We start from the raw sequence: 450,916 nt of genomic DNA, 5'->3' as shown, positions 1-450,916 counted from the left end.
CGTGACCGGAAGGCCGAAAATTTCAGCGCTCCGGATCGGGCGGGGGCGGCGGCGCGTCGGGATCCAGTTCCTCGGGGATCGCGTAGCGCTCGTTGAGCCAGCGCCCGAGATCGACGTCGGCGCAGCGCTGGCAGCAGAACGGCCGGAATTCCGGCGTGGACGGTTGCCGGCAGATCGGACACGGCGGCGTCCGGCGTTCGCGGATCATGCGAGTGCGCCCCACCCGGCCCGGATCGGATACCCCTCCCCGTCGAGAAGGCTCAGAGTCTCGTAGAGCGGCAGGCCGACGACGCCGCTGTACGAGCCGACCAGTTTCACCACGAAGGCCCCGGCCAGCCCCTGGATCGCGTAGCCACCGGCTTTGCCGCGCCACTCGCCCGAGGCCACGTAGCCCTGGATGTCGCGGCCCGAGAGCCGCTTGAACCGGACGCGGCTCTCGACGATCCGCTCGCGGCGCCCGCGGGGCGAGAGCACGCAGACCGCCGTGTAGACCCGGTGCTGCCGCCCCGAGAGCAGGCGCAGGCAGTCCGCGGCCTCGTCGGGGATCTCGGCCTTCGGCAGCACGCGCCGCCCCACCGCGACCACCGTGTCGGCCGACAGGAGCCAGGTGGGGGTCGCGGTGTCCTCCAGGTGCAGCGCCGCCTCGGCGGTGGCGAGCTTCGTCCGCGCGAGGCGGCGCGCCAGCTCGCGCGGCGGTTCGGCCTTGCGCGGCGTCTCGTCGATCTCGGCCGGCAGGAGAGCCGCCGGCTCGATGCCGATCTGCTGGAGCAGCGCCAAGCGGCGGGGCGACGCGGAGGCGAGCACGAGCCGCGCTGTCGGACCCTGCGTCGCGCCGATCGCTTCAGGTTTGGCGTCCATGGTGTCCCGTTCGCACACTCGACCGGAGCCGCGCGACCGGAGCCGTGCGCGCCCTGCGCGGCGGCACCTCGTCGGCCGGGACAGGCTCGATGCGCCTGCCTGATAAGCGAAGGGTCCCGCCTTGTGAACTCGGGCGGGACGGGCCGCCGGCGCGAATCCGCGGCGTCTCGAGCGCGCGGTCCCGCACCGACCGCGGCGCCCGACACCAGCATTCGGCAGCTTCGCGGACGGTCCAGAGCGGCCAGCTCGCAGCGGGACCGAAATCACAGGCCGGGTGCGGGCTATGCGAAAGACCTGCTCAAGTCCTCGACGGTCATCGTAACCCGCCGTTAACCACGATCGACCGAGGATGGCGCCCTTCGAATAGGATCGTCATCGATGCTGAACGCTGATCCGCTCGTGCAGCGCCCGAAGCTCGTCAACGCCGCCCTGCTCGCCCGCGCCCTCGACGGGCTACGGCCGCAGGTCGCCTCGCCGGTCGAGATCTGGCAGCGGCTCACCGAACAGTACGTCGTCGATCTCGACGCCGTCGCGGCACTCCTTCCGGCGGACGAACCGGAGACGCACTGGCTCGCCGCCCGCGACTGAGCGTGGCCCGCACCGCGCCCGTGCCGAGCGGCGCGCCGGCCCGGGCCAGGCTGGCACGTGACGTGCTTTGAGAGTTCAAGAGACCGGAGGAAGCGCACAGGCAACGACAACGCGGTGGCTCGCACGCCGGAGCACCCCGCGGACCTTTCGATCACTCGAAGCCGAGGTCCGTCATGTCGGAATTGCTCTCCGTTGCCCTCGTCTGTGCCGGCACGCTGCTGGCTCAGGACTGCTCCCGCGACACTGCCCTCGACGTCATTATCGCGCCGGCGCACACGCCGATGGAATGCCTCATGCACGCTCAGACGATGGCCGCCCAGGCCGGGTTGCCGGGGGGCAGCGACCGGTACCTCAAGGTCGCCTGCGAGCATCGCCGGAGCGAGGCCGAACCGCGTCCCGTGATCCGCCGCGCCTCGTGAGGCCGGGTGCGCGCCGGGCGATTCGGCGCAGACCAGCGTGGCCGGCGGATCGTCTGGTGCATCAAAGTCACGTCACGAGAATTCTTGTTCGCATCCACCTATCGGACAGTTGCCGCCCCCGGGAACGGGACCCATCCTGCACGGCCACGCTGATGCAACCCTCACTTCGGCATCCGCCAACGTTGCCGCCCCGATGGCCCGCGTGCCGGGCAGGGCTCAAGCGAGTGCCTGCCCGATGCTGTACGACGCGTTCGACCTGCAGACCGACATGGCCGCTCAGACCCGGGCGTGGGGCCGGCTGCTGAACGACATCTGGTCGCCGTGGATCGGGTGGGGCGAGCCGGCGACATGGATGTCCGCCGGCGCCCGGATGATGATGCGCGCCGGCCTGACCTTCGCGCGGCCGCCCTACGGCATCGAGTCGGTGAATGTCGGCAACCGGAGCGTCCCGGTCTCCGAGGAGGCGGTCGAGGTCACGCCCTTCGCGACGCTGCTCCACTTCAAGAAGGACATCCACACCGAGCAGCCCAAGGTGCTGATGGTGGCGCCGATGTCGGGCCACTTCGCCACGCTGCTCCGCGCCACCGTGCGCACCATGCTGCCCGACCACGACGTCTACATCACCGACTGGCACAACGCCCGGGACGTGCCGCTCTCCGACGGGACGTTCGGCTTCGACGACTACGTCAGCCACCTCATCCAGTTCCTGCGGACGATGGGCGAAGGCGCCCACATGGTGGCGGTCTGCCAGCCCGCCGTGCAGGCCCTCGTGGCCGCGGCCGCGATGGCGCAGGCGAAGGATCCCGCCGCCCCGCGCAGCATGACCCTGATGGCCGGTCCGGTCGATTGCCGGATCAATCCGACCGGCGTGAACGAGCTCGCGACCTCGAAGCCGATCGAGTGGTTCGAGAAGAACCTGATCGCGACGGTGCCGGCGCGTCACAAGGGCGCCGGCCGCAAGGTCTACCCGGGCTTCGTGCAGGTCTCGGCCTTCATGGCGATGAACGCCAAGCGCCACATCCAGGGCCACGCCGACCTGTTCTGGCACATGGCCAACGGCGAGCACGACAAGGCCGAGGCGATCGAGACCTTCTACGACGAGTACTTCGCCGTGCTCGACCTCGCGGCCGATTTCTACTTGGAGACGGTCAAGACCGTGTTCCAGGACCACGCCCTGGCCCGGAACGCGGTGTCGTATCGGGGCGAACCGATCGACCTGCGCGCGATCCGCCGCACGGCGCTGATGACGGTCGAGGGCGAGCGGGACGACATCTGCGCCGTCGGCCAGACCATGGCGGCCCACGACCTGTGCTCGGACCTCGCTCCGTACATGCGGACCCATCATCTCCAGGCCGGCGTCGGCCATTACGGCGTCTTCGCCGGCCGGCGCTGGGAGTCGCAGATCTACCCGCAGGTGCGGAACTTCATCCAGGCGCACAACTGACCGCGCCCCGGTCGGCTCGGCGTCGCGCCGATTTGACCCGCCGACCTGCGCGGCCCACCATGCTAGGCACGTGTGACGGGGCCCGCCGGGCGCGGCTCCGTGGGCCACTCCTTCGGCGTGAGGCGGAACGGTCGGCGTGATCGGCAGGAACGGCACCGAGAGCAAGACCAGCGCCGACGCGGCGTCGACGCGGCTCGACCGGCTGGTCGCGCAGGCGCGGGCGGCCTCCCTGTGGGAGCAGGCGTGGCCGGTGCTCTGGCGCGGCATCGGCGTCGGTCTGCTCTTCCTTGTCGTCTCCTGGGCAGGCGTGTGGCTCGACCTCACGCCGCTCTGGCGCCAGATCGGCCTCGGTGCCCTCGCCATCCTGCTGGTCGCCGCGCTCCTGCCGCTGATCCACATCGCCCGGCCGGACCGGCGCGTGGCCCTGGCGCGGCTCGACCGGGACGCGGCGTCCCGCGATCCGAGGCTGCGGCACGGGCCGGCGTCGGCGGCCCAGGACNAGGACAGCCTCGCCGTGGGCGCCGCCGATCCGGGGAGCCGGCTGCTGTGGGACCTCCACCAGCGCCGCGCCGCGCAGGCGATCTCGGCCCTGCGGGTCGGCCTGCCGCGGCCGGGCATGACTCGCCACGACCCCTTCGCGCTGCGCGCCGGCCTGATGGTCGCGGCGGTGGCCAGCCTGTTCGTGGCCGGACCGGAGTGGCGCCAGCGGATCGGCGCCGCCTTCGACTGGCAGGAGCCGGCGGCACCCGGCCCGAATTTCCGCGTGGACGGCTGGATCGACCCGCCGCTCTACACGCGGCTTCCGCCGCTGCTGATCGCGATGGACGGGAGCGACCAGCACCTGCGCGCGCCGGTGAACGCCCAGCTGATCGTGCGGATCGCCGGCCAGGGCAAGGCCGCGTCCGAGACGACCCTCACGCCCAATGCCGGCCTGGTGCCGGTCCCGGGCCAGGAGGCGCGCCCCGACCTGCGCGAGGAGCGCTACCGCATCGTCGGCGGCGCCGCGCTGACGATCGTGACCCCCGCGGGCAAGCAGCGCCTGACCGTCGACGCGATCCCCGACCGGCCGCCGGAAGTGACCGCCGTGGGCGGTCCCGAGGTGAACGGCCGCGGCACCTTCAACCTGACCTACCGGGCGAAGGACGATTACGGGATCAGCGCGGCCGAGGCGGTGATCGAACCGCTGAAATCCGCCCGGACGCTGGTCCCGGTGCCGCAGATCAACCTCGCGCTCCCCGGCGACGCGAGCGGCGATACCGACACCAAGACCCTCGTGGACCTCACGGACAGCCCCTGGTCCGGCGCGAAGGTCCGCTACCACATCGTCGTCAAGGACGAGGCGGGCCAGGAAGGGCGCACGCCCGACACCGAGATCGTCCTGCCGGCGCGGCCGTTCCGGGAGCCGCTGGCGCGGGCGCTCGCCGAGCAGCGCCGCCGGCTCGTCACGGCGCCCGATACGGATCGCCGCTGGGTCCAGGGGGCCCTGGACGCGCTGCTGGTCGCGCCCGACACGTTCACGCCGCAGCCCGCGATCTTCCTCGGCCTGCGGACCGCGACCGAACGCCTGCGCCGCGCGCGGACGGATTCGGACCTCGTCGCGGTGGCCGACCTCCTGTGGGAGATGGCTCTCAAGATCGAGGACGGCGACCTCTCGGACGCCGAGAAGCAGCTCCGCCAGGCGCAGGACCGGCTGAAGGAGGCGATCGAGCGCAACGCGCCCGACGACGAGATCAAGCGCCTGACGCAGGACCTGAAGCAGGCGCTGGACAAGTTCCTGTCCGAGATGGCGCAGAAGCAGGGCCGCGAGCCCCGCGAGCAGAGCGAGCGCGGCCAGACCAACGGGCAGACCAAGACCGTCACCCCGGAGGATCTCGACAAGATGATCCAGGACATGGCGGAGGCTATGAAGCGCGGCGACACCGCCGAGGCGCAGCGTCTGATGCAGCAGTTGCGCAACATCCTGGAGAATCTCCAGACCGCCGAGCGCGGCGGCCGCTCCGACCAGGCGTCCCGCGAGATGCAGAAGCAGATGCGCGACCTCGACGCCATGTCGCGCGAGCAGCAGGGCCTGCGCGACGAGACCTTCAAGGACGGCGAGGAGCAGCGCGGCGGCCAGCGCCCGCAGAACCGCGGTCAGCCGCAGCAGGGGCAGCGCGGGCAGCAGGGTCAGGGTCAGCAGGGCCAGCGCCAGCAGGGTCAGAAGGGTCAGCAGGGGCAGGGCCAGCAGGGTCAGCAAGGCCAGGGGCAGCAGGGCGAGGGCCAGCAGGGCGGCGTCGGCGAGCGCCAGCAGGCGCTCCGGCAGCGGCTGGAGGACCTTCAGAAGCGCATGAAGGAGAACGGCATGCGCGGCGAGCAGGGTCTCTCCGACGCCGAGGACGCCATGCGCGAGGCCGAGAACAACCTGAAGGACGGCGATTCGGACGGGGCCGTCGACGCGCAGGGCCGCGCCCTCGACGGCCTCAAGCGCGGCGCCGACGGCATGGCCCAGCAGATGCAGGAGATGGCCGAGGGCCAGGGCGAGGGTCAGCAGGAGGGGGGCCAGCTGCCTGGCCAGCAGGGGCAGGCCGGGGCGCGCGACGACGATCCCCTCGGGCGCCCGACTCGCGGCCGCGACATGAGCGACGGGCGCGTCCGCGTTCCCACGGCCGACGAATCCGCGGTCCAGCGCGCCCGGCGCATCATGGAGGAGCTGCGGCGCAAGCTCGGAGACCCGAGCCGCCCCCGCGAGGAACTCGACTATTTCGAGCGCCTGCTCCGCCGCAACTGAGCGCCCGACACCTCTAACGACGCGCGAAGCCGCATCGCGGCGCGCGCCCCAGCCGGATCCCCGACCGCATGTCGTCCAACACCCTCGTCCTGATCGCCTGCCTCGCCGTCGCCGCGGTCCTGGTGCTGGGCCTCGCCAACATGATGCGCGGCGGCAGCGTCAACCTCTCGCAGAAGCTGATGCGCCTGCGGGTGCTCCTGCAGTTCGTGGCGATCGTGATCATCATGGGCGTGGTCTGGTGGCGCTCGGCCTGAGGACGCCCAGGGGTGTGACCGCGCCGCCGCACCCGAACACCTTTCGATTGGGTGAAGGATGAATTGCCCGCCGCGCCCGGCGGGGCTCTGCTACGCTCGGTAGAAGCAAATCGCTGCGCCTAACCGGCCGAGCCCGCATGACTGCCCCTTCCCGCCTCTGTCTGTTCGGCCTTCTGACCGGGGGGGCGATCCTGCCGGCCGCGGCCGCGGATCTCGCGCCGCCGCCGCCCGCGGCCTACGCGGCCCCGGTCCAGCCGCTCAGCATCGTGTCGGAGATCCGGATCGGCGGCTCGGTCCAGGATCCCGGAAGCGCCGAGGGCAAGCTCCCCGGCTTCAGCAAGGCGAACGTCAACGGCGAGATCCTGTTCGCCAAACCGCGGATCAGCGACGATCCGTTCTGGCAGGCCTTCGTGCCGCGCCCGACCGTCGGCGGCAGCTACAACACCGGCGGCCGGACCAGCTACGCCTATCTCGGTGCCACCTGGACCCTCGAGGTCTTCCCCGAGACCTTCAACCGCCGCGTCTTCCTCGACGGTTTCTTCGGCGGCGTGGCCCATAACGGCTGGACCGGCCCGAAGGCCGAAACGCCCTACGGCTTCAACACCCTCGGCTGCTCGCCGATGTTCCGCGAGGCGGCCGCCCTGGGCTTCCGCCTGACGGAGCACTGGAGCATCATGGCCACGATCGAGCACATGTCGAATGCTGGGCTCTGCGCCAACAACCGCGGTCTGACCAATTTCGGCGGCAAGGTCGGCTACACGTTCTGAGGCACACCACCCCGTGGTCAAGCTCAACCGCATCTACACGAGGACCGGCGACAAGGGGACGACCGCGCTGGCGGACGGGCAGCGGCGCTCGAAGGCGGACCTGCGGGTCGAGACCTACGGCACCGTCGACGAGACCAACGCCTGCATCGGCATGGCGCGCCTGCACACGCAGGGGCCGCTCGATCAGATGCTCGGGGCCATCCAGAACGACCTGTTCGACCTCGGCGCCGACCTCGCGACGCCGCCGACCCCGGAACCCCTCCCCTACGAGCCGCTGCGCATCGTGGCGAGCCAGGTCGACCGGTTGGAGCGCGACATCGACGCATTGAACGCCGCGATCCCGGCGCTGAAATCCTTCGTCCTGCCCGGCGGCTCGCCGGCTGCCGCGGCCCTGCACCTCGCCCGGACCGTCTGCCGGCGCGCCGAGCGGCTCGCGGTGAGTCTCGCGGCGCGGGAGGACGAGACGGTCTCGCCGGAGGCGCTGCGCTACCTCAACCGCCTGTCGGACTTCCTGTTCGTTGCGAGCCGGGCGGCGAACGCCGACGGGGCCGACGACGTGCTCTGGGTGCCCGGCGCCAATCGCTGAGCCGGCATCGCGGTTTTCGCGGGGCCGCCACGGCGCCGCGTTGACAAGGCGGAAATGTGGCCGTTACGGTCCGGCGCCTTGCGTGCCCCCCGCCACGCTGCGCCTCTGGCGCCCGTGGGAGTGGCCTGCACGACGACAAGAATCCTCCGGGGAAGGATCGTGACCGCCATGAAGGTGCTGGTGCCCGTCAAGCGGGTGGTGGACTACAACGTCAAGATTCGCGTGAAGGCCGACGGCTCCGGCGTCGAGCTCGCCAACGTCAAGATGTCCATGAACCCCTTCGACGAGATCGCCGTCGAGGAAGCGATCCGCCTGAAGGAGAAGGGCAAGGTCACCGAGATCGTGGCCGTGTCGATCGGCCCGCAGCAGGCGCAGGAGACGCTGCGCACGGCGCTCGCCATGGGCGCCGACCGCGCGATCCTGGTGAAGACCGACGTCAACTGCGAGCCGCTGGCCGTCGCGAAGCTCCTGAAGGCCGTCGTCGAGAAGGAGAGCCCGGAGCTCGTCATCCTCGGCAAGCAGGCGATCGACGACGACTCGAACCAGACCGGCCAAATGCTCGCCGCCCTGCTCGGCTGGCCTCAGGGCACCTTCGCGTACAAGATCGAGCCCGGCGAGGGCAGCCTCGACGTCACCCGCGAGGTCGACGGCGGCCTGCAGACGGTGAGCCTCAAGCTGCCGGCCATCGTGACGACGGACCTGCGCCTCAACGAGCCGCGCTACGCGTCGCTGCCCAACATCATGAAGGCCAAGAAGAAGCCCCTGGAGGAGCTGGCACCCGACGCGCTGGGTGTCGACGTGACCCCGCGGCTCACGGTGCTGAAGACTGCCGAACCGCCGGGCCGATCGGCCGGCGTGAAGGTCGCCTCCGCGGCCGAGCTCGTCCAGAAGCTCAAGGTCGAAGCCGGCGTCATCTGAACCGAGGCGGGGCTCCCGGACGACGGTCGAGCCCCGCGCCACCACCCTCGAGGGCACCCCAGACCATGACGACACTCCTCTTCGTCGAGCACGGCAACGGCCAGATCAAGGACGGTACCCTGAAGGCGCTCGCCGCCGCCAAGGAGATCGGCGCGCCGATCCACGCCCTCGTGCTGGGCACGGGATCGAAGGCCGTGGCCGAGGCCGCGGGCAGGCTCGACGGCGTCGAGAAGGTCCTGAACGCCGAGGACGGCGTCTACGACCACGACCTCGCCGAGCCGGTCTCGGCGCTCATCGCCGCCGTCGCCGAGCCCTACGACACGATCATCGCCTCGGCCTCGACCACGGGCAAGAATGTGCTGCCGCGCGTGGCCGCCCTTCTCGACGTCGCGCAGGTCTCCGACATCATCAAGGTCGTCTCGCCCGACACGTTCGAGCGGCCGATCTACGCCGGTAACGCCATCCAGACCGTTCAGGCGCCCGCCGGCAAGAAGGTGATCACGGTGCGCACGGCGGCCTTCAAGGCGGCCGAAGAGGGCGGTGGCGCTGCGCCGGTGGAGGCCGTGTCCGCGGCCGCACCCGCGGCGGGCGGCTCGAGCTTCAAGGGTGAGGAGATCGCCAAGTCCGACCGGCCCGAGCTGGCCTCGGCGCGGATCATCGTGTCCGGCGGCCGCTCGCTCGGCTCCTCGGACAAGTTCCACGAACTGATCGAGCCGCTGGCCGACTCGCTCGGCGCCGCCGTCGGCGCGTCCCGCGCCGCCGTGGATGCGGGCTACGCGCCGAACGACTGGCAGGTGGGGCAGACCGGCAAGGTCGTGGCGCCGGACCTCTACGTCGCGGTGGGGATCTCGGGCGCGATCCAGCACCTCGCCGGCATGAAGGACTCGAAGGTCATCGTCGCCATCAACAAGGATGAGGACGCGCCGATCTTCCAGGTGGCCGATTACGGACTGGTCGGCGACCTGTTCCAGGTCGTGCCCGAGCTGCAATCCGAGATCGGTAAGGCCAAGGGCCAGTAACGGCACCGGATCTGGCAACCCGCGAGCATTGTCGCAGAACGCGGCTTCACGGGTTCCTTCCGGATCGAGGATTGGTCTAGAAGGCAGCAGCGGCGAGACTTCGCGCGGTGCCGTCGCGTCCGCGCCGTCCAGAGAGCTGGGCGGCAGCGCTACGGCATCCGCCTTGGGGGCACAGGTCGGCACATGCATATGGAGATCAAGCGGGTCGGCATCGTCGGCGCGGGCCAGATGGGCAGCGGCATCGCGCAGGTCTGCGCCACCGCCGGCTTCGAGGTCCTGCTGAACGACCGCGATCCCGCCCGGCTCGAGAACGGGTTGTCCGTCATCGAGGGCAGTCTCGCCCGCCTCGTCTCGAAGGGCACGCTCACCGAGGGCGACAGCGGCGAGGCCCGCTCGCGGATCGTCCCCGCCCGCGATTTCGCCGCCCTCGGCCCGTGCGACCTGGTCATCGAGGCGGCGACCGAGAACGAGGCGACGAAGCGCGAGATCTTCACCACGCTGTGCGGTTCGCTGCGGCCGGAGACCCTGGTGGCGACCAACACGTCGTCGATCTCGATCACCCGGCTGGCGGCGGCGACCGACCGGCCGGAGAAGTTCATCGGCATCCACTTCATGAACCCGGTGCCGGTGATGCAGCTCGTCGAGCTGATCCGCGGCATCGCCACCGAGGACACGACCTACGAGTCGGCCAAGGCGTTCATCGCGAAGCTCGGCAAGACGTCGACGATGTCGGAGGATTTCCCGGCCTTCATCGTCAACCGGATCCTCCTGCCGATGATCAACGAGGCGATCTACACGCTCTACGAGGGTGTCGGATCGGTCGAGTCGATCGACACCGCCATGAAGCTCGGAGCGAACCACCCGATGGGGCCGCTGCAGCTCGCGGACTTCATCGGCCTCGATACCTGCCTGTCGGTCATGCAGGTGCTCTACGAGGGCCTCGCGGATTCCAAGTACCGGCCCTGCCCGCTGCTGGTGAAATACGTCGAGGCCGGCTGGCTCGGCCGCAAGGCGAAGCGCGGCTTCTACGATTACCGCGGTCCCACGCCGATCCCGACCCGCTGAGACCGCGGGGCCCGGGACGGCCGGACGCCGTCCCGCGCGTCCCGGGCTCGATCGCTCCTACTTCGGCGCGCCGTTCGCGCCCGGCTGGGCCGGCTGCGGGTAGGACGGGTTGCCGCCCGGAACGGCGGCGCTGTTCGACGGCGACGAGCCGCCGGACTGGCCGTTGACCGAGCCCGTCACCTCCTTGCGCGAGGCGTCCTGGCTCTGGCTGGCGTAGTCCTTCGGCGCGTTGGCGCCGTTCCAGGTGAGCAGGCCCACGGTGGCGATCGCCAGCAGGACGAGGCTCGCCACCAGCACCCAGAGCACGGGCTTGCCGCGCTCGCCCTGACGGCTCTCGTTCGGGTTCAGTCTCTCAACCATGTGCAAAACCTTCCTCGGCGGGACGCCACACGCCGGAACGGGCGCTGTGCGACACGATCTCGTTACCGGCGGCCAACGCGGGGCCGCCGAGGCAGGTTCCTGGGCGGGGCCGGGGCTAGTGCCCGGTCGTCAGCAGGATCTTGCCGAGATGGGCGCTCGATTCCATCAGCTCGTGCGCCTCCCGCGCCCGCTCCAGCGGGAACGTGGCGTGGGTGACGGACCGGATCCGCCCGGCGTCGAGCTCGGGCCAGATGTCCCGGCGCAGGCCGTCGGCGATCGCGGCCTTGTCGGCCTTGCCGCGCGGGCGCAGGGTCGATCCGGTGAAGGTCAGGCGATTGCGCATGATCGGCGTGATGTTCAGCCCGTCGACCTTGTAGCCGCCCATCAGGGCGATCATCACGAGCCGCCCGTCGGGCGCCAGCGACTTCAGGTTCCGGGCGAGGTAGCTCGCGCCGATCATGTCGAGGATGACGTCGACGCCGCGCCCGTCGGTGAGGCGCTTCACCTCCTCGGCGAAGTCGGCCTGCTTGTAGTCGATCGCGGCGTCCGCCCCGAGCTCCTCGCAGAACCGGCACTTCTCGGCGGAGCCCGCCGTCGCGAAGACCCGGGCGCCGACATGCTTGGCGATCTGGATCGCCGTGGCGCCGATGCCGCTCGACCCGCCATGGACGAGGAAGCTCTCGCCGCGCGCGAGGCGGCCGCGCTGGACCACGTTGGAGTAGACCGTGAAGAAGGTCTCCGGCAGGCCGCCGGCGTCGACCAGCGAGACGGCCTTCGGGCGCGGCAGGCAGTGGGCCGCCTCGGCCACGGCGTACTCGGCGTAGCCTCCGCTGATCACCAGGGCGCAGACCTCGTCACCGACCGACAGGTTGTCGACCCCGCTGCCGAGCGCGACCACGCGGCCGGCGACTTCGAGGCCCGGGATGTCGGTGGCGCCGGGCGGCGGCGGGTAGACCCCGGACCGCTGCGCCACGTCGGGCCGGTTCACGCCGGCGGCCACCACCGCGATCAGGACCTGGCCGGGCCCCGGGCTCGGCACGGGGGCAGTCTCCAGGCTGATCACCTCCGGTCCACCGGAGCCCGCGTAGCGGATCTGGCGCATGGTTCCGGGCAGGTCGGTGGTGGCCATCAGCGATTGTCCTCCGCGCGCAGGTCGTCTCGGCCGCGCTCACGGGGGCGCGGTCCGGCTCTACTTGCGGCAACGGGCGCGCTTGGCAAGCTGCGTGCGCCCGCTGCCGGTCCGTAGGTCCGCCTAGCGGGCCGCCGCCTTCACGGCGGCCGGAAGCACGATCGCGCCCTGCGCGAGGCTCTTCGGCCAGACGGCGACCTGCTTGCCGTCCTGCCACTGCGCCATCAGGCCGGTGACGAAGCCGGGGCCGTACTTGATCGAGTGGGTGAACGGGTCGTCCTTGCCGTAGAACTGCGTGCGACCGACGGTGCCGACCCAGTCGGTCTTCTCCAGCGCGTCGACGAGCTTGTCGGCCTCCGTGGAGCCGGCCCGCTTCACCGCGTCGGCGGTGTAGTAGACCTGATCGTAGGCCATGTATCCGGCGTAGGACGGGTCGCTGCCGAAGCGCTTCTTGAACGCGGCGCTGAAGGCGAGCGACTTGTCGGTGATCGCCGCGCCCGGCACCGCGATGCTCTGGAAAATCACGCCCTGCGTGGCGCCGTTGGTGTTCGACCAGAAGGTCGAGGAGGTCGCCTGCGAGTTCATGCCGGTCATGGCGAGCGGCACCTGCTGGTTCTGCCACTGCACCGTCGGCTGCACACCGACATGCGAGATGCCGGTGACGATCAGGTCGGGCTTGGCCGCCTCGATCTTGTTGTAGATCGGCGTGAAGTCGCCCGTGTCCGGCGAGAAGCGGATGTGGTCGACGACCTTCACGCCGATCTCGGGCAGGCACTTCTCGTAGCCGACGTCGAGCGGCCGGGTCCAGGCCGCGTCCTCGCTCATGATCGCGGCGGTCTTCACCTTCATCAGGTCAATCAGCATGTCCTTGGTGGAATCGCAGATCGACTGGGCGAGGGCCGCCGAGGTCAGGTAGCCGTGGAAGGTGTACTTGTTGCGCGCGTAGTCCTTGTGCACGGCGAGGCTGATCTCGTTCGAGGCCGCGCCGGGCGTGATCATCGGCGTCTTCAGCCGGGCCGCCCAGGGCATCAGCGCCAGCACCACCTCCGAGATGTAGCTGGCGATGACGAGGTTGACCTTGTCCTCGCTGACCGCCCGCTGGAAGGCGCGGACCGCGTCGGAGGCGGAGGACTTGTCGTCGTAGGTGACGACCTGGATCTGCCGTCCGTCGATCCCGCCCTTGGCGTTGATCTCGTCGGCGGCGAGCTGCACCGCCTGCGGGATCGAGGCTCCGACCACGGACTGCGCCTCGGCGATCACCCCGATCCGGATCGGATCGGCGGCCCGCGCCTGGGTCGATCCCAACAATCCGGCCACTGCGAGCAGGGCCAGGGCCCGGCTCGAAACGCTGCGTTCCATCGGCATGGGCTTCCTCCTGCGGCCCGTGCGGCTTTTGCCGCCGCATCGGGACCAGAGACGGAGTGTGCATCACGCGGCGGTCTGAATACAGTGTGCAGATACGGAAAACCGTGACAGACGGCCGCTCAGCTGTCCGAACGTCTGAAGATCACGCTCAGATTGTTGGCCGGCATGGTCACGCGCCGGACCATGGTCAGCCCGTGCCGGCCCGCTTCCGCGGCGACGGCGTCGCGGTCCCGCACACCCCAGGCCGGATTCCGGGCGCGCAGGGAGGCATCGAAGGCTGCGTTGCTCTCCGCGAAGGGCCGGTCGGCCTCGCGGAACGGGCCGTACAGGAACAGGACACCTCCCGCGCCCAGGACGCGGCCGGCGCCGGCCATCAGCCCCTCCGTGGCTTCCCAGGGCGCGATGTGGATCATGTTGATGCACACGATCGCGTCGATCCGCGCGTCGACCCGCGCGACGGGCCAGGCGGCGGACGCGGCGTCGAGCGCGAGCGGCGGCCGAAGGTTGGCGAGGCCCGCGCGGAGNAATATGTGGCTTTAACGGGAAAACCGTAAGGTAAAAATTCACGCTTATCTGCACATCCCCAAGACAGCGGGGACATCTCTGAATAGATTTCTATCCAATAGGCTCGGATCGCAATTTCACGAACTCGATCCTCATCAGTTTATTTTTATGAATAAATTAATATCAAATTTTTCGGCCATAACCGGCCATATACCCGCCTGCTACCTCGATATCGAGGATGCGATCTCCAGGACGGTGCCGCGGGCGGGCAGGACCTCGCGGAGGACGGCCAGGATCGCGTCGCGGTTCCGCGCGACGGCCGGCGCCGTCAAGGCGTCGTTCACGTCGACTTCCCAGCCGAGCATGGATCCCCTCCATCGGTCTGCGCACTCGGTCGGCGGGATGACGGCCGGCCGCGTCACGCACCCATATTGCGTGGGCGGACCCGTTGCCATACCGCATTCCAGCGGTGTTCCGCCCCTTCGACGCGCTGTCCGAGTCAGGCCCCACGTCTCCGCGTTGCGAGGCGGGCCGACCGGCCCGGCACTGGGGGCGAGCGCCGCCGCACTTCCGGACCTACCTTCCCCCGTCCAGGATTTCGCCCAACGTGCCCGATCCGCAAGCCGCACCGACACTGCCCAAGGTCGCGACGGGCATCACCGGTTTCGACGATCTGACCCATGGCGGCCTGCCGGCCGGGCGGCCGACGCTGATCTGCGGCGCCGCGGGCTGCGGCAAGACGCTGTTCGCCACGACCTTCCTGGTCAACGGCGCGACGCGCTACGGCGAGCCCGGCGTGTTCATGAGTTTCGAGGAGCGGGCCGAGGACCTGGCGGCGAACGTCGCGTCGCTCGGTTACGACCTCGACGGCCTCGTCGCGGGGGGCCGGCTCGCCATCGACCACGTGCGCGTGGAGCGGAGCGAGATCGAGGAGACCGGCGAGTACGACCTCGAAGGCCTGTTCATCCGCCTCGGCTTCGCGGTGGACTCGATCGGGGCCAAGCGCGTCGTCCTCGACACGATCGAGACCCTGTTCGCGGGCTTCACCGATCCGACCCTGCTCCGCGCCGAGCTGCGCCGCCTGTTCGGCTGGATCAAGGATCGCGGCCTGACCGCGATCATCACGGGTGAGCGCGGCGACGGCCCGCTCACCCGCCAGGGCCTGGAGGAGTACGTCTCCGACTGCGTCGTGCTGCTCGACAACCGCGTCGAGGACCAGATCACCACGCGGCGGCTGCGCGTCGTGAAGTATCGCGGCTCCGCCCACGGCACCAACGAGTACCCGTTCCTGATCGATCACGCCGGGATCAGCGTGCTGCCGGTGACCTCGGCGGATCTCGACTACGCGGTGCCCGACGGCGTCGTCTCGACGGGGATCGCGGGGCTCGACGCGATGCTGGCGCCGCGAGGCTTCCATCGCGGATCCGGGATCCTGATCTCGGGCGAGGCCGGGACCGGGAAGAGCATGCTGGCCGCCTCGATCCTCGACGCGGCCTGCCGGCGCGGCGAGCGCTGCATGGCCTTCGTGTTCGAGGAGAGCGGCGCGCAGATCGTCCGCAACGCGCGCTCGATCGGGCTCGACCTCGCCGCGCACGTGGCGAGCGGCCGCCTCCGCTTCGAGGCCGCGCGGCCGAGCCTGTTCGGGCTGGAGACGCATCTCGCGCGGATGCACCGCGACCTCGACCAGTTCCGGCCGGACGTGGTGGTGATCGACCCGATCTCGGCCCTGCGCGGCCCGTCGGGCGAGCTGCAGGCGACGCTCCTGCGCATGATCGACCTGATCAAGGTCCGGGGCATCACGGCGATCTTCACCACCCTCCGCGGCGACGGCTTCCTGATGGAGGACGACGATCTCGGCGTGTCCTCGCTGATGGATGCCTGGATCAAGCTCCAGAACATGGAGGCGAACGGCGAGCGGACGCGGACCCTGTACGTGATCAAGGCGCGGGGGATGAGCCACTCCAACCAGATCCGCGAATTTCTGATGTCGTCGGACGGGATCCAGTTGGTTGATGCCTATATTGGTCCATCAGGTGTCCTCACCGGCACCGCGCGCCTGGTCCAGGAAGCGCAGGAGCGGGCCGCGGCGCAGCAGCACCGGGATGCGACCGAGCGCCGGCTCCGCGACATGGCGCGGCGGCGCTCCGCCCTGGAGCGCCAGATCGAGGAGCTCAGGGCCGGTCTCGAGGCGGCCGTGGACGAGGAGGAGAGCCTCCGCGCCGAGGACGCGGCGCGCGGCGCCACGCGCGAGGCGGAGCAGCAGGCGTTGATCGCACGACGGAGTGCCGCGGAATGAGCGATGCGACATCGGACGACCCAGCACCCGAGACGGACCCGGACCGCGATTCCGGCCACTATCACCTGCGCCTCTACGTCGCCGGACAGACGGCCAAGTCCCTCGCCGCCCTGACCAACCTGAAGCGGTTCTGCGAGGAGCATCTGGCCGGCCACTACGACATCGAGGTCATCGACCTCATGAAGAACCCCCAGCTCGCCGCCGGCGATCAGATCCTCGCGATCCCGACCCTCGTGCGTCGGCTGCCGTCGCCGCTGAAGCGGATCATCGGCGATCTCTCGAACACCGAGAAGGTACTGGTCGGCCTGGATATCCGTCCCAAGGCCGATCGGCCTTGAACGCGGCCCCGCCCCCACCGATGGACGCGGAGCGCGTCCGATTGCGGCTGTTCGTGGCCGGAACCGCGCCGCGCTCGCTGCGCGCGGTCGAAGCTCTGCGCCGCATCTGCGAGGCCCACATCCCGAACCGCTACGACTTGGAGATCGTCGACATCTATCAGCAGCCAGACCTTGCCGAGCGCGACGGTATCCTCGCCGCTCCCACTCTCCTGAGAGTGGCGCCGGGGCCGGAACGGCGCCTCTCGGGCGATCTCCTCGACGAGGGCCGCGTGCTGCGCGGTCTCGCGATCGCGTCCGCCGCGGAGCCGCTCTGATGGGTGTGGACGCCCTGCTGCCCGGCGACGAGCCCGGGCTCGACGCCTATCGCGCCCATATCCGCGAACTGGAGGCCCGGCTGGAGGAGAGCGAGGAGACCCTCGCGGCCATTCGCCGGGGCGATTTCGACGCCGTCGTCGTGGAGGGCCCCAACCACGAGCGCCTCGTCTACACGCTCGAGAACGCGGACCTGCCGTACCGGGCGCTGATCGAGCAGATGCAGGAGGGCGCGTTCACGTTGGCACTCGACGGAACGCTGCTCTACTGCAACCGGCGGCTGGCCGAGATGCTCGGAGAGCCCCAGGAGCGCCTGACCGGCCGCACCCTCCAGGCTTTCGTGCACCGGGATGTCGACCTCGACCGTCTGATCCGCCGGGCGATGGACAGCCCGGTGCGCGAGGAGATCGAGCTGCACGCGGCGGCGGGCGCCGAGAGCGCCACCTTCCTGTCGCTGAGCCGCTTCGCCTGCCAGGGCGATCAGCCGCTCCTCTGCGGGGTCTTGACGGACCTGACCGAGCAGAGACGCAACATGCTGGCCCTCGCGGAGGCGCATGCCCGTCTCCAGTCCGAGAGCGCCGAGCGCGAGCGCGTGGAGGAGGCGCTGCGTCAGTCGCAGAAGCTCGAGGCGGTGGGGCAGCTGACCGGCGGCGTCGCCCACGACTTCAACAACCTCCTGACGGTGATCAAATCCTCGACGGACCTGCTGAAGCGCCCGGCGCTTCCGGAGGAGCGGCGCCGCCGCTACGTCGAGGCTATCTCCGACACGGTCGATCGGGCCGCGAAGCTCACCGGCCAGCTCCTGGCCTTCGCGCGCCGCCAGGCCCTGAAGCCCGAGGTGTTCGAGGTCGGCGCGTCGCTGCGGGCCGTGGCCGAGATGCTCGATTCGGTGACCGGGGCGCGCATCAGCGTCGTGGCCGCGCTTCCTGAAACGCCCTGCTACATCCGCGCCGATCTCAGCCAGTTCGAGACCGCGCTGATCAACATGGCGGTCAACGCCCGCGACGCGATGGGCGGTGAGGGCACCCTGACTCTGACGCTCTCGGGCGACCGGCCCATGCCGGCGATCCGCGGGCACGCGGGGTCGCGCAGCACCTTCGCGGCGGTGTCGCTGTCCGATACCGGAATCGGCATACCGGCCGACGTGCTGCCGCGCATCTTCGAGCCGTTCTTCACCACCAAGGAGATCGGCAAGGGCACCGGACTCGGGCTGTCGCAGGTCTTCGGCTTCGCGAAGCAGTCGGGGGGCGACGTCGATGTCTCCAGCAGCCCGGGTCACGGCACGACCTTCACCCTCTACCTGCCGCAGGCAGAGGACGCGCCGGACGTGTCCGCCGCGCCGCCGAGCGAGGAGAACGGGCTCGACGGTGCCAGCCTGTGCGTGCTCGTGGTCGAGGATAATATCGAGGTCGGCCGCTTCGCCACGCAGATCCTGGAGGATCTCGGCCACAAGACGGTCTGGGCGACCAACGCCGAGGAGGCGCTCGTCGAGATCGAGAAGATCCCGTTCCGCTTCGACGCCGTCTTCTCGGACGTGGTGATGCCCGGGATGGGCGGCATCGCCCTCGCCCGCGAGCTGCAGCGGCGCCTGCCCGATCTGCCGGTCGTCCTCACCTCCGGATACAGCCACGTGCTGGCCCAGGAGGGCATCCACGGCTTCGATCTGATCCAGAAACCCTACTCGGTGGACCAGCTCTCGCACACGCTCCGCAAGGTCGTCGGCAAGGGCCGTGCCGGTGCCCGACGCGGCCGGCGCTGAGCTCGACGCCTAGCGGGTGCCGTACATCCGGTCCCCGGCATCGCCGAGGCCCGGGACGATGTAGCCGTGGTCGTTCAGGTGGCTGTCGATCGCCGCTGTCCAGACGGGGACGTCGGGATGGGCCGCCTGGAACTTGGCGAGGCCCTCCGGCGCCGCCAGCAGGCAGACGAACCGCAGGTCTGACGCGCCGCGGGCCTTGAGGCGGTCGAGGGCCGCGATGGCCGAGTTGGCGGTCGCCAGCATCGGATCCAGCACCAGGACCGTCCGGTCGGCCAGATCGGAGGGCGCCTTGAAATAATATTCGACGGCTTCGAGCGTCTCGGGGTCCCGGTAGAGCCCGACATGCGCGACGCGGGCCGACGGGACCAGCGACAGCATGCCGTCGAGAAAGCCGACTCCGGCGCGGAGGATCGGCGCCAGGACGAGCTTCTTGCCCTGGATCTGCTGCCCCTGCATCGGCTGCAGCGGCGTCTCGATCGTCACCGGCTCCAGCGGCAGATCCCGGGTCACCTCGTAGGCGAGGAGCATCCCGATCTCGTTGAGGATCTGCCGGAATCCCTTTGTCGAGCGGTTCTTGTCCCGCAAATAGGTGAGCTTGTGCTGCACCAGCGGGTGATCGACCACGGTGACCCGGCCCGTCGACATGCCCAACCCCTCCCTCTCGGTTGAGGACCAATGCCGGAGGGGAGCCCGGGGCGCAACTCGTTCCGATCGTCCGTGCGGGAGGCCGGCCCGGCAGGACCGCGAGAAGCCCGGCGCGCGCGCCGGGGCCGCTCCCGCGACCCGCCGGGTCGACGACGACGCGCGCGGTCCGAGCCGTTCACGCGGGGCTCGTTGCAGGCATCAATTGTCCGATTCTTGAGAACGGTTTGTTCGGGGAAGAAAAAATTTGATATGCAAAATATCTGACGCTGTAGCGATCCCATGTGCTTCGTCGAAAGGTCGATGACGGCTCCATTCGCGATCGGATCTATGTTCCGGAAAATATATCCGAGAGACAACGAAAATCGTGCTTCCGATCACTCGACTTGCGCGCCTGACGGAAGTCTCTAAATGCGGTCGCCGGCATCGACCCATGCGATGCGACAGTCCCATCTCCGGATCTGGCCGATCACATACATGCGCCTGTCCCTTCCACTGAAAGCGATCCTGGCAATCCTCTTCGCGGGACTTGCGCTGATCTCGGCCGCGCAAGGCGGCCTGTCGCTCCGTCAATTGGCCGCGATCGGCGAGGTGGCGACGGCGCTGGCCAAGGACTGGGTACCCTCCCTCGAGAAGGTCGGCGCGATCGAGGTGGCGGCCTCCGAAGTGCGCATCAAGCAGTATCGCCTCATCCTGCTGTCGGATACGCCGGAGCATCGGGCGACCAACGAGGCCGCCCTCGCGAGGACGCACGCGCAGCTGCGCGACGCGCGGCGTGCCTACGAGCCGCTGATCACCACCGTCGACGAGCGGACGCAGTACGACGCCTTCGACGCGGCCTAAACCCGGTTCGAGCAGGCGGATCGGGACGTACGGCGCCTGATGGAAGCGGGCCAGCAGACGCAGGCGACCATGCTGCTGATCAAACCGGACGTCGTCGCGCTCTACGACGCTGCGCGGGCGGCGCTCGCCCGCCTGGTGGCCCACGACGAGAAGGCGGCGGCGGAGGACGCCGCCGGGCGATGACCCGGATCGACACAGCGTCGGTCGCGGCCGTGACGGGGATCGGCCTCGCGCTGGTGTCGGCGCTGGCCGCGGCATTCTTCGGCCTGTTCTACGTCTCGCGGCCCATCTCCGCGATGACCGGCGCGATGACGCGCCTGGCGCGGGGCGAAGCGGGGACCGAGATCCCGTTCCGGCATCGTCGCGACGAGATCGGTGCCATGGCGGCGGCCGTGCAGGTGTTCAAGGACAACCTGATCCGCACCCGCCAGCTGGAGGGCGAGGCGGACGCGGCCCGGCAGGATGCGGAGCGGCAGCGCAGCCTCGGCATGCGCCAGATCGCCGACCGGTTCGCGGACGCCGTCGGCGGGATCGTCGCGCAGGTCTCGACCGCGGCCGCCGGCCTGCAGGCCACCGCTCGCGGCATGACCGAGACCGCCGCGCGGACCGCCGGCCAGTCGACCACCGTCGCGGCCGCGGCCGAGGAGGCGGCCAGCAACGTCGGCACCGTGGCGGCGGCGGCCGAGGAGCTCGGCACGTCCGTCCAGGAGATCGGCCGGCAGGTCGACGGCTCGGCCAGCCTCGCGCGGGCGGCCGTCGCCGAGGCCGACCAGACCGGCGCGCTGGTGCAGGACCTGAGCGAGGCAGTGGCGCGGATCAGCGACGTGGTCGGGCTGATCTCGACCATCGCGGGCCAGACCAACCTGCTGGCGCTCAACGCCACGATCGAGGCCGCGCGGGCAGGCGCGGCCGGCCGCGGCTTCGCGGTCGTGGCCACCGAGGTGAAGGCGCTGGCCGAGCAGACCGCCCGGGCCACGGAGGAGATCGCCGGCCAGATCGGGCGGGTGCAGGCCTCGACCGGGCAGGCCGTCGCGGCGATCGGGACGATCACGGCCCGGATCCGCGACATCGACGGCGTGGCGACGTCGATCGCGGCGGCGGTGGAGCAGCAGGGCGCGGCGACCCACGAGATCGTCCGCAACGTCGGGCAGGCGGCTGCCGGCACCGGCGAGGTCACCAGCAACATCGTCAGCGTCGCCAGCGCCGCCGAGCAGACCGGGGAGGCCGCCGCGCGCGTCCTGGCCGAAGCGTCGCGGCTCTCGGAGCAATCCGAGCACCTGAACGCGGAGGTGGCGCGATTCCTCGACCGGGTCCGCGCAGCCTGACGTCGAGCCGGGGCGCGTCCGGGCGCTGCGCCCGGACGCTGTCGTATCGCGGGCTCAGACCGCGCGACCGCCGCCCTCGGTCCGGCGCTTGGCCATGAAGGCGTCGAACTGCTCGCGATCGCGGGCGCGCTTCAGCTCCTCGACGAACTCCGAGAAGGCGCGGCTCTCTTCCTCCAGGGCGCGCCGCTGCGCCTCCAGACGGTCGAGCTCGGCCCGGCGGTACTCGTCGAACGCCGCGTTCCCGCTGCCGCCGCGGCGGTTCGCAGCCTCGAAGGCGCGGGCGAAGCGGGACGCGGGACGCCCGCCCTCGAACTCGGAGACCGTCCGGCGCGCGGCGTCGCGCATCTCGGCGAAGGCCGGGTAACCGGCGAGCTTCCAGGCGACGAGCGCGAGGCCGACCGGCCACCAGTAGATGAAGCCGACCACGATCGCGCCGATCTCCAGGGACCGACGCGGGAACGGGCCGGACCGGCAGAGCCTGCCGGTCGCCCAGGGAGAGGAGGATTGAGAGGTCACGGCTGTGCTCCGCTGTTCATGTGAACGCGGTTAACATGCGGGTCCGGCGGGTGCCTTTCAAGGCCGTTCGCGGCCGCCCTCGCGCGCGCCGGCGCGACCCGCCCCGTGCACCAGCGCGAGGACGCCGGCCCGCAGCAGCTCGTACTTGTCGGGAAAACCGGGGCCGCGCGGCAGGTGGCCGGCGGCCGAGAGGGTCGCGAGACCGTGGGCCAGCGCCCAGACTTCCAGGGCGATGAAGCGCGGCGCCACGCCCCCGAACCCGTCCGCGAAGGTCGCCTGCAGGGCCTCCACCAGGAGGTCGAAGGGGCTCGGCCGGGCCTCCGCGCCTGCGGCTGTGTCGGAATCGGCTCCGGCGGCGGGTGCGCCGCGGGTCTCGAAGATGGCCGCGTAGTAGGCCGGCTCCTCCTCGGCGAAGGCGAGATAGGTCTCGCCCATCCGGGTGAACCGCTCCAGCGGCGTCCCGCGCGACGTCAGGGCCCGCGCCAGACGGGCGGCGAGTTCCGCGAAGCCCCGGCCGGCGAGTTCCTCGAGGAGCGCCTCGCGGCCCCGGAAATGGCGGTACAGCGCGGCCGGCGTCACGCCGACCAGGCGCGCGGCATCGACCAGGGTGAAGCCGCCGATCCCGCGCTCGGCGATGAACCGGCGCGCGGCCTCCAAGAGGGCTTCCTTCAGATTGCCGTGATGGTAGCTGCGCCGGTCATCCGGCCCGTCCCGCCAGGGTCGCAAGATCTCACATCCTTCGCGCGCCGATGACACCACACCGGACCTCTGAGCCGCTGTCGAGTCCGAAGACCAACGACGTCGGGTTTCGGAGGTCGGCGTCTACAAGACCGGTGAACACGACGGTTGTTTCAGGCGCATGGGGCGACGCTTGACCGCTCCCAGCTCGCGCAACATTATTACATCATCGGTAACGGGGCTTCCATCGCAGGACGACGAGCATCGCGCATGGCCTTCGTGAGCCTCAAGGCGTGGCGAGCCCGCTCGGCGGAGCGCGCGGCGATCGCGGCGCGCCTGAAGCAGGAGTTGCGGACGGCCCTCGGCCTCGCGGATGCCGACGCGCTGGCGGTCAACGAGATCGCCTGCGCCGATCCGGGCTGCCCCGACATGGAGACGATCGTGCTGGTGATGCGGGCGGGCGCGCCCACGCGTGCCCTGCGGATCCGGCGCCCGATCGACGCGGTAAATTCCGACGACGTCGCCGCGCTCGTCGCGGAAGACCGGTCGTCCGAGCCGCCGACGGACGACGTCTCGACAATGTGATCCGGCGCGCGGGCTTTCGGCCTTCGGGGCGCTCAGGTCACAGCGACGGGCCCCGCCGCGCCACGTAGCATCCCGCCAACAGCAGCGCCCTCCGCTCGGACGGGGTGGCGGGAGGATCGCACGCCATGAAGACTCGCCGTCACGTCCTCGCGCTGGTCGGTCTCACCCTCGCCGGCTCGGGCCTGCTCGGTAGGCCGCGTCCGGCTCGGGCGGGCGAGACCCGGCCGTTCTCGGACGCCGCCTTCGAGGCCGCCCAGAGGGACGGGAAGCCGGTGCTGATCGCGGTCAGCGCCCCCTGGTGCCCGATCTGCCGAACGCAGAAGCCGATCCTCGGGAAGCTCGCGGCCGAACCGCGTTTCAAGGATCTCCAGATCTTCGACATCGATTTCGACAGCCAGAAGGACCTGCTGCGCCGCCTGAACGTGCGGATGCAGAGCACGCTGATCGCCTACAAGGGCGCGACCGAGGTCGGCCGCTCGGTCGGCGAGACCCAGCCGGAATGGATCGAGGGGCTCGTCGAGAAGACCCTCTGACGCGGCGCGCGTCGCCCGGTCCACCTGTCCGGTCCCGTTCAGGGAAGCCCCGGCATAAGCCCGCACGAGGCCCGCGCGACGGGTCCGGCGGAGAATGTCACCGGTGCCGAGCCCCCCTTTGTCAGACGTCCCCGGTCCCGACGCGATCGTGGCCGTGCCCGTGCGCAACGAGGAGGAGCGTATCGCCGCCTGCCTGCGGGCGATCGACGCCCAGGAGGGGGCCGGATCGGGGCGCGTCGGGCTCGTGCTGTTCCTGAACAACTGCACGGACGACACGGAGACGCTCGTGTCCGCGCTGGTTCCGACGCTGTCGATCCCGGTCCGGGTGTTCGTCGAGAACTTCTCCGGCGCCCATGCCGGATGGGCCCGTCGCCGGGCCATGGACGCCGCCGCCGCGTGGCTGGGTGATGCGGGGAATGCGGGGATCATCCTGTCGACCGACGCCGACAGCCGGGTCCCGCCCGACTGGGTGGCGCGCAATCGCGCGGCGATCGCGGCCGGGGCCGACGCGGTCGCCGGCCGGGTCGAGCTCGACGCGGCCGAGGCGGCGCTGCTGCCGCCCTCGCTCCCCGCCCGCGGCCGGCTGGAGGACACGTACGACGCCCTGATCACCGAGGCCGAGGCGCGGATCGATCCCGATCCGAACGACCCCTGGCCCTGTCACCGGACCGCGATCGGCGCGACCCTCGCGGTGACACGCCGCGCCTATCTGGCGGTCGGCGGCATGCCCGAGATCCCGCTCGGGGAGGACGGCGCCTTCATCGCGCGGCTGCTGGAGCACGGGCTGCGGGTCCGGCACGCCACCGACGTGTGCGTGACCATCTCGGCGCGCCTCGCCGGGCGCGCTCCGGGCGGCGTCGCCGACACGATCCGCTCCCGCTGCGAGGAGCCCGACGCGCTCTGCGACGCCCGGATGGAGATTTTCTCGCGCGCGGTGCGGCGCTACCTCTGGCGCCGGCGCTTCCGACAGATGCACGGCCGCGGGGCGCTCGCGCGGAGCGACGGCTGGGCCCGGGCGATCGGCATCGCTCCCGTCGAGGCGCGGCGCATCGCGTCCCTGCCCCTCGGCCAGGCCATCGCGGAGGCGGAGCGCGCCAGCCCGCGCCTGGCCTATCGCCCGATCGGTCCGCGCCAGCTGCCCGCTCAGATCCGGATCGCGCGGGTCGGCGTAGCCGCGATCCGCCTCGGTCTCGGGCTCGCCGCCGGGGCGCGGCGGGTCGTGGGCGGGCGCGGCGGGTCGTGGGCGCGGCCGGACCCGCGCGGACGGCCGCCGACCCGCGCGGCAGCCGCGTCTGAGCGTCAGGATCGGCGTTCCAGCACGTCCCGCGGCGCCACGCCGAACCGGCGGCGGAAGGCGCGGCTGAACGTCGCCGCGTCGGTGAAGCCGCAGCTCGTCATGACTGGCCCGATGCGGGTGCCACCGCGGAGCCGCCGGTAGGCCCGGTCGAGCCGGGCGTCGCGGATCTTCGCCGCCACGCCCTCGTCGCCCGTGAAGGACGCGTAGAGGCGGCTCCTGGAGATCCGCAGGGCGGCCGGCAGAGATTCCGGCCCGAAGGCGGGATCGTGGAGCCGGCGCTCGATGTGGGCCAGGGCCAGGGACCGCACGGCGTCGCCGGACAGGTCTTCGGCGGTCTTCTCAGCTTGCCCGTCCGCGAGAGCGCGGAGCAGGTGCAGCACGCCCTCCAGAGCGATGCCCGCCTCCGCCTCCGACAGGCTGCCGATCGTCTCGGAGAACGAGCGGAGATAGGTCGCGAACAGGCTGCTGAGCGGCGTCGCGCCGAGCCTGCGACCGGCGAAGGCGTTCACGTTGCCGACTTGGCGCAGGAACGCGGCGCGCGGCACCTGGAGGCGGATCTCCTCGTAGGGATCGCGGCTGCCGATCGCGAAGGGCTGATCCATCGCGTGGACGGTGATGTCCCCCGCATCCAGAACGGCACCCGCGTTGCCCTGCTCGACGTAGCCGCTGCCTCGGAGGAGGAGCACGATCGCGATGTCGTCGTGCCCGTCCCGGCGCACGTGCTGCGCCGTGCGCTCGACCGCGATCGGGTTGCTCAGCGTGTGCAGGACCGCGCCGTGGCCGGTGATCGCGAGGCGGCGGGCGGCCGCGAACGGGACGTCGGGCGCCAGCAACGTCGCGTCGACGCGCGCGAGAACCGTGCTGCGCCAATAGTCGAAGGCGCGCTTCTGCTCGACCGAGTCGGTCGTCTCGACGAGGATGGGGACGGTTTGGTGAACGCTCAAAGCACGACGGCCTCGGGCGCCCGCGACGGCCGACGCTCACGCCCGCAACGGGACCCCCTGCGAGAAGGTTGCAGATCCGATCGTCATGCACAACCTGAGCTCAGTGCCGACGCGGACCTGCCTCAACGGTCCGCCGCTGCCACCCGCGGGCCGGGGCCGGTCGCGGACGCGTCGGCAAAACGCAGCACGACCGCACGCCCGGCGGCCGGCGGCGACGGCAGGCTCGCGCGGAACCGCGCGGTCTCGGTCGCGGCGAGCACCGTCCGCGGCGGGGGGACCGAGAACGTCTTGATCGTCCGGCCGCCGGCATCGCGGATCTCGACGCTCAGCGGCGCCACGGGCGCGTCCGAGCGGGCGACGCCGACGAGGTCGGCCTCGATGACGAGCTCCGCAGGGCTGTCGTCCTCGGGCGGGTTGTTGAAGGCGACGACGTCGCGGATCTCGATGCCGCGCACGTTCACCGGCAGGCCGATGCGGGCGAACAGGGAGGCGGTCTGCGGGACGGCGCGGACCACGCTCGTGCGGGCGAGGCAGACCAGCGGGATCGCCGCCAGGAGCGTCAGGCCGAACGCCAGCGACGGTGTCAGGCCCGGGATGGCGCGGCGCGCCGCCCCGGCGGGTTTCCTGGCGGGTTTCCTGGCGGGCTTCCTGGGCTTGGCAGGCCGCCCGTCTCCGGGAGTCGGGACGTCGGTCGCGCTCCGCACCGAGGCGGTCGCCTCCTCCCAGGCCGCGTCCGCGACGGGATCGGTCTCGGTCTGCGCGGCCAGCTCCGCCTCGTGACCGGCGAGGACGTCGGCCGGCGAGATGAACCACGTCTCGCGGCAGGCGGCACAGCGGACCGAGCGGCCCTCCATGCCGACCTTGCTGGCGTCGATGCGATATTCGCTCGCGCAGCTCGGGCAGGCGATCAGCATCCGCGCCATACTCGCATCGATCGGCCGCGACCGGGCCGGACAGTGAAGTGCTTGAAGAAGTGTCGCCGGACAGGGTTAAGGGGCCGTGAAACTCCCGAGGCCTTGAAAACGCCCGGCGCTCCGGCGATTCCCGAGGGAGGGACAGACGAGATACGGCACGGCTTTGAACCTACAGGCGAGCATGAAGAGCCTGCTGCCCGGCGCGGAGCGGCCGGTGGTGCAGTTCGAGAACGTCGGCATGCGCTACGGCCTCGGGCCGGAGGTGCTGTCCGACGTGAGCTTCCGCATCGCGCCGCGCTCGTTCCAGTTCCTGACCGGTCCGTCCGGCGCCGGGAAGACCACGCTGCTGCGCCTCATCCTGCTGTCGGTGCGCCCGACCCGCGGGCTCGTCTCGATCTTCGGCGAGGAGGTGAGCGACATCTCCGCGAAGGCGCTGACCGGGCTCCGGCGCCGGATGGGCGTGGTGTTCCAGGATTTCCGGCTCCTCGACCACCTGACCACCTACGAGAACGTCGCCCTGCCCCTGCGCGTCCAGGGCCGTGCCGAGGCGAGCTACCGGGCCGAGGTGGTCGAGCTGCTGCGCTGGGTCGGGCTGGGCGAGCGCATGCACGCCCTGCCGCCGCTGCTGTCGGGCGGTGAGAAGCAGCGCGCCGCCATCGCCCGGGCGCTGATCGCGCGGCCCGACCTGCTGCTCGCGGACGAGCCCACCGGCAACGTCGACCCGGGCCTCGGGCGGCGTCTGCTGCGCCTGTTCCTGGAACTGAACAAGCTCGGGACGTCGGTCATCATCGCGACCCACGATTTCGGCATCATGGACTCCGTCGATGCCCGCCGGATGGTCCTGGGCGAAGGCCGGCTGCGGATCGAGGAATGAGCACTCAGGCGATGCCGCGGACGAAGCCCGGTGGATCGGCCGTGCCGCCCGACCCGTCGATGCCGGCCAACCTGCGCCGCAACGCGCCGCTCGTGCCCACCGACACGGCGGCCGGCCGCTCCCTGGCGGCGGTCATCGCGATCCTGACCTTCCTCGCGGGCCTCTGCGCGGGCGCGGCCGAGATGGTCGCGACGAACGCTGCCCAGTGGCAGGGCGACGTGGCGCGCGAGGTGACGATCCAGGTCCGGCCCGGACCCGGCCGCGACGTCGACGCCGACGTCGCCCGCGCCGACGCCATCGCCAAGGCCGAGCCGGGGATCGCCGAGACGCGCGCGTTCAGCAAGGCCGAGGCCGAGCGCCTGCTCGAGCCGTGGCTCGGGACCGGGCTCGACCTCTCCGACCTCCCGGTGCCGCGCCTCATCGCCCTCAAGCTCTCGAGCGGCCAGGCGGCCGACCTGAAGCGTCTGCGATCGCGTCTCGTCGAGGCGCTGCCGGGCGTGGCCAGCCTCGACGACCACGCCCTCTGGCTGCAGCGGCTCTCGACGGCCGCCAACGCCTTCGTGGGGATCGGGATCGGGCTCGTGCTGCTCGTGCTGATCGCCACCGGTCTCGCGGTGACCTTCGCGACCCGCGGTGCCATGGCGAGCAACCGCGAGGTCGTGGAGGTGCTGCATTTCGTCGGCGCCGACGACGACTACATCGCCCGGGCCTTCCAGCGGCGGTTCTTCGGCCTCGGCCTGCGCGGCGGCGCGATCGGGGCGGGTCTCGCCCTCGTCGCCTTCGTGATCGCCGGCCTGCTGGCCCGGGCCGCGCGCTCCGGGCCGGCCGGTCAGGAGGTCGAGGCACTGTTCGGCGCGTTCCATATCGGCCCGCGCGGCTACGCCAGCGTCATCCTGATCGGCGTCATCGCGTCCCTCGTCACGGGCGTCGTCTCGCGCGTGACCGTGCGGCGCTTCCTGGCTTGACGCTCCGCTGCGTCACGGAGACGTGGAAATAGGGGGTCGTCCCGGCGCGTTTACCATCTGGAAACTTTATCGTTGCGGTGTGGAAACAGTCGATCGCGCCGGCCTCGGAGCCGCCGCAATCGGCGCCGATTCTCCGGAGGATGACCACGCGTATGCTGCGCGCATCGGATCCGCCCTCGACCGACGCTGTCGGCTGGGCCTGGCACGAGTGGGCTGTCCCGCGCCGCGCCGTCGTGCGCCCGCGCGGCCGGCGGCGGATCGCCCTCTGGACCTGCAGCCTCGGTGCCGGCCTCGGGACGCTGGCCCTCTTCGCCGGATTCCTGATCTTCGTCAGCGCTGTCGCTCGCCACGAGCGGATGCCGACCGACCGGGCCGACGGGATCGTCGCGCTGACCGGCGGCGCCCAGCGGATCGGCGACGCGATCGACCTGCTCGCCGGCGGCTACGGCCGGCGCCTGCTCATCACCGGGGTCAACGAGCGGACCAGCCGCGACGAGATCGCCCGGTTGAACCCGACCCAGCGGAACCTGATCGCCTGCTGCGTGGATCTCGACTACCGGGCGCGCAACACGATCGGCAACGCCATCGAGACGCGCCGCTGGATGCGCGCGCACCGCTTCAGCACCGTCGCGGTGGTGACCTCGAACTACCACATGCCGCGGACGCTGGTCGAACTCGACCACGCCCTGCAGGACAGCGACCGCGTTCTGCCGCATCCGGTCGTGACCGAGGCCTTCGATGCTGACCGCTGGTGGCAGAACCCGCCGGCCGCGCGCCTCCTGGCGTCCGAGTACGTGAAGTTCCTGGTGAGCTGGGTCCGCACGCGCTTCGAGGCCGATCCCGAGCGCTCCCGCGCCGCGATCCTGATCGGGCGCGGCAAGCCGGTGAAGATGGTGGCCGAGCCGCTCATGCTGCGCGGCGTCGATTGAGGGCGCGGCGCGCCGCCCCCCCGACCGACGGCCCGACCTACTGGCCCTTGCAGCGCGCCTTGATCGCCGCCGAGAACTCGCGGTCCGACCCCTGGACCTGGGCGAGGCGCTCGCTGCGTTCCGAGCCCGACAGGCAGCGGCCGTAGACGCTCGCCACGCGCCGCATCGTCTCCACGTGACGCCGCCAGACGCGGCAGTTCTTGGCATCGTCGCCGTCGGCCTGCTCCAGCTGGTCGAGGGCCTGGCGCTGCATCGACTGCGCCACCAGGACGTCGCGGGCGCAGGTGGTCTCGCCCTGGGCGACGGCGGCGCCGGAGATCCCGGCCGCGAGGGTCAGGGCGGCGGCGATACGGAAGGTCGGGATCATCAGGCGGCCTGCGGCGCCGTCGAGCGCGTCAGGAGGGCGTAGAGCGCGCCGGCGTCGCGGGCGGCGCGGATATGCGCGAGCATGCCCGGCTCGCGCAGGATGCGGGCGACCTGCGCCAGGGCCTTCAGGTGATCGGCGCCGGCGCCCTCGGGGGCGAGCAGCAGGAAGGCGATGTCCACCGGCTGGCCGTCCAGGGCCTCGAAATCCACCGGCCGGTCGAACCGCGCGAACAGCCCGAACAGGCGGTCCAGGCCGGGCAGCTTGCCGTGCGGGATCGCCACGCCGTCGCCGATGCCGGTCGATCCGAGCCGCTCGCGCTGGAGGAGCGTGTCGAAGACGGCGCGCTCGCCGAGGGCGGGCAGGCGCCGCGCCGCCTGCGCGGCGAGGTCCTGCAGCACCTGCTTCTTGGCGCGGGCGCGCAGGCCCGGCACGACCGACTCGGGGTCGAGGAATTCCAGAACTGGCATCGAACGACCGTTGCCCCGTCGCCCGTTCGCGAGGAAGCGGGCCTCGTCGCAGGGGCGTCGACGACCTTTCCGGCCGCGCCCCCGCTAGGTTCAATCAGCGGGAAAACCGGCCGGTTCCGGCTCCGTTACTCCCGACCCGCAGCGTCACTCGGTGGCGCTCGGCGGGTCCACCCAGCCGATCGCTCCGTCGCTCCGCCGGTATACGACGTTGACGCGACCGGTGCCAGCGTGGACGAACACAACCACTGGGGATCCGGTCATGTCGAGAGCCGTCACCGCCTCGCCGATGGTGCGGCGCTGGAGGGTCTTGGTGCTCTCGGCGACGATCGGCGGGTGGGCGTCGCCCTCGGCGGCGACGTCCTCCTCCTCTTCCTCCGGGGCGGCGAACACCGCGTAGGCGGCCTCGACCGCCGCGGCGTCGCCCGGGCCTGTCGCGTGCTGCTTGAGCTTGTGCTTGTAGCGGCGCAGCCGGGTCTCCAGGCGTTCGGCGGTCTGCTCGAAGCTCGACCGCGCGTCGTGGGCGAAACCGTTCGCCTCGATCGTCAGGCCGGAGACGAGGTGCAGCACGCAATCCGTCCGGAAGGCGGTGCCGTCGCGCCGGAGCGTGACGTGGCCGTTGCAGGAATCGTGCATGTGCGAGTCGAGATACTTGGCCTGAATCGCCGACATCCGTTCCTCGACGCGGCCGCGCAGACTCTCGCCGAGATCCACGCCGTGGCCAGTCACTCGCAACGATCCCATGCTGCCTCCCCCGTTCCGATGCAGTCGGCCGAATTAGAGAGCCGGCTCGGGTTAAGTCAACGGAGCCCCTTGCGGTTCAAGCGGTTGCTTAACCCTGGGTTCAGCCGGCCTGTCCGTATACAGGGGGCATCCCGCCCCGTGCCCCGTGACGCGAGACGACCGCCTGAATGACGATCGCACCCGGATTCCCCGCCACCGCGACACGACGCGCCGTCCTGGGCGGCGCGCTCGGTGTGGCCGCCGGACTGGTCCCGGCGGCCGCGCGGGCGGCCGACCCGGAGAAGGCCCCGGCCCTGCCGGGCAGCGGGGAGGCGTTCGAGACGAACACGCTGACCGACCTCGCCCGCGCCCGGGCCGCCGCCCCCTACACCGCGCCGAAGACCGGTGACGTGCCGGCCGTCCTCAAGAACCTCTCCCGCGAGGCCTACGAGGCCATCCGCTCCGCCGACGGCCGCGCGACCTGGGCCGACCGGAACGTCGGTTACGTCCTGGAGCCGCTCCTGCGCGGCTCGATCTTCGAGACGCCGGTGTCGCTGTACGTCGTGCAGAACGGCCTCGTGCAACCGGTCGGCTACGAGAGGGCCGCCTTCGCGGCCCCGGGCCTGGAGCTGCCCGACCTGACCGCCGATACGGCGTTCTCGGGCTTCCGCCTCCGCGCCCGGTTCGACGGCGCCGACGGGCTGTCGGACTTCGCCCTGTTCCAGGGCGCCTCGTTCTTCCGCCTCGTCGCCGAGGGCCAGGATTTCGGCATCAACGCCCGGGCGCTCGCCCTGCGGCCGGCCGATTCCCGCGGCGAGGAGTTCCCGCTGTTCCGGGCGCTGTTCGTCGAGACGCCGCAGGCGGGGCAGCCGGTGATCGTCCACGCCCTGGCGGAGTCGGAATCGGCGACCGCGGCGTTCAAGATCACCTTGACGCCGGGACGCGACGTCTCCACGGCGCAGATCGACGGAACGGTCTTCGCCCGGGCCGAGCTCGACCATATCGGCCTCGGCGGCATGCAGGGCAGCTTCCTGTTCGGCGCCCTCGACCGGAAACGGGTCGACGACCTGCGCGCCGCGGCCTTCTCGGTCGAGGGCCTGGCGATCCACAACGGCTACGGCGAGCCGATCTGGCGCCCCGTGCACAACCCGGAGGCGCTGCAGGTCTCGGCCTTCGTGGATCGCGGGCCCAAGGGCTTCGGCCTCATGCAGCGCGCGCGCGCCTACGACGACTTCCAGGACGACCACCGGCACTGGGAACAGCGCCCGTCCCTGTGGCTGGAACCCCTCGACGACTGGAACGAGGGCGCGGTGACGCTGCTGGAGATCCCGAGCGATTCCGAGCTGAACGAGAACGTCTTCGCCTACTGGCGTCCCAAGGCGAAGCTGGCGAAGGGCGCCGAGATGCGCTTCCAGTGCCGGCAGCACTGGTCGAAGGGCTGGCCGGACCCGCTGCCGCCCGAGATCGCCCGCGTGCGCGACAGCCGCTGCGGCCACGGCAGCGCGGGCAATCGCCGGCTCTTCGCGGTCGATTTCGAGGGCGACGCGCTGTTCCAGCCCGGCGACATCGACGTCGACCTCGGCGCCTCGGCCGGGACGATCACGCGCCAGGAACGGTTTCGGTACCCCGATCGTAGGACCCTGCGGATCCTGTTCGAGCTCGATCCGGGGAGCGAGCGCGCGAGCGAGCTGCGCCTCGCGCTCCGGCGCGGCCAGGCCCGGGCCAGCGAGACCTGGCTGTTCCGCTGGACGCCCTGACTTCCAACCCGACAGCCGAGGACCGGCCAACCCCGTGCGACTGGACGAGACCATGACCTTGCCGCCAGCGACGGACTCCGTGTCCGGCCGCGACACCGCGACCGACGGCGGCCGCTACCTCCCGCCCGAAGCGCCTCTGTCCATGCCCGTCCAGGATCTGGCCCGATGGGATCCGGGCCTCGGGCATCGGCCGGAGCGCCGGGTCCGGACGCCCTGGCCCGAGCGGGTCCTGGTGTTCGGCGGCGCCCTGGCCCTGACGGCCTTCGGCGGCTGGCAGATGGTCGAGACCGTGTCGGTCTCCGGCAGCCCGACCGCGCTCCAGCTCGTGCTCGTCGTGCTGTTCTGCCTGACCTTCTCGTGGATCGCCCTGGCCTTCACCAGCGCGGTGCTCGGCTTCGGGACGCTGCTGCGCCGGCCCCGGCCGAGGCCGGTCCCGACGGCGCTGCGCACGCGGACCGCGATCCTGATGCCGGTCTACAACGAGGCCACGGCCCGCACCTTCGCGGGCGTCGAGGCGATGCGCGAGGCGGTCGAGGCGACCGGCCTCGGCGCTCATTTCGACTGGTTCGTCCTCTCGGATTCGACCCAGCCGGACGCCTGGATCGCCGAGGAGCGGGCCTATCTCGACCTGCGCGACCGGCTCGGCCCCGAGGCCCGGCTCTACTACCGGCACCGCCCGAAGAATCATCACCGCAAGGCCGGCAACATCGGCGACTTCGTCACCCGATGGGGCGGCCGCTACGACCACATGCTCGTGCTGGACGCCGACAGCCTGATGAGCGGATCCGCGGTCGTGGCGCTCGCGGCCGCCATGGAGGCGGATCCGGACGCCGGCATCATCCAGACGCTCCCCCTCATCATCAACCGCAACACCCTGTTCGCCCGGCTCCAGCAATTCGCCGCCCGGATCTACGGCCCGGTCATCGCCGCGGGCCTGGCCGCGTGGTCCGGGCGCGACGGCAATTACTGGGGCCACAACGCGATCATCCGGACTCGCGCCTTCGCGGATTCCTGCGGCCTCCCGGACCTGCGAGGGAAGCCGCCCTTCGGCGGGCACATCCTGTCCCACGACTTCGTCGAGGCGGCCCTGATCCGCCGCGCGGGCTGGGCGGTGTACATGCTTCACCGCCTGCCGGGTTCCTACGAGGAGAGCCCGCCCTCGCTGATCGACGTGGCCGTGCGCGACCGGCGCTGGGCGCAGGGCAATCTCCAGCACGCGCGGGTGATCGGCGCAGCCGGGCTGCATCCCGCCACCCGGCAGCACTTCGCCACCGGGATCGCCGGCTATCTCGCGTCGCCGCTGTGGCTGCTGCAGCTGGTGGTCGGTATCCTGCTGGTGCTCCAGACGGCCACGGAGCGGCCGGACTATTTCGGCGGCGCCGGCTTCTCGCCGGTCTTCCCGCGCTTCGACCCGGTCCGCGCGCTCCAGCTGTTCGGCCTCACCATGGCGGTCCTGCTGGCGCCGAAGTTTCTCGGCCTGATCCTGGCGCTGCTGGACGGCCCGGTGCGGCGCGCCTGCGGGGGGGCCGGGCGGCTCGTCCTGTCGAGCCTCGTCGAGATCCTGCTGTCCGCCCTCGTGGCGCCGGTGGCGATGGTGATCCAGTCGGGCTCCGTGATGGGAATCCTGCTCGGACGGGACACGGGCTGGAACCCGCAGCGGCGCGACGACGGCTCGATCCCGCTGCGCGACATCGTCGCCCGCCATCGCTGGCACACGCTGCTGGGCCTGGTGGCGGGTGTCGCCGCTTTCGCGATCGCGACCTCGCTGTTCCTCTGGATGAGCCCGACGATCCTCGGCCTGGTGCTGGCGATCCCGATCTCCTGGGCCAGCGGCCAGCTCGGGCTCGGCCTAGCGCTGAAGCGCCGCCTGCTCCTCGCCACGCCGGAAGAGGCCGCGCCGCCGGAGATCGCGGTCCGGGCCGCCTCCCTCGCGGTCCGCAACGCGCAGCTCGGGTTCGACGACGCCGATTCCCTCGCGGCCCTTCACGGCGATCCCGAACTCGCGCGCGCCCACACCCGCATGCTTCCCGTGGGACAGCGGCGGCCCCGGGGCGCGATCGATCCCGCTCAGACGCTCGCCACCGCCAAGATCTGCGAGGCCGAGACGGTCGCGGAGGCCCAGGCTTGGCTCTCGCCGAAGGAGCGGATGGCGCTCCTGCACGATCGGGCCCTGGTGGACAGGCTCGTCCGCCTCGACGAGAGCGGACGCTGATCCCGGTACGGCAGCCCGCGGCGCGTCCGCAGCCGGCGCGAGCGCCTGGAACGCTCGGTGCCGCTCGCAGAGAAGTGTCGGTCCGCGACGATCGTAAGGGCCATCGTGTCGGCCGACAGGACCGAACCGTGAGAAGTGATTAACCATTCGGATCCTAGACTCGAACATCGTCACTCGGATCCGGTCATGACCCTGCTGTTCGTGTTCCTGCTCCTGCCGCTCGCGGTGGCCATCGTCCTGGCCCGCGGCGAACCGATACGCACCATCAGCTGCCTCGGCGCGATGGGGGTGGGCTGCGTCATCGCCGCGACGAGCGTCGTCAGCCTCGTGCGCCACCGGATCCGGACGACCTGACTTCCGCGCGTCCGGCGGCGGCGTCAGAGAAAGCCGACCTGGCGCGGGCCACCGCCCAAGCTCCGCCCGGCGCGGGCGACGAGCTGCGAGAAGGCCAGGGCCGCAGCCGTGGCCTGGGCTCGGGACGGGAAGCAGCGTCGCGATTCGATGACGGGCTCGTCTGTCTCGTTGACGAGAACCCAGGACCAGAGCGACCGGCTGCGCTCTCGGATCTCGAACTGCACAGGCGCCTCCCTTTCCGGGACATGCGAGAGGAAGAATTCCACGAGCGGGTGACATCCCGATGACGTCGCGTTTCGGTCGTCGAGGCGTGCTGTTCGCTCGCCGCGCCGCGCGAAGACTTTCGTCCTCGCGGACGGATCGCCGGAAGGTCGGTTGTTCAGTATCGTGCCAGCTATCCTTCGCGATCTGATCCACAGACGGTTGTGCGAGATCCGTGCCAGGCGAAGCCGGCGGCCAGCCCGCGATCCCCGGTGACTGCGACCTCCGCGCGAGACTGGCACGCGAGACTGGCACGCGAGACTGGGATGCGCACTCGGTTGCCTGACGCCCCATCGCCACGGCGACGCCCGGACTTGACTGGATTGTCTGGATCTCGATGCTCTAGGCCGTTGCGGGCGGGAGCGAGGGCATTCTTGCGGCAGCACCTGTAGGCGCTGCGAGGCGGATCGACGCGATGGTGAACGAGAACAGGGTTCCGAACGAGCGGTCGCGCCGCATCCTCGGCGATCTGGCCGAGACTCTCGGTTGTTCGGTCGACGTTTTTTTCGAGTCCGGCCAGCACGATGACCTCTCGATGACCGAGGAATTGCTGAACCTGTGGTTCGCGATCGAGGATCCGGTCGCCCGGCACCGCATCCTGGACTGCGCCCGGGCCGCGAAGGCGGAGGCGGAGGCGCGACCGGGCGCCTGACCATCGCCTTGTTTCCGACGGCTTGGCGCTCCACGTCGGCGACCTGTCCGTCGCCGCGACCCCAGTCGGAGAAGCCATGAAAGCCGTGAACGCTCTGATCGCCGAGGAACTCGGTGTCGGGGAGGCGCAGGTTGCCGCCGCGGTCGCGCTCCTCGACGGCGGCGCGACCGTGCCGTTCATCGCGCGCTATCGGAAGGAGACTACGGGCGGCCTCGACGACACGCAGCTGCGCAGGCTGGAGGAGCGACTGTCCTACCTGCGCGACCTCAGCGAGCGGCGCGCCGCGATCGTCGCGAGCGTCACGGCGCAGGGAAAGATGTCCCCGTCCCTGGCGGCGGCCCTCGACGCCGCCGACACGAAGGCGCGGCTGGAAGACCTGTACCTGCCCTTCCGGCCCAAGCGGCGCTCGAAGGCGCAAACCGCCCGCGAAGCCGGCCTCGAACCGCTGGCTCAGGCCCTGCTGACCCGACCCGACCGCGCGCCCGAGTCGGTCGCAGCCGCTCACGTGTCGGGCGCGCGCGGCGTGCCGGACGTCGAGGCGGCGCTGGAGGGTGCCCGGGCCATCCTGATCGAGCGCTTCGCCGAGGACGCCGACCTCGTCGGGCGCCTGAGGGCGGATTACTGGCGGACCGGCCAGCTCGTCACGCAGGTTCGCAAGGGCAAGGCGAACGAGGGGGCAAAGTTCGCGGACTACTTCGACTGGACCGAGCGGCTGGAGCGCATGCCCTCGCACCGGATCCTGGCGATCTTCCGTGGCGAGCGGGAAGAGGTGCTCGACGTCGCCTTCGCCGCGGAAGGCGAGGAGTCGGCGCCCGGCCTCCCCGGGCCCTTCGAGACGGCGATCTGCCGCCGCTTCGAGATCGCCGCGCGCGGGCGGGCCGGCGATGCGTGGCTCCTCGACACGGTCCGCGCGGCCTGGCGGACGAAGATCCGGACCGGGATCAAGCAGGATCTGCGCGGCCGACTCTTCGAGCGCGCCGAGGACGAGGCCGTGACGGTCTTCGCCGGCAACCTCAAGGATCTGCTGCTCGCCGCCCCGGCGGGCGGGCGGGCGACGATGGGCCTGGACCCGGGCTATCGGAACGGCGTGAAGGTCGCGGTGGTGGATCGAACCGGGCGGGTCGTCGCGGTGGAGACGACCTACCCGCACGAGCCGCAGCGGCGCTGGCGCGAGGCCGTCGCGACGCTCGGCCGGCTGTGCCGCCTGCACGGCGTCGAGCTTCTCGCCATCGGCAACGGCACCGCGTCCCGCGAGACCGAGCGTCTCGCCGCGGAGATCATCGCGGCCAACCCGGACCTGCCTCTCGCGAAGGTCATGGTCTCCGAGGCCGGCGCCTCGGTCTACTCGGCCTCCGAGATCGCCGCCAAGGAATTGCCCGACCTCGACGTGTCCCATCGCGGCGCCGCGTCGATCGCGCGCCGCCTCCAGGATCCCCTGGCGGAATTGGTCAAGATCGATCCCAAGTCGATCGGCGTCGGTCAGTACCAGCATGACGTGAGCGAGGCGAAGCTGTCGCGGTCGCTCTCGGCGGTGGTGGAGGACGCGGTCAACGCCGTCGGAGTGGACGTCAACACGGCCTCCCCGGCCCTGCTGGCGCAGGTCTCCGGCCTCGGCGGCGCGATGGCGGCGCGGATCGTGGCCCATCGCGACGCACAGGGTCCGTTCCGGACGCGCGCGGCGCTCAAGAAGGTTCCGGGTCTGGGCCCGAAGACCTTCGAGCTGGCCGCGGGCTTCCTCCGTATCCAGGGCGGCGACGACCCGCTCGACGGGTCGGGCGTCCACCCGGAAGCCTACCCGGTGGTCCGCCGCATCCTCCAGGCGACGAAGAGCGACATCCACGTCCTGCTCGGCAACGGCGCGCTCCTCGGCCGCCTCGCGCCGGAGCCGTTCGTCGACGCGCGCTTCGGCCTGCCGACCGTGCGCGACATCATCGCGGAGCTCGAGAAGCCGGGGCGCGACCCGCGGCCGGAATTCAAGACCGCGCACTTCCAGGAGGGCGTCGAGACGATTGGGGATCTCAAGCCCGGCATGCAGCTGGAGGGCGTGGTCACCAACGTCGCCGCCTTCGGGGCCTTCGTGGACATCGGCGTCCATCAGGACGGACTCGTCCACATCTCGGCGATGGCCCGGCGGCGGATCGCGTCGCCCACCGAGGTGGTGCGGCTCGGTGAGGTCGTCCGGGTGCTGGTCCTCAACGTCGACGTCCCGCGCAAGCGCATCGCCCTGTCGATGCGCCTCGACGATCCCGTCGAGCCCGCGCAGCCGGTCCGGCGGACGAACGAGCCGCGGCAGGACGCGCCGCGGAGCCGTCCGACTCCGAGCCCGGAACCCGCGGCGGGCGGGGCCCTGGCCGAGGCGCTCCGGCGTGCGGGCGCCGCGCCCCGGCGCGGTTGAGCATCGCGTCGCCGCGCCCGCCAACATGGTTAGCGCTTCGTAAACCTCCGTGGGGTTTGAATGCGGGTGTCGTGCCGCGGAGCGCGATTCCAAACACCTGATCGCGCTTCCGGGATCGCCGGGGCGGTCCCACGGCTCGGAGGCTCTGATGCAAGCGCACGTTGCGGGGATCGACAACCCGAACCCGATGATCGGCCCGGCGCGCCTCATCCGGGCGGCCTTCGAGGGCGCCGACATGGCCGCCCTGGCCGCAGAGATCCTCGCGGAGGGCGGCGACAGCGCTCTCGACGCGGGGACGGCGCTCGATATGGCGACGATCCTGCTGCTGAAGCACCGCTTCACGGAAGGCCTCGCACTCCAGAACGAGGTCCTGGACGGGCAGCGCCTCTTCTCGCTGCGCTCGAACCCGGATCCGGCGCGAATCCGCGTCCTCGTCCTGGTCACGGCCGGCGATCTGATGGCCAACACGCCGATCGACTTCCTGCTGAACGACGGTGATTTCGGCCTCACCTACCTCTACCTCCGGCCCGGAGAGCCGCTGCCGCGCGATCTGCCGGCGCACGACGTGATCGTCACGGGCATCGCCTATTCGCGGACCGCCGAGCCGCTCCTGGAAGCCCTCGCGGCGGCGGCGGACCACTGGACGCGGCCGATCGTCAATCACCCGCGCCACGTCCTCAAGACCTCCCGCCACGGGATCGCGGACGCGCTCCGCGGCGCGGGGGGGATCCTGGCGCCCGACGTGGTCCGCGTGAGCCGGTCCGTCCTGATCGCGGCGGTGTCCCGCCAGACGGAGGGCCCGACCTACCCGCTCCTCGTCCGGCCCCTGGACACGCATGCCGGCAACGATCTGCAGAAGATCGATCGGGCGGAAGATCTGCAGCTCTACCTCGCGCACACGGCCGCCGAGGCGTTCTACGTCACGCAGTACTGTGACTACCGCGGTCCCGACGGCCTGTTCCGGAAGCTCCGCGTCGTCCTGATCGACGGCGTGCCGTTCCTGTGCCACATGGCCATCCGCGACCACTGGATGATCCACTACCTCAATGCCGGCATGCTGGAGGATCCGGTGAAGCGGCAGGTGGAGGCCACCGCGATGGCCACGTTCGACACCGACTTCGCCGAGCGCCACCGCGCCGCCTTCGCCGAGATCCACCGCAGGATCGGCCTCGATTACCTGATCATCGACTGCGCCGAGAGCGCGGACGGCCGGCTGCTGATCTTCGAGGCCGATACCGGGATGGTCGTCCACGACATGGATCCGGTGGACCTGTTTCCCTACAAGGCGCCGCAGATGCGCCGGGTCTTCGCGGCGTTCCAGGAGGCCCTGCGCGGGCGGGCTCAGGGGCCTTCCGCCTGAGGCGCCCGCCCCCACACCATCCGCCTGCGGGCGCCGGGTGCTGCACCCGGCCCCTCACCAGGGAATGCGGCCGAAGCGGTCGACCAGCCGCTGGTACTCGGCGTTGCTCTCGGCCTTGGAGGTGCCGCCCTGGCCGACATCCGAGGTCCCGGAGCCCGGATGCACGAGGCGGCACACCAGCGGCAGGACGTAGCCGTGCCGAACGAGCTGCACGTTGGGGCCGCCGTTGCGCAGGACGTTGGCGAGCCACGGGCGGACCTGGACGGCGTCCTGCAGCGTGACGGGCGCGGTCGCCTCGACGAGGTGGGCGCGGCGCAGGCCGGTCTCGGCGAGGCGGCCGAGCCACTCGTTGTCGTAGTGCCACTTCGAGGCCGGGCTGATCGCGCCGACCTGCGCGAAGGTGGTGCGCCGCATCAGCCAGCCCGACGGCGTGGCGAAGTCGTTGATCCGCACAACCTCGCCGGCCTCGTCGGTCTCGAGCTGGGTCGAGGAGACGAAATCGTAGCTCTCGAGCGCCCGGAGCGCGAAGCCCAGATAGGGCGGCAGCCAGTGATCGTCGTCCTCCAGGAAGCCGACGAGGTCCCAGCTGTCGTCGACGGCGCGGATCGCCGCATTCAGTGCGGGGATCTGGCCGCGGTGCTCGCCGCGCGCGAAGGTGACCTGCGGGTGCGCGGCGAGCCGCGCCGGGACCTCGATTCCGGGATCGATCCCGACGAAGAAGTGGATCGTCGCCGGCCGGTCCAGTTCCTGAGCGTTTGCGCTCTCGATCGCGTGTTCCAGGAAGTACTGGCCGTCCTTGCCGGCCAGGGTCGAGGGCTTGAGCCTCGATGGCGTGATGATCGCGATCCTCATTCCCACGCCTCACCGTGTCGGGCGTCGCGCGCCGGGGCGCGGGACGCAGTCAGAGCTTGAAGGACTGCTCGCCGATATGGCCGAGCTCCTTGCTGAGATACGGGTCGCACCAGATGCGGAAGCCGGCGGCGCGGACGCGGTCGCTGAAGTCGAAGTCCTCACCGATGTTCACGCCGGCCTCCTCGTCGACGCGGAAGCGGAAATAGGGCTTCTTCAGCTTGTCGAAGACCGTCGACTTGATCAGCAGGAAGCCGGTCGGGATCCGCGCCATCTCCAGCAGGCCCTTCGGCGCGTCGGCCGGCTGCTCCGGCAGGATGTCGCCGAGGAAGTGGAACGGGGCAGTCCGCCGAGAATAGGTCGCGCCGATGATGTCGACCTGCCGCACGAGGAGCTTGAGGAGGGCCTCCTTCGGGAAGGTCATGTCGCTGTCGATGAACAGGACGTACTCCGCCCCGTACTTCTGGGCGAATTCGAGGCCCAGGTTGCGGGCATCGGCGACGATCGACGATTTCCCGACGACGATCGACATCGGCATCTCGCCGAGCGAGTGCATCATCGATCCGAGGCTGACGGCGAAGTCCGCGTGGACCATGGTCCCGCAGGGGATCGCGATGGCCACGTGGGGAAATTTCGTCGCCGCGGAAGGCGCGGCGTCGCCGACATCACCAGACGCTTGAGCGATCACAGCTGAGCTCCCTGCAAGGTGCGCCCCGTCCTCTCCGTGCCGGCCGCATCGGCTCCCCGCGGACAGGCGTGACAGAATTGGTCTGCGCCGCAAGGTATGGCCGCGGATGGTTAATGGACCTTGAACGCCCCCGTCGATCTATAAATACTTATCGCATTTGGCAGACGGTTCATTAATGCTCTTTGCGAGCGCGGGCGGAGTCCGCGATCGATTTAACCTCTACGAAAGACCTGGGGGACGATTACTGGCGCACCCGAGAAACGGGTGCATCAAATCAGAAAGATCTGACCCATGTCCTCCATCACCCTGTCGGCCGCCACGCGTCAGAACCTGCTCTCGCTGCAGGACACCGCCCAGCTGATGGCGACCACTCAGAACCGGCTCGCGACCGGCAAGACGGTCAATTCCGCCCTCGACAACCCGACCAACTTCTTCACCTCCCAGGCCCTCGACGCCCGCTCCTCGAGCCTGAACACCCTCCTCGACGGCGTGTCCAACGGCATCCAGTCGATCCAGGCCGCCAACCAGGGCATCACCTCGATCCAGAAGCTCGTGGATCAGGCCAAGTCGATCGCCAGCCAGGCGCTCTCGACCCAGCTCTCCACCACCGGCACCGCCGCCAACGCCTACAGCGCCAGCACCGCCTCCCAGACGGTCCTGCTGACCATCAACGGCACCTCGGTCTCCGCCACGGTCGCCGGCTCCTCGAGCATCAGCGCCACCGTCGCGGCCCTGAACTCGGCGGTCAGCTCGGCCTCGACCTCGTCCAGCGGCTCCTTCGGCGCCGGCGCGATCTTCTCGGTCGACAGCACCGGCACCAAGATCGTCCTGAACGCCCAGGCCGACGTCGAATTCCAGAACTCCGGCAGCCAGACGGCGCTGGGCTTCACCGCCTCGGGCACCACCGCCTCGACCTACGGCACCGCCGCCAGCACCGTCGTGTCCAGCGACCTGTCGATCTCGGGNCGATCGCCAGCCAGGCGCTCTCGACCCAGCTCTCACCACCGGCACCGCCGCCAACGCCTACAGCGCCAGCACCGCCTCCCAGACGGTCCTGCTGACCATCAACGGCACCTCGGTCTCCGCCACGGTCGCCGCCTCCTCAAGCATCAGCGCCACCGTCGCGGCCCTGAACTCGGCGGTCAGCTCGGCCTCGACCTCGTCCAGCGGCTCCTTCGGCGCCGGCGCGATCTTCTCGGTCGACAGCACCGGCACCAAGATCGTCCTGAACGCCCAGGCCGACGTCGAATTCCAGAACTCCGGCAGCCAGACGGCGCTGGGCTTCACCGCCTCGGGCACCACCGCCTCGACCTACGGCACCGCCGCCAGCACCGTCGTGTCCAGCGACCTGTCGATCTCGGGCGTGACCCAGCGCGCCTCGCTGGCGARCCAGTACAACAACCTGCTCAACCAGATCACCCAGCTCGCCAGCGACGCCAGCTACAACGGCGTCAACCTCATTGCCGGCAAGGGCAATGACATGAACATCAAGTTCAACGACACCGGCAGCTCGAACCTCAACGTCGCCTCGGTCGACGCGACCGCCAGCGGCCTGGGCCTGTCGTCGATCACCAGCTCGAACAACTCGTCGAGCCAGAACGGCCTCGGCAACTTCCTGCTGAACGCGGACGTCAACAAGACCCTGGCGACCCTGACCAGCGCCGGCAACTCGCTCAACTCCGCGGCGAGCACGCTGGGCTCGAACCTGTCGGTGGTTCAGAACCGCCAGGANGACGCCAGCTACAACGGCGTCAACCTCATTGCCGGCAAGGGCAATGACATGAACATCAAGTTCAACGACACCGGCAGCTCGAACCTCAACGTCGCCTCGGTCGACGCGACCGCCAGCGGCCTGGGCCTGTCGTCGATCACCAGCTCGAACAACTCGTCGAGCCAGAACGGCCTCGGCAACTTCCTGCTGAACGCGGACGTCAACAAGACCCTGGCGACCCTGACCAGCGCCGGCAACTCGCTCAACTCCGCGGCGAGCACGCTGGGCTCGAACCTGTCGGTGGTTCAGAACCGCCAGGATTTCTCCAAGCAGCTGATCAACGTGCTGCAGACCGGCTCGGCCAACCTGACGAATGCCGACCTGAACCAGGAGGCGGCGAACTCGCAGGCGCTGTCGACCCGCCAGTCGATGGGCATCTCGGCCCTGTCGCTGGCCAACTCCGCCCAGCAGGGCGTCCTCCAGCTCCTGCGCTGAGCCACGCCCACGCGGAAACGAAGGGCCGGCCGGGGAAACCCGGCCGGCCTTTCTCTTTGGGCGCGACCGGCTCGGCCGGCGCCCGGGGCCAAGGTCGCGCGGACAATCGCGGAGCTTCGGCGTAGCGCCGCGCAGGATCGACGCGGCAAACCGGTTTTGACCCTCAACGCCGGCTAGCTCGCCGCCGTGAAGCCGGTCGCGGCTATCCAGAGCCGGTTGCGGCCGCGGGGTTGCCAAGCTTAACCATATCGGCCAGCCTGTCGGTAGTTACTGCGTACCGACCCGAGCTGAGCCGGAGTGCCGATGCGAGTGAACCACGAGCGCCGTCTTCTCAACAAGGCAGCAGAGGCACGGGATTACCAGATCTCGATCCGCCAGAAGGCGGACGCCTCCTGGCCAGGCGACCACAGCCGGCTGACAGCGCTCGAGAGCATCGGTCATCTCCAGCGGATCGAGCCGCACGATGGTCCGGACGGGCCGGTTGCGGTCTGGCAGATCACCGCGGCGGGCCTGTCCCAGCTTCAGGCTCTCACGTCGGGAGTCGAGTGATGGCGTCCGTCAAGATCCGCGCGACCGACGACGGGACCTTCGTGGTCTACCGCAACGGCGCCGCCGTCGCCTCGGGATTGACCCGCGAGCAGGCGGAGCGCTGCGCGACAGTCCTGGGTTGGATCGCACAGGGGCGATGACGGCATAGGGAGTGGCTCGGCTCCCGGAGCAGCCGCGCCGAGAAGCGACGGTGCGAACCCTACTCGGCGGCCTTCGCGTGAACCACCTCGCCGCGGGCCTCGCGCCGCGCGCTGTCCAAGACGCGCTCCCGGGCCTGTGGCTCCCGGATCGCGTGCCAGAGACGGAACAGTTCGCGCGTCATGCCCGCATCGGACGTGTCGCCGTCCAGGCCATAGAAGGCCTCGACCGGACAGCCAACGACGGCCGCGATCTCGCGCAGGCGCGCGCCAACTCCAACATCGATGGCCATCGGAGACAGAATTCCCACACGCCACTCGCGAAAGGGCTATCATCGCCCAACCGTGAGCAGCAAGGGATCGTCGTATACCAGACCTGATCGGAACGTATCAGTACGGGCCGTTCGCGGCACATGGCCGGCAGAGCGAACGGCTACCCTCCGTGGGCCGAAGATCACGAAGGCGCGATCAGTGTTCGCATCGTCTGCCGTGACCGGCATGACCGCAGACTTGGCCTTTCGGACCCAAGGTGCGCCGAGCCGGAGCGGATTGCCGGTCGCGACAGCCCGGTGCTGCCGGACCGTCAATCGCGACGCGATCGCGTTGGCGCCCGCGGCATCGATTGGGATCCGGTCCGGCGCGCCCCACCGGTCGGCACGACCCGATAGACCGCCGGCGGGGCGGCAGATCAGCGTCCGAGCTTTTCTCGGTGGCGCGGAACCTCTGAGCGTGAAGCAAACCCGTGGAGGGCGATCGAATCATTATCGTATCAAAGCTTGCTGTTAACGAAACGTAAACCTTTGTGACGCGATTCTCGGACAGTGGATGGGTACAGGGCCCGGCCACGCAGATCGGGCGAGGCTCCGATGATCGTCTTGATAGCCGCAGCCATCGTCAGCGGCCTCGCGACAGCCGCGATACTGGCGCCGGTGAGCGCCCTCGCGGCGCTGATCATCGCTCCCCTGGCGGCCAGCGCGTCGGCCATCCTGGCCTGCATCTTCATCGCTTGGCGCAACACCCGCGACGATGTCGGGTCGCCCGACCTCGACGCGCAGGCCGACGCGATGGTGGCCGTCCTGTGCGAAGTCGCCCAGCAGGGCAAGATCGTCCCGATCGCCGCCCCGGTCCGGGTCCGCGGTCACCGGTCGGCCTGATCCCGGTGCGCCGGGGCCGCCGGGGGCGACGCGCCGGCGCGGCCCCGTTGCCAGCGGCGCCGGTCGCGGCCCATTCTGACCGCGATGAGGCCGCCCGTTCCCCTCTCCGCGATCCGGATCTTCGAGGCTGCCGCGCGGCGGCGCTCGTTCAAGGCCGCTGCGGGTGAACTCAATCTCTCCCCGAGCGCGGTCAGCCACGCCCTGCGCAAGATGGAAGAGACGCTGGGCGTCGTGCTGTTCGAGCGCGCAGGCCAGGGCATCGCGCCGACTCCGGCCGGAGAGGCGCTCTGCGACCATGTCGGGCGCGCCTTCGCGGAGTTGAACCGCGGCTTCGATCTCGTGGCGAATCGCGGGCCGCAGCTGCTCAGGCTGCACTGCGCGCCGAGCTTCGCCGCGCAGTGGCTCGCGCCGCGCCTGGCCAAATTCCTGAACGCCCATCCGGGTTTCGAGGTGCGCCTCGCCGCCGGCATGGACTACGCGCGGTTCATCACCGACGAGTTCGACGCCGACATCGTCTACGGACCGCCCCGCGGCGAAGGCCTGGTGCGGATGCCGCTGGGTCCGGAGACGGTCACGCCACTCTGCGATCCCGCGCGGGCCGCCCGGATCCGCGAGCCCTCCGACCTGCTGGCGCAGACCCTGATCCAGAGCGACAACAAGCAGGTGCGCTGGACGCACTGGTTCGAGCGGAATCAGATCGCCGCTCAGCCGAGCGCGGGCATCCGCTTCGACCGGAGCTTCCTGGCCCTGGCGGCCGCCGCGGACGGACTCGGCGTCGCCCTGGAATCGACCCGCCTCGCCGAGCGCGAGGTCGCGGCCGGGCGCCTCGTCGCGCCGCTGGCGGGGCGCTCGCAGGACATCAGCTACGTCGGCCACCACTTCGTCTGCCCAGCCGACGCGCGCCGGCGCGCACCGCTGCGGGTCTTCGCGCGGTGGCTGTCCGAGGAACTCGGGATCGCGCTGAGCCCCGACCTCGCCTGATACGCTCAAGAGGTGACCGGAATTCACCTGCGGGTGCAAATTCCGCGTTTGTCGCGGGCGCGTCGCGCCGGCACTCTCCCCGCAACAACACAGGCGGGCGAGCAGGACGCCGCCAGTCGCCCGATCCGTGGGCCCGGTTCCCGGACGCGCGGCGGAAGGCCCGGCCCCTCCCGTCGCGCCGACAGGTCCGATCCCGCAATGTTGCGGGTCGCTGGGAGGATTCTCCATGCTGTTGAACGACCGGGTGTGCGTGATCACCGGGGCGGCCTCCGCCCGCGGCATCGGCAAGGCCACCGCGCGCCTCTTCGCGGCCCACGGCGCCCGCGTCGCCGTCCTCGACCTCGACGCCGGCCAGGCCGAGGCCGCCGCCCGCGACATCGGGCCGGGCCATCTCGGCCTCGCCTGCGACGTCACCGACCGGGCGGCCTGCTCGGCGGCGGCGGCCGAGGTCGTCGACCGCTTCGGCCGCATCGACGTGCTGGTCAACAATGCCGGCATCACCCAGCCCCTCAAGATCATGGAGATCGGGCCGGAGAACTACGACGCGGTGACCGACGTGAACCTGCGCGGCACCCTGTACATGAGCCAGGCGGTGATCCCGACGATGCGCGGCCGGGGCACCGGCGCGATCGTGTGCATGTCGTCGGTCTCGGCCCAGCGCGGCGGCGGCATCTTCGGCGGCCCGCATTACAGCGCCGCCAAGGGCGGCGTCCTCGGCCTCGCCAAGGCCATGGCCCGCGAGCTCGGCCCGGACGGCGTCCGGGTGAATTCCGTGACCCCCGGGCTGATCCAGACCGACATCACCGGCGGCAAGCTTACACCCGAGCTGAAGGCCGAGATCGCCAGGGGCATCCCGCTCGGTCGCCTCGGCGTCGCGGACGACGTCGCCAACGCCTGCCTGTTCCTCGCCTCCGACCTGTCCACGTACATCACCGGCGCGGTGATCGACGTGAACGGCGGCATGCTGATCCACTGAGGAGACCGCCGTGGCGATCGATGTCCCGACAGAGCGGCCGCGCGCCGGCTCCAACGTGCCGCTCGGCGAGCGCGCCTACCGCATCCGCCGCCACGCCCTCCGCATGGGCGAGGTCCAGGGCCAGGGCTACATCGCCCAGGCGCTCGGCATCGCGGACGTGCTGGCGGTGAGCTACTTTCATGCTCTCACCTACCGGCCCGAGGATCCGGAATGGGAGGGCCGCGACCGGTTCCTCCTGTCGATCGGCCACTACGCCATCGCCCTCTACGCCGCCCTGATCGAGGCGGAGATCCTTCCCGAGGACGAGTTGACGAGCTACGGCGGCGACGACAGCCGCCTGCCGATGTCCGGCATGGCGGCCTACACGCCCGGGATGGAGATCACGGGCGGCTCGCTGGGCCACGGCCTCGGGATCGCGGTCGGCATGGCGCTGGGGCTGAAGCGGAAGGGCTCCCGGAGCTTCGTCTACAACCTGTTCTCCGACGGCGAGCTGGACGAGGGCTCGACCTGGGAGGCCGCCATGTCGGCCGGGTCGTTCAAGCTCGACAACCTGATCGGCCTCGTCGACGTCAACGGCATGCAGGCGGACGGCGCCTCGCACGGGGTGCTCAACTTCGAGCCGCTGGCACCGAAATTCGAAGCCTTCAACTGGTTCGTGCAGCGCGTCGACGGCAACGACATCGACGCGCTGGTCCGGGCCTTCGACGCCGCGCGCGCCCATCCCGGCCCGCAGCCCCGGATCATCATCTGCGACACCCGCATGGCGAAGGGCGTGCCGTTCCTGGAGGAGCGCGAGCGCAACCACTTCCTGCGGGTCGAGCCGGACGAGTGGCAGCGGGCCCTGGCGATCCTGGACGAGGGGAGAGTGCGGTGAGACGCTCCAAGTACGAGAAGCCCGCCCCCCGGACCGGCGGCGGCGCCAAGACCTCGGCGATGATCGCCTCGCTCGCCGCCCCCGGGCAGCGCACCAGGGCCGCGCCCTTCGGCCACGCCCTGGTCACGCTCGCCGAGGCCCGGCCCGACATCGTCGGCCTCTCGGCGGACCTGTCGAAGTACACGGACCTCCACATCTTCGCGCAGGCCCATCCCGAGCGCTTCTACCAGATGGGGATGGCCGAGCAGCTGCTGATGAGCGCCGCCGCGGGCTTGGCTCGTGAGGGGTTCACGCCCTTCGCGACCACCTACGCGGTCTTCGCGGCGCGGCGCGCCTACGACTTCATCTGCCTCGCGATCGCGGAGGAGAATCTCGACGTCAAGATCGCCTGCGCCCTACCCGGCCTGACCACCGGCTACGGCCCGAGCCACCAGGCGACGGAGGATCTCGCGATTTTCCGCGGGATGCCGAACCTCACGATCATCGACCCCTGCGACGCCCACGAGACCGAGCAGGTCGTCCCCGCGATGGCGGCCCACAAGGGCCCGGTCTACCTGCGGCTCCTGCGCGGGAACGTTCCGCTGGTGCTCGACGAGTACGGATACAGGTTCGAGCTCGGCAGAGCCAAAGCGATCCGCGACGGCCGCGACGTCCTGGTGATCTCCTCGGGCCTGATGACGATGCGGGCCCTGGAGGTCGCCGACACCCTGCGCGACGACCGGGTCGACGTCGCGGTGCTGCACGTGCCGACGATCAAGCCCCTCGACGCGGCGACGATCCTGCACGAGGCCGGGCGCGGCGGGCGGCTCGTGGTCGTGGCCGAGAACCACAGCGTGATCGGCGGGCTCGGCGAGGCGGTGGCCGGGCTGCTGATGCGCAACGGGGTGATGCCCGGACGCGGCTTCCGCCAGATCGGCCTGCCGGACGAGTTCCTCGACGCCGGCGCTCTGCCGACCCTCCACGACCGGTACGGCATCTCAACCGCCGCGATGGCGCGGAGCATCCGATCATGGCTGTGAGCCGCGTTGCCCTCGTCGGCCTCGGCGCCATGGGCCTGCCGATGGCGACCAATCTGATCGCGGCGGGCTTGATGGTCCGCGGCTACGACCTGCGGCCCGAGAGCCGGGCCGCCTTCGCGGCGGCCGGCGGGGCCCCGGCCGACACGCCGGCCGCCGCCGCCNCAGGCCGTGGAGCGGCTGGCCGAACGCGTTGCCGCCGCCGGCCGGCGCTTCGCGGACGCGCCGGTGTCTGGCGGTGTCGTCGGCGCGCAGGCCGGCTCGCTCACGATCATGGCGGCGGCGCCCGCTGAGACGCTCGCCGCGCTGCGTCCGATCCTGGATGCCCTGGGCGACCGGATCTTCCACGTCGGCGAGCGGCCCGGACAGGGCGCCACCGTGAAGGCCGTCAACCAGCTCCTGTGCGGCGTGCATATCGCGGCCGCCGCCGAGGCGCTGGCGCTCGCCGGGCGGGTCGGCGTCGACCTCGACGTGGTCCTGGAGATCCTCTCGGGTTCCTCGGCCGCCAGCTGGATGCTGCGCGACCGTGGCCCGCGGATGCTGGAGGACGCGCCGCGGGTCACGAGCGCCGTCGACATCTTCGTCAAGGATCTCGGCATCGTGCTGGAGGCCGGCCGCGGCGCCGGGGCGGCGCTGCCGCTCGCCGCCCTCGCCCACCAGCTCTTCGTCTCGACCTCCGGCCGCGGCGACGGCACCGCCGACGACAGCCAGGTCATCCGCGCCTACCGCCTTCTCAACGGCGAGGGCGCCTGACGCGACGCGCAGCGCGCGCGACGACGGCGCCGGGTCCGTACCCGCCGCCCCGGACAGCCATGCGGGTCGCGGATCCACCGCCGGTCAACGGCGGGGGTCGCTCGGCCTGAACCATCCAGGGAGAGAAACCATGCGCGACACGCGTCTCAGCCGCCGCAGCCTGCTCGTGGGCGCGGCCGCCCTGCCGACCTTCGGTATCCTCACCCGACGCGGGCAGGCCGCCGAGTTCACCTACAAGCTCGCCACCGGCCAGGACCCGAGCCACCCGGTCAATGTCCGGGCGCAGGAGGCACTCGATCGGATCCGGGAGGCCACGAGCGGCTGCCTGGAGATCAAGCTGTTTCCCGCCAACCAGCTCGGCTCCGACACCGACCTGCTCGCCCAGGTCCGGAACGGCAGCGTCGAGTTCTTCAACCTCGCGACCTCGATCCTCGCCACCTTCGTGCCGGCCGCCAGCCTGCCGAACACCGGCTTCGCCTTCCAGGATTACGACGCGGTCTGGTCGGCCATGGACGGCGGCCTGGGCAGCTATGTCCGGTCGGAGATCGCCAGGACGCCGATCCTGACGGTCTCGAAGGTCTGGGACAACGGCTTCCGGCAGATCACCTCGTCGACCCGCGAGATCCGGACGCCGGAGGACCTGAAAGGCTTCAAGATCCGCGTCCCGCCCGCGCCGATGCTCACCTCCCTGTTCAAGGCGTTCGATGCCGGCGCGGCGCCGATCAATTTCAACGAGCTCTACTCCTCGCTCCAGACCAGGGTGGTCGAAGGCCAGGAGAACCCGCTCGCGATCACGGCCACGACGCGGCTCTACGAGGTGCAGAAGTCCTGCAGCATGACCGGCCATGTCTGGGACGGCTACTGGATCCTCGGCAACAAGCGGGCCTGGCAGCGGCTGCCCGAGGATCTGCGCGCGGTGGTCTCGCGGGAACTCGACCGCTCGGCCGACGCCCAGCGGGCCGACGTCGCCAAGCTCAGCGTGTCGCTCCGGGAGAGCCTGACCGCGAAGGGCATCGCCTTCGTCGAGGTCGACCGTGCGCAGTTCCGCGCGGCGCTGGGACGGACGAGCTTCTACAAGGACTGGAAAACCAAGTACGGCGACGTGGCGTGGTCGCATCTTGAGGACGTGTCGGGCAAACTGACCTGAAGCGCCTTCAGCCGGATCGGGTAACGGTATCGGAGAACGAGGGCGCCCGGGACGCACCACAAGAAACACGCGAAGACGCACGTGGAGCCTTTCCCGTCGCCAGCGGCATCGGGACAGGCTCCGTCGGGAGGGCGCCATGCAGGTTGATATAGCGGCCGTCGAGACGACGGCGGGGATCGAGTTGGCGGGGCCGCCGCTGCGCGCCCGGAACTGGCTGCGCCGGCTGGATATCGGGCTCGGCTTCCTCGTGGAAATCCCCGCGGCCCTGCTCGTCCTGGCCGAGATCGCCGTGCTGCTCGGCGGGGTCGTCAGCCGCTACGTGTTCCGCGAACCCCTCGTCTGGTCGGACGAGCTCGCCTCGATCCTGTTCCTGTGGCTCGCCATGCTGGGCGCCGTGGTCGCCTTCCGGCGCGCCGAGCATATGCGCATGACCGCGTTCGTGGCCATGAGCGGCCCGCGCCTGCGCGCCTTCCTGGAGACGGTCGCCCTGGTGGCCGGCCTGATCTTCGTGGCCCTCCTGCTGGAGCCGGCCTTCGAGTTCGCCAGCGAGGAGACCTTCGTGCAGACTCCGGCGCTGGAGCTGAACAACGCGTGGCGCGCCGCCGCCCTGCCGATCGGCCTCGGCCTCATGCTGATCGTGGCCCTGATCCGCCTCCTGGAAACGGCCGACTGGAAGCTGACCGCGGGCGCGCTGGTCCTGGGCGGCGGCGTCGCCGCCGCGCTCCTGGTGCTCCAGCCGTGGCTCGCCAACCTCGGCAATCTCAACCTGCTGCTGTTCTTCGTCGTCGGCGTCGGCGCGCTGGTCTTCTCCGGCGTGCCGATCGCCTTCGCGTTCGGCCTGTCGACCTTCGCCTACATCACGCTGACAACCGACGCGCCCTCCATGGTCGTGGTCGGTCGCATGGACGAAGGGATGAGCCACCTCATCCTGCTCGCCGTACCGCTCTTCGTGTTCCTCGGTCTCCTGATCGAGATGACCGGCATGGCCCGCGCCATGGTGGGCTTCCTGGCCTCGCTGCTGGGCCACGTCCGCGGCGGCCTGCACTACGTGCTGGTCGGGGCGATGTACCTCGTCTCGGGCATCTCGGGGTCGAAGGCGGCCGACATGGCCGCCGTCGCGCCCGTGCTGTTTCCCGAGATGAAGGCCCGGGGCGCCAAGGAGGGCGATCTCGTGGCCCTGCTCGCCACGACGGGCGCGCAGACCGAGACCATCCCGCCCTCGATCGTGCTGATCACCATCGGCTCGGTCACCGGCGTGTCGATCACCGCCCTGTTCACCGGCGGCCTACTGCCGGGCGTCGTCCTCGCCGCGACGCTGTGCGGGCTGGTCTGGTGGCGCTACCGCCGCGAGGACCTGAGCCACGTCGCCCGCCCGTCCGGCCGCGTCATCGGCCGCGCCTTCCTGGTGGCGATCCCGGCGCTCGCCCTCCCCTTCGTGATCCGCTTCGCGGTGGTCGAAGGCATCGCCACCGCCACCGAGGTCTCGACCATCGGCATCGTCTACGCGGCGCTGGCGGGGCTGCTCATCTACCGCCAGTTCGACTGGCGGCGGCTCTACCCGATGCTGGTGACCACCGCGACCCTGTCCGGCGCGATCCTGCTCATCATCGGCGCGGCGACCGGAATGGCCTGGGCGCTGACGCAGTCGGGCTTCTCGCAGACGCTCGCCGAGGTGATGAAGAGCCTCCCGGGCGGCGCGCTCGGCTTCCTGTTCGTCTCGGCCGTCGCCTTCATCATCCTGGGTTCGGTGCTGGAGGGTATCCCGGCGATCGTGCTGTTCGGGCCGCTCCTGTTCCCGATCGCTCGGGCAGTGGGCGTGCACGAGGTCCACTACGCCATGGTGGTGATCCTCGCGATGGGCATCGGCCTGTTCGCCCCGCCCTTCGGCGTCGGCTACTACGCGGCCTGCGCGATCAGCCGGATCCATCCCGATGCCGGGATGCGCCCGATCGTCGGATACATCGTGGCCCTGCTGATCGGCCTCCTCGCCATCATCCTCGTCCCCTGGTTCTCGATCGGCTTCCTCTGACGGCACCCGCTCGGAGCTGGGACCGCTGGATCGGCGAGGATGGCGGATTCGTGGGGATGACCGGCTTACCCGGGTCTGACACGCCGGAGGGCCTGTTCCGCCACTGCGGCATCACCGCCACGGCGGTGGCGCAGGCCGTGTGCGCGCCTGCGCCGAGGCGTGCCGGGTGCCTCAGATCATGCCGGCGCCGCCAGTCCGGACGATCCGGTCACGCTGCTCGGCGTAGCGCCCGGCCGCGGCGCGGCGCATCGCGGTGCCGAAGCGCCCAGCGATCTGCGCGAGGAGCGGCGCGCCGTTCTCAGTGCGGAGCCCGACGAGGTTCGCGAGGGTTGTCATCGTGCCCGATCTCGGTCCGACACGGGCGGAACGCCCGACGTGTTGCACCGCAATATGGAGCGGTCCCCGGGAGTCCGTCAGGGGCTCCGCGCACGGGCTGTCATGCACTGAAAACATGCTGCCGGCAGGGGACGTTAACGACCAGCGGTCGCGAGGTCTCGACGTCCCACGACGAACGGGTGCGATGCGGTCGTCGCGGGACAGACGGCCCCGAGCGGAGCCAGACCGGGCTTACGAGTTCTTCGGCCGTGCCGAAGCGTCGAGCGGCAGATCGCCGCGCGCCTCAAGACCCTCGCGGATCGCGCGCTTCGTCACCTTGCCGTAGCCGGATTTCGGCAGCGCTTCCCAGAAGAACACGCGCCGGGGCAGCTTGTAGCGGGCGACGTCGGCCGACAGCCACGCGATCAGCGCTCCCTCCTCCACCGCCATCCCGGGACGCGCGACGCAGACCGCGACGCCGACCTCGCCCCAGGCCGGATCCGGGACGCCGAGGATCGCGGCCTCGGTGATCGCCGGATGGGTCAGGAGCTTCTCCTCGATCTCGCGCGGGTACACGTTCGATCCGCCGGAGATGTACATGTCCGAGGCACGGCCGGTGATGAACAGGAAACCTTCGGCGTCGAGATGGCCGAGATCGCCGGTCCGGAACCAGCCGTCGCGGAACGCCGCCGCGTTGGCCTCCGGGTTGTCGTAGTAGCCCGCGAAGACGGCTGGGCCGCAGACGCAGATCTCGCCCGTGGCACCGGGCAGGCGCGCGCGGCCCTCCGGGTCCTGGATCTGGACCTGCATGCCGGTACGCTCGAATCCGCAGGTGCCGACCTTGACGTCCGGCCCGTCCTCGGCCGCGTGCAGGCGGGGCGGCAGCACCGTGATGTTGCCGGTCACCTCGCCGAGACCGAAATACTGCACTAGCACCGGGCCCAGCACCCGCAGCGCGTGCTGCTGGTCGGCCCTATACATCGGCGCGCCCGCGTAGATGACGTGACGCAGGCTGGAATGATCGTGCGTCGCGACGGCGGGATGCTCGGTCAGCAGCTTCACGATCGTCGGAACGGTGAAGAGGTTCGTGACGCGCCACGCCTCGACGAGGGCCCAGACCTCCGCGGGATCCAGCCGCTCGCCGGCGGTCAGCACCGTCTTGGTGCAGGCCGCGACCTGCGCGAGCTGGTGAATACCGGCCCCGTGCGAGAGCGGCGCCACGACCAGGGACGCGTCGGCCTCCGTCGTGCCCGGCATCAGGTCGCAGAGATGGTTGGTGATGACGAAGGCCATCTGGCCGTGAGTCAGGACCGCCGCCTTCGGTCGGCCCGTCGTCCCCGAGGTGAAGAAGAACCAGCACGGATCATCGTGCTCGACATCCGCCACGGCCGCGGCCGCGCCCCGATGCTCGGCGACGAGCGCGTCGTAATCGGCGCCGAAATCCGCGCCGCCGATCGCGACGACGCGGTCCAGGTCGGGACACGCGTCGCGCACGGCGGCGGCGTGGTCCGGAAATCCCACGCCGCAGATCAGCGTGGAGGCGCCGCTGGCGCGCGCGAGATAGGCGATCTCCGCGGGCGTCTGCCGGAAATTGGCGGGCACCCAGACGGCCCCGAGGCGGAAGCAGACGAACATCGACTCGAACAGCTGATTGCTGTTGCGTGCCTGGACCAGGACGCGGTCGCCCTTGGCCACGCCGCGGGCCTTGAGCGCCGCCGCCATGGCGTCGACCCGGGCGTCGAGCTCGGCCCAGGTCCAGCGTCGGTCACCCCAGGCGAGCGCGACCGCGTCGGGGAACCGCCGCGCGGCCCGGTGCAGGAAGTGGGCGAGATTCATCACCCGCCGGGAGCACGGCGCGACCCCGCCGCGCGGCGCCCCCGCGGCGCTCATCAGGTGAGCTTCCCGCAGGCCTTCTCGAGCAGCGACCAGCCCTCGTCGCCGTACCGGCCCTTCCACTCGGCGTAGAAACCGGCTTTGCGCAGCTTGTCGCGGAAGGGCTCCGGGTCGGGCTTGTTGAACACCATGCCGTTCTTCGACAGGTCCGCCTGCAGGTTGGCGTTGAGCTGGGCGACGTCGGCCCGCTCCTTCATCCCGGCGGCGTTGATGTGGCGCGCCACCGTCTCGCGCAGGTCCGCCGGCAGGCGCTCCCAGGCGCGGCGGTTCGCCAGGAACCAGTAGCCGTCCCACATGTGGTTGGTGAGCGAGCAGTACTTCTGCACCTCGTAGAACTTCGTCGTGGAGATCACCGCCAGCGGATTCTCCTGGCCCTCGACGATCTTGGTCTGCAGGGCCGAGTAGGTCTCGTTCAGGTTGATCGACGCCGGGGCCGCGTCGAAGGCCTTGAACATCGAGGTCCAGAGCGGCGAGACCGGGACGCGGATCCGGAAACCCTTGAAGTCGTCGGGCGTGGCGATCGGCCGGGTCGACGAGGTGGTCTGGCGGTAGCCGTTGTCCCAGATCTTCTCCATGGCGACGAGGCCGGCCTTGGCGATCTGCTGGCGGACCCAGGCGCCGAGCTCGCCGTCCATGGCCGGCCAGACCGCGTCGTAGCTCGGGAAGGCGTAGCCGATGCCGTTGATCGACGCGTTCGGCACCAGCGTCGAGAGGATCAGCGGCGACATCGTGAAGAACTCGACGCTGCCCGAGCGCAGCTGGCTCAGCGTGTCGGTATCGGAGCCGAGTTGGCTCGTCGGGAAGATCTTGAGGTCGAACCGGCCGCCGGTCTCCGTGCGGAGCGCCTCCGCCATCTCGCGGGCGCGGATGTTCATCGGGTGCGTGTCGGGAAGGTTGTTGGCGTACTTGTAGGTGAACTCCGCCTTCTGCGCCCGCGCGACATGCGGTGCCGCCAGGGTGCCGGCGACGAGGGCCGTCGAGCCCGTCGCCAGGAAACGCCGGCGGGACAGGGGCGTGCGGTACAGGGACATGGCGGCCTTTCCGGTACGGGCGCGGGGCCCGGCGTTTCCTCGGGTCCGCGTTGGTGCGGACTCCTGATTGCGGCCTCGATAGCCGCTGACCGGTGCCAGTCAACGGGCTTTCGCGACCTCGCCCCCGGGAATGATTGCATCCGGCCGCCGCTGATACGGGGCGGCCGCGTCAGCCGCGGGCGCGCGAGACCGTGGACATGCGGCGACGGCGGGGGTGGCGCGGTCCGCGTCAGTCCCGGAGGGGCAGATGCACCGTCCAGGGCTCTGCGAAGGTGTGCTCCTCGAGGTTCACGCCGGGGCCGCCGCGATCGACCACGACGAAATCCTGCGGCCGACCGTAGGGCGTCAGCACCCCGTGCCACGTGTTGCGCGCGTAGCAGATTCCCTGTCCCGACGCCGTCACGAAGGCCTCGGGCGGGCCGGGACGGCCCTCGGCGTCCGGGCAGACCACCACCAGGAACGGCGCCGCGCTCAGCGGCAGGAACGCCTGCGCGCCCAGCGGGTGCCGCTCGACCAGGCCGAGCCGCAGCGGCATCGGGTAGGGCTGCGCCTCGACCAGCCCGATCACCACCCTAGACCCCTCGCCCACGACCTCGATCGCGGCGAGGTCGTGGAAGCGCCGCGCCATGCCGCCGTTCATCGAACGCGGCGCCACCGCGGCCGCGTCGATCACCGTGCCGAACGGCGCGAACGCCTCGGCCGTGAGCGGCCGGGCGACGATGTCGCGCACCTCGGCGCTCACAGGCCGAGCCCGCGCGGCGCCAGGGCCGGGTGGCGATTGACGTCCTTGTAGAGCAGGTATCGGAACGGGCCCGGGCCGCCCGCGTAGCAGGCCTGCGGGCAGAAGGCGCGCAGCCACATGAAATCGCCCGCCTCGACCTCGACCCAGTCACGGTTGAGCCGGTAGACGGCCTTGCCCTCCAGCACGAACAATCCGTGCTCCATGACGTGGGTCTCCTCGAACGGGATCGAGGCGCCCGGGCGCAGGCTGACGATGTTGACGTGCATGTCGTGGCGCAGGTCGTCGGAGGCGACGAAGCGGGTCGTCGCCCAGGCGCCGTCGGTGCCGACCATGCCGGCCGGCTCGACCGCCGATTCGTGGGTGACGAAGGACGTCGGCGCGTCCAGGCCGGCGGCGGGCTGGTAGGCCTTGCGGATCCAGTGGAAGCGCGCGGGCGCGTCGCCATCGTTGCGCAGGGCCCAGGACGCTCCGGGGGCGAGGTAGGCGTAGCTGCCCGCCCTTAGGGCGTGGCGCGCGCCCTCCAGGGTGAGGCTGGCCGCGCCGGCGACCACGAAGAGAACGCCCTGGGCCTGCGGCTCCGGCTCGGGGACTTGGCTGCCGCCGCCCGGGGCGACCTCCATGAGGTACTGAGCGAAGGTCTCGGCGAAGCCCGAGAGCGGCCGGGCCAGGATCCAGGCCTGGGTCCTGTCCCAGCCCGGCAGGAGGCTGGTGACGATGTCGCTCATCACGCCGTGGGGGATCACCGCGTAGGCCTCGGTGAACACCGCGCGGCCGGTCATCAGCCGCGTCTGGCCGGGCAGGCCGCCACAGGGTGGGTTGTAGGCTCCAGCGCTCATGGTCGGTCTCCGGAATGCGACTTCAAGCTGTAAACATCTGTCGGGGATCCCGTCACGCGGTGCGCGGCTCGGCGACGGGCGCCTCGAGGATCTCCGCCGTGTCGGTGGTGTCCTCGCCGTTCAGGACGCGGTTGGCCTGCGCCCGGTCGATGTCGCCCTCCCAGGCGGCGATGACGACGGTCGCGACGCAGTTGCCGATCAGGTTTCCGAGCGCGCGGGCGATGCCGACGAACCAGTCGACAGACAGGACGAGGACCAGCCCGATCACCGGGATCTCGGGCACCGCCGAGAGCGTCGCGGCGAGGACGACGATCGCCGAGCCGGGCACGCCGTGGGCGCCCTTGGAGGTCAGGAGCGCGATGCCGAGGATCAGCATCAGGTGGCCGAAGGACAGTTCGGTGTTGGTCGCCTGGGCGATGAACACGGTGGCGAGGGTCAGGTAGAGCGAGAAGGCGTCGAGATTGAAGGAGTAGCCGGTCGGGATCACGAGGCCGACGGTGGATTCCTTGATCCCGAGCCGCTCCATCTTGCGCATGACCTGCGGCAGGACGCAGTCCGAGGAGGCGGTGCCGGCCACGACGGTCAGTTCCTCGCGGAGATAGGCGAGCAGCTTGAAGATGCTGAAACCCGCGAGCCGCATGATCCCGCCGAGAACCACGACAACGAAGAGCGCGACGCCCGCGTAGAACAGCATCACCAGCATGCTGAGCTGCTTGAGGGATCCGACCCCGTACTTGCCCACCGTGAAGGCGACCGCACCCAGCACGCCGAGCGGCGCCAGCCGCACGATGAAGCCGATGATCCGGAACAGGACCTCGGTGATGCGCTCCAGGCTCTCGGCCAGCGGCTTGCCGCGCTCGCCGAGGAGCGAGAGCCCGGACCCGAACAAGATCGCGAGGAGCAGGACCTGAAGGATGTCGCCCTTTGCGAAGGCGTCGACGAAGGTCGTCGGCACCAGCTTCATCAGGAAGTCGACGGTGCTCGTCACCTGCCCGACACGGTCGGTGTAGCTGGAGAGCGACTTGGCATCCAGCGTCGCCAGGTCGACGTTCATGCCGTGACCGGGCGCGAAGACGTAGGCGAGGGCGAGGCCCAGCGCGAGCGCGATGGTCGTCACCACCTCGAAGTAGATGAGTGATTTGAGGCCGACCCGGCCGACCTTCCGGAGATCGCCGGCGCCGACGATGCCGTGCACGACGACGCCGAAGACCAGCGGCGCGACGACCATCTTGATGAGCTTGATGAAGACGTCGCCCAGCGGTTTCAGGGTGACGGCGAGATCGGGCCAGAGCCGCCCGAGGAGGATGCCGATCACGAGGGCGGCGACAACCTGCCCGAAGAGCGACCCGAACAAGCGCTTCATCGCAACCTCCCAGGAGGGGCATGCCCGGTTCCGCCGCGAGCGGCCCGCCTCTCACGGGCGGGTCCGATCGCACCAGATCGCCGAACGCGGCGGCATCGTGCGGTGCGATGCAGGGCCGGCCTTCCGAACGGCAAGATCGTGCCGGGCAATCTAGACGTCAAATATCTATTTCATTTAGATTGAAATGTCCGAAGTCTGAATCGCGTCATGGAACTGCGCCATCTCCGCTATTTCGTGGCCGTCGCGAAGCACCTGAGTTTCACCGCCGCCGCGGAGAGCCTCGGTGTCGCGCAGCCGCCGCTCAGCCAGCAGATCCGCGATCTGGAGGACGAGATCGGGACGGCGCTGTTCGAGCGGACGACCCGGCGCGTGGCGCTCACGCGGGCGGGCCACGACTTTCACATTCAGGCGATCACTCTCTTGGAGCGGGCCGCCGACGCCGTCGAGCGGGCGCGTGCGATCGGCGCGGGCACAGCCGGCATCATCAATGTCGGCCTGACGGGCTCGATGCTCGCCGGGCCGCTCGGTCACGCGATACGGACTTTCGCGGAGATCCACCCGGCGGTGGATCTCCGGATCCACGAGATGTCGCCGGATCGACAGATCGCGATGCTGAAGGCAGGCCAGACAGACGTGAGTTTCCTGCGCGCCCCGCCTCAGGACGCCGCGCTCGTCCGGGTCCGCGCGTGGAGCGAGACCGTCCGGGCCGTCTTGCCGAAGGGGCACCGTCTCGCGCGCGGTCGGCTCCGGCTCGCCGATATGCGCGACGAGCGGTTCGTGTTCTTGAGGATGTCCGACTCGTTGTTCGCGAAGTACCTCTGGGATTGCTGCGTCGAGGCCGGCTTCGCACCGACCATCACCCATCAAGCTGTCGAGGCGGCTTCGCTGACGAGCCTCGTCGCGTCCGGTCTGGGCATCGCCATCATCCCGGAATACGTCGCCCGGCTGGCGCACGCCGACGTAGTCTACAGACCCCTCGACGGACCCCGCATTCGCGCCGACGTCTTCGCGCTGTGGACGCCCGCGAAGGCTGCCGTGGTCGGCACCTTCGTCGATCTCGTCCGCGACAGTCAGAAGACCGCCGACTAGTTGGACCGTGCGGGCCTGCGCATCAACACGGGTGCCGAGAGGACGCGCGCGCTGCGCGGAGCGCCAGCCGCGGGCGCCCGGTCCGATGCTTTTCCGTTAATGGATATCTTATATCCGCTTTCTTTCGAACCAGCCATATTCCCGAAACGAATCTGATACGCTATTGCAGCTCTAGGTCTGGAGCGCTTGCAGCCACAATGCCTTCCCAGTTCATCCGCTCCGCGGCCTGGGCGCCCACGATTGCTTTGTCGTGGCTCTGGGGGCTCGGGTTTTTCTACGCGATCCATGTGACGCTCACCTACGGCTGGCTCGGGTTTCTTGCCTTTTCCCTGCCGAATGCCGCGGGTCTCGGCCTGTTTGGCTGGGTGCTCGGCGGGCCCCGCCGGAACCTCGACGCGATCGTGGCGGCGGTGCAGGGTCCCTACGCCCTCCTGTTCCTGGGCGCCCAGTTCTTCGCCGTCGCGATCACGGTCTTCGGCTTCGCGGCCTACGCGTGGCTCCCGCTCTTCGGCCACGCCGCCGCCGTCGGCGTGATCGCTCTGGTCCTGGTCGCCTGCTCGATCGGTCACGCGGTCCCGCTGCGCGGGATCCGGGTGATCCACGGCGGGGCGCTGGCGTTATGGCTCGCGGCGAGCGCGCTACTGCTCGGTGGCCTGTCTGTGCGGCAGGATGGCTGGGAGGTCCCGCTCCAGGCGTTCGACGAGCGCTTCTACGGCCTGGTGGTCCCCTCGCTGGTCGGCTTCCTGCTCGGTCCGTGGATGGACATCCAGCACTGGCAGCGCGCCGTCGAGATCCGGCGCACGGGCGGGTCGGTGCGCGCGGCCTACGTCACCGGCGCGCTCCTGTTCCTCGGCCTCCTGACGATCAACGCACTGCTCGCCGCGCGGGCGGGATTCGGCGCGCCGGTCGTCTCGTCGGACGGCCTGCCGGGCGCCTACGCGGCTTTGGCGCAGGCGGTCGGTCGCGACTCCGCTCCCGGCGTCACGGCGGCCTTCGTCATCTGGACGGCGATCGCCGCTGCGACCACGATCGACAGCTTCTACAGCGCCACGCGCTGGCTCGGGAACTCGGTCACGGCGCGCAGCAACTCGCCGCTTCTCGCCTTCGTTCCGGCCGGACTGGTGGCGTCGCCGGTCTGGATTCTCGCAGCCGCGCTCGCCACCGCGGCGGCGGCGGTCTGGGCGAACCTCTCGCTGCTCTACCTGATGATGCCCTTCGCGACGCTCCTCGTCGGGGCGGCGGCCTGCCTCGTCTGCGAGACGCTCGGCGCGACGCGCCGGTACGACCCGGTCCTCACGTCCATGATCGGCGCGACGGCGTGCCTGATCTTCGTCACGGGCTGGCTGGCACCGAGTTGGGCGCTTCTCGCGATCGCGCCGCTCATCGGCCTGATCGGTGCCCTCCCGATGATCGCGGAGATGACGGGCTGGCGCGCTCCTCCACCGGTCGCGGAGCTGATGCCGGCGGCTGAGCGCGTGCCGCGGCCGGCGCCCGTGCCGGTCCCCGTCGCGGCGGACCAGACGGACGCCGTGGCATCACACGGATTCGATGGGCACTGGTTCGTGCTGCGGCTGATCCCGACCTACGACGACACCAACTCGGTGGGAAACGTCTACTTCGCCAATTACGTCCGCTGGGTCGGCAAGGCGCGCGAGCTGTTCTTCAACATCTGCATGCCAAACTTCGACCTCAAAGCCACGGACTTCTACATCCTGACCAAATCCTTCCATCACGATTTCCGCCGGGAGGCGATGGAATTCGAGCCGGTCACCGTGCGCATCTCGATCGCGAGCCATAACCGGAAATTCGTGACCCTTGCGCACGAGATTCACAGCGAGGTCAACGGCCTGCTCGGGCGCGGGGAACAGTCGCTGATGTTCGTGGACACCGTCCACTACCGGCCCCTCGATATCCCGCGGACCATCATCGAGGGCTTCCTGCCATACTGGCCGAAGACCTCGCCGCACGCCGTCGAGGGCGAGGCCGGCCCGACCGGGGTGGCGCCCCTCGGCGTCTGACCGTGCCTCACGCCGCCCGGACCGCCGTCGGGAGGAGCTGGCGGCTGCGGGCGAGCGCCGCGGCCTGCTCGGCCGGAAGCGGCTTGCTGAACAGGTAGCCCTGGAACTCGTGGCAGCCCTGCTCGAGCAGGCAGGCGCGCTGCGCGTCCGTCTCGACGCCCTCCGCGGTGATTGTCATGTCGAGGCCCGTCGCCATGTCGATGATGGCGTTCACGATTGCCGCCGCGCTGCGCTCCTGCGGCAGGTCCCGGACGAAGCTCTGGTCGATCTTGATCTTGTCGAAGGCGATCCGGCGCAGGTAGCTCAAGCTCGAGTAGCCGGTTCCGAAATCGTCCAGGGACAGCCGCACGCCCATCTCGCGGAGCTTGGAGAGCGTGGCGTTGATCGCCGGCGTGGCCTCCAGGAACACCGATTCGGTCACCTCGAGTTCCAGGCGCGCGGCGGCCAGCCCGCTTGAGCGCAGGGCTGAGCGGACGAGCTGGGTCAGGTCCGAGTGCCGGAACTGCCGCGGAGACAGGTTGACGGCGATGCGAACATCCCCGGGCCAGCCGGCCGCGACCCGGCAGGCCTCGCGCAGGATCCATTCGCCCAGCGGTATGATCACCCCGGTCTCCTCGGCGAGGGGGATGAACTCGCCCGGCGAGACGAAGCCGCGCACCGGGTGCTTCCAGCGGATCAGCGCCTCGAATCCGCGCACGCGGCACTCCTTGGCCGCCACGATCGGCTGGAAGTAGAGGACGAACTCGTCCCGATCGAGCGCGCCCCGCAAGTCGGCCGTGAGGGCCCGCCGCGCCTCGATCCGCTCGTCCATCTCGGCTTCGTAGAAGCGGTAGCCGTTCCGGCCCTCGCTCTTCATGCGATAGAGCGCGAGGTCGGCCCGCCGCATGATTTCCTGGCACCCGTCCTGCGGGGCGATCGCGATCCCGATGCTGACGCTGACGGTCAGCCGGATGCCGTCGATGGTGAACGGCGACGCGAGTGCCTCGACGATGCCGTTCGCGAGGGCCTCGATCGCGTGCAGGTCCCGGGCGCTCCGGCCGGTGGCGAGGACCGCGAACTCGTCGCCCGCCAGACGGGCGAGCTGGACATCGGACGCCTCGAAGCTCCTGAGCCGCTCGGCGACCGATTTCAGGAGCCTGTCACCGGCCGCGTGGCCGAAGGTGTCGTTGACGCTCTTGAACTCGTCGAGGTCGAGGGCGAGCACGGCGAACCGGTCCCCCTGCGCGAGCCGTTCCCGCGCCGATTCCTGGAGCTGATGGAACAGGACGCGGTTGGGCAGATCGGTCAGGGAATCGTGGAGGGCGAGGTACGACAGCCGTTCCTCGGAGCGCCGCTTCTCGGTCACGTCGGAGCCGACGCCGCGATAACCCGAGAAGGTGCCGGCGCGGTTGAAGGTCGGCTTGCCGCTGAGGCACCATGTCCGCCGCTCGCCGGCGATGTCGAGTTGCAGGTGCAGGTTCCGGAAGGCGCGCCGCTCGGCGATGCAGCCCCACAGCGCGGTGCTCGAGTGGCTCCTGGGCGGCGCCACTGGCGGCAGCAGCAGCCGCTCCAGCGGCAGGCCCATCAGCTGGCGCTCGGAGGAGCCGGCCACCTCGATCAGGCGCGGCGAGACGTGCTGGAGGCGCAGGTCGGCATCGGTTTCCCACAGCCAGTCGCTGGCGCTCTCCTCGAACTCGTTGAGCAGGAGGTGGGTGAATTCCTGCTGCCGTTCCAGCTCGATCTGGGCAATGACCCGCATCGTCAGGAGTCGGCTGAGATGCAGGATCGTGAAGCAGATGAAGATCGCGTAGAAGAACAGCAGGACCGCGACGTAGATGTAGAACGGCTCCCCGGTCGTCGCGAGCGCGATGAACGAGCCGAGGATGATCAGGCCGGAATAGCCGATGGCGACGCGTGGCAGCACGGCCGCGCTCATGCCGGTCGCGATCAGGCCCGCGATGCTGGAGGCGATCAGCAGCCGCCCGTGCGCGTCGGCCCCGGCGAAGAGCATGACCGGAATCGAGGCCAGGAGGAATCCGTAGGCCTGCGCGGCGAGGACGACGCCCTGGACGAACGAGGACGGCACCTGGAGGGGTTTGGGTCGGGAGCGCCAGCGCCAGCACCGATGGAGGGAGACCACCGCCAGCGGCAGGACGAGCGCCTCGAGTCCGGCGAGATAGACGCGGTTCTCCGGGTTCCAGAACAGGTAGACGATCACCTGTACGACGCTGAGGCTCACGAGGATCGTGAAGGGAACCAGGCGGAGCGCGACGTCCAATTGCTCGACCCGGGCGCGCGCCCGAAGGTTCGCGTCGAGCGGATCCGCTTTGCGATCGGTATCGATCAGGAAAGAAATCAACATCGCGCGTGACGCAAACGCCCTCTGAGAAACCTTTACGATCGGGAACTGCGGCGATCGTTATTTAGATGCATGCACGATCACGGGCTTGCACAAGTACAAGTCGCTTGTCGGTTTACAATGCGTAAATATCGGACCTCGACCTGGCGTGCCGGATCGGCCGGAATGCCCAGGAAAGCGAGCCCGGTCCACAGGTAAGGGCTCCGCGCCGGTCGGTGATGGCGGGAGAGGCTCGGCCTGCCGGCTCGCGTCCGTCGGGCGGCGGCGCTATGAGGCGTGCGTGCCTCGGCCGCGGCCTAACCAGGGCCGTGCGGAGGTCCGACCAGGGTGAATCAGACCATGCCCCAAACGCTGGGACTCAACCGGATCTTGGGCGGCGCGATCGGCGTCATCGCCCTGGTGTCGGTCCTGAGCAGCGGCGCGGTCCTGATCACGGCCGATCAGCTGCGAGACGCGACCGATGCGCGGAGCCGGTCCAACCAGCTGGTTCGTGCCCTCGACGGGTTCCGCGCCGCCATGCTGAATCAGGAGACCGGACTGCGCGGCTACCTGATCACCGGCCGCGACGGCAGCCTGGAGCCCTACCGAACGGGCCGTCAGGCGCTGGACGAGGCGATCGACCGGCTCAGAACTCTGATCGGCCAGGATCCCGATCGGACACGCTTGCTGACCGAGGCCGTGACCGCGGCCCGCAGCTGGCAGACCGAGGTCGGCGAGGTCGCCGTGCGGATCGCGGCCGATCCGTCGAAGCGCGACGAGGCGGTCAACATCGAGGCGGACGGAAAGGGCAAGCGGCTGTTCGATACATTCCGCGAGAAGCTCGCGGCCATCGAGGGGCTCGAAGGCGCTGTGCGGGCCGCGCTGGCCGAGCGCGTCGCCCGGGGCGAGCGCAACGAGAGCCTCGCGCTGTGGGGCGGGACGCTGATCACGCTGCTGATCTGCCTGGGCATCGGGATCGCCATCAACCGCCTCATCGTCCGGCCACTCGTGCGGGTGATGGGCTTCGTGGGGCAGGTCGGCGCGGGCGACCTGTCGGGCACGCTGGATGTTCGCACCGGCGGCGAAGTCGGCCGTCTGAGCACGACTTTGAACACAATGGTGGCGGGTCTTTCGGACCTGGCGCGGACGAACCGCGCGGCGACGGCGGACCTGAACGCGGCCGCGGCCGAGATCCGGGCCTCGGCGCAGGAGCAGGCCGCCTCGGTCGAGCAGCAATTCGCTGCGGTGCAGGAGACGGCCGCCACGGTGGACGAGATCACCCACTCGGGGGCGCAGATCTCCAAGCGCGCCACCGAGGTGATCGCCACCGCCCAGGCGACCGCGCAGACCTCGCGAAGAAATTTCGCCCGGCGCGGGCAGGACCGGCTCGAGGTCTCGGCCCACAAGGGTGACCTGTCCGGTCAGCTGGCGGCGGGCGGGCGCGACGAGATCGGCCGTCTGAGCACGACTTTGAACACYATGGTGGCGGGTCTTTCGGACRTGGCGCGGACGAACCGCGCGGCGACGGCGGACCTGAACGCGGCCGCGGCCGAGATCCGGGCCTCGGCGCAGGAGCAGGCCGCCTCGGTCGAGCAGCAATTCGCRGCGGTGCAGGAGACGGCCGCCACGGTGGACGAGATCACCCACTCGGGGGCGCAGATCTCCAAGCGCGCCACCGAGGTGATCGCCACCGCCCAGGCGACCGCGCAGACCTCGCGCCAGGGTCTGCGCGCGGTGTCCGACACCGCCAAGGCCATGGACGCGATCCGCGAGCAGGCGGAGGCGGTGGCGGGCAACATCGTCAGCCTGTCGGAGAAGACCCAGACGATCGGCGACATCATCGAGACGGTCAACGACATCTCGGAGCGCACGCACCTGCTGGCGCTGAACGCGGCCATCGAGGCGGCCGCGGCCGGGGAGAGCGGGCGCAGCTTCTCGGTGGTGGCCTCGGAGATGAAGCTCCTGGCCGACCAGGCCAAGGCGGCGACCGGTCAGGTGCGGGGGATCCTGGGCGAGATCCAGCGGGGCATCAACACGTCGGTGATGCTGACCGAGGAGGCGGTCAAGCGCGCGGCGGCGGGCAAGACGCGCTCGGACACGACGCAGCGCACGATCGAGGAGATCACCGCGCGGGTGGAGGAGAACGTGCAGACGTTCCAGCAGATCGTGGCCTCGACCAACCAGCAGCAGCTGGGCATCGAGCAGGTGATGGGGGCGTTGCAGAACATCCGCCAGGCCAGCCAGCAGACGGCGGCCGGCACCCGGCAGGTCGAGGCCGCCTCCGCCAACCTCACCGAACTCGCCCAGGCCCTCATGGCCCTGGCCGAACGATACCGGCACTGAATGCTGACCGAGGAGGCGGTCAAGCGCGCGGCGGCGGGCAAGACGCGCTCGGACACGACGCAGCGCACGATCGAGGAGATCACCGCGCGGGTGGAGGAGAACGTGCAGACGTTCCAGCAGATCGTGGCCTCGACCAACCAGCAGCAGCTGGGCATCGAGCAGGTGATGGGGGCGTTGCAGAACATCCGCCAGGCCAGCCAGCAGACGGCGGCCGGCACCCGGCAGGTCGAGGCCGCCTCCGCCAACCTCACCGAACTCGCCCAGGCCCTCATGGCCCTGGCCGAACGATACCGGCACTGATCCGCCGCTTCGACCGCGTCCACGCGCCCGCGGCCCACCGTCAGGGCCCCATTCTCGGTGATCGGTCGGTGCCGATCGGCTGAGCCGGGACGCTGTCAGCCGCGATGAGACGGTCGATGCGGCGCCTTCCGCCGGGAGGCGGTCGCGGCGCGCGCGCGGGCCGCCCGGACGCGCACGATGTCGGCCATCCCGACCGGCCGCGGCGGCGCCTCGCCGGTGAACGGCATCCGGCTGCGGACATCGCCGTAATAGTCCGAGCCGCCCATCCCGAAACCGCCGGCGACGACAGGGCCGTCGAGGAGCGGCTCTCCGGCGGACGCTCCGGCGGTGGCGAGGACGAGGAGAGGAATGGCGAGAAGGAAGCGCATGATCGCATGCGTACACCGAGCTGCGTCAGCTGTACGACGATGGCGGTCACGATGGCGTGGGCGCGGCCGGCCGACAGCGCCGCCCTCAGACGTCCTGGTCCGGGTCGCGATAGCGCGTCGGATGCGTGCGCGCCTTCTCCCAGCCGGTTCGCCCCTGCACCAAACCGACCTCCAGGAAATGGACCAGCGGGTTGACGCCGGCGTCGCGGACATCCGGATTCGCGTCGAGGTAGCCGTCCGTGCTGAAATGCCCGCTCGGGTCGCGTCCCTCGCGCCAGCCGAGATCGAGATAGTGTCGTGCCGGACCGTGGGGATACTGGCACGTGTCGGCATACCAGCTGGTGTAATACTCCTCATCGAAGCCCGGAAGCGGGATCTCGAGGTAACGCTCGACACCGTACCGGTCACGGATATGGCCGGCGATGCGCGCGGCGACGGCCGCGTAATCCCGCAGATGCGTCCCGTCGACGAAGACGCCATCCTCGGCCAACCCGAAACGGGAGCCGCGCAGCGACGCGAACGGGTCGAAGAATGAGGCGCCGCGGCGTTCGCACATCTCGCGGAGAAGATCGGAATAGACCTCGACTGCCTCGGGGACGCGCTCGGAAGTCTTCGAGACCGGCGTCGGCGGCAGCGCCGAGACCAGCGTGTCGAGAGTCCAGGCCTGGAGGCGATCGACGATACGGTCCGCTTGGCTCGAGAAATCGTCGGTTGCCGCTCTCCCGAGCGCTGCCGGTGATCGGATATCGTTGGTCCCGATGATCAGGACCGCGAGGAACGCCGGCAGGGGCGCGGTCAGCAGGTCGAGGGCACGGCGATAGGAACGTGCCGTCGCTCCGGCGAGCCCGACATTCAGGACGGGACGGGACACGACCGGCCGCAGCATGTGAGCCGCGTGCGAGTCGCCGGCCAGGACGACGCAGCCGCTCGGCGCAGCGTCCAGGACGGCCTGGATGTGGCCGATCTTGTGACGTCGGAGGGCGCCGCCGCGAAGCGCCCTCACGGCCCCGGAAAAACTCGTACGAATCGTGATCACCGCCCCCGCGTGCCGCACCGTAGGAGGCTCAGTTTTCACAAGTCCAGTTCTTCCTGAGCACGCTGCCGCTTTTTGACGCCGTCGGTGTTGCCGGGTCACAGAGGCACGCGCGGCCCGGATCACGAATGCTGGCCAGCGGCGGAACCGATTTCGCCGGCGCGCTGTTGTGGAGCCCTCCGCGATGGTGCAATGGAGCCGCCCCTGCCGGCGCCGTCGACCGCCACGAATCCGTCTCGTGCTCTCGTCCCTGTTCAATCACATGGTCCGCGGCTACTTATCGTTCACGCCCTTCAAGTTGAGAGACCTTCATCCGGCGCCGGTTGCGCGGCGGCACGTCTTCTTCATCCACGGGTTCGACGCCCGCAGCGGCATCCGCTTTCCCGCCTTCTTCAAGCGCGAGCTCCACCGTCACACGACCCGGTTCGGGGCGATGCCGCGCGCGGTCTCCGAGATCCGGACCGACCCAGACGGGCTAAGCCGGAGCTGGACGGTCGGCGCGCCGGCCGACGGTGACGGCGCGGCCGTACGCTGCGAGACACTGGTCTGGAGCGATCTGATCCACGCGGATCTCGCACGCCCCGTGGCGCGCAAGCTCGCGCTGCTGGCACGCAGCGTCGCCTCGGGCCTCGCGCAGGGACTGTTCTTCAAGACGTCCCGGTTCGGATGGCCCTACACCCTGCTGAGCGCGTTCCCGTTCTTCGTCGCCTTCGTGGCCCCCGCCCTGCTGGTCGCTCTCGGCGCCGCGATCTTCGCCGCCGTCGGCCCGTCGGCGCCGTCGGAGACGGTCTGGGCGGCACTGCTTCTCGCCGCCGCCGCTGCCACGCTCCTGTACGGCGCCAAGAGGGTGCTGGGTCGCCTGTTCTTCTGGCACATCCTGAGCATCCGGATCTTCTTCTGGCAGCACGCGACCGGTCGGCGACCGGATTACGCGGAGCGGGTCGCCGCCTTCCGGGAGCGTGTTCTGGCCGAACTGGCACACTGGCGCGCCAACCCCGCGGACGCGCCGGACGAGGTCATGATCGTCGGCCATTCCCTCGGGGCCGCCATGGCGGTCGAGGTCGCCGCGCAGGTCCTCGCGCGCCTCGGGACCGACGATCGCGCGCATCCGCGGCTGTCCCTCGTCACGCTGGGTTCGGGTCTTCCCTTCGTCGCGCTCCAGCGCGATGCGCAGGCGCTGCGTGACGACATCGCGACGCTCGTCTTCAGCGACCGCATCGTCTGGTGCGACTATCAGGCCCCGCAAGACTGGCTCAACTGCTACGGATTCAACCCGATCTTCGATCTCGGCTTCGGACGACCGGCGTTCCTGGCCTGCAATCCGCTCATCCGCTCTGCCGGGGTCAAGGACCGTATACCCGAGGAGGACTACAAGCGTCTGCGCCTCAAACCCTTCCACATGCACTTCCAATTTCTGAAAGCCAATTTCAGGCCTGGCGAGTACGATTTCTTCGAGATGATCCTCGGCCGGCAGTCGCTGCTCGACCGCGCCCTGCGTCCGATCTGCCGGCGCCCCGCCCCGCCCGCGCCGGGCGCGTGAGCCTGTCCGGCGGCGGAAAGACGGTACGCGCGACCGCGCGGCTTCCCGGGATCGCGCCGCCGGATATCAGACGGCCACATTGCGGTCGTCAGCCTCGGCCGGAATGCCGCGGGGCGCCGTGCTCGGGCGCGGATCGGAGTGGGAGATGGGCGTGAACGTGTTGACGGGTGTGGTTTCGCCGAGGCTCGCCGCCGTCTCCGCGATGGTGGCAATGCTCGTCGCGCCGGCCGGAGGCGAGGCCGGCTGGAAGGGGCCGGAGGCGCAGCCGCTGTTCGTCAACGAGGCCAACCCGGCCGGCTACAACTACGCGCCGAGCGTCATCACCGAGAACGGGACGACCGACATCTGGTGGTGCGGCCAGGGCAAGACCGACGTCATCTTCCATCGCTCCTACACGCCGGAGAGCGGCTTCTCGCCGGCGCGGATCGTGTTCCAGCCGACGCCTGGCTCGTGGAATCGGCAGTACGTCTGCGATCCCAGCGTGATCCGGGGCCGCTTCGTCAATCCGGCGGACGGGCAGACCTACGCCTACGCGATGTACTATTCGGGCGCCGACAACCTGCCGGGCAACAACAACCAGACGGGCCTCGCCTTCTCGAACGACAGGGTGACGTGGGTCGACTACCCGGACCCGGTCATCAAGCCGATCAATCCCGTAGTCGCGCAGGGCAATTACGGCACCGGCCAGCCCGCGACCTTCTCGGACGGCCGGTCGGGCCTCTTCGTCGTCACGACGGATCTCACCGGCCCGCAGGGCGTGCGGGGTTTCGGGGATCTCTACGTCCGGCACACGGCAGACGGCGTGCATTTCGAGGCGCCGTTGCGCATTCCCAACCTCACCACGGACGGCACGACCATCAACCCGAACTCGGATTTCGCCTACGACCCGAAGGCCGGCGAGGTCTACGTCATCACCGGGCTGCCCGGACGCGCGTGCCAGCAGGTGGCCTGCAAGGATCCCGTGCGCAATCCGGATCGGGAAACCTACCAGATGGGGCTGTTCAAGATGCCGCTGAAGGCCCTCTTGAGCGGGGCACCGGCGGCCTGGACGCCCCTGGGCTACCTGAACTCCGACGTCACCGGCTTCTATCTGAACCACAGTCCCGGTTTCCAGCGCGACGGAGCGGGCTACCTGACGCCGTTCCTGCCGGACATCACGGTTTTCTTCTCGGGCGGCGACCCCTACCCCGGCACGTGGCGGATCGCCGAGGCGCGGCGGCCGAGCAAGGCCGACCGCCTTCCCCTGCAGCGCGCCCTCGGGCCCGGCGGACACTGGGTGACGACCGGCTATATCGGCCCGGGTTACACGATCGAGCGCAGCGTCGGCACCGTGCTGTCGCTCCCGGCGCCGGGCACCGCGATGCTGATGAGCTGCGCGGCTGGCCAGGACCACTTCCTCAGCCGGGACGCGCGGTGCGAGGGACAGACGCCCCTCGGGCAGACCGGATACGTCTACGCGGCGCACAGGCCGGGCAGCCACCCGATCTATCGCTGCATCGCCGGCGGGCGCGACCATTTCGTCTCGACCGCGCCGGACTGCGAGGGGCACACGTCCGAAGGGCTGCTCGGCTACGCGCTCGATTGAGCCAGCCGCGCGCGGCGCGACGGATCGGCCGGTTCGACGGAGCCGCGCGTTCGAAAACCGGCGCGTGCTGTGGTTCAAGGTCTTTTTGGCATCCCGGCCGGCCCGATCCGCACTCGGGCCGGCCGGGACAGGCTTCCGCGCGAGGCGCGTACATTTCCCGGTAAGGCTACCGATTCGCCGGAAATACTCGCGCAGTTAATTCGGACTTAACCCTAACCGGTATTCTTAGGCATCCCCGAGAATCGGGTTGCTCCGGTTGGAAAGATAGCGATCCATGTCCTCCATCACCCTGTCGGCCGCGACGCGCCAGAACCTGCTCTCGCTGCAGGACACCGCCCAGCTGATGGCGACCACCCAGAACCGGCTCGCGACCGGCAAGACGGTCAATTCCGCCCTCGACAACCCGACCAACTTCTTCACCTCCCAGGCCCTCGACGGCCGCTCCTCGAGCCTGAACACCCTCCTCGACGGCATCTCCAACGGCATCCAGTCGATCCAGGCCGCCAACCAGGGCATCACCTCGATCCAGAAGCTCGTGGATCAGGCGAAATCGATCGCCAACCAGGCGCTCTCGACCCAGCTCTCCACCACGGGCACCGCCGCCAACGCCTACAGCGCCAGCACCGCCTCCCAGACGGTCCTGCTGACCATCAACGGTAGCTCGGTCTCCGCCACGATCGCCGGCTCCTCGAGCGTCAACGCGACGGTCGCCGCCCTCAACGCCGCGGTCAGCTCGGCCTCGACCTCGTCCAGCGGCGCCTTCGGCGCCGGCGCGATCTTCTCGGTCGACAGCACCGGCACCAAGATCGTCCTGAACGCCCAGGCCGACGTCGAATTCCAGAACTCCGGCAGCCAGACGACGCTGGGCTTCACCGCCTCGGGCACCACCGCCTCGACCTACGGCACCGCCGCCAGCACCGTCGTGTCCAGCGACCTGTCGATCTCGGGCACGGCCCAGCGCGCCTCGCTGGCGAACCAGTACAACAACCTGCTCAACCAGATCACCCAGCTCGCCAGCGACGCCAGCTACAACGGCGTCAACCTCATTGCCGGCAAGGGCAATGACATGAACATCAAGTTCAACGACACCGGCAGTTCGAACCTCAACGTCGCCTCGGTCGACGCGACCTCGAACGGCCTGGGCCTGTCGTCGATCACCAACTCGAACAGCTCGACCAGCCAGAACGGCCTCGGCAACTTCCTGCTGAACGCGGACGTCAACAAGACCCTGGCGACCCTGACCACGGCGGGCGCGACCCTGAACTCCGCGGCGAGCACGCTGGGCTCGAACCTGTCGGTGGTTCAGAACCGTCAGGACTTCTCCAAGCAGCTGATCAACGTGCTGCAGACCGGCTCGGCCAACCTGACCAACGCCGATCTGAACCAGGAGGCGGCGAACTCGCAGGCGCTGTCGACCCGCCAGTCGATGGGCATCTCGGCCCTGTCGCTGGCCAACTCCGCCCAGCAGGGCGTCCTCCAGCTCCTGCGCTGAGTCTCGGCCCCGAGATCGAGGCGGCGGCCGGGGCGAGGCTCCGGCCGTCCGCGTTCGCGGGGCCCACGATCCGACCCTTCCTGACCCCGCTCTAGGATACCCGCCGCGGCCCTGCGGGTCATCGAGGCTTCCGATTGGCCGGGCGACGACGGGCGCCCCCGCCGGGACCAGAAGTCACAGGTCCGTCCCGCATCCGTGTGCCGGTCACCGTTTGACGCGGCGGCGGCTCCGGATAAGAGCGGGCCATGAGCATCGAAGATCTTCGGGGGGAGGTCGAGCGGCTTCGTCGGCGCGAGCGCGCGCTGGTGGAAGAGAACGCGCGCCTGCGCGCGTCGCAGCCTCCGCTCGCCGCCCCGACCACGACGCTGGCCGGTGTCGGCACAGCCCGCTCCGACCTGCTGTTCACCGCCGCCGACAAGACCCGGATGGCGATGATCGTCACCGATCCGAACCTGCCCGACAACCCGATCGTCTTCGCCAACCGCGCCTTCCTGCAACTCTCCGGCTACGCGGCGGAGGAGCTGATCGGGCGCAACTGCCGCTTCCTCCAGGGGCCGGCGACCGACCCGGCCGACATCGCCCGCATCCGCGCCGCCATCGCCGCGCGGCGCGACGTCGTGGTGGAGCTGCTGAACTACCGGCGCGACGGCAGCACCTTCGTCAACGAGCTCTACATCAGCCCCGTCTTCGGTCCCCACGGCGAGTTGCTGTTCTTCTTCGGCAGCCAGCTCGACCTCACGCGCTTCCGGCAGCGCGAGGCGCCGACCATCGACGAGGCCGCCTCCTCCCGCACTCCGCCGGCGGACGACGCAGTCGGTTTCTGCATCGTCGAGCCGCGCTCCGACGCCGAAGACCGGATCGGCGATTACCGCGTCGTCGAGGTCAACGCCGCCTTCGAGAACCAGTCGGGCCTCACCGCCGCACAGGGGCGATGGCTGAGCGAGGCCGCGCCGGACCGCGCCGGGCACTGGCTCGCTATCATCGACGGCGTGGCGCGATCCGGGCGCCCCGCCCGGTTCAGGGGCGCGCTGTCGCGGACCGGACCCGTCCGCGAGATCCACGCGATCCGGATCGGCACCGGGCCGCAGAACCGCGTCGCGATCCTCGTCGAGGATCCGGCGGCCAGGCAGGCCGACGAGGCGCGGCGGGAGGCCGGCAATCGCGACCGGCGGATCGAGCACGACCTCGTGTGGCGGACGAGCCGCGATCTCCTCGTCGTCTGCGCCCTCGACGGGACCTGCCAGGCGGTCAACCCGGCGTGGACGGAGCTGCTCGGCTGGCCGGCCGGCAGCCTGGTCGGCATCCGGATCGACACCTTGATCCATCCGGATGACGGCGAGACGGCGGCCGGCGCGTTCGAGACGCTGCGGACAGGCCACACGCTGTCCGACCTCGATATCCGGTTCAGGAGCGCCGACGGCGCGTACCGCTGGATCTCCTGGAACGCCATCGCGCGCGGGGACCGGTTCCACGCGACCGGGCGCGACGTCACGGAGCGCCGGACCCTCGAGGAGCAGCTGCGCCAGTCGCAGAAGATGGAGGCGGTCGGTCAGCTGACCGGCGGCGTGGCCCATGACTTCAACAACCTGCTGACCGTCATCAAATCGTCGACCGACCTGCTGAAGCGACCGGGCCTGAGCGAGGACCGACGGGGCCGCTACGTCGACGCCATCTCCGACACCGTCGACCGGGCCGCCAAGCTGACCAGCCAGTTGCTGGCATTCGCGCGCCGGCAGGCGCTCCGGCCGGCGATCTTCGACGTGGTCCAGTCGGTGGCCGCCATCGCCGACATGGTCGGCACGCTGACCGGCGCGCGCATCCACGTCGCGACCGATACGGATACCGGCACGGATGCGGGCGGACGGACGCTGCGCTGCCACGTCGATGCCGATCCGAGTCAGTTCGACACGGCCCTGGTGAACCTCGTGGTGAACGCCCGCGACGCCATGCAGGGCGAGGGGCGCATGCTGATCAAGGTGCGGCGCGCGGACCGCATCCCGGCGCTGCGGGCGCACCCGGCCGTGCCGGGGGATTTCGTGGCCGTCTCGGTCTCCGACACCGGGTCGGGCATCGAGGCGGACCTGCTCGAACGCATCTTCGAGCCCTTCTTCACGACGAAGGGTGTCGGACACGGGACCGGGCTCGGTCTCAGCCAAGTGTTCGGCTTCGCCAAGCAGTCGGGCGGCGACGTCGCGGTCGACAGCGCCGTCGGCGTCGGGACCACCTTCACCCTCTTCCTGCCGCGGGCGCCGGAGGCGGAGGTTCCGAGCGGCGCACCGGACGAGCCGGAGCCGCTGGCCGAGGGCCACGGCACGCCGGTCCTCGTGGTCGAGGACAACGAGGAGGTCGGCGCCTTCGCCCGGCAAGCCCTCGTGGAGCTCGGCTACGACGCTGTCTGGGTGAAGGACGCGCGCGCGGCGCTCGCCACGATCGAGGCGAACAGCCACGCGATCGAGGTCGTCTTCTCCGACGTGGTGATGCCCGGCATGAACGGCGTCGATCTGGCGCGCGAGATCAGGCGCCGCCGCCCCTATCTGCCCGTGGTACTGACCTCCGGCTACAGTCACGTGCTGGCTTCGGAAGGCACGCACGGCTTCGAGCTCCTGCACAAACCCTACTCGGTGGCCGACCTCAGCCGGGCCCTGCGCAAGGCGTTGCGGGAACGGTCGGCGCTGACCTTCGGCTGACGCGACTGCATCCGACCGGGCCGACGCGCGTTACGTCGGCGAACGCCCGCAGGATCGGACAGGACACCACGCCATGTCATCGGACACGCCGCGTCCCGGCGACGACCCGCTGCCCCCCATCGACGATCCGCTGCCGGAGCCCGCACCGCCCGACGGCGACCCGCCGGCCGAGCCGCCCNCGGGCGGCCGGCAGCGCCTGTGCCGGAGCCGTAACTGCCCGCGGCCGCTTCCGCACCGACCGCGACCGGCAATCCTGGATGGAGCTCGAATTCCAGCGCGACGGCGCTGTGCTGGCGCCGACGGGGCGCCGCCGCATCGCCACCGAGGGGCTGGGCTGCGATCCCGTCCCCCGCCCCTTCCTCGACCACCTCGCCGCCACGGCGCGCACGGATGCCGGCCGCCTCTCGGTGGCGGCCGCCGCCACGCCGTTCGTGGCCGGCCAGCGCGTGGAGTTGCGCATCGAGTCCCGCGTCGCGCAGAACCTGTACTGCTGGGTGGTCGCGGCCGATGAGACCGCCTTCGTCGCCCTGCCGGTGCGCGACAACGCCGCCTCGCAACGCGCCCTCGGAGCGGGCGACTCGCGACGCTATCCGCGGGGCTACGGCCTCGACGAGATCGTGGCGGGAGAGCCTTTCGAGAATCTGTTCGCCTGCTTCGGCGTGCCGGGCGGCCTGCCGCCGGATCTCGCCGCGCGGTGGCTGGCGGCGGCGCCGGGCGCGGACCGCGAGGCGCACCTCCTGCAGCCCCCGGACGTCCTTGACCTCCTCGACCGGATCCGGGCGACCCCCGGGGTCACCGAGGCCACCGCGCGCATCGTGGTCCGCTGAGGCGGAGCGCGATCGAACGGAACGGCGTCTGGGTCGCCCAGGTCAGCCGGGTGGCGCCCGGATGGCCGCCGGAGGTCGACGGATGGCCGGTCGCGAGGTAACCATAAGGCGAATCGAACGATCACAATGGGTTGCGTCGCGGCCCGCGACTGGGAGGCGCATGACGGGCGGATACGATGAGCGCTGCGCGGCCGATCTCGCCAATGTCGGCGACGGCCGCGATCTCTCCCGCGCCGACCGTGCCTGGCTCGCCCGCGTGGTCACGGGCGCCGTGCGCCCGAACCGCGACAAGCCCCTGTGGGACCTGGCCCACGCCCTCGCGGCCCTGTCCGAGGCGGCCGGTGCCCGCGACGGGCGCGATCTGATCACCCTCGCGCTCGATCCGGGCCTCGCGCATCCGGCCGCCCTCGCGGCGCGCTTCGACGGTGGCCCGGCCGTCGACAACCGCGGCCCCGTGCTCGGCGCCGTCTGGTCCACCGGGTGGGCCGGGCTGGCCCGGCTCCTCGCGCTGGCCGAATTCGTGCTCACCGCCGAGGATCTCGCGCAGTTCGCCACCGTCGCGCGCTGGCTCGACGACCTCGTCGCCGCGCCCGATCCGGAGAGCGCGGCCATCCTGGCCAAGCGCCTGGCCCGCCACCTCGCCGCCTACCGGAACGCCCACCTTCCGCTGGCACCGCTGGAGCGGCGGTTCCGGGCGCTGCTGATCTGCCTGGGCGGCCGCCGGCCCGTCGCGGACGAGGACATCCTCGATTTCTGGCGCGCCGAGATGGCGACGGGCGAGCGGCCGGGCTTCCGCACGGTCGCGGAGCATTTCGTGACCTTCGAGGCGGCCGGCCACCTTCTCGACGGACTCGAGGCCCTCGCGGCGCCGGCCGCGCTCGATGCCCACGAGGGCTGGGACGAGAGGCTCGACGCGGCCCTGGGCGATCTCGCGGCGGCCGAGCCCGCCGCGGCGCTGGCCTCTCTCGTGGCTGACTGGCCGGAGGCCCCCAAGATCCTCACCGGCGCCGAGCGCGAGGATCTGGCCGACTTCCTGCGCCTCGAGCCCTACCACCGCACCCGCCCGCTGACGACGCTCCGGGCCGTGAGCTTCGGCCGGGTGCAGTCGGGCATCGCCAACCGTCTCCGGCGCGGCGGCGGCGGCGCCGACATCGCCGAGCGCGCGACCTGTCTGGAGGCCGAGAGCTACACCGAACTCCGGACGCGCGCGGGATCGCTCGCGGCCCATCTCGGCCGGATGCTGCGCATCGCGGCGGCCCTCCGGATCGCCGATCGCGACGCGCTGCCCGAAACGGTGCGGGCAGCGCTGGAGGCCGCCGAGGCCGACCTGCGCCGGGTGCGCCGCGCCGGATTCGACGATCGGACCGGCCTCTCGGCCGGGTTCGCGGCCGCCGAACCGGCGCTGCTGCGCCTCGCCGAGGCGGCGGCCGACCTGGAGCGGTCGCTCGATGGCCTCGCCCGGCACCGGCCGCTGGACGCGCTGTTCCCGGCGGATCGGGACGTCTTCGCGGTCGCGTTCGCGGCGGCCTATGCCGGGGAGGCCGCGGCGTGAGCGACGCGGCGCGCCTCCTCGCCGAGATCCACGCGGCCCGCGCCCTCGTGCGCGACGCGAAGGCGACTGCCAGGCCTGACCACGCCGGGCTCTGGGCCCACGCGACCCGGGCGCCCGACGGATCGGTCGACCTCGCGACCGTGCGGGCGATCCGCNGTCACGACCGGGCCGCCCGGCCCCATCGAAGCGCGGTGAGACTGGGCGCGCGACGCCGCAGTTCCGCGGGCCGCACCGCCCCTCGATGCGGCGGGTCGCGGATCAGGAGGTCGGCGGCTCTTGGTGGCGTCCATCTGGTTCGCGGACGCGCCGCGATCGATCACCGCCGCGAGCCCCGCGGTCGGGACGAGGCGCCGGGGCAGCGATGAGGGCGTGGCGCAGCATGAGCGGACGAGTGGGCAAGCGAGCGGCCGATCATGGCTCGTCCGACGCCGCGAGGTCCCGGAAGCCGAAATAGCCGCGGTCGGCGTCGTAGAGGACGTCGTAGCCGTTCAGGACGCGCAGGCCGGTATTGACGAAGGGCTGCGGGCGCGTCGTGTTGAGGATGATGCGCTCGGGCGCGAGCGGCGCGGCGCGGTCGCCGACCGTGATCGCGTAGCCGGCCGCGTCGCCGAACCGGAAGCTCAGGCGTGTTCCGGGGCGGAGGGCGGCGTGATCGCCCGCGCCGGCCCGGAGGCTGTCGGCGACCTGCGCGGGCGGCAGCGTGAGGAACATGCCGGTGACGCCGGTGTCGAGGAGCGCCCGGCCGCAGGCGGCGGGCGCACGGCCGTCGACGGTGATGCAGGCGGGAACGCCGAGCCAGTCTCCCGGCACGCGCGGATGCGGATCGAGCTTCACGAAGCGGTACCGGCCGCGGGTGTTGGCGCGCGTCAGGCCGACATGCACGCCCTGCCGGGTCAGCACGTAGCCGCGGTGCACGGCACCGGATCCGGGCGGGTCGGCGTTGAGCAGCGGATTGGTGTCGGGCGTGCTCTGGGTCTGGCTATCGTCCTCGCGGCCGAACCCGATCCCCATCATGGCCACGTGGGCCGGCGCCTCCTGGGGCGTGCAGCGGCGGGCGCGCGCGGTGCAGTCGATCCGGTCCACGGCGAGAACACGGATCGGTTGCGTGATTACGCTCGCGCCGTCGCGGCCGAAGACGGTCACCGGCACGCGCACCCAGCGTCCGACCATGATCCGGCCGGAACTCGAGTAGGTCAGGCGACCGGGCTCGCCGGGCAGGCTCGCGTTGCCCGGGATCCGGCTCGCCGAAACCACGATCCCGGTTGAGCCGGTATCCACGAGCACCGGACGCGCCGCGCCACCGAACGACAGTCCGAGGCGCGGCGATCTCGTGAGGGTATCACCCGGCTGCGGGGCATTGAGGAAGGCCAGGAAGATGCCGCGTCGGTCGTCCGCGTAGCTCGGCCCATCGAGCGCTCGCGCCGACAGGGCCGGGACGAGCATCCCAATTGCCGCGATCCCGACGCGGAGGAGAGCGGAAGCCGTTAGACGGCACAGTCTCCGCGGGCGGACGGATGGGCGGGTCGACCGCGGAGGATCCTGGAACGCGTTGCGCATATCGGCTCCGGGGAGATCTGGCTTCCGCGGCGACACCGCGCGCGAACCGCGTCGGCACAGAGACACGGTCGACAGCGCGCGCAGCGTCGCGCAGGCGCAGAAAATCGAGGCCGGTCAGCCGCCGCCGGATGCCCGCCATCGGCCCGCACCCCGGCCGCGGCGGTGCCCGGCAGCGCCGCCGCGATCATGGTTTTGATGATCATGGCGCCTGACGAGAGCGACGATGCCGACAGGAACCGCCGGTCTTCGAGCAGAGACTCGAACATCGATCCACGATCTATCGATCGCGAATGGATCCCGGGTCAACCGGACGTCAGACAGAGTGCTACCGGTTCAGTCAGCCGGCGCGTATCCCGACGCGGATGGAGCTCCGGATTCCTCCGCGCTGGCCGTTCCGGCACGGGCGGATGTCACCGGCTCCGGACCCGCGCCGAGTGACCGATCCCGGTTCCGGCGCGCCGGTCGCGAGAAAATCTCCGCGGTCGACCGCGCGAGCCGCACGAAACCGCGTCTCGTCGGCCCATGCCCCCGTCGAGGCGGACGATGCGCCGCCCGACCAGGGAGAACAGACGTGACCCAGACGACGATCCTCGTGCTCGCCGCCAGCCTTCTCTGCGCCGCGGCCCCCGCCCTCGCCCAGGAGGAGCCGCCGCAGCGCGGAAACCAGGAATTCCTCGGCGTCGATCTCGACAATGGCGGCGTCTACTACAACGGCCGCAATTCCGGCCGCTACTGCGTCTACCGCACGGTCGAGGTTTACAATCGCTACACCGGCTACTTCGAGGCGCGGCGCGCTCGCCGCTGCGGCCGCGGTCTCTACCTGCCGTGAGGAGCGACAGCATGCTGACCGCGCTCTCGCCGCTCCACTTGGCCGCCCTCAGCCTGATCGTCGCGTATCTCGGCTGGGGCTGAGCTTCATCCCCGCTCGCAGCATCACCTGTGCCCGGCTGTCATCCGCGCGGCGCGATGAGGACTGACGGCGCCGGACGCTCTCGCCACGTGAGATTGTTTCCCGGTCTCCCAGCGGATAACCCTGTCGCGCGTGTCGACCGGGCGCGCCCCGCTTCGAGGACGACGAGACCGGGCCGCGACCCGGACAGGAGGACGCGCTTGTCGAGAGCCAACCCGGGATCCGCGCTGCGGCGGGCCGCCCGCACCGCGCTCATCCTGCTCGGGATGACCTGCCTCGCCCCTGTCGTGCCGGCACGAGCGAACCCCGATCCGGCCTCCTTCGCCGACAATGCCGACGCGGTCGCGGTGGTGATCGGCAACCGCAGCTACAAGCAGACGGTGCCGGTCGACTACGCTCACAACGACGCCGAGGCGATCCGCGCCTACCTGATCGAGCGCCTCGGCTACCGCGACGGCAACGTCTTCCTGCTGAAGGACGCGACGCTCAACGAGTTCAACCAAGTCTTCGGCACCGAGCGGAATCCGCAATCCGGCCGCCTCTGGCGCAGCGTGCGCGAGGGCCGCTCGAACGTCTTCGTCTACTATTCCGGCCACGGGGTCCCGGATCTCGCCACAAGGCAGCCGTTCCTGCTGCCCGAGGACGGCAACCCGAACCAGGGCGAGAGCGGGTACGCGCTGGAGACCCTGTACCGCAACCTCGAGCTCGTGAAGCGCAAGATCGGCGCCGACCACCAGCTCGTCGTGATGGTCGATGCCTGCTTCACCGGCGAGACCGGCCGCAAGGGCGAGAGCCTGCTGGCGGTGTCCGCACCCGGCTTCGCCCCCGCCCGGCCGAAGACGGAGGGCGGCATCGTCCGGCTGGTCGCGACATCGGGCGCGACACCGGCCAACTGGGACGAGGCGAACAAGCTCGGCCTGCTGACCAGCCGGTTCCTGATGGGCGTGTCGGGCCTCGCCGACGCCCGGGACCAGTACGGCGACGGCGACGGGCTCGTGCAGTGGACGGAGCTGAAGCGCTACCTCCGCCGCGAGGTGGAGGACGCCGCCCGCCGCGCGACGGGCCGCGAGCAGGTGCCCGAGATCGACGAGGCCCCGATCGTCCTCAAGGCCTCGCTGCCGGTTGCGGCCGTCTCGAAGGGCGTCGCGGCCATCCGGGACGAGGCGGCCTGGCGGCGGGCCGAAGCGCTCGGCACCCGGGAGGCCTTCGAGGCCTATATCGGCACCTGCGGCGAGACCTGCCTGTACCGGCCGCAGGCCATGGACAGGCTCCTGTCCGGACGTCGCCGGGACGCGGCGGCGATCGACCAGGAGAACTGGGCCAAGTTCGGCACCCAGCGACAGTATCAGGCCTACCTCGATACCTGCGGTGAGGTCTGCGCCTATCGCAGCCTCGCGGAAGGCTATCTCGGCGGCAAGAATCCGGGCGCCGATCCGCGCGTCAAGCGCTGCGACGAACTCGCCGCGGGCGCGGACGATCCCGACCGTCCGAGCGGGGTCGCGGGCGTGAAGCTCGGCCGGATCGAGCCGGCGGCCGCGATCGACGCCTGCCGCGGGGCCGCGGCCGCCTATCCGGACCTCCGCCGCCTCTCATACCAGCTCGGCCGCGCCTACGACCGGGCCGACCGCTACAAGGAGGCCTTCGCGGCCTACGAGCGCGCCGGCAAGGCCGGCAGCATCTCGGCGCTGAACAACCTCGCCGCCCTGTACGAGAACGGCCAGGGCGTGAAGCGCCAGCAGACCGAGGCGTTCCGCCTCTACCGGCAGGCGGGCGAAGGCGGGAACGTGGTGGCGCTCGCCAACGCAGCCCGGATGCTCGAATACGGCAACGGCATCCCGAAGGACGAGGCGCAGGCGGTCGCCCTGTACCGCCGCGCCGTGGCCGGAGGCGACGTCGCGTCGATCAGCAAGCTCGTGCCGCACTACGCGACGGGCGCGTACGGTTTCCCGAAGGACCTCCGCCAGGGCTTCGACCTCTTCCGGCAGGCGGCGGATCGCGGCGACCCGGTGGCCATGGCCACGATGGCGACGCTGATCGACAACGGCTTCGCGCGGTACTTCCCGGGCGTGCGCTCCAGCGACATGGTCATGCGTGCCCTCAAGCGCGGAGAACTCGGCGCCGCCTCGGTCTCGGCCACCGACACCGCCGCCCAGAAGCTGAAGCCCGAGACGATCCGCTCGGTGCAGCGCGCGATCAAGGACGCGGATTACTATTCCGGCGCCCTCGATGGCCGCTTCAACCCCGTCTTCGTCCGGGCCCTCGACCAGTACGCCCGGGCCAACGAGACCGAATGAGGCGCCTTCTCCTCGCCGCGCTGCTGCTCGCCCCGACGGCGCCGCGCGCCGATACCGCCGCGCAGGCGCTGACACCGTTCCTCGACGCCGTGACGGCCTGTGCCGGCCGGCCGGACCTGACGCTCGCGGTGGTCGGCGTCGAGCCCGGCCAGACGGCCCTGTCGCGCGAGCAGTCCGAGGAGGTCCGCCTCGCCGTCGAGACCCGGCTTCAGGCAAGCGGCCGGGTCAGGCTCGCGGCGGCAGCCGACGTGGTGCGGATCAAGGCCCTGCGCGAGGGCACGACGGGCCTCTCGGGCGCCGGGGCCGAGGCGCAGATCCGGTCCGCCTACACCGGAGACGCCGCCGTGTTCCTGGTCGAGCCCCGTCGGGCCGGCGAGACCGCCTCCGTCCGGCTCCAGGCCGTGACGCAGAGCGCCGCCTGCAAGGCGACGAGCGAACCTCTGGTTGTGCCGATCCATGTCGGAGCCGGCGTCGCCGACGTCGACGCCGTCATGGACAGCGCGGTGAAGTCTTTCGCGGAGGCGGCTCCGAACGCCGCGAGCATCGAGGTCTGCCCGTTCGTGGCGGAAGGCGGCCACTCGACCTGCGCCGGCGCCCTCACCGACCGCCTCGTCATCGCCCTCGACGCCGAGGCCCGTTCGGCCAACCGTGTGCTCCGCGGCGCGCGCCTCGACGTGCGCCGCCGGCCGGCCGGCACCGCCTGTGCCGGAGCCGTCACCGCCCGCGGCCGCTTCCGCACCGACCGCGACCGGCAATCCTGGATGGAGCTCGAATTCCAGCGCGACGGCGCTGTGCTGGCGCCGACGGGGCGCCGCCGCATCGCCACCGAGGGGCTGGGCTGCGATCCCGTCCCCCGCCCCTGCTCGCCCAGGCGACCGCGCCGTCGCGGTGGCCGGTCTCGCCGGTGTGCTCGCTCTCGGTGCCGCACGGCCCGGTCGCCTGGGCGAGCCGCGCCTCGACACGCCGGCCGATCCTGCCGCCGCTCCGGCCGAGACCGAAGCCCGGGCCGTGCCGCCGATCCACGTCTCGGAGCTGCGCGCCCCGGCGGGCTCGTCCTGCCGGCGCGTGGCCTTCGGGGCCGACCCGCCGGAGCGGCGTCCGGTGCCGGCGGGATCGGGCGATCACCTGCCCGCGAGCCGCCTCACGCCGGATCTGTGCGGGATCGCCGTCGGCGCGGATCCGGGCCTGCGCGTGCAGGTCGGGCGCGAACTGCGCGATGCCGCCCTCCCCGCGGTCCGGCTGGCGGACGGCGCGCTCGGCTATTTCCTGCGCGAGGGCGCGCGGCAGAACCTCGTCTACGCGGTCCAGGCCGTTCCTGAGGCCGGGTCCGCGGCGTCGGCCCGCCGTCTGGTGCACGCCTTGACGCGCTGATGGGAGCCCCGCGTGTCCCGGATGCCGTCGATCGCGCCCGCGCGCACGGGTCCGGGCCCCGGGCCGAGAGGAGGGAGAGGATGATCGCGATGCGCCGGAGAGGCCCCCGCCTGCTGGGAGCGGCCTGCGCGCTGATCGTGCTCGCCCGCGGCGACGCGGCGCGGGCGCAGAGCGTCGGCTTCGATCCCGCCGATTACGGCCGGGCGCAGCTGCCCCTGCGTCAGACGACCGGCGACGCGGCGGCCTATGTCGACCAGAACAAGGGCGCCTTCGAGCCGGTGAGCGAACTCGATCCGAAGGACGGCCTCGCCGCCCTCGCCCGGCCGATCGGCCGCGTCGACATCGTGCTCGAGAACGGCCGCACCGGGCAGCGGGTCGGAGCCTCCTGCACGGGGACGCTGCTGCCCGGCGACTACGTGCTGACCAACCACCATTGCCTGCCGCAATCGGGCGACCTCCGCCCCGTCAAGGCGTCGATCCTGATGGATTACCTGACTCTCGACGGGAAAGGCTCCCGCCGCTTCGAGATCGACCCGAAGCCCGTCGAGTTCGACGCCCGCCTCGACTTCGCCCTCGCCCGCGTGGCGGGCAATCCGACCGCGACCTACGGCGCCGCGCGGCTCTCGGGCGAGCCGGTGACGGCCAACCGATCGATGCTGGTCATCCACCATCCCCTCGGACGTCCGAAGGTGATGAGCCGCTTCCGCTGCTTCGCCGTGAAGGAGCAGACGGAGGGCCCGGACCTGCGCCACCGCTGCGACACCCTCGGCGGCTCGTCCGGGTCGCTGATGTTCGACGCCTCCGTCGCCGGCATCGCGCTCCACAAGGAGGGCGGCCTCGATCCGAAGGATCCGACGAGCTTCAACAGCGCGACACGGCTCTCGGCGATCCTCGGCCGGAGCCCGACCCTGGCGCGGATCGCGGCGGCCCAGGGCCGCCCGGTCGCCGCCGCGGATCCGGGCGCCGGGCCGGTCCCGCCAGCGCCCAGCCCGGCACCGCAGCCCAAGCCGGCGACCGACGGCCCCCTCGATCCGGCCGGGATGAACGCCATCCTGCGGGGCCGCTGAGCGCCGTCGCACGAATCGCGCGGCCCGGCGACGAAAACCGCTCTGGGTCGACCATGTCGGGGTAAGAGGGGCCGAAGCGATTCGTGCGACGGCGCTCAGCGGCNAATTCGGCTCTTAACTTGAGTTATTTCATCGGGACGGGATTCCCGATCTACATAGCTTTAAGTCCTTGATCGGGAGTTGCAGCGCTACTTCCCGAAGGCCCTGCGGGAACGCTTCCCGGACGCCGTCAAGGGTCACCGCCTGCGCCGCGAGATCATCGCCACGGCGCTCGCCAACATCATCGTCAATCGGGGCGGCCCATCTCTGGTGACGCGCCTCGTCGACGGCACCGGGGCGGACGCCGCGACCATCGCCAAGGCGTACGCGGTGACCCGCGACGCCTTCGGCCTGATGGAACTGAACCTCGCCATCGACGGCCTCGCCGGTCGGCCCCCTCGATCCGGCCGGGATGAACGCCATCCTGCGGGGCCGCTGAGCGCCGTCGCACGAATCGCGCGGCCCGGCGACGAAAACCGCTCTGGGTCGACCATGTCGGGGTAAGAGGGGCCGAAGCGAGGCCCGGGACACGAAGAGGGGAAGCGATGCGGACCCACGATCTGCCACGTGCCGCGCGGGTGCGCCTCCGCCGCTCCGGCCTGCTGCTCGCCGTCGGGCTCGCCCTGGCGCTGGTCGCGCCCGCCCGGGCGAACCCGCTCACCGAGGTGCCGGGTCCGCGCCCCGCACAGCCGGACGCGGCGGCTCCGCCGAGGGATCCGGCCGCGGAGCGGGCGGAGGCCGAGGAGGCGCGGACCGCGAATCCGAGCGCCACCGCGATCATCCGGTCGCTCGCGCCCTTCGCCGACAGGAATCCGGGACCGCCGGCCCGGCCGCTGGCAGTCACCCCCGACGACGGGGGCCCGGCTGTGCACGTCGTGCCCGCCCGGTCGGTCGATCTCACCGTGTTCTTCGCCTACGACAGCGCCCGCCTGACGCCGGAAGCCCGCATCCAGCTCGGACCGCTCGGCGAGGCCCTGCGCGCCCAACCCCTAACGGGCCACGCCTTCCTGATCGCCGGCCACACCGACGCCGCCGGCGGCCGCGCCTATAACCGCCGCCTCTCGCTGGCCCGGGCGCGCGCCGTGAGGGCGCACCTCGTCGAGGCCTACGGCATCGCTCCGGAGCGCCTGCGCGTCCACGGCTGGGGACCCGCGCGGCCGAAGGATCCCGACGCACCCCTGTCACGGGTGAACCGCAGGGTGGAGGTCAGCCTGATCGCGCCGGCCCGCAGCGGCGTCCTCCGCTTCGTCCTGCCGGTCGCGGAGCGCGTCTGCGGCGATCTGGTCGATCCGCGCCAGCGGGCCGACCTCGACGATTTCGGTGGGGCTCCGACGCCGCGTCCCTGCGCCGAATGAAGCCCCCGCTCGTCACCGACGCCCCGACGCCCAGGAGACCCGCCATGTCCCGGAGGATCCCGATGCCCCTCGTCCGCAACACGGCGTTCCGCGCCGCCTGCCTCACCGTCCTGGCGTTCGGGTCCGCCTACGCGGCACCGGCCCGGGCGCAGAGCAAACCCAACGTCGTCGTGATGGGCGAGGACGCCGACGAGGACGCGGTGCCGCGGGGCAACCGCATCTTCCAGCGTGTGATTCACGAGCTGTCCGAGACGATGAACCTGCGCGGCTACAACGTCTACGACGAGACCGCCGTCGCGATGGGCTTCACCCAGGCCAACCGGGTGCGCCGGCGGGATGCGGAGCTGATCGAGGTCGCCCGGGCAGTCCAGACCCCGCCCCTCGACGTGGTGGCGGTCTTCCAGATCTACGCGTCGGCGTCGAAATCCCCCTACTCGGACATCGTCAGGCCGGAGATCCGCATCCCCGGCCGCCTGCTCAACGTCCGCACCGGACAGTCGCTCGGGTCGTTCGAGGTGGCCGGGCTCCAGCTGCCGCCCCTGCCGCAGGGCTGCGACCGCGAGTGCCTGCTCGAGCGGGTCGGCGCCGAGGCGAAGACCGTGGGCGCCGATCTCGCGGCCGCGCTCACCGCGAAGCTCGACGGCGTCCGATGCCGGCGCCGCGCCACTCGACGCCGCGCCGGCCGGCGGAACCGTGGCAGCGGTGCCCGGGGGCGAGGGCTGCGGGGGTTTGCCCAGCGCCTACGTCGTCCGTCTGAGCGGCTTCTCGGCCCAGGAGGTCCAGGCGGCCGAGGAGTATATGGCGGCCTTCCGCTGCTACGAGCACCACCGACCGGTGCGCGCGAGCGGCGCCAGCACCGAGTACTGGTACGAGACCCGCTCTGACTCCGCCCGGCTCGGCCGGAACCTGCGGCTGATGCTGGAGCACATGAGCGCGCCGGGTCAGGTCCAGGTCTCGGGCAACACCTTCGTCATCAGCCGCGTGGCGACGCGGTAGCCGGACGCCCTCCCTTCCGACCCACCGTCATCAGGAGGTTGACCATGTCGGTTCGCGAGCGCCTGCACGGTGCCCTCTCCCGTCTCGGCCCCGAGCTGTCGGCGCGGCGCGTGATCCTGCTCGGCCTGGTCGTAGCACCGCTGGCGACCGCGGGCGCGAGCCTGGAGGCCCGGGCCGACCCGGTCTTTCCAGGCGCCGGCGCCCTCGGCCTCACGCCGCCGGCCGGGATGAGCGTGAGCCGGCGCTTCGCCGGCTTCGAGCATCCGGCCGGCGCGTCGATCATCCTGGTGGAGATGCCGCCGGAGGCCTGGGACCAGATCAACGGCCGGTTCACCCCCGAGGCGCTGGCCGCCACGGGTTTCCGGGTGAAGGGCGGGGTCGAGACGCTGCCGGTCGCGGGCGGCGAGGGCTTCGTCCTGCGCGGCACCCAGCCGGCCAACGGCCTCACCTACGCGAAATGGGTCGCCGTCGTGCGCGGCGCCCCCGGGACCGGGCTCGTCACCGTGCAGGTGCCCGAGAAGGCGGCCCGGCAGGTGCCCGCCGCGTCCGTCGAGGCGGCTCTCCGCACGATCGCGTTCCGGGCGAAGGCGAGCCTGACCGATCAGGTCGCGGCGCTGCCCTACACGGTCGGCGACATGGCGGGCTACCGGCCGGCCGCTGTCTTCGCGGGCAACAGCCTCCTCCTCACCGACGGACCCAAGGACGTCGATCCGGGGCGCGAGCAGCCGGTGATCGTCGTCGCGCCGTCGCTCGGCCAGGCGCCGGTCCCGGCGGGCGCGGAGGTCGCGGTCGCCCGTCGGCTGTTCGCGGCGCAGAAGGGCTTCGCCGACGTCAACGTCACGGACGAGGTGCGGTCCAGCCGCGGCGAGGCGGTCGTCGTGCGGCTGCGCGGCACCGGGACCGACACCGAGAGCGGACGCGCCCTCGGCGTGATGCAGACGATGGTGTTCGACGGCGCGCGCTACCTGCGGGTGCTGGGATTCGCCGATGCCGGACGCCCCGAAGCCCTGGACCGGGCCGAGCGCGTCGCCGCGTCAGTGTCGATGCGCTGACCGACCTCCGCACCCGCAACGAGAGCTTCCCCGATGCACCCGCCGCTTCTCGCCCCGCTGCTCCTCGTCTCCGCCCTCGTCCTGCTCGCCGGTCCGGCGCGCGCGGAGGAGAACGAGTGCCGGCGGTCCCCCTCGCTCGCGTCCGGCGCGCCGCCAACCTTCGGGCGCATCAGCGCGCCGGGGCGCACGGCCTTCGTCAAGGACGGGCTCGCCCGCGCCGGCTGCCCGGATCCGGGAGCCGCCTGCCGCGAGCGCGCCTACCTCGTGACCGCCGATCCCGTCATCCTCGGCGCGCGGCGCGGCGCCTATGTCTGCGCCCACTATCGGGGCGCGGGCGACGATATGGGCCGGACCGGCTGGCTCCCGGCCGAAGCCGTCGCTGACGAGCCCTCGGGTACGGTCGCGCCGGCGGATTGGCTCGGCACATGGACCCGAGCGGAGGCGCGCATCCGGATCACCCAGGCCGACAAGCCGGGGATGCTGACCTTCGGGGGCGACGCGACCTGGGGCGCCGGCGATCCGGAGCGGGCGCGCCGCGGCGGCGTCCATATCGGCGAGTTCGCCGGCACGGTCGCCCCGCAGGGCGCCGCGGCGAGCTTCGCCGTCGGCGAGGACGGGGCGCTGCCGGTCGAGTTCGGTGACGCTTCCGACTGCAAGGTCTGGCTGCGGCGGGTCGGTCCCTGGCTGGTCGTCGACGACAACCTCGCCTGCGGAGGCGTCAACGTCACCTTCCGCGGCCTCTACCGCCGCCAGCCATGAGCGGCGCGGCGAGACGCGGCCGCCCCGGCCCCGCGCAGGACTCCTCACCGATGGCCATCCGCACGATGGCGCGGCCGAGCCCGTCCCGGCGACGCCTGCGCGTCATCCTCATCCTGTTGCTGATCACGTGGCTGCCGGTCGTACCCTTCGCGCTCGGCCTCGCGCTGACGAACCTGACCGGCTGCACCGTCAACGAGGCGGGGACGCACCCCTGCCCGGTGGCCGGACACGATATCGGCGGCCTGCTCTACACGCTGACGATGACGGGCTGGCTGCTGATCCCGTTCCTGCCCTTCATGGCCCTGACACTGCTGCTCACCGTCCTGCACGGCCTGCTGATGATCCTTCGAGCGTGGTTGCGGCGATGATGCGGTTCACTCTCCGGCGCGCGGCCGCGCTGCTCGGCCTCGGCGTGGCAGCCGTCCCGTTGTCGAGCCTGGCGATCGCGATGACGGCGACCCCGGCACGGGCCCGGGCGACCGAGGTGGAGGGACCGGCCCTGCCCTACGCCTCGACGCCCGACCTGCGGGCCGTCACGGTGGCGCGGGCGGTGCGCGACCAGCGCGCCACGAACCCGATCGCCGCGGACGAGACGGCGCGGGAACTCGCCCGGCACGATTACGACAGCGTCTTCCGCGGCTTCCTCGACGGAACGCCGCTGCGGCCGGACGATGCGGGCGACGTGCTCACCGCCTTCATCGCTCTGCAATGGATGGTCGCCAACGATTCGACGGTCGAGCCGAGCCCGGCGGCCCTGCGGGCGATCCGGACCCGGTTCGTGGCGCCGATGGCGGACCGGCCGCCCCTGTCCCAGCCGGCCACGCGGGCGGCCTTCGCCGAGCAGGTCAAGCTGCGCGCCGTTCTCCACCATGCCGGCTGGCAGGCGGCCAAGCGGCTCGGCGTGCTGCCGCGCTTCCTGGCGGGCCTGTCCAACGAGTTCATCCCGGTCGCCACGCTGCGGAATTTGGCGCTGACCGAGGACGGGCTGGTGCCGAAGGGGCGGGCCGGACGCGCGGCCCCGAAGCCGCCTCCGGTGGCGGAGAGTCCGCCCCTGGCGGACGCGCGGCGACTCCCGCCGCCCCGGACGCGGCCGGTCCCCCGCGCCACGCCGCCAACTGGGATTCGGTCCAGGGCGTTTACTTCCGTTCGACCACCGGGTTCGGCGTCGGCGGTCTCATGACGATCGATTTCGAGCCGCTGATCTTCCTGCGCGACGGAACCTACTACGAGATCGCCGACGCCGCCCTGGAAGACGTGGACCTCGCCGCCGAGCGGGCGGCACGGCCCAAGCGGTTCGGGCGGTGGGCTGGCAAGGGCGCCGGCTTCGTCCTGACGGACGCGCGCGGCCGCGCGAACGACTACGCCCTCGGGGACGGCAGCTTCTTCCGGGCCTTTCCGGCCGGCTCCGGCGAGCGGGTGGCGCGGGCGTACCGGCGCCTGTCGGGCGGCGGCAACACCGCCCTGGGCGGCGACGTGGCGATCGCGGTCGAGAGCCGCTACGACTTCAACGCGGACGGGAGTTACGGCCGCGGCGGCTCGGTCGGCGCGACGAATTCCGGGGCGAGCACCGGCGTCGGCACGGCGATCGCCCGGCGGCGCGCGCCGGAGGGCGGGCGCTACGCCCTCGATCGCCACACGCTGACGCTGACCAGCGCGGACGGGCGCACCCGGCGCCTGTTCTTCGCCTACGGTGCCCGGAAAGATCCCCCGGAGATCGACCGCGACATGATCTTCGTGGGCGACGACGTCTTCAGCCCGGCGGACTGATCGGGGTCGCTGCGGCTCGCCGCGCGGCGGAGGCGCGGGTCTCCGGTTGCGGGCCGTCGGCGGCTTCGGGGGCGAGCAGACCGCCCCCGAACCGCGCCCAGTCCTCCAGCGTGCGTCCGCGGGCGACGTGCGGGCCGGGCTTGGCGGGATTCGGGGTCCGCTGCGCGCCCAGGCGCCCGTAACGCAGGTACCAGGATCGCGCCCGCTGCACCGGCCGTCCCAACGCCTTCCGCATGCCGTTCCCCTCTGGCGCGAGCGTGTGTGTCCACGGCCAAGCTAATCCAGGCGGGGCGCCCGGGCATGTCGGGCCGACCCTGACACGATCGCCGATCTCTCCGACTGCTGATCGACGCCGGGCAACACAGATGAGCGTGCGGGACAGCGGTCGGCGGTCTCCCGCCGTCCGCGCGTCCCGGGGAATGCGCGCTGGCCCGCGATGGCGGCCGGCATCGCCTTCCCGACAGACCGCGCCGCGCGGTCGGATCCGGCATCGGGTCCGGTCCGCACGGACGTCCCTCACCGTCTCTGGAGCTCCGTCCATGAAACGTCTCGCGATCGCCCTCGCGGCGCTGTCGAGCCTCGTCCTGTTCGCGCCGTCGAGCGAGGCCCGGCCCCACGGCCGCGGCTTCCATCATGGGCCCCACCATCTGGGCCACGGCGTCTCGCGGGGGCGGCGCCACGGCCTGCACCGCCATCGGCACCACCGTCTCCACCGGCATTACCGGCGGCACCCCGGCTACCGCGGGTAGCGCCGCGTCCAATCCCGTCCCGCCGGCTGCGGCGGCCGACCCTGGGCGTCTCGCCCCGGTGGCTGGGGCGGCTACCGCGGAATCGGGTTCGCGACCGGCACCGGGCTGGGCCTCGCGGCGGGCGCCCCTTCCGGTCCGGCTACGCGCCCGTCGGCTGAGGCTGCGCCTCCCAGACCGGCCCTGCGAACCGGGAGGCCGGGCCGTCGCGGCCTCCCATGCGGGCTCCCGGGCGGCGTCCAACGGCGCCCCCGGCGCGAGACTCTCGCGGATGACGCGCGGATCTGGCGCCCGTCTGCGCGGCATTCGGACGGATCGGCGCAGATTCCGCACGGTCCGGTGATGCCGGCGCACAATGGTCAACGGTTCATTTGTCTGACGGCGTGTCGGGATAAGCCCGACACGCGTCGGTGTGAGCGGCATCCCGGCTCGAAACAGCTTGCTTGGCCGTTCGAACTCGGCGCTTCTCACCCGGCGGGACATGCTCCCGAGCCGCCGGAGAGATCAGCGCCCATGCTCATGGACATCGTCAAACAGGGCGCCCGCGCGCGCGCCGTCGGTCGGCCCCGCGATGCCTGCCCCTACCCCGGCGAGTCCCGCGAGCGCCGGGCCTGGTACGAGGGCTACGACGGCTCCTCGTGGGCGGTCGCGGCGCGGATGCCGCACCCGGCCCGCATGCTGCCCGGCTCGCCGCTGTGCGACGCCACTGCCGCGTCCGATGCCGCCTCCCCGGCCTGACGGCGCGGCGACTTTCCCGTAGGAGAGCGGGGAGCTCACGGGGTGATGCGGGGATTCGGGGAGCGGGCGACGATGCGCTCGGGACGGCGAGACAGGTGGGTCCGGCCGTCTGAGCGACGGGCGACGGGTCCCGGCCGACGCGCCGCGTGTCCAAGCACGGGCGCATGACCGACCGCGCCCGCGACGCCGCCATCCGGGGCCCGGAGCCACAGCTGAGCCGCGGCAGCCGCCGTACCTTCGTCGCCCTCGCCCTCGCGGCCGCGATCCCCGTCCTGCTGCTCAGCGGCTTGGTCGCGACGCTGATGGCCCAGCAGCAGCGCGACCTCGCCCGGAACGCCGCCGTCGCCAGTGCGACCCGGGTGGCCGAGCGCGTCGCCTCGGACATCGCCGCCCAGATCGCGGTCCTCGAGGCGGAGGCCGCCTCCGCCACCCTCGACCGGCCGGACCTCGCGGCCTTCTACGCCGAGGCCGAGCGGCTCCGGCAGGCACACCCGCTCTGGGAAACGGTGGAGCTCGCCCGACCGGACGGCGCCCAGATCGTCAACCTGCTCCGCTCCCTCGAGGAGGAACTCGGACCGACCTCGGACCGGACGAGCTTCGACGCGGTGGTGCGCACGCGCCAGCCGGTGATCGGCGGCATCGGCCCGGCCGGCTCGATCTCGGGCAAGCGCCTCGTCGCCCTGCGCGTGCCGGTCATCCGGGACGGCACGCTGCGCTACGTCCTGTCGATCCGGCTCGCCACCAACGCGGTGAGCTCGATCCTGCGCGACGCCGGCGCGCCCGAGGGCTGGGTCGGCACCATCGTGGACGCGGAGGGCAACACGATCGCCCGGACCCGGGCCGAGGTGGAGGAACTCGGCCACCCGGCGAACCCGGCACTCCAGGCGGCGATCCGGCACGCCCCGAACGGCTTCTACACCGGACCGACGCTCGAAGGCGCCGATGTCGAGGTGGTCTACCGGACCCTGCAGCATACCGGCGGCTGGTCGGTGCATTTCGGGATGCCGGTCGCCACGCTCAACGCGCCGGTCTCGCGGTCCTACGCCGTCCTGGGCGGCGGCAGCTTCGTCAGCATCGGGCTCGCCCTGGCGCTGGTCGGACTCGTCGGCCGCGACATGGCGCAGCGCCGGGCGGGTGAGCAGGCCCGGTTCTCTCTCGCCCTCCGCTCCAGCGAGGAGCAGGGCGCCGTCGCCGCCGAGGCCGCGGAACTCGGCACGCTGCGCTGGGACACGGTCGCCCACCGGGTCACCGGCTCGCCCCGCGCGGCCGACCTCCTCGGCTGGACGGCCGCCGCCGAGGGGCGCGACAGCGCCGTAAGCGCCGACACCGTCCTCCAGGCGGTCGATCCCGAGGATCGCGGGCGCCTGGGCGAGGCCCTGCGCCGGAGCCTCGCCGAGGGCACGCCGCTCGACGTCGAGTTCCGCGTCACCCAGGGTGACCGGGACCCGCGCTGGGTCCGGGTCGCCGGCCGCGTGCCGCAGCTCCACGAGCATACCCCGGCCGGTTTGCTCTACGGCGTGGTGTCGGACATCGAGCCGCGCAAGCGCGCGGAGGCCGAGCGCTTCGCGCTGCTGCGCCGCCTCGGCGAGGCCCAGGAGAACGAGCAGCGCCGGATCGCCCGGGAACTCCACGACCAGGTCGGCCAGACGGTGACCGGCCTGTCGCTGGGCCTCAAGAGCATGGAGCGGCTCCTGGCCCGCGGCGCCACGGCCGAGGCCGGCCGGCAGGTGGAGTGGCTGCAATCGCTCGCCGGCGAGATCGGCCGCGACATCCACCGGGCCGCGGTCGACCTGCGTCCGACCGCCCTCGACGATCTCGGCCTGCGCGAGGCCCTCGCCACGCTGCTCCGCGACTGGAGCCAGCGGCACGGGATCCGCGCCGACCTGGAGTTCCTGAGCGACGCGACCCGGCTGCCGGCCGCGATCGAGACCGCCGTCTACAGGATCGTGCAGGAAGCGCTCACCAACGTCCTCAAGCATGCCCGCGCCGCGAGCGTCAGCGTCTCGGTGGAGAAGCGCGCGGGCGAGATGCGGGTCGTCCTCGAGGATGACGGGGTCGGCTTCACCGTAGAGGACCCGCGCGAGCGCGCCGGCGGAGAGACGCCGGCGAAGCTGCGGCTCGGCCTGTCGGGCATCCGAGAGCGGTTGTCGCTGCTGAGCGGGACGCTCGCGCTGGAATCGTCCCCGGGCATCGGCACGACGCTGTTCGTCACCGTCCCGATCCCCCATCATCCCGAGACCTGAGGAGAAGCGCATGTCGGATCGCATCCGCGTCGCCCTGGCCGACGACCATCCCATCGTCCTCGCGGGGATCCGGACCCTCCTGAACGCCGACCCGGAGATCGAGCTGGTCGGCGAGGCCACCAGCGGCAGCGACGCGCTGCCGATGATCCACGCCGCCGACCCGGACGTCGCCGTGGTCGACGTCTCGATGCCGGGCCTCAACGGCCTCGAGCTGACCGAGCGGGTCGCCGGGTCGTGCCCGCGGACGCGCGTGCTGGTGCTGACGGTCCACGAGGACGCGGCCTACGTCCAGCCGCTGCTCAGGGCGGGAGCCCGGGGCTACCTCCTGAAGCGCTCGGCCGCGGAGGACCTGCTCCGCGCCGTCCGCGCGGTCGCGGCGGGCGGGATCTACCTCGACCCCTCGGTGGCGAGCCACGCCATGGGGCATCCCGGCGCCCCGACGCAGGCCGCGGAGGCCGAGCCGTCGGCCGAAGCGCTGAGCCCGCGCGAGGCCGACGTGCTCCGGCTGATCGCGCAGGGCTTCAGCAACAAGGAGATCGCCCGGCGCTTCGATCTCAGCGTCAAGTCGATCGAGACCTACAAGGCGCGCGCCGCCGAGAAGCTGGGGCTGCGCACGCGCGCGGAGATCATCCGCTACGCCGCCGCGCACGGATGGCTGGACGCCCTGGCGCTGCGCTAGGCGCGAGCGACCTAACGGCAGGGCGGTCCGGGAGACGCGGCGCGGCCGCGCCGAATTCTCACCGGTCAGGGATCAAATCCTGCCGCGGATCGTCTGTCTGGCGGACCGATCACGGAGAGGGGAGACGGGTGAGCGTCGGATTGATCGCCCTGCTGGACGACGTCGCCTTCATGGTCAGGGCCGCGGCGGCCTCGCTCGACGACGTCGCGGGCCAGGCGGCGTGGGCCGGCACGAAGGCCGCCGGCGTCGTAATCGACGACGCGGCCGTCACGCCGCGCTACGTCGTCGGATTCGCCGCGGAGCGCGAGCTGCCGATCGTCGGCCGGATCGCCCTCGGGTCGCTGCGCAACAAGCTCCTGTTCCTGCTGCCTGGAGCCCTGGCGCTCGGCGCGTTCGCCCCCTGGGCGATCACGCCGCTCCTGATGCTGGGCGGCGCGTACCTGTGCTTCGAGGGCGCCGAGAAGGTCTACGAGGCCGTGTTCGCCCCTCACGGGCACGCCGACGAGGCGGATCGGGAGAGCGGCGAAGGGACCGACCAGGCCCGGGAAGACCGCCGCGTGGCGAGCGCCATCAAGACCGACTTCATCCTCTCGGCCGAGATCATGGCCATCACCCTCGCGGCCCTGCCGGAGGGCAGCTTCTGGATGCGGGCGGCGGTGCTGGCCATCGTCGCAGTCGGCATCACCGCGGGCGTCTACGGCGTGGTCGCGCTGATCGTGAAGGCCGACGATGCCGGTCTGGCCCTCGCGCGCAGCACCGTCGAGCCGCCGCTCGGGAACGTCGTCCGCGGGCTGGGACGCGGCGTGGTCAGGGGCATGCCGGTCCTGCTCAAGATCCTGGCCGTCATCGGGACGGCGGCGATGATCTGGGTCGGCGGCGGTATCCTGATGCACGGGCTCGAGACCTACGGCCTCTCGGCGCCGGCCCACACCGCCCACGCGGTGGCGGAGGCCGCGGCGGCGCGCGTGCCGTTCGCCGCGGGCCTCGTCGCGTGGCTCGTCACCGCGACCGTCTCGGGCCTCATCGGTCTGGTCGTCGGCGGGGCTTTGATCCCGCTGACGACCTTCGTGCTGGCGCCGGCGTGGCGGGCCCTGTCAGGCCTGCGGCAGGGGCGTACCTGACGGGAGGCCGGGGTCGGCAGCTGCCGGGACGGGCGCGGTGGCCCCCACGGCGCCACCGTGGTGCTTGAGCGGCCTGTTGCCGCTCAGCCGGCGCAGCAGCACGTAGAAGACCGGCGTCAGGAACAGGCCGAAGGCGGTCACGCCGATCATGCCGGAGAACACCGCGACGCCCATCGCCCGACGCATCTCCGATCCGGCACCGGTGGCCGTCACCAGCGGCAGCACGCCCATGATGAAGGCCATCGACGTCATCAGGATCGGCCGCAGTCGGAGGCGGCTCGCCTCGATCGCCGCCCGGAGCGGGGTCCGCCCGGCGAATTCCAGCTCGCGGGCGAATTCCACGATCAGGATGGCGTTCTTGGCCGAGAGCCCGACGAGCACGATCAGGCCGATCTGCGTGAAGACGTTGTTGTCGCCCGCGGAAAGCCACACGCCGAACATGGCGGCGAGCAGGCCCATCGGCACGATCAGCAGGATCGCCAGCGGCAGGGCGAGGCTCTCGTACTGCGCGGCGAGCACGAGGAAGACCAGCAGCAGCGCCAGGGGAAAGACCCAGATCCCGGAATTGCCCGCGATGAACTCCTGGTACGTCAGGTCTGTCCACTCGAAGGCGAAGCCGCGCGGCAGCGTCTCGGCCGCGATCCGCGTGGCCGCCGCCTGGGCCTGACCCGACGAGTAGCCCGGCGCCGCACCGGCGTTGATGTCGGCCGACAGGAAGCCGTTGTAGCGCATCGCCCGCTCCGGCCCGGCGCTCTGGCGCACGCGCAGCAGGGCGGAGAGCGGCACCATCTCGCCGGAGCCGGACCTGACCTTCAGCAGGCCGACATCGTCCGACCGGGCCCGGAACGGGGCGTCGGCCTGGACGCGCACCGAGTAGGTGCGGCCGAACTTGTTGAAGTCGTTCACGTAGAGCGAGCCGAGATAGATCTGAAGCGTGTCGAAGACGTCCGTCACCGGGATGTTGAGCTGACGCGCCTTCGTCCGGTCGATGTCGGCGAACAGCTGCGGCACGTTCATCTGGAAGCTCGAGAACAGACCGACAAGTTCCGGCGCCTGGGCGGCCTTGGCCATGAACGCCTTCGTGGCGTCGTTCAGCGCCTCGTAGCCGAGGCCTGCGCGATCCTCGATCTGCAGCTTGAATCCGCCGATCGTTCCGAGCCCGTTCACCGGCGGCGGCGGGAACATCGCGATGAAGGCCTCGGGGATCGCGGCGTACTTCCTGTTCAGCGACTGCGCGATCGCCGCCCCGCTGAGGGACGGGTCCTTGCGCGCGTCGAACGGCTTCAGCGTCGAGAACACGATTCCCGAGTTGGAGCTGTTGGTGAAGCCGTTGATCGAGAGGCCCGGGAAGGCGACGGCGCTCTCGACGCCGGGCTCCTTGAGGGCGATCTCGCTCATGCGGCGGATGACCTCCTCGGTCCGGTCGAGGGTCGCGCCGTCCGGCAACTGCGCGAAGCCCACGAGGTACTGCTTGTCCTGGCCCGGCACGAAGCCGCCCGGGATCTGGCGGAACAGGGCGCCGGTCAGTCCGACGAGCAGGACGTAGACGACCATCATCACGGCCTTGCGCGACACCGCGAGGCCGACGCCGCGGCCGTAGCCGTCCGAGGCCCGCCCGAAGGCGCGGTTGAACCGGCGAAAGAACCAGCCGAGGAGGCGGTCGAGGATGCGGGTGAGGCGATCCTTCGGCGCGTGGTGATCCTTCAGCAGCAGCGCCGAGAGGGCCGGCGAGAGGGTCAGCGAGTTGATCGCCGAGATCACCGTCGAGATCGCGATGGTGAGGGCGAACTGCTTGTAGAACTGGCCCGTCAGGCCGCTGATGAAGGCCAGGGGCACGAAGACCGCGACCAGCACCAGGGCGATGGCGATGATCGGGCCCGAGACCTCGCGCATGGCCTGGTAGCTGGCGTCCCGCGGGGACAGGCCGCTCTCGATGTTGCGCTCGACGTTCTCGACGACCACGATCGCGTCGTCGACGACGATGCCGATCGCCAGCACGAGGCCGAACAGGCTCAGCGCGTTGATCGAAAATCCGAAGACGTGCATCACCGCGAAGGTGCCGACGATGGAGACCGGCACGGCCAGCAGCGGGATGATCGAGGCGCGCCACGTCTGCAGGAACAGGATCACCACGAGCACGACGAGGGCGATGGCCTCCAGCAGCGTGTGGATGACCGCCTCGATGGAGGCGCGCACGAACTGCGTCGGGTCGTAGACGATCTGGTAGTCGACGCCCTCCGGCATGGTCCGCTTGATCTCCGCCATGGTGCGGCGGACCTCGTCGGAGATCTGGATCGCGTTCGAGCCGGGCGACTGCGAGATCGGGATCGCCACCGCCGACTTGTTGTCGAGGAGCGAGCGCAGGGCGTAGTCGGAGGCGCCGAGCTCGATGCGCGCCACGTCGCGCAGGCGCGTGATCGCGCCGTCGGCGCCGGTCTTGACCACGATGTCGCCGAACTGCTCCTCGCTGCTGAGGCGCCCCTCGGCGTTCAGCGAGAGCTGCAGGTCGAGGCCCGGAACGGCCGGCGACGCGCCGATCACGCCGGCCGCGGCCTCGACGTTCTGCGCCTGGATCTCGCGCACGACGTCGCCGGCGGACAGGCCGTGCTCGGCCACCTTCTGCGGGTCGAGCCAGATCCGCATCGCGTAGTCGCCGGAGCCGAAGAGCTGCACCTGGCCGACGCCGTCGAGGCGGGCCAGGCGGTCCTTGATGTTCAGCACCGCGTAGTTGCGCAGGTAGGTCATGTCGTAGCGCCCGTTGGGCGAGACGAGGTGCACCACCATGGTCAGGTCGGGGGAGCTCTTCACCGTGACGATGCCGAGCTGGCGCACCACCGCCGGCAGGCGCGGCTCGGCCTGCGAGACGCGGTTCTGGACGAGCTGCTGCGCCTTGTCGGGGTCGGTGCCCAGCCGGAACGTGACGGTCAGCGTCATGATGCCGTCCGTCGTGGCCTGACTCGACATGTAGAGCATGCCCTCGACGCCGTTGATCTGCTCCTCGATGGGCGTCGCCACGGTCTCGACGATGACCTTGGGGTTGGCGCCCGGGAAGGTCGCGCGGACCACGACGGAGGGCGGCACCACGTCCGGGTACTCGGAGATCGGCATCGCGAAGAGCGAGAGCAGGCCGCCGATAAAGATGAGCATCGAGAGCACGCCCGCGAAGATCGGGCGGTCGATGAAGAACTTGGAGAGGTTCATGCCGCCCTCCGAGGGCGTGGGGCGTGGGGCACGGGGCGTCCGGGCGGCCGCGCGCGGCCGCCGTCACCATCGCGTCGGGGATCTGGATCGCGGGAAGGGGATCGGCGCCCGGGCGCCGGCCGTCAGCGCTGGGCGAGTCTGCGCGCCCTGGACGCGGCATCCTGCGGGCGCGCACCCATCGCCACGGGTTCGGGGCGCAGGAGCGTGCCGGGACGGACGCGCTGCAGCCCGTTGACCACGATGCGCTCGCCGCCCGTCAGGCCGGAGGTGACCACGCGGAGGTCGTCGACGGCCCGGCCGAGGGTGACGGCGCGGAACTCCGCCCGGTTGTCCGCCCCCACGACGAGCACGAACTTCTTGTCCTGATCGGTGCCGACGGCCCGCTCGTCGACCAGGACGAGACGGTCCGGCGCGGCCTGCCCCAGGCGCATCCGGGCGAACTGGCCCGGGATCAGGCGGCCGTCGCTGTTCGAGAAGGTCGCGCGCACGCGGACCGTGCCGCTGCGCGCGTCGACTTTGTTGTCGATGAACTGGAGATGCCCGGTGGCGCGCGCCCCGTCGGCGGTCGCCATCTCGACCGGGATGCGGTCGAGCTTGCCGCGCCGGCCGCCCGGCTCGGCGACCGAGGCCAGCGCCTTCAGGACCACGCCCTCGTCGGCGTCGAAGCTGGCGTAGACGGGATCGACCGAGACGAGCGTTGTCAGCACGGCGGCCCCGGCGCCCGTCGCCACGAGGTTGCCCGGGGTGATCTCGCGGCGGCCGACGCGCCCGCTGACGGCAGCCCGAACCTGCGTGTAGCCGAGGTTCAGGCGCGCTGCCTCCAGGGCCGCCTTCGCCGCGTCGAGGCTCGCCTTGGCCTCCTTGAACGCGTTGGCGCGGACGTCGAGGTCGCGCGCCGTGACGATGTGCTGATCCGACAGCTTCTGCCCGCGCTCGAGGTCGCTCGCCGTCATGCCGACCCGCGCCTCGGCGCCCGCGACCTGGGCTTCGAGCCGCTGGACCTCGGCCGCGTAGGGCGCCGGGTCGATGGTCACCAGCAGGTCCCCGGCCCTGACCAGCTCTCCCTCGGCGAAGTGCGTGGCCAGGATCGCGCCGCCCACCCGCGCCCGAACGTCGATGCGGTCGACCGCTTCCAGGCGGCCGGAGAACGCGTCCCAGAGGATGACGTCGCGCGGCTCGACGGTGGCGACCGAGGCCGGCATCGCGACCTCGGCCGGGGGCGTCGCCGCGACGGCCACGGTTCCCTCGGTCAGCGAGCCGGGTATGAGGGCGAACGAGGCGCCTGCCAGTATCGCCAGGGCGAGGCCGCCGGCGGCGAGGCGCGGGACACGGAGCGGACCGCGAGAGGGATGACGCTGAGGATCCACGAGCGACTCCAACATCTGTATAGGTCGCTACACATGTCGGCATGGACGCGGGGCGTCAAGTGACTTATCTACCACTCGATATAAAAGTTGGAGTCCGCAGGCAATGGTGATGGGGCGCCCCCGGTCCTTCGACACGGACAAGGCCCTCGACGAGGCGATGGAGGTGTTCTGGCGCCACGGCTACGACGGCGCGAGCCTCGCCATGCTGACGAAGGCGATGGGCATCAAGCCGCCGAGCCTCTACGCGGCCTTCGGCAGCAAGGAGGGTCTGCTCAAGGCCGCGCTCGACCGGTACGCGCAGCGGCGCTCGGAGCACATGCGCTTCGTGCTGGCCGGCGAGACCGCGCGCGCCGTCGCCGAGCGGTTCCTGAGCAGCATCGCCGAGAGCCACACCGATCCGGCGAACCCGCCCGGCTGCCTTCTCGTCCAGGGCGGGCTCGCCTGCGGCGCTGGCTCGGAGAACATCCCGTTCGAGCTGGCGTCCCGGCGAGCCCAGAGCGAGATGGAACTCCGCGAGCGCTTCATCCGGGCGCGGCAGGAGGGTGATCTCCCGGCGGATTCCGATCCGGTCGCCCTGGCGCGGTTCCTGTCGACCGTCGCCTCCGGCATGGGCGTGCTGGCCTCATCGGGCGCCGACCGCGAGGCGCTGCGGGAGGTCGCCCGCGTCTCGCTGCGGGCCTTCGCGAAGGAACAGGACGCCTGATGGGCTGACCGGGCGCGATCCCGCGCCTCGGTCCACCCGGGCGCCGTCCGGGCCATCTGCCCCGCGGCGAGGGCGGCTAAACGCACCGTCCGGGACGTCGTCCCGGTCGTTGCCCGCGATCGCGGAGCGCCGTTTCGCCGCCGCGCAACGCGCGGTTCGCCGGCGACCGGAAACGACAAAGGCCGCAGGTCTGCGGCCTCGTAAGTCGATCGTATGGTTGGGAAAACTGGAGCGGGCGAAGGGATTCGAACCCTCGACCCCAACCTTGGCAAGGTTGTGCTCTACCCCTGAGCTACACCCGCTCACTGTGCCGCGCCGCCTGGACTTTCGTGCCGGCGGCCCCCGGCGCGGCTCTCTAAACACCATTCCGCCGGGCGACGCAAGCGCCCTTTTCGCGAACCGTGACGATTTACCAGTTCGCCTCCGGCGGGAGACCGTCGCGGATCTCCCGGAGACGGGCGCGGGTCGCCCGCGTGGTCCCCTCCGGGAGTGCGTCCACCGGGAAGAAGGCGCACTCGGCGACCTCGCGGTCGGGCGCCTTGGGGCGCAGGACCGTGAAGGCCGGCAGGACGAACAGGGCGACGTGGTCGCGGGGGGCCGAGACGACATTCCGATAGAGGCCGTGCAGGCGCGGCTCTCCGTCCGGGACGATCTCCGCCTCCTCGCGGAACTCCCGCACCATCGCGTCGCGCGCGGTCTCGCCCAGTTCGACGCCGCCGCCCGGGAGGTGCCAGCCGCTCACGTAGGTGTGGCGCACCAGGGCGACGCGCCCTGCCCCGTCGAGGGCGACGCCGCGCACGCCGAGGGTCATGCCCCGGGACGCCAGCGCCCCGAGGTGGAACAGGCGCCGCAGCAGCGGCCGGTCGAGGAGCATGCGGCGGCGCGGCTCAGACGACGTCGAGGGTGATGGCGCCCAGACCATCGATCGCCGCGACCATGCGCTGGCCGCGCCGGACCGGACCGACGCCGGAGGGCGTGCCGGTGAAGATCAGGTCGCCCGGCTGCAGGGCGAAGTAGCCCGACAGGTAGGCGATCTGATCGGCGACGGACCAGATCATGTCGCCGAGGTCGCCCTTCTGGCGTGTCTCGCCGTCGACCGACAGGGTGATGGCGCCCTTCGCCGGGTGGCCGATGACGGAGACCGGGTGGAGCGCGCCGATCGGCCCGGACCCGTCGGCGGCCTTGGCGGTGTCCCAGGGCCGCGACATCTTCTTGGCCTCGTCCTGGACATCGCGCCGGGTCATGTCGAGGCCGATGGCGTAGCCGTAGACATGCTCCAGGGCGGTCTCGGCCGGGATGTCGGTGCCGCCGCCGGCGAGGGCCGCGACCATCTCCACCTCGAAATGGTAGTTGGCGGTCTTCGGCGGGTAGGCGTGGGCCGTCGGCTCCGGCCCGACGATCTGCAGGGCGTCGGCGGGCTTCATGAAGAAGAATGGCGGCTCACGGTCCGGGTCCGCGCCCATCTCCCGGGCATGGGCGGCGTAGTTGCGTCCGACGCAGTAGACGCGGCGCACGGGGAAGAAATCGCTGCTGCCGACGATGGGGAGCGCGATGCGGGGCGGGTTCTGGATGACGGAGAGCATCTCTGCCTCTGCGGTGGATCGTCCGGGTGGCCCGGCGCGACGACGCCCGGGCCTTACATCACGGTTGTAAGGTCCGCATCGGCGCGCGCCAGACCGGCACTTGCGTCCGGCCGCCTCCGGCCTACAGAATCTTCGCGATGACGCCGACAGCCGACCTCGACACCCTGCTGACCGCCCTCCGGGACGGGCTCGGCGCGCGGCACGTGCTGACGGATCCGGACGCCCTGGCGCCCTACCTGACGGAGAGCCGCCGGCTGTTCACCGGCTCGGCCCTGGCCGTGTTGCGGCCGGGAAGCACCGAGGAGGTCGCGTTCGCAGTCCGCGCCTGCACGCAGGCCGGCATCGCCGTCGTGCCACTCGGCGGCAATACCGGCCTCACCGGCGCCGGCGTGCCGCGCGGTGGCGTCGTCCTGTCCCTCGAGCGCATGAACCGCCTGCGCGCGGTCGATCCGGTGGACGCCACCATCACGGTGGAGGCCGGTATGATCCTGCAGGACGTGCAGGACGCGGCCGAGGCTGCCGGGATGCTGTTCCCGCTCTCCTACGCGTCGCGCGGCTCCGCGCGGATCGGTGGCGGCATCAGCACCAATGCCGGCGGGATCGCGGTCCTCGCCTACGGCAACGCCCGCGACCTCGTTCTCGGGCTGGAGGTCGTGCTCGCCGACGGGCGCGTCTGGAACGGGCTCAGGGCCCTCCGCAAGGACAATGCCGGCTACGACCTGAAGCAGCTCTTCATCGGCTCGGAGGGCACGCTGGGCATCGTCACGGCGGCGGTGCTGAAGCTGTTCCCGCGGCCGCGCTCGACGAGCGTCGCCTTCGTGGGCCTCGACTCGGCGAAGGCGGCCCTGGACCTGTTCGTCTTCTTGCGGACGCGGATGGACCGCGACCTCACGGCGTTCGAGTACCTGCCGCCCTTCGCCCTCGAGATCGTGCTGCGCCACGTCCCGGGGACGGTGCGGCCGCTGGACGGCGCGCACGGCGCCTACGCGCTGATCGAGGTCGCGTCCGCGCGCGCGGAGGCCGACACGGGGGCCGAACTGGAATCGGCCCTCGGGCAGGCCCTGGAGGACGGGCTGATCGCCGACGCCACCATCGCGACCAGCGGGGCCCAGAACGCCGCGCTCTGGCGCCTGCGCGAGGGCGTTCCCGAGGCGCAGACCCGCGAGGGCGCCTCGATCAAGCACGACGTGTCGGTGCCGCTCTCCCGCCTGCCCGAGTTCCTGGAGCGGGCGGGGGCGGCCTGCCTCGCCGAGATGCCGGGCCTGAGGCCCTGCGGCTTCGGCCATTTCGGCGACGGCAACATCCATTTCAACCTGTCGCAGCCGCCCGGCATGGAGCCGGCGGCGTTCCTCGGCGCGTGGGGCCGGTTCAACCGGATCGTTCACGACCTCGTGCACGCGCTGGGCGGCTCCATCGCGGCCGAGCACGGCGTCGGTCTCATCAAGCGCGAGGAGCTCGCGCGCTACGGCGACCCGGTCGGCCTCGACCTGATGCGGCGCCTCAAAGCGGCCCTCGACCCGGATGATCTGCTCAACCCCGGGAAGGTGATCGTGCGGACCGACCGCGCCGCGCCGGCCGCCTGAGGGATTTTGTGCATCGCGCCATAATTCGGCGCGGAGACGGGTGCAGGACAGCAACGCCGCCCCGACAACCGTCGGAGCGGCCCGTCGCGTTAAGCCGCTGCTAACGCTTCGGACACACGCTCAACACAGACGGCGGAGACGGATCCGTCGGCGCCAGGCATGGCAATTGCTCTGAGGCCTCCCTATCTCGCACGTGCGAGATCGAACGACGACCCGTCACCGACAGGCTGTTCTCACATCCATCTGGAGACCGACGGAATGCCCACCTCTCAGGCCCGCGTGCAGACCACCGAGGCGAGCCGCTACCTGCAGCAGCTCTGCCGGCACTGGAGCCACAAGTTCAAGGTCGAGGCGACCCCCGTTCACGGCACCGTGCCCTTCGGCGAGGACCGCGTCTGCACTTTCGACGCCGAGCCCGACGCCCTGCTGATGCGCATCGACAGCTCCGACCCGGTCAACCTCACCCGGCTGGAGAACGTCGTGGCCGACCATCTCGCCCGCTTCGCCTTCCGCGAGAGCCTCGGCGACATCCGCTGGTCGCGCGCCGCCTGAGGGCCAGCGCAGCGCGAGCGCGGTCGACCCGTCCGGCCTCGACCCGGGCGGGCTCTCCGATCCCGATCCAAGCGCGGCAGTGGCGCACCACTTGCACGCGAACCCGGCATGCGGCCAGATCGGGCGCCGCCAGGACCGGGATCGATTCATGAAGCGACGCACGCTGCTGACCGGCGCCGGAGCCCTGATGGCCGGGGCCCTCGCCCGGCCGGCCCTGGTCCGGGCGGCCTCAGCGACGACCCTGCGGTTCGTCCCCTACGCGGACCTCGCGCTCCTCGACCCGATCATCACCACCAACTACGTCACGCGCACCCACGCGCTGATGGTGTTCGACACGCTCTACAGCCTCGACTCCGCCTATCGCGCACGGCCGCAGATGGTCGCGGGCCACGAGGTCACCCCGGATGGCCTCAAGTGGCGGCTGACCCTGCGTGACGGCCTGCGCTTCCACGACGGGACGCCGGTTCTCGGGCGCGACGTGGTGGCGAGCCTGAAGCGCTGGGGGCAGCGCGACGCATACGGTGGGGCCCTGTTCGCGACGGTGAACGAGCTCTCGGCGCCCTCCGACACGGTGGTGCAGTTCCGCCTGAAGCGGCCCTTCCCGCTCCTGCCGGACGCCCTGGCCAAGCCGACCTCCTACGTCCCCGTGATCATGCCGGAGCGCCTGAGTGCGACGCCCGCGACGCAGGCGGTGCCGGAGATGGTCGGCAGCGGTCCGTTCCGCTTCGCCGCCGACGAGCGTGTTCCGGGCTCGCTCAACGTCTACCGCCGGTTCGAGGCCTACCGACCGCGCCCCGACGGGACGCCGAGCTTCACGGCCGGACCGCGGATCGCGCATTTCGACCGCGTCGAGTGGCGCACCATCCCCGACGGCGCGACCGCGGCCGGCGCCCTGCGCTCGGGCGAGATCGACTGGTGGGAGCAGCCCCTCGTCGACCTCGTGCCGGACCTGACCCGCCAGCCCGCCGTGCGGGTGGATCTGGTGGAGACCGCCGGGCTGATCGGGCAGATCCGCCTCAACCACACCCTGCCGCCCTTCGACAATCCCGCGATCAGCCGGGCGCTGCTCGCGGCCGTCGATCAGACCGAGATGATGGACGCCGTCGCCGGCAGCGACCCGTCGATCCGGCGCGGCCCGTCCGGCATCTTCACGGCCGGCGGTCCGATGGCGTCCTCGGCCGGCATGGAGGCGCTGACCGGCCCGCGCGACCTCGCCGCCGCGAAGCGGGCGCTGGCGGCGGCGGGCTACAAGGGCGAGCGCGTCGTGCTGCTCTCCGGGACCGACGTGCCGCGGATCAACGCGATCTGCGAGGTGATGGCCGATGCGTGCCGCAAGATCGGGATGAACCTCGACGTCGTCGCCACCGACTGGGGGACGGTCAACCAGCGGATCCTGAACGCCAAGCCCCTCGACCAGGGCGGCTGGTCGATGTTCGGCATCTTCTCCGGCGGTCTGGACCATCTCTCGCCGGCCTACCATCTGGCCGTCCGCGGGAACGGCCGGGCCGGCGTGCCGAGCTGGCTGACGGACGCGCCGCTGGAGGAACTGCGCAGCGCGTGGTTCGACGCGCCGGACCTCGACGCCCAGAAGGCCCTGGCGGCGCGGATCCAGGCGCGGGCGCTGGCGGTCGGCGCCTACCTGCCCTGCGGCCAGTATTTCCAGCCGACCGCCTACAGGCGCGATCTCGAAGGCATGCTGACCGGGCTGCCGCTCTTCTGGAACCTGCGCCGGTCGGCCTGACCGGGCGGACTTTCGCTCACCCGACGTTCATCAGGCTGGCGTTGCCGCCGGCCGCCGCGGTGTTGATGGTGGTGGAGACTTCCTCCACCAGGCCGGCCGGATCGTAGAGGTCGCCGGCCGCCAGCGCCTCCGGGCAGCGGGCCTGGATCGGCAGGATCGCGCCGTCGTGCGCCGCGACGACCCTGTTCAGCGCCAGCAGGTCGTCGGCCTCGCCCGCGAACAGGACCCCGGCGATCGCGCCCGCGCGCCCGAGATCCGGCGCCCGGGCAACCCGCGCCGCGCAGGTTGCCGGCAGATCGTCCAGGACCGGATCGCGCCCGTCCGGCCCGATGACGACGGCCGCGTTGCCCGTGCCCAGGATCACTCCGAGCTGGAGCAGGAGCGCGGTCTCGGTGGTCGCGACGGCGGCGACGCGCCCGCGGGGACGCAGCGCGTACAGGTTGCGCTCACCGACGGGACCGGCCAGCGCGCTCGCGGCGCGGCCGGGATAGCGGACGGCTTCGAGCCTGCCCGCGAGGTCGTGCCGGTGCCGCGAGCGCAGCCACGCCACATAGGGGCGCAGAGCCGAATCGTCGGCGGCCAGCCCGTCGCGGGCGGCGGCGGGCGCGCGTCGCAGCAGGCGGCCGAGGGCCAGCGGGCCGCCCGCCTTCGGGCCCGTCCCCGACAGCCCGGAGCCGCCGAAGGGTTGCACGCCGACCACCGCGCCGATGATGTTGCGATTGACGTAGCGGTTGCCGGCCCGCACGCGGTCGAGGACGTGGTCGATGGTCTCGTCGATGCGGCTGTGCAGGCCGAAGGTGAGCCCGTAGCCGGTCGCGTCGACCGCCGCGAGGAGCGCGTCGCGGCCGTCGCGGCGGTAGCGCAGCACGTGCAGCACCGGACCGAACACCTCCTGCGCGACATCGGCGACGGCCCCGATCTCGATCAGGGTCGGCGGCACGAAGGTCCCGGCGCCGGCCTCGGGCGGCAGCGGGACCTGCTCCACGGGGAAGCCCCGCGCGCGCATCCGCGACACGTGCCCGACGATCCGGTCGGCGGCCTCGGCGGTGATGACCGGCCCGACATCGACGGCGAGGCGCCGCGGGTCGCCCACCCGCAGCTCCCGCAGGGCGCCCCTCAGCATGTGCAGCGTCCGGTCGGCGATCTCCTCCTGCAGGCACAGGATCCGGAGCGCCGAGCAGCGCTGCCCGGCGGAATCGAAGGCCGAGGCGATGACATCGGCGACCACCTGCTCGGCGAGCGCGGAGGAATCGACCACGAGGGCGTTCTGGCCGCCGGTCTCGGCCACGAACGGCACCGGCTCGCCGAAGCGGTTCAACCGCTCGGCGAGGGCCCGCTGAATGCCCTTGGCCACCGCCGTCGAGCCGGTGAACATCACGCCCTGCACGCGCGGATCCGCGACCAGGGCTGCGCCGACCCGGCCGTCGCCCGGCAGGAGGTGAAGCGCCTCGGCGGGGATCCCGGCCGCGTGCAGGACGCGCACGGCAGCGGCCGCGATCAGCGGCGTCTCCCCGGCGGGTTTCGCCAGGACGGTGTTGCCCGCCGCCAGCGCGGCCGCGACCTGGCCGACGAAGATCGCCAGCGGGAAATTCCACGGCGCGATGCAGGCGACCGGACCGAGCGGCGCGTCCGCGTCCCCGAGGGTCCGCTCGGCCTCGGCGGCGTCGTAGCGGAGGAAATCGACCGCCTCGCGGATCTCCGCGACGGCGCTCGCGCAGGTCTTGCCCGCCTCCCGCACGATGAGCCCGATCAGCGGCGGCATCAGCGTCTCGAGGGCGTCGGCGGCCCGCCGCAGGCAGGCGGCGCGGTCTGCGGCCGGTGTCGCCGCCCAGCCGGCCGCACCCGCCTCCGCCCGGGCCGCGGCGACCGCGACGATGTCGGCCGTCGCCGCCTGGTAGGACCCGACGATGTCCCGGTGATCGGCGGGATTGCGCACCGGTCGGTCGGCCNTCGAGGGCACCGCCCGCCACGCGGTGCGGCCGCTCGCCGCCAACCCGTCCGACAGCCGGGCGAGCTCCGCCTCGTCGGAGAGGTCGAGCCCGGCCGCGTTGGCGCGGTCCGGGCCGTAGAGGTCTCGGGGGGCCGCGATCCGCGGATGCGGCCTGCCGGGATCCGGCGCGGCCTCGACGGCGGCGACCGGGTCGGTGATCAGGTCCGCGATCGGCACGGCCTCGTCGGCGACCCGGTTGACGAAGGAGGTGTTGGCCCCGTTCTCCAAGAGGCGCCGCACCAGGTAGGCGAGCAGGGTCTCGTGCGTGCCCACCGGCGCGTAGATGCGGCAGGGCCGCTGCAGATCGGCGTCGGCCATCACGGCCTCGTAGAGCGGCTCGCCCATGCCGTGCAGGCACTGGAACTCGTACTGGCCGAGCCGAAAATCCGGGCCGGCCATCGCGACGATGCTCGCCACCGTCTGGGCGTTGTGGGTGGCGAATTGCGGGAAGACCGCGTCGGGCGCCGCGAGCAGCCGCCGCGCGCAGGCGAGGTACGAGACGTCGGTGTGAGCTTTCCGGGTGAAGACCGGGAAGTCGGCCAGACCGTCGACCTGCGCCCGCTTGATCTCGCTGTCCCAGTAGGCGCCCTTCACGAGCCGCACCATCAGCCGCCGCCGGCCCCTTCGGGCGAGGTCGATCAGGACGTCGATGACGAACGGGCAGCGCTTGCCGTAGGCCTGGACCACGAAGCCGAGCCCGTCCCAGCCGGCGAGATCGGGGTCGGCGGCGAGCCGCTCCAGAATGTCGAGCGACAGGTCGAGGCGGTCGGCCTCCTCGGCGTCGATGTTGAGGCCGATACCGTGGCCCTTGGCCAGGCGCGCGAGCTCCCGCACGCTGGGATAGAGTTCGGCCAGGACCCGGTCGCGCTGCGCGCGGACGTAACGCGGATGGAGCGCCGACAGCTTGATCGAGATGCCCGGGCCGAGGAGCACGCCGCGCCCGGCCGAGGCCGCGCCGATCGCCGCGATCGCGTCCGCGTAGGCGCGCCGGTAGCGCTCGGCGTCCTCGGCGGTCACGGCGGCCTCGCCGAGCATGTCGTACGAGTAGGTGAAGCCCTTCGCCTCGAGCCGCGCCGCGTGCCGCAGCGCCTCGGCGATGGTCCGCCCCGCCACGAACTGCTCGCCCATCATCCGCATGGCGAGATCGACGCCTGTCCGGATCAGGGGCTCGCCGCCGCGGGCGATCAGCCGGGTGAGCGCGGCGGAGAGGCCGGCCTCGTCCCGGGTCGCCGCGAGCCTGCCGGTCACGAGCAGGCCCCAGGTCGCCGCGTTGACGAAGGGTGACGGGCTGTGCCCGAGATGGGCGGCCCAGTCTCCGCCGGCAATCTTGTCGCGGATCAGCGCGTCCCGCGTCGCCGCGTCGGGGATGCGCAGCAGCGCCTCGGCGAGGCACATCAGCGCCACGCCCTCCTGGCTGGACAGCGCGTACTCGTGGACCAGCCCCTCGACGCCGCCGCGGGTGCCCTGGCGCCGCAGGGTCTCGACGAGGCGCCGCGCGTCCTCGGCGACGCGTCGAGCCGCCTCGGGCGGCAGGCGCGCTTCTTCGAGGAGCGGGACGACGCAGTCCCGCTCGGGCCGCCGGCAGGCCGCGACCACCGCCCGCCGCAGGGGCGGCAGGTCCGCCAGGCCCGCCGCGAACGCGTCGAAGGGCGCGCTCGCCGCGCCGGCCGCCTCGTCGACAACGCCGGATCCGGACATGGGCCGCCCCTCGGACACGGCCCGGTAGCACCGGACCGTCGCTGCCTCACGCTACACCGTCGGGGGCCGGCGTCGAGGCCGAAGACGCCGTGGCCGATCGCGTCACTTCGAGGCTTGCGCGTGGGCGGATTCCAGCGCGACCGCCAGGAGGGGCTGGGCGCCCTCCCGGCGCAGGGTCGCCACGGGAATCACCACCGGGTCGGCGCAGGCCTGGACGACGTGCGCGAGATCGAACTGCACCGCGAGGCCGCCGGCCTTGGCGTCGAGCCACGCCATCATGGCCGGCGGCTGCCCGTCATAGGTCTCGGCCACGGCCTCGCGGCACTCCTTGTCGGCGTCGTCCGCCTTCGGATCGCCCGTCCTCGGGCGATAGCCCGCGAGGTAGAGGGCGTGCAGCCTCTTCGACGCGAGCGTCACCATCTTGGTCCCGCCCGGGCCCTCCGCCAGGGCGAGCTTGCCGGTCAGGGAGTTGGGCAGCAGGGTCGTCCAATCGACCGGGGCGCCGGTGGTGAGATCGTAGACGATCGACATCGTGCCGCTGTTCGGGTGCGCGCCGCCGCAGAACCCGCTGTCGAAGATGACGAAGCTCAGGAAGCGCGGGCCGCGCATCGGGGCCTGGACGGTGCGCTCCCAGGAGCTGTTCTTCCCGCCCTGATCCTTGCACGCCTGCTCGGCCTTGAGGGCCCGCGCGTCGAGGCGCTTCAGCGCCGCGTTGATCCGACGCTCGGCCTCGTCGGCCGGCGCGGCGATCTGCGGCATGGCGGCGATGCCGGGGCTCGCGTCGGACGGCGCCTTCAGGACCACCGGCCCGTCACCGGCCCGGGCGGGCGCGGCCAGGCCCAGGAGGACAGCGCCAAGGCAGCCGATCCGGCGGCTGGCGCGGCGCGCGCGCGGCGGGAGGTTACGCTCGTACATCGTGCCTCAGCTCCTGTTCGGGCGGGGACGGAGGGTTTCAAATCCCGGCCGCGGGACGATCGGATCGGCGCAGCCCTAGCATCCGGGGCGGCGACGCGGCGCGCGCTTTGACACCGGCGGAAGCGGTGTCAGAACGCCGGGATGACCGCGATCCTGATCTACGGCGCCACCGGCTATACCGGGCAGCTCCTGGCCGCGCACGCCGTCGGGCAGGGGTTGCGCCCGATCCTGGCAGGGCGCGATCCCGAGAAGCTGCGGCCGCTGGCGGCCCGGCTGAACCTCGAGATGCGGGCCGCGCGGCTCGACGATGCCGCGGGCCTGCGGTCCGCCCTCGCGGGCGTGGCGGCGGTGATCCACGCGGCCGGCCCGTTCTCGCGGACGGCGCGGCCGATGGCCGAGGCCTGCCTCGCGGCCGGCGCGCACTACGTCGACATCACCGGCGAAATCGCGGTGCTGGAGGCCCTCGCGGCCAAGGATGCCGAGGCGAAGGCGGCCGGCATCGTCCTCCTGCCGGCGGCGGGCTTCGACGTGGTGCCGAGCGACTGCCTCGCCGCCCACGTGGCCGGCCGCGTTCCCGGCGCGACGCATCTGCGCATCTCCATCGGCGGATTCGGGGGCTTCAGCCGGGGCACGGCCCGCACCATGGTGGAGGGCATCGCCTGGGGCACGCGGGTGCGCCGGAACGGGCGCATCGTCGAATTGCCGAGCCCGCCGCGCGCCACCGCGGATTTCGGAACGGGACCGCGCCGGACCGTCGGGCTCGGCTGGGGCGACGTGTCGAGCGCGTGGTACTCGACCGGCGTCCCGAACATCGACGTCTACTTCGAGGCCTTCCCCGCCATGGCTGCGGCGGCCGGCCTGCCCGCCGGCATCCGGCGGATCATCGCGGGCGGCACCGCCCAGCGCCTGATCAACCGCGGCATCGACCGGCTGCCGGAGGGCCCTTCGGCCGCCGCGCGCGAGAAGGCCCGCAGCACCTTCCTGGCGGAGGCCTGGGACGGCGCCGGCCGCCGCGCGGCGAGCCGGATGGAGACGCCTGAGGGCTACACGCTCACCGTCTGGACCGCCTTGGAGGCGGCCCGCCGCGTCGCCGCCGGCACCGTCGCGCCCGGCTTCCACACGCCGGTCACGGCCTTCGGCGCCGACTTCATCCTGAGCTTCCCGGGCGTGGTGCGAACGGACCTGTGAGACGAGGTCCGCACGGCGGTCGGGATGGCCGTCTTTGCGAGCGCAGCGAAGCAATCCAGGCTGCGCCACGCTCGCCGAAATCTCGCCTCTCCGGGTCGCTTCGTCGCGCGCGCTCCGTCGTCGGAGCGCGCGCCCCGCTCCCTCACACGGTCGCGCCGATCTGCCAGGGCGCGAATTCCGACCCGCCGAAATCGAACTGCTCGCTCTTCGTCCGCTCGCCGCCGGCGACCCGCAGGATCAAGTCGAAGATCCGGTGGCCGGCCTGCTCCACGCTCTCTTCACCGTCGAGAATCGTGCCGCAGTTGACGTCCATGTCCTCCTCGAGCCGCCGGTACATGGTGGAGTTGGTGGCGATCTTGATCGAGGGCGACGGCTTGCAGCCGAATACGGAGCCGCGGCCGGTGGTGAAGCAGACGAGGTTCGCCCCGCCCGCGACCTGCCCGGTCGCCGAGACCGGGTCGTAGCCGGGCGTGTCCATGAAGACGAAGCCCTTGGCGGTGACGGGATCGGCGTAGCGCAGCACGTCCACGAGGTTGGTGCTGCCGGCCTTGGCCATGGCGCCGAGGGACTTCTCCAGGATCGTCGTGAGGCCGCCGGCCTTGTTGCCCGGCGACGGGTTCGCGTCGATCTCCGAGCCCTCCTTGCGGGTGTACTCCTCCCACCAGTGCATCAGGTCGACGAGCTTCTGGCCGACGTCCGGGCTGACGGCGCGGCGGGTGAACAGGTGCTCGGCACCGTAGGTCTCGGTGGTCTCCGACAGGATCACCGTACCGCCGTTCCGCACCACGAGGTCGCTGGCGATCCCGAGCGCCGGGTTGGCCGAGACGCCTGAATAGCCGTCCGAGCCGCCGCACTGCAGGGCGACGATCAGCTCGCTCGCCGGGACCGGCTCGCGGCGCACCACGTTCGCCTCGGCCAGGATGCCGTTGACGAACTCGATCCCGGCCTCGACCGTCTTCCGGGTGCCGCCGAGGCTCTGGATGTTCATGCTGCGGATCCGGTCGCCGAGCCCCTGCTCCTCCAGGAAGGCACCGATCTGGTTCACCTCGCAGCCGAGCCCGATCATGACGATGTGGGAGAAGTTGACGTGCCGCGCGTAGCCCGCGAGCGTCCGCCGCAGGAGCCGGAGCGGCTCGCCCATCGCCATGCCGCAGCCGGTCTTGTGGGTCAGTGCCACGACACCGTCGACGTTGGGATAGGGGGCGAGCGGGTCGAGGCCGAGGATCGGGTGCCGCCGGAACGCGTCGGCGATCAGGTCGGCGACGTGCGCGCTGCAATTCACCGAGGTGAGGATGCCGACGTAGTTGCGCGTCGCCACGCGACCGTCGGGACGGCGGATGCCCTGGAAGGTCGCGGGCGGCGTCACCAGCTGGGTCGGCCTCGCATCGACCCCGAACGCGTAGTCCCGGGCGAACTCGCCCATCCCGAGATTGTGGACGTGGACGTGGCGGCCGGCCGCGATGTCCTCCTTGGCGAAGCCGATGATCTGCCCGTACTTGGTCACCGGCTCGCCGCTCCGGTGGGCGCGGACGGCGATCTTGTGGCCGGCGGGGATGCGCTCCATGGCCGCAACGCCGTCGGCGACCGGCGTTCCCGGCTCGATGGCGCCGCGGGCCACGGCCACGCCGTCGGCCGGGCGCAGGGTGATCACGGGATACGTGGACATCGGTCTCTCCTCGGATTCCGTCGCGCCGGCTACCGTCACCGCGCCGCCTCGGGGCGCAGGGCCGGGGCGCGGGCGTCGCGGACCGGCAGCGGCGCGATCTCGCCGACCACGAACAGGTAGATGAAGGCGCCCAGCAGGCAGAACCCGCCGGCGACGATCAGGGGGATCACGAACGAGCCCTGGGTGACCGTCAGCATGACGCCCGTGAAGGTCGTCGTCACGATCCCGGCGACGTTCGACGCGAAGTTCTGGATGCCGCCGATCGAGGCCACGTGGGCCGGGGTCGGCGCCACGTCGCCGGGCAGCGCCCAGATCGAGGCCGCCGTGAAGGCGAGGCTGCCGTAGGCGACCGCGAAGCACAGCAGCGCCACGTAGATGTTCGGGGCGATGATCGACAGGGTGATCACCGACGACATCAGCATGCCGCCGACGAGGCAGGTCTTGCGGGCCGCGGTGAGGCTCCAGCCGCGGCGGTAGAGCGCGTCCGACGCGAAGCCGCCGAGCCAGCCCGCGGGGATCGACGCCAGGGCCGGCAGGCTGCCGAGCGTTCCGAGCTCCGCCAGGGAGAAGCCCCGCGCCTTGACCAGGTAGGTCGGGAACCACGTGATGAAGAAGTAGATCACGAAGTTGAGGCAGAAGAACCCGGCCATCATCCCCCAGACCGTGCGGTAGCGGAACAGCGACAGCCACGGCACCCGGTTCTGGGCGTCCGCCGCGTCGACGGTCTTCGGCCGCTCCTGCGCGGCCCGCAGTCTGGCGAGCACCTCCGGCGACACCTTCGGATGGTTCTCGGGCTCGCGGTAGAGCCACATCCAGAACACCGCCCAGACGAAGCCCAGCACGCCGGTGACGACGAAGGATTCCCGCCAGCCCAGCGTCGCGATGACCCAGGAGACGAGCGGGATCGCCAGCGCCGAGCCCACCCGGGAGCCGCTGTCGAAGATGCTGCTGGCGAAGCTCCGCTCGCCGCGCGGGAACCACGAGGCCGCGACCTTGGCGAAGGACGGGTAGGCCCCGGCCTCGCCGATGCCGAGCAGCATGCGAAGGCCGAGCAGGGACAGGAAGCCGCGTCCGACCGCGGTCAGCGCCGTGCAGGCCGACCACCAGACCACCGCGACCACGAGGGAGAGCCGCGCGCCGACCCGGTCGGCCACGTAGCCGAAGGGCAGCTGCATGATCGCGTAGGTCCAGAAGAATCCCGACAGGATCAGGCCCATGTCGGTGGCGTCGAGCCCGAGTTCCTTGGACATGGACGGCGCGGCGACCGCCAGGTTGGCGCGGTCGATGTAGTTGATGGCGTTGGCGGCCATGCAGAGGCCGATCATGAGCCAGCGCAGACGCGGCATCGTGGGCTCCTCCCGTCTTCCGGGGATGGCGTCCCCGGTCCGTGCGGCGCCCCCGTTGAAGCCGAGGGTCGCCGCCGAGCGTGGTGTCGTGCCGGCTCGGGTCCGGCTCAGGTGCGGTAGGCGTCGCCGTCGAGGCCGTGCGGCCGGCCGGCGGCGAGCAGGGTCTCCCAGACGGGCTCGGGCAGCGGCACGCCCTCGGCGAGGCGCTCGGCGCGCATCCGCCGCTCCGGTTCGCCGGGCAGCAGGACCTCGGCACCCGGCATCGGCTTGGCGCTCTTGAAGAAGTCGAGATAGGCCCGCGTCTCGGCCGCGAGGGCATCCTCCGTGCCGAGGGCCGACGGCGTGACGTAGATCGACAGCATGCCGTTGCAGATCCGCCGCTGCCCGGGCCCGGCCGTGCCCGAGCCGGTGAGCGCGCCGGCCAGAAGCTCGCACATCAGCGCGAGGCCGGAGCCCTTGTGCTCGCCGAAGGCCCGGATCGCCCCGGCCCCGCGCTGGTTGTCGCGCTCGACGCCGTCCAGCGGGCCGAACAGGGTCGCCGGGTCGGCACTGAGGCGGCCGTCCGGCTCGATGAGCGCGCCCTCGGGCAGCGGCTTGCCGCCCCTCGAGGCGACCAGCACCTTACCCTCGGCGACCAGCGAGGTGGCGAAGTCGAGGATGATCGGGTCGCCGCCCGGGACCGGGAAGCCGGCCGCGAAGGGAGCCGTGGAGAAGCGGCGCTCCACGGAGCCGAAGGGCGCCACCAGGAGGCTGCCCGCCACGTTGACGAAGTGGACCGAGACGAGCCCCGCGGCCGCCGCCCGCTCGGCCCACTCGCCGATCCGGCCGATATGCCCGGCGTGCCGCAGGGCGATGATCGCGACGCCGTTCTCCCGCGCCTTGGCGATGCCGAGATCGACGGCGACGGGGCCGGCCGTCTGCCCGAACCCGTAATGGGCGTCCACGAGGGCGAAGTTCGGCGCGTCGGTCACGATCTCGGGCGTGCGGCCGGCCTCGACCTCGCCGGCGCGCAGCCACTCGACGTAGCGGGTGACACGGACGACGCCGTGACTGTCGTGGCCGGTGAGGTTCGCCGCCACCAGGAAGCGGCCGATGCGCTCGGCCTCCGGCTCGGCGCAGCCCTCGCGCACGAAGATGTCCCGCACGTAGGCGGTCAGCCTGTCGGCCGGAATCCGCATCCCGTCTCTCCCTCGCCGCGCCTCGCCGAGCGCGTGCGGGATGAACCTAGCGCCCTCGCACGTGCAGGGCGAGCACCGGCGGGTGACGGCGGCCGCCACCTGTCGTCCCCGCCGGACCTGTCACGGGTCGGACGGGACGGGCCCGGGCGGGTCGCCGTAGGGGAAGAAGTCGGCGGCCTGCATCTGCGCGTAGGCGAGGTGATCGAGGCGCACCGTGCCGAGGAACGGCTCCGGCGGCTCCACCAGCAGGATCGTGCGGGCGTAGCCGCTGTCGTCGAAGCCGCGCCGGAAATGCACCCGCGACTTGATCGCCACGACGTCGAAATCCGCCGGCTCCAGGCCCAGGCGCCACAGCTCGTCGGGCTCGACGATCTGCGCGAGCTGCGGGCTCAGCACGAGGACGTTGCCGGCCCCGAACGCGACGCAGATCCAGGTGCCACCGCCTCCGCCGCTTCCGGCGACGCCCGGTTCCGGGGCCTCGACCACGCGCAGCACCGTTCCGGTGATCCGCACCGGGTCGCCCGCGGACGGGTCGCCGCCGCCGCCGACCGGCGCGTCGAACGGGTCGCCGGCCGCGAGGGAGCCCGCCGCCACGGTGTCGGGCGACGCCACGGTGGCGACCAGGGTGCGGGTGAGGCCCTGCCGGAGGATCTCGCGCAGCAGCCAGGTCGCCCGGCCCGAGCGGTCGCTGTGGTCGGCGAGGACGACCGGGGCGGCGCCCTCCGCGACCGACGCCCGGGCGAGGCGCACGCCGTCGGCGATCGTGTGGATCCGCGTCGCCTCGAGCTGCGCGCGCCGCTGCCGCCACGCGAAATCCGCGACGTCCCGCGCCACCCGCTCGGCCAGGCCCAGGTCGTCGTCGGTGATCGCCTGCACGGTCATCCCGCCGTCCGGGGCGTCGCCCCACGGGAAGCCGAAGAACACGTTGACGTACACGTCCGGCTCGCGCGCCTCCCAGACGAGGGCCCGCTGCACGAGGTCGGACCAGGGCGCGGCGCCGGTCCACTGCACGACGGTCGGCGACAAGATCGGCACCTTGATGGTCCGGTGCGCCGGCCGGAAGTCGCCGCGCACGGCGCGGACCAGCATCCGGGCGGCCCGCTGCCCCTGCAGGTGGCCGTCGTAGTGGGGGAAGTACTTCACCGCGAAGGCCATGTCGGCGTGGTCGAGGAAGGCGGCGTCCTCGTTGCCGTGCAGGTCGAAGGTCCCGACCAGGATCGCCCCCTCGCCCACCGCGGCGCGCACCTGCCGAGCGATGTCGGCCTCCGGGCGGGGGACGCCGCGCACCGCCATGGCGCCGTGCAGGGCGAGGTAGACGCCGTCGAACGGGCCCTGCGCCCGCAGCTCGGCCACCATCTGCCCGAGGAAATGCGCGTAGGCGTCGGCGGTGATCCAGCCCGAGGCGGTGCCGGTGCGCGGCCAGAGCGGCGAGGTGATCCCCACCAGCTCGACGCCGTCGTACTCCCGCGCAACCTGCACGAAGCCGCCCATGTAGCCCTTGGGATCGGTGGCGAGCAGGGCGGCCCCGGCGGCCGGCGAGCCGGGATAGATGAAGTCGTCCCGGGTCGTGTCGTTCGGAAGGAACGTGACGGTCTCGTGCGTGAACTGGAGGACGGCGAGGCGCATCGGTGGTCGGTCCTCAGGGATCCGTGTGAGGGTCAGGATATCTCGCGCACCAGCTTGGCGACGAGTGAGCGGCCGAAGGCCGCGAAGCTCTCGGCGGTCATCACGAAGGCACCCTCCCCGCCGATGACGACGCTCCGGTAGTACGCCGCGAGACCGCCCGCCGGATTGGTATGCTCCCTCAGGAAGGCCGGCATCCCTTCCGGCTCGGTGAGGATGACGATGCCGTTCACCGTGATGCCGGCCGCCACGGCGGCGTCCCGCGCGTCCGTGATCGAGCGCCCGGCATTGCCGGTGCCGTCTCCCGATATGTCGATCACCCGGCGGTCGGCGCGGAACGGCGCCCGGGCCAGCAGGTCGGCGGCGAATCCGATCGCCGACCCGATGGCGGTGCGCCCGTAGAACGGGCGCGGCGCCGCGCGCAGTCGGTCCGCGAAGGCGGCCGCGTCCTGCACCGAGGCGATCACCATCCAGTCGACCGCCACCTGCTGCTCGCCGGGCCCGGCCCAGTCGAACAGGGCCACGCCGATACGTCCGGCCGGACCGTCGGCGATGGCCCGCAACACGCGCGGATCGCCGAAGGCCTCGGCGTAACCGCGGCGCTCGAGGTCGAATCGGGCCTCGCTGATGCTGAGCGACACGTCCACCGCGAGCACGAGGAGAAGGTCGACATCCGTATCCGCCGCGCGGGCACGGCGACCGGCCAGCGACAGGGCGGCGAGCATCCCGGACAGGAACGGGCGTCGCCGCATGGCCGACCCTCGATCTCGGGCGCCCGCGCGGGACGGCGGGCGGCCACAGCCATGCAACGAGCCTGCCGGCCCGCCGGTTCGCGCCGCCCGGCCGCGCCGCGCGAAGGTTCCGCCCGCGCACCGCGGATCCGCGCCGCTTTCCGCCGCATCACCGGCCGGGCCGTCCGCCCTACCTGCCGCGGATCGGAGCGCCGCCGGCGCCACCTCTCCAGAGACAGTCGACATGCATCGTGTTCGCCGAATCGGCCGTGCCCTCGAGAACGGGATCGTCGGAGCCGTGACCGGTACGGTCGCCTTCCTCAGCCGGACGATCGACGGGCTGATCGGGCTGGTCGGCCGCCTGTCCGAGCGCCTCGACGCCCGGCTGGCGTCGCTCGCCGACGAGTCCCGGGCGCGCCACCGGCGAGAGGGCCGCCGGCAGATCGACCCGATCTCGCTGGAGTAGCGGCGTGCGGCAGCCCCGGCCCTAGAGCCCCGGTCCCTTGGCAGCCCCGAAGATGCGGCCCGGCTTGCCGTCGGCCGCGCCCTGGAGAAGGACGACCCAGCTGTCCGCGTCGGCGACGCGGGCCTGGGTGTCGGGCACCTCGAAGCGGGTCGGCTGTCCGGTCCAGGGACCGAGCCGCTGCATGCCGCGGACGACGTTGACGTAGGTCGCCGTCCGGCCGCCATTCTCCCCGGCCTGGATCGCGATCGCGCGACTGCGGAGCACGGGGACCAGCCAGACATCGCCGCGGACCTCGGACTTCGCCTCCGGGGCCGCCCCGACCTCCACCAGGATCCGATCGCCCCTGGTCTCGCCGCGCACCGCGACCGGCAGCCCGCCATGCTGGCAGGCATCCCGGATCAGGCGTTCCAGGGCGGGCCGGTCCGACCCGACCGCGAACCCGTTGCCGTCGACCACCACCTGGGGCGTGAACACCTGTCGCGCCCCCCGTCCCCGCGCGTAGGCGCGCTGCCGCTCGGTCAGCGGTCGCAGCGCCAGCGTGTCCTTCCAGCCGAGATAGTCCCAGTAGGTCACCGGCAGGGTCAGTGCGATGACGCCGGGCTTGTGGGCGAGGTCGCGCAGGACCGGGTCGGCGGACCGGCAGGCGCCGCAGCCCTGGCTGGTGAAGAGTTCCACCACGGCGCGGACGGGCTCGGCCCGCGCCGGTCCTGCGGCCAGCGTCGCGCAGGCAAGCAGCGCGGCACGGAGCGCGCGGCGATCGCGGGTCGGGGCGCGGTGCCGGGACGTCATCGCACCATCAGACCGTCTGGGAAGCCGAAGGTGAAATCACGTTGGCTTGAGAGGCCTCTACTGTCGGTTGAAGCGGTACGGGTGCCACTCTTGGTTTCGGCAGCATGTCGGGCCGCCAGCGGCGATGCATCCACAACCACTGGCCCGGGTTCTCCCGCACCCAGCCCTCGACCACCGCGGTCATCGCCTGCATGGCGCCGGCGACGTCGATGGTCCCGTCGGCGGCCCGAGGCAGGTCGAGCGGTGGCGTCAGGTCGAGCCGGAAGCGGCCCTCCGGCAGGCGCACGACGCGCACGCCGTGGACCGGGCAGTCGTAGTGGCGGGCGAGCTTGGCCAGGAGCGGGTTGGCGAGGCACGGCCGGCCCAGGAAATTGACCACGACGCCGCGGGTGAAGTGCTGGTCGATGAGCTGGCCCAGGTGGCCACCGGTCTCGACCACGTCGCGCATGGCGAAGACGGCGCCCGGCGTGGAGGCGGCGAGCCCGCCCATCGTCCGGCGGCGGACCTCCTGAACGAGGCGCGCGGCCGCGGGGTTGTTCGGCGGCCGGAACACCGCGGTGGCGTCGAGGCCGAAGCGGGCCGCGCAGATCGCCGGCAATTCCCAGTTCGCCAGATGCGCCGAGAAGATCAGACCCGGCCGGCCGTCGTCGCGCAGGGCGTAGAAATGCTCGATCCCCGAGACCTCGGTGCGCAGGTCGCCGGTGGCGGCGGGATCGTAATCGAACAGTGTATCGAGATGGGCGTATTCGGCCCCCGTCCGCCCGAGATTGTCCCAGGCTTCCAGGGCGATCCGCTTCCGCTCCGCCTCGGGCATGTCGGGGAAGGCCGCCCGGAGGTTCGCCATCGCGGTGCGGTGCGCCGGGAGGAGCGGGCCGAGGGTGCGCAGCAGCGCGGCGCCGAGCGCCGTGGACCGGACCGGCCCGAGGATGCGCGCCAGCAGCGCGAGCGCGCGGATCACCGGGATCATCGCGAAGCCCGCGAGGCGCGGGTACGACCGTTTGAGCAGGAGGGCGAGACGCAGCACAATCGATTCCAGGGGTACGGTACGGGCGGCCCCCCAGCGCACCCGTACGGCGACGTTTACGCCGAGTCTCTCGCGGCGCGAAATGCGGATCGCCGCACCCGGTGCCGGCGTCGCGCCGGGCGGGTGCGCAGCCGCCCGCGCTACAGGCTGACGAGAATCTTGCCGAAGACCCGGCGCGATTCGAGGCGCTCCAGACCCTGCGCGAAATCCGCCAGCGGGTACACTGTATCGACGACCGGTCGAATGCCCGATTCCATCTTCGCGAGGGCCTGACCGATATTCGCGAGCGAGCAGCCGAACGAGCCGGTGATGCGGTACTGCTGCTGGAACAGCTGCATCAGGTTCATGGTCGCCGAGACGCCCGACGTCGATCCGCAGGTCACGAGCCGGCCGCCGCGCTTCAGGCAGAGCAGGGAGCCGTTCCAGGTATCGGCGCCGACATGCTCGAACACCACGTCGACGCCCTTGCGCTTGGTCAGCCGGCGGACCTCGCCCTCGAAGCGCTCGGTGCGGTAGTTGATGACGTGGTCGGCGCCGAGTTCGGCGGCCCTGCGTCCCTTCTCGTCGTCGCCGACCGTCGTGTAGACGGTGCAGCCGATCGCCTTGGCCATGCGGATCGCCGCGGTCCCGATCCCGGAGCCGCCGGCATGGACCAGCACGCTCTCGCCGGGCTCCAGGCGGGCATTGTCGAACAGCATGTGCTGGACCGTGCCGAAGGCGATGCCCGCGCAGGCGGCGTCGGTGTCGCTGACGCCGTCCGGCACCTTCACGGCGAGGCGGGCCGGCACGGTCACCAGTTCCCGGGCGAAGCCGTCGAGATGGAAGCCCATCACGCCGGACACGTCCTCGCAGAGGTTGTCGCGCCCCTCGCGGCAGGCCTTGCACCGGCCGCAGGTCATGGCGCCGTAGGGCACGACCCGGTCGCCCGCGACGAGGCCGGTGACGCCCGCCCCGACCGACTCGACGGTCCCGGCCGCCTCCGCGCCGACGATCAGCGGCATCTTCCGCTTGGCGAAGGCCATGCCGCGGAAGCCCCAGACGTCGATGAAGTTGAGGCCGACCGCGCGGATGCGGATCCGGACCTCGTCGGCGCCGGGCGCGGGCGGCGGCTCGATCTCGGTGAGGCGCAGGTCGCGGTCGCCGAACAGCTGGAGGGCTCGCATCGTGTCTCTCGTCACTCCGGCGCCAGGTAGCGCCGCCGCGCCCAGCCGAGGGCGCGTCCGGCCTTCACCCGGCACCACGTGGTGCGGCTCGGCGTGTCGTTGGTGCAGCCGAAGACCAGGGCGCGGCTGCGGATCTCGCCGACCTGCTCGGCGGACGGGTCCGGCTCGGCGCGGATGCTCAGCGGCTCGCCCGGCGGCAGGCCGGAGATCCGGTAGACCTGCGGTTCCGCCCGGGCATGGCCCGGAGCCAGGAGAGCCGCGCCGCAGAGGGCGGCGGTGAGGGCGAGGCTGGCGCGCATCGGCAGGATCGTCCGGTTCGGCGGCGCCACCGTCAGGTCCGGTGCACGCCCATCATGGCGGTCAGGCCGCCATCGACGGGCAGCACGGTCCCGGTGATGTAGGAGGCCCCCTCGCCCATCAGGAAGGCCGCCAGCGCCGCGACATCCTCGGGCCGCCCGAACCGGCCGGCGGGGATCTGCCGCTCCATCCCGTCCCGGTAGGCGGCGTAGCGCTCCATCATGGCGGTGTCGACGAAGCCCGGGGCGATGACGTTGACTGTCACGCCGCGCTTGGCCGTCTCGATCGCCAGGGTCCGGCAATAGGCGACGAGCGCGCCCTTGGTCGCCGCGTAGGCGGCGTTGCCGGCATTGCCCCGCAGGGCGGCCACGGAACCGATCGCCACGATGCGGCCCGCGCGCGCGCGGGTCATCTCCCGCACCAGCGCCTTGGCGAGGCGCGTCAGCGAGAAGAAGTTCACCTGCATGGCGGCCTCGGCCCGATCCTGATCGAGCATCGCCGCGAGGGCGTCGCAGGACTGGCCGGCATTGTGAACGAGGCCGTAATAGCCCGCGGCCTCGGCGGCCTCGCAGAAGGTGTCCAGCGCGGCCCGGTCGGCGAGGTCGACGGGATGGGCCGCGAAGGGCCGGTCCGGGTAGGTCGCCCGCAATTCGGCCAGCAGCGCCTGCGCGGCCTCGGCCGAGGCGCGGTAGGTGAAGTCGACGCCGAGGCCGGATCCCGCCAGCGCGCGGACGATCGCGGCGCCGATGCCGGAGGCGCCGCCGGTCACGAGGACCCGGCGCGGGGCGGCGGCGGCGCTCACGCGGGCTCCGCGCCGAGGACCAGGCAGGTGTTCTGGCCGCCGAAACCGAACGAGTTCGACAGCACGGTCCGCACCGGCAGGTCGCGGGCGGTCTCCACGATGTCGAGGGCGATGGTCGGGTCCGGCACGCGGTGGTTGATGGTCGGCGGGATGCGGCCGTGACGGATGGTCAGCAGCGAGACCGCCGCCTCGATGGCGCCGGCCGCCGTGAGGGTGTGGCCGATCATCGACTTGTTGGAGGTGACCGGCAGAGCGGCCGCGCGGTCGCCGAACACGGCCGCGAGGCCCAGGGCCTCCATCTTGTCGTTCTCCGGCGTCGAGGTGCCGTGCGCGTTCACCGTGTCGACCGCCTCCGCCGGCACACCGGCATCGTCCAGGCTCGCGCGGATCGCCGCTATGATCGGCGCGCCGTCGGGGCTGGACCGGGTGCGGTGGAAGCCGTCGCCCTTCTCGCCGCAGCCGAGGACGTAGCCGAGGATCGCGGCGCCGCGCGCGACGGCGGCCTCGGCGTCCTCGAGCACCAGGGCGGCCGCGCCCTCGCCCATGACGAACCCGTCCCGGTCCTTCGAGAACGGCTTCGAGGCGGTCGCGGGGTCGTCGTTGCGGGTCGAGAGCGCCGAGAGCAGCGAGAAGCGGATCAGCGATTCCGGGTTCACCGAGCCGTCCGTGCCGATGCAGAGCGCCGCCGCGGTCTCGCCGCGCCGGATCGCCTCGACGCCGAGCTGGATCGCCGTGGCCCCCGACGAGCAGGCGGTCGAGAGCGAGATCGGCGAGCCTTTCGTGCCGAAGCGGTCGGCAATGCGGTCGGCGACCGTGCCGAAGATGAACAGGTCGTGCCAGGGATCGAAGCGGCGTGTCGCCGCCGCCCGCAGGAGGCCGGCATAGTCGACCGGACCGTCGCCGCCCGCGGCCTCGGCCAGGGCCTGCCGCTGCGGCCACTCCATCTCGACCGGCGGGACCGCGATGAACAGCGCGCCGGGGAAGTCGCCTCGGGCGCCGATCCCGGCCTGCGCCACCGCCTCCTCGGCGGCGACGGCGGCGAAGCGCTCGGACAGGAGCGGCGCCACGAGGGGATCGGTGTCGAGGAAGTCCACCGTCCCGGCGATGCGCGTGCGCAGCGTGTCGGTCGGGAACCGTGCGATCGCGTGGATGCCCGACCGGCCCTCGGTCATGGCCGCCCAGGTGTCGGCCTGTCCCTGACCGAGGGAGGAGACGACGCCGATGCCGGTGACCGCGACGAGCGGCCGGCCCCTGGCGTCGCGGTAGGATCGCGCGCTCATGGAGCGGTCCTTACGGGATTTTCCGCCGCCGTACACCTCCGCGCGGGCGGTGCCGAGGGCGCGGCGCCGGGACGACGGACGCCGTCCCGGCGGGAAGCCTCAGGCGCGCGGCGCGTTGGCGAGGCGGAGCACCGTCTGCAGCAGCACGTCGGCGCCGGCGGCGCAGTCGGCCTGCGTGGCCGATTCCGACTCGTTGTGGCTGACCCCGTCCTTGCACGGCACGAAGATCATGGCGGCCGGGACCTTCGCGGCGAGGTTGCAGGCGTCGTGGCCGGCACCCGAGATGATCCGGCGGCGCGGATGGCCGAGGCTCTCGGCGGAGGCGTCGATCGCCGCCACGATGGCGGGGTCGAACGGCACCGGCTCCTTCCGCCAGATGCGGGTCAGCGCGATCTCCAGATGACGCCGCGCCGCGATCTCGGCCGCCGCCTCGCCGAGCGCCGCCTCCATCGCGTCGAGGGTCTCCGAGCGCGGATCGCGCACGTCCACCGTGAAGGCGACCCGGCCCGGCACGACGTTGCGGGAGGGCGCCAGGATCGCGGCCTCGCCGATCGTCGCCACCGCGGAGGGCGCGTGGCTCAGCGCGATCCGCTCGGCGGCCAGGGCGAATTCCGAGAGGGCCAGCAGCGCGTCGCGGCGGCGCGGCATCGGCGTCGTCCCGGCATGGCTCTCGAAGCCGGTGATCACGCCGTCGAACCACATGATGCCCTGGCCGCCCTCGACCACGCCGATGGTCTTGCCCTCGGCCTCCAGGATCGGCCCCTGCTCGATGTGCAGCTCGACGAAGGCGCCGATCTCCCGGGTGCCGACGGCCTCGACCCCGCGGTAGCCGATGGCGTCGAGGGCCTCCGCCACCGTGGTGCCGGCGGCATCGCGCTTGGCCAGGATCTCGTCCGTGGTGAAGTCGCCCGCGTAGGCCGCCGAGGCCATCATGGCGGGGGCGAAGCGCGAGCCCTCCTCGTTGGTCCAGTTGACCACGAGGAGCGGCGCCTCGGTCTCGATGCCGGCATCGTTGAGGCTGCGCATCACCTCCAGCCCCGCCAGGACTCCGAGGATCCCGTCGAACTTGCCCCCGGTCGGCTGGGTGTCGAGGTGCGAACCGAAGGCGATCGGCTTGCGGCCCATGTCGCGGCCCGGCCGCAGGGCGTACTGCGTGCCGAGCGCGTCGACCGACACGGTCAGTCCGGCCGCCTCGCAGGCCGTCCGGAACCAGTCGCGGACCTGGCCGTCCTCCGCCGAGAGCGTCAGGCGGTTGATGCCGCCGGCCGGCGTGCCGCCGAATTCCGCGGTCTCCAGGATCGTCGCCCAGAGGCGCGCACCGTCGGCGCGCAGGTTGTGGGTCTTGCTGAGGCTCATCTCGGCCATGCCGGTTCCTTTCACGGCAGATCGCCGTGCGACGCAAAACTTACAGGCGGGGGCGGCCGGGTCGGCAGCGCTCCCACTTCGCAGATCCGCGGCCAGCAACCGCGGTGCCAACCGCGCCGGTCAAGCCGGCGGGCGCCGCACCGGGTTGGCGCGCAGCAGCGCGATCGCGTCGACCCGCAGGGCGACGGCGATCTCGCCGAGGGCGCTCGCCTCGATGTTGCTGATCCCGTCCTGGTCGGCAACGTCCGCGGCGATCAGGAAGACGTTCTCGCGCTGAGCCCCGGGTCGCTCCGCCACCGCCGCGACGTGGCGCAGGTTCTCGGCCCGGCCGAGGCGGGTGCGGGCCCGGGCGATGCCCTCGTAGAGTTCCGTCTCGAGCATCAGCGCGTCGTAGCCCTTCATCAGGACCGGGTCGGCCTTCAGGCCGTGCAGGGCCGCGTCGAATTCCGGCCCCGCGACCTCACCGTCGGCCACGATGACGTTGGCGGCGGCCGAGACCGCCGCGAGCATCAGCGCCTTGTCGCCGGCATAGGCCGTCACGGTACGGCCGAGATGGCCGAAGAGGTCGCGCAGGAGGCTCATTCCGGAGGGTCGGCCGCGGGGTCGGGGTGGCTGCTGGGACGCGAGGGATAGCAGAGGACGGTACGGAGGGAACCCGTCGCGCTGCGACCGGCCATAAATGCGCGCGGCGCCGGCGGCCAGACATCCTTCGGCAACATGGCTATGCGACTCAAGAAGCCAACCGCGTCCTCGAGCGCGGCCGACGGTACGCGGCCTCGTCGATCCCCCCTCAGCCGATGCCGCGCCCGTCGTCACGCCGCCGGAGCGATGTTCGGGTGCCCCCCAGGCCCGGACCTCGAGCCGGCGGCGGTCTCCGCCGCGAGATGATCGACCACCGCCGACAGCGCCGCGCGCTCCCGCGCGCCCGCGCGACGCGCGGCGGCGAAGACGGCCATCTGCCGGTCCGCGCTCGTCCCCTCGGCGACGATCCGCGTCGCGTGCGCGCAGGCGGCGACGCAGTCCAGGGCTTCGGCATCCTCGGCGATGTCGGCGAGCAGGGTCTCGACCGCCGCGGCGACCGGTACGGTCCGGACCTGAGCCTCGTCGATGAGCGTCGCGCGGACGCCGTCGCACTCGGCCCGCCAGAGATTCTCCATGACGAAGCCGCGTGAGGCGGCGGTCAGGCCGGCATTGTGACGTCTGTCCCGGACGACCCGCCGGACGAGGCATCGGAACAGCGCGGCGATGCAGAGCGCGTCGTCGAGGCGCGTGCAGCTGTCGGCGACCCGCAACTCCAGCGTCGGGTACTTCAGCGACGCGCGCACGTGCCACCAGAGATAGCTGGCATCCGCGATGGCGCCCGAGCGCGTCATCACCGCGACGTAGCGGGCGTAATCGTCGGTATCGGCGAACAGCTCGGGCACGCCCGTGCGCGGCAGCTCGGCGTAGGCGCGCATCCGGTAACCGGCGAAGCCGGTCTGCTGCCCCTGCCAGAACGGCGATCCGGTCGAGAGCGCGAGCAGCACCGGCAGGTACGGCAGCAGCCGGTTGATCAGCCCGATCCGCGCCGCGGGATCCGGTACCTCGACGTGCACGTGGAGGCCGCAGACGAGGTTGCGCCGGCCGAGCATCCGGAGGTCGGCCATGATCCCGTGGTAGCGGGCCTTGTCGGTCGGGCGCTGGTCACGCCACCGGGCGATCGGATGCGTGCCCGCCGCGAAGGTCAGGATGCCGCGCGCGGCGCCGATCTCCGCGAGGCTGCCGCGCAGCTCCGCGAGATGCGCTCGCGCCTCGGCGAGATCGGCGGTCGGCGGCGAGGCCACCTCCACCTGGCACTGGAGCTGCTCGCGCTCGGCGTCGTCGAGGCGGGCCCGCACGGCGGCGTGGAACGCCCGGAGGCCGGCCCGCGGCGTGCCGCGGGTGCGGGAATCGGCCAGGAAGAACTCCTCCTCGATGCCAAACCTGTAGGCGTGGGCCATCCGCGCTCCCTGCCCCGGACGGGCCGATCGGTGTTCGGCGAACGCCGCCGCGCCGGCCGGGTTCCGGCCCTGGCGGCGGCGCAGAAAGCCTCAGCGCCAGAAGGGCTTGACGTCGAGGAGCTCGGACCGCGCATCCGCGGCCGCGTCGAGCAATTTCTGTGCCCCCGGGTCGTCCGGCCCCGGCATCGGCGGCCCCGACAGGCTCTCGGTCATCGTCCGGGCCGTCTCCAGGTCGTTGAGCGCGCCGAGATGATCCTGCAGATCCGAGAGTGCGGCCCCGAACTTCTCCTGCCGGCGGACCGCCTTCTTCTTCCGGTAGAGACCAGCGAAGAACTCCGCGCCGTAGCGGAGTTTCTTGGCGGCGATCCGCGCGCGATGCCGCGTGTGCGGATCGAGGTGCCGCAGGCCGCGCCCGCGTTTCTTGAGGCGCGCGCGCGCGGTGTCGAGCACCTGCGCGGCGAAGTGCCGTCCGTCGACGGCCGCGTCGGGCCCGGCGGCCCAGGAGCCCGCCTCGACCCAGCCGGCGAAATCGATGATGAGCGCGCGCCATTGCGGGCTCTCCAGTGTCGCCGACACGGCCTCGTACGCGGCGGCGCGCTCCGCCTCGGCGCGCGCGCGCAGGGCGTCGAGACCGGGCTCGTCGGGGCGCCGCTCGGCGAGGTCCGGCAGCGTGTCGCTGAGAAACACGTCGAGGTTGCGGGCGTGGCCGAACGGCTCGGTGACGTGCTTGATCGCGTCGTTGAAGGCCGCGGCCCGGGGATCGCTCGCCAGCATGGGCCCGAAGAGGGACAGCGCCGAGCGCAGGCGGCGCAGGGCGACGCGGATCTGGTGGAGCGCCTCGGGGGGGCGGCCGCCTTCCAGGAAGGCGGTCTCGTTGAGGCGCATGTGGCGCAGGCAGGCGCGCGCCACCCGGCGGAAGACCTCGCCGGCGCCGGCGCCCTCGGGCAGCTCCAACGGCTCGGCCTTCACGATGCCCGGCCCCTTCCCGTCGAGGAGGCCGTAGCCGACGGCACTCTTGGCCTTCACGCCGAGGCGCAGCGGCACGGTCTCGGCCAGCTCCCGCGCCAGCGCGAACAGGTCGGCCGGATCGCCGGACTGGAGTTCCAGCTCGAGCTCGCAGAGGGGGGCATCGCCGGAGGCGGTCTCGACCCGGCCCTCGTCGAGGGTGACGAGCACGCGGGACTCGCCCTGCGTCACCGGTATCTCCCGGCGCATCACCACCGTGGCGAACAGCCGCTCGAGCGGCGCGTCGGCCCCGCCCAGGACCGGCTCGGCGGCCGTGTCGGCCCAGGCCGCGGGCTCCGGCGCCTCGCCGGCGATCTCCGACTCCCACTCGGCCCGGTCGAACAGCCCGACGCCGCCACTCCCGGCCTTCACGGTCTGGATGTGGCGGCCGCCCTTGGCGCGGACACGCAGGGTGAGGCCGGCCTCGCGAAGGGCGCGCTCGGGCGTGTCGTAGTAGCTCGTGACCATGAGTTCGGGCTCGGTCGCCGACGCGTCCTTCAACCGGGGGTGGGACACGAGCGCCGTCAGGTCCGGGCCGGCGCAGTCGAGCTTCAGCTCGACCTCGCGGGGTTCCGCCGCGGCGTGGCTATCGGTGTCGCTCATACGCTCCTCTTCGTCACCTGCCTCGGCTAACGAGGCAGGGATGGGCTCCGGTTGCATCGCGTCGCATCGCGCCGCACCGGCATCGGGGCGTGACCGTCGGACGCACCCGGCGCAGCAAAGGCGGCGACGCATCCGTCGTCAAGCGGGGACGCCGCCACTCCCGCGCGACGGAACGATGCTGCGCTGCGTTAAAATCGCGCTTTCCCAAAACGGCACGGCGTGGCAAGACAAATTGTCCACAACTCATCTGCCACGCAGCCCCGGCCCCGACCGCCTGGCGGCTCACGGTGCCACGACGCGCCGGCGCGGCGGATCTTCCCCTGCGAGCGAGCGGTGCGCCCCTTGTGGACGGCGGCACCGTGGAGATGATCCGGTCGGTGGCTGCTTTGAAGACACTCCTCGTCGGCGTGATCGGGCACGTCGATCACGGCAAGACGGCGCTCGTCCGCGCGCTCACCGGCGTCGAGACGGACCGTCTCAAGGAGGAGCGCGCCCGCGGCGTGTCGATCGTGCCGGGCTTCGCGCTGCTGACATCCGCTGAGGGCGAGATCGACCTCGTGGACCTGCCGGGCCACGAGCGGTTCGTTCGCGCCATGATCTCCGGCGCGACCGGCATGCGCGCCGTCCTCCTCGCGGTGGACGCCCACGAGGGAATCAAACCGCAGACGGTGGAGCATCTCGAGATCGCCTCCCTCATCGGCGTGCGCCGCGGCGTGCTCGCCCTGACGAAGGCGGACCTCGCCTCGCCCGAGACCGTGGCGGCCCGCGCCGCCGAGATCGCCGCCGCGGCCGTTCGGGCCGGGATCGAGGCCGGTCCGGTCATCGCCACCTCGACTGTCACGGGCGATGGCCTGCCGGAGCTCGCCGCCGCCCTGTCGGCGCTGCTCGCGGAGACGGAGCCCGGCCGCGATGACGGCTTCCCCTACCTGCCGGTGGACCGGGTCTTCTCCCGGCCGGGCTTCGGCACGGTCGTGACCGGGACGCTGCGGCGCGGGCCGCTCGCAATCGGCGACACCGTCGAGATCGCCCCCGGCGGCCGCACCGCGACGGTGCGCGGCCTGCAGATCCACGGACGCGCGGTGGAGCGCGCCGAGCCGGGGCGCCGCACGGCGGTCGCCCTGCGCGGGATCGACCTCGACGAGATCGCCCGCGGGCAGGCGCTCTCGCTGCCGGGCCTGCTCGCGCCGAGCCCGTGGCTCGACGTGGCGATCACCGCGGCCGCGAACCTGCCAAATTCCCTCGCGGGCGGCACGGCCTGCCGTCTGCTGTTCGGTACCACCGAGGTCGAGGCGCGGCTGCGGCTGCTCGACCGCGACGCCCTGGAGCCGGGCGCAAGCACCCAGGCACAGCTCCACTTGGCCGAGCCGGTGGCAGTGCCGGCGCGGGAGCCTTTCGTGCTGCGGCTCGACTCGCCCTCCGTCACGGTGGCGGGCGGTCGGGTCCTCGATCCGGTGAGCCGGCGCCGCCGACGCCGCGATCCCCGGGTCATGGCCGACCTCGCCGCCCTCACGGCGGGCGGTCCCGCCGAGGCGATCACGGTCCGCCTCGGGCAGCTCGGCGCGGCCGGGGCGCCGCTGATCGACCTCGCCCTGGGTACACTCCTCATAACCTCAACAGCGTTCAGTAATTACGCTCTCTACAAGAACTACAGGGGCCTCGAATCGATCTATGCCGACAGGGTCATCCCGCTCAGCCAGTTCGGCGCCATGCGCGACGCCTTCGATGGCATCCTGAGCGCGGCGCGGGGATTCGAGAGCGAGGCCGCCCGCCGGCTGGAGCAGGTCTTCCGCCGCGCCGGCCTGAACCCACCCGACGAGGCCGAGGCCATCGGCCGGGACGTGCGCCGCCGCGAGGCGCTGACATACCTGGTGGGGGCCGGCACGGTGATCCGCGCGGTCGACCGGGTGCAGCGCCGCGCCGTGCTGTTCCACCGGGAGGCGGTGGCCAGCGCCAAGACTCGGCTGATCGACGCCTTCCCGACGGCGCGGACGGCCGAGACCGGGTTCCTGGCCCGGGAGGCCGGCGCGACCCTCGGCATCTCGCGCAAGTTCTCGATCCCGCTGCTCGAACACCTCGACGCGACCGGTTTCACCCGCCGGGCCGGAGACCGCCGGGTGATCGTCGCCCTCGAACCCGGGCACGGGGGCCCGGAGGCGGGGTGACGCGGCGACCGCGCCCGACCGACGTCCCGCCCGCGGCCCGCGCGCGCGGGTCGGCAGCGCGATCGGGAACGGTGCTAGTCGTCGACGCCGAACCAGTCGCCGCGACCGGGCTCGTAGCACGTGTACCCGATCAGGCAGTTCGGGTTGTCGCGGGTCGGCCTGAAGGCGCGCCGCGCGATCTCGGTAGGCTCGCAGAACGAGCGGTCGCGGACGAACCGATCGTAGGTCATGCCGCCCGTCCCGAGGACGAGGGCACCGCGGGCCTGGATGAGGCGGATCGCCTGCTGGCAGGTCATCGTCGTGCTGGACGGGCGCGTCTGCGCCGCCGCGGGCGACGCGGCCAGCACCAGGGCCGCCGCTATCCGTGTCATCATCGCCTCGCGCCTCCGCCCGCGCCGTCGGTCCTGCGAACAACCCGGCGCGGCGATCGCCCGCCCAGCGTCGCCTCGCCGCACAGCGATGCGGCGGTCCCGGACTAGTCCTCGAAGGCCTCGACGTGGACCGTCCCGGGTTCCTGCCGGCGGGCGCCCTCCTCGATCCGGGCGAGCTGCGCCTGCGCGCGGCCGCACGGGAATCCATAGAGGGCGCGGACGCGCTCGCTCGCGATGCCCAGGGCCAGCCGGCTCAGGGCGACGAACTCGTCGAGGGGGTAATCCTGCCCGACCGCGAGGTGGTCCTTGATCACCAGCGACGGCGAGTAGCACGCCTCGCGGGTCCCGTCCGGCCAGCGGATATGGAAGCGCATCTCAGGCATCGCGAGGGACCCGCAGGGTATTCCAGGCCGCCGCACCCGTGGCCGCCGCCATCAACGGCGCGTCACCGGGCGCGAGTTCCGCGTAGGTCGGCAGGTGGCGCGCCGCGCAGGCGTCCCACACGTGAGCGCGGGCGACCTCCCGGCCGGCGTTGCGCAGCCGCGCCCGCCGGCTCGGGTCCAGGCTCGCCTCCATGGCCGCCGCGATGGCGCCGGTGTCCTCCGGGTTCACCGACAGCGCCTCGCCGGGGGCGATGTACTCGGTGAAAGGCGGGCGGCCCGACACGATCACCGGCGTGCCGCAGGCCATCGCTTCCAGCACACAGAGTCCGTAGCCCTCCGCCAGTGAGGGAGAGACCAGGGTCGCGGCGAGCCTGTAGAGGCCCGGCATGTCGGTCTGCGCCAAAGCTCCGGTGCGGATCACCGGCCGGCCGGGCCCGACCTCGAGCCCCTCGCGCTCGAGGGCGGCGCAGCACCGGGCCTCGTACCCGGCTTGCTCGAGCGGCGCCGAGCCGCCGGCCACGACCAGCTGCGCCTCGGGGCAGCGCCGGCGCAGGGCCGCGAAGGCCTCGATGATCGCCAGCGTGTTCTTGCGCGCCTCGAACCCGCCGACGCTCAGGAAGACCGGTCCGCCGCCGAGGCCGAGACAGCGTCGGAGCGCGTCGTCCTCCGGCCCGGGATCGGGCGTGAAGACCGCCGCGTCGACGCCGGTTCCGACCACGTCGGCCCGGGCGCCGTACTCGGCGGCCAGCGTCGCCGCCCAGGTCCGGCTGACGCAGAGCAGGCGACCGGCATCGAGGATGGCCCGCTCCTCCCACTGCGCGAGCCGCGGGTCCGTGAACGTGTCGATGCGGTGGACCGTGCGCGCGAAGCCCGGGATGAGGCGGCGGCGGGTCAGGGTCGCGAGCGCGTTGCCGCTGATCCGGCACTGGGCGTGGAAGACGTCGAAGTCGCAGGCGGCCGGGGTCGAGAAATGCGCGAGGTAGTCGGCGATCCGGGTGCCGACCAGCGCGGCGGCCGGACCGACGACCGGCTTGGCCGCGACCGAGATCACCGGGCACTGCGCCGTGCGGAAGAAGCCGCCGCCGGTCGGATCGGGCGCGTGGACGACCGCCTCGTGCCCGAGCCTGCCCAGGGCTTCCCCGAGTTCCAGAGCGTGGACCACGCCGCCGCGCGGGTCGGTCGAGTGCGTGAGGATCGCGATGCGCAAGCGGTCGACCATGGGACGGCTCACGGAGCCCCGCGGCCGGTCGGACGACGCCCCCGCGCGCCCGACCGCGCGCTCCGCCGCCCTCTCGGAGACGCGTCGGGGGAGCGTTCGCATGGTTCATGCCGAACTGAACGGGAAGGGCGCGAAATACGGGCTCCGCGACCGCCGACACCTACCGGCCGCGGCGATGTTGCCGGGAATCCCCACGCAAGGGCGCTCGTCCCCACGAACGCCTAATTTTGCGTTACGAATTCAGTTCGTTTTCAAACGCTGCCCGGAACCGCTCTTTCCAGGGCCCTGTGTCAGATTGTATCTACCGCTCACGAGAGCCGGAGCCGTCGGTCCCGTGTCCAAGACGCTGAACACTGTCTTCCCCGCCCGCCGGATGCTGCGCCGCCTGGGCTTACTGGGGGCCCTCTTGGTCCTGCCGACGGCGGTCCTCGCCTACACGGACCTCCTGCCCGAATCGCTGGACATGCTGGGAATCGATCTGGGCGACAGCCCGGACCTGCCGCACGTCGCTCGCCAGATCGCGATCGGCGCGCCGCTCAAGATCGTCGCGTTCGGATCGTCCTCGACGGAGGGTGTGGGCGCGTCGAGCCCGGCCAATGCATACCCGGCCCGCCTGCAGATCGACCTGCGCAAGAAGCTGCACGGGATGGACGTGGCGGTCATCAACCGCGGCATCGGCGGCGAGCATGTCGACGACATGCTGGCGCGGCTCGACCGCGACGTGATCGCGGCCGAGCCCCAGCTCGTCATCTGGCAGACCGGCAGCAACGACCCGCTCCGCGGGGTGCCGCTCGACCATTTCCGCGAGGCCACCGTGTCGGCGATCCGCCGGATCCGGGAGGCCGGCATCGACGTGGTACTGATGGAGCCGCAATGGTGCCCCAAGCTCGAATCCACGCCGGGCGCCTCCCGCTTCCGCGACGCGGTGCGCAGCGTCGGCGAGGAGCTCGACGTGCCGGTGATCCGGCGCGCCGACCTGATGCACGGCTGGGTGCGCGAGGGTAAGCTGACGACCAAGCAGCTCTTCGCCTCCGACGGCCTGCACATGGCCGACCGCGGCTACGCGCTGCTGGCCGAGGCCGCGGCGCAGTCGATCCTCCAGGATGCCGGCCCGGTCCGCAGCCCCGAGGCGGTCGCCGAGTAGGCGACCGGACGCGGCACCGGCTGGACTCGGCCGGCGAAGCTCCCCATCTCGGCGCGATCGAGAGCGGAGCCGAATCTTGAGCCAGGACGCATTCAGGTACGACGACAGGGGCGCCGTCCCCCAGATGCACGCAACCACGATCCTGATGGTCCGCAAAGGCGGCCGCGTCGTGATCGGCGGCGACGGTCAGGTCAGCCTCGGCCAGACCATCGTCAAGGGAAATGCCCGCAAGGTCAGGCGCCTCGCCAAGGGCGCGGTGATCGGCGGCTTCGCCGGCGCCACCGCCGACGCCTTCACGCTGTTCGAGCGCCTCGAAGCCAAGCTGGAGCAGTATCCCGGCCAGCTGACCCGGGCCTGCGTGGAACTGACCAAGGACTGGCGGACGGACCGCTACCTGCGCCGTCTCGAGGCGATGATGCTCGTCGCGGACCGCGAGGTCAGCCTGCTCCTGTCGGGTTCCGGCGACGTGCTGGAGCCCGAGAGCGGCGTCATGGCGATCGGGTCGGGCGGCAACTACGCCCTGTCGGCCGCCCGGGCGCTGGAGGAGAGCGACCTCGACGCCGAGGCGATCGTCCGGCGCGCCATGGCGATCGCCGCGGAGATCTGCGTCTACACCAACGGCAACCTCGTCATCGAGGCGCTGGAGACCTGAGATCCGGCGCGGCCGGGCGGGCGCTCGCCGGCCCCGCCGCCGCAAGCGCGATCATCGGCGCACGATCGAGAACGCGGCGGCCGTAATCGACGTCGCGGCCCCGGCGGTACCCGTATTCCGCGGCTGATGCTCACACGTTCTCATCGGACGCGGGGTCAATTCGGCTGACCGCTGAAGCCTCCAGGTCCGCGCGAATACGGATCGATCCGCGTCTTCGCGTCGTGGAGAGTTGCCGTAAGCCGGCACCGGTGAGCTAAGACCGCCCGATCTACCCGCGCGGCAGTTATTGTCGCCTGCAACAGACCCCGCCAACAGCAGAACGCGGTCGGCTCACGGGAGCTTGGTTGCTGATGACAGATTTTAAACCTTTTTTCAGCCGGTTTCAGCGGGCGGCCGATGCGCCGAGTAAGATAGTCTTCACTCCGTATAATTTATCACAAGCGGCAGGGAACCGAATTCGAATTCCCGAATGGGGCCCTGGGGACTGACAATGCGCTCGATCAATGATGTCCGGATCGTCACGAAGCTGACCGCCGCGTTCGGCAGCTTGGCGGCGGTCACGGTCGGTATCAGCGCCATCGGATACAGTCATCTTTCCTCAATCGAGCGCGTCAATCGCTTGACGGAGCATTCCTACCAAGTGATCTCGGCCCTCGACGGCGTGACCCAGGCGATGGTCAACCAGGAAACCGGGCTGCGCGGCTACCTGATCGCCGGCGATCCGAAATTCCTCGAGCCGCTCCAGAAGGGACAGACGGCCTTCAAGGCATCGTTGGAGAGTGCCCGGTCGCTCACCGCCGATAACGCGGGGCAGCAGGCGCGCCTGGAGGCCGTGCGGAAGTCGGCGGAGACTTGGTCCAACGACATCGCCGCCAGGGAGATCGCCCTCGTCGAGGCGGGAAACCTCGACAAGGCCCGGCAGATCGAGGCGAGCGGCGCCGGAAAGGCGTCCATGGACGCCCTGCGCGCCAAGATCGGCGACGCCGAGAGGGCCGAGCGGGACCTTCTCACGGCGCGGAGCGACGAGCAGGCGCGCTCCTTCGGGTCCGCCTACCTGGCGAGCCTCCTCGGCAGCATCGCCAGCGTCGTGATCGCCGGCCTGCTGGCTGTCCTCGTCTTCGCCATGCTGACCCGACCGCTCGGCCGCCTCGTGGCGGTGCTGCAGCGCATGGCCCGGGGCGAGATCGAGGCCGAGATCGAGGAAGCCGTGCGTGGTGACGAGATCGGCGCGGTCGGGCGCGCCGTGGACGGCATCAAGGCGATGGTCGCCAAGAAGGCGGCCGAGGAGGCTGAGATAAAGCGCGTCGCCGACGCGGCCGCCGCGGCGGAGCGGCGGCGGACCATGATCGAGCTCGCCGACAGCTTCGACCGCGCGGTCGGCGGGATCGTCGGGATGGTGTCGTCCTCCGCCACCGAGTTGCAGGCGACCGCCCGGACCATGTCGGCGACGGCGTCCCAGACCTCGAGCCAGTCGAACACGGTCGCGGCGGCCGCCGAGGAGGCCGCCTCCAACGTCAACACGGTCGCGGCGGCGGCCGAGGAACTCGGCTCGTCGGTTCAGGAGATCGGCCGGCAGGTGGACGGCTCGGCGCATCTGGCGCAGCGGGCCGTCTCCGACGCCGATCAGACCGGCGCCCTCGTCCAGGAGTTGAGCAATTCCGTGTCGCGGATCGGCGACGTGGTCGGGCTGATCTCGAACATCGCCGGCCAGACGAACCTGCTGGCCCTCAACGCCACCATCGAGGCGGCGCGGGCCGGGGCCGCCGGCAAGGGCTTCGCGGTGGTCGCCTCCGAGGTGAAGGCGCTGGCCGAGCAGACCGCCAAGGCGACGCACGAGATTTCCGGCCAGATCGCGCAGATCCAGGCCTCGACCGGGCAGGCGGTCACCTCCATCGCCGGCATCACCGACCGGATCCGCGAGATCAGCGGCGTCGCCACCTCGATCGCGGCGGCCGTCGAGGAGCAGGGCGCGGCCACGCAGGAGATCGTGCGCAACGTCTCGCAGGCCGCTGTCGGCGCCGGCGAGGTGACGAGCAACATCGCCGGCGTCGCCGGCGCCGCCGAGGAGACCGGCGTCGCCGCCGGCCAGGTCCTCGACGCGGCCTCGGAGCTGTCCCGGCAATCGGAGCACCTGACCGCGGAAGTCAGTCGCTTCCTCGATACCGTCCGGGCGGCCTGACCGGGTCCGGCGCGGCACGCGCCGCGCCCCCGCGTCACCCGCTCTCCCGTACGGGGCCACGACAAATAATGCCGGATCGTCTCAGTTTACGACGTCTTGACGAATAACCGGCATTTTGACGCCAACCGAGTCTCGACGGTTGGATGACAATGAATATCGGCGGAAAACTCCTGAGCTTCGTCGGCGCCTGCAGCCTGACGACGCTGGTCGTGGCGGGGGTGAGCGTGGCGACGCTGAAAAGCTTCGAGCGCTCGCTGTCGAGCGTCGAGAGCGCCTCGATCCGGGCGCTCGACGCCGCGAACTTCAACCGCCTCGCCGCCGAAGTCACCATGGATTCGCGCGGCGTCTACGCCTCCGCCGACCGGACGGAGGCCGCCAAGTACACCGCCGGCATCCGCAAGGGCCTCGCCGAGATGGACGCCCTGCGGGCCGACTGGGCGCCGCGGGTGACCGAGGCCGAGCGGCCCCTCTTCGACGCCATGGTGCGCAACGCCGACGCGTTCCGGACCCTCCGCAGCGCCCTCGCGGACGCGGGCGACACGACCGGCCCCAGAGCGGCCGCCGAGCTGGGGTTCAACGACGCCAACCGGGCGAACCGCAAGGTCTTCCAGGCGAGCATCGACGCCCTGGTGAAGCAGGGCCGGGCCGAGATGGCGGCGATCAAGGCCGACACGCAGGCGCTGTTCGAGACGCGAACGCTCGTCCTGCTCGGCCTCGCTCTCATCGGCACGGTGGCCTGCTGCGCCCTCGGCCTGCTCGTCGGCCAGCGGCAGATCGCCCGGCCGCTGCGGGCGGTCTCGGACGCGATCCAGCGCCTGTCGCGCGGCGACCTGACCCTGCCCACCGTCAAGCCGGCAAGGGACGAGATCGGCGCGATCTGGACGAGCATGCAGGTCTTCAGCCACACGATGCGGGAGGCGGAGACCCTGCGGCACGAGCACGAGCGGATGCAGGCCGACACCGCGACGCGCAAGCGCACCGAGATGGCCGGGCTCGCCGAGCGCTTCCAGGGCAGCATCGGGGGATTGGTCGAGCACCTCGCCGGGGCCGCGGCCGGGCTGGAACGCGCCGCCGCGACCATGGCCGGCAACGCCGAGCACGCCGGCACGCAGTCGCAGTCGGTGACCCGCGCCGCCGAGACCACGGCGCACAACGTCGAGGCCGTGGCCGCCGCCACCGAGGAACTCGCCGCCACCGCCAGCGAGATCGGCGTCCAGGTGACCCAGACCTCGACGGCGGCCGAGAGCGCCGTCGAGGCGACGCGGCGGACCCGGGCGAGCGTCCAGGCCCTGGCCCGCAGCGCCGACGGGATCGGGCAGGTCGTCTCCCTCATCTCCACCATCGCCGGCCAGACCAACTTGCTGGCGCTGAACGCCACCATCGAGGCGGCGCGGGCGGGCGACGCCGGGCGCGGCTTCGCGGTCGTCGCCACCGAAGTGAAGGATCTGGCGACGCAGACCGCCAAGGCCACCGAGGAGATCGCCGGGCAGATCGCCGCCATGCGGACCGCGACCCACGACGCCGTCGCGGCGATCGAGGAGATCGGCGGCACGATCGAGCAGGTTCACGGCATCGCCCTCGGCGTGGCGGCCGCGGTCGAGGAGCAGCAGCTCGCCACCCAGGAGATCGCCCGCAGCGTTTCCGAGGCCGCCAGCGGCACCCGCGCCGTCACCGACACGATGGCGCTCGTCCTGGGCGCGGCCCGCGAGACCGGCGCCAGCGCCGCGGAAGTCCTCGACGCCGCCGCCGACATCGCCCGCCGCTCGAACGGGCTCGGCGGCGAGGTCGCGGGCTTCGTCGCGCAGGTCCGCGCCGCCTGAGGCGGTCGGGACCGACGATCCTGTCGGTCCGTGCTGCGGGGCGGCGCCCGGACTGACGGGAACGCGCTGCGGGCCGCATCCCGCGGCGTTGTTGCATTGCAGCGCGCGCGCCCCTAGGGTCGCGCGCATTCGCAAGGACCCGGTGAAAGCCCGGGTGGCTCTTCCGGCCGCCGATCCGCCGGACCACGCATTCGAGACGCGCTCTGACCCGCCAGCGACGCGGGCACGCCGCTCGTGCGGATTCATCGATGTCGACACACGTAACGCGCAACGCCGGATATCTCCGGTCGTGGACCTCCAACCTGCGCGGCGACACCCTGTCGGGGATCGTCGTCGCCCTGGCGCTGATCCCCGAGGCCATCGGCTTCTCGGTCATCGCCGGGGTCGACCCCAAGGTCGGCCTCTACGCCTCGGTCGTCATCGCCTGCACCATCGCCTTCGCGGGCGGTCGGCCGGCCATGATCTCGGCCGCCACCGCCGCGACCGCGGTGGTGATGGTCGACCTCGTGCGCGAGCACGGCGTCCAGTACCTCTTCGCCGCGACGATCCTGATGGGCCTGATCCAGATCCTGGCCGGCTTCCTCCGGCTGGGCCGCCTGATGCGGTTCGTCTCGCAATCGGTGATGACCGGCTTCGTCAACGCGCTGGCGATCCTCATCTTCCTGGCACAGATGCCCGAGCTCACCGGCGTCACGCCGGCGACCTACGGGCTGATCGCCCTCGGTCTGGCGATCATCTACGGATTCCCGCGGATCACCCGCGCGATCCCGTCGCCGCTCGTGGCCATCGCGGTGCTGACGGCGATCACCGTGATCTTCCACCTCGACGTGCGCACGGTCGCCCATCTCGGCGCCCTGCCCTCCGCGCTGCCGAGCTTCGCCCTGCCGGACGTGCCGCTCACCCTCGAGACCCTGCGGATCCTGCTGCCCTACGCGGCGACGCTGGCGGCCGTCGGCCTGCTGGAGAGCCTGCTCACCGCGCAGATCGTCGATGACATGACCGACACCGGCAGCGACAAGAACCGCGAGTGCGTGGGCCAGGGCGTGGCCAACATGGCGTCAGCGGTGTTCGGCGGCATGGGCGGCTGCGCGATGATCGGGCAGTCGGTGATCAACGTCTCGTCGGGCGCCCGCGGCCGCCTGTCGACGCTGGTGGCGGGGGCGTTCCTGCTCGTGCTCCTCGTGGCGCTGCAGGACCTTCTCGCCGTCGTGCCGGTGGCGGCCCTGACGGCCGTCATGATCATGGTCTCGATCAACACCTTCTCGTGGCGCTCCCTGCTGCGGCTGCGCACGAACCCGCTGCCCTCCACGGCGGTCATGCTGGCGACTGTCCTGGTCGTGGTCGCCACGAAGGACCTCGCCGTCGGGGTGCTGGTCGGCGTGCTGCTGTCCGGCGTGTTCTTCGCCGGCAAGGTCGCCCGGCTCAACCGGGTCACGTCCGCCCTCTCGGCCGACGGCCGCACCCGGACCTACACCATCACCGGGCAGGTTTTCTTCGCCTCGGCGGGGACCTTCTCGGAGGGGATCGACGTGCTGGAACCGGTCGAGCGCCTCGTCATCGACGTCCACGCGGCGCATTTCTGGGACATCTCGGCCATCGCGGCCCTCGACCGCGTGGTCCTCAAGGCCCGCGCCCGGGGGCGCGATGTCGCGGTCGTGGGCCTCAACGAGGCCAGCGCGACCCTGGTCGAGCGGTTCGGCCAGCACGACAAGGGCGACGCCGCGGCGGTCACGGCGACGCACTGAGGCGGCGACCGGCCGACGCGTGGCCCCTTGCGCGGGGCCGCGCGCGACCCCATTCCCGGCGCGGGGCCGATTTCGGGCCGGGAACAGGGATGGCAAAGCGGTGACGACGTTCTCTCCCCGCGAGATCGTGTCCGAACTCGATCGGTTCATCGTCGGGCAACACGACGCCAAGCGCGCCGTGGCGATCGCGCTGCGCAACCGCTGGCGGCGCCAGCAGCTGACCGGTCCGCTCCGCGAGGAGGTCGCGCCCAAGAACATCCTGATGATCGGGCCGACCGGCTGCGGCAAGACCGAGATCGCCCGCCGCCTCGCCCGGCTCGCCAACGCGCCGTTCCTGAAGGTCGAGGCGACCAAGTTCACCGAGGTCGGGTACGTCGGCCGCGACGTCGAGCAGATCGTCCGCGACCTCGTCGAGGTGGCGATCGGCCTGACCCGGCAGGTGAAGCGCGAGGGCGTGAAGGCCAAGGCCGAGGCCGCCGCCGAGAACCGGATCCTCGACGCGCTCGTTGGCCCGACGGCGAGCCCGGCCACCCGCGACAGCTTCCGGCGCAAGCTCCGCAACAGCGAGCTCGACGACAAGGAAGTGGAGCTGGAGCTGACCTCCGGCGCCCCCGCGGGCATGCCGATGTTCGAGATCCCCGGCGTTCCAGGCGCCTCCATGGGCGCGATCAATATCGGCGACATGCTCGGCAAGGCGCTCGGCGGCCAGCGCGGCAAGCCGCGCCGGGTCCTGGTGCGGGACGCCTACGCGCCGCTGATGGCCGAGGAATCCGACAAGCTGGTCGACGACGAGGCGCTGGTCCGCGAGGCGATCCGCGAGGTCGAGAACAACGGCATCGTCTTCCTCGACGAGATCGACAAGATCTGCGCCCGCGAGGGTCGCTCGTCCGGCGACGTGTCGCGCGAGGGCGTGCAGCGCGACCTGCTGCCGCTGATCGAGGGCACGACCGTCGCGACCAAGCACGGGCCGGTGAAGACGGACCACGTGCTGTTCATCGCCTCGGGCGCGTTCCACGTGTCGAAGCCGGCCGACCTCCTCCCCGAGTTGCAGGGCCGCCTGCCGATCCGCGTGGAGCTGCAGCCGCTGACGGTGGACGATTTCAAGCAGATCCTCACCGCCACCGAGGCGAGCCTGATCAAGCAGACGGTCGCGCTGATGGAGACCGAGGGCGTCACGCTCACCTTCACCGACGACGCGGTGGACGCCCTCGCGCGGGTCGCCGTCGAGGTGAACTCCTCCGTGGAGAATATCGGCGCACGCCGGCTCCAGACGGTCCTGGAGCGGGTGATCGACGAGATCTCCTTCACGGCCACCGACCGGTCGGGCGAGACGGTGCCGATCGACGCCGCCTACGTGCGCGACCGGGTGCAGGACCTGGCGTCGAACGCGGATCTCAGCCGCTTCATCCTGTAAGCGCCGAAGGCCACGCCACCGTGCGTCAGCGGCGGGACGAGCCGGACCCGGCGAGTACCGTGTCGGGGTGGAGCGGTGTGCCGGGCCGCGGACCGTCGCGGCCGCGGCCTCTGCTATGCCCGCGCCGGGCGTCGGTGGTGAGGGATGTCGTCGCGTGTCACGCTTCAGGTTCGGCCTCGGCGATACGGTGCTCTCCGTGGCCGCTCTGGTGTCGGGCATGGTCTCGCTCCAGTGCGGCGCGACCTTCGCCAAGAGCCTGTTCCCGGCCGTGGGTGCGGCCGGGACCTCGGCCCTGCGGGTCGGCTTCTCGGCCCTGATCCTGATCGCGGTCTGGCGGCCGTGGCGGCGCAGCCTTCCGGCGCGCGAGGCCGGCTGGATCGCCCTCTACGGGACGGCCCTCGGGCTCATGAACCTCCTGTTCTACCTCGCCCTGGCGCGGCTGCCGCTCGGGCCGGCCGTGGCGATCGAGTTCGTCGGGCCGCTGGCGGTCGCGCTGATCGCGTCGCGGCGGCGCGCGGATTTCCTGTGGATCGGCGTGGCGGTCACCGGCCTCGGTCTGCTGCTGCCGATCGCCAGCCAGGACGGTCTGGACCCGATCGGCATCGCGCTCGATCTCGGCGCGGCCCTGTGCTGGGCGCTCTACATCCTGTTCGGGCAGCGCGCCGGGCGCATCGACGGCGGGCAGGCCGTGTCCCTCGGCATGCTCACCGCGGCCCTCGTCGTGGCACCGTTCGGCGTGGCGGAGGCCGGTCCCGCCCTGCTGGCGCCCGGGCTCCTGGCCGCGGGCCTCGCGGTGGCGCTGATGTCGAGCGCCCTGCCCTACTCGCTGGAGATGGTCGCCCTGCGCCGCCTCGATCGGAAGAGCTTCGGCGTGCTGATGAGCCTGGAGCCGGCCGTGGCGGCCTGCGCGGGTCTCGTCCTGCTGGGGGAGCGAATCAGCGCCGTTCAGTGGCTCGCGATCGCGCTGGTGATCGCGGCATCGGTGGGTATCACCGTGAGCGCGCGGCGCTCGGCCCCGCCGACCGCCGTCCTGGAGGCATGATTGCGGAGAATTACTTACCCGCCAGGACCCGCGAGGCGACGTTGATGTATTTGCGGCCCGCTTCCTGGGCGTGGAGCACGGCGTCGCCGAGCTTCTCCTCGTCGCGGACGCTGGCCAGCTTGATCAGCATCGGCAGGTTGATCCCCGCCACGACCTCCACCGAACCGCCATTCATGCAGGAGAGCGCGAGGTTCGACGGGGTGCCGCCGAACATGTCGGTCAGCACCACCACCCCGTCCCCGGTATTCACACGACAGACCGCGGACATGATGTCCCGGCGTCGCAGTTCCATGTCGTCCTCCGGCCCGATCGTGATCGTCTCGATCTGATCCTGTGGGCCGACCACGTGCTCCAGCGCGGCCTTGAACTCGGTCGCCAGGAGTCCGTGGGTGACGAGCACCATGCCAATCATCGACACGTGTTCCAACGTCCTGTGTGTGACGCCATGTTGTGCATCGCACAGCCCCCCACAAGGCGATCGCGACTTTTTTGCCCGGACATTCCCGAGATCATGCCACGGTCGCACCGTGTGCGCCATGGGTGATACCAGTCTTGGGTGAATCGAGCCGCCTGTGCGGCTGCGAAGTCACGGCCGCGCCTTTCGCAGCGCCGCACGAACGAGGAGCGGCGCGAGACCGGCCGCACGGACACCGCGATCCAGCACCAGGCGCGGCACGGCGCATCCCAGGATGTCCGCGTCCGCCGGCGGCTCGGGCAGGCGCGGCGCCGTCTCCACCAGGTCGACGGCGAGGTGCAGCACCGCCTCCGGCCACACCGCGAGGCCGAGATCGGTCGGCGAGAGGATCCCCTGGCCGCGGACCTCGACACGTCCGGCGAGAGCGGTATGGGGACCGGCCGTGATTCGCCCGTCGCGGATCGCGCAGACCACCCGGTCGTCGGCCACGAAGGCCCCGTCCGGCGCGGTGGCGAGCAGGAGCGCGAGGCTGGATTTGCCCGCGCCGGAGGCCCCCCGAATCAGGATCCCGGCCCCGCCCAGCGCGATGCAGGCGCCGTGCAGGGTGACCATCAGGCGTGGAGCTGCCGCGGCGCCGCCGGCAGACGCACCACGAAGCGGGCGCCGCGCACCGTCGGCTCGCCGTCCTCGTCGGGGGCGCCGGGCCGGTTCTCCGCGCGGATCGTGCCGCGGTGAGCCTGGACGATCTGGCGGGAGATGGACAGCCCGAGGCCGGAATTCTGACCGAATCCCTGCTCCGGCCGGTCGGTGTAGAAGCGCTCGAAGATCCGCTCCAGGGCGTGCTCCGGGATGCCCGGGCCCTCGTCCTCGCAGATCATCTCGACCTCGCCGCGCACCCGGCGCAGCACGACCCGGACCTTCGCGTCGGTCGGCGAGAACGAGCGGGCATTGTCGAGGAGGTTGTTGACCACCTGACCGAGCCGGCTGTCGTGGCCGATGATCGTGAACGGCGCGTCCTGGTCGGAGCCCGTGGCCTCGACGTCGAGCTGGATCAGGCAGTCCTTGGGACGCCGGCGCTCGTTGGCGACCGACACGACCGTGGTGAGCAGCCGCCGGAGATCGACCCGCCGGGCCTCGGCGCGCGCCAGCTCCGCGTCCAGGCGCGAGGCGTCGGCGATGTCGCTGATCAGGCGATCGAGGCGCTTCACGTCGTGCTGGATGATCGCCATCAGCCGGCCGCGGGACTCGTCGGTCTTGGCGAGCGGGAGCGTCTCCACCGCGCTCCGGAGCGAGGTCAGCGGGTTCTTCAGCTCGTGGCTGACATCCGCCGCGAAGCTCTCGATGGCGTCGATCCGCCGATAGAGGGCCTGGGTCATGTCGCGCAGGGCGCCCGACAGGTGGCCGATCTCGTCGGTTCGCTCGGTGAAGTCCGGGATCTCCTCGCGCGTCTTAATGCCCATGCGGACCTTCTCGGCGGCCTCTGCGAGGCGGCGAACCGGCCCCGCGATCGCGCCCGCCAGCAGGAACGACAGCACCACCATGACCGCCGAGGCGACGAGGAACACCTGCAGCAGGCCGAACCGCTCCGAGGCGATGACCCGGTCGATGGCGTCGCCCTGGGTCGAGATCAGCAGGGCGCCGCGGACCGAGCCGGCCCGGTGGATCGGGACCGCCACCGAGACGGTGGTCTCGCCGAGCTTGTTCCGGCGCACGAGGCTGCCGCGATTTCCGCCGAGCGCCGCCTGGACCTCGCGCAGCGAGTGGCCGTTCACCGGCCCGGTCTCCTCGGCGGTCTCGGTCCGGCTGCGGAACAGGCCGCCGAGCTTGGACTGGACCGCCTCGAACGCGGCTTCGAGCATGCCGGGCTTGTGGGGCTTCGGCTCTAGCGGGTCCGGCCGGCTCGCGTCGCCGCGCTTGAACAGGGTGCGGGTGTCGAACAGGAGGCCGCCCTCCTGGTCGTAGACCCGGGCGCGGTTGCCCGTCGGGGTCACGAGGCGGGACAGGAGCGGCGCCACCTTCTCGGGGTTGAGCGAGAAGGCGAGCGGCTGCGATTCCTCCTCCGCCGCCTCGCCGGCCTGCTGCTGGAGCAGCTTGTCGGGGTCGATGCGGATCGTGTCGGTGTCCACCGACGCCGAGGCGGCGATCGCCCCCGCGATGATCTCGCCCTGGATGGCGAGGCTCTGGATCCGGGCCTGGATCAGGCCCTGCCGGAACTGATTGAGGTACAGGAACCCGACGAGCAGCGCGATCAGCCCGACGAGATTGAGGACGACGATGCGGCGCGTCAGGCTCGACGAGGCGCGCTGGCCGATCGCCTCCCACACGGCGCGGGGCCAGCCGAGCGGTCGTGACAGGGTCTGGGCCAGGGAGGCGCGGGGCGGGGCATCCTCGGTCTGGGATTGCGTGCGAGCGGTCACGGAGCGGATCCCGGAGATCACGCCTCCTTGAAGCGGTAGCCGACGCCGTAGAGCGTCTCGATCATGTCGAAGCTCTGGTCGGTGACCTTGAACTTCTTCCGCAGCCGCTTGATGTGGCTGTCGATGGTCCGGTCGTCGACGTAGACCTGATCGTCGTAGGCCGCGTCCATGAGCGCGTTGCGGCTCTTCACGACGCCGGGGCGCTGGGCGAGGGCCTGGAGAATCAGGAACTCCGTCACGGTCAGGGTCACGGGCTCGCCCTTCCACGTGCAGGTGTGCCGCTCGGGATCCATCATCAGCGCGCCGCGCTCGAGCGACCGGGCCGCGACCTCGGCCTCGCCGCGGGGCGTGCCGCCGGGGGCCTCCTTGGCGAAGCGGCGGAGCACCGCCTTCACCCGCTCCACCAGCAGGCGCTGCGAGAATGGCTTATGGATGAAGTCGTCCGCGCCCATCTTGAGGCCGAACAGCTCGTCGATCTCCTCGTCCTTCGACGTCAGGAAGATCACGGGAAGGTCCGATTTCTGCCGCAGGCGTCGGAGAAGCTCCATCCCGTCCATGCGCGGCATCTTGATGTCGAAGATCGCGAGATCGGGCGGGGAGTGGCGCAGACCGTCCAGCGCAGAGGCCCCATCCGTGTAGGTCTGGATGCGGTAGCCTTCGGTCTCAAGCGCGATCGACACAGAGGTGAGGATGTTCCGGTCGTCGTCGACGAGGGCGATGGTCGGCATGCGCGGTCCCTGACTGAACGGGCTCAGGCGCGGTCCCGGCTCTTCGCACAGGCCGCGCCACGTCCCGGCCCCGAGGGGGCAGACAAAAACGCGAACCGGGCGGTTTCGGCGCAGCCCGGCACACGCAAAGGGACAGGTGCTTTAGTACGGCCGATCGGAAAAAGCGAGCGGCGGTCATAGCTTGGCCGTAACGGGCGCGCCCGACGGTCGATCTGCGGTCGAACGGAGGCCCATCTGACGCGGCCGCGGCGCCTCGCGCGGCCCGCGCCGCGCCGCTAACGTGGCGGCGGTACCGGGCGGCCGCTCGGAGAGGGGAGGAATCGCGCATGGGCGAGACGATCGACACGGGTCCGGCGGGCGGGCCGGCCCGTCCGCTGCCGGCCGAGGCGGCGCCGTTCGACGCGATCGGCCTGTCGCGCACGCTCCTGCGCTGCGTCCGGTCCGGGGCGCTCGCGACCCTGGAGCCGGACGGGACGCCGTTCGCCTCGCTCGTCACCATCGCCACCGACGCGGACGGCACGCCGCTGATGCTGCTGTCGCGGCTATCGGCCCACACGCGCAACCTGCTGGCGGACCCGCGCTGCTCGCTGCTGTTCTCGCAGGGCGGCAAGGGCGATCCCCTCGCCCATCCCCGGTTGACCGTGGTCGGCCGCGCCGTCCAGACCGCCGAGACGCGGGCGCGGGAGCGGTTCCTCGCCCGGCACCCCAAGGCCAAGCTCTACGCCGATTTCCCCGATTTCGGCTTCTTCGCCCTGGCGCCGGAGGCCGGCCACCTCAACGGCGGCTTCGCCAAGGCCGCGACCCTGACCCGCGACCAGCTCCTCCTCGACCTCTCGGACGCGCAGGCGATCGTGGCGGGCGAGCGCGGCGCCGTCGAGCACATGAACGCCGACCACGCGGACGCGCTGGCGCTCTACGCCGCGGGCGCCGGCGGCGCGGCCGACCTGCCCTGGCGGCTCACCGGCCTCGACCCGGAGGGCATGGACATGATGGCGGCCGACCGCACCCTGCGCGTCCCCTATCCGGAACGCGTCACCGACATGGGTGCGCTGCGCAGAAGCCTCGTTGCCATGGCCGCGCGGGCGCGCGCGACCGGTGCGGACGCGTAAACGCGCAAGGACTTGCCGATCAGGCATGGCGAAAGGTCGCTGACCGCCCCATATCGGCACCATGAGCGATACCCAGACAGATACCTACCCCTTCAGCCTCGACGTGGAGCCGGTCGGCGAGAGCGGCTCCCTGTTCCAGTGGAGCATCCGCAAGCACGGCAAGCTGCACCAGCGTTCGGACCGGAAGCATCCGACCGAGGCCAAGGCGCGCTCCCACGGCGAGGCCGAGATCGAGCGACTGATCCGCGACCGCGGTCGCTGAGCCAGATCGCTCCTCGGCGCCAGACACGATCGTGACCCGGGGGCCGGCCCGTTCCGGCCCCCGTTGTTTTGTGCCGTGGCCGACGGCGCCGCACGCGCTCCTGGCCCGGCCGCGCCGCCCCGAATGACCGAGCGAGCGCTTAGGCCGCGCTTGGCGCCTTCCCGCTGCGCTGCTATCTCGCGCGGGAGCCGATCCATCCGAACACGTCCAGACGTCAGACGGTGCGCGCCGGCGCGCGCCCGAACGGAATGCCGATGACAGCCCCGATCGACACCATCCGCAACTTCTCGATCGTCGCGCATATCGACCACGGCAAATCGACCCTGGCCGACCGGCTGATCCAGGCCACCGGCACGGTCGCGCTCCGCGACATGAGCGAGCAGATGCTCGACTCGATGGACATCGAGAAGGAGCGCGGCATCACCATCAAGGCGCAGACCGTGCGCCTGGAGTACAAGGCGCAGGACGGCAAGGACTACGTCCTCAACCTGATGGACACGCCCGGCCACGTGGACTTCGCCTACGAAGTGTCGCGCTCGCTGGCCGCCTGCGAGGGATCGCTGCTGGTCGTCGACGCCTCGCAAGGCGTCGAGGCGCAGACGCTCGCCAACGTCTACCAGGCGCTCGACGCCAACCACGAGATCGTCCCGGTCCTCAACAAGGTCGACTTGCCCGCCGCCGAGCCGGACCGGGTGAAGGAGCAGATCGAGGAGGTGATCGGCCTCGACGCCTCCGACGCCGTGCCGATCTCGGCCAAGACCGGCCTCAACATCGAAGCCGTGCTGGAAGCGATCGTCACTCGCCTGCCGGCACCGAAAGGCAGCCGCGACGCGCCCCTGAAGGCGCTGCTCGTGGACAGCTGGTACGACGCCTATCTCGGCGTCGTGGTGCTGGTGCGGATCATCGACGGCACCCTCAAGAAGGGCATGACCATCCGGATGATGGGCGCCGACGCCGTCTACGGCGTCGACCGGATCGGCGTGTTCCGGCCCAAGATGGCCGACATCGACGCGTTGGGCCCGGGCGAGGTCGGCTTCTTCACCGGCTCGATCAAGGAGGTGGCCGACACCCGCGTCGGCGACACCATCACCGAGGACAAGCGCCAGACCACCGAGATGCTGCCGGGCTTCAAGGAAGTTCAGGCCGTGGTGTTCTGCGGCCTGTTCCCGGTCGACGCCGCCGAGTTCGAGAATCTCCGCTCGGCCATGGGCAAGCTCCGGCTCAACGACGCTTCGTTCTCCTACGAGATGGAATCTTCGGCCGCCCTCGGCTTCGGCTTCCGCTGCGGCTTCCTCGGGCTCCTGCACCTGGAGATCATCCAGGAGCGGCTGGAGCGCGAGTTCAACCTCGACCTGATCTCCACGGCGCCCTCGGTGGTCTACCGGCTCAAGATGCGCGACGGCGAGATCAAGGAGTTGCACAATCCGGCCGACATGCCGGACGTCATGAAGATCGAGACGGTCGAGGAGCCCTGGATCCGCGCCACGATCCTGACGCCGGACGAGTATCTCGGCGGCGTGCTCAAGCTCTGCCAGGACCGGCGCGGCGTCCAGATCGACCTCAACTACGTCGGCAAGCGCGCCATGGTGGTCTACGACCTGCCGCTGAACGAGGTGGTGTTCGATTTCTACGACCGGCTCAAGTCGATCTCGAAGGGCTACGCCTCCTTCGACTACCACGTGTCGGATTACCGCGAGGGCGACCTCGTGAAGATGTCGATCCTGGTGAACGCCGAGCCGGTGGACGCCCTCTCGATGCTGGTCCACCGCACCCGCGCCGAATCGCGCGGCCGGGCGATGTGCGAGAAGCTGAAGGACCTGATCCCCCGCCACCTGTTCCAGATCCCCGTCCAGGCGGCGATCGGCGGCAAGATCATCGCCCGCGAGACGATCAAGGCCCTGTCGAAGGACGTCACCGCCAAGTGCTACGGCGGCGACATCTCGCGCAAGCGCAAGCTGCTGGACAAGCAGAAGGAAGGCAAGAAGAAGATGCGCCAGTTCGGGCGCGTCGAGATTCCCCAGGAGGCGTTCATCGCCGCCCTGAAGATGGACGATTGATCCGCGGCGTCATCGCCAGCGGCGCGAAGCAAATTAGGGTCGCGCGACATCGGTGAGCGTGGCGCGACTGAATCGCTTCGCTGCCTCGCAATGACGGCGGTGTGGCTTACCCCGGCGGCAGCACGTCGATCTGGATGCCGGAATAGTACGCCGCCAGATTGGCGATGTCGGCGTCCGACAGCTCCTTCGCGACCACGTTCATGATCTCGTTCTGCCGCTTGCCGTCGCGGTATTCGGTGAGCGCCTTCACGAGGTAGGGCTCGACCTGCCCGGCGAGGTTCGGCGCCTCCGGCAGCTTCGAGAGCCCGTCCATGCCGTGGCAGGTCTGGCAGGCGGTCGCGCGCTTCTTGCCCGCGGCGGCATCGCCGGCCTGGGCCGAGAGCGGGACGAGGGTGGCGAGCAGAACGAGAAGCGGACGGATCATCGGGCGAACTCAAAGTGACGCTGGCACAAAGGGTCAGTGTAAAAGGCGCGGGTCCCCTCCCCCGTTCGGGAGAGGGACAGGGTGAGGGATCAGGTCGCTCCGAGTGGAGTGCACCCTATTCGGCGCATCGAACGCGTGCCTGATCCTGAACGTTCTCGTCCCTCACCCCAACCCTCTCCCGCACGGGAGAGGGGGCGCGTCGCGCTCGCCCGCAACGGGGCGCCCCTCTCGAGAAGAGGCGCCCCATCACAAGAAACTACTTCTCGTAGGAGATCCGGTAGATCGCCCCGGCGGAATCGTCCGAGACCAGCAGCGAGCCGTCGAGCATCACCGCCACATCCACCGGACGGCCGAGATACTCGCCGTCGCCGGTGAGCCACCCTTCCGCGAACGGCTTGACCGACTCGACCTTCCCGTCGGCGCCGAGCTTGGCGAACATCACCCGGGCGCCGACCGGCTCGGTCCGGTTCCACGAGCCGTGCTCGGCGATGAAGATCCCGCCCTTGTAGGCGGCCGGGAACTGCTTGCCGTTGTAGAAGGTCATGCCGAGATCGGCCGCGTGCGGCGGCAGCTCGGCCTGCGGGGCGACGGCGTCGGCCGGCGGGGTCTGGTCCTTGTACTCGACCGTCCGGACCGCGCCGCCGCCGAACCACGGGAAGCCGAAATTCTCGCCCGCCTTGGTGGAGCGGTTCAGTTCGCCCGGCGGCTTGTCGTCGCCCATGCCGTCGACCTGATTGTCGGTGAACCACAGCGACTTGTCGGTATTGAAATCCATCCCGACCGAGTTGCGGATGCCGGTCGCGTAGACCTCGCGGTTCTTGCCGTCGGCGTCGATGCGGATGATGCCGCCGATGCCGGTCTTCTTGTAGAGATCCATCTTCTCGGCGGGCGGCACGTTGTAGGGCTGGCCCAGCGCGATGTAGGTCTTGCCGTCCGGCCCGACCCGGCAGACGCGGGCGGTGTGGTTGAAGCTCTCTTCGGAGGCCGGGATCAGAGCGCCCTGCTTGACCAGCACGCCGGCGGCGACGTCCGGGTTCTCGTAGAAGAACTCGGCGGCCGGGAAGGCCAGGACCCGGTTCTGCTCGACCACGGTGAGGACGCCGTCCTTCGAGAAGCAGACGCCGTTCGGGATCTTGAACGCGATGCCCGGCGCGAAGGGCCGGACCTCGTCGGCGACCCGGTCCTTGTCACGGTCGGTGACCGTGTAGATCTTGCTCTTGCGCGTCCCGACGAACAGCACCCCGGCATTGGGGCCGACGGCGATCGCGCGGGCATCCGGCACCACGGCGTACAGGTCGATCTTGAAGCCGTCCGGCAGCTTGATCTTCGACAGGTTCTTGCGGATCGCGTCGGCGCGGCGGCCAGTCTGCGGGATCTCCGCGGCGGCCTGGGTGTCGGTGCTGTGGAAGCCCTCGAGCTTCTCGAGGTCGTCGGTCTTGGCCTTGGTCTCGGCAGGGGCCGCACCCTGCGCCAGGGCGGGCAGCACCGCCGCCGGCATGGCCACGCCCGCGATGAGCGCGGCGAGAAGCAGAGATCGCATCGAAAGAATCCTCCCGGCGGCCCTTGAACCAGGGCATTACCGGAAGGGAACGATAGAGGCGCGGAACGGGCCGGCAAGCGGCGCCGGTGACGCGGCTCGAACCGTGTCGCCTACCGCGGGGTTTCCGATCGTCACCCCAGTCGGATCGCACACTCCGTCATCGCGAGCGCAGCGACCCAGGCCAGCGCGACTTCAGGGCGCCCAGCACCGCCCTCGGATGCTTCGCTCCGCTCGCGAGGACGGGCAGGCCGACCCGACCGACCGGAACCCGCCTCAGGCAACCTTGCGCGGGACGAGGCGCTCGCTGCCCAGGGCGACGTCGGCCCCCGACACGCCGGACTCGGTGTACTCGGCGTCCTCGTTCACCCGCCAGACATCGTGCCGGCGCCGGCCGCAGAGGATGTTCTCCACGGTCAGCATCGCGGTCATCATCGCGTGGTCCTGGTTGTTGTACTTGTGCATGCCGTTGCGGCCCACGAGGTGCAGGCTCGGGAAATCCCGCTCCAGTTCCCGCCGCACGGTGACGACGTGGCCGGCATACTCCTCGTCGTAGACCGGGTAGGCCTTCGGCTGCCGGACCACGCAGGCATCGACGACGTCGGCCGGGTCGATCAGGCCGATCTGCCCGATCTCGCGCTTGGCAAGCTCCACCAGCTCGGAATCCTCTGCGTTCCACAGGCCGTCGCCCTCGAAGCAGAAATACTCCAGACCCAGGCAGGTATGGTCCGCGTCCGGCACCATCTCGGGTGACCACGAGCGGAAGTTCTGCACCCGGCCGACCTTCACCGCCGGGTCGTGGATGTAGATCCAGTTGTCCGGGAAGTTCTTGTCAGACTTCGCGATGAGCGCCACCGTCAGGAAGTCGCGGTACTTCAGCGCCCGGGCGTTGAAGGTGCTGAGCGGCCGCGGGCGGATCGCGTCGACGAGCTCGCGGACCGGTGCGGACGAGATGACGTTGCGGGCCGTGAAGGTCTCGCGGCTGCCGTCCGAGCGGCGGGCCGCCACCGTCCAGATGCCGGTGCCGGCATCGTAGCTCAGGGAATCGACGCCGCGGTCGAGCTTCAGCTGCCCGCCCTGGGCGCGGATCTTGGCGGCCGCCGCCTCCCACATCATGCCGGGGCCGCGGCGGGGATAGCGGAACGACTCGATCAGCGTCTTGATGACGGGACCGCCGGCCCTGGGCGCCTTGCGCAGGCCCAGCGACCGCTTGATGCCGTCGCGGATCGCCGCGCCGAGGTCGAGCCCCTTGATGCGCTGCGCCGCCCAATCGGCCGAGATCGCGTCGCACGACATGCCCCACACTTTCTCGGTGTAGGTCTTGAAGAAGATCGAGAACAGGCGCTCGCCGAACTGGTTGCGGACCCAGGCGTGGAAGGTCTTGGGCTCCGCCACCGGCCGCAGGCGCGCGTAGAGGTAGGAGGCGACGCAGGCCGCGCTGGTGACGACGCCGAGATTGCGCAGAGCCTCGAAGGCCTTGAGCGGGTAGGCGTAGTACCGGCCGCGATAGTAGATCCGCGACAGGCGCGGGCGCTCGATGAAGTCGTCGGGGAGGATCTCGTCCCAGAGGTCGACCACGGCCTGGGACTTCGAGAAGAACCGGTGGCCGCCGATGTCGAACAGGTAGCCGTTGTGCGAGACGGTGCGCGAGATCCCGCCGACCTGCGCCGGATCCCGCTCCAGGACGGTGACGGAGCGTCCCTTCTTCGACAGCAGGTAGGCGGCGGTCAGACCCGCGGGTCCCGCGCCGATCACCAGCGTCTCGGTGTGGTGGCTCATCCCATGCTCCGGCGAATGGTGCGGCGCGCGACGCGCAGGACGCCGACCGGTCGCCAGGATGGCGGGTCGTGGTTAAGGAATCGCTGGCACCGACGGGGCGGACAGGCGACCGGCCGCACGTCCGGTGCCCTTTTGACCGCGCGTTAAGCCGAACCGCGCGAGCATGCCGGCGAGGGCATCGACCGCCCGCCCGGGTGATCCAACCATGCCGGCTCCGGCGCTACCCCTCTCCCGACCGCGCCGGCGGATCGAGGCCCGCACGCTGCTGTGGATCCTTGCCGCCCTCTGCATCGCGACGGTGAACGCCCCCCATGCCGTGTGGGAGACGATCCACCACCTCCGCGTCCCTGACACCGACGACGCGATGCGCCTCGTGGAAGTGCGCGACCTGCTGGCCGGCCAGGGCTGGTACGACAACGTCCAGTACCGATTCCTGCCCCCTGGCGGCGTGCCGAGCCACTGGTCGCGCCTCGTCGACGCGCCGATCGCCGGCCTGATCCTGGCGCTCACGCCCCTGACGGGCCACGCGCTTGCCGTGGGTCTGACGGCGGCCCTCTGGCCCATGCTGCTCTTCGGGCTCTACGGCTGGCTCCTGTATCGCGGCGTCCGGCACAGCTTCGGCAGCCGCGCCGCGCTCCTGGCCCTGATCGCGGCCACGCAGACCTTCGGTGTGACGATCCAGTTCCAGGCGGGGCGGGTGGACCACCACAATCTGCAGATCCTCTCGATCCTCGGTCTCGCCTTCTGCATGATCCGCGGTGGCCTGCGACCCGGCCTGATCGGCGGGATCCTGGCAGCCGTGTCGCTGGCGATCGGGCTCGAGGGCCTGCCCTTCGTGGCGCTGGCGGCCGTCTTTCTCACGGCCGACTGGTGCCTGCGCGGACGGCCCGCGCTGGCGTCGCTCGCGGGCTTCGGCCTGGGTCTCGGCCTCGCCGCTCCCGCGCTGTTCGCCGTCCAGACGGCGCCCGCGCTCTGGGGCGTCACCCGCTGCGACGCGCTCTCGCCCCCCTGGCTCTGGCTCACCCTCGGCGGGCTGGGCCTCGCCGCAGGAGCCNGGGCTGGGCCTCGCCGCAGGAGCCGCCGCCGCGGGCGAGCGCCTCGCGACGATCCCGGCGCGCCTCGCCCTCGCGGGTGTCGTGGGGAGCGTCCTGCTCGCCGGGTTCGCCGCCGCCTTCCCGGCCTGCCTCGGCGGCCCGTTCCCCGACATGCCGCCGCTGGTGCGGATCCACTGGCTGCTCACGGTCAACGAGATGGCGCCGCTGGCGAAGTTCGTGGCCCGCGGCCAGTGGGAGGCGCTGGTCTTCTACCCGGTCGTGATCCTGGCGAGCCTCGCGGCCACCGGCATGGCGTGGCGCGGGCCCGAACGCCGGGTTTGGTCGGTGGTGGCACTCTTCCTGTGGCCCGGCTTGATCCTCGGCATCGCGCAGTTCCGCGGCCTCTACATCGTCTCCGGATTCGTGCCCCTGGTGGCGGGCGTCGTCCTCGACCGCGCGCTCGCGCGGGCAACGCTGCCGGCCGGGGGGCGGCGCTGGCCCGTCGCGCTCCTCGGCGCCGCGCTGGTCAGCAGCCTCTGGATGATCCCGGCGCTCCTGGCGGAGACCCTGGCGCCCGGCCTGCGCACCGCGCCCGACGCGGCCGAGACCACCGCCTGCCTCGACGATGCCGCGGTCCGCCCCCTGGCGCGCCTGCCCGAAGGCACCGTGCTCGCCCCGATCTTCATGGGGCCTTCGATTCTCCTCCGCACCCCGCACAGGATCGTCGCCGCGCCCTATCACCGGGCCATTCCCGGACTCGCGGCGGCGATCGAGGGGCTGGGCGGCACCGAGGCTGACCTCGACCGGGTGCTGACGGCGTTCGGCGTCAGCTACCTCGTCGCCTGCCCGGCCCGGCCGGCCGAGAATCTGCAGGCGGAGACGGCCTTCGCCACGCGGCTCGCCGCGGGCGCGGCCGGGAGCGCCCGCCTCGTGCCGCTGGAGGTGCCCGGCCCGCTCAAGGTCTGGCGCGTCGTGCCCTGACGATCAGAGCAGGCGGCGATCGAGCCGGATGATCCGGCACGGATCGCCGGCGCGCGCGGCCGGTGCGTTCGGGGCGCGGATCAGCAGGGCCTCGGACCGTCCGAGGACGCCGAGCATCGACGAGTCCTGGCGCTGCTCGGCGGTCGCGACCGGCAGCCGGCCGGGCTCGAGGGCCAGGCTCGCCCGCATGTAGTCGGCCCGCCCGTCATTCTCCGGCATGTCGCGGCCCAGCGTGGCCGGCTCGCTCCGGTCGGCGCCCGCCTGCGGGTCGCCCTGGAGCGCGCGGATCGCCGGCACCACGAACAGCAGCCCGCACACGATGGATGAGACCGGGTTGCCGGGCAGTCCGATCACCAGCATGTCGCCGAGGCGGCCGTGCATCAACGGCTTTCCCGGCCGGAGGGCGACCCGCCAGAAGCCGAGTTCCAGGCCCTCCTTGGCGAGCGCGGCCTGAACCAGATCGTGGTCGCCGACGGACGCGCCGCCGAGGGTGACAAGCACGTCGGCCCGCGCCGCGCGGGCGCGACGGAACGCGTCCGCCAGCGCGTCGTGGTCGTCCGCCGCGATCCCGAGATCGACGATGTCGGCGCCGGCCTCCGCGGCGAGGGCGCCGAGCGCGAGGCTGTTCGAGGCGACGATCTGGTCCCAGCCGGGCGTCGCGCCCGGCACCACCAGCTCGTCACCGGTGGCGAGGATCGCGACGCGCGGCCGGCGACGGACCGGGAGGCAGGGATGACCGGCCGCGGCGGCGAGCGCGAGGCGGCGCGCGTCGAGGCTGATGCCGGCCGGGATCAGGGTCTCGCCCGCCGTGAAGTCGAGGCCGGCCCGGCGGATGAACCGCGCCGGCTCCACGGGCTCCAGGACGCGCACCGCGCCCGCCTCGGCGGCGGCGTTCTCCTGGATCAGGATCGCGTCCGCGCCCTCCGGCACCGGCGCGCCGGTGAAGATCCGGACCGCCTCACCCGCGCCGATGCGGCCCGGGAAACCGTGGCCGGCCGCGCTGGTGCCGATCAACCGCAGGGTCGCCCCGACCGCCGCGGCGTCGGCGCCGCGCACGGCGTAGCCGTCCATCGCCGAGGCCGGGAATGGCGGCTGGGTGCGCGAGGCGACGACGTCGGCGGCGTGATCTCCGATCCGGGCGCGCGATCCGCGGCGGATCTGGGGGAACATTTTTCAGAAGTTGTGGAAACTGAGGAAAATTCGCGTCTATTCGGTCGGAGCGCGGTAGGCGCCGGAACGGCCACCGTCCTTGGCGATCAGCCGGATCCCCTCGATCCGCATGCCGCGATCGACCGCCTTCACCATGTCGTAGACCGTCAGGCAGGCCACCGAGACGGCGGTGAGCGCCTCCATCTCGACGCCGGTCGGCCCCTGGACCCGGACCTCGGCGGCGACGCGCAGCCCCGGGAGGGCGTCGTCGGCCTCGCACTCGACCCGCACCTTCGACAGCAGGAGCGGGTGACAGAGCGGGATCAACTCGTGGGTGCGCTTGGCCGCCATGATGCCGGCGAGCCGGGCCGTGCCGATCACGTCGCCCTTCTTGGCGTCGCCCTCGCGGATGAGCGCCAGGGTCTCGGGCCTCATCACGATCTGGCCTTCCGCCCGGGCGGTCCGGTCGGTAGCGGGCTTGTCGGTGACGTCGACCATGTTGGCCGCGCCGCTCGTGTCGAGATGGGTCAGCGTCGAGCCCGGCCGCATGCCTTACGCCTTCTTCCGCGGCTTGCCGCCCTTGGCCCCCGCGTCGCCGAACAGCAGGGCGCGGGCCGCCTCCGCGACGTCCGGCTGCCGCATCAGGCTCTCGCCGACCAGGACCACGCCGAGGCCGTTGTCCCGGAGCCGCACCACGTCGGAGTGGTCGCCGATGCCGCTCTCGGCCACGGCGATCCGATCCGCCGGGATGCCCGGCGCGAGCCGGATCGCGGTCTCGAACGAGACCTCGAAAGTCTTGAGGTTCCGGTTGTTGATGCCGATCAGCGCCGTGCCGAGGGGGATCGCCCGGGCGAGTTCGGCCTCGTCGTGCACCTCGACCAGGACGTCCATCCCGAGGAGATGCGCCGCTCCGACCAGGGCCTCCGCCTCGTCGTCGTCGAGGCAGGCCATGATGACGAGGATGCAGTCTGCGCCCCAGGCCCGGGCCTCGTAGACCTGATAAGGCTCGAACAGGAAATCCTTGCGCAGGACCGGCAACTTGCAGGCCGCGCGGGCAGCCGTCAGGTACTCGGGCCGTCCCTGGAACGAGGGCTCGTCGGTCAGCACCGACAGGCAGGTGGCGCCGCCGTCCTCGTAGGCGGCGGCGAGCGTTGCCGGATCGAAGTCGGCGCGGATCAGGCCCTTCGAGGGCGAGGCCTTCTTCACCTCGGCGATGAGCGCCGGGCGGTCCGCGGCGAGATGGGTCCGGATCGCCGCCGCGAAGCCGCGCACCGGCTCCGCCTGCGCGACCTTCCGCTCCAGCTTGGCGAGCGGAACGCGCAGCTTCGCCTCGGCGATCTCGCGGCGCTTGTAGGCCTCGATGCGGGCGAGGACGTTCGGCCGCTCGGTCGGCGTCCCGGCGCCGGTCTCCGGGATCGCCTCGTGCGTCAGCGAGCTCATCGGCCCTCCTGTCCGTTGGAGTGGTCGTTCGAAGCCCGGACGAGGCGGGCGAGCGTCGCCCGGGCGGCCCCGGAATCGACGGCATCCTGCGCCTGCGCGACGCCGTCCGCCAGGGCCCGCGCGGCCCCCGCGACGACGAGCGCCGCCCCCGCGTTGAGGACCGCGATGTCCCGGTAGGCGTTGCGCGCCCCCGCCAGGACGGCCTCGAGGGACCGCGCGTTCTCGGCCGGGTCGCCGCCGCGCAGCTCCTCGGGCGCGCGCAGCGCCAGCCCGAACGCGCGCGGGTCGATGGTGAAGTGGGACAGCCGCCCCTCGTCGAGGGCGACCACCTGCGTCGGGCCCGTGACGGTGATCTCGTCGAGCCCGTCGGACCCGTGCACGGTCCAGACCCGGCGGCTGCCGAGTTCGGCCAGGACCCGCGTCAGCGGCTCCGCGAGGGCCGCCTGGGCGACGCCGAACAGCTGGTAGCCGACGCCGGCCGGGTTGCTCAGCGGACCGAGCAGGTTGAAGATCGTGCGCACGGGCAGTTCGGACCGGACCGCCGCGACGTGGCGCATCGCCGGATGGTGGGCCTGCGCGAACAGGAAGCAGAGGCCGGCCTCCTCGAGGCAGCGGGCCTGCGCGGCGGGGTCGAGCCCGAGTCGCACGCCCAGGGCGGCGAGCACGTCGGCCGCGCCGGAGCGCGAGGTCGCCGCGCGGTTCCCGTGCTTGGCCACCGGCACGCCGCAGGCGGCCACGATGATCGCCGCCAGGGTGGAGACGTTGACGCTGCCGGAATGGTCGCCGCCGGTGCCGACGACGTCGACGGCGTTCGCGGGCGCCGCGACGCGCGTCATGCGCGCCCGCATCGCCTCGGCCGCGCCGACGATCTCCTCGACGCTCTCGCCGCGCACCTTGAGCGCGGTCAGGAAGGCGCCCGCCTGGACCGGCGTGACCTCGCCCGACAGCAGGTCGTCGAAGGCGGCGCGGGCCTCGGCGCGGTCGAGGGCGAGGCCCCCGGCGACCTTCGCGAGATGGGGTCTGAAGCTGTCCATGGGTTCTTACGGAGGGCCGCCCCGGCACCCGGCGTCAATGCACGTCGGCACGCGTCCTGTCACGCGCCGTGTTCCAGGCGGCGGCGAGATCGAGGAAGTTCTTCACGATCTCCGTGCCGTGCTGCGACCGGATGCTCTCGGGGTGGAACTGGACGCCGTGGAGCGGCCGGTCGGCGTGCTCCAGGCCCATGATCAGGCCGTCGGCCTCCGCGGTGACCCGCAGGGCCGTCGGGCAGGTCGCGCGGTCGACCACGAGGGAGTGGTAGCGGGTCGCCTCGAAGCTGTCGTTCAGGCCGCGGAACAGGCCGCGCGCGCCGTGGCGGATGGTCGACACCTTGCCGTGGAGCGGCAGGGGCGCCCGCACGACGTCGCCGCCGAACGCCTGGCCGATCGCCTGGAGGCCGAGGCAGACGCCGAAGATCGGGATCTCCTCGGACAGGTCGCGGACCACGTCGAGGCAGATCCCCGCCTCCGTCGGGGTGCACGGCCCGGGCGACAGCACGATGGCGTCGGGCGTCCTGGCGCGGATGTCGGCGATGGTCAGCGCGTCGTTGCGCGCGACCTCGACCGCGCCGCAGAGCGGCCCGATCAGGTGCACGAGATTCCACGTGAAGGAATCGTAGTTGTCGATGACGAGGACGTTGGGCATCGCGGCGGCACGCTCGGGCATGCAGGCGATGTGACCGCTCGCACCCGCGCGGTCAACCGTCGGCGTCGGACGGCGGCGCAGCCGCGCGCCCGCCCTACTGACCGCCCTACTGCCCGCGCTTGGCCTGCGCGGCGAAGCGCACCGCCTCCTCGGCGGCCCGGAACAGCGCCTTGGCCTTGTTGACGCATTCCTGCTGCTCGGAGGCAGGATCGGAATCGTAGACGATCCCGGCCCCGGCCTGGACGTGCATGGTCCCGTCCTTCACCACCGCGGTGCGCAGGACGATGCAGGTGTCCATCTCGCCCCGCGCGCCGAAATAGCCGATGCAGCCCGCGTACGGCCCGCGCTTCTCGCGCTCCAGCTCGTCGATGATCTCCATGGCCCGCACCTTCGGGGCGCCCGAGACCGTGCCGGCCGGGAATCCCGCGGCCAGGGCGTCCAGGGGATCGTGGCGCGGGTCGAGGTCGCCCTCGACGTTCGACACGATGTGCATGACCTGGCTGTAGCGCTCGATGAAGAATGAGTCGGTCACGCGGACGCTGCCGATCCGCGAGACCCGGCCGGCATCGTTGCGGCCGAGATCGAGCAGCATCAGGTGCTCGGCCCGCTCCTTCGGGTCGGCGAGCAGCTCCTCGGCGAGGGCGGTATCCTCGGCCGGGGTCGCGCCGCGACGGCGCGTGCCGGCGATCGGGCGGACCGTGACCACGCCGTCACGCACCCGCACCAGGATCTCGGGCGAGGAGCAGACGATCTGGAAGCCCTCGAAATCGAGGTAGCACAGGAACGGCGCCGGGTTGGTCCGCCGGAGCGAGCGGTACAGGCTGAAGGCCGGCAACGTGAACGGCGCCGAGAACCGCTGGGACAACACCACCTGGAAGACGTCGCCCGCGACGATGTACTCCTTGGCGCGCGCCACCATGGCGAAGAAGTCGTCCGGCGGCGTGTTCGAGACCGGCTCGGGCGGGGCGACCGTCGACAGGTCCACCCGCGCCTCGATCGGCAGCGGCCCCTCGAGGGCGGCGGCGACCCGGTCGACGCGCTGCAGCGCGTCCTCGTAGGCGGCCCGGGCCGCGGTGCCCGGGACGGGCCGGATCGGCGAGACGACGGTGATGACGTCGCGGATCGAGTCGAACACCACCATCACCCGGGGGCGCACCAGGATCGCGTCCGGCACGCCGAGGGGATCCGGGTTCGGCTCCGGCAGCCGCTCCATGGCGCGGACCATGTCGTAGCCGAGATAGCCGAACAGGCCGGCGGCCATCGGCGGCAGGTCCTGGCCGTCCGACTCGCCGATGGCGCTCTCCGCGATGAGCGCCCGCAGGCTCGCCAGCGGCGCCCGATGATCCGGCTCGAACCGCGTGAGATCGGCCCCGCGCGCGATCGCGGGCGCGCCCGCCCGGCAGCGCCAGATCAGGTCCGGATCGAGGCCGATCATCGAGTACCGGCCGCGGACGGCGCCGCCCTCGACGGATTCCAGGAGGAAGGCCGGCCCGGCATGCCCGGCGCGCAGCTTGAGGAACGCCGCCACCGGCGTCTCGAGATCGGCGACGAGGCTCACCGCCACGAGGCTCGGCTGCCCGGCCTCGTAGCGCGCCGCGAAGGCCGCGTAATCGGGCGTCTCGGCCATGCCTCAGTACTCGCCGCCGATGGCCCGCCGCAGGGCCGCCGGATCGACCTTCACGCCGGCGTTCTTCTGGACCTCGCTGATGTACTCGGACAGCACGTCGTCGGCGAGCGCCGCCTGGAAGCTCTGCGTGATCTGCTTGTCGCTCGGGCTGTCGGCCACGAAGGCCGGGACCGTCGCCGCAGTGACCTTGAAGACCGCCCGCGAATCCCCGGCCGCCGCCGTTCCGGCCTTGCCCACCGGGGTCGCGAAGATCAGGTTCACCACGTCCGCCGTGAGCATGTCCTTGGCCTGGTTGCGCGCGAGATCCTGCGCCTCCTGAAGATTCACGCCGATCTCCTGCGCGGCGGCCTCGATCGTCTCGCCCTTGTTGATCTTCTCGACGAGCTCGCGGCCTTTGGCCTGCAGGCGCTTGGCGATCTCGGTCGCCGTCCAGCCGGCCTTCACGCCGTCCTTCACCTGGTCGAGGGGCTTGTCGTGGGCGGCGTCGATCCCCGTGACGTCGTACCAGACGTAGCCGCCGGTCTTGGTCCGCAGGGGCTCGTTGTCGCCGCCGATCTCGGCGCGGAACAGGGCCGGGAGGGTGGTCTCCGGGTCCGGGATGTCGGTGATCCGCTGCCCGTCCGGTCCCTTGCCGTTCACGTCCACCGCCTTCACGGTGACGACCTTGAGGCCGCGCTCCGCCGCGATGTCGGCCAGCGGCTTGGCGCCGGCGCGCTGATCCTCGATCGCGTCGCGGGTGGTCTCCATCGCGTCGCGGGCGCGGGCCAAGGCGAGGGCCTTGCGGATCTCGCCGTCCACCGCCTCGAACGGCTTCACCGTCCCGGCTTCGATCTTGGTGACCCGCAGCAGCACCGTGCCGAACCGGCCCTGGACCGGCTGGCTCACGCCGCCCTCCGGCAGCGCGAAGGCGGCGTCGGCGACAGCCTTGTCGAACAGCTCGCTCTTGGTCAGCGTGCCGAGGGTCAGGTCCTTCTCGTCGGTGCCGCGCTCGGCCGCCACCGCGTCGAAAGTCTTCGAGCCGTCCGTGATCGCCTTGCGGGCCGCCTCGGCGGCGGCCGCGTCGGGGAACACGATCTGCTGGATCGTGCGCTTCTCGGGCGTGCCGTAGCGGTCCTTGTTGAGCGCGTAGGCGGCGCGGGCGTCGGCCTCGGTGATCGCGTCGGGCTTCGCCATCGCCTCGGGCTCGACCACGAGGAGGTTGGCCGCCCGGAACTCCGGCGCCCGGAAACCGGACTTGTTGGCCTCGTACCAGGTCTTCAGCTCGTCGTCCGTCGGATCGGGGATCTGGCCGGCCACCGAGGGGGTCAGCATCAGGTAGGCGGCCGCGCGGCGCTCCGTGGTGTAGCGGTGGACAGCCTCCCGCATGGCGAGCGGCACGTGCAGGTCCGACGACACCGCCTCGGCCAGCTGGAGGCGGGCGATCACCGAGCGCTGCTCGCGCACGAACAGGCCCTCGTTGAGGCCGGCGCGCTGCAGGGTCTGGTAGAAGAGCTGCGGCTCGAACTGGCCCTGCTGGTTCTGGAAGCTCTTCTCCTCGTGGATCGCCTTGATCACCGAGGAATCCGGCACGGCGAGGCCGAGGTCGTGCGTCTTCTGATCGAGGGCGGCCTCGGTGATCAGCTGGGACATCACCTGCCGGTCCAGACCGAGCATCCGCGCCTGATCGGGCGTCAGCGGACGCTTCAGCTGCGTCTGATAGCGCTGCAGCTGGTTCTGGTAGGCTTGGCGCACCTGCTCGGCCGTGATCGGCGTGCTGCCGACCGTGGCCACCTTGTTGCTCGCGCCGCCGCGGAAGAACTCCTCGACCCCGAAGATGCCGACGCCGGCGATCAGCAGCGTGAAGATGATCGTCAAGACGATCTTGCCGAGCCAGTGCTGGCTGGCGTTGCGGATGCCCTGAAGCATGGTCTGTGATCGAGTACCTTCGGCAGCCGCCCCGTCGCCGGGCCGGCGCTGTCCCTGAGAGCCGACCGCGATAGACCATTCGCGTCCACAGGCAAAGACTCGGGCGCTCCGGGCCGTTTGCACGCTCAAGCTCGCTCTGATAGGCCCCGGCAACTTCGGAAAAGCCGCGGCGGAGCGAGGGCAGGAATGACGCAGTCTGGGCGCAAGCCGCTTGTCGCTGGCAACTGGAAGATGAACGGGACCCGGGCATCCATCCAGGTCGTCGAAGCGATTCGCGACGGGCTGTCGCCGGACCTCGCGCCCCGCATCGACGTGCTGATCTGCCCGCCGGCGACGCTGATCGGATCCTGCGTGGCGGCGGCGGCCGGATCGCCGATCGCGATCGGCGGCCAGAACCTGCACGCCCGCCCGAGCGGCGCCTTCACGGGCTCCATCTCGGCCGAGATGCTCGCCGACCTCGGCGCCAAGTACGTGATCGTCGGCCATTCCGAGCGCCGGGCCTACCACCACGAGACCGACGACGGGGTCCACGCCAAGGCGCTAGGCGCCCGGCGCGCGGGCCTGTGCGGCATCATCTGCGTCGGCGAGACGATCGAGGAGCGCGAGCAGGGCCGCGCCCTCGACATCGTCCGCGCGCAGCTCGCCATCGGCCTGCCCAAGGGCGCGACGGCGGCCGACACGGTGATCGCCTACGAGCCGGTCTGGGCGATCGGCTCCGGGCGGACGCCGACGCCGCGCGACATCGCCGAGGTCCACGCCTCCCTGCGGGAGATGCTCGACAAGCTCGTGGGCGACGAGGCGCAGAAGATCCGCATCCTCTACGGCGGCTCGGTCAAGCCCGGGAACGCCAAGGAACTCCTGTCGGTCGACAACGTCGACGGCGCGCTGGTGGGCGGCGCGAGCCTCGTGGCGGAGGATTTCCTGGGGATCTGCGCCGCCTACGCCTGAGGGCGGGTATGCCGGGCCGCGGCGCCGGCGCGGCGCCGCTCCGCATGACCGGGCTCGACGGCCGCGCAGCCGTCAGATCTTGAACGCCTGCCGGGCCAGCAGCCGCCAGCGGCCGCCGTCGCGGTGCCAGACCTGCATCACGCCGATATGCACCGGCGACGTCTTGCCGCCCGAGACCACCTCGCCGGCGAAGACGTGGCGCGCGATCGCGTCGTCACCCACGACCGAGACGGAGCGGTCCGAGAGGGTGATGCTCGGGAAGCTCGAGCGCTTACTGGTCAGCGTCTCGATGAAGGCCGTCTTGTCCTGAATCTGCCCGCTGGAATGGCCGTAGCTCAGCCCGTCGAGCACCAGGGCGTCGAGGGCCGGCCCGTCCGCGGCCAGGAGCGCCTTGGTGAGGGCGTCGACCGCCTGTTCGACGGCGACGCCCTGGGCGCCGGAGTCGGACCCGGCCGCGAAGCCTGTGCGTGATCGGATCAGGACGGGCGCGGCGATGGCGACGGCGAGCGCCGCACGGCGTGACACGGACATGGCTTGCCTCCCGGACCCGGCGGCGCGTTCGGTCGGCCGCCCTTCCCCGGCAGAGAGCACGGAGCGCGGCCGAAGGCGAGAGCCGGAGCGGACAGCCGGCGGCGCGCGTCAGGTTGGCGACGGGCAGCCGGTGGTGTATGCCGTCGCCGAATTCCGGCCGGTCCGCCCGACGCGTCGCCCCCGAAGCTCCCGCCGCACGTCCGCGTGCCCGGGAGACTCGTGAACGATCGCGGGCCCCGGCCCTCGTGCGTACGTCTTCCGGTGCCCGCTGCCGGCGCGCGGCGCTGAAGAAGATCCCGGAACACCGATGCAGACCGTCCTGATCGTCGTCCACCTCATCATCGTGCTCGCGCTGATCGGCGTGGTGCTGCTCCAGCGCTCCGAGGGCGGTCTCGGGCTCGGAGGCGGCGGCGGTGGGGGCGTCGGCGGATTCATGACCGGCCGCGGCCAGGCCAACGCCCTGACGCGGGCCACCGCGATCCTGGCGGCGCTGTTCTTCACGACCAGCATGGTCCTCGCCATCCTGTCGCACCGCTCGGCGGCGCCGAAGTCGATCCTCGATACCGGCGCGCCGCAGACCTCCGGCCAGCCGGCCAAGCAGCCGACTGGTGCCGACAACCTCCTCGACACGCTGCGCCAGCAGCAGGACCGGGCCCCCGCGACCGCCCCCGCCCAGCCGGCACCGGCTCCCGCCCAGCCGGCGGTTCCGGACGCGCCGCAGTCGCGCTGACNGCTGACGGCGCGCGCCGCGGGCGGCGCGGCGTCGCCCCTCGTCCCGACGGACCGGCGCTCGGCCGGTCCACGCCATGCGTCGCGCGATCCCCAGCCCATGCACGGGCCGGGGTCTCCGCCGTTTGGCAAATGCCAGCAGCTTCTTTATGGACCGAGGCCCATGACGCGGTACGTTTTCATCACCGGCGGCGTGGTTTCCTCCCTCGGCAAGGGACTGGCCTCGGCAGCGCTCGCGGCGGTCCTTCAGGCCCGCGGCTACCGGGTCCGGATGCGCAAGCTCGACCCCTACCTGAACGTCGATCCGGGCACGATGAGCCCGACGCAGCACGGTGAGGTGTTCGTCACCGACGACGGCGCCGAGACCGACCTCGACCTCGGACACTACGAGCGCTTCACCGGTGTCCCGGCGAGCCGGGCCGACAACATCACCACGGGCCGGATCTACCAGGACATCATCGCCAAGGAGCGCCGCGGCGACTATCTCGGCGCGACGATCCAGGTGATCCCGCACGTCACCAACGCGATCAAGGACTTCGTCCTCGACGGCAACGACAGCTTCGATTTCGTGCTGGTGGAGATCGGCGGCACGGTCGGCGACATCGAGGGCCTGCCGTTCTTCGAGGCGATCCGGCAGCTCGGCCAGGAGCTGCCGCGGGGCACCTGCTGCTACGTCCACCTCACGCTGCTGCCCTACATCCCGTCCGCGGGCGAGCTGAAGACCAAGCCGACGCAGCACTCCGTGAAGGAGCTGCGCTCGATCGGCATCCAGCCCGACATCCTGCTCTGCCGCTGCGACCGGCCGATCCCGATGGACGAGCGGCGCAAGCTCGCGCTGTTCTGCAACGTCCGCCAGACCGCGGTCATCGAGGCGCTCGACGTGGCCTCGATCTACGAGGTGCCGCTCTCGTACCGGACGGCGGGTCTCGACCGGGAGGTGCTCGGCCATTTCGGCCTGGAGCACGGCGAGGAGCCGGATCTCGGCCGCTGGCAGACGATCGCCGAGCGCGTGCGCAATCCCGAGGGCGAGGTCTCGATCGCCATCGTCGGTAAGTACACGGGGCTGAAAGACGCCTACAAGTCGCTGACCGAGGCGCTGACCCACGGCGGCATCAGCCACCGGGTGAAGGTCAATCTCGAGTGGATCGAAGCCGAGGTGTTCGAGCGCGAGGATCCGGCGCCGTTCCTCGAAGGCCTGAACGGGATCCTCGTGCCGGGCGGCTTCGGCCAGCGCGGGGCCGAGGGCAAGATCCGGGCGGCCCGCTACGCCCGCGAGAAGCGCATCCCCTATCTCGGCATCTGCTTCGGCATGCAGATGGCGGTGATCGAGGCCGCCCGTTCGCTGGCCGGGATGCCGGAGGCCAATTCCACGGAGTTCGGCGACACCGCCGAGCCGGTGGTCGGCCTGCTGACCGAGTGGCTGCGCGGCAACGAGCTGGAGCGGCGCGCGGCGGCCGGCGATCTCGGCGGCACGATGCGGCTCGGCGCCTACGAGGCGAAGCTCGATCCCGAGTCCAAGATCGCCCAGATCTACGGGACCGAGCAGATCTCGGAGCGGCACCGCCACCGCTACGAGGTCAACATGGCCTATCGCGAGCGGCTGGAGGCCAAGGGCCTGCGCTTCTCCGGCGTGTCCCCGGACGGCCTCCTGCCCGAGACGGTGGAGCATGTCGGGCACCCGTGGTTCATCGGCGTGCAGTTCCACCCGGAGCTGAAGTCGCGGCCCTTCGAGCCGCACCCGCTGTTCAAGGGCTTCGTCGGCGCCGCGATCGAGCAGAGCCGCCTGGTCTAGGCCGCGGCGGCGCGCCGCTGCTCGCGCGGCGACTTGCGGCCCTATATCCTCGGTGCCGTGACCGAGATCCTCTTCTACCACATGCAGCGGCAGCCCCTGGAGAAGGTGCTGCCGAACCTCGTCGAGCGCTCGCTGGACCGCGGCTGGCAGGCCGCGATCCAGGCGGCGAGCGAGGAGCGCCTGCAGGCGCTCGACGACCACCTCTGGACCTATTCCGACGAGAGCTTCCTGCCGCACGGCACCGACCGCGAGCCCGACGCCGCGAGCCAGCCGGTGGTGCTCACGCTCCGGGACGTGAATCCCAACGCGGCCTCGATCCGCTTCCTCGTGGAGGGCGCCGACCTGCCGCCCGACGCCGGGCAGTACGAGCGGATCTGCATCCTGTTCGACGGGACCGATCAGGACGCGCTCCTGCGCGCCCGCGAGCAGTGGAAGCAGGCCAAGGACGCCGGTCACGCGGTGGCCTACTGGCAGCAGGACGAGTCCGGACGCTGGAACAAGAAGGCTTGATGGTGCCCCCCCACGCACGTCTCGGGCGCGCCGCGCTCGCCCTCGCCCTGGCGCTCGCCGCGCCCCCGGTCGCCCACGCACAGGACGCGCCGCACGGCCATCCGGCGGAGAGCAAGCCGGCGCAGCGCGGGCCGGAGGGACGGCGCCTGCCACCCGACTCGACGACGAAGCAGAGCGTGACGCTGCCGGACGGCCGGACCCTCGACTTCACCGCCACCGCTGGCAGCCTGCCGCTGGTCGACGAGGCGGGGAAGCTGCAGGCCGAGATCGCCTACGTCGCCTACACGATGGCGCCGCAGGCCGGCCGCGAGCGTCCGGTCACCTTCGCGGTCAACGGCGGCCCGGGCGCCGCGTCGGCCTATCTCAACATCGGGGCGATCGGGCCCTGGCGGCTGCCGGTCGGCGGCGACAGCATCAGCCCGTCGCAGCCGGTGACGCTGACGCCCAACGACGGGACTTGGCTCGGCTTCACCGACTTGGTCTTCATCGACCCCGTGGGGACCGGGTACAGCCGGGCCGCGGACGGGAACGGCAAGGCCTACTGGTCGATCGATTCCGATGCCTCGACCCTGGCGGCGACCATCGCCCGCTACCTGCGCGTCAACGACCGCATGGCGAGCCCGAAGTTCTTCGTCGGCGAGAGCTACGGCGGCTTCCGCGGCCCGCTGGTCGCCGAGAAGCTCCAGGAGGAGATCGGCGTCGGCCTGTCCGGCATGGTGCTGCTCTCGCCGGTGCTCGACTTCGCGTGGCTGGAGACGCCGCGGGCCAACCCGTGGGGCTACGTGCTGAAGCTGCCCTCGCTGGCGGCCGGCGCCCTCGAGCGGGCCGGCACGGTGCCGACGCCAACCCTGCTCGGCGACGCGGAGGCCTACGCCTCGGGCCCGTACCTGAGCGACCTGCTGAAGGGTCCGAGCGACACGGCCGCCGTCGCCCGGATGACCGAGAAGGTCGCGCCCCTCGTCGGCCTCGACCCAGCCCTGGTGCGCGCCCAGGCGGCGCGCCTCTCGACCCGGAGCGTCCAGCGCGAGATCGACCGCGCCGACGGCCGCGTGACCAGCGCCTACGACACCGGCATCACCGGCTGGGACCCGAACCCGGATGCCGCCCAGTCGAGCTTCGAGGATCCGCAGCTCACCGCCCTGCAGGCGCCGCTGACGAGCGCGATGCTCGACCTCTACGCGCGCACGCTGAAATGGCCCGTGACCAACATGCGCTACGAGCTCCTGAACAACGCGGTCAATCGCGGCTGGAGCTGGGGCTCGGGCCGGCAAGCCCCGGAGGTCCTGTCCAACCTGAAGGGCGATCTGGCGCTCGACGGGCACCTGCGCGTCCTCGTGGCGCACGGGTTCACCGACCTGGTGACGCCCTACTTCGCCTCGAAGCTCCTGCTGGCGCAGGTCCCGGCCTACGCCGCCGGCCGCCTGAGTCTCGCGGTCTATCCGGGCGGGCACATGTTCTACACGCGTCCGGATTCGCGCGCCGCCTTCCGGACGGACGTGGAACGGATGTACACGGACGCCCTGAAGGTGCGCGACGCCGGCTCGACCCGTCCGGCCGGAGCGCCCGCCGAGCGTCTCCGGACGGCGCCGTAGCGCTTCCGACCTGCCGCGCCGGTCACGCGTCGTCGAAGGCGAGGGCCTCGGCCGGGTACGCCACCATCGTCCGGCGCTGCGCGTCGGTGTTCTGCCACTCGCCGACCTTCATGTAGCGGCCCTCGAGATCGCGGACCTCGACCACCTTCCCGATGGTCGGGATCGACTGGAAGCCCTGCGGCCAGTTCGACGCGAAGTAGAAGACCTGCTCGACGTGGTCCGAGAGGTGGCAGATTCCCGGCCCGAAGGTCCCCAGCCCGAAGACGAGGTAGCGGCCGTTCACCAGCGCCGCGACGTCGGAGATCAGCGACTCGCTCTGGGTCTCGACCGGCAGACCGCGCCGTTCCGCGTACGCCTCAACCTCGGCGATGACCGGGTTCAGCCTGTTCTCGAAGACGAGCTTGACCGAGCGGATCCGGTCCTCGGCCAGGAGCCGGTCGATGACCATCCGGTAGAACGCGAGGGGCGGCTGCGGGTAGTGCGGATCGACCCAGGTGCTGAAGATGTCGCCCGATCGGATGTGGATCAGGAGCTGGTCGTCGGGCTTCGCCGGGAAGGTCGTCGGCAGGCCGTTGAACAGCGGCCGGATCACGCTCTGCACGATCGCGCGCGAATCCGTCGGCCCCCGCAGCGCGGTCACGCGCTCGAACTGCGTCGGGTCGAAATACAGGCCCGACAGGAAGTAGCCGTCCGCCGGCAGCGGCTCGTCCGGCGGGATGAAGGTGATGCCGTCGCAGGTCAGCCGCTCGGTCAGGAAGATCACCTTGCTGCGGTCGACCTTGGGCACCTTTATGTATTTCAGGTTGAGCGCCTTCGCGATCGACACGGCGATGATGTACTGGACGAGGCAGTTGCCGAAGGCGCCGTTCTCGAACAGCGACAGGCCGACCAGGGCGTGGCTGGCGCGTTCGGGCGCCGACTGGAGCGCGTAGGTGACGTAGACGTTGGCGCCGGGCTTCTCGTTCAGGAGCGTCACGTCGAGGCCGAGCATCGCCCGCAGGGTGATCAGGTCGACCGCGGCCTCTTCGGCCCTTACGCCGATGCCGGCGATCCGGGCCGGCTCGGGCGCGGCGACCCGGACCGCCAGCGCCCAGGCCCGCTCGTCCGGGACGATCGCGGCGACGAGGGCGTCCGGGGTCGCGGTCCAGCCGGCGAGGTCCGGCTCGGTCCACGTCACGCCATCCTGCGAGACCGTGACCGCGACGTCGCCGGGTTCCGGGGGAGCCGCCCCCTCCCCCGGCCGCAGGGCGACGGAGTGGATCGGGAACCGGCCGCCGAGGTCGATCTCGAGCCACCTCGTACCCGCGTCCGATACGATCCGCGGGTCACGGCCGGCCGCGAGATCGACGAGGACCGGTCTCGGATCGTCTGTCGGCGCCATCGGGTCTCCGGGAATTCAGCGCCCGCGCCGGGGCCGGGCGGGTATCGGATGCGGCGGTGCCCGCTCCGGGGCGCGGCCGTCAAGTCCGCCCCGGGCGCGGGAATCGGCCGCGATCCGGCGCCGCTCCGTTGTGTCCCGGCGGCCATGCGTCTACAACGGCCGGGCGACGGTGCCCCGGAGACGGGGTGAAAAGGGAATGCGGTGAGGGGTTTGAGGCCCCGATTCCGCGGCTGCCCCCGCAACTGTGAGCGGCGAGCGCCCGCCATGCGCCACCGGAGCGATCCGGGAAGGCGGTGGGCGCGTCGAGCCGCAAGCCAGGAGACCTGCCGTCGCGACAGGATCCCGCAATGCCGCCGGTGGGGCGGCTGGAGACGCTTCTGATGACGACGCAAACCCTCGCCCCCGTCGCCGCCGACACCCGCGCGTCGGAGCGCCCCATCGCCGTCGCGCTCGCGGCCGTGCTGGGCCTCGGCTTGCTGTTCATGGCGGGTTTCTCGCCGGCGATCGCGCTCCACAACGCGGCGCACGATTTCCGGCATACCCAGAACTTCCCCTGCCACTGACGTCCCCGGACCAGGGATGATCATCCGGCTCCTGTCGGCGGCCCTCGCCGCCGGCTTCTTCGCGGCTGCCGTCGTGACGGGTCTCGAACTGACGCTGACCTCGCCGCTGATCGTCGCGGCCGAGCGCTACGAGCAGCAGGAGGCGCCGAACCGGGCTGCCAAGGCGCTCCCGGTCAGGGCACTCCCGATCGTGCTGGCCCATGCCGGGCACGACCACGCCGCGCCCGACGCCGCACCGGAATGGCAGCCCGCGCCCGGCCTGCCGCGGATGGCCTTCACCGGGCTCGCAACCCTCGTGGGCGGCGTCGGTTACGCGCTGCTGCTCGGCGCGGTGATGCTCGCCTGCGGCCGTGAACCCACGCCGCAGGTCGGCCTCGCCTTCGCGGTGGCGGGTTTCGCCAGCGTCGCCCTCGCGCCAGGCCTCGGCCTGCCGCCGGAACTGCCCGGCAGCGCGGCGGCCCCGCTCGCGACGCGCCAGGCGTGGTGGGTGATGACCGCCGCGGCGACCGGGATGGGGCTCTACCTGATCACGATCCGCCGCGCGCTGATCACGATCCTCGGCGGGCTCGTCCTGATCATCGCCCCGCACGTCGTGGGTGCCCCGCAGGCACCCGAGGCCGCGTCGGAGCTTCCGGCCGCGCTCGCCGCCCAGTTCGCCGCGCGGTCGCTCGCGATCAGCTTCGTGTTCTGGATCCTGATCGGGCTGGGGCTCGGCTGGGCGTGGCAGGCCTTCGCCCGCGCAGCGGATCGGGGAGCGGCCCGTGCCTGAGACCGTTCTCTACGTCTGCACCACCTGTCGGCGCCCGGACGACGACCCGGACGGCCCCCGTGCCGGGGCCCGCCTGCTGGAGGCGCTCCGGTCGCGGAGCGGCGGTACGCCGGACCTGCGGGTCGAGGCGGTGGAGTGCCTGTCGGTCTGCAAGCGGCCCTGCACCGTGGCGGTCGCCGCGGCCGACCGCTGGACCTACGTCTACGGCGACATGGATCCGGCCGCCTCGGCCGAGATCATCCTCGGCGGTCTCGCAGCCTACGCGGCGACCCCGGACGGCATCGTGCCCTGGCGCGAGCGTCCGGAGGCGTTCCGCAAGGGCGTGATCGCCCGCATCCCCCCTTTCCCAGAACTCCGCCCGGTCCCCGCCGGCACCCTGGAGCCCGCGGAATGACCCTCGTGAACAAGATCCCCTGCACCATCGTCACCGGCTTCCTCGGGGCCGGCAAGACCACCCTCGTCCGCCACGTGGTCGAGAACGCCAAGGGGCGCCGCCTCGCCATCCTGGTGAACGAGTTCGGCGACATCGGCTTCGACAAGTCCTTCCTGGCCGCCTGCGGCGTCGAGGGCTGCACCGAGGACGCCATCGTCGAGCTGCCGAACGGCTGCATCTGCTGCACGGTCGCGGACGATTTCGTGCCGGCGCTGGAGACCCTGCTCGGCCGCGCCGAGCCGCCGGAGCACATCCTGATCGAGACCTCCGGCCTCGCCCTGCCGAAGCCGCTGGTCCAGGCGTTCCAGTGGCCGGCGATCCGCTCGCGGGTGACCGTCGACGGCGTGGTCGCGGTGGTCGACGGCCCGGCGGTGGCCTCGGGCGCCTTCGCGGAGGATCCGGAGGCCCTGGCGGCCCAGCGGGCCGCCGACCAGTCGGTCGACCACGACAACCCCCTGGAAGAGGTGTTCGAGGACCAGCTCCTCTGCGCCGATCTCGTGGTCGTCAACAAGGCCGACCTGATCGACGCCGCGACCCGGGCGCGGGTCCGCGCCGAGGTGGAGGGGCACCTCCCCCGCGCCGTGAAGGTGGTCGAGACCGAGAACGGCGCCATCGACCCGCGGGTGCTGCTCGGCCTCGGCGCGGCCGCCGAGGACGATCTCGACGCCCGCCCCTCGCATCACGGCGAGGGCGAGGACCACGACCACGACGATTTCGAGACCGTGGCGCTGCCAGTGCGCCCGGCGGTGACCGCGGGAGATCTCGCGGCCCGGGTCGAGGCGGCGGCCGAGGCCGCCGGCGTCCTGCGCATCAAGGGCTTCGCCGAGGTCGAGGGCAAGCCGATGCGCCTCGTGGTGCAGGGTGTCGGCCGGCGCGTGACCCATCATTTCGACCGCCCCTGGCGGGCCGGGGAAGCCCGCGACGGGACGCTGGTGGTGATCGGCCTCAAGGGCTTCGACAAGGACGCCGTCGCGGCGGCCCTCGCGGGATGAGGCCGGTCGCGCACGCCCGCCCGGACTCGCTCTAGGGGCCGCCGCGGTGCACCTCGTGCGCATCGATGCCGTCTCCCTCGACGAGGGCGAGGCGGCCGTGGATCTCGGGCAGGAGCCCGGCGACCTCGTGGTGCTGTCGTTCACCGACAGCGACCTCGCGGCGGTGGGGCAGGCCCACGCCGCGGAGCCCGGCCTGCCGAGCCTGCGGCTCGCGAAGCTCGCCAAGCTGCGGCATCCGCTCTCGGTCGACCTCTACGTCGAGCGCGTCGTGGCCCGCGCCAAGGTCGTGGTGATCCGCTGCCTGGGCGGGCTCGATTACTGGCGCTACGGGATCGAGCGCTGCGCCGAGGCCGCGCGGACGCACGGCGTCGTCCTCGNCGACGAGGGCGAGGCGGCCGTGGATCTCGGGCAGGAGCCCGGCGACCTCGTGGTGCTGTCGTTCACCGACAGCGACCTCGCGGCGGTGGGGCAGGCCCACGCCGCGGAGCCCGGCCTGCCGAGCCTGCGGCTCGCGAAGCTCGCCAAGCTGCGGCATCCGCTCTCGGTCGACCTCTACGTCGAGCGCGTCGTGGCCCGCGCCAAGGTCGTGGTGATCCGCTGCCTGGGCGGGCTCGATTACTGGCGCTACGGGATCGAGCGCTGCGCCGAGGCCGCGCGGACGCACGGCGTCGTCCTCGCGGTGCTGCCGGGCGACGACCGGCCGGACCCGCGCCTCGCGTCCTTCTCCACCGATCCCGACCTCGCCGGTCAGCTCGACGCCTATTTCCGCGCCGGCGGGCCCGACAACCTGCGGCGGATGCTGCGGAGCCTGGCGATTCGCCTGGGTGCCGACGGCCCGATCGAGCCGCCGCAGCCGCTCCCGCGCGGGTTTCCCTGGTGCCCCGGCTGCGGGGTTCTGCCCCTCGAGACGGCCCTCGCGGCGGCCGGAACCGCGGTCCCGCTCGCCGGTGCGGGCGGGACCGCGGTTCCGGTCGCGCTCCTGCTGATCTACCGCTCCGCCGTGCTCGGCGGCGACACCGCCCCGTTCGTCGCCCTCGCCGCCGCGCTCCGGGCCCGCGGGATCGGCGTGCTGCCGATGGCCGTGTCGAGCCTGAAGTGGCTCGCCGGCCGGGGCCTCGGCGACGTGCGTGCCGACGGCGGCCCCCAGCGCCTGACGCTCACGAGCCCCCTGGCCGGCCACGACCCGGACGAGACGATCGACGTTCCGGCCCTCGCCGGTGCGATCGAGACCGCGGGGCTCGCGATCCCGGGGCTGCCGGCCAAGACCCTGGTCGTCGTCGAGGGTCGCCCCGGCCGGGCGGTGCCGGAGGCGGATCTCTGCGTCGCCGCCGAGGCGCCGGGCCGCGTCGCGATCGCGGTCGGGCAGGGTGAGACCCCGCGGACGCTCCTGACCTGCGAGGAGGACGCGGCGCCCGGCCTTGTGGCAGCTCTGCTCGGCGCCTTCGCGCGAACCGGCAGACGCCGGATGCGCGACCTCTCGGACGACGAGCTGACCGCGCTCACCGAGGCGCTTCCGTCGGGAAAGCCCCCCGTCGAACCGGTACAGGTGCACCGGGCCGTCGCTCGGGAACGCGGGCCGGCGCGTCCGGCGGGCGCGCGCGACCTTCGGAGCGTCGCCGTCGACGCGCCCTTCGGACGCTGCACCGCCGACGCCCTCGATCGGATCGCTGCCGCGGCGGCCGCGCTCGGGGCCGACGAGATCCGCCTCTCCCCCACGCGCGGCTTCGTGATGCTGGTGCCGGCCCCGATCTCGGATGCGGCGGCGACGACGGCGCTCGCGGCGGAGTTCATCGTGGGTCCCGACGATCCGCGCCGCGCGATCGCGGCCTGCACGGGGGCGCCGGGCTGCGCCTCGGGATCGACCCCGACGCTCGCGGACGCGGCACGCCTCGCGGACGCGTTCGCTGCCCTCGCGGCGTCGGGCCGCGCCGCGCATGTCTCGGGCTGCGCCAAGGGTTGCGCGCGGCCGGGCCCCGCCGACCTGACCCTCGTCGGCCGGAACGGGCTGTACGGCGTGGTGATCGGGGGCGCGCCCGGCGATGAGCCGGCGATGGATCTCCCTATCGAGGCCGTGCTGGAGCGGCTAGGAAGGGCCGAGATCGACGGGCTCTCCGCCGCCTTCGCGCCGGAAACAGCCTCTTCAGAGTGCGGGAGGACCAGGAGACCGGCATGAGCGCGAGCCAGAACGCCCTGCGCCAGACAGGATCGGAGCCGGCCGCGGCCCACGAGTCCCCGTCCCGCTACGACTACATCCGCGACGGCGACGCGATCTACGCGCGCTCCTTCGCGATGATCCGCGCCGAGTCCGATCTCGGGCGCTGGTCGGGCGCCGCCGAGCGCGTCGTCGTGCGCATGATCCATGCCTGCGGCATGACCGACCTGCCGGCCGACGTGGAGATGGCGCCCGGTTTCGCCGAGGCCGGCGTCGCAGCCTTGAAGGCCGGCGCGCCGATCCTGTGCGACGTCCGCATGGTCGCCGACGGCGTCACCCGGGCCCGCCTGCCGGCCGACAACAGGGTGATCTGCACCCTGGGCGACCCGCGCGTGCCGGATCTCGCCAAGAGTCTCGGCACGACCCGGTCCGCGGCCGCCATGGAGCTGTGGCGGGAGCACCTTCCGGGCAGCGTCGTGGCGGTGGGCAACGCCCCGACCGCGCTGTTCCGGCTCCTGGAACTCCTCGATGCCGGCGTGGCGCCGCCCGCCGCGGTGATCGGCATCCCGGTCGGCTTCGTCGGCGCGGCGGAGTCGAAGGAGGCCCTGGCGCGGGACGGCCGCGTGCCGTTCGTGGTCGTGCACGGGCGGCGCGGCGGCAGCGCCATGACGGCCGCGGCGGTCAACGCGCTCGCCAGCGAGGTCGAGTGATGGACGGTTTCGAGCGCCTCGACGGCCCGACCGAGGAAATCCCCGCGGCCGCGGTGACCGGCACGCTCTACGGCGTTGGCATGGGTCCGGGCGATCCGGAGCTGCTGACCGTCAAGGCGCAGCGCATCCTGACGCGCGCGCCCGTGCTCGTGCATTTCTGCAAGCGCGGCCGGCGCGGCAACGCGCGCACCATCGCGGACGCGATCCTGCGCGACCCGTCCCGCGAGATGGCCCTCGCCTATCCGTACACGACCGAGATCCATCCCGAGCACCCCGACTACGTCGCGGCGCTGGCCGGCTTCTACGACGACGCGGCCGGGCAGCTCGCCGATCACCTCGGCGCCGGGCGGGACGTCGCGATCCTGTCGGAGGGCGATCCCTTCTTCTACGGCTCGTTCATGCACCTGTGGCGGCGCCTGAAGGACCGCTTCCCCGTGGAGGTGATACCGGGCGTCACCGGCATGTCGGGCTGCTGGACCCGGGCCGGCACGCCGATCACCTGGGGCGACGACGTCCTCACCGTCCTGCCGGCGACCCTGTCGCTCGGCGCGCTGACCGAGCGCCTGCGCGGCACGGACGCGGCCGTGGTGATGAAACTCGGGCGGCACCTGCCGAAGGTGCGGGCCGCCCTGTCGGCCGCCGGGCTGCTCGCGCGCGCGGTCTATGTGGAGCGCGGCACGATGGCGGGCGAGCGGGTCGTGATGCTGGCCGACAAGGCCGACGACGAGGCGCCCTATTTCTCGATGGTGCTCCTGCCCGGAGAGGGCCGCCGGCCGTGAGTGGGTGCCTCACCGTCGTCGGCCTCGGGCCGGGCGACGCGGCCCTGCTGACCGAATCCGCCCGCCGGGCACTCGACGCGGCGGAGGACGTCGTCGGCTACCTCCCCTACGTGGCCCGCGTGCCCGAGCGTCCCGGCCTTGTCCGGCACGCGAGCGACAACCGGGTGGAGGTCGACCGGGCGCGCCACGCGCTGCAGCTCGCCGCCTCCGGCCGCCGGGTCGCGGTCGTGTCCGGCGGCGATCCCGGGGTCTTCGCCATGGCGGCGGCGGTGTTCGAGGCGGTCGAGTACGGCGAGCCCGGCTGGCGCGACCTCGCCATCTCGGTCGAGCCGGGCATCACCGCGATGCTCGCCGCCGCGGCCCGGATCGGGGCACCGCTCGGCGGCGATTTCTGCGCGCTCTCGCTCTCCGACAACCTGAAGCCCTGGCCGGTCGTGACCGCGCGGCTGGAGGCGGTGCTGCGTGCCGATTTCGTGGTGGCGCTCTACAACCCGATCTCGTCCGCCCGGCCCTGGCAGCTCGGGGCGGCACTGGAGATCGCGGCCGGGATCCGCGCGCCCGAGACGCCCGTGATGTTCGCCCGCGCCGTCAGCCGGCCGGACGAGGCGATCCGCGTCGCGACCCTCGCCGAGGCGCCCGCGGTGCCGGCCGACATGGCCACGATGGTGATCCTGGGCGCCTCGACGACGCGGCTGATCCCGCGCGCGGGCCGGCCGCCCTTCGTCTACACCGCCCGCATGGTCGAGGGACCGGCGTGATCGCCCGCGTCCAGCCAGCGGCGCGCGCCCGCGGCGTCCGCGACGCTCGGCACGTCGGGCTTGCCCGGCCGCCGCACCATCACGACCGGGATGCCGAGGCCGCGCGCCGCCGCGATCTTGCCGTAGGTCGCCGCGCCGCCGGCGTTCTTACTGACCACGATCTCGATCCGGTTCGCCCGCATCAGGGCCGTCTCGGACGCGGCGTCGAAAGGCCCGCGGGCTTCCAGGGCGGTCAGATGCGGCACCGGCAGGATCCCGCCCAGCGGCTCGACCGTCCGCGCGAGATAGCTGTGCTGCGGCGCCGCCGCGAAGGCCCCGGCCTCCTGCCGGCCGATGGTCAGGAACACGCGCCGGGGCTCCGGGCCGAGGGCTGTGACCGCCTGCTCCATCCGGTCGACCTCGACCCAGGCGTCGCCGGGCTCCCGGCCCCAGGCCGGCCTGCGGATCGCGAGGAGCGGCACGCCCGTCAGGTCCGACGCGCGCGCGGCGTTGGCCGACATCCGCGCGGCGAACGGGTGGGTCGCGTCGATCAGGCGGGTGATCGCCTCGGCTTCCAGGTAGCGGGCGAGCCCCTCGGCGCCGCCGAACCCGCCGATCCGGGTCGGGACAGGCTCGGGCTTCGGCGCCGCCGTCCGGCCCGCCAGCGAGAGGGTCACGGCGCGATCCGCCTGCCCCGCGAGCGACCGGACCAGGGCGCTCGCCTCGCCGGTCCCGCCGAGGATCAGGATCCGCATCGTGCCGGTGGTCGGGGGCGGCGTGTTCATGGGCGCCTTGTCCATGAGCGCTGACTCGCTGTCGAGCGCCCCGTGGCTGTCGATCGTCGGGATCGGCGAGGACGGCCGAACCGGGCTGACGCCGTCCGCCGCCGCCGCGCTCGACGCCGCCCGCGTGGTCTACGGCGGCCGGCGCCACCTCGCCCTCGCGGGGCCCCTCGACGGGGAGGCGCGGCCCTGGCCGAGCCCGATCCACGAGGCCTATCCGGAGATCCTCGCGCGGCGCGGCCGGCCGACCTGCATCCTCGCCACGGGCGACCCGTTCCACTACGGCATCGGCGCCGAGATCGCGCGGCTGGTGCCGGCGGACGAGATCCGTGCCTTCCCGCAGCCCTCGGCCTTCAGCCTCGCCTGCGCCCGGCTCGGCTGGCCGCTCGCCGAGTGCGCGCTGGTGACGCTCCACGGTCGCGCGCTGACCCGGATCGTCCCGCATCTCCAGCCGGGGGCGCGGCTGCTCGTCCTGTCGTGGGACGGCACGACGCCCGGCGCCCTCGCCGCCCTGCTGCGCGACCGGGGCTTCGGCGCGTCGACGCTGACCGTGCTCGAGGCGATGGGCGGGCCGCGCGAGCGCGTCCGCACCCTCCGCGCCGACGCGTTCGACGGCGCCGACTTCGATCCGCTGAACACGGTGGCGCTCGCGGTGGCGGGCGCCGGCCGCGCCCTGCCCCTCGCGCCTGGCCTCGACGACGACCTGTTCGAGAATGACGGGCAGCTGACCAAGGCCGAGATCCGGGCCCTGACCCTGTCGGCGCTGCGCCCGCATCCGGGACAGCATCTCTGGGATGTCGGTGCGGGCGCCGGCTCGATCGCGATCGAGTGGATGCTGCGCCACGCGAGCCTGCGCGCCACGGCGATCGAGGGGAGGCCGGACCGCGCCGAGCGGATCCGCCGCAACGCCGTCGCGCTCGGCGCCCCGGACCTCGCCGTCGTCGCNGGCGGCCCTCGCCGGCGCGGGCCCCCGGAGCCGCCTCGCCCTGCCGCGGATCGCGAGCGGCGGGGCCACTTGCGCCCTGGCCGTCCGATACGACACGACACGGGAATCATGACCGTCCACTTCATCGGCGCCGGCCCCGGCGCGGCCGACCTGATCACGGTGCGCGGGCGCGACCGCATCGCGGCCTGCCCCGTCTGCCTCTACGCCGGGTCGCTCGTCGCCCCCGAGATCCTGGGCTGGTGCCCGCCCGGCGCCCGGATCATCGACACGGCGCCCCTCGACCTCGACGCCATCCTGGCTGAGATCCGGACGGCGCACGCGGCCGGCCAGGACGTCGCGCGCCTGCATTCCGGCGACCTGTCGATCTGGAGCGCCCTGGCCGAGCAGATGCGCCGGCTCGACGCGCTGGCCATTCCCTACACGGTGACGCCGGGTGTCCCCGCCTTCGCGGCGGCGGCCGCGCTGCTGCGCCGGGAGCTGACGGTGCCGGGCGTGGCGCAGAGCGTGGTCCTCACCCGCACCTCCGGGCGGGCGAGCGCCATGCCCGAACGGGAGACGCTGGCGGCCTACGCGGCCACCGGCGCGACCCTGGCGATCCACCTGTCGATCCACGTCGTCGAGGCCGTCGCCGCCGAGCTGATCCCCTTCTACGGCTCGTCCTGCCCGGCGGCGGCGGTGTTCCGCGCCTCCTGGCCGGACGAGCGGGCGCTCGTGGGCGACCTCGCCGCGCTGCCCGGGCTCGTCGCGGAGGCCGGCCTGGAGCGCACCGCCCTGATCCTGGTCGGGCCGGCGCTCGGCGCCGCGGATTTCCGCGAGAGCGCGCTCTACGCGCCCGACTACGACCGGCGCTACCGGCCCGGCGGCACGTTGGGGTCGCGATCGTGAGCGCCCCCGGCCTCCTCGTCGCGGCGCCGCGCTCCAGCTCCGGCAAGACGACCGTCACTCTCGCGCTGATGCGCGCCCTCACGCGGCGCGGCCTGCTCGTGCGCGGCGCGAAGTGCGGCCCCGACTACATCGACCCGGCCTTCCACCAGGCCGCGACCGGCCATCCGAGCTTCAACCTCGACAGCTTCGCCATGGCGCCGCCGCTCCTCGACGCCCTGGCGGGCGCGACGGCGGCGGCGGCCGACCTGGTGATCGCCGAGGGGTCGATGGGCCTGTTCGACGGTGTCCGAGCGGCCGAGAACCGCACCGGGGCGAATGCCGACATCGCCGCGCGCTACGGCTGGCCGGTTGTGCTCGTGGTGGACGTGTCGGGCGCGGCGCAATCGGCCGCAGCCGTGGCGCTCGGCTGCACCCTCTACGATCCCCGCATCCGGATCGCCGGCGTGATCCTCAACAAGGTGGCGAGCGCCCGCCACCGGCGCCTCGTGGAGGCCGGCATGGAGCGCGCCGGTCTGCCGGTGCTGGGCGCGCTGATGCGTGACGCGCAGCTGGTCCTGCCCGAGCGTCACCTCGGACTCGTGCAGGCCGGCGAGACCGCGGACCTCGCCGCCCGTCTCGACCGGCTCGCCGATCTCGCCGAGGCGGGCATCGACCTCGACGCGGTGACGGCCTGCGCGGGCGGCGCCGTGCCGGCCTCCGGCGGCCAGTTGCCCCGGCCGCCGGGACAGCGCGTGGCCGTCGCCCGGGACGCGGCGTTCAGCTTCCTCTACCCGCATCTCGAGACCGGCTGGCGGATGGCCGGCGCCGAGCTCGTGCCGTTCTCGCCGCTGGCCGACGAGGGACCGCCCGAGGATTGCGACGCCTGCTGGCTGCCCGGCGGCTATCCGGAACTGCACGCCGGTCGGCTCGCCGGTGCGACGCGGTTCCTGGACGGCCTGCGCCGCTTCGCGCGGACCCGGCCGGTCCACGGGGAGTGCGGCGGCTACATGGTCCTCGGGCAGACGCTCCAGGATGCCGACGGCGCCACCCATCCCATGGCCGGACTGCTGCCGGTCGCGACCTCGTATCACCGGCGCAAGCTGCATCTCGGCTACCGCGTCGCGCGGCTGTGCGGTTCCGGCCTGCTCGGTGCCGCGGGGACGCGCCTCGTCGGGCACGAATTCCACTACGCCAGCGAGCTCTCGCCGATCGCGCCCGAGGCAACGGCGCTCGCCCGCGTGTCGGATGCCGAAGGTGTCGATCTGGGATTGGCCGGCCACCGGGTCGGACCCGTCACCGGCAGCTTCTTCCACCTGATCGCGACCGATCCGCCGTGACGCCGACCTCGGCGGAGCCGCTCCGGGCGCGCTGGCGGAGAAGCCGGCGTCGTGCGCCTGTCAGGCCGGATCCGTCGTCGGGGCCGGCGCGCGGTTCTGCGCGAGGCGCGCGGCGCTGCGGACCAGCGCGAGCACGTCGCGGCGCATCTGCTCGTCCTCGATCTGCGCGTAGGCGCGCAGCAGCTCGATGGCGCCGTGGGCGCTGAGGAAGCCGAACACGTCCTCCTGAGCGTTCTCCCGCGGCTCGCTCTCCTCGAAGAACGCGGATACCGGCACCTCGAGGAGGCGCGCGATCTCGCGCAGCCGACCGGCACCGACCCGGTTCTGGCCCTTCTCGTATTTCTGGACTTGCTGGAAGGTCACGCCGACCGCGTTGCCGAGCGCGGTCTGGCTCATGCCGCGCGCCTTGCGCAGGGCGGTGATCCGGATGCCGACCAGACGATCGACGTCGGTGGTCTGTTTCGGCATCGTCTGGCCGGAGGAATCCTTTTCCATGGCGTGGGCTGCATCCTCCTGCGGACGCGGTGTCTTCGCCTCGCTGTCGCGCCGCTTCACCGCCCGCCCCTAAGTCGCATGTCCTGCACGCCAGGTTGCCGGTACTCCGTGCCGCGGCCCGGCTATAGACCTGATGCCGGCACAGGTGAACCGCGGCGCAGTAGGACACCAAGTTGTCAAGCTTCGCAAGTCAAAGGTTACAGCTTCTAGTTTAAGCCCACACATCTTTGCAACATTGTTGCTCAAATGTCGATGCCGAGGTCTGGAATGCTCTTAAGGTGCGCCTTGTCGCCGCGCGGGCGTTCCCCTTAGGAGCACAGAGGCTTGTAGGTTCGGTACCGCGCAGGAGACTCGCATGTTCATCGCGATGAATCGCTTCAAGGTCGTTAAGGACGCGACGGCGGATTTCGAGGCCGTCTGGCTCGGGCGCGACAGCCACCTCGGCGAGATGGAGGGCTTCGTGGAGTTCCACCTGCTCCGCGGACCCGAGCACGAGGACCACGTGCTCTACGCCTCGCACACGATCTGGCGATCACGCGCGGATTTCGAGGCCTGGACCCGCTCCGAGCAGTTCCGCAAGGCGCACGGCCGCGTGCCCACGACCAAGCCCCTGTATCTCGGCCACCCGCAATTCGAGGGTTTCGAGACGATCCAGACAGTCGGCGGGACCGCCGAGGCCCGCCAGGACGCGGACGCCGTCTGATCGCGGCAGACCCCGGCCTCCCAGGGGCCGGGGTCGCCCGCGGTCGCCGACGCGGTTGAATGCGTGAGGCAAGAAACCCGCGTGAATTGAAATAGCTCCGGCGAAAGCGGTTCTCTATCGAAGCCGGCGCGCTCCGGCTGCGCCGAACAGTCACTCAGCATTAACTATGTATTGCCACGTCCGGAGGCAGGCCCTAAGTCGCAGCCTTCCTCCGTGACTGCGAACGCGAACCCGCGGGGCCCGCGGCTTGCTCCGTGACCGTCACCAGGCGGCGCTGAAACCTTTCGTGTCTCAGACTGGTACAGAGTCCGACTAAGACGGGACGTTGCGGGTCAGATGTTTCACGATCGGCTTCCGGAGACGTTTCAGGCGCTGCCGACCTCGGCGGAGCGCCGCCGCAATGTGTGGTCGGCCCTGCTGCCGCGCCGCGGACGGGCGCTGGCGCGGATCGCTCTGTCCACGACGCTGGCCGCGACCGATCTCGCGGCGATCGTGGCGGTGACTCTGGGCCTCGAATGCGCCTACCACGTCATCGCCCAGGACAGCACGGTGTGGGCGGGTCTCGTCCGCGGCCTGAGGCTGTCGGCGCTGCTCGCGCTGGTGATCGTCGCCGCGAACGTCCTGCGCCAGGAGTACAGCCTCGAGAACGTCATGGCGCAGAAGCCGGGCGTCCAGCGCGTGACCTCCCTCTGGCTCGTCGCCTGGGCCGCCGTGCTCGTCGTCAGCTTCATGACGAAGACGACCAATGACTACTCGCGGCTCGTCTCGCTCGGGATCTTCGTCGCGGGACTGCCGGTCCTGATCGGGGCGCGGGCCGCGGTGCGGCGGCTCGTACGCGATCGCCTGAGTGCCGGCTCGGCCACTGCCAGCCGGATCCACCTCGTCGGCTACGAGGAGGACATCGCGCGCTTCTACGCCGGCAAGGAAGTCGACCAGCTCGGCTCGCGGATCATCGGGACGAGCTACCTGCGGCGCGTCGATCCCGGCGCCGACGCGGCCACGCGCCACGACCAGCTGCAGGAAGATCTCGACCTCGCCGTCTCGGTCGTGCGCTTCCTGCGCCCGGACGACGTCTTCGTCCTGGTGCCTTGGGCCGACACCGCGGAGGTGGAGCGCTGCATCGACGCGTTCCTGCGGGTACCCTCGGCCCTGCACCTGCGTCCCGGCGCGGTCCTCGACCGGTTCCCCGACCTGCAGGTCGCCCGGGTCGGCGGCGTCTCGGGGATCAACATCGGCCGTCGGCCGCTCAACGTCGGCGAGGTCATGCTGAAGCGCGCCCTCGACCTGACGGTGGCGACCATCGCTCTCGTATCGCTGTCGCCGCTGCTCGCCGCGATCGCGGTGGCGATCAAGTTGGACAGCCCCGGTCCGGTCTTCTTCCGGCAGAAGCGCTACGGCTTCAACCAGCAGCCGTTCGGCGTCTTCAAGTTCCGGTCGATGCGGGCGGATCCGAACGCCGCGTTCCGGCAGGCGACCCGGAACGACAGCCGGATCACCCGGATCGGCGCGATCCTGCGCCGGACGAACCTCGACGAGCTGCCCCAGCTCATCAACGTCCTCCGCGGAGAGATGTCGCTGGTCGGTCCCCGCCCGCACGCGCTGGCGCACGACCGCAGCTTCGAGCGCCGGATCGCCCTCTACGCCCGCCGCCACAACGTGAAGCCCGGGATCACCGGCTGGGCGCAGGTCAACGGCTACCGCGGCGAGACGCAGACCGACCTCGCCATGGAGCGGCGCGTCGCCTGCGACCTGCACTACATCGACAACTGGTCGATCTGGTTCGACATCCAGATCATGATCCAGACTGTGGTCTCGCGCCGCGCGTACCAGAACGCCTTCTGACCGGCGGCCGGCGGGGACCAGACCATCACGGGCGCCGGGTTGCGCGGCCCGGGCGACGCGCCTCAGGTCGCCGGCTTCCGACCCCGGCAGGCGCCGCAATCGCCCTCGACCTCCAGGATGCTGTGGGTCGGGGTGAACCCCGCCCGCTCGAGCGTGCGGCCCAGGCTGCCCTCGACCTCCTCCGACGAGGCCTCGTCCACGCCCCCGCAGGTGCGGCAGATCAGGAAGATGACCCCCTCTCCGGGCGCGTGGCCGTGCGCGCAGGGGATGAAGGCGTTCCGGCTCGCGATCCGGTGGACCAGCCCCTGATCCATGAGGAAGTCGAGGGCGCGGTAGACCGAGACCGGGGCCACGCGCTTGCCCGGCGCGCTGAGCCGCTCGGCGATGTCGTAGGCGCCCTGGGCCTTCCCGGCCTCCGCGACGGCTTCCAGTACCTCCCGGCGCAGGGGTGTGAACTGAAGACCGCGCTCGCGACACAGGGCCTCGGCCCGCGCGAGCATGTCACCGGTGCCGGCGTGGCACGCGTCGTGACCCTCGTGACGGTGCATGATTGCTCCAGACGTGATCCGCAGGTTGTCCCACGGGTTTGTTACAGTGTATCACCGCCGCCCAGCACCGCACCAGTAGCCCCGGGCGGTGCCCGCGCCGGCCCGCGTGCGCGACGAGGACTCCGTGCCGACCATTCCCAGCCCGAGACACGCGGCGCGGCGATCGCTGTTCCAGAGCGGGATCGGCCTGCGCCTGGCGCTCGCCGCTCTGCTCTCGGCGCTGGTCTGGCTGGCCATCGCCTGGGCGCTCGCCCCGTGAGCGGACCGGATCCGATCCGCCTCGTCGGTCTCACCCTCGGTTACGACCGGCATCCGGCGGTCCACCACCTCGACGGGTCCGTGCGGGCCGGCGACCTGCTCGCCCTGGTCGGACCGAACGGGGCCGGCAAGTCGACGCTCCTCAAGGGCATGGCCGGAGAGATCCGCTGCCTGGACGGCCGCATCGAGCGCGCCGGCGCCCTCGCCTATATGCCGCAGGTGGACGAGATCGACCGGAGCTTCCCGCTCACCGTCATGGACCTCGCCGGCATGGGCCTGTGGCGGCGCGCCGGGGCGTGGCGCAGCCTCGCCCGGCGGCGCCCGGCGATCGAGGCGGCGCTGGCCGCGGTCGGGCTCGACGGCTTCGCGGCGCGGCCGATCGGCACCCTGTCGGGCGGGCAGTTCCGCCGCGCCCTGTTCGCCCGGCTGATCCTGCAGGACTGCCCGGTCGTGCTCCTCGACGAGCCGTTCACCGGCATCGACGCGCGGACGGTGGACGATCTCCTGGCGCTCATCCGCACGTGGCACGCCGAGGGGCGGACCGTGGTCGCGGCCCTCCACGACCTCCAGCAGGTCCGCGCGCATTTCCCGACGACGCTGCTGCTCGCCCGGGAGCCCGTGGCCTGGGGTCCGACCGCGCGGGTCCTGACGGCCGAGAACCTCGCGCGCGCCCGCAACCTGTCCGAGGCCTGGGACGAGGGCGCGGCGGTCTGCGCCGGTCCGCGAGAGATCGCGGCGCGGGCGCACGACCACGGCGGCGCGGGCCATCACCACCATGAGGACGCCGCGTGACCGATCCGTTCGGATCCCTGTTCGCGCCGTTCGTGGAGTTCGGCTTCATGCGCCGGGCCCTGGCGGGCTGCCTCGCGCTCTCGGTCTCGGCGCCGCCCATCGGCGTGTTCCTGACGCTGCGCCGCATGAGCCTGATGAGCGACGCGATGAGCCACGCGATCCTGCCCGGGGCGGCGGTCGGCTTCCTGGTCGCCGGCCTGTCGCTGCCAGCGATGACGCTGGGCGGCCTCGTCGCGGGTCTCGCGGTCGCCCTCCTGGCGGGTGCCGTCACCCGGGCGACCGTCGTGCGGGAGGACGCCAACCTCGCGGCGTTCTACCTCATCTCGCTCGCCGCCGGCGTGCTGCTGGTCTCCCTGCGCGGCTCGCAGATCGACCTGATGCACTTCCTGTTCGGCTCGGTCCTGGCGCTCGACGACGCCGCGCTGTGGCTGCTCGGCGGCATCAGCACCCTGACCCTCCTAGCCCTAGCCCTGATCTACCGGCCGCTCGTGATGGAATGCGTCGATCCGCTGTTCCTGCGCAGCGTCAGCCGCAGCGGCGGCCCGGTCCACCTCGCCTTCCTGGCGCTGGTGGTGGTGAATCTCGTCGGCGGGTTCCAGGCCCTCGGCACGCTGCTGGCGGTGGGGCTGATGCTGCTGCCGGCGGTAGCGGCCCGGTTCTGGGCCCGCGACCTCGCCGGGCTGATCCCGGTCTCGATGCTGATCGCCGCCCTGGCGAGCGTGTCGGGGCTCAGCCTGTCGTACCGGTACGACGTGCCGAGCGGGCCGGCCATCGTGCTGGCGGCCGGCGCCCTCTACGTCGCCTCGATGATGGTCGGCCCCCGCGACGGCCTGCTCCGCCGCCTCGTCCGGCCGCGCCACCTCGAGGCCTGATCAGGACTGGTCCTTGAGGGCGGCGAGCCCCTCGCGATAGGTCGGGTAGGCGAGCGCGACGCCGAGTTCGTCGCGGATCAGCCGGTTCCGGACGCGCTTGTTCTCGCCGTAGAAGCTGCGTGCCATCGGCGACAGGTCGGCGGTCTCGAAATCGATCTCGGGCGGCAGCGGCAGCCCGGTGAGGGCCGCCGCGTGCTCGGTCACGGTCTGGGGCGCGGCCGGCTCGTCGTCGGTGACGTTGTAGATCGCCCCCGGCCGCGGCCGGTCGATCGAGGCGAGCAGCGTCGTGGCGATGTCGTCGACGTGGATGCGGTTGAAGACCTGCCCGGCCTTCACGATGCGCTGCGAGCGGCCCTCGCGCAGCTTCACGATCGGGTTGCGCCCGGGCCCGTAGATACCCGAGAGCCGGAACACCTGGACGGCCTTGCCGGTCGCGGCGCCGAGGGCCAGCCACGCCGACTCGGCGTCGAGGCGCACCTTGGACCTGGCGCTGCGCGGGGTCGCAGGCGCGGTCTCGTCGATCCAGGCGCCGCCCTGGTCGCCGTAGACGCCGATAGTCGACAGGTAGCCGATCCACCGGATCCGGCTCGCCGCGACGGTGTCGGCGTAGCGGGCCAGGACCGGGTCGCCAGCCTCGCCGGGGGGCGCCGAGACGAGCAGCACGTCCGTATCGGCGAGGTCCGCGGCGATCCGGGGATCGTCGGCCTGAGGCCCGAAGGCGCGCATGGCGAAGCCCGTCTCCGCCGCGACGCGGTCGGCGGCTGCCGGGTCGGTGACGGTGGCGCGGACGGTCCCGAAACGCGCCCGTGCCCGCTCGGCGAAGCGACGGCCGGTGAAGCCGAGCCCGAAAACGAAGAGATTCATGCCGCGGATGTCTCGTCCGCCCGCGGTTCCGTCAAGCCGCCGGCTGCCCGCCACTCGTCGCGCACATGGGCGTCGCTCTCGGAATCACCGTGCTGCCGCCGGAGCGCGCGCACGGCCCCGGGCTCCAGCAGCCGGCCGCAGGCCCAGACCGCCATCCCGCGCACCAGCGGGGACGGGTCGCGCAGCCGCACGACGGCCGCCTCGGCCAGAGCGGGTTCGCCCGAATTGCCGATCGCGATCATGACGTTGCGGAGGAAGCGGTCGCGCCCGGTACGCTTCACCGGCGTGCCGGCGAAGAAGGCGCGGAACGCCGCGTCGTCGAGGGCCGCCAGATCCGCGAGGGCCGGGGCTGCCAGGTCCGCCCGCGCGGCGAGGCGGCTCTCAGCCGCGGTGCGGGCGAACTTGTTCCACGGACAGACGGCCAGGCAGTCGTCGCAGCCGAAGACCCGGTTGCCGATCGCCGCCCGGAACGCCGCGGGGATCGGCCCGGCATGCTCGATCGTGAGGTACGAGATGCAGCGCCGGGCGTCGAGCCGGTAGGGCGCCGGGAAGGCGTCGGTGGGGCAGACGTCCAGGCAGGCGCGGCAGGAGCCGCAATGGTCCGGCTCCGGCGGGTCGGGCTCGAATTCCGCGCTCGTGTAGATCGCGCCGAGGAGCAGCCAGTTGCCGTGCCCGCGCGAGATCAGCACCGTGTGCTTGCCCTGCCAGCCGAGCCCGGCCGCCTCCGCGAGGGTCTTCTCCATGACGGGGGCGGTGTCGCAGAAGACCTTCACCCGCACGTCGCCCTTGGCCGACAGATATCCACCCAGTTCTTTCAGGCGGCCCTTCAAAACCTCGTGATAATCCCGCCGCTGCGCGTAGGCGGCGACGGCACCGCGGTCGCGGCGCGCCACGAGGTCGAGGGGATCGTGCTCCGGCCGGTAGCTCATCGCCAGGACCAGGATGCTGCGCAGACCGGGCCACAGCGCGATCGGGCTGGCGCGCTGGTCGGCCCGATCCGCCATCCAGGCCATGGTGCCCTGGGCGCCCTCGGCGAGCCAGGCGGACAGGCGGCCCGGCAGGTCGGGCAGCCGGTCGGGCCGGGTCACGCGCAGGCCGCAGAACCCGAGCGTCCGGGCCCGGGTCTCGACGAGGCGGCGCAGGTCGGCGCCGTGGTGGATGCGTCGGGCGTTCAGAAATCCAGATCCGCGTAGTGGGCGGCCGGCGCCATCCCGGCCACACGGTCGGCCAGCAGGGCGCGGAACGAGGGCCGTGACTTGACCCGCGCGTACCAGTTCCGCGCCATCTCGTCCTCGTCCCAGGGCACGTCGCCCAAGTAGTCGACGCAGGAGAGATGGGCGGCCGCCGCGAGGTCGGCATAGGTCAGGTTGTCGCCGGCGATCCAGCGCCGCCGCGCGATCAGGTAGCCGATGTATTTGAGGTGGTAGCGCACGTTGGAGCGCGCCGCGCGGATCGCGTTCATGTCGGGCGGGCCGCCGCCCTCGCTCGCCGACATGAAGCGCTTCGAGATCTTCTCGTTGACGAGGTAGGCGGTCACCTCGGACTCGAACTTGACCAGGAACCAGTCGAGCAGGCGCCGGACCTCGACGCGCTCGACCGTGTCCTCCGGCAGCATCCGCCGCCCGGAGAGACCGAGCCCGCGGGTCTCGTCGAGATACTCGGCGATGACGCCGGCACCGGGCACGACGAGGCCGTTCTGCTCCAGCAGCACGGGTGTGACGCCCGCCGGGTTGATCAGCAGGAAGTCGTCGCGCCGCTCCCAGGGCCGTTCCTCGAACAGCGTCGGCTCCATGCCCATCTCGGCGAGCACGAGACGGATGAACCGGGAATTCGCGCAGAAGGGGAAATGGTAGAGGGTTGCCATCGAGGCCGTGCGGGACGTTCGGTCTGCCAGCGCGGCCGGTCCCGCGCTCGTCGTGGGTCCCGGAGCGCCGGTCTTCAGCGCGCAGGACTTCGGACCGAGCGTTATTGCCCGACCGTTGCCGAGCCCTTAACACGCGCGGCCCGGCCCGGTAACTGCCCGTCAACCCTGATCGGCGAAGCCTCGGGTACAACCATTTCGCGTGGCAGGCGGCGGCCCGACGGGGGCCGCCGCGCCCGCGGCACAAGGCGTCGCGATGGATCCGGCAAGCATCGGCAAGGCAGTGCTGCTCGCCCTCGTGGAGGGGGCGACCGAGTTCATCCCGGTCTCGTCCACCGGCCACCAGCTGCTGGTGGGGCACTTCATCGGCTTCCACTCGCCCAACAACACCTTCGAGGTGCTGATCCAGCTCGGCGCGATCCTGGCGATCCTGCTGGTGTATTTCCGCCGCCTCCTGGGGATCGCCACGGCGCTGCCGTCCGACCCGAAGGCGCGCCGCTTCGTGCTCGGCATCCTGGTGGCGTTCCTGCCGGCGGCGATCATCGGCGGCCTCTTCTCGAAGATGATCAAGGCCTACCTGTTCAACCCGTGGATCGTATGCGCGACCCTGGTGGCCGGCGGCCTCGTGCTGCTCGTCATCGACGACACCGACCTCGAGGTGAAGAAGACCGACGTCTACGACTTCTCACTGCCGATGGACCTGAAGATCGGCATCTTCCAGTGCCTGGCGATGATCCCGGGCGTCTCGCGGTCCGGCGCCACGATCGTGGGCGCGATGCTGATGGGCGCCGACAAGCGCTCGGCCACCGAGTTCTCGTTCTACCTGGCGATGCCGACCATGGCGGGCGCCTTCGCCAAGGACCTGCTCGATAACTACAAGTACCTTTCGAGCAACGACGTCGGGCTGATCGTGATCGGCTTCATCGTGTCGTTCATCTCGGCGCTGTTCGTGGTGCGGGTTCTCCTCGACTACGTCTCCCGCCACGGCTTCTGGCTGTTCGCGTGGTGGCGGATCATCGTCGGCGCCCTCGGCTTCGCCGGCCTGATCATCCTCGGCTGACGGGGGGCGCCCCGCCCGGCCGTTCCGGTCTCGCCGGTATCGCTCCGGCATGACGACCGGGCGTGACGGGCGCCCGTCGCGTCGCCATGGTCGCGTCGCTCAAAATTCGGTGATCCGCGGCTTGAGGTTTCCTGAACCATCGGGCGATTGCCAGCGGCGGAGCGGCGTGCGAGGCAAACGCGTGAAAGCGGTGCAGCAGACGCCGCGCCCTGGGACGCACCGATGGAAGACAGACCGCTCGCCGACCTCTTCGAGCCCGCAGACCGCGCACGCTGGCTCGGCCTCGTCGAGGGCGTCCTGAAGGGGGCCGATTTCGAGAAGCGGCTGGTGTCGCGCACGGCAGACGGCCTCCGGATCGAGCCGCTCTACGGACCGGCCGAGCCGGTAGCGCAGCCGGTGCGCGAGCCCGGACCCTGGCGGATCGCCCAGCGTGTCGACCATCCCGACCTCGCCGTGGCCAACACGCAGGCGCTGACCGACCTGGAAGGCGGCGCCGACGCCCTCGTGCTCGCCTTCGCGGGCGCGCCGGGCGCCCGCGGCTTCGGCCTGACGGCGGCGAGCGTCGAGGCGTTCGACGCCGCGCTGAAGGGTGTGATGCTGCCGCTGATCGGCCTGCGGATCGACGCCGGGGGCCGCGGCCTGGAGGTGGCCCGGCTGGTCAGGGCGCTGGCGGAGCGCCGCGGCGAGGATCTCTCGACGTACGACGTCGATCTGGGGCTTGACCCGGTCGGCATCCTGGCGGCCACCGGCGGCCTCGGGGCCGTTTGGACCGACATCGCCCCCCGCCTCGCCGAGGCCGTGGCCGAGCTTGAGGCCGCGGGTTTCCGCGGTCGGGCCTTCCTGGCCGACGGCCGGCCCTACCACGAGGGCGGCGCCGGCGAGGCGGCTGAACTCGGCGCGGTGCTCGCGACCGCCGTCGCCTACCTGCGCGCCCTGGAAGCGGCCGGTCACGATCTCGCGAGCGCCCGCGACCGCGTCGCCGTGCTGCTGGCGGCCGATGCCGACGAGTTCGTGACCGTGGCGAAATTCCGCGCGATGCGGCGCCTCTGGGCGCGGGTCGAGCAGGCCTGCGGCCTCGATCCGAAGCCGCTGCGGCTCCACGCCGAGACCGCGTGGCGGATGATGACCAAGCGCGACCCGTTCGTGAACATCCTCCGGACCGGCATGGCGGCGGCCTCGGCCGGCATGGGCGGCGCCGACAGCGTCGCGGTCCTGCCCTACACGCAGGCCCTCGGCTTGCCCGACGCCTTCGCCCGGCGCGTGGCGCGCAACAGCCAGATCGTGCTCATCGAGGAATCGCACCTCGCGCGGGTCAGCGACCCCGCCGCCGGTGCCGGCGGCTTCGAGGTCCTGACGGCCGAGCTCGCCGAGGCGGGCTGGGCGGCGTTCCAGGCGATCGAGGCCGAGGGCGGCATCGTCGCCTCGCTCAGCGTCGGCAAGCTCCAGCGGCGGATCGAGGTGACCCGCGAGGCCCGCGCGAAGGCGGTGGCGACCCGCCGCGAGCCGCTCACCGGTGCGAGCGAGTTCCCGAACCTCCCCGAGAAGCCGGTCACGGTGCTCGACGTGCCGCCCGTGGCGGCGGTGCCCGGATCCAATTTCGGCGCGGGCGCGGCGGTCGCCTGCGACGCGCTGCCGTCCCAGCGCCTCGCCGAGCCCTACGAGGCCCTGCGCGACGCCTCGGACGCCTTCCTCGCCAAGACAGGGCGCAGGCCGGTCGTGTTCCTGGCCAATCTCGGCCCGGTGGCGGCCTTCAATGCCCGGGCGACCTTCGCGGCCAACGCCTTCGCGGCCGGCGGTCTCGAGGCGCTGTCGAATGAGGGCTTCCCCGACGCCGAGGCGGCCGCGCGGGCGTTCCGGGAATCCGGCGCCAGCCTCGCCTGCATCTGCTCGACCGACGGGATCTACGCCGAGCGCGCGGTCGCGACCGCCGAGGCGCTCACGAGGGCCGGCGCCGGACCGGTCTACCTCGCCGGGAAACCGACGGAGCTGGCCGAGCCCCTCAAGCAGGCGGGCGTGGCCGCCTTCCTGCATGTCGGCTGCGACCTGCTCGACCTCCTCAACGCGGCGCTCCGTGCGGCCATGCGGGCGCCGCCGCCGCGCTGACGGGGCGCAGGACGCTCCGAAGCCCTCCGCATCCCGGATCCGCATGACGCCCCGCCCCGCCGTCGCCCTGCTCCTCGCCGCCACGCTTCCCGCCACCGCGCTTCCCGCCGCGGCCGCGTCGCGCCCGGCCACCCCGCCCGACCGGTTCGACGGCACCTGGAGCGTCGAGATCATCACCGAGACGGGGACCTGCGACCGCGCCTATCGCTACCCGGTGCGGATCGAGCGCGGACGGGCGCGCTTCATCGGGACCGCCTTCACGGTCGAGGGCGGCGTCGCCAGGAACGGCGCGATCCGCGGCACGATCTCGAACGGCGCTGCCACCGCCGACGTGCGCGGACGCCTGGGCCCGGACGGGTTCGGGACCGGAACCTGGGTCGCGTCCGGGGCCCTCGCCTGCCGGGGACACTGGAACGCGGAGCGGCGCGGCTGAGCCGGGCTGTGGCCGTCGTGAAACGGTCGGGATCTTGCCCTCAATCGGGCAGCCGGACCGGGCCGCCAGCCCCGATCCCGACGCAATCATGAGCGAGAGCTGAACGCGGTTCGGACACCCGACGAGGCCGCCCGTATGAAGACTTCGATCCTCGCCACCTTCGCCGTCCTCGCGCTCGTCTCGGCCGCCGAGGCGCGTCCTCACCGCCACCCGGTCGCCCCGAAGGTGAACGCGGCGGAGGCCGAGAAGGTGCTGGCGCCGCTGCGGCAGGCCGCCACCGCGTGCTTCGCCGACACGGTGCTGTCGAATCCGAAGGCGACCGCCGAGGCGCGCGCCGGGCGATGGTACGAGGCCGTCGGCATCACGGGCTTCCTGTGCCGCCCGGAGGTCGCCGCGATGATCCAGGCCCACGACAGTCTCTACGGTGCGAAGACCGGCGAGCGCTACTTCAAGGGCGCCTACGTCAAGCACCTGGACCAGCAGCTCGCCGAGCGCCTCCAGCCGATGTTCGCCCGCAAGGCCGTCGCCAGCGCCGAGCCGCCGGTCGAGAAGGCCTCGGCCGAGGAGCCCGCCGAGAGCAACTGAGCGGGAACCGACCGGGCTCGCGCGCCTTCCCCGACCCGGAGGCGTCGATGCCCTACGAGCTCCATTACTGGCCGATGATCCAGGGGCGCGGCGAGTTCGTCCGCCTCGCTCTCGAGGAAGCTGGCGCCGACTACGTCGACGTCGCCCGCCGGGACGACGAGGCCGGCGGCATCGGACCGATGCTCGACCGCCTGTCAGACCCGGGCGAGCCGCGGCCTCCCCTGGCCCCGCCCTTCCTGCGCGACGGCGACGTCGTCGTCGGGCAGAGCGCCGCGATCCTGCTCTATCTCGGGCCGCGCCTCGGCCTCGTCGGCGCGTCGGAACGCGACCGGATCTGGACCCACCAGCTCCAGCTCACCGTCGCGGACGCGGTCGACGAGGCCCACGACACGCACCATCCCGTCGGTGTCGGCCTGTACTACGCGGATCAGAAGCCCGAGGCGCTGCGGCGGGCGGCCGAGTTCCGCAGCGAGCGCATCCCCAGATATCTCGGCTACTTCGAGCGCGTGCTGACGGCCAACGGCGGCGGCCGGCTCGTCGGTGCCGACCTCTGCTACGCCGACCTGTCGCTGTTCCAGCTCGTCGACGGCCTGCTCTACGCCTTTCCCAGAGCCACCGTCGCGGCCCTCCGGAGAAGCCCGCAGGTGGCGCGGCTCCATGACAGGGTCGCGCAGCGCCCGCGGCTCTCCGCCTACCTCGCCAGCCCGCGCCGGGTCCCGTTCAACGAGGACGGCATCTTCCGCCGCTATCCCGAACTGGATCCCTGAGACCGCCGCCGGAGCTCACCGCCGCGGGCCGGCGATCAGGATCGCCGCCAGCACCAGTGCGACGAGGCCGAGCACCAGCGACAGCAGGCGCCAGAACAGCAGCGGGTCGCGCTCCAGCAGCGACGCCCGCCGGCCCTCCGTGAAGGCCGGGTTGGGGTGGCGCAGGTCGTGGACGAAGGCCGAGACCGCCGCGTAGCGCCGCTGCGGATCGGGATGGACGGCCCTGCACAGCGCCCCGTCGACCCAGACCGGCAGCAGCGGGCGCACCGTTCGCGCCGAGGCGTAGCGCAACCGCCGCTGCGCCGCACGCGTCCGCGCCCGGGGCACTGCGTCGCCGTAGGGCAAGCGCCCCGTGAGCATCTGGTAGGTCATCACGCCGACCGCGAAGACGTCCGACTGGGCGGTCCCCGGGGCGCCGAGGAAGCACTCCGGCGCCGTGTACTGAACCGTGCCGAGGATCTCCGTCGGGTCGATCCGCGGGTCGCCCTCGACGACCCCGGCGACCTGGGTCGCGCCGAAATCGATGATCTGGACAGTCCCGGTCGCGTCGATCAGGACGTTGTCGGGCCGCATGTCCTGGTGGACCATCTCCCGCCGGTGGAAGGCCTGCACGCCCCGCGCGATCTGCTCGACCAGCCCCCGCACAACCTCCAGTTCGGGCGCCGCGTTGTCGCGCATCCACTGGCTCAGGGTCTGGCCCTCGACGTAGCGCATCACCGTGTAGAGGTGGCTGCGGGGGCCGGCTTGGGCATGGGCCTTGAGCACATGGGGATTGTCGATCCGCCGCGCGATCCACTCCTCCATGACGAAGCGCTTCCGCTGCGCCGGGTCGTCCCGGAGGTCGAGGGACAGCACCTTCAGGGCGACCTGGGCACCGGTCTCCGCCTGCACCGCCAGGTAGACGCGGCTGCGGGGACCGGAATGCAGGATCCGCAGCAGTCGGAATCCGTCGAGTTCCGCGGGCGGGTCGAGGAGCGGCGCCGGGTCCAGCCCCTCGGCCTCGCCGAGCAGGTCGGCCGGCTCACCCTCCGGCACCGCCTCGACCCGCACGATCTGGATCGTCAGGTTGTCCGGGCTGCCGGCCGCCAGGGCCGTCTCCACGATCGCCCGCGCGGCGCCGTCCAGGGTCTCGGCCGCCGCGATCGCCGCGACCATGTCGCGGGGCCGGACATGCTCGTGCACGCCATCGGTCGTCAGCACGAAGGTGTCGCCCGCCGCGATGCCGACGGCGTGGTAGTCGATCTCCAGGCGGGCCTGCGCCCCGAGGGCCCGGCCGAGATAGGATTCCGCAGCGGAGACCACGACGCGGTGGTCCTCGGTGAGCTGCTCCAGGGACTTTCCGGAGACGCGCCAGATCCGGGCATCGCCGACGTGGAAGAGGTGGGCCGCGCGCGCTTTCAGCACGAGGGCGTCGAAGGTCGTGACGTGGCCCCGGTCGAGGTCGTTCGGGTCAATGCCGCGCCGCGTCTCGGCGAACAGCCAGGAATTGGTCGCCGCGATCACGCGCTGCGCCGAGGTCTTCACCGACCACGTGTCGGGCGTGGCGTAGTAGTCGCTGAGGAAGCTCTTGACCGCGGTCTCGCTCGCCGCGGCCCCGGCCGCGCTGCTGCTGATCCCGTCGGCCAGCGCGACCGCGATGCCCTTCAGGCCGAGGGCCGGCTGAACCGGGACCAGCGCGCCGTTGAAATCCTGGTTGGCCGCCTTGCGGCCGGCGCTGCTGTGCTGGCCGATCGAGACCGTCAGGTCGGCCGGGCCGCGCGGGCCGCCACTCACGCGGCCGCCGCCGCGCCGTCGCCGCGGCCCCGGTNCGGTACGAGAGCGCCTCCGCGAGATGGAGCCGTCGAACCTGCGCCTCGCCGTCGAGATCGGCCAGGGTTCGGGCGACGCGCAGCGTCCGGTGAAAGCCGCGGGCGGAGAGGCGCATGCTCTCGGCCGCCTGGCGGATCAGCGCCGTCCCGTCGGCGTCGGGGCTCGCGACGTCCGAGATCAGCGTCGCCGGACAGGTCGCGTTGGTGGTGGAATCCGGCAGGCCGCGCGCGGCGTAGCGCGCGCCCTGGAGCGCGCGGGCCGCCGACACCCGCGCGGCGGCCTCGGCGGAGCCCTCGGCGGGTGCCGGCAGGATCAGGTCGACGGCGGTCACGGCCGGCACCTCGACGCGCAGGTCGATGCGGTCGAGCATCGGGCCGGAGATCCGCCCCTGGTACTGCGCCATGCAGCGCGCGTTCGGCCCGCGCCGGCAGGCGTAGCCCGGCTCGAGACCCTGGCCGCAGCGGCAGGGGTTCATCGCGGCGACCAGCTGGAAGCGCGCCGGGTAGGTGACGCGGTGGTTGGCCCGGGCGATCATCACGACCCCGGATTCCATCGGCTGGCGCAAGGAGTCGAGCACCTGCGGGGCGAACTCGGGCAGCTCGTCCAGGAACAGCACCCCGCCATGGGCGAGGGAGACCTCGCCCGGTCGCGCCCCGAGACCGCCACCGACGAGCGCCGCCATCGAGGCGGAATGGTGCGGCTGCCGGAACGGCCGCCGGTCGGAGAGGGCCCCGTCCTTCAGCGCGCCCGCAACCGACTGGATCATGGAGATGTCGAGGAGCTCGCGCGGCGTCAGCGGCGGGAGGATCGACGGAAGACGGGCCGCGAGCATGGATTTGCCCGAGCCCGGCGGACCGTTCATCAGGAGGTTGTGGCCGCCGGCCGCGGCGATCTCCAGGGCGCGCTTGGCGCCCTCCTGACCCCGGATGTCGGCGAGGTCGGGCAGGGGTCCGGCCGGCACGGCGACGGCGGGCTCCGGCCGCGCCATGACCTGGCTGCCCTTGAAGTGGTTGGCGAGCTGGATCAGCGAGCGCGGCGCGAGCACGTCGAGATCGCCCCCGGCCCAGGCCGCTTCCGGTCCGGTGGCGGCCGGGCAGATGAGCCCGAGCCCCCGGGCACCGGCCGCCATGGCTGCCGGCAGCACGCCGCTGACAGCGGTGATGCTGCCGTCGAGGGCGAGTTCGCCGAGCACGCAGTAGCCGGCGAGCGCGTCGGCCGGGATCGCGCCGATCGCCGCCATGACGCCGAGCGCGATCGGCAGGTCGAAGTGCGAACCCTCCTTGGGAAGATCCGCCGGTGCGAGATTCACCGTGATGCGCTTGGCCGGCAGCGCCAGCCCGGAGGCGATCAGCGCGCCGCGGACCCGCTCGCGCGATTCCGCCACCGCCTTGTCGGGCAGACCCACGACGGTGAACACCACCGAGCCCGGGACGATCTGGACCTGCACGTCCACCGCCCGCGCCTCGATGCCCTCGAAGGCCACGGTGGCGACGCGCGTGACCATCGGTGCCAAATCCTCGCCGCCGCGTTCCGTACGGCCAAGATGTGCGGCAGATCCGGGGGCGGCTCAAGGGCATGGCCGCGATGGAACTCCACTGCCGCCGGCCTGTTCACAGCCGGAAACAATGGCCGGAGCGGAGACAGCCATGCGCTTGACCACGACCCTTCTCGCCCTGACCGTGATCGCCGGCACCAGCCTCTCCGCCCGCGCCGACGAGAAGCTCCCGCCCGACCAGCAGGCGAAGGTCGAAGCCATGCTGAAGCAGGAGGGCTTCACCAAGTGGAAGGAGATCGAGCTCGACGACGGCATGATCGAGGTGGACGACGCGATCGACGCGAGCGGCAAGCAGTTCGACCTCAAGCTCGATCCGAAGACCCTGGCGATCGTCAAGCGCGAGGCCGAGTAGGCGACGCAGAGGGGCAATGCCAAGTCGCAGCGGCAAGTCGCAGCGCGAGATCGCGGCGCTTGCGTTCGGAGCGAGGCCCGGCCATATAGCCGGCGGGGGGTTGGCGAGGGACGTTTCACTCGCCAACCGGGTCAGGTCCGGAAGGAAGCAGCCCTAACGAGACCGAGCGGGTCTTCGTCCAGCCTCCCACCTCATCTCACGGCGCGCGGCAGCCAGACCCAGACACGGCATGGACGCTACGACCGGCACGCCTGACGACGAGCCGGGCCTGCCCGGGTTTCCAGCGCCCCCCGCCGCGGCGACGCCGTACCGGGTGCTCGCGCGCAAGTACCGCCCCACCAATTTCGGCGACCTGATCGGCCAGGACGCGATGGTGCGGACCCTCGCGAACGGGTTCGCGGCCAACCGCATCCCGCAGGCCTGGATGCTCACCGGCGTCCGCGGGGTCGGCAAGACCACCACGGCCCGGATCCTGGCCCGCGGCCTCAACTACGCCCGCGCCGGCCAGCCGGACACCGGCCCGACCGTGTCGATGCCGGAACTCGGCCTCCACTGCGCGGCGATCATGGAATCCCGGCACATGGACGTGCTGGAGATGGACGCCGCCTCGCATACCGGCATCGACGACGTCCGGGCGATCATCGATGGCATCCGCTACGGGCCGGTCTCGGCGCGCTACAAGGTCTACATCGTCGACGAGGTCCACATGCTCTCCGAGAAGGCGTTCAACGCCTTCCTGAAGACGCTGGAGGAGCCGCCGCCGCACGCGAAGTTCGTGTTCGCCACCACGGAGATCCGCAAGGTCCCGGTGACGATCCTGTCGCGCTGCCAGCGGTTCGACCTGCGCCGTGTCGAGGCGCCGACCCTGCACGCCCATCTCGCGAAGGTCTGCGCCGCCGAAGGCGTCACCGTCGAGGACGAGGCACTCGGCGCGATCGTGCGAGCCGCGGAGGGGTCGGTTCGCGACGCGCTCTCGCTGCTCGACCAGGCGATCGCCCACGGCGCCGGGACGATCACCGCGCAGAGCGTGCGCGACATGCTGGGCCTAGCCGATCGCGCCCGCATCCTCGACCTGTTCGAGGCGGTGATGCGCGGGTCGGTCCCGGCCGCCTTCGCGGAATTGCGGGCCCAGTACGATTCCGGCGCGGACCCGTCTGTGGTGCTCTCGGATCTCGCGGCCTTCACGCATCTCGTCACCCGGCTCAAGGTGGTGCCGGAGGCGGCCGCGGACCCGACGCTCAGCGAGACCGAGCGCGTCCGCGGGGCCGCGTTCGCCGAGAAGCTCACGATCCGCGCCCTGTCGCGGGCGTGGCAGATCCTGCTCAAGGCGATTCCGGAGGTTCAGGCGGCGCCCCGGCCGCTGGCGGCGGCCGAGATGGCGATCGTGCGTCTCGCCTACGCGGCCGATCTGCCGACACCCGACGAGGCCCTGCGCCAGCTGCGGGCGGAGGCGGCCGCCGCGCCCGCGGACGAACCGCCGTCCCTGTCGGCCCGGCCGCCGCTGNCCAGGCGTTGCGCATCAGACCGACGCCGAGGACCGGCGGCGCGTCCTGCCGGGTGAGGCGCTTCCACTCCTCCCGGAAGGTACCGAGCCGGCGCAGCTTCACGTCGGGGAGGAGCGCGAGGGTCACGGTGCGCAGGGCCGTGCCGGCGGTCGCCGCCGCCCCGGCCGATCCCGTCTCGGCCTGGCTCGGCCGGGCGCTGACGCTCGCCGGCGTCCTGGCCGTCGCCGGCCTGATCGTGGCCCTGGCGGGCCCCTACCGGACGGGCGCGCGGATCGAGCGCCTCGGCATCGGCGCGCAGGTCTCGCTGCTGATCGACCGCTCGGGCAGCATGAACGAGACCTTCGCGGGCCGGCAGCCCTCCGGCGCCGAGGAATCGAAGGCCGCGGCCTCCCGGCGCCTGCTGGCCGATTTCGTCGGCGCCCGGGCGCACGACCTGTTCGCCGTGACGGCCTTCTCCACCGCGCCGATGCTGGTCATGCCGATGACCGACCGCCACGACGCCGTGCGGGCGGCGATCGCCGCCATCGACCGGCCCGGCCTCGACTATACCAATATCGGCCGCGGTCTCGGCATGGCCCTGTCGCAGTTCGGAATCGATGTCGGCGCCTCGCGGGTGCTCCTGCTGGTCTCCGACGGCGCCGCGGTGATCGACCCGCGCATCCAGGACCAGCTGCGCGCCGCGGTCGCGCGGATCCGGCCGAACCTGTACTGGCTGTTCCTGCGCACCAAAGGATCGCCCGGCATCGCTGACCGGCCGGCCGGCGAGGACACGCCCCAGGCCGCGCCGGAGCGCCACCTCGACCTGTTCTTCAGGAGCCTCGGCGTGCCCTACCGCGCCTTCGAGGCCGAGGGCGCCGCGGCGGTGGCCGCCGCCATCCGGCAGATCGAGGCCCTGGAGCGGGACCCGATCCCCTACGTCGAGGAGCGCCCGCGCCGGGACCTGACCGGGCTCGCCGCCGCGCTCGCCGCCCTGGGCCTCGCGCTGCTCGTCCTGGCCAAGCTCGCGGAGGCGGACCTCGCGGAGGCGGACCTCGCGGGGNGTCGCCGTGAACGCGCCCGCGCCCGTCGCCATGAGCGCGCCCGTCGGTGCGCCGGCGCCGAGACCGGCGCCGGTGGCACCACCGACACCGCGCCTCGGACGGTACGAGGACCTGATCGCGCTGGCCGACGCCAACCGGGACATCCTGCTGCGGACCGCTCTGGAGCGCGACGTCCATCTGGTGCGCTTCGAGGAAGGCCGGATCGAGTTCCGCCTCGCCTCCGGCGGCCGGGCGAGCCTCGCCAACGACATCGCCGCCGCCATCGAGCGCTGGACCGGGCGGCGCTGGGTGGTGGCCCTGTCGAAGGACGAGGGCGCCCCGACCCTCGACGCGGCCGCCCGCGCCGCCACCGAGACCCGCCGGGAGAACGCCGCCGCGGATCCCTTCGTGCGGGAGGTGCTGACGCGCTTCCCCGGGGCCGAGATCGTCGACGTGCGCGAGACCGTCTCCGAGGCCCTGCCCTCCGCCGAGCAGGAGATCCTCGGGGAAGGCGATGCCGCGCGGGTCGGCGAGGTCGAGGACGACGACGCCTGACGCGCGGTGGCGCACGGGCCGCGCGATACCCAGATCAGACGAGGAAACGGAAAGAGAGCCGCATGCGCGACCTGATGGGCATCATGAAGCAGGCTCAGGCCATGCAGGAGAAGATGGCCAACCTGCAGTCCGAGATGGACGCGATCGAGGTGACCGGCGCGTCCGGCGGCGGCTCGGTCCGGGTCACCATGTCCGCCAAGGGTCAGATGAAGGGCGTCAGCATCGACCCGTCCCTGATGGTGGCGGACGAGCGCGAGATCCTGGAGGACCTGATCGTGGCGGCCTGCAACGACGCCCGCGGCAAGGCGGAAGCGACCATGCAGGAGCGCATGGCCGAGCTGACCAAGGGCCTGCCCCTGCCGCCGGGCATGAAGCTGCCGTTCTAGGAATCCGCTCGGACGAGACGTCCGAACCGTCCTCGCGAGCGGTGCGAAGCAACCCAGGGCAGCGCGACGCTCGCAAGCGTGGCGCAACTGGATTGCTTCGCTCCGCTCGCAAAGACGACTGGGGCGGCCCCGCGGGCCGCCCGCTCTCGGTTTACGCCGCGATCGCCTGAGCGGTCGGCCCGGCGGCGCGCACGTCGGCGTCGACATGGTCCTCGAACCGCTTGAAGTTGTCGTCGAACATCTTCACGAGCCGCGCCGCCGTCTCGACGAAGGCACCCTTGTTGGCCCAGGTCTTGACCGGGGTCAGGATGTGCGGCTCGACGCCCGGAACCGAGACCGGCACGGCGAAGCCGAAATACGGGTCGCGGCGGAACTCCGCCTGCGCCAGCGAGCCGTCGAGGGCGGCGCTCAGCAGGCGGCGCGTCACGCGGATCGGCATGCGCCGGCCGGTGCCGACACCGCCGCCGGTCCAGCCCGTGTTGACCAGCCAGCAATCCACGCTGTGCTTGGCGATGAGGTCGCGCAGCAGGTTGCCGTAGGTGCTCGGATGCCGCGGCATGAACGGCGCGCCGAAACAGGTCGAGAAGGTCGCCTCCGGTCCGGTCAGGCCGCGCTCCGTTCCGGCCACCTTGGCGGTGTAGCCCGAGAGGAAGTGGTACATCGCCTCGGCGCCGGTGAGCTTGGCGATCGGCGGCATCACCCCGAAGGCGTCGCAGGTCAGCATCACGATGTTCTTGGGATGCCCGGCCCGCCCGGTGGCGCTCGCGTTGGCGATGAAGTCCAGCGGGTAGGCGCAGCGGGTGTTCTCGGTGAGCGACGCGTCGTCGAAGTCCGGCGCGCGGGTGACCGGATCGATGATCACGTTCTCCATCACCGTGCCGAAGCGCTCGGTGGTGGCGTAGATCTCCGGCTCGGCGTTGCGCGAGAGGCGGATGGTCTTGGCGTAGCAGCCCCCCTCGAAGTTGAAGATCCCGGAATTCGACCAGCCGTGCTCGTCGTCGCCGAGCAGCTGGCGGGAGCTGTCGTTCGACAGTGTCGTCTTGCCGGTGCCCGAGAGGCCGAAGAAGATCGCCGATCCGCCCTCGGCGTCCAGCGCCGCGTTGGCCGAGCAGTGCATCGGCATCACGCCCTGTCCGGGCAGGATGTAGTTCAGGTAGGTGAAGACCGACTTCTTCATCTCGCCCGCGTAGGCGGAGCCGCCGATCAGCACGAGCTTCTTCGAGAAGTCGATGGCGATCACGGTCTTCGACCGGCAGCCGTGCCGGGCGGGGTCCGCCTGGAAGCTCGGCAGATCGATGATCGTCATGTCCGGCACGTAGGACGCGATCTCGGATCGGTCCGGCCGGATCAGCAGGTTGCGGATGAACAGCGAATGCCACGCGAACTCGGTGAACACCCGCGCGTTGACCCGGTAGGCCGGATCGGCGCCGCCGTAGAGGTCCTGGGCGAACAGCTCCTTGCCCTCGGCGTGCTTCAAGAAGTCCTGGCGCAGGGTCTCGAACTGCTCGGGCGTGATGGCGCCGTTGTTGTCCCACCAGACCTCGTTCTCGGTGCCGGCATCGCGGACCACGAACTTGTCCTTGGGCGAGCGACCGGTATGGCTGCCGGTGGTGGCGACGAGGGCGCCGCCGCGGGCGAGCTGCGCCTCCTTGCGGGACAGAGCCTCCTCGTAGAGGCGCGGCGCCTCGAAATTCCAGTGGACGGCCTTGAGGTCGCGGAAGCCTGCCGCCTCGGCGCCGTGGGCCGCGTTGTGATCACCGATATTGGTCAAGATCGTATCTCCCGGGCCCCTGTTCGACCGTCGACGCGACTGAGCCGGACGGCAACGCCGTCCGGGTTTGCCCGGGAGACGTCCGTGCGGTCGTACAGGACCGCCGCACGCAGGATCTCCGTTCCCGGCAGCTTTCCGTCCCACTCACGAGTAGGCGGCGAAGCTTCGCTGTCATAATGGGCCCCGCCAGGAGCCCGCAACATGTACAAACAGGTTAGACCACAGTCGTGGACTCAGGAACCCGGGTCTGTAAGCAGTTGCATCCGCCGCGCAGCATAATGCCACCGGTGAAGCGGCTTCAGAATACCCATATACCACATACGCGGGTGCTCGCCCGCGCACGGACCCTTGCGCGGCGCCCGGCGCCGTCTATGCCCGTCCGGGTCCGCAATCCCTTCCTCGTCCCAGAGGTACGATGCCCCAAGCCGTCGCCGGCCCCGAGATCGAGCGCCTGATCCAGCTCCTCGCCCGCATGCCGGGCCTCGGACCGCGCTCGGCGCGGCGCGCCGCCCTGCAGCTCATCAAGAAGCGCGACACGCTGCTCGGGCCCCTGGCCGACGCGATGCGCGTGGCGGCCGACCGCATCATCGTGTGCACGAGCTGCGGAAACGTCGACACCTCGGACCCGTGCACGATCTGCCGCGACGCCGAGCGCGACCCGACGACGCTCGTGGTGGTGGAAGACGTGTCCGACCTCTGGGCCCTGGAACGCTCCGGAGCCGTCAAGGCGCGCTACCACGTGCTCGGCGGCGTCCTGTCGGCGCTCGACGGCGTGCGCCCGGAGCACCTGAACCTCGCGAGCTTGGTGGAGCGCGTGGCACGGCCCGAGGTCAGCGAGGTCATCCTGGCGCTCAACGCCACCGTCGACGGCCAGACCACCGCCCACTACGTCACCGAGTCGATCCGGCACTGCGACGTGAAGGTCACGCGCCTCGCCCACGGCGTGCCGGTCGGCGGCGAGCTCGACTACCTCGACGAGGGCACGCTCTCGGCGGCGATCCGCAGCCGGACGGCATTCTGAGGGTCGGCGACAGGCAGCGAACCGGTATTTGACCGGTCCTCGGCCGCATCCTATGCGACAGTGAGCCCGGACCCGTCCCGGCGCCTTCCCTGCCGGTTCCCGCCATGACCATCCGCCCGCTTGTCATCCTCCCCGATCCCGTCCTGCGCCTGGGCTCCGAGCCGGTCGGGCCGATCACCGCCGAGATCCGGACCCTCGTCGCCGACATGTTCGAGACGATGTACGACGCACCCGGCGTCGGGCTGGCGGCGATCCAGATCGGCGTCGCCAAGCGCGTCGTGACGATCGACACATCCAAGGAGGAAGGCGTCCGCGACGCGCGGGTCTTCATCAATCCCGAGATCGTCTGGTCGTCGGAGGAGAAGCGCGTCTACGACGAGGGCTGCCTGTCGATCCCGGACTACTATGCCGAGGTCGAGCGGCCGGACCGGGTGCGCGTGAAGTTCCGCGACCTCGACGGCACGGAGCGGGAGATCGAGGCCGACGGCCTGCTCTCGACCTGCATCCAGCACGAGATCGACCATCTCAACGGCGTGCTGTTCATCGACCACCTGTCGAAGTTGAAGCGCGACCGGGTGATCAAGAAGTTCACCAAGGCGGCCAAGCGCGACGCGGCCTGATCCGGCCATGCGCGTCGTCTTCATGGGCACGCCGGACTTCGCGGTGCCGACGCTGGCGCGGCTCGCGCGGGACGGGCACGAGATCGCGGCGGTCTACACCCGCGCTCCCGCGAAGGCCGGCCGCGGCATGAGCCTGCGCCCCTCCCCGGTCCACGCGCTCGCCGACGCGCTCGGCGTGCCGGTCCTGACGCCGTCGACGCTCCGCACACCGGAGGCCGCCGAGACTTTCGCGGCGCACCGGGCCGACGTCGCCGTGGTGGTCGCCTACGGGATGCTGCTGCCGCAGGCGATCCTCGACGCGCCGAAGCACGGTTGCCTCAACCTGCACGGATCCCTGCTGCCGCGCTGGCGCGGCGCGGCGCCGATCCAGCGCGCCGTGATGGCGGGCGACGCCGAGAGCGGCGTCGGCGTCATGCGGATGGAGGCGGGCCTCGACACCGGTCCCGTGGCGCTCGAGGCCCGGCTGTCGATCGCCCCGGGCATGACCGCGGGCGCCCTTCACGACGCGCTCATGCCGCTCGGCGCCGACCTGATGGCGCGCGCCCTCGCGGCGCTCGCGGCGGGCACGCTGACCTTCGCGCCGCAGCCGGAGGACGGCGTCGTCTACGCCCACAAGATCACCAACGACGAGGCCCGGATCGACTGGTCGCGGCCGGCGGCTGAGGTCGCCAATCGGATCAACGGGCTGTCGCCGTTCCCCGGCGCCTTCTTCGAGGTCGATCTCGGCAAGGGGCCGGAGCGCGTGAAGGTGCTCCGCGCCGCTCCGGCAGAGGGTTCGGGCGCGCCGGGGACGCTGCGCGATTCCGACGGTACGGTCGCCTGCGGCAGCGGTGCCGTACGCCTCTTGGAGCTGCGCCGCGCCGGGAAGGGCGGAAGCGCGAGCGGGGCCGAGTTCGTCCGCGGCGCGCGGCTGGCGCCCGGCGCCCGCCTCGGCTGATGCCCCGCTACAAGCTCGTCATCGAGTACGACGGCGGTCCGTTCTGTGGCTGGCAGCGGCAGGCGGACGATCCCACGGTCCAGGGCGCGATCGAGGCGGCGGTCACGCGCTTCTCGGGCGAGGACGCCCGGCTCACCTGCGCGGGCCGGACCGATGCCGGCGTGCACGCGATCCATCAGGTCGCCCATCTCGACCTCGCCAAGGACTGGCGGACCGACACGGTGCGGGACGCCCTGAACGCCCATCTGCGGCCGCAGCCGGTGGCGATCCTGTCCGCCGAGATCGTGCCGGAGAGCTTCGACGCCCGCCACTCGGCGATCCGCCGGCACTACCGCTACCGCATCCTCAACCGGCGCAGCCCCGCCGCGCTGACGCGGGCCCATGTCTGGCAGGTGCCGTGGCTCCTCGACGCGGACCTGATGCACGAAGCCGCCCAGCGCCTCGTCGGCCGCCACGACTTCTCGGCCTTCCGGGCCGCCGAGTGCCAGGCGAACAGCCCGATCCGCACGCTGGAGCAGCTCGACGTGGCCCGCGCGCCGATGGCGCTCCACGACGAGATCGTGGTCGCGACGTCGGCGCGCTCGTTCCTGCACCATCAGGTCCGGGCTATGGTCGGCACGCTGATGCTCGCCGGCAGCCGCCGCCTCTCGGCAGATGACGTCGCCGAGATCCTCGCCTCGGGCGACAAGCGCCGGTGCGGGCCGCTGGCCCCGGCCGCCGGGCTGACCTTCGTGGGCGTCGACTACGATCTGGGGAAGTAGGCGTCGAGCACGCGCCCGTAGATCGCCGTCAGCCGCTCCAGGTCGGCGACCGCCACGCACTCGTCGGTCTGGTGCATGGTCTCGCCGACGAGGCCGAACTCGATCACCGGGCAGGCATCCTTGATGAAGCGGGCATCCGACGTGCCGCCCGTCGTGGAGAGCGTCGGGGTGAGGCCGGTCTCGGCCCGGATCGCCTCCGCGACGAGCGTCACGAAGGCGTCCGGCCGCGTCAGGAAAGCCGGCGCGTTCGAGGGCTGCAGGTCGAGGCTGAAGCGCACCGCATTCCCGGCCGCCTGCTCCAGACGCCGGCGGATCTCGGCGCCGAGGCTCTCGGCCGTCCAGTCGTCGTTGAAGCGGATGTTGAAGGTCGCCCGCGCGGTCGCCGGGATCACGTTGGTGGCCGGATTGCCGACGTCGATCGTGGTGAATTCGAGGTTCGAGGCGTCGAAATGCGCCGTCCCGCGATCCAGCGGCTCGGCGACCAGCGCCGAGGCGAGGCGCAGCAGGCCCGGGATCGGATTCTCGGCCTTGTGCGGGTAGGCGACGTGGCCCTGGCGGCCGAGCACGGTGAGTTTGCCGGTCAGCGACCCGCGCCGGCCGATCTTGATCATCTCGCCGAGCCGGCCCGGATTGGTCGGCTCCCCGAGGACGCAGTGGTCGAACCGCTCCCCCCGGCGCCGCGCCCAGTCGAGGAGTTTCACGGTGCCGTTGACCGCCGGACCCTCCTCGTCGCCGGTGATCAGGAACGCGATGGAGCCGCCGAATTCGGCCCCGCGCCGGTCGAGGAAGGCGAGCGTCGCCGCCAGCATGCAGGCGACGCCACCCTTCATGTCGGCGGCGCCGCGGCCGTACAGCATGCCGTCGGCCACGGTGCCCGCGAAGGGATCGTGCCGCCACGCACCCTCGCCTTCCGGCACCACGTCGGTGTGGCCGGCGAAGACGAGGCACGGACCGCCCTGCCCGACGCGGGCGTAGAGGTTCGGCGTGTCGGGGTAGCCGGGATCCGAGAAGACCGGCCGCTCGACCGCGAAGCCGGCCGGCCGGAGCGTGTCGGCGACCACGTCGAGGGCGCCCCGATCCTCCGGCGTCACGGACGGGCACCGGATCAGGTCCTGCGCGAGGCGCAGGGCCGCGTCGGGGGCGTGGTGGTCAGCCGGCATGGATCCGTCCTCGGCGGCGCGACGGGCCGCGCGGCCCGCTTAACCCGAAGCGGGCAGCCCCGGAACTCCCGTCCCGGGTCCTACTTGGTGACGACCACCTGCACGTCGCCGTGGCGGCGCTGCACCGAGACGGTGACGTCGTCGTCGTAGCGCTGGAACCGGATGTCCAGGCGCGAGCCGCCGAGCTTGACGTTGTAGAGGGTCACCCCGTCGAGGAAGCCCGGCAGGATCGGGTTCTTGAGCCGGACGCGGTTGCGCTCGTGGTCGAGTTCGAGGCCGAGGCAAGCTGCCAGGAACGCGAACGGCGCCGCCGCCGCCCAGGCCTGCGGGCTGCAGGCGACCGGGTACGAGACCGGGCCGCGCTGCTTGCGGCGCATGAAGCCGCAGAACAGCTCCGGCAGCCGCTTCTGGTCCTGGTAGAGCGAGGTGTCGAACATCCCCTGGAAGATGCGCGCGGCCTCGTGCTTGCGGTCGTAGCGCGCCAGACCCATCGCGATCAGCGCGTTGTCGTGGGGCCAGATCGAGCCGTTATGGTAGGACATCGGGTTGTAGCGCGCCTCGCCCTTGGCGATCGTGCGCACACCCCAGCCGTTGAAGCCGTCCTTGCACAGAAGCGTCTCGGCGACCCGCGCCGCCCGCTCCGGCTTGGCGATGCCGGTGAACAGGGCGTGCCCGGCATTGGAGGAGCGCACCGCGCACTGCTTCTTCGCGCCGTCGAGGGCCAGCGCGTAAGTGCCGATCTCCTCGTTCCAGAACGCCGCGTCGAATCGCTCGCGCAGGCTCGCTGCCTCCTGGGTGAGGCGCTCGGCCATGGGATCGTGCCCGAGGAGCGCCGCGAGCTTCGCCATGCCGTTCTTGGCCGCGTAGACGTAGCCCTGCACCTCGCAGAGGGCGATCGGACCCTTGGCCAGGTGGCCGTCGGCGTGGAAGATCGAGTCGTGGCTGTCCTTCCAGCCTTGGTTCTCGAGACCCTTGTCGGTGTCGCGGGCGTACTCGACGAAGCCGTCGCCGTCGCGATCGCCGTAGCGGTCCATCCACTCGAGGGCGAGTTCGAGGGCCGGCCAGATCGCCCGCACGGTCTCGAGATCGCCCGTGACCGCGTAGTACTCCCAGGCCAGCATCACGAAGAGCGGCGTGCCGTCGATGGTGCCGTAATAGTGCCGGAACGGCACCTCGCCGAGCATCGCCATCTCGCCGCGGCGGGTCTCGTGCAGGACCTTGCCGGGCTGCGCGTCGGCGGCCGGGTCGACCGCCTTGGCCTGGGTCGAGGCGAGGTAGCGCAGCACGCCGCGGGCGAATTTCGGGTCGATCCAGAGCGCCATCATCGCCGTGATGATGCCGTCGCGCCCGAATACCGTGGAGTACCAGGGAATGCCGGCGAAGGGGTAGATGCCCTCCGGGGTGCGGCTCGCGAGCATGTAGAGGTCGGCCGTGGCCCGGCACAGGCCCTCGTTGAACTGATCGTTCGACGAGATGATCGTGGTGATGCCCGCCGTCAGCGCCCGCAGGTCGCGCCGCGAATCGCGGTAGGCACGGGCGAAGATCGTGCCCTCGCCGAGGTCTTTCGGCTCGCGCCGCGCGCCGCCGGCATTGGCCGCGAGCGTGAGCCGGGCGGCGGCATCCTCGCCGACCATCGTGTCCGTCGGGGGCTTGGTGAAGGCCCGATGCGCCTCGAAGGTCACGCGGATGAACAGCGAGGTCCGGCCACCAGGGGGGAGCGACACGTCGAACACCACCTTGCCGGGCTCGATCGAATCGGGCTTCGGACCGAAATGCAGCGACGTCGTCCGGACGATCTCGTCCAGGCCGACGTAGCGGAACTGCACCTCGCGGTCGCTCGCCACCAGGACGCCGCGTTTGCCGCGCTCCTTCCGGTCGGTCCCGCGCACCTCGAACAGGTCGCGGAAATCCGCGTCGAAGGTGACGGCGATGCGCAGGCGGCGGTGCTTCGAGTCGAAGGAGCGCAGGCCGATCCGGTCGTAGCAGGCGCCGCGGAACAGGAACTTGGTGCGCTCGATCGCGACCGTCTCGCGCGGGATCGAGGTCTCGTCGTGGGCGTCGATGCGGATGTCCGGCGTCGTCATGTCGACGCTGAGCGCGCCGTTGTCGTCCTGCATCACCGAGGAGAGCATCAGCGGGCGCTGGCCCTCCACCGTCACCTCCAGGCGGGAGAGGTAGCGCGTGTCCTGGAAGTAGAGCCCCTCCGGGCCGGGCTGGACGCCAATATCGCCGTAGGAATCGAGGACGCCGAAGGCCTCGCCGAACTTCAGTGAGCGCAGCGGCCGCTCGACGAGGGAGGTCTGCGCCTCGATGTGGTAGGGCGGAAGGACGTCGTCCGCGTCCTGGAACCCGTGCGCCACGCTTCCGACGCTCGCCGCGGTCCGGGCCTTCGCATCGTGGGCCGCTGCCGTGTTGTCCGCCGCCATGCAGGGCATCTCCGGGTGCAAGTGAGAGGTGCGAATCGAGAGGGCTGCCGCATCCGTTCGATGCAGCAGCCCTTGTTCACCCTACGGATGAGTCGCCTTTAAGACGCTAGGCCGAGCCGGACCCGCCTCGCAAGCCCGGTGCCGGATTTCAGGCCGGCATGGCAGCGACGGGGATCGCCGGACGCGCCGAGCCGTTGACCTCGCCGTACTGCGGCTTGAACCCGGACTTCGGCAGCTTGATCACGTCGGCGCCGCGGGCGAGCAGGTCCTCGTAGGCGGCGACGTACTTCTTCACCATGCACTCGGCGGTGAAGGCGCTCTCGAAGTGACGGCGCACGCCGGCGCGGCTCATGGTCTTGACCTTGGCGACCGCCGCCACGGCGTCGTCCATGTTCTCGCACAGCACGCCGCCGACGCCGTCCTTGATCACCTCCGGGACGGAGCCGTTGCGGAACGCGATCACCGGGGTTCCGGCCGACATCGCCTCGATCATCACGAGGCCGAAGGGCTCCGGCCAGTCGATCGGGAAGGCGAGCGCCAGGGCGTTGCCGAGGAAGTCCTTCTTCTGCTCCTCGTTGATCTCGCCGATGTACTCGATCAGCGGGTGATGGATCATCGGCTCGATGACCTCGTCCCAGTAATCCTGGTCGGCCTTGTCGACCTTCGCGGCGATCTTGAGGGGCGTGCCGGAGCGGATCGCCATCTCGATCGCGCGGTCGGGCCGCTTCTCGGGCGAGATGCGGCCGAGAAAGGCGAGGTAGCCGCCCTTGGCGTCCGGGTAGTACGGGCAGTTCTCGGCCGGCAGGCCGTGATGGATCGTCGCCAGCCAGTTGGAGGTCGGCGGCATGGGCAGGCGCTGGTTGTCGGAGATCGAGACCAGCGGCATGCCCGTGAAGGTGCGGTAGACCGGCATGAAGTCCGGCACGTCGAGGCGACCGTGCATCGTGGTGATGCACTTGTGGTTCAGGTCCTCGAACATCGGGTACTGCAGCAGGTCGATGTGGAAGTGCAGGATGTCGAACTCGTGCGCGCGGCGGTGCACCTGATGCAGCATCGCCAGGTGGCTGGCCGTGTGATCCCGGTACCCGAGCAGGCGAAGGCCCTCGGGCGTGCAGGCCGCGAGCTTGGCAGTCGTCTCGGAGTCGCCGCTCGCGAACAGCGTGACTTCGTGGCCCTGGCGGACCAGTTCCTCTGTAATCCAGCTGACGACGCGCTCGGTGCCGCCGTAGAACTTCGGAGGGACGGCCTCCGACAACGGAGCGATCTGGGCAATGCGCACGGAGTGTCTCCTGGTTGGCCGAATTTGACGGGGGGTCTAACCCTGCCGGCCTGAGCGGGACATGAATGAAACCGACGGCCAAGGTTATGGTTCCTGGCGCTCCCGCTGTCCCGCACCGTTTTGTGCGGCGCGGCAGCCGTCCCCGAATTCCTCCGAATCAGCACGGGCGAGACGGCCGTTGCGGCGCCGTTTCCGGCTCGCCCGCACCGACGTCGCGCGCGGAAGCCCCGTCCTCGGGCTCGATACGCCGAAGCCCGCCGGGGCGTTCCGTCGGATCTCGATCTCGTGCTCAGGCCGGCGGACGTTGCCGCCGCGTCAGCTTTCTGTCATAAGCCGCCCCGCGTCGAACCGCCCGGCCGATAGGGCTGCCGTGGCGGCTCGTGCTGCTCCACCAGAAGCATCAGCGCGCGAACCTCATCCGATCCCCCGGGTCGGGCAGAGATCCTTTCGCGCAACGGAGAGCCAAATGCCCAAGTTGAAGACGAAATCGGGCGCGAAGAAGCGCTTCAAGATCACCGGCACCGGCAAGGTGATGTACGCCCAGGCCGGCAAGCGCCACGGGATGATCAAGCGGACGACCAAGCAGATCCGCAACCTGCGCGGCACCACGACCCTGTTCGAGGGCGATGCCGCCAACGTGAAGAAGTACTTCCTGCCGAACGCGCGGTAAGTCCTTCGACACCCGTTGCCACTGTCTTTCGTCGAATCCAGGAGATAACCGATGGCCCGCGTCAAGCGCGGCGTGACCAGTCACGCGAAGCACAAGAAGGTTCTGAAGGCCGCCAAGGGCTATTACGGCCGGCGCAAGAACACGATCCGCATCGCCAAGCAGGCGGTGGAGAAGGGTCTGCAGTACGCCTACCGCGACCGCAAGAACAAGAAGCGCACGTTCCGCGCCCTCTGGATCCAGCGCCTCAACGCGGCCGTCCGCGAGCACGGCCTGACCTACTCGCGCTTCATCGACGGCCTGGCGAAGTCCGGCATCGTGGTTGACCGCAAGGCGCTGTCCGAGCTCGCGATCCACGAGCCGGCGAGCTTCGCCGCCGTCGTCGAGAAGGCGAAGGCCGCGCTGCCGCAGAACACCGCCAAGGCCGCCTGATCCAGGCCTGAGGCGAGACGGACGGAAGGCGCGGTTCCCCAGGGAGCCGCGCCTTCGTCGTTTACGAGGTCCCGCGCCCCGCGCTTGCGCCCGGGCGCACAACGCGCGAGAGCACGGCCCGACGGCCGACTCCGCCAACCCTGCTCGAAGACAGCGATGACCGATCTCGACACCCTGGAACGCGACCTCCTGGCCCAGGTGGGCGCGGCCGCCGACGAGGCGGCCCTCGACGCGGTCCGCGTCGCCTCGCTCGGCAAGAAGGGCAGCGTCTCGGACCTCCTGAAGACCCTCGGCGCGATGACGCCGGACGAGCGCAAGGAGCGCGGGCCCCTGATCAACGGCCTGCGCGACCGGGTCCAGGGCGCCGTCACCGCGCGCAAGACCGAACTCGCCGAGGCCGCCCTGGAGGCCCGCCTCGCCTCCGAGCGGGTCGACGTGACCCTGCCGGTCCGCGAGGCCCCCGAGGTGCGCGGCCGGATCCACCCGATCTCCCAGGTCATCGACGAGATCACCGCGATCTTCGCCGACATGGGCTTCGCGGTCGCCGAGGGTCCGGACATCGAGACGGACGAGCTGAACTTCACGGCGCTCAACTTCCCGCCCGGCCACCCGGCCCGCGAGATGCACGACACCTTCTTCCTGGCCCCGGACCGCGACGGGCAGCGCAAGGTGCTGCGCACCCACACCTCGCCGGTGCAGGTGCGGACCATGCGGGCGCAGACGCCGCCGATCCGCGTGATCATCCCGGGCCGGACCTACCGGCACGATTCCGACCAGACCCACACGCCGATGTTCCACCAGGTCGAGGGGCTGGTGATCGACACCAGCGCCAACATCGCCAACCTGAAATGGGTGCTGGAGGAGTTCTGCAAGGCATTCTTCGAGGTGGAGGGCGTGAAGATGCGCTTCCGCCCGTCCTTCTTCCCGTTCACCGAGCCCTCCGCGGAGGTCGACATCCAGTGCTCGCGCAAGGGCGGCGAGATCCGCTTCGGCGAGGGCGACGACTGGCTGGAGATCCTGGGCTGCGGGATGGTGCACCCGAACGTGCTGCGCAATTGCGGGCTCGACCCGGACGCCGTGCAGGGCTTCGCCTTCGGCGTCGGCATCGACCGCATCGCCATGCTGAAATACGGCATGCCGGACCTGCGCCCGTTCTTCGAGGCCGACGTCCGCTGGCTCGACCATTACGGCTTCCGCCCGCTCTACGTGCCGAGCCTCGTGGGCGGCCTCACCGGCTGAGCCGCCCCGGCCCCGCCGCGGCCCTCCGGCCCCGGTGAGGGCGCCGCGATCCTGTTCCTCCGACGGTCGAGCCGGTACCGGGCTCTCGAAGGTCCATCATGAAATTCACCCTCTCCTGGCTCAAGGACCACCTCGACACCGAGGCCTCCCTCGACACCGTCGCCGAGACGCTCACGCGGATCGGCCTGGAGGTGGAGGGCGTCGAGGACAAGGCCGCCGCGCTCAAGCCCTACGTGATCGCCCGGATCCTGACGGCCGAGCAGCATCCGAACGCCGACCGGCTCCGGGTCTGCACCGTCGACACCGGCGCGGGCGCCCCCGTGCAGGTGGTCTGCGGCGCTCCGAACGCCCGGGCCGACCTCGTCTCGGTCTTCGCGCCGCCCGGCACCTTCGTCCCCGGCAAGAACATCACCCTGTCGGTGGGCACGATCCGCGGCGTCGAGAGCCACGGCATGCTGTGCTCGGGCGCCGAGCTCGGCCTCGGCGACGACCATGACGGCATCCTGGAACTCCCGACCGACGCGCCGGTCGGCCAGGCCTACGCCCTCTATGCCGGACTCGACGATCCGGTCATCGAGATCAACCTGACGCCGAACCGGCCGGACTGCACCTCGGTCCACGGCATCGCCCGCGACCTCGCGGCCGCCGGCCTCGGCACGCTCAAGGGCGAGGCGCTGCCGAACGTGCGTGGCGAGGGTCCCTGCCCGGTCGAGGTCGCGTTGGACCTCGCGCCGGCCGACCGGCACTTGGCCCCGCTCTTCGCTCTGCGGTTGGTGCGCGGCGTCAGGAACGGCCCGTCGCCGGCCTGGATGCAGGCCCGACTGCGCGCCATCGGCCTGCGCCCGATCAACAGCCTCGTCGACATCACCAACTACGTCACGTTCGACCGCGGGCGGCCATTGCACGTCTTCGACGCCGCCAAGGTCGCCGGCACGCTGACCGTGCGACGGGCGCGGGCGGGCGAGAGCCTGCGCGCCCTCGATGGCCGGACCCACACGCTGGCCGACGACACCGTGGTGATCGCCGACGCGAACGGCGTCGAATCGATCGCCGGCATCATGGGCGGCGAGGCGTCTGGCTGCGACGCGGGCACGACGGACGTGCTGATCGAGTCGGCCCTGTGGGACCCGGCCAACATCGCCCAGTCGGGCCGCCGCCTCGGCCTCATCACCGACGCGCGCTACCGCTTCGAGCGGGGCGTCGATCCGGCCTTCACGCTCCCGGGCCTCGACCTCGCGACGCGGCTCGTGGTCGACCTCTGCGGCGGTACGCCGACCGAGGCGCGGATCGCCGGCGAAGCGCCCGAAACCGCGCGCAGCATCGACTTCCCCTGGACCGAGGTCCGCCGCCTCGCCGGCCTGGACGTGCCGCGCGCCGAGATGCAGCAGATCCTGGAGACGCTGGGCTTCCACGTCACCGGCTCCGGGGACCGGGTGACGGTGCTGCCGCCGTCCTGGCGGCCCGACGTCGAGGGCAAGGCCGACCTCGTGGAGGAAGTCGTCCGCATCGCCGGTCTCGACCGGATCGTGGCCGAGCCGCTGCCGCCGCTCGCCGGGATCGGCCGCCCGCTGCTCACCGTGATGCAGAAGCGGACCCGCATGGCCAAGCGCGCCCTCGCGAGCCGCGGCCTCATGGAGGCGGTCACGTGGTCGTTCGTGCCGCACGACGACGCCGTCCTGTTCGGCGGCGGCGGGGCCGAACTCGTGCTGGCCAACCCGATCGCCTCGGAGCTGTCCGACATGCGGCCGAGCCTCGTGCCGGGCCTCCTGCGCGCGGCGCAGCGCAACGCCGACCGCGGCCATCCGGACTCCGCCCTGTTCGAGGTCGGCCAGTGCTTCGCCTCCGACGTGCCGGAGGGCCAGACCGTCCGCGCGGCTGCGGTCCGCCGCGGCGGCGCGACCCTGGCCGGCGCCGGGCGGCACTGGGACGGCAAAACCGCGACCGTCGACGCGTTCGACGCCAAGGCCGACGCCATCGCGTTGCTCGGCAGCCTCGGCGTGCCGACGGGCGGCCTCCAGATCGCGGCGGGCGGCCCGTCCTGGCTCCATCCCGGCCGCTCGGGCACGCTGCGCTTCGGCCCGAAGACGGAGATCGGCTGGTTCGGGGAGGTGCATCCGCGGACGCTGCAGGCGCTCGACCTGAAGGGAACGCTCGTGGCGTTCGAGATCGTCCTCGACGCCCTGCCCCTGCCCAAGCTCAAGCCGACCAAGGCCAAGCCCGCCCTGGCGCTGTCGGAATTCCAGCCGCTGTCGCGGGACTTCGCCTTCGTGGTCGGCCGCGACGTGCCGGCGGGCGACATCGTCAAGGCCGCCCAGAACGCCGAGCGCAAGCTGGTGACGGGCGTCGACGTGTTCGACCTCTACGAGGGGCCGGGCGTGCCGGACGGCGCGAAGTCGGTGGCGATCGCGGTGCGTCTCCAGCCCGTCGAGCGGACCCTGACCGACGCGGAGATCGAGGCGGTGAGCGCCAGGATCGTCGCCGAGGTCACCCGCAAGACGGGCGCGACCCTCCGGGCCTGAGGAACGCATGGACCGGATCGCCCTGCTCATCGACGACCTCGCGGCGGCCGAGTACCGGCCGAAGGCGGCGTTGCGGGAGGCCCTCAACCACCCGGCCGCCGTCGCGGAGGCGACGCTGCCGCTGCTCGAGGCGGCCGCCGACGGGCGCGAGTTGGCGCCGGAGGAGACGAACCTCCTGTTCTGGGGCCTGCACGTCATGGCCCATGCCCGGGACACACGCGCCCTCGCGCCGCTCCTCAGGCTGCTCCGGCACGACGGGGAGACCCTCGACGCGGTGCTGGGTGACGCCGTCACGGCGACGCTGGCCAAGGTCGTGGCGAGCCTGTTCGACGGCGATCCGCAGCCGCTGTTCCGGCTGATCCTGGACAGCACGGTCGACGATCACGCGCGCATGGCGCTGATGTGCGCCTGCACCTTCGTGACCCTGGAGGGACGGATCGACCGGGCCGCGATGCACGACCTGCTGGTCCGGTTCGACGACGCGCAGGCTGCCGTGGAGGACGGGCCGGCCTGGGTCGGCTGGGAAGAGACGATCGCGCATCTCGGCTTCCGGGACCTCGCGCCCCGCGCGGCCGCGGCCCGCGCCGACGGACGGCTGACCGACGAGATCAGCGACGCCGGGTGGTTCAAGGAGGCCCTGCGCGAGGCGGAGACCAAGCCGGACGACCGGGACCGGCTGGGGCCCTACCAGTACGGCTACCTCGACGATCCGGTCGAGGCCCTCGACTGGGCCGAGGAGGGCGCCGGCGAGCCGCAGCGCAACCCGTTCAAGGATGTCGGCCGCAACGATCCCTGCCCCTGCGGCTCGGGAAAGAAATTCAAGAAATGCTGCCTCGGCAAGGCCGAGGCGGAGGGGCCGTGGATGCCGCCGGGATCCTCAGGCGGCTGAGGCGCCGCTGCCGCTGAGCGGGTTCTCGGGATCCCAGCCGTAGCTCAGGGTCTCGAACCGCATGGCGCGGGCGTCGACCATGAGCAGGCGCCCGACGAGGGGCTCGCCGAAGCCCGCCACGGCCCGGATCACCTCCATGGCCATCAGCGAGCCCATGACGCCGGCGAGCGCGCCGAGGACGCCGGCCTCCGCGCAGGCGGGCACGCTGCCCGGCGGCGGCGGGTTCGGGAAGAGGCAGCGATAGGTCGGGTTCGGCGTCCCGTCTGGCCCCGTCTCGTGGGCCCGGATCGTGGTCAGCGTGCCGTCGAAGCGGCCCAGAGCCGCCGTGACCAGCGGCCGACGCGCGCGGAAGCAGGCGTCGGACACCGCGTAGCGCGTGGCGAAATTGTCGGACCCGTCGGCGACGAGGTCGTAGCCGCCGATCAGGTCGACCGCGTTGCCCGCGTCGATCCGGAACGGGTGCGACACCACCGTCACGTGCGGGTTGAGCCGCGCGACCGCGTCGGCCGCACTCTCCACCTTCGGCCGGCCGAGATCCGGGGTCCCGTGGATCACCTGCCGCTGCAGGTTCGACAGGGAGACCGTGTCGTCGTCGACGAGGCCGATCGTGCCGATCCCCGCGGCGGCGAGGTACTGGATCAGCGGCGCGCCGAGGCCGCCCGCCCCGACGACGAGGATCCGGGCGGCCTTGAGCCGGGCCTGGCCGGGACCGCCGACCTCCGCGAGGACGAGGTGGCGGGCGTAGCGTTCGATCTCATCGGGAGCGAGGGCCATAGGCTGCCCATAATCCGCGGCGCCGCCGATCGGAAGCGCTGAAAAGACAACGCCGCCCCGGTGAGGAGGCGGCGCGGGTCTCGCGTCTCTGGATCCGGGCCGCTCAGCGCGGCGCCAGGATCATGATCATCTGCCGGCCTTCGAGCATCGGCTCGCTCTCGACCTTGGCGATCTCCGCGGTCTCGCTCTTCACGCGCTCCAGCAGGCGCAGACCGATGTCCTGGTGAGCCATCTCACGACCGCGGAAGCGCAGGGTCACCTTGACCTTGTCGCCCTCCTCGAAGAAGCGGTGCACCGACTTCATCTTGGTGTCGTAGTCGTGCTTGTCGATGCCGGGCCGGAGCTTGATCTCCTTCACCTCGACGGTCTTCTGCCGCTTGCGGGCCTCGTTCTGCTTCTTCTGCTCGTTGAAGCGGAAGCGCCCGTAATCGAGCAGCTTGCAGACGGGCGGCACGGAGTTCGGCGCGATCTCCACGAGATCGAGACCGGCCTCCTCGGCCAGATTGAGGGCGTCGAAGAAGGGAACGACGCCGCGGTTCTGCCCGGTGTCGTCGATCAGCTGCACTTCCCGCACTCCGCGAATGTCGCGGTTGGCGCGCGGCCCGTCCTTCTGCGGGGCCGGCATGGCTCTCATCGGTCTACGAATGGCTTAGGTCTCCTGCTGCAACGGCGAAACGGCGGATCTTCAGGAGGATCTCCTGACCGCCAGCCGCTCCGGTCTCATCCGGACATACAACGTTGGTGGAACCGCGGCCAGAGTCAACCGGCTACCGTCGCGGTGCCGGAAATATTCGGCCGCCGCGTCGCGATTCGAGGCCCGTCCCGGTGCCGCCTTCAGGCCGACCGGCCGAGCAGCCCGGCATAGACGGCCAGCGTGTCGCCGACCATCCGCTCCAGGGAGAAGTGCGCCTCGACATGCGCGCGGCTCCGCCGGCCGAGGGCGTCGCGGGCGCTCGCGCCGAGGGAGAGCGCTTCGCTGAGGGCGGCGGCGAGCGCGGCCGGGTCGCCGGGCGGCACCAGCACCGTCTCCGGCACGGCGCCGAGGTCCGAGACCACCACCGGGGCGCCGAGCGCCTGCGCCTCCACGGCCGAGCGCCCGAAGGCCTCGGGCTCCACGGACGGCACCGCCACCACCGAGGCCGCGCGGAAGGCCGCCGGCATGTCGGTGCAGTGCCCGACCCGGCGGACGACGCCGCCGAGCCCGCGCGCCGCGATGAGCGCGTCGAGCTCGCGCTCGTAGGCGGCGCGGCCCTGCGGGTCCCCCGCCAGGACCACGGCGAGATCAGGAACGCCGCGGTCGCGCATCTGCGCGGCGGCCTCGATCAGCACGCGATGGCCCTTCCAGGCAGTGAGGCGGGCGGCCAGCAGGATCACACGCTCGTGCGGCGCCACGTTCCAGCTCCGGCGCAGCGCCTCGACCCGGGCAGCTCCCACGGCCACCGGGTTGAACACGGCGAGGTCGGTGCCCCTGTGAATGACCCGGACACGGTCGCCGGCCTGCTCGGCATGCAGTTGGTGGATCAGGTCCGCGGTGTAGTGCGAGTTGGCGATGACCACGTCGCCGCGAGCCATCACCGAGTTGTAGAGAACCTTCACGCCGGTCCGGCCGGAATAGCTGCCGTGATAGGTGGTCACGAACGGCAATCCCAGGCGGCGCGCCGCCCCGAGGGCGACCCAGGCCGGCGCGCGGGAGCGAGCGTGAATGATCTGCACCTTCTCGCGGCGGCAGAGCGCCATCAGGCGGAGGACGTTCACCGCCATCAGCGCCGGGTTCTTCGACGCGGCCGGGAACCGGAGCCAGTGACCGCCCTTGGCCTGCAACTCGCCGACGAGACGTCCGCCCTCCGTCGCCACGAGGGCACGGGCACCGACGGCGGCGAGCCCGCCCGCCACATCCACCGCGGTGCGCTCGGCGCCGCCGGCGTCGAGCTCGGGGATGATCTGCAGGATGCGGGCGCCGGCCAGCGCCCCGACCTCCGCCGGGAAGCCCGACAGAGCGTGGGTTCCCTCGCCCGTCCGCGGGCCCTCGGCGAGGACGCGCAGGCCCCCGGCCGGTATCTGCCAAATGCTCGCTGCCATTGATCCAGCATCGCCGCCGGGCTTTACGGTCCGGTAAACGAGAGTTGAAGCCGAACCGTTCAGGACCGGACTTCTTCCGTCTCGAGACAGGGATACCGGAGAGAACGATGACGGATACGGCCCCCGAGTTCCTCACCGTCGGCACCGGCGACGCGGCCCGCCGCATCGCCGTGCGGGTGCGCCCGGGCGGCGGGCCGCCGGTGGTCTGGCTCGGCGGCTTTCGCTCCGACATGACCGCGACCAAGGCGACGGCGCTCGATGCCTGGGCCGAACGGACGGGCCGGAGGCTCGTGCGGTTCGACTACGCCGCGCACGGTGCCTCGGGCGGCACCTTCACGGATTGCACCATCTCGTCCTGGCTCGAGGACGCGCAAGCCGTCCTGGCAGCCTACGTAACGGAGGCGCCGGTGCTCGTCGGCTCGTCGATGGGCGGCTGGATCGCCTGCCTCGCGGCCCGCGACCGGGTTGCCCGCGGGCAGGCGACGGCGGGGCTGGTGCTCATCGCGCCCGCGCTGGACTTCACGGAGGAGCTGATCTGGAACCGCCTCACCGAGGCGGCCCGCGCGATGCTGATCCGGGACGGGGTCCTCAGGAAACCCAGCGACTACGCGCCGGAGCCGGACCCGATCACGCGGACCCTCATCGACGACGGCCGCCGGCATTGCATGCTGGGCGGGCCGGTGGATCCGGCCTGCCCGGTGCACATCCTGCAGGGCATGCGGGACACCGACGTCCCCTACAGCCACGCCTTGCGGACGATCGAACGTCTGCCGGCCGAGGGGACCGTGCTGACGCTGATCGCCGACGGCGACCACCGGCTGTCGCGGCCGCAGGACATCGCGCGGCTCGTGGCAGCGGTGGCCGACATCGCCTGACCGATCCCCCGATCAGGGATGTCAGCGTAGATGATCAGTGCAGGCTGACGGGCTGCAGGTCGTGCGCGGCGGCGTTGGCCAGCACCACGTCCCGCGAATCGGCGAGCATGATCGGGGCGCCGCTCGCCGAGAGCAGAGCGAACAGGTCGAGCCCGGGCGTCAGCTCGGGAGCCTGCGGGAAGAAGCGGCGAACCTCGTCGGACCGGATCGGCCGGACGTAGGCGATGTGCCCCTCGCCCAGCGCCGCGAGATCGGCGGGCTGGAAATCAGCCGGATCGAGATCGGCCGGGGTCAGGGGAGACGGGTTCAGATCGGTCATCAAGCCCTCCTGGGGTGGCAGAGCGTCTACCGCCGATCCTGAAGGCACCGGCGGCTCCAGCCTGAGATGGGGATGCGCGCCGGCCAATCAATCGGTGGGCCCTAGCCCCGGGCGCCGATATCGATCTTGCGCACGATCCGGTCCGGCTCCGGCCGGACCAGGTCGATCGACAGCAGCCCGTTGGCGAGGTCGGCGCCGAGGACCTCCATGCCGTCCGCCAGCAGGAAGGTCCGCTGGAACTGCCGCGCCGCAATGCCGCGGTGGAGGAAGTGGCGCTCGCGCTCGTCGACCTGCCGGCCGCGCACCACAAGCTGGCTCTCCTCCAACATCACGTCCAATTGGTCGCGGGTGAAACCGGCCACCGCCAGGGTGATCCGCAGGCGCTCGGGCTCGCTCTCGGTCCGGGGCAGACGCTCGATGTTGTAGGGCGGGTAGCCGTCGTTGGCGGCTTTGGAGACCCGATCGAGCGCCTGCTCGATCTCGTCGAAGCCGAGCAGGAACGGGTGCCCGAAGGGCGAGGATCGAGTCATCGCGGCCATCATCCACAAAGCGAGGCCTCCGACCCAGGGATCTGCCGAAATCCCGGGATGCCTGAGCACCTCGTCGACAGGAGCCCGCCCGGGGCAGCGCTCCGCCGGACGCGACGACGCCGGCAACACGGAGATATGGCCAAGGCCCATTGAGCCATCAAGGGAGGCGATCCGTACGACCGCCGGCGTGCCGCAGACGTTGATCCAGGAGATTTCGGCAAAAATTGACGGGACGCATAGGCAAAGCCAGGAACAGCCACGCTTTCTTCTAACAGTTTGGAACTGCTCTGATTTTCTCCCCGGCCCTTGATCCGGGCCGCGGGCCTGGATACTGCCGCGGCAGGCGATAATCCGGCTTCCGAGATTGGTCGCCGCGATCTTCTCGCGCGACGTGAGGCACCGGAGCCGTGAGCACGCCCATGACCCCGTCGAACCATGCGGCGATGCGGCGGGTCGCCGACGTGTGCGGCGACGAGGCCGACATCCTGGCCCTGTCGGTGGCCCGCTTCGTGGCGGCCGGCTACATGACCAGCGACGTCGCCTGCTGGAACGCGGCCTTCGACGGCGCCGAGCAGCTGCTCGGGCCGACGGAGGGCTGCCGCTTCGTCGCCTGCGTGGTCGCGATCATCCGGGCGCTCCGTGCGGAGCGCGACGGCGACTGGTCGTTCATGCCGGCGAGCTGCTGCCGCGTCACCGGCCACGAATGCGCGCTGGTGACGCTGATCAACCGGGGTCGACAGCGCCTCTGGGCGGATCTCGAGGCGGCCGCGGCCGAGATCACCGGCCGGGATGCGGCACCGCGCCTCGTGGCGGCGGTCCGCGCGGCGGTCGGGCCGCTGGACGCGGCGGCCGAGCGCCTCGCCCCTGCCTCCTGCCCGGCCGGAACGGTGCTGCACTGATCCGGCGCCCCGCAACCCCGGCCCGCGCGGCGCGACCCGCCGGCCGGCGCGAACTCGAAGAGGACTTTGATACGGTGTTTGCCCTGCGCGCTCCCCTGTACCGCCGTCGGATCGGGCGCATCGCCCTCGACACGGCGGCCTGCTTCGCGCTCTCGGCGCTCCTCGTCGTGTCGGCCCTGGCGCAGGACGCGTCCGAGAAGGCGCCGATCAAGCTGCAGCTCAACAAGGTCGAGACCGCGGGCGAGGCCTGCCGGATCACGATGGTGATCGACAACAAGGGGTCCGGCCTCAAGACCTACAAGGTGGATCTCTTCGCCTTCGACCCGGAGGGCGTCGCGCAGAAGCGCGTGGCCGTCGAGCTCGGGCCGCTGCCGCCGAAGAAGACCACCGTGAAAATCTTCGATTTTCCCGGCATCGCCTGCAACAAGGTCGGACGCGTCCTCCTGAACGACGTTCTGACCTGCGACGGCGGCGACGCGGGACGTGAGGCCTGCCTCGAGCGGACCGAGACCGACAGCAAGGCCGGCCTCCCGTTCGACCGCTGATGCGGGTGGTGTGACGGTCGACGAGACCAAACCGCCCGGCGGCGAGGCCCGCCGGGCGGCGCGCGGCTTTCGCCGCACCCCGTGACGATGGCGGCGCAAGGCCGCGTGAGACCAGGACGCCAGGAGCCCGCGATGGACCCGACACAAGCCCCGATCGAGGCGGCCCACGACTTCTCGTTCCTCGGACTGTTCCTGCAGGCCGACCCGATCGTGAAGGGCGTGATGATCCTGCTGGTGATCGCCTCGATCGCCTGCTGGACGGTGGTGTTCGAGAAGGTCATCCGGCTCGCCGCCGCGCGGCGGCAGGCCAAGGCCTTCGCGAACCTGGTCCGCTCTGGCGGCAGCCTCGACGGCGAGCACCGCGGCATCGCCGGCCACGTTGTTAAGGCGGCGATCGACGCGTGGCGCGATCAGGATTCCTCCGAGACAAGAGCCGAGCGCCGCGACCGCATCGAGCGGGCGATGAAGGGCGCTCTGACCATCGAGGTGAAGCGCCTGCGCACCGGTCTGTCGCTGCTCGCGACCTCCGGGTCCACGGCCCCGTTCGTCGGCCTGTTCGGCACCGTCTGGGGCATCATGAACTCGTTCTCGTCCATCGCCCGGAGCCAGGACACCTCCCTCGCCGTGGTGGCGCCGGGCATCGCCGAGGCGCTGTTCGCGACCGCGATCGGTCTCGTCGTCGCGATCCCGGCGGTGATGGCGTACAACAAGCTGTCGAGCGACGTGAGCGGCATCCAGAGCACCTTCTCGTCCTACATCTCGGTTCTGGGCAACCGCCTCGCGCGCGACCGCGCCGGCGCCCACCGCGCGGCCGCCGAGTAGAGCCGACCGGCGCCCGCCCCCAGAGAGCCGAACGTCAAGGTACCGGAGACGCCCCATGGCGATGGGATCCATTCGCGCGAACGACGACGACGACCTCGACGACGTGCCGATGTCCGAGATCAACGTCACCCCGATGGTCGACGTGATGCTCGTGCTGCTGATCATCTTCATGGTCGCCGCGCCGCTGATGACCACCGGCGTGCCGGTCCAGCTGCCGAAGACCGCGGCCCCCAAGGTCGCGCAGTCGAAGAAGCCCGCCGAGGTGACGGTCGACAAGGACGGCAACCCGTCCATCGCCAAGGAGGTGTTCACGATGGAGAGCATCGTGCCGCGCCTGCGCGAGATGGCGGCGACCGACAAGGACCAGGTCATCCTGGTGCGCGGCGACCGCGACGTGCCCTACGGCAAGGTCATGGAGGTCATGGGCCTCGTCGGGCAGGCCGGCTTCACCAAGGTGTCGCTGATCGCGCAGTCGCCCGGCGGCGCCGCTCCTGCCGCGCCCGCCGCCGCGCCCGCCGCACCCGCAGGGACCGCGCGCTGAACCGATGAGCACCTTCACGCCGACGGATATGCCGGCCGGCCTCGGTGAGCGCCGACCGTCCGGACTGCTCGCCGCCTTCCTGGTCGCCCTGGGCCTGCACGCCTGCGTGCTCGCCGCGGTCATGTTCCTGCGGCTCTCGCCGCCCGCACCGCCCGGCGAGCAGCAGATCACCGTCGACCTCGCGCCGCTCATGACCGACGCGACCACCGAGGCCCCGGCGGAGCAGCAGATGAGCCAGGAGGCGCCGCCGGAGACGAAGCCGGTGGACGCGCCGCCGGACGAAGCCGTCCAGCCGCCGCCGCCGACCGAGATGACCGAGGTGAAGCCAGAGGACACCCAGGAAGTCGAGACGCCGCCGGAGGCTCAGCCCGTGGAGGCGCAGAGCCAGGTGATCACCTCCGCGTCCGAGGCCGCCGAGCCGCTGGCACCGCCGCCCACCGAGGTGGCGAAGACCGAGGAGCCGCCCAAGCCGACGCCCGACCCGGCGAAGCTCAAGGCGGAGCGGGAAGCCAAGCTGCGCAAGATCCGTGAGGAGAAGCTCCGCGAGCAGAAGCGCGAGGAGGCACGGCAGGAACGGCTGGAGGAGATCCGCGAGGCGAAGGCCAAGGCCGCGCGCGAGGCGAAGGCCCGCGAGGCCAAGGCGCGGGCGGGCGCCGAGCGCAGTTCGGCCTCGGCCTCGCGCGCGAACGCTGCTGGCCGCGCCGCCGCCGGCAACGATCCGAGCGCCATGCGGCAGTGGCAGGGCGCCATCAGCGCGGCGATCCATAGCCGGATGAACGTGAACGCGGCGGTCGGCACCGGCGGCGGGACCGCGGTGGTGCGCTTCACCGTGATGCGCTCGGGTCAGGTGACGGGTGCGGGCGTGGCCCGCTCCAGCGGGATCGGCCAGATCGACAGCGCCGCCCTCGCGGCGGTGCGCGGCTCCATGCCGGCGGCGCCCGCCGGCGTGACCCAGTCGAGCCTCTCGATCTCCATTCCGCTCAACTTCCGCGTGCGTTGATCGGGGGTCGATCGCGCCCGGATCCTCTCGGCTGGACTCGGGCCGGATCCGGATTGTCCAGTGGACGCGTACGAATAGTGTGCGCCGTCAGTCCCTGCCCGCGATCCGGATTCGCCATCGGCCGCGCGGGCATGCTAAAGCCTTCGTGAACCTGCCCTCCCCGCGCGCCTGACGGCGATGCGGGAGGGCGCCGATCCGGCCTTGCCCTCCGCCCCTCGAACAGGCCGGACCCGCTCTGACCCCGTCCCGCGCAGGCTGCGCCGGGTCGGACCCGTCGAGTCGGGGTGAAAGGGACAGGATGAGCGACGACACTGAGTACGACCTCGACGAGGTGAACGCCACCCGCGACGCGGAGGCGGAAGCCAAGACGCGCGCCGAGAACCGCGCCGAGCGCGCGGAACGGGCGGAGCGCATGGCTCGCGAGGGCGCCCAGGCGATGGCGGAGCATCACGCGGCCATCAAGGCGATGGATGAACGGACCGTGCGACTGCGCTCGCTCCGGCTCGCCAAGGAGGCCGCGGACGCGCAGGCCAAGGCGGCCGAGAAGGAAGCCAAGGCGGCCGCCAAGGGCAGCGCCAAGAAGGCAGCGCCGAAGAAGACGACCGCGAAGGGCTAGAGGTCGATGGCCGAAGACCGCAACCGCCGCCGCTTCACCGACCCCCGCGCGGCAGCCGAGGCGGCGTTCCGGGCCGCCACGAGCCCGAAGCCCGCCGCCCCGCCGCCGCAGGCCATGCCCCGGCCGGCGGCGATCCCGGGCTCCCGAGAGGTGGTGAGCCTGCGCCTCGACAGCGCCGTGCTCGCGCATTTCCAGAAGGACGGGCCTGGCTGGCAGGACCGCATCAATGAGGCTCTGAAGGGGCTCGTCCCAGCGGCCGAGGCCTGAGACCGCCCGCGTCCGAGACACGTCCGGTCCCGGACCCTTGCTCAGACCGACTTCGGCCGCTCGCGCAGGATCCGGTTCACCGCCCGGTCGAGGGCGGACAGGAAGGCCGACCGGTCGGCGCGCGAGAAGGGCTTCGGCCCGCCCGTGACGGTGCCAGCCTCGCGCAATGAGTGCATCAGGTCGCGCGTGGCGAGAGCGAGACCGATCCCGGCCTCGCTGAACGGCTTGCCGGTGAACGCCAGGACCGTGGCGCCGGCCTTCACGCAGCGCGCGGCCAGCGGGACGTCGGCGGTGAGCACGATGCTCCCCGGGCCGGCCCGCGCGGCGATCCAGTCGTCGGCGGCGTCCAGTGCTGAGCCCACGACCACTCGCTCGATCCAGGGCTCGCGCGGCAGGTTCAGAACACTGTTGGCGACGACGTGGACGGTCAGGCCGTAGCGTGCGGCCACCCGGTAGGTCTCGTCCTTGACCGGGCAGGCATCGGCGTCGAGGTAGATCGGCGGGCGCACCGGCGCGTCGCTCATGGCCGGGGCACCAGCTTCGAGGTGAAGCCCGCCAGGATCAGGAGCACGCCCAGGGCGAACTGCCCGTGCTCGATATCGCCGCCCACCGATAGAACGATGGCGCGGCCGAACACCACGAGGCCGATGAGCGGAAGGCCGAAGCGCAGCGCCATCTTCGCGGCGATCAGTGTGTTCGCCCGCGCGGTACCGGTCTCGGCCATCAGCGGGCGACCGCGGCGCGGCGCGGCGCCAGATCCGCCACGGGCGCGATCTCTGCGGCGCCGCGCTCCAGCGTGGCCACCNGACATGCCGGAGGGGCCGTACCTGTCGCTCTGCGTGTCCGACACCGGCACCGGCATGCCGCCGGGCCGGGACCTGCAGCGCTTGAAACACGTTGTCCAGGGGAAGTCCTGGCCGGCCCCGGCTCGAGTCGGGCCGGTTCAACCTCGTCTACGACCGGGGCTCGGCGACCGGATCCGCCGATCCGGGGTGAGGCCGCGCGTCCGCCGACCGGAACGCATAAAGACATCTTTATGTCTTGATTGCTTCGTAGACCGCGCGGTGTTAGGGGTTGCCCCGACCCGCAACGCGAACACGGAGCCATCGACTCATGGCCAAGGATTACATCGTCAAGGATATCGGGCTGGCCGATTACGGCCGGAAGGAGATCTCGATCGCCGAGACGGAAATGCCGGGCCTGATGGCGGTCCGCGAGGAGTACGGCGCCGCGCAGCCCCTCAAGGGCGCGAAGATCGCCGGCTCGCTCCACATGACGATCCAGACCGCCGTGCTGATCGAGACCCTGAAGGCGCTCGGCGCCGACATCCGCTGGGTCTCCTGCAACATCTACTCGACCCAGGACCACGCCGCCGCCGCCATCGCGGCCGCCGGCATCCCGGTCTTCGCCGTGAAGGGCGAGACCCTGGAGGAGTACTGGGATTACACCTCGCGCCTGTTCGACTGGCACGACGGCGGCATGCCGAACATGATCCTCGACGACGGCGGCGACGCGACGATGTTCGTCCATCTCGGCCTGCGCGCCGAGAACGGCGACACCGCCTTCCTCGACAAGCCGGAGAGCGAGGAGGAGGAGGTGTTCTTCGCGCTCCTCAAGCGCAAGCTCGCCGAGAAGCCGAAGGGCTGGTTCGCCGGCCTCGCCGACAGCATCAAGGGCGTGTCCGAGGAGACCACCACGGGCGTCCACCGCCTCTACGTGCTGGCCAAGGAGGGCAAGCTGCTCTTCCCGGCGATCAACGTGAACGACTCGGTCACCAAGTCGAAGTTCGACAACCTGTACGGCTGCAAGGAGTCGCTGGTCGACGGCATCCGCCGCGGCACCGACGTGATGATGGCCGGCAAGGTCGCGATGGTCGCGGGCTTCGGCGACGTGGGCAAGGGTTCGGCCGCGTCCCTGCGCAACGCCGGCTGCCGCGTGCTCGTGTCGGAGATCGACCCGATCTGCGCGCTCCAGGCCGCCATGGAGGGCTACGAGGTCGTGACCATGGAGGATGCCGCGCCGCGCGCCGACATCTTCGTCACCGCCACGGGCAACAAGGACATCATCACCATCGACCACATGCGGGCGATGAAGGACCGGGCGATCGTCTGCAACATCGGCCACTTCGACAACGAGATCCAGGTCGCCGGCCTGAAGAACCTCAAGTGGTCGAACATCAAGCCGCAGGTGGACGAGATCACCTTCGCGGACGGCCACCGCATCATCCTCCTGTCGGAGGGCCGCCTGGTGAACCTCGGCAACGCCACAGGTCACCCGTCCTTCGTGATGTCGGCCTCGTTCACCAACCAGACGCTGGCCCAGATCGAGCTCTGGTCGAACCCGGGCAAATACCAGAAGCAGGTCTACACCCTGCCGAAGACCCTCGACGAGAAGGTGGCGGCCCTGCACCTGGAGAAGATCGGCGTGAAGCTCTCGAAGCTCCGCCCCGATCAGGCCGCCTATATCGGCGTCTCCGAGAGCGGCCCGTTCAAGCCCGAGCACTACCGCTACTGACGACGTGTCGCCGGCGGCGCGGACGGCCTCGTCTCCGGGGCCGGCACCGTGCCGCTGCGATCCGGCGAGGGAATCCGATCGGACGATCCGAAGGCCCGGCGCGCTGCGCCGGGCCTTCGCGTTTGTCAAGCGCCGCCGGACGAATCGAACTGTGTCTTCTGTGTGTCGTTAACGACTGATTATGCCGGGTCGGCCCATAGCCACGCTTCGTTCCCCTTCCGGGGCGATTCCGCCGCACTGTAGAGTGCGGGCGAATCTTAGATCGATGGGGCTGCGGCGCTTCGGGAGAATCGCCGCGGGAACGGTGCCTTCTGCGCCGCGCGGCGACGCGCGCCGGTCGGACAGCCATCGGGTACGGGGGCGGGGCAAACCATGGGTGTCGGTCGTGCGACACACGTTCGGATCGGCGTGGGCGCGCTCGCCCTGACGACGGCGAGCGCGGCCCTGGCCGAGCTGCCGGAGGCCACCGCCGCGCATCCCGCGCGGGAGATCCACAGCGTGGCCGCGCTGGCGATCTTCGGCGGCCTCGTGGCCTTCGCGGTGATCCTGTCGCTCCTGCACCTCTACGAACGCGGGCGGTGGACCCGGCGCGAGCGCGAGCTCGCCGGGACCCTCGACGTCCTGCGCGGCGCCCACGACCGGGCCGAGATGCTGCTCAACGCCGAGCGGCAGATCCTCGTCACCTGGGACCAGCGCAGCGAGCCGGTCGTCGAGGGCGACATCAGCCTCGCCATCCACGGCGAGCGGCCGACCTCCGGCTACGCCCGCCGCGTGCTGGCCTTCGGGACCTGGCTCGTCGCCGCCGACGCGACCGCCGTGGAAGCCGCCGTCGAGACCCTGCGGGCGCGCGGCACCAGCTTCGCGCTGAGCCTGCGGACCCAGACCGGACGCAGCGTCGAGGCGCACGGTCAGGCCGTGGCGGGGCGGGCACTCCTGCGCCTGCGCGAGACCAGCCAGGAGCGCTGCGAGATCGCCGACCTGCGCGCGACCCTGGACGAGACCCGCCGCGGGCTGTCGGCCCTGTCGGGGCTCCTCGACGCGATCCCGCAGCCGGTCTGGCGGCGTAACCGCGACGGCGGGCTGAGCTGGGTCAACGCCGCCTACGTGGCGGCGGTCGAGGCGGAGAGCCGCGAGGCCGCCCTCGACGCCGGCCTGGAGCTGTTCGACCGGCCGGCCCGGGAGACGATCGCCCGCGAGGAGGCGGCCCGGTCCGCCGGCCTGACCCGGAGCGTCCCGCGCCTCTCGGCCATCGTGGCCGGCAACCGGCGGATGCTCGACGTGTTCGAGACCGGGCTGGAGACCGGCCGCGTCGGGATCGCCATCGACGTGTCGGAGCTCGAGAGCGTGCGCGCCGATCTGCAGCGGCAGATGAACGCCAACGTCCGGACCCTGGACCAGCTGCCGACCGCGGTCGCGATGTTCGACGTCTCGCAGCGGCTGATCTTCCACAACGCCGCCTACCGGCAGCTCTGGGACCTCGACCAGGCCTTCCTCGACGGCCGCCCCTCCGACGGCGAGATCCTCGACCACCTGCGGTCGGAGCGCAAGCTCGAGGAGCACGCGGATTTCCGCGGCTGGAAGCAGGGCGTCCTGTCCGCCTACCGGGCCGCTGAGGCGAACCAGACCTGGTGGTACCTGCCCGACGGGCGGACCTTGCGCGTGGTCGCGGATCCGAACCCGCAGGGCGGCCTGACCTACCTTTTCGACGACGTCTCCGACCGCCTGAACGCCGAGTCGCGCTACAACGCCCTGCGCCGCCTGCAGGCCGAGACCCTGGACACGCTGGCCGAGCCGGTGGCCGTGTTCGGCGCGGACGGGCGCCTGTCCCTCGCCAACTGCGCCTTCTTCACCGTGTGGCGGCTCGACCCGGAGATGGTCGAGGAGCGCCCGCACGTCGACGCGGTGATCGCCGCCTGCCGGGCGCTCGCCCCGGCCGAGGAGCCGTGGCTCGACATCCGCGACGCGGTGGTCGGCCTCGAATCGCGCACCGCCCGGACGTGCCGCCTGGAGGTGGTCGACGGCACCGTCCTCGACTGCGCCGCGCAGCCGCTCCCGGAGGGCGCGACGCTCCTGACCCTGATCGACGTCACGGCGAGCGTGAACGTCGAGCGGGCGCTCACCGAGAAGAACGACGCCTTGGAGAAGGCCGCGCAGCTGCGCGACACCTTCGTGCACCACGTCTCCTACGAGCTGCGCTCCCCGCTCACCAACATCATCGGCTTCACCCAGCTCCTCGGCGACGAGACCGTCGGGGCGCTCAACGAGCGGCAGCGCGAGTACGCCGACCACATCATGCGCTCCTCGGCGGCGCTGCTCGTCATCATCAACGACATCCTCGACCTCGCCTCGATCGACGCCGGGTCGCTGGAGCTGCAGCGCGAGGAGGTCGACGTCCAGGCCACCGTCGAGGCCGCGGTGCGCGGCATCGAGGACCGCCTCGCGGAATCGCACATCACCCTCGCCCTCGACATGCCGGAGGATATCGGCAGCGTCCACGCCGACGGGAAGCGGGTGCGCCAGATCCTGTTCAACCTGCTCTCGAACGCCGTCGGCTTCTCGGATGCCGGCCAGCGGGTGGAGGTCCATGCCCGCCGGACCGCGCAGGAGCTCGTCCTGAGCGTACGCGACCACGGCCGGGGCATGCCGCCCGAGATCGCCGATTCGGTGTTCAACCGGTTCGAGAGCCACACCCTCGGCACGCGCCACCGGGGCGTCGGCCTGGGCCTGTCGATCGTGCGCTCCTTCGTCGAGCTGCACGGCGGCCGGGTCCTGCTGGAGACGGCGCCGGGCACCGGCACCCGGGTCACCTGCACGTTCCCGACCGACGTTGGGGGCGCGGCCCGAAGCGAATTGCCCGAACCCAGGCCGCCCGTCCTGCCACCGCCGCCGCCTCCACCGCCCCCGCTGCCCCGCAAGCCCACCCTGACGCTGCAGTCGAGCCGGCCGGAGCCGCCGGCATCCGACCGGAGAACGTCGCCGTAGCGCTTGATTCTTCGGTCGGTCCCGCGCAGCAGGGGGCATGTCCGCGCATGATCGTTCCGGCTGGGCCGTCTTCGGCATCGGTGACTTCCGCCTGTTCGGCTCGGCCCGGTTCCTCACGGGCCTCGCCTACCAGATGCAGGCGGTGGCGATCGGCTGGTACGTCTACGACCTGACCCACTCCGCCCTGGCGCTGGGTCTCGTGGGCCTCGCGGGCTTCCTGCCGGCGGTGCTGTGTGCCCTGGTCACCGGCCACGTCGCGGACGCCTACGACCGGCGCCTCGTCGGCGCGGCCGCCTTCGCGCTGCAGAGCGCCGCGAGCCTCGGCCTCCTCGCCTGCGCCCTCACGGGCGTGCACACCGTCTGGCCGATCTACGCCCTCGTCATCGTCGTCGGTACGGCCCGGGCCTTCGCCAACCCGGCCCTCCAGGCGCTGCTGCCGACCCTGGTGCCCGGACCGCAATTCAGCTCGGCGATCGCGTGGAACGCCTCCCTCTGGCAGAGCGCGTCGGTGATGGGGCCGGCGCTCGGCGGCTTCCTCTACGCCCTCGGACCCGCCGTCGTGTTCGGCGGGGCAGGGGGCAGCTTCGCCCTGGCGAGCCTCCTGACCCTGCTGATCCGCTTCCGGCCGGCGGCGGTGAGCGAGCGGCCGCCGATCACCTGGGCCGCGCTCTCGGCCGGGATCGACTACATCCGCTCCCAGCCGGTGGTGCTCGGGGCGATCAGCCTCGACCTGTTCACGGTGCTGCTCGGCGGCGCCACGGCGCTGCTGCCGATCTACGCGGCGGAGGTGCTGCATGTCGGCCCGCTCGGCCTCGGCGCGCTCCGGAGCATGCCGGCCTTCGGAGCGGTCGCCACGGCGGTGCTGCTGGCGAACTACCCCCTGCGGCGCCACGCGGGGGTGCGCATGCTGCGGGCCGCCGCGGTGTTCGGCGCCGCCACGGTCGCGTTCGGGCTGTCGACGTCGCTGCCGCTGTCGATGGCCTGCCTGTTCGTCACGGGGGCGGCCGACATGATCTCGGTCTACGTGCGCCAGACCTTCGTGCAGGGCGAGACGCCGGACGCGATGCGCGGCCGCGTCTCGGCGGTCAACACGGTGTTCATCGGCGCCTCGAACGAGCTCGGCGAGTTCGAATCGGGGTTGCTCGCCGCCGCGATCGGCGCGGTCCCGGCGGCGGGCATCCGCACGGAGCACGAGGCGACATCGCCCGCGGAGGCCAGCGAGAAGCTCTCGAAGGGCATGACCGTGCTGATCCGCGAGGGCTCGGTCTGCAAGGACCTGCATGCCCTCGCGCCCATCCTGACCGAGCGGNCGCACCGCGGCCGCGGAGCGCGTGGGCGCCGAGGGACCGCGCGCGCACGCCGGCCGGGAGGCGCGGCAGGCGGTTGAGAAGGTCCTGCGAGATCAGGATGCCGACGCCGAGCGGCCGGCACAGGGCCTCGATGCGCGACGTCACGTTCACGGCGTCGCCGAAATACGCGATCTTGTGGCGGTCGACCCCGACCTCGGCCGTGACCACCGAGCCGCCGTGCAGCGCCGCCCGCAGCCGCGGGACCGTGCCGAACCGGGCTTGCCAGGCCGCAGCGTCAGCCTCGATCCGGTCGAGCACCTCGAACACGCAGGTCACGCAGCGCGCGTCCTTCAGGCCGCGGGCCATCGGCCACGTCACCATGGCGAGGTCGCCGACGTAGTCGTCCACCGAGCCGCCGTTGCGCCGCACGGGCTCGGCCAGCGTGGCGAACACCGCGCTCAGGTACTCCTGGGCCCGCAGGTCGCCGTGGGTCTCCGCGAAGGCCGTGGAGCCGACCACGTCGAGGAACAGGAAGACCCGCTCCTCCGCCACCGGCTTGTGGTAGCGGCCGATCATGAAGTTCACGAACACCTCGCCGCCGATCAGGTCGCGCATCCGGATGACGAAGACCAGCAGGCCCGAGACGGCCAGGGCGTAGGCAAGGACCCGTGCGGTCATGCGGGTCGCGGTCGTGAGGTCGTCCGGTGTCAGCGCGAAGGCCCAGACCAGGAGGCCGCCCAGCGCGTTGCCCGCCATGATCATCAGCACGTAGGCGAGTTCCGCGGCCAGCACGTAGAGCCAGGCCGGCAGCCGCCGGATCCGCGCCTGGAGACCGGCCAGGATCAGCCCGCGGTCGAAGGCCAGCACCGTGGCGCCCATGCAGAGGCCGTAGGTGAAGCCGGCGAGGGGCGAGGCGCCGGCGGCGAAGATGATGTTGTAGAGCAAGCCCGCGCCGGCCGCTGCCAGCAGGATCAGACCCCAGAATATCCGGTGGGCCGGCAGCATCGACGCATCTCCAGCATGGCCAGCCGACGGACCGTGCGCGGGTCCGGGTGACGCGTGGCCCTGCGCGGCGGTGCTGCGCGGGCTCGGCAGGCCCGCGCCGCCGGACTCGAGGCATGGGCCTAAAGTTTAGCGCCGCGGAAGGCCGCGTGCCATTGCTCAACGCCCCAACATGGCGCGAGTAAGGCGTGCCGGGTTGTTGCGCGGCCGAGCCGTGATACGTCGGCGGCCGGGGACACGACCGGACCGCCGCCTGCAACCCCCTGCGACAGCGAAGAGGGAGCGCTGCCATGTACGCCAGGAGCTTCGGCGCGACGCGCGTCTCTGTGCCGGTCATCGGCCAGGGCACGTGGCACATCGACAGTTCGGACCGGACGGACGCGATCCGGGCGCTGCGGGCCGGGATCGACGCCGGCATGACCCATGTCGACACCGCGGAGATGTACGGCGACGCGGAGGCGATCGTCGCCGCCGCCGTCGCGGATTGCCGCGAGGAAGTGTTCCTCGTCTCGAAGGTGGTGCCGGGCAACGCGACGCGCCGGGGCGTCGCGCGGGCCTGCGAGGCCTCGCTCCGGCGGCTGCGGACGGACCGGCTGGATTGCTACCTGCTGCACTGGCCGGGCCAGCACCCGCTGGAGGAGACGGTCGCGGGGTTCGAGGACCTGCGCCGGGCGGGCAAGATCCTGTCCTGGGGCGTCAGCAACTTCGACGTCGAGGACCTCGACCGCCTCCTCGCCATCGCGGGGCCGGACCGGATCGCCTGCAATCAGGTCCTCTACCACCTGAATGAGCGGGCCATCGAGCACGCGGTGCTGCCCTGGTGCGAGAAGCACGGTGTCGCGATGGTCGGCTACTCGCCCTTCGGCAGCGGCGACTTCCCCGATCCGGCCAGCGCCGGCGGCCGCGTCCTGGCGGGCATCGCGCAGAACCACGGCACGTCGCCCTACGCGGTCGCCCTCGCCTACCTGACCCGGCTGCCAGGGACGTTCACGATCCCCAAGACCGGGCGCCCGGGCCGGGCCGTCGAGAATGCCGGCGCGGCGGACCTGCACCTGGGCGCGGCCGAGCTCGCCCTGATCGACGCGCATTTCCCGCGCGGGCCGCGCCCCCGGATGCTGCCGATGCTCTGAGCGGCGTGCCGGCTCAAGCCGGCAGCGCCAGAGGCACCGGATCGACCGGCGCGGCGGCGCGGACCCGGTTGCGGCCGGCCTTCTTGGCCGCGTAGAGGGCCGCGTCCGCCGCCGTGAACAGGCCTTCGGGCGGATCGCCGCCGCCCGGATCGGCGCTGGCGATGCCGATGCTGACGGTGGCGCTGCCCCCGACCTCCGGAGCGTGGGGGATGCGGAGGTTCACCACGGCGCGGCGGATGCGCTCCGCCGCCACGCTGGCGGCCGTCGCGTCGAGGCCGGGAAGAAGGGCGACGAATTCCTCGCCGCCGATCCGGAAGCTGAGCCCGGTGGTGTCGAGGGTCCGCTGCAGGCAGCCTGCGACCGCCCTGAGCACCTCGTCGCCGCGCTGGTGGCCGAAGCGATCGTTGAACTGCTTGAAGTGGTCGGCATCGACGATCATCAGCGCCAGGGGCGTCCGGAGCTGGGCGGCCCGCTTCCACTCCACGGCGAAGTGCTCGTCGTAGCTGCGCCGGTTCGGCAGGCCTGTCAGGCCGTCGGTCCGGGCGAGAACCGCGAGCGCGGCGTTGGCCTCGCGGGTAGAGGCCTCCGCGGCCACGTGGCGCCCGACCTCCCGGTGCAGCAGGACCGTCAGGCCGAAGGAGAGGCCGCAGAGGCACAGGATCAGGACGCCGACGATCGCCGCCTTGTAGATCCAGACGCCGCGGATGCTGTCGACATCCGTCGCCACCGTCACGATCAGCGGCAGGTCCTCGAGATCGGCGAAGCTGTAGACACGCTCCACGCCGTCGAGGAACGAGCGACCCTGGAACTCGCCGCGCGGCTTGGACCGGTACATCTGGTAGCCGGGGCTCGTGCTGATGCTGTGACCGAGCGCCTGCGGCCGCGCGGGCGCCCGGATCAGGAGCGTCCCGTCCCGATGGAAGACGTTCAGAGCGATGCCGTCGTCGAAGTGCAGGCGCTCGAACAGGGCCTGGAAATGGGCGAGCTTGATCGACCCGGAAACAATCCCGCCGAACGCGCCGTCGGGCGTCTGGATTCGCCGGGTCATGCGGATGATCGGCTCCCCGGTCAGGAGGGATTCGGTCGGTCCGGACAGGATCAGGCCCGCATCCGGGTCCGCACGGTGGATCTGGAAGTCCGGCAGGGCACTCAGGTTGGGCCGGGTCCGCACGCCGGGATCGCTCGTCAGCCGGACGTCGCCGGCCGCGTCCGTGACGGCGATCGGGCCGAGGCCGGATCCCGCCGCGGCGGTGTCGAACAGGGCCAGGCGCCGCAGATCCGGGCCCAGGGCCGCGATGTCGGCGCGGCTCGCGAGCCGTGCGGAGCTCTGCAGGGAGAGGTCGTAGATCCTCAGGCTGTGACCGACGCCCTCCTCGATCACCGCCAGGAGGTTCCCGGCGTTGCGGCGCGCGTTGTGCCAGGCGATGTCGCGCAGGTCGAGGCAGAGATAGGCGCCGAGCAGTGCCAGGCAGGCCAGCAGGCATGTGCCGCCCGCCGCGATCAGGCGCGAGGCGCGATCGTCGAGATGGGCTCGGATCGCTGTGGCGGTCGCGCGCAGGAGCATCGGCTCGATCGGGCTGTCGCCGACCGCGCCATTGCGGTCGACGGACTCAGTGTCGACCCGATCTTACGGCGGCGAAGATTGAAAAAGGGGTTATTAGCAGCATTAAGAAGCGCCGAATTGCCATCAATACAAATGCAGCCCGGCACGCCTGTCAGTGCAGACGCGCCTCGGACCGGAACGCGACCGTCGTCGGGCTGAGAAAGGACGGCGCGCGCCGCGGGCGGACTCATGCCCGTGACGCGCGCCGTCGCGTGACCCCGTCGCAGGCGGACCGTCAGTCCCCGATGCCGAACAGCTTCTCGATGAAGTTGCGGTCATCCTTCTGGCCGCGCCGCGCCGGTGCGGCCTGGCGCGGCGCGGGCGCATCAGGCTCACCGAGGATCTGACCCAGGAGACCACCCGGGCCGGCCGGGGCGGCGCTCGCGACCGAGGCGGTCGTCTCCGGCTGCCGGCGCCAGCGATTGAGGCCCGGGAGCGGGACCGGTGTCTGTCCCTTCAGCGCCTGGGTCATGTAGGTCTTCCAGATCTCCGCCGGCAGGTTGCCGCCAGTGACCTTCTTGGTGAGTTCGCCGTCGTCGTTGCCGAGCCAGACCCCGGTCACGAGGCTGCCCGAGAAGCCCATGAACCACGCGTCGCGGTAATCCTGGGTGGTGCCGCTCTTGCCGGCGAGATCCCATCCCGGGATGTCGGCCTTCTTGCCGGTGCCGCTCACGAAGGTCTCGTGCATCATGGCGTTCATCATGCCATCGGCATTGGCGTCGATGACCCGACCCAGACCGTTGTCGGAGCGCTTGTAGAGCACCTTCCCGTCCTGGCTCTTCACGGCGGTGACCACGTAGGGGATCACGCCGATGCCGCCGTTGGCGAAGGCTCCGTAGGCGCCGACCATCTCCAGGAGCGTGACCTCGGACGTGCCGAGGGCGATGGAGCCATTGGCCTGAAGCGGCGAGGTGATGCCGAGCCGCTGTGCGGTCTGGACCACGGTCTTCGGCCCGACCTCCTGGCCGAGGCGCACCGCGACGGTGTTGAGCGACTGGGCGAGCGCCGTCCGCAGGGTGACGGGCCCCTCGTAGCGGTGGGAGTAGTTCTCCGGCGCCCAGTTGCCGATCCGGATCGGCGCGTCCTCCCGGACCGTGTCGGGCGTGGCGCCGTGCTCGACGGCGGCGAGGTACACGAAGGGCTTGAACGAGGAGCCGGGCTGGCGCTTGGCGGTCGTGGCCCGGTTGAACTGGCTCTGCGCGTAGTCGCGGCCGCCGATCAGGGCGCGGATGGCGCCGTCGGGCCGCATCGAGACCAGCGCCCCCTGGCTGACGTTGTAGCGCGTGCCCTTGGCGTTGAGCTCGTCGGTGAGCGCCTTCTCGGCGGCGGCCTGGAGGCCGGGATCGACCGTGGTCTGGACCGTGATGTCGGTGTCGAACTTGCCGACGTAGTCGTCGAGCACGTCCATGACGAGGTCGGCGACGTAGTTGGCCGACCCGCCGCCGCGGGCGTTGGCGGGCCTGGCCGGCTGGGCGAGCGCCACCTTGACGTCCTGTGCCGACGCGAAGCCCAGCTCCTGCATGGCGGCGAGCACCTGCGCGGCGCGGGCCTGGGCGGCCGGGAGGTTGCGGTTCGGGGCGAGGCGCGAGGGCGCCTGCACGAGGCCGCCGAGCATCGCGGCCTGCGCGAGGCTCACCTCCTTGGCGGGCTTGCCGAAGTAGCGCTGCGCCGCCGCCTCGACCCCGTAGGCGCCGGCGCCGAAGTAGACGCGGTTCAGGTAGAGTTCGAGGATCTCGTCCTTGGTGTACTTGTGCTCGAGCCAGAGCGCGAGGATCGCCTCCTGGATCTTGCGCGACGCGGAGCGCTCCGGTGTCAGGAACAGATTCTTGGCGAGCTGCTGGGTGAGGGTCGAGCCGCCCTGCGCAACGCCGCGCCGGGTCAGGTTCTGGCCGATGGCGCGCAGGATGCCGACCGGATCGACGCCGAAATGCTGGTAGAAGCGCCGATCCTCGATCGCCACGAAAGCGCGCGGCAGGTAGGGCGGCAGCTCCTTGATCGACACGACCCGACCGCCGGTCTCGCCGCGGTTGGCGAGCAGGGAACCGTCGCTGGCCAGGATGGCGATGTTGGGCGGCCGCTTCGGCACCGCCAGCTGGTCGATCGGCGGCAATTGCGACGCGTGGTAGGCGATGAGGCCGGCGAGGCCGATCACACCCCAGAGGCCGAGGACGACGGTCCCGTAGACGATGCGGCCGAGCCAGGAGCGGCGGCGTCGGCCGCGCCCCGAGGCCTTCGCCCGCCCCGTAGTCCGCGCCGGCGCCTTGCCCGGCTGCCGCGCCCCGCCGCCCGCTCGCTTCGCCACGCCGTCTCCTGCCCCGGGACGGTCCTCGCGGGTCAGGCGCAGGTCGAGTTCGCCGCGGTCCCGCGCGCGCCCCTCGGGCACGTCGAAATTCGGCTCAATCCTGCCCCGACCCTTGGCCATGCATCCCGTCTTCGACTGTTCCGCCACGACGCGCGTCCGTCAGGCACGCCGCGGAACGGTTTCCGCACGCCAAATGCGGCGGTTTCGCGCCCCGTCCGGAAACGACGCGGGGGCCGGCGGCACCGGCCATCCTTGTCGAAACCGTCTGTGACCGCTTCGCGGTACGGTGCGGAAAAAGGCTGGCCAATCCGTTAAGGAACGCGCCGATCCGTCCGGAGAGTGGCCGGACCCCGAGCTTCGGGACGGCGCGCGACTAGCGCGCCGCCCTGCAATTCGCGCGTGCTCGCCAGGATCGCCTCCTGCAGCGCGGTGGCCGCCGCGTGGTGGCGCCCCGGACCGAGCACGACGAACTCGACCGCGCCGAGCGGGGGCAGAGCGGCCGCCTCGGGGAGCGCGGCGAGGCCCGGCGGCATGACCTTGGCCGAGTGCGGCGCGACGCCGAGCCCCGCTTCGACGGCGGCCCGCAACCCCATCAGGCTGCTACTGGTGCAGGCGACCCGCCAGGATCGGCCTACCGCCGCGAGGGCGTCGAGCGCCAGGGTGCGGGTCATCGAGGGCGGCGGGTAGAGCACCAGGGGCAAGGGTTTGTCGGGATCCGGAACGGCGCCGGGGCGGCCTGCCCAGATCAGGTCCTCCGCCCAGGCCAGGGTCCCACGCGGATCGCCGCGACGGCGCTTGCAGAAGATCACGTCGAGCTCGCCCGCGTCGTAGCCCTGGTAGAGAGTTCGGCTCAGCCCGACCGTGATCTGGAGATCGACCGCGTTGTGCCGATCGGCGAAGCCGGCCAGGACCTTCGCCAGGGTCGACAGGGTGTAGTCCTCGGAAACGCCGAGGCGGATGCGTCCGCGCAGGCCGCCCGGCGAGAAGAAGGCGCGCAGCCGGTCCTGCGCCTCCACCACGTCGCGGGCGAAGCCGATCAGGACCTGACCGTCCGGCGTCGGGGCGACCCGGTGCGTGTCGCGCGTCAGGAGCGCGCGCCCGAGAGCCCGCTCCAGACGCGCGATGTGCCCGCTGACCGTCGATTGCCGCAGACCGAGCGTCTGGGCCGCTGCCGTGAAGCTGCTGCTCTCGACGACGGCCAGGAACGAGCGCAGCAGCTCGATGTTCGGATTGCCTATCATGGTTCACGATAACCGATATCGGTAACCCTGGGACGCCGCGCGGCGTTAGGGTCCCGGACAGACCCGTCCCTGAGCCGCGCCGCGAAGCCCCGTCCGATGTCCGCACCCGTGATCATGACCACGCTGTTCGTCGGCGGCCTCGTGGCGATACCGACGCTCGGGAGATGGGCGACGCAGGTCACCGAGGTGCTCGCCTCGCTGCTGGCGACCGCCACCGTCCTGGTCGTGATCCTGTACCTCTGCGATCGCTGGCCGGGCTACTTCGCGAACCCGCAGGTGCCGGTCGGCCTGACGGCGACACCGTTCGGCGACTGAGCCGATGACCCGTCCCGCGCGATCGCAGACCGTGGGGCGCGACCGCACCGCGGGCGCCGCCCTGGCCTTCGTCGCCGGATTCGTCGACGCGGCGGCCTTCATCGCCCTGACCGGTCTCTTCACCGCCCACGTGACCGGCAACTTCGTCCTGATCGGCGCCGAGCTGGTCGCGAGCTCCGGCGGCATGGTGGCCAAGCTCCTGGCGCTGCCCGTCTTCGTCGGGGCGGTGGCGGGCGCGCGGGTTCTGGCCCTGGCGCTGGAACGGCGGGCGCTCGACCCGCTGCCCTGGCTGCTCGCGGTCGAGGTGGCCCTGCTCGCAGGGTTCGGGCTGTGCGGCACCGCGTGGTCGCCCCTCGGCGCGGCGGACAGTGCCGCGTCCATCGCGGTCGGCATGCTGGCGGTCGCGGCCATGGGCCTGCAGAACGCTATCGGCCGCCTGTCCCTCGGCCATCTCGCACCCACGACGGTCATGACGGTGAGCGTCAGCCAAGCCGTCATCGACGCGACCGACATCCTTCTGTGCAGCGGCGAGCAGCGCGATCAGACCCGGAAGCGATTCCTGCGCGTGCTCCCTGCGATCGCGGCCTTCGCCATCGGTGCGCTCGTCGGCGCCTTCGGGATCGCGCACCTCGCCTTCGGCAGCCTCGTCCTGCCGCTCGGCGTCCTGACGGCCCTGATCGTCCAGGCCGGAGCGCCCGGCGGCGCCGGCGCCGCGCCGTGAGGCGCCGGCGCCNACGGCCTCACCGCTCGGCCGGCGGTTTGGTGGACGGCTCGCCGAGCACCCGCCGGGCCTCGGTGAGCAGCACCGCGTGGCGCGCCGCCGGCGGACCGGAATCCGGCGTCTCGCGGCCGAGCCGGGCGATGCGCGCCCGGAACAGGCGCCGGCGCAGGCCGAACCGGCGAAGGCTCATCACCAGCGCCTGAAGCACGAGGCGGACGGCCTCCGTCCGTTCGCGCTCCTCGACGATCGCCGCCGCGAGCGCGGCCTCGCGGCGGAGCGCGGCCTCGAGCTCCTCCCGGACAGCGGCGCGGGACCCCTCGTCCCTGCGCGCCGCGTCGAGCTGGATCCGGCATTCCTGCAGCGCGCTGAGCAGCAGAAGCTCCTGCGCGGACGCATCCCTCATCAAGGCCTCCAGGGGCGCCGTCACCCGTCCGACGACGGGGCGTTCCGCCCGATCACCGTCGCGCCGGTCGCGGACCGGCCCGCGCGCATCCTCGTGCGACGCCATAGCGAGCGCGGCCGCTGGCCGGAAGCCGCCGACCGGATTATTCGGCACCCGCACCGCAAACCACGGGGGAATCGGGGACGTGCAGATTCGGATCGCTCTGGCCTTCGGGGCCATCACGCTGGGAGGGGGCGCGCTCGCACCCGCCCCGGCCCAGGCCTACCAGCTCGACACGGTGAACTTGGTCGGCTGCGCGCAAGAGGGCGGCGTCTGCCGGATGCCCTACCCCACCAACGTCTATTACGGCGTGCCCGGCCGGACGAACGGTCGGCCGTTCCCGCAGGGCGGCGTCGTGCCCTGCAACACCCAGACCTTCGGCGATCCGGCACCGGGCCAGGCGAAGAGTTGCTGGTACGCGCCGCGCGTCAACGTCGGCGGCGGGGGCGGTGGCTACGGTGGTGGAGGCGGGAATTCCGGCGGCAACGGTTACGGCGGCGGGGGCTACGGCGGCGGGGGCGGCTACCGGAACGACGGGTACGACGACCGGCGCGACTCCTACCGCGACCGGCGCGACTACGATCGCCCGCCGGTGCGCCGCCCCTACGACGACGATTATGGTCCGGGACCGCGGCGCTACCGGGGCGATCCGGACGAGTACTGATCTCGGCCGAGCAGGGCAGGCACGGGAACGTATTTGCCCTGTTAACCGCCATCCGGCATCGTCCGGCTCCGCGAGGCCCGTGTCCGCGGAGCCGCTCGATCGGATGGAGGAGCTGATGACGGAGAATCGCCGCGGCGCTTTCCGCAAGAACGCCTTCACCTTCGGCGCGGTGCTGCTCGACGGCGGCGAGGTGAGCTGCTTGGTCTGGGACGCCACCGACGTGGGCGCGCAGATCGAGGTCGAGGACGATCAGGCCGTGCCGGACCGCTTCCCGCTGCGCGTGAGCGCCGGCACCGAACCGCGCCCGGCCACCGTGGCGTGGCGGCGCAGCCGGCGGATCGGCATCGCCTTCGAGGGCTGAGCCCCTTCAGGTCGCCTGCAGGGCCGGGCGTGGCCGGGAGCCCGACCCGACGAGCCGGAACCAGCGCGGCCGCACGAACAGGCAGTCGAGCACCGTTCCGCGGACCAGTCGCTCCAGCGCCAGGGGCAGCATCACCGCCACTGCTATGACCGTCAGGCTCGCGAGGCCGATATCGGCGATCGCGCCGGTGCGCACGAGGACCTCGCGGGTCGCCGCCATCGGCAGCGAGAAGGCGAGGTAGATCACGATCGAGCGCTGGCCGCAGGTCCGGACCGCCTCGGCGACCGGGCCGCCGGCGCGGCCGATCAGGGAAGCCGCCACGACGATCGCGAGGGCACCGGCGGCGCCGAGGGCGAGGCTCACCAGTGGCAGGCTGGCCAGCGTCGGGTGCTCCGGCAGGCCCGATGGAGTGAGCGCGAGCCAGCCCTCCAGGATCGCCCAGGCGGCGAGGCCGAGCAGGGCGAGCGGGACGCGGCGGCGCGCCGCGTCCGCGAGCGCGAAGATCCGCCCGGCGAACAGGTAGCCCGCGACGAAGTACACGTAGCGGGCGCAGAACTCCTCGATCAGCGTCGAGTCGCTGCGGATGTCGGCGATCTGCAGCAGGGCGGCGCCGGCGAGGAGCACGCCGCCGGGCACCCGGCGCAGGGCCTTCGTGACGACCGAGAACACCGCCAGCAGGTAGATAAACCAGAGGCTGGAATAGGGCTCAATCAGCGCGTGGGCGAGGTGCGCCGCGAAGGCCGCGGGACCGGCATCGCCGACGATCTTGCCGTACTTCGCGGCCGACTGGATCACCAGCCAGAGCAGATAGAAATAGGCGAAGTGGACGACCCGACGGTCGGAGAACAGGCGCCAGTCGCGGTCGATCACCCGCCCGACGAACAGTCCGGAGAGCAGGAAGAAGTCCGGGATGCGGAACGGCTTCGCGAAGGCGACGACCGGGTGGAGGAAGCCCTCGCCGCCCATGGCCTCGCCGGTGCCGATGACCGAATGCATCATGACGACCAGGAGGATGCAGATCCCCTTGGCGATATCGACCCAGGCGAGCCGATCTCCCGTATCCCCGACCCCGGCCATCGTCCGAACCCTTGCGATCGGGGCGATCCTGGACCGGTTCGGGTTGACGGCAAGGAACGGGGCGGCGGCCACCTGCGGATGTGACGAACGCCCGGTAAACGCCGGCCGGGCAGGTGTCAGATCCTGCGGCGCGCCGACTTCCGGTCGCGGGTCATGCGCGTGGCGGCGTGGAAGTCGTCGGGCTTGCCGCGGACCCAGACGAGGAAGCGCGCGATCTCCGGATCGGCACGCAGGGCCTCGACGTCGGCGAGGCGCTTGGCGATCTCCGCCTCGCTGTAGCGGGCGTGGATCGCCGAGTGGCAGATCTGGTGCAGCCGGACCGTGCCGCGGTGGGTCCCGCCCTTCAGCTTCGGCGTGAGGTGATGGAGGCTGGAGCGGGCGCGGCGCGGGATCGGGCGCTCGCAGAGAGGGCAGACCGGGTCCGGCGGGCCCGGGACGCCCGGCGCGTCCGGATCCTCGGCGCTCCAGCGCTGCGAGCGCCGTCCGACCACGCGAGCCTCCCTCTCCTACCCCTCCTGGTCCATCGGCTGCGGACAGGCCGCACCGACGCGCGGCCCGAACAGCGCCTCGGCCTCGCGATCCCGGCTCCCCAGGATGGAGACGTGGTCCCCCGGGATCACGTCGATCCGGGCCCGCGGGCCGGCCGCCGCGGCGAGGTTCCGCGCCAGCTCGGCCGGCACCACCGGATCGTCGGAACCCTGCACGATCAGCACCGGCGCGGTCCCGTCGCGGATGCGCAGGTCCGAGCGGTACGTGTCGCGCAGGAGCCAGATCGGGGCTAGCGGGACATGCAGCCGCACGGTGTGGGTCATCGAGTCGAAGGGCGCCTCCAGGTACAGTCCGATCGCCGGAACCCGTTCGGCGACCGCGACGGCCACGGCGGCCCCGAGGGAATGGCCGTGCAGCAGGATCGGCGCGCCGGGCGCCCGCGCCCGCGCGGCCTCGGCGGCCGCCAGCCCGTCGCGGATCAGCCCGTCCTCGCTGGGGCTGCCGGTGGATCCGGGATAGCCGCGATAGGCCACGGTGAGCACGCCCCAGCCGCGGGCCCGCCAGGGCTCCGCGGCGAAGCGGGCCGCGTGCGGCTCGGGGCGGGACCCGTTGCCGTGGAAGCTCACGACGACACCACAGCCCGGCCGCGGCGGCCGCCACAGCCCGTGCAGGGTCTCGCCGTCGGGGGTCGCGACCGTGATGGTCGCGAGGCCCGACGGGATCGTCCACGGGTTCTGCGGGCCGAAGGCGCCCGGATAGAGGAAACGGCGCTGCCCGAGCGCGAGCGCGGCGCAGGCCAGACCGCAGAGGAGGAGCGCGGCGAGCAGGAGGCCGGCGATGAGGCGCATGCGCGGGGCAGGAGAACGTGTGCGTTCGGACGAACGGTTTCCGGGATGTGTTCTCTAGGGCGGCCGGGCAGCATTGACAAAGCCGTCCGCGGGCCCGAGTCTGGAACCGTTCCGAGGGGGGCCCTGCAGAGGGCTGAGATTGGGCACGCTGCCCTGACCCTTGAACCTGATCCGGCTCATACCGGCGGAGGGACGGGAACCTGCGGTCGCCACTCGCGCGATCTCATCTCATCTCGGCCATCGCGTGGACCGGACCGCTCCAGCACGAGGAGAGGCCCACGATGAACGCACCCGTTCTCCCGAAGGACGTGAAAGGCAGCCCCGAGACCGTGACCACGGGTCCGGTGACCGGATCGCGCAAGGCCTACGCGAACCCGGCCGGGCGGCCGGACATCCGCGTCCCCTACCGCGAGATCGTCCTCTCCGATCCGAAGGAGGAGCCGGTGCGGGTCTACGATCCGTCGGGCCCCTACACCGAGACCGATGCCCGCATCGATCTCAATGCCGGCCTCCCCGGCGTGCGCGAGCCCTGGGTCGCGGCCCGCGGCTACGCGGCCGTCGCGCCGCGCGCGGTGAAGCCCGAGGATAACGGCTTCGCGGGCGACAAGCTCGTGGCCCCCTGCCCCGCCGAGCGGACTATCCGCAAGGCGGCCCCGGGCCAGATGGTGACCCAGTACGAGTTCGCCCGCGCGGGGATCATCACCGAGGAGATGATCTACGTCGCCCACCGCGAGAACGTCTGCCGCGAGGCGATGCTCGCGGGCGCCGAGGCCGCGCTCGCCGACGGCCAGAGCTTCGGGGCCTCGGTCCCGCCCTTCATCACCCCGGAATTCGTGCGCGACGAGATCGCCCGCGGCCGGGCGATCATCCCGGCCAACATCAACCACACCGAGCTGGAGCCGATGGCGATCGGCCGGAACTTCCTGGTCAAGATCAACGCCAACATCGGCAACTCGGCCGTGACCTCCTCGGCCGCCGACGAGGTCGAGAAGCTCGTCTGGTCGATCCGCTGGGGCGCCGACACGGTCATGGACCTGTCCACCGGCCGCAACATCCACAACATCCGCTCGTGGATCATCCGCAACAGCCCGGTCCCGATCGGCACGGTGCCGATCTACCAGGCGCTGGAGAAGGTCGGCGGCGACCCGCTCAAGCTCGACTGGGAGGTCTTCAAGGACACCCTGATCGAGCAGGCTGAGCAGGGCATCGACTACTTCACCATCCATGCCGGCGTGCGCCTCGCCCACGTGCCGCTGACCGCGCGGCGCGTCACCGGCATCGTCTCGCGCGGCGGCTCGATCATGGCCCGCTGGTGCCTCGCCGGGCACCGGGAATCGTTCCTCTACGAGCGGTTCGACGAGATCTGCGACATCATGCGGGCCTACGACGTGTCGTTCTCCCTGGGCGACGGCCTGCGCCCGGGCTCGATCGCCGACGCCAACGACGCCGCCCAGTTCGGCGAGCTGGAGACGCTGGGCGAATTGACCAAGGTCGCCTGGGACAAGGGCTGCCAGGTGATGATCGAGGGCCCCGGCCACGTGCCGATGCACAAGATCAAGGTCAACATGGAGAAGCAGCTGAAGGAGTGCGGCGAGGCGCCGTTCTACACCCTCGGCCCGCTGACCACCGACATCGCCCCCGGCTACGACCACATCACCTCGGGCATCGGCGCCGCCATGATCGGCTGGTTCGGCACCGCGATGCTCTGCTACGTCACGCCGAAGGAGCATCTCGGCCTGCCGGACCGGGACGACGTGAAGACCGGCGTCATCACCTACAAGATCGCCGCCCACGCCGCCGACCTCGCCAAGGGGCATCCCGCCGCGCAGCTCCGGGACGACGCGCTCAGCCGCGCCCGGTTCGACTTCCGCTGGGAGGACCAGTTCAACCTGGGCCTCGATCCGGATACGGCCCGGCGCTTCCACGACGAGACCCTGCCGAAGGACGCCCACAAGGTCGCACATTTCTGCTCGATGTGCGGGCCGAAATTCTGCTCGATGAAGATCACGCAGGACCTGCGCGCCGAGGTGCTGGCGATGGAGGAGGCCGGCGAGGTCGTGGGCGCGGCGCCCGCGATGTCCAAGGCCGAGGCCGAGGCCGGCATGCGGGCGAAGTCGCAGGAGTTCCTGGCCGAGGGCGGCAAGCTCTACGTCGACGCCGCCGAGTGAGACGGCGGCGCGCCCGGTCCGCTCAGGATTCGGGCGCGCCGCAGCCCCGCCCCGGCGTTCCGCCGCGCGGGGCCTCGATATCGAGAATGTCGCCCGGGCGGGCGCCGTAGGCATCGTGCAGCGCCGCCAGCATCAGATCCGCGGCGATGCCCATGTCGGGCGGCGTTCCCAGCTCCACGAGGCGCGCGAAATTCTCCGCCGGGTCCGCCTGGACGTATCCGAGCGCCGCCAGCGCCTGCCGGGCCGTCGCATCCAGCCGCAGGCGCCTTCGGCCGGGTGGTCCGTAGGTGCCCGACGCGGCCTCGCACAACATGCGCGAATCCCGATCCTGGAAGATGCACTGGACGTAGCGCCGCGCCTGTCCGTGCGGCGCGACGACGATGAAGCGGTCGCGCGAGACGTCGACCGGCCCGCGCCTGTGGATGGCGTCGAGCCGCTCCGCGACGGCGCAGCGGTGCTCGCGGATGAACGGCGCGCGCGTACCCGGATCGCCAGCCGCGGCCGGCGCGGCGAGCGCCGGACTCGTCGCCAGGACGAGCATCGCCGAGATCCTGTGCATCGCGTGCTCCACGCTGCGCGGGGCGGGCCGCGTCCCCGTCGCGGGAAGACGAACCGGCTGGGCGCCGGGTCGATCCAGGAGAAAATTCAGCACGGATTTGTGTCGCCCCGGTAACGCGATGTTCATCGCATCTCCGATGCCGCCGCATCATCCGGTGGACCGGCGGTCGCCATTAAGGAACGATTAGGCAGGCCCGCGCCTCAATCCTTCGATCACAGGATCGCAGGAGACCGGCGATGGAGATCCGAACGCTGACATCCACGACGCCGGGGCCGCAGGGCCTCGACGCGCTCGGAGCGACGGCCGCCGCCGCCGTGACCCAGCAGGCGCCCGAGCCCGAGACCCCTGCCAAGCCGCTCGAGCCGGCGGTGAAGCTCGACATCGGCACGAACGGCGGCAAGGCGCGGTACATCCAGGACCCGGACACCAGCTCGATCGTGTTCCAGGTGGTCGATCCGTCGTCCGGGAACGTGATCGACCAGCTCCCGAGCGAGACCGCGCTGCGCAACCGCGCCTACGATTCCGCCCGCAGCGCGCAGGGCTCCCAGAGCGGCAGCCTCTCCCGCGTCGCCTGAAGGGCGTCGCTCAGGCGCGCAGCCGGCGAACCGAATCGTCGACCGGCGGCGCGGCCAGGCCGAACTGCGCGAGCGACAGGATCTCCACCGGCGCGTCGCGCCGCGCGACGAGCACGCTGTTCTCGGCGACCGTCGTCCAGGTGCCGTGATCCCGGTCGAGCGGCTCCGAGGCGACGACCACGCCGCCCTCCGAGGCGCGGTAATAGAGCGAGTTGGCCTTGTCGTTCGCGGCGTACCGGAACGCGTAGAGATCGCGGCCGTCCGCCAGCGCCGCCGTGAAGCGGAACGGGTGCGGGCCGGCGAGGTCCGTGAGCCGCGCGAGCGCGCGCGCCGTCGCCTCGACCGGAGTGCTGCGCGGGCCCGGTCCCATCAGGCCGCAGCCCAGCAACCCCAGGAAGATCGCCTCGGAATCGGTGGTGCCCGCTCGGGACGGGTAGAGCTCGTCGGGGATCAGCGCCTCGACCGGCCGCCGCAGACGGCTCCAGTCGCCGATATAGCCGTTGTGCATGAACAGCCACGGGCCGCAGGCGAAGGGATGACAGTTCGGACGGGTAATCGGCGTCCCGGTCGCGGCGCGCACGTGGGCGAAGAACAGGTGCGAGTGCAGGTGCCGGCACAGGTAGCGCAGATTGTCGTCCGACCAGGCGGGCTGGACCTCGCGGTAGCGGCCGGGCTCCGGATGATCGCCGTACCAGCCGAGCCCGAACCCGTCGCCGTTCGTCGCCGCGGTCGATTCGAGTGCCGCGATGCTCTGCGAGACGAGGCTGTGGGACGGCTCGGTGACGTAGTGCTCCAGCGGGATGGTGCGTCCCGCATAGGCGATCCAGCGGCACATCGACGGGCTTCTCCGGGTGTCTGTCGACCGGCTGATCCGGGACGATCGTGGACAAAGCGCGGCACCTTGAGCGCGCAGTCGATCACGATCCGTCGCGAAAGGCGTGCCGCGACCCGTCTCAGACGCCGTGCGTCTGGAGCCAGCTCTCCAGGAGGGCCACCTGCCAGAGCTTCGAGTTGCCCTTGGGCGTCAGCGTGCCGTCGGGATCGGCGAGCAGGTGATCGACGTAGGCGCGGTTGAAGATGCCGCGCGCGCGCGCCTCGGGCCGGTCGAGGATATCGCGGACGTAGTCGAGGAACGGGCCGCGGATGTGCTTCAGCGCCGGAACCGGGAAGTACCCCTTCTTGCGGTCGATCACCTCGGCCGGGACGACCGCCCGCGCGGCCTCCTTCAGGATGTACTTGCCGCCGTCCCGGACCTTGAGCTCCGCCGGGATGCGGGCCGCCAGCTCGACGAGTTCGTGGTCGAGGAACGGCACCCGCGCCTCGAGGCCGCAGGCCATCGTCATGTTGTCGACCCGCTTGACCGGGTCGTCGACCATCATGACTTCCTGATCGAGCTGCAGGGTCTTGTCGATGGCGCTGTCGCTCAGCGATCTCGCGAAGAAGTCCGCGATGTAGTCGGTGCTGTGATCGCCGCCCAGCATGTCGGGCATCAGGGCTTCCCGCATCTCGGCGTGGTCGCGGTCGAAATACGCCTTCGCGTAATCGGCGACCGGATCGGTCGAGCCCATCAGCTTCGGGTACCAGTGATAGCCGCCGAACACCTCATCGGCGCCCTGCCCGCTCTGGATCACCGTCACGTGCTTGGCGACCTCCTGGGACAGCAGGAGGAAGGCCACGGCGTCGTGGCTCATCTGCGGTTCCGACATCGCCGCGATGGCCGCGGGCAGCGCCTCCAGCGTCCGTGAGCCATCGACGGCCAGCTTCGTGTGATCGGTGGCGAAGGTTTCGGCGATGATGTCCGAGTACTTGAACTCGTCGCCCTCGACGCCGTTCACCGCGTCGAAGCCCACCGAGAAGGTCTTCAGGCCGCGCTGTCCGCCGCGCGCCAGCAGGGCCACGAGCAGCGAGCTGTCCAGGCCGCCCGAGAGCAGTACCCCCGTCGGGACGTCGGCGACCTGCCGGCGCTCGACGGCTGTGCCGAGGGCCTCGAGGACGGCTTCGCGCCAATCCGCCTCGGTCCGGCCGCGATCGGCCTCGCGCGGGCCGATCGCCAGCGTCCAGTAGGTTGACCTGTGCTGAGTCCCGTCCGGCTCGATCGTCAGGATCGTGGCCGGTGCCAGCTTGCGGACGCCCTTGAGGATGGTGAGCGGAGCCGGGACGCCCGCGTGCCAGCTCATGTAGTGGTGGAGCGCGACGGGATCGATCGCGGTATCGACGTCTCCGGCGGCGAGCAGGGCCGGAAGCGACGAGGCGAAGCGGAACCGGCCCTTCGTCTCGCTGTAGTAGAGCGGCTTCACGCCGAGCCTGTCGCGCGCCAGCACGACCCGCCCGGAATCCCGCTCCAGGATGGCGAAGGCGAACATGCCGGCGAAGCGCTCGACGCAGGCATGTCCCCAGGCGTGATAGGCCTTGAGCACCACCTCGGTGTCGCTCGTCGAGAAGAAGCCGTAGCCCATCTCCGCGAGCTCAGCGCGCAGGGCGCTGAAATTGTAGATGCAGCCGTTGAACACGATCGCGAGTCCGAGGGCCGGATCGACCATGGGCTGCTGGCCGGCCTCGGACAGGTCGATGATCTTCAGCCTGCGATGGCCGAAGACGACCCGGCCGGAACCGAAGAGCCCCGCGGCGTCGGGGCCGCGCGGCCGCAGGCACCCCATCATCGCGTCGACGGCGGCGGGGTCAGCCGGCCGGTCGAAGCAGATCTCGCCGCAGATTCCACACATGATGCCAGCAGGGTCTCGGTCCGGCGCGTTGCGCGCGCCGCCGAGCGAAACGGTCCGCGCGCCGCGGCGTTCCGACGATCCCGCCCGGACGGCGCGCCGGTCATCCACACGTCGGACCCCGCTTGCCGCGGCGCGAAGGTGCGCTTGGCGTTTGACGCCGTCGTCGTCGAACTGCTAAACCACGACCGTACATGGGCGGACGGCGCCACTCGGAGTTCGAGTTCCGCGCCAGTTCGTGCCGGCCATGTCGGCGGGCGTAGTTCAGTGGTAGAACGTCAGCTTCCCAAGCTGAATGTCGTCGGTTCGATCCCGATCGCCCGCTCCAGTCAAAACCCTGACCCGGCTGCTCTTCTTCGAGACCTGATCGGACGCGGTGTTCCCCGCCGCTCCCCGAAACCACTCGGAATCCCATCCGAGTCGGACGAAGCCTCGGACTCTGACACCCCTTCCTCAACATCGGCTCTGATCTCGGACCGAATGACGAGATCGGCTGCGGACTCAGGTTGGATCGACCGAGACGCCGCCCTGAGTCGACCGCCCCGTTCGGGGCCAGCCTATATCGGCTGACAGCAGCCGTTATCCGGGAAACAGACAGGCTGCTCGGTGCCCCTCGCGGTCGAGAATCATCGGAAACGTCCGTCGCCGAGAGCGGACGTGATCAGTCCATAGTTCGAACCGCCGCCCTCTTCAGCGGCAACTGAACGGACGTCGGCGATGTCGGATGCTTTCGCAGACCAGATTCCGACGCGTTACGGCCGCGGAGAAGCGCCGACGACCGTCGTGAGGTAGCTCTCGATACCGTGCGCGAGGCCGTCAATGAACGCATTGGCCAGCCGCGACGGCTCGCGGTGGTTGGGTACGACCAGGGTCACCCCGACATCGATCGGCGGCACGAAGGGCCGGGCGACGATTCCGTTGGCCAGAAGATTGATCGCCGAGAAAGGGTCCGTGATCGTCAGGCCAAGTCCTTCGAGCACGAACGAGCACGCGATCGCCGAGAGGGGAGTCTCGATCCTCTGGTAGCTGGCCGCTGGACCCAACGCGCTCTCGACCTTGTGCCGGAAAAGGCTGCCCTTCCCGAGAAGGATGATTCGCTCGTTGACGAGATCGTCGGCGGAGATCCGGTCTCGATCGGCCAGACGATGGTCGCGCCGCAGGATCACGACAGCCGAAGCCGGGATCGGGGTGAGGCTGAGGGACGGCCTCTCCACCGGATGCGCCGCGAAGCCCAGGTCGAACTGTCCGCCGGCCACACGCTCCAGCACCAGATGGGAGGGAATTCCGTCGAGCAGGATCGACAAATCCGGGTGCTGCCGTACGAAGGCGGCAATGTAATGGGGCAGAAATCCGAGCGCCATCGCGGGATGCGCGGCGATCCGCAACGACCCTCTCTCGAGATTGCGCAGGTCGTTGGCCCGTTTCTCAATGGATTCGAGGCCGAGATAGGTGCGCTCGACTTCTGAAAAGAGTTCGACCGCCTCAGCCGTCGGGGTGATTTGATTGCCGCGCCGATGGAACAGGACGAGGTCCAGCGTCGCCTCGAGATCCTTGATCAAGCGACTGACCGCGGGCTGAGTGATGTGCAGGGTTTCGGCGGCAGCCGTCATGCCGCCTGTCAGCATCACGGCGCGGAACGCTTCGATCTGGCGGGCCTGCATGCGCATCGTTCGATAATATTTGCGCATGCAAGAGCGTCAATTATGAATTTGCGCTGATCGACGGGCTGCGGGACAGTCGGCACTCATCGAGGTCGGGGGATGCAGGTCATGAGCAGGCGGTTGCGCATCACGGCGGGGCTCGCCCTCGCCCTTCTCTCGCTCCCAGGCCCGCTCCAGGCGCAGGAATCCCTCGTCGTCGCCGGCTATGGCGGCTCGACGGAGACGGCGATCCGCGAGAAGATCCTTCCGAAGTTCGAGAAGGAGAACGGCGTCAAGGTCACCTATGTCGGCGGAAATTCGACCGACACCCTGGCCAGGCTCCTCGCCCAGCGCGACAACCAGGAATACGATGTCGCCCTGATCGACGACGGCCCGATGAGCCGGGCCGTGTCGCTCGGGCTCTGCGCTTCCACCCCGGACATCGATCGGAGCAAGCTGCAGCCGGTCGCCAACATCTTCGGCGACAAGGCGTCGGGCCTGGGCATCATCGCTACGGGGCTGATGTACAACACCAAGGTCTTCAAGGAGAACGGCTGGGCGCCGCCGACGTCTTGGAACGACCTGAAGGATCCCAAGTACAAGGGCAAGATCGTCATGCCCCCGCTCAACAACGGCTACGGCCTGCTGACGGTGGTGATGCTGGCGCGGATGAATGGCGGCAGCGAGGCCAAGATCGATCCGGGCTTCGCCGCGATGAAGGACGTGGCGCCCAACATCCTGGCGTTCGAGCCGTCGCCGGCCAAGATTACAGAACTGTTCCAGACGGGACAGGCGATCCTGGCGGTCTGGGGCTCCTCGCGGGTGCAGGCTTTTGCCGAGACCGGCTTCCCGGTCGACTTCGCCTACCCGAAGGAAGGCGCGCCTGTGGTGATGACCGCCATCTGCACGGTGGCGAAGAAGGCCCCTTCGCCCAAGGCCGAGGCCTTCATGAAGATGATGCTGTCGCCGGAGGTGCAGTCGATCCTGGCCGATGCGGGCGGCACCGCCCCGGTGAACAAGGACGCCGTGATCCAGCGCCCCGGGATGATGCCGGTCGGCGACAAGGCCGCCAAGCTCGTGGCCGCCGACTGGCAGGTGATCAACCCCGTCCGGGACGCCTGGAACAAGCGCTGGACACGGGAAATCGAGCGCTAGGCCGCGCGCCCCGCGACGGATGACGGGGGCGGCTCGGCAGCGCGCCGCATCCCCCTATGCCCCATCAGACCCGCACCATCGCGGGCGGGAGGATGCATGTCGTATCTTGTCTTGAGTGGCCTGCGAAAATCCTATGGCACCGTGCAGGTCCTGCAATCCCTCGATATCGCCGTCGAGAAGGGCGAGTTCATCTCGCTGCTCGGGCCCTCGGGCTGCGGCAAGACCACGACGCTGCAGATGATCGCGGGCTTCCTCGAGCCCAGCGGCGGAACGGTGACGCTGGATGGCGCCGACCTGCTCAAGCTCGCCCCCAATCGGCGGGGCCTCGGGATCGTGTTCCAGAGCTACGCCCTGTTTCCGCACATGAGCGCGGCCCAGAACGTGGCCTTCGGTCTCGAGATGCGCGGCGTCGCCCGGGGGGAGGTACGCCGGCGGGTCGCAGAGGCGCTCGCCCTCGTCGGCCTCGCGGACAAGGGCGAGCGGTTCCCCCGGCAGATGTCGGGGGGGCAGCAGCAGCGCGTCGCGCTGGCGCGGGCCCTGGTGATCCGGCCCTCCATCCTGCTCCTCGACGAGCCGCTCTCGAACCTCGACGCCAAGATGCGCGAGGAGATGCAGATCGAGCTGCGCCAGATCCAGCGCACGCTGGGGACCACCACGATCCTCGTAACCCACGACCAGCAGGAGGCGCTGGCCCTCTCCGACAGGATCGTGGTGATGAACGCCGGTCGGATCGAGCAGGTCGGCGCCCCCCTCGACGTGTACGAGCGCCCGGCGACGCCCTTCGTCGCCTCCTTCCTCGGCACCACCAACGTCTTCCGGGGGACCGGTCGCGGTTCGGCGATCGAGATCGCGGGCCACCTCGTCCCCGTCGGACGGGCGGTGTCCGGGCCGACGGAGCTGACGGTCCGTCCCGAGAAGATCCACTTCGCTGGACCAAGCGCTCCGGGACTGCCCGGCACCGTCAAGGCCCGGGTCTTCCAGGGCGGGCACTGGCTGTTCGAGATCGAGACCGCCGCCGGCCGCGCAGTGGTGATCCGCCAGAACGATGGCAGCCCCGTCCCCGCCGAGGGTGACCTCGTGGTGCTCGGCTTCGAGGGGGCCCATGCCCAGCTGCGCGATCAGGAGAGGGCGGCATGAGCGCGTCGAGATCTCCCTCGCCCTACGCCGCCGTCGGCCCCGCCGCGCTGCTCTTCCTCGGGGTTCTCGCGGTGCCCCTCGCGATGACCGTGCTGCTGTCGTTCAACGCCTTCGATTCGGCGCGAGGCATCGTCGCCACGCGCGACTTCCAGAACTACGCCGAGGTCCTCGGCGACGCCTATTTCGCCGAGATCTTCCTGCGAACCCTGCGGATCTCGCTCACCGTCACGGCGATCAGCGTCCTCCTGGGGGTTCCGGAAGCGTATATCCTGAAGCGGATGCGCGAGCCCTGGCGCTCGATCTTCGTCCTGGTGGTCATCGGCCCGTTGCTGGTCTCGGTCGTGGCACGGACGCTCGGCTGGGCGATCCTGCTCAACGGCAACGGGCTGCTCTCGCAGGCCCTCCAGGCGACGCATCTCAGCGCCGGGCCGGTCTCGCTGATGTTCACCGAGACCGGGGTGGTGATCGGCCTCGTCCACGTCCTCGTGCCGTTCATGGTCCTGTCGGTCTGGGCCTCGCTCTCGCGGATGGATACGGCGAGCGAGCGGGCAGCCGAATCGCTCGGCGCCGCCAAGCTGACGATCCTGCGCCGAATCGTGCTGCCGCAGGCCGTGCCCGGAATCCTCTCCGGCAGCATCGTGGTGTTCTCACTGTCGGCCAGCGCCTTCGCCACGCCGGCGATCATCGGCGGGCGCCGCCTCAAGGTCGCGGCGACGCTCGCCTACGACGAGTTCCTGAACACCCTCAACTGGCCCCTCGGCGCCGCCGTCGCGGTGCTTCTCCTCGTCGGGATCGTCGCCATCGTGGTCGGCTGGAACCGGTTCGTCGAGCGACGCTACCAGCAGGTGTTCGCATGAAGAACGGCCCCCTCGCCCTCCTCTTCCACGCGCTGTTCATGGCATTCCTCGTGGCGCCCATGCTGGTGGTCTGCGTCGTCGCCTTCACGCCGGAGGGCTACCTCGCCCTGCCGACCCACGGCGTCTCCCTGCGCTGGTTCCGGCGGCTCGTGGAGTACCCGGAATTCCTCTCGGCCTTCCGCACCAGCCTGCTGATCGCGGCGGCCTCCTCGGTGACGGCGGTCGTCTTCGCCACGCCGGCGGCGCTCGCCATCGCCCGCCATCGCTTCCCCGGGCGGGACGCGCTGAGCGCCCTGTTCCTGGCGCCGCTGATGATCCCGCACGTGGTGCTCGGGATCGCCTTCCTGAGGTTCTTCTCGAGCGTCGGCCTGTCGGGGACCCTGCTCGGGCTGATCGTCAGCCACGTCGTCGTCATCTTTCCCTTCGCCCTGCGGATGGTGCTGGCCGGCGCCAACGGCATGGATCGGCGGATCGAGGATGCCGCCCTCTCCCTGGGCGCGTCCCGGGCGACGGTGGTGCGGCGGGTGATGCTGCCGCTCATACTCCCCGGCATCGCCAGCGGCTTCGCCCTGTCGTTCATCCAGAGCTTCGACGAGGTGACGATGACGGTGTTCATCGCCTCACCCTCGACGACGACCCTGCCGGTGATGATGTTCAACTACATCCAGGATTCCATCGACCCGCTGATCTGCGCGGTCTCGACCTTGATGATCGTGCTGACGGTGCTCTTCATGATCGTCGTACATAAATTCTACGGTCTTGAGCGCCTGTTCGTCGGCGAGACCCGCGCATGAACCCGCTGATGCAGGACGGCCCCGACTCGCACGACGTCGTCGTGGTGGGCGGCGGCTTGGTCGGGATGGCGCTGGCCTACGGGCTGGCCCGCCAGGGCCGCGGCGTCACAGTCCTGGACGAGGGCGACGTCGCGCACCGGGCATCCCGGGGGAACTTCGCCCTCATCTGGGTGCAGGGGAAGGGCCTCGCGATGCCGGCCTACGCGGACTGGACCCTGCGGTCGGCGGATCTCTGGGGCGGCCTCGCCGCCGGGTTGAGCCGGGAGACGGGCATCGACCTCGGCTATTCCCGCCGGGGAGGGTTCAGCCTGAGCCTCAGTGCGGCCGACCTGGAGGACCGTGCCGGGCGCATGACGCGGCTCCACAACCAGCTCGCCGCGCCGGCAACCTTCGAGGTGCTCGACCGGTCGGCCCTCGGCGACCGGCTTCCGGCGATCGGGCCGGAGGTGGCCGGGGGGATCTACTGCCCGGCCGACGGCCACGTGAACGTGCTCCGGCTCTTCGGAGCGCTCCACCGTGCGGCGCAGACGCAGGGGATCCGGTACCGGCCGAACACTCCCGTGCAGGACATCGCCCGCCATCCGCGCGGCGTCGCCGTCCGGACGGGTGGCGGGGAGATCCGGGCGCGGACGCTCGTCCTCGCCGCCGGGCTCGACAATGCCCGCCTCGCGCCGATGGTCGGCCTGCGGGCGCCGGTGAGGCCGCAGCGGGGGCAGGTGATCGTCACCGAGAAGGTGGCGCCCTTCCTCGACCATCCCCTCGGCACGGTCCGCCAGACCGACGAGGGCAGCGTCATGATCGGCGATTCGAAGGAAGAGGTCGGCTTCGACGACGGCACGCAGAGTCACGTGCTCGGCGGGATCGCCGACCAGGCTGTGCGCATGTTTCCCCTGCTCGCCCGGGCGCAGGTGGTGCGCAGCTGGGGGGCGCTGCGAGTGATGAGCCCGGACGGGCACCCGATCTACGAGCGGTCGCGCACCCTGCCGGCCGCCTATCTCGTCACATGCCACAGCGGCGTGACCCTCGCCGCCGCCCACGCCCTCGTACTCGCACAGCGCATCGCGACGGAGACGTGGTCCGAGGATCTGGCCCCGTTCGCAGCAGGAAGGTTCGCCGATGTTCCGCAGGCTGCATGAGGCCGCCGAGACCTGCCGGGTGGTCGTGGACGGGCGGCCAGTGGCCGCCGCCGCCGGCGACACCGTCGCCACGGCCCTCCTGCTCGCCGGCATCGGTCCATTCCGCCGGACCCTGAGGAGCGGGACGCCCCGGGCCGCCTATTGCGGCATGGGCGTGTGCTTCGAGTGCCTCGTCGCCATCGACGGCGTCGGCAACCGGCAGGCGTGCCTGGAAACCGTCCGCGACGGGATGGTGATCGTGACGGGCGGGCAGGGCCGCCACCTCAGCGACGAGGACAGGCCATGAGCGACCCAGCCCCACAGGACGCCCCCCTGGATCTGCTGATCGTGGGCTGCGGCCCCGCCGGCATGGCCGCCGCCATCGCCGCCCGGCGGGCCGGACTGGCGGTGACCGTCGCCGACGAATCCCAGGCGGCGGGCGGCCAGATCTACCGGTCGGTGCTGAAGCCGTTCCCGGGAAGCCCGGCGCTGGGCTCCGATTACCGGCTCGGCGCGGCCCTCGCCCGGCGCTTCTCGGATTCGGGCGCCGTGCTGATACCCGGCGCAACGGTCTTCCTCGTCGAGCCCGACCCCGAGGGCGGGTTCGAGACCGGGCTGATGATCGGCGGGCGCGGGCGCCGGGTCCGCTCCCGGTGCGTGCTGATCGCCACGGGCGCCCACGAGCGGCCCTTCCCCGTACCGGGCTGGACCCTCCCCGGCGTGATGACGGCGGGCGCCGCGCAGACGATGCTGAAGGCGAGCGGCGTCGTGCCCGAGGGCCCCCTGCACCTCGTCGGCACCGGGCCGCTCCTCTATCTCCTCGCCGCGCAGTATGCCCGCCTCGGCGTGCCCGTCGCGGCCCTGCTCGACACCGCCCCCCGCCGGAACTGGCTGGCGGCTCTGCCGCACCTGCCAGCCTTCCTCGGCACCGCCTATGCCTGGAAGGGGATCGGGCTCCTGCGCGAGGTGCTCGCCTCGACGCGCATCGTCCGCGGCGTCGAGGATCTCTCCCTCGGGGGAGACGGGCGTGTCGCCGAGATCCTCTACCGGGCCGGCGGCCGACGGCACGTCCTGCCGACCCGCACGGTGCTGCTGCACCAGGGCGTCGTGCCTCAGGTCAACCTCGCCATGGCCTGCGGCGTCCCGCATCGCTGGAACTCGGACCGGCTCGCCTTCGAGCCGGAACTCGGCCCGGACGGCCGGACGCACCGGCCCGGCCTCTACGTCGCGGGCGATACGGGGGGAATCGCCGGCGCGCAGGTGGCCGAGCACCGGGGGACGCTGGCGGCCCTCGCCGTCCTGCGAGACCTGGGCCGGGACGCGCCGGACGCCGCCGGCCCGCGCGGCGCGGCACGAAAGGCCCTGCGCGGACGGCGCTTCCTCGATGCCCTCTACCGGCCGCCCGACCGGTGCCGCGTCCCGTCCGCGGATGAGACCATCGTCTGCCGCTGCGAGGAGGTGCGGGCCGGCGAGATCCGCGCCCTCGCCCGGCAAGGCGCACAGGGACCGAACCAAGCGAAGTTCTTTTCCCGTGCGGGGATGGGTCCCTGCCAGGGGCGCCTCTGTGGCCTCACGGTCTGCGAGACCATGGCCGCCGAGACGGGGCGCGACCCGGAGGCGATCGGCTACATGCGCGTCCGCATGCCGGTGAAGCCGGTGCCCCTCGCCGCCATGGCGGATCTCGCCCGCGAGCCCGTTTGACCCTTACGAACCGAGAGAGGACTTCGCGATGAATGCCGCCATCACACGGCTGCACACCAACGCCCGGATGAGCAAGATCGTGGAGGCCCAGGGGCTCGTCTATCTCTGCGGCCAGACCTCGGGCGGGACGGACATCGCCGACATCGTGGGCCAGACCCGCGAGGTCCTGTCGCGGATCGACCGCCTCCTCGGCGAGGCCGGCTCCTCGCGCACCCATATTCTGACCGCGACGATCCATCTGCGCGACATGGCCGATTTCGACGCGATGAACGCCGTCTGGGAGGCCTGGATGCCGGAGGGAAGTGCCCCGGCCCGGACGACGGTTGAGGCGAGACTCGCCACGCCGAGTTTGCTCGTCGAGATGACGGTGACGGCGCTGCGGGCATCGCGGCCCTGATGCGACGGGCTGGATCGGGGTAAGGACCGGACCGGCGGATTTGACCATCCGACCGGGACGCCTCCGCCATCATCGGGCAAGGACCGCGAGCGTCTATGTTCCTGAGCATCTTCGATGTCTTCAGGATCGGAATCGGGCCCTCGAGTTCGAACACGATGGGGCCGATGCTCGCGGCCCACCACTTCGTCCAGGCGCTGCGCGACCGGGCTGGGCGCGCGCCCGCGACCGCCCCGACGAACGGCGCGTCCAGCGTCATCCCGGCTTTCATCCGCTACTACCGCGACCATTGCCACGGCTCCGACCATGCGGGCATCCGCGACTTCCTCCTGACGGCCGCGGCCATCGGCGGGATCATCAAGACGAACGCGTCGCTCTCCCGGGCCGAGGCCGGCTGCCAGGGCGAAGTCGGATCGGCCGCCGCCATGGCCGCCGCGGGCCTGTGCGCCGCGCTGGGCGGCACGAACGCCCAGGTCGAGAACGCGGCCGAGATCGCGCTGGAACACCATCTCGGCCTGACCTGCGACCCGATCCGGGGGCTGGTGCAGGTGCCCTGCATCGAGCGCAACGGCCTCGGGGCGATCTAGGCCGTCGCCGCCGCTTCGCTGGCGCTACGGGGAGACGGCACGCACATCATGCCGCTCGACAACTCCATCGAGGCCATGAGGCAGACCGGCCGTAATATGAGCACCCGCCACAAGGAAACCTAGACCGGTGGTCTCGCCGTTAACCTCCCCGAGTGCTGAGGCAAGAGCCTACCGCCTGTGCGGGCGGCTCGGAGGATGAGTTAGAACGGCGCTGCGCGCGGCCTTCGTCGCCCGAGCGCCATCCTCCCTCGGAGCTTCGCTCGGCCCTCTGGTTTCCAAGCCTGCGCGGCGCAACTGGCGGATGGTGCAGCCTTCCGGATCTGCTCTCTTCGACGCTGTAAGAGGACCTTCCGCGTTCGGCCAGATCCGGCCGATGCGCAGCGCCCATGTGCTCGTCTCAGATGGGTGGTTTTCTGCCCACCCGCTTCCGCGCGGTGATAGGGCGGAAGCGGACAATTGAGAGGCGGGTCAGCAACTGTGCCGCCTGCGTCGATAGGATCGTGTCAGGCGGCGCGGACAGTTGCGAGGAAGCGGGCGACCTCGGCGCCGAGATGCTCGGATTGCCGCGACAGCTCCGAGGCCGCCGACAGGACCTGCCCGGCCGCAGCCCCAGTCTCTTCCGAAGCCTGCGCCACCCCCGCGATGTTGCCCGTCACCTCGTTGGTGCCCGCCGAGGCCTGCGCCACGTTGCGCACGATCTCCTGGGTCGCCGCGCCCTGCTGCTCGACCGCCGCCGCGATCGAGGTCGCCACGCRGTCGATCTCCCGGATCCGCCCCGTGATCCCGCCGATCGCCGTCACCGCCTGATCGGTGACACCCTGGACCTCGCCGATCTGGCGCGCGATCTCCTCGGTCGCCTTGGCGGTCTGCTCGGCGAGCGCCTTCACCTCGGTCGCCACCACCGCGAAACCCCGACCCGCGGCGCCCGCCCGCGCCGCCTCGATCGTGGCGTTGAGCGCCAGGAGGTTGGTCTGGCCGGCGATGCCCGAGATCATCCCGACCATGTCGCCGATCCGCGCCGCGTTCTGGCTGAGCGCCTGGACGAGGTGGGCGGTCTGGTCGGCCTCGCCGACCGCGGCCTGGGCGAGATGGGCCGAGCCCTGCACCTGCCGGCCGATCTCCTGCACGGACGAGCCGAGTTCCTCGGCGGCGGCCGCGACCGTGTTGACGTTGGTCGAGGCCTCTTCCGCGGCCGCGGCCACGCTGGTCGATTGCGCGGCGGTCTCCTCGGCGGTGGCGGTCATCTGCTGGGCGGTGGCCTGGAGCTCGGTGGCCGAGGACGAGACCAGGCCGACGATCCCGCCGACCGCGCGCTCGAAGGCATCTGCCATCTCGCGCATCGCGGCTTTGCGCTGCCCCTCGGCAGCTAAGCGTGCCGTGACCGTCTCCTCCTCCAACGCTCGCATGCGGATCATGCCCTCTTTGAAGACCTGGACCGCGTCCGCGATCTTACCAAACTCGGTCGGGTATCCGCGACCTGCGATCTCGGCCGTCAGGTCACCTCGGGCGAGGGTCTGCATAGGCGCGATGATACCCGCGCAGTCCTTGCCGATACTCCAGACGATGAACCCTCCGAGGCCGAGGGATACGAGGAGAGCAACGACGGCGGCTCCGATCACGAAATTTCGCGTCCACGCGTAGGTTTGGGCGGCAGTCTCTGCAGCCTTGGCGGCCGAAGCTTTGGCGAACCCGTAGAGCTGCTTCGCATCGTCCAGCGCCAACTTGCGATGCGTCGTAACGTTCGCGTCGATCATCCTGCGCGTCTTCTCAATATCTCCCTCTCTCGCGATCGCGAGGAGAGCCGGTATCGAAGAAACGTACGACGTCCAATGTGTTTTGAAGCTGGAATATACGCGAACCTCGTCGTCACTCTTCTCATAAGCGTTGTATTTATCAATCAATCGCCCGACCTCAGAGATTCGACTCCGGATTTCAGACTCGGCTTTCTGCACAGCTTCGGCGTCTCTGCTGTTCAACGCGAGGCGGAACAGACTGATGGTCAGGCGCCCAGCCCAGTCATTGATTTCGCCAATAATCTGCGTCTTCGGCAAATCCTTCGTCTGTGTCTCAACAAGCATTGAGTTGATGATCGCCGTTCCTCGCACCCCGAAAGCCCCGAGGCCCAGCACGAAGAGGCTCAAAATTCCGAATCCTGCGAAGAGTTTCGCACGGACTGTTATACGACGCAGCATACCGTCCCCCCATGTACTGATCCTCTAAATCCAGGAGAAACGTCAAATATTTGTTAAAAATTATTCACGATCGACGGATCTCAATATGCCTCAATACATATTTTTCAGAGATAAGAAATTTTCGACACGCAACTTCATGGCCGATTTCAGACTTGGATGCATTTATATTCGGAACAATAATCATTGAAAAACTGACATTCTGCTGACAAGTCTCCCCCTAGATGCGGACCATGATGTGCCGCGTCATGATGACTTGGATCCTGAAAGCTCACCGAGCCTGTCCGAGGTCAATCCTCGCACGAGCGACGAATGGCCGATCCCTCGAGCTGCGCGCGTCCATCGCGCCCTGAGGCGCCCATAAGTCCGCGACGGGTCGTGACGAAGCGCTGGCCCGTCAGTCCCAGGCCGCCCCCTCCAGCGCGTCGAGCGGGATGCGAAGGTAGCGCCGGCCGTTCGCCTCCGGTTCTGGCAGGCGGCCGCCCCGGATGTTCACCTGGAGGGCATGCAGGATGAGCTTGGGCATCGGCAGCGTCGCGTCGCGCCGCTGGCGGATCTGCACGAAGGCGGCCTCGTCCGCAGCGGCCACCATATGGGTGTTGTGCGCCTTCTGCTCGCCTACGGTGCTCTCCCAGAGCGGTGCGCGGCCGCCCTGTCCATAATCGTGGCCGGTGAAGACGCGCGTTTCATCCGGCAACGCGAGGATCGCCTGGATCGAATGCCAGAGCGCCCTCGCGTCACCGCCCGGAAAATCCGCGCGCGCCGTGCCCGAATCCGGCATGAACAAGGTGTCGTGAACGAATGCCGCGTCGCCGATCAGATAGGTTATCGACGCGAGGGTGTGCCCCGGCGAGAACACGACTCGAGCCGGGACCTCGCCGATCGAGAACGTATCGCCACTCGCGAACAGACGGTCCCATTGCGACCCGTCGGCCGGCATTGCGGTAAAGCCGTAGATCTCCTTCCAGAGACGCTGAACATCCACGACGCGCTCGCCGATGGCAGTCGGCGCTCCAGTCCGCATCTTGAGATAGTGGGCCGCCGAAAAGTGATCGGCATGCGGATGGGTGTCCAGTATCCAGTCTACCGCGAGCCCCCGATCGCGGACATAGGCGAGGATCTCATCGGCGCAACGCGTCGCCGTGGCACCCGACTTCTCGTCGTAGTCGAGCACCGGATCGATGATGGCGCATTTACCGGTCGCCGGGCATGAGACAACGTATTGGACGCTGCCGGTCCGATCCTCGTAGAAGGCGCGCACGGCTGGGCGCGATGGCATCGAAGCTGACATGGCAGGCTCTCGGTCTCGTTGCAGGCTGGGGATTGGAATGCACGCCATCGCATGCATCGGGTGATTTTCTTTGGAAAACAAATTCCCGTCGCTCGAAATATTACGGAATACCTGAAATGGTGCCGGCATTGCGATAGATCACGTACCCGGCGACGACGAAGATCACGGTGGCGAACACCGCGTTGAGTGCTCCCCTGAAGTCCGCAAGCCGATTGGCAAGCTTCATTCCGAAAAATCCGCCGACGAGGCCGCCGGCGATGAACTGCGCTGCCACGATCCAGTCGACCATGCCGGACACGGCGTAGTTCAGGGCTGTAGCGAGGCCGAAGGCGCCAACGGCGAGCAGCGAGGTGCCGACGGCCGAGATGAGCGGCATTCCAGTGGCGAAGACGAGTCCAGGCACGATCAGGAAGCCGCCACCGATCCCGAAGAATCCCGACAGCATGCCGACTGCGAACGCGACCGCCACGACCTTCGCGCTCGGCACCGGACCGCAGCCGGCCGGCTCGACAGCACCGTCCACGCCCTTTCGGCCTCGGAGCATGTGGATGCCGACGACGATCATCAGCAACGCGAACAGGAACAGCAGGCGCTGTCCGTCCACGGCCTTCCCGAGGGACGATCCGGCCAGTGCGCCGACGATCCCGACAAGGGCGAAAATCGTGGCGCATCGCCAGCGCACATTCCCCGCCTTGGCATGGCCGATCAGCGTCAGGAACGCATTGGCCGCCACCGCGAGCGCGCTCGTTCCGATCGCCAGGTGAGGCTGCGTCATGCCGACCACGTAGAGCAGAAGCGGGGTCGCCAGGATCGAGCCGCCGCCGCCGATCAGGCCGAGCGTGAAGCCGACCCCTGAGCCTGACAGGAGAGCCGGAAGTGCATGCATGGCCGCTGGTTCTCCGAGCTCCGCAGCTTCCGGCTGCGGATTGCCGGAAGCGGACCGAGCGCCTCACGTCATTTTATAGATTAAGATATCGACGGCGCTCGAATTCGATTTTACGATGCGATCCGTTGTGCAGCAAGTCAAGATGTGGTTCTCTGAGACTCGAGTCAAGATATACATAAATGTGGAATGACGAGAACGACCATGCGCGCCCATCGTCTCGCTCAGGACCTGTCGATCGCGAAGCAGGTGACCACCGAAGACCTCGCAGAGGCCGCGCAGGCCGGCTTTCGAGCCGTGATCTGCAATCGCCCCGACGGCGAGGGCGGCGGCCAGCCAAGCTTCTCGGAGATCGACACCGCGGCCCGCGAGGCGGGGCTCGAGGCCCGCTACCTGCCCGTCGCGTCCGGCAAGGTCACGGACGCGGATGCGGCCGCATTCGGTCGGATGCTGGCGGCGCTGCCGAAGCCGGTCCTCGCCTATTGCCGTACCGGAACCCGCTCGGCGACGCTGTGGGCCTTGAGCGAAGGTGCGCGCGGACGCCCTTTACCGGAGATCCTCGCCGCAACGAACGCGGCAGGATTTGACCTCTCTGCCGTCGTCCGGCGCATCGGGGCAGGGCGGCGCATCCCGACGGATTCGGGCGCCTTGTTCCACAGCGTCGTCATCGTCGGGAGCGGAGCCGGCGGCATCGCCGTCGCGGCAAGCCTCAAGGCTCGCAAGCCGGACCTCGACGTCGCCCTGATCGATCCCGCCGACATCCACTACTACCAGCCCGGCTGGACCATGGTCGGGGGCGGCATCTTCGCGCCTTCAGATACGGCCAGGACCATGGCGTCGCTGATCCCGGACGGCGTGCGCTGGATCAAGTCGGCGGTGACGGCCTTTGAGCCGGAAAGCAAGTCGGTGCTCCTGGGGGACTCTCGCGTGGTCCGCTATGACCGCCTGGTCGTCGCGCCGGGTCTGAAGCTCGACTGGGCCGGGATCGAGGGGCTCGCCGAGACCCTCGGGCAGAACGGCGTCACCTCAAACTACCGATACGATCTCGCGCCCTACACCTGGGAACTCGTGCAGAATCTACGCTCCGGTCGTGCCGTGTTCACGCAGCCGCCCATGCCGATCAAGTGCGCGGGAGCGCCGCAGAAGGCGATGTATCTCTCCGCCGACCATTGGCTGCGCGCGGGCCGGCTCGGGAGCATGGCGATCGAGTTCTACAATGCCGGCTCGGTTCTGTTCGGCGTGAAGGAGTACGTTCCGCCGCTCATGGCCTATGTGAAGCGCTACGGCGCGCGCTTGAACTTCGATCACACGCTGACTCGAATCGACGGACCTGCCCGGCGCGCATGGTTCTCGCGCAAGACCGAGGACGGAGGTGGCGAGACGGTCGAGACCGACTTCGACATGATCCACGTCGTCCCGCCACAGCAGGCGCCCGATTTCGTCCGTGTCTCGCCGCTCGCCGATGCCGGGGGCTGGATCGAAGTCGATCCCGCGAGCCTGCGCCACAGACGCTACCCCGCGATCTACGCACTCGGCGATGCGTGCAACACGCCGAACGCCAAGACCGCCGCCGCGGCCCGCAAACAGGCGCCGGTGGTCGCCCACAATCTGCTCGTGGAGATGGGACACCTTCGCGGGGTCGAAGCCGCCTATGACGGCTACGGCTCGTGCCCGTTGACGGTGGAACGGGGCAAGATCCTGCTCGCGGAGTTCGGCTATGGCGGCAAGCTGATGCCGAGCTTCCCCAACTGGCTGATCGACGGCACGAAGCCGAGCCATATGGCGTGGCTTCTCAAGGAGCGGATGCTGCCTCCGATCTACTGGAAGGCCATGCTGAAGGGCCGCGAGTGGATGGCCAAGCCTCATGCGGCCGATCGATCCGTGGCCTGAGGCCGCGCCACCGCGGCGAGCGACGGTGGGCGGTACGGGGATGAGACCCGCACGGGACGAGCCGGGATCGAGAGCGACGGCAGCCGCGCGATTGCTCAAGATCCGTATCGGTCTCCCGACGGATGACCGGCGAGCCATCATCGAAGAATGGCTGCAGAAGCGCAGGACCTGCGAACTCGACTCGACCGCGAGATCGAGTGACGCTCGAGGCACGGCACGCAGGGAAGGGGCCGCGAGAGGACCGGCCCCTGTTGTCGAGCGATAACGGTGGCGTCACCGGCCGGCGGCGGGGAGAGCCGGCGTTCGCGCGACGACCAACCTGTGCAGTGCCATGCCGACCAGCATCGCGCCCACGAACACGACGACCGGCGGCAGGCCGAGCGCGAGCCCGGCCAGGGCAGGTCCGGGACAAAATCCGGCGAGCCCCCAGCCCATACCGAAGAGCGCGCTCCCAGCAACGAGTCGCGCATCAGGACGGCGGTTCGTAGGCACCTCGAAGCGGGGCGCGAACGCCGGCTGCGCCATGCGAGCCTTGACCGCGTAGCCGAGCGCCGAGACCCCGACGGCCCCGGCCAGCACAAAGGCGAGGCTCGGATCCCAGACGCCCGCGACGTCGAGGAAGCCCAGGACCTTCGCCGGGTTCATCATCCCCGACAATGCGAGACCGAGACCGAAGAGAAGACCGCTTGCGAGGGCTGCGAGGAGGCGAGGGGCGGTCATCGCGTCACCCCGTGCCGGACGAGGAAGACGGTGACGATGGCCGCTGCCATGAAGGTCCCGACCGCCGCGAAGGAGCGCGGGGAGAGCCGGGCCAAGCCGCAGACCCCGTGACCGCTGGTGCAGCCCGAGCCCAGGCGCGTCCCGAAGCCGACGAGAAGACCGGCGGCGATCAGCATCGGCCACGACGCATCCGCGCGGACATCTGGCCATTGGCCCGCCGCCAACCTGTACAGGGCGGGGCCGGCGAGAAGCCCGGCGAGGAAGGCCGCGCGCCAGGACCTGTCGCGGGCCGCCGGACCGAGGAGACCGTCGAGCAGACCGCCGAGGATGCCGCTGATCCCGGCGATGCGACCGTTGGCCAGAAGCAGCAGCGCCGCCGAGGCGCCGATCAGTGCGCCGCCCGCGAGCGGCGCGAGGAATGCGGTCACGGCTCGTCTCCGATCTTTCCGAATTGGGCTGCCTGGCCGAGCGCTCTTGCTCGCGCATCGGATTTTCGTGGCGGAAGCCGCCGTTGCGGGTGGTCGAGTACCAGAATGTCCTCGATTGCCCCGAGGAGCGCGCGCACGCGCGGGTCGGTCAGGCTGTAGAAGACCACCTTGTGCTCACGCCGGGTGGCGACGACGTCGGCGGTGCGCAATTCGCCGAGCTGCTGCGACAGGGTCGGTTGCCGGATGCCGAGGCGCTGCTCGATCTCCGAGACCGACCATTCGCCATCCGTCAGCAGGTAGAGGATGCGCAGACGGTTCGGGTTGGCGACCAGCTTGAGCAGGTCGGCCGCTGCGGTCGCCCGGGCCTCGTCCGTGCCTGGCGCCATCAGACGCTCTCCAGACGATAGTACCAGTCGGGGCCGCAGGCGCCGACCTCGTCGCTCGTCAGCGGCGGGTTCATCAGCACCGGCTCGCCGGGTTGCCAGCCCTCCGGGGTCGAGACGTTGGCCGCGTCGGAGGCCTGAAGGGCCTTCACCAGCCGCAGGATCTCGGCGACGCTCCTTCCCACCGTCAGCGGGTAGGTGATGAGGGCCCGCACGATGCTGTCGGGATCGATGACGAAGGTGGTGCGCACCGTGGCGCTCGACGTCGCACCTTGGGGCAGCATGCCGTAGGCCTGCGCGATCCCCATCGCCGGATCCTCCACGATGGGGAACGGCACCCGGACGCCGAAGCGCTGCTCGATGCTCTGCTGCCACGCCAAATGCGACGACAGGCTGTCGACGGAGAGCGCCAGGAGATCGCAATCCAGGGCCTGGAACGCCTCATGGGCCCGCGCGAACGCCACAAACTCGCTGGTGCAGACCGGGGTGAAGTCGGCCGGATGCGAGAAGAACACGAGCCAGCGGCCGCGATACGACGAGAGGGCGCGCGTGCCCATTGTCGTTCGTGCGCGGAAGCTCGGCGCCGCGTCCCCGATGATCGGCGGCAGGGCAGGGGGCACGCCAGCGACGCCAAGGTTGTTTTCTGAAATCATGAACTGACTCTGCGCAGACTGCGCTGCGACAATAGCCCCTCGCCGGCCGGCGTCAATTAAGCCACGCATGGAACGGAATCCTGAATATACAAAAACACCAATCGACCGCGCCGAGGGGCGTTCGGAGATGGTCCGGCATCGACCTCCGCGATCGACCGCGACGCGAGAGGCCGCTCAGGCCGGCTTGACCGCGACCGGGGCTTCGTCCGACCCGAGCGTGACGCTGCACACGACCCCGGTCCGGTCCTCCCTGTTGTCGATCGACAGCCGGGCACCGATCTTCGCAAGCGCGGCCTTGGCGATGGCGAGGCCGAGACCGCTGCCGGTCGGATGCCGGTTTCGGCCCCGGAAGAAGCGGGTACCGAGCCTCGCGACCTCGTCCTCGGGGATGGTTGGTCCGTCATTCTCGACGGTGAGGCCGTCCCGGTTCAGGCGCCAGCGCACCGAGCCACCGGGGACGGCGTGCTGGACGGCGTTCTCGTGAAGGTTGCGGAGCGCCAGCTCCAGATACTCGGCGTTCGTTCGCACGGACCCGACCTGCGCGTCGGGACTGACCGCGACGGTGATCTCGCCCACCGAGGGGACACCGGCGATCACGCGCTGAAGCACCTCGGCCGGCGCGACCAAATCCGTGGCGGGCACGCGCTCCTGCGTGTCGACGCGGGCGAGGGCGAGCAGCTGGCGCACGAGGCGGCTGCTCCGATCGACGGCGAGGATGATCTGCCCCAACGCCTCCCGGACCGTGTCCGGGTCCCGGGCCGCGAGCGCGACCTGAGCCTGGGTCTTCAGCCCGGCGAGCGGCGTCCGCAGCTCGTGCGCGGCGAAGGCCGTCACGGTGCGCTCGTGGGCGCGGGCCGCCTCGACCTTGCCGAACAGACCATTCAGGGCGTCGGCGAGGGGCCGGACCTCGACCGGCGCGTGCGTGGCATCGACCGGCCGCATGTCGTCCGCGTCCCGCTGCGCGAGATCGCGGGCCATGCGCCGCAGCGGCCGCAGGCCTCGCCCGAGGCTGAGCCAGATCACCGCTCCGAGGAGCGGCGCGATGAGCAGGGCCGGCCAGACGACGCCCTTGATGAGATCCGTGACCAGCCGCTCGCGCAGACCGAGCCTGTCGCCGACCATGACCCGCACGTTGCGCCCGGCATCTTCGGCCGTGAACACACGCCACGTCTCGCCGTCGATGGTCCGCTCGGAGAAGCCCGGCGCGGCCTCGGAGAGCTTCCGGTCAGGCGCGCCGCTCGACCGGGCGATGAGCCGCCCGTCGAGGGACCAGACCTGACAGGAGAGCTGGCGCTCGTAGCTGCCGAGCTGAGCCGGCCGGCCTTCCGCGGTCGTGCTCGACGGATGGTCGAGATCCGTGACCAGGGAGACCACCATGCGGGCGGCCTCCTGCAGGCGCGTGTCGAGCACCCGCTCGACCTCCCGTCGACTGCCCACAGCGATCCAGACCACGGCCGCGAGCCAGACGATGCCGGTGGCGAGGAGGAGCGCGGCGAACAGGCGCAGGCGGAGCGAGCCGGTCACAGGGGCCGCATCCGGTAGCCGAGGCCGCGCAGAGTCTCGATGGCCTCGCGGCCGATCTTGGCGCGCAGGTGATGGATGTGAACCTCGACGGCATTGCTCTCCACGTCTTCCTGCCAGCCGTAGAGCCGCTCCTCCAGATCGCCGCGGGAGCGGACCTGTCCGGGCCGCTCCATCAGCGCCGAGAGGATCGCGAATTCCCGGCGCGACAGGCTCACGGGACGCCCGGCGACGCTGGCCGTGAGGTCGGCCGGATTCACGCGGATCGGTCCGTGACGCAGCTCCGGCTCCGCGCGGCCCATGTCGCGCCGTGTGATGGCGCGCAGCCGCGCCGCGAGCTCGTCGAGATCGAAGGGTTTGGCGAGGTAGTCGTCGGCGCCGGCATCGAGACCCGCCACCTTGTCCCCCACGCCGTCGCGGGCAGTCAGCAGGAGGACCGGCGTCCGGTCTCCGGCCGCGCGCAGGTCGCGCAGGAGATCGATGCCGCTCCCGTCCGGCAGCATCACGTCGAGGACGATGGCCGAGAAATCCGAGGTCGCCAGGGCGGCGGCGGCGTCGGCGCAGTCGCCCACGTGATCGACCGTCGCGCCGCCGAGGGACAGGCCGGCCCGCAGGCCGTTGCCCAGGATGGGATCGTCCTCGACGACGAGGATGCGCATGGATCAAGCCTCCTGTGCGCGCTCTCCGGCCGCCTCCTTAAGCCTGGCTTAAGCGGAGCGGTGAGGCTGTCGGCATGTCTTCCGCGTCATCCATATCCCCTCGCCGCGTCGCTCTCATCCTGTTGGCCCTGGTCTGCGCCGCGCTCCCCGCTGATCGCGGACGCGCCGAGGGCGCGCCCTTCGCCCTCACGGCTCAGCGGGACCCGGACGGGACGCTCCGGCTCGCTTGGCGCATGGCGCCCGGAATCCACCTCTACCGTGACCGGATTTCAGCCGCGACCGAGACCGGGCAGGCGGTCCCGGTCGCGACGCCGCCGGGCCACATGGAGGACGACCCGAATTTCGGTCCCACCGAGATCTACCGGACACACGCGACGGCGACGATCGCGCCCGGCGCCCTCGCGGGGGTGAGCAGGCTCGTCGTCCGGTATCAGGGCTGCGCCGAGCGGGGCATCTGCTACCCGCCCGCGCGACGGACTGTCGATCTCGCTACCCTGGCGGTCCAGATGCCGGCGGCGACCCCCGCCGTGGCCGCCGCGGGCTGGGACCCGGCTCCCTCCGCCGAGACGGTGCCGCTGCTTCCCGCGCTGACCGGGCTGCTGCCCGTGCTGGTCGTGACCTTCTTCGGGCTCGGGCTGCTTCTGGCCTTCACCCCCTGCGTGCTGCCGATGGTGCCGATCCTTGCGGGCATGCTCGCAGGATCCGGGCCCGATCAATCTCCGATGCGTGGCCGTGGCTTCGTTCTCTCGGCGACCTACGCACTCGCCATGGCGACGGCTTATGCCGCCCTCGGGGTGGCGGCATCCTGGTCCGGTCTCAACTTGCAGATGGCATTGCAGACGCCTGTCGCCCTCTCCGCGATGGCTGCCGTGTTCGTCGTCCTGGGTCTGGCGAGCTTCGGCCTGTTCGACCTGCGCCTGCCAGCCGCCCTGACTGCACGCTTTGCCGGTCGGCCCGGAGGGGCGTTGGGGCCCGTGAGCGGAGCGGCGATCCTCGGCTTCACCTCCGCGCTGATCGTTGGCCCCTGCGTGACGCCTCCGCTCGCGGCCGCCCTGCTCTACGTTGCGCAGACCGGCGATATCGGGCGCGGTGCGGCGGCTCTGTTCGCCCTCGGCCTCGGCATGGGTCTGCCGCTCGTGCTGGTCGGAACCTTCGGCACCCGTCTGCTGCCGCGCTCGGGGCCGTGGCTCCGCGTCACGAACCGCATCTTCGGCTTCGTCTTCCTCGGCCTGGCCGTCTCGCTCGTCGGGCGCGCAGTGCCCGCACCGGCCGCCCTCGCCCTCTGGGCCGCCCTCGCGATCGGGGGCGGCGTGTTCGCGGGCGCCTTCGACAGGCTGTCACCGACGGATGGTGCCGTCCGGCGTCTCGGCAAGGCGACCGGGATCCTGGCCGTCGTCTACGGCGCGACGTTGGCCGTCGGAGCCGCCGCGGGCCAGGACGATCCGCTTCGGCCTCTGGCCTTCACCGCCGGAGCTCAGGCGCCCGAAGCCGAGACGGTGGTGCACAGCACGGCCGAACTCGATGCCGCCCTGGCCGGAAATCGCGGCAGCGGCCGGCCGGTCCTGATCGCCTTCTCGGCGGCGTGGTGCACCGCCTGCCGGACCATCGAGCGCACGGTGCTCGCCGACCCGGCGGTGCGGGAGAAGCTGCGTGGCGTCACGGTGATCCGCGCCGACATCACGGCCCCCGGTCCCCCGAGCGAGGGTCTGATGCGACGCTTCCAGGTCGCCGGTCCGCCCACCCTGATCTTCCTCGATGACAGGGGCAGCGCGGAGATCGCCGGAACGCGCTCGACCGGGGAAGTGTCGGCGGCTGAATTCCGCCGCGTGCTCGACCGCCTCGGCGCTTGATCCTCAGACAAGGACCGATCCATGGACCGCAGACAGCTTCTTCGCGCCTCCCTCGTCACGGCCGCCGCGTGGCCCCTGGTGCGCACGCTGAGGCCGGGACTCGCCTTGGCGCAGGGCGTGGACGTGAACGCCATCCTGCACGACCCCGACGCACCCGAAGCGGGGAACCCGAAGGGCGATGTCACCATCGTGGCGTTCTTCGATTACAACTGCCCGTTCTGCAAGAAGGCCGAGCCCGAACTCGAAGCGGCGGTGACGAAGGATGGCCGCATCCGCCTCGTCTACAAGGATTGGCCTATCCTCTCCGATGCCTCGATCTACGCGGCGCAGATGGCGCTCGCGGCCAAGTATCAGGGTCGATATCAGGACGTGCACGGCGCGCTGATGGCGATTCCCGGCCGCAAGATCGCGAAGGACCAGATGCGGCAGGCCATCGCCGGCACCGGCATCGACATGGCCAAGCTCGAAGCCGACCGGGACTCGCACAAGCAGGAAATCGGTAGCCTGCTCCAGCGTACGATGGCCCAAGCCGACGCGATGGGTCTGCAGGGAACTCCCGTCTACCTCGTCGGCCCACTCAAGGTGGCCCAGGCGCTGGATGCGAAGGGATTTCGCGAGGCGATAGCGCAGGCTCGCGCCCGGCAGGCCGGACAGTAGAACCGAATACGTCGGGAGGAGGCGATGAGATCGTCAGGATGGAGTTCCCGGATCACGCTCGCCGGGCTGATGATGTCTCTCGTCGCCGGTCCGACTCGGGCTGCCGACGGCGGTGACATCGCCGGGAACGGAACGCAGGCCGGAGCCCCGGCCTGCGCCTCGTGCCACGGGGATCGCGGGGGCGGGAGCGCCGCGGATGGCTTCCCCCGCCTCGCCGGCCTCGCCCGCGGTTACCTCGTGCACGAGCTCGACAGCTTCGTCGACGGAACCCGCCAGAACGAGATCATGAGCCCCATCGCCCAGGCTCTGACGCCGGGCGAGCGGCGTGCAGTCGCCGCCTTCTACGCCGCACTCCCTGCATCGAAGGTCGCCGCGGAGACGTCGATTCCGGACACCACCGTCATGGCGCGAGGCAAAGCCCTCGCGGAAACCGGAGCGTGGTCGAAGGGGCTGCCCGCCTGCGCGCAGTGCCACGGGCCCGGCGGACAGGGGGTCGGTCCCGCCTTCCCGGCGCTCGCCGGCCAGCCGGCCGCCTACCTGAGATCGCAACTCTCCGCCTGGAAGGCCGGAACGCGGCACAACGATCCGCTCGGGCTGATGAAGGGCATCGCCGCCAAGCTTGGCGAGGACGACGGGGCCGCGGCGGCCGCCTACTACGCCGCTCTCCCCGCCTCGCCGGTCGGGGGTCGGCCATGAGTCTCGAGAGACGCGACGCGATCCGTTCGGCGGCCGTATCCATCCTCGGGCTAGCCTTGGCGCTGCTGCAGTTCAGTACGGCAGAGGCCGAGACCGAGACTGCGGGCGCCTTCGCGCCGCCGCCGGATTCGACGATCCCCGACGACGCTTTCGGCAAGGTCATCCGTCAGGGCGAGCGCATCTTCCACGACACGAAGGCGCAGGTGCCCGGCTTCGTCGGCAACGACCTCCGGTGTTCGAATTGCCACCTCGACCGCGGGCGGCTCGGGCACTCTGCACCGCTCTGGGCCGCCTACGTGCTGTATCCGGCCTATCGGGCCAAGAATGGGCACGTGAACACCTTCGCCGAGCGCCTCCAGGGATGCTTCCGGTATAGCATGAACGGCAAGGCGCCCCCGCTCGGCGATCCCGCGCTGGTCGCCCTGGAGACCTATGCGGCCTTCTTGGCGGGCGGCGCACCGGTAGGGGTGAAGCTGCCCGGTCAGGGATATCCGAAGCTCGCCAAACCCGAGAGCCTCGATATCGGGCACGGCCGGGAGGTCTACGCGGCGAAATGCGCCCTCTGCCACGGCGGCGACGGCGCCGGACAGGCGAGCCCGGACGGAACCGTCGTGTTCCCGCCGCTGTGGGGCGACAGGTCCTACAACTGGGGGGCTGGGATGAGTTCGGTCGTCAATGCGGCAGGCTTCATCAAGGCCAACATGCCGCTTGGCCAAGGCGACAGCCTGACCGACCCGGAGGCGTGGGACGTGGCGGCCTATATCGACAGCCGCGAGCGTCCGCAGGACCCGCGTTTCACCGGCAACCTCGCCGCGACCCGCGCCGCCCATCACGACAGTCCCTACGACTACTACGGCCGGACCGTGGACGGCGTGACACTCGGCGCGCACGCCCCGCGCTCCGGCACCGTTCCGCGCTGACTCGAGACCGGCTCCGATCGGAGGACGATCATGAATTTCGCACGTCGTGGCCTTCTCGCCCTGGGAGCCGGCCTTGCCGCCGGCCTCGCAGAAAGTCGTCCCGCAGCGGCGACCGCCGCCTCCGGACCGCCCGAGGGTGCGCAGACCCTGCAGGCACTCACGGCTCGCCTCGCCGAGGCGCCGCGTCGCCGCGACTTCAAGACCGTACCGATGATCCTCGACCGACCCGATCTCTGGGATCACGAGGCCTTGTCGGAGGTGATCGCCTACCGCGGCGGCCCGCGGCAGGTCTGGGACAACACCGAGATCGGCGGACCCTGGCTCAACCTGATGCGCAATGCCGTGAACAATCAGGTGTGGTCGTTCCGGCACCCGGATTTTCTGGCGGCCTCGGCGACGCACGGCTCGGCCAACATCGCCCTCTACGATCAAGCGATGTGGGACAAGTACCAGTTCACCAAGCTCGCCGGCGAGAGCTTCAAGACCAACACACTCATCGAGCCCAAGTCGGCGGCGCAAGTGAGTGCGTCCGACTATCAGGATCCCGCCGGCATGTTCTCGCCGGCGAACAACAGCATTCCGGCGCTGATGGCCCGCGGCGTCGTGTTCCTGTCGTGCCACAACGCGATCTGGGAACAGGCGGCCGCGCTCATCAAGCGCGACCTCAATCCCGACCGCCTCTCGCACGAGGCGCTCGCGGCCGACCTCACCAACCACCTGATTCCGGGCGTGATCCTGACCCCCGGCGCCGTCGGCACGCTGCCCGAACTGCAGCAGGCCGGCTTCCACTACGCGAAGTGAACCGAGCGATGACGCGGATCGGCCTCTGGCTCCTGGCCGCGGCGCTGGGCCTCCCCGCGACGCAGGCCGCCGCCGGCAAGACGCGGCCGACACCGGAGGCGGCCGACCTGGAGGAGGCCTTCGCCCACGATCTCTGCACCCGCGACGACCGCGCTCTTCGGACGCTCAACCGAGCCCTCGCGCGGGGCATGCAGTCATCGCCGGCTCACGGCCGATATGCGCCGAAGCCGTAGCGAGCGAAGATGGATCGCGCTTCGTCGCTCAACAGGAATTCCAGCCAGAGCTTCGCCTCGGTTGGGTGAGCGGCGCCTCTGACAACAGCGCCGGCATAGATGCCGGTGGCGTTCAGGTCGGCCGGGATGTCGATGCGTTCAGTCGGTAGACCGGCCTGTTCTTGGAAGAGCGTCTCGGAGCGCCACGTGACGCCGGCCTCGGCCTTCCCCTGCATCAGCCAAACCGGCGTCTGTCGATGGTGCATCCGCGTGAGGTGGGTCGAGCCTCCGGCGACTTTCGTCTCGTACACCGCCGTCACCAAAGCATCGCCGCCCGCCTTCGCGAGCGCGGCCTTGATCTGACGCGCCACGCCCTCGTAGTCGGGGTGCGGCATGGCGAGCCTGATGTCCGGCCGGCCGAGATCGGCCAGCCCCTTTACCCCGGCTGGATTCCCCTTGGGCACCATGATCGCGAGCTGGTTGGTGGCGTACACGGTGGGAGGGCCGACGAGATCGCCATCATCGATCAGGCGGTTCACAGCCCTCAGGCCCGAGAAGTAGGCATCTGGCTTGGCAGTCCAAGTCATGTTGCCAACAGTGATGCGCCCGCCCGCCCTCATCTGCCGGACCAGGAGGCCGGGCGGGATTGTCTCGTAGTAGACGCGGCCCTTCAATTCGGGGTGCTTCGCCTCGAAGGCGACCACCAGGGGCGCCATGGCGAAGAAGTAGTTGCCACCCACGTAGAGTATGAGCCCGGCATTGGTCAGGTCCCCGTGGAAGTCGGCGAGGTTGTCGGCCTCCTTGACGGTGAAGTCCAATCCCCTGTCGATCGCAGGATTGTTGGCGCCCCCCTGCCAGGGCGGAAGCCACGCGACCGACGGCTCGGCGGCGCGGCTTGGCACCGCGCACAGAGTCAGGGCGAACGCGATCCCAAGATGGGTGAACCCTTGAGCGCGAATCATCGCGGTACTCTCCCGTTGCGTCGGCCGTGTGCAGCATGAAGGCGCTCGTCGCGCGGCCCGGGCCGGGCGGGAGCACAGGTTCGATCGCGGGCATCAGCGACCGTCGCCAACCTCCGACTCATCCGCGACGCCGGAGGCTGTCCGACGGGTTCCCGTCGTGAGTTGCCGCGTCAGCGCATCGAGACCCGTCCGGTCAACGCGTCCGGCGCCGCTCGATCCGGGCACGATGCTCTCCGTCGTCGCTGGATCAGACCGGCCGGCGCTCGCGACCGCGCGCGGTCCCAGCACCACGACCTTCGATCCCGTCGGGACGCGGCGGTGAAGGTCGATGACATCCTGGTTGAGCATCCGGATGCAGCCGGAGGAGACGGCCTCTCCGATACTCCAGGGCTCGGTGGTGCCGTGGATGCGGTAGAGCGTGTCTTTGCCGTCCTTGAACAGGTACAGGGCGCGGGCGCCCAGGGGATTGCGCGCGCCGCCCTTCATGCCGCCGGCCCAGGGCCCGTACCGGTCGGGCTCCCGCCGGATCATGTCGGGTGTCGGCGTCCAGCTCGGCCACGCGGCCTTGCGGGCCACCGTCGCGGTGCCGGCGAACTCGAAGCCCGCCTTGCCGACGCCGACGCCGTAGCGCAGGGCCTTCCCGCCCTCCAGGACGAGGTAGAGGAAGCGGTTGTAGGGATCGACCAGGATCGTCCCGGGGGGTTCGGTCGTGTCGTAGTCGACCACTTGGCGGACGTTGCGCGCCTTGATGTCCTGCGGATCGATCGCCGGGACCGCGTAGGGCTCGTCGGTGATGGCCGCGTAGCGCCGCTGGACATCCGGCGGCAGCGACGCGACCGCGCCGGGCTCCGGGGCGCCCAGGGTAGCGGAGCAGGCGCCGAGCGCCGAAGCCGCCAGGACCAGAGCCGGCAGGGACGATAAACGGAGCGGCATGCGGAGGCCTTCAGAGGCAGCCCGGCGGGATACTCCGCTGCCGGCCGCGTCGGGCGGCAGGCGGGACGGAACGGGCGTCGGGCGGCGATCCTCGCGGCCGAGCTTAAGCCGCGCTTAAGGGCGCCCGGGCCCGTGTCAGAAGTCGAGCCGGTCCCGCACGGCTTCGATCCCGGCGGCGGCGCAGGCCTCGTCCCTGTCGCCACCCGGCGCGCCTGAGACGCCGACCGCGCCGACGACGCTTCCCCCTGCCTCGACGGGCAGGCCGCCCGCCATGGCGACCACGTTCGGCAGCCGGCCGAGGCCGGCATCGAGGCGTTTGTTCTCGATGCCTCGGGCGAACTCCGCCGTGCTGCTGCGGAAGCTCAGTGCCGTGTAGGCCTTCGATGACGCCGTGGCCGCCGAGGGCAGGCCGGCGAAGCGGTCGCGCAGCAGCACGAGGGGGGCGCCGAACCGGTCCATCACGACGACCGCGATCTGAAGCCCGTCGTCGCGGCACCGCTTCATGGCCGCCTGGGCGATCTCCAGGGCGATGTCCGGAGAGACCGACCTGTAGGTGACCAGCGCCTCTTCGGCGGCGACTGGCCGCGCGAGACTCATGCTCGCGACGGCCACGAGGACGGCGCGCCCGCGGATCGTCTCAAGGCCGCACATAGCTCCACCCCTGCTCCTGCCGCTCCATGATCTGCACCACGCCGGAAGGCACGATCGTCGCCTGCGGCAGCAGCGTGATCGGGTGTCCCTCGGCCTTCTCCATGGCGGTCTTGGTGTTGTTGCAGGCGGAGAACTGGATCTTCGACGGGAAGCCGTAATCGGCGAAATGCGCGATCCGGTCGGCGACCGCGGACTTGTCGGCCCGATACATGGCGAGGCCCGGCCCGAAGGCGACGATGTCGATCTCCACCTGCTCGTTCTGGGCGCGATAATAGTCGATGACGTTGGTCGCGTTGTTGAGCGTCAGGTTCATCGTGGCCGGGTCGGCCGTGTCCACCTGGAACACCACGCGATGCCCCTTACCGGCCTCGGCGGCCGCGACCGGGGCGGCAGCGAGCCCGGCCAGCAGGAACAGGATCAGGCGTCGGGCAGGCTGTCGCATGGCGGATCCTCGGTCAGGGCCGGACTAGGATGTACCCGGCCTCGGCGAGCGTCATGAGTTGCACAACGCCGGCCTCGACCGGGATGGCGTGCGGGTTGAGCGCCGGCCGCTGCCCGGTCTCGCGGGCGATGGTCTCGACGGTGTTCAGGCAGACGTCGAAGCGCACGCCCTGCGACGCGAGGCTGTCGACGGCCGCGCGGCGGGGGCTGTCCGCGCGCAGGAGATCGATGCCGGGCCCGAAGGCGACGACCTCGACGGCGACTTTGTCCGGCCCGTAGGCCTTCAGCACGTTGTTGGCGACGCTGAGCACGAGATCCTGCCGGTGCGGCTCCCGCTCTGACAGCTGCAGGGCGAGGCGGTGCTCCGCGAAGGCTGAGATCTCCGGTGGCGCGCCGCCGCCGACGGTCCCGGCCGCCCATGCAGCGGCCGGGACAAGGGCCGCGCCGAGGAGCAGCCGGCGCGGGAGGCCGACGCGCCTCACGCGGCTCCGCCGTAGCCGGGATTGTCCGCCACGCCGCCGACATCGACCGGCCGGTCGGCCGACAGGTGCGCCTTCGACGAGCGACCGAGATGGGCCTCCAGCACCTCCCATACCGGCTTGCCATCCTGCGGGTTCACCGAGGCCCAGCCCGCGACGCGGTACGTCTTGGCCGGATCGAGGGCGCCGCCGTCCGTGAGGGTGAGGTTCGAGAGGCGCTTGCCGCTCTCGGCACCCGGCTCGCAGCGGTAGCTCAAGCCGCCGACGCGGACCATGTCGCCGCCTTGCTGGTAATACGGATCCGGATTGAAGAGGTTGTCGCAGACATCCTCCAAGATCGAGCGGATCTGGGTGCCGGTCATCGGCTGGACGTAGACCTCCGAATAGGTCGTCGCGGTCTGCGCCAGGACGTCGGCAGCCGTGATCTCTCCTCCGGCAAGGGTCGTGGTCCCCCAGCGAAAGCCCGGAGACAGGGCAATCTCCGCGTCGAGTTGCCCGCGCAGGGCATCGCAGAGCAGGTGGTCCATCGTGCCGGTGAAGTTGCCTCGGCGGTAGAGTAGGCCTTCCGCGGTTGCGAGGCGCCGCCCGAACGCGGCCGCGTGCGGGGCCTCGAGGGCGGCGATCAACGCCTCCATCTCGGCATCGGGCTCGAGGAGGTCGGCGAAGACCGGGAGCAGGCGGTAGCGGATGCCCCGCAGGGAGCCCGGAGCGAGGTCGAGATCGACCACCGCCAGGAACTTGCCGTTCGAGCCGGCATTCGAGACGAGCGTCTTCCCGCCGGAATTCTCCACCGCGACCGGCTCGGGCACCGCGTCGTGGGTGTGCCCCCCGAGGATGAGGTCGATGCCGGAGACGCGGCTCGCGAGCTTCAGGTCGACGTCCATGCCGTTGTGAGAGAGCAGCACCACGGCGTCGACCTTCTCCTTCGCCCGCAGATCGTCCACGAGGGTCTGGAGTTCGCGGTCGCGGATGCCGAAGGTCCAATCCGGCGTGAAGCGCTTCGGGTGCGCGATCGGCACGTAGGGGAAGGCCTGGCCGATGACCGCGACGCGGCGGTCGCCGAATGCCTTCACGGTCGCCGGCTTGAACACTCGGCCGGACGCGGAATCGAAGGCCGGCGCCTCGTTGAAGGCCGCCTCCTCCGTGAGGAACACGTTCTGCGCCAGGAACTCGCCCTTGAACCTGTCGAGGTTGGCCCGCAGCCCGTCCTGCCCGTAGGTGAACTCCCAGTGGCCGGTCATGGCCTCGATACCCAGGAGATTGGCCGCCTCGACCATGTCGGCGCCCTTGCGGGCATTCGAGAGGCCGCTGCCCTGCCAGAGATCGCCGCCGTCGATCAGCACGGCATGTCCGCGGGGCGCCTCGGCGCGCAGCCGGGCGACGAGGCTGCTCAGGTGCGCGAAGCCGCCGAGCCGGCCGTAGCGCCGCGCGCCCGCCTCGAAATCGAGATAGGTGAAGGCGTAGGCTTCGCGGCTGCCGGGAGCGATGCCGAACCGCTTCAGGAACGCCTCGCCGACCAGGTGGGGCGGGCGGGCGCGCATCGCACCGATGCCGATATTGACGCTCGGCTCCCGGAACAGGACCGGCCGCAACTGGGCATGGGTGTCGGTCATGTGCAGAAGGCGGGCATTGCCGAACGGCTGCAGCGCGTAGAGCCCCGCGCCCCTGTCCTGCGCCAGGGTGCGGCGCCACAGGAACGGCAGTGCCAGGGCGGCGCCGCCGGCCTGGAGGAGTTGCCGTCGGCGCAGGCCGGGGCTCGATACGTCCAGCTCGCGCGTCATCGGATCACCGCATCCTTCCAGGCGGTCTTCTCTCGCTCGGTCTGCGCGATGGAGGCGCGGGCCAGCGCCTCGGCCTCCATCGCCCGCGCGACGGCCTCGTCGAAGCGGCCCGTCTCGGTCGCGGCCCTGGCGGCGGCGAGCGCCGTCGCCGTGGCGGGCCACTGGTTCTTGTTGGCGGCCGCCGTGTCCGAGAGCATCTTGGCCGCCGCGTAGGCCTGCCTCGCCTCCTCCGCCCCCGCCGCCAGGGCGGCCGAGGCCGGTAGCAGGAGGAAGGCGAGCGCGGCGCGCACCGTTGGCGAGACCATGGCCGACCTCACGGACGCGCGCCGGGGCCGGAGATCGGCAGCCCGTTGCTCATGAAGGAGAGGAAGTAGTCGACGTCGCGGTAGAGCACGTCGTCGGGGGCGAGCGGCGTTCCGCGGACTTGGCTGTTGCACGACATGTAGCGGCGGGTCGCCGTGCCCATGCCGCCCCATTCCGAGCGGTAGATCGGCAGCGCCGCAGTGATGCCGAGCGCTGGCGCCAGAACCTCGGCGCGGATGCGGTTCCCGGGATTCTGGACGTGGCAGCTCGCGCAGGAGAAGTTGAGCTGTCCCCGGCGGGTGTAGAAGTACTGCTTGCCGGCCTCGTAGGCCGCGAGCGCCCGCGGATCGTCCGGGACCGTGACGGTGAAAGGCTTCCCGCGCGAGGTGAACGCCATGTAGGCCGTCACGGCGGCCATATCGTCCTTGACGTAGGAATAGGGGGCCTCACCGTTCTCGGTGAGGCAGCGGTTGACCGCGTACTCGAGCGTGACGACCTCGCCGAGCCCGGGGTCGAAGCGCGGATACGTCTGACGCACGCCGATGCCGCCGTTCTCGAAGCAGCCCGCGAAGGTCTTGCCGTTCTTGAACGGCGTTTCGAACAGTTCCTTGCCGCGCTCGACCGCGAAGTCATAGGGCGGGAATTCTTCCTTCTCCTCCCATTGCTTGCGCATGCCCTCATCCATCGAGTAGGGCCCGTTCACGAAGTCCTCACGCGTCACGTTCGGGAACTTCTCGAAGAAGTAGACCTGGAACGCCTTCAGGTCGGCCTTCGGATCGACGGCGTCGGCGGCACGCGCCACGGAGAGGCCGGCGACGAGGCCGAAGGCGAGGGCGAACCCGACCGCCGGGGCGCGGCGGGCACTCATCCGATCTTCGCGACGGACGAATCCGTCTTGCCCAGGTTATCCGTCCAGCTGACCTTGAGCTCGTCGCCCTTCCTGCCGCCCGAGAACTTGAACTTGAGGTAGGGGTCCTTCGAGACTGCGGGCCCCCAGAAGGCGGTGAACACCGCCTTGCCGTCGTGCTCGAAGGTGACGGTCTCGATATAGTGCGGGGGTATCAGCTCCCCCTTGGAATCCTTCACGTATCCGGAATCCATGGGATGCTGGATCAACGACTGGACGTCGGTCTGGTCGCCGCTGGCGGTCGCGCGCACGCGGATGGTCGATGGCATGGATGTTCCTCCGCTCGTGTTGGCGTCGTCAGCCGCCGCAGCCGCCGACCGTGACCTTCACTTCCCTGGTGGCGCTGTAGAGCTTGCCTCCGGCCTCCACGACGGCGATGACCGGCGTGGTCTTGGCCATCTTCAGGCGGCTCGCCACGGTGGGCGGCGTGCCAGGCGCGAACTTGTACAGGGCGGCCAGGGCACTCGGGTTCTCGGCCACCAGGATCGCGATCGCGGTCACGTCCGGCAGGTCGGTGCTGACCGAGACGGGCACGACGGCGCCGTTCTCGGCAATCTCGGGCGCGTCGAGCTTGACCTTGTCGGAGGCCGCGGCGGCCTGTCCGAACAGCGCCTTCACCGCGTCCGCCTCGCCCTTCTGCCTGAAGGCGTCGGCAGGGTAGGCGGCGGAACTGGCCGCCGCTCGGAGCGGAAATCCGAAGGCGGTCACCGCCAGAACGCTCCCGAGGCCCGCCGCCCGGAGGACGAAGCGACGGTCGAACATCTTGCTGTCAGAGGCAGCCATGTCGGCCTTCCTTTCAGTACGAATAGAGGTACTCGACGACGGACCGGATCTCCCGGTCGGAGAGGAGCAGGTTCCGTCCGAACGGCGGCATCACTGTCGCCGGGTTGCGCAGGGTTTCGTCTCGGATGATCGCGACCACATCCTCGCGGTTCGGGTATCGCTCCTTCAGGCCAGCCAGCGACGGGCCGATGTTTCCGGGCAGGTCGCCGCCCGGAATCGCGTGGCAGGACAGGCAGTTGCCCCGGCCGCGGTCGAACGCGATCGCCTTTCCCTCGGCCGCATCACCCTGCGCCAGCGCGGTACCGGCGGAGGCGAGGAGCAGCGCGGCGGGCAGCAAGGCCGTGGCGGGACGCCGATGCATGGAGGCCTCCTTGGGGGACGTCATTTCGGCTGCATGTCGTCGAGGGGCCCCGTGGTGCGCGGGGTCAGGGTCTTGCCCTCGGCGGTCGAGGTGATCACGACCGCCTTCGGATCGCGGCACCCGGTCATGCACGGCGCGACTCGGGTGTCGGGCCGCGGATCCGTCCAGGTGAAACTGCCGTGGTTCGGCATCCTGACCTTGGGCAGGCTGTCTTTGTCGGCCACGAAGTCGGCGGGCACGAGGTTGTTGAGGTTCAGGATGTACGCGGTGAGCGCGTAGATCTCGTCCGGCGCGAGGCTGCGCGGATTCGGGAACGGCATCGCCCGGTCGATGTAGTCGTAGAGGGTCGCGGCGAAGGGCCAGTAGCTGCCCACGGTCGGCTCCGGGCGGTCCGCCTTCAGGGTGCCTTCCCCGCCCGCGAGCTTGGGCCAGCGGTCGACGCCCTCGCCGAACGTGCCGTGACAGGCGGCGCACTTCTCGGCGAAGACCTCGCTGCCCTGGTCGACGCCGCCCTTGCCGGCCGGTAGGCCAAGGCCGTCATGGCCGCGCACGTCGATGTTCCAGGCGTCGACCTGCGCCTGGGTTGGAGGCGTGCCGTAGCCGTAGCGGGGCCTTTCGCCGGCCTGCGTGGCCCCGGCGAGGGCGAGCAGTGCTCCGAGAGCGAGAAGGGTCTCAAGCGGTCTGGACATCGAACACGCTGCCATCCGGCTTCACCTGCCAGGTCTGGATCGAGTTGTTGTGGTAGACCGAGTTCACACCGCGGACCTTGCGCAGATCGGCGATGGTCGGCTGTACGTATCCGGTCTCGTCGATGACGCGGGATTCGAGCAGGGCCGGCCCGCCATCCCATTGCCACGGCAGGGAGAACCGGGTCAGAGCCTTCGACAGGACTGGCTCGTGCAGGGCCGCGGTCTGCCAGTTGGCGCCGCCGTCGAAGGACACGTCGACCCGCTTGACCTTGCCATTGCCGGTCCAGGCGAGGCCGCGCACCTCGTAGAGGCCGGGCTTGCCGAGCGGCTTCTCGGGGCAGGGAAAGGTGATGACCGACTTGGCATCGATTCCCCAAGTAAATCCCCGCGATCGCCCGTCAGGCATCAGGTCGGTGTACTTGGAAGTCTCCTCGCGCGTATACCACGGCTGGTCGCCGATCTTGATACGCCGCAGCCACTTGACGCTGACATTGCCTTCCCAGCCCGGCACCACCAGACGCAGCGGATAACCCTGTTCCGGCCGCAGCGCCTCGCCGTTCTGGCCGTAGGCGATCAGACAATCGTCCAGGCACTTGGACAGCGGCAGGGACCGGTTCATGTGGGCGCCGTCCGCCCCCTCGAACATCACCCACTTGCCCTCGGGCTTCACGCCGACCTCCGCGAGGAGGGTCGAGAGTGGCACGCCGGTCCACTCGGCGCAGGAGATCATGCCGTGGGTGAACTGGAGCGAGTTGAGCTGTGCCCCGCGCCACTCCATGCCGCCATTGGCCGGGCACTCGATGAAATGGATGCGCGAGACCGAGGGGAAGCGGACGATATCGCTCATGGCGAGCAGCAGGGGGCGCTCCACCAGACCGTGGATCATCAGACGATGCTGCTCCGGATCCACGTCGACGCGGCCGGCATGGTAGCGCTCGAAGAACAGGCCGTTGGGCGTGAGGATGCCCTGCAAGTCCTGGATCGGGGAGAAGCTGATCGACGATTCCGTGCCGGCCGTCAGCCAGGGCACGTTTCGGCGGATCACGCCGGCCTCCTGCGCGGCGGGTTGACCGTAGGGCCGGTCCACGACCCCAGCCCCGAGGCTCTGCGACCAGGGATACTCGGCCGGCGGTCCCGCCTCTCCAGCCCCGGCGAGCTTCGGTAGCGCCGCGCCGCCCGCTCCCGCCGCTGCGAGCCGCAGGAAGCGCCTGCGGGCGAGGGCCGGCGCATGGGATCGCGTCGGCGCTCCGCCTTCTGGCGTGCGCCCGTCAGTCCGGTTCGTCACCGGCTTCCTCCCGAATTGACCGGCTCGCGCCGTTTCTCTAGGGCTAGCCAGCCGCCTTCCATCAGTCAATGCTAATTTAGCAAAATCTGATATAGGGACCGCCGTTCCGTTGCGGCGGTTCGCTGACTGGCCAGGGCGCCCCGTTCGGGCGACGATGGCCGCGATCTCTTCTCGCCCGATCCAATTTGGGCCAAGCCGGTTTTGCGAGACCATGCAGGCGACGACGATCGACGAGACGACACTGGATGCATTCGCGGATCAGGCCGCCCAGGCCGTGCGGCTCCTGCGCCTGCTCGGGAACGAGCACCGGCTGATGATAGCCTGCCTTCTGATCGTCCACGGCGAGATGACGGTCGGGCAGTTGGTCGAGGAGCTGCGGCTCAGCCAGTCCGCCCTGTCGCAGCACCTCGCGCGGATGCGGGAGGACGGGGTCCTCACGTTCCGGCGGGAGGCGCAGACACTCTTCTACAGCATCAAGGACCCGAACGCCGTCGCGGTGATCGGGCTCCTCAAGCAGCTCTACTGCAAGGATCTCTGAGGATGATCCTTCGGGTCGCGCTGATCCTCGCCATCGTGATCGTGGGACCTGCGCGCGCCGCGGATTATCCGCCCCTCGGCACGCCGCTCACCGTGGCGCAGGTGCCCGGCGAGCCGGTCTACTACAGCATCGGCAACACGGGGGTGCCGAGCCAGGCCAACGAGGGCAACACGTCGAATGGCGGCTTCGTCGTCACGGAGGAGGGCGTGGTCGTGTTCGACGCCCTGGGCACGCCGAGCCTCGGCTGGGCGCTCCTGGAGCAGATCCGCAGAGTCACCGACAAGCCGGTCCGCTACCTCGTCGTGAGCCATTATCACGCCGACCACATCTACGGGCTGCAGGCGTTCAAGGATCATACCGGCGCGGTCGTGATCGCCCAGGAGCGCGCGGCGGAGTACCGCGAGAACGACGAGACCGCCGACGAGCGGGCCGATGCCCGCCTGCGCCAGCGTCAGGGCGCACTCGCCCCCTGGGTGGACGAGCACACGCGGATCGTACCGCCCGACATCACCTTTGCCGAGCGGGCAACCCTGACGCTCGGCGGCAAGCGCTTCGTGCTGCTCTATGCCGGGCCCGCCCACTCGGCGAGCGACCTGATGATGATGGTCGAGCCCGACGGGGTCTTGTTCGCGGGCGACATCGTCCAGAACGGACGGATCCCGCACATGAACAGCGATGACGTCGATACCGACCGCTGGCTGGCGGCCCTGAAGCGAGTCGAGGGCCTGAAGCCCCGCTTCATCATTCCCGGCCACGGCGCCCCCTCGACCGAGGCTGCGCGGGCCATCGCCTTCACGGCGGGCTACATCGCCGATCTCAGGCGCGTGATGACGGCGGCGGTCGACACGTGGACCGATTTCGACGCCGCTTATCGGGCCGCCGACTGGTCCGCCTACGCGACGCTCCCAGCCTTCGCCGCCAACAACCGCGGCAACGCCTACAGGGTCTTCCTGGAACGGGAAGGCGCGCATTTCACGGACGGCGGGAAGCCCGGGCCCTGAGGCGATCAGACCCGGCGCTCCACGAGGTAGTAGAGGCCGGCGCGTCCGCCCAGCGCGATAGACGCCAGGGCGATGGCGGAGCCGACGGAGAGCGTCGCGACTCCGGTGATCCCCTGGCCGATGGTGCAACCCAGAGCCGTGATACCGCCGGTCCCCATCAGGAAGGCACCGACGAGATGCCGGCGCAACTCGCCCGGATCGTCCGGCGCCTCCCAGCGGAATCGCCCGGCCTGACGTGCCTCGATAAACGCTCCGAGCAGGACGCCGACGACCGAGGCGATCCCGAAATCCACCTGCATACCGGAGGCCAACATCGCGAAGAGCACGGTGTCGCCGACTGGCCGGGCGAAACTCAGGGATAGCGGACGCTCGGTCCCGAACTCGTCGTATCCGGCAAAGCCGGTCGCCCACCATCCGGCGGTCACACACATCCCGATCGCGATCGCCGCGGTGACGAGTTTCCGGTCCTGCCGGAAGGTACTGCCGGCGAAGGCGTAGACGGCGAGGGGGACGGCGCAGGCGGCCGCGAGGGCAGTCGCCGCGGTGCGCCCGAAACCCAGCAGCTCCGGGAGGAGCTGCGCGCGTCCGCCGGGCATCGACACGAAGAGCGGATCGACCGCCACCACCCGCACGATGGCGGTGAGCCCCCGCATTGCCATCACCGCCGAGACGGCGGCGACGAGGAGCGCGACCAGGGCCTTCAGGTCCCCACCGCCGAGCCGGAGCAGGTTGCCGAAGGCGCAGTTGCCCACCAACGCCATGCCGAACCCGAAGGTCAGGCCGCCGACGACGAGGGGGCCGAGCTCGAGCTGAGGTGTGGCGTACAGCGTCCGGTGAAGCGCGAGTCCGCTCAGTCGCAGGGTATGGACGCCGAGAATGGCCACCGCTATGGCGAGCGCCCAGGCGCGCAGGCGCCGTGTATCTTGCCCGTAAACGGCATCCTCCAGCGCGCCGAGCGTGCAGAAGCGGCCGCGCCGCGCGGCGTAGCCGAGCGCGCAGCCGATCACGAGTCCGAGCACCGCACGGACGAGATGCGGCTCCATCCATCCTCCCATCGCCCTGCCGACTGCAACCAACTACAGTTTCTCGGGGCTCAAGAAACTTCACGGCGCGGCTTAAGGGAAGCTTATGAGGCTGATCGCGCGGAACACTCTCGCGCGGCTCTGTCGACATTGGTCGGCCGCCAAGTGAAGGTATGAGCACTCGCCCGACGGACCCAATGCCCTGGTATCTCGGCTCCAAGCGGATCCATATCTAAGCGTGGATCGGCATCATGGGGCAGACGATCGGATCGGGTCGCATCGCTGCAGAAGAGCCGGCGTTATAGCGGCGTCCGCTTCCGGTGAGAGCCGACCGCGATCTGCGCGGCCTGCAGGGGCCGGCAGATGGCCGTCCGTTTTCCGGCGGCCCTGCGCCGAAGCAAACTCGCCGCGTCTGGCCAAATCCGCTTTGGCTCACCGCCTCCGAACGTCCCAGATGGGTGGATCTTTGCCGTTCCGCGCTTCATTGCAGATGCCCGCGGATACCGGTCACCGCCCGGAGAGGGCGAGCTCCCCCGCCTGTGGCCGCGCGACTCCAGGGGACGACGTCGTGTGGACGGCGCGAATCGCTCCCGATCGGTCACGGCTGACCGGCCCGTCTGAGGGCACCGGCCCGACCCGCCCGTCGCGGCGCGCCCCCGCCCTCTCGCCTTCGCCCCCCGCCATCGCGTAGGTCAAACCGTGCCCGCCGCCACGCTCGACCCCGCCGACCGCCCATGCTCCCACAGTACCGCTGGCTCTGGGCCCTGACCCTCCTCCTCGCCTCCGGCGGGGCGGGTCTCCTCTACAACCTGCTCTTCGTCGGCGGGGCCTCGATGCTCGCCGGCCTCGTCTACGCCCTGGCGGTCGGCGGGACGGTGCTGGCCTTCGTGCCCGGCCTGGCCCTGTCGGGCGTCCAGACGCGGCTGCGACGCCTGCCGGCGCTGATCTACATGCTGGCGGCCGAGCTGCTCTACGTGGTGCTGATCACGCTCGGCTGCGCCCTCGGCGGGCTGGTCGTCTGGGCCTTCGGCCTGACCGGCGACAGCCTGTCCACGGCGGTGCGGATCACCCCGCGGTTCCTCGCCTACTCGCTGGCCGTGTCGGCCCTGCTGGTCTTCGTCATGCGCATGCGCGACCTGATCGGCGGCGAGGTGTTCGTGAACTTCATGATCGGCCGCTACCACAGGCCGGTGCAGGAGGAGCGGATCTTCCTGTTCCTCGACGTGGTCGGCTCCACGGCCTTCGCGGAGGCCCACGGCGACCTGCGCGCGCAGGAATACCTCGGTGCCGTCTTCGCGACGTTGGCCGAGCCGGTGCGGCGCAACGCCGGCTCCACGGACGATTTCATCGGGGACCTCGCGATGATCACGTGGCCGATGAAGCGCGGCCTGAAGGACGCGCGCTGCGTGACCTGCGTGTTCGAGGTGCTCGACCGGATCGACGCGCAGGCCGCGGCCTGGCAAGCCCGGTTCGGCACGGTCCCGCGGCTGCGGGCGGCGCTGCACGGCGGTCCGGTGGTCACGGCCGAGGTCGGGGTCGACCGCCACAAGATCGCGTATTTCGGCGACGCCGTGAACGTCACCGCGCGGATCGAGGCCCTGTGCCGGCCGCTCGGCGTCGGCATCCTGATCTCGCAGGATCTGCTCGACCGGCTGGACCGGCTGCCCGAGGGCGTCCGCGCCCGTCCACTGGGGACGCACGCCCTGCGCGGCCGGGGCGCCCCCCTGGCGGTCGCCACCCTCGAGCGCGGGGCGGCGGTGCCCGACCGGCTGATCCCGGAGCGGAGGCCGGCGCCGCCGGTGCCGGATCGCGCCGAGGTCGTCGCGGTACCGCGCTAGGCCCCTCGTCTCCGCCCCGTGTCAGCCGGGGCTCAGCCGCGTCTCAGCCCGCGGCGGACCCAGCGCTCGCGGGCGGCGGCCGTTCGACCTATGGCAGCGTCGGAACGTCCTCTCGGCGGAGGCCGAAACGCGGGGCCGCGCGACCCCGGGGACACGCCGTCGCCGGCGCCGCGCCGGTTCGAACCCATCGGAGCAGCCCATGAACGCCCCCGCTCCCGCCCCGCGGACCCGCCCGGACGCGGCGACGATCGCGGATCTCGCCCAGGCCCTGCGGGCCTTGCTCGGGGACCGGGTGACGGCGAGCCCGGCCGTGCGCGAGCAGCACGCCAACCAGCTCACCTGGGCGCCGTGCGAGCCGCCGGACCTCGTGGTCTTCCCGCGCACCACCGCGGAGGTGCAGGCCGTCGTGCGCGCCTGCGCCGCGCGCGACGTGCCGATCGTGCCCTACGGCGTCGGCACCTCCCTCGAGGGCCACGTCAACGCGCCGTTCGGCGGCGTCTCGGTCGACACGGCCGCAATGGATCGCGTCCGCGCTGTCAATGCCGACGACCTCGACTGCACGGTCGAGGCCGGCGTCACCCGCAGGGCGCTGAACGCGTACCTGCGCGACACCGGCCTGTTCTTCCCCATCGATCCCGGGGCGGACGCCACGATCGGCGGGATGGCGGCGACGCGGGCGTCGGGCACCAACGCCGTGCGCTACGGGACGATGAAGGACGCGGTGCTCGCGCTCACCGCGGTGATGCCGAACGGCGACATCGTCACGACCGCCCGCCGGGCGCGCAAGTCGTCGGCCGGCTACGATCTCACCCGGCTCCTCGTCGGCTCGGAGGGCACGCTCGGGATCATCACCGAGGTCACGCTGCGCCTGCACGGCATCCCCGAGGCGATCTCGGCGGGCATCTGCCCGTTCCCCTCGATCAAGGCGGCCTGCGACGCCACGATCCTGACGATCCAGTCCGGCATCCCGGTCGCGCGCATCGAGCTCCTCGACGAAGTCCAGGTCGCGGCCTGCAACCGCTACTCGAAGCTGGCCCTGCCGGAGACCCCGCTGCTCCTGGTCGAGTTCCACGGCACGGACGCGGGCGCGCGCGAGCAGGCCGAGCGGTTCGGCGAGATCGCCGCCGAGCTCGGCGGCGGCCCGTTCGACTGGGCGACCGGGGCCGACGAGCGCGCGCGCCTCTGGCAGGCGCGCCACGACGTGTACTGGGCCGCGGTCGCGCTGCGGCCCGGGCCCACCATCAAGAACATGTCGACCGACGTCTGCGTGCCGATCTCGCGGCTCGCGGAATGCGTGGAGGCGACGAAGCGCGACATCGCCGCGACCGGGCTCACGGCGCCGATCGCCGGCCATGTCGGCGACGGCAACTTCCACACCCTCCCGCTCGTCGATGCCGACAGCCCCGCGGAGATGGCCGCGGTGGCCGGCTTTCTCGATCGCCTGGTCGCCCGCGCGCTGGACCTGGGCGGCACCTGCACGGGCGAGCACGGGATCGGCCAGAAGAAGATGCGCTTCATGGAGCGCGAGCACGGCCCCGAGGCGCTCGGCCTCATGCGGACCCTCAAGCGCGCCATCGATCCCCGGAACCTCATGAATCCCGGCAAGCTGATCCCCTGACGCGGACCCGATCCGCGAACCGGCGCGCCCGGAGACCCGCCGTCCGGGCCCGGAGGCCACAGCGCCGGGCGGACCGATCCAGCGGGGCGGATCCCGCGGCCGGCACGCCGGGAAATTGGTCCGTCGGAGGGCTGCCCGCGCATCCCTGGCGTGCGGCGCAGACCGGCTCGAGCGACGGGCGGTGCGCGATCAGGCACGGGGCCGCGCCGCTCGATCAGACCGGCTTCGGTCCGGACCGCGTCTGACGGCGCTCAGAATCCGCGGCTGCGGTCGACCCGGTTGAGAAGCGGCTGCCCGTCCCGGCAGGCCCGGACCGCCGCGATCATCTGGCGCGCGGCGTCGTCCGGCTGGCTCGCGCTGGCGCTGTGGGGCGTCACGAGGATCCGCGGGTGTCCGAGGAGCGGGTGATCCGCGGGCGGCGGTTCCTCCGACAGCACGTCGAGCATGGCCGCCCGGAGCTGGCCCGTGTCCAGCGCCGCGATCAGGTCGCCCTCGACGACATGGGCTCCCCGCCCCGCATTGAGGAGCGCCGCCCCGACCGGGAGATGCCGGAACAGGTCCCTGTCGAGCAGTCCGCGCGTCTCCGGCGTCAGGGGCAGCAGGCACACGAGGATGTCGCAGCCGGACAGGAAGTCGGGGAGCGCCGCGCGGCCGGCGAAGCACGTGACGCGCTCCAGCGTCCTGGGGCTTCTCGCCCAGCCGCGGACCTCGAAGCCGAACCCGGCCAGGGCCGTGGCCGCCGCGCTCCCGAGCACGCCCAGGCCGAGGATCCCGACACGGGTGGTCCGCGCCGTGCGGATCGCGCGCGGGTTCCAGAGGCCCCGGCGGGTCTCGTCCGCGTAGAGGACGAGGTCCCGGTGCAGAGCCAGCACGCCGAGCGTGACGTACTCGACCATCGAGCGCGTGACGTCGGGGGCGACCATGCGGACGACGTCCACGTGCTCCGGCAGGGCCTCGAGCGGCAGGTGATCGATCCCGGCCCCGACGGAGAACACGAGGCGCAGGTCCGGCATCCGCGCGGCCAGGTCCGCGGGCGGCTTCCAACCGGCGAAGGCGCTCACGCCGGGAAACCGCGTTCCGTGCGCCCAGTCGATCAGGCCCAGCTCCGGCGCCTCCCGGGCGAACACGTCGTGCCAGACGCGGGCGTGCTCCGGAACGGTCTTGAGAACGACCGGGATCGCCATCGCCCTACACGGCTCCCGGCGCAGTCCGGCGGCCCGCGACGCGGCGTCGGGCGCCCCGCTCCGGCGCTCCCTCGGCGCCATCGGGCAGCGCGGGGGACCCGGCCTGCTCGGACTGCCTCAGAAGGGAGAAGGCCGGCGATGCGGGGTCGAACGCGACGAGATCGGGCTCCCGCGCCAGCAGGATCCGCAACGAGTTCAGCGTCCCGCCCAGATGCGTGCGCAGGAGCGAGACCGCGGTCTGCGCGTCTTGCCGGCACAGCGCCTCGAAGATCGCCCTGTGCTCGTCGAGCACCTCCACATGGTAGTTCTGCAGCGGGAAGGCGTTGCGCCGCACGCGGTCGAGCTGGCCGGTGGCGAGATGGATCGTGTCCCAGACGCGGGGAAAGCCGGCGCAGGCGCACAGGAGCCGGTGGAAATCGTTGTCCAGGGCGAAGGACTCGGCGTTGTCGCCGCGCCGGGCCGCGTCCGCCTCGCGGAAGAGGACGAGCTCGAAGGCGGACCGGCGGGCGGGCTCGAAGCGCTCGGCCGCCAGGGCCACCATCCGCAGTTCCAGGCTCTCGCGCACGAGCTGGCCCTCGATCACCTCGTCCAGGATGATCTTGTTGACGAAGGTGGCGTCGCTCGGGACCACGGTCACCAGCCGCTGCTGCGCGAGCCGCAGGATCGCGTCCCGCAGGGGCGTGCGCGACACGCCGAGCTCGTCGCAGAGATCCTTCTCGACGAGGCGCGCGCCGGGCTTCAGCTGCATGGCGATGATGGCCTCGCGCAGGGTCGCGTAGACCCGCGCCGCCTTCGGCAGATCGGCGCGCAGGGCCGGTCCCGCCGTCGGACTCGGATCCAGGACTTCCGCCGGATGCATGGGTCGTCTCCTGCCAGATCTTGTGGTCTTCTTGTCAGGCCGCACCGTCCAGGGTTTTTCCCAGGACCTCAAGGAAGAGCGCGGCGTGCTCGGCGGAGAACGTCAGCGGCGGGCGGATTTTCAGCACGTTGTCGTGGGGGCCGGACGCGCTGATCAGGATGCCGTCCTCGCGCAGGGCGTTGACGACCCGCTTCGCCAGCGCCGCGTCGGGCGCGCGGCTCGCGCGGCAGGTGACGAGGTCGAGGCCGAGGAACAGGCCCGCGCCCCGCACGTCGCCGATGGCCGGGATCCGCGCCATCAGCGCCCGCATCCCCTCCAGCATCAGGCCGCCGGTGGCGGCGGCGTTCGCCACGAGGTCCTGATCCGCCAGGATGTCGAGCACCGCCCCGGCCGCCGCGATCGAGACCGTGTTGGCGCCGAAGGTGTTGAAGTAGCGCACGTCCCGGCCGAATTTTTCCGCCACCTCCGGCCGCATCGCGACCCCGGCGATGGGCAGGCCGTTGCCCATCGGCTTGCCCATCACGGCCATGTCGGGGACGATGCCGTGGCGGGCGAAGCCCCACATGCCCGCCCCCGTCCGGCCGAAGCCCGGCTGCACCTCGTCGGCGATGTAGAGCGCGCCGGCCTCCCGCACCGCCTCCCGGGCCGGTCGCAGGAAACCCGCGGGCTCGGCCAGGGTCCCGTCCGTCGAGAAGATGCCGTCGGCGATGAACGCCGCGGGCCGCACGCCGTGGCGGCGCATGTCGGCGAAGGCCGCCCGGACGTCCTCGGCCAGCCGCGCGCCGACATCGACGCCGGGATTGCGGTAGGCGTCCGGCGCCGGCACCGTCCAGACGTCGCGGCCGAGGGGCACGTTGGGGCCGAGCGACGGGGAGATCCCCGCCGTGGCCTCGGTGGTCCCGTGATAGGCGTTTTGCGTGATCACGAGACCGGTGCCGCCGGTCTGGTAGCGCGCGATCCGCAGGGCGAGGTCGACCGCCTCGGACCCCGTGCAGGTGTACATGACGTGGCCGAAGGCGGCCGGATAGGTGGACAAGAGCCGCTCGGAATAGTCGAGCACCGCCTCGTGCAGGTAGCGGGTGTGGGTGTTGAGGGTGGCCATCTGGCGCGCCACCGCCTCCACCACCCGCGGGTGGCAATGGCCGACGCAGGGCACGTTGTTGTAGGCGTCGAGGTAGCGGCGCCCCTCGGCGTCGTACAGCCAGACATCTTCGCCGCGCACGATGTGGACCGGCCGCTCGTAGAACAGCCGGTAGGAGGCGCCGAGGAGGCCGCGGCGCCGGGCGATCAGGGCCTCGGCGGAAGCGGGCGGGGCGGAGCTGGACGAAGCGGTCATGGCGTGGCCTCAGGGACGGCAGGCCTCGGCGATCGCCGCGTCGATCGCCGCCGGTGCCAGGGCGTCGAGGTGCCGGAACTGCCCCCAGACGCCGGCGCTGTTGCGGGTGAGATAGTCCCGGCGCTCGGGGAAGCGGCGGGCGCGCCATTCCGGGATCAGGAGGCGCAGGGCCATCCGCGTCCGGATCGCCGTCGGCAGCAGCGCGATTTCGGCCTCCGACAGCCTGGCCACCGAGGCGTAGCCCCGCAGGAACGCCAGGGCCGGGCCGAGGGGATCGGCGTCGAGGCCGAGCTGGTAGGCCGCCGCGATCGCCACGTCGAACATCCGGGCCGTGCGGACCATGTCGCCGAAATCGATCACCCCGGTGATCCGGTCGAGATCGTCGGGATCGACGAGGATGTTGTCGCCGCCGAGGTCGTTGTGGACCACCTGGTGCGGGAGGTCCGGCAGGGCGGGCACGACCCGCGAAGCGAACGCGTCGAGGATGCCGGCGAGGCGGTCGCGCTGCCCGCCCTCGGGGAACACGTCGAGCACGGCGCGCAGCCGCCCGGCATGCCGCAGGTCCCAGGATGAGACGTGGTCCGCCGCCGGGTCGGTGAAGCCCTCCAGCGCGCCCTGGAGGCGGGCCAGCAGCGCCCCGGCCGCCCGGCGCTGCCCGTCGGTCCGGGGGCCGGCGGCCTGCGAGCGCCCCGGCGTGAAGGTCGTGAGCCGCACGGTGCGGTAATCGTCCGGCGCGACGGCGATGCGCCCGTCCGGCTCGCCCGCGCGGGTCGGCACGATCCGCGGCAGCGGCAGGTCCGGCGCGGCCCGCGCGACGTGGATCAGGGCGTTGCTGTGCAGGCGGGACACCGCGGGATCCTCGCCGGGGCTCAGGATCTTCAGGAAGTAGGCGGTCCCCGCCCCCGCATCGAGGCGGAAGTTCGAATCCTTCTCGCCGGCGAGCCACGTCGCCGCGCCGGCGATGCCGTACTGCGCGACGGCGATGCCCTCGGCGGTGCGGGCATCGACCGGCTCGGCCACGACCGACAGGCCGGCGCCGATGCCGGTCTCGGGGGCGTCGATCGTGGGATGGGGCATCGGGGATCCAGACAGGTGTTTCGAGACCGGCGCGCCTGCGCCCTCAGGCGGACCGGACCACCGGGGCGTCCGGGAACGCCTCCGGGTAGGCGGTCTGGTACGCGCCGGCGGCCCGCAGGACGAGGTCGTCCCGGAACCGGGCGGCGACCATCTGCAGCCCGATCGGCAGGCCGCCCGAATCGAAGCCGCAGGGCACCGAGAGCGCGGCCTGGCCGGTCATGTTGAACGGGTAGGTGAACGGGCTCCAGTCGGTCCAGTCGGTCATGCCCTGGCCCGCGGGGAAGTCGATGCCCGCCGGGATCGCCGTGACCGGCATGGTCGGGGAGAGGAGCAGGTCGTAGCGCGCGTGGAAGCGCGCCATCGTGACCTTCAGCTCGGCCCGGACCTGCTCGGCCGCCAGGAGGTCCGCGGCACTGTAGCGGCGCCCGATCTCGGCGACGGCGACGAAGCCGGGATCCATGCGCGCGCGATCCGCCTCGGTGCGGGCGAAGCGATCCACGAGGACCGCCATGGCGGAGAACCAGATCACCCGCAGGGCCTCCAGGGGCGAGGCGAAGCCGGGATCGGCCTCCTCGACGACGGCGCCCAGCGCGGCGAGGCGGGCGGCGGCCCGGTCCACCGCGGCGGCGACCTCGGGATCGACGCGGGCGTAGCCGAAGGTCCGGCTGTAGCCGATGCGCAGGCCCGCGACGCCGCCGCGGGCCGCCTCCGTCCAGTCCGGGACGGGGCTCGGGCAGTCGCCGTACAGCCCGTCCGGGGAGGGGCCCGTGACGGCGTTCAGGAACAGGGCCGAATCCGCCACTGTCCGGGTGAGCGGGCCGCGATGGGCCATGTCCCGCAGCGGCGTCGGCGCGTCGGTGGCCAGCCAGCCGAAGGTCGGCTTGATCCCGAAGACGCCGCAGAACGACGACGGGATGCGGATCGAGCCCGCCCCGTCGGACCCCTCGTGCAGCACGCCCATGTTCAGGGCGGCGGCGACGCCGGCCCCGCCCGAGGAGCCCCCCGAGGCCCGGTCGGTGCGCCAGGGATTGACGGTGTTGCCGAAGGCCGGGCCGTGGGTCACGCCCTTCCAGCCGAATTCCGGCGACGTGGTCGTGCCGAGGATGACCGCCCCGGCTGCGCGCAGGCGCCGCATCACCAGGATCTCGTCGGTGGCCGGGGCATCGCCGGTGAGGTTCGAGCCCCGCCGCCACGGGATGCCCTTGACGGCGGTCAGCTCCTTGATCGTCGTCGGCACCCCGTCGATCGGGCTCAGCGCCGCGCCCCTCGCCCAGCGCGCCTCCGAGGCCCGCGCGGCCTCGAGCGCCGGTTCGGGCGCGACATACGCGAAGGCATTCACCTGCGGGTTGAACCGCTCGATGCGCGCCAGCGCCGCCTGCGCGGCCTCCACCGGCGAGGCCCGGCCGGACGCGAACAGCGCCCCGAGCTCCACCGCGTCCATCGTGCCGAGATCGGTCCGGGTCGTCGTGCGGATCTGGTCCATCGGGCTCACGCGGCGATCGTGTCGAGGGCACGGCCGACGGCGTCGAACATCGCGCCGATCTGCTCCGCGGTGATGATCAGCGGCGGGCAGAAGCACAGGGAATCGCCGATGGCGCGGGCGATCACCCCCTGTTCGAGGGCGGCGGCCTGGATCGCGGCGCCGGCCGCGCCGGGCTTCGCGCCGGGTGCCGTCGCGGGTTTCAGCTCGAGGGCCCCGATCAGGCCGACGCCGCGCCACGTCTTCACCAGGGGGTGCTCGGCGAGCCCCGCCAGCCGCTCGAGGAAGAGCGGGCTGAGGCGCCGGCAATTCCCCACGAGGTCGCGCTCCTCGATGATCCGGATGTTCTCCAGGCCGACCGCGGTGGCGACGGGATGGCCCGAGGCCGTGTAGCCGTGGCCGAGCACGCCGAGCCGGGCGGATTCGTCGGCGATCGGCTCGTAGAAGTTCGCGTTCATCAGGATCGCCGAGAGGGGCATGTACGAGGAGGAGATCTGCTTCGAGAGGACCATCACGTCCGGCTCGATGCCGAAGGTCTCGCAGCCGAACATCGCCCCCGTGCGCCCGAAGCCGCAGATCACCTCGTCGGCCACCAGCAGCACGTCGTAGCGGCGCAGCACCGCCTGGATCTCCGCCCAGTAGTTCTCCGGCGGGACGTAGACCCCGCCCGAGGCCATCACCGGCTCGCCGAAGAAGGCCGCCACGGTGTCCGGCCCCTCGGCCAGGATCAACGCTTCGAGCTCGTCCGCCATGCGCCGGGAGAACGCGGCCTCGCTCTCGCCCGGCAGGGCCGAACCGGCGTAGTCGGGGCAGGAGACGTGGCGCATCCGGTCGAGCGGCAGGTCGAAGCTCTCGTGGTTGCGCGGAAGGCCGGTGATCGAGCCCGCCGCGATGGTGACGCCGTGGTAGCCCTTCAGGCGGCCGATGATCTTCTTCTTCTCCGGCTTGCCCAGGGCGTTCGAGCGGTACCACGCCAGCTTGACGACGAGGTCGTTGGCCTCGGACCCCGAGGAGGTGAAATGCACCTTCGACATCGGGACCGGCGCCAGGCTGATCAGCTTCTCAGCGAGGTCGACCGAGGGGCCGTGCGTCTTGTGCGCGAAGATGTGGTAGTAGGAGAGCTGGTCCATCTGCCGCTTGGCGGCGTCCGACAGGCGCCGCTCGCCGAAGCCCACGGCGACCGACCAGAGACCCGCCAGCCCCTCGATGTAGCGCCGGCCGGCATTGTCGTAGACGTAGATCCCCTCGCCCCGCTCGATCACGAGCGCGCCGGTCTTGTCGTAGTTGCGCAGGTCGACCAGCGGATGGAGCTGGTAGGCGATGTCGCGCGCCTCGACGGAGTTGGGCATGAAGGTCATCAGACGGGTGTCCTGATCGCGGCGGGAGGGAGAGCGAAGGCGGGGGCCTCCGGCGGGGTCGTTCGGGGCCTGCGGCCGGGGATCGCCGCCACGAGGCTGCGCGTGTAGGGCGCGCGGGGATTCGAGAAGATCTCGGGCCCCGGCCCGATCTCCACGACCGCGCCCTTCTCCATCACCATCACGCGGTCGCAGATCTTGGCCGCCACCCGCAGGTCGTGGGTGATGAACAGGAGCGAGAGGTGCAGCTCCCGCTTCAATTCGTCGAGGAGGTCGAGGATCTGGGCCTGGATCGAGACGTCGAGGGCGCTGACCGCCTCGTCGGCCACGATGATCTCGGGCTTGAGCGCCAGGGCCCGGGCGATGCCGATGCGCTGGCGCTGCCCCCCGGAGAACTCGTGGGGGTAGCGGTCCGCCGCCGAGGCGTCGAGGCCGACGCGCGCGAGCAGCGCGGACGCGGCCTCCAGGGCGGTCCCGACGTCCTCGCCGTAGGCGATCGGGCCGTCCGCGATGGCCCGCCCGACGCGCACCCGCGGGTTCAGCGAGCCGTAGGGATCCTGGAAGACCATCTGGATCCGCCGCCGCGCCTGCCGCAGGGCCTCGCCCGACAGGCCGGCCATGTCGATGCCGCCGAGGCGCACCCGTCCCCCGTCCGGGTCCTGGAGCCGCACGAGGCAACGCCCCACCGAGGACTTGCCCGACCCGCTCTCGCCGACGATGCCCAGGGTCTCGCCGCGGCCGAGGGTGAACGAGACGTCGCGCACCGCCGCGACGGTCCGGGGCGCCCGGAACAGGCCGCCGCCGAGCATGTAGGTCTTGGTCAGTCCCTCGACGTCGAGGACGGGAGCCCGGGGCGCCGCCCGCGCCGCCCGGCCGGCCCCAGCCTCCATGTCGGGGATCGCGGCGATCAGCTTGGCGGTATAGGGGTGCTGCGGCCGCTCGAGGATGTCGGCGGCGAGGCCCTCCTCGACGATCCGGCCGTGCTGCATCACCGCCACCCGGTCGGCGATCTCGGCGACCACACCGAAATCGTGGGTGATGAACATCACCGCCATGCCGCGCCGGGCCTGGAGATCGCGGATCAGGCGCAGGATCTGCGCCTGGGTGGTGACGTCGAGCGCCGTGGTCGGCTCGTCGGCGATCAGCACCTGCGGTTCGAGGGCCAGCGCCATGGCGATCATCACACGCTGCCGCTGGCCGCCCGAGAGCTGGAACGGGTAGGAGGCGGCGGCGCGCGCCGGGTCCGGCAGGCCGACCTCGGCCAGCAGTTCGAGGGCCCGGCTCCGGCGCGTCCGCGGCGTCAGCAGGCCGTGCGCGGCGAAGACCTCGGCGATCTGCGCCTCGATCCGCATCAGCGGGTTGAGGGCCGTCATCGGCTCCTGGAAGATCATCGCGATGCGCCGCCCGCGCACCGCGTAGAGCTCCGCCTCGTCGAGGGTGAGCAGGTCGGTCCCGCCGAGGAGGATCCGCCCGCCGACCGGCCGCACCGTCTCCGGCAGGAGACCCATCGCGGCGTTGGCCGACATCGACTTGCCGGACCCGCTCTCGCCGACGATGCAGAGGATCTCGCCGGCGCTGAGCGTGAAGCTCACTCTGTCGACCGCGTAGGGGCGGTCCGCGCCGGGCGGCAGGGCGATGGCGAGCTTCTCGACGACGAGGACCGGCTCGCCGGGGGCGTGAGTTTGCGGGGCGACAATCATGGCTGCGCCCCTCATCGCGTCTTGCGCGACAGGCGCGGGTTGAGGGCGTCGTTCAGCCCCTCGCCGACGAGGTTCAGGGCGAGCACCGTCAGGAGGATCGCGACGCCGGGAAACAGGCTCACCCACCACGCCTGCCGGATCACCGTGCGCCCGGCGCCGATGACGTAGCCCCACGACATGATGTTGGGATCGCCGAGACCCATGAACGACAGGGCGCTCTCGAGCAGGATGGCGGCGGCCACCATCATGGTCCCGAGGACGATGACCGGCGAGAGCGTGTTGGGCAGGATCTGCCGCAGGATGATCGGGCCGCTGCGCTGGCCCGACAGCACCGCGGCCTGCACGAATTCCCGGCCGCGCAGCGCCATCACCTCGCCCCGCAGGAGCCGGGCCACCGGCGGCCAGCTCACGATCGCGATCGCCGCCACGATGGAGACGAGGCTCGGCCGGAAGATCGCCACCAGCACCACCGCGAGGGCGAAGTTCGGCACGCTCTGGAAGAACTCGGTGAAGCGCATCAGCAGGTCGTCGACCCGGCCGCCGAAATAGCCCGCGACGGCCCCGATCGGGATGCCGATCAGCAGCGCCGCGAGCGTCGAGACGAAGCCGACCAGCAGGGACACCCCGGCCCCGTGGGCGACCGCGGAGGCGATGTCCCGGCCCATCGTGTCGGTGCCCAGCGGGAAGCCGCTGTTGGTGAAGGGCGGCAGGAACGGGCGCTGCACCATCGCCCAGGGGGAGCGCGGGTAGAGCGCCGGCGCCGCCATCGCCAGGACCAGCACCAGGACGAGGATGACGATCCCCGCCACCGCGCCGCGGTTGCGGGCGTATCGGACCCAGAACGCCGTCATGCCGCAGCTCCGATACGGGGATCCACCAGCCGGTAGAGGATGTCGGTGATGAGGTTGAAGGCCAGCACCATGGCGGCGGAGACGACGAAGATGCCGAGGAGGAGGTTGTAGTCCCGCTGCTCCAGGGCCTCGAACATCAGCCGGCCGATGCCCGGCCACGCGAACACGGTCTCGATCAGCACGGCGCCGCCGACGAGCTGGCCCGCCTGGAGGCCCGCCAGCGTCACGACCGGCAGGATGGCGTTGCGCAGGATGTGGCGGACCAGCACGGCGCGGGGGCGCAGCCCCTTGGCGCGGGCGGTCCGCACGAAGTCGAGGCGGCTCACCTCCAGCACCGAGGCCCGCGTCATGCGGGCGTAGACCGCCATGAAGAACAGGCCGAGGGTCAGGGCCGGCAGCACGAGGTGGTGGAGGATGTCGGCCGCCCGTTCGAGGCCGCTATAGCCTGACCCGACGCTCTCGTAGCCGAAGCCCGGAAACCACCCGAGCTGCACCGAGAACAGCAGCACCGCCATCAGCGCCAGCCAGAACAGCGGCGTGGCGTAGAACAGGAGGGCGAGGGTCGAGATGACCGAGTCGGAGACCTTGCCCTGGCGCGAGGCCGCCAGCGCCCCCGCCGCCACGCCGAGGACGAGGGAGATCAGGAAGGCCGAGCCCGACAGGAGCAGGGTGGCGGGCAGCCGGTCGGCGATCAGGTCGATCACCGGCATGCCCTGGCGGTAGGAATAGCCGAAGTCGAGCCGCAGGACGTTGGCGAGGTAGGTCAGGAGCTGGATCGGCAGCGGCCTGTCGAGGCCGAAGCGCTCGCGCAGCTGCTGCAGGAAGGCGGCGTCGGCATCGCCGGCCTCGCCCGCCATCACGGAGGCCGGATCCCCCGGCGCCGCGTGGATCAGCGCGAAGTTGAGGATGACGATCCCGACGAGGATGAGCGCCATCTTGCCCAGGCGCGCGGCGATGAAGCGGGGCATGACGGGAAGGGTCCTCCGCGCGCGGGAGCCCGGCCGGGGCGGCCGGCGGCTCGGTGTCGGACGGGGCCCCGCGATCGGGGCCGGGGCAGGGGGCGTCGTGCGGGCCGGTCCGGCGCCGTCAGCGCTTGATCCACGTGTCGCGCAGCGAGTCGTTGAGACCGTTGGCGGTGGTGATCAGGTCCTGGAAATTGCACCGGTAGATGACCGGGAAGCGCAGATCGAGCAGCCACGCCACGGGCACGTCCGCCTGAACCGCCTTCTGGACCTCGTCGTAGAGGTCCTGGCGCTTCCCGGCCGGCGTCGCCAGGGCCGCCTTGGCGAACAGCGCGTCCACGGTCGGGTTCGCGTAGCCCTCGACGTTGTTCCAGGGATTGCCCTTGGAGATCTGCGAACTGATGTAGTTCCGCTCGACGCCGAGGGCCGGGTCGCCGTTCTGGAACAGGAAGGTGAAGGCCATGTCGTAGTCCCACTGGGACACGCGCTGGTTCCAGCCCGCCACGTCGGTGGCCTGGATCTCGACGGGGATGCCGACGTCGCCGAGATTCTGCTTCACGGCCTCCGCCCAGCGCTGCCACGTCTCGCCGTAGGGGAGCGGCAGCAGCTTCAGCGGCTTGCCGTCGTAGTGCATCTCGGCGAGCAGCGCCTTGGCCTTCTTCGGGTCGTGCGGATACTGCGGCTGGACGGCCTTATAGAACGGTGTCGTCCCGGCGATCGGACCGGTGGCGACCTTGCCGATCCCGTTCCACAGGACGTCGAGGGCGAACTGGCGGTCCATGGCGTACATGACCGCCTGGCGAAACCGCACGTCGTTCATCGGCGGCTTGCGGTTGTTCAGCCAGAGAAACGACAGGGGCGAGTCGAACTCCTGCCCCTTCTGCGAGACGCAGGTGTTCTTCAGGGTCGTCAGCCGCGGCACGTCGAAATTCTCGACGGACCCGCCCGGCAGCACGTCGACCTTGCCGGTCTCGTAGGCCACGGCGCGCGAGGCGCCGTCCGGGATGACGTGGTAGTAGATGTCCTGAAGATAAGGCTTGCCGGAGAGATAGTAAGTCTCGTTCTTGACGAGGTGGATCGCGCTGCCCTTCCGCCAGCTCTCGAACTTGAACGGACCGGTGCCGATCGGCCGGTCGTTCGCCGGGTTGGACGCGTAGTCGGTGCCCTCGTAGATGTGTTTCGGCACCATCGGCATCACCCAGAAGGCGAAGCTGCGGATGAAGGGCTCGAAGGGTTCCTTGAGGGTGAAGACCACCGTGTGATCGTCCGGCGCGGCGACACCGGCCACACGCGTCATCGTGTTCCTGTGCCGCGGCTGCGTCTTCATGAGGAAGTCGTTGACCGAGAACAGAACGTCGGCGGCGGTGAACGGCTTGCCGTCGTGCCACGTCACCCCTTCATTGAGGTGGAACGTGTAGCGCAGCCCGTCGGGAGAGATCTCCCAGCTCTTCGCGAGGGACGGCAGCGGACTGAGCTTGTCGTCGTAGCGCAGCAACCCCTCGTAGATCTGCCCGGCCACGAGCTGCGTCGGCGCGTTGGTCACGAGGCCCAGCATCAGGCTGGGCGGTTCCGGCTGGACGATCAGGTTGGCGCGACCGCCCGGGACGGGCTGCGCCTGCCCGGCGGACGGTGCGGCGAGAACCGCGATCGTGAGCAAGCTTCGAAGAACGTTCGACATGGAAGCTCCATCCACTGAAACGACCTGCGCGGATCACTCGAGCGCGTCAGAAAACGATGTGCTGTCCTCGTGCTGAGGCCGGGCGTCGCTCCTCACCGTCCGACGCGCGACGGTCCCGCCCCCGCCGGTGGACCGGGCGGTCCCGCCGCGGAAGGGCTCAGCGATATATCGGTATATCAAAATTAATTCAGAGGTTTGTCAAACCGAGGTGGCGGAAAAAGGTGTCACGCGGCGCCTCATTGCGCGCCAGGCTCGCCCAAATGTTGAGCCCGGCGGACCGATGCGGTGCGGCGCGCTCGGCACGACACCTGGAAGCCGGGTCATCGACGCGCGCGCTCCCGACCCGGTCTCGCGCCCGGGCCGATCCGAGCCCCGCGCGGCCCGGGTCGGATCGGCGCGGGATCGGCGGCGCGACGGGATCGCACGCGCGGCGCGGACTTATAATCCCGTTCGCCCGCTCACGAGGGATGAATTATTCTGCTTGCCATCTGATCTTGGCACACAGAATAATGCATGCCGCCAAGCCAATCTCGGAACCCGGCGAACGGTTCCGGCGACGGCAAGCGATGCGCCGACGTGCACGCCAATCCTATAGCACGTCGCCGGATGTCAGCGCAGGGACGAGGGAGGAAGGTCATGGCCATGCCAAATGCCACGCCGGCTACGGCGATACCCAGTACAAATCGATGGTTGCAGATCGTGCTCGGCGTGATCTGCATGGTCGCAGCGGCCAACATCCAGTATGCCTGGACGCTGTTCGTTCCCGAGATCCAGAAGACCTTCGGTTGGGACCGCGCCGCGATCCAGGTCGCCTTCACGATCTTCGTCGTCGTCCAGACCTGGCTGACCCCGATCGAGGGCTACTTCATCGACAAGTACGGCCCGAGCCGCGTCGTGATGTTCGGCGGCCTGATGACGGGCCTGGCCTGGGTCATCAACTCCTACGCCACCAGCCTGAGCGGCTTCTATCTCGGCTCGGTGGCCGGCGGCATCGGCGTCGGCTGCGTCTACGCCACCTGCGTCAACAACGCGCTCAAGTGGTTCCCGGACAAGCGCGGCCTGGCGGTCGGCCTCACGGCGGGCGGCTACGGCGCCGGCTCGGCGCTCACCATCCTGCCGATCGCCAAGATGATCGACGGCGGCAACTACGCCCAGGCCTTCTTCGTCTTCGGCCTGATCCAGGGGGCCATCATCATCGCCGCCGCCATCGCCATGCGCGCCCCGCGCAAGGATCAGGTGCCGTTCTCCACCAAGGTCCTGCAGTCGCGGCGCGACTACACGCTGGGCGAGGCGCTGCGCACCCCCGTGTTCTACGTGATGCTGCTGATGTTCACCTGCACGGTGACGGGCGGCCTGATGGCCGTGGCCCAGCTCGGCGTGATCGCGCAGGATCTCGGGGTGAAGAACTTCCAGGTCAACCTGTACTTCTTCGCCATGGCGGCGCTGCCCTTCGCGCTGATGCTCGACCGGATCATGAACGGCATCTCGCGCCCGCTCTTCGGCTTCGTCTCGGACCGGATCGGGCGGGAGAAGACGATGTTCATCGCGTTCGCGATGGAGGGCATCGGCATCGTGGCCCTGGGCTACTTCGGCTCCAACCCGTGGGCCTTCGTGATCCTGTCCGGCGTGGTGTTCCTGGCCTGGGGCGAGGTCTACTCGCTGTTCAGCGCCACCGCCGCCGACACCTTCGGCTCGAAGCACATCGGCAAGATCTACGGCGTGCTCTACTGCGCCAAGGGCTTCGCGGCGCTGTTCGTGCCGGTGGGCAACCTGATCATGCAGGCGACCGGCACCTGGGCGACGGTCCTCTACACCGTGGCGACCATGGACCTGATCGCCGCCGTCCTGGCGATCGCGGTCCTGCGGCCGATGCTCAAGCAGCACCACGCGGCGAACACCGACGCGGCGGCGCCGGCGCTGAAGCTGGCCCACGCCTGAGCGGGGGGCCCGGCCGCTCCGCGGCCCGGCCACACCCGCGCTGCCCCGGCTCCGGAATCCCGGAGCCGGGGCAGCGACGATCGAGCGGGCCCCGCGCCGCCGGCACGCGCGGAATCGTCTCTCCCGCGCGCCTGGCGGCCGCGAGCCATCCCAGATCTATCTCCGAACCTTTGGCCGAACCTTTGGCTGTAACCTTGGCCGGGCACCGAAGACCGGGCGACGCGCGGCGTCCCGACGCCTCCCGCCCGACCTCTCGACCGCGCTCCGGCGCCTTCCCACGATCTGAGGCCAGACTCACCTCTCGCGTTTTCGGAGCCCGACCGTGCTGCAGCCTTCCGAGACCTCTCTGGGTCTAGCCTCGATCGGACAGACACTGAGCCTGCGTGAACAGGCCTACGACAGCATCAAGCAGTCGATCCTGGCGATGGATCTCTACGACGGCTCGGCGCAGATCCGGCTGCACGAACACCAGATCGCGCAGGATCTCGGCATCAGCCGCACGCCGGTCCGAGAGGCCCTGACGCTCCTGGAGCGGGAGGGCTTCGTGAGCACCGTGCCGCGCCGCGGCCTCTTCGTGACGCGCAAGACCAAGCGCGAGATCGTCGAGATGATCACCGTCTGGGCCGCGCTCGAAGGCATGGCGGCCCATGCCGCCGCGCGGCACGCCGCGGATCCCGATCTCCGGGCGCTCGGAAGGGCGTTCGATGATTTCGAGATCTCGACCCTGCCCGATCATCTGAAGGCCTACGACGTGGCCAACCTCGACTTCCACCGGACGATCATCCGCCTCGGCGGCTGCGGATTGATGGTCGAGATGACGACCAACCTGTTCATCCACATGCGGGCGCTCCGGTCGGCCTTCCTCCATCGGGCCGGGAGGCTCGAGGACTCGATGCGCGAGCATGCCGCCATCATCGCCGCGCTGCAGGCCCGCGACGCGGATCGGGCCGCGATCCTCGTCCGCGATCACGCCCTCGGGCTGATCGCGCACGTCGAGGCGCACTGGGCTTGGCCGGAGGGGTAAGAGCCCCCGCCGACGGAGGACCGACCTATGCTACCGCCCGTTCAGATGACCGATCTGCTCGGCCTCGGCTTCCTGATCATCGGACTCGTCGGAGCCGGGATCGCCAGCGCGAGCCGGTCGACGCGCTTCGCCGAGGAGCCGCGTGAGGAGCTCGCCGGCGGAGCGCTGCTGGTGGCGATCCTCGGCCTCGCCTTCGTGCTGGCCGAGTGAGCGGGCGCAGCGCCGGCAGGGTCGGCCCCCTGGATCGCCCCCTACGATCCGACCGCCACCGACTGGGCCAACGTCCGCGGCGCGCCGAGCCTCGCGCACCCGTTCGGCGGCGACGAAGTCGGGCGCGACGTGCTCTCGCGGATCATCTTCGGCGCCCGGGCCTCGCTGGGCGCCGGCCTCGTCTCGGTGGCGCTGGCGGGCCGGCAACGGATTCGGATCCGCGAAGTCGGAGAGCGTGCACCGCATCGCGACCCGCTTCCAGGGCGAGACCGAGCCATCGCCTCGCTGTCTCGCCGCTTCCGTCCTACGGAATGGGGTCCGCGCAGCGCTGCCTTCAGCCAGGATCCGGCGATTCGCATTTTCCGAAGCGCCCCATAAGATAATCGTACTTCTCATCTGCGCCCCGTTCCAGCAGACCTCACTGACCAATCACATCACTGATCCCGTGTGGAGCAGGTCGAGTTCGGCCGGCGCTGACGCCGCCGGCGGATTCCGTGATCGAAGGGTCCGCGAGTTTTCGGGAGCTGACATGGCAGTCGAGACCACCGACACCCTGGTCGTGGGGGCGGGCCAGTCGGGTATCGCGATGAGCGAGCATCTCAGCGCCTCGAAGATCCCGCACATCGTGCTGGAGCGGAGCCGTATCGCGGAGAACTGGAGCTCCATGCGCTGGGACTCCCTCGTGGCCAACGGGCCGGCCTGGCACGACCGCTTCCCCAACATGCTGTTCGAGGATGTGCATCCGGACGCCTTTCCGGGCAAAGATCGCGTCGCGAAATACTTCACCGATTACGCCGCGATGATCGCGGCCCCCATCCGGACCGGCGTGGAGGTCAGGCACGTCAGGCACTGCCAGGGTCGCCCGGGATACACCGTGACGACCTCGGACGGCATCTTCGAGGCGCGGCGGGTCGTTGCGGCGACCGGGCCGTTCCAAGTGCCCTCGTTCCCCGACATCGTTCCGAGCGAGGCGGCGGTCGATCAGTTGCACTCCTCGACCTACAAGAACCCGGGCCAACTGGCCGACGGCGCCGTGCTGGTCGTCGGATGCGGCGCTTCGGGCTCGCAGATCGCGGAGGAGCTCTGCAAGGCCGGACGGCAAGTCTACCTGTCCGTGGGCGAGCACTACCGGCCGCCCCGGGCCTATCGTCAGCGGGACTACTGCTGGTGGCTGGGCGCGCTCGGTCTCTGGGACGAAGTGAAGTCGAAGCGCAAGAAGCGGCACGTCGCCTTCGCCGTGAGCGGCTACGAGGGCGGGCGGACCGTCGATTTCCGGCGCCTGGCGCATATGGGCGTCACGCTGGTCGGCGTGACCCGCGCCTACGAGAGCGGCGCCCTGCACTTCGCGGACGACCTCGTGCGGAATATCGCCGACGGCGACGAGGCCTATTTCGAAGTCCTCCGAGACGCCGATGCCTATATCGCGCGCAAAGGCATGGACCTGCCGCCCGAGCCCGAGGCGTGGCGGCGCTACGAGGACCCGGACTGCCTCCGGGCGCCGATCCTCAGCCTCGACTTGCGCGAGGCCGGCATCGGCACCATCCTGTGGGCGACCGGCTTCAAGTACGATTTCAGCTGGCTGGACGTCGACGCGTTCGACGAGCAGGGCATGCCCCTGCACAAGCGCGGCGTCTCCGCGGAGAACGGCATCTACTTCCTCGGGCTGCCCGACCTGACCAACCGCGCCTCCGCCTTCATCTACGGCTGCTGGCAGGATGCGAAGCACATCGCCGACCACATCGTGGTCCAGCGCAACTACGACGCCTATACCCGGGCCTGACGGGTCCGGACCGCGCCGGGGCCCCCGCACGAGACGCCCGCTCGCCGGCCGATCACCCGTTGCGCGAGACGGCGCGACGGGTGTCCCGTGCGAGGTCCTCAGTAGCCCCGCGCCAAGTCCACGCGGTGCTCGGGCGGGCGGCCCGCGCGGACCCGGTGGATGTTCTCGGCGATCTGCCGCGCCGCGGAGGCGGGGATCGCTACCGAGGCGAGGTGCGGCGTGACGAGCACGCTCTCCATCGCCCAGAGCGGGTGCCCCTCCGCGAGCGGCTCGGTCTCGAACACGTCGAGCGTCGCCCCGCCGAGATGGCCGGCCGCCAGAGCCGCGACGAGCGCGGGCTCGTCGAGCACGGCCCCGCGCGACACGTTGACGAGCGCGGCGCCCCGCGGCAGCGCGGCGAGCTCGTCCGCCCCGATCAAGCGCCGGGTCTCAGGGGTCAGCGGCAGCATCACCACCAGGATCTCGCTCCGCGCGAGAAACGGGATCAGCGCGTCCGGCCCCGCGCGACAGTCAATCCCGGGAAGCGCCTTCGGCGTGCGCGACCAGCCGGCGACGGAGAAGCCCTGCCGCGCGAGTTCGAGCGCCGCCGCGCCGCCGAGCTCGCCCAGGCCCAGCACGCCGACCCGGATCTCCCGGGCCTCGCGCGGATGGACGTAGTGCCAGCGGCCGGCCCGCTGGGCCGCCTCGAAGGCCGGGATGTCGCGGGCGTAGCGCAGCACCGCGAACAGCACGTAGTGGGTCATCATCCGTGCCATCTCGGGGTCGGACAGGCGGGTGATCGGCACGTCGGGCAGGTCGTCCCGGCCGACGAGCGCGTCGGCGCCCGCGCCCAAGATGGTGACGAGCCGCAGGCCCGGATGCCGCGCGAAGAAGCCGGCCGGTGGCTTCCAGACCAACGCGTAGCGGACATCGTCCCCGGGCCCGATCTCGTCCGGCGCCCTGACGCGCACGTCCGGCAGCAGCGCCTCCAGCGCCTCGCGCCAGGGCTCGATCGGATCGACGGCGCTCGCGAAGACGAGGGTCTCGGTCACGCGCGGACCTCCCGCACCAGGGTGGCGAGGGCGGTGATGGCCAGCTCGTAGCCGAGGCCGCCGAGCCCCGCGACCACGCCGGTCGCCGCCCGCGAGACGTAGGAATGGTGACGGAAGGGTTCCCGCTTCCAGATGTTGCTCATGTGAACCTCGACGATGGGGCCGGGAAAGGCCAGCAGCGCGTCGAGGATCGCCACCGAGGTGTAGGTGAGCCCGGCCGCGTTGACGGCGAGGCCCGCGGCCGTGCCCCGCGCCTCCTGGATCCAGTCCACGAGCACGCCCTCGTGGTTCGACTGCCGGAAGTCGAGGCCGACCCCGACGCTCTCGGCGTGCCGCTCGCAGCGCGTCCTGAGCGCGGGGAAGCTCTCCGTGCCGTAGGTGCCGCTCGGATCGAGCCCGTACAGGTTGGCGTTCGGGCCGTTCAGGAAGAGGATCGGGATCGGCGCGGTCATGGAGCTCTCCTGTGGGCGTTCCTCGGGGCGTTCCTCGGGGCTCGCCGCGCCGGGCACGGCGTCAGCGCGGCACCCGCCGCTCGATGGCGGGCGCGACCATGCCGGGGATGTAGGCGTCCGAGATGAAGGCCCGGCAATGGGTCTCGAAGGCCTCCACGAGGCGCGAGCGGTTGAGCTGCTTCAGGCGCGCGAGGCCGATGCGCATCGGCCGGTGCGTGCCGGCGAGCCGCACGCGCCGGAGCCGCTTCCCGTCGAGCGCGAGGTCGGAGCGCGGGCGCACGTTGAACAGGGTGTAGCCGTGACCGTTGGCCACCATCGTGCGCACCACCTCTTGGTGCGCGGAGCGCGCGGCGATCTTCGGCTGCAAACCCTCGGCCATGAACAGGGCGAGGAAGTATTCGCGGCTCAGCGGCAAGTCGAGGAGGATCATCGGCTCGTCCACGATGTCGGCCATCGCGACGGCGGTCTGCTCCGCCAGCGGATGTCCCTCCGCCACGAGAACGTGCGGCGGCAGGTCGACGAGCGGGGTGAAGTGGATGTCGTCCGGCACGTGCAGGTCGTAGGTCAGCACGACCTCGGTCTCGGAACGGCGCAGGCCGACGATGAGCTGTTCCTGGTCGCCCTCGACGTAGCGGATCTGCGTGGCCGGGAAGGCGGTGGTGAAGGCGTGGGCGAGTTCGGGCACGAGCATCGGCGCGAGCGTCACCATGCAGCCGAGCGAGAGGGGCCCCCGCACCTGTCCCCCCGCCTCCGAGGCCAGGGTGTAGAGCCCCTCGGCCTGTTCCACGAGGGCCTTGGCTTCGCGCAGCACCTCGCGGCCGATCGGCGTCAGCGTGAGCCCCTGGGCGTGGTGACGGACGAAGAGCTGCACGGAGAGTTCCCGCTCCAGATGCGCGATGGCCGTCGAGATCGAGGGCTGCGAGATGTGGATGCGCTCGGAGGCGAGCGTGATGCTGCCGGTCTGGCCGGCGGCGATGAAGTATTCGAGCTGGCGCAGGGTGAACCGCATTCGCTGCCTTCAGCGCGCGGCCGACCGACCTCGATGCCGCCTCGCGTCCCGTCCTCGATCATAGGTCGCCCGGGACTCCGTAGCTCGGGGCGGAGACCGGGTCGAGGGCGCGGGTGACGTAGGCGTCGAGCTGCGGCCGGTAGAGGTCCCACAGCGCCGCGAGGCCGGCGATCGGGCAATCCTCCGTCCAGTCGACGCGCAGGTCCGCGACGGGCCACGCGACCTCGCGCACCAGCATCAGGCCGGCCGACCGCACCGGGCCCGCCTCCCCGCCGGCGGCGAGCGCCGCCCGCATCGCGACGAGCAGACGGTCGCCGAGATGGCCGGAGGTGCCGAGGAAGGCCTCGACCATGGCGGCAGGCACGCGCGCGTCGGCCAGAAGGTTGCCGCCGCAGGCGACGTTCTCGGCGCGCGCCTCGGCCCAGGTCCCGAGCGCCCTGGGCCCGGAATGGATCGCCGTGCCGCCGGCCGCGTCCACGACCAGCACTTGGCGGTACGCCATCGGGCCGCCGGTCCGCCGCAGGACGGCGACGGTCTCTGCGGCGTCGGCGCCGAGCGCCATCAGATCGAGGGCGCGCCGGCCGAGCCGCGGGTCGGTCACGTTCTGGCTCGCGACCGCGCCGATCTCCGCGCGGGCATGGGCGCACCGCGCCGCGACGGCGGGTGAGGAGGACGAGACCGCGACGCCGAACATGCCGGTCGACGCGCAGCGCGCCACGATCGAGAACGTCATGCCGCCTCCGGGATGACCGCGATGGCGTCGATCTCGACCAGCCACTCCGGCCGGGCGAGCGCGGAGACCACGATCCCGGTCGAGACCGGATGGACGCCCTTCAACCAGCGGCCGACCGTGCGGTAGACCGGCTCACGGTAGCGCGGGTCGACGAGGTAGATCGTGATCTTGCAGATGTGCTCGAGCCGCGACCCGGCCTCTTCCAGCAGCATCGCGATATTGGCCATCGCCTTCTCGGTCTGACCGGCGGCGTCGCCGATCGCGACGCTCTCGGAGCTGTCGAGGTCCTGACCGATCTGCCCGCGCACGAATACCATCTGGCCCCGGGCCACCACGGTCTGGCAGAGATCGTTGTCGAGCTGCTGCTCCGGATAGGTGTCGCGGGTGTTGAAGGGACGGATCCGCTTGTGGACGGTCATCGGGTCGTTCCTACCTCGGGCAAGAGCGCGGGCTGCCTGTCGGTGCGGCGCCAAGGGGCGCCCCGAGAACAGGGCGCCCCCGCGAACAGGGCGGCCTGCCACGGCGGGCAGAGGGCACGCACCCGGCCGCGCGACGCATCGGGATCGAACGGTGGCGCCCGCCTTCAGGCTTGAGCGCGTCGAGGATATCAATCCGGTCGGTCTCAACAACAATCACTTGCTGGGGTCGTAGTTTGGAAAATCCGAAGCCGCCGAGGGCCCGGGGCGGGCGCCGCGCTTCGGGGGCCTCGGGCCCCGTGCCGCGTGCCGACCGTGCCGATCCGGTCGGTCCGGTGAGGCGGGGGATCCGCCGCGCGTCACTTCTGTCACGCCCCTCCGGACGCGTGTGAGAACGCCGGACCGGGTCGCCGGCTTCGCGTCCGTCATCGCCCATCCTGCGCCGCCTCGCGCTGGGGCCGCGCGTCAATCCTCGGGCTTCGTGCGCTGCATCGACGGCCGCCGGCTGAACGCGGCGTACCACGCGGCGGCGGCGGGCCGTCCGGTGCGCCAGCCGAGGTCGGGGAAGCGGAAATCGAGGTAGCCGAGGGCGCAGGCCGTGGCGACCGTGCCGATGTCGAGCGCGCCCGCAGGCCCGACGCGGGCCGCCTCGATCCGGTCGAGGGCGCCGGCGACCTTCGCGATCTGCCCCACCTCCCAGGCATCCCAGCGCGAGGAGGCCGGCCGCATCACGCGCTCGTAGCGGAGCAGCAGCGCGGCATCGAGCAGCCCATCGGCGAGGGCTTGGCGGGCGAGTGCGTCCCAACGGGCCTCCCCCTCCGGGAAGAGGCGGGGGCCGGCGGAGCGCGCGTCGAGGTACTCGCAGATCACCCGGCTGTCGAACAGCGCGGCTCCATCGGCCAGCACCAGGGCCGGGATCTTGCCGAGCGGGTTGTGACCCACCGTCTCGGGGTTGCGCTCCGTCGGCGAGGCCGTGACCGGAACGATCTCGATCGCCTCGGCCTGACCGGTCTCGTGGGCCAGGACCAGGACCTTGCGGACATAGGGCGAGGTTCGCGCGGAGAGGAGCTTCATCGGGCCGCGGCGTCCTGTCCCGAGACCGTCCGGCCCGCTTGTCCATCCGGGCTTCCGGGCTCGGCCGGGAAGGCGACGAGGCCGGCCTGCGGCACGAGCAGGGCCACCGGGGATCCGGGGGCGTAGGTGGCGAGCGCCCCGTGCCCCGGCATCCGCACCACCACCCGCCCGCCCCTGACGGGATCGGAGCGGAGTTCGGCGTGCAGGTCGATATGCAGGTCGATGTGCGAGCCCTGGTAGACGAGGGCCGCGACCCGGGCCGGCAGGGTACCGAGCTCGCCCGCCGGGCGCACGCCGAGGTGATCCGGCCGCACGAACACCTCGACCGTAGCGCCGACCGCACTGTCGCCCAGGGCGCCGGCCTCGACCTCGCGGCGCAGGTCACCGATCGCGACCGTCGCGCGCTCGCCCACCCGCGCCTCGAGGCGACCGGGCAGGATGTTCACGTCGCCGATGAAGCCCGCCACGAAGCGGTCCTGCGGGTGACGGTACACCTGATCCGGCGTGCCGATCTGCCGGACGCGACCCGCCGACATCACGACGATCCGGTCCGACATGCTCAGCGCCTCGCCCTGGTCGTGCGTGACGAAGACCGTCGTCACGCCGAGCCGGCGCTGGATCTCCTTCAGTTCGACCTGCATCGCCCCGCGCAAGTTCTTGTCGAGGGCCGAGAACGGCTCGTCGAGGAGCAGAACCTTCGGGCGGATGACGAGGGCGCGGGCGAGCGCCACGCGCTGCTGCTGCCCGCCGGAGAGTTGGCGGGGCGAGCGGTCCGCGAAGCCGGAGAGCTTCACGAGGGCGAGGGCCTCCTCCACGCGCTCGGCGATCTCCCGTCTCGGCACGCCGCGCACGCGCAGGCCGTAGCCGACGTTCTTCGCGACGCTCATGTGCGGGAACAGGGCGTAGTTCTGGAAGACGATACCGACCTCGCGCTCGTAGGGCGGAGTGGCGGTCACGAGGTCGTCCCCGATGAAGATCTCCCCCGCATCCGCCTCCAGGAAGCCCGCCATCAGGTTGAGCAGGGTGGTCTTGCCGCAGCCCGAGGGTCCGAGCAGCGTCAGGAACTCGCCCTGTTCCACCCGCAGCCAGCTCTCCTCCAGCGCGGTGACCGCGCCGAAGCGCTTGACCACGCCGTCGAGGCGGACCGCCGGGCTTGCCCGGGGCGGCGCGGCTGCGCCCGGGAGGGTCGCCGGCGCGGTGAGATCAAGAGCCTTGCTCAACATTCAGAACCTTGCCGAGCCCGAGGAAGGTGTTGGCGACAATCAGGGCCAGGGCCGTGACCGCGATGTAGATCACCGAGACGGCCGCGAGCGTCGGGTCCGCGAACTCGCGGACGTAGCCGTACATCGCCACCGGCAAGGTCTGGGTCGCCTGCCCCGTCACGAAGAGCGAGGCGGTGAACTCGTTGAAGGACAGGATCGCCGCGAACAGCCAGCCGCTGGCGAGGCCGGGCGCGAGGAGCGGCAGGGTTACGGTGGCGAGCACGCGGCCCGGCCGGGCGCCGAGGCTCGCGGCGGCCAGCTCCAGCCGCTCGTCGAGGTTCTGCAGCGAGATGTAGACCGAGCGGATCACGAAGGGCAGGACTACCACGACGTGGGTGAGGACCACGACGGAGAAGCCCCGCGCCGCACCGATGCCGGTGGCCAGGACCAGGAGGCCGAGGCCGATGGTGAAGTGCGGCACGATCAGCGGCGAGAGCAGCACGCCCTCCAGCGCCGCCCTGAAGCGGAAGGCGTAGCGCTTCAGGGCGATCGCGAAGCCGGTGCCCACGGCGAGCGCGATCGAGGAGGCCCAGGCGGTGACGACGAGGCTGTTCCACAGGCCCGTCTGGAAATCCCGGTAGGTGAGGGCCCGGGCGAACCAGCGCGTCGAGTACGTGGCCGGCGGAAAGCTCAGGATCGCCCGGTCGTTGAACGCGGCGAGCGTCACCACGAAGGCCGGCAGCACGATGAAGGCGAGGATCAGCCCGACGAGGACCTTCCCGGAGATCCCGAGAAGCCGGGTGCGGAGGCCGCGGCGCATCAGTGGCCTCCGAGCGCTTCGAGCGGGCGGGCGCAGCGGCGCACGAGCCACATCGTTCCGAGCGCCAGGACGAGGCCGGCGAGGCTCAGGGACGCCGCGACCGGGAAATTGAAGGAGGACAGGCCGAGCTGGTAGACCAGCGTCGAGACGACCCCGACCTTTCCGCCGCCGATCACCTGGGGCGTCGCGAAGGCGCTGAAGGTCCAGGCGAAGGCGGTGGTGAAGCCCGCCACTACGCCGGGCATCGAGAGCGGCAGCGTCACGGTGAGGAACGCGCGCACCGGCCCGGCGCCGAGGCTCTGGGCCGCGCGCTCGTAGTCGCGGTCGATATGCGCGAGGGCCGCTGCCAGCATGATGACCATCACCGGCAGCGTGACGTGGACGAGGGCGATGATCACCCCGAGCTCGGTGAACATGAGCTGGATCGGCCGCTCGATCAGGCCGAGCTGGCGCAAGGTGGCGTTCACGAAGCCGGAATTGCCGAGCACCACCGTCCAGGCATAGGTGCGCACCACCTCGCCGAGGAAGAGCGGGGTCACCGCGACGATCAGGATGACGGACTTCAGCAGGAGCGAGCGGGTGCGCACCAGGGCGTAGGCGACGGGGTAGCCGACGACCAGGGTGATCAGCGCGGTCTCGAAGCAGATCAGCACCGTGTCGCGCAGCGCCCGGAGCACGATCGGGCGGCCGAGATCGGAGAAATTCTCCAGCGTGAGCCCGCCGACGTCGAGGGAGCCCGGCACGTAGGCGTGCAGGCTGTAGCGCAGGATCGCCGCCATGGCGGCCACGATCGCGGCGGCGATCAGCACCGCCGGCGTCACGAACAGCGGCAGGAAGGGCCGGCGGCGGATCGCGGGTGTCATGAGGCTTCCCGTCGAGCGAGGCGCATGGCGCGGGCCCTAGCGTGCCATGATGTTCTCGGCGAACCACTTGCGCCATAGAGCGGTCTTCTCGGCCCGGAGCTTCGGGTCGATATTGATAGCCTGGCTCTTCCACTGCTCGGCGGTGGTGAATACACCCGGGAGCTTGGCGATCTCGGGATCGACCTTGGCGTTGGTGACGGTCGGGCTGCCCTTCTTCAGCAGCGCGATCTTGGCCTGCACGTCGGGATCGAGGGCGATGTTGATGAACTTGTAGGCGAGCTCCGCCTTCTTGGACCCCTTGTTGATCGCGACCGTGTCGATGCCCAGAACGCCGCCCTCCTTCGGGATCACGACGGTGATCGGCACGTCCTGGCCCTTCATGTAGTAGGCGTTCATGGTGAGGACGACCTGGACGGGCGTCTCGCCGGTGGCGATCAGCTGCTGGCTGTTCGCGTCGTTGGTGTAGAAGGCCCGGAAGTTCGGCTTCAGCGCCTCGAGCTTGGCCTGACCCTTCTCCCAGGTCGCCGGATCGCCGCCGGACAGCAGCGCCGAGACGGCGATGATGTGGCTCGGGTCGAAATCGGGCGCGGCGAGGCTGTTCTTGAGCTTGGGGTCCCAGAGATCGGCCCAGGAGCCGAAGGTCATGCCCTTGGGCACGAGGTCTGCGCGGTAGCCGATCGTGTAGACGTAGCCCCAAGTGCCGAGATGCGCGGGGCTGACCCGGGCCTGCTCGACGAGGTTCGTCGCGTTCGGGATCTTGGCCAGGTCGAGCGTCTCGAACAGGCCGTCGTTGACGTACAGCCAGCCGACATGGGCGGTCGTGAAGGTCACATCGCTCTCGGGCGCGTCCTTGGCGAGCTTGGCCTTGTTGAGCCGGTCGATGGTGCCGCCGGTGATGTACTCGACCTCGGCACCGGTCTCCGCCTTGAACTTCGTGGCGATGGCCTCGTCGATCAGATCGCGGAAGCTGCCGCCCCAGGTGCTGACGACGAGCTTCTCGGCGGCCTGTCCCGGGATGACGGATGCGACCAGGGCGGAGGCAGCGAGGAGCGGGGTCAGAAGACGCATCACGTCGACGGTTCCTTTCTCTGTAGTCTCACCTGTCAGGCAAATCGAATGCCGGTCGCGCGACGCGATCTGGCGGCGTCTTCTCAGATTTCGATCGAAATCGGCGCTGCCGAGAGGCGTCTTCGATCTTCGATCATGCCGCGTCGGCCCGCCATCGGAGCAACCTTCGGGAACGGCCGCACGGAATACTGGCGCCCCTTTCTGACCTGCCTCTCCGGAGGCGCCCCCCGCGCCACCGCCGAGGGTCTGCGTCGCGCTCTTGCAGGACGTCCTGTCACCGTCGCGTGGCGCGTGGTTTGTCCTCACGTTGAGGCGTATCTCGACAGGGAAGGCTAAATGGCCGCCCCCGCTCATCAAGCACGATTTCCGGAAGCCTCTGGATCGGAAATCCTGAGGCAGCCTTCAGCCGGGATCGGATTGAGCTCGAGACCGCGGCGGGAGGTTGAGCACGGCCGGGCAGAGGCGCCGGTTCGGGCGACCGGCTCGCGGGCCCGCACGGGGCGCCCGGAGAATCGCCCGGTCGACGGCGACGCGGTGAGCCGGGCCCGTGGCCGGCCCGAGGGTCGATGATCACGTAGGGCCAGCCTGATCGGCCGGGACAGCCGATCGATCCTGCTGGACGAGGGATCTGGCCCCAGGACTGGCGGCGGCGCCGGCCTCGGCCGATGAGATCGCGCCGCCTCGCCCCCGACCTGCCGCGGTCAGCTCACAGCACCGGCTTCCGCATCCGGACGTTCAAGCCGTGCCGCGGCGCTGCCCAGGCTTGGGGGCCAAGCAGCCGCTCAGTTGCAGCATGCCTTCGCCGTCCGCATGTCCTCGAGCCGTTGATCGCCCGGTTTGCACCTCGCAGCGCGAGGCGAGAGCGCAACCTGAAGTGCGCTGTCGATCAGCTCGGAGGTAGCAGCGCCGTGGAGCTGCATCGGCCGTCGCTATCGCTGACCCCGGAGGTGAGCCGTGCGGCATGGTGGAGAGCGCCTCGGTCGATCACCGCTCGGATGATGGCGGCGAACTTGCCGGCCGTCATTCGAAGCGACTGGCTCCTCCGTGTTCCGTCGACCGGCGTGTTCACGCGGACAAGCTGCTTGCCCGCTCAAACGGCAGGCTCGCACGCCCGCGCGTCGTGCAGCATTGACAGCACTTGTGCCGCGCCCTCCTCGGGCGTGATGGATGAGGTATCGAGCAGGGGCACCTTCAATTCGGCCGCAAGGGTTCGGTAGCCGGCGATTCGGGTCTCCGTCATCTGCTCGGACGGGTTGGGCACGCCGCGGGCGACCATGCGGGCGATGGTGGTGGGGCGGTCAGCCCAGCACATCACGGTGAACGGACGCGGCTCCCAGCCTCGTCGGAAGGTCGGCGACAGGAGTTGCGAGGCCGTGAACCAATGCCGATCGAACACGACCGGTCCGGCCGGCGCGCTGGCGATCGCCGCCGCCACGGCTGCGTGCGCCACATCGTCGGCGAGGGCGTGCTGCCCTGTTCGGGCGAGATAAACCAGGGTTGCACCGACCTGACCGCTGAACGGATTGAGCACCGTCGCGCCGAGCGCCTCGGCGACGTGCCGCGCGATGCTCGACTTGCCGGAGCCGTCGAGCCCGTCGACCGCGAGCGCGATCCGCGCTGCCTGGGCGGCCTTCTGCTGCGCCCGCGTCAGATTCGAGGGGTAGATCCGGCCCTCCCGCCGGCCGTGCTCGAGGTAGTGCAGCTGCCCCTGCCACGCGTGCTCGAACAGCGCCGTGAGGTCCGGATGCAGCCGGATATAGCCGAGCGCGTCGAAGTCCTCCGGCAGGGGTCCGTCCCGGCTCGCGAGGTCGGCGAGGCGCTGCACGGTCTCGCGGGGCGGCGTGCCGGACGGGCGCACCGCTGTGTCCCGGTCCGCCCGCAGCGCGATCGCCTCCGCGACGGCGGCGAGCAGTCCGTCCGCGTAAGTGTCCCAGTCGAGCGCGAGGATCCGTGCCCGTCCCGCTTCGGCGCGGGACGCGGCGCCGGCCGGATCGCCGACGATCCGGTCCGCGGCCTCCGCGACTGCGGCACCGAGCGCCGCCTCCGGACCGTCCGGGACTACCAGGGCGGTCACGGCGTTCGCGGCGAAAGCCAGCGTGCCGTGCACGGTCGTGATGAGGGGCGTCCCGCAAGCCATCGCTTCCGCGGCCGGGTTGCACCAGCCGGCATGCGCCTCCGCGCTGCAGAACGCGTCGAGCCCGTGATACCACGCGGGCAGGTCGGCCTCGACCAGCGGCCCGTGGACGACGAGGCGGCCCGAAGCCACCAGATCGGCGCGCGCGCCGACGAGCCCCCAGTCCGGCCGTCCGAACCAGTGCAGGGCCCACGCGTCACCGAGCCTGTCGAGCGCCGCGAGCTGCGCGGCGGGGCGCTTGTTGGCGATGCCGCCGAGCCGGCGCCGCCCACCGCGCGCGGGCCGCGAGACGGGCGGCGCGAACAGCCCGGTATCGACCGCGCCGACGAGGCGGTGCCACGGCAGGCCGAGGGCGTCGAGGGCCGCATCGTCCCAGTGGTCGTTGTTCGCCACCACGAGATCGGGCGCGAAGGTCCGCGTGACGCGCGCGTAGGCGTCCCGCCGCGCCGGGGCGTTGAGGAAGTGCTGGATCCGGGCGCCGAAGTTCGGGGCCCGGAGGTCCGCGAAGCCCTCGATCGTGGCATCCGGGAATCCGCCGCCCGGCACCATCACGGCGTCCCAGCGCTCCCGCGCGGCTTCCTCGGGGTGCAGGACGCGGTGACGCGTCTCGAACCCGTCCTCGCCCGTGCCGAGCGTGAGGAAAGCGAACGCGTGTCCGCGACGCGCGAGCACGCGCCCGACCCGCTCGAAGCGCAGGAGGCCGCCCGTGAGCGCGAGGTGGTCACAGGCCACGAGCAGCCGCATCACGGGGTTCCTCTGAGCAGGCGCAGGAGGCGAAGGGGCAGACGGCGCCCGTAGCCGGACGAAGCGCGGCGGGTCTCGAGCGCGTCCTGAAGGTGGTCGCGCGCGCGGTGCAGCTCGGCCGCGTAGGCGATCACGCGGTCGGTGCGGCGGGCGCTCTCGCGCTCGGCGTCCGCATGCGCGGCGGCGGCGGCNCCCGGCCAGGATGGCGCCGGCCCGGCGGCAGACCCGGTCCCAGTCCGGCGCGCCGAGGGCGGCCCAGTCGGTCCCGAGGCCGAGTTCGGTGGCGGCCTGGGTAGCGGCCTGGGTCGCGGCCCGGGTCGCGGCGTCGGCCGGGCCCGGCGGCGGGGCAGGGTTGTCGGTCATGGTGCTGCGGCCTCCTGCCGGGCTGTCGATGCTCCGGCGCACGATATAGCGCGCCGGTCCCCGCCCATCAGCGCAGGCCGTGGGCCGCGAGTTCCTCCGGCGCGCCCGCAGCCGCGTCCTGGCGCACCAGGATCGCGTCGAGGATGACCGGGCGGTCGTCCCAGGCATCCACGCCGACATCGCAGGAGCGCGTGGTGTCGGCGAGCCAGCCGTGGCTGTGCCCGTAGAGGTGGCGGGTCTCCCGCCACAGGCCCGGCCAGGCCCGGTGCGCGTAGTGCGACAGGAACAGGCGGTGCGGCCGCCCGCGCGCGTCGGCGACGGAGAGGCGGGCGCTCTCCACCGGCGGCTCGGCCCAGGGCAGGTCCAGGACGCGGTTCGAATCGTGGTTGCCGCGGACGAGGCGCTTGGTGCCGTTCAGCCGCGCGAAGATCGCCGCGCAGTGCGCCCGGCTGGCATGGGCGGCGAAGTCCCCGAGGTGCCAGACGGCGTCCTCCGGGCCGACCACGGCGTTCCAGCCGGCGACCAGGGCCTCGTCGTGGGCCTCGACGCTGCCGAACCGCGCCCCGCGGTGGCGGAGGATGTGCGGGTCGCCGAAATGCGTGTCCGCGGTGAAGAAGATCGCCATGGTGTCGAGACCTGGGCCGCGGGCGCGTCCCGTCCAGACCGGCCGGCGCGGGGCGCGCCGCCGCATCGCCGCGTCCGGGCCGCGTCCGGGCCATTTCCGGATCACTTCCGGGCGGCTTCCGGGCGGCTTCCGGGACGTCCCCCGGGCCGGTAAGGCTGCGGCGATGCTGGATCCCGCCATCTACGCCCACCTCCTGGACGCGGCGCGCGCCCATCCGCCGCTGCGGGCCGCGCTGGTGCAAGCCGGCCCGATCCCGATCGCGCCGCCGGTGCATCCGTGCGTCGCCGACCGCCTGTTCGTCGAGGTGGTCAACCAGCAGCTCTCCGTCCGGGCGGCGGCGGCGATCTGGGCCCGGATCGAGGCCGCCGCCGCGGCCGCGGGCTCGAGCCCGAGGGGCCTGTTCGAGGCCGGGGACGCGGCGCTTCTGCGGTCCTGCGGCATCTCGGGCAACAAGGTGCGGGCGCTCCAGGCGATCGTGGCGGCCGAGACGGCGGGCCTCCTCGGACCCGGCCTCGCCGCCCTGCCGCATGCCGAGCGGGCGGCGATCCTGTGCGGCATCCGCGGCGTCGGCCCCTGGACGGCCGACATGGTCGGCATCTTCCACTTCCACGACCCCGACATCTGGCCCGCGGGCGACGTGGCGGCGGTGGGCTGCCTGCGCCGCCTCACCGGGCGGGCCGACACCGCCGCGGTGGCGGCCGCCTTCGCGCCGTACCGCTCGATCCTGGCCCGCTACCTGTGGCGGATCAAGGACGCGGTGGCCGCGCCGATGGACGCGCCGATGGACGCGCCGGAGACCGCGCCGGCCGCACAGGATCCCGCGCCCCGGCTCCGGCGCCCCCGCGGCGCGGCCAAATCGGGGTGACGGCCGGCCAGGGATCGGCTATCCGTCGGCGCCTCCCGGGCCCGTAGCTCAATGGTTAGAGCCGGCCGCTCATAACGGTCTGGTTGCAGGTTCGAGTCCTGCCGGGCCCACCACCCATCAGCCAAGTCGCCGCGATCGCTCGATCTGGCCTTCCGGCTACCCAGGGCCGCCGCCGTGCAGTCGCCCTGCAGAGCCTGACGCACGATCACGCTGGGCGGCCATCCTCGGTCGAGGAGTCTCTCGGCCAGCGTCAGGACATGCGCGTCGAGGCGGACGGCACCGCACCTGTCCGCGATGAGCGACAGCGCCGTCACCCCTGAGCCGGTGGGAACCCGCGCCCTCGCGGAAGCCGCCCGTTCCCTGAACCGTGTGACCGGCTCGACGACGCGCGAACACGGCATCATCCGTGACGGTCCCTCCGATCGTATACCGGCCACTCCCGCATGCCGGCTCCACCGCGATCGCCAGCCGGCGCGCGCGATCGGCTTGGTATCCGGTTTGCCTCTGCGGCCCGGGCAAAGGGTGAATGCGACATGAGACGATTCTGGTTCTCCGGCCTGCTCGCGGCCGCGGCGCTGCTCGCGCCGGTCTCCGGCCGCGCGGAAACGACCGTGAAGGCGGTGCTGGAGGCCGAGATCGTCACCCTCGACCCCTACTTCACCACCGCCTACATCACGCGGACCTTCGGCTACATGCTCTACGACACGCTGTTCGCGCCGGACGCGACGGGCGTGTTCCGGCCGCAGATGGTCGACACGTGGTCGGTGTCGGATGACCGGCTGACCTGGCGCTTCACCCTGCGCGAGGGGCTGCGCTTCCACGACGGCGCGCCGGTCCGGGCCGCCGACTGCGTCGCCTCGCTGAAGCGCTGGGCGGCCCGCAGCGCGCTGGGCGGCCGGCTCATGGACGTGACCGCCGGCCTCGAGGCCGTGGACGACCGGACCTTCGTGCTGACGCTAAGGGAGCCCTACGGCCTCGTCCTCGACACGCTCGGCACGACATCGAGCCCCACGCCGTTCATCATGCCGGCCCGCCTCGCCGCGACGCCCCCGACGACGCAGCTCTCCGAGGTCGTGGGATCCGGTCCGTTCATCTACGACCGCGCCGCGCACGTCCCCGGCGACCACATGCTCCTGCGCCGGAACCCCGACTATCGGCCGCGTCCCGAACCGGCCGACTTCCTGGCGGGCGGCAAGGTCGTGAAGGTCGACGCCCTCGACATCCGCGTCATCCCCGACGGGGCGACGGCGGCGGGCGCCCTGGGCGCGGGCGAGATCGACTATATGCAGTACGCGCCCTTCGACCTGATCGCCCAGATGGAGTCCAGGAAGGGCTTGGCAGTGATGAACTTCACCGGCCCGCACAGGTTCACGGGCCACTATCGCATCAATACGGCGTCCAAGCCCTTCGACGATCCGGCGATCCGGCGCGTGCTGCTGCGGCTGGTCGATCAGCGCGAGGTCCTCGACGGGTTCGGCCTCGACCCGCGCTTCTCGCAGACCTGCGACGCCTTCTTCATCTGCGGCTCGCCCTACGAGACCCATGTCGGGACGGACCTCCTGCACGACCCCTCGGTGGCGGCGGCACGGTCCGCGCTGAAGGAGACCGCCTACAGGGGCGAGCCGGTGACCGTGATGGTGGCCAACGATCTCGAGGCGGCGCGCGTGTCCTCGACCATCCTGGCGTATCGGCTCAAGCAGGCCGGCTTCACCGTCGACCTGCAGGTGATGGATTGGGCAGCCCTGCTCGCCAAGCGCACCAAGAAGGCCGGCTGGGGCCTGTTCGGCATCCATGCGCTCGGGCTCGATCTCAGCTCGCCGCTGACGAACTCCGCGATCAACTTCAACTGCAAGGACGCGGCGAGTTCCGGGTTCATGTGCGACCCGCGCATGGTCGCCCTGTTCGACCGCTTCGCCCGCGAGCCCGATCTGGACAAGCGGCGCGCCATCGCGGGCGAGATCCAGACCATCGTCTACGGCGAGGGGCTGGTCGTCCCGTTCGGCCAGTTCGCGCAGCCCGCGGCCTACCGGACCGCGCTCACCGGTCTGATCCCCTCCGCCATCCCGCTCTTCTGGAACGTCGCGAAGCCATGAGCGCAGTGCCGTACGACGTCATCGTGGTCGGCGCCGGCTCCGCCGGGGCGGCTCTGGCGGCCCGCCTCTCGGAGGATCCGCGCCGCCGGGTGCTCCTGCTGGAAGCCGGGCGCGACTGGCGCTCCACCGACGCGCCGCCGGCGCTGCGCTCGGCCAACATCATCCCGTTCATGTATGACCCGGCCCATCAGGCGGACTGGCAGTGGCCGGGGCTGATGAGCCGGCGGACCCGTGCGCAGGAGCCCCGCTTCTACTGGCGCGGCCGCGCGCTCGGCGGCAGTTCGACGGTCAACGCGCAGATCGCGATCCGCGGCGTGCCCGCGGCCTTCGACGCCTGGGCGGCGCAGGGCTGCACCGGCTGGTCGGCCGCGGACGTGCTGCCCCTCTTCGACCGGATCGAGGACGATGCCGATTTCGGCCTGGAGGACGGCGCCCGGCGCGGCGGTCCGCTCCCCGTGTATCGCGCGAAGCCGGAGGCCTGGGGCGCGGTGGATCGGGGGCTCCGCGCGGCCGCCCTCGCGGCCGGCCATCCCTGGAAGGCGGACCTCAACGCGCCGACGGGCGAGGGCGTCTCGTGCAACCCGATCAACAGCCGCGACGGTCACCGGGTCACCACCAACGACGGCTACCTGGAACCGGCGCGCGACCGGCCGAATCTCGCGATCCGCTGCGAGGCCCTGGTCGACCGCGTCCTGTTCGAGGGGCGGCGGGCGGTCGGCCTGCGCGTGCGCTTCGGTGCGGAGCACTGGACCGAGATCCGGGGCCGGGAGATCGTCCTGTGCGCCGGCGCCGTCCACTCCCCGGCCATCCTGATGCGGTCCGGGATCGGCCCGGCCGAACCGCTCCGGGCCCTCGGCATCCCCGTCGGCCAAGCGCACGAGGCGGTCGGCCGCAACTTCATGGACCATCCGATCCTGCGGGCGACGCTGGATCTGAAGCCGGAACACCGCGCCCTCGGCCCGGATGCGCGCCACACCAATTGCTGCGTGACCTATTCGAGCGGCCTCGCGGGCGGCGGGGAGCGCGACATGATCCTCGTCGCCTACAACCACCGGACCCTGACCGGCCCGGAGCCGACGCCGCAGGGCGCCGTCGGCGTCGGGCTCTACGACGCGTTCTCGCGCGGGACGCTGAACCTCACCGCGGCCGATCCGGAGGCCAACCCGGTCATCGACGAGAACATGCTCGACGACCCGCGCGATCGCCTGCGGATGCGCGACGCGGTGCGCCGCCTCGCGGGCCTGGCGGCGCATCCGGCCCTGGCCGGTCTCGCGACGGCGATCCGGTTCGGCGAGAGCCCGCTCGCGATCGGCGACGCCGCGCGCCTCCCGGACGACGAGCTCGATGCCCTGATGCTCGCCGAGGCCGGCGACATCCAGCACGCGGCCGGCACGTGCCGCATGACCGGCTGGCAGGACCCGTCCGGGGTCGTCGATCCCGATCTCAAGGTTCGTGGAACGGACAGGCTGCGGGTTTGCGACGCCTCCATCATGCCGAGCGATTGCCGGGCCAACCTGCACTTCACCTGCGTGATGATCGGCGAGAATCTTGCGCGACGGATGCGCGAGGAACGGACGTGATCGTGTCGAACGCGGGGCGATGGCGTTTCCCCGGTTCTCGGGCATGCCCCCGCCTCGCATTCGGGTGCGCGCCGCCTGATCGTCTCGAAGCTGTCGTGATGGCGTCGTGCCGGCCCGCCGCCCGTCGGTCGAACCGGCCCTCATGATGCCCGTATCGGGCGAAGGCGGCTCGATGATATGCTTGATCTTTCACCGTTAGCGACTGTTGCGCGAAATAATACCCGCACTCTTGCGGCGTAATGGATCCGTCTCCATCGCATCTCAATGGCACGCGTGTTGCGAACGGGCTGGACGCTTCAGGAGTCCTCCGGCTTGTCCCGCACGTTCGACGCGACTGATCTCTCCCGCCGCACGGTTCTGGCGCTTCCCCTCGGCCTCGCGGCCGCCGCGAGCGGCGCGCGCGCCGCCGAGCCGAAGCGCGGGGGCACGATGGTGATGATCGTCCATCCCGAGCCCTCGACCCTGGCCCATTACGCGGTGTCGGCGGGCAACATCCCGCCGATCGCCACCCAGGTCTACGAGGGTCTGTGCACCTACGACTGGGACCAGAACCCGCAGCCGAACCTCGCGAAGTCGTGGGAGGTCGCGCCCGACGGCAAGACCATCACGTTCAAGCTCCAGGACGGCGTGACCTTCCACAACGGCAAGCCGTTCACCAGCGCCGACGTGCAGTACTCCTTCATGGAGATCCTGAAGAAGTACAATCCGATCGCGCCGGTCATGCTCGCGGAGCTGGTCGCCGTCGACACGCCGGACCCGATGACCGCGGTGCTGCGGCTCGCCAATCCGGCCCCCTACATCATGAAGGCGCTGTCCGGACGGGACCTGCCGATCCTGTGCCGCTCGGTCTTCGAGGGCACCGACGTCCTCCAGAACCCCAGCGCCAACAAGCCGATCGGGACCGGCCCGTTCAAGTTCACGAGCTGGGAGCGCGGCCAGTTCGTGCGCCTGGACCGCAACGAGAAATACTGGAAGCCCGGCCTGCCGTATCTCAACCGGATCGTCGCCCGGTTCATCCCGGACGCGGCCACGCGCTCGGCCGCCATGGAGGCGGGCGAGGCGCATTTCGCCGGGTACAGCGCGGTCAACTACGCCGACCTCGCGCGGATGAAGACCAATCCGATCCTCGACCTGACGACCAAGGGCTACGAGATGACGCCGGCCCAGAGCGTCCTCGAGCTGAACGGCCGTCACCCGCAGCTCCAGAAGAAGGACGTGCGCCAGGCGATCGCCTACGCCATCGACCGCAAGGTCATCCTCAAGGACGTGATGTTCGGCTACGGCCAGCCCGCCACCGGCCCGCTCAGCCGCAAGTTCAAGACCGCCGGCCTCTACACCGACGACGTGCGTCAGTACGACGTGCCGGACCGGCTGGACATCGCCAACCGGCTGCTCGACGGGGCCGGCGCCCCGCGCGGCCCGGACGGGACCCGCTTCGCCCTGCACCTGGAGGTGAATTCCTTCGGCGAGCAGTGGCTGCGGCAGGCCGAGTACCTGAAGCAGGCGCTCGCCATCGTGGGCATCGCCGTGACGCTCCGCTCGGAGGACACCGCGACCTGGCTGCGCCGCGTCTACACCAACTACGATTACGACCTGAACGAGCCGTTCCTCAGCCAGGGCGTCGATCCGGTCTACGGGCTGAACAAGCAGTTCCTCACCAGCCAGATCCGCAAGGGCGTGACCTTCGTCAACGACACCTTCTACAGCAATCCCGAGATCGACCGCATGCTCGGCGCGGGCGCGCGCGAGCCGGACGCGGAGAAGCGCGCCGCGCTCTACAAGAAGGTCCAGCAGATCCTGGCGGAGGACAGCCCGATGATCTGGCTCATCGACGTGCAGTACGTCAGCGTCTTCAACCGGCGCCTCAAGGACCACACGACCGGCCCCCTCGGAACCCAGCAAGCCTTCGAGCGGGCCTGGATGGACGCGTAGTCCCGTGCGGCTCGCGCGTTTCCTCGGCTACCGGCTGCTGCTGGCGATCCCGGTGGTGCTCGGCATCGTCGTGCTCAACTTCTTCCTGATCCACCTCGCGCCCGGCGACGCGGCCTCCGTGCTGGCGGGCGAGAGCGGCGCGGCGAGCCCCGAATACATGGAGCAGCTGCGCCACAAGTTCGGCCTCGACCAGCCGCTCGCCGCGCAGTTCGGCGTCTACCTGCTGAACATGCTCCACCTCGACCTCGGCTACTCGTTCCGCAACGACAGCCCGGTGGGGAGCCTGATCGTCGACCGGCTCTGGCCGACCGGGCTGCTGATGCTCACCGCCTTCGCGGCGGCGCTACTGATCGGCACGCTGCTGGGCCTCGTGGCCGCGACCGGGCGCAATTCCTGGCGCGACGCGGTCATCTCGCTGGTCAGCCTCGTGGCCTACGCGACGCCGGGCTTCTGGCTCGGACTGATGATGATCGTGGTCTTCGCCATCCGCCTCGGCTGGCTGCCCACCAGCGGCTACGACACGGTCGGCGCCGACAACGAGGGCTGGGACGAGGTCTGGGACGTCGGCCGCCACCTCGTCATGCCGGCGGTGGCGCTCGCCCTGTTCTACCTCGCGGTCTACGCCCGGGTGATGCGCGCCTCCGTGCTGGAGCAGGTCGGCATGGACTACGTCACCACCGCCCGCGCCAAGGGCCAGACCGAGGCGCGGGTGATGACCGGACACGTCCTGCGCAACGCGCTGCTGCCGGTGGTCACCATGGCGGGCGTGCAGGCCGGCAACCTGATCGGCGGCTCGATCGTGGTCGAGACGGTGTTCGGCTGGCCGGGGGTCGGCACGCTGGCCTTCAACGCGCTCCAGTCGCGCGACCTCAACCTGCTCCTCGGCATCTTCTTCGTCTCGGCCTGCCTCGTGGTCGTGATCAACCTCGCCGTCGACCTCGTCTACGTCTGCCTCGATCCGCGGCTGGAGCTCTAGCGATGCGCACGGCCCTGGCGCGGTTCGCGCGCAACCGCCTCGCGCTCGCGGGGGCCATGGTGCTCCTCGGGCTGGTCGCCCTCGTGGCGCTCACGCCGCTCCTCTATCCGGGCGATCCGTTCGCGCTCGTCGGTCCGGCCCTCCAGCCGCCGGGCGGCCCGTTTCCGCTCGGCACCGACACGCTGGGCCGCGACGTCGCCGCCGAGATCGCGTACGGCGCCCGCACCTCCCTGATCATCGGCCTCAGCGCGACCGGCGCGGCGATCCTGCTCGGGACCCTGGTCGGCGGGCTCGCCGGCTACTATCGGGGCGGCGTCGAGGTCGCGCTGATGCGGCTCACGGAGTTCTTCCAGACGATCCCCGCCTTCGTGCTGGCGATCCTGATCGTGGCGATCCTGTCGCCGTCGCTCTCCAGCGAGGTCGTGGCCATCGTGGCCGTCTCCTGGCCCGGCATCGCCCGGCTGGTCCGGGGTGAGTTCGTTGCGCTCGGCGGCCGCGAGTTCGTGCTGGCCTGCGACGGCCTGGGGGCGGGCGACGCCCGCATCGTCTTCCGCCACATGCTGCCGAACTGCACCGCGGCGATCATCGCGGTCGGCACGCTGCTGATCGGCACCGCGGTCCTGATCGAGGCGGGGCTCGCCTTCCTGGGCTTGAGCGATCCCAACGTGATGAGCTGGGGCCTGATCATCAGCTCGGGCCGCGCGGTCCTCCGGTCGGCGTGGTGGATCTGCACCTTCCCCGGGCTGGCGATCCTGCTGACCGTCCTCGCCATCAACCTCGTCGGGGACGGCCTGAACGAGGTCCTGAACCCGAGGCTCCGAGAGCGATGAGCGACGCCGTCCTCGAGATCGAAAAGCTGACGATCGCGCTGCCGCCCGGCGCGGACCGTCCGAACGCCGTCACCGATCTGGATCTCGTCCTGCGGCCCGGCGCGGTCACCTGCCTGATCGGCGAGAGCGGATCGGGCAAGTCGATGGTGGCCCGCGCGATCCTCGGCCTGCTCCCGGAACCGCGGGTGCGCGTCGCCGGCGGGCGCATCCTGTTCGAGGGCGCGGATCTCGCCGCGATCACCCCGCGTCAGATGCGCAAGGTCCGGGGCGCGCGGATCGCGATGATCTTCCAGGAGCCGATGACGGCCCTGAACCCGCTCCACACGATCGGGCGGCAGATCGACGAGGTCCTGCGCATCCACACGAGGCTCGGGCGCGCCGACCGCCGGGCGCGCATCCTGGCGCTGCTGGCGAGCGTCCACCTCCCGGACCCGGCCCGGCTCCTGCGCGCCTACCCGCACCAGCTCTCGGGCGGCCAGCGCCAGCGGGCGATGATCGCCATGGCGCTGGCGCTGAACCCGCGGCTGCTCATCGCCGACGAGCCGACCACGGCGCTCGACGTCACCACGCAGGCGCAGATCCTCTCCCTGATCCGCGAGCTGCAGCGCGAGCACGGCACGAGCGTCCTGTTCATCACGCACGATTTCGGCGTCGTGGCCGACATCGCCGACACGGTGGCGGTCCTGCAGAAGGGCGTCCTGGTCGAGCAGGGGCCAACGGCCTCGGTGCTGGGCGCCCCGAAGCATCCCTACACGCGCGCGCTCCTCGCCGCCGTGCCGAAGCTCGTGCCGCCGCCGCGGCGCGCCGCCAGCACCGCCCCCCTGGTGGTGGAGGCCAAGCGGGTCGAGAAGACCTACGGCGCCCGCGGCCTGTTCGGCGGCCGCGTCACCCGGGCCCTCGACGGCGTGGACGTCTCGCTGAGGCGGGGCGAGACCCTGGGTCTCGTCGGCGAGAGCGGCTCGGGCAAGAGCACGCTGGCGCGGGCGCTCACCCGGCTGATGCCGGTCGACGGCGGCGAGATCATCCTCGCCGGGCACAGCGTCGCCGACCTGAGCCGCCGCCAGATGCGCCCGCACCGCCGGCGCGTGCAGATGGTGTTCCAGGATCCCTACGGTTCCCTCGATCCGCGCCAGCGCGTGGTCGACATCGTCGCCGAGGGGCCGATCATCCACGGCACCGAGCCCGGGATCGCGCGGGTCCAGGCCTGCGAGATGCTGGCGCTGGTCGGCCTCGATCCCGCGGCGGCGCAGCGCTACCCGCACGCGTTCAGCGGCGGCCAGCGACAGCGGATCGGCATCGCCCGGGCGCTCGCCATGAAGCCCGAGATCCTGGTGGCCGACGAGCCGGTCTCGGCCCTGGACGTCTCCGTGCAGGCGCAGGTCCTGGCGCTGCTCGCCGACATCAAGGCGCAGCTCCACCTCAGCATGCTGTTCGTGACCCACGATCTCCGGGTCGCGCTGCAGGTCTGCGACCGGATCGCCGTCATGCGGTCCGGGCAGGTGGTCGAGGTCGCGCCGACCTCCGAGATCTTCTTCGCGCCGAAGCACCCGTACACCAAGGCGCTGTTCGCCGCCGTGCCCGGCGCCCAATGGCAGGAACCGATCCCCGCATGACGACCGCGCAGCCCCTCTCGACGGACCCGTTCCTGCCCGGGCCGCGTGTTCGCGTCGCGGGCAACACGACGGGGCCGCTCGCCGGCCTCGCCTTCGCCGTCAAGGACCTGATCGACGTCGCCGACACGCTTACGGGGGGCGGCAACCCGGACTGGCCGCGGGTCTACCCGACGCCGGCCCGCCATGCCGGCGTGGTGCAGCGGCTGCTCGATGCGGGCGCCTCGGTCGTCGGCAAGACGGTGACCGACGAGGTCTCGCTGGGGATCCTCGGCGAGAACGCCCACGACGGCACGCCGCTCAATCCCGCGAGGCCGGACCGGGTGCCCGGCGGCTCGTCCAGCGGCTCGGCCTCCGCGGTGGCGTCGGGCGCCTGCGACTTCGCGCTGGGGACCGATACCGGCGGCTCCGTGCGCGTGCCGGCGAGCTTCTGCGGCCTCTACGGCATCCGGCCGACGCACGGCCGGATCGACTTTTCCGGGATCTGCGTGCAGGCACCGAGCTCCGATACCTGCGGCTGGTTCGCCCGGGACGCGGCGACCTTCGCGCGGGTCGGCGCGGTGCTGTTCGATCAGAAGATGCCGGACCAGCTGCCGCACACGCTGCTCGTGGCCGCCGACGCGCTCGGCTTCGCCGACCCCGCCGTGCAGGAGGCTTTGGCCCCACAGATCGACCGCCTGGCCGCCCTGATCGGCAACCGGTGCGACGTGACGCTCGCGCCGCAGGGCCTGTCCGTCTGGCAGCGGGCGCAGCGCGTCCTCCAGAGCAGCGAGGCGTGGCAGACCTTCGAGCCCTGGCTCGATGCCTGCAACCCGCGCCTCGCCTTCTCGGTCGCCCGCTCGCTGATCCAGGGCTCGATGATGACCGAGGCCGAGCGCAGCGCGGCCAGCCTGATGCGGATCGAGGCGAGGGCCCGCCTCGCCCGGCTCCTGCCCCCCGGCACGATCCTGTGCCTCCCGACCACCCCGTTCCCGGCGCCCCTGCGCGGGCTGCCGCTCGGCGCGCTGCAGCCCGTGCGGGAGCGCATCGCCTGCCTGACCAGCCACGGCGGGCTCACCGGCGTCCCGCAGATCAATCTGCCGGGCGCCTCCGTTGACGGCGCGCCGGTCGGCCTGTCGATCATCGGTGCGCGCGGGACCGACCTCGATCTGATCCGCACCGCGGTCGCCCTGGAGGGTTGAATGGACGTGACGGTGAACCGGCCGGAGATCGTGGCCGAGATCGCGGCCTTGTTCGAGCGCTACGAGCAGGCGCTCGTCGAGAAGGACGTCGCCGTCCTCGACGCGACCTTCTGGGACAGCCCGCACACGATCCGCTACGCGCTGGCCGAGAACTGCTACGGCTTCGCCGAGATCCACGCCGCCCGCGTGGCGGCCGATCCGCCGCCGGGCGGCACCAAGGCGGCGCGGATCCGGTTGGAGATCCTGACGCTCGGGAGCGACTTCGCCACGGTCAATCTGGAGTTCACGCCGCGCGGCAAGCCCGGCATCGGCCGTCAGAGCCAGACCTGGATGCGCCTGCCCGGTCTCGGCTGGAAGGTGGTGTCAGCGCACGTGTCAATCATGCCGGCCGCGGATCGCTGAGAGCGCTTAGGCGGCCGCTTTCCCGTCCGCTTTTCTCCGAAGCAGCCATTCCTCATACCGCCTGCGTGAGCGGCTCAGAGGGGTGGAATTCCGCCAGTTCGCTTCCGCCCGGAGATGGGGCGGAAGCGGACGTTCGCGGGTCCAGACGGTTCGTGGCGCGATGACGACGATAGGGGCGGCTCAGGCGGCGCGCACGGTTGCGAGGAAGCGGGCGACCTCGGCGCCGAGATGCTCGGATTGCCGCGACAGCTCCGAGGCCGCCGACAGGACCTGCCCGGCCGCAGCCCCCGTCTCTTCCGAAGCCTGCGCCACCCCCGCGATGTTGCCCGTCACCTCGTTGGTGCCCGCCGAGGCCTGCGCCACGTTGCGCACGATCTCCTGGGTCGCCGCGCCCTGCTGCTCGACCGCCGCCGCGATCGAGGTCGCCACGCTGTCGATCTCCCGGATCCGCCCCGTGATCCCGCCGATCGCCGTCACCGCCTGATCGGTGACACCCTGGACCTCGCCGATCTGGCGCGCGATCTCCTCGGTCGCCTTGGCGGTCTGCTCGGCGAGCGCCTTCACCTCGGTCGCCACCACCGCGAAACCCCGACCCGCGGCGCCCGCCCGCGCCGCCTCGATCGTGGCGTTGAGCGCCAGGAGGTTGGTCTGGCCGGCGATGCCCGAGATCATCCCGACCATGTCGCCNACGAGGTGGGCGGTCTGGTCGGCCTCGCCGACCGCGGCCTGGGCGAGATGGGCCGAGCCCTGCACCTGCCGGCCGATCTCCTGCACGGACGAGCCGAGTTCCTCGGCGGCGGCCGCGACCGTGTTGACGTTGGTCGAGGCCTCTTCCGCGGCCGCGGCCACGCTGGTCGATTGCGCGGCGGTCTCCTCGGCGGTGGCGGTCATCTGCTGGGCGGTGGCCTGGAGCTCGGTGGCCGAGGACGAGACCAGGCCGACGATGCCGCCGACCGCGCGCTCGAAGCCGTCGGCGAGCTCGATCATGGTGCGCTTGCGCTCGGCGGCCGCGGCCTCGTCGGCGCGGCGCTTCACCTCGGCCTCCTCGGCGGACTTGCGGGCGACCATGGCCTTGATGCCCTCGACCGCCCGGCCGACGGCGCCGATCTCGTCGCCGCGGGCGGCCTCGCGGATCTCGGCGTCGACCTCGCCGCGGGCCATCCGCTGCAGCACCCCCACCAGGCTGCCCAGCGGGCGGGTGATGCCGGCGATCGTCACGAAGCCTGCGACCAGAAGTCCTGCAAGTAAGCCGAGCGCACTGAACAACATCAGGCTGTAGCGGGTAGCGTTGGTCTGATCCGTCAGATCGTTCGAGCCTTTCTCCATAGCGGCCGCGATATCATCCCCGAGCTTGCCTCCCTCTTGTACCATCGCGGAGAAAGTCGGATCGATCGCGCGATGGACCAGAGCGATGGCTTCAGCGTTCTGATTCGCGGTACCGAGCCGGCGGACCTCGGTCACGTCACGCACGTACTGATCAAGACGTGCAGCCTGATCGGCGATGCGCTGTGAAAAGGCAGGCGGCGCCAGCTCGCGCAGCTCTGCGAGTTCTCTAGTCATCTTCGGCGTTGCCGATCTGAAGCCTTCGTCGGCAGCTTTCATCTGCGCATCTTCGGTCTCGGCGATGATACGATAGACCCAGTAGTTCAATTCAAACATATAACGGTTGACACGGCGGGCCGATGAAACAGCTTTGGCATCGTGATCGACAAAGCGCGTGTAGGCATCATCGATCTGGGTCATGCGTGACTGCGCGAACCAGACGCAACCTGCAATCATAAATCCTATAAGCGCGACAACGCCAAGTAGTTTATTCAGAATTTTGACGTTCGACAGGAATGACATCGGATCGCGTCCTCGTTTCGAAGACAATTGGGTCAGTGAGGTTAATAACTCTCTACGTTGACGAATGCGTACCATTGCCGAGGTCTCTGGGGAGATTAGCGGCATGGCAAAAATCGCTGAAACGTCTGCTTACAGAGATGACCGTGAGGGTGCTCGTTCGTCCGTTCTGGGTCGGTCTCGGGACAGCCGCTCTGGATGGTCTTCCGCTCGGCCGCTTCCGAGCTACGCGGGCGCCGTAGCGGACGTCGACGCCCACCCACCTTCAAGCCTCAGAAGCCGTTCGCTGGGTCGGAGGCATCGTCCGACGTGCTCTGGATCCGCGATGCCGAGACCCTGCAGTGCGTCTACCTCACACCGGCCTCCGAGACGATCTACGGCCTCGGCCGCGAGGCGGCGATGGGCGACGACAACCTGACGGGTTGGCTCGACCTGATCGTGCCCGAGGATCGCGAGATCGCCCTCGCTAGCTTCGAGGCGGTGCGCGCCGGTGAGCGTGTCTCGTTCGAGTACCGTATCCGGCGCCCCCAGGACGGCACGGTACGCTGGTTGCGCGACACGGACTTTCCGATGCGAGATGCGGCGGGACGGGTGTGCTGGATCGGTGGGGTCGGCCGCGACGTCACCGAAGAGAAGGCCGCGGTCAACCGCCAGGAGGTGCTGGTCAACGAGTTGCAGCACCGTGCCCGCAACCTGCTCGGCGTGATCACCGCTGTGGCGGACCGAACGGTGAAGCAGGGGGGCTCGGTCGAGGCGTTCGAGGAGCGAATGCAGGCGCTGAGCCGGGCACAGGGGCTGCTGAGCACGGGGGGCAGCGACACGGTGCGGTCGGCGCCTTGGTCCGAGCCGAGTTGGCCGCGCACGTCGATGAGCTCTCGGATCGTATTGCCGTCTCGGGACCGGACGTACGTCTCAGCACGCGGCGTGTGCGGAACTTCGCGCTCGCCCTGCATGAGCTGACCACCAACGCGGTCAAGTACGGAACCCTGAAGATCGGCGTCGGCCAGCTCTCCGTAGAGTGGGAGATCATCTCGGGCGAGCGCGGTCGCCGAAGGCTGGCCTTGGACTGGATGGAGAGCGGCGTCGATGTGCGGCCGGCCGAGGTGACGCGCCGAGGCTACGGCACCGAGCTGATCCAAGAGGCACTGGCCTACGCCCTCGACGCCGACGTGCGTTACGCCCTGGGCGAGGACGGCGTGCGCTGTCGCATCGAGATGCCTAACAACTAACCTGCATTCAGGCAGGCCCGCTCGGCCGAGGTATCCTCACGATCGCTGATCACCTGCAAGAGGTCGCCCATGTCCGCCCCGGCCCGACCGCTCGATGGTCGACGTATCCTCGTCGTCGAGGACGAGTACCTCATCGCTTCCGAGATGAAGCGCTGGCTGCAGCGCGCCGGAGCCGAAGTTGCTGGACCTGTAGCGAGCGTAGAGCGGGCCCTCGATCTCATCGAGGACAGCACCATCGACGCTGCGGTTCTGGACCTCAACCTCGGCGACCGAGGCACTGCGCTCCCGATCGCGGACCGGCTGGGTGCCCTCGGCGTCCCTCATCTGTTCGCGACCGGCGACGTCCGGGCTTCACAAGAGGGGGCCTACGCCGACCGGCCGAGGCTGGAGAAACCGTATCTTGAGGCGGAGCTGGTAAGCGCGGTCGTGAAGCTCACCGCCTCCGCTGAGGCGAATCGATGAGGTTCATCGCGACTGTGTCACCCTCCGACAGCGACGCGCCTGCGTGAGAACGGGTCGCTGAACGCCTCCGCCCCGTCCCGAGCCGAGGGTGCCGCGGTGTCAGCGAAGGGCCGCTCGGGAGAAGCGCCGATTTCGGTCCGGATGGCTGGGCCGGGTGGTTGGGAGGCCGTCCGCTGTTCCAGCAGACCTCTTCCGAAGCGGACAGACGGCTTCCGGCCGTCTCCCGCCGGGGCCGACGGCCCTCAGAGCGCGTCAGATCGATGGATTCGTGCCGTTCGGGTTACGGGCGTCGAGCCTGGAAACCGGACGCGCGTCGTTCGGCAGACCTCGGCCGATGACTTCTGATCCGCTTCGCAGCTCGGGCTGCAGGGAAGCAGACGTCGCAGGCCAGCACCGAACAGGCCGGCGTCCACCGTCTCTACTGGGCCGGGGGCACGACCTTCTTGCGCCTGCTCTTCCAGGCCTCAGGCCCTTCGTCAGCCGCGCCCGCACGCGCGCTCGAGGCCAAATCCGTCCGGGACATCTTCCATCAGGCGCTCGGCAATCCTCGCCGATCGGCCGGCGGTCAGACGGACCTTGCCGAGGACGGTGGCGAAAGCGTCCGGCCCCTCCGCAGCGACCCGGCGCTCGTCAAAGCCCTCGAGCTCGCGGCAGGCGGCCGCGAGATCCCGGAAGCCGATCATGCCGGCCGCCGAGGCCAGCGAGTGCCCGCGGCGCCGGAGCACGGCGCGGTCGGCCTCGCCGTCCACGCTGCCGAGGAAGGCGGCGTCGAGTTCGTTCACAAGGATGCGCAGGATCTCGCGGTTGCGGGGCGGCGGAAGGTATTTGAGAACCTCGCGATAGGCAGCCTCGTCGAACGGCATGCCCCCTTCGTCGGGTGGGGCCGCGGAACCGACGGGAGTCTCTTCCTTCGAGCGCGGGCCGTGCGGCAGCCAGCGCTCCAAGGCGGCGTGGAGCCCATCGCGGTCGAAGGGCTTGCCGACATGATCGTCCATCCCGGCCTCCCTGAAGGCGGCAACCTGCTCGGGTAGGACGTTCGCCGTCATAGCGATGACGGGCAGGCGAGCCTCGGGTCCGGGCAGCCCGCGGATCAGCCGCGTGGCCGTCATGCCGTCCATGCCGGGCATCTGGACGTCCATCAGGACGAGATCGAAAGCCCTTTCCCGCACGGCGCGCACGGCAGCCTCACCATCGCCGGCCGTCTCGACGCTGTGGCCGGCGTCTCGGAGGACGGCCTGCGCCACCTCCCGGTTGATCTCGGAATCGTCGACGAGGAGCAGGCGACCGGGGCGGCAGCGGCTTGGTGCGAGCGGCTGCGACGCCTGCGGCCGCGGCTCCGCCGCCCGCGGCAGGCGAAGGGTGAACCAGAAGGTCGAGCCGGCACCGTCGACCGAAGAGAACCCGATCTCGCCGGCCATGAGCTCGATCAGGCGCTTGCAGATGGCGAGGCCGAGGCCGGTCCCGCCGTAGTCCCGGTGAATGGAGCCATCGACTTGGCTGAAACGCTGGAACAGCCGGTGTTGCTTGTCGGCGGGGATGCCGATCCCGGTGTCGACGACGGAGAAACGCACGCGATCGTCGGCCATGACGCCCCGCTCCGGGGCGACGCTGAGGGTGACGGAGCCCGCCTCGGTAAACTTCACCGCATTGTTGAGCAGATTGAGCAGCACCTGACGCAGGCGGTTGCCGTCGCCCAAGACCCAGTCAGGCAGGCCGTCGTCGATGTGCGTGCGGACCTCAAGCCCCTTGGCGTCGGCGAGCGCGCGGACCATGGCCGCGCTGTCCTCGGCGAGGGAGGCCAGCGGGAAGGGCCGCTCGACGAGCTCGACCGCGCCGGCTTCCACCTTGGAGAAGTCGAGGATGTCGTTGACGACCGTGAGCAGTGCCGCGCCGGAGGAGCGGACCATCTCGGCCTGCCGTCGGGCGACGGCGTCGAGCCGGCCGGACGCCAGCATCAGGTCAGTGAACCCGATGACGGCGTTCAACGGCGTGCGGACCTCGTGGCTCATCGAGGCCAGGAAGTCCGTCTTCGCCTGGTTCGCCCGCTCGGCCTCGGCGCGAGCCCGCTCAGCCGCGGCCTTCGCCTCCGCGAGCGCGATCTCCGCCTCTTTCCGCGCGGTGATGTCGAGGGTGAGCCCGATCACGCGGACGATCGTTCCCGAAGCGTCGGCCTCGACCCTGCCGATGGCGGTGATCCACCGCGTCCCGCCCTCCGCCAGGGGCACCCGGAACTCGGTGGTGTAGCCCCCGCCGGTCTCCACCGCCCGCGCGAGGTCGGCGAGGACGTGCCCGACGTCGTCGGGATGGGCCAGGGGCTTCCACTCGCGCTCGACGTCGAGCTCGACATCGTCGGCCGGGAGCCCGTGTTGGCGTGCGCACTCGGGGGAGAACAGTGCCCGGCCGGTCCCGACGTCGTAACTCCAGGTGCCGGCCTGCGCCGCCTGCATCTCGGCGGCGTGGCGGCGACGCTCGCTCAAGTCCATGGCGATGCCGAGGAAGCCGAGTTCCCGACCGTCCTCCGCCAGGAGCAGGCTGACGTTGAGCAGCACAGGCCGACGCGCGCCACCTTTCGTCACGTACGTCCATTCCCGAGGGTCGGGCTGCCCGCTCCGCGCCTTGGCGACGAAGACCTCGAAGCCCGGCTCGATGGGCCGACCAAGGTCCAGCGACAGGACACGGGCTCGGTCGGTGACCTCGGCGACATCGTGGAAAACGGCGGGCGACGTACGGCCGACCATCTCGTCGGCGCCGTAGCCGAGCAGGCGCTCGGCGGCCGGGTTGAACAGGGTGATGGTGCCCCGCATGTCCGTAGCGATGACGGCGTATCCCGCGTGGTTGAGGATAGCCCTCTGCAGCGCCGACCCCGCGTGGAACGCGGCGGTCCTCTCGGCCACTTGAACTTCGAGGGACGCGTTGGCCGCCTGGATGCGCTCCTCGGCGGCCGCCTGCTCGGAGACATCCCGCGTCACTGCGGAAATGCCGGCGACGGACCCGTCGGGGGTACGGATGGGCGAGACCGTGACCAGGGCCGGGAACACGCAACCGTCCTTCCGCATCCGGAGCGTCCGGAATGCCGGCACGGCCTCCCCACGTTCCACGCAGGCGAGCGCCTCGCGCTCCTCGTCGCGGAGATGGGCTGGCACGAAGAGGTCGGTTGCCCGCCTGCCGACCGCCTCGGCGGCGCAGTGGCCGAAGAGGCGCTCCGCCGCGGGGTTCCAATCCGTGACGACGCCATCGATGGTCTTGCCGACGATGGCGTCGTCCGCGTTCTCGACGATGGCGGCGAGGCGGGCCTTCTCGAGCGCCGCGAGCACATCGCGGCGCCGGCCGGCGAGGCGCAGGTGGACGAGCCCGGACAGAAGCAGCGTCCCGACGAGGAGGCGGGCAGCCATGCTCACCGGCGAGACCAGGTGCAGCCCCGCCACGAAGGCCGGCCGCGCGGCGACGTCGACCTCCCAGGTGCGCCCGTAGACGGAGAACTGCTGCGTCGCCGCCGGTTGAACCGTCGGCCCGGTTTCTCCGCTGCTGTCGGCGTAGAAACGGACGCTCGCGTCGGGGGAGACGTCCTTGATGGCGATGTCGAGTTCGTCGGGTGCGATGTCGAGTCCTGCCAGCACCTCGTCGATGACGAGGGCCGCATAGGTCCACCCCATCGTCGCCGCACGCCGCTCGTCGGGCGTAGCGGCGGGCACCTCCGGGCGGAGCACCGGCAGGAACAGCAGGAAACCCCGTTCCCTCATCCCGGTCGCCTGCACGAGGGTGATGGGCGCCGTCAGTGTCGCGAGCCCCGTCTCCATGGCGCGGAGGGCGGCGCCGCGCCGATGCGGCTCCGACGCGATGTCGAGTCCGATGGCCTCGCGATTGGGCGCATGCGGCTCGATGAACTCGATGACCCAGCGCTCGCCGTCGTGCGGCGCGAGTTGCTGGACGCGGAAGTCAGGCGCTCCGTCCGTCCGCGCCGCGGAGGTGTAGGCAGCCTCCTTGGCGGCGGGAACCCGCCTGACGAAACCGAAACCGCGCGCGCCCGGAAATTCCTTGGCGATGTCGCGTGTCGCGGCATAGCGGCGGAAATCCTCCCGGCTCGCGCCGGTTCGGATGGTCGCGACGATGGCGCCGCGGGCCCCGCGGACCCCGTACTCGTAGCGGGCGACGCGCCGCTCGATCAGGGAGGCGACGCGGGAGGCGGCGGCCTGGATCCGTTCCGAGGCGACCCGGGCGTTCCAGGCCTGCGTCCACCGGGCGGCTCCGAGCGCGACCAGGACGCCGAGGACGGCCAGCGTCAGCGCCGCGACGTGGGGAGCCGGAATCCGGGCCGACCGGCCGAGGAATGAGAGACTCCCCGGGCCGGAGACGACCTCGGGCACGCGCGAACCCGTCCTGTTCGATGACATCGCCGACCTCCCCCCGAAGGTCGCGGCTGCGCCGCTTGTGTCCGCCCGCATCTGGCTCGCGCAGCGCGCTGGACGTACACGATGACGTTACGGGCGCCATGCCGCGGGGACCAGTAGGCCTGATGGGCGTATCTCGCGACCAGGATAGGCCACCTGGGCTATCGCGGCGGGAACCGGACAGGGATGGGCAGCATCGCAGGCAACGCCGTCGTCGCTGATGACGACCCGTTCTTCCGCATCGCCCTCGCCAGCATCCTCACGGGTTCGCTCGGGTTCTCCGAGGTGCATCAGGTCGGTTGCCTCGACGGCGCGCTCGAGGCGCTCTCCGAGCGGACGGATGTTCGCGTCGCCCTATTCGATCTCTCGATGCCCGGCATGCAGAGCGCGGCCAGCCTCGCCGCCGTCCGCGAATGCCACCCAGACGTGCTCGTCATCGTGGTTTCCGGATCGACCGACCGCGACGACGTCCTCCTCGCCCTGCGGGCCGGCGTGCACGGCTTCGTGGAGAAGGGGACCTCGGTCGAGGCTCTCGTCAAAGCCCTTCGGATGGTGTTCGAAGGGCTGGTTTACGTGCCGCCCTTCGTCACCCAGGTGAGCGGCGCTGACGGTCTGTCGAGGCCGGACCCGGCCGCGTGGCGGGAAGCCGCCCGCGATCCGACCGCCGGGCTGACCCCGAGGCAGAGGCAGGTACTCGACCTGATCGGGACCGGGCTGTCGAACAAGGAGATCGCGCGGGCCCTCTCACTCGGAGAGGGCACCGTGAAGATCCACGTGGCGGCCCTCCTCCGAACGCTCGGCGTCCCCAACCGGGCGGCGGCGGCGGCATGGGGCGGCGCGAAGATGGCCCGGTCGCCGGCACTACCGTAAGCCGACCGGCCCGAATGAAGGCCGACGCGCCATCGGCACCGGCTTCCCACCAGGGCAGTGGAAAGACGATCGAGCGCCGTGGTCCGGGTCCCGAGGGGGCGGCGATCCATGGGCTGAAGTTCGCGCTCGACGCGGACGGCGCTGGGGCGACCCATTTCCCGGACCTGCCGGGACGGGGTCGCCCCGATGGAAACGCGGACGCGGACGTTGCATCCCGGCACGAGAAGCATCACACACGCGTCAGATCATCGGACCGTTCGGTGCGCAGCCCTTGAGTGAGGTGCGCCGAAGAGTCGGCAGTTCGGCGCCGTCCGTGATCATTCAGACAACAGGAACACGTGATGAAGACGCGCGCCGCGGTCGCGTGGGAGGCTAAGAAGCCTCTCACGATCGAAACCATCGACATCGAGGGCCCCAAAGCCGGCGAGGTTCTCGTCGAGCTGATGGCCACCGGCATCTGCCACACCGATGCCTACACCCTCTCGGGCCTCGATTCCGAGGGCAAGTTCCCGGCGATCCTCGGCCATGAGGGCGCGGGCATCGTTCGCGAGGTCGGTGCCGGCGTCACCACGCTGAAGCCCGGCGACCACGTCATTCCGCTCTACACGCCGGAATGCCGCAATTGTAAGTCATGCCTGTCCCAGCGCACCAACCTGTGCACCGCGATCCGCGCGACCCAGGGCCAGGGCGTGATGCCGGACGGCACGAGCCGCTTCTCCTGCGTGTCCACCGGCGGCAGCCCCTCCGGATCGAACACCGTGTTTCACTACATGGGATGCTCGACCTTCTCGAACTTCACGGTCCTGCCCGCCATCGCGCTGGCCAAGATCCGCGAAGACGCCCCCTTCGACAAGATCTGCTACATCGGCTGCGGCGTGACCACCGGCATCGGCGCGGTGATCTACACCGCCAAGGTCTGGCCCGGCGCCAACGTGGTGGTCTTCGGTCTCGGCGGCATCGGCCTCAACGTGCTCCAGGCCGCCCGGATGGTCGGTGCCGACAAGATCATCGGCGTCGACATCAATCCGGAGAAGCAGGCCATGGCCCGCAAGTTCGGCATGACCCACTTCATCAACCCGAACGAGGTCGGCACCGACAAGGTGGTCCAGGCGATCGTCGATCTCACCGGCGGCGGCGCCGACTTCTCGTTCGACTGCACCGGCAATGTCCACGTGATGCGCCAGGCGCTCGAGTGCTGCCATCGCGGCTGGGGCGAGTCGATCGTCATCGGGGTGGCCGAGGCCGGCCGTGAGATCTCGACCCGTCCGTTCCAGCTGGTCACCGGCCGTGTCTGGAAGGGCTCGGCCTTCGGCGGCGCCCGTGGCCGCACGGACGTGCCGAAGATCGTCGACTGGTACATGGAGGGCAAGATCAACATCGATGATCTGATCACCCACACCATGCCGCTGGAAGACATCAACCACGGCTTCGACCTCATGCACGAGGGAAAGTCGATCCGGTCTGTGGTCGTCTATTGACAATCACCATCCCTTCCCCGTGCGGGGAAGGATCCGGGGGGTGGGGATCGGTCGCGTGACCCTCGGCCAGCTGCGGCTGGCCGAGCCCCCCTCCTCCAACTCTTCCCCGCAAGGAGGAGAGCCACGACTTCCCCAGACGATCGTCTCAGCCCACCCGCAGGAGATCACAGCCGATGGAAACCATCTCGCAGGCCCGCGCCCATGGCGGCACGCAGGGCGTCTACAAGCACGATGCGCGGACGACCGCGTGCCCGATGACCTTCGCGGTGTTCGTGCCGCCCCAGGCCGCGAACGGCCCGGTCCCGGTCCTGTGGTACCTGTCCGGCCTCACCTGCACGCACGCCAACGTCATGGACAAGGGCGAGTACCGCGCGGCCGCCGCCGCGCACGGCGTGATCATCGTGGCCCCCGATACCAGCCCGCGCGGCCCCGGCATCCCGGACGAGGAGGGCAATTGGCAATTCGGCTCCGGCGCCGGCTTCTACCTGGATGCCACGCAGGCGCCCTATGACAAAAACTACCGGATGTGGAGTTACATCACGGAAGAGCTGCCGGCGCTCATCGCAGAGGAATTCCCGGCCGACATGACCCGGCAGGGCATCTTCGGCCATTCCATGGGCGGCCACGGGGCGCTCACCATCGCGCTCACCTACCCCGAGCGCTTCAAGTCCTGCTCCGCCTTCGCGCCGATCGCCCAGCCCTCCACGGCCGGCTGGTCGAAGCCCGCCTTCGAGAAGTACCTCGGTTCGGATCCGGCTGCCTGGCGCGCCCACGACGCCACCGCGCTGATCGAGGACGGCAAGCGCTTCCCCGAATTCCTGGTGGATCAGGGCACCGCCGACAGCTTCCTGCAGGACGGCCTGCGCCCGTGGCTGCTGGATGAGGCCTGCAAGAAGGCCGGCATCGCGCTCACCCTCAACATGCGCGAGGGCTACGACCATTCCTACTACTTCATCTCCACCTTCATGGCCGACCATATCGCCTGGGCCGCCGCGCGCCTGAAGTGATCTCGTCAGCACCCTCGGGCAGCGAGGCCGCCCGACAGCGAGGTGCACGAAGCCGTCCAGGGCGCCTGCGGGTGGGGAGCGATCCGACCACCTTCGGGAAGCCCTGGCGACACCCCGTATGCCCGAGACTGGTCGGTGGGGCTCGTCCGCTCTTCCAGCGCGCGCTCTTCGAATCGTCAGACTGAAACGCGGAACGTTGAATCGTCGGCAGGATCTGGCCGAGAGCTGGCTGCCCGTTCGGGGCTGTAGCCGGCGAGCGTGCGGACATCCTCAGACGAAGATCGGCTTCCGAGGCCCCTCGGTCAGCTGCGCGTCCACGCAGCGTGAACGGCTCCCGTGGCCGTGTCCGGTTTCGACGCGCCGATGAAGATCACGACGGGGCCGTGCCTGTCGCGCCGGTGATCGTAGAAATCGAGCAGCCCGGGATGGAGGCGCTGAATGAAGTCGGGTCGCCGGCCGCTTCGGCGCAGGAGATGGTCGATGACGACCTGATCGCCGTGCACGGCGTTCGGCACCGGACCGCAGGAGCCCGGACTCATCCAGTGATCGGGGTCGGCCGCAAACGTCGTGTAGAGCGACGCGAGTTCGTCCCCGGACCAGCGCAGCAGCGCGCTGGAGAGGCGCCCCGTGTGGAAGTAGTCCTCCATCGCAGCGAGGCCCGGCTCCGCCAAGGCATCGGCCGGGCCGGTCAGCACCGTATCGAGATCGCACAGGAGTGTCGGCCCCGTGCTGAGGCCGGGCCGGAACGCCTCCATCTTGGCCCACCAGGTGGGCCAAGCGTGCCGCAGCGGGACGGTCTCGACGCCCCGGATGGCCACCGGCAGGTCCGTGAGGCAGAGGATCCGCTCGAAAGCCGGGGCATGGCGGCGGATGCCGCCCGCGAGCCGGTCAACCCACGTCGCGTCGTAGCGCCCGCCGCCCTTCAGGACGGTGATCAGGGTGGTCATGACGTCATCGCTCTGTCGGGGATGGCGGATGCACACGGATGCACCCGGCTGCCTCGGCCTCGGCGAACCACGCGCGCTCGGCGGCCCAGGGATGGCCAGGCCAGCCCGCGAAGCCGAACCCGTGGGCCTGCGCCGCCGGGGCGAAGGCCGGGCGGCCGAGCAGCAGCGCCAAGGTCACGAGGAAGCCGGTGCTCGGGTTCGGCGCCTCCGACGTCCAGGCTGCGAGCCTGTCACGTGCCAGGGCGTGCAGGGCCTCGGGCAGGATGTGGATCGGGCGGCCCAGTGGTTGCAGCAGCGCCAGCATCTCACGGGTCCAGCAGACCGGATCGGGCAGGTTGTGCGCCGCCGGCAGGATCGGGAAGGGCAGGATGAAGGCCTGCGCCCCGCGGACGACCGGGCGATCCAGGAAGTGCCGGTCCGCCAACCACTCCCGCGTCTGTCCGCCGCGGTTCACCAAGGCGAGATGCGTGACGCGGCGTCCGGTCCCGGAGCCGAAGCCCGCAGCGTTGTTGAACCGTACCACCCAATCCGCCGCGTCGATCACCGGTCCGGCCGCGCGGATCCCGGGGGCGTTGCCGACGATCGCCAGGGACCCGCCGACGGGCAGGCCGGCGGATCCGGCGGTGAGGGGGTCGACGGCGGGAGGCACGTGCGGCAGGGGTTCTCGCGGAACGACGGAGGTAAGGCGCCGGGCCCGCTCAGCCAGTCCTCCGCGGAGCGGGCCCGTGGGGGTGAAGCCATGCGCCGATGTATCGTCTGCGCGGCCGACATGCTCGGCCCGAGCGAACGGCACCTGATCTATCCGGGCGGGCAGCGCCGCGCTTTCCCGCTGGCCTGCGGCTCCTGCGGGCTCCTCCTCGAGACCGAGGCGGATGCGCAGACGTGCCGAGCCCATCTCGCCCGAAGCCTGTCCGCACCCGTCTTCGTGTCGGATCCGGAAGCGCCCTACGGCCTCGATCTCTACACCCTGCGCAGTGCCGCAACCCGGCATGGACGTGGCACGCGTCCCCTCGACGCGGCTGGCCACGCGGAACTCCGGCACCCCCACGGCACCCGGGCGGCCCGGGCGGCGATGTTCGCGCTCGGATCTTCGGGCGGAAGCCCGGTCTCGCTGGGTCTCCTCTGCCGCCGGGCGGACCGGAACGACGTGCTGGCGGCGCTGACGATCCATGCCGGCTGGGCGGACGACGTCGCGATCCTGATCGACGGGCCGGAAATGGCCGCCGTGCCGGTGCCGGTGGCCGGCTTCGGCGAGGGAGCGGTGCGCGTGGCGGCCCGGCCCCTGGACGGGGATTTCGCCGCGCAGCGCAACACCCTCCAGGCCCTTGCCCGTCACGCCTGGATGCTCCAGCTCGATTCCGACGAGGCGCTCGGCCCGGAAACCGGCCTGCTGCTGCCCGCCCTGGCGGCCCTTGCCGACGCGCAGGGCGTGGTCTCGATCGGGCTCGGCCGGGCCAACCGGGTCGACGGGGTGCTCTCGGACGTCTTCCCGGATGTCCAGTACCGGCTGAACCGGACGAGCCTGCGCTACGTCGGGCGCGTCCACGAGCGGCCTGTCCCTGACGGCGGATGGCCGTCGAGCTTCATCACCCTGCACGGGCTCATCGAGCATCGCCTGAGTCTGGCCCATGTCCAGGCCCGGTCACGGCGCTACGAGGCTCTCGATCCCGGCCGGGGTCGTCCGGAGGAGGCGGTCGCGCTGCTGCGCCCCTATGCCGAATGATCCGGCTCCGCGTCGAGGGTCTCGATGACGAGCCGTGACCCGGAAGGCCGCGTGATATCGATGGCGTCGTTGCGCCCGGGGTTGCCGGTCTGCGCTCGCACGGACGGCAGCGCCGCCATCGGGGAGCGAAGTTGTTGGAATAACGGGGCCGGGACGCCCGACATCGCGGGCGACCCGCCCGAGCCGCGGCGGCGCGGTCAGCCGCCCCGCGCCGCCGAGAGCGCCCGTTCGTAGAGCGCCAGGGTCTCGCGCCCGAGGCGTGTCCGGTCGAAGCGGCCGGCTGCCGCGAGGGCGCGGGCGCGATACGCGAGGCGGAGATCCGGATCGGTGAGGAGCGGACGCAGGGCCTCGGCCAGGGCCGGCCCGGTGGCGGTCGAGGCCAGGGGGCCGGCGCCGGGGGCGCCCACGAAAGCGCGGGCGCTCGCATCCTCCGCGCAGGCGACGACCGGGCGGCCGTAGGCCAGGGCCTCCTGGTAGACGAGGCCGAAGCTCTCGTAGCGAGAGGGCGCCAGCACCGCGTGGGCCGCGGCGTAGGCCGCCGACAGCGCGTCGCCGTCGATCCGGCCGCGGGCGCGGATGTGCCGGCGGACGGTCTCGGGCAGCTCAGCCGGGAGATCGTCCGGCAGGACGCCGACGAGGTCGAGTTCGAAGCACGGCAGGGTCCCCCGCGCCCGCTCCGCGCCGAGGATCGCGACGGCGGCGAGGAGCACGTCGAAACCCTTTCGCGCCTCCGACCGCCCGACGAAAAGAAGGCGCACCGGCTCGGCCGCCTCCGGATACGGAGCGTTGCGGGAAGCCACCGCGATCTCGGGCTTGAGGCTCAGTCCGATCACCGCGGCGGGCTGTCGCCCGTCGAGTCCGTATGCCCGGGCGATCACCGCCGCGTGCGCGGCGGTATTGGCGATGAGACCCGCGCTTTCCCGGGCCTGCCGCCGCTCCAGGCGGTCGGCGCTCCATCCGTCCAGGCGATTCCGCACGGATTCGGCCGGGCCGCGGGTGAAAGCGGCCGGCGTCGAGCTGCGCGTCACCACCGGCAGATCGCGGCAGCCGGCGAGCAGCGCGGCGGGTGCGTACCAGTTCGTGGCCTCGACGAGGTCGAAAGGCCGGTCGCGGTGCGCGGCGAGCACGGCGCGCCGGAAGGCGAGCGGCGCGGCGAGATGCCCCGCCGAACCCCAGAGGCGCAGGCGTGCCAGGGCGCTTCCGAACGGCAGGGCGAGGCCGACGAGCGCGACGCCGCCGGCCCGCGCGCCGCCCGTCCGGTCCAGGGTGAAGACCGTGACCTCCGCCCCTGCTTCGGCGAGGCTCTCGGCGATCTCGCGGGCCGCCGTCGAGAGCCCGCTCGGCGACGGGGGGTAGTCCCAGGCCAGGAGGGCCGTGCGCATCAGATCAGGAGGCGGTGGTAGAGCGCGAGGTAGTCGCGCGCCATGCGCTCGGCGGTGAACCGTTCCTCGAACCGGCGGCGGATGCCGGCACGGTCGAGTTGCCCGATCCGGGCCAGCGCCGAGACGGCCTCGGCCTCGGTGGACACGATGAAGCCCGTCACCCCGTCCTCGACGATCTCGGGGACCGAGCCGCGGTCCCAAGCGACCACCGGCGTCCCGCAGGCCATGGCCTCGATCATCACGAGGCCGAAGGGTTCGGGCCAGTCGATCGGGAACAGGAGCGCCCGGGCGCCGCCCAACAGGTCGCCCTTCTGACCATCGTCGACGGGTCCGAGATAGGTCGCGTCGGCGGCCAGCAGGGGCCGCACCCGGGCCTCGAAATAGTCCGGGTTGCCGACATCGACCGTGCCGCCGAGCCGGATCGGCAAGCCTGCCGCGCGGGCGACACGGATCGCCACGTCGGGCCGCTTCTGATCGGTCAAGCGGCCCACGAAGGCGACATGATCGTTCGGCACGGCCCGGAAGGCGTAGCGCGCCCGGTCGATGCCGTGATGGACGACGCCCACCCGGTTCGCGGCCGGGATGCCCGCCGCCTGCGCCGCGGAGATCGCGGCCACGGGCAGGTCCGGGAAACCCTGGAAGAACAAGGCCCGATCGAGCTGGTCGACCCGCCAGTGGACGGTGGTCAGGCTGCGTCGCCGACGTGTCCCCAGCAGTGCCGCGTGCGCGAATTCGCCGTGGCAATGAACGATGTCGAACTCGTCGAGCCGCAGGCGCAGCGCCTCCAGCTGGAGGGCGTCCAGGGCGGCCGGCACCCCGGGCGCGACGCGTCCGTGCTGCCGCTCCAGCGCCGCGAGACTCGGGTAATCGCCGATCCGCGGCAAGTCTGTCGCACTGTCCGACGGACCAAACAATGTTAGTTCGATGCCCAAGCTTCGCAGCGCCGTGCTGAGATCGTGCACAACCCGCTCTGTGCCGCCGTGGTTCTCTGGGGGAATTGGAAAGATGTTGGGCGCGACCTGGGCAACGCGAAGCACGGACACCTCTTTACATATGTTAAGCCGGTGCGCGGCGAGCGCTTTACATAAGTTAAGTCCAAGGGGCCGCCAAAAAGCCGCAGCCGGCGCCTGATGTTCGTCCTGCACATCGCCCTGCAGGGCTGCCTGCGCGGCGACGGGGTCGTCTACGGGCTGACCGCCGATACCGGCGGCCACATCCGCTACCTGCTCGATCTGGTCTCGGCCTCCGCGCAGGATCGCGATCTCGCGCGGATCGTGGTGGCGACGCGCCTGTTCCGCGGTCCCCTCGGCACCGCCTACGCCGTGCCCGAAGAGCCGATCGCCGACAAGGTCACGCTCGTGCGGCTCGCGAGCGCATCCCCGGATTACTGTGCCAAGGAGGAAATGCACGCCGAAGTTGCATGCTTCGCCGAGAACCTCATCGCCTGGATCGCCGCGCAGGAGCGGGCGCCGGACCTCATCCACGCGCACTACGCCGATGCCGCGACGGTGGCGGCCCTGGTCGAGGACCGCCTCGGCATTCCCTTCGTATTCACCGCCCATTCCCTCGGACGCGTGAAGGCGCGGATGCTGGACGTGCCCGACGGAGGCTCCGACCTCGCCCACCGGATCGCCGCCGAAGAGAGGGCCCTGGTGCGGGCCCAGCTCGTCATCGCCTCATCGCGCGACGAGGCCGAGTTGCAGTATGCCGGTTACGCCGCCTATGATCCCGGCCGCGTCCGCGTCCTGCCCCCGGGCAGCGATCTCGCCCGGTTCGCCGCCGCCCGCCCGCATCCTCAGGTCGACGCCGCGATCGACCGATTCCTCTGCGATCCGGCCAAGCCGACGATCCTGGCGCTCGCCCGGCCGGTCGCGCGCAAGAACCTCGCGGCGCTGGTGCGCGCCTACGGGGAGAACCGGGCGCTCCAGGCCTGCGCCAACCTCGTGATCGTCGCCGGCACGCGGGACGACATCGACACCCTCGACGGCGACATGGCCGCGACGATGCGCGACCTCCTCGTGTTGATCGACCGCTACGACCTCTACGGGCGCGTCGCCTATCCGAAGACCCACCGTCCGGAGGATGTACCGGCGATCTACGCCCATGCCAGGGTGCGGGGCGGCCTGTTCGTCAACCCGGCCCTGAACGAGCCCTTCGGCCTCACGCTGCTGGAAGCCTCGGCCGCCGGCCTGCCCTTGGTCGCCACCGACAGCGGCGGCCCTAACGACATCGTCGAGACCTGCGGCAACGGGCTGCTGGTCGATCCCCGCGCGCCGGAAGCGATCGCCGAGGCCTGCCTGCGGATCCTGGGCGATCCGGCCCTCTACGCCCGATGCGTGGCCGGCGGCTCCCGGGCGGCGGCGGCCTACGACTGGGACCGGCACGCCGCCCGTTACCACGTCCTGCTGCGCGCGCTGCTCGCCGCGGAACCGCCCGCACCGGCGCAGCGGCAGCTCCTCGTCTGCGACATCGACAACACGCTGGTCGGCTGCGACGCGGCGCTCGGCATCTTCCGGCGCTGGCGCAGCCGGCAGGCCGGGCTGGCCTTCGGAGTCGCGACCGGCCGGTCCTTCCACAGCGCCATGGCGGTGCTCGAGCAGCAGGCGAGCCCCCGGCCCCAGGTGATGATCACCTCGGTCGGGTCCGAGATCTATCACCTCGACGTCAACGGCGTGACCTACACGGCAGACGCCGCGTGGCGGCGTGTCATCGAGGCCGGCTGGGACCGGGCCGCGGTGCAGGCGACGCTCGTCGGGATGGGCGGGCTCCACAACCAGGGCGCCCTCGAGCAGCGCGCTCTGAAGCTCAGCTATTTCGGCGACGCGGCTGCCGCACGACAGGTCCGTTTGCGTCTGGCACAGGCCGGGTTCGCCGCACGCGTGATCCACAGCCACGGCCGCTACCTCGACGTCCTGCCGGAGGCGGCCTCCAAGGGTACCGCCGTCGATCACGTCCGGGCCCTCTACGGGTTGCCGGAGCACGCCGTGTTCGTCGCCGGCGATTCCGGGAACGACATCGAGATGCTCGGCGCCCGGGTTCAGGCCATCATCGTCGCCAACTACTCCGACGACCTGGCGAGCAACGCCGCTCTCAAGCACACCTACGTGGCCCGTCGGACCCATGCCCGGGGCATCATCGAGGGGGTCTCGCATTTCCGCCGGATGCTGGCCGATGTCGGCTGATCCGGGCCGGGAGCTTGCCCCGAGCGTCCTGACCCTCGTCCGCGGCCGGGCGGATCGCCTGCGCAACCTCATGGGCGGCCTCGCACGCCAGACCCGGCCGCCGCGCGAACTGATCATCGCCTGGATGCAGCCGCATCCGGAGCCTGACCTCCCCGATCCGGGCTGCTCGATCCGGCACCTCCACGTGCCGGGCGAGCCGATGCCGCTCGCTGCTGCGCGCAACCGGGCAGCCGAGGCGGCTGCGGCGGATCTCCTCGTCTTCCTCGACGTGGATTGCATCCCGGCGCCGGGACTGGTCGCGGCCTACGCGCAGGCCGCCCGGACGACGCGGGGACTGTTCCTCGGCGAGGTTCTCTACCTGCCGCCAGGCGCGGCCTTGACCGATCCCGATCCGGCGGCGCTCGACCGCCTCGGCCAGATCCACCCGGCCCGGCCCGCGTCGCCCGAAACAGGCCTGCGTCTCGAGCCCGATGCCGGCCAGCTCTGGGGCCTCTCCTTCGCGCTGCCGGCGGCGTGCTGGCGCGCGGCCGGCGGGATGGACGAGGCGTTCGTGGGCTACGGCGGCGAGGAGACGGACCTCGCCGCCCGGCTCGCCGCCTCCGGGCTGCCGACCTACTGGGTCGCGGGCGCGCGCGCCTACCACCAGCACCATCCGGTCCACGTGCCGCCGCTGCAGCATTTCGCGCCGATCCTCGCAAACGCGGCGCGCTTCCGCGCGCGGCACGGGCGCTGGTGCATGACCTACTGGCTGGATCAGTTCCGCGCGGCCGGGCTGATCGACTGGGACAGCGACGCCCCGGCGATCCGCCTGATCCGCCCGCCGACCGGGCCCGAGATCGCCGCAGCCCTGCGGCCCGACGCCCTGTTCTCCTGAGATCGAGCCCGAACCGACCGCCATGAAGAAACCGATCGCGTTCTTCGTCCATCACCAGGGCCGCGGCCATGCCAACCGCACGATGGCACTGGCTGCCGAATTCGCACGCGACCGGCCGGTCTCGGTCCTGACCGCGGATCCGCGCCTGTTCGACGGCTTCCATCGCGACATCGAGATCGTGGCGCTGCCGAACATGATCGGCGCGACGGTCCCGACCGCGCGGCTCTACGCCGAGCCGACGCCCCGGGTGATGCACTGCGTCCCCCTGGGTCTCGACGCGATGCGCCGGACCATGCGGGCCATCCTCGACCATCTCGACGCGCGCGCGGTCGGGCTGTTCGTGGTCGACGTCTCGGCGGAGATCGCGCTGCTGGCGCGCATCGCCAGCGTGCCCGCCGTGCAGATCCGCATGCACGGCGACCGCTCCGATATCGGCCATGTCGGCGCCTACGAGGCCTGCGTCGGGATGCTCGCGCCCTTCGACGCCCGCCTGGAGCAGGACGATTACCCGGCGTATCTGCGCGCCAAGACCTTCTACAGCGGCGGCCTCTGCACCAGCGTCGACCGGGTGCCGGAGCGCGCGGAGGCGCGCGCCAGGCTGGGCCTCGACCCTGCGCGCGAGATCATCGTGGCGGTGACCGGCGGCGGCGGCAGCGGCACGCCCTACGCGCCGCTCACGGTCGCGGCCCGCGCCGAACCCGATGCCCTGTGGCTCACCCTCGGACCGACCCACCGCGAGGGCCACGAGACCGACTTCTCCAACCTGCGCGAGCTCGGCTGGGTAGCCTCGGTCACCGATCATCTCGCCGCTGCCGACCTCGTGATCGCCTCGGCGGGCGACAACACGGTCCACGAGGTCGCCAGGGTCGGCGGGCGCCTGATCGTGATGCCGGAATGGCGCTACTTCGCCGAGCAGACGCGCAAGGCCGAGGCTCTGGTCCGCCTCGGCGCCGCCGTGCAGGCGCCTGTCTGGCCCGGGGATCTCCAGGGCTGGCGCGACCTCCTCACCCGCGCCCGCGCCCTCGACGGAACCGCTCTGCGCGGCCTCTATGCCCCCGACGCCGCCGCACGCGCCGCGGGATGGCTCGAAGGGCTGACCGACGCGCTCTGGGATCTCGGACCGTCCGACGCCGAGCTCGGCCCCGCCTCTGAGCCGCCGGCGCTCCAGGACGTCGCGGCCGCATGAGCACCAGCCTTTTCCCGCCGCGACCGGAGCCCGAGCCCCGCATGTCCTCCGTCACCGTCGTCACCCTCGCGAAGGGGCGACCGGCCCATCTGCGCAACGTGCTGCGCGGCCTTGAGCGCCAGACGCAGGCCCCCGCCGCCTTCATCGTCGCGGTCATGCAGGACACGCCCTACGACCTGCCCGACGTCGGCTTCCCCGTGCGTCAGATCCTCGTTCCGGGCCGCGAACTGCCGCTGGCGGCCGCGCGCAACCGCGGTGTGGCGGCGGCGGACGGTGACGTCGTGGTCTTCCTCGATGTCGACTGCATACCGGCGCCCGAACTCGTCGCCGACTATGCGCGGGGGCTCTCCGAACTCGACGGCCTGCTGATGGGCGAGGTCCTGCACCTGCCCGAATGCGCCACGGCCGGCGTCTGGGACTACGGCGACCTCGACGCCGTGGCGGAGAAGCATTCCGACCGCCGCGGCCCTCCGGTGTCAGGCATCGAGATCTGCCACGATTACCGCTGCTTCTGGTCGCTCAACTTCGCGATCCGGCGCGAGACCTTCCTGGCGACCGGCGGCTTCGACGAGCGCTACACGGGCTACGGCGGCGAGGATACCGACTTCGGCAAGCTCCTCGACTGGAGCGGCATCCCGATCGCCTGGATGAAGGGCGCGCGCGCCTATCACCAGTACCATCCGCACCACATGCCCCCGGTCCATCACCTCGACAGCGTGGTGCGCAACGCCGAGCTGTTCGAGGCCAAATGGGGATACCGCACCATGGGCCACTGGCTCTACGCCTTCAAGGTGATGGGCCTGATCGACGACACGCCCGACCGGCCGATCCGCATCCTGCGCCGGCCCGACGCCGCCGATCTCGCACTCACCGGCCAGCTCGGCCACCAGCCCTACACCAACTCCGCCTCGGTCATCCGCGCCATCGAGGCCCGCAAGGAGGCCGGAGCCGAGTCCCCCGCGCCGTCGCCGGTGACGGCATGAGGATCGCGCTCCTCGCCCATTTGCGCCACCCGATCGCCCCGCCGTTCGCGGGGGGCCTCGAAGCCTATACGTGGAACCTCGCGGACGGCCTCACTGCCCGCGGGCACGAGGTCGCGCTGTTCGCCTCAGGCGACAGCGAGCGGCGCTTCGCCCTGGATCCCGTGATCCCGATCCATCACGAGCGGAGCCACGCCGGCATGGAGCATCGGGGCGATGCGCGCCTGAAGGCCCATCTCGATGACGGCTACGCCGCCGCCTGCGACCGGATCGCCGGCGGGGGCTTCGATGTGCTGCACAACAACAGCCTGAGCCGCCTGCCTCTGGAGCCGCGCCGCGTGGCCGCGGTCCCGACCGTCACCTCGCTGCACGTGCCGCCCTACGACGCCCTGCGCTGGTTCGTGCACGCGAGCACGGCTCCGCACCACCGGATCACCGCGACATCACGGGCGCAGCTGGACGCGTGGTGGCCGGAGGGTGCGCCCCCTGGGGCATCGGTGCTCCACAACGGTATCGATCCCGCCGCTTGGCCCTACCGGCCGCACGGCGATGGGAGCGCCGTCTGGTGCGCACGCCTCGCGGCGGTCAAGGGCGCACACCACGCCGTCGCGGCGGCGCGCCGTGCCGGTCTCCCGCTGACCTTGTTCGGCCCGATCGAGGAGCCCGATTACTGGAGCGCGCAGGTCGCGCCGCTCCTCGGCGGATCGATCCGCTTCGGCGGTCAGCTCAGCGGTGCGGCTCTGGCCGCAGAGGTCGGCCGCGCCTCCGTGTTTCTGACCACGCCGTGCTGGGACGAGCCGTTCGGGCTGGCGGCGATCGAAGCGATGGCCTGCGGCCTGCCAGTCGCCGGGTTCGACCGCGGCGCCGTCGCGGAGGTGGTCGGCGAGGCCGGATCCCTGGCCGCGCCGGGGGACGAGGCCGATCTCGCCCGCGCCATCGGCGAGGCAATCGCGATCCCGCGGCAAGTCCCGCACGAGCGCGTCCGGCGCCTGTTCACCCGCGCCCGCTGGCTCGATCGCTGCGAGGCGCTCTACGCGCAGGCCCGTGCCGGCGGATGACCGCGCCGCCGCGAAAGGCACGCGCCGCCCGCGCGTACTCCGAACCGTCCGCGTGAGAGCCGTGACATGACCCGACAGGATCTGATCGCCGCGTTGTGGCATGGCCGCGACCCCTTCGCGGATCCCCCACCGGACCTACGCCCCCGCGACCTTCAGGGCTGGCGCAGCGTTCATCCCTACCTCGAGGAGGCGGTGACCGAACTCCGCCCCCGCGTGGTCATCGAGGTCGGCACCTGGAAGGGGGCCAGCGCCCTGTTCCTCGCGCGGACCATGGCGGAGCACGAGGTCGCCGGCACCGTGATCGCGGTCGACACGTGGCTCGGGGCGGTCGATCACTGGGCGGACGAGGCGCTCTTCGCCGAACTCGCCACCGAGCATGGCTACCCGAGCCTCTACCGGACCTTCCTGGCCAACGTGGTGCGGGCAGGCATGACCGACCGCCTCCTGCCGCTGCCGCTCGACTCGGTGAATGCGGCCGAACTCCTGCGGTTGCGCGGTGTCACCGCCGACGTCCTCCATCTCGACGCCGGTCACGAGGAGGCGTCCGTCGCGGCGGACCTGCGCGCCTGGTGGCCGCTCCTCCGACCCGGAGGCCTCCTGATCGCGGACGATTACGATCGCCTCGGGGGACGCTTCCCGGGGGTAACCCGGGCGGTCGACGCGTTCTGCCTCGAGGCCGGTGTTCGAGGGCCGTGGTCCATGCAGGGCAAGTGCAAGTTCATCAAGCCGGGCTAGGGCGAGCGGCCAGCTTTGTCGGCGGGCCGGCCGGCCCGACCGCAGCAGTCTCCGAATCCGACGCGTTCTCTAGCCTCCTCTGCTGAGTTGATACCCGCTTTTTCGCCGCGCGGCCCTGCGTGAAAGATTGCGTCGGGTCGCGATCGGACTGGCGGCTCGGGGTGGATTGCTGCCGGCCCGCTTCTGCGCCAAGCGCGGGCGCTCGAGCATACATGTCGCCGACGATCCAGGCGGTCAGAGGCCAGCAGACAGGTCTGTAAGCCTGTCGGGCTAGTCTTTGACTGGGACGGTCTGCGTATACCTGTAGAGAGGCAGAGTCCTCCGCCAAGTCCAACCTGACCGCGTGCGCCACGCACAGCCGCATTCGTGACGCAGGCCCCTCTCCGAAGCCTCTAAGCCAAATGATTATCGCTCATGCGCTAATGTACGGCTTGTGCTGCGGATTGCGATCGGCAACCCTGCTTCGAATACGCGCCTGCGGAGCTTTCGATGCGAGCCGGAAGTCGTTGTATAGGGAAATGCCTAGGGTCACTCCTGATTTATGCCGCCGGATCCGGCCTCGTTTCCGCGGATATCAGAGTGAAGCGTGCCGGAGACGGAAAAATCGTCTCAATGTCCAATCTGTCGCCAGCGAAGGACTGTTCTCCGATGGTCTTGCGCGGCCGGGTCAGCAATCTAGCTTTCGAGCAGGACGCGGTACGCGGATTCACCCTTAACCAAAAAGGCGGCGAGCAGTACATCAACGTACCCGCTCTGTACAATTTCCCCGATCCACGCCAGAAAGCGATCGCCCGCGATGGATATTCCGCATTGATCCGGGACGGTAGCACAGTAACGATCAAGGCACTGTTCTGCGGTGCGGCGGGCAGAATCGTGAAAATGGACGCGATTTCGACGAAGTAGGGACTATGTCATGTCAGCGCGATCAGGTGCGGCTGCTCTCCTCTCGATGTTGTGCTGCGCCCAGGCTGCAAGCTCGGGATGGAAGCCGGCAAAAGGAACTCCTTATCCTGCGTTCACCTCCTGCGTCTCGTCCAATCTGTGCATGTTCGTCTCGTGCCGGCGCGGTGGCGAATGGTCCTTCGAGATCTACTCCGTCGAGAACGGTCTAAGCGCTGGAGATACGCTGTCCCTCGCCGCTGCCGGACGCCAGATCATGCTGATCGTACCGCCGAGGACCAACAACGATCTCTACAGATGGCCGCTGCGGCAGGACATAGACGAAATTCTGAGTTCGGGCAGCAAAGCGGTCATCGTCTTCGACGATCGCACCAAGTGGCCCGTAAAGACTGAAGGTTATGTTTTGGCAAAATCAGACTTGTCGCGTCGATGCAAGGTCTGAATCCGAGCTTCGTGGGCCGACCAGCGGGGGACGCGCGGTGTCTATGGGAAGACTGACTCTCGCGATCCTGATGGGATCGCTCTTTGCATCGCCGGCCGTGGCGGCATCCAGAGCGGCGACCTACTTGGCGAATCAGGAGATCAATGACGGGTGCGATGGTCGTCAAGGGCGCATCGATCCCGCGGGCTTGATCGAGCAGGATCTCGATGGCGACGGCCTGGCCGACTTGATCATATCGCATGAAGCGATCCGGTGTGCCGGTAGGATGCCTCGGAGCAACCAGTGCGGCATGCAGGTTTGCTCCGTTCTCTTCTATCTGCGGCGCGGGTCACTGCTTCAGAAGGCCCACGACATGTTGGGGGCCAATGTTAAGGTAGGCCACGAGCGCATCCCGAAGGTTCATATGAATGCCCATGGCGGAGGTGGAGGCTACGTGCGTTGGAACGGGAAGTCTTTTGACTGAGAACGGACGTCTTGCGGCGATGTCCGACACTCGTCGATAGCCGCGTTCCGAGCCGTCACCATTTACGTCTCTCCCGCGTCCGGGCGGAGCGGGCAGTCGGCGAAAACACGCAGGCGGAAAGCGAAAGCGGCCCTGCGCGCCGACGCGATGCTCACCACCAATGCCGCCCAGAAAAGCCGTGGGTCGAGTTTGATCCTGCCGGGCGACCATCGCGTTCCGAGCGCGGCCGCGAGCCGCAAGCGCGGCTCGACGGCCCCAATCGATACATCACCGCCCTGATAGCAGTGGACCTCGCGTCCGATTTCGAGGTCCGCACCGTCGCGCCGGGGTGACTGCGCCGGGCCGCCAGCGGACAGGCGGTCTTGCGCCCATGTACGTCCGCATCGACGATGCTCATCCCTCGGATTCCGTCGTAACATCCCTTTTGCCGTTCGACGGGGGCGGCGCGAGCGTCGCCGTCGCGCCGAGATGGTTGAACGTCGGGATGAAGCGATCATGACTGCGGATCGACCGTACGGTGTGGGGCCGCGCCGTGTCCTCCTTCTGGGGGCGACCGGCACGATCGGCCGGGCGACGGTTCGGGCGCTGCTGTCGCGCGGTCACGAGGTCATCTGCCTCGTCAGGCGCCCTGCCGAAAACGCCATCCCCGCAGGCGCTACCGCGCGGATCGTGGATCTGACCGATCCGATGTCGCTGGCGCGCGACGGTGTCCGCGGCGAACGCTTCGACGTTCTGGTATCGTGCCTCGCCGCGCGCACGGGGCTGCCCGACGATGCTTGGGCGATCGATTACGGTGCGCAGGTCAACGCCTTGCAGGCAGCGCGGACGGCCGGCGTGACGCATGTCGTGCTTCTGTCGGCGATCTGCGTCCAGAAGCCGATCCTCGCCTTCCAGCACGCCAAGCGCGCCTTCGAGACCGAGCTGATCGCGTCGGGGCTCGACTACACCATCGTCCGGCCCACCGCCTTCTTCAAATCGCTCTCGGGGCAGATCGACCGCGTGAAACGCGGCAGGCCATTCCTGGTGTTCGGAGATGGCACCTTAACGGCCTGCAAGCCGATCAGCGACGACGACCTTGGCCGCTATCTGGCCGACTGCCTCGACGATGGGGACCGCCGCAATCGCGTTCTGCCGATCGGCGGCCCGGGCGAGGCGATCACGCCGCGCGCGCAGGGCGAGCGGCTCTTCGCCCTTCTGGGACGCGAACCGCGCTTCACGCACGTTCCGGTCGTGCTGCTGGACGTGATCGTCGCCGTTCTGGCGATGATAGGTCGATGGGTGCCGCCTCTCACCGCCAAGGCCGAACTCGCGCGGATCGGGCGCTACTACGCGACGGAGTCCATGCTCGTTCTGGACCCAGCGACCGGGCGATACGATGCGCAAGCCACTCCGTCGACGGGCACGGAGACGCTGTTCGACTACTACGCGCGCGTGGTCCGGGGTGAGGCAGTCGCCGAGCGTGGCGACCACGCCGTGTTCTGACGATGCGCGATGGCAGCATGTCCGCCTCTCCAGCGGCCACGCTCCGAAGCAGGCCGGCCGCTCGCGGCCAGACTGCGTCACGCCGGATCGTCAAGGTGCGCAGAACCGACCGCGTCATAACCAGCCGCCGTACGAAGATCGGTCAGAGACTGGACAGATTCCGGCCCCGGTCACACCCGTCAGAGGCTCTGGTGCAGTCCGCGGACCGGGCTCACGCCCTCCGGCACCGCGGTCGCGCGCAGGAGGGACGCCTCCGCCAGCCAGCGCTACCAGTTGCCCATCTTTTCGATGCCGTGCTTGTGCGCCGGGACGGGCAGGACCGGGGTCAGGAGAGCGGCGAACTCCCGGGGGTAGGCCGCGAAGCCGCTCCGCCGCCTGCTCCGCCGCGACGTAGTCCTTCGTCGAGGTGCCGGGCAGCGACAGCGTGGTCTTGGCCATCCTGGACATCTCGGCCTCGCGCCCGGACGTCGCCTCGCGGCAGGCCGGCCTCATGGCCGTGACGTGGAGCCTGTCGAACGCGTCGCGGGCGACGTCGCGCTCCAGCACCGGGATGCGCGCTTCCTCGACGTGGTGCCCGTCGCCCCGTATGGCCTCGGCCGCCACGACGTTCGCCACGACGTTCGCCACGACCTGCGCGTCGACGGCGCCGAAGCCCGGCCCGACCATCCAGCCGGCGTGGCGCTCGCGGCCGGGGGCGGCGCCGGGGCCGTATCGACGCTCTTGCCGTGTCGAGGCGTCCGGATAGAGTGCCGGCGCGCTTCGGCACTGACGCGACGGCGTCCGCCGCCAGCATCGCCCCCCGTCACGCACCGAGCGACCTCGGATGTCATCCGCACTGCCCCCCGATCTGTCCGCCTTTCGCGACCTGCTGGACGAGGGCGGGCTCGTCACCGACGCTGCCAGCTTGACCCGCTACACCCACGATCAGCGCTCGCTGATGCGGGGGGAGACGCCGGGCGTCCTGCGCCCGCGCTCGACCGGGGAGGTCCAGGAGATCGTCCGCCTCGCGGCACGCAGCGGCTTCGGTCTGGTGCCCCAAGGTGGCAACACCAGTTATGTCGGGGGCGCGACGCCGGAGCCTGGTCGCCGGCAACTCGTCGTCTCGCTCGAGCGGATGAACCGTGTCCGATCCGTCGATGCGACGGGGTTCACCGTGGCCTGCGATGCCGGCACCATCCTCGCCGACGCACAGGCGGCCGCGGAGGCGAGCGGCTGCCTGCTGCCGCTCAGCCTCGGCGCCGAGGGGAGCTGCCGCCTCGGCGGCAATGTCGGCACCAATGCGGGCGGGCTGCAGGTGCTGCGCTACGGCATGACGCGCGACCTCGTGCTCGGCCTGGAGGTCGTCCTGCCGGACGGATCGCTGTTCTCCGACATGAGGACGCTGCGCAAGAACAACATCGGTTACGATCTCAAGCAGCTCTTCATCGGCGCCGAGGGCACCCTCGGCATCATCACCGGCGTGGTGCTCAAGCTCTGGCCGGCGCAGACGCAGCGCGCCACCGCTTGGCTGCAGCTCGCGGCGCGCGCGCCGATCCCCGACATCGCCGCCCTGATCCGGCGCGAGACCGCCGATCTTGCCTCGACCTTCGAGCTGATCTCGGCCTCGTCGCTGGGTCTCGTCGCCGACATGCGCGGCGCCGATCTCGGGCTCGCGGCCGGACCCGGCGGGGCGGTGCTGCTCGAACTCTCCGCATCCGCGCAGCGCATTCCCCTCACCGAGATCCTCCTGGGCACGCTGGAGGCGCTGATGGAGGCCGGCCACGTCGAGGACGCGGTGCTGGCCCAGTCGGAGCGGCAGCGGCGCGAGATGTGGACCATCCGCGAGACGATCCCGGAGGCCGAGAAGCACGCGGGCGGCTCGGTGAAGCTCGACATCGCGGTCCCGACCTCGGCTGTCTCAGACTTTCTGGAGCGAGCGGGCGCGGTGGTGGCCGAGCAGGCGCCGGGCACGCGGCTGTCGTTCTACGGCCATGTCGGTGACGGCAACATCCACTTCAATCTGCTGGTGCCGGGGGGACGCGACCGGATCGACTTCACGAGAGAGGTCGAGGAGGGCATCGCCCACGCGATCTACGCGGTCGCGATCGACCTCGGCGGCAGCTTCAGTGCCGAGTACGGCATCGGCCGCTTCAAGCGCGACCTGCTCGGCCGCTACGGCGACCCGGTCCGCCTGGACCTGCTCGCCACTCTCAAGCGGGCGGTCGATCCGACCGGGTTGATGAATGCGGGCGCGATGACCTGACGGCGGCGCCGGGCGCACCGCCAGACGCGTCGGCCACGCGGTCGGCTCGTCCCGAACGCTGGCGCCAACGAGACTGGTTTCGGGCAGCGCCGCTCGGATGGGGGCGGAACGCGGAATGCGCGCCCGGGGCATCCGGGACGCCGAACCGTGCTGCGCCGTCGGCACGGAACGCGCGAGGTGATGCCGGGAGAGCGCGGGGCGATCCGGTCTGAGCCGACCGGTCGGAGACTCGGGAAGGCGCCGTGACTCCCGCTAGGACCGTACCGAGACGGGCCTCAGGTCCTCATCGCGACCGGACGCCGGACCGGCGCTCCGAGCCGCTTGAACGCGTTCATCGCCGCGACGGCGATCGTGAGAGCCACGAGATCCTTGTGCGCGAGATCCGCGCTCGCGGCCGCTGGGTTTCGTCGGAAGCGTGCGTCCCGTTGACCCGCGTGATTTCCTCCGCCCGCGCGAGCGCTGTGTTGGTCAGAGAACAGGTCGGGCGCCGCGGCCCGGATCGGAGAATCGGGGCGACATTCTCGAACGGCGTCGTCTTCGGATCAGGACTTCGGGTCAGATGACGTCGGAACATCGACGCTCGTCCGATCGGCAACGACGTCGATCAACAGGCGGTTCGTGACCTTCCTCCCGATCAGCGGAACTATACAACGCCGGATTGCTCAGAACATCGAGCCGGCCCAGCAATCGCCGTCGCGGTCGGTGCAACGGAGGCCCGGAGCTGCGGGTCGAGCGCACCATTTTTGCCGCACGTGACGAAATTCATCAGCTATCGGTGAGTATTCCGGTTGCTACCGTTCGTCCGGCACGCAGCGGGCATTGACCAGATGAACGGGCCTCCGAAAGATACTGCCCATCCGTTTGGGTTGCACCGCTCATCGCCAGGGAGGGATTGCGCGTGCGTCGTTCGGTCATCGCTACTCTCGTCCTCGCCGCCGGCCTCGCGGTCACGGGTGCGCAGGCACAGTCCGGCCTCGGCAACGGGACCGGCAATTCGGGCGCCGGCAACGGCAACGGAAACGGAAACGGCAGCAACAACGTCCTGGGCGCTGCCGCAGCGGCGGGCTCGTCGAGTTCGGTGAACATCGGCGGCAGCGGCAGCGGCCGGAACACGCCCGGCGTGTGGGCGCCGGGGCTCGCGGCGGCCGGGATCGAGAGCTGCCTCGGCAGCGCCAGCGCCGGCGGGGCCGGCCCGGGATTCGGCGTCACCATCGGCGGGACCCTGACCGACAAGGGATGCAATCTGCGTCTCTACGCACGGACCCTGTACAGTCTCGGTCACCGGGTCGCGGCGACACAGATCCTGTGCAACGATCCCGACGTCGCCCTCGCCCTCGCGGTCGAGGGCGTGCCGTGCCTCGCCGGCCCCGGAGCGGAGGTGCAGCGGTCGGTGGGCTTCACGGCCGCCGCGTCCGAGTATGCCGCGATTTCGGCTCCAGGCCCGGAGACCGGGCCAGAGGGTCCTCCCATGGCTCTCCGCTCGCCTCCGAGGCGCCGCCCCCGTGTCAAGGCGGAGACCGTCCGGCGGTCGGCGCAGCCCGCTAACCCGCGGCGCGGGCCGCCAGGGCTCGCGGGTGCGGCGCTGGCATCGGGGTCACCGGACGGGACGTGAGCAGCATCGCGATCTGGGTCCGGTTGTGGAGCCCGAACTTGCGCAGGATGTTACCGATATGCGTCTTCACGGTATTGGCTGAGATCCCCATCCCGTAGGCGATCCCGTCATTCTGCGCGCCCGCGGCGATGTATTGAGCGATCTCCTGCTCCCTCGCGGTCAGGGTGATGTGGGTGTCGAGAAGCGCGCGTCGCACGCAGATCTGGACCATCTTGGCCTCCTTCCGGGCCGGGACAGGCCCGACGTCTCGGAATCATTCCATCTTGAGGGCGTCGACAGGATCGAGCCGGGAGGCCCGGTGGGCCGGGTAGTACCCGAAGAAGAGTCCGACGAGCGCCGAGAACCCGACCGACAGCAGGACAGCCTGTGCGTCGATGACCGTTGCCCAGCCCGCCGTGCGCGCGACGGTCAGCGAGATCCCGGTGCCGAGGACCACGCCGACGAGGCCCCCCAGGAGGCAGAGCACCAGTGCCTCGGCCAGGAACTGCAGGCGGATGTCGACCCCGCGTGCGCCGACCGCGCGCCGGATCCCGATCTCCCGGGTCCGCTCCGTGACCGTCACCGTCATGATGTTCATGATGCTGATGCCGCCGACCAGCAGCGACACGCCCGCCACCGAGGTCAGCAGCAGCGCGATCGTCCGCGTGGCGCCGCGCTGGGCATCCATGGCGGCGGCCGGGTCGGAGACCCGGAAATCGTCCTCCTGGCCCGCGGCCATGCGGTGACGCTGGCGCAGGAGCGCCTCGATCCCGGCACGCGCCCGGGCCATGGCCTCGTCGGAGACCGCCTTGGCGACGATGTAGGCGACGGCATCGCGGTTGACGCCGCTCGCGCTGCCGAGAAAGCGCAGCTTGGCGGTCTCGAGCGGCACGAAGACCACGTCGTCTTGATCGGGTCCCTTGGCGTCGAGCACGCCCACCACCTCGAACGGCACGCTCATGATGCGCACCTCGGCGCCGATCGGGTTGTCGCGCCCGAACAGCTCTTTTGCCACCACGCTGCCGAGGATCGCGACTTTCGCGGCGGTGGTCTGCTCGGTGCCGTTGAAGCTGCGCCCGCGCCCCAGAAGCCAGTCGCGCACGACGAAATGGCCGTTCGTCGTGCCGTTGACGACGGTGTTCCAGTTCTTGTTCTCGCGCACGATCTGCGCGCTGCCCGACAGCGACCCGGCCGCGGCGCGGACTTCCGGCACCTGCGCGAGGATCGCCTCGACGTCGCCCTCGGTCAGCGTCAGCCGCGTGCCCGCCTTGAGCCGGACACCGTCCTTCTGCGCGGTCCCGGGATTGATCATCAGGACGTTGGCGCCGACCGCCCGGATCTGATCGGCCACCCGGCCCTGCGCGCCGCTGCCGATCGCCAGCACCGTCACCACCGAGGCGACCCCGATGACGATGCCCAGCATCGTGAGAACGCTGCGCATCGGGTTCAGGCGCAGCGACCGCAGCGCGACGAGGAGCGTCTGAGACAGGCTCATGCCGCCACCGCCCGCGGGCCGACGCCCCGCACGTCGTCGTGGATCCGGCCGTCGCGGAGGTGGATCGTGCGCGCGCACCGGGCCGCGACCGCCGCATCATGGGTGATCATGATCACGGTCTGTCCGCTCCGGTTGAGCTCGCGGAACAGGTCGAGGATCTCGGCGCCGGTGCGGCTGTCGAGGGCGCCGGTCGGCTCGTCGGCGAGCAGGACCGCCGGAGCGCCCACCAGCGCGCGCGCGATGGCCACCCGCTGTTGCTCCCCCCCGGAGAGCTGCGCGGGGAGATGCCGCTCCCGAGCCGACATGCCCACCGATTCCAGGGCAGCGCGGGCGCGCAGCCTGCGCAGTCGCGGCGCGACCCCAGCATAGATGAGGGGCAGCTCGACGTTCTCCACCGCCGTGCTGCGCGGCAGCAGGTTGTAGGACTGAAACACGAAGCCGATCCAATCCCGCCGCATCCGGGCGCGGGCGTCGTCGGACAGTCGTGCCGTGTCCGCTCCGTCGAGGCGGATCGCCCCGGAGGTCGGACGGTCGAGCAGCCCGACCATGTTCATCAGCGTGCTCTTGCCCGATCCGGACGGGCCCATGATGGCCACGCACTCGCCCGCATCGACGCCGAGCGAGATGTCGCGGATCACCGGGACCGACAGAGTGCCGATCTGGAAGGTTCGGTGCACGGCGTCCAGGGCGAGGAGCGTCATCGTCAGAACCCCAGCCGGACGCCGAACAGGCGCCGTCCGGCCGGCGCCTCTGCCTGCCCGACCACGACCTCACTGCCCTCTGCGAGGCGGCCGGGCGCGCGCAGGGCGACGAGATCGGCGCTGGTGGCGCCGACCTCGACACGCACCGGCTCCAGCCGGCCGTCGGGCGCCTGCACCCAGACGGCGGGCTCGCCCTGATCGCGGGGCGGAACCCCTTCGGGGCGGAAGCGCAGGGCCGCGAGAGGCACCTTCAGCACGTCCGCGTCCTTGTGGATCGTCAGCTTCACCAGGGCAGTCATGCCCGGCAGGAGCAGACCGTCGCGGTTGTCGGTCTTCAGGACCACCGTGTAGGTGACCACGTTCTGCGTCACCAGCGGCGCCTTGCGCACCTGCCGCACGACCGCCTCGAACCGGCGGCCCGGATAGGCGTCCACCCCGAAGGTCGCCCGCTGACCAGCCGCGACCCGGCCAATATCGGTCTCGTCGACGCGGGCATGGACCTCCATCTCGGCGAGGTTCTTGGCGATGTTGAAGGCCGTCCGCACCTCCAGGCCCGCTGCCAGCGTCTGCCCCTGGTTGACGAAGCGGCCGACCACGACGCCGTCGGTGGGCGCGCGGATCACCGTGCGGTCGAGATCGATCTCGGCGCCGCGCAGGCTCGCCTGCCGCTGGGGCACCGCGGCGCGGGCTTGCGTCAGTTCGGCCTCGAGCCGCCTGACCTCCGCGACGGCGGCTTCCACGGCGAAACCGTTGAGGTCGAGCAGGGTGCTGGCCTCGCGTGTCTGGGCTTTGCGGGCAGCGAGGTCGGTCTGCGCCTCTTCCAGGACAGCGGCCGAGGCGACCTCGCGGGAGCGCAGCGCGACCTTGCGCTCCAGGTTGCGCTCGGCCGCCAGCTGCACGGCCTGGGCGCTCTCGAGCTTGGCCTGAAGCACCGCCTTGTTGCCGCGGGCATTGTCGAGGTCGACCCGGGCGCGGTCGAGCCGGGCCTGCTGCACCGTCACGCTGGCGACCGCCATGGCGAGGGCGGCGCGGTTCTCCTCAACCTTGGCGAGGAAGCTGCGCGGATCGAGCGCGGCCAGCGGCTCGCCGAGCCGGACCCGGTCGTTGAAGTCGACGTACAGTTTGGCGATCTGTCCCGCGAGCTGGGAGCCGACTTCGACCGTGTCGACCGGCTGCACGGTGCCGGTGGCGGTGATGAGCTGCTCCAGAGCACCGCGCTGCACCGGCGCCGTGAGGAAGCGGCCCTCGGGAACCGGTGCGGCAGCCTTGGCATCCTTCGGGTCGGCCGCGACTGCCGGCGACCCAAGCGGCACCGACGCCAAGCCCCCGACCTCGGGATTGATGCAGGCGAGCAGCCCGAAGGCCGCGACCGCCGCGAAGCCGAGCGTCATCAAGTTGTTGGGCAACCATCGCGCCACGATTCGTCCCTCCCTCTGTTACGCCTCGGATGATCGGAAAATCCCCGTCTCCGGGCGGCCGAACCGGGCTCGCGCGCGGCCTACTCTCGCTCTCGACGCTCTCTGCGGCCACAGATTCTCAGTAGAACCTGGACCGACGAACTCTGACCTGACGATGATCGTCGAAGCACGACCTAACCCACCGAGCGAGAGAGACATTCGACGTTCATGGATTCGGCCCGGGGCATTCGGACATCGCGATGAACCGGAGAGTGTCGCCCGTGCGGCGAGCGATTTCGGTGCCTGCCGGAGCTGGCGGCTGTCACGCGGCAGCTGGCCGCGATCAGGCGCCTCCCGCTGCCGACGTGTCCGGCTAAGCCTTCATCGAGAGCGCGGCACGCCATCGACCTGCCTCGCCATCCCGGTGGGTCGCCGGCGCTCACGGCTCGATCAGTCCTGAGACAGTGGGGCGCCCCCGTTCCCGACACCGTCGCCCACGCCGAAATTGCCGTTGCCGTTCGTCCGGTTGCCGTTGCCGTTATTGGACCCGACGTTCCCGTTGCCGTTCCCGTTGCCCGCGCCGCTCATCAGGTTCAGGCGCGATGAGGCAGGGATGCCGTTGTTGAGAATGGCGAGGTCGTCGGGCGCGGCGGGCGGCCGAGCGAGCCGCGGCGTGCCCGAACTGGCGAGAGGCTGGAGCAAGCTCCACGGCGGCACGTGCTGGCCGCGCGGTGGCAGGTCGCGAGAGGGCCAGGGGGGCGCCGCGATCCACCCCTGACCCGGACCGGCCGATGCCGGCGGGATCAGGAGCACCTGGGCCGAGCCGGAGGCGGGAAGCAGCGGTAAGACGGCGATGGCGACACCGCGGGTGACACGTCGGAACACGTCGCTCATGCTGCGAACTCCTTCGATGCTGGCACCGTGGCGAGGCGCGGCCGAACGGTCCCGACGCGGGCTGTGATGCGGTCTTCGCTGTGTGTCGTGCTCTCACCGGACTCCCGGCAGCCCTCGAACACCTTCGCGCCTGTTCGGGCCCTTCGACGGCTCGGCCCGAGCGCGATCGGCGTCACCTCCGGAAGAGGTTCAGGCTCGCATTGCCATTGAGGTTGCCGTTCCCGGCGCCGATGTTCCCGTTCCCGTTCCCGCTGCCGCCGTTATAGTTCCCGTTGCCGGCACCGACATTCCAGTTCCCGTTCCCCGCACCGGCGTTGTTGTTCCCGTTATAGGCACCGACATTGTGCGAGCCGTTGCCGGCTCCCGTATTGCCCATGCCGTTGAAGGCGCCGACATTGCCCGATCCGCCGTTGAAGGCTCCGATGTTGTTCGAGCCGCTGTTGAACGCACCCATATTGCCGTTGACGACGGGCATTCCGGTCCCGTTGCCGTTGCCGTTGCCGTTGCCTGAGCCCGAGTTCCAATTGCCGTTGCTGTTCCCGTTCAGGGACCCGATATTTCCGTTCCCGTTGCCCACGCCGTTGCCGATGGCGAAGATCTGAGCCTGTGCCTGCAGGGGGGCCAGAAGAAGGGGCCAGAGAAAGAAGGTTCGGACGAGTATTTTCACCGCAATGCTCCCTGGTTCCGAGGGCCTCGCGTGAGGTCGGCGTTCAGCACGGTGCCGACGGCCGCCCACTTGGCGGCCGTCGCAGTCGTTCTGACGGCCTCGCGTTAGGGCGTGTTGCGGTTGCCGTTGAGGTTGCCGTTGAAGCTGCCGAAGTTGTTCACGCCGTTGAGGTTGCCGTTGGCGACCCCGAATAGGTTCCGGTTCCCGTTGAGATTGCCGTTGGCGTTCCCGGTGTTGATGTTGCCGTTCCCGTTGCCGTTGCCGACGCCGAAGATGTTGCCGTTGCCGTTCAGATTGCCGTTGCCGGAACCCGCGTTGCCATTGCCGTTGGCGTTGCCGTTCAGGAAACCGATGTTGAAGTTGCCGTTGCCATTGCCGTTCAAGGAGCCGGCGTTGGCATTACCGTTGCCGTTGCCGTTGCCCGAACCGATGTTGCCGTTGCCGTTGCCGTTTCCGTTGCCGCCGGCCAGCGCCATCGAGGGCGCGCCAGCGAGGGCAAGGACGGCGACAGCCGAGAGCAGCGTTGTCCTCATCGCGTTCCTCCTGATTGATGCTTACCCAAACCCTTCTGGCGGGCCGGGCGATGCTGTCTGTCGCTCAGGTTGAGCAACGCGATCAGGGTGCTGATGCGAGCAGAATACGACTAGATAGGAATTCGGCCTAGCCTATTCGGGCTACCTCTTTCGACGTAAACGGCCACATTTTTCCGCATCTAGGATTTTTAGATCTGTTGCATTGCAATATTCGATCCAATCATTCGCCCGATTGTGGCCTGTCGTTACTGCAAGAGGTCAGATTAGACCCGCATCATGAAATTTAATCTATTCGATATCCGCACATACAAGATCCTTCTCGCATAATTTTCCAGTTCCAGCGATCTATCGTCCAGATATCTATCAGTATTTTTGAAAACAGATATCCATTTACATCGCGTTGACGGAAGTGCAGTCAGAAAGTCAGGCTTTTCACTGCCTGGCAGCGTTCTCCGGAAGGCTGATACCGCACGGGAACGGGCTGAACGCCGGCACCCGCTCGCGGTCGGGCATCGGACCCAGGTTGGCCCGGGCGTTCCGCTCCGCCCCCGGGTGCGCAGCGCGTGCCGGCACGGGCTCGGTCCTCCGGAAGGATCCGGCCAGCACCCGACCCGCCCGGCATATCGACCGCCGCGCCCCCGCCACGCGCCCGGCCCGCGGTGATCGTGAGGGTCACCGGACGGTCCGTGGCCTCGACCAGCGCGTCCATCGACAGGCTCGGGATGAGGCGACCCACGCCATCGGGTCGGCCGTCCTTCTTCGGGCGCGGGCGGCAAGCTGGCGAACCCGCACGCGAAGGCCAGCCGTCAGGGGCTCGCGATCCGGGAATGCGGGACGGCCATCTCGAAGCGGAGACCGCTTCCGTCGATGGTGCGCTCGAAGCGACCGCCCAGGCTGCGCTCGATCGTCTGCTTGAGCAGCCGCGATCCGAAGCCGGTCCCGTCGGCCTTGGGCACGTCCGGCGGCGCCGGCCCCTCCCGCCACGTCACGCGCACGTCGTCGCCGGCCAGCTGTCCCTGAACTCTCAGCGTCCCGCCGCCCGACAAGGCCCCGTACTTGGCCGAATTGGTGGCGAGCTCGTGGAAGATCATCGCGTAGTCGTTCAGCTTGCCCGAGGGGGCGACCACCGCATCATCGATGTCGATCTCGATGTTGGCGCCGGTCCGGTACGGCGCCAAGATGCGCTCGGCGAGGACGGCCATCGGAACGGTGCCGTCCTCGCCGTTCTGCGCGCGTGTCGCCAGGACGGTCGCCTCGTGCAGCACGCCGAATCGCCGCGACAGGTCCTCGGCGAACAGCGGCGCCGACTTGGCGTCCCGGGCGACGATGGACGTCAGCGCCCGCGCCACCGAGAACATGTTCGACACCCGGTGGGCGAGTTCGGCGGCCAGAAGCCGCTCGGCCTCCTCGGCCCGCTTCTGGTCGGTGATGTCGAGGAAGATGGCCTGGATCCAGTCTCCGACCCGGCCGGCATCCCCACCGACGCCGCGCGCCGAGATCCAGCGCGCGTCCGCCTCCTCGCCGATGCGGAAGTCGAACGAGTAAGGATGCGGGTCCCGCTCGCTGGCCGCCCATTTCTCAACCATTCCGGTGCGGTCGTCGGCGTTGACGCGCGCGAACAGCGCGTCGATGTCGACGACGGTCTCCGAGACGCCCCAGAACGCGCAGCACAGGCTGTCGAGGCGAGCCACCCGCCGGGCCGGCGACCACGCCCAGAGACCGACGCCGCCCCGGTGGATCGCGCCGGTGAAATTCGCCAGCGTCCAACCGTCGCTTGTCACTTCGAAACCCCCGTGCCTGCGCGCTTCAGGTGCATGCGGATCGGGACGACATGTCCGGTACGATGCCCGGGTATAACCCCCAGAGGACGTGCTGGCTCCGGCATAGCTTCGGCGCCGTTCTGTCGGCGTGAGCGTGTGGGGCGACACGCGCGCGCGTCGACGTGACCGGGACCGTCCGGACCTCCGGCGACTTTGCCCTCGGCGGCCTCGTCCAGAGCATCGGCGGCAACGGTGACATCCAGCCCGATGCCGGCGGCGCGGCCCGGTGGCCGGGGCGGTGACGGCGGCACCGTCACGGTGACCCAGGGCGGGACGATCGTCACGGAGGGCGACGATGCCCTGGGCCTCGTGGCGCAATCCTCAGCGCCGTCGACCGGATGACGTCAGTCTTCGCTACGCTGATGCTTGTCCACCGATGCCGTGTAGATCTCGTCGATCGCCTCGGCGAGCGCCGCATCGAATGCATCGCCGCTCATGCCGGCCGTCAGCCCCTCCGTGAGCGCGCGCGAGAAACTCGCGATCACGCCGTGGTTGCAGGCGAGCTTGGCGCAAGCTTCCTTCCGCGCGTAGCCCCCCGACAGCGCGACCACACGGGCCACCCGCGGATGACGGGTCAACGGCGCGTAGAGGTCCGTCACGTCCGGGAGGGTGAGCTTCAGCATCACCTGCCGGCCTTCGGGAAGAGCGTCGAGCCGCTGTGCCAGCGCCGCGAGAAGGAGCGCCTCGGCGCCGGGCTTGTCGGGGCTCTTGATGGAGACTTCCGGCTCGATGATCGGCACGAGCCCGTGCGACGCGATCCGGTCCGCGATCGCGAACTGCTGCTCCGCGACGGCGGCGATGCCGCGCTCGGACGGCATGTTGATGACCGAGCGCATCTTCGTGCCGTAGACCCCGAGCCGGACGGCGCGGTCGAGAAGCGCGTCGAGATCCGGCATCGGCTTCATCAGGCTCACGCCATCGTCTTCCGGAGCGAGCCCCTTGTCGACCTTGAGGAACGGCACGATCCCGCGTTCCTCCCAGAGGAAGGCCGGGACGGGCTTACCGGCGGCGCTGCCGTCCATCGTGCCCTCGAAGAGGATCGCACCCAGCACCTTCGCACCCGTGAAGGCGGCCGAGGTCATGATGCGCACGCGCATCGCGTGGATGAGCGCGAACATCTCGGCGTCGCCGGCATAGGTGTCGTCGGGGATGCCGTAGAGGCGCAGTGCGCCGGGGGTCGACCCGCCGCTCTGATCGAGCGCGGCGATGAAGCCGTCGGCCGCGACCCGATCCGCCATCTTATCGCGTAACATGGCCGTCACTCCACGATCGCACGCGCCACTGCCGGTCCCCGCGCGACCGACTTGATCACAAGTCTTCACCGAGCTCGTCAAGGTCAGCAGCCGGACCGCGGCGCCCGGCCGGTGACGACGGTCCGCGCGTCACCGCTCGCGCGGGCGAACGGTTGCGGACACGTCGCGGCCGAGAGACGGGGCGTCCCCCGCCGTCACCGTCCCGTCTCGTGCTCGCGTCCATTACCGACTCCGCGACGACCGTATTCTCGCGCTCCGATTCGAACCGCGCCTCCGACGAAGATCGAGCGATCTCGCGCCTCACCTGCCGAGAAGCACCGCCCCGCGAGTCCGGCTCAGAGATCCAGGGTCTTGCGGGCGAAACTCTCGATGTAGTCGACGAGCTTGTCCGACGCGGCGCCGGCCGCATCGATGTCCCGCCGCGCGACCGCCTCGCACACGTCCGCGTGGAGGTTGGCGGTCAGCGGCAGGTCGGCCGCCTGCTTGTAGTGCTGGTACCAGAACCGGCGCGACAGGCCCGCCATGCTCTCCAGGGAGCGCACCGCGAACTCGTTGCGCGAGGCCGTCGCGATCAGCTCGTTGAACTGACGATCGAGCCGCATGAACGCCAGATCGTCGGACGCCGCGGCCGCGTCGCGCATGTCCTGCGCGAGCCCCGCGAAGACCTCGCGCTCCTCCCGGGTGGACCGCTCGGCGGCGAGGCGGGCGATCAGGCGCTCCAGGACGCGCCGCGTCTCCAGGAGACGCAGCTGCGTCCGCACGTTGATGTCCGAGACGAGGATCCCGCGCCGCGGCATGACCACGACGAGCCCGTCGCGGGCGAGCCGCTGCAGCGCTTCCCGGATCGGGGTGCGCCCGATCCCCAGCCGCTGAACCAGATTCTGCTCGCCGAGCACGAGGCCGGGCGGGAGCACCAGCGTCGTGATCATCTCTTCCAGCTGCTGGTAGGCCCGGTCGGTCAGCGTCAGGTCGGGCAGATCGTCGGTGCCGCCCGGCCCGTCGGACGCCGCCTTCACGGCCCTGCGAGCCCGCTTCCCACCCCGCTCGGCAGCGCGGACGGAACTCGTCTTCCCGGTCACGAAATTCATGGACGACCCTCCCGCCCCGGCCGGGCCCGCACATACCGCAACCGTCAGCGTGCATGGGGCGACCCGCCGCGCCGTGCAAGTGCATACGTCTGATATATCTTGCGCATCTTAGTAATATCCTGCATGACGACTCGCCGCATACGAACATGAGGGAGGTTGAGCCATGGCAGGGCCTGTTGCGATTTCCGCCGGCGACATGCTGCCGGACCGGGTGGCCGCGGACGCCACCGCCCGCGCGGCGGGCGGGTCCGGCGCGCTGATCGCGGCGCGGCTCGAGCGGCTTCCGATGACCGCCTTCCAGCGCAACATCTTCCTCATCATCGCCACGGCGTGGTTCTTTGATTCGATCGATCTCGGCTCGCTCACCTTCCTCCTGGGCTCGATCAAGACCGAGTTCGGTCTGACGACCGCCCAGGCGGGGCTCCTGTCGAGCATGAGCTTCATCGGCATGTTCGCGGGCGCGGCCCTCTCGGGGATGCTCGCCGACCGGTTCGGGCGGAAGGTCGTCTTCCAGATCAGCATGGTGTTCTGGGGGCTCGGCAGCCTCTGGTGCGCTTACGCCCCGGACGCGACGATGCTGGGCTATGCCCGCCTGCTGCTCGGCTTCGGCATGGGCATGGAATTTCCGGTGGCGCTCGCCATCGTCTCGGAGTTCCTTCCGACGGCCAAGCGCGGCCGCTATCTCGCCGTCATGGAAGGGTTCTGGCCGCTCGGCTTCATCGCGGCCGGCTGCCTCAGCTACGTGCTGCTCAGCCACTTCGACTGGCGCGCGGTGTTCCTCGCGCAGGCCGTGCCGGCGCTGTTCCTGTTCGCGATCCGCTTCCTCGTGCCGGAATCGCCCCGCTGGCTCGCGGATCGCGGCCGCCACGCGGAGGCCGACCGGGTGATGGCGCAGATCGAGCGCAAGGTCGCCCTGCGGCTCGACGGGCGTCCGCTGCCCGAGCCGCACGTTCTGCCGGAGCCGGCCCGGGGCGAGCGGCGCTTCTCGTTCCTGGAACTCTGGAGCCCCGGCTATGCCAGCCGCACGGTGATGATCTGGCTGACGTGGTTCTTCGCCCTGCTGGGCTTCTACGGCCTCACCACTTGGCTCGGCGCGCTCCTGCAGGAGGCGGGCTACAGCGTCGCCAAGTCGGTCACCTACACGATCCTGATCTCGCTCGCGGGCGTGCCGGGCTTCATCGCCTCGGCGATCCTCGTCGAGCGCTGGGGCCGCAAGCCCACGGCGGTCCTGATGCTCCTGGGCAGCGCCGTCGCGGCCTACCTCTACGGGCACTCGCCGTCGTTCGGCTGGCTCATCGCCTACGGACTGATGATGCAGTTCTTCCTGTTCGGCATGTGGTCGGTGCTCTACGCCTACACGCCCGAACTCTACCCGACGCGGGCCCGCGCCACCGGGGCCGGCTGCGCCTCGGCCATCGGCCGCGTCGGCTCGCTCATCGGGCCCTTCGCCATAGGCCTGATCCTGCCGGTTCTTGGCCACGGCGGCGTCTTCGCCTTGGGCGCCGGCTCGTTCGTCATCGCCGCCGCGAGCGTCGGCTTCCTGGGCATCGAGACCAAGGGCAAGTCCCTCGAGACCATCTCGCACTGACCGGACCGGCCCCGACCGGGCGGCGGCGCCGTCGCCCGGTCAGGTTGACGACTGATATATCAACGGTATCTCTAAACGAACCGATCCCGGTTGGGGCGCATCGTCATCCCCTTCCCAGCAAGGAGACGCACCATGGAACTCGCCAACACCCGCATGAGCGAACGGCAGCGGAACTACCGCGCCAATTATCGCCAGCGCGTGGCCGGCTGGTACAACGGCTTCCTGCACATCGCGATCATCTACACGATCGGCCTCACGGCCCTGTACATCTACGTCTCGAACATCCACGCGCCGAGCTGGATCGAACTCGCCACGGTCCCGGTCGTGTTCCTGTTCTGCAATTTCTTCGAGTGGTGGCTCCACCGCTACGTGATGCATCGGCCGCAGAGCAATCCGATCGGGCGGGCCGTCTACAATCGGCACACGCTGCAGCATCACCAGTTCTTCACCGACCACGAAATGCGCTTCGCCGACCACCGGGACTACCGGGTGACATTCTTCCCGCCCTACGCGCTGGCGACGTTCACGCTGATGTCGATCCCCGGCGCCATCGTGCTCGGCAACATCTTCACGCCCAATGTCGGGTGGCTGTTCATCACTACGACGACCAGTATCTACATGATCTACGAGTTCATGCACTTCTGCTGCCATGTCGAGGAGAACTGGTTCGTCCGCAACATGCCGTTCATCAACACGAACCGGCGGCACCACACGGCCCACCACGACCAGTCGATCATGATGGAGCGGAACATGAACCTGACGTTCCCGATCATGGACTGGCTGTTCGGCACCTCGGACCTGAACCGCGGTCTCCTCGGAACGCTCTTCAACGGATACGACACGCGCCACGTGAAGACCGACATGCGCAAGACCGCGCGCACGCCCGGCGCCCCCGAGCCCCGCGCGATGCAGCCCGCCGAGTAGTCCGCAGAGCAGCCCGCAGAGCAGTTCGCCGAAACCGGAGCCTCGCCATGGACATGATCGAACCGAACGTCGCCGCGCTGGCGTGGTTCGCCCTCTTCGCCGGGATCGCCTGCACCGGCTTCTACGTGCTGGCCGGGATGTTCCCGCTGGAGACCCGCCCCGACCTGAGGGCGCGTCCCCTCGGCCGCGCGCTGATCGCGGCCGACGTGCTCCTGCTCGCGGCGCTGACCGGCGGGATGCTCGCCTACGGGGTCGCCGAGCTCCGCTGGTCGAGCCTCGTGATCGTGGGCGGCTTCGCCGTGCTGTTCGCGCCCGGCCTGTTCAACCTCTGGCCCCAGCGCTGGCGCGACGGCGTCGCGGGCCTGGCGATCGTGCTCGCCGCCCTCTGCGGCGCCCTCGGCCTGCTGCAGCAGGTCGGCGCCGTCTTCGTCCTCTGACCCGCACGCGCGATCCGGGAGGGATCCGATGCCGTTTCCGATCAAGTTCGGCCTGTCCGTCGCCGTCGCGCTCGCGGCGCTCGCCGGCTGGTTCTACATGGGCCATCTCGGCCAGACCGGGCCGCGCTGGGCCGTGGCCTTCCTCGGCCCGTTCATGGTGGTCAGCCTCTGGATCTTCCCCGAGGTGATGCGCAACCGCTCCGACGGGCGCACCCCGCGCCACCGGATCCGGGAGGCGCGGTGATGGACAAGGTCTATGCCGGGGACCGGACGATCGACGGGATCGTCGTCACGGTGAACGGGGCGCCGCTGCCGGATCGGGTCGAGGCCAAGTGCTACTCCCGGAAGGGCTTCGAGTGGAGCTACGAAGGTCCCGAGCCGTCGCAGCTCGCCTACGCGATCCTGTTCGACCATCTCGGCGACGCGGCGGAAGCGGAGCGCCTGCAGCCGCGATTCATGCGCGGCGTCGTCGCCAACTTCCAGAACGCGTGGGAGATGACGACGGCCGACATCGCCCGCGTCCTGGAGCGCCTCGATTCGGGCGGCGCGGCGCGGTCGGGCTGAGACCCGCGGCGGGGCTCCCTCCGCCGGCGCCCGTCGAGCCTCCGCCGCGTTTCGAAGCGGGCCCGGCTGTGCCATGCTCCCCCGCCCGGGATCCTGTCGGAGCGAGGCCAGCATGTCCGACGACCGCTACCACAAGAAGCTGCTCGGCAACCGCCCGCTGCATCCCGAGACGCTGATGCTCGGCTACGGCTACGACCCGGCCCTGTCCGAGGGCGCGGTGAAGCCGCCGGTCTTCCTGACGTCGACCTTCGTCTTCACCTCGGCCGAGCACGGCAAGGCCTTCTTCGACTACGTCTCCGGGCGGCGCGAGCCGCCGGTCGGCGAGGCGGCGGGGCTCGTGTACTCGCGCTTCAATCACCCCAACAGCGAGATCGTCGAGGATCGGCTAGCCGTCTTCGAGGAGGCCGAGGCCGCCCTGGTCTTCTCCTCCGGGATGTCGGCGATCGCCACCACGATCCTCGCCTTCGCGCGGCCCGGCGACGCGATCCTGCACTCTCAACCCCTCTACGGCGGCACCGAGACGCTGATCGCCAGGACCCTGGCCGGATTCGGCATCGCGCCGTTCGGGTTCTCGGACGGTACCGACCCGGCGAGCGTGCGCGCCGCGGCCGACCGGGCGGCCGCGGCGGGACGCGTCAGCGTCGTCATGGTCGAGACACCCTCGAACCCGCTCAACACCCTCGTCGACCTCGGGCTCGTCCGGGCGGTGGCCGAGGAGATCGGTGCCCGGCAGGGCGGCGGCGCGCCGGTGGTGGTCTGCGACAACACCCTGCTCGGCCCCCTCTTCCAGCACCCGCTCCGCGACGGCGCCGACATCTCGGTCTATTCCCTGACGAAGTATGTCGGCGGCCACTCGGACCTGATCGCCGGCGCCGCCCTCGGCTCGGCGGCGCGGATGAAGCCGGTGCGGCTGCTGCGCTCGGCGATCGGGACCGGTCTCGACCCGCATTCCTGCTGGATGCTCGGGCGCTCCCTCGAGACCCTGTCCCTGCGGATGAGCGCGGCCAACCGCAACGGCGAGATCGTCGGCCGGATGCTGGCGGCGCACCCGAAGGTGGCGCGCCTCCACCATCTCGCGCATCTCGAGCCCGGATCGCGGCAGGCGCAGGTCTACGCCCGGCAGTGCGCGGCGCCGGGCTCGACGTTCTCGTTCGACATCGTCGGCGGCGAGGCCGAAGCGTTCCGGGTTCTCAACGGCCTCCAGCTGTTCAAGCTCGCCGTGAGCCTGGGCGGAACGGAGTCGCTCGCGAGCCACCCGGCCTCCACGACCCATTCGGGCGTGCCGAAGGCGGTGCGCGACCGCCTCGGCATCACGGACGCGACGATCCGGGTGTCGATCGGGATCGAGCACCCGGACGATCTGGTCGCCGACCTCACGGCGGCTCTCGCCGTCCTGAGCTGAGCGGCGCCGCCCCCTTGGCGGACGCGCAGGTCCGTCGTCCAATCGCGCTGCCAGCGCCAAGACACCCGGCCGATCTGGTCAATACAGCGACGCTATCGGCGACCGACGCTGGAGACCGCTCGTTAACGACGCTCCGCAGTTCGGACGGTCGCCGCACCACATTGCGGGGACGGAAAAGAATTGCGGCCGCGCGGAACTGGTCAGCGCAGGCCTTGCTTCCTAGTGTCTCGTCGCGAAGCGCGACGGGACACTCGACGGACCCATGAATTCCGGAACCGGGACCCGGCTCGACACGCGGAGCGGCGCTCCGGGCACGCGCGTGGCCGCCGTGACCTTCGACCCGCGGGTCAAAGGTCTCACGGGGCTGGCGCTGAAGGGCTTCCTGCTCTCGATCGTGACCATCGGCATTTACAGATTCTGGTATGTCACCAATCTGCGCCGCTTCTTCTGGGAGCGCACCGCGCTCGACGGCTCGCCCGCCGAGTATACCGGCACCGGCAAGGAACTGTTTCTCGGCTTCCTCGTCGCGCTCGCGATCCTCGTGCCGATCTACGTCGCTCTGTTCGCGGTCTCCCTCGTGGCGCCCGCCCTGGCCCCGTTCTCGGTGGTGATCTCCTTCGTGTTCCTGTTCCTCCTCGGGCAATTCGCGATCTATCGCGGGCGCCGCTACAGGGCGATGCGGACGCTCTGGCGCGGCATCCGCCTCGGGCAGGACGGATCGGGCCTCGCCTACGCGGCTCGCGCGGGCGGTTGGTGGCTGCTCACGCTCGTCACCTTCGGCCTGGCCTTCCCGTTCATGCGGGCGAGCCTGGAGCGCTACCGCATCGACCACACCCTGGTCGGCACCAGCCGGATGCACTCGACGGCGCGGGGACGCAGCGTGCTCGGTCCCTGGCTCCTGCTGTACGCGGTCGGGCTGGGGCCGCTGATCGGGCTCGGTGTCGCCCTCCTGATTGCGGTCGACTTCTCGCTGCCCACGGATCTCCTGGTGCCGAAGCCCGGCGGCAAGGCCGGCCAGACGATCCTCAACCCCGCCTACGCGGCCTCGAAGATCGGCATCCTCCTCCAGGCGATGGGCTTCGCGGCCGCGATCTGCGTGCCCGCGGCGCTGCTGCTGCTCCCGTACTACCGCGCCCGGGAGACGCGGGCATTCATGGGCGCCGCCAGCCTCGGTCACGCCCGCCTCGCCTCGAGCCTGAAGGCGCGGCAGTTCTACTGGCCGTACATCGTCTACATGCTGTCGCTCCTGGCCTTCCTGGCGGTGCTGGGCGTCGTCGCGGCCTTGCTGATCTTCGCCGCCCAGGCGGCGGGCGATCTCGGCATGCTCCACTGGCTCGTCGTCCTCGTCTACCTCGTCGGCGCGCCGCTCTTCGCGGTGCTCTACGTGCGGGTGGTCCAAGCCCGCCTGTGGGCAGCGGTCGCGACGAGCACGAGAGTGACGGACCCCGACGCGCTGGATGCCGTGCTCGCCTCGTCCCGCGGCGCCGGCAGCGGTCTGCAGGAGGGCCTCGCCGACGCGCTCGACGTCGGAGGCGCGCTCCAGATCGGCTTCTGACGCTTGACCCGCGCTTCCCAGGCGATCGACGCGACGCCGATCGAGGTCGCGGGCCGCTACTTCGACGGCGTCAGCGCGCGGGCACATCCCGTCACGCTGCGCCTCGACGACCGCCTCCGCGTCTCCGGGCCCGGCGTCGACCGGGACTGGAACCTGCTCGACATCCGCGCCGCCGTCGCGGTGCCGCCGCTGATGCGGATCGGTCCGGTCGGGGAGCCGGGCCGCGTCGAGTTCTCGGACGCGGCGCTCGCCGCCGCGCTCGCCGCGCTCTGCCCGGATCTCCACCGTCGGGAGCGCTCGGGCGGAACGGTGCGGCTCGTGCTCTGGTCTCTCGCGGCCGGTCTGTCGGTCCTGCTCGTGGCGGTCTTCGGCGTCCCGCAGATCGCCGGGCTGCTGGCTCCGCTGGTGCCGGACGCGGCCGAGTCGCGGCTCGGGGCGGTGGCGGAACCGCAGGTCCTGCGCTTCCTCGGCGACCCGCCGGCCTGCGCGGAACCGGCCGGGCGCGCGGCCCTCGACACGCTCGTGCCGCGTCCCGCAGATCGCCGGGCTGCTGGCTCCGCTGGTGCCGGACGCGGCCGAGTCGCGGCTCGGGGCGGTGGCGGAACCGCAGGTCCTGCGCTTCCTCGGCGACCCGCCGGCCTGCGCGGAACCGGCCGGGCGCGCGGCCCTCGACACGCTCGTGGCCCGCCTCGTCGCGGCCGGGCAGGCGGAGGGCGCACTGCCTCCGGGCCTGGCCGTGAGCGTGCGCCGGCACGGGACAGCCAACGCCTTTGCCCTGCCGGGCGCCCGCGTGATCGTGCTCTCGAGCCTCATCGCGCGGGCGCAGTCGGCCGACGAGGCCGCGGCGGTCCTGGCGCACGAGCTCGGACACGTCCGCCGACGCGATCCGACCCGCTCCCTCATCCGGGCCTCGGGCACCTCGTTCCTCCTGAGCCTCGTCCTCGGGGACCTGACCGGGTCGACCATTATCATCGCGCTGGGCGACGCGGTGCTCTCGGCCGGCTACAGCCGCGATGCCGAGCGGGCGGCGGACGCCTACGCGGTCGACCTGATGACCCGCGCGGGCGGCAACGGCGCGGCGCTCGCCGACATCCTGGAGCGCATCGCGAAGGACAAGCGCGACGGGACAAGCGATGCGCTGGACCTGCTGCGCAGCCACCCCGTCACGCGCGAGCGCGCCGCCGCGATCCGCGCCCAGGCGGGCCCTGCGGCCGCCGATCGACAGATCCTGTCCGAGGCCGCCTGGACCGCGCTCAGGGGCATCTGCGGGCCGAAGGCGACCGCTGCAGAGCCGTAGGCTCGGCCCCGGCGGGGCATTCTCGCCGGTCGGCCGGCCGACTGAGATTCTGAGCAACTAATTGCTGTCGTATCCCCCTCCCCTCGGCTTCTGTGGCGCAGGCACAGCGGAGGAGCGGATGGCACAGGACGCGATCGGGATACCCAGCCCGCCTCCGTTCGACCCCGAGGCGATCCCGGAGGCGGTCACGCTCGCGCGCGGCGGGACCGGCCTCCGGCTGCAATGGCGCGACGGTCCGTCCGCGACCCTGTCGGCGGAGCGCCTGCGGCTGCGCTGCCGCTGCGCGTGGTGCACCTGCGACCGCCTCGAGCGGCGCTTTCCCGAGGCCGCTTCCGGCATCGCGGTCGCGCGGGTCGAACCGATGGGCGGCTACGCCGTGCACATCGCGTTCTCCGACGGCCATGCCCGCGGAATCTACCCCTGGACCTACCTGCGGACCCTCGTGGCCGAGGCCGTCGACGGCCCGCCCGGCGCGGCGCAGGCCGCCTGACCGCGGGATCCGATCCTCCGGCGATCCCACACGCCCCGCCCCTGACTGACGCGAGATCTTGCCATGAACGCGTTCGACTCCGCGACGAAGACCGAGATCATCGAGGCCGACATCCTGGTGATCGGCGGCGGCACCGGCGGCCCGATGGCCGCGATCAAGGCCAAGGAGGCCGATCCGAAGCTCCGCGTCGTCCTGATGGAGAAGGCCAACGTCAAGCGCTCGGGCGCGATCAGCATGGGCATGGACGGCCTGAACAACGCCGTCGTGCCGGGCTACGCGACCCCCGAGCAGTACGTGAAGGAGATCACCGTCGCGAACGACGGTATCGTCAATCAGAAGGCGGTGATGGCCTACGCGCAGGGGTCGTTCCCGATGATCCAGTACCTCGACAGGCTCGGGGTCAAGTTCGAGAAGGACGGCTCCGGCGAGTACAACATGCGCAAGGTCCACCACATGGGGACCTACGTGCTGCCGATGCCGGAAGGGCACAACGTCAAGAAGGTCCTGTACCGGCAGCTCCGCCGCCTCCAGGTCGGCGTGACGAACCGGTACATGGCGACGCGCCTGCTGAAGGGCGCGGACGGGCGCATCGCCGGAGCGATCGGCGTCAACACCCGCACCTCCGAGTTCCTGGTGGTGAAGGCCAAGGCGGTGATCCTCGCCTGCGGGGCCGCCGGCCGTCTCGGGTTGCCGGCCTCCGGCTACCTGTTCGGGACCTACGAGAACGCGGCGAACTGCGGCGACGGCTACGCGATGGCCTACCACGCGGGCGCGCAGCTCGCGAACCTCGAGTGCTACCAGATCAACCCGCTGATCAAGGACTATAACGGCCCGTCCTGCGCCTACGTCACCGGCCCGTTCGGCGGGTACACGGCCAACAATCGCGGCGAGCGCTTCATCGAGTGCGATTACTGGTCCGGACAGATGATGCTGGAGTTCTGGCGCGAGCTGCAGGGCGGCAACGGCCCGGTCTTCCTCAAGATGGACCATCTGCGCGAGGAGACGATCTCCGAGATCGAGACGATCCTGCACTCGAACGAGCGCCCCTCCCGCGGTCGCTTCCACGAGCGGCGCGGCACCAATTACCGCCGGCGTCCCGTGGAGATGCACATCTCCGAGATCGGCTTCTGCTCGGGCCACTCGGCCTCGGGCGTCTTCGTCGACGAGTTCGCGCGCACGACCGTCCCCGGCCTGTACGCGGTCGGCGACATGGCGAGCGTGCCGCACAACTACATGCTGGGCGCCTTCGTGAACGGCGGCATCGCCGGGGCCGACGCCGCCGCCTACTGCACGGCCAACGCCCTCGCCGACCATGACCCGGCGGACATCGCCGCCGAGCGCGAACGGGTCCTGGCGCCGACCCGGCGCGTCGACGGGCTGACCCCGCACGAGATGGAGTTCAAGACCCGCCGCTTGGTGAACGACTATCTCGAGCCGCCGAAGGTGACGGCGAAGATGGAGCTCGGCCAGCGCCGCTTCGCCGAGATCCGCGAGGACCTCGACCTGCTCTGCGCCCGCGACCCGCACGAGCTGCACCGGGCGCTCGAGATGCAGACGATCCTCGACTGCGCCGACATGGCGGCGGCCGCCTCGCTCTACCGGACCGAGAGCCGCTGGGGATTTTACCACCTGCGCGTCGATTACCCGGAGACGAACGACGCCGAGTGGGCCTGCCACACGGTGCTGTTCAAGGACGGCCGGGGCCGGATGGCCCACGCGAAGCGCGCCGTCGACCCGTTCATCGTGCCGGTCGCCGCCGAGGAGATGGGCGCCTACCACCAGCTCCGCATCAAGGCCCCGGCCGCCGCCGAGTAAACCCGCCCCGCACCGGAGATCGATCCATGCCGATCATCAATCAGGCCAGCAGCGCCGCGGTCGTCATCGACGACGCCAAGTGCATCGCCGAGAAGGGCTGCCGCGTCTGCGTCGACGTCTGCCCGCTCGACATCCTCGCGATCGATGAGACCCGGCAGAAGGCCTACATGAAGTACGACGAGTGCTGGTACTGCATGCCCTGCGAGGTCGACTGCCCGACGAACGCGGTCAAGGTCAATATTCCCTACCTGCTGCGCTGAGGCCGACCATGAGCCCCGTGTTCGATTCCTTCGACGACGATCTCGACGACGTCGCCGAGCGGTGCGCGAGTGCCGACGCCGGCGTCCGGCGCGTCGCCATGATGGAGCTCGCGGAATCCGTCGGCTCCGCGGCGAAGGTCCTGCTCCTGAAGGGACTCGGCGATCCCGACGCGGCCGTCCGCGCCGCGGCGGCCAAGGCTCTGGACGAGCACGACGGCGCGGACGTCGTCGAGGGCCTCGTGCGGTCCCTGGAGGACGCCGACGAGGCCGTGCGCCGCACCGCCGCCGACACCCTGGCCGAGAAGAAGGAGCCGGCCTGCGGGCCGCTCCTGATCGAGCGCGCCGCACATGCCGACCCCTTCGTGCAGGCCTCCGCCCTGCGGGCCCTGCGCGAGCTCGTCCTGCCGGACGCCCTGTCGGCCGCGCTGAAGGCGCTCCAGAGCCCGGCCCCGGAGGTGCGCCGCGAGGGGCTCGGCGTCATCGGCTATCTCAAGGCCGAGGAGGCGCTGCCGGCGCTGATCGCCACCGCCGGCGATCCCGACCCGTCGGTCCGGCGCGCCACGATGGCGGCGCTGGTCTTCCTGCGCGCCGGCGGCCCGGGCATCGCCACGCTGCTCGCCGGCCTGTCCGACGAGAACTGGCAGGTGCGCGAGGAGGCGGCCGTCTCCTGCGCCAAGATCCGGCTGCCCGAGGCGACGTCGCCCCTGATCGCCGTGATGGACGATCCCGTCTGGCAGGTCCGCACCAAGGCGGCCAATGCCCTGGGCCGGATCCGGGCGCCGGCGGCCGTCGAGATCCTGGGCCGGGCGCTGACCTCCGACATCAGCAATTTGCGCAAGGAGGCTGCCGCGGCCCTCGGCGAGATCGCCGACCCGCGGGGCCTGTCGGCCCTGGAGGCGGCGTCCGACGATCCCGATCCCGACGTGCGCAAGCTCATCCACTGGGCGATCGGCCGCTGTCAGGGCCGCCCCTGATCGATCCGGCCGTCACGGCCTCGTCGCGGCGCCGCATCCTCCGGGTGCGGCGCCGCTTCACGTCCGCTCGGCTCCGGGATATCCAGACGCTGCCGGTGCCGGCGGCCAGTTTAGAGCTGGTACAGGGTTTGCTGCGCCGCGATCGGTAGGATGTCGGAGGCGGCAATGCAGACCACGGCGCCGATTCGCCCGTCTCAGGCCCCGGCGGGGGTCCAGAGCCAGGCGAGCGCCCTCCTGCTGTCCGAGGCCGCGCCCAGCGCCGGAACCGGCCAGCGCCCCCTGCTCGACGGGCTGACGGAGCGCGAGGTCGCCCTCGTGCTGGAGAAGGGCCGGCGCCGCGTGCTCTACCGCGGCGCGACCCTGTTCACGCAGGAGACGCCCAACGACGGGATCTGGATCGTCGAGAGCGGCCGTATCCGGGTCTTCTACGCCGCGCCGTCCGGTCGCGAGATCACGCTGGCCTACTGGTATCCCGGCAACTTCGTCGGCGGTCCCGACGTGTTCGGCGCCGGCCTTCACAAATGGTCGGGCATGGCGGCGAGCAATTCCAGCGTGCTGCACCTGCCCGCCAAGGCGCTCCGACAGCTCGTGACCCAGATCCCGGCGCTCGCGATCGGCGTCATCGACGGCCTGACCTTCAAGGGCCGCTGCTACTCGACCCTGGCGCAGATGCTCGGGACCCGCTCGATCACCGAGCGCCTCGCCCACCTGCTCCTGCACCTGTGCGACCTCTACGGTGTCGCGGAGGAGGACGGGACGGTGATCGCCGCGACCTTCACGCACGCCGACCTCGCCCACATGGTCGGCGCCACAAGGCAATGGGTGACGATCAGCCTGAAGCGGCTCTCGGAGCAGGGCGTCCTCGTGACGCGGCGCACGCAGATCGTCGTGCTGCGTCCCGACATCCTCGCGGCGATGCGCGGCGGCGAGGAATGCGCCTAAAACGCGAGCGTCCCGCACAAAACCGCAGCACATCCGCAGCCGCTCGACGTTTTTGCGCAACTAATCGACCCGCAGGCGTCCTCGGCATTTGATCGGACGCGCCGCAGCGCCCGATCATGCCGTCGATGTCTTCGCGACATCGGGCCGAAATGTTGGAGCGGGCGATGACTGGACGATTTCCCGGGCTCAGATCGGTCTCCGCTCTCGCGCTCCTCGCGCTGGCGGGCGCCGGGATCGCGAAGCCGGCTCGCGCCGAGACCCTCACCGTCGGCATCGGCACGCAGGACACGACGACCAACACCGCGACGGTCGGCGTGGTGATCCGCCAGCTCAAGCTGCTGGAGAAGTATCTGCCCAAGACCGGCAAGTACGCCGGCACGACGATCCAGCTCGACTGGCAGAACTTCACGTCCGGGCCGCCGGTCACGAACGGCATGATGGCCGGGAAGCTGCAGTTCGGCGCGATGGGCGATTACCCGCTCGTCGTCAACGGCGCGACCTTTCAGAACAATCCCGAGAGCCGATCGCGGCTGATCGCTGTCGCCGCCTACAATCTCGACGGATCCGGCAACGGGATCGTGGTCAACAAGGCCTCCGAATACTTCTCCTTCGAGGACCTGAAAGGCAAGGTCGTCAGCGTGCCGTTCGGCTCGGCGGCCCACGGCATGGTCCTGAAGGCGCTGCAGGACAAGGGCTACCCGGCCACCTATTTCCGCCTCGTCAGCCAGAGCCCCGAGGTCGGATCGACCAATCTCCAGGAGCAGAAGATCGACGCCCACGCCGATTTCGTCCCCTTCGCCGAGTTGCTGCCGTTCCGCGGCTTCGCGCGCAAAGTGTTCGATGGCGTCGAGACCAACCTCCCGACCTGGCACGGCGTCGTCGTGCGCTCCGACTTCGCGGACCGCTACCCCGAGATCGTCGAGGCGTACCTGAAGGCCGTTCTCGACGCCGACGCCTGGGTCAAGGCCGACCCGAAACGCGCCGCCGAGCAGATCACGGCCTGGACCGGCACCGACAAGGAGGTAGTCTACATCTTTCTCGGGCCCGGCGGGATCATGACCCTCGATCCCACGATCAAGCCCCAGCTGGTCGAAGCCGCCCGCGAGGACGTCAAGGTCCTGCAGCGGCTCGACCGGATCAAGGCCTTCGACGTCGGTCCGTGGGTCGACGAGGGGCCGCTGCGCAAGGTCTTCGCCGAGCGCGGCCTGGACTACGCGCAGCAGCGCGCGAGCACCGCCAATTACGAGGTGCGCGGCGAGGACACGTACTGCAAGAGGCCGATCACCGAGCCGCGCAAGGCCGGCGAGATCTGGGTGAAGGGCGGGGCGATCCAGCCCTACGCGAGCGCGGCCTGCACGCTCGGCGCGCTCAACGAGATGAAGTCCAAGGGACAGGCCGTCGACGTCGCCTACGTCTTCGACTCGGTCCGCGGCGTCAAGCTGTTCGCCCGGGAGGCCTTCTACGTCGTCGACGGCAAGGGCGGCATCGCGCCGTTCCTGCTGAAGCAGGACGCCGAGGCCGCGGCGCGGGGCGGCGGCACGGTGATGCCCTACGACGAGGCCCTCAAGGCCGCTGTGACCGGAGGCTAGAACCGCATGGACGCTGTCGCCCTCCGGCCCGCCGCCGAGTCGCGCCCGCCCCGAGCGGCGCCCCTGCCGCCGCCGGCCCTGTCGGCCTCTCCCGCGACGAGCCGCGCGCGCCGCTGGCTGCGGCTGCACCGCGGCGCGTTCCGGGCCGCGCTGATCGGGCTCGCCTCCCTGATCGTGTTCGTCGCGCTCTGGCAGTATCTGACCGCGAACCGCGTCACCCTCTACGTGCGGTTCCTGAATATCCCGACGCCGATGGACGTCCTGGGCCGTGCGGCGATCGCCCTGCGCAGCCCGAACTTCGGCGACCACGTGCTCATCTCCTGCCGCCGGATCCTCTTCGGATTCCTCCTCGCCGGCGGCGTCGCCGTGCCGCTCGGGCTTCTCATGGGGCGGTACCGCCTCCTGCGGGAGATCGCCTTCCCGATCTGCGAGGTGCTGCGGCCGATCCCGGCGATCGCCTGGGTGCCGATGGCGATCATGCTCTGGCCGACCAACGAGGGCTCGATCGTCTTCATCACCTTCCTGGGCTCGTACTTCCCGATCCTGATCAACACGCTCCAGGGCATGGTCCAGGTCGACCCGGTCCTGGTGCGGGCGGCACGGTGCCTCGGCGCCCGGGAAGCGGCGGTGTTCCGCGAAGTCTACCTGCCGGCCTCGCTGCCGCAGATCTTCACCGGGCTGACGGTCGGCATGGGCGTGGCCTGGGTCTCGCTGATCGCCGCCGAGATGATCTCCGGCCAGTTCGGCATCGGCTACTTCACCTGGGAAGCCTACTCGCTGGTCCAGTACCCGGACATCGCCCTCGGCATGATCACGATCGGGCTGCTCGGCCTCGGTTCCAGCTTCGCGATCCGGCTCGTCGGCCGCCTCGTCATGCCCTGGGCCGCGGCCCGCTAGGCCTCGGCCGCCCGGCGCGGCCCTCGCCGGAACGGTCCTCCACGCACGTCACCATTCGGGAGCTTGCCATGGCCGAGCCGAGCCGGGGCCTGATCGAGGTCTGCGACTTCTGCCTGCGCTACGAGACGATGGAGGGGTCCGTCGAGGCCGTCTCGAACGCCTCGCTCACCGTTCAGCCCGGCGAGTTCGTGTCGATCATCGGGCCATCGGGCTGCGGGAAGTCGACGCTGCTCAACGCGCTGGCCGGCTTCCTCAAGCCGTCGTCCGGGCGGGTCACCGTCGACGGCGAGGCGATCGCGGGCCCCAGCGCGGACCGCGGCATGATATTCCAGCAATACTCGCTCTTCCCCTGGAAGACGGTGCGCGAGAACGTCGAGTTCGGCCTGAAGATGAAGGGCGTCCGGCGAAGCGAGCGCGAGCGGCAGGCGCGGACGCTCCTCGGCCTCGCCGGGCTCACGGCGTTCGAGAACCACTATCCGGACCGTTTGTCCGGCGGGATGAAGCAGCGCGTCGGCATCGTGCGCGCGCTCGCCACCGGACCGCGCATCCTGCTGCTGGACGAGCCGTTCGGCGCCCTCGACGCGCAGACGCGGCTGATCATGCAGCAGATCCTCACCAACATGTGGCAGCGCTTGAAGATCTCGGTCCTGTTCGTGACCCACGACATCGACGAGGCGATCTTCCTCTCCGACCGCGTCTACGTGATGACCGCCCGTCCCGGGAGCATCAAGGCCGAGGTCGTGGTGCCCCTCCCCCGCCCGCGACAGCCGGCCCTGACCCTGTCGTCGGAGTTCCTGGCGCTGCGCCGGGGTCTGATGTCGCTGATCCGCGAGGAGAGCATCCGCGCGATGGGCGGCGAGGTCAGCGCCGAGGCGATGAAGGGGCTGGCGATCGATCTCGAGGGCCAGGATCTGCCCGCGCTGCTCTGACCGGTGCACCGAGGTGCGAAGACATGACCTACGTCGTCACAGAGAACTGCATCCGCTGCAAGTACACCGACTGCGTCGAGGTCTGCCCGGTCGACTGCTTCTACGTCGGCGAGACCATGCTGGTGATCAACCCGGACGAGTGCATCGACTGCGGTGTCTGCGAGCCGGAATGCCCGGCCGATGCCATCAAGGCCGACACCGAACCGGATATGGCGGGCTGGAAGACCTTCAACGCCAAGTACGCCGATCTCTGGCCCAACATCACCGAGAAGACCGAGCCGGCCGACGACGCCGCGGCCTGGGACGGCCGGGACGGCAAGCTGCTCGACCTGTTCGGAACTGCCGATCCGGCGTCCGCCTGACCGAGGACTGATCCGTCGATGAGCAAGTTCTACGAGGAGCGCGTTCTGTCGGTCCATCACTGGACCGACAACCTGTTCTCGTTCCGCACGACGCGGGATCCGGCGTTCCGGTTCCGCAACGGCGAGTTCACCATGATCGGCCTGGAGGTCGAGGGCCGGCCGCTGCTGCGCGCCTACTCGGTGGTCTCGGCCAACTACGAGGAGGAGCTGGAGTTCTTCTCGATCAAGGTCCAGGACGGCCCGCTGACCTCGAAGCTGCAGCACCTGAAGGTCGGCGACCCGATCATCGTCGGCAAGAAGCGATGGCGACCCTGTTCACCGGCAGCGTCGCCGAGCCGAGGGGCTTCGCGCTCGCCTGCCAGCTGGACAAGGGAGGCGAACACGCCGATCATCGTCGTCTCGAGGACGAGGAAGGCGACGAAGTACTCCTTCACGCGGAAGTGGATCGAGTGCCACGAGGCGCCGATGCAGGACGGCCCGCTGACCTCGAAGCTGCAGCACCTGAAGGTCGGCGACCCGATCATCGTCGGCAAGAAGCCGACCGGCACGCTGGTGCTCGACAACCTGCTGCCGGGCCGCAACCTGTACCTGCTGGGCACCGGCACCGGGCTGGCGCCGTTCCTGTCGATCATCAAGGATCCCGAGGCCTACGACCGGTTCGAGAAGGTCGTGCTGGTCCACGGCTGCCGGCAGGTGCAGGAACTCGCCTACGGCGAGACCATCACCGAGACGCTGCCGCGCCACGAGTTCCTGGGCGAGATGATCTCGAACCAGCTGATCTACTACCCGACCGTGACCCGCGAGCCGTTCCGCAACCGCGGCCGGATCACCGACCTGATGGTCTCGGGCAAGCTGTTCGAGGATATCGGCCTGCCGCCGATGTCGATCGAGGCCGACCGCTTCATGCTCTGCGGCAGCCCCGACATGATCCGCGACACCCGCGAGCTCCTGACCTCGCGCGGCTACGAGGAGGGCAACCACGGCGAGGCCGCCCACTACGTCATCGAGAAGGCCTTCGTCGAGAAGTAGCGCGGACCCGCAGGCCGGATCTCGACCCGGCGAGGCGCGCGGGCCGGACGCCCGATCGGCGCGGCGCCGTCAGGCGCGGGATTCAGGCCGCCCGGACCCAGACCGCGGTGTCGTGGAAGGCGGCGCCGTCGTTGGGGGCGGCCGGCGCGGACCCGATGAGCGCGTTGATGCCGCCGCCCCCGCCGATGAAGGCCGCGCTGGGCCACAGGCTCTCGACCACCACGACGCCCGGCTGCTGGCCCTCGGCGAGGCGGGCGTGCAGCCGGACGCGGCCGCGGGCATTGCCGACCTCGACGGCGTCGCCCGTCCCGATCCCGAGCCGCGCGCCGTCCGCCGGATGGATCAGGCAGGTGGGCCGCCCCTCGCGGCGGAGCGATTCCGGCACGTTGGTGAAGGTCGCGTTGAGGAACTGGCGGGCCGGCGGGGCGATCATGCGGAACGGGTGCTCCGCGTCGGCGGGCTCGGCCTCCGGCCAGTGATCGGGCAGGGCCGGCATCCCTGCCGCGCGCGGCCCGAGCGCCGCCCAGTCGGGGGCGAAGCGGAAGCGCCCGTCGGGATGGCCGAACCCGTTCAGGAAGTGGCTCTCGGCGAAGTCCGGCTGCGCGTCGATCCAGTCAGCCGACTCCAGCCTGTCGAGGCCGCCCCAGCCGGAGCGCGCCAGGGTCGCGTCGGCGAGGTCGCGGGCGGTGAGGCGGAAGCCCGCGTGGTCCGCGCCGAGCCGGGCGGCGAGCCCGGAGAGAAGCGCGTGGTTCGAGCGACACTCGCCCGGCGGCTCCAGGATCGCGGGCCCGGCCTGGATGTGGCTGTGACCGCCGGCCCCGTAGATGTCGTCGTGCTCCAGGAAAGTCGTGGCCGGCAGCACGAGATCGGCGAGCGCGGCCGTCTCGGTCATGAACTGCTCGTGCACGGCCACGAACACGTCCGGCCGCGCGAGGCCGGCGCGCACCCGGGTGCTGTCGGGCGCCGAGACGGCGGGATTGGCGGACTGGATCAGCATGGCGCGCACCGGCGGGCCGCCCTGCAGGGCATCGGGATCGTCGGCGAGCACGGCGCCGATCCGGCTCATGTCGAGCTCGCGCACGCCCGGCGCCCTGGCGTCGAGCCCCTCCGTCAGGGTCTTGTCCCAGTTGAAGATCGCGGCCTGCTGCCAGAGGGCGCCGCCGCCTTCGTGCTGCCACGCGCCGGTGACGGTCGGCAGGCAGGTCACCGCGTGGAGGTTCACGGCGCCGTTGCGGCTCCGGGTGAAGCCGAAGCCGCAGCGGATGTAGCTGCGCGGCGTCCGGCCGTAGAGCGCCGCGAAGGCCTCGATGGCGGCGGGCTCCAGCCCGGTGATCGCCGCCGCCCATGCGGGCGTGCGCGACGCCAGATGCGCTTCCAGAGCGGCCGTGTCCTGCGCGTGGGCGGCGAGGTAGGCGCGGTCCGCGTGACCGTCGCGGAACAGGACGTGGAGCACCGCGCAGGCCAGCGCCCCGTCGGTCCCGGGCCGGGGCGCGAGGTGGAGATCGGCGGCCGCCGCGGTCCCGGTGCGGTACGGATCGACCACCACCAGCTTGGCACCGCGCGTCTTGCGGGCGCGGCTGATGTGGGTCATCGCGTTGACCTGCGTGCTGACCGGGTTGCCGCCCCAGACCACGATCAGGTCGGAGAGCGCCATCTCGCGGGGATCCGGTCCGGCGATCCGGCCAACCCCGGCGCTCCAGCCCGCGATCGCGACCGCCGTGCAGATGGTGCGCTTGCGCCGCGAGTAGCCCATGACGTGGGTGAGCCGATGGATGCCGTCGCGCTGGACGAGGCCCATGGTCCCGCCGGAATTGTACGGCCAGACCCCCTCAGCCCCCCACCGGTCCGCCGTCTCCGAGAAGGCCGCGGCCAGCCGGTCGAGCGCCGCGTCCCAGGAGATCCGGCGCCACGCCCCGCCGCCCTTCGCGCCGACGCGCTCCAGCGGGTGGAGGATCCGGTCCGGGTGGTGGACGCGGTCGCCGTAGCGGCTGACCTTCGCGCAGATCACCCCGGCCGTGTAGGGGTTGTCGCCGCCCCGGACCGCGACGACGCGCCCGTCCGCGACCTGCACGTCGAGGCTGCAGGCCGAGGGACAATCGTGCGGGCAGACGGTCCGGACCAAGCGACGTACTCCCGTGGCGCCAGCATGGGGAAGCAAGGACCGTGCGGTTCTGGGCCTTCCGCCGGAGGACCGCAAGGCGCGGCGGCACCGGCCGCCGAAGGCTCAGCGCAGGGCGCTCGACATCGCCGACAGGGCGTTGATCACCCGGACCGCCTCCGTGACGTGCGTCGCCGCGAAGACGACCTCGCTGCCCTCCCCCCGCCGCAGGGTCGGCCACAGGCAGAACAGGTCCGCCAGGGCCGGTGTCTGCGCGCGCACGCGAACCTCCAGCGGGCCATCGAGCCGGAAGGGCCGCGCGCGCGCCTCCCGGAGGGCCGCCGCGACAGCCTCGCCGATCGCCGCGCAGCTCTGCGCCGGCGCGAGGCTGATGCCGCTGTTCTGCCCCGTCGCCCGCTTGGTCTCGACGAAGCGCGTCCCCGGGAGCAGCGCGCGGTTCTCCGCGATGAAGACGTCGTCGCCGCTCGCCATCGCCACCGGCACGCCGTGGGCGCCGGCCAGCGCGCCGTAGAGTCCGGCCTCGCCGAGTTCCTGGCCGTTGATCGCGATCCGGGCGAAGGCGAAGCTGTTGACTGTGTGGGCCAGGATGCCGCGCCCACTCGCCCGCGAATGGTAGCCGACGAGGCAGACCGCATCGATGTCCTGATCGATCCCGGCCATCATCCCGAGAGGCCGCGGCTTGCCCTGCACGGCCTGCGCGCGAGGGTCGAGGAGGTCGGGCGGCATGTTGCGGAAGTCGCCGTGCGAATCGTTGACCAGCACCGCCCGCGCGCCGCCGTCGAAGGCGCCCGCGATGGCGGCGTTGGCCTCCCGCGTCATCAGCACCCGCGCGCGCTCGTACTCGGGATTTCCCGGCGTCGTCTGGACGCGGTGATAGATCCCGGCGACGCCCTCGATATCCGTCGAGATCAGGACGCGCATCGCTCAGGCTCCCAGGATATCGGCCCAGCCGGGCAGGAGATCGGTCAGGGCGTCCCGCCGGTGGCCGTCGCGGCCCGTCACCGCCTCGGCCCGCCAGAGGGCGTGGATGATCGCCTGCTCGATCCCGTCCGCGGCGGCCTCGAACAGCGGGTCGAGCTCCGCGTCGTGCAGCAGGGCGGGCGCCGGCATCGGGCGGGCGGCATCCTGCGGCACCGTGTAGGCCGTCGAGAAGGCGAGCGCGATGTCGCCGCTGCCGTGACCGAACACCGAGCCGGTCCGGGCGAGGCCCGCCCCGGCCCGCAGGGCGAGGCGGCGAAGCTGGCGCGCGTCGAGGGGCGCGTCGGTGGCGAGGATCATGACGATCGAGCCCTTCTCCGGCGGCTCCGCCACGGGTTCGGGCTCCCCGGCGGCCGCCCGGACGTGGGCGGCGAGGGCTGTGCCGCACACCCGGATCTGGGACGGCTTGCCGAAATTCGACAGGACGAGCGTGCCCAGCGTGAACCGGCCCCCCGCGCGCGCGCGGACGCGCCGGGAGGCGGTGCCGATGCCGCCCTTGAGGCCGAAGGTCGACATCCCGCGCCCGGCCCCCACCGACCCTTCCGCGACGGCGGTGCCGGCGGCGTCCAGGGCGTCGCTGTAATGGGACGCCTCCACGGCCATGCGCTGAAGGTTGTTGAGGTAGCCGTCGTTGCACTCGAACACGAGCGGGTTCAGCGTCGGCAGCGCGCGCCCGATCTCCGGATTGTCGGCGATCGCGGCGCGGATCTGGGCGGCCGCCACCGCCGGCACCGCGAAGGTGTTGGTCAGGGCGATCGGCGTCTCCAGGACGCCGAGCTCCTCGACCTGCATCAGCCCGACGGACTTGCCGAAGCCGTTCAGCACGACGCCGGCCGCCGGAACGCGGTCCCGGTAGGGATCGCCGCCGTGCGGCCGCACGACCGTGACGCCAGTCTGCACCGCTCCGTCCGCCAGCGTGCAATGCCCGACGGTCACGCCCGGGACGTCGGTGATGGCGTCGCGCGGACCGCGCGGCAGGCGGCCGACGCGGGGCGCCGGGCGCCGAGGGGCGGCCGGCGTCACAGGCGGTCGATCTTCGGGTCGAGGGCGTCCCGGAGACCGTCCCCGAGGAGGTTGAAGGCCAGAACCGTGAAGAAGATCGCGAGGCTCGGGAACAGCGCGACGTGCGGCGCCGTGACCATGTCGGCGCGGGCCTCGTTCAGCATGGCGCCCCATTCGGGCGTCGGCGGCTGCGCGCCCATCCCGAGGAAGGACAGGCTCGCGGCCGTGATGATCGAGGTGCCCAGCCGCATGGTGAAGTAGACCACGATGCCCGAGATCGTGCCCGGCAGGATGTGGCGCAGGATGATCGTCCGGTCGGGAGCGCCGATGCTCCGCGCGGCCTCGATGTAGGTGCTGTTCTTCAGGACCAGGGTCGTGCCGCGCACGAGGCGCGCGAAGGCCGGGACGCTGAAGACCGAGACCGCCACGACGACGTTGACGAGCCCGGACCCCAGGATGGCGACGACGCCGAGCGCCAGGAGGATGCCCGGGAAGGCGAACAGCACGTCGGACATGCGCATGACGATCCGGTCCCACCAGCCGCCGTAATAGCCCGCCAGGAGGCCCAGCACGGTCCCGACGAGGCCGCCGACGGCGACCGAGAGGAACCCGGTCGCCAGCGAGATCCGCGCGCCCTCGATGATGCGGCTCAGGATGTCGCGCCCGAGGGGATCGACGCCGAGCCAGTGCGCGAGCGAGGGGCCCTCGTTGATCCGGTCGTAGTCGAAATCGTTGACCGGGTCGTAGGGCACGATCCACGGGGCCAGCACGGCGACCGCGACCAGCAGGCCGATGAAGCCCAGGGCGATGACGGCGACGCGCTGGCGCCGGAACTTGCGCCAGAATTCCGACCACGGCGTCCGGATGCCGGTGGGGACGGGCGCGACGGTGGGGGCGGCGGGGACGAGGATGTCGGTCACGGCCGGCTCACCTGTAGCGGATGGTCGGGTTGATGAGGCCGTAGAGCACGTCCACGACCAGGTTGATCAGGATGAACTCCAGGGAGAACAGCAGGACCAGGGCCTGGATCACCGGATAGTCGCGCTGGTTCACGGCATCGACGAGCAGGCGGCCCATGCCGGGCCAGTTGAACACCGCCTCCACGACGATCGAGCCGCCGAGCAGGAAGCCGAACTGCAGGCCCATCATGGTCACGACCGGGATCAGGGCGTTGCGCAGGCAGTGCTTGGCGATCACGACGCGCTCCTTGAGCCCCTTGGCGCGCGCGGTGCGCACGAAATCCTCGCCGATGACCTCCACGAAGGCCGCGCGGGTGAAGCGGGCCATCACGGCGGCCACGGCCGCGCCCAGCGTCAGCGACGGCAGCACGTAGTGCCGCCACGTGTCGGCGCCGACGGTCGGCAGCCAGCCGAGCTCGACCGAGAAGATCTGCATCAGGAGGATGCCCAGCGCGAAGGCCGGGAACGAGATGCCGGACACGGCGAGCGTCATCCCGACCCGGTCGGGCCATGCGTTCCGGTAGACCGCCGAGACGATGCCGATGATCAGACCGAAGGCGACCGCCCAGGCCATGCTGGTGAGGGTGAGCAGGAGGGTCGGCAGGAAGCGCTCGCCGATCTCGGTCGAGACCGGGCGGCGGGTGCGGATCGAGACGCCGAGATCACCGCGGGCGAGGTTGGCGAAGTAGCGCACGAACTGTTCCGGCAGGGGCCGGTCGAGGCCGAGCTCTGTGCGCACCAGGGCCACCGTCTGGGCGTCGGCATCCTGCCCGGCCGCCAGCCGGGCCGGATCGCCGGGCAGCAGGTGGACGAACAGGAAGACCAGCACCGAGACGATCAGCAGCGTCGGCAGCAGCCCGAGGAGCCGCTTGAGCAGGAAGGTCAGCATAGGCTCGCGCCCGGGATCCGGGGTTTCCGTGAGGCGATCGCGCGGGCGCGCCGCGCCGGGCCGGCCGTCGAACAGGCCAGCCGGCGCAGCGCCCGCGATCGGCGGCTACTGAGCGACGGCGATCGCGCCGGAATCGATGTTGCCGTCGGGCATGACGTAGACGCCGGAGAGCCGCGCGGAGGTGGCGTAGAGATTCTGCTCGGTGACCAGCGGCGCCCAGGGGGCGTCCTTCATCACGATCTCCTGGGCCTTGGCGTAGAGCTCGGCCCGCTCCGCGTCGTTCGTCGAGACGAGCGCCTTGGCCAGCAGGGCGTCGAACTCCGCGTTGCTGTAGTAGGCGGTGTTGTTGAGCTTGGGCGGCCACGCCTCCGTGGCCAGCAGCGGCCTCAGGCCCCAGTCGGCCTCACCGGTCGAGGACGACCAGCCGGCATAGTAGAGGCGGACGCGGGCGGTCTTCGGGTCGGGGGCGGTCTGCACCCACTCGGTGCGCTGGCCGGGCTCCAGGGCCAGGGTCTGCACCTTGATGCCGACCTGCCCGAGCTGCTGCTGGAGGAACTGGATCGCCTTCTGGGCGGTGGTGGTGGTGTAGGCGCTCCAGAGGGTCGCCTCGAAGCCGTTCGCGTAGCCGGCCTCCTTCAGGAGCTGGCGCGCCTTGGCCGGGTCGTAGGGCCACGGATCCATCTTGTGGGCGTAGCGCACGCCCTGCGGGACGATGCCCTGGGCGGGGAAGGCGTAGCCCGAGAAGGCGACCTTGGCCAAGGCCTCCTTGTTGATCGCGTAGTTGATCGCCTGACGGACGCGCAGGTCGTCGAACGGCTTCTGCAGCACGTTCATGCTCAGATACCGCTCGATGATCGAGGCGTGGACCTCGATCTTCAGCTTCTTGCTGGCCTCGAGCATCTTGGCCTGCTCGTAGGGCAGCGGGAAGGCGAAGTCGGCCTCGCCGGTCTGCAGCATGGCGGCGCGGGTGCCGTTCTCGGGCACCGGCTTCCACGTGATGGTGTCGACCTTGGGGAAACCGGCCTGCCAGTAATCGGCGAACTTCGCGCCCTTGACGTAGTCGGTCTGCTTCCAGTCGACGAAGGTGAACGGCCCGGTGCCGACCGGATGGAAGGCGATGTCCTTGCCGTACTTCTTCAGGGCCGTGGGCGAGATGATCGCCGCCGAGGCGTGGGCCAGCGAGTTGATGAACGGCCCGAAAGGCTCCTTCAGGGTGATGCGCAGGCTCGTGGGCGAGAGCACCTCGATCGTCTTGATGCGGTTGAACTGGTTGTAGCGCGCGAGGTGGTTCTCCGGGTCGAGGACGCGGTCGAGGTTGGCCTTCACCGCAGCGGCGTCGAACGTCGTACCGTCGTGAAATTTCACGCCCTCACGCAGCTTGAACGTGTAGACGAGGCCGTCGGGCGAGGTCTCGTAGCTCTCGGCCAGGACGTTGCGGACCTTGAGATCCTTGTCGAAGCCGAAGAGGCCCTCGTAGAACGACTTGGTGACGGCGGTCGTGAGCGTGGTGTTGGTGTTGTACGGGTCGAGGGTCTCGGGCTGGCCGCTGATCGCCAGGATCGGGTCGCCCGCCGCGGCGGCGGGGGCGGTCGCCGCGGCGAGCAGGCCGGCGGCGAGGAGGAAGCGCTCGAACATGGTCAGACCTCGGGGCATGGGACGATCCTGCTGGCGGGGGTAGGCGGTGTCAGGCGGCGAGGCCGCCGACCGTGTGGCGAGCGACGAGATGGCCGGGGCCGATCTCGACGAGGGGCGCGACCTGCGGCTCGTCGCCGATGGCCCGGACCGGGCTCGGGATCTCGTCGGTCAGGAGCCGGCGGGCGCGCAGGTGCCGGCGGGCCGGGTCGGCGACCGGCACCGCCGCCATCAGCTTGCGGGTATAGGGGTGCTGCGGGTTCTCGAAGATCGCCCGGCGGGGTCCGATCTCGACGATCTGGCCGAGATACATCACCGCGACCCGGTGGCTGACGCGCTCGACCACCGCCATGTCGTGGCTGATGAAGAGATAGGCGAGGCCGAACTCCCGCTGGAGGTCGAGCATCAGGTTCACGATCTGCGCCTGGATCGACACGTCGAGGGCCGAGACCGCCTCGTCGGCGACGATGACCTTCGGGTTCAGGGCGAGGGCCCGGGCGATGGCGATGCGCTGCCGCTGCCCGCCCGAGAACTCGTGCGGGTAGCGCTGGGCCTGGTCGGGGGTCAGCCCGACGCGCTCGAGGAGCCACGCCACCCGCGCCTCGGCCTCGCGGCGCGTCGCGATCCCGTGGACCAGCAGCGGCTCCATGATCGAGAACCCCACGGTCAGGCGCGGATCGAGGGACGCGTAGGGGTCCTGGAAGATGAACTGGATGTTGCGCCGCAGACCGCGGAGCCGCCCGGGTGGCAGGTCGCGGATGTTGCCGCCGTCGAACTCGATCAGGCCGCTCTCGCTCTCCACGAGGCGCAGGAGCGAGCGGCCCGTCGTGGACTTGCCGCAGCCGGATTCGCCGACAAGGGCCAGGGTCTCGCCGGGATGGAGATCGAAGCTGACCCGCTCTACCGCGTGGACGCGGCGGCGGACGCGATTGAGCAGGCCGCCGCGGATGTCGAACCGGGTGACGAGGTCGCGCACCCGCAGGATCGGCCCGGCGCCGGCGCGAACGGTGTCGTGGGGCGCGTCGACCGCGGCGGGGTCCGCCTGCCCTGCCGGCTGTTCCCGGGCCTCGGCCCGCAGCAGGTCGAATTTCCGTGGCAGGTCGCTGCCCGCCATGGCGCCGAGCTTGGGCACGGCGGCGAGCAGCGCCTCGGTGTAGGCGTGGCGCGGCGCGGCGAAGAGCGCGGGCGCCGCCCCCTCCTCGACCTTGTCGCCCCGGTACATGACCAGCACGCGGTCGGCGATCTCGGCCACGACGCCCATGTCGTGGGTGATGAAGACGACAGCCATCTTCATCTCCGCCTGCAGGCTGCGGATCAGCTCGAGGATCTGCGCCTGGATCGTGACGTCGAGGGCCGTTGTCGGCTCGTCGGCGATGAGAAGCTGCGGCTTGCAGGACAGGGCCATGGCGATCATCACGCGCTGGCGCATGCCGCCGGAGAGCTGGTGCGGGTAGCGCGTGAGGACGTTGCGCGCCTCGGGGATGCGCACGAGGTCGAGCATCCGCAGGGCCTCGGCCCGGGCGGCGGAGGCGCTCTTTCCCTGGTGGACGCGGATCGATTCCGCGATCTGGTCCCCGGCGGTGAAGACCGGGTTCAGGGAGGTCATCGGCTCCTGGAAGATCATCGCGATCTCGGAGCCGCGGATCGCCCGCATCTTGGCGTTCGGGGCCGCGGCGAGATCGAGGATCTCGCCCGTGCCGCGCCGGAACAGCATCTGCCCGGCCGCGATCCGGCCGCCGCCGTGCTCGACGAGGCGCATCAGGCTCAGCGAGGTCACGGACTTGCCCGACCCGGACTCGCCGACGATCGCCAGGGTCTCGCCGGCGTCGACGTGGAACGACAGGTCGCGGACCGCCTCCACGACGCGCTCGGAGGTCGCGAAGCGGACGGTGAGGCCGGTGACGGAGACGACCCGTCCGTCGGGCATTGCGATGGGAGAGCCGGTCCCGGCTGCGATGGTCGGCATGGCGGATCTCAGCGCGCGTGGGCCGGGACGCGGCGGGTCTCGCGGAAGATCGCGGTGACCGGCGCCTCGCCGGAGCGGACGAGGCCGCGATACATGCCCTCGGTGTTGAACGGCATCGCGACCCGCCCGCGCGCGTCGACGGCGATCAATCCGCCGCGGCCCCCGACCGCCGGCAGGCTGTCTTCGACGACCGCGCGGGTCGCCGCCGCGAGGTCCTGCCCCCCGTAGGCCATGCGCGCGCAGACATCGTGCGCCGCGGCGACGCGGATGAAGGCCTCGCCCGTGCCGGTGCAGGAGACGGCGGCGAACCGGTCATCCGCGTAGGTGCCCGCGCCGATCAGCGGCGAGTCGCCGATCCGGCCGGGACGCTTGTTGGTCATGCCGCCGGTCGAAGTCAGGGCGGCGAGATGGCCATCGCGGTCGAGGGCGACTGCGCCCACCGTGCCGAACTTGCGGGTCTCGTCGAGGGGGCCCGACGCCGCGTCGTGGTCGAGGGCCACCTGCCCGGCGGCCCCGAAGGTGCCGGCGTGGAGCGGCCCGGAGACGAACTCCCAGAACGGGTCGAAATCCTGGAACTGCGCCTTGTTGGGGTTGGAGGGTGGCGCCGTCCATGATCGCGGCGTCGAGCTCGTGGGTCTCGGCGCTCGTGAAGACGGCGCCGTGGCCGGCGTTGAACAGCGGGCACTCCTCGAGGAGGTCGACGGCGCGGCTCACGGCGTCGAGGGCGCTGCCGCCGTCGGCGAGGCAGGCCGCTCCGGCCGCCAGGATCTCGGCGAGGGCCGCGTGGTAGCGCGCCTCGCCGGGATCGGCCTGGCCCGACGCGATCGTCCCGGCGCCGCCGTGGATCACGAGAACGGGGCGGTGGTCGCTCATGGAACGGTTCCCGGTGGCGGGGTGTCGGGCAGGTCGTCGGCTCCGCCCTGCGGCGGCCAGGCGGCGTAGTCGCGGTCGAGCCAGGGCAGCACCGCCTCCGTCACGCGCGTCGCGGCCGGCACCAGATCCACGGTGGCGTGGGCGAAGGCGCTCGCCAGGGCCTCCACGAGGGCCGTGAGGCTGGCATCCGAGGCCGCGAAGTAGTGGCAGTCGGTCTGCGCGTAGAGCGCGAGGGTGGCGGTCGCCACCAGGGGCGAGTGCGGCCCGTCGGTCAGCGCCAGCACCGCGGCGCCGTGCTTCCGGGCGATCTCGGCGAGCCGCACCGTGTCGGCGAAGTAGCGCGGCGTGGCCAGGGCGATGACCAAGTCGTCGGCCGTCAGCCGGCGCAGGGTCCGCGCCGCGAAGCCCGGACCCTCCAGTGTCGCCAGGAGATGGACGTCCTCGCGGTTCACGTCGAGGTTGCGCGCGAGGATGCCGGCCGGCCAGCTGCTGCTGCCCAGGCCCACGACGTAGACCCGCCGGGCCTGCCGGATCGCCTCGACCGCGCGGCCGCAGGTCTCGCCGTCGAGCCCGCGCCGCGTCGCCTCGATGTTGCGGATGATGTCGGCCAGGGCTCCGTCGAGGATCCCGGACACGCTCGCGGGCTGCTCCCGTCCGCCGCGCAGCCTCTCGACCGGGGCCAGCGCCTTCTCGTAGCCGAGGACGAGGGCCGCGCGGAACTTCGCGTAGCCCGCGTAGCCGACGGCCCGGGCGAACCGGTTGGCGGTGGCGACGGAGACGCCGACGAGATCCGCCAGCTCGTTCACCGGGAGCGTCGCGGCGCGCAGCGGATGGTCGAGGACGAACCGGGCGACCTGCCGGTGGGCGGCACTGAGGGACGGGTAAGCCTGCGCGATGCGCTGGGCGACGGATGCTTCCCCCGGTTGCAGTGCCACGGCGCTGGGCTCGATCGAAAATTATCAACTGAGCCGAGGGTGAGAAATTTTTAGATCATTTGCAAGCGCGAGATGCCGCTTCCGGCGGCATCCCCTGCACAAATCATCGCGTTGAACGGGTTGATCGTAGGCGCGACGGCGCCGCGTCACGGTCGGACAGAGATCAGCGGCCGCCGGATCCTGTCACAGAGAGGGCCGAACGGCGGAAGGCGCTCGGGATCGGGGAGCGCGGGTCAGCTCGCGGCGTCGAGGGTCGTCTGCGCGGTGCGGAACGCCAGCTGCTTCAGGGCGACCGCGCAGGCGTTGGTGACGTGCAGGCGGGCCAGCCGCTCCGCCTGCGCGGCGTCCCGAACCTGAAAGGCCGCGACGAGGGCGTCGATCTCGGCGAGGCTGTGCGGCAGCCGCTCGGGATGCATCAGGGAGGTCGCCCGCAGCAGGTTGATCCGCGAGTAGAAGCCGCGGAGGATCTCGCGGACGAGATCGTTGCCGCAATGGCTGAGCATCACGTCGTAGAGGACGCCCTTGGCGCGCAGGACGCGGTCCGTGTCGCCGGAGCCGGCAGCCTCGCGCAGGTCTCCGGCAGCCCGGCCGAACTCCGCGATCGCGGCGTCCGTGGCCTGCTTGGCGAATTCGTGCGCCGCGAAGCCCTCCAGCACGGCCCGCAGCGCGTAGAGCTGCCGCGCCTCGTCGACCGAGATCGAGGCCACGACCGGGCCGCGATGCGGGACCGTGTGGACGAGCTTCTCGGCCTCGAGCCGGCGCAGGGCCTCGCGCACGGAGGCGCGGCTGACGCCGAGCCCCTCGCACAGCTCGCGCTCGATCAGCCGCTCGCCGGGGGCGTAGACGCCCGAGGTGATCGCTTCGCGGACGGCGTCCTCGACCTTGTGCCGGAGCGTGTCCGGCTGGATGGCCCTGATCTTGTTCATCGCTGGGTCTTCGGGGAGCGCTGCCGAGCCGAACCGGTGACATGGCGCAGCCTCGGGTGGCAAGGCGTGCCGCGAGGCGCGTCGGTCAGCCCCGGCTCCGCGCGGCCAGTTCGTCGCGCAGGATCGGCGCGGCCAGTTCCGCGCCGTGCATGCCGATCAGGCTGACGATCTCGAGAACCTCCATGAGTTCTTCCTTGGTCGCGCCGTAGCCGAGGGCGTTCTTCATGTGCATCTTCAGACCCGGCACGTAGAGGTGGGTCGCCGCCGCGTCGAAGGCGCAGTAGACGAACTCCTTCATCTTCGGCGTCAGCACGCCGTGGCGCCAGGGCCAGGCGGAGAAGTCGAGATAGCCCTCGAACAGGTCGGGATCGAGCTCGAGAAGACCGTCCCAGAACGTGTGCCAGTAGCCCCTGTCGCGGGTGAAGTCGGATTTCAGCCGCTCCTGACGCGGCGTGAGCGGCGCGGGGCCGCTCCGCTGCCCGGCCTCCTCCAGCACCTCCAGCAGCAGCGGCACGCCGATGTTGCAGGCGTGGATGCCGAGAGTCGCCGTCAGGGCCAGGACCTCGGTGATCTCCTCGGCGCTCGCGCCCGCGTCGAGGGCGTTGCGGATCTGGCGGCGGGTCCCGGGCGCGTAGAGATGGGTCGCGGCCGTCGCGGCCGAGAGCGCGATCAGAGCGCGGTCCTTCGCGCCGAGATGGTTCCTGCGCACGGGGACCATCGCCAGCCGCGCCCAGGCGTCGAGGAAGCCCGGGGCCAGCTCGGCCAGGGCCGCCTGCTCCGCGTCCCAGTAGCCCAGCTCCCTCTCCACGGTGTGCCGCAGGCTTTCCGGGCTCGGCGCGGGCCCGGTCATGCCGTGGCTCCGGCGTAGTCGGCCTCGACCACCTCGTCCTGCCAGTCGGTCTTGCCGAGCGAGATCGCCGTGTGGAGCAGGTAGCTGTCGGCCGCCGCGCCGTGCCAGTGCCGCTCGTCCGCGGGGATCCAGACCGTGTCGCCCGCCCGGATCGGCTGCGCCTGCTGACCCGCGACGCAGATCCAGCCCTTGCCGGCGGTCACCTGCAGGATCTGCCCCTGCGCGTGCGCGTGCCAGAAGGTCCGCGCGCCGGGCGTGAAGAAGACGTTGTTGATCATCACGCCGTCCGTCGACGGCATCACCGGGTCGGCCCAGACCTGCCCGGTGAAGGTCGGCCCGCGGCTCTCGGACTTGGCGCTGTTCTCGCGACCGTGGAAGATCTGCATCGTATCCTCTCAGTTCTCGTGTCGGTTGCCGTGGAGCCGGACGCCGCCGGAGACGTCGCCGATGGCGTCGACGACGCGGTTGGAGATGACGTCGCCGTAGCCGAGCGCCGTGGCGAGGCCGAAGCTCGCCATCGGACCCGCCGCGTTGAGGGAGGCGACGCCGAGTTCGTGCAGGAGATCGGTGTAGAGGACGACATCCTTGGTCATCAGCTTGCCGGTCAGGCCGCCTTCCAGGTAGTCGCCGTCGACGATCTTCGGGAAACGGTTCAGCGTCGCGAAGTTGACGCCGCTGGAGGCGTTCAGCACCTCCAGGAGCCGGTGCAGGTCGAGCCCGGCCTTCCGCCCCGCGACCATGACCTCCGCGGTGGCGGCGAGGCTGACCGCGTTCAGGAAGTTGTTGAGCAGCTTGGTCGTGTGGCCGGCGCCCGAGCCGCCCATCACGACGACCTTTCGGGCGATCGGCGCGAACACCCAGCCCAGCCGGTCGATGATTGCGGGGTCGCCGCCGACCATCAGGGTCAGCGTGCCTCTCTCGGCCGCGGCGGCGCCGCCGGAGATGCCGGCGTCGACGTAGGCGACGCCGCGCTCGGTAAGCGCCGCGGCGAGGCGGCGCGTCGAGCTGGCCGAGGCGGTGCTGAGGTCGACGACGATCTGCCCGTCCCGGCAGCCCGCGAGGACGCCGCCCGCGCCGAGCACGACGCGCTCGACCACCTTGCTGTCGGGCAGGGACATCAGGACCACGTCCGCCGCACCGACGACCGCGGCGATCGAGGCCGCTTCCGTCGCGCCCCAGCGCGAAGCGGCCTCCCGGTCGGTGTCGTAGCCGACGACATCGATCCCCGCCCCGGTCAGGCGGCGCGTCATGCGGCCGCCCATGTTGCCGAGCCCGATGAAGCCGATCCGGTTCCCGTTCATGCTGCGTCCTCCGCGCGGCGTCCGGCTCAGTGGCCGGTGCCGAAATCGACGTCCTTGGTCTCCGGCCCGATGAGCGCGCCGACGGTGCCGATCAGGCCGCCGGCGATCAGCAGGGCCACGGGCGTCAGCGCGAGGGGCATCAGCGCGCTCAGCCAGTCCATGTAGAAGGCGTAGAAGGACGGGATCACCACCGAGAGGCTGAACCCGATGCCGAAGCCGGTGGCGCGGACATCCGTGGCGAAGCGCTCGTTGATGTAGGTGACGATGACACCCCAGGGCGAGGTCACGATCACCGCGAGGAGGCTGACCAGCAGCACGCGGGTTCCGAACGCCATGTCGGGCGTGACGGTCAGCGTGTAGAGGATGTACGCGCCGACGGTGGCGATCAGCGGGCCGACGATCACGAAGAACCGCCGGCGGCCGATGACCTGCCCCAGCAGGCCGGAGCCGATGTAGCTGAAGAACAGGATCGTGTAGCAGATCATCAGCGTCGCGGTCAGCGCGAAGCCGTTGAGGTGCAGGGTCTTCACCAGCAGACCGGTCGGCATGTAGATCGTGATGATGTTCTGCGTCATCCAGAAGCCGGTCATCAGCAGCAGGACCTGCAGGAGGTCGCGCCCGCCCTTCCCGGAGAGCAGTCCCGCCATGGGCGACGTCTCGGCCTGTTCGGCCCCGGCGGCGGCCTCCTTCTTCCAGACCTCCGATTCCGAGACCTTGTGGACGTAGTAGAGGGCGAGCAGGCCGGCCAGCGCCGCGCCGACGATGAAGGGGATGCGCCAGCCCCAGACCGTGTAGGGCGACCCGGGCCCGTCGAGCGGGAACAGGTAGAACATCAGCATCGTGATGAGATTGATGCTGACATAGGCGGCCGGGAAGCCGGCGATGATCAGCCCGCCGACGAAGCCGCGCTTGTCCTTCTTGGAATACTCGATGGCGAGCGGCATCGCGCCCGTGTAGCCGCCCCCGAGGAAGATCCCGTCGAGGAAGCGCAGCAGCACCAGCAGGATGTACGAGGCGAGGCCGAGCGTCTCGTAGCCGGGCAGCAGGCCGATCAGCAGCGTGATCACGCCGAAGCCGGCCACCGAGTAGATCGAGGCTGCCCGGCGCCCGACCTTGTCGGCGATCAGACCGAAGATGAGCGCGCCGATCGGGCGGCCGAGGAGCGTGGTGATGAAGACGAGCGAGGCCAGCACCGTCTCCATCTGGGGAGACAGGTTCTTCGGCTGGAACATGAACATCACCGGTGCCAGCGCGACCACCGGCAGGTAGATGTCGAACATGTCGATGTATTCGGAGAAGAACGCGCCGCGGATCGCGCTCCTGCGCTTCTCCTCGATCGACTGGGACGCGGCCGGGCGCGCGCCCGCTCCGTCCGTTGCCAAAGCTGCCGACGTGACCGACATGGCGTCTCCCTCCCTGCTCGTCTGCCGCGCAGTTTCTTGACTGCGTCGGACTCAGGTGCGGGTCCGTACCCGCGCGGCGCGGGCTCGCGCCCGCGCATTGGTTCGCGGGATCAGCGCCCGCCGGCCTGCTCCGCGTCCCACGCGGCGATCGCCGCGGAGGCGGTCCGGAAGGCGGCCAGGGCCGACGGAGCGCCGCAATAGACGAGCGCCTGCATCAGCACCGCCTGGATCTCGTCCTTGGTCACGCCGTTGTTGAGCGCGCCTTTGACGTGGACGCCGAGTTCGTGGTGCTGGTTCATCGCGGTCAGCATCGCGATATTGAGCATGCTCCGGGTCTTGAACGGCAGCGTCTCGTCGCCCCAGACCGCGCCCCAGCAATACTCGGTCACGAGCCGCTGGACCGGGCGATTGAACGCGTCGGCATTGGCCCAGGACTTCTCGACATGGGCGGCGCCGAGGACGGTCTTGCGGTTCTCGAAGCCTCTGCCGAACAGCTCGCTCTCATCGGACATCTGGTTCTCCTGGTCGGGGCCGACGCGCGCGGGCGCCGGCCGCATCGCGCGGGACGGATCAGTCGAGGCCGAAGCCGATCATTGCCTTGGTCTCGAGGTATTCCTGGAGACCGGCCTCGCCCCATTCCCGGCCGTTGCCGGACTGGCGGTAGCCGCCGAACGGGGCGTGCACGTCCGGAGGCGGATAGTTGATGTGGACCTGCCCGCCGATGAGCCGCCGCGCCACGGCGCGCGCCCGGTCGCGGTCCCGACCCTGCACGTAGGCGGCGAGCCCGTAGCGCGAGCCGTTGGCGATCGCGATCGCCTCGTCCTCGCTGTCGTAGGCGAGGATCGACAGGACCGGCCCGAAGATCTCCTCCCGCGCGATGGTCATGTCCGAAGTCACGTCGGCGAACACCGTCGGGCGGACGTAGAAGCCGCGATCGAGGTGGTCCGGCCGCTCCGGGCCGCCGGCGACGAGCCGCGCGCCCTCGGCGATGCCGGTGCGGATCAGCCCGACGACGCGCTCGTACTGGGCGCGGTTGACCACCGGGCCGAGATCCGTCTCGGGATCCGCGGTCGGGCCGAGCCGGAAGCCCGACGCCGCCTCGGCCGCGATCGCGGCCGCCTCGTCCATCCGGTCCCTGGGCACGAGCATCCGCGTCGGGATGGAGCAGGACTGGCCGGAATTGGTGCAGCAGGCCGCGACGCCGCGCCGGACCGCCTGATCGAAGTCGACATCCGGGAGCAGGATGTTGGCCGACTTGCCGCCGAGTTCCTGCGCGACGCGCTTGATGGTCGGGGCCGCCGCCCGGGCGATCTCGATCCCGGCGCGGGTCGACCCGGTGAACGAGACCATGTCGATCCCCGGATGGGCGGCGATCGCGGCGCCGACGCCGGGGCCGTCCCCGTTTACGAGGTTGAACACGCCCGGCGGCACGCCCGCGTCGTGGAGGACCTGCGCGAACAGCATCGCGCTCACGGCCGAGAACTCGCTGGGCTTCAGAACCATCGTGCAGCCGGCCGCGAGCGCCGGGGCGATCTTCACGACGATCTGGTTGATCGGCCAGTTCCAGGGGGTGATCAGGCCGCAGACGCCGATCGGCTCGCGCCGGATCCGGGTGGTGCCGCGATCCTCCTCGAACGCGAAGCGCTCCATCACCTCGATGAGCGCGTTGAGGTGCGCAGGTCCCCGCGCCGCCTGCCCCTTGCGGGCGAAGCCGATGGGCGAGCCCATCTCCTGCCGGATCGTCTCCGCGAAGGTCTCGAACCGCTCCTCGAACAGCGCGAGGACCCGCCGCAGGATCGCGACGCGCGCGGCGGGCGCCGTCTCCGAGAAGGCCGGGAAGGCGGCGCGGGCGGCGCGCACGGCCCGGTCGACATCCTCGGCATCGCCGAGCGCGAGGGTGCCGAACGCCGTCTCCGTGGCGGGATCGATCAGCGGGAACGGGCGGGCCGCGACCGGCTCGACCCAGGCGCCGTCGATGTAGAAGCGGCTCAGGTCCGGGAGCGCCATGGTCTCAGGCTCCCTCGGCCAGCAGGCGGTACATCTCGGTGTGGTCGGCCGCGTGCCCGACTGCATCGGCGACCGCATGCCAGGTCTCGATGCAGTGCCGGCCGAACCCGAGCGGGTAATCGACCGAATCCGCCAGGGCCCCGGCGATGCCGAGATCCTTGTCCATCAGCTTCAGCGAGAAGCCCGAGGCGAAGCTGCCGCTGAGCATGAACTGCTTGACCTTGTTCTCGGAGGTGTTGCTGCGCCCGGACGAGGCGTTGAGCACGTCGGTCATGGCCTCCGGCGCGATGCCGAAGCGCTGCGCCACGTGGAGCGCCTCGACGGTGGCGAGCAGGCCCGCGGCGGACACGAAGTTGTTCAGCGCCTTGGCGGCATGGCCCGAGCCCGCCGGGCCGATATGCAGGACGGATGAGCCCATCGCCTCCAGCACCGGCCGCCAGCGGGCGAGGAGATCCGCCTCGCCACCGACGAGGATCGCGAGCGTGCCGTCCACCGCCCGCCGCACGCCGCCCGAGACCGGCGCGTCGAGATAGCCGAGCCCCTTCCCAGCGAGCGTCTCGCCGAGGGCGCGGGAGCGCACCGGCTCCGACGAGCTCATGTCGATCACGGTAGCGCCGGCCGGGAGCGCGTCGGCCCAGCCCTCGTCGAGCAGCACCGCCTCGACGATGGCCGAGTTCGGCAGCATCGTGATCAGCAGATCGAGTTCGGACGCGTTCTCCCGCGTGAGCGCCGTCGCACCGAGATCCCGGGCGAGCGCGTCGGTCCGAGCCGTATCCGCGTCGAGCAGGCGGAGCGCGTGCCCCGCCCTGGCGAGGCACCGGCTCATGGGGTCGCCCATCATGCCGAGGCCGATGACGCCGATGGTTCTCTGTTCCATGCCGTGAATGTCCCTGTGGGCGACGACCGGAGTGGACCGGCGGCGCGTGTCCCCGTCAGCGCAGGGCGGAGAAGTCGGTGGGAGCGAGGAAGGTATTCTCGATCCGGGCGACGATCGGCCGGTCCTTCTCGGTCGCGGCACGGGCGGCGATCCAGTCCGGATCGGCCTGGAAGGCGTTCCAGCGCGCCTCGCGCTGGGCCATGTCGTCCCACTTGAGCAGGTAGGTGAGCGCGTGGTTGTCGGGACCGACGAGGGTGGTCCAGAAGCCGACCTGCTCGATGCCGTATTTCTGGAAGAAGCCGAGCGTCGTGGAGCGGAACCGCTCCAGCAGGGCCGGCAGCCGGGTCGGGGCGCAGTAGTAGACGCGCATCTCGACGATCATGGAATCCTCCGGTCAGTAGGTCGGTGAAGCGGTCGGGGGCAGATCGACGCGCGCGATCCAGCCGGCGAGATCCTCGGCCGCCGGCGGGTAGATCGCGAGAACCTGCGGATCGTGGCCCGGGACGATGTGATCCTCGGACTCGGCCAGGCGCCGGACCGTCCGGTAGCCCTCGAACATGTCGCCGACATTGTAGACGATCGGGTAGGCGAGCCGGCGTCCGATATTGGCGAAGAAGTGCGCGGCGTCGGAGGCCAGCACGACCCAGCCCCGCGCGGTCCGGACCCGGACGATCTGCAGGCCGTCCGAATGCCCGCCGACCCTATGGAGGGTGATCCCCGGATACAGCGTGTCGGTCGCCTCGCGGAAGCGGACGCGGTCCTCGAAGAGGCGATCCACCATCGCCTTCACGTCCTCGGCGGCGAAGGGATGGCGGACCTCCGGGTGGCACATGCACCGGCCGGTGCAGAACGCCATCTCGCGCTCCTGGACATGGAAGCGGGCCTTCGGAAACAGATCGTGGTTGCCGGCATGGTCGTAGTGCAGATGGGTCAGGACGACGTCCTCGACCCCCAGCGGGTCGACGCCGATCCGCGCCAGGCCGTCCTCGACCGGCCGCACGATGCTGCGGCCCCGCTTCGTCGCCATCGCCCGGTCGAAGCCCGTATCGACGACGATCGTCCGGCCGCCGCCGATGACGACCCAGACGAAGTAATCGATCGGCATCGGACCGTCGTGGATATCCCCGCCGATGAAATTCTCGCGGGCCATACGGTGATGATGCGCGTACTTGATCGCGTAGATCTTGTAGATCTCTGCGTCCATGCGGGCGTTTCCTTCAGGCGGCCGGTTGATCCGGCTCTCCCTCGCGGACGCGTCGCATCCGCGGATCGAATTGAGCACATCGTCAGACAATCTGTCAATCAGGCAACGCGGAGGTCGGCGGCGTCGAGCGTCGGCCGCGCCCGGCGGCGGCGTGACCGGCGCGGCCCGCGGCCGGTCCGCCGTTCGATCAGGCCTGGGCGTTCCGGCGGCGCATGGCGAAGCCGAACACCCAGAGGGACAGCCCCAGATTGATCGCCGCCACGGTCAGCATCACCTCCAGCAGCGTCAGGAGACCGAACCATTCGGCGACGTAGCCGCAGGCCAGGGGTGTGATGGCCTGCCCGAGGAGCGGGAGGCGGGCGAGCCGACCCATCGCCGCCGCGTAGTCGCGCTGTCCGTAGAGCGCCAGCGGCAGCGTGCCCCGCACGACCGTGCGCATGCCGTTGCCGGCGCCGTAGAGCAGCATCGCGAGCCACGCCAGGGACGGCATCGTCGCCAGCAGCAGCAGCCCGAGCCCGACGCTGGCGCTCGACAGCAGCAGGGACCAGGCCGGATGGGCGTGCCGCCCGAGGGCGAGTTCGACGACGCGCACGCCGACCTGAGCAGGACCGATCAGGCCGGTCAGGGCCACCGCGGCGGTCGCGCCGACGCCCAGCGTCTGCAGCAGGTTGAGCAGTTGCACCGAGGCGGCGGTCATGATCATCGCCGCCATCGTGAAGGTCACGGCCAGCAGGCGCTCCGCAGGCAGACGCGTCGCCTCGGTCGAGTCGGCCAGCGCGCGGGGCCGGGGCGTCGCCGCCGGCTCGACCGCGGGCCGGCTCCGCGCCGGCAGCGCCCAGGCGAAGAGCGGGACCACGAGGGCGACCGACAGGATCGCGTAGGTGAGGCAGGCCCCGCGCCAGCCGACATGATCGACCAGGAACCGCGTGGCCGGCCAGCAGAGCGAGACCGCGAAGCCCGACGAGATCGCGATCTGGGTCATCGCCCCCCGCGCGTTGGAGCCGTAGGCCTGGCCGATCGCGGCGAAGAGCGGGTCGTAGAGCGCGGCCGACATGCCGAGACCGGCGACCACCCAGGCGAACAGCAAGACCGGCAGGGATTGCGCGACCGCCATCAGCACCAGGCCGGCCGCGATGATCGTGGCGCCGGTGACCAGGACCGGCCGCCCGCCGTGACGCCGGATCGCTCGGCCGACGAAGGGCGCCGGCAGGCCCGACACGAAGATCGCGAGCGAGAGCGCGCCCACCACCATCGCCTGCGGCCAGCCGGTCTCGGCGACGATCGGGTCCGAGACCACCGCGGTGAGGAAGAACGTGCCGCCCCACAGGACGATCTGCGTGACGCCGAGGGCGATGTTACCGGCGAGGGTCGGACGCGGCGGCAAATCGGGCGGCTCGGAGCCGCGCGTGGTTGGGGCGCCAAGCACGATGATGTGGTCTCCGCTGGGTCGTGTTCGAGGCCGCAGGGCCTCGAACCTCATTAGCGCGCCGCCGCGCCCGGCAGCTCCGCGATCCGCGACCTTCAGCCGTGCACCGGCTTCGGACGTCGCGGCGCTCCCGGGCATGACCGGCCTCAGAGCCGGGACGGATCCTCCGGCAGGAATCGTGCGACCGTGTCGTGGATCGTCGCGGCGATCTCCGCTTCCCGACGCTCGAAGGCGTCGAGAAGGCCTGACACCGCGACCGCCAGCGGGCGGCCCCGGCTGTCGACGCGCCTGGGCAACGGGACCGCGATCGAGCCGGCGCCCGGCGTGACGAGGCCGCGGGAGAAGAAGTGCCCATCCCGCCGCAGCCGCGCCAGGTTGGCCAAAACGGCCGCGAGCGCGATCGGCGGCTGCTCGGCCGGCGCCTCGGCGTTGGTGCGGCGGACCAGCGGGCCGATCTCCGCCTCCGGGCTCCCGGCGAGGAGCGCCGTGCCGGTCGCCGACCAGACGACGAGGCGGCGCGTCCCGGGCGGTACGTGGAAGCGCATGGCGGTGCGCGCCTGCAGGACGTGGACGTACTGCGAGAAGATCGCGTTGCGCGCGGCGAGGATCACCGTACCGCCCGTGCGCTCCGACAGGTGCTCGAGCATGCGCACGAGGCTGCCGTCGCGCACCGGCCCCTTGTCGAGCCACGCGCCGAGGAGCGCGACCCGGGGCGACGGCAGGAAGCTGCGGCGTGCCGGGTCGTAGTCGAGGTATCCGAGGCGCACGAGGCTCTTCAGCAGCACCGAGGTCGAGGATTGCGGAACGCTCAGCCGCTCGGCGATCTCGGAGACCCGGGCCTCGCGCTGGATCTCGTCGAACAGCTCCAAGATCTGAAGCACCCGTCCGGCGGACTTCACCAGGCTCAGATCCGAGCCGGCGGGATCGGCCCCCACCGTCAGGTCCGTGGACGCTCCACCCCGATCATCGGTGCGCTCACCCATGCGGGCACCTACGGGCTGTCCCCCGCCGAGGCCGCACGGGTCGTACCGCCCCTGATCGCCCTCGCACGGATCCGTGGTGCTCACGGCGCATCGCCGGCGCGTCCCCCTGAGGCAGCGCGAGCCCGCGTGCCGTCCGACGGCAGTATAGCGCCTGCGCCTACGGCGCGCTCCATCACACATGTGATATTCTTCAGCAGATGGGCGATGGCGGTTGAAGCCGGGTGCGCGCTCTGCCCTATTCGTCAGCGGTGTCGGACCCGTCTGACCGACCGGCACCGGGAGACCGCGCGGCAAGCGCGGCCCTGTTCGGGAGGAATGCCGATGTCGATCCGCCACGCGGCCGTCGCCGCGCGCCTCCTCGTCGCCGCGCTGATGCTCCCGGCCCTCGGCGGGATAGCGCGGGCCGAGACGACCTCCGTCCGCATCGGCCTGCAATACGGCCTCGTCTACCTGCCGGTGATGATCGCCCAGAGCGAGGGCCTGTTCGACAAGCGCGCCAAGGAAGCCGGGCTCGACGGGCTGACCGTGACGCTGACCCGCTTCAGCGGCTCCACCGCGATGAACGACGCGCTCCTCTCCGACAGTGTCGAGCTCGGCACCCTCGGCTCGGCCGGCGCCCTGATCGCGTGGGACAAGACCCGCGGGCGTCAGCAGATCAAGAGCCTCACCGCCCTGAGTTCGGTCGTCTACACGCTGTTCACCGGCAAGCCCGGCGTCGCCGCGCTGAAGGACTTCTCCTTCGGCGACAAGATCGCGGTCCCGGCCTTCAACTCGCCCCAGGCGATCCTGCTGCGGGTCGCGGCGGCGCAGCAGCTCGGCGAGTCCGCCAAGGCCGACGCGCTGATGGTCAGCCTGCCCCATCCGGACGCGACCGCGGCGATGCGCGCCGGACAGGGCATCGCCGGCTACTTCGCGACGCCACCGTTCACGCAGGTCCTGAAGGCGGATCCCAAGATCCGGACGGTCATGACCTCGACCGGCCTGATCGGCAGCGGCGACATCACCGCCGCCACCCTGAACGCCAAGCAGGGCTTCGTCGACGCGAACCCGAAGGTCGCGCGGGCGATCCGCGCCGGGATGGAGGACGCGGTGGCGCTGATCCGCAGCGACCCCCAGCGCGCGGCGACCATCTACCTCGCCTCCGAGCAGGTGCAGATCGACCGTGCGCAGGTCGAGACGATCCTGACCGACGGGTCCATCGTCTACGACGTGGCGCCGAAGGGCATGGTCAACCTCGCCAAGGCGATGGCGACGCAGAACTTCCTGCGGAAGGTGCCGGGCGACTGGCAGGAGATCTTCTTTCCCGGCCTCGAGGGCCGCGACGGCAGCTGAGCGGCGCGCAGCCCGAACGTCCCGCCGCTCACGGAGCCCCCACGGAGCCTCGATGCACAGTTTCCGCTTCAGCGCCGAGCCGCTCCCGCCTGAGGCCGAGGCCGCCCGCGCCTCCGTCCGCGCCTTCCTCGACGCGGAGCTGGCAGCCGGTCATTTCGTGCCGCACCGGACCTCGTGGACGACCTTCGACGCCGCCTTCAGCCGGCGCGCCGGGGCGGCGGGCTTCATCGGCCTGACCCTGCCGGAGGCCTATGGCGGCCACGCCCGTTCCGGCCTCGTCCGCTTCGTCGTCACCGAGGAGATGCTGGCGGCCGGTGCGCCCTGCGGCGCCCACTGGATCGCCGACCGCCAGTCGGGCCCGCAGATCCTGCGGCACGGCACCGAGGCGGCCAAGCGGGCGATCCTGCCGCGGATCTGCCGGGGCGACTGCGCCTTCGGCATCGGCATGAGCGAGCCGAATTCCGGCTCGGACCTCGCCGCCGTCCGGACCCGCGCGGTGCGCGACGGCGACGATTGGGTGATCAATGGCTCCAAGATCTGGACGACGAACGCCCATCAGGTCGACTACCTGCTGGCCCTGGTCCGGACCGGCGAGCCCGGGCCGGACCGGCACGGCGGGCTGACGCAGTTCATCATCGACATGGCGGCTCCCGGGGTGACGGTGCGGCCGATCCTCGACCTGTCGGGCCATCACGAGTTCAACGAGGTGTTCTTCACCGATTACCGCGTCGCCGACGCGATGCGGGTCGGCGCGGAGGGCGCGGGCTGGGGCCTCGTCACGGAGGAGCTCGCCTTCGAGCGCTCGGGGCCCGACCGGTTCCTGTCGGATTACCGGCTGCTCGTCGAACTCGTCGACCGGATCGGGCCGGAGCCGGACCGGTTCCAGGCGGTCGAGACCGGGCGGATGGTGGCCCAGCTCACCGCGCTGCTGGGCATGTCGGCCTCGGTGGCCCGCCTCCTCGATCAGGGCGTCGTGCCGGGCGTCGAGGCGGCGCTCGTCAAGGATGTCGGCAACGGCTTCGAGCGCGCGGTGCCGGAGATCGCCCGGCGGCTCGTGCCGGTCGAGCCGAGCCTCACCGCGCAGGGCGACGCCTTCCGCGAGGCTCTGGGTGGCGTGACCCTGCGGGCGCCGTCCTTCACCCTGCGCGGCGGCACCCGCGAGGTCCTGCGCGGCGTCATCGCCCGGGGGCTGGGGCTGCGATGAGCCGGATGGACCACGCGGCAGAGGCCAGCGACGGGATCGACGGGATCGTCCTCGATCAGGTCGAGCGGCTGCTCGCCCAGCACCTCACGCCGGCGCTGCTGGCCGCCTGCGACGGGACTGCGGGCGCGGCCGCAAGGGCGGCGGATCACTGGCCGGCGGATCTCTGGACGGCGCTCGCCGAGAGCGGCCTGCCGCTGGCGCTGGTGCCCGAGGCGGAGGGCGGGATCGGCCTCGCCGCCACGACCGCGGCCCGGCTGATCCGGCGCTGCGGCCGGGCCGCCCTCCCCCTGCCCCTGCCGGAGACCGTCGCGGGCGCGGCGCTCTGGGCTGCCGCGGGGGGACAGGTGGCCGAAGACGCCCTGTCGCTGGTCCCGAGCGGCGGCCCGGTGCGGATCGCGCCCCACGCGGAGGGGTTCGTCCTGGACGGCCGGGTCGTGCAGGTGCCGTGGGGCGGTTCGGTCGCGGCCCTGCTCCTCGACGCCGTCGACGCGGCCGGCATCCCGCACCTCGTGCGGATCGCCGCGCCCGGAACGCTCCGCGGCACGCATCACAACCTCGCCGGCGAGCCGCGAGACACGCTCGATCTGACCGGCTGCACCGTCCCGGCCGAGGATGTCCGCGCCGCGCCGGGCTGGGCGACCGGCACGGGCGTGCCGTTCGTCGAGGCGGCCGGCGCCTGGGTCCGGGCGCAGCAGATGGTGGGTGCCCTGGAGACCTGCCTCGCCTCCGCCCTCGACCACGCTCAAGAACGGCAGCAATTCGGCCGGCCGCTCGCCAAGTTCCAGGCGATCCAGCACATGCTGGCCGAGGCCGCGGGCCACGTCGCGGCGGCGACCGCGGCCGCCGATCTCGCGGCCGCCTGCTGGGGCGATCCGCGCTTCGTCCTCGCCACCGCCATCGCGAAGGCGCGCTGCGGCGAGGCGGCGGGCCACGTCGCGGCGATCGGCCACCAGATCCACGGGGCCATGGGCTTCACCCAGGAGCACCCGCTCCACCGCGCGACGCGGCGGCTCTGGTCCTGGCGCGACGAGTTCGGATCCGACGCCCTCTGGCAGGAGCGGATCGGGCGCGCGGTCTGCGCGGGCGGCGGCGCGGCCCTCTGGCCGATGCTGGTTCGCCTGCGCGGCGGCGCCGGGTGACAGGGGAGACAGGCGTGCCGGATCACTCCGCCGAAACTCACTCCGCCGAAACTCACTCCACCGAGACGAACACGGCCGGGCCGCTCGCGGGCGTGCGGGTGGTCGACCTGACCAGCGTGATCATGGGCCCGTCGGCGACGCATATCCTGGCCGATCTCGGCGCCGACGTGATCAAGATCGAGACGCCGGAGGGCGATTCCTTCCGGCACTACAGGCCGGCCCGGGGTGCCGGGATGGGCGGCAACTTCCTGCACCTCAACCGCAACAAGCGCAGCGTCCGCCTCGACCTGAAGCGGGCGGCGGCGCGGGCCGCCCTCGACCGGCTGATCGCCACGGCCGACGTGTTCGTCCACTCGATGCGGCCCGACGCGATCCTGCGCCTGGGCTACGGCTACGCGCGGGTGCACGCGCTCAAGCCCGACATCGTCTACTGCGGCGCCTACGGGTTCGGGGCCGACGGCCCCTACGCCCACAAGGCGGCCTACGACGACCTGATCCAGGCGGGCTCGGGCCTCGCGGCGCTCCAGACCGCCGCCTATGGCCAGCCCGGCTACCTGCCCACGGTGCTGTGCGACAAGATCGCCGGACAGGCCATCGCCTGCGCGATCCTCGCCGCCCTCTACGAGCGCCGGGCCGGCGGCGGCGGGCAGGCGGTCGAGGTGCCGATGTTCGAGACCATGGTGGAGTTCAACTTCGTCGAGCACATGGTCGGCTACGCCTTCGAGCCGCCGCTCGGGCCGCCGGGCTTCAACCGGGTCCTGAGCCCGCGGCGCAAGCCCTACCGGACCCGGGACGGCCACGCCTGCATCCTGCCCTATTCCGACCGGAACTGGCGGGACTTCTTCATCCATACCGGCCGGCTCGAATTCGTGGACGACCCGCGCTTCGCGCCGCTCGCCGTGCGGGTGGAGAACATCGAGATCCTTTACGCCCTGGTCGAGGAGGAGGCGCCGCGCCGGACCACCGCCGAATGGGTGTCGTTCTGCGACTCGGTGAGCATCCCGTGCATGCCGGTCCTCGGCCTGGAGGACCTGCCGGAGGACGCGCACCTGAAGGCGGTGGGCTTCTTCGGCAGCGCCGAGCACCCGAGCGAGGGGCGCTACCGCACCATGCGCCGGCCGGTCTCGTTCAGCGGCAGCCGCTTCGCGATCCGCCGCCACGCCCCCCGGCACGGCGAGCACACCGCAGAGGTCCTGGCCGAGGCCGGGCTCGACCCGGCCGAGATCGCCGCCCTGACCCTTGAGGAGACCGTCCAATGAGCAGCGCGGGCGAGACAGGCGGCGCGGGCGAGGACCTGCTGTTCTCCGTCGCGGAGGGCGTGGCGACCATCACGCTGAACCGGCCCGAGCGGAAGAACGCCTTCACCTTCCCGATGATCGAGGCCTGGACCGCGGCCCTGCAGCGCTGCCGCACCGACGCGACGATCCGCGTCGTGGTGGTGACCGGCGCGGGCTCGGCCTTCTGCAGCGGCGGCGACATCGTCGAGATGGGCGAGCGCCTCGACCAGCCGCCGGCCCGGCGCAAGGAGGAGCTCTACGGGCGGATCCAGCGCATCCCGCTGACGCTGGAGGATCTCGACAAGCCGGTGATCGCCGCCCTGAACGGGGTCGCCACCGGCGCCGGCCTCGACCTCGCCCTGATGTGCGACCTGCGCTACGCCGCGAAGAGCGCGCGGTTCGCCGAGACCTACGTGCGGGTCGGCCTGGTGCCGGGCGCGGGCGGCGCCCATTTCCTGCCCCGCCTCGTCGGGACCGCGAAGGCGCTGGAGCTGTTCTTCACCGGCGATTTCGTCGATGCCGACGAGGCGCTCCGGATCGGCCTCGTCAACGGCGTCCACGCCGACGCGGACCTGATGCCGGCCGTCCAGGCGCTCGCGCGGAAGATCGCCAAGGCGCCGCCGCTGACACTGAGCCTGATCAAGCGGGCAGTCTACCAGGGGATGCGCAACGACCTGCGCACCAATCTCGACCTGATCTCCTCGCACTACGCCGTCATCACCGCCACGCCCGAGCACCGGGCGGCCGTGCAGGCCTTCGTCGGCGGGCGCGACAGGGGCTGAACCGCCGCCGCGCGCGACATCTTCCCCCGGGCGTCGCACTTTCGCGCTTGTCGCCACCGCGCCCACCTGCAAGTCTATCCAAAATTCAATCCGCGCAACGACGCGGACTCAAAGTCTGGGAGGACGCGATGACGGCTCGGATTCTCGGTGCGCTCGCCTGTGCGCTCGCCTTCATCGCGCCGGCGGCGGCGCAGGCGCCGATCGTCATCAAGTTCAGCCACGTCACCACCACCGACACGCCCAAGGGCCAGGGCGCCGAGCGGTTCAAGCAGCTCGCCGAGGCGCGCACCAAGGGCGCGGTCAAGGTCGAGATCTACCCGAACAGCACGCTCTACAAGGACAAGGAAGAGGTGGAGATGCTCCAGCTCGGTGCCGTGCAGATGCTGGCGCCGTCCACGAGCAAGTTCGGCCCCCTCGGCGTGAAGGAGTTCGAGGCCTTCGACCTGCCCTACATCTTCCCGAACGAGCAGGTGCTGCGGCGCGTGCAGGACGGGCCGATCGGCCAGGGCCTGTTCAAGAAGCTCGAATCGAAGGGGATCAAGGGCCTCGGCTACTGGGACAACGGCTTCAAGATCCTCACCGCCAACAAGCCGATGCACGCCCCCGAGGACGTGAAGGGCCTGAAGTTCCGGATCCAGTCCTCGAAGGTGCTGGAGGCGCAGTTCAAGCAGCTCGGCGCGCTGCCCCAGGTGCTGGCCTTCTCCGAACTCTACCAAGCGCTGCAGACCGGCGTGGTCGACGGCCAGGAGAACCCGCCCTCGAACGTGACGACCCAGAAGCTCAACGAGGTGCAGAAGCACGCCACGCTGACCTATCACGGCTACATCGGCTACGCGGTGATCGTGAACAAGGGCTTCTGGGACGGCCTGCCGGCCGACATCCGCACGACGCTCGAGGGCGCCATCAAGGACGCGACCGCCTACGAGCACGAGATCGCCGACAAGCAGAACGAGCAGGCGCTCGCCGAGATCCGCGCCACCGGCAAGACCGCGGTCTACACGCCGACCGAGGCCGAGAACGCCGCGTGGCGCAAGGCCCTGGCGCCGGTCCAGCGCGAGATGGCCTCCCGCGTCGGCAAGGACCTGGTCGCGGCGCTCAACAAGGAGGCCGAGGCGGCGCCGAACAACTGATCACGCCGCAGCTGCGCCCGGACCGACCATGTTGCTGAAACTCCTTGATCGGCTCGAAGAGGTGCTGATCGGAACGCTGATGGCGGCCGCGACCGTCATCACCTTCGCCACGGTGGTGCACCGGTTCCTCTCCGGCATCCCGGCGCTGCAGGACTACACCGACCGGATCGACTTCGGCTGGTCGCAGGAACTGTGCATCTACATGTTCATCTGGGTCGCGAAGTTCGGCGCGGCCTACGGGGTGCGCACCGGCATCCACGTCGGCGTCGACGTGCTGGTCAACCGCCTGCCGCCGGGCGCGCGCCGGGTCATGGTCCTGGTCAGCCTCGCGGCGGGCGCCCTGTTCACCGGGATCGTGGGCACGCTCGGCGCCAATTTCGTCTGGCGCATCGGCCACACCGACCAGACCACGCCCGACATGGAGATCCCGGTCTGGATCGTCTACCTCGCGATCCCGCTCGGCTCCTACCTGATGTGCTTCCGCTTCCTGCAGGTGGCGTGGGGCTACTGGAGGACCGGGCACCTGCCGGCCCGCGACCACGCCCATGTCGACGGCGTCCCGACCGTCGAGGGTGTCGACCCGATCCAGCTCGGCCGCGAGGGAGGCCCGGCATGAGCGGCCTGATCATCTTCGGGCTGCTCATCGCCCTGATGCTCACCGGCATGCCGATCTCGATCGCGCTCGGCCTGACGGTCCTGACCTTCCTGTTCACCCTGACGCAGGTGCCGATCGAGAGCGTCGCGCTCAAGCTGTTCACCGGGATCGAGAACTTCTCGATCATGGCGATCCCGTTCTTCATCCTCGCCGGCAACTTCCTGGCCCATGGCGGCGTGGCGCGGCGGATGATCGCCTTCACGACCTCGCTGGTCGGGCACTGGCCGGGTGGCCTCGGCCTCGCCGGGGTGGTCGCCTGCGCGCTGTTCGCCGCCGTGTCGGGGTCGAGCGTCGCGACCGTGGTGGCGATCGGCTCGATCATCCTGCCGGCCATGGTGGCGGAGGGCTACCCGAAGCGTTTCGGCGCCGGGGTGATCACCACGTCGGGGGCGCTCGGCATCCTCGTGCCGCCCTCGATCATCCTCGTGCTCTACGGGGTGTCGACGAACAGCTCGATCGGCAACCTGTTCCTGGCCGGCGTCATGCCCGGCCTCGTCCTGTCGGCGATGCTCGCCAGCGTCACCTTCGTCATCGCCAAGCGCCGCGGCTATCCGCGCATGCCGAAGGCCTCCTGGGCCGAGCGCCTGCGCGCGTTCCGCGAGAGCGCCTGGGGGCTGTTCCTCGTGGTGATGGTGATCGGCGGAATCTACGCCGGCGTCTTCACCCCGACCGAGGCGGCCGCGACGGCGGCCGTCTACGCCTTCGTCATCGCGGTGTTCGTCTACCGCGATCTGAAGCTGTCGGACGTGCCCCGGGTGCTCCTCGCCTCGGCCAACATGAGCGCGATGCTGCTCTACATCATCACCAACGCGGTGCTGTTCTCCTTCCTGATGACCTCGGAGAACATCCCGCAGGCGATGGCGGCGTGGCTGATCGCCATGAACTTCAGCCCGCTGGTCTTCCTGCTCGTGGTCAACATCATCCTGCTGATCGCCGGCAACGTGATGGAGCCGTCCTCGATCCTGCTGATCATGGCGCCGATCCTGTTCCCGATCGCCGTCAAGCTCGGGATCGACCCGATCCATTTCGGGATCATCATGGCGGTCAACATGGAGGTCGGCCTGTGCCACCCGCCGGTCGGGCTCAACCTGTACGTCGCGAGCGGCATCGCCCATATGGGAATCTCCGAGCTGACGGTCGCGGTGCTGCCCTGGCTCCTGACCATGCTGGCCTTCCTGGTCCTGGTGACCTACTGGCCCGCCCTGTCCCTGTGGCTGCCGCGGGCCCTCGGGGCGATGTGATGGAGCGGGACCGCTCGCGCGGCGCGCCTAGGCTCCGGACGACGCGGGCGCGACGGCGTCCGGGGGCACGCGGAAATCGACGCGCGCCACCAGCCCTGACCCCTCGGCGGGAGACGCGAGCGTGACCGCTCCGCCGATCCGGTCCGCCAGCGCGCGGACGATGGCGAGGCCCAGGCCGCTGCCCTCCGGCCCGTCCCTGGAGGCGACGCGGTAGAAGCGCTCGAAGACCTTCTCGCGCACCTCGCGCGGGATGCCGGGCCCCTCGTCCTCGACCTCCGCGCAGGCCCCGATCTCCGTGCGGCGAAGGCGGACCGTCGTGGTGCCCCCGGCCCGGTTGTAGCGGATCGCGTTGTCCACGAGGTTCGTCAAGATCTCGCCGACGATGAACGGATCGCCGACGACCGGCACCGCGCCGTCGGGGCGATCGAGCGCGATCTCGGCGCCGCGCGCGAGGGCGTGGGGCACCTGCTCGGTGACCACGCGGGTCGCGACGTCGTTCAGGTCGGCGATCGCGGCCGGCGCCCCCGCCTGGGCGGCCCCCTCGTCGGCGCGGGCCAGGGCGATGAGCTGGGACAGGAGCCGTTCCAGGCGCCGTGCCGCGCCGTCGATGTCGTCGATCGTCGCGGCCTGGGCGGCGTCGCGGGGCGTTATCCGGCGGAGCAGTTCGACGTGCATCCGCAGGACAGCGAGCGGGGTCCGCAGCTGGTGCGAGGCGTCCGACGTGAAGCTGCGCTCGCCCGCGATCGCCTGCTCCAGACGGCGGAGCAGCGTGTTGAGGGCGAGCACCGGTGCCAGCGCCTCGCGGGGCACCCCGGCCACGTCGAGCGGCTGCAGGTTGATCGCGCCCGGCACCGCCCGTCGGTCGATCGCGTCGCTCAGCCGGGTCAGCGGCCTGAGGCTGCTGTCGATGCTGTACCACGACAGGGCCCCGATCAGGCCCAGCAACCCGAGCTCGGCGAGGGCGAGCCCGGCGAGCAGGCGCTGCTCCAGGGTCTGGCGGGCCTCGCGTGTCTCCGCGACCTGAACGAGCACCGGGCTCGGCTTCCCGTAGACCCGACGCGCCTGTGCCGCGATCCGCACGCTCGCCCCGCGGACGACGCCGTCGCGGTGGGTCGTCACCCCGAGCTGGAGGGCGCCGACATCCGGGATCGGGAGGTCCCGGTAGCCGGTCACCAGCGCGCCGAGATAGGTGACACTGTAGTAGATCCGGTCCTGGGCCTGGCTCTCGAGCATCCCGAGGGCGACGCGCGGCAGGTCGACCGAGACCTCGCCGTCCTCCACGGTCAGCCGCTCGGCGATCGCCAGGACGGAACCGTCGAGCAGGCGGTCGTGCGTCGTCTCCACCACGTTCCGGATCACGAGCGCGCCGGCGAGGCCGAGCGCCAGCGCCAGCGCGAGGGCCGGGAGCAGCATGCGGACCAGCAGGCGCCGACGGAGCGAGGGCGCGCGCGGACTGGTCACACCGGCATCAGGAGGTAGCCGAGGCCGCGAATGGTGCGGATCTCGGGCCCGTGCGGCTGCAGCTTCTTCCGGAGACGGGCGACGTACAGCTCGAGGGCGTTCGGCGCGACCGCCTCGTCGAAGCCGAAGATCTCCGCGCTCAGCCGCTCCTTCGGGACGGGCTTCCCGGCGCGGGTCATCAGGATGGTCAGGACGGCGAGTTCCCGGCGCCGCAGGGCGACCGGCGCCCCGTCGAGGGTGACGGTGCCGGCGGCCCGGTCGAGCTCCAGCGTGCCGCAGCGCAGGACCGGGTTCGGCACGGCCTGCCCGCGTCGGACCAGGGCCCGGACCCGCGCCTCGAACTCGGCGAGGTCGAAGGGCTTCAGCAGGTAGTCGTCCGCCCCGAGATCGAGGCCGCGGACCCGGTCGGTGATGGCGTCCCGCGCGGTCAGCACCATCACCGGAACGGTCGAGCCGGCCGCCCGGACCGCCTTGAGCACCTCGAAGCCCGGCAGGCCCGGCAGGCCGAGATCGAGGACGACGAGGCTGTAGGGCTCGCTCGTCGCGAGGCGGACCGCGTCGGCCCCGTCCGCCTCGTGGTCGACGGCGTATCCGCCCTGCCGGAGGGCGGCGATCAGGCCGCGCGCCAGGGCGGCATCGTCCTCGACGACCAGAACGCGCATGCTCCTCCCGCCATCCATCGTCCTGGCCCGGGCGGCGAGCCCGGTCTAGCATTCCCGTCCAGACGCTGCACAGCAAGGGCGCCGGGCATCCCGGGCCGACGAAGGGGAGACATCGTTGAGCGTTCGCCACGCCGTCGGGCTTCTCGTGCTGCTGGCGGCCGGCCTCGGACCAGCCGCGGCGCAGGTCGAATTGCCGCTGGCGGCCGCGGACACGGGCCCTGCCGCGGCGAAGGGCGAGACCGTCGTGGTCGTGGAGGCGACGACGGACGAGGCCGAGGTCGCCGACCTCATCGCGGGCTTCCGCGCGGCCCATCCCGGCGTGGCAGTGTCGTACACGAAGATGAACTCGGCGCGCCTCTACGACGGCTTCGTGGAGGCGGCCGCGGCCGGGACGGGCACGGCCGACATCGTCTGGAGCTCGGCCATGGATCGCCAGATCAAGCTGGTGAACGACGGCTACGCCGCCCGCTACGTGTCCCCCGAGGCCGCGGCGCTGCCGGCCTGGGCCGTGTGGCGCAACGAGGCCTTCGGCGTGACGGCGGAGACGATCGCCATCGCCTACAACAGGACGCTCCTGCCGCGGGAGCGCGTGCCCGCGACCCGCGCCGAGCTGATCCGATCCCTGACCGAGCAACCGGAGGCCTGGAAAGGCAAGGTCGCCGCCTACGATCCCGAGCGGAGCGGCGTCGGATCGCTGATCCTCGCGCAGGATGCCGAGGTGACGCCCCGGACCTGGGACCTCGTCTCTGCCCTCGGACAGGCCGGCGTGAAGCTCTACACGCGCACCGAGACGATGCTCGACCGGATCGTCGACGGCGAGGCCCTCCTCGCCTACGGCGTGTTCGGCGCCTACGCCCTCGAGCGGGCCAAGCAGGACCCGGTGATCGGCGTCGTGCTGCCCACCGACTACACGCTCCTCGTCTCGCGGATCGCCTTCATCGCCAAGGACGCGCGCCATCCCGCGGCCGCCCGCCTGTTCCTCGACTACATGCTCTCCCGCGAGGGCCAGGCGCGGCTCGCGTCGCGGTCCCTCACGCCGGCCCGCCTCGACGCCCGCCGGCCCGACGATCCGGTCGCGAGCNCCTGGCTCTCGAACACGCGGGCGGTGCCCGTGAAGGTCAGGATCGCGGCGTCGACGCCCGCGGTCTTCACGATGCAGCCCTGCTCGGCCAGGTTCCCGTAGAGCACGGCGAGGCCGCCATCCTGCGAGTAGGCGTGGGCCGCGTCGCGGATCACGCCGCCCTCCCTATCGAGGTCGAGTTCATCGAAGCGGGATTCCTGGCTGAACGCCACCTGGGTCGGCACGCCGCCGGGGGCCGCGCGATAGAAGTCCTGCCCTGCGGCCGGTCGCGGTGGGGCCGGAGCTGCTGGCCAACCTCGACCAGATCCGGCGCGCCCGCATGCTGCGGCGCTGGCGGCGGGCGATGGAAGGCCGCTGAGCCGAAATCCGCGACAGCTTCGTGACAGGTTAACGCGCGTATAGCGGCTGCAAGCGCCGCAGAGTCGGCGCGAATACACGGGAGGATTGGTTCAAGGCTGCGGCCCGGTCGCCAGGGGCGATCGCGCGCCGACCCGAACCGACGCTTCCCTCGTGCGGTTGCGACCGCTCCGGCGCCTGAGGGAGACAGCTATGATACAGGCCCATCCGTCGAGTTCCAAAGCCGCTACGGTCCTGCGCGTGACCAGCGGCAACTTCTTGGAGATGTTCGACTTCTTCCTGTTCGGTTTCTACGCCACCTACATTTCCAAGACCTTTTTCCCGGTCGGCAACGAGTTCGCCTCGCTGATGCTGACCTTCATGACGTTCGGGGCCGGATTCCTGATGCGGCCGCTCGGCGCGATCTTCCTGGGCGCCTACGTGGACAGCATCGGCCGCCGGAAGGGCCTGATCGTGACGCTCGGCATCATGGCGGCCGGCACGATCCTGATCGCCTTCGTCCCGGGCTACGGCACGATCGGCCTGTTCGCGCCCTTCCTGGTCCTCGTCGGGCGGTTGCTGCAGGGATTCTCGGCCGGCGTCGAGCTCGGCGGCGTGTCCGTCTACCTGTCCGAGATGGCCACGCCCGGCAACAAGGGCTTCTACGTGTCCTGGCAGTCCGGCAGCCAGCAGGTCGCCGTGATGTTCGCGGCCGTGATCGGCTACATCCTCAACAACGCCCTGCCTCCCGCCGACATGAATGCCTGGGGCTGGCGCATCCCGTTCTTCATCGGCTGCGCGATCGTGCCGTTCCTGTTCTACATCCGGCGCTCGCTGGAGGAGACGGAGGAGTTCCTGAAGCGCAAGCACCGGCCGTCCATGAACGAGGTGTTCGGCTCGCTCGCCCGCAACTGGCAGATCGTGCTGCTCGGCATGCTGCTGGTCGGCATGACCACGATCTCGTTCTACACGATCACCGTCTACACGCCGACTTTCGGCAAGGCCGTGCTCAAGCTGTCCGACACCGACAGCCTGCTGGTCACGTTCTGCACCGCCCTGTCGAACCTGTTCTGGCTGCCGGTCATGGGCGCGCTGTCCGACCGGATCGGGCGCAAGCCGATCCTGCTCGTCTTCTCGGCGCTCACCCTGCTCACCGCCTACCCGGTGCTGGTCTGGCTCGTCGGCAACGCGAGCTTCGGCAACATGCTGATCGCGCTCCTGTGGCTGTCCTTCCTGTACGGCAGCTACAACGGCGCGATGGTGGTGGCGCTGACCGAGGTGGTCCCGGCGAGCGTGCGCACGGCCGGCTTCTCCCTCGCCTACTCGCTGGCGACCGCCCTGCTCGGCGGCTTCACGCCCCTCGTCTCCACGTGGCTCATCGAGGCCACCGGCAACCGCGCGGCGCCCGGCCTGTGGATGGCCTTCGGGGGCGCCTGCGGCCTCGTCGCCACGCTCCTGATCTACCGCCGCGCGAGCCAGCCGGCGGCTCTGGGCGCCCCGGCCTGATGGCGCCGGCACGCGGTGCGGCCGGAGGGCGTGAGCCCCCGGCCGCACCGGGAGAACCGCTCCTCAGGCGAATTGCGGCGCCGCGGTGCCACTGTGCCGCAGCGTCAGGGCCAGGCAGACGATCGCGAGGACGCAGGCCGCCAGCAGGAGGACGAAGCAGCCGTTCCAGCCGTAATGGTCCGTCGTGTAGCCGACCAGCGCGCTCGCCGCGACCGAGCCGCCGAGATACCCGAACAGGCCCGTGAAGCCCGCCGCCGTCCCGGCCGCCTTCTTCGGCACGAGCTCGAGGGCCTGGAGACCGATCAGCATCACCGGTCCGTAGATCAGGAAGCCGATGCAGATCAGGGCCGCGAGGTCGATGCCCGGGTTGCCCTCGGGATTGAGCCAGTAGACCAGCGTCGCCGCCATGACGCCGAACATGAACACCACGCCCGTCGCGCCGCGATTGCCGCGGAACAGCTTGTCGGACAGCCAGCCGCAGAGCAGGGTGCCGGGGATGCCGGCCCACTCGTAGAGGAAGTAGGCCCACGAGGTCTTGTCGACCGAGAAGTGCTTGGCCTCCTTGAGGTAGGTCGGCGCCCAGTCCAGCACGCCGTAGCGGAGCAGGTAGACGAACACGTTGGCGAAGGCGATGTACCAGAGCATCCGGTTCTTCAGCACGTGCTCGACGAAGATCTCGCGCGTCGAGAACTCGCGCTCGTGGTTGGCGTCGTAGCCTTCCGGGTAATCGTCCTTCCAGGTCTCCACGGACGGCAGGCCGCAGGATTGCGGCGTGTCCCGCATGGTCAGGAAGGCGAAGATCGCGACGCCGAGCGCCACGGCGGCGGGCACGTAGAAGGCCGCGTGCCAGTCGTTGAACCAGGCCAGGCCGAGCAGGAAGAGCGGCCCGATCAGGCCGCCGCCGACGTTGTGCGCCACGTTCCAGACCGAGACGACGCCGCCGCGCTCCTTCTGCGACCACCAGTGCACCATGGTGCGACCGCTCGGCGGCCAGCCCATGCCCTGGAACCAGCCGTTGAGGAACAGCAGCACGAACATGATGCCGACGCTGGACGTCGCCCAGGGCACGAAGCCGAACAGGAACATCACCAGCGCCGAGAGCACGAGGCCGATCGGCAGGAAGTAGCGCGGGTTGGAGCGGTCCGAGACCATGCCCATCAGGAACTTGGACAGGCCGTACGCGATCGCCACCGCGGAGAGCGCGGTGCCGAGCTCGCCGCGACTGTAGCCCTGCTCGACCAGGTAGGGCATGGCCAGCGAGAAGTTCTTGCGGAGCAGGTAGTAGCCCGCGTAGCCGAGGAAGATGCCCGCGAAGATCTGCCACCGCAGCTTGCGGTAGGTCGGATCGACGCGATCCGCCTGGATCGGTGGCTGATGGGCCGCGGGAGCGAGAAAGCCGATCATGGCGCGCCTTGGTGCGTGGGACCGCGGACGGACCCGGGCTCATCCCGGGCGCGTCTCGGATTGGACGGGGTGGTGGCGTGCCGCGCTCAGCGTCGCGCCGAAGCGGATGCCGCGGCGGGCGCGGCGTGCCGACGCGCGATCCGCGCGGTCGGTCTCGACCCGTGGCGATGGTGGACGGCGAGGTCCGGTCGCGTCATCGTTTCCTCCCTGTGATGCGGCGCATCTCCGGCTCGGCCGGGTCGCCGTCTCGCGATTGTTCTGTACCCGCGGGCGGCGACCGGCTCAGCCGACGGCCATCGCGCCGTCGTGCCGGTCGGTCATGGCGGCGATCCGCGCCCGCAGCGCCGCGACCTCGTCGGCCGAGAAGGCGAGGCCGAGCTTGGACCGGCGCCAGAGCACGTCCTCGGCGGTGCGGGCCCATTCCCGGTCGATCATCCAGCGCAGCTCGCCCTCGTGAAGGCCGTGCCCCAGATCGGGCCCGAGTTTCGCGGCGATGCGCAGCGCGTCCGTCCCGTAGGCGGCCACCATGCGCCGGACCGTGGCCGCGGCGAGCTGGGGCGCGACGCGGGCGAGGCGCGCCTCGAGCTCGGCCACCCCGTCGACCGGGAAATCGCCGCCCGGCAGCGCGGCGCTACCGGTCCAGGAGCGGCCGCGCGCGCCGAGGCGCCGATCGATCTCCTTCAGGGCGTCCTCGGCCAGCTTGCGATAGGTGGTGATCTTGCCGCCGAAGATGTTCAGCACCGCCGCCTCGCCGGCCGCGCCGTCCGTCTTCAGCACGTAGTCCCGCGTCGCCTCCTGCGCCGCGGAGGCGTGATCGTCGTAGAGGGGGCGCACGCCCGAGAAGGACCAGACGATGTCCTCCCGGCGAAGCGGCGTCGCGAAGTACTCGCTGGCGGCGCTCAGGAGATACGCGGTCTCCTCCTCGGTGATCGCCGCGTCGGCGGGATCGCCGGAGAAGTCGCGGTCCGTCGTGCCGACGAGCGTCGTGTCGTTCGCGTAGGGGATCGCGAAGATGATCCGCCCGTCCGCGTTCTGGAAGATGAAGGCCCGGTCGTGGTCGTAGAGCTTGCGCATCACGATGTGCGAGCCCTGCACGAGGCGCACGTGCTTGGCCTCGCTCCGGCCGAGCGGACCCTGGATCACCCGGTCGACCCAGGGGCCGGCCGCGTTGACGAGGAAGCGCGCGGCGATCTCCTCCTCGCGGCCGGTCCTGAGCTCGCGCCGGACGATGCGCCACAGGTCGCCCTCGCGCCGGACCGAGACGACGCGGGTGCCGACCGCGATCTCGGCGCCCCGCGCCTCGGCGTCGCGCGCGTTGAGCACCACGAGGCGCGTGTCGTCGACGCGGGCGTCCGAGTACTCGAAGCCGCGCCGGAACTCGGATTTGAGCGGGGCGCCGATGGGGCCGGAGAGGTCCACGGAGCGCGTGCCGGGCAGGCGCTTGCGGCCGCCGAGATGGTCGTAGAGGAACAGCCCGATCCGCAGGAGCCAGGCCGGACGCAGGCCGGCATGCAGCGGCAGGACGAAGCGCAGCGGGCGCACGATGTGGGGCGCGATCCCCCAGAGCACCTCGCGCTCGGCCAGCGCCTCGCGCACGAGGCGGAACTCGTAGTGCTCGAGGTAGCGCAGGCCGCCGTGGATCAGCTTCGTCGACCATGACGAGGTGCCGCTGCCGAGGTCGTTCTGCTCGGTCAGCGAGACCGAGTACCCGCGGCCGGCCGCGTCGCGCGCGATCCCGCAGCCGTTGATCCCCCCGCCGATGACGGCAACGTCGAACGTGCGCATGGTCCTCCCCCTCCCGTGCCGCGGCGTCGGACGCGCGGCTGCGAAAGCAGTGGACCGTAATACGAAATCAAACGAAATTCAATCGAAAGCTGAGCACTCAGCGCCCGGTTTCGACCAAGCGGACTCCGGAGGCGCGGCAGAGGTCACGCAGCGTCTCGCTCGGGCAGCGATCGGTCACGAAGGTGCCGACCTGACTGAGCTGGGCGAGCCGCACCGGCGCGCTCCGCTCGAACTTGGTGGAATCCGCGACCAGCACGACGTGGCGGGCGTTGGCGATGATCGCCTGCGCGACCCGGACCTCGCGATAGTCGAAATCGAGGAGCGCCCCGTCCTCGTCGATCGCCGAGGCCCCGATCACCGCGAAATCGACCTTGAACTGGCGGATGAAGTCCACCGCGGCCTCCCCGACGATCCCGCCGTCCGAGCGGCGGATCAGGCCGCCAGCGACGATGCACTCGATCTCGGGACACGGCCGCAGCGCGAGCGCGACATTCAGGTTGTTGGTGATGACCATGAGCCCGGAATGGCCGAGGAGCGCTCGGGCGACGGCCTCGGTCGTGGTGCCGATATTGATGAACAGCGAGGAGCGGTCCGGGATCAGGTCGGCGGCCGCGCGCGCTATCGCCGCCTTCTCGGGCGCCGCGAGCGCGTTGCGCGCCTCGTAGTCGAGGTTCTCGGCTCCCGCGCCGAGCACCGCACCGCCATGGATGCGCGACAGGAGGCGCGCCTCGCACAGGTCGTTGAGATCCTTCCGGATGGTCTGCACGCTGACCGCGAAGCGACCGGACAGGGTATCGACCGAGACGCGCCCGTCGGCCCGCGCGATGTCCATGATCGCGTTCTGACGCTCCGAGAGCATGCTTCGAGACCTCTGCGCGGCGCGAACGAAACCCGATCCGGCGCGAGCGCGCGAGCCGCTTCGAAAAACGAAGGCGCGCTCTCGACGGCCACCACGCCTAGCGGATTCACCGCCGCGAGGAAACGTCGGGACGCGGGAAGCCGGCCCGCGGGCTCGCGGGGAACGACCCGCGCTCCGCGCCTGCGCGACAGCGCGGTGCGCGTCGCCGAGAGGCTACGCGCTCACGGCGGAAGACCGTCTGCGCGCCGATCTGATCGAGCGGGTCACGTGCGCGTTCCGCGTCGACGTCGGTGCCGAGTGCCGCGCGCGCGGGCGCGATCGGGACACGGTCCTCGCCGCGCTGCCCCGCCTGCCGAAGCTCCTGGCCGGCGGCCTCGTCCGACGGGAGGGCGCCGGCCTCGCCATCCCGGACGACGCCCGGACCTTCGGCGGGAACGGTGCAGCGGCCTTCGACGCGCATCTCGGCACCTCCGCGGCGCTGCCCCGCCGGGCGGCCTCGTCCGGCTGGCCACCGGCGCGGTCGTTCCGTCGGTTCGGGGACGTCCTCGCCCCGACTGGTTTCTGATGCAACCGGCGGTGTAAAACCGGCGCCGACAACCTGGACGGACGCCGGTTCCGTCTCCCCGCGCGGCCGACATGACGACGCCTGAAGTTCCCTACGCGCCTGCCACCGGCGACGGCGACCCGTTCGACGCGGACGGGCTGCGGCAGACACTCGACGAGGCCGGCATCTGCGGCTGGGCCCTCGACATCCCGACCGGGCGCGTCACGATCCTCCCGTCCTGCATCCGCCTGTTCGGCGTTCCGCCGGACCGTCTCACCACCTTGGACGAGATCCAGGCGCTCGTGCATCCGGACGACCGCGCCGCCCGGGCGGCGGTGATCGGGCGGGCGCTGACGGACGGCGGAAGCTACGAGATCGACTACCGGGCCGTTCAACCCGACGGGCGCGTTCACTGGTTGCGCTCGCGCGGGCGCGTGCAGGTCGACGCCGGCGGCCGGCCCTTCCGGCACCGCGGCGTGGTCTACAGCATCCATGAACAGAAGCAGGCCGACGAGGAGCTGCGGGCGCGCGAGGCTCACCTGCGCTCGATCCTCGACACGGTGCCCGACGCGATGATCGTCATCGACGAGCAGGCGCAGATCAAGTCGTTCAGCGCAGCCGCCGTGCGTCAGTTCGGCTACGGCTCGGACGAGATGGTCGGGCGGAACGTCAGCCTGCTGATGCCGGAACCGTACCGCAGCCAGCACGACGCCTACATGGGCCGCTACCTTCGGACGGGGGAGCGCCGGATCATCGGCATCGGCCGCGTCGTGGTCGGCCAGCGCAAGGACGGCTCGACCTTTCCGATGGAACTGTCGGTCGGCGAGATGCGCTCGGGCGGCGAGCGCTACTTCACCGGCTTCATCCGCGACCTCACCGAGCGGAACGAGACCGAGACTCGCCTGCAGGAGCTGCAATCCGAACTGGTGCACATGTCGCGCTTCACCGCCCTCGGCGAGATGGCGTCGACCCTGGCCCACGAGATCAATCAGCCGCTGACGGCGATCGCGAGCTACCTGAAGGGCTGCCGTCGCCTCCTCGGGCGCATGGAGGGTCCCGAGGTGCCGCTGCTCGCCGACGCGGTGAACCAGGCGGCCGACCAGGCCCTGAGAGCCGGTCAGGTCATCCGGCATCTGCGGGATTTCGTGTCGCGCGGCGAGAGCGAGCGGCACATCGAGGGCTTGCCCAAGCTGATCGAGGAAGCGAGCGCCCTCGCCCTCGTCGGCGCGAGGGAGAAGGGGGTGCGCGTCCGCTTCGATCTCGACCCGGACGCGCCCCTCGTGCTCGCGGTCCGGATCCAGGTGCAGCAGGTCCTGCTCAACCTCATCCGCAACGCGATCGAGGCCATGGAGGACGTCGCCCGGCGCGACCTGACCGTCGCGACGCGGGCGCTTCCCGCCGAGGGCCTGGTCGAGGTGCGCGTGTCGGATACCGGGACGGGCATCGCCCCCGAGATCGCCGCGCAGCTCTTCCAGCCGTTCGTGACGACGAAGGCGCGGGGGATGGGCGTCGGTCTGTCGATCTGCCGGACTATCGTCGAGGCCCACGGCGGCAAGATCCAGGCCGGCCCCGGCCCGGACGGAGGAACGACCTTCCGCTTCACCCTGCGCACCTTCGACCGCGAGGAGATGGCTCATGTCGAGTGACGCGTCGAGCGACGCGCCCGTGCATATCGTGGACGACGATCTCGCGGTGCGCCAGGCGCTGGCCTTCCTGCTGGCGACCGACGGGCTCGCCGTCCGCATCCACGAATCCGCGACCGCCTTCCTGGCCGCGGAGACCGGGCGCGTCGGGTGCGTCGTCACCGACGTGCGCATGCCCGGCATCGACGGCGTCGAGCTCCTGCACCGGCTCCGTCAAAGGGGCAGCCTGCCGCCGGTGATCGTCATGACGGGCCACGCGGACGTCGCCCTCGCGGTCGAGGCCATGAAGGCCGGCGCGGTCGACTTCATCGAGAAGCCGTTCGACGACGCGGTGCTCCTCGCCAGCATCCGGTCGGCCCTCGCGCAGGCGGACCGGACCGTGAAGCGCGCGACCGAGCGCGACGCGGTGCGGGCGCGCCTCGCCGAACTGACCGCGCGCGAGCGGCAGGTGTTGGAGGGCCTGGTCGCCGGCAAGGCCAACAAGGTCATCGGCCTCGATCTCGGCATCAGTCCGCGGACGGTGGAGATCTACCGGGCGAACGTCATGTCCAAGCTTCGGGCGGGCAGCCTCTCCGAACTCGTCCGCATGGCCCTGATCGCGGGACGGGCGGAGGTCGACTGAGCGCGGAGCCGATCCCGCGGGCGGCCGGTATCTCGGGCGCCCGAGGCCAGCATCCCGGAGACGGATGTCCGAGTCTGGATCCGCGCCGACGCAGTTTCAGGTCGCGGCCAGCATGCCTTCCCCGAGGAAGGAACCGGGCCCGGACACGCCGGGCAGGGCGAAGAAGTAGCCGCCGCCGATCGGGCGGACGTACTCTTCGAGACCCTCGCCGGACAGACGGTTCTGCACGGTGATGAACCCGGCGGCGAGGTCCGCCTGGTAGCAGACGAACAGCAGGCCCATGTCGAGCTGGCCGGCGGCGGTCAGCCCGCGTGAATAGTTGTAGCTGCGGCGCAGGATCAGGCTGCCCTCGGTACCCGGCAGGCGCGGGTTGGCCAGACGGATATGGGCCGCGAGCGAGATGGTCTCGCCGTCCGGGTCGGCGGCGTAACCGGGGACGTCCCGCTCGTGTCCCTGACCGAGCGGCGCCCCGCTGCCCTTGTGCCGGCCGATGATGGCCTCCTGCTCGCCGAGCGGCGTGCGGTCCCAGCGCTCGACCAGGGTGCGGATGATCCGCACCACCTGGTAGCTCCCGCCCGCCGTCCAGGCCGGCTCGTGCTGCCCCGCCCCGACCCAGACGTGACGGTCCATCAGCCCGGGATCCCGCACGTCGAGATTGGCGGTGCCGTCCTTGAAGCCGAGCATGTTGCGCACGGTGTCGGCCCCCATGGTCTTCACCACGTGGGGCGGGAGGAAGCCCTCCATCTTCCAGCGCGGCGTCAGGAGGCCGGGCGTCGCCTTGATGACGTCGCGCAGGGCGTGGATGTTGGTCTCGGCGGTGTTGGAGCAGAGCTGGATCAGCAGGTCGCCGTGGCACTGCGCCGGGTCGAGGGCGTCGTTGGGGAAGCGCTCCATGAGGCCGAGATGGCGCGGGCGGGCGCGCCCCAGGCCGAACCGGTAGTCGAACAGGCTCGCGCCGACCGACACCGTGGCGGTGAGATTGTCCGGGAGGATGGTCGGCCCGAGGATGCCGGAATTGCGCGGCGGCATCTGCGGGTGGAGATCGGGCACGGCACCGCCCCGCGTCAGGAAGGCGAGTCGCTCGGTGAGCGTCCGGAACAGGTGGGGCAGCTCGCCGCGCCGCTCGGCGAGCACGTCGAAGGCGACGTAGAGGGCGGCGGCCGGCTGCGGCGTGACGATGCCGGCCTGGTGGGGACCGTAGAAGGGCTGGGCGACGAGCGTCCCCTCCGTGGCGGTGGTCGGCGTCGCGTCCTCGGCCCGTGCGGGCCCGAGGAGCGCGGCGGCGCCGAGGCCGCCGAGAAGCCGGCGGCGGGTGATGACCGGTGAAGGAAGGCGCATCGTCGCTCGGCAAGATCAGGTCGCGCTACCGCCTTTAGCCACGAAGAGAGGCCACAGGGCGGCACCTCGGCAATGATATCAGTCTAGACCGAGCCGGCCACGCAGCGTCGACAGATCTTCGGCCAGGAGCGTGATCGGCCCCTTCAGGGCGTTGCGGTCGCGGGCCGTGAGGTTGTCGTAGCTCTGGAAGCCGCCGTCCGGGCTGCGGTAGCGGGCGAGCAGGTCCTCGACCCGCTTGTAGCTGCGCTCGACCCGGGCCACGAAGTCCCCGTCCGTCAGCAGCGGGCGCAGGAGCGTGAACACCGCCTTCGAGCCCTCGATATTGGCCTGGAAGTCCCACAGGTCGGTGCGGCTGTACCGCTCCTCCTCGCCGCTGATCTTGGTGGCGGCGATCCCCTCGATCAGGCCCGAGGCGGCCCCGACCGCCTTGGCGGGCGGGATGGCGAGCGCCGCGACGCGGTCGCGCAGGGTCACGGTCTCGGCGGCGAGCCGATCCGCGATCTCGCCGAGCCCCTCCGTCGTGCCGAGGGTGAAGAGCGCCATCTCCAGGCGATGGAAGCCGACGAAGGCGGGATCGCGCTCGCGCAGCTCGAACTCGTCGCTGCGCACGTCGAGGCGCTTGATCAGGTCGGGGAACAGGGCCGCCACCGGCTCGATGCGCTCGTAGGGCGCGCGCGCCGGAGCGTAGAGCCGGCGCGCCTCGGCGAGCTGCCCGGCCTGGATCGCCGCGACGAAGCGCGCGGTCTCGCGCACGAAGGCGTCGGCCTGGGCCACGACGTAGGTCCTGTAGGCCGCGAGGGCCGCGGCGAGGTCCGGCGCCACCGGGGTCCGGCGCCACCGGCCGGGACGGCCGCGCGGGGCGCGGGCTGTCCGGCACGTCGAGGGACCGGGCCGGGCGGGCATCGCCGACGCCGATCAGCATCGCCAGAGCGACGGCCGCGGATCGGGATCGGTCCCGGGCGAGGCGTGGAGACTCGGGCATGGGCGGCGGACCGTGACACGGGGCGCGGCCCGAGCCGGCCGCACAGTCCGGCTAATCGAGGCCTTACCGGTGGGCAACGGCCGCTCACGGCGGCGGTTCGGGGCCGGACCCGGTGGACCGGCTTGCCGCGGGGCTCGCGGAGCATGGCCGCGGCGCGTTCAGACGAGGAGCGGGATCAGGATGGCGAGCAGGACATTCCCGCTCACCAGCAGGATCAGGGGCAGCGTCTCCATGCCGGTCAGCCCAGGCAGGCCACGGCGCGGATCCCGGCCGTCGCGGGCTTCGCGGGGCAGGCCGGCGCGGCGGCGGCGACGCGGGTGCCGGCCGGCTGGCCGGTGACGGCGTGCGACAGCGCGGGCAGGTAGGTCGTACCGACCATGATACCGGCCGACAACAGGAGGCGGGCGATGACGTCGAGCATGGTGTTTCCCCTCATCCGGTCTTCGAGGACCGTTGTGCGAGGCGGTATCTACGGAAGTCGTGCTGCGCGAATATTGCGTCCCGTGTTGCTTCAGCGCTCTCGGGAAGTCATCAGGCCGATGGCACAATAACGGACGGTGTCGCCGCGGAATCGGTGACGATCGGGAGGCCGCACGGGTGACGGGGCGCGGGACACGGTGCGGGAGACGGTGCGGGACACGCTGCCGGACACGGTGCGAGGCGCCATGATCCGCGGTTTCGGGAGGTCCGGGATCGCGCGCCGCGTCCTCGTGGTCGGCGCCATTCCGATCCTCGTCGCGGCCGCCATCGCGCTGGGCGCTTGGATCCTGCTCTACGAGGCCGAGCGCGCACGGACCGGCGCCGTGGTGGCGACGGAGACGGCGCAGACGCTCACGTCGATGAACCGGGCGCGGGCGGACGCCGTCAGCGGCGGCACCGCGCGGCGGGACGAGGCCGAGCGCCGCTTCGACGAGCGGGCCGCCACGGCGGCCGGGCAGCTGGAGCGTCTGGAGGGTCTCGCGCGGACGCGCGGCCAGTCGGCTCTCGTGGCGACCGTCACGGGGGACCTGATCTCGCAGGTTACACGGATGCGCTCGCTCCTGCTGTCCGAGCGGACCGCGAACGCGACGATCGCCGACATGGCCCGGCGGGCGGACGCCCTGGTGGCCCTGACCGACGTCGCCCGCCGGCGCCAGCAGCAGGACAACGCGCAGCTGATCGCCGTCCTGGCCGTGAAGGATGCCGAGCTGGAGCGGAACCAGGGCGTCGTCACCGCGCTGCGGGAGCTGCGCGAGGCGATCAGCACGGCGGAGCTGAACCGGGCGCGCATCGGCCGTCCGGTCTTCCCGATCGAGTTCGACGAACTCGCCGCGGACCTGCGGCAGCTCGATGCGGTGGGCAACCGGCTGCGCCGGGTGCTGCGCGTCGACGGCGAGGCCGGGGCGGCCGACCGGGCGACGGAGCTGCTGAAGGCCTACCGCGACCGGAGCCGGACCGAGGACGACCTCAACCGGGTCCTGTCCGAGGGCTTCGAGCTGACCCGGGCCACCCAGGCGGGCCGCGTCCTGGTCGAGTGGTGCGACCAGCTCGTCCAGCTGAACGTCGCACGCCAGAGCCGGCTCTACGAGGAGGTCGCCCTCCTCATCCGGCACTCGGTCCTCTCGAACGAGGCCGAGCTCTCCGCCCAGGATGTCGCCCTCACGGCCCTGCGTCTCGCCCGGCGGACCGATGCGGCCCTCGCGCGCCGGGACACCGCGGAGGCGTCGCGGGTGCTGGCGGCGGGCGCCGAGCTGTCGGGCACGTCCCGGACTCTGCTCATCCCCGTGAGCATCCGGGACGAGATGGCGGACGCGATCGACGGCTGGCGCACGCAGCTCGCCGCGACGATCGAGAAGATCGGTGATCAGAATGAGACCATCGCCGACATGGACAGCCGCGCCGCCACGATGAGCGCCAACGCGCAGACGCTGAGCCGGGCCTTCATCGACGATGCCGACCAGTTCGGCAGCGTGATCCGGCAGTTGCTGGTCGTTGGGGCGGTCGGCGCCCTGTGCCTCGGGATCGGCGCCGCCGCCGCGGTGGCACGCTCGATCACCCGGCCGCTGCACGCGCTCCAGCACAGCATCGTCACCGCCGCCGCCGCGCCCGCCCCCGAGGATATTGGCCGTGACGGCCACCTGCTCACGCGGCGCGACGAGCTCGGCGACATCGCCCGGGCGACCAACGCGTTCCTGGAGCAGATCCGCCGCCGCGAGGCGGACCGGCGCAACGCCTCCCAGCGGGCCGACGACGCGCTCACGACCCTCCGGCAGGCCCAGGAAGACCTGATCCGCGCGGAGCGGCTCGCCTCGCTCGGTCAGCTCGTGGCCGGCGTCTCCCACGAGATCAGCACCCCGCTCGGCATCGCCCTGACCACCGCGACGCAGGTCCAGTCCGACTCGGCCGCGTTCGAGCGCCTGGTGGGCGAGAACCAGCTCTCCCGCTCGCGGCTGACCCAGTATGCCGGGCGTATGCGGGAGGGTGCGCAGCTCCTGACCAGCAACCTGATGCGCGCGGCCGACCTGCTCTACAGCTTCAAGCAGGTGGCGGCCGATCAGGCCATCGAGGACCGCCGCGCGCTCAACCTCGGGGACTGGATCGACGAGTTGCTGAAGAGCCTGCGCGCCCTGGCGCGGCCGGGCCGGCACGTCTTCGTGGTCGACTGCCCACCCGACCTCGTCGTCGACACGCTGCCGGGGATCCTGGCACAGGTCGTCTCGAACGCCGTCAAGAACGCGATCGAGCACGGATTCCAGGAGCGTGAGGGCGGTCGCATCACCATCAAGGGGATCCGGACCGGGGACGGGATCGGCCTCGCGATCGCCGATGACGGGCGCGGCATCGACGGCGCCGACCTCGGCCGCGTCTTCGACCCCTTCTTCACGACAGCCCGCGCCCGGGGAGGCACGGGCCTCGGCCTGCACATCGTCCACAACCTCGTGGTGAACCGCCTCCAGGGGCGAGTCGAACTGCAGAGCAGCTCCGGCGCCGGCACGGTGCTGCGGCTGTGGCTTCCGGAGCGGCTGGCATGAGCGGCGCGACGCGACCAACCCGGCGCGGAATCGGCCGCCTGCCGCTGCCGAGCGCCCGCTGCCCGCTGCTCATGATCCTGCTCGTCGGGCTGCTCGCCGCCCTGCGCCCGCTGCCCGCCGCAGCCCTGACCGAGCTCCAGTTCTGGCACGCCCTGGACGGGCCGAACGGCGAGCTGGTGACCCGCTTGGCCGAGACGTTCAACGCCTCCCAGCCCGACTACAGGGTCGTTCCGGTCTACAAGGGCGGCTACGCCGAGACGATCAGCAGCGGCATCACCGCTTACCGCACCGGCGCGGCGCCGCACCTGCTGCAGGTCTTCGAGGTCGGCAACGGGACCATGGCGGCCGCCATCGGCGCCGTCAGGCCGGTCGCCACCGTGATGCGGGAGGCGGGGCTCTCGGTGACGCCGGACGATTTCCTGCCGGTCATCGCCACCAACTACCTCGATGCCGCGGGCGGGATGCTGTCCCTGCCCTTCAACGTCTCCTCGACGGTGATGTGGATCAACCGCGACCGGTTCCGCTCGGCGGGCCTCGACGCCAAGCAGCTTCCGGCGACCTGGCCCGAGGTCTTCGAGGCCGCGCGGCGGCTCAAGGCGGCGGACGGCGAGCGGTGCGCCCTGTCCTCGGCCTGGCCGACCTGGGTGCATCTCGAGCAGCTGTCGGTCTGGCACGACCGCCCGCTCGCGACCCGCTCCAACGGCCTGGACGGCTACGACGCCGAGCTCGTCTTCAACGGCCCGCTCCAGGTCCGGCACCTGCAGAACCTGGTCGACCTGAAGCGCGCGGGCGCGTTCGAGTACAACGACCGCGTCAATCGCGGCGAGAGCCGGTTCGTGTCGGGCGACTGCGCGATCTTCCTCACCTCGTCGAGCCTGTACGGCAAGGTCGCCACCGCGGCGCGGTTCGACTGGACGGTCGCGCCGATGCCCTTCTATCCCGACGTCGTGCCGGAGCCGCAGAACGCGATCCTGGGCGGCGGCTCGCTCTACGTGATGCAGGGCAAGACGCCGGACGAGTACCGCGGCGTCGCCCGCTTCCTGGCCTTCCTCATGGACGGCCGGCAGCAGGCCGCGCTGTACCGGAACACCGGCTACATCCCCACCACGCGCGGCGCCTACGCCGACGCGGTGGCGGAGGGCTTCTTCGAGCGGCACCCGCAGCTCCACGTGGCCGTGCAGGAACTGACCCGGCGGCCCCCGACGCGCAACACCGCCGGCCTGCGCCTGGGCAACATGCTGCAGATCCGGGACATCTGGGCCGAGGAGCTGGAGGCGGCGTTGGACGGTGCGAAGGCGCCGCAGCGGGCCCTCGACGACGCCGTGGCGCGGGGCAATCAGGTGCTGCGGGTCTTCCAGCAGCGGACCAAGAAGTGAGCGCGACTGGTCGGTCGGCCCACACCGTCATCGCAAGCGCCGCGAAGCGACCCAGGGATGCGCGCTGTTAGTGGACGTGGCGCTGCTGGATTGCTTCGCTCTGCTCGCAAGGACGGCACAGGCGTTGCCGTCACCGAGAGCCGCGGAACCGCACCGTCTCGAACAGGTGGCGGCCGAGGGGATCCATCCTCAGGCCGAGCACGTCGCTGCGCAGCGCCAGATGCACCCTGGTGTGGGCCAGGGGCACCCAGGGCATCGCGCGCCGGACGATGGCCTGAGCCTGCCGGTACAGGGCCTGCCGCGTCTCCCGGTCGCCCGTGCGGCGGGCGGCCTCGACCAGCCGGTCGTAGGCCGGATCGCACCAGCGGGCGAGGTTGGCGCCGCCGGTCTCGGCCGCCTTGCAGCCGAGCAGGACGCTCAGGAAGTTGTCCGGGTCGCCGTTGTCGCTCGTCCAGCCGTAGAGCATCAGGCTGGGCTCCCCGCCGTAGAGCGCGGCGCGGTACGCGTTCCAGGGACGCGTGACCGGGCGCGCGCGGATGCCGACCTGCGCGAGGTCGGCCTGGATCATGTCGGCGACGCGCCGGCCGTCCGGGTTGTAGGGCCGGCTGACCGGCGGATACCACAGCTCGACGTCGAAGCCCCCGGCGAGGCCGGCTTCCGCCAGCAGGCGCAGCGCCTCCGCGCGGTCGAAGGGGGTGTCCGGGAGGTCCGTGTCGTGGGCCCAGATCCCGGGCGGCAGCGGCCCCTGCGCCAGGATCCCGGCATCGCCGTACACACCCGCCACGATCGCCCGCCGGTCGATGGCGAGATTGACCGCGCGCCGCACCCTCGCGTCGCCGAAGGGCGCGCGGGTCGTGTTGAGGGCGAGGTAGGCGACGTTCAGCTCGGCGAGCGACAGCAGCGTCAGGCCCGGCTCCGCCCGGATCGCATCGAGGTCGCCGATCGCCGGGAATGCCATGGCGTGGCACTCCCCGGCCCGCAGCTTGGTCAGCCGGACCGCCGCGTTGGGCGTGATCGCGAAGACGAGCCCGTCGGGGCGCCCGCCCGGTTCGCCGTCGTCCGCCGCGCGGCGCCAGTAGTCCGGGAAGGCGCGGAAGCGCAGGACCTGATCCGGCCGGTACCCCTCGAACACGTAGGGGCCGGTCCCGATCGGCGCCCGGGCGATCTCGTCCGGCAGGTTGTCGGCCGCGAGGGCCGCGGCGTATTCGGCCGACAGGATCGCGCCGAAAGCCTGCGCGATGTTGGCGAGGAAGGTGGTGTCGGCCTCGCGCAGCCGGAAGCGGACGTGGCGCGGATCCGGGGCGTCGACGGCCTCGATCAAGTCGGCGAGGCCGAGGTCGTGGAAGTAGGTGAAGCCCTGCGCGGCGCCATCGGATTCGGAGCGCCGCTGCCGGGCGAAGGAGAACACCACGTCCTCGGCGTTCAGGGGCCGCGAGGGGGTGAAGCGCGCGTTGGCGTGGAAGCGGACGCCGTCCCGCAGGGCGAAGACGTAGGTCCGGCCGTCCTCCGAGACCGTCCAGGATTCGGCGAGGGCCGGGCGGATCGTCGTGGTGCCGGGCGCGAACTCCACGAGCGTATTGTAGACCTGCCACGCGGCGTTCATCGTGGTGGTGGTCGTGGCGCGGGCGGGATCGAAGGATTCGGGGCTGCCCTCCGAGCAGAACACGAAGGTGCGCGCCATCGCCGGGCCGGGCCCGACGAGCAGCGCGGAGACCAGGCCGGCAGCCAGGGCGAGCAGCGCCGCCCGGTATGCCGCGGCCGGCCTCACGGTGCCGGGATCGCGCCGGCCCGCGGCCGCGCGGCCGCGCCGGTACCCGCGGCGGGAAAATCGACCTGCACGACGGTCCCCCGACCGCGCTCGCTGCTGACCGCGATGCAACCGCCGAGCTTGGCGGTCACGAGGTTGTGGACGATGTGCATGCCGAGCCCCGTGCTGCCGGCGCTGCGGGCCGTCGTGAAGAACGGATCGAAGATGCGGTCGAGGTGCTCCGGGGGGATGCCCTGGCCGCTGTCGCGGACCTCCAGCCGCACGAGGCCGTCGGGGCGTACAGACACGTCCACGCCGATCCGTCCCGGCTCACCCGCCCGGAATCCGTGCACGACCGCGTTGGCGATGAGGTTGGTCACGATCTGAGCCAGCACGCCGGGATTGGTGGCGATGACGAGGTCCTCCGGGCAGGCACGCTCCACGACGTGGCCCCCTTTCCGCAGCATCGGCCGCAGGCTCGCCAGCAGGTCGTCGAGCCAGGTCGCCAGCACGACGCTGCGGCTCTCGTCGCTGACGCGGTCCACCGCGACCTGCTTGAAGCCCTGGACGAGATCGGCGGCCCGGGTGAGATTCGTGCAGAGCAGGGTGGCGCCCTCCTCGACCCGGGCGACGAAGTGGTTCAGCCGGGAGCGCGACAGCGTGCCGGCCGACAGGCCCGCCCGGAAGGTCCGCGCCTCGTCGCTCATCAGCGTCCCGGTGGTGAGCGCGATGCCCAGCGGCGTGTTGATCTCGTGGGCGACACCGGCCACGAGCTGCCCGAGGGAGGCGAGCTTCTCGGCCCGGACAAGGTTGTCCTGGGTCCGGCGCAGCTCGACCAGGGCGACGTCGGCCTGATCCTTCGCCCGGCGCAGCGCGCCTTCCCGGCGGGTGATCTCGGACACGAAGACCGCGGTGGCGCGCGCGATGTCGCCGAGTTCGTCCCGGCGCGCCGTGCCCCGCACGGCCGCGCCCGCCGGGTTTCCGGTCAGCATGACCATATCGCCCTGCAGGGCGCGCAGCGGCACCAGGATCGAGCGGGCGACGAAGATCACCACCAGGGCGCCGAACAGCAGGAGCCCGGCCGCGCCGACGAGCAGGATCCGCTGGATGAAGATGCCGAATCGGTCGGCGTCCTCCACGAAGGCGTCGTTGAGCGCCTTGGCACTGTCGATCATCGTGTCGGCGAGCCCGTCCATCGCGCCGATCATCGCGTTCTGCTGCCGCAGGCCCCCGATCGTGGTGGTCAGACGCGCGCGCCAGCCGTCGAGGGCCTGGACCATCTCGGCCTGAATCAGCGGCGAGATCGGCAGCGAGGCCGCGCTCCGGGCGAGTCGCTCGCCCTCGTCGTGCATCCGCTCGGCGAGGGCGGCGTCGCGGTGCAGGAGGGCCCCGGCGGTCCGCGGCCCCAATTTGAGGGTGCCGATCGCGACGTTATGGGTGGCCTGCTCGATCTCGTTGGCCTCCACGGAGTAGGCCATCAGCTGCGCCACCTCGTCGTGCCGGCTCTCCTGGCCGGAAGTCTCGATCTTCAGGGTGCGCTCGATCCAGCCGTCGAGCTTCGCGCGGGCATCGGGGCTCCGCCCCGCCGCCCCGGCGCTGAGCGCGTCGAGGGTTTCCGCATCGGCCTCCCGGCCGTCGGCCCGCAGCGCCGCCGCGAGGTCGCGACTGGCGGCGCGGAAGAGGTTCTGCGCGCGCGGCCCCTCGCTGTCCGCGCCGGTCGCCTCGGTGGGGTCGGACGCGGGGGCGTCGCTCCGGACCGCGCCCTTTGCGGCGATCGCGGCGCTCTCCGCGCTCCGGGCCCTCAGGGTGTTGAGGCGGGTGACGAGGCCCCGCGCGACCCGCAACGCCTCGACCTTCTCGGCCATCGAGCGCGCGAGGTCGGCGTTCGAGGCCTGCTGCCGCAGGCGCGCCCGGTCGGTGAGATCGATCAGGGTGTCGGCCCGCTGCGTCATCTCGCGGATCAGGCCGTCATTCTCCCGGGTCCGCCGGACGAAGGCGTCCATCTCGCCCCGGTAACGCGCCAGGGCCCGCTCCACGGAGGCGATGCGCGCGCGCTGCTCGTCGATGCGGGCGAAGGCGGCGAGCCGTCCGAGACCGGACTCGGCGCGCGCCGTCAGGCCGGCGAAACGCGCGGCATAGGTGGACCGGTCCTGCGCGTCCGCGGCGGCGTACTGGTCGCGGATCAGGCGGGCGGTGGCGATGTCGTGGTACACGTCGGCGACGAGGACCGCGCCGCGCCGGGCGCGCTCCTCCTGCGCCAGGAGGAGCCAGCCGGCCACGGCGATCGCGCCGGCGGCGAGGATCGGCACGCCACCGACCAGGGCGATCTTGGGTCCAACCCGCATCCGCGTCCCGACATTGGGGTCCCGCAGCAACTTAAGTCGGCGCCGGAGTCCGGCGCAATCACGCGGTTCCGCGCGCGCCCGGTCGGCGCGGCGCCGCTGGATCGCGTCGCCACCCGCGCGAAGACGCCGCCGCAGCCACCCGCCACGCGCAATCTCAGCGGGTTCGGGATCCGGCCGGCCGCTGGTCGGGGCCGGACAGCACCGCATCCTGCGGGACACGCGCACCGTCGCGGGGCGCCGGCACGCCGAAGCGCTCCGCGCGGGTTGGCTCGCGCCGCGGACCGGGAACTCCGCCGCGCAGCATGCGGCGCAGAAGGAGGAGCAGGTCGGGATCTTCGTCGGCGCCGGGAACGTCGCGGAAGTGCGGCATGACGGTTCGCGCCCGTTACCGCGTGCCGGGCGCGGTATCGACCGCGATGAGCCGAACGCGGCGGCCGGTCGGAGCCCCGGCGGTGGCGGCTCCCGCGCAGGCGCTCGGCGTGTAGGGCCAGGCGCCGACGCGGCCGGAACGCCGCCGCGGGCCGCCGCGGGCGCGGGGCCGGGAACCGCGGTCCAGCCGATGGAGGCCAGGATGCACAGCGTGCCGGCCGCCGCGGCCGACGAGGTCCCGATCAGGTGTCGCATGGCCCGTCCTCCGGGCACTCGCGGCCCTCGGTCCTGCCGCGCTGATAGGGCTGCGCTGTACCGCCGATATTGCTTCCGGGACGCTCCGGGGACCGGATTGTTGCGAGGTCGCCTCACGACGCAACATCGAGTCGCGGCGCATCAGTCCCCCTCGGGCCTGAAAATGTACCCGAGCCCCCGCACCGTGCGGATGTAGCGCGGATTACCGGGATCCGGCTCGACCTTCTTGCGGATGCGGTTGATCCGAACGTCGATGGCGCGGTCGAACGCGTCCGGGTCGCGGGCGTCGGCGAGGTCGAGAAGGCGCTCGCGGGAGAGGGCGCGCCTCGGGTTGTCGGCGAACGCCTTCAGCAGGTCGAATTCCGAGCGGGTGAGCGCCTGCTCCAGACCGGCATCGTCGCTCAGGCGCAGGGCGTCGAGTTCCAGCCACTTGGTGCCGAACCGGATCCGGCGTCCGCGCGCGGGAACCGGGGCCGGCGCGGCGCCCGGTATCTGCACCCGGCGCAGGACCGACCGCACCCGGGCGACCAGTTCCCGCAACTCGCACGGCTTGGGCAAGTAATCGTCGGCCCCGAGTTCCAGCCCGACCACGCGGTCGATCGCGCTCGCCGTCGCGGTGAGCATGATGATCGGAATCGCCGTCCGGGCCTTGAGGTCGCGCACGATCGAGAGCCCGTCCTCCTCGGGCATGTTCAGGTCCAGCACGATCAGGTCGGGGCTGTGACGGGCGAGGTGCTCCCGCAGGGCGCGCCCGCCGTCGCACAGGACCACCGAGAACCCGTGAAGCTTCAGGTAATCCCCGACCATCTCGCGGGTCGCCGGCTCGTCGTCGACGACGGCGATCGACGGGATCGCCGCGCCGCCGCGGGCGGTCCCGGGGGCGGGGCTGTCTGGAATGGTCATCGCAGCGGTGCGCACTTTCCGGGTTCGCTCTGGAACGAATTCAGGAATCGTATCGGCTCACCGTAGCGTGACAAGTTTTCAACACGATTTCTAGCGTAGTCGTCCGGTTGCGAGCAGCATTCCGGGCCATAGCGATGGACGATGATACCCTTACGCTGATCCCAGACGATCTCGAGGAGGCGCGGCCGACCGCCGGGGCCTGGGTGATCGCCGTCATCGACGACGACCCGGCGGTCCATGACGGCACGCGCTACGCGCTGGCGAGCTACACCCTCGACGGGCGCGGCCTGGAGATCCTCACCGCCCGTTCGGCCGCGGAGGCGCGGGTGCTGCTCGCCGAGCGCGGCGACGTGGCGGTGGTGCTGCTCGACGTCGTGATGGAGACCGACAATGCCGGGCTGGAGCTGGTGGACTACATCCGGCGCGACCTCCGGCAGGAGACCGTGCGCATCATCCTGCGGACCGGCCAGCCCGGGCAGGCTCCGGAACGCCGGATCATCGTCGACTACGACATCAACGACTACAAGGCGAAGACCGAGCTGACCGCCGACAAGCTGTTCACCAGCCTCACCGCGGCCCTGCGCGCCTATCAGCAGCTCAAGCGCCTCGACGAGACCCGGCGGGGACTCGAGATCATCATCGACGCCGCGCCGATGCTCCTCGATCACAAATCGATGCAGCGGCTGGCCGAGGGCGTCCTCACCCAGGTCGCCTCGCTCCTGAACGTCGCCTGCGCCGGCATCTTGGTCCTGCGCGAGACCGCGGCCCCGCAGGAGCGCTTCTGCGTCCTGGCCGGATCCGGCTGCTACGGCCACTATGCCGGGCGCGAGCCATCCTGGCCGCTGGAGGAACGGGTGCAACCCCTCGTCGAACGGGCCTTCGCCGAGCGCCGCCACAGTTTCGGCGAGCACTGGTCGACCCTGTATCTGCA

The 450,916-nt window shown here is 71.1% G+C and carries 410 protein-coding genes, 3 tRNA genes, 1 other RNA gene, 21 pseudogenes, 2 riboswitches and 1 other annotated feature (1 of these 438 running past the window's edge); of the genes and pseudogenes, 233 read left to right on the top strand and 202 right to left on the bottom strand.

Going from position 1 to position 450,916, the window contains the following annotated elements; genetic code table 11:
• Positions 1-22: 22 nt before the first annotated feature.
• Together MMR14E_RS24165 and MMR14E_RS24160 are read right to left on the bottom strand one after the other, a co-directional pair.
• Positions 23-208 carry a DNA gyrase inhibitor YacG gene (locus tag MMR14E_RS24165; RefSeq protein WP_331317790.1) on the bottom strand — a complete coding sequence of 62 codons (186 nt, stop codon included), beginning with the start codon at positions 206-208 and terminating at the stop codon, positions 23-25.
• Complete coding sequence (locus MMR14E_RS24160) at positions 205-858, bottom strand: Maf-like protein (RefSeq protein ID WP_331317788.1); 654 nt, start codon at positions 856-858, stop codon at positions 205-207. The genes MMR14E_RS24165 and MMR14E_RS24160 overlap by 4 nt, the downstream gene beginning before the upstream one ends.
• 378 nt (positions 859-1,236) lie before the next feature.
• Between MMR14E_RS24160 and MMR14E_RS24155 the strand changes: the two genes are divergently transcribed.
• From MMR14E_RS24155 to MMR14E_RS24110, 10 genes are all read left to right on the top strand, one after another.
• Entirely contained in the window at positions 1,237-1,446 is a 210-nt protein-coding gene (locus MMR14E_RS24155; RefSeq protein WP_331317786.1) for a hypothetical protein, read from the top strand.
• Positions 1,447-1,619: 173 nt separating this feature from the next.
• Positions 1,620-1,865, top strand: a complete 246-nt coding sequence (locus MMR14E_RS24150; protein ID WP_331317784.1) for a hypothetical protein — start codon at positions 1,620-1,622, stop codon at positions 1,863-1,865.
• A gap of 235 nt (positions 1,866-2,100) precedes the next feature.
• Positions 2,101-3,309 carry a polyhydroxyalkanoate depolymerase gene (locus tag MMR14E_RS24145; RefSeq protein ID WP_331317782.1) on the top strand — a complete coding sequence of 403 codons (1,209 nt, stop codon included), beginning with the start codon at positions 2,101-2,103 and terminating at the stop codon, positions 3,307-3,309.
• 136 nt (positions 3,310-3,445) lie between these two features.
• Positions 3,446-6,076 (top strand): TIGR02302 family protein, encoded by a 2,631-nt coding sequence (locus tag MMR14E_RS24140; RefSeq protein WP_331317779.1) that lies wholly within the window; start codon positions 3,446-3,448, stop codon positions 6,074-6,076.
• A gap of 68 nt (positions 6,077-6,144) precedes the next feature.
• Positions 6,145-6,330 carry a twin transmembrane helix small protein gene (locus MMR14E_RS24135; protein ID WP_012319908.1) on the top strand — a complete coding sequence of 62 codons (186 nt, stop codon included), beginning with the start codon at positions 6,145-6,147 and terminating at the stop codon, positions 6,328-6,330.
• A 137-nt stretch (positions 6,331-6,467) separates the two neighbouring features.
• Entirely contained in the window at positions 6,468-7,097 is a 630-nt protein-coding gene (locus MMR14E_RS24130; protein ID WP_331317777.1) for an acyloxyacyl hydrolase, read from the top strand.
• A 13-nt stretch (positions 7,098-7,110) separates the two neighbouring features.
• The gene (locus MMR14E_RS24125) at positions 7,111-7,683 is read left to right on the top strand and encodes a cob(I)yrinic acid a,c-diamide adenosyltransferase (protein WP_331317775.1); all 573 of its coding nucleotides are present in this window, start codon (positions 7,111-7,113) and stop codon (positions 7,681-7,683) included.
• A gap of 168 nt (positions 7,684-7,851) precedes the next feature.
• Positions 7,852-8,601, top strand: coding sequence for an electron transfer flavoprotein subunit beta/FixA family protein (locus MMR14E_RS24120; RefSeq protein WP_056528346.1), 750 nt, complete (start codon positions 7,852-7,854; stop codon positions 8,599-8,601).
• Positions 8,602-8,666: 65 nt separating this feature from the next.
• The gene (locus MMR14E_RS24115; RefSeq protein WP_331317773.1) at positions 8,667-9,620 is read left to right on the top strand and encodes an electron transfer flavoprotein subunit alpha/FixB family protein; all 954 of its coding nucleotides are present in this window, start codon (positions 8,667-8,669) and stop codon (positions 9,618-9,620) included.
• Positions 9,621-9,803: 183 nt separating this feature from the next.
• The gene (locus MMR14E_RS24110) at positions 9,804-10,685 is read left to right on the top strand and encodes a 3-hydroxybutyryl-CoA dehydrogenase (protein WP_026604743.1); all 882 of its coding nucleotides are present in this window, start codon (positions 9,804-9,806) and stop codon (positions 10,683-10,685) included.
• Between the two features lie 57 nt (positions 10,686-10,742).
• Here the strand turns inward: MMR14E_RS24110 and MMR14E_RS24105 are convergent, their stop codons facing one another.
• From MMR14E_RS24105 to MMR14E_RS24085, 5 genes are all read right to left on the bottom strand, one after another.
• A complete protein-coding gene (locus tag MMR14E_RS24105; protein WP_331317771.1) occupies positions 10,743-11,045 on the bottom strand; it encodes a hypothetical protein in 303 nt (100 codons plus the stop codon).
• Positions 11,046-11,160: 115 nt separating this feature from the next.
• A complete protein-coding gene (locus MMR14E_RS24100) occupies positions 11,161-12,174 on the bottom strand; it encodes an NAD(P)H-quinone oxidoreductase (RefSeq protein ID WP_331317769.1) in 1,014 nt (337 codons plus the stop codon).
• Positions 12,175-12,297: 123 nt separating this feature from the next.
• Positions 12,298-13,539 (bottom strand): ABC transporter substrate-binding protein, encoded by a 1,242-nt coding sequence (locus tag MMR14E_RS24095; RefSeq protein ID WP_331317768.1) that lies wholly within the window; start codon positions 13,537-13,539, stop codon positions 12,298-12,300.
• Positions 13,540-13,658: 119 nt separating this feature from the next.
• A complete protein-coding gene (locus MMR14E_RS24090; protein ID WP_419539439.1) occupies positions 13,659-14,069 on the bottom strand; it encodes a DUF938 domain-containing protein in 411 nt (136 codons plus the stop codon).
• Positions 14,070-14,264: 195 nt separating this feature from the next.
• On the bottom strand, positions 14,265-14,408 hold the full coding sequence (locus MMR14E_RS24085; protein WP_419539409.1) for a DUF938 domain-containing protein: 144 nt from the start codon (positions 14,406-14,408) through the stop codon (positions 14,265-14,267).
• Between the two features lie 242 nt (positions 14,409-14,650).
• Here MMR14E_RS24085 and kaiC point away from each other — a divergent pair, with 242 nt between their 5' ends.
• Genes kaiC through MMR14E_RS24065 form a run of 4 tightly spaced genes read left to right on the top strand, consistent with a single transcriptional unit; the run spans position 14,651 to position 18,748 of the window.
• Positions 14,651-16,339 (top strand): circadian clock protein KaiC, encoded by a 1,689-nt coding sequence (kaiC, locus tag MMR14E_RS24080; protein ID WP_331317766.1) that lies wholly within the window; start codon positions 14,651-14,653, stop codon positions 16,337-16,339.
• Positions 16,336-16,677, top strand: coding sequence for a circadian clock KaiB family protein (locus MMR14E_RS24075; RefSeq protein ID WP_331317765.1), 342 nt, complete (start codon positions 16,336-16,338; stop codon positions 16,675-16,677). Before kaiC ends, MMR14E_RS24075 begins: the two co-directional genes overlap by 4 nt.
• Positions 16,674-16,991 (top strand): circadian clock KaiB family protein, encoded by a 318-nt coding sequence (locus MMR14E_RS24070; RefSeq protein WP_331317764.1) that lies wholly within the window; start codon positions 16,674-16,676, stop codon positions 16,989-16,991. The genes MMR14E_RS24075 and MMR14E_RS24070 overlap by 4 nt, the downstream gene beginning before the upstream one ends.
• Entirely contained in the window at positions 16,991-18,748 is a 1,758-nt protein-coding gene (locus tag MMR14E_RS24065; RefSeq protein ID WP_331317763.1) for an ATP-binding protein, read from the top strand. Before MMR14E_RS24070 ends, MMR14E_RS24065 begins: the two co-directional genes overlap by 1 nt.
• A 9-nt stretch (positions 18,749-18,757) precedes the next feature.
• Here MMR14E_RS24065 and upp read toward each other — a convergent pair whose 3' ends face one another.
• Positions 18,758-19,393 (bottom strand): uracil phosphoribosyltransferase, encoded by a 636-nt coding sequence (gene upp, locus MMR14E_RS24060; protein WP_331317761.1) that lies wholly within the window; start codon positions 19,391-19,393, stop codon positions 18,758-18,760.
• 474 nt (positions 19,394-19,867) lie between these two features.
• Here upp and MMR14E_RS24055 point away from each other — a divergent pair.
• Positions 19,868-21,558 (top strand): annotated as a pseudogene (locus MMR14E_RS24055) (methyl-accepting chemotaxis protein).
• A 54-nt stretch (positions 21,559-21,612) separates the two neighbouring features.
• Here the strand turns inward: MMR14E_RS24055 and MMR14E_RS24050 are convergent.
• Positions 21,613-22,074, bottom strand: coding sequence for a DUF2852 domain-containing protein (locus tag MMR14E_RS24050; RefSeq protein ID WP_331317759.1), 462 nt, complete (start codon positions 22,072-22,074; stop codon positions 21,613-21,615).
• A gap of 57 nt (positions 22,075-22,131) precedes the next feature.
• Positions 22,132-22,800, bottom strand: a complete 669-nt coding sequence (locus MMR14E_RS24045; RefSeq protein WP_331317758.1) for a TetR/AcrR family transcriptional regulator — start codon at positions 22,798-22,800, stop codon at positions 22,132-22,134.
• Between the two features lie 222 nt (positions 22,801-23,022).
• On the opposite strand from MMR14E_RS24045, the gene MMR14E_RS24040 reads away from it, so the two are divergent.
• The 3 genes from MMR14E_RS24040 to MMR14E_RS24030 all read left to right on the top strand — a co-directional run bounded on the left by MMR14E_RS24040 (position 23,023) and on the right by MMR14E_RS24030 (position 25,308).
• Positions 23,023-23,337, top strand: coding sequence for a hypothetical protein (locus tag MMR14E_RS24040; RefSeq protein WP_331317757.1), 315 nt, complete (start codon positions 23,023-23,025; stop codon positions 23,335-23,337).
• A gap of 125 nt (positions 23,338-23,462) precedes the next feature.
• On the top strand, positions 23,463-23,870 hold the full coding sequence (locus MMR14E_RS24035) for a thioredoxin family protein (protein WP_331317755.1): 408 nt from the start codon (positions 23,463-23,465) through the stop codon (positions 23,868-23,870).
• Positions 23,871-23,988: 118 nt separating this feature from the next.
• Positions 23,989-25,308 carry a glycosyltransferase gene (locus MMR14E_RS24030; protein WP_419539408.1) on the top strand — a complete coding sequence of 440 codons (1,320 nt, stop codon included), beginning with the start codon at positions 23,989-23,991 and terminating at the stop codon, positions 25,306-25,308.
• Here the strand turns inward: MMR14E_RS24030 and MMR14E_RS24025 are convergent.
• Together MMR14E_RS24025 and MMR14E_RS24020 are read right to left on the bottom strand one after the other, a co-directional pair.
• A pseudogene (locus MMR14E_RS24025) lies at positions 25,242-26,111 on the bottom strand (AraC family transcriptional regulator); the annotation flags it as partial. The gene MMR14E_RS24030 and the pseudogene MMR14E_RS24025 sit on opposite strands and share 67 nt — an antisense overlap.
• A gap of 122 nt (positions 26,112-26,233) precedes the next feature.
• On the bottom strand, positions 26,234-27,025 hold the full coding sequence (locus MMR14E_RS24020) for a zinc-ribbon domain-containing protein (RefSeq protein ID WP_331318643.1): 792 nt from the start codon (positions 27,023-27,025) through the stop codon (positions 26,234-26,236).
• 181 nt (positions 27,026-27,206) lie between these two features.
• Between MMR14E_RS24020 and ftsE the strand changes: the two genes are divergently transcribed.
• The 3 genes from ftsE to MMR14E_RS24005 all read left to right on the top strand — a co-directional run bounded on the left by ftsE (position 27,207) and on the right by MMR14E_RS24005 (position 29,793).
• The gene (gene ftsE, locus MMR14E_RS24015; protein ID WP_331317752.1) at positions 27,207-27,899 is read left to right on the top strand and encodes a cell division ATP-binding protein FtsE; all 693 of its coding nucleotides are present in this window, start codon (positions 27,207-27,209) and stop codon (positions 27,897-27,899) included.
• On the top strand, positions 27,896-28,864 hold the full coding sequence (locus MMR14E_RS24010) for an ABC transporter permease (protein WP_331317750.1): 969 nt from the start codon (positions 27,896-27,898) through the stop codon (positions 28,862-28,864). The genes ftsE and MMR14E_RS24010 overlap by 4 nt, the downstream gene beginning before the upstream one ends.
• A gap of 152 nt (positions 28,865-29,016) precedes the next feature.
• Entirely contained in the window at positions 29,017-29,793 is a 777-nt protein-coding gene (locus MMR14E_RS24005) for a YdcF family protein (RefSeq protein WP_331317749.1), read from the top strand.
• Between the two features lie 37 nt (positions 29,794-29,830).
• On the opposite strand, the gene MMR14E_RS24000 is transcribed toward MMR14E_RS24005, so the two are convergent.
• From MMR14E_RS24000 to MMR14E_RS23990, 3 genes are all read right to left on the bottom strand, one after another.
• Positions 29,831-30,160, bottom strand: coding sequence for a hypothetical protein (locus tag MMR14E_RS24000; RefSeq protein ID WP_331317747.1), 330 nt, complete (start codon positions 30,158-30,160; stop codon positions 29,831-29,833).
• Positions 30,160-30,627 carry a PTS IIA-like nitrogen regulatory protein PtsN gene (ptsN, locus tag MMR14E_RS23995; RefSeq protein ID WP_331317744.1) on the bottom strand — a complete coding sequence of 156 codons (468 nt, stop codon included), beginning with the start codon at positions 30,625-30,627 and terminating at the stop codon, positions 30,160-30,162. Before ptsN ends, MMR14E_RS24000 begins: the two co-directional genes overlap by 1 nt.
• A 144-nt stretch (positions 30,628-30,771) precedes the next feature.
• Positions 30,772-31,368, bottom strand: coding sequence for an HPF/RaiA family ribosome-associated protein (locus MMR14E_RS23990; protein ID WP_331317743.1), 597 nt, complete (start codon positions 31,366-31,368; stop codon positions 30,772-30,774).
• 167 nt (positions 31,369-31,535) lie between these two features.
• On the opposite strand from MMR14E_RS23990, the gene MMR14E_RS23985 reads away from it, so the two are divergent.
• The 3 genes from MMR14E_RS23985 (at position 31,536) to MMR14E_RS23975 (ending at position 35,670) form a co-directional block, all read left to right on the top strand.
• Positions 31,536-33,104: a glucan biosynthesis protein D gene (locus MMR14E_RS23985; RefSeq protein WP_331317742.1), complete on the top strand. Its 1,569-nt coding sequence runs from the start codon at positions 31,536-31,538 to the stop codon at positions 33,102-33,104.
• 52 nt (positions 33,105-33,156) lie between these two features.
• Complete coding sequence (gene mdoH / locus MMR14E_RS23980) at positions 33,157-35,316, top strand: glucans biosynthesis glucosyltransferase MdoH (protein WP_331317741.1); 2,160 nt, start codon at positions 33,157-33,159, stop codon at positions 35,314-35,316.
• A 186-nt stretch (positions 35,317-35,502) separates the two neighbouring features.
• Positions 35,503-35,670, top strand: a complete 168-nt coding sequence (locus tag MMR14E_RS23975) for a hypothetical protein (protein WP_012319939.1) — start codon at positions 35,503-35,505, stop codon at positions 35,668-35,670.
• Positions 35,671-35,693: 23 nt separating this feature from the next.
• On the opposite strand, the gene MMR14E_RS23970 is transcribed toward MMR14E_RS23975, so the two are convergent.
• A complete protein-coding gene (locus MMR14E_RS23970; RefSeq protein WP_331317740.1) occupies positions 35,694-35,894 on the bottom strand; it encodes a hypothetical protein in 201 nt (66 codons plus the stop codon).
• 452 nt (positions 35,895-36,346) lie between these two features.
• Here MMR14E_RS23970 and MMR14E_RS23965 point away from each other — a divergent pair, with 452 nt between their 5' ends.
• The 3 genes from MMR14E_RS23965 (at position 36,347) to MMR14E_RS23955 (ending at position 40,338) form a co-directional block, all read left to right on the top strand.
• Positions 36,347-36,583 carry a hypothetical protein gene (locus MMR14E_RS23965; RefSeq protein WP_331317739.1) on the top strand — a complete coding sequence of 79 codons (237 nt, stop codon included), beginning with the start codon at positions 36,347-36,349 and terminating at the stop codon, positions 36,581-36,583.
• A gap of 76 nt (positions 36,584-36,659) precedes the next feature.
• Positions 36,660-38,978 (top strand): Tex family protein, encoded by a 2,319-nt coding sequence (locus MMR14E_RS23960; RefSeq protein ID WP_331317737.1) that lies wholly within the window; start codon positions 36,660-36,662, stop codon positions 38,976-38,978.
• Between the two features lie 148 nt (positions 38,979-39,126).
• The gene (locus MMR14E_RS23955; protein ID WP_331317735.1) at positions 39,127-40,338 is read left to right on the top strand and encodes a hypothetical protein; all 1,212 of its coding nucleotides are present in this window, start codon (positions 39,127-39,129) and stop codon (positions 40,336-40,338) included.
• 54 nt (positions 40,339-40,392) lie between these two features.
• Here the strand turns inward: MMR14E_RS23955 and MMR14E_RS23950 are convergent, their stop codons facing one another.
• Together MMR14E_RS23950 and MMR14E_RS23945 are read right to left on the bottom strand one after the other, a co-directional pair.
• Positions 40,393-41,190 (bottom strand): glycosyltransferase family 2 protein, encoded by a 798-nt coding sequence (locus MMR14E_RS23950; RefSeq protein WP_331317734.1) that lies wholly within the window; start codon positions 41,188-41,190, stop codon positions 40,393-40,395.
• 49 nt (positions 41,191-41,239) lie between these two features.
• A complete protein-coding gene (locus MMR14E_RS23945) occupies positions 41,240-41,809 on the bottom strand; it encodes a hypothetical protein (RefSeq protein WP_331317733.1) in 570 nt (189 codons plus the stop codon).
• A gap of 357 nt (positions 41,810-42,166) precedes the next feature.
• Here MMR14E_RS23945 and MMR14E_RS23940 point away from each other — a divergent pair.
• A pseudogene (locus tag MMR14E_RS23940) lies at positions 42,167-42,772 on the top strand (flagellar protein); the annotation flags it as partial.
• A gap of 126 nt (positions 42,773-42,898) precedes the next feature.
• On the opposite strand, the gene MMR14E_RS29370 reads toward MMR14E_RS23940, so the two are convergent.
• Positions 42,899-43,174: a hypothetical protein gene (locus tag MMR14E_RS29370; protein ID WP_419539442.1), complete on the bottom strand. Its 276-nt coding sequence runs from the start codon at positions 43,172-43,174 to the stop codon at positions 42,899-42,901.
• Positions 43,175-43,649: 475 nt separating this feature from the next.
• Between MMR14E_RS29370 and MMR14E_RS29365 the strand changes: the two are divergent.
• The 3 genes and pseudogenes from MMR14E_RS29365 to MMR14E_RS23925 all read left to right on the top strand — a co-directional run.
• Positions 43,650-44,081 (top strand): annotated as a pseudogene (locus MMR14E_RS29365) (flagellin); the annotation flags it as partial.
• Between the two features lie 303 nt (positions 44,082-44,384).
• Positions 44,385-44,630, top strand: a complete 246-nt coding sequence (locus tag MMR14E_RS23930; protein WP_331317732.1) for a hypothetical protein — start codon at positions 44,385-44,387, stop codon at positions 44,628-44,630.
• The gene (locus MMR14E_RS23925) at positions 44,630-44,770 is read left to right on the top strand and encodes a hypothetical protein (protein WP_012319948.1); all 141 of its coding nucleotides are present in this window, start codon (positions 44,630-44,632) and stop codon (positions 44,768-44,770) included. Before MMR14E_RS23930 ends, MMR14E_RS23925 begins: the two co-directional genes overlap by 1 nt.
• Positions 44,771-44,829: 59 nt before the next feature.
• On the opposite strand, the gene MMR14E_RS23920 is transcribed toward MMR14E_RS23925, so the two are convergent.
• Positions 44,830-45,060 carry a hypothetical protein gene (locus MMR14E_RS23920; RefSeq protein WP_331317730.1) on the bottom strand — a complete coding sequence of 77 codons (231 nt, stop codon included), beginning with the start codon at positions 45,058-45,060 and terminating at the stop codon, positions 44,830-44,832.
• 573 nt (positions 45,061-45,633) lie between these two features.
• Between MMR14E_RS23920 and MMR14E_RS23915 the strand changes: the two genes are divergently transcribed.
• From MMR14E_RS23915 to MMR14E_RS23880, 8 genes and pseudogenes are all read left to right on the top strand, one after another.
• On the top strand, positions 45,634-45,921 hold the full coding sequence (locus MMR14E_RS23915; RefSeq protein ID WP_331317728.1) for a hypothetical protein: 288 nt from the start codon (positions 45,634-45,636) through the stop codon (positions 45,919-45,921).
• A gap of 84 nt (positions 45,922-46,005) precedes the next feature.
• A complete protein-coding gene (locus MMR14E_RS23910; RefSeq protein WP_331317726.1) occupies positions 46,006-46,902 on the top strand; it encodes a LysR substrate-binding domain-containing protein in 897 nt (298 codons plus the stop codon).
• Between the two features lie 226 nt (positions 46,903-47,128).
• Complete coding sequence (locus tag MMR14E_RS23905) at positions 47,129-47,878, top strand: glucose 1-dehydrogenase (RefSeq protein WP_331317725.1); 750 nt, start codon at positions 47,129-47,131, stop codon at positions 47,876-47,878.
• 10 nt (positions 47,879-47,888) lie between these two features.
• Positions 47,889-48,752 carry a transketolase gene (locus MMR14E_RS23900; protein WP_331317724.1) on the top strand — a complete coding sequence of 288 codons (864 nt, stop codon included), beginning with the start codon at positions 47,889-47,891 and terminating at the stop codon, positions 48,750-48,752.
• The gene (locus tag MMR14E_RS23895) at positions 48,749-49,771 is read left to right on the top strand and encodes a transketolase family protein (protein ID WP_331317723.1); all 1,023 of its coding nucleotides are present in this window, start codon (positions 48,749-48,751) and stop codon (positions 49,769-49,771) included. Before MMR14E_RS23900 ends, MMR14E_RS23895 begins: the two co-directional genes overlap by 4 nt.
• A pseudogene (locus tag MMR14E_RS23890) lies at positions 49,762-50,521 on the top strand (NAD(P)-dependent oxidoreductase). Before MMR14E_RS23895 ends, MMR14E_RS23890 begins: the two are co-directional and overlap by 10 nt.
• Positions 50,522-50,651: 130 nt before the next feature.
• Positions 50,652-51,668 (top strand): TRAP transporter substrate-binding protein, encoded by a 1,017-nt coding sequence (locus tag MMR14E_RS23885; RefSeq protein WP_331317721.1) that lies wholly within the window; start codon positions 50,652-50,654, stop codon positions 51,666-51,668.
• A gap of 136 nt (positions 51,669-51,804) precedes the next feature.
• Entirely contained in the window at positions 51,805-53,697 is a 1,893-nt protein-coding gene (locus MMR14E_RS23880) for a TRAP transporter large permease subunit (protein WP_331317720.1), read from the top strand.
• Positions 53,698-53,868: 171 nt separating this feature from the next.
• Here the strand turns inward: MMR14E_RS23880 and MMR14E_RS23875 are convergent, their stop codons facing one another.
• From MMR14E_RS23875 to MMR14E_RS23850, 6 genes are all read right to left on the bottom strand, one after another.
• Positions 53,869-54,033, bottom strand: coding sequence for a hypothetical protein (locus MMR14E_RS23875; protein ID WP_331317718.1), 165 nt, complete (start codon positions 54,031-54,033; stop codon positions 53,869-53,871).
• A gap of 231 nt (positions 54,034-54,264) precedes the next feature.
• Positions 54,265-55,902, bottom strand: a complete 1,638-nt coding sequence (locus MMR14E_RS23870) for an acyl-CoA synthetase (RefSeq protein ID WP_331317716.1) — start codon at positions 55,900-55,902, stop codon at positions 54,265-54,267.
• On the bottom strand, positions 55,902-56,936 hold the full coding sequence (locus MMR14E_RS23865; RefSeq protein WP_331317714.1) for a TRAP transporter substrate-binding protein: 1,035 nt from the start codon (positions 56,934-56,936) through the stop codon (positions 55,902-55,904). Before MMR14E_RS23865 ends, MMR14E_RS23870 begins: the two co-directional genes overlap by 1 nt.
• 229 nt (positions 56,937-57,165) lie before the next feature.
• Positions 57,166-57,678, bottom strand: coding sequence for an ureidoglycolate lyase (locus MMR14E_RS23860; RefSeq protein ID WP_331317712.1), 513 nt, complete (start codon positions 57,676-57,678; stop codon positions 57,166-57,168).
• On the bottom strand, positions 57,675-58,514 hold the full coding sequence (locus tag MMR14E_RS23855) for a bifunctional allantoicase/(S)-ureidoglycine aminohydrolase (RefSeq protein ID WP_331317710.1): 840 nt from the start codon (positions 58,512-58,514) through the stop codon (positions 57,675-57,677). Before MMR14E_RS23855 ends, MMR14E_RS23860 begins: the two co-directional genes overlap by 4 nt.
• Before the next feature lie 52 nt (positions 58,515-58,566).
• Positions 58,567-59,877 carry a dicarboxylate/amino acid:cation symporter gene (locus tag MMR14E_RS23850; protein ID WP_331317709.1) on the bottom strand — a complete coding sequence of 437 codons (1,311 nt, stop codon included), beginning with the start codon at positions 59,875-59,877 and terminating at the stop codon, positions 58,567-58,569.
• Between the two features lie 207 nt (positions 59,878-60,084).
• Here MMR14E_RS23850 and MMR14E_RS23845 point away from each other — a divergent pair, with 207 nt between their 5' ends.
• Together MMR14E_RS23845 and MMR14E_RS23840 are read left to right on the top strand one after the other, a co-directional pair.
• Entirely contained in the window at positions 60,085-60,966 is an 882-nt protein-coding gene (locus MMR14E_RS23845) for a LysR family transcriptional regulator (RefSeq protein WP_331317707.1), read from the top strand.
• Between the two features lie 197 nt (positions 60,967-61,163).
• Positions 61,164-62,984, top strand: coding sequence for a thioesterase family protein (locus MMR14E_RS23840; RefSeq protein WP_331317705.1), 1,821 nt, complete (start codon positions 61,164-61,166; stop codon positions 62,982-62,984).
• Positions 62,985-62,991: 7 nt separating this feature from the next.
• Here MMR14E_RS23840 and MMR14E_RS23835 read toward each other — a convergent pair whose 3' ends face one another.
• Positions 62,992-65,325, bottom strand: coding sequence for a putative bifunctional diguanylate cyclase/phosphodiesterase (locus tag MMR14E_RS23835; protein WP_331317703.1), 2,334 nt, complete (start codon positions 65,323-65,325; stop codon positions 62,992-62,994).
• A 336-nt stretch (positions 65,326-65,661) separates the two neighbouring features.
• Here MMR14E_RS23835 and MMR14E_RS23830 point away from each other — a divergent pair, with 336 nt between their 5' ends.
• The gene (locus tag MMR14E_RS23830) at positions 65,662-67,644 is read left to right on the top strand and encodes a methyl-accepting chemotaxis protein (RefSeq protein WP_331317702.1); all 1,983 of its coding nucleotides are present in this window, start codon (positions 65,662-65,664) and stop codon (positions 67,642-67,644) included.
• Positions 67,645-67,944, top strand: a pseudogene (locus MMR14E_RS23825) (hypothetical protein); the annotation flags it as partial.
• A gap of 95 nt (positions 67,945-68,039) precedes the next feature.
• On the opposite strand, the gene MMR14E_RS23820 reads toward MMR14E_RS23825, so the two are convergent.
• Complete coding sequence (locus MMR14E_RS23820; protein WP_331317700.1) at positions 68,040-68,312, bottom strand: hypothetical protein; 273 nt, start codon at positions 68,310-68,312, stop codon at positions 68,040-68,042.
• An 85-nt stretch (positions 68,313-68,397) separates the two neighbouring features.
• Positions 68,398-69,471 carry an SGNH/GDSL hydrolase family protein gene (locus MMR14E_RS23815; RefSeq protein WP_331317699.1) on the bottom strand — a complete coding sequence of 358 codons (1,074 nt, stop codon included), beginning with the start codon at positions 69,469-69,471 and terminating at the stop codon, positions 68,398-68,400.
• 112 nt (positions 69,472-69,583) lie between these two features.
• On the opposite strand from MMR14E_RS23815, the gene MMR14E_RS23810 reads away from it, so the two are divergent.
• The 6 genes from MMR14E_RS23810 to MMR14E_RS23785 all read left to right on the top strand — a co-directional run bounded on the left by MMR14E_RS23810 (position 69,584) and on the right by MMR14E_RS23785 (position 79,028).
• Entirely contained in the window at positions 69,584-70,885 is a 1,302-nt protein-coding gene (locus MMR14E_RS23810) for a lipase family protein (RefSeq protein WP_331317697.1), read from the top strand.
• Between the two features lie 145 nt (positions 70,886-71,030).
• Complete coding sequence (locus tag MMR14E_RS23805; protein WP_331317696.1) at positions 71,031-72,470, top strand: hypothetical protein; 1,440 nt, start codon at positions 71,031-71,033, stop codon at positions 72,468-72,470.
• 274 nt (positions 72,471-72,744) lie between these two features.
• The gene (locus MMR14E_RS23800) at positions 72,745-73,962 is read left to right on the top strand and encodes a flagellin (RefSeq protein WP_331317695.1); all 1,218 of its coding nucleotides are present in this window, start codon (positions 72,745-72,747) and stop codon (positions 73,960-73,962) included.
• Positions 73,963-74,207: 245 nt separating this feature from the next.
• Positions 74,208-76,649 carry a PAS domain S-box protein gene (locus MMR14E_RS23795; protein WP_331317694.1) on the top strand — a complete coding sequence of 814 codons (2,442 nt, stop codon included), beginning with the start codon at positions 74,208-74,210 and terminating at the stop codon, positions 76,647-76,649.
• A gap of 257 nt (positions 76,650-76,906) precedes the next feature.
• Positions 76,907-77,476, top strand: a complete 570-nt coding sequence (locus MMR14E_RS23790) for a hypothetical protein (protein WP_331317693.1) — start codon at positions 76,907-76,909, stop codon at positions 77,474-77,476.
• A gap of 160 nt (positions 77,477-77,636) precedes the next feature.
• Entirely contained in the window at positions 77,637-79,028 is a 1,392-nt protein-coding gene (locus MMR14E_RS23785; RefSeq protein WP_331317692.1) for a hypothetical protein, read from the top strand.
• A 411-nt stretch (positions 79,029-79,439) separates the two neighbouring features.
• Here the strand turns inward: MMR14E_RS23785 and MMR14E_RS23780 are convergent, their stop codons facing one another.
• Positions 79,440-80,471, bottom strand: a complete 1,032-nt coding sequence (locus tag MMR14E_RS23780) for a hypothetical protein (RefSeq protein WP_331317691.1) — start codon at positions 80,469-80,471, stop codon at positions 79,440-79,442.
• A gap of 685 nt (positions 80,472-81,156) precedes the next feature.
• Between MMR14E_RS23780 and MMR14E_RS23775 the strand changes: the two genes are divergently transcribed.
• Positions 81,157-81,414, top strand: a complete 258-nt coding sequence (locus tag MMR14E_RS23775) for a hypothetical protein (protein ID WP_331317689.1) — start codon at positions 81,157-81,159, stop codon at positions 81,412-81,414.
• A 281-nt stretch (positions 81,415-81,695) separates the two neighbouring features.
• Positions 81,696-83,789, top strand: a complete 2,094-nt coding sequence (locus tag MMR14E_RS23770; RefSeq protein WP_331317687.1) for a caspase family protein — start codon at positions 81,696-81,698, stop codon at positions 83,787-83,789.
• Here MMR14E_RS23770 and MMR14E_RS23765 read toward each other — a convergent pair.
• A complete protein-coding gene (locus MMR14E_RS23765) occupies positions 83,705-84,544 on the bottom strand; it encodes a hypothetical protein (protein ID WP_331317686.1) in 840 nt (279 codons plus the stop codon). The genes MMR14E_RS23770 and MMR14E_RS23765 overlap by 85 nt on opposite strands.
• Positions 84,545-84,677: 133 nt before the next feature.
• On the opposite strand from MMR14E_RS23765, the gene MMR14E_RS23760 reads away from it, so the two are divergent.
• From MMR14E_RS23760 to MMR14E_RS23710, 11 genes and pseudogenes are all read left to right on the top strand, one after another.
• A complete protein-coding gene (locus MMR14E_RS23760; protein ID WP_331317684.1) occupies positions 84,678-85,160 on the top strand; it encodes a hypothetical protein in 483 nt (160 codons plus the stop codon).
• Positions 85,161-85,240: 80 nt separating this feature from the next.
• Positions 85,241-86,227 (top strand): serine protease, encoded by a 987-nt coding sequence (locus tag MMR14E_RS23755; RefSeq protein ID WP_331317683.1) that lies wholly within the window; start codon positions 85,241-85,243, stop codon positions 86,225-86,227.
• A 171-nt stretch (positions 86,228-86,398) separates the two neighbouring features.
• Positions 86,399-86,659, top strand: a pseudogene (locus MMR14E_RS23750) (hypothetical protein); the annotation flags it as partial.
• A 152-nt stretch (positions 86,660-86,811) separates the two neighbouring features.
• Positions 86,812-87,621, top strand: a complete 810-nt coding sequence (locus MMR14E_RS23745) for an OmpA family protein (protein ID WP_331317681.1) — start codon at positions 86,812-86,814, stop codon at positions 87,619-87,621.
• Between the two features lie 44 nt (positions 87,622-87,665).
• Positions 87,666-88,505 (top strand): hypothetical protein, encoded by an 840-nt coding sequence (locus tag MMR14E_RS23740; protein WP_331317679.1) that lies wholly within the window; start codon positions 87,666-87,668, stop codon positions 88,503-88,505.
• Positions 88,456-88,617 carry a hypothetical protein gene (locus tag MMR14E_RS23735; protein WP_331317677.1) on the top strand — a complete coding sequence of 54 codons (162 nt, stop codon included), beginning with the start codon at positions 88,456-88,458 and terminating at the stop codon, positions 88,615-88,617. Before MMR14E_RS23740 ends, MMR14E_RS23735 begins: the two co-directional genes overlap by 50 nt.
• Positions 88,618-88,661: 44 nt before the next feature.
• The gene (locus tag MMR14E_RS23730) at positions 88,662-89,669 is read left to right on the top strand and encodes a hypothetical protein (protein WP_331317675.1); all 1,008 of its coding nucleotides are present in this window, start codon (positions 88,662-88,664) and stop codon (positions 89,667-89,669) included.
• A gap of 33 nt (positions 89,670-89,702) precedes the next feature.
• Positions 89,703-90,428, top strand: a complete 726-nt coding sequence (locus tag MMR14E_RS23725) for a hypothetical protein (protein WP_331317673.1) — start codon at positions 89,703-89,705, stop codon at positions 90,426-90,428.
• 50 nt (positions 90,429-90,478) lie between these two features.
• A complete protein-coding gene (locus MMR14E_RS23720) occupies positions 90,479-90,796 on the top strand; it encodes a hypothetical protein (protein ID WP_331317671.1) in 318 nt (105 codons plus the stop codon).
• Complete coding sequence (locus tag MMR14E_RS23715) at positions 90,793-91,608, top strand: hypothetical protein (protein ID WP_331317670.1); 816 nt, start codon at positions 90,793-90,795, stop codon at positions 91,606-91,608. Before MMR14E_RS23720 ends, MMR14E_RS23715 begins: the two co-directional genes overlap by 4 nt.
• Entirely contained in the window at positions 91,605-92,195 is a 591-nt protein-coding gene (locus MMR14E_RS23710; RefSeq protein ID WP_331317669.1) for a hypothetical protein, read from the top strand. The genes MMR14E_RS23715 and MMR14E_RS23710 overlap by 4 nt, the downstream gene beginning before the upstream one ends.
• Here MMR14E_RS23710 and MMR14E_RS23705 read toward each other — a convergent pair.
• Positions 92,179-92,430, bottom strand: a complete 252-nt coding sequence (locus tag MMR14E_RS23705; RefSeq protein WP_331317667.1) for a hypothetical protein — start codon at positions 92,428-92,430, stop codon at positions 92,179-92,181. The two genes, MMR14E_RS23710 and MMR14E_RS23705, sit on opposite strands and share 17 nt — an antisense overlap.
• Positions 92,431-92,734: 304 nt before the next feature.
• Between MMR14E_RS23705 and MMR14E_RS23700 the strand changes: the two genes are divergently transcribed.
• The 5 genes from MMR14E_RS23700 to MMR14E_RS23680 all read left to right on the top strand — a co-directional run bounded on the left by MMR14E_RS23700 (position 92,735) and on the right by MMR14E_RS23680 (position 97,722).
• On the top strand, positions 92,735-92,944 hold the full coding sequence (locus MMR14E_RS23700; protein WP_331317666.1) for a hypothetical protein: 210 nt from the start codon (positions 92,735-92,737) through the stop codon (positions 92,942-92,944).
• Between the two features lie 510 nt (positions 92,945-93,454).
• The gene (locus MMR14E_RS23695; protein ID WP_331317664.1) at positions 93,455-93,679 is read left to right on the top strand and encodes a ribosome modulation factor; all 225 of its coding nucleotides are present in this window, start codon (positions 93,455-93,457) and stop codon (positions 93,677-93,679) included.
• A gap of 164 nt (positions 93,680-93,843) precedes the next feature.
• The gene (locus MMR14E_RS23690) at positions 93,844-95,922 is read left to right on the top strand and encodes an ATP-binding protein (RefSeq protein ID WP_419539437.1); all 2,079 of its coding nucleotides are present in this window, start codon (positions 93,844-93,846) and stop codon (positions 95,920-95,922) included.
• A 10-nt stretch (positions 95,923-95,932) separates the two neighbouring features.
• Positions 95,933-96,601 carry a response regulator transcription factor gene (locus MMR14E_RS23685; protein WP_331317662.1) on the top strand — a complete coding sequence of 223 codons (669 nt, stop codon included), beginning with the start codon at positions 95,933-95,935 and terminating at the stop codon, positions 96,599-96,601.
• 128 nt (positions 96,602-96,729) lie between these two features.
• Positions 96,730-97,722: a DUF808 domain-containing protein gene (locus MMR14E_RS23680; RefSeq protein WP_331317661.1), complete on the top strand. Its 993-nt coding sequence runs from the start codon at positions 96,730-96,732 to the stop codon at positions 97,720-97,722.
• On the opposite strand, the gene MMR14E_RS23675 is transcribed toward MMR14E_RS23680, so the two are convergent.
• Both MMR14E_RS23675 and MMR14E_RS23670 read right to left on the bottom strand, forming a co-directional pair.
• A complete protein-coding gene (locus MMR14E_RS23675) occupies positions 97,696-100,923 on the bottom strand; it encodes a multidrug efflux RND transporter permease subunit (protein WP_331317660.1) in 3,228 nt (1,075 codons plus the stop codon). The genes MMR14E_RS23680 and MMR14E_RS23675 overlap by 27 nt on opposite strands.
• Before the next feature lie 122 nt (positions 100,924-101,045).
• On the bottom strand, positions 101,046-102,305 hold the full coding sequence (locus tag MMR14E_RS23670) for an efflux RND transporter periplasmic adaptor subunit (RefSeq protein WP_419539406.1): 1,260 nt from the start codon (positions 102,303-102,305) through the stop codon (positions 101,046-101,048).
• 88 nt (positions 102,306-102,393) lie between these two features.
• On the opposite strand from MMR14E_RS23670, the gene MMR14E_RS23665 reads away from it, so the two are divergent.
• Positions 102,394-102,993, top strand: coding sequence for a TetR/AcrR family transcriptional regulator (locus MMR14E_RS23665; protein WP_331317658.1), 600 nt, complete (start codon positions 102,394-102,396; stop codon positions 102,991-102,993).
• Between the two features lie 227 nt (positions 102,994-103,220).
• Here MMR14E_RS23665 and MMR14E_RS23660 read toward each other — a convergent pair.
• The 3 genes from MMR14E_RS23660 to MMR14E_RS23650 form a co-directional block, all read right to left on the bottom strand.
• A tRNA-Gly gene (locus MMR14E_RS23660) sits at positions 103,221-103,295 on the bottom strand.
• Between the two features lie 107 nt (positions 103,296-103,402).
• Complete coding sequence (locus MMR14E_RS23655; RefSeq protein WP_331317656.1) at positions 103,403-103,867, bottom strand: NUDIX domain-containing protein; 465 nt, start codon at positions 103,865-103,867, stop codon at positions 103,403-103,405.
• 13 nt (positions 103,868-103,880) lie between these two features.
• Positions 103,881-104,576 carry a fumarylacetoacetate hydrolase family protein gene (locus tag MMR14E_RS23650; RefSeq protein ID WP_331317655.1) on the bottom strand — a complete coding sequence of 232 codons (696 nt, stop codon included), beginning with the start codon at positions 104,574-104,576 and terminating at the stop codon, positions 103,881-103,883.
• 137 nt (positions 104,577-104,713) lie between these two features.
• Between MMR14E_RS23650 and MMR14E_RS23645 the strand changes: the two genes are divergently transcribed.
• The 3 genes from MMR14E_RS23645 (at position 104,714) to MMR14E_RS23635 (ending at position 108,452) form a co-directional block, all read left to right on the top strand.
• On the top strand, positions 104,714-106,159 hold the full coding sequence (locus tag MMR14E_RS23645) for an FAD-binding oxidoreductase (protein WP_331317653.1): 1,446 nt from the start codon (positions 104,714-104,716) through the stop codon (positions 106,157-106,159).
• Between the two features lie 258 nt (positions 106,160-106,417).
• Positions 106,418-106,711 (top strand): DUF2218 domain-containing protein, encoded by a 294-nt coding sequence (locus MMR14E_RS23640; RefSeq protein ID WP_331317651.1) that lies wholly within the window; start codon positions 106,418-106,420, stop codon positions 106,709-106,711.
• Between the two features lie 148 nt (positions 106,712-106,859).
• Positions 106,860-108,452 carry an ABC transporter substrate-binding protein gene (locus MMR14E_RS23635; RefSeq protein WP_331317649.1) on the top strand — a complete coding sequence of 531 codons (1,593 nt, stop codon included), beginning with the start codon at positions 106,860-106,862 and terminating at the stop codon, positions 108,450-108,452.
• A 16-nt stretch (positions 108,453-108,468) separates the two neighbouring features.
• On the opposite strand, the gene putA is transcribed toward MMR14E_RS23635, so the two are convergent.
• Together putA and MMR14E_RS23625 are read right to left on the bottom strand one after the other, a co-directional pair.
• Positions 108,469-112,140 (bottom strand): bifunctional proline dehydrogenase/L-glutamate gamma-semialdehyde dehydrogenase PutA, encoded by a 3,672-nt coding sequence (gene putA, locus MMR14E_RS23630; protein WP_331317648.1) that lies wholly within the window; start codon positions 112,138-112,140, stop codon positions 108,469-108,471.
• A gap of 102 nt (positions 112,141-112,242) precedes the next feature.
• Positions 112,243-113,055: a hypothetical protein gene (locus tag MMR14E_RS23625; RefSeq protein ID WP_331317647.1), complete on the bottom strand. Its 813-nt coding sequence runs from the start codon at positions 113,053-113,055 to the stop codon at positions 112,243-112,245.
• 141 nt (positions 113,056-113,196) lie between these two features.
• Here MMR14E_RS23625 and MMR14E_RS23620 point away from each other — a divergent pair, with 141 nt between their 5' ends.
• Entirely contained in the window at positions 113,197-114,243 is a 1,047-nt protein-coding gene (locus tag MMR14E_RS23620; RefSeq protein ID WP_331317646.1) for a saccharopine dehydrogenase family protein, read from the top strand.
• A 142-nt stretch (positions 114,244-114,385) separates the two neighbouring features.
• On the opposite strand, the gene MMR14E_RS23615 is transcribed toward MMR14E_RS23620, so the two are convergent.
• The 5 genes from MMR14E_RS23615 to MMR14E_RS23595 all read right to left on the bottom strand — a co-directional run bounded on the left by MMR14E_RS23615 (position 114,386) and on the right by MMR14E_RS23595 (position 120,808).
• Positions 114,386-115,909 (bottom strand): altronate dehydratase family protein, encoded by a 1,524-nt coding sequence (locus tag MMR14E_RS23615; RefSeq protein WP_331317644.1) that lies wholly within the window; start codon positions 115,907-115,909, stop codon positions 114,386-114,388.
• 35 nt (positions 115,910-115,944) lie between these two features.
• Entirely contained in the window at positions 115,945-117,255 is a 1,311-nt protein-coding gene (locus MMR14E_RS23610) for an MFS transporter (RefSeq protein ID WP_331317642.1), read from the bottom strand.
• A gap of 107 nt (positions 117,256-117,362) precedes the next feature.
• A complete protein-coding gene (locus tag MMR14E_RS23605) occupies positions 117,363-118,433 on the bottom strand; it encodes a malate/lactate/ureidoglycolate dehydrogenase (protein ID WP_331317641.1) in 1,071 nt (356 codons plus the stop codon).
• 120 nt (positions 118,434-118,553) lie between these two features.
• Entirely contained in the window at positions 118,554-120,059 is a 1,506-nt protein-coding gene (locus tag MMR14E_RS23600; protein ID WP_331317639.1) for a M81 family metallopeptidase, read from the bottom strand.
• Between the two features lie 32 nt (positions 120,060-120,091).
• On the bottom strand, positions 120,092-120,808 hold the full coding sequence (locus MMR14E_RS23595; protein WP_331317637.1) for a DUF1194 domain-containing protein: 717 nt from the start codon (positions 120,806-120,808) through the stop codon (positions 120,092-120,094).
• A gap of 277 nt (positions 120,809-121,085) precedes the next feature.
• Between MMR14E_RS23595 and MMR14E_RS23590 the strand changes: the two genes are divergently transcribed.
• Positions 121,086-121,253, top strand: coding sequence for a hypothetical protein (locus MMR14E_RS23590; protein ID WP_331317636.1), 168 nt, complete (start codon positions 121,086-121,088; stop codon positions 121,251-121,253).
• A 21-nt stretch (positions 121,254-121,274) separates the two neighbouring features.
• On the opposite strand, the gene MMR14E_RS23585 is transcribed toward MMR14E_RS23590, so the two are convergent.
• From MMR14E_RS23585 to MMR14E_RS23540, 10 genes are all read right to left on the bottom strand, one after another.
• A complete protein-coding gene (locus tag MMR14E_RS23585) occupies positions 121,275-122,042 on the bottom strand; it encodes a DUF1223 domain-containing protein (protein ID WP_331317634.1) in 768 nt (255 codons plus the stop codon).
• Between the two features lie 7 nt (positions 122,043-122,049).
• Positions 122,050-123,066 (bottom strand): lipid A biosynthesis lauroyl acyltransferase, encoded by a 1,017-nt coding sequence (locus tag MMR14E_RS23580; RefSeq protein WP_331317632.1) that lies wholly within the window; start codon positions 123,064-123,066, stop codon positions 122,050-122,052.
• 140 nt (positions 123,067-123,206) lie between these two features.
• Positions 123,207-124,229 carry a zinc-binding dehydrogenase gene (locus tag MMR14E_RS23575; RefSeq protein ID WP_331317630.1) on the bottom strand — a complete coding sequence of 341 codons (1,023 nt, stop codon included), beginning with the start codon at positions 124,227-124,229 and terminating at the stop codon, positions 123,207-123,209.
• Between the two features lie 11 nt (positions 124,230-124,240).
• On the bottom strand, positions 124,241-124,558 hold the full coding sequence (locus tag MMR14E_RS23570; RefSeq protein ID WP_331317629.1) for an SH3 domain-containing protein: 318 nt from the start codon (positions 124,556-124,558) through the stop codon (positions 124,241-124,243).
• A gap of 2 nt (positions 124,559-124,560) precedes the next feature.
• Positions 124,561-125,328, bottom strand: coding sequence for an SDR family NAD(P)-dependent oxidoreductase (locus MMR14E_RS23565; RefSeq protein WP_331317628.1), 768 nt, complete (start codon positions 125,326-125,328; stop codon positions 124,561-124,563).
• Positions 125,325-126,608: a beta-ketoacyl-ACP synthase gene (locus MMR14E_RS23560; RefSeq protein WP_331317627.1), complete on the bottom strand. Its 1,284-nt coding sequence runs from the start codon at positions 126,606-126,608 to the stop codon at positions 125,325-125,327. The genes MMR14E_RS23565 and MMR14E_RS23560 overlap by 4 nt, the downstream gene beginning before the upstream one ends.
• A 99-nt stretch (positions 126,609-126,707) precedes the next feature.
• On the bottom strand, positions 126,708-127,973 hold the full coding sequence (locus tag MMR14E_RS23555; protein ID WP_419539404.1) for a Zn-dependent hydrolase: 1,266 nt from the start codon (positions 127,971-127,973) through the stop codon (positions 126,708-126,710).
• Positions 127,974-128,093: 120 nt separating this feature from the next.
• Positions 128,094-128,555, bottom strand: coding sequence for a tellurite resistance TerB family protein (locus tag MMR14E_RS23550; protein WP_331317626.1), 462 nt, complete (start codon positions 128,553-128,555; stop codon positions 128,094-128,096).
• 230 nt (positions 128,556-128,785) lie between these two features.
• Complete coding sequence (locus MMR14E_RS23545; protein WP_331317624.1) at positions 128,786-129,952, bottom strand: carboxylate-amine ligase; 1,167 nt, start codon at positions 129,950-129,952, stop codon at positions 128,786-128,788.
• A 90-nt stretch (positions 129,953-130,042) separates the two neighbouring features.
• Positions 130,043-131,560: a CHAD domain-containing protein gene (locus MMR14E_RS23540; protein WP_331317623.1), complete on the bottom strand. Its 1,518-nt coding sequence runs from the start codon at positions 131,558-131,560 to the stop codon at positions 130,043-130,045.
• A 365-nt stretch (positions 131,561-131,925) separates the two neighbouring features.
• Here MMR14E_RS23540 and selB point away from each other — a divergent pair, with 365 nt between their 5' ends.
• The gene (gene selB, locus MMR14E_RS23535; protein ID WP_331318640.1) at positions 131,926-133,722 is read left to right on the top strand and encodes a selenocysteine-specific translation elongation factor; all 1,797 of its coding nucleotides are present in this window, start codon (positions 131,926-131,928) and stop codon (positions 133,720-133,722) included.
• A 74-nt stretch (positions 133,723-133,796) separates the two neighbouring features.
• Here the strand turns inward: selB and MMR14E_RS23530 are convergent, their stop codons facing one another.
• The 3 genes from MMR14E_RS23530 to MMR14E_RS23520 all read right to left on the bottom strand — a co-directional run bounded on the left by MMR14E_RS23530 (position 133,797) and on the right by MMR14E_RS23520 (position 135,695).
• Positions 133,797-134,096 (bottom strand): hypothetical protein, encoded by a 300-nt coding sequence (locus tag MMR14E_RS23530; protein ID WP_331317621.1) that lies wholly within the window; start codon positions 134,094-134,096, stop codon positions 133,797-133,799.
• Between the two features lie 101 nt (positions 134,097-134,197).
• A complete protein-coding gene (locus MMR14E_RS23525) occupies positions 134,198-134,476 on the bottom strand; it encodes an MSMEG_0570 family nitrogen starvation response protein (protein WP_331317619.1) in 279 nt (92 codons plus the stop codon).
• Positions 134,469-135,695, bottom strand: coding sequence for an MSMEG_0565 family glycosyltransferase (locus MMR14E_RS23520; protein WP_331317617.1), 1,227 nt, complete (start codon positions 135,693-135,695; stop codon positions 134,469-134,471). Before MMR14E_RS23520 ends, MMR14E_RS23525 begins: the two co-directional genes overlap by 8 nt.
• Before the next feature lie 334 nt (positions 135,696-136,029).
• Here MMR14E_RS23520 and MMR14E_RS23515 point away from each other — a divergent pair, with 334 nt between their 5' ends.
• Together MMR14E_RS23515 and hslV are read left to right on the top strand one after the other, a co-directional pair.
• A complete protein-coding gene (locus MMR14E_RS23515; protein ID WP_331317615.1) occupies positions 136,030-136,839 on the top strand; it encodes an SGNH/GDSL hydrolase family protein in 810 nt (269 codons plus the stop codon).
• Between the two features lie 124 nt (positions 136,840-136,963).
• Positions 136,964-137,491: an ATP-dependent protease subunit HslV gene (hslV, locus tag MMR14E_RS23510; protein WP_331318638.1), complete on the top strand. Its 528-nt coding sequence runs from the start codon at positions 136,964-136,966 to the stop codon at positions 137,489-137,491.
• 417 nt (positions 137,492-137,908) lie between these two features.
• Here hslV and MMR14E_RS23505 read toward each other — a convergent pair whose 3' ends face one another.
• On the bottom strand, positions 137,909-138,070 hold the full coding sequence (locus MMR14E_RS23505) for a hypothetical protein (RefSeq protein ID WP_331318677.1): 162 nt from the start codon (positions 138,068-138,070) through the stop codon (positions 137,909-137,911).
• Between MMR14E_RS23505 and MMR14E_RS23500 the strand changes: the two genes are divergently transcribed.
• From MMR14E_RS23500 to MMR14E_RS23480, 5 genes are all read left to right on the top strand, one after another.
• Positions 138,039-139,670 carry a methyl-accepting chemotaxis protein gene (locus MMR14E_RS23500; RefSeq protein ID WP_331318636.1) on the top strand — a complete coding sequence of 544 codons (1,632 nt, stop codon included), beginning with the start codon at positions 138,039-138,041 and terminating at the stop codon, positions 139,668-139,670. The genes MMR14E_RS23505 and MMR14E_RS23500 overlap by 32 nt on opposite strands.
• Positions 139,671-139,819: 149 nt before the next feature.
• Positions 139,820-141,490, top strand: a complete 1,671-nt coding sequence (locus MMR14E_RS23495) for a methyl-accepting chemotaxis protein (RefSeq protein WP_331318635.1) — start codon at positions 139,820-139,822, stop codon at positions 141,488-141,490.
• Between the two features lie 132 nt (positions 141,491-141,622).
• Positions 141,623-141,678: a sequence feature (sul1 is cis-regulatory element that is thought to sense ions involved in sulfur or methionine metabolism; They are found in Alphaproteobacteria), on the top strand.
• A gap of 60 nt (positions 141,679-141,738) precedes the next feature.
• Positions 141,739-143,235, top strand: a complete 1,497-nt coding sequence (locus MMR14E_RS23490; protein ID WP_331317613.1) for a SulP family inorganic anion transporter — start codon at positions 141,739-141,741, stop codon at positions 143,233-143,235.
• A 100-nt stretch (positions 143,236-143,335) separates the two neighbouring features.
• On the top strand, positions 143,336-144,649 hold the full coding sequence (gene hslU / locus MMR14E_RS23485) for an ATP-dependent protease ATPase subunit HslU (protein WP_331317612.1): 1,314 nt from the start codon (positions 143,336-143,338) through the stop codon (positions 144,647-144,649).
• A gap of 154 nt (positions 144,650-144,803) precedes the next feature.
• The gene (locus tag MMR14E_RS23480) at positions 144,804-145,691 is read left to right on the top strand and encodes a DMT family transporter (RefSeq protein WP_331317610.1); all 888 of its coding nucleotides are present in this window, start codon (positions 144,804-144,806) and stop codon (positions 145,689-145,691) included.
• A gap of 10 nt (positions 145,692-145,701) precedes the next feature.
• Here MMR14E_RS23480 and MMR14E_RS23475 read toward each other — a convergent pair whose 3' ends face one another.
• The 4 genes from MMR14E_RS23475 to MMR14E_RS23460 all read right to left on the bottom strand — a co-directional run bounded on the left by MMR14E_RS23475 (position 145,702) and on the right by MMR14E_RS23460 (position 149,251).
• Positions 145,702-146,103, bottom strand: coding sequence for a PTS sugar transporter subunit IIA (locus MMR14E_RS23475; RefSeq protein WP_010682249.1), 402 nt, complete (start codon positions 146,101-146,103; stop codon positions 145,702-145,704).
• A gap of 174 nt (positions 146,104-146,277) precedes the next feature.
• Entirely contained in the window at positions 146,278-146,718 is a 441-nt protein-coding gene (locus tag MMR14E_RS23470; protein WP_331317609.1) for an aldolase, read from the bottom strand.
• A complete protein-coding gene (locus MMR14E_RS23465; RefSeq protein ID WP_419539435.1) occupies positions 146,718-148,472 on the bottom strand; it encodes a stimulus-sensing domain-containing protein in 1,755 nt (584 codons plus the stop codon). The genes MMR14E_RS23470 and MMR14E_RS23465 overlap by 1 nt, the downstream gene beginning before the upstream one ends.
• Before the next feature lie 68 nt (positions 148,473-148,540).
• Positions 148,541-149,251, bottom strand: a complete 711-nt coding sequence (locus tag MMR14E_RS23460) for a response regulator transcription factor (protein ID WP_012320037.1) — start codon at positions 149,249-149,251, stop codon at positions 148,541-148,543.
• 326 nt (positions 149,252-149,577) lie between these two features.
• Here MMR14E_RS23460 and MMR14E_RS23455 point away from each other — a divergent pair, with 326 nt between their 5' ends.
• The 3 genes from MMR14E_RS23455 (at position 149,578) to lepA (ending at position 152,679) form a co-directional block, all read left to right on the top strand.
• Positions 149,578-150,360: a HugZ family protein gene (locus tag MMR14E_RS23455; RefSeq protein ID WP_331317606.1), complete on the top strand. Its 783-nt coding sequence runs from the start codon at positions 149,578-149,580 to the stop codon at positions 150,358-150,360.
• A gap of 61 nt (positions 150,361-150,421) precedes the next feature.
• The gene (locus tag MMR14E_RS23450) at positions 150,422-150,622 is read left to right on the top strand and encodes a hypothetical protein (RefSeq protein WP_010682254.1); all 201 of its coding nucleotides are present in this window, start codon (positions 150,422-150,424) and stop codon (positions 150,620-150,622) included.
• Between the two features lie 254 nt (positions 150,623-150,876).
• Positions 150,877-152,679, top strand: a complete 1,803-nt coding sequence (lepA, locus tag MMR14E_RS23445; protein WP_331317605.1) for a translation elongation factor 4 — start codon at positions 150,877-150,879, stop codon at positions 152,677-152,679.
• A 106-nt stretch (positions 152,680-152,785) separates the two neighbouring features.
• On the opposite strand, the gene MMR14E_RS23440 is transcribed toward lepA, so the two are convergent.
• From MMR14E_RS23440 to MMR14E_RS23425, 4 genes are all read right to left on the bottom strand, one after another.
• Positions 152,786-153,103, bottom strand: a complete 318-nt coding sequence (locus tag MMR14E_RS23440; RefSeq protein WP_331317604.1) for a cytochrome c — start codon at positions 153,101-153,103, stop codon at positions 152,786-152,788.
• A gap of 256 nt (positions 153,104-153,359) precedes the next feature.
• On the bottom strand, positions 153,360-154,643 hold the full coding sequence (locus MMR14E_RS23435) for a PQQ-dependent sugar dehydrogenase (RefSeq protein WP_331317602.1): 1,284 nt from the start codon (positions 154,641-154,643) through the stop codon (positions 153,360-153,362).
• Between the two features lie 273 nt (positions 154,644-154,916).
• Positions 154,917-156,419, bottom strand: coding sequence for an NAD(P)/FAD-dependent oxidoreductase (locus tag MMR14E_RS23430; protein WP_331317600.1), 1,503 nt, complete (start codon positions 156,417-156,419; stop codon positions 154,917-154,919).
• Positions 156,420-156,639: 220 nt separating this feature from the next.
• Positions 156,640-157,128, bottom strand: coding sequence for a hypothetical protein (locus tag MMR14E_RS23425; protein WP_331317599.1), 489 nt, complete (start codon positions 157,126-157,128; stop codon positions 156,640-156,642).
• A gap of 427 nt (positions 157,129-157,555) precedes the next feature.
• Between MMR14E_RS23425 and MMR14E_RS23420 the strand changes: the two genes are divergently transcribed.
• Positions 157,556-158,434: a hypothetical protein gene (locus MMR14E_RS23420; RefSeq protein ID WP_331317597.1), complete on the top strand. Its 879-nt coding sequence runs from the start codon at positions 157,556-157,558 to the stop codon at positions 158,432-158,434.
• 3 nt (positions 158,435-158,437) lie between these two features.
• Here the strand turns inward: MMR14E_RS23420 and glp are convergent, their stop codons facing one another.
• The 7 genes from glp to MMR14E_RS23385 all read right to left on the bottom strand — a co-directional run bounded on the left by glp (position 158,438) and on the right by MMR14E_RS23385 (position 166,238).
• Entirely contained in the window at positions 158,438-159,604 is a 1,167-nt protein-coding gene (glp, locus tag MMR14E_RS23415) for a gephyrin-like molybdotransferase Glp (protein ID WP_331317594.1), read from the bottom strand.
• Between the two features lie 36 nt (positions 159,605-159,640).
• The gene (gene moaC / locus MMR14E_RS23410) at positions 159,641-160,132 is read right to left on the bottom strand and encodes a cyclic pyranopterin monophosphate synthase MoaC (RefSeq protein ID WP_331317593.1); all 492 of its coding nucleotides are present in this window, start codon (positions 160,130-160,132) and stop codon (positions 159,641-159,643) included.
• Between the two features lie 3 nt (positions 160,133-160,135).
• On the bottom strand, positions 160,136-161,023 hold the full coding sequence (gene trpC, locus MMR14E_RS23405; protein WP_331317591.1) for an indole-3-glycerol phosphate synthase TrpC: 888 nt from the start codon (positions 161,021-161,023) through the stop codon (positions 160,136-160,138).
• Positions 161,020-162,057, bottom strand: coding sequence for an anthranilate phosphoribosyltransferase (gene trpD, locus MMR14E_RS23400; RefSeq protein ID WP_331317589.1), 1,038 nt, complete (start codon positions 162,055-162,057; stop codon positions 161,020-161,022). Before trpD ends, trpC begins: the two co-directional genes overlap by 4 nt.
• Before the next feature lie 34 nt (positions 162,058-162,091).
• Positions 162,092-162,706, bottom strand: a complete 615-nt coding sequence (locus MMR14E_RS23395) for an aminodeoxychorismate/anthranilate synthase component II (RefSeq protein ID WP_331318633.1) — start codon at positions 162,704-162,706, stop codon at positions 162,092-162,094.
• A gap of 106 nt (positions 162,707-162,812) precedes the next feature.
• On the bottom strand, positions 162,813-164,333 hold the full coding sequence (gene trpE, locus MMR14E_RS23390; RefSeq protein WP_331317587.1) for an anthranilate synthase component I: 1,521 nt from the start codon (positions 164,331-164,333) through the stop codon (positions 162,813-162,815).
• A gap of 3 nt (positions 164,334-164,336) precedes the next feature.
• On the bottom strand, positions 164,337-166,238 hold the full coding sequence (locus MMR14E_RS23385; RefSeq protein ID WP_331317585.1) for a peptidylprolyl isomerase: 1,902 nt from the start codon (positions 166,236-166,238) through the stop codon (positions 164,337-164,339).
• A gap of 186 nt (positions 166,239-166,424) precedes the next feature.
• On the opposite strand from MMR14E_RS23385, the gene tpiA reads away from it, so the two are divergent.
• Positions 166,425-167,186 (top strand): triose-phosphate isomerase, encoded by a 762-nt coding sequence (gene tpiA / locus MMR14E_RS23380; RefSeq protein WP_331317583.1) that lies wholly within the window; start codon positions 166,425-166,427, stop codon positions 167,184-167,186.
• 72 nt (positions 167,187-167,258) lie between these two features.
• Here the strand turns inward: tpiA and MMR14E_RS23375 are convergent, their stop codons facing one another.
• On the bottom strand, positions 167,259-167,717 hold the full coding sequence (locus tag MMR14E_RS23375; protein WP_331317581.1) for a nuclear transport factor 2 family protein: 459 nt from the start codon (positions 167,715-167,717) through the stop codon (positions 167,259-167,261).
• A 307-nt stretch (positions 167,718-168,024) separates the two neighbouring features.
• Here MMR14E_RS23375 and secG point away from each other — a divergent pair, with 307 nt between their 5' ends.
• From secG to MMR14E_RS23355, 4 genes are all read left to right on the top strand, one after another.
• On the top strand, positions 168,025-168,447 hold the full coding sequence (secG, locus tag MMR14E_RS23370) for a preprotein translocase subunit SecG (RefSeq protein ID WP_331317580.1): 423 nt from the start codon (positions 168,025-168,027) through the stop codon (positions 168,445-168,447).
• Between the two features lie 162 nt (positions 168,448-168,609).
• Complete coding sequence (locus MMR14E_RS23365; RefSeq protein WP_331317579.1) at positions 168,610-170,238, top strand: CTP synthase; 1,629 nt, start codon at positions 168,610-168,612, stop codon at positions 170,236-170,238.
• 57 nt (positions 170,239-170,295) lie between these two features.
• A complete protein-coding gene (locus MMR14E_RS23360; protein ID WP_331318631.1) occupies positions 170,296-170,748 on the top strand; it encodes a DNA polymerase III subunit chi in 453 nt (150 codons plus the stop codon).
• Positions 170,748-172,340 carry a S10 family peptidase gene (locus MMR14E_RS23355; protein ID WP_331317577.1) on the top strand — a complete coding sequence of 531 codons (1,593 nt, stop codon included), beginning with the start codon at positions 170,748-170,750 and terminating at the stop codon, positions 172,338-172,340. The genes MMR14E_RS23360 and MMR14E_RS23355 overlap by 1 nt, the downstream gene beginning before the upstream one ends.
• 22 nt (positions 172,341-172,362) lie before the next feature.
• On the opposite strand, the gene MMR14E_RS23350 is transcribed toward MMR14E_RS23355, so the two are convergent.
• The gene (locus tag MMR14E_RS23350) at positions 172,363-173,721 is read right to left on the bottom strand and encodes a discoidin domain-containing protein (RefSeq protein WP_331317575.1); all 1,359 of its coding nucleotides are present in this window, start codon (positions 173,719-173,721) and stop codon (positions 172,363-172,365) included.
• Positions 173,722-173,871: 150 nt separating this feature from the next.
• Positions 173,872-174,067, top strand: a riboswitch (cobalamin riboswitch).
• A gap of 34 nt (positions 174,068-174,101) precedes the next feature.
• Between MMR14E_RS23350 and MMR14E_RS23345 the strand changes: the two genes are divergently transcribed.
• The 8 genes and pseudogenes from MMR14E_RS23345 (at position 174,102) to cobJ (ending at position 180,877) form a co-directional block, all read left to right on the top strand.
• Positions 174,102-174,284: a CbtB domain-containing protein gene (locus tag MMR14E_RS23345; RefSeq protein ID WP_331317574.1), complete on the top strand. Its 183-nt coding sequence runs from the start codon at positions 174,102-174,104 to the stop codon at positions 174,282-174,284.
• 16 nt (positions 174,285-174,300) lie between these two features.
• Positions 174,301-175,053 carry a CbtA family protein gene (locus MMR14E_RS23340; protein WP_331317572.1) on the top strand — a complete coding sequence of 251 codons (753 nt, stop codon included), beginning with the start codon at positions 174,301-174,303 and terminating at the stop codon, positions 175,051-175,053.
• A complete protein-coding gene (locus MMR14E_RS23335) occupies positions 175,046-175,447 on the top strand; it encodes a DUF1636 domain-containing protein (RefSeq protein WP_331317571.1) in 402 nt (133 codons plus the stop codon). The genes MMR14E_RS23340 and MMR14E_RS23335 overlap by 8 nt, the downstream gene beginning before the upstream one ends.
• Positions 175,444-176,478 carry a cobalamin biosynthesis protein CobW gene (gene cobW, locus MMR14E_RS23330; RefSeq protein ID WP_012320061.1) on the top strand — a complete coding sequence of 345 codons (1,035 nt, stop codon included), beginning with the start codon at positions 175,444-175,446 and terminating at the stop codon, positions 176,476-176,478. The genes MMR14E_RS23335 and cobW overlap by 4 nt, the downstream gene beginning before the upstream one ends.
• A 55-nt stretch (positions 176,479-176,533) precedes the next feature.
• Positions 176,534-177,574: pseudogene (locus MMR14E_RS23325) on the top strand (cobaltochelatase subunit CobN); the annotation flags it as partial.
• A gap of 1,073 nt (positions 177,575-178,647) precedes the next feature.
• Positions 178,648-179,340 (top strand): precorrin-8X methylmutase, encoded by a 693-nt coding sequence (locus MMR14E_RS23320; protein ID WP_331317569.1) that lies wholly within the window; start codon positions 178,648-178,650, stop codon positions 179,338-179,340.
• A complete protein-coding gene (locus tag MMR14E_RS23315) occupies positions 179,340-180,119 on the top strand; it encodes a precorrin-2 C(20)-methyltransferase (protein WP_331317568.1) in 780 nt (259 codons plus the stop codon). The genes MMR14E_RS23320 and MMR14E_RS23315 overlap by 1 nt, the downstream gene beginning before the upstream one ends.
• The gene (gene cobJ, locus MMR14E_RS23310) at positions 180,116-180,877 is read left to right on the top strand and encodes a precorrin-3B C(17)-methyltransferase (protein WP_331317567.1); all 762 of its coding nucleotides are present in this window, start codon (positions 180,116-180,118) and stop codon (positions 180,875-180,877) included. Before MMR14E_RS23315 ends, cobJ begins: the two co-directional genes overlap by 4 nt.
• Here the strand turns inward: cobJ and MMR14E_RS23305 are convergent.
• Complete coding sequence (locus MMR14E_RS23305; protein ID WP_331317565.1) at positions 180,844-181,656, bottom strand: cobalt-precorrin-6A reductase; 813 nt, start codon at positions 181,654-181,656, stop codon at positions 180,844-180,846. The genes cobJ and MMR14E_RS23305 overlap by 34 nt on opposite strands.
• Here MMR14E_RS23305 and cbiE point away from each other — a divergent pair.
• The 3 genes and pseudogenes from cbiE to MMR14E_RS23290 all read left to right on the top strand — a co-directional run.
• Positions 181,655-182,587 (top strand): annotated as a pseudogene (gene cbiE, locus MMR14E_RS23300) (precorrin-6y C5,15-methyltransferase (decarboxylating) subunit CbiE); the annotation flags it as partial. The gene MMR14E_RS23305 and the pseudogene cbiE overlap by 2 nt on opposite strands.
• A gap of 105 nt (positions 182,588-182,692) precedes the next feature.
• Positions 182,693-183,469: a precorrin-4 C(11)-methyltransferase gene (gene cobM, locus MMR14E_RS23295; RefSeq protein WP_331318630.1), complete on the top strand. Its 777-nt coding sequence runs from the start codon at positions 182,693-182,695 to the stop codon at positions 183,467-183,469.
• Positions 183,463-184,785, top strand: coding sequence for a cobyrinate a,c-diamide synthase (locus MMR14E_RS23290; RefSeq protein ID WP_331318628.1), 1,323 nt, complete (start codon positions 183,463-183,465; stop codon positions 184,783-184,785). The genes cobM and MMR14E_RS23290 overlap by 7 nt, the downstream gene beginning before the upstream one ends.
• 60 nt (positions 184,786-184,845) lie before the next feature.
• Here the strand turns inward: MMR14E_RS23290 and MMR14E_RS23285 are convergent, their stop codons facing one another.
• A complete protein-coding gene (locus MMR14E_RS23285) occupies positions 184,846-185,280 on the bottom strand; it encodes a helix-turn-helix transcriptional regulator (protein ID WP_331317563.1) in 435 nt (144 codons plus the stop codon).
• 355 nt (positions 185,281-185,635) lie between these two features.
• Here MMR14E_RS23285 and MMR14E_RS23280 point away from each other — a divergent pair, with 355 nt between their 5' ends.
• Together MMR14E_RS23280 and MMR14E_RS23275 are read left to right on the top strand one after the other, a co-directional pair.
• Positions 185,636-185,983: an antibiotic biosynthesis monooxygenase gene (locus MMR14E_RS23280; RefSeq protein WP_331317561.1), complete on the top strand. Its 348-nt coding sequence runs from the start codon at positions 185,636-185,638 to the stop codon at positions 185,981-185,983.
• Between the two features lie 336 nt (positions 185,984-186,319).
• Positions 186,320-187,825: an undecaprenyl-phosphate glucose phosphotransferase gene (locus tag MMR14E_RS23275; RefSeq protein WP_331317559.1), complete on the top strand. Its 1,506-nt coding sequence runs from the start codon at positions 186,320-186,322 to the stop codon at positions 187,823-187,825.
• Between the two features lie 62 nt (positions 187,826-187,887).
• Here the strand turns inward: MMR14E_RS23275 and MMR14E_RS23270 are convergent, their stop codons facing one another.
• Positions 187,888-188,373: a transcriptional repressor gene (locus MMR14E_RS23270; protein WP_331317558.1), complete on the bottom strand. Its 486-nt coding sequence runs from the start codon at positions 188,371-188,373 to the stop codon at positions 187,888-187,890.
• Between the two features lie 124 nt (positions 188,374-188,497).
• On the opposite strand from MMR14E_RS23270, the gene MMR14E_RS23265 reads away from it, so the two are divergent.
• The 3 genes from MMR14E_RS23265 to MMR14E_RS23255 are packed head-to-tail and all read left to right on the top strand — an operon-like array spanning position 188,498 to position 190,295.
• Complete coding sequence (locus MMR14E_RS23265; RefSeq protein WP_331317556.1) at positions 188,498-188,632, top strand: hypothetical protein; 135 nt, start codon at positions 188,498-188,500, stop codon at positions 188,630-188,632.
• Positions 188,629-189,423, top strand: coding sequence for an ABC transporter ATP-binding protein (locus MMR14E_RS23260; protein ID WP_331317555.1), 795 nt, complete (start codon positions 188,629-188,631; stop codon positions 189,421-189,423). Before MMR14E_RS23265 ends, MMR14E_RS23260 begins: the two co-directional genes overlap by 4 nt.
• 47 nt (positions 189,424-189,470) lie before the next feature.
• Positions 189,471-190,295: a metal ABC transporter permease gene (locus MMR14E_RS23255; protein ID WP_051123769.1), complete on the top strand. Its 825-nt coding sequence runs from the start codon at positions 189,471-189,473 to the stop codon at positions 190,293-190,295.
• Here MMR14E_RS23255 and MMR14E_RS23250 read toward each other — a convergent pair whose 3' ends face one another.
• From MMR14E_RS23250 to MMR14E_RS23240, 3 genes are read right to left on the bottom strand one after another with little or no spacing between them, the layout of a single operon-like run.
• The gene (locus MMR14E_RS23250; protein WP_331317554.1) at positions 190,296-191,159 is read right to left on the bottom strand and encodes an SDR family oxidoreductase; all 864 of its coding nucleotides are present in this window, start codon (positions 191,157-191,159) and stop codon (positions 190,296-190,298) included.
• A complete protein-coding gene (gene queG / locus MMR14E_RS23245; RefSeq protein ID WP_331318626.1) occupies positions 191,156-192,301 on the bottom strand; it encodes a tRNA epoxyqueuosine(34) reductase QueG in 1,146 nt (381 codons plus the stop codon). Before queG ends, MMR14E_RS23250 begins: the two co-directional genes overlap by 4 nt.
• Before the next feature lie 29 nt (positions 192,302-192,330).
• The gene (locus MMR14E_RS23240) at positions 192,331-193,023 is read right to left on the bottom strand and encodes a glutathione S-transferase family protein (RefSeq protein WP_331317552.1); all 693 of its coding nucleotides are present in this window, start codon (positions 193,021-193,023) and stop codon (positions 192,331-192,333) included.
• Between the two features lie 253 nt (positions 193,024-193,276).
• On the opposite strand from MMR14E_RS23240, the gene MMR14E_RS23235 reads away from it, so the two are divergent.
• From MMR14E_RS23235 to MMR14E_RS23215, 5 genes are all read left to right on the top strand, one after another.
• On the top strand, positions 193,277-194,080 hold the full coding sequence (locus tag MMR14E_RS23235; protein ID WP_331317550.1) for an undecaprenyl-diphosphate phosphatase: 804 nt from the start codon (positions 193,277-193,279) through the stop codon (positions 194,078-194,080).
• A gap of 222 nt (positions 194,081-194,302) precedes the next feature.
• Entirely contained in the window at positions 194,303-196,183 is a 1,881-nt protein-coding gene (locus MMR14E_RS23230) for a methylmalonyl-CoA mutase subunit beta (protein ID WP_331317548.1), read from the top strand.
• A 43-nt stretch (positions 196,184-196,226) separates the two neighbouring features.
• Complete coding sequence (locus tag MMR14E_RS23225; protein WP_331317547.1) at positions 196,227-196,616, top strand: hypothetical protein; 390 nt, start codon at positions 196,227-196,229, stop codon at positions 196,614-196,616.
• A 135-nt stretch (positions 196,617-196,751) separates the two neighbouring features.
• Positions 196,752-197,201: a hypothetical protein gene (locus MMR14E_RS23220; protein WP_331317545.1), complete on the top strand. Its 450-nt coding sequence runs from the start codon at positions 196,752-196,754 to the stop codon at positions 197,199-197,201.
• Between the two features lie 47 nt (positions 197,202-197,248).
• Positions 197,249-197,968, top strand: a complete 720-nt coding sequence (locus MMR14E_RS23215) for a glutathione S-transferase (RefSeq protein WP_331317543.1) — start codon at positions 197,249-197,251, stop codon at positions 197,966-197,968.
• A 15-nt stretch (positions 197,969-197,983) separates the two neighbouring features.
• Here MMR14E_RS23215 and MMR14E_RS23210 read toward each other — a convergent pair whose 3' ends face one another.
• The gene (locus MMR14E_RS23210; protein WP_331317541.1) at positions 197,984-199,741 is read right to left on the bottom strand and encodes a protein kinase domain-containing protein; all 1,758 of its coding nucleotides are present in this window, start codon (positions 199,739-199,741) and stop codon (positions 197,984-197,986) included.
• A gap of 37 nt (positions 199,742-199,778) precedes the next feature.
• Positions 199,779-201,281, bottom strand: a pseudogene (locus tag MMR14E_RS23205) (YifB family Mg chelatase-like AAA ATPase); the annotation flags it as partial.
• Between the two features lie 142 nt (positions 201,282-201,423).
• On the opposite strand from MMR14E_RS23205, the gene MMR14E_RS23200 reads away from it, so the two are divergent.
• From MMR14E_RS23200 to MMR14E_RS23175, 6 genes and pseudogenes are all read left to right on the top strand, one after another.
• On the top strand, positions 201,424-201,684 hold the full coding sequence (locus MMR14E_RS23200) for a PepSY domain-containing protein (protein WP_331317540.1): 261 nt from the start codon (positions 201,424-201,426) through the stop codon (positions 201,682-201,684).
• 93 nt (positions 201,685-201,777) lie between these two features.
• Positions 201,778-201,876, top strand: an RNA gene (gene ffs / locus MMR14E_RS23195) — signal recognition particle sRNA small type.
• A 37-nt stretch (positions 201,877-201,913) separates the two neighbouring features.
• A pseudogene (locus tag MMR14E_RS23190) lies at positions 201,914-203,185 on the top strand (DNA polymerase III subunit gamma/tau); the annotation flags it as partial.
• A gap of 125 nt (positions 203,186-203,310) precedes the next feature.
• Positions 203,311-204,216, top strand: a pseudogene (locus tag MMR14E_RS23185) (vWA domain-containing protein); the annotation flags it as partial.
• A gap of 64 nt (positions 204,217-204,280) precedes the next feature.
• Positions 204,281-204,763 (top strand): annotated as a pseudogene (locus MMR14E_RS23180) (DNA polymerase III subunit gamma/tau); the annotation flags it as partial.
• A gap of 62 nt (positions 204,764-204,825) precedes the next feature.
• Entirely contained in the window at positions 204,826-205,149 is a 324-nt protein-coding gene (locus MMR14E_RS23175) for a YbaB/EbfC family nucleoid-associated protein (RefSeq protein ID WP_331318624.1), read from the top strand.
• A 151-nt stretch (positions 205,150-205,300) separates the two neighbouring features.
• Here the strand turns inward: MMR14E_RS23175 and MMR14E_RS23170 are convergent, their stop codons facing one another.
• Positions 205,301-206,920 (bottom strand): phosphoenolpyruvate carboxykinase, encoded by a 1,620-nt coding sequence (locus MMR14E_RS23170; protein WP_331317539.1) that lies wholly within the window; start codon positions 206,918-206,920, stop codon positions 205,301-205,303.
• Positions 206,921-207,335: 415 nt separating this feature from the next.
• On the opposite strand from MMR14E_RS23170, the gene recR reads away from it, so the two are divergent.
• From recR to truA, 4 genes are all read left to right on the top strand, one after another.
• The gene (gene recR, locus MMR14E_RS23165; protein ID WP_331317537.1) at positions 207,336-207,941 is read left to right on the top strand and encodes a recombination mediator RecR; all 606 of its coding nucleotides are present in this window, start codon (positions 207,336-207,338) and stop codon (positions 207,939-207,941) included.
• A gap of 104 nt (positions 207,942-208,045) precedes the next feature.
• The gene (def, locus tag MMR14E_RS23160; RefSeq protein ID WP_331317535.1) at positions 208,046-208,561 is read left to right on the top strand and encodes a peptide deformylase; all 516 of its coding nucleotides are present in this window, start codon (positions 208,046-208,048) and stop codon (positions 208,559-208,561) included.
• Positions 208,562-208,568: 7 nt separating this feature from the next.
• Entirely contained in the window at positions 208,569-209,498 is a 930-nt protein-coding gene (gene fmt, locus MMR14E_RS23155; RefSeq protein WP_331317533.1) for a methionyl-tRNA formyltransferase, read from the top strand.
• Positions 209,498-210,259, top strand: a complete 762-nt coding sequence (gene truA / locus MMR14E_RS23150; RefSeq protein ID WP_331317532.1) for a tRNA pseudouridine(38-40) synthase TruA — start codon at positions 209,498-209,500, stop codon at positions 210,257-210,259. Before fmt ends, truA begins: the two co-directional genes overlap by 1 nt.
• Here truA and dapE read toward each other — a convergent pair.
• From dapE to MMR14E_RS23135, 3 genes are all read right to left on the bottom strand, one after another.
• Complete coding sequence (gene dapE / locus MMR14E_RS23145; protein WP_331317531.1) at positions 210,241-211,419, bottom strand: succinyl-diaminopimelate desuccinylase; 1,179 nt, start codon at positions 211,417-211,419, stop codon at positions 210,241-210,243. The genes truA and dapE overlap by 19 nt on opposite strands.
• Before the next feature lie 80 nt (positions 211,420-211,499).
• A complete protein-coding gene (locus tag MMR14E_RS23140; protein ID WP_331317529.1) occupies positions 211,500-213,845 on the bottom strand; it encodes an amylo-alpha-1,6-glucosidase in 2,346 nt (781 codons plus the stop codon).
• A 148-nt stretch (positions 213,846-213,993) separates the two neighbouring features.
• Positions 213,994-215,124, bottom strand: a complete 1,131-nt coding sequence (locus tag MMR14E_RS23135; RefSeq protein WP_331317527.1) for a glycosyltransferase family 4 protein — start codon at positions 215,122-215,124, stop codon at positions 213,994-213,996.
• Positions 215,125-215,590: 466 nt separating this feature from the next.
• On the opposite strand from MMR14E_RS23135, the gene rpmI reads away from it, so the two are divergent.
• From rpmI to MMR14E_RS23110, 5 genes are all read left to right on the top strand, one after another.
• Positions 215,591-215,794, top strand: coding sequence for a 50S ribosomal protein L35 (rpmI, locus tag MMR14E_RS23130; protein ID WP_007561407.1), 204 nt, complete (start codon positions 215,591-215,593; stop codon positions 215,792-215,794).
• Positions 215,795-215,845: 51 nt separating this feature from the next.
• Complete coding sequence (gene rplT / locus MMR14E_RS23125; protein WP_010682315.1) at positions 215,846-216,223, top strand: 50S ribosomal protein L20; 378 nt, start codon at positions 215,846-215,848, stop codon at positions 216,221-216,223.
• A 156-nt stretch (positions 216,224-216,379) separates the two neighbouring features.
• The gene (gene pheS, locus MMR14E_RS23120) at positions 216,380-217,462 is read left to right on the top strand and encodes a phenylalanine--tRNA ligase subunit alpha (RefSeq protein WP_331317524.1); all 1,083 of its coding nucleotides are present in this window, start codon (positions 216,380-216,382) and stop codon (positions 217,460-217,462) included.
• Between the two features lie 98 nt (positions 217,463-217,560).
• Complete coding sequence (gene pheT, locus MMR14E_RS23115) at positions 217,561-219,981, top strand: phenylalanine--tRNA ligase subunit beta (RefSeq protein WP_331317523.1); 2,421 nt, start codon at positions 217,561-217,563, stop codon at positions 219,979-219,981.
• A 7-nt stretch (positions 219,982-219,988) separates the two neighbouring features.
• The gene (locus MMR14E_RS23110; protein ID WP_331317521.1) at positions 219,989-220,870 is read left to right on the top strand and encodes a DUF1186 domain-containing protein; all 882 of its coding nucleotides are present in this window, start codon (positions 219,989-219,991) and stop codon (positions 220,868-220,870) included.
• On the opposite strand, the gene MMR14E_RS23105 is transcribed toward MMR14E_RS23110, so the two are convergent.
• The 3 genes from MMR14E_RS23105 to MMR14E_RS23095 all read right to left on the bottom strand — a co-directional run bounded on the left by MMR14E_RS23105 (position 220,859) and on the right by MMR14E_RS23095 (position 223,723).
• On the bottom strand, positions 220,859-221,644 hold the full coding sequence (locus tag MMR14E_RS23105; RefSeq protein ID WP_331317519.1) for a molybdopterin-synthase adenylyltransferase MoeB: 786 nt from the start codon (positions 221,642-221,644) through the stop codon (positions 220,859-220,861). The two genes, MMR14E_RS23110 and MMR14E_RS23105, sit on opposite strands and share 12 nt — an antisense overlap.
• 103 nt (positions 221,645-221,747) lie before the next feature.
• Entirely contained in the window at positions 221,748-222,269 is a 522-nt protein-coding gene (gene infC / locus MMR14E_RS23100; RefSeq protein ID WP_020092802.1) for a translation initiation factor IF-3, read from the bottom strand.
• 209 nt (positions 222,270-222,478) lie between these two features.
• Positions 222,479-223,723 carry a glycosyltransferase family 4 protein gene (locus tag MMR14E_RS23095; protein WP_331317517.1) on the bottom strand — a complete coding sequence of 415 codons (1,245 nt, stop codon included), beginning with the start codon at positions 223,721-223,723 and terminating at the stop codon, positions 222,479-222,481.
• Between the two features lie 107 nt (positions 223,724-223,830).
• Between MMR14E_RS23095 and MMR14E_RS23090 the strand changes: the two genes are divergently transcribed.
• A complete protein-coding gene (locus MMR14E_RS23090; RefSeq protein WP_331317515.1) occupies positions 223,831-224,598 on the top strand; it encodes an alpha/beta hydrolase in 768 nt (255 codons plus the stop codon).
• Positions 224,599-224,632: 34 nt separating this feature from the next.
• On the opposite strand, the gene MMR14E_RS23085 is transcribed toward MMR14E_RS23090, so the two are convergent.
• Positions 224,633-224,917 carry a DUF1150 family protein gene (locus MMR14E_RS23085; protein ID WP_020092805.1) on the bottom strand — a complete coding sequence of 95 codons (285 nt, stop codon included), beginning with the start codon at positions 224,915-224,917 and terminating at the stop codon, positions 224,633-224,635.
• A 101-nt stretch (positions 224,918-225,018) separates the two neighbouring features.
• Positions 225,019-225,447 (bottom strand): Hsp20 family protein, encoded by a 429-nt coding sequence (locus tag MMR14E_RS23080; RefSeq protein ID WP_210032855.1) that lies wholly within the window; start codon positions 225,445-225,447, stop codon positions 225,019-225,021.
• A gap of 419 nt (positions 225,448-225,866) precedes the next feature.
• On the opposite strand from MMR14E_RS23080, the gene MMR14E_RS23075 reads away from it, so the two are divergent.
• From MMR14E_RS23075 to MMR14E_RS23045, 7 genes are all read left to right on the top strand, one after another.
• On the top strand, positions 225,867-226,346 hold the full coding sequence (locus MMR14E_RS23075) for a hypothetical protein (protein ID WP_331317511.1): 480 nt from the start codon (positions 225,867-225,869) through the stop codon (positions 226,344-226,346).
• Between the two features lie 74 nt (positions 226,347-226,420).
• Positions 226,421-226,891 (top strand): Tat pathway signal protein, encoded by a 471-nt coding sequence (locus MMR14E_RS23070; protein ID WP_331317509.1) that lies wholly within the window; start codon positions 226,421-226,423, stop codon positions 226,889-226,891.
• Between the two features lie 132 nt (positions 226,892-227,023).
• Complete coding sequence (locus MMR14E_RS23065) at positions 227,024-227,713, top strand: MotA/TolQ/ExbB proton channel family protein (RefSeq protein ID WP_331290896.1); 690 nt, start codon at positions 227,024-227,026, stop codon at positions 227,711-227,713.
• Between the two features lie 55 nt (positions 227,714-227,768).
• Positions 227,769-228,254, top strand: coding sequence for an ExbD/TolR family protein (locus MMR14E_RS23060; protein ID WP_331317508.1), 486 nt, complete (start codon positions 227,769-227,771; stop codon positions 228,252-228,254).
• Between the two features lie 4 nt (positions 228,255-228,258).
• Positions 228,259-229,254, top strand: a complete 996-nt coding sequence (locus MMR14E_RS23055; protein ID WP_331317507.1) for a TonB family protein — start codon at positions 228,259-228,261, stop codon at positions 229,252-229,254.
• A gap of 298 nt (positions 229,255-229,552) precedes the next feature.
• Positions 229,553-229,870: a hypothetical protein gene (locus MMR14E_RS23050; RefSeq protein WP_012320114.1), complete on the top strand. Its 318-nt coding sequence runs from the start codon at positions 229,553-229,555 to the stop codon at positions 229,868-229,870.
• A gap of 6 nt (positions 229,871-229,876) precedes the next feature.
• The gene (locus tag MMR14E_RS23045) at positions 229,877-230,137 is read left to right on the top strand and encodes a BrnA antitoxin family protein (protein WP_331317504.1); all 261 of its coding nucleotides are present in this window, start codon (positions 229,877-229,879) and stop codon (positions 230,135-230,137) included.
• A 41-nt stretch (positions 230,138-230,178) separates the two neighbouring features.
• Here the strand turns inward: MMR14E_RS23045 and MMR14E_RS23040 are convergent, their stop codons facing one another.
• Together MMR14E_RS23040 and MMR14E_RS23035 are read right to left on the bottom strand one after the other, a co-directional pair.
• A complete protein-coding gene (locus tag MMR14E_RS23040) occupies positions 230,179-230,661 on the bottom strand; it encodes a YaiI/YqxD family protein (protein ID WP_331317503.1) in 483 nt (160 codons plus the stop codon).
• Entirely contained in the window at positions 230,658-230,861 is a 204-nt protein-coding gene (locus MMR14E_RS23035) for a hypothetical protein (protein ID WP_331317502.1), read from the bottom strand. Before MMR14E_RS23035 ends, MMR14E_RS23040 begins: the two co-directional genes overlap by 4 nt.
• Positions 230,862-231,250: 389 nt before the next feature.
• On the opposite strand from MMR14E_RS23035, the gene ahcY reads away from it, so the two are divergent.
• The 3 genes from ahcY to MMR14E_RS23020 all read left to right on the top strand — a co-directional run bounded on the left by ahcY (position 231,251) and on the right by MMR14E_RS23020 (position 237,020).
• Positions 231,251-232,651 carry an adenosylhomocysteinase gene (ahcY, locus tag MMR14E_RS23030; protein WP_091679894.1) on the top strand — a complete coding sequence of 467 codons (1,401 nt, stop codon included), beginning with the start codon at positions 231,251-231,253 and terminating at the stop codon, positions 232,649-232,651.
• A 372-nt stretch (positions 232,652-233,023) separates the two neighbouring features.
• The gene (locus MMR14E_RS23025; protein WP_331317500.1) at positions 233,024-235,633 is read left to right on the top strand and encodes a sensor histidine kinase; all 2,610 of its coding nucleotides are present in this window, start codon (positions 233,024-233,026) and stop codon (positions 235,631-235,633) included.
• 37 nt (positions 235,634-235,670) lie between these two features.
• Entirely contained in the window at positions 235,671-237,020 is a 1,350-nt protein-coding gene (locus MMR14E_RS23020; protein WP_331317498.1) for an MFS transporter, read from the top strand.
• Here the strand turns inward: MMR14E_RS23020 and MMR14E_RS23015 are convergent.
• Positions 236,947-237,927: pseudogene (locus MMR14E_RS23015) on the bottom strand (adenylate/guanylate cyclase domain-containing protein); the annotation flags it as partial. The gene MMR14E_RS23020 and the pseudogene MMR14E_RS23015 sit on opposite strands and share 74 nt — an antisense overlap.
• A gap of 287 nt (positions 237,928-238,214) precedes the next feature.
• On the opposite strand from MMR14E_RS23015, the gene MMR14E_RS23010 reads away from it, so the two are divergent.
• Complete coding sequence (locus MMR14E_RS23010) at positions 238,215-239,054, top strand: aldo/keto reductase (protein WP_331317496.1); 840 nt, start codon at positions 238,215-238,217, stop codon at positions 239,052-239,054.
• Between the two features lie 13 nt (positions 239,055-239,067).
• Here the strand turns inward: MMR14E_RS23010 and MMR14E_RS23005 are convergent, their stop codons facing one another.
• From MMR14E_RS23005 to MMR14E_RS22995, 3 genes are all read right to left on the bottom strand, one after another.
• A complete protein-coding gene (locus MMR14E_RS23005) occupies positions 239,068-240,618 on the bottom strand; it encodes a sensor domain-containing diguanylate cyclase (RefSeq protein ID WP_331317494.1) in 1,551 nt (516 codons plus the stop codon).
• Between the two features lie 274 nt (positions 240,619-240,892).
• The gene (locus MMR14E_RS23000) at positions 240,893-243,079 is read right to left on the bottom strand and encodes a transglycosylase domain-containing protein (RefSeq protein WP_331317493.1); all 2,187 of its coding nucleotides are present in this window, start codon (positions 243,077-243,079) and stop codon (positions 240,893-240,895) included.
• A 191-nt stretch (positions 243,080-243,270) separates the two neighbouring features.
• Entirely contained in the window at positions 243,271-244,200 is a 930-nt protein-coding gene (locus MMR14E_RS22995) for a LysR family transcriptional regulator (protein ID WP_331317492.1), read from the bottom strand.
• Positions 244,201-244,296: 96 nt separating this feature from the next.
• On the opposite strand from MMR14E_RS22995, the gene MMR14E_RS22990 reads away from it, so the two are divergent.
• Both MMR14E_RS22990 and MMR14E_RS22985 read left to right on the top strand, forming a co-directional pair.
• Positions 244,297-244,515 carry a hypothetical protein gene (locus MMR14E_RS22990; protein WP_331317490.1) on the top strand — a complete coding sequence of 73 codons (219 nt, stop codon included), beginning with the start codon at positions 244,297-244,299 and terminating at the stop codon, positions 244,513-244,515.
• 4 nt (positions 244,516-244,519) lie between these two features.
• A complete protein-coding gene (locus tag MMR14E_RS22985; protein WP_331317489.1) occupies positions 244,520-245,236 on the top strand; it encodes a YoaK family protein in 717 nt (238 codons plus the stop codon).
• Between the two features lie 19 nt (positions 245,237-245,255).
• On the opposite strand, the gene MMR14E_RS22980 is transcribed toward MMR14E_RS22985, so the two are convergent.
• The gene (locus tag MMR14E_RS22980) at positions 245,256-245,639 is read right to left on the bottom strand and encodes an ATP-dependent helicase (protein WP_331317488.1); all 384 of its coding nucleotides are present in this window, start codon (positions 245,637-245,639) and stop codon (positions 245,256-245,258) included.
• Positions 245,640-245,823: 184 nt separating this feature from the next.
• Here MMR14E_RS22980 and MMR14E_RS22975 point away from each other — a divergent pair, with 184 nt between their 5' ends.
• Entirely contained in the window at positions 245,824-246,342 is a 519-nt protein-coding gene (locus tag MMR14E_RS22975) for a hypothetical protein (RefSeq protein WP_331317487.1), read from the top strand.
• A 115-nt stretch (positions 246,343-246,457) separates the two neighbouring features.
• Positions 246,458-246,703 carry a pilus assembly protein PilZ gene (locus MMR14E_RS22970; protein ID WP_331317486.1) on the top strand — a complete coding sequence of 82 codons (246 nt, stop codon included), beginning with the start codon at positions 246,458-246,460 and terminating at the stop codon, positions 246,701-246,703.
• A gap of 6 nt (positions 246,704-246,709) precedes the next feature.
• On the opposite strand, the gene MMR14E_RS22965 is transcribed toward MMR14E_RS22970, so the two are convergent.
• From MMR14E_RS22965 to MMR14E_RS22955, 3 genes are all read right to left on the bottom strand, one after another.
• Positions 246,710-247,780, bottom strand: coding sequence for an acyltransferase family protein (locus MMR14E_RS22965; protein WP_331317484.1), 1,071 nt, complete (start codon positions 247,778-247,780; stop codon positions 246,710-246,712).
• Positions 247,781-247,896: 116 nt separating this feature from the next.
• Positions 247,897-248,271 carry a restriction endonuclease gene (locus MMR14E_RS22960; protein WP_331317482.1) on the bottom strand — a complete coding sequence of 125 codons (375 nt, stop codon included), beginning with the start codon at positions 248,269-248,271 and terminating at the stop codon, positions 247,897-247,899.
• 15 nt (positions 248,272-248,286) lie between these two features.
• The gene (locus tag MMR14E_RS22955) at positions 248,287-249,117 is read right to left on the bottom strand and encodes an alpha/beta hydrolase (protein WP_331317481.1); all 831 of its coding nucleotides are present in this window, start codon (positions 249,115-249,117) and stop codon (positions 248,287-248,289) included.
• 104 nt (positions 249,118-249,221) lie between these two features.
• Positions 249,222-249,327: riboswitch (TPP riboswitch) on the top strand.
• Between the two features lie 71 nt (positions 249,328-249,398).
• Here MMR14E_RS22955 and thiC point away from each other — a divergent pair.
• The gene (gene thiC / locus MMR14E_RS22950; protein ID WP_091680898.1) at positions 249,399-251,285 is read left to right on the top strand and encodes a phosphomethylpyrimidine synthase ThiC; all 1,887 of its coding nucleotides are present in this window, start codon (positions 249,399-249,401) and stop codon (positions 251,283-251,285) included.
• A gap of 22 nt (positions 251,286-251,307) precedes the next feature.
• On the opposite strand, the gene MMR14E_RS22945 is transcribed toward thiC, so the two are convergent.
• Positions 251,308-251,844 carry a TY-Chap domain-containing protein gene (locus tag MMR14E_RS22945; RefSeq protein ID WP_331317479.1) on the bottom strand — a complete coding sequence of 179 codons (537 nt, stop codon included), beginning with the start codon at positions 251,842-251,844 and terminating at the stop codon, positions 251,308-251,310.
• A gap of 236 nt (positions 251,845-252,080) precedes the next feature.
• On the opposite strand from MMR14E_RS22945, the gene MMR14E_RS22940 reads away from it, so the two are divergent.
• Positions 252,081-252,419: a hypothetical protein gene (locus tag MMR14E_RS22940; protein ID WP_331317477.1), complete on the top strand. Its 339-nt coding sequence runs from the start codon at positions 252,081-252,083 to the stop codon at positions 252,417-252,419.
• A 10-nt stretch (positions 252,420-252,429) separates the two neighbouring features.
• Here MMR14E_RS22940 and MMR14E_RS22935 read toward each other — a convergent pair whose 3' ends face one another.
• Together MMR14E_RS22935 and MMR14E_RS22930 are read right to left on the bottom strand one after the other, a co-directional pair.
• The gene (locus MMR14E_RS22935) at positions 252,430-253,254 is read right to left on the bottom strand and encodes a class II glutamine amidotransferase (protein ID WP_331317475.1); all 825 of its coding nucleotides are present in this window, start codon (positions 253,252-253,254) and stop codon (positions 252,430-252,432) included.
• 118 nt (positions 253,255-253,372) lie between these two features.
• Positions 253,373-255,142: an N-acetylglutaminylglutamine amidotransferase gene (locus MMR14E_RS22930; protein WP_331317474.1), complete on the bottom strand. Its 1,770-nt coding sequence runs from the start codon at positions 255,140-255,142 to the stop codon at positions 253,373-253,375.
• A gap of 250 nt (positions 255,143-255,392) precedes the next feature.
• Here MMR14E_RS22930 and MMR14E_RS22925 point away from each other — a divergent pair.
• Positions 255,393-255,467: transfer RNA gene (locus MMR14E_RS22925), tRNA-Gly, on the top strand.
• Between the two features lie 424 nt (positions 255,468-255,891).
• Here the strand turns inward: MMR14E_RS22925 and MMR14E_RS22920 are convergent.
• The gene (locus MMR14E_RS22920) at positions 255,892-256,800 is read right to left on the bottom strand and encodes a LysR family transcriptional regulator (protein WP_331317472.1); all 909 of its coding nucleotides are present in this window, start codon (positions 256,798-256,800) and stop codon (positions 255,892-255,894) included.
• 108 nt (positions 256,801-256,908) lie between these two features.
• On the opposite strand from MMR14E_RS22920, the gene MMR14E_RS22915 reads away from it, so the two are divergent.
• The 9 genes and pseudogenes from MMR14E_RS22915 to MMR14E_RS22875 all read left to right on the top strand — a co-directional run.
• A complete protein-coding gene (locus tag MMR14E_RS22915) occupies positions 256,909-257,934 on the top strand; it encodes an ABC transporter substrate-binding protein (RefSeq protein WP_331317470.1) in 1,026 nt (341 codons plus the stop codon).
• Positions 257,935-258,030: 96 nt separating this feature from the next.
• Positions 258,031-259,071, top strand: coding sequence for an ABC transporter ATP-binding protein (locus MMR14E_RS22910; protein WP_331317468.1), 1,041 nt, complete (start codon positions 258,031-258,033; stop codon positions 259,069-259,071).
• The gene (locus MMR14E_RS22905; protein WP_331317466.1) at positions 259,068-259,928 is read left to right on the top strand and encodes an ABC transporter permease; all 861 of its coding nucleotides are present in this window, start codon (positions 259,068-259,070) and stop codon (positions 259,926-259,928) included. Before MMR14E_RS22910 ends, MMR14E_RS22905 begins: the two co-directional genes overlap by 4 nt.
• On the top strand, positions 259,925-260,722 hold the full coding sequence (locus MMR14E_RS22900; protein WP_331317465.1) for an ABC transporter permease: 798 nt from the start codon (positions 259,925-259,927) through the stop codon (positions 260,720-260,722). Before MMR14E_RS22905 ends, MMR14E_RS22900 begins: the two co-directional genes overlap by 4 nt.
• Complete coding sequence (locus tag MMR14E_RS22895; protein WP_331317463.1) at positions 260,719-261,858, top strand: FAD-dependent oxidoreductase; 1,140 nt, start codon at positions 260,719-260,721, stop codon at positions 261,856-261,858. The genes MMR14E_RS22900 and MMR14E_RS22895 overlap by 4 nt, the downstream gene beginning before the upstream one ends.
• The gene (locus MMR14E_RS22890; RefSeq protein ID WP_331317461.1) at positions 261,839-262,144 is read left to right on the top strand and encodes a (2Fe-2S)-binding protein; all 306 of its coding nucleotides are present in this window, start codon (positions 261,839-261,841) and stop codon (positions 262,142-262,144) included. Before MMR14E_RS22895 ends, MMR14E_RS22890 begins: the two co-directional genes overlap by 20 nt.
• Entirely contained in the window at positions 262,141-263,538 is a 1,398-nt protein-coding gene (locus MMR14E_RS22885; protein ID WP_331317459.1) for an NAD(P)/FAD-dependent oxidoreductase, read from the top strand. Before MMR14E_RS22890 ends, MMR14E_RS22885 begins: the two co-directional genes overlap by 4 nt.
• Before the next feature lie 28 nt (positions 263,539-263,566).
• Positions 263,567-263,935 (top strand): RidA family protein, encoded by a 369-nt coding sequence (locus MMR14E_RS22880; protein WP_331317458.1) that lies wholly within the window; start codon positions 263,567-263,569, stop codon positions 263,933-263,935.
• Positions 263,936-264,081: 146 nt separating this feature from the next.
• Positions 264,082-264,642 (top strand): annotated as a pseudogene (locus MMR14E_RS22875) (L-serine ammonia-lyase, iron-sulfur-dependent, subunit alpha); the annotation flags it as partial.
• Between the two features lie 380 nt (positions 264,643-265,022).
• On the opposite strand, the gene MMR14E_RS22870 reads toward MMR14E_RS22875, so the two are convergent.
• From MMR14E_RS22870 to MMR14E_RS22860, 3 genes are all read right to left on the bottom strand, one after another.
• The gene (locus MMR14E_RS22870; protein WP_331317456.1) at positions 265,023-266,711 is read right to left on the bottom strand and encodes a methyl-accepting chemotaxis protein; all 1,689 of its coding nucleotides are present in this window, start codon (positions 266,709-266,711) and stop codon (positions 265,023-265,025) included.
• Between the two features lie 394 nt (positions 266,712-267,105).
• A complete protein-coding gene (locus MMR14E_RS22865) occupies positions 267,106-267,999 on the bottom strand; it encodes an MBL fold metallo-hydrolase (RefSeq protein WP_331317454.1) in 894 nt (297 codons plus the stop codon).
• A gap of 100 nt (positions 268,000-268,099) precedes the next feature.
• Positions 268,100-268,885, bottom strand: a complete 786-nt coding sequence (locus tag MMR14E_RS22860) for a sulfite exporter TauE/SafE family protein (protein ID WP_331317453.1) — start codon at positions 268,883-268,885, stop codon at positions 268,100-268,102.
• A gap of 201 nt (positions 268,886-269,086) precedes the next feature.
• On the opposite strand from MMR14E_RS22860, the gene MMR14E_RS22855 reads away from it, so the two are divergent.
• The gene (locus MMR14E_RS22855; RefSeq protein ID WP_331317451.1) at positions 269,087-270,772 is read left to right on the top strand and encodes a TIGR01244 family sulfur transferase; all 1,686 of its coding nucleotides are present in this window, start codon (positions 269,087-269,089) and stop codon (positions 270,770-270,772) included.
• A gap of 273 nt (positions 270,773-271,045) precedes the next feature.
• Here MMR14E_RS22855 and MMR14E_RS22850 read toward each other — a convergent pair whose 3' ends face one another.
• The 6 genes from MMR14E_RS22850 to MMR14E_RS22825 all read right to left on the bottom strand — a co-directional run bounded on the left by MMR14E_RS22850 (position 271,046) and on the right by MMR14E_RS22825 (position 275,136).
• Positions 271,046-271,492, bottom strand: coding sequence for a YeeE/YedE family protein (locus MMR14E_RS22850; RefSeq protein WP_331317450.1), 447 nt, complete (start codon positions 271,490-271,492; stop codon positions 271,046-271,048).
• Positions 271,489-271,920 (bottom strand): YeeE/YedE family protein, encoded by a 432-nt coding sequence (locus MMR14E_RS22845; RefSeq protein ID WP_331317448.1) that lies wholly within the window; start codon positions 271,918-271,920, stop codon positions 271,489-271,491. The genes MMR14E_RS22850 and MMR14E_RS22845 overlap by 4 nt, the downstream gene beginning before the upstream one ends.
• Positions 271,917-272,306 (bottom strand): ArsR/SmtB family transcription factor, encoded by a 390-nt coding sequence (locus tag MMR14E_RS22840; RefSeq protein ID WP_419539400.1) that lies wholly within the window; start codon positions 272,304-272,306, stop codon positions 271,917-271,919. Before MMR14E_RS22840 ends, MMR14E_RS22845 begins: the two co-directional genes overlap by 4 nt.
• Positions 272,306-272,956, bottom strand: coding sequence for a peroxiredoxin (locus tag MMR14E_RS22835; RefSeq protein ID WP_331318622.1), 651 nt, complete (start codon positions 272,954-272,956; stop codon positions 272,306-272,308). Before MMR14E_RS22835 ends, MMR14E_RS22840 begins: the two co-directional genes overlap by 1 nt.
• Positions 272,957-273,130: 174 nt before the next feature.
• Complete coding sequence (locus MMR14E_RS22830) at positions 273,131-274,480, bottom strand: ATP-binding protein (protein ID WP_331317447.1); 1,350 nt, start codon at positions 274,478-274,480, stop codon at positions 273,131-273,133.
• The gene (locus MMR14E_RS22825; RefSeq protein ID WP_331317446.1) at positions 274,477-275,136 is read right to left on the bottom strand and encodes a response regulator transcription factor; all 660 of its coding nucleotides are present in this window, start codon (positions 275,134-275,136) and stop codon (positions 274,477-274,479) included. Before MMR14E_RS22825 ends, MMR14E_RS22830 begins: the two co-directional genes overlap by 4 nt.
• Before the next feature lie 122 nt (positions 275,137-275,258).
• Between MMR14E_RS22825 and dsbD the strand changes: the two genes are divergently transcribed.
• The 6 genes from dsbD to MMR14E_RS22795 are packed head-to-tail and all read left to right on the top strand — an operon-like array spanning position 275,259 to position 280,293.
• Complete coding sequence (gene dsbD / locus MMR14E_RS22820; protein WP_331317445.1) at positions 275,259-276,986, top strand: protein-disulfide reductase DsbD; 1,728 nt, start codon at positions 275,259-275,261, stop codon at positions 276,984-276,986.
• A gap of 21 nt (positions 276,987-277,007) precedes the next feature.
• Positions 277,008-277,643: a DsbA family protein gene (locus MMR14E_RS22815; RefSeq protein ID WP_331317444.1), complete on the top strand. Its 636-nt coding sequence runs from the start codon at positions 277,008-277,010 to the stop codon at positions 277,641-277,643.
• A 24-nt stretch (positions 277,644-277,667) separates the two neighbouring features.
• A complete protein-coding gene (locus MMR14E_RS22810; protein ID WP_331317442.1) occupies positions 277,668-278,339 on the top strand; it encodes a c-type cytochrome in 672 nt (223 codons plus the stop codon).
• On the top strand, positions 278,336-279,259 hold the full coding sequence (locus MMR14E_RS22805) for a c-type cytochrome (protein WP_331317441.1): 924 nt from the start codon (positions 278,336-278,338) through the stop codon (positions 279,257-279,259). The genes MMR14E_RS22810 and MMR14E_RS22805 overlap by 4 nt, the downstream gene beginning before the upstream one ends.
• Before the next feature lie 30 nt (positions 279,260-279,289).
• Entirely contained in the window at positions 279,290-280,060 is a 771-nt protein-coding gene (locus tag MMR14E_RS22800) for a transcriptional initiation protein Tat (protein ID WP_331317440.1), read from the top strand.
• A gap of 8 nt (positions 280,061-280,068) precedes the next feature.
• Entirely contained in the window at positions 280,069-280,293 is a 225-nt protein-coding gene (locus MMR14E_RS22795; protein WP_331317439.1) for a hypothetical protein, read from the top strand.
• Here MMR14E_RS22795 and MMR14E_RS22790 read toward each other — a convergent pair.
• The 13 genes from MMR14E_RS22790 to soxC form a co-directional block, all read right to left on the bottom strand.
• Positions 280,266-281,234 (bottom strand): substrate-binding domain-containing protein, encoded by a 969-nt coding sequence (locus tag MMR14E_RS22790; protein WP_331317438.1) that lies wholly within the window; start codon positions 281,232-281,234, stop codon positions 280,266-280,268. The two genes, MMR14E_RS22795 and MMR14E_RS22790, sit on opposite strands and share 28 nt — an antisense overlap.
• 93 nt (positions 281,235-281,327) lie before the next feature.
• Entirely contained in the window at positions 281,328-282,167 is an 840-nt protein-coding gene (locus tag MMR14E_RS22785; protein ID WP_331317437.1) for a L,D-transpeptidase, read from the bottom strand.
• 135 nt (positions 282,168-282,302) lie between these two features.
• A complete protein-coding gene (locus MMR14E_RS22780; protein ID WP_331317435.1) occupies positions 282,303-282,818 on the bottom strand; it encodes a heme-binding protein in 516 nt (171 codons plus the stop codon).
• Positions 282,805-283,260 carry a hypothetical protein gene (locus MMR14E_RS22775; protein ID WP_331317434.1) on the bottom strand — a complete coding sequence of 152 codons (456 nt, stop codon included), beginning with the start codon at positions 283,258-283,260 and terminating at the stop codon, positions 282,805-282,807. The genes MMR14E_RS22780 and MMR14E_RS22775 overlap by 14 nt, the downstream gene beginning before the upstream one ends.
• A gap of 13 nt (positions 283,261-283,273) precedes the next feature.
• Positions 283,274-283,741 (bottom strand): hypothetical protein, encoded by a 468-nt coding sequence (locus MMR14E_RS22770; RefSeq protein ID WP_331317433.1) that lies wholly within the window; start codon positions 283,739-283,741, stop codon positions 283,274-283,276.
• Positions 283,738-285,519, bottom strand: a complete 1,782-nt coding sequence (soxB, locus tag MMR14E_RS22765; RefSeq protein ID WP_331317432.1) for a thiosulfohydrolase SoxB — start codon at positions 285,517-285,519, stop codon at positions 283,738-283,740. The genes MMR14E_RS22770 and soxB overlap by 4 nt, the downstream gene beginning before the upstream one ends.
• Positions 285,516-285,824, bottom strand: coding sequence for a hypothetical protein (locus MMR14E_RS22760; RefSeq protein ID WP_331317431.1), 309 nt, complete (start codon positions 285,822-285,824; stop codon positions 285,516-285,518). The genes soxB and MMR14E_RS22760 overlap by 4 nt, the downstream gene beginning before the upstream one ends.
• Before the next feature lie 8 nt (positions 285,825-285,832).
• A complete protein-coding gene (gene soxA / locus MMR14E_RS22755; RefSeq protein WP_331317430.1) occupies positions 285,833-286,690 on the bottom strand; it encodes a sulfur oxidation c-type cytochrome SoxA in 858 nt (285 codons plus the stop codon).
• Entirely contained in the window at positions 286,687-286,998 is a 312-nt protein-coding gene (soxZ, locus tag MMR14E_RS22750) for a thiosulfate oxidation carrier complex protein SoxZ (RefSeq protein WP_331317429.1), read from the bottom strand. The genes soxA and soxZ overlap by 4 nt, the downstream gene beginning before the upstream one ends.
• A 28-nt stretch (positions 286,999-287,026) precedes the next feature.
• A complete protein-coding gene (gene soxY / locus MMR14E_RS22745; RefSeq protein WP_331317428.1) occupies positions 287,027-287,512 on the bottom strand; it encodes a thiosulfate oxidation carrier protein SoxY in 486 nt (161 codons plus the stop codon).
• 13 nt (positions 287,513-287,525) lie between these two features.
• Complete coding sequence (soxX, locus tag MMR14E_RS22740; protein ID WP_331317427.1) at positions 287,526-287,873, bottom strand: sulfur oxidation c-type cytochrome SoxX; 348 nt, start codon at positions 287,871-287,873, stop codon at positions 287,526-287,528.
• 20 nt (positions 287,874-287,893) lie between these two features.
• The gene (locus MMR14E_RS22735) at positions 287,894-288,562 is read right to left on the bottom strand and encodes a cytochrome c (protein ID WP_331317425.1); all 669 of its coding nucleotides are present in this window, start codon (positions 288,560-288,562) and stop codon (positions 287,894-287,896) included.
• Positions 288,546-289,763: a sulfite dehydrogenase gene (gene soxC, locus MMR14E_RS22730; RefSeq protein WP_419539434.1), complete on the bottom strand. Its 1,218-nt coding sequence runs from the start codon at positions 289,761-289,763 to the stop codon at positions 288,546-288,548. The genes MMR14E_RS22735 and soxC overlap by 17 nt, the downstream gene beginning before the upstream one ends.
• A 295-nt stretch (positions 289,764-290,058) precedes the next feature.
• Here soxC and MMR14E_RS22725 point away from each other — a divergent pair, with 295 nt between their 5' ends.
• Both MMR14E_RS22725 and MMR14E_RS22720 read left to right on the top strand, forming a co-directional pair.
• On the top strand, positions 290,059-290,385 hold the full coding sequence (locus MMR14E_RS22725) for a metalloregulator ArsR/SmtB family transcription factor (RefSeq protein ID WP_331317423.1): 327 nt from the start codon (positions 290,059-290,061) through the stop codon (positions 290,383-290,385).
• A gap of 2 nt (positions 290,386-290,387) precedes the next feature.
• Positions 290,388-291,386: an MBL fold metallo-hydrolase gene (locus MMR14E_RS22720; protein ID WP_331317422.1), complete on the top strand. Its 999-nt coding sequence runs from the start codon at positions 290,388-290,390 to the stop codon at positions 291,384-291,386.
• A 5-nt stretch (positions 291,387-291,391) separates the two neighbouring features.
• Here MMR14E_RS22720 and MMR14E_RS22715 read toward each other — a convergent pair whose 3' ends face one another.
• Positions 291,392-292,429, bottom strand: a complete 1,038-nt coding sequence (locus MMR14E_RS22715) for a YeeE/YedE family protein (RefSeq protein WP_331317420.1) — start codon at positions 292,427-292,429, stop codon at positions 291,392-291,394.
• Positions 292,430-293,142: 713 nt separating this feature from the next.
• On the opposite strand from MMR14E_RS22715, the gene MMR14E_RS22710 reads away from it, so the two are divergent.
• On the top strand, positions 293,143-294,246 hold the full coding sequence (locus tag MMR14E_RS22710) for an adenylate/guanylate cyclase domain-containing protein (protein WP_331317418.1): 1,104 nt from the start codon (positions 293,143-293,145) through the stop codon (positions 294,244-294,246).
• Between the two features lie 199 nt (positions 294,247-294,445).
• Positions 294,446-295,864 (top strand): FAD-binding oxidoreductase, encoded by a 1,419-nt coding sequence (locus MMR14E_RS22705; RefSeq protein WP_331317416.1) that lies wholly within the window; start codon positions 294,446-294,448, stop codon positions 295,862-295,864.
• A 251-nt stretch (positions 295,865-296,115) separates the two neighbouring features.
• On the opposite strand, the gene MMR14E_RS22700 is transcribed toward MMR14E_RS22705, so the two are convergent.
• The 10 genes from MMR14E_RS22700 to MMR14E_RS22655 form a co-directional block, all read right to left on the bottom strand.
• Complete coding sequence (locus MMR14E_RS22700; protein WP_331317415.1) at positions 296,116-297,048, bottom strand: glyoxylate/hydroxypyruvate reductase A; 933 nt, start codon at positions 297,046-297,048, stop codon at positions 296,116-296,118.
• Positions 297,049-297,052: 4 nt separating this feature from the next.
• Positions 297,053-297,907, bottom strand: a complete 855-nt coding sequence (locus tag MMR14E_RS22695; protein WP_331317413.1) for a GntR family transcriptional regulator — start codon at positions 297,905-297,907, stop codon at positions 297,053-297,055.
• 34 nt (positions 297,908-297,941) lie between these two features.
• Positions 297,942-299,243, bottom strand: a complete 1,302-nt coding sequence (locus MMR14E_RS22690; protein WP_331317412.1) for an aspartate aminotransferase family protein — start codon at positions 299,241-299,243, stop codon at positions 297,942-297,944.
• Positions 299,244-299,252: 9 nt separating this feature from the next.
• Entirely contained in the window at positions 299,253-300,320 is a 1,068-nt protein-coding gene (locus MMR14E_RS22685; RefSeq protein WP_331317410.1) for a phosphotransferase, read from the bottom strand.
• A gap of 43 nt (positions 300,321-300,363) precedes the next feature.
• Positions 300,364-301,803, bottom strand: coding sequence for an amidase (locus tag MMR14E_RS22680; RefSeq protein WP_331318620.1), 1,440 nt, complete (start codon positions 301,801-301,803; stop codon positions 300,364-300,366).
• 5 nt (positions 301,804-301,808) lie between these two features.
• A complete protein-coding gene (locus MMR14E_RS22675; protein ID WP_331317408.1) occupies positions 301,809-303,158 on the bottom strand; it encodes an aspartate aminotransferase family protein in 1,350 nt (449 codons plus the stop codon).
• Positions 303,158-304,855, bottom strand: a complete 1,698-nt coding sequence (locus MMR14E_RS22670; RefSeq protein ID WP_331317406.1) for an ABC transporter ATP-binding protein — start codon at positions 304,853-304,855, stop codon at positions 303,158-303,160. Before MMR14E_RS22670 ends, MMR14E_RS22675 begins: the two co-directional genes overlap by 1 nt.
• An 11-nt stretch (positions 304,856-304,866) precedes the next feature.
• Complete coding sequence (locus MMR14E_RS22665; RefSeq protein ID WP_056530297.1) at positions 304,867-305,706, bottom strand: ABC transporter permease; 840 nt, start codon at positions 305,704-305,706, stop codon at positions 304,867-304,869.
• Positions 305,703-306,674, bottom strand: a complete 972-nt coding sequence (locus tag MMR14E_RS22660; protein WP_331317404.1) for an ABC transporter permease — start codon at positions 306,672-306,674, stop codon at positions 305,703-305,705. The genes MMR14E_RS22665 and MMR14E_RS22660 overlap by 4 nt, the downstream gene beginning before the upstream one ends.
• A 118-nt stretch (positions 306,675-306,792) precedes the next feature.
• Positions 306,793-308,346: an ABC transporter substrate-binding protein gene (locus tag MMR14E_RS22655; protein WP_331317402.1), complete on the bottom strand. Its 1,554-nt coding sequence runs from the start codon at positions 308,344-308,346 to the stop codon at positions 306,793-306,795.
• Between the two features lie 636 nt (positions 308,347-308,982).
• Here MMR14E_RS22655 and oxlT point away from each other — a divergent pair.
• The 5 genes and pseudogenes from oxlT (at position 308,983) to MMR14E_RS22630 (ending at position 313,298) form a co-directional block, all read left to right on the top strand.
• Complete coding sequence (gene oxlT, locus MMR14E_RS22650) at positions 308,983-310,284, top strand: oxalate/formate MFS antiporter (protein WP_331317400.1); 1,302 nt, start codon at positions 308,983-308,985, stop codon at positions 310,282-310,284.
• Positions 310,285-310,606: 322 nt separating this feature from the next.
• Positions 310,607-311,308: a GntR family transcriptional regulator gene (locus MMR14E_RS22645; protein ID WP_331317398.1), complete on the top strand. Its 702-nt coding sequence runs from the start codon at positions 310,607-310,609 to the stop codon at positions 311,306-311,308.
• A gap of 27 nt (positions 311,309-311,335) precedes the next feature.
• The gene (locus MMR14E_RS22640) at positions 311,336-311,518 is read left to right on the top strand and encodes a hypothetical protein (protein WP_331317397.1); all 183 of its coding nucleotides are present in this window, start codon (positions 311,336-311,338) and stop codon (positions 311,516-311,518) included.
• Positions 311,519-311,542: 24 nt separating this feature from the next.
• Positions 311,543-311,716: pseudogene (locus MMR14E_RS22635) on the top strand (ABC transporter permease); the annotation flags it as partial.
• A gap of 331 nt (positions 311,717-312,047) precedes the next feature.
• Positions 312,048-313,298: an NAD(P)/FAD-dependent oxidoreductase gene (locus MMR14E_RS22630; RefSeq protein WP_331317395.1), complete on the top strand. Its 1,251-nt coding sequence runs from the start codon at positions 312,048-312,050 to the stop codon at positions 313,296-313,298.
• Positions 313,299-313,396: 98 nt separating this feature from the next.
• Here the strand turns inward: MMR14E_RS22630 and MMR14E_RS22625 are convergent, their stop codons facing one another.
• The 12 genes from MMR14E_RS22625 to MMR14E_RS22570 all read right to left on the bottom strand — a co-directional run bounded on the left by MMR14E_RS22625 (position 313,397) and on the right by MMR14E_RS22570 (position 325,832).
• On the bottom strand, positions 313,397-314,329 hold the full coding sequence (locus MMR14E_RS22625) for a glyoxylate/hydroxypyruvate reductase A (protein WP_331317394.1): 933 nt from the start codon (positions 314,327-314,329) through the stop codon (positions 313,397-313,399).
• Positions 314,326-314,781, bottom strand: a complete 456-nt coding sequence (locus MMR14E_RS22620) for a type II 3-dehydroquinate dehydratase (protein WP_331317393.1) — start codon at positions 314,779-314,781, stop codon at positions 314,326-314,328. The genes MMR14E_RS22625 and MMR14E_RS22620 overlap by 4 nt, the downstream gene beginning before the upstream one ends.
• 61 nt (positions 314,782-314,842) lie before the next feature.
• Entirely contained in the window at positions 314,843-315,790 is a 948-nt protein-coding gene (locus MMR14E_RS22615; RefSeq protein ID WP_056530311.1) for a LysR family transcriptional regulator, read from the bottom strand.
• A gap of 58 nt (positions 315,791-315,848) precedes the next feature.
• Positions 315,849-316,523: a DUF1028 domain-containing protein gene (locus MMR14E_RS22610; RefSeq protein ID WP_331317390.1), complete on the bottom strand. Its 675-nt coding sequence runs from the start codon at positions 316,521-316,523 to the stop codon at positions 315,849-315,851.
• Positions 316,520-316,942, bottom strand: a complete 423-nt coding sequence (locus MMR14E_RS22605) for a RidA family protein (protein ID WP_331317389.1) — start codon at positions 316,940-316,942, stop codon at positions 316,520-316,522. The genes MMR14E_RS22610 and MMR14E_RS22605 overlap by 4 nt, the downstream gene beginning before the upstream one ends.
• A gap of 462 nt (positions 316,943-317,404) precedes the next feature.
• Positions 317,405-318,013: a glutathione S-transferase N-terminal domain-containing protein gene (locus MMR14E_RS22600; RefSeq protein WP_331317388.1), complete on the bottom strand. Its 609-nt coding sequence runs from the start codon at positions 318,011-318,013 to the stop codon at positions 317,405-317,407.
• Entirely contained in the window at positions 318,010-319,236 is a 1,227-nt protein-coding gene (locus tag MMR14E_RS22595) for an ABC transporter ATP-binding protein (RefSeq protein WP_331317387.1), read from the bottom strand. Before MMR14E_RS22595 ends, MMR14E_RS22600 begins: the two co-directional genes overlap by 4 nt.
• Entirely contained in the window at positions 319,217-320,035 is an 819-nt protein-coding gene (locus MMR14E_RS22590; protein WP_331317386.1) for an ABC transporter permease, read from the bottom strand. The genes MMR14E_RS22595 and MMR14E_RS22590 overlap by 20 nt, the downstream gene beginning before the upstream one ends.
• Positions 320,035-320,898 (bottom strand): ABC transporter permease, encoded by an 864-nt coding sequence (locus tag MMR14E_RS22585; RefSeq protein ID WP_331317384.1) that lies wholly within the window; start codon positions 320,896-320,898, stop codon positions 320,035-320,037. Before MMR14E_RS22585 ends, MMR14E_RS22590 begins: the two co-directional genes overlap by 1 nt.
• A gap of 36 nt (positions 320,899-320,934) precedes the next feature.
• The gene (locus MMR14E_RS22580) at positions 320,935-321,966 is read right to left on the bottom strand and encodes an ABC transporter substrate-binding protein (protein ID WP_331318619.1); all 1,032 of its coding nucleotides are present in this window, start codon (positions 321,964-321,966) and stop codon (positions 320,935-320,937) included.
• 1,090 nt (positions 321,967-323,056) lie between these two features.
• Positions 323,057-324,844, bottom strand: coding sequence for a glycosyltransferase (locus tag MMR14E_RS22575; protein ID WP_331317382.1), 1,788 nt, complete (start codon positions 324,842-324,844; stop codon positions 323,057-323,059).
• Between the two features lie 430 nt (positions 324,845-325,274).
• Positions 325,275-325,832 carry a metallophosphoesterase gene (locus MMR14E_RS22570; RefSeq protein ID WP_331318617.1) on the bottom strand — a complete coding sequence of 186 codons (558 nt, stop codon included), beginning with the start codon at positions 325,830-325,832 and terminating at the stop codon, positions 325,275-325,277.
• A 163-nt stretch (positions 325,833-325,995) separates the two neighbouring features.
• Between MMR14E_RS22570 and MMR14E_RS22565 the strand changes: the two genes are divergently transcribed.
• From MMR14E_RS22565 to hpxZ, 10 genes are all read left to right on the top strand, one after another.
• Positions 325,996-326,697: a DNA-3-methyladenine glycosylase 2 family protein gene (locus MMR14E_RS22565; RefSeq protein WP_331317380.1), complete on the top strand. Its 702-nt coding sequence runs from the start codon at positions 325,996-325,998 to the stop codon at positions 326,695-326,697.
• A gap of 37 nt (positions 326,698-326,734) precedes the next feature.
• Positions 326,735-326,810: transfer RNA gene (locus tag MMR14E_RS22560), tRNA-Ile, on the top strand.
• Between the two features lie 420 nt (positions 326,811-327,230).
• The gene (locus MMR14E_RS22555; RefSeq protein WP_331317378.1) at positions 327,231-328,790 is read left to right on the top strand and encodes an ABC transporter substrate-binding protein; all 1,560 of its coding nucleotides are present in this window, start codon (positions 327,231-327,233) and stop codon (positions 328,788-328,790) included.
• Positions 328,787-330,370 carry a GMC family oxidoreductase gene (locus MMR14E_RS22550; RefSeq protein ID WP_331317376.1) on the top strand — a complete coding sequence of 528 codons (1,584 nt, stop codon included), beginning with the start codon at positions 328,787-328,789 and terminating at the stop codon, positions 330,368-330,370. Before MMR14E_RS22555 ends, MMR14E_RS22550 begins: the two co-directional genes overlap by 4 nt.
• A 312-nt stretch (positions 330,371-330,682) precedes the next feature.
• Positions 330,683-332,302 carry an ABC transporter substrate-binding protein gene (locus MMR14E_RS22545; RefSeq protein WP_331317375.1) on the top strand — a complete coding sequence of 540 codons (1,620 nt, stop codon included), beginning with the start codon at positions 330,683-330,685 and terminating at the stop codon, positions 332,300-332,302.
• Positions 332,303-332,306: 4 nt separating this feature from the next.
• Positions 332,307-333,278, top strand: coding sequence for an ABC transporter permease (locus MMR14E_RS22540; RefSeq protein WP_331317374.1), 972 nt, complete (start codon positions 332,307-332,309; stop codon positions 333,276-333,278).
• A gap of 2 nt (positions 333,279-333,280) precedes the next feature.
• Positions 333,281-334,108 (top strand): ABC transporter permease, encoded by an 828-nt coding sequence (locus MMR14E_RS22535; RefSeq protein ID WP_331317372.1) that lies wholly within the window; start codon positions 333,281-333,283, stop codon positions 334,106-334,108.
• Positions 334,105-335,721, top strand: coding sequence for an ABC transporter ATP-binding protein (locus tag MMR14E_RS22530; RefSeq protein WP_331317371.1), 1,617 nt, complete (start codon positions 334,105-334,107; stop codon positions 335,719-335,721). Before MMR14E_RS22535 ends, MMR14E_RS22530 begins: the two co-directional genes overlap by 4 nt.
• On the top strand, positions 335,718-336,899 hold the full coding sequence (locus MMR14E_RS22525) for an amidase (protein ID WP_331317370.1): 1,182 nt from the start codon (positions 335,718-335,720) through the stop codon (positions 336,897-336,899). The genes MMR14E_RS22530 and MMR14E_RS22525 overlap by 4 nt, the downstream gene beginning before the upstream one ends.
• On the top strand, positions 336,900-337,301 hold the full coding sequence (hpxZ, locus tag MMR14E_RS22520; RefSeq protein ID WP_331317369.1) for an oxalurate catabolism protein HpxZ: 402 nt from the start codon (positions 336,900-336,902) through the stop codon (positions 337,299-337,301).
• A gap of 180 nt (positions 337,302-337,481) precedes the next feature.
• Here hpxZ and MMR14E_RS22515 read toward each other — a convergent pair whose 3' ends face one another.
• Complete coding sequence (locus MMR14E_RS22515; RefSeq protein ID WP_331317368.1) at positions 337,482-339,146, bottom strand: HAMP domain-containing methyl-accepting chemotaxis protein; 1,665 nt, start codon at positions 339,144-339,146, stop codon at positions 337,482-337,484.
• Between the two features lie 306 nt (positions 339,147-339,452).
• Between MMR14E_RS22515 and MMR14E_RS22510 the strand changes: the two genes are divergently transcribed.
• From MMR14E_RS22510 to MMR14E_RS22500, 3 genes are all read left to right on the top strand, one after another.
• On the top strand, positions 339,453-340,103 hold the full coding sequence (locus MMR14E_RS22510) for a PAS domain-containing protein (RefSeq protein ID WP_331317367.1): 651 nt from the start codon (positions 339,453-339,455) through the stop codon (positions 340,101-340,103).
• Positions 340,070-340,372 (top strand): hypothetical protein, encoded by a 303-nt coding sequence (locus MMR14E_RS22505; protein WP_331317366.1) that lies wholly within the window; start codon positions 340,070-340,072, stop codon positions 340,370-340,372. The genes MMR14E_RS22510 and MMR14E_RS22505 overlap by 34 nt, the downstream gene beginning before the upstream one ends.
• A gap of 69 nt (positions 340,373-340,441) precedes the next feature.
• On the top strand, positions 340,442-340,834 hold the full coding sequence (locus tag MMR14E_RS22500; RefSeq protein WP_331317365.1) for a response regulator: 393 nt from the start codon (positions 340,442-340,444) through the stop codon (positions 340,832-340,834).
• A gap of 476 nt (positions 340,835-341,310) precedes the next feature.
• Here MMR14E_RS22500 and MMR14E_RS22495 read toward each other — a convergent pair whose 3' ends face one another.
• Positions 341,311-345,225, bottom strand: coding sequence for a CHASE domain-containing protein (locus tag MMR14E_RS22495; protein WP_331317364.1), 3,915 nt, complete (start codon positions 345,223-345,225; stop codon positions 341,311-341,313).
• Positions 345,226-345,408: 183 nt separating this feature from the next.
• Here MMR14E_RS22495 and MMR14E_RS22490 point away from each other — a divergent pair, with 183 nt between their 5' ends.
• The 3 genes from MMR14E_RS22490 (at position 345,409) to fghA (ending at position 348,577) form a co-directional block, all read left to right on the top strand.
• Positions 345,409-346,092, top strand: a complete 684-nt coding sequence (locus tag MMR14E_RS22490) for a response regulator transcription factor (RefSeq protein ID WP_331317363.1) — start codon at positions 345,409-345,411, stop codon at positions 346,090-346,092.
• Between the two features lie 341 nt (positions 346,093-346,433).
• On the top strand, positions 346,434-347,570 hold the full coding sequence (locus MMR14E_RS22485; RefSeq protein WP_331317362.1) for an S-(hydroxymethyl)glutathione dehydrogenase/class III alcohol dehydrogenase: 1,137 nt from the start codon (positions 346,434-346,436) through the stop codon (positions 347,568-347,570).
• 173 nt (positions 347,571-347,743) lie between these two features.
• A complete protein-coding gene (gene fghA / locus MMR14E_RS22480) occupies positions 347,744-348,577 on the top strand; it encodes an S-formylglutathione hydrolase (RefSeq protein ID WP_331317361.1) in 834 nt (277 codons plus the stop codon).
• A 302-nt stretch (positions 348,578-348,879) separates the two neighbouring features.
• On the opposite strand, the gene MMR14E_RS22475 is transcribed toward fghA, so the two are convergent.
• Together MMR14E_RS22475 and MMR14E_RS22470 are read right to left on the bottom strand one after the other, a co-directional pair.
• On the bottom strand, positions 348,880-349,524 hold the full coding sequence (locus MMR14E_RS22475; RefSeq protein ID WP_331317359.1) for a hypothetical protein: 645 nt from the start codon (positions 349,522-349,524) through the stop codon (positions 348,880-348,882).
• Positions 349,525-349,528: 4 nt separating this feature from the next.
• Positions 349,529-350,173 (bottom strand): hypothetical protein, encoded by a 645-nt coding sequence (locus MMR14E_RS22470; protein ID WP_331317358.1) that lies wholly within the window; start codon positions 350,171-350,173, stop codon positions 349,529-349,531.
• A gap of 90 nt (positions 350,174-350,263) precedes the next feature.
• Between MMR14E_RS22470 and MMR14E_RS22465 the strand changes: the two genes are divergently transcribed.
• Positions 350,264-351,247, top strand: a complete 984-nt coding sequence (locus tag MMR14E_RS22465; RefSeq protein WP_331317356.1) for a hypothetical protein — start codon at positions 350,264-350,266, stop codon at positions 351,245-351,247.
• 197 nt (positions 351,248-351,444) lie between these two features.
• Here MMR14E_RS22465 and MMR14E_RS22460 read toward each other — a convergent pair whose 3' ends face one another.
• Positions 351,445-352,629: a glycosyltransferase family 4 protein gene (locus MMR14E_RS22460; protein WP_331317354.1), complete on the bottom strand. Its 1,185-nt coding sequence runs from the start codon at positions 352,627-352,629 to the stop codon at positions 351,445-351,447.
• Positions 352,629-353,666, bottom strand: a complete 1,038-nt coding sequence (locus MMR14E_RS22455; protein ID WP_331318615.1) for a glycosyltransferase family 4 protein — start codon at positions 353,664-353,666, stop codon at positions 352,629-352,631. Before MMR14E_RS22455 ends, MMR14E_RS22460 begins: the two co-directional genes overlap by 1 nt.
• Before the next feature lie 93 nt (positions 353,667-353,759).
• Between MMR14E_RS22455 and MMR14E_RS22450 the strand changes: the two genes are divergently transcribed.
• The 11 genes from MMR14E_RS22450 to MMR14E_RS22400 all read left to right on the top strand — a co-directional run bounded on the left by MMR14E_RS22450 (position 353,760) and on the right by MMR14E_RS22400 (position 366,173).
• A complete protein-coding gene (locus MMR14E_RS22450; RefSeq protein ID WP_331317352.1) occupies positions 353,760-355,811 on the top strand; it encodes an HAD-IIB family hydrolase in 2,052 nt (683 codons plus the stop codon).
• On the top strand, positions 355,801-356,685 hold the full coding sequence (locus MMR14E_RS22445) for a glycosyltransferase family 2 protein (RefSeq protein ID WP_331317350.1): 885 nt from the start codon (positions 355,801-355,803) through the stop codon (positions 356,683-356,685). Before MMR14E_RS22450 ends, MMR14E_RS22445 begins: the two co-directional genes overlap by 11 nt.
• A gap of 22 nt (positions 356,686-356,707) precedes the next feature.
• On the top strand, positions 356,708-357,871 hold the full coding sequence (locus MMR14E_RS22440) for a glycosyltransferase (RefSeq protein WP_331317348.1): 1,164 nt from the start codon (positions 356,708-356,710) through the stop codon (positions 357,869-357,871).
• A gap of 41 nt (positions 357,872-357,912) precedes the next feature.
• Positions 357,913-358,854, top strand: a complete 942-nt coding sequence (locus MMR14E_RS22435) for a glycosyltransferase family 2 protein (RefSeq protein WP_331317346.1) — start codon at positions 357,913-357,915, stop codon at positions 358,852-358,854.
• The gene (locus MMR14E_RS22430; protein ID WP_331317344.1) at positions 358,851-359,909 is read left to right on the top strand and encodes a glycosyltransferase; all 1,059 of its coding nucleotides are present in this window, start codon (positions 358,851-358,853) and stop codon (positions 359,907-359,909) included. Before MMR14E_RS22435 ends, MMR14E_RS22430 begins: the two co-directional genes overlap by 4 nt.
• Before the next feature lie 66 nt (positions 359,910-359,975).
• Entirely contained in the window at positions 359,976-360,644 is a 669-nt protein-coding gene (locus tag MMR14E_RS22425) for a class I SAM-dependent methyltransferase (protein WP_331317342.1), read from the top strand.
• Between the two features lie 579 nt (positions 360,645-361,223).
• Positions 361,224-361,547 carry a hypothetical protein gene (locus tag MMR14E_RS22420; RefSeq protein WP_331317340.1) on the top strand — a complete coding sequence of 108 codons (324 nt, stop codon included), beginning with the start codon at positions 361,224-361,226 and terminating at the stop codon, positions 361,545-361,547.
• 10 nt (positions 361,548-361,557) lie between these two features.
• Positions 361,558-361,986, top strand: a complete 429-nt coding sequence (locus MMR14E_RS22415; protein WP_331317338.1) for a hypothetical protein — start codon at positions 361,558-361,560, stop codon at positions 361,984-361,986.
• A gap of 124 nt (positions 361,987-362,110) precedes the next feature.
• Complete coding sequence (locus tag MMR14E_RS22410) at positions 362,111-362,449, top strand: hypothetical protein (protein WP_331317337.1); 339 nt, start codon at positions 362,111-362,113, stop codon at positions 362,447-362,449.
• 495 nt (positions 362,450-362,944) lie between these two features.
• Complete coding sequence (locus MMR14E_RS22405; protein WP_331317335.1) at positions 362,945-363,931, top strand: NAD(P)H-binding protein; 987 nt, start codon at positions 362,945-362,947, stop codon at positions 363,929-363,931.
• Between the two features lie 823 nt (positions 363,932-364,754).
• Entirely contained in the window at positions 364,755-366,173 is a 1,419-nt protein-coding gene (locus MMR14E_RS22400) for an FAD-binding oxidoreductase (RefSeq protein WP_331317333.1), read from the top strand.
• Positions 366,174-367,714: 1,541 nt separating this feature from the next.
• On the opposite strand, the gene MMR14E_RS22395 is transcribed toward MMR14E_RS22400, so the two are convergent.
• The 8 genes from MMR14E_RS22395 to MMR14E_RS22360 form a co-directional block, all read right to left on the bottom strand.
• Positions 367,715-367,996 (bottom strand): LuxR family transcriptional regulator, encoded by a 282-nt coding sequence (locus MMR14E_RS22395; RefSeq protein ID WP_331317331.1) that lies wholly within the window; start codon positions 367,994-367,996, stop codon positions 367,715-367,717.
• A gap of 42 nt (positions 367,997-368,038) precedes the next feature.
• Positions 368,039-369,259: an ABC transporter permease gene (locus MMR14E_RS22390; protein WP_331317330.1), complete on the bottom strand. Its 1,221-nt coding sequence runs from the start codon at positions 369,257-369,259 to the stop codon at positions 368,039-368,041.
• Positions 369,256-369,960, bottom strand: a complete 705-nt coding sequence (locus tag MMR14E_RS22385; RefSeq protein ID WP_331317329.1) for an ABC transporter ATP-binding protein — start codon at positions 369,958-369,960, stop codon at positions 369,256-369,258. Before MMR14E_RS22385 ends, MMR14E_RS22390 begins: the two co-directional genes overlap by 4 nt.
• 2 nt (positions 369,961-369,962) lie before the next feature.
• Positions 369,963-371,378 (bottom strand): efflux RND transporter periplasmic adaptor subunit, encoded by a 1,416-nt coding sequence (locus tag MMR14E_RS22380; RefSeq protein ID WP_331317327.1) that lies wholly within the window; start codon positions 371,376-371,378, stop codon positions 369,963-369,965.
• 429 nt (positions 371,379-371,807) lie between these two features.
• Complete coding sequence (locus tag MMR14E_RS22375; protein ID WP_331317325.1) at positions 371,808-372,251, bottom strand: hypothetical protein; 444 nt, start codon at positions 372,249-372,251, stop codon at positions 371,808-371,810.
• A 172-nt stretch (positions 372,252-372,423) separates the two neighbouring features.
• Positions 372,424-372,918 (bottom strand): hypothetical protein, encoded by a 495-nt coding sequence (locus MMR14E_RS22370; protein ID WP_331317323.1) that lies wholly within the window; start codon positions 372,916-372,918, stop codon positions 372,424-372,426.
• Between the two features lie 104 nt (positions 372,919-373,022).
• A complete protein-coding gene (locus tag MMR14E_RS22365; protein ID WP_331317321.1) occupies positions 373,023-373,451 on the bottom strand; it encodes a hypothetical protein in 429 nt (142 codons plus the stop codon).
• An 806-nt stretch (positions 373,452-374,257) separates the two neighbouring features.
• A complete protein-coding gene (locus tag MMR14E_RS22360; protein WP_331317320.1) occupies positions 374,258-375,232 on the bottom strand; it encodes a sensor histidine kinase in 975 nt (324 codons plus the stop codon).
• A gap of 231 nt (positions 375,233-375,463) precedes the next feature.
• Between MMR14E_RS22360 and MMR14E_RS22355 the strand changes: the two genes are divergently transcribed.
• Positions 375,464-375,613, top strand: coding sequence for a hypothetical protein (locus MMR14E_RS22355; protein ID WP_331317318.1), 150 nt, complete (start codon positions 375,464-375,466; stop codon positions 375,611-375,613).
• 2 nt (positions 375,614-375,615) lie between these two features.
• Here the strand turns inward: MMR14E_RS22355 and MMR14E_RS22350 are convergent, their stop codons facing one another.
• Both MMR14E_RS22350 and MMR14E_RS22345 read right to left on the bottom strand, forming a co-directional pair.
• A complete protein-coding gene (locus MMR14E_RS22350; protein WP_331318613.1) occupies positions 375,616-376,524 on the bottom strand; it encodes a fructose bisphosphate aldolase in 909 nt (302 codons plus the stop codon).
• A 335-nt stretch (positions 376,525-376,859) separates the two neighbouring features.
• A complete protein-coding gene (locus MMR14E_RS22345; protein WP_331317316.1) occupies positions 376,860-377,612 on the bottom strand; it encodes a GntR family transcriptional regulator in 753 nt (250 codons plus the stop codon).
• A gap of 163 nt (positions 377,613-377,775) precedes the next feature.
• Between MMR14E_RS22345 and MMR14E_RS22340 the strand changes: the two genes are divergently transcribed.
• From MMR14E_RS22340 to MMR14E_RS22250, 19 genes and pseudogenes are all read left to right on the top strand, one after another.
• Positions 377,776-379,200: an MFS transporter gene (locus tag MMR14E_RS22340; protein WP_331317315.1), complete on the top strand. Its 1,425-nt coding sequence runs from the start codon at positions 377,776-377,778 to the stop codon at positions 379,198-379,200.
• 132 nt (positions 379,201-379,332) lie between these two features.
• The gene (locus tag MMR14E_RS22335; RefSeq protein ID WP_331317314.1) at positions 379,333-380,124 is read left to right on the top strand and encodes a sterol desaturase family protein; all 792 of its coding nucleotides are present in this window, start codon (positions 379,333-379,335) and stop codon (positions 380,122-380,124) included.
• A gap of 47 nt (positions 380,125-380,171) precedes the next feature.
• Positions 380,172-380,561, top strand: coding sequence for a hypothetical protein (locus tag MMR14E_RS22330; protein WP_331317312.1), 390 nt, complete (start codon positions 380,172-380,174; stop codon positions 380,559-380,561).
• A 28-nt stretch (positions 380,562-380,589) separates the two neighbouring features.
• Complete coding sequence (locus MMR14E_RS22325) at positions 380,590-380,805, top strand: hypothetical protein (RefSeq protein WP_020095789.1); 216 nt, start codon at positions 380,590-380,592, stop codon at positions 380,803-380,805.
• Positions 380,805-381,125: a DUF6166 domain-containing protein gene (locus MMR14E_RS22320; protein ID WP_331317311.1), complete on the top strand. Its 321-nt coding sequence runs from the start codon at positions 380,805-380,807 to the stop codon at positions 381,123-381,125. Before MMR14E_RS22325 ends, MMR14E_RS22320 begins: the two co-directional genes overlap by 1 nt.
• A gap of 112 nt (positions 381,126-381,237) precedes the next feature.
• Positions 381,238-382,527 (top strand): cystathionine gamma-synthase family protein, encoded by a 1,290-nt coding sequence (locus MMR14E_RS22315; protein ID WP_331317310.1) that lies wholly within the window; start codon positions 381,238-381,240, stop codon positions 382,525-382,527.
• Positions 382,528-382,789: 262 nt separating this feature from the next.
• Positions 382,790-384,082, top strand: a complete 1,293-nt coding sequence (locus tag MMR14E_RS22310; protein ID WP_331317308.1) for a YjgN family protein — start codon at positions 382,790-382,792, stop codon at positions 384,080-384,082.
• A gap of 3 nt (positions 384,083-384,085) precedes the next feature.
• Positions 384,086-385,379, top strand: a pseudogene (locus MMR14E_RS29360) (M48 family metallopeptidase).
• A gap of 118 nt (positions 385,380-385,497) precedes the next feature.
• Positions 385,498-385,869: a DUF971 domain-containing protein gene (locus MMR14E_RS22300; RefSeq protein ID WP_331317304.1), complete on the top strand. Its 372-nt coding sequence runs from the start codon at positions 385,498-385,500 to the stop codon at positions 385,867-385,869.
• Between the two features lie 63 nt (positions 385,870-385,932).
• Positions 385,933-387,684 (top strand): fumarate reductase/succinate dehydrogenase flavoprotein subunit, encoded by a 1,752-nt coding sequence (locus MMR14E_RS22295; protein ID WP_331317302.1) that lies wholly within the window; start codon positions 385,933-385,935, stop codon positions 387,682-387,684.
• Between the two features lie 26 nt (positions 387,685-387,710).
• Positions 387,711-387,944 (top strand): 4Fe-4S dicluster domain-containing protein, encoded by a 234-nt coding sequence (locus tag MMR14E_RS22290; RefSeq protein WP_020095796.1) that lies wholly within the window; start codon positions 387,711-387,713, stop codon positions 387,942-387,944.
• Between the two features lie 8 nt (positions 387,945-387,952).
• On the top strand, positions 387,953-388,918 hold the full coding sequence (locus MMR14E_RS22285; protein ID WP_331317301.1) for a HEAT repeat domain-containing protein: 966 nt from the start codon (positions 387,953-387,955) through the stop codon (positions 388,916-388,918).
• A gap of 165 nt (positions 388,919-389,083) precedes the next feature.
• Complete coding sequence (locus tag MMR14E_RS22280) at positions 389,084-389,860, top strand: Crp/Fnr family transcriptional regulator (protein ID WP_331317299.1); 777 nt, start codon at positions 389,084-389,086, stop codon at positions 389,858-389,860.
• 164 nt (positions 389,861-390,024) lie between these two features.
• Positions 390,025-391,449 carry an ABC transporter substrate-binding protein gene (locus tag MMR14E_RS22275; RefSeq protein WP_331317297.1) on the top strand — a complete coding sequence of 475 codons (1,425 nt, stop codon included), beginning with the start codon at positions 390,025-390,027 and terminating at the stop codon, positions 391,447-391,449.
• Between the two features lie 6 nt (positions 391,450-391,455).
• Complete coding sequence (locus tag MMR14E_RS22270) at positions 391,456-392,346, top strand: ABC transporter permease (RefSeq protein WP_331317295.1); 891 nt, start codon at positions 391,456-391,458, stop codon at positions 392,344-392,346.
• A 68-nt stretch (positions 392,347-392,414) separates the two neighbouring features.
• Complete coding sequence (locus MMR14E_RS22265) at positions 392,415-393,275, top strand: ABC transporter ATP-binding protein (RefSeq protein WP_331317293.1); 861 nt, start codon at positions 392,415-392,417, stop codon at positions 393,273-393,275.
• Positions 393,276-393,298: 23 nt separating this feature from the next.
• Entirely contained in the window at positions 393,299-393,637 is a 339-nt protein-coding gene (gene fdxA / locus MMR14E_RS22260; RefSeq protein WP_331317292.1) for a ferredoxin FdxA, read from the top strand.
• Between the two features lie 18 nt (positions 393,638-393,655).
• A pseudogene (locus MMR14E_RS22255) lies at positions 393,656-393,910 on the top strand (FAD-binding oxidoreductase); the annotation flags it as partial.
• Between the two features lie 195 nt (positions 393,911-394,105).
• Positions 394,106-394,666, top strand: a pseudogene (locus MMR14E_RS22250) (ferredoxin--NADP reductase); the annotation flags it as partial.
• A gap of 82 nt (positions 394,667-394,748) precedes the next feature.
• On the opposite strand, the gene MMR14E_RS22245 reads toward MMR14E_RS22250, so the two are convergent.
• The 22 genes and pseudogenes from MMR14E_RS22245 to MMR14E_RS22140 form a co-directional block, all read right to left on the bottom strand.
• Positions 394,749-396,788: a molybdopterin-dependent oxidoreductase gene (locus tag MMR14E_RS22245; RefSeq protein ID WP_331317290.1), complete on the bottom strand. Its 2,040-nt coding sequence runs from the start codon at positions 396,786-396,788 to the stop codon at positions 394,749-394,751.
• 102 nt (positions 396,789-396,890) lie between these two features.
• A complete protein-coding gene (locus MMR14E_RS22240) occupies positions 396,891-397,706 on the bottom strand; it encodes a M55 family metallopeptidase (protein WP_331317288.1) in 816 nt (271 codons plus the stop codon).
• 3 nt (positions 397,707-397,709) lie between these two features.
• Positions 397,710-398,786 carry a P1 family peptidase gene (locus MMR14E_RS22235; RefSeq protein WP_331317286.1) on the bottom strand — a complete coding sequence of 359 codons (1,077 nt, stop codon included), beginning with the start codon at positions 398,784-398,786 and terminating at the stop codon, positions 397,710-397,712.
• Positions 398,783-399,685 carry a glutathione ABC transporter permease GsiD gene (gene gsiD, locus MMR14E_RS22230; RefSeq protein WP_331317285.1) on the bottom strand — a complete coding sequence of 301 codons (903 nt, stop codon included), beginning with the start codon at positions 399,683-399,685 and terminating at the stop codon, positions 398,783-398,785. Before gsiD ends, MMR14E_RS22235 begins: the two co-directional genes overlap by 4 nt.
• A 7-nt stretch (positions 399,686-399,692) precedes the next feature.
• Entirely contained in the window at positions 399,693-400,613 is a 921-nt protein-coding gene (gene gsiC, locus MMR14E_RS22225) for a glutathione ABC transporter permease GsiC (RefSeq protein WP_331317284.1), read from the bottom strand.
• A 105-nt stretch (positions 400,614-400,718) separates the two neighbouring features.
• Entirely contained in the window at positions 400,719-402,266 is a 1,548-nt protein-coding gene (gene gsiB, locus MMR14E_RS22220) for a glutathione ABC transporter substrate-binding protein GsiB (protein WP_331317282.1), read from the bottom strand.
• A 31-nt stretch (positions 402,267-402,297) separates the two neighbouring features.
• Entirely contained in the window at positions 402,298-404,211 is a 1,914-nt protein-coding gene (locus MMR14E_RS22215; RefSeq protein WP_331317280.1) for a dipeptide ABC transporter ATP-binding protein, read from the bottom strand.
• A gap of 8 nt (positions 404,212-404,219) precedes the next feature.
• A complete protein-coding gene (locus MMR14E_RS22210; RefSeq protein WP_331317278.1) occupies positions 404,220-404,711 on the bottom strand; it encodes an isoaspartyl peptidase/L-asparaginase in 492 nt (163 codons plus the stop codon).
• 130 nt (positions 404,712-404,841) lie between these two features.
• Positions 404,842-405,084: pseudogene (locus tag MMR14E_RS22205) on the bottom strand (isoaspartyl peptidase/L-asparaginase); the annotation flags it as partial.
• Positions 405,081-406,019, bottom strand: a complete 939-nt coding sequence (locus tag MMR14E_RS22200) for a MurR/RpiR family transcriptional regulator (protein WP_331317277.1) — start codon at positions 406,017-406,019, stop codon at positions 405,081-405,083. The pseudogene MMR14E_RS22205 and the gene MMR14E_RS22200, both read right to left, overlap by 4 nt.
• A gap of 233 nt (positions 406,020-406,252) precedes the next feature.
• Positions 406,253-406,945 carry a GntR family transcriptional regulator gene (locus tag MMR14E_RS22195; RefSeq protein ID WP_331317275.1) on the bottom strand — a complete coding sequence of 231 codons (693 nt, stop codon included), beginning with the start codon at positions 406,943-406,945 and terminating at the stop codon, positions 406,253-406,255.
• A gap of 85 nt (positions 406,946-407,030) precedes the next feature.
• A complete protein-coding gene (locus MMR14E_RS22190; protein WP_331317274.1) occupies positions 407,031-407,795 on the bottom strand; it encodes a carboxymuconolactone decarboxylase family protein in 765 nt (254 codons plus the stop codon).
• Positions 407,792-408,181: a cupin domain-containing protein gene (locus MMR14E_RS22185; protein ID WP_331317273.1), complete on the bottom strand. Its 390-nt coding sequence runs from the start codon at positions 408,179-408,181 to the stop codon at positions 407,792-407,794. The genes MMR14E_RS22190 and MMR14E_RS22185 overlap by 4 nt, the downstream gene beginning before the upstream one ends.
• A 9-nt stretch (positions 408,182-408,190) precedes the next feature.
• Complete coding sequence (locus MMR14E_RS22180) at positions 408,191-409,126, bottom strand: NAD(P)-dependent oxidoreductase (RefSeq protein ID WP_331318612.1); 936 nt, start codon at positions 409,124-409,126, stop codon at positions 408,191-408,193.
• Entirely contained in the window at positions 409,123-410,499 is a 1,377-nt protein-coding gene (locus tag MMR14E_RS22175) for an MFS transporter (protein WP_331317272.1), read from the bottom strand. Before MMR14E_RS22175 ends, MMR14E_RS22180 begins: the two co-directional genes overlap by 4 nt.
• Positions 410,500-410,609: 110 nt before the next feature.
• The gene (locus tag MMR14E_RS22170; RefSeq protein WP_331317270.1) at positions 410,610-411,011 is read right to left on the bottom strand and encodes a carboxymuconolactone decarboxylase family protein; all 402 of its coding nucleotides are present in this window, start codon (positions 411,009-411,011) and stop codon (positions 410,610-410,612) included.
• A gap of 58 nt (positions 411,012-411,069) precedes the next feature.
• Positions 411,070-412,506 carry an aldehyde dehydrogenase family protein gene (locus tag MMR14E_RS22165; RefSeq protein ID WP_331317268.1) on the bottom strand — a complete coding sequence of 479 codons (1,437 nt, stop codon included), beginning with the start codon at positions 412,504-412,506 and terminating at the stop codon, positions 411,070-411,072.
• Between the two features lie 4 nt (positions 412,507-412,510).
• Complete coding sequence (locus MMR14E_RS22160) at positions 412,511-413,383, bottom strand: NAD(P)-dependent oxidoreductase (protein ID WP_331317267.1); 873 nt, start codon at positions 413,381-413,383, stop codon at positions 412,511-412,513.
• Positions 413,384-413,438: 55 nt separating this feature from the next.
• A complete protein-coding gene (locus MMR14E_RS22155; RefSeq protein ID WP_331317266.1) occupies positions 413,439-413,765 on the bottom strand; it encodes an NIPSNAP family protein in 327 nt (108 codons plus the stop codon).
• A 12-nt stretch (positions 413,766-413,777) separates the two neighbouring features.
• Positions 413,778-414,587 (bottom strand): N-acyl homoserine lactonase family protein, encoded by an 810-nt coding sequence (locus MMR14E_RS22150; RefSeq protein WP_331317264.1) that lies wholly within the window; start codon positions 414,585-414,587, stop codon positions 413,778-413,780.
• Positions 414,588-414,774: 187 nt separating this feature from the next.
• On the bottom strand, positions 414,775-416,013 hold the full coding sequence (locus tag MMR14E_RS22145) for an MFS transporter (protein WP_331317262.1): 1,239 nt from the start codon (positions 416,011-416,013) through the stop codon (positions 414,775-414,777).
• A 146-nt stretch (positions 416,014-416,159) separates the two neighbouring features.
• Positions 416,160-416,996 (bottom strand): IclR family transcriptional regulator, encoded by an 837-nt coding sequence (locus MMR14E_RS22140; protein ID WP_331317261.1) that lies wholly within the window; start codon positions 416,994-416,996, stop codon positions 416,160-416,162.
• Between the two features lie 321 nt (positions 416,997-417,317).
• Between MMR14E_RS22140 and MMR14E_RS22135 the strand changes: the two genes are divergently transcribed.
• From MMR14E_RS22135 to MMR14E_RS22100, 8 genes are all read left to right on the top strand, one after another.
• Positions 417,318-418,328, top strand: a complete 1,011-nt coding sequence (locus MMR14E_RS22135; protein WP_331317259.1) for an ABC transporter substrate-binding protein — start codon at positions 417,318-417,320, stop codon at positions 418,326-418,328.
• Between the two features lie 52 nt (positions 418,329-418,380).
• The gene (locus tag MMR14E_RS22130) at positions 418,381-419,532 is read left to right on the top strand and encodes an acyl-CoA dehydrogenase family protein (RefSeq protein ID WP_331317257.1); all 1,152 of its coding nucleotides are present in this window, start codon (positions 418,381-418,383) and stop codon (positions 419,530-419,532) included.
• Between the two features lie 5 nt (positions 419,533-419,537).
• Positions 419,538-420,671 (top strand): acyl-CoA dehydrogenase family protein, encoded by a 1,134-nt coding sequence (locus tag MMR14E_RS22125; RefSeq protein ID WP_331317255.1) that lies wholly within the window; start codon positions 419,538-419,540, stop codon positions 420,669-420,671.
• Positions 420,672-420,685: 14 nt separating this feature from the next.
• A complete protein-coding gene (locus MMR14E_RS22120; protein ID WP_331317254.1) occupies positions 420,686-421,930 on the top strand; it encodes a CoA transferase in 1,245 nt (414 codons plus the stop codon).
• Entirely contained in the window at positions 421,927-422,730 is an 804-nt protein-coding gene (locus tag MMR14E_RS22115; protein ID WP_331317253.1) for an enoyl-CoA hydratase/isomerase family protein, read from the top strand. The genes MMR14E_RS22120 and MMR14E_RS22115 overlap by 4 nt, the downstream gene beginning before the upstream one ends.
• A gap of 128 nt (positions 422,731-422,858) precedes the next feature.
• On the top strand, positions 422,859-423,860 hold the full coding sequence (locus tag MMR14E_RS22110; protein WP_331317252.1) for a TRAP transporter substrate-binding protein: 1,002 nt from the start codon (positions 422,859-422,861) through the stop codon (positions 423,858-423,860).
• A 28-nt stretch (positions 423,861-423,888) separates the two neighbouring features.
• Positions 423,889-424,476 carry a TRAP transporter small permease gene (locus MMR14E_RS22105; protein ID WP_331317251.1) on the top strand — a complete coding sequence of 196 codons (588 nt, stop codon included), beginning with the start codon at positions 423,889-423,891 and terminating at the stop codon, positions 424,474-424,476.
• Positions 424,473-425,756 (top strand): TRAP transporter large permease subunit, encoded by a 1,284-nt coding sequence (locus MMR14E_RS22100; RefSeq protein ID WP_331317249.1) that lies wholly within the window; start codon positions 424,473-424,475, stop codon positions 425,754-425,756. The genes MMR14E_RS22105 and MMR14E_RS22100 overlap by 4 nt, the downstream gene beginning before the upstream one ends.
• 27 nt (positions 425,757-425,783) lie before the next feature.
• On the opposite strand, the gene MMR14E_RS22095 is transcribed toward MMR14E_RS22100, so the two are convergent.
• Together MMR14E_RS22095 and MMR14E_RS22090 are read right to left on the bottom strand one after the other, a co-directional pair.
• The gene (locus MMR14E_RS22095; RefSeq protein ID WP_331317248.1) at positions 425,784-427,217 is read right to left on the bottom strand and encodes a sensor histidine kinase; all 1,434 of its coding nucleotides are present in this window, start codon (positions 427,215-427,217) and stop codon (positions 425,784-425,786) included.
• Positions 427,214-427,879, bottom strand: coding sequence for a response regulator (locus tag MMR14E_RS22090; protein WP_331317246.1), 666 nt, complete (start codon positions 427,877-427,879; stop codon positions 427,214-427,216). Before MMR14E_RS22090 ends, MMR14E_RS22095 begins: the two co-directional genes overlap by 4 nt.
• A gap of 115 nt (positions 427,880-427,994) precedes the next feature.
• Between MMR14E_RS22090 and MMR14E_RS22085 the strand changes: the two genes are divergently transcribed.
• Positions 427,995-429,062: an ABC transporter substrate-binding protein gene (locus tag MMR14E_RS22085; protein ID WP_331317244.1), complete on the top strand. Its 1,068-nt coding sequence runs from the start codon at positions 427,995-427,997 to the stop codon at positions 429,060-429,062.
• Here MMR14E_RS22085 and MMR14E_RS22080 read toward each other — a convergent pair.
• Positions 428,954-429,214, bottom strand: a pseudogene (locus MMR14E_RS22080) (dihydroxy-acid dehydratase); the annotation flags it as partial. The gene MMR14E_RS22085 and the pseudogene MMR14E_RS22080 overlap by 109 nt on opposite strands.
• A gap of 295 nt (positions 429,215-429,509) precedes the next feature.
• On the opposite strand from MMR14E_RS22080, the gene MMR14E_RS22075 reads away from it, so the two are divergent.
• A complete protein-coding gene (locus MMR14E_RS22075; protein ID WP_331317242.1) occupies positions 429,510-430,802 on the top strand; it encodes an MFS transporter in 1,293 nt (430 codons plus the stop codon).
• 63 nt (positions 430,803-430,865) lie between these two features.
• Here MMR14E_RS22075 and glpT read toward each other — a convergent pair whose 3' ends face one another.
• From glpT to MMR14E_RS22055, 4 genes are all read right to left on the bottom strand, one after another.
• Positions 430,866-432,206 carry a glycerol-3-phosphate transporter gene (glpT, locus tag MMR14E_RS22070; protein ID WP_331317240.1) on the bottom strand — a complete coding sequence of 447 codons (1,341 nt, stop codon included), beginning with the start codon at positions 432,204-432,206 and terminating at the stop codon, positions 430,866-430,868.
• Between the two features lie 282 nt (positions 432,207-432,488).
• Complete coding sequence (gene glpD, locus MMR14E_RS22065) at positions 432,489-433,991, bottom strand: glycerol-3-phosphate dehydrogenase (RefSeq protein WP_331317239.1); 1,503 nt, start codon at positions 433,989-433,991, stop codon at positions 432,489-432,491.
• A gap of 97 nt (positions 433,992-434,088) precedes the next feature.
• Positions 434,089-434,850 carry a DeoR/GlpR family DNA-binding transcription regulator gene (locus tag MMR14E_RS22060; RefSeq protein ID WP_331317238.1) on the bottom strand — a complete coding sequence of 254 codons (762 nt, stop codon included), beginning with the start codon at positions 434,848-434,850 and terminating at the stop codon, positions 434,089-434,091.
• 106 nt (positions 434,851-434,956) lie between these two features.
• Positions 434,957-435,310, bottom strand: a complete 354-nt coding sequence (locus MMR14E_RS22055) for a hypothetical protein (RefSeq protein ID WP_331317236.1) — start codon at positions 435,308-435,310, stop codon at positions 434,957-434,959.
• Between the two features lie 176 nt (positions 435,311-435,486).
• Here MMR14E_RS22055 and MMR14E_RS22050 point away from each other — a divergent pair, with 176 nt between their 5' ends.
• Positions 435,487-437,040: a PAS domain S-box protein gene (locus tag MMR14E_RS22050; RefSeq protein ID WP_331317234.1), complete on the top strand. Its 1,554-nt coding sequence runs from the start codon at positions 435,487-435,489 to the stop codon at positions 437,038-437,040.
• Positions 437,030-437,659, top strand: coding sequence for a response regulator FixJ (gene fixJ / locus MMR14E_RS22045; RefSeq protein WP_331317232.1), 630 nt, complete (start codon positions 437,030-437,032; stop codon positions 437,657-437,659). The genes MMR14E_RS22050 and fixJ overlap by 11 nt, the downstream gene beginning before the upstream one ends.
• A 96-nt stretch (positions 437,660-437,755) precedes the next feature.
• Here fixJ and efeB read toward each other — a convergent pair whose 3' ends face one another.
• The 3 genes from efeB to MMR14E_RS22030 all read right to left on the bottom strand — a co-directional run bounded on the left by efeB (position 437,756) and on the right by MMR14E_RS22030 (position 440,400).
• Positions 437,756-438,997 (bottom strand): iron uptake transporter deferrochelatase/peroxidase subunit, encoded by a 1,242-nt coding sequence (gene efeB, locus MMR14E_RS22040; protein ID WP_331317230.1) that lies wholly within the window; start codon positions 438,995-438,997, stop codon positions 437,756-437,758.
• A 78-nt stretch (positions 438,998-439,075) separates the two neighbouring features.
• On the bottom strand, positions 439,076-439,819 hold the full coding sequence (gene efeO, locus MMR14E_RS22035) for an iron uptake system protein EfeO (protein WP_331317228.1): 744 nt from the start codon (positions 439,817-439,819) through the stop codon (positions 439,076-439,078).
• A gap of 398 nt (positions 439,820-440,217) precedes the next feature.
• On the bottom strand, positions 440,218-440,400 hold the full coding sequence (locus MMR14E_RS22030; RefSeq protein WP_331317227.1) for a hypothetical protein: 183 nt from the start codon (positions 440,398-440,400) through the stop codon (positions 440,218-440,220).
• A gap of 244 nt (positions 440,401-440,644) precedes the next feature.
• Between MMR14E_RS22030 and MMR14E_RS22025 the strand changes: the two genes are divergently transcribed.
• Together MMR14E_RS22025 and ugpB are read left to right on the top strand one after the other, a co-directional pair.
• Positions 440,645-442,990 carry a HAMP domain-containing sensor histidine kinase gene (locus MMR14E_RS22025; RefSeq protein ID WP_331317225.1) on the top strand — a complete coding sequence of 782 codons (2,346 nt, stop codon included), beginning with the start codon at positions 440,645-440,647 and terminating at the stop codon, positions 442,988-442,990.
• Positions 442,987-444,366, top strand: coding sequence for a sn-glycerol-3-phosphate ABC transporter substrate-binding protein UgpB (gene ugpB, locus MMR14E_RS22020; protein WP_331317223.1), 1,380 nt, complete (start codon positions 442,987-442,989; stop codon positions 444,364-444,366). The genes MMR14E_RS22025 and ugpB overlap by 4 nt, the downstream gene beginning before the upstream one ends.
• Before the next feature lie 130 nt (positions 444,367-444,496).
• On the opposite strand, the gene MMR14E_RS22015 is transcribed toward ugpB, so the two are convergent.
• From MMR14E_RS22015 to MMR14E_RS22005, 3 genes are all read right to left on the bottom strand, one after another.
• A complete protein-coding gene (locus MMR14E_RS22015; RefSeq protein WP_331317221.1) occupies positions 444,497-446,134 on the bottom strand; it encodes an ABC transporter substrate-binding protein in 1,638 nt (545 codons plus the stop codon).
• Entirely contained in the window at positions 446,131-448,458 is a 2,328-nt protein-coding gene (locus MMR14E_RS22010) for a HAMP domain-containing sensor histidine kinase (RefSeq protein WP_331317219.1), read from the bottom strand. Before MMR14E_RS22010 ends, MMR14E_RS22015 begins: the two co-directional genes overlap by 4 nt.
• A 765-nt stretch (positions 448,459-449,223) precedes the next feature.
• On the bottom strand, positions 449,224-449,985 hold the full coding sequence (locus MMR14E_RS22005; protein WP_331317218.1) for a response regulator: 762 nt from the start codon (positions 449,983-449,985) through the stop codon (positions 449,224-449,226).
• A gap of 134 nt (positions 449,986-450,119) precedes the next feature.
• Here MMR14E_RS22005 and MMR14E_RS22000 point away from each other — a divergent pair, with 134 nt between their 5' ends.
• Positions 450,120-450,916, top strand: the 5' portion of a protein-coding gene (locus MMR14E_RS22000; protein WP_331317217.1) for a DUF3369 domain-containing protein. The gene runs 958 nt beyond the window's last position; only the first 797 of its 1,755 coding nucleotides appear in the window; it begins with the start codon at positions 450,120-450,122; its stop codon lies off the right edge, out of view.

It is taken from the genome of Methylobacterium mesophilicum (assembly GCF_036441335.1).
GTDB classification, from domain to species: domain Bacteria; phylum Pseudomonadota; class Alphaproteobacteria; order Rhizobiales; family Beijerinckiaceae; genus Methylobacterium; species Methylobacterium mesophilicum_B.
The sequence above is the reverse complement of the archived record's forward strand: the minus strand, read 5'-3'. Positions and strand labels throughout refer to the sequence as shown.

Excerpts from the sequence above, each read along its gene's own strand:
- MMR14E_RS24165 (WP_331317790.1), bottom strand. The coding sequence starts at position 208 with ATGATCCGCGAACGCCGGACGCCGCCGTGTCCGATCTGCCGGCAACCG.
- MMR14E_RS24160 (WP_331317788.1), bottom strand. The coding sequence starts at position 858 with ATGGACGCCAAACCTGAAGCGATCGGCGCGACGCAGGGTCCGACAGCG.
- MMR14E_RS24155 (WP_331317786.1), top strand. The coding sequence starts at position 1,237 with ATGCTGAACGCTGATCCGCTCGTGCAGCGCCCGAAGCTCGTCAACGCC.
- MMR14E_RS24150 (WP_331317784.1), top strand. The coding sequence starts at position 1,620 with ATGTCGGAATTGCTCTCCGTTGCCCTCGTCTGTGCCGGCACGCTGCTG.
- MMR14E_RS24145 (WP_331317782.1), top strand. The coding sequence starts at position 2,101 with ATGCTGTACGACGCGTTCGACCTGCAGACCGACATGGCCGCTCAGACC.
- MMR14E_RS24135 (WP_012319908.1), top strand. The coding sequence starts at position 6,145 with ATGTCGTCCAACACCCTCGTCCTGATCGCCTGCCTCGCCGTCGCCGCG.
- MMR14E_RS24130 (WP_331317777.1), top strand. The coding sequence starts at position 6,468 with ATGACTGCCCCTTCCCGCCTCTGTCTGTTCGGCCTTCTGACCGGGGGG.
- MMR14E_RS24120 (WP_056528346.1), top strand. The coding sequence starts at position 7,852 with ATGAAGGTGCTGGTGCCCGTCAAGCGGGTGGTGGACTACAACGTCAAG.
- MMR14E_RS24115 (WP_331317773.1), top strand. The coding sequence starts at position 8,667 with ATGACGACACTCCTCTTCGTCGAGCACGGCAACGGCCAGATCAAGGAC.
- MMR14E_RS24110 (WP_026604743.1), top strand. The coding sequence starts at position 9,804 with ATGCATATGGAGATCAAGCGGGTCGGCATCGTCGGCGCGGGCCAGATG.
- MMR14E_RS24105 (WP_331317771.1), bottom strand. The coding sequence starts at position 11,045 with ATGGTTGAGAGACTGAACCCGAACGAGAGCCGTCAGGGCGAGCGCGGC.
- MMR14E_RS24100 (WP_331317769.1), bottom strand. The coding sequence starts at position 12,174 with ATGGCCACCACCGACCTGCCCGGAACCATGCGCCAGATCCGCTACGCG.
- MMR14E_RS24095 (WP_331317768.1), bottom strand. The coding sequence starts at position 13,539 with ATGCCGATGGAACGCAGCGTTTCGAGCCGGGCCCTGGCCCTGCTCGCA.
- MMR14E_RS24085 (WP_419539409.1), bottom strand. The coding sequence starts at position 14,408 with ATGCTCGGCTGGGAAGTCGACGTGAACGACGCCTTGACGGCGCCGGCC.
- MMR14E_RS24075 (WP_331317765.1), top strand. The coding sequence starts at position 16,336 with ATGAGCGATGCGACATCGGACGACCCAGCACCCGAGACGGACCCGGAC.
- MMR14E_RS24065 (WP_331317763.1), top strand. The coding sequence starts at position 16,991 with ATGGGTGTGGACGCCCTGCTGCCCGGCGACGAGCCCGGGCTCGACGCC.
- upp (WP_331317761.1), bottom strand. The coding sequence starts at position 19,393 with ATGTCGACGGGCCGGGTCACCGTGGTCGATCACCCGCTGGTGCAGCAC.
- MMR14E_RS24040 (WP_331317757.1), top strand. The coding sequence starts at position 23,023 with ATGGCCTTCGTGAGCCTCAAGGCGTGGCGAGCCCGCTCGGCGGAGCGC.
- MMR14E_RS24035 (WP_331317755.1), top strand. The coding sequence starts at position 23,463 with ATGAAGACTCGCCGTCACGTCCTCGCGCTGGTCGGTCTCACCCTCGCC.
- MMR14E_RS24020 (WP_331318643.1), bottom strand. The coding sequence starts at position 27,025 with ATGCTGATCGCCTGCCCGAGCTGCGCGAGCGAATATCGCATCGACGCC.
- ftsE (WP_331317752.1), top strand. The coding sequence starts at position 27,207 with ATGAAGAGCCTGCTGCCCGGCGCGGAGCGGCCGGTGGTGCAGTTCGAG.
- MMR14E_RS24010 (WP_331317750.1), top strand. The coding sequence starts at position 27,896 with ATGAGCACTCAGGCGATGCCGCGGACGAAGCCCGGTGGATCGGCCGTG.
- MMR14E_RS24005 (WP_331317749.1), top strand. The coding sequence starts at position 29,017 with ATGCTGCGCGCATCGGATCCGCCCTCGACCGACGCTGTCGGCTGGGCC.
- MMR14E_RS24000 (WP_331317747.1), bottom strand. The coding sequence starts at position 30,160 with ATGATCCCGACCTTCCGTATCGCCGCCGCCCTGACCCTCGCGGCCGGG.
- ptsN (WP_331317744.1), bottom strand. The coding sequence starts at position 30,627 with ATGCCAGTTCTGGAATTCCTCGACCCCGAGTCGGTCGTGCCGGGCCTG.
- MMR14E_RS23990 (WP_331317743.1), bottom strand. The coding sequence starts at position 31,368 with ATGGGATCGTTGCGAGTGACTGGCCACGGCGTGGATCTCGGCGAGAGT.
- MMR14E_RS23985 (WP_331317742.1), top strand. The coding sequence starts at position 31,536 with ATGACGATCGCACCCGGATTCCCCGCCACCGCGACACGACGCGCCGTC.
- mdoH (WP_331317741.1), top strand. The coding sequence starts at position 33,157 with ATGACCTTGCCGCCAGCGACGGACTCCGTGTCCGGCCGCGACACCGCG.
- MMR14E_RS23975 (WP_012319939.1), top strand. The coding sequence starts at position 35,503 with ATGACCCTGCTGTTCGTGTTCCTGCTCCTGCCGCTCGCGGTGGCCATC.
- MMR14E_RS23965 (WP_331317739.1), top strand. The coding sequence starts at position 36,347 with ATGGTGAACGAGAACAGGGTTCCGAACGAGCGGTCGCGCCGCATCCTC.
- MMR14E_RS23960 (WP_331317737.1), top strand. The coding sequence starts at position 36,660 with ATGAAAGCCGTGAACGCTCTGATCGCCGAGGAACTCGGTGTCGGGGAG.
- MMR14E_RS23955 (WP_331317735.1), top strand. The coding sequence starts at position 39,127 with ATGCAAGCGCACGTTGCGGGGATCGACAACCCGAACCCGATGATCGGC.
- MMR14E_RS23950 (WP_331317734.1), bottom strand. The coding sequence starts at position 41,190 with ATGAGGATCGCGATCATCACGCCATCGAGGCTCAAGCCCTCGACCCTG.
- MMR14E_RS23930 (WP_331317732.1), top strand. The coding sequence starts at position 44,385 with ATGCGAGTGAACCACGAGCGCCGTCTTCTCAACAAGGCAGCAGAGGCA.
- MMR14E_RS23925 (WP_012319948.1), top strand. The coding sequence starts at position 44,630 with ATGGCGTCCGTCAAGATCCGCGCGACCGACGACGGGACCTTCGTGGTC.
- MMR14E_RS23920 (WP_331317730.1), bottom strand. The coding sequence starts at position 45,060 with ATGGCCATCGATGTTGGAGTTGGCGCGCGCCTGCGCGAGATCGCGGCC.
- MMR14E_RS23915 (WP_331317728.1), top strand. The coding sequence starts at position 45,634 with ATGATCGTCTTGATAGCCGCAGCCATCGTCAGCGGCCTCGCGACAGCC.
- MMR14E_RS23910 (WP_331317726.1), top strand. The coding sequence starts at position 46,006 with ATGAGGCCGCCCGTTCCCCTCTCCGCGATCCGGATCTTCGAGGCTGCC.
- MMR14E_RS23905 (WP_331317725.1), top strand. The coding sequence starts at position 47,129 with ATGCTGTTGAACGACCGGGTGTGCGTGATCACCGGGGCGGCCTCCGCC.
- MMR14E_RS23885 (WP_331317721.1), top strand. The coding sequence starts at position 50,652 with ATGCGCGACACGCGTCTCAGCCGCCGCAGCCTGCTCGTGGGCGCGGCC.
- MMR14E_RS23880 (WP_331317720.1), top strand. The coding sequence starts at position 51,805 with ATGCAGGTTGATATAGCGGCCGTCGAGACGACGGCGGGGATCGAGTTG.
- MMR14E_RS23875 (WP_331317718.1), bottom strand. The coding sequence starts at position 54,033 with ATGACAACCCTCGCGAACCTCGTCGGGCTCCGCACTGAGAACGGCGCG.
- MMR14E_RS23870 (WP_331317716.1), bottom strand. The coding sequence starts at position 55,902 with ATGAGCGCCGCGGGGGCGCCGCGCGGCGGGGTCGCGCCGTGCTCCCGG.
- MMR14E_RS23865 (WP_331317714.1), bottom strand. The coding sequence starts at position 56,936 with ATGTCCCTGTACCGCACGCCCCTGTCCCGCCGGCGTTTCCTGGCGACG.
- MMR14E_RS23855 (WP_331317710.1), bottom strand. The coding sequence starts at position 58,514 with ATGAGCGCTGGAGCCTACAACCCACCCTGTGGCGGCCTGCCCGGCCAG.
- MMR14E_RS23850 (WP_331317709.1), bottom strand. The coding sequence starts at position 59,877 with ATGAAGCGCTTGTTCGGGTCGCTCTTCGGGCAGGTTGTCGCCGCCCTC.
- MMR14E_RS23845 (WP_331317707.1), top strand. The coding sequence starts at position 60,085 with ATGGAACTGCGCCATCTCCGCTATTTCGTGGCCGTCGCGAAGCACCTG.
- MMR14E_RS23840 (WP_331317705.1), top strand. The coding sequence starts at position 61,164 with ATGCCTTCCCAGTTCATCCGCTCCGCGGCCTGGGCGCCCACGATTGCT.
- MMR14E_RS23835 (WP_331317703.1), bottom strand. The coding sequence starts at position 65,325 with ATGTTGATTTCTTTCCTGATCGATACCGATCGCAAAGCGGATCCGCTC.
- MMR14E_RS23820 (WP_331317700.1), bottom strand. The coding sequence starts at position 68,312 with ATGCGCTTCCTTCTCGCCATTCCTCTCCTCGTCCTCGCCACCGCCGGA.
- MMR14E_RS23805 (WP_331317696.1), top strand. The coding sequence starts at position 71,031 with ATGGGCGTGAACGTGTTGACGGGTGTGGTTTCGCCGAGGCTCGCCGCC.
- MMR14E_RS23800 (WP_331317695.1), top strand. The coding sequence starts at position 72,745 with ATGTCCTCCATCACCCTGTCGGCCGCGACGCGCCAGAACCTGCTCTCG.
- MMR14E_RS23795 (WP_331317694.1), top strand. The coding sequence starts at position 74,208 with ATGAGCATCGAAGATCTTCGGGGGGAGGTCGAGCGGCTTCGTCGGCGC.
- MMR14E_RS23790 (WP_331317693.1), top strand. The coding sequence starts at position 76,907 with ATGGAGCTCGAATTCCAGCGCGACGGCGCTGTGCTGGCGCCGACGGGG.
- MMR14E_RS23785 (WP_331317692.1), top strand. The coding sequence starts at position 77,637 with ATGACGGGCGGATACGATGAGCGCTGCGCGGCCGATCTCGCCAATGTC.
- MMR14E_RS23780 (WP_331317691.1), bottom strand. The coding sequence starts at position 80,471 with ATGCTCGTCCCGGCCCTGTCGGCGCGAGCGCTCGATGGGCCGAGCTAC.
- MMR14E_RS23755 (WP_331317683.1), top strand. The coding sequence starts at position 85,241 with ATGATCGCGATGCGCCGGAGAGGCCCCCGCCTGCTGGGAGCGGCCTGC.
- MMR14E_RS23745 (WP_331317681.1), top strand. The coding sequence starts at position 86,812 with ATGCGGACCCACGATCTGCCACGTGCCGCGCGGGTGCGCCTCCGCCGC.
- MMR14E_RS23740 (WP_331317679.1), top strand. The coding sequence starts at position 87,666 with ATGTCCCGGAGGATCCCGATGCCCCTCGTCCGCAACACGGCGTTCCGC.
- MMR14E_RS23730 (WP_331317675.1), top strand. The coding sequence starts at position 88,662 with ATGTCGGTTCGCGAGCGCCTGCACGGTGCCCTCTCCCGTCTCGGCCCC.
- MMR14E_RS23725 (WP_331317673.1), top strand. The coding sequence starts at position 89,703 with ATGCACCCGCCGCTTCTCGCCCCGCTGCTCCTCGTCTCCGCCCTCGTC.
- MMR14E_RS23720 (WP_331317671.1), top strand. The coding sequence starts at position 90,479 with ATGGCCATCCGCACGATGGCGCGGCCGAGCCCGTCCCGGCGACGCCTG.
- MMR14E_RS23715 (WP_331317670.1), top strand. The coding sequence starts at position 90,793 with ATGATGCGGTTCACTCTCCGGCGCGCGGCCGCGCTGCTCGGCCTCGGC.
- MMR14E_RS23710 (WP_331317669.1), top strand. The coding sequence starts at position 91,605 with ATGACGATCGATTTCGAGCCGCTGATCTTCCTGCGCGACGGAACCTAC.
- MMR14E_RS23705 (WP_331317667.1), bottom strand. The coding sequence starts at position 92,430 with ATGCGGAAGGCGTTGGGACGGCCGGTGCAGCGGGCGCGATCCTGGTAC.
- MMR14E_RS23700 (WP_331317666.1), top strand. The coding sequence starts at position 92,735 with ATGAAACGTCTCGCGATCGCCCTCGCGGCGCTGTCGAGCCTCGTCCTG.
- MMR14E_RS23695 (WP_331317664.1), top strand. The coding sequence starts at position 93,455 with ATGCTCATGGACATCGTCAAACAGGGCGCCCGCGCGCGCGCCGTCGGT.
- MMR14E_RS23690 (WP_419539437.1), top strand. The coding sequence starts at position 93,844 with ATGACCGACCGCGCCCGCGACGCCGCCATCCGGGGCCCGGAGCCACAG.
- MMR14E_RS23685 (WP_331317662.1), top strand. The coding sequence starts at position 95,933 with ATGTCGGATCGCATCCGCGTCGCCCTGGCCGACGACCATCCCATCGTC.
- MMR14E_RS23675 (WP_331317660.1), bottom strand. The coding sequence starts at position 100,923 with ATGAACCTCTCCAAGTTCTTCATCGACCGCCCGATCTTCGCGGGCGTG.
- MMR14E_RS23670 (WP_419539406.1), bottom strand. The coding sequence starts at position 102,305 with ATGTTGGAGTCGCTCGTGGATCCTCAGCGTCATCCCTCTCGCGGTCCG.
- MMR14E_RS23665 (WP_331317658.1), top strand. The coding sequence starts at position 102,394 with ATGGTGATGGGGCGCCCCCGGTCCTTCGACACGGACAAGGCCCTCGAC.
- MMR14E_RS23655 (WP_331317656.1), bottom strand. The coding sequence starts at position 103,867 with ATGCTCCTCGACCGGCCGCTGCTGCGGCGCCTGTTCCACCTCGGGGCG.
- MMR14E_RS23650 (WP_331317655.1), bottom strand. The coding sequence starts at position 104,576 with ATGCTCTCCGTCATCCAGAACCCGCCCCGCATCGCGCTCCCCATCGTC.
- MMR14E_RS23645 (WP_331317653.1), top strand. The coding sequence starts at position 104,714 with ATGACGCCGACAGCCGACCTCGACACCCTGCTGACCGCCCTCCGGGAC.
- MMR14E_RS23640 (WP_331317651.1), top strand. The coding sequence starts at position 106,418 with ATGCCCACCTCTCAGGCCCGCGTGCAGACCACCGAGGCGAGCCGCTAC.
- MMR14E_RS23635 (WP_331317649.1), top strand. The coding sequence starts at position 106,860 with ATGAAGCGACGCACGCTGCTGACCGGCGCCGGAGCCCTGATGGCCGGG.
- MMR14E_RS23625 (WP_331317647.1), bottom strand. The coding sequence starts at position 113,055 with ATGTACGAGCGTAACCTCCCGCCGCGCGCGCGCCGCGCCAGCCGCCGG.
- MMR14E_RS23620 (WP_331317646.1), top strand. The coding sequence starts at position 113,197 with ATGACCGCGATCCTGATCTACGGCGCCACCGGCTATACCGGGCAGCTC.
- MMR14E_RS23615 (WP_331317644.1), bottom strand. The coding sequence starts at position 115,909 with ATGTCCACGTATCCCGTGATCACCCTGCGCCCGGCCGACGGCGTGGCC.
- MMR14E_RS23610 (WP_331317642.1), bottom strand. The coding sequence starts at position 117,255 with ATGCCGCGTCTGCGCTGGCTCATGATCGGCCTCTGCATGGCCGCCAAC.
- MMR14E_RS23605 (WP_331317641.1), bottom strand. The coding sequence starts at position 118,433 with ATGCGGATTCCGGCCGACAGGCTGACCGCCTACGTGCGGGACATCTTC.
- MMR14E_RS23600 (WP_331317639.1), bottom strand. The coding sequence starts at position 120,059 with ATGCGCCTCGCCGTCCTCCAGTTCACGCACGAGACCGTCACGTTCCTT.
- MMR14E_RS23595 (WP_331317637.1), bottom strand. The coding sequence starts at position 120,808 with ATGCGGCGACGCCCGTTCCTGTCCGGGATGCTCGCCGCCCTGTCGCTG.
- MMR14E_RS23585 (WP_331317634.1), bottom strand. The coding sequence starts at position 122,042 with ATGACGTCCCGGCACCGCGCCCCGACCCGCGATCGCCGCGCGCTCCGT.
- MMR14E_RS23575 (WP_331317630.1), bottom strand. The coding sequence starts at position 124,229 with ATGCGAGCCCTCCAGCTGTTCGGCGACCGCGACCTGCGCCTCACCGAG.
- MMR14E_RS23560 (WP_331317627.1), bottom strand. The coding sequence starts at position 126,608 with ATGAGCGCGCGATCCTACCGCGACGCCAGGGGCCGGCCGCTCGTCGCG.
- MMR14E_RS23555 (WP_419539404.1), bottom strand. The coding sequence starts at position 127,973 with ATGGCCGAGATGAGCCTCAGCAAGACCCACAACCTGCGCGCCGACGGT.
- MMR14E_RS23550 (WP_331317626.1), bottom strand. The coding sequence starts at position 128,555 with ATGAGCCTCCTGCGCGACCTCTTCGGCCATCTCGGCCGTACCGTGACG.
- MMR14E_RS23545 (WP_331317624.1), bottom strand. The coding sequence starts at position 129,952 with ATGGCCCACGCCTACAGGTTTGGCATCGAGGAGGAGTTCTTCCTGGCC.
- MMR14E_RS23540 (WP_331317623.1), bottom strand. The coding sequence starts at position 131,560 with ATGAGCGACACCGATAGCCACGCCGCGGCGGAACCCCGCGAGGTCGAG.
- selB (WP_331318640.1), top strand. The coding sequence starts at position 131,926 with ATGATCCGGTCGGTGGCTGCTTTGAAGACACTCCTCGTCGGCGTGATC.
- MMR14E_RS23530 (WP_331317621.1), bottom strand. The coding sequence starts at position 134,096 with ATGATGACACGGATAGCGGCGGCCCTGGTGCTGGCCGCGTCGCCCGCG.
- MMR14E_RS23525 (WP_331317619.1), bottom strand. The coding sequence starts at position 134,476 with ATGCCTGAGATGCGCTTCCATATCCGCTGGCCGGACGGGACCCGCGAG.
- MMR14E_RS23520 (WP_331317617.1), bottom strand. The coding sequence starts at position 135,695 with ATGGTCGACCGCTTGCGCATCGCGATCCTCACGCACTCGACCGACCCG.
- hslV (WP_331318638.1), top strand. The coding sequence starts at position 136,964 with ATGCACGCAACCACGATCCTGATGGTCCGCAAAGGCGGCCGCGTCGTG.
- MMR14E_RS23505 (WP_331318677.1), bottom strand. The coding sequence starts at position 138,070 with ATGGCGCTGATACCGACCGTGACCGCCGCCAAGCTGCCGAACGCGGCG.
- MMR14E_RS23495 (WP_331318635.1), top strand. The coding sequence starts at position 139,820 with ATGAATATCGGCGGAAAACTCCTGAGCTTCGTCGGCGCCTGCAGCCTG.
- MMR14E_RS23490 (WP_331317613.1), top strand. The coding sequence starts at position 141,739 with ATGTCGACACACGTAACGCGCAACGCCGGATATCTCCGGTCGTGGACC.
- MMR14E_RS23475 (WP_010682249.1), bottom strand. The coding sequence starts at position 146,103 with ATGATTGGCATGGTGCTCGTCACCCACGGACTCCTGGCGACCGAGTTC.
- MMR14E_RS23470 (WP_331317609.1), bottom strand. The coding sequence starts at position 146,718 with ATGGTCACCCTGCACGGCGCCTGCATCGCGCTGGGCGGGGCCGGGATC.
- MMR14E_RS23460 (WP_012320037.1), bottom strand. The coding sequence starts at position 149,251 with ATGCCGACCATCGCCCTCGTCGACGACGACCGGAACATCCTCACCTCT.
- MMR14E_RS23455 (WP_331317606.1), top strand. The coding sequence starts at position 149,578 with ATGGGCGAGACGATCGACACGGGTCCGGCGGGCGGGCCGGCCCGTCCG.
- MMR14E_RS23450 (WP_010682254.1), top strand. The coding sequence starts at position 150,422 with ATGAGCGATACCCAGACAGATACCTACCCCTTCAGCCTCGACGTGGAG.
- lepA (WP_331317605.1), top strand. The coding sequence starts at position 150,877 with ATGACAGCCCCGATCGACACCATCCGCAACTTCTCGATCGTCGCGCAT.
- MMR14E_RS23440 (WP_331317604.1), bottom strand. The coding sequence starts at position 153,103 with ATGATCCGTCCGCTTCTCGTTCTGCTCGCCACCCTCGTCCCGCTCTCG.
- MMR14E_RS23435 (WP_331317602.1), bottom strand. The coding sequence starts at position 154,643 with ATGCGATCTCTGCTTCTCGCCGCGCTCATCGCGGGCGTGGCCATGCCG.
- MMR14E_RS23430 (WP_331317600.1), bottom strand. The coding sequence starts at position 156,419 with ATGAGCCACCACACCGAGACGCTGGTGATCGGCGCGGGACCCGCGGGT.
- glp (WP_331317594.1), bottom strand. The coding sequence starts at position 159,604 with ATGTTCCCCCAGATCCGCCGCGGATCGCGCGCCCGGATCGGAGATCAC.
- moaC (WP_331317593.1), bottom strand. The coding sequence starts at position 160,132 with ATGCGGCCGGGCTCGACGCTGACCCATCTCGACACGAGCGGCGCGGCC.
- trpC (WP_331317591.1), bottom strand. The coding sequence starts at position 161,023 with ATGAGCTCGCTGACGCACGAGGCGATCCCGGAGACCGGCGCCGGGACG.
- trpD (WP_331317589.1), bottom strand. The coding sequence starts at position 162,057 with ATGGACAGCTTCAGACCCCATCTCGCGAAGGTCGCCGGGGGCCTCGCC.
- MMR14E_RS23395 (WP_331318633.1), bottom strand. The coding sequence starts at position 162,706 with ATGCCCAACGTCCTCGTCATCGACAACTACGATTCCTTCACGTGGAAT.
- trpE (WP_331317587.1), bottom strand. The coding sequence starts at position 164,333 with ATGGCCGAGACGCCCGATTACGCGGCCTTCGCGGCGCGCTACGAGGCC.
- MMR14E_RS23385 (WP_331317585.1), bottom strand. The coding sequence starts at position 166,238 with ATGCTTCAGGGCATCCGCAACGCCAGCCAGCACTGGCTCGGCAAGATC.
- tpiA (WP_331317583.1), top strand. The coding sequence starts at position 166,425 with ATGACGCAGTCTGGGCGCAAGCCGCTTGTCGCTGGCAACTGGAAGATG.
- MMR14E_RS23375 (WP_331317581.1), bottom strand. The coding sequence starts at position 167,717 with ATGTCCGTGTCACGCCGTGCGGCGCTCGCCGTCGCCATCGCCGCGCCC.
- secG (WP_331317580.1), top strand. The coding sequence starts at position 168,025 with ATGCAGACCGTCCTGATCGTCGTCCACCTCATCATCGTGCTCGCGCTG.
- MMR14E_RS23365 (WP_331317579.1), top strand. The coding sequence starts at position 168,610 with ATGACGCGGTACGTTTTCATCACCGGCGGCGTGGTTTCCTCCCTCGGC.
- MMR14E_RS23355 (WP_331317577.1), top strand. The coding sequence starts at position 170,748 with ATGGTGCCCCCCCACGCACGTCTCGGGCGCGCCGCGCTCGCCCTCGCC.
- MMR14E_RS23350 (WP_331317575.1), bottom strand. The coding sequence starts at position 173,721 with ATGGCGCCGACAGACGATCCGAGACCGGTCCTCGTCGATCTCGCGGCC.
- MMR14E_RS23345 (WP_331317574.1), top strand. The coding sequence starts at position 174,102 with ATGACGACGCAAACCCTCGCCCCCGTCGCCGCCGACACCCGCGCGTCG.
- MMR14E_RS23340 (WP_331317572.1), top strand. The coding sequence starts at position 174,301 with ATGATCATCCGGCTCCTGTCGGCGGCCCTCGCCGCCGGCTTCTTCGCG.
- cobW (WP_012320061.1), top strand. The coding sequence starts at position 175,444 with ATGACCCTCGTGAACAAGATCCCCTGCACCATCGTCACCGGCTTCCTC.
- MMR14E_RS23320 (WP_331317569.1), top strand. The coding sequence starts at position 178,648 with ATGAGCGCGAGCCAGAACGCCCTGCGCCAGACAGGATCGGAGCCGGCC.
- MMR14E_RS23315 (WP_331317568.1), top strand. The coding sequence starts at position 179,340 with ATGGACGGTTTCGAGCGCCTCGACGGCCCGACCGAGGAAATCCCCGCG.
- MMR14E_RS23305 (WP_331317565.1), bottom strand. The coding sequence starts at position 181,656 with ATGGACAAGGCGCCCATGAACACGCCGCCCCCGACCACCGGCACGATG.
- cobM (WP_331318630.1), top strand. The coding sequence starts at position 182,693 with ATGACCGTCCACTTCATCGGCGCCGGCCCCGGCGCGGCCGACCTGATC.
- MMR14E_RS23285 (WP_331317563.1), bottom strand. The coding sequence starts at position 185,280 with ATGGAAAAGGATTCCTCCGGCCAGACGATGCCGAAACAGACCACCGAC.
- MMR14E_RS23280 (WP_331317561.1), top strand. The coding sequence starts at position 185,636 with ATGTTCATCGCGATGAATCGCTTCAAGGTCGTTAAGGACGCGACGGCG.
- MMR14E_RS23275 (WP_331317559.1), top strand. The coding sequence starts at position 186,320 with ATGTTTCACGATCGGCTTCCGGAGACGTTTCAGGCGCTGCCGACCTCG.
- MMR14E_RS23270 (WP_331317558.1), bottom strand. The coding sequence starts at position 188,373 with ATGCACCGTCACGAGGGTCACGACGCGTGCCACGCCGGCACCGGTGAC.
- MMR14E_RS23255 (WP_051123769.1), top strand. The coding sequence starts at position 189,471 with ATGCGCCGGGCCCTGGCGGGCTGCCTCGCGCTCTCGGTCTCGGCGCCG.
- MMR14E_RS23250 (WP_331317554.1), bottom strand. The coding sequence starts at position 191,159 with ATGAATCTCTTCGTTTTCGGGCTCGGCTTCACCGGCCGTCGCTTCGCC.
- MMR14E_RS23240 (WP_331317552.1), bottom strand. The coding sequence starts at position 193,023 with ATGGCAACCCTCTACCATTTCCCCTTCTGCGCGAATTCCCGGTTCATC.
- MMR14E_RS23235 (WP_331317550.1), top strand. The coding sequence starts at position 193,277 with ATGGATCCGGCAAGCATCGGCAAGGCAGTGCTGCTCGCCCTCGTGGAG.
- MMR14E_RS23230 (WP_331317548.1), top strand. The coding sequence starts at position 194,303 with ATGGAAGACAGACCGCTCGCCGACCTCTTCGAGCCCGCAGACCGCGCA.
- MMR14E_RS23225 (WP_331317547.1), top strand. The coding sequence starts at position 196,227 with ATGACGCCCCGCCCCGCCGTCGCCCTGCTCCTCGCCGCCACGCTTCCC.
- MMR14E_RS23220 (WP_331317545.1), top strand. The coding sequence starts at position 196,752 with ATGAAGACTTCGATCCTCGCCACCTTCGCCGTCCTCGCGCTCGTCTCG.
- MMR14E_RS23215 (WP_331317543.1), top strand. The coding sequence starts at position 197,249 with ATGCCCTACGAGCTCCATTACTGGCCGATGATCCAGGGGCGCGGCGAG.
- MMR14E_RS23200 (WP_331317540.1), top strand. The coding sequence starts at position 201,424 with ATGCGCTTGACCACGACCCTTCTCGCCCTGACCGTGATCGCCGGCACC.
- MMR14E_RS23175 (WP_331318624.1), top strand. The coding sequence starts at position 204,826 with ATGCGCGACCTGATGGGCATCATGAAGCAGGCTCAGGCCATGCAGGAG.
- recR (WP_331317537.1), top strand. The coding sequence starts at position 207,336 with ATGCCCCAAGCCGTCGCCGGCCCCGAGATCGAGCGCCTGATCCAGCTC.
- def (WP_331317535.1), top strand. The coding sequence starts at position 208,046 with ATGACCATCCGCCCGCTTGTCATCCTCCCCGATCCCGTCCTGCGCCTG.
- fmt (WP_331317533.1), top strand. The coding sequence starts at position 208,569 with ATGCGCGTCGTCTTCATGGGCACGCCGGACTTCGCGGTGCCGACGCTG.
- truA (WP_331317532.1), top strand. The coding sequence starts at position 209,498 with ATGCCCCGCTACAAGCTCGTCATCGAGTACGACGGCGGTCCGTTCTGT.
- dapE (WP_331317531.1), bottom strand. The coding sequence starts at position 211,419 with ATGCCGGCTGACCACCACGCCCCCGACGCGGCCCTGCGCCTCGCGCAG.
- MMR14E_RS23140 (WP_331317529.1), bottom strand. The coding sequence starts at position 213,845 with ATGGCGGCGGACAACACGGCAGCGGCCCACGATGCGAAGGCCCGGACC.
- rpmI (WP_007561407.1), top strand. The coding sequence starts at position 215,591 with ATGCCCAAGTTGAAGACGAAATCGGGCGCGAAGAAGCGCTTCAAGATC.
- rplT (WP_010682315.1), top strand. The coding sequence starts at position 215,846 with ATGGCCCGCGTCAAGCGCGGCGTGACCAGTCACGCGAAGCACAAGAAG.
- pheS (WP_331317524.1), top strand. The coding sequence starts at position 216,380 with ATGACCGATCTCGACACCCTGGAACGCGACCTCCTGGCCCAGGTGGGC.
- pheT (WP_331317523.1), top strand. The coding sequence starts at position 217,561 with ATGAAATTCACCCTCTCCTGGCTCAAGGACCACCTCGACACCGAGGCC.
- MMR14E_RS23110 (WP_331317521.1), top strand. The coding sequence starts at position 219,989 with ATGGACCGGATCGCCCTGCTCATCGACGACCTCGCGGCGGCCGAGTAC.
- MMR14E_RS23105 (WP_331317519.1), bottom strand. The coding sequence starts at position 221,644 with ATGGCCCTCGCTCCCGATGAGATCGAACGCTACGCCCGCCACCTCGTC.
- infC (WP_020092802.1), bottom strand. The coding sequence starts at position 222,269 with ATGCCGGCCCCGCAGAAGGACGGGCCGCGCGCCAACCGCGACATTCGC.
- MMR14E_RS23095 (WP_331317517.1), bottom strand. The coding sequence starts at position 223,723 with ATGGCAGCGAGCATTTGGCAGATACCGGCCGGGGGCCTGCGCGTCCTC.
- MMR14E_RS23090 (WP_331317515.1), top strand. The coding sequence starts at position 223,831 with ATGACGGATACGGCCCCCGAGTTCCTCACCGTCGGCACCGGCGACGCG.
- MMR14E_RS23085 (WP_020092805.1), bottom strand. The coding sequence starts at position 224,917 with ATGACCGATCTGAACCCGTCTCCCCTGACCCCGGCCGATCTCGATCCG.
- MMR14E_RS23080 (WP_210032855.1), bottom strand. The coding sequence starts at position 225,447 with ATGACTCGATCCTCGCCCTTCGGGCACCCGTTCCTGCTCGGCTTCGAC.
- MMR14E_RS23075 (WP_331317511.1), top strand. The coding sequence starts at position 225,867 with ATGACCCCGTCGAACCATGCGGCGATGCGGCGGGTCGCCGACGTGTGC.
- MMR14E_RS23065 (WP_331290896.1), top strand. The coding sequence starts at position 227,024 with ATGGACCCGACACAAGCCCCGATCGAGGCGGCCCACGACTTCTCGTTC.
- MMR14E_RS23060 (WP_331317508.1), top strand. The coding sequence starts at position 227,769 with ATGGCGATGGGATCCATTCGCGCGAACGACGACGACGACCTCGACGAC.
- MMR14E_RS23055 (WP_331317507.1), top strand. The coding sequence starts at position 228,259 with ATGAGCACCTTCACGCCGACGGATATGCCGGCCGGCCTCGGTGAGCGC.
- MMR14E_RS23050 (WP_012320114.1), top strand. The coding sequence starts at position 229,553 with ATGAGCGACGACACTGAGTACGACCTCGACGAGGTGAACGCCACCCGC.
- MMR14E_RS23045 (WP_331317504.1), top strand. The coding sequence starts at position 229,877 with ATGGCCGAAGACCGCAACCGCCGCCGCTTCACCGACCCCCGCGCGGCA.
- MMR14E_RS23040 (WP_331317503.1), bottom strand. The coding sequence starts at position 230,661 with ATGAGCGACGCGCCGGTGCGCCCGCCGATCTACCTCGACGCCGATGCC.
- MMR14E_RS23035 (WP_331317502.1), bottom strand. The coding sequence starts at position 230,861 with ATGGCCGAGACCGGTACCGCGCGGGCGAACACACTGATCGCCGCGAAG.
- ahcY (WP_091679894.1), top strand. The coding sequence starts at position 231,251 with ATGGCCAAGGATTACATCGTCAAGGATATCGGGCTGGCCGATTACGGC.
- MMR14E_RS23025 (WP_331317500.1), top strand. The coding sequence starts at position 233,024 with ATGGGTGTCGGTCGTGCGACACACGTTCGGATCGGCGTGGGCGCGCTC.
- MMR14E_RS23010 (WP_331317496.1), top strand. The coding sequence starts at position 238,215 with ATGTACGCCAGGAGCTTCGGCGCGACGCGCGTCTCTGTGCCGGTCATC.
- MMR14E_RS23005 (WP_331317494.1), bottom strand. The coding sequence starts at position 240,618 with ATGCTCCTGCGCGCGACCGCCACAGCGATCCGAGCCCATCTCGACGAT.
- MMR14E_RS23000 (WP_331317493.1), bottom strand. The coding sequence starts at position 243,079 with ATGGCCAAGGGTCGGGGCAGGATTGAGCCGAATTTCGACGTGCCCGAG.
- MMR14E_RS22995 (WP_331317492.1), bottom strand. The coding sequence starts at position 244,200 with ATGATAGGCAATCCGAACATCGAGCTGCTGCGCTCGTTCCTGGCCGTC.
- MMR14E_RS22990 (WP_331317490.1), top strand. The coding sequence starts at position 244,297 with ATGTCCGCACCCGTGATCATGACCACGCTGTTCGTCGGCGGCCTCGTG.
- MMR14E_RS22985 (WP_331317489.1), top strand. The coding sequence starts at position 244,520 with ATGACCCGTCCCGCGCGATCGCAGACCGTGGGGCGCGACCGCACCGCG.
- MMR14E_RS22980 (WP_331317488.1), bottom strand. The coding sequence starts at position 245,639 with ATGAGGGATGCGTCCGCGCAGGAGCTTCTGCTGCTCAGCGCGCTGCAG.
- MMR14E_RS22970 (WP_331317486.1), top strand. The coding sequence starts at position 246,458 with ATGACGGAGAATCGCCGCGGCGCTTTCCGCAAGAACGCCTTCACCTTC.
- MMR14E_RS22965 (WP_331317484.1), bottom strand. The coding sequence starts at position 247,780 with ATGGCCGGGGTCGGGGATACGGGAGATCGGCTCGCCTGGGTCGATATC.
- MMR14E_RS22955 (WP_331317481.1), bottom strand. The coding sequence starts at position 249,117 with ATGCGCCTCATCGCCGGCCTCCTGCTCGCCGCGCTCCTCCTCTGCGGT.
- thiC (WP_091680898.1), top strand. The coding sequence starts at position 249,399 with ATGAACGCACCCGTTCTCCCGAAGGACGTGAAAGGCAGCCCCGAGACC.
- MMR14E_RS22945 (WP_331317479.1), bottom strand. The coding sequence starts at position 251,844 with ATGCACAGGATCTCGGCGATGCTCGTCCTGGCGACGAGTCCGGCGCTC.
- MMR14E_RS22940 (WP_331317477.1), top strand. The coding sequence starts at position 252,081 with ATGGAGATCCGAACGCTGACATCCACGACGCCGGGGCCGCAGGGCCTC.
- MMR14E_RS22935 (WP_331317475.1), bottom strand. The coding sequence starts at position 253,254 with ATGTGCCGCTGGATCGCCTATGCGGGACGCACCATCCCGCTGGAGCAC.
- MMR14E_RS22930 (WP_331317474.1), bottom strand. The coding sequence starts at position 255,142 with ATGTGTGGAATCTGCGGCGAGATCTGCTTCGACCGGCCGGCTGACCCC.
- MMR14E_RS22920 (WP_331317472.1), bottom strand. The coding sequence starts at position 256,800 with ATGCAGGCCCGCCAGATCGAAGCGTTCCGCGCCGTGATGCTGACAGGC.
- MMR14E_RS22915 (WP_331317470.1), top strand. The coding sequence starts at position 256,909 with ATGAGCAGGCGGTTGCGCATCACGGCGGGGCTCGCCCTCGCCCTTCTC.
- MMR14E_RS22910 (WP_331317468.1), top strand. The coding sequence starts at position 258,031 with ATGTCGTATCTTGTCTTGAGTGGCCTGCGAAAATCCTATGGCACCGTG.
- MMR14E_RS22905 (WP_331317466.1), top strand. The coding sequence starts at position 259,068 with ATGAGCGCGTCGAGATCTCCCTCGCCCTACGCCGCCGTCGGCCCCGCC.
- MMR14E_RS22900 (WP_331317465.1), top strand. The coding sequence starts at position 259,925 with ATGAAGAACGGCCCCCTCGCCCTCCTCTTCCACGCGCTGTTCATGGCA.
- MMR14E_RS22895 (WP_331317463.1), top strand. The coding sequence starts at position 260,719 with ATGAACCCGCTGATGCAGGACGGCCCCGACTCGCACGACGTCGTCGTG.
- MMR14E_RS22890 (WP_331317461.1), top strand. The coding sequence starts at position 261,839 with ATGTTCCGCAGGCTGCATGAGGCCGCCGAGACCTGCCGGGTGGTCGTG.
- MMR14E_RS22885 (WP_331317459.1), top strand. The coding sequence starts at position 262,141 with ATGAGCGACCCAGCCCCACAGGACGCCCCCCTGGATCTGCTGATCGTG.
- MMR14E_RS22880 (WP_331317458.1), top strand. The coding sequence starts at position 263,567 with ATGAATGCCGCCATCACACGGCTGCACACCAACGCCCGGATGAGCAAG.
- MMR14E_RS22865 (WP_331317454.1), bottom strand. The coding sequence starts at position 267,999 with ATGTCAGCTTCGATGCCATCGCGCCCAGCCGTGCGCGCCTTCTACGAG.
- MMR14E_RS22860 (WP_331317453.1), bottom strand. The coding sequence starts at position 268,885 with ATGCATGCACTTCCGGCTCTCCTGTCAGGCTCAGGGGTCGGCTTCACG.
- MMR14E_RS22855 (WP_331317451.1), top strand. The coding sequence starts at position 269,087 with ATGCGCGCCCATCGTCTCGCTCAGGACCTGTCGATCGCGAAGCAGGTG.
- MMR14E_RS22850 (WP_331317450.1), bottom strand. The coding sequence starts at position 271,492 with ATGACCGCCCCTCGCCTCCTCGCAGCCCTCGCAAGCGGTCTTCTCTTC.
- MMR14E_RS22840 (WP_419539400.1), bottom strand. The coding sequence starts at position 272,306 with ATGGCGCCAGGCACGGACGAGGCCCGGGCGACCGCAGCGGCCGACCTG.
- MMR14E_RS22835 (WP_331318622.1), bottom strand. The coding sequence starts at position 272,956 with ATGATTTCAGAAAACAACCTTGGCGTCGCTGGCGTGCCCCCTGCCCTG.
- MMR14E_RS22825 (WP_331317446.1), bottom strand. The coding sequence starts at position 275,136 with ATGCGCATCCTCGTCGTCGAGGACGATCCCATCCTGGGCAACGGCCTG.
- MMR14E_RS22815 (WP_331317444.1), top strand. The coding sequence starts at position 277,008 with ATGGACCGCAGACAGCTTCTTCGCGCCTCCCTCGTCACGGCCGCCGCG.
- MMR14E_RS22810 (WP_331317442.1), top strand. The coding sequence starts at position 277,668 with ATGAGATCGTCAGGATGGAGTTCCCGGATCACGCTCGCCGGGCTGATG.
- MMR14E_RS22805 (WP_331317441.1), top strand. The coding sequence starts at position 278,336 with ATGAGTCTCGAGAGACGCGACGCGATCCGTTCGGCGGCCGTATCCATC.
- MMR14E_RS22800 (WP_331317440.1), top strand. The coding sequence starts at position 279,290 with ATGAATTTCGCACGTCGTGGCCTTCTCGCCCTGGGAGCCGGCCTTGCC.
- MMR14E_RS22795 (WP_331317439.1), top strand. The coding sequence starts at position 280,069 with ATGACGCGGATCGGCCTCTGGCTCCTGGCCGCGGCGCTGGGCCTCCCC.
- MMR14E_RS22790 (WP_331317438.1), bottom strand. The coding sequence starts at position 281,234 with ATGATTCGCGCTCAAGGGTTCACCCATCTTGGGATCGCGTTCGCCCTG.
- MMR14E_RS22785 (WP_331317437.1), bottom strand. The coding sequence starts at position 282,167 with ATGCCGCTCCGTTTATCGTCCCTGCCGGCTCTGGTCCTGGCGGCTTCG.
- MMR14E_RS22780 (WP_331317435.1), bottom strand. The coding sequence starts at position 282,818 with ATGTGCGGCCTTGAGACGATCCGCGGGCGCGCCGTCCTCGTGGCCGTC.
- MMR14E_RS22775 (WP_331317434.1), bottom strand. The coding sequence starts at position 283,260 with ATGCGACAGCCTGCCCGACGCCTGATCCTGTTCCTGCTGGCCGGGCTC.
- soxB (WP_331317432.1), bottom strand. The coding sequence starts at position 285,519 with ATGACGCGCGAGCTGGACGTATCGAGCCCCGGCCTGCGCCGACGGCAA.
- MMR14E_RS22760 (WP_331317431.1), bottom strand. The coding sequence starts at position 285,824 with ATGGTCTCGCCAACGGTGCGCGCCGCGCTCGCCTTCCTCCTGCTACCG.
- soxA (WP_331317430.1), bottom strand. The coding sequence starts at position 286,690 with ATGAGTGCCCGCCGCGCCCCGGCGGTCGGGTTCGCCCTCGCCTTCGGC.
- soxZ (WP_331317429.1), bottom strand. The coding sequence starts at position 286,998 with ATGCCATCGACCATCCGCGTGCGCGCGACCGCCAGCGGCGACCAGACC.
- soxY (WP_331317428.1), bottom strand. The coding sequence starts at position 287,512 with ATGGCTGCCTCTGACAGCAAGATGTTCGACCGTCGCTTCGTCCTCCGG.
- soxX (WP_331317427.1), bottom strand. The coding sequence starts at position 287,873 with ATGCATCGGCGTCCCGCCACGGCCTTGCTGCCCGCCGCGCTGCTCCTC.
- MMR14E_RS22735 (WP_331317425.1), bottom strand. The coding sequence starts at position 288,562 with ATGTCCAGACCGCTTGAGACCCTTCTCGCTCTCGGAGCACTGCTCGCC.
- MMR14E_RS22725 (WP_331317423.1), top strand. The coding sequence starts at position 290,059 with ATGCAGGCGACGACGATCGACGAGACGACACTGGATGCATTCGCGGAT.
- MMR14E_RS22720 (WP_331317422.1), top strand. The coding sequence starts at position 290,388 with ATGATCCTTCGGGTCGCGCTGATCCTCGCCATCGTGATCGTGGGACCT.
- MMR14E_RS22715 (WP_331317420.1), bottom strand. The coding sequence starts at position 292,429 with ATGGAGCCGCATCTCGTCCGTGCGGTGCTCGGACTCGTGATCGGCTGC.
- MMR14E_RS22710 (WP_331317418.1), top strand. The coding sequence starts at position 293,143 with ATGCTCCCACAGTACCGCTGGCTCTGGGCCCTGACCCTCCTCCTCGCC.
- MMR14E_RS22705 (WP_331317416.1), top strand. The coding sequence starts at position 294,446 with ATGAACGCCCCCGCTCCCGCCCCGCGGACCCGCCCGGACGCGGCGACG.
- MMR14E_RS22700 (WP_331317415.1), bottom strand. The coding sequence starts at position 297,048 with ATGGCGATCCCGGTCGTTCTCAAGACCGTTCCGGAGCACGCCCGCGTC.
- MMR14E_RS22695 (WP_331317413.1), bottom strand. The coding sequence starts at position 297,907 with ATGCATCCGGCGGAAGTCCTGGATCCGAGTCCGACGGCGGGACCGGCC.
- MMR14E_RS22690 (WP_331317412.1), bottom strand. The coding sequence starts at position 299,243 with ATGACCGCTTCGTCCAGCTCCGCCCCGCCCGCTTCCGCCGAGGCCCTG.
- MMR14E_RS22685 (WP_331317410.1), bottom strand. The coding sequence starts at position 300,320 with ATGCCCCATCCCACGATCGACGCCCCCGAGACCGGCATCGGCGCCGGC.
- MMR14E_RS22680 (WP_331318620.1), bottom strand. The coding sequence starts at position 301,803 with ATGGACCAGATCCGCACGACGACCCGGACCGATCTCGGCACGATGGAC.
- MMR14E_RS22675 (WP_331317408.1), bottom strand. The coding sequence starts at position 303,158 with ATGACCTTCATGCCCAACTCCGTCGAGGCGCGCGACATCGCCTACCAG.
- MMR14E_RS22670 (WP_331317406.1), bottom strand. The coding sequence starts at position 304,855 with ATGATTGTCGCCCCGCAAACTCACGCCCCCGGCGAGCCGGTCCTCGTC.
- MMR14E_RS22665 (WP_056530297.1), bottom strand. The coding sequence starts at position 305,706 with ATGACGGCGTTCTGGGTCCGATACGCCCGCAACCGCGGCGCGGTGGCG.
- MMR14E_RS22660 (WP_331317404.1), bottom strand. The coding sequence starts at position 306,674 with ATGCCCCGCTTCATCGCCGCGCGCCTGGGCAAGATGGCGCTCATCCTC.
- MMR14E_RS22655 (WP_331317402.1), bottom strand. The coding sequence starts at position 308,346 with ATGTCGAACGTTCTTCGAAGCTTGCTCACGATCGCGGTTCTCGCCGCA.
- oxlT (WP_331317400.1), top strand. The coding sequence starts at position 308,983 with ATGGCCATGCCAAATGCCACGCCGGCTACGGCGATACCCAGTACAAAT.
- MMR14E_RS22640 (WP_331317397.1), top strand. The coding sequence starts at position 311,336 with ATGCTACCGCCCGTTCAGATGACCGATCTGCTCGGCCTCGGCTTCCTG.
- MMR14E_RS22630 (WP_331317395.1), top strand. The coding sequence starts at position 312,048 with ATGGCAGTCGAGACCACCGACACCCTGGTCGTGGGGGCGGGCCAGTCG.
- MMR14E_RS22620 (WP_331317393.1), bottom strand. The coding sequence starts at position 314,781 with ATGACCGCGCCGATCCCGATCCTCTTCCTGAACGGCCCGAACGCCAAC.
- MMR14E_RS22615 (WP_056530311.1), bottom strand. The coding sequence starts at position 315,790 with ATGCGGTTCACCCTGCGCCAGCTCGAATACTTCATCGCCGCCGGCCAG.
- MMR14E_RS22610 (WP_331317390.1), bottom strand. The coding sequence starts at position 316,523 with ATGACGTTCTCGATCGTGGCGCGCTGCGCGTCGACCGGCATGTTCGGC.
- MMR14E_RS22605 (WP_331317389.1), bottom strand. The coding sequence starts at position 316,942 with ATGACCGTCCACAAGCGGATCCGTCCCTTCAACACCCGCGACACCTAT.
- MMR14E_RS22600 (WP_331317388.1), bottom strand. The coding sequence starts at position 318,013 with ATGAAGCTCCTCTCCGCGCGAACCTCGCCCTATGTCCGCAAGGTCCTG.
- MMR14E_RS22595 (WP_331317387.1), bottom strand. The coding sequence starts at position 319,236 with ATGTTGAGCAAGGCTCTTGATCTCACCGCGCCGGCGACCCTCCCGGGC.
- MMR14E_RS22590 (WP_331317386.1), bottom strand. The coding sequence starts at position 320,035 with ATGCGCCGCGGCCTCCGCACCCGGCTTCTCGGGATCTCCGGGAAGGTC.
- MMR14E_RS22585 (WP_331317384.1), bottom strand. The coding sequence starts at position 320,898 with ATGACACCCGCGATCCGCCGCCGGCCCTTCCTGCCGCTGTTCGTGACG.
- MMR14E_RS22580 (WP_331318619.1), bottom strand. The coding sequence starts at position 321,966 with ATGCGTCTTCTGACCCCGCTCCTCGCTGCCTCCGCCCTGGTCGCATCC.
- MMR14E_RS22575 (WP_331317382.1), bottom strand. The coding sequence starts at position 324,844 with ATGCGGCTGCTCGTGGCCTGTGACCACCTCGCGCTCACGGGCGGCCTC.
- MMR14E_RS22570 (WP_331318617.1), bottom strand. The coding sequence starts at position 325,832 with ATGGCGATCTTCTTCACCGCGGACACGCATTTCGGCGACCCGCACATC.
- MMR14E_RS22565 (WP_331317380.1), top strand. The coding sequence starts at position 325,996 with ATGCTGGATCCCGCCATCTACGCCCACCTCCTGGACGCGGCGCGCGCC.
- MMR14E_RS22555 (WP_331317378.1), top strand. The coding sequence starts at position 327,231 with ATGAGACGATTCTGGTTCTCCGGCCTGCTCGCGGCCGCGGCGCTGCTC.
- MMR14E_RS22550 (WP_331317376.1), top strand. The coding sequence starts at position 328,787 with ATGAGCGCAGTGCCGTACGACGTCATCGTGGTCGGCGCCGGCTCCGCC.
- MMR14E_RS22535 (WP_331317372.1), top strand. The coding sequence starts at position 333,281 with ATGCGCACGGCCCTGGCGCGGTTCGCGCGCAACCGCCTCGCGCTCGCG.
- MMR14E_RS22530 (WP_331317371.1), top strand. The coding sequence starts at position 334,105 with ATGAGCGACGCCGTCCTCGAGATCGAAAAGCTGACGATCGCGCTGCCG.
- MMR14E_RS22525 (WP_331317370.1), top strand. The coding sequence starts at position 335,718 with ATGACGACCGCGCAGCCCCTCTCGACGGACCCGTTCCTGCCCGGGCCG.
- hpxZ (WP_331317369.1), top strand. The coding sequence starts at position 336,900 with ATGGACGTGACGGTGAACCGGCCGGAGATCGTGGCCGAGATCGCGGCC.
- MMR14E_RS22500 (WP_331317365.1), top strand. The coding sequence starts at position 340,442 with ATGTCCGCCCCGGCCCGACCGCTCGATGGTCGACGTATCCTCGTCGTC.
- MMR14E_RS22495 (WP_331317364.1), bottom strand. The coding sequence starts at position 345,225 with ATGTCATCGAACAGGACGGGTTCGCGCGTGCCCGAGGTCGTCTCCGGC.
- MMR14E_RS22490 (WP_331317363.1), top strand. The coding sequence starts at position 345,409 with ATGGGCAGCATCGCAGGCAACGCCGTCGTCGCTGATGACGACCCGTTC.
- MMR14E_RS22485 (WP_331317362.1), top strand. The coding sequence starts at position 346,434 with ATGAAGACGCGCGCCGCGGTCGCGTGGGAGGCTAAGAAGCCTCTCACG.
- fghA (WP_331317361.1), top strand. The coding sequence starts at position 347,744 with ATGGAAACCATCTCGCAGGCCCGCGCCCATGGCGGCACGCAGGGCGTC.
- MMR14E_RS22475 (WP_331317359.1), bottom strand. The coding sequence starts at position 349,524 with ATGACCACCCTGATCACCGTCCTGAAGGGCGGCGGGCGCTACGACGCG.
- MMR14E_RS22465 (WP_331317356.1), top strand. The coding sequence starts at position 350,264 with ATGCGCCGATGTATCGTCTGCGCGGCCGACATGCTCGGCCCGAGCGAA.
- MMR14E_RS22460 (WP_331317354.1), bottom strand. The coding sequence starts at position 352,629 with ATGCGCACGGCCCTCCTGGCCTGGGACTACCCCCCGTCGCCGAGCGGG.
- MMR14E_RS22450 (WP_331317352.1), top strand. The coding sequence starts at position 353,760 with ATGTTCGTCCTGCACATCGCCCTGCAGGGCTGCCTGCGCGGCGACGGG.
- MMR14E_RS22445 (WP_331317350.1), top strand. The coding sequence starts at position 355,801 with ATGTCGGCTGATCCGGGCCGGGAGCTTGCCCCGAGCGTCCTGACCCTC.
- MMR14E_RS22440 (WP_331317348.1), top strand. The coding sequence starts at position 356,708 with ATGAAGAAACCGATCGCGTTCTTCGTCCATCACCAGGGCCGCGGCCAT.
- MMR14E_RS22435 (WP_331317346.1), top strand. The coding sequence starts at position 357,913 with ATGTCCTCCGTCACCGTCGTCACCCTCGCGAAGGGGCGACCGGCCCAT.
- MMR14E_RS22430 (WP_331317344.1), top strand. The coding sequence starts at position 358,851 with ATGAGGATCGCGCTCCTCGCCCATTTGCGCCACCCGATCGCCCCGCCG.
- MMR14E_RS22425 (WP_331317342.1), top strand. The coding sequence starts at position 359,976 with ATGACCCGACAGGATCTGATCGCCGCGTTGTGGCATGGCCGCGACCCC.
- MMR14E_RS22415 (WP_331317338.1), top strand. The coding sequence starts at position 361,558 with ATGTCAGCGCGATCAGGTGCGGCTGCTCTCCTCTCGATGTTGTGCTGC.
- MMR14E_RS22405 (WP_331317335.1), top strand. The coding sequence starts at position 362,945 with ATGACTGCGGATCGACCGTACGGTGTGGGGCCGCGCCGTGTCCTCCTT.
- MMR14E_RS22400 (WP_331317333.1), top strand. The coding sequence starts at position 364,755 with ATGTCATCCGCACTGCCCCCCGATCTGTCCGCCTTTCGCGACCTGCTG.
- MMR14E_RS22395 (WP_331317331.1), bottom strand. The coding sequence starts at position 367,996 with ATGGTCCAGATCTGCGTGCGACGCGCGCTTCTCGACACCCACATCACC.
- MMR14E_RS22390 (WP_331317330.1), bottom strand. The coding sequence starts at position 369,259 with ATGAGCCTGTCTCAGACGCTCCTCGTCGCGCTGCGGTCGCTGCGCCTG.
- MMR14E_RS22385 (WP_331317329.1), bottom strand. The coding sequence starts at position 369,960 with ATGACGCTCCTCGCCCTGGACGCCGTGCACCGAACCTTCCAGATCGGC.
- MMR14E_RS22375 (WP_331317325.1), bottom strand. The coding sequence starts at position 372,251 with ATGAGCGACGTGTTCCGACGTGTCACCCGCGGTGTCGCCATCGCCGTC.
- MMR14E_RS22365 (WP_331317321.1), bottom strand. The coding sequence starts at position 373,451 with ATGAGGACAACGCTGCTCTCGGCTGTCGCCGTCCTTGCCCTCGCTGGC.
- MMR14E_RS22350 (WP_331318613.1), bottom strand. The coding sequence starts at position 376,524 with ATGTTACGCGATAAGATGGCGGATCGGGTCGCGGCCGACGGCTTCATC.
- MMR14E_RS22345 (WP_331317316.1), bottom strand. The coding sequence starts at position 377,612 with ATGAATTTCGTGACCGGGAAGACGAGTTCCGTCCGCGCTGCCGAGCGG.
- MMR14E_RS22340 (WP_331317315.1), top strand. The coding sequence starts at position 377,776 with ATGGCAGGGCCTGTTGCGATTTCCGCCGGCGACATGCTGCCGGACCGG.
- MMR14E_RS22335 (WP_331317314.1), top strand. The coding sequence starts at position 379,333 with ATGGAACTCGCCAACACCCGCATGAGCGAACGGCAGCGGAACTACCGC.
- MMR14E_RS22330 (WP_331317312.1), top strand. The coding sequence starts at position 380,172 with ATGGACATGATCGAACCGAACGTCGCCGCGCTGGCGTGGTTCGCCCTC.
- MMR14E_RS22325 (WP_020095789.1), top strand. The coding sequence starts at position 380,590 with ATGCCGTTTCCGATCAAGTTCGGCCTGTCCGTCGCCGTCGCGCTCGCG.
- MMR14E_RS22320 (WP_331317311.1), top strand. The coding sequence starts at position 380,805 with ATGGACAAGGTCTATGCCGGGGACCGGACGATCGACGGGATCGTCGTC.
- MMR14E_RS22315 (WP_331317310.1), top strand. The coding sequence starts at position 381,238 with ATGTCCGACGACCGCTACCACAAGAAGCTGCTCGGCAACCGCCCGCTG.
- MMR14E_RS22310 (WP_331317308.1), top strand. The coding sequence starts at position 382,790 with ATGAATTCCGGAACCGGGACCCGGCTCGACACGCGGAGCGGCGCTCCG.
- MMR14E_RS22300 (WP_331317304.1), top strand. The coding sequence starts at position 385,498 with ATGGCACAGGACGCGATCGGGATACCCAGCCCGCCTCCGTTCGACCCC.
- MMR14E_RS22295 (WP_331317302.1), top strand. The coding sequence starts at position 385,933 with ATGAACGCGTTCGACTCCGCGACGAAGACCGAGATCATCGAGGCCGAC.
- MMR14E_RS22290 (WP_020095796.1), top strand. The coding sequence starts at position 387,711 with ATGCCGATCATCAATCAGGCCAGCAGCGCCGCGGTCGTCATCGACGAC.
- MMR14E_RS22285 (WP_331317301.1), top strand. The coding sequence starts at position 387,953 with ATGAGCCCCGTGTTCGATTCCTTCGACGACGATCTCGACGACGTCGCC.
- MMR14E_RS22280 (WP_331317299.1), top strand. The coding sequence starts at position 389,084 with ATGCAGACCACGGCGCCGATTCGCCCGTCTCAGGCCCCGGCGGGGGTC.
- MMR14E_RS22275 (WP_331317297.1), top strand. The coding sequence starts at position 390,025 with ATGACTGGACGATTTCCCGGGCTCAGATCGGTCTCCGCTCTCGCGCTC.
- MMR14E_RS22270 (WP_331317295.1), top strand. The coding sequence starts at position 391,456 with ATGGACGCTGTCGCCCTCCGGCCCGCCGCCGAGTCGCGCCCGCCCCGA.
- MMR14E_RS22265 (WP_331317293.1), top strand. The coding sequence starts at position 392,415 with ATGGCCGAGCCGAGCCGGGGCCTGATCGAGGTCTGCGACTTCTGCCTG.
- fdxA (WP_331317292.1), top strand. The coding sequence starts at position 393,299 with ATGACCTACGTCGTCACAGAGAACTGCATCCGCTGCAAGTACACCGAC.
- MMR14E_RS22240 (WP_331317288.1), bottom strand. The coding sequence starts at position 397,706 with ATGCGCGTCCTGATCTCGACGGATATCGAGGGCGTCGCCGGGATCTAT.
- gsiC (WP_331317284.1), bottom strand. The coding sequence starts at position 400,613 with ATGCTGACCTTCCTGCTCAAGCGGCTCCTCGGGCTGCTGCCGACGCTG.
- gsiB (WP_331317282.1), bottom strand. The coding sequence starts at position 402,266 with ATGCCCCGAGGTCTGACCATGTTCGAGCGCTTCCTCCTCGCCGCCGGC.
- MMR14E_RS22215 (WP_331317280.1), bottom strand. The coding sequence starts at position 404,211 with ATGCCGACCATCGCAGCCGGGACCGGCTCTCCCATCGCAATGCCCGAC.
- MMR14E_RS22195 (WP_331317275.1), bottom strand. The coding sequence starts at position 406,945 with ATGAACAAGATCAGGGCCATCCAGCCGGACACGCTCCGGCACAAGGTC.
- MMR14E_RS22190 (WP_331317274.1), bottom strand. The coding sequence starts at position 407,795 with ATGACCGGGCCCGCGCCGAGCCCGGAAAGCCTGCGGCACACCGTGGAG.
- MMR14E_RS22185 (WP_331317273.1), bottom strand. The coding sequence starts at position 408,181 with ATGCAGATCTTCCACGGTCGCGAGAACAGCGCCAAGTCCGAGAGCCGC.
- MMR14E_RS22175 (WP_331317272.1), bottom strand. The coding sequence starts at position 410,499 with ATGTCGGTCACGTCGGCAGCTTTGGCAACGGACGGAGCGGGCGCGCGC.
- MMR14E_RS22170 (WP_331317270.1), bottom strand. The coding sequence starts at position 411,011 with ATGTCCGATGAGAGCGAGCTGTTCGGCAGAGGCTTCGAGAACCGCAAG.
- MMR14E_RS22165 (WP_331317268.1), bottom strand. The coding sequence starts at position 412,506 with ATGGCGCTCCCGGACCTGAGCCGCTTCTACATCGACGGCGCCTGGGTC.
- MMR14E_RS22160 (WP_331317267.1), bottom strand. The coding sequence starts at position 413,383 with ATGGAACAGAGAACCATCGGCGTCATCGGCCTCGGCATGATGGGCGAC.
- MMR14E_RS22155 (WP_331317266.1), bottom strand. The coding sequence starts at position 413,765 with ATGATCGTCGAGATGCGCGTCTACTACTGCGCCCCGACCCGGCTGCCG.
- MMR14E_RS22150 (WP_331317264.1), bottom strand. The coding sequence starts at position 414,587 with ATGGACGCAGAGATCTACAAGATCTACGCGATCAAGTACGCGCATCAT.
- MMR14E_RS22140 (WP_331317261.1), bottom strand. The coding sequence starts at position 416,996 with ATGGGTGAGCGCACCGATGATCGGGGTGGAGCGTCCACGGACCTGACG.
- MMR14E_RS22135 (WP_331317259.1), top strand. The coding sequence starts at position 417,318 with ATGTCGATCCGCCACGCGGCCGTCGCCGCGCGCCTCCTCGTCGCCGCG.
- MMR14E_RS22130 (WP_331317257.1), top strand. The coding sequence starts at position 418,381 with ATGCACAGTTTCCGCTTCAGCGCCGAGCCGCTCCCGCCTGAGGCCGAG.
- MMR14E_RS22125 (WP_331317255.1), top strand. The coding sequence starts at position 419,538 with ATGGACCACGCGGCAGAGGCCAGCGACGGGATCGACGGGATCGTCCTC.
- MMR14E_RS22115 (WP_331317253.1), top strand. The coding sequence starts at position 421,927 with ATGAGCAGCGCGGGCGAGACAGGCGGCGCGGGCGAGGACCTGCTGTTC.
- MMR14E_RS22110 (WP_331317252.1), top strand. The coding sequence starts at position 422,859 with ATGACGGCTCGGATTCTCGGTGCGCTCGCCTGTGCGCTCGCCTTCATC.
- MMR14E_RS22105 (WP_331317251.1), top strand. The coding sequence starts at position 423,889 with ATGTTGCTGAAACTCCTTGATCGGCTCGAAGAGGTGCTGATCGGAACG.
- MMR14E_RS22100 (WP_331317249.1), top strand. The coding sequence starts at position 424,473 with ATGAGCGGCCTGATCATCTTCGGGCTGCTCATCGCCCTGATGCTCACC.
- MMR14E_RS22090 (WP_331317246.1), bottom strand. The coding sequence starts at position 427,879 with ATGCGCGTTCTGGTCGTCGAGGACGATGCCGCCCTGGCGCGCGGCCTG.
- MMR14E_RS22075 (WP_331317242.1), top strand. The coding sequence starts at position 429,510 with ATGATACAGGCCCATCCGTCGAGTTCCAAAGCCGCTACGGTCCTGCGC.
- glpT (WP_331317240.1), bottom strand. The coding sequence starts at position 432,206 with ATGATCGGCTTTCTCGCTCCCGCGGCCCATCAGCCACCGATCCAGGCG.
- glpD (WP_331317239.1), bottom strand. The coding sequence starts at position 433,991 with ATGCGCACGTTCGACGTTGCCGTCATCGGCGGGGGGATCAACGGCTGC.
- MMR14E_RS22060 (WP_331317238.1), bottom strand. The coding sequence starts at position 434,850 with ATGCTCTCGGAGCGTCAGAACGCGATCATGGACATCGCGCGGGCCGAC.
- MMR14E_RS22055 (WP_331317236.1), bottom strand. The coding sequence starts at position 435,310 with ATGCGCGTCGAAGGCCGCTGCACCGTTCCCGCCGAAGGTCCGGGCGTC.
- MMR14E_RS22050 (WP_331317234.1), top strand. The coding sequence starts at position 435,487 with ATGACGACGCCTGAAGTTCCCTACGCGCCTGCCACCGGCGACGGCGAC.
- fixJ (WP_331317232.1), top strand. The coding sequence starts at position 437,030 with ATGTCGAGTGACGCGTCGAGCGACGCGCCCGTGCATATCGTGGACGAC.
- efeB (WP_331317230.1), bottom strand. The coding sequence starts at position 438,997 with ATGCGCCTTCCTTCACCGGTCATCACCCGCCGCCGGCTTCTCGGCGGC.
- MMR14E_RS22030 (WP_331317227.1), bottom strand. The coding sequence starts at position 440,400 with ATGCTCGACGTCATCGCCCGCCTCCTGTTGTCGGCCGGTATCATGGTC.
- MMR14E_RS22025 (WP_331317225.1), top strand. The coding sequence starts at position 440,645 with ATGATCCGCGGTTTCGGGAGGTCCGGGATCGCGCGCCGCGTCCTCGTG.
- ugpB (WP_331317223.1), top strand. The coding sequence starts at position 442,987 with ATGAGCGGCGCGACGCGACCAACCCGGCGCGGAATCGGCCGCCTGCCG.
- MMR14E_RS22010 (WP_331317219.1), bottom strand. The coding sequence starts at position 448,458 with ATGCGGGTTGGACCCAAGATCGCCCTGGTCGGTGGCGTGCCGATCCTC.
- MMR14E_RS22005 (WP_331317218.1), bottom strand. The coding sequence starts at position 449,985 with ATGACCATTCCAGACAGCCCCGCCCCCGGGACCGCCCGCGGCGGCGCG.